At 42.9% G+C, this 461,373-nt stretch carries 375 protein-coding genes, 6 tRNA genes, 6 pseudogenes and 1 CRISPR repeat array (2 of these 388 only partly in view); of the genes and pseudogenes, 213 read left to right on the top strand and 174 right to left on the bottom strand.

Features of this window, described 5'->3' with window-relative positions:
- From AACM02_RS12375 to AACM02_RS12455, 17 genes are all read left to right on the top strand, one after another.
- Window positions 1-156, top strand: partial view of a hypothetical protein gene (locus AACM02_RS12375; RefSeq protein ID WP_286850749.1) — the end only. Its footprint begins 1,779 nt before the window's first position; 156 of the gene's 1,935 nt are visible here — the last part of the coding sequence; its start codon lies off the left edge, out of view; the stop codon is at window positions 154-156.
- A 63-nt stretch (window positions 157-219) separates the two neighbouring features.
- Window positions 220-1,047: an N-acetylmuramic acid 6-phosphate etherase gene (locus AACM02_RS12380; RefSeq protein WP_286845820.1), complete on the top strand. Its 828-nt coding sequence runs from the start codon at window positions 220-222 to the stop codon at window positions 1,045-1,047.
- On the top strand, window positions 1,047-2,315 hold the full coding sequence (locus AACM02_RS12385) for a sugar MFS transporter (protein WP_286845821.1): 1,269 nt from the start codon (window positions 1,047-1,049) through the stop codon (window positions 2,313-2,315). Before AACM02_RS12380 ends, AACM02_RS12385 begins: the two co-directional genes overlap by 1 nt.
- Before the next feature lie 47 nt (window positions 2,316-2,362).
- Window positions 2,363-3,223 carry a BadF/BadG/BcrA/BcrD ATPase family protein gene (locus tag AACM02_RS12390; protein WP_286856382.1) on the top strand — a complete coding sequence of 287 codons (861 nt, stop codon included), beginning with the start codon at window positions 2,363-2,365 and terminating at the stop codon, window positions 3,221-3,223.
- On the top strand, window positions 3,220-3,957 hold the full coding sequence (locus AACM02_RS12395) for an SGNH/GDSL hydrolase family protein (RefSeq protein ID WP_286845824.1): 738 nt from the start codon (window positions 3,220-3,222) through the stop codon (window positions 3,955-3,957). The genes AACM02_RS12390 and AACM02_RS12395 overlap by 4 nt, the downstream gene beginning before the upstream one ends.
- 92 nt (window positions 3,958-4,049) lie before the next feature.
- A complete protein-coding gene (locus tag AACM02_RS12400) occupies window positions 4,050-6,176 on the top strand; it encodes a twin-arginine translocation signal domain-containing protein (protein WP_286845826.1) in 2,127 nt (708 codons plus the stop codon).
- Between the two features lie 16 nt (window positions 6,177-6,192).
- A complete protein-coding gene (locus AACM02_RS12405; RefSeq protein ID WP_286845827.1) occupies window positions 6,193-7,260 on the top strand; it encodes a Tat pathway signal protein in 1,068 nt (355 codons plus the stop codon).
- Between the two features lie 591 nt (window positions 7,261-7,851).
- Window positions 7,852-9,225 (top strand): DegT/DnrJ/EryC1/StrS aminotransferase family protein, encoded by a 1,374-nt coding sequence (locus tag AACM02_RS12410; protein ID WP_286850660.1) that lies wholly within the window; start codon window positions 7,852-7,854, stop codon window positions 9,223-9,225.
- A 239-nt stretch (window positions 9,226-9,464) separates the two neighbouring features.
- Complete coding sequence (locus AACM02_RS12415; RefSeq protein ID WP_332456115.1) at window positions 9,465-10,463, top strand: hypothetical protein; 999 nt, start codon at window positions 9,465-9,467, stop codon at window positions 10,461-10,463.
- A 377-nt stretch (window positions 10,464-10,840) separates the two neighbouring features.
- Entirely contained in the window at window positions 10,841-11,758 is a 918-nt protein-coding gene (locus AACM02_RS12420) for a sulfatase-like hydrolase/transferase (RefSeq protein WP_339117460.1), read from the top strand.
- The gene (locus tag AACM02_RS12425; RefSeq protein WP_339117142.1) at window positions 11,755-14,346 is read left to right on the top strand and encodes a DUF4861 family protein; all 2,592 of its coding nucleotides are present in this window, start codon (window positions 11,755-11,757) and stop codon (window positions 14,344-14,346) included. The genes AACM02_RS12420 and AACM02_RS12425 overlap by 4 nt, the downstream gene beginning before the upstream one ends.
- A gap of 319 nt (window positions 14,347-14,665) precedes the next feature.
- Window positions 14,666-14,935, top strand: coding sequence for a glycoside hydrolase domain-containing protein (locus AACM02_RS12430; RefSeq protein WP_339117461.1), 270 nt, complete (start codon window positions 14,666-14,668; stop codon window positions 14,933-14,935).
- An 11-nt stretch (window positions 14,936-14,946) separates the two neighbouring features.
- On the top strand, window positions 14,947-17,019 hold the full coding sequence (locus AACM02_RS12435) for an alpha-galactosidase (protein ID WP_339117143.1): 2,073 nt from the start codon (window positions 14,947-14,949) through the stop codon (window positions 17,017-17,019).
- 5 nt (window positions 17,020-17,024) lie between these two features.
- Window positions 17,025-18,389: a DegT/DnrJ/EryC1/StrS family aminotransferase gene (locus AACM02_RS12440; RefSeq protein ID WP_339117144.1), complete on the top strand. Its 1,365-nt coding sequence runs from the start codon at window positions 17,025-17,027 to the stop codon at window positions 18,387-18,389.
- Between the two features lie 10 nt (window positions 18,390-18,399).
- A complete protein-coding gene (locus tag AACM02_RS12445) occupies window positions 18,400-19,761 on the top strand; it encodes a neutral/alkaline non-lysosomal ceramidase N-terminal domain-containing protein (RefSeq protein ID WP_339117145.1) in 1,362 nt (453 codons plus the stop codon).
- Between the two features lie 29 nt (window positions 19,762-19,790).
- Window positions 19,791-21,170 carry a hypothetical protein gene (locus AACM02_RS12450; RefSeq protein WP_339117146.1) on the top strand — a complete coding sequence of 460 codons (1,380 nt, stop codon included), beginning with the start codon at window positions 19,791-19,793 and terminating at the stop codon, window positions 21,168-21,170.
- Between the two features lie 61 nt (window positions 21,171-21,231).
- On the top strand, window positions 21,232-23,637 hold the full coding sequence (locus AACM02_RS12455) for an alpha/beta fold hydrolase (RefSeq protein ID WP_339117147.1): 2,406 nt from the start codon (window positions 21,232-21,234) through the stop codon (window positions 23,635-23,637).
- Between the two features lie 658 nt (window positions 23,638-24,295).
- Here AACM02_RS12455 and AACM02_RS12460 read toward each other — a convergent pair.
- The 34 genes and pseudogenes from AACM02_RS12460 to AACM02_RS12625 form a co-directional block, all read right to left on the bottom strand.
- Entirely contained in the window at window positions 24,296-26,011 is a 1,716-nt protein-coding gene (locus tag AACM02_RS12460; protein WP_286855973.1) for a RagB/SusD family nutrient uptake outer membrane protein, read from the bottom strand.
- A 20-nt stretch (window positions 26,012-26,031) separates the two neighbouring features.
- On the bottom strand, window positions 26,032-29,076 hold the full coding sequence (locus AACM02_RS12465; RefSeq protein WP_339117148.1) for a TonB-dependent receptor: 3,045 nt from the start codon (window positions 29,074-29,076) through the stop codon (window positions 26,032-26,034).
- A 565-nt stretch (window positions 29,077-29,641) separates the two neighbouring features.
- A complete protein-coding gene (locus AACM02_RS12470) occupies window positions 29,642-30,238 on the bottom strand; it encodes a hypothetical protein (protein ID WP_286860740.1) in 597 nt (198 codons plus the stop codon).
- Between the two features lie 58 nt (window positions 30,239-30,296).
- A complete protein-coding gene (locus AACM02_RS12475; RefSeq protein ID WP_286860743.1) occupies window positions 30,297-32,114 on the bottom strand; it encodes a RagB/SusD family nutrient uptake outer membrane protein in 1,818 nt (605 codons plus the stop codon).
- Between the two features lie 10 nt (window positions 32,115-32,124).
- Entirely contained in the window at window positions 32,125-35,262 is a 3,138-nt protein-coding gene (locus AACM02_RS12480) for a TonB-dependent receptor (RefSeq protein ID WP_339117149.1), read from the bottom strand.
- A 364-nt stretch (window positions 35,263-35,626) separates the two neighbouring features.
- Window positions 35,627-35,836, bottom strand: a complete 210-nt coding sequence (locus tag AACM02_RS12485) for a hypothetical protein (protein ID WP_286860748.1) — start codon at window positions 35,834-35,836, stop codon at window positions 35,627-35,629.
- A gap of 24 nt (window positions 35,837-35,860) precedes the next feature.
- Window positions 35,861-37,153 (bottom strand): Gfo/Idh/MocA family oxidoreductase, encoded by a 1,293-nt coding sequence (locus AACM02_RS12490; protein ID WP_339117150.1) that lies wholly within the window; start codon window positions 37,151-37,153, stop codon window positions 35,861-35,863.
- Window positions 37,154-37,602: 449 nt separating this feature from the next.
- Entirely contained in the window at window positions 37,603-38,670 is a 1,068-nt protein-coding gene (locus AACM02_RS12495) for a prolyl oligopeptidase family serine peptidase (RefSeq protein WP_286861168.1), read from the bottom strand.
- A 45-nt stretch (window positions 38,671-38,715) separates the two neighbouring features.
- A pseudogene (locus AACM02_RS12500) lies at window positions 38,716-39,504 on the bottom strand (DUF4886 domain-containing protein); the annotation flags it as partial.
- A gap of 128 nt (window positions 39,505-39,632) precedes the next feature.
- Window positions 39,633-41,087, bottom strand: coding sequence for a sulfatase (locus AACM02_RS12505; RefSeq protein ID WP_339117151.1), 1,455 nt, complete (start codon window positions 41,085-41,087; stop codon window positions 39,633-39,635).
- A 183-nt stretch (window positions 41,088-41,270) separates the two neighbouring features.
- Window positions 41,271-42,356 carry an amidohydrolase family protein gene (locus AACM02_RS12510; protein WP_339117152.1) on the bottom strand — a complete coding sequence of 362 codons (1,086 nt, stop codon included), beginning with the start codon at window positions 42,354-42,356 and terminating at the stop codon, window positions 41,271-41,273.
- Window positions 42,357-42,394: 38 nt separating this feature from the next.
- Window positions 42,395-43,157 (bottom strand): annotated as a pseudogene (locus AACM02_RS12515) (DUF1080 domain-containing protein); the annotation flags it as partial.
- Window positions 43,158-43,231: 74 nt separating this feature from the next.
- Complete coding sequence (locus AACM02_RS12520) at window positions 43,232-44,113, bottom strand: PIG-L deacetylase family protein (protein WP_286850145.1); 882 nt, start codon at window positions 44,111-44,113, stop codon at window positions 43,232-43,234.
- Window positions 44,114-44,152: 39 nt separating this feature from the next.
- Window positions 44,153-45,634 carry a Gfo/Idh/MocA family oxidoreductase gene (locus AACM02_RS12525; protein ID WP_339117153.1) on the bottom strand — a complete coding sequence of 494 codons (1,482 nt, stop codon included), beginning with the start codon at window positions 45,632-45,634 and terminating at the stop codon, window positions 44,153-44,155.
- 116 nt (window positions 45,635-45,750) lie between these two features.
- Entirely contained in the window at window positions 45,751-47,232 is a 1,482-nt protein-coding gene (locus AACM02_RS12530; protein WP_339117154.1) for a RagB/SusD family nutrient uptake outer membrane protein, read from the bottom strand.
- A gap of 26 nt (window positions 47,233-47,258) precedes the next feature.
- Window positions 47,259-50,387 carry a TonB-dependent receptor gene (locus AACM02_RS12535; protein ID WP_339117155.1) on the bottom strand — a complete coding sequence of 1,043 codons (3,129 nt, stop codon included), beginning with the start codon at window positions 50,385-50,387 and terminating at the stop codon, window positions 47,259-47,261.
- 264 nt (window positions 50,388-50,651) lie between these two features.
- Window positions 50,652-51,344: a DUF1080 domain-containing protein gene (locus AACM02_RS12540; RefSeq protein WP_339117156.1), complete on the bottom strand. Its 693-nt coding sequence runs from the start codon at window positions 51,342-51,344 to the stop codon at window positions 50,652-50,654.
- A 25-nt stretch (window positions 51,345-51,369) separates the two neighbouring features.
- Window positions 51,370-52,827: a Gfo/Idh/MocA family protein gene (locus AACM02_RS12545; protein WP_339117157.1), complete on the bottom strand. Its 1,458-nt coding sequence runs from the start codon at window positions 52,825-52,827 to the stop codon at window positions 51,370-51,372.
- 96 nt (window positions 52,828-52,923) lie between these two features.
- Window positions 52,924-54,552 (bottom strand): Tat pathway signal sequence, encoded by a 1,629-nt coding sequence (locus AACM02_RS12550; protein WP_339117158.1) that lies wholly within the window; start codon window positions 54,550-54,552, stop codon window positions 52,924-52,926.
- Window positions 54,553-54,562: 10 nt separating this feature from the next.
- On the bottom strand, window positions 54,563-55,987 hold the full coding sequence (locus AACM02_RS12555) for a Gfo/Idh/MocA family oxidoreductase (RefSeq protein ID WP_339117159.1): 1,425 nt from the start codon (window positions 55,985-55,987) through the stop codon (window positions 54,563-54,565).
- Between the two features lie 12 nt (window positions 55,988-55,999).
- A complete protein-coding gene (locus tag AACM02_RS12560) occupies window positions 56,000-57,418 on the bottom strand; it encodes a hypothetical protein (RefSeq protein WP_339117160.1) in 1,419 nt (472 codons plus the stop codon).
- A gap of 360 nt (window positions 57,419-57,778) precedes the next feature.
- Window positions 57,779-59,932 carry an alpha/beta fold hydrolase gene (locus tag AACM02_RS12565; protein ID WP_339117161.1) on the bottom strand — a complete coding sequence of 718 codons (2,154 nt, stop codon included), beginning with the start codon at window positions 59,930-59,932 and terminating at the stop codon, window positions 57,779-57,781.
- 255 nt (window positions 59,933-60,187) lie between these two features.
- Window positions 60,188-60,910 carry a DUF1080 domain-containing protein gene (locus tag AACM02_RS12570; protein ID WP_339117162.1) on the bottom strand — a complete coding sequence of 241 codons (723 nt, stop codon included), beginning with the start codon at window positions 60,908-60,910 and terminating at the stop codon, window positions 60,188-60,190.
- 4 nt (window positions 60,911-60,914) lie between these two features.
- Entirely contained in the window at window positions 60,915-62,033 is a 1,119-nt protein-coding gene (locus tag AACM02_RS12575; protein WP_339117163.1) for a DUF5009 domain-containing protein, read from the bottom strand.
- A 42-nt stretch (window positions 62,034-62,075) separates the two neighbouring features.
- Window positions 62,076-63,422, bottom strand: a complete 1,347-nt coding sequence (locus AACM02_RS12580; protein WP_339117462.1) for a Gfo/Idh/MocA family oxidoreductase — start codon at window positions 63,420-63,422, stop codon at window positions 62,076-62,078.
- 31 nt (window positions 63,423-63,453) lie between these two features.
- Window positions 63,454-65,064 carry a Gfo/Idh/MocA family oxidoreductase gene (locus AACM02_RS12585; protein WP_339117164.1) on the bottom strand — a complete coding sequence of 537 codons (1,611 nt, stop codon included), beginning with the start codon at window positions 65,062-65,064 and terminating at the stop codon, window positions 63,454-63,456.
- Window positions 65,051-65,557: a DoxX family membrane protein gene (locus AACM02_RS12590; protein WP_339117165.1), complete on the bottom strand. Its 507-nt coding sequence runs from the start codon at window positions 65,555-65,557 to the stop codon at window positions 65,051-65,053. Before AACM02_RS12590 ends, AACM02_RS12585 begins: the two co-directional genes overlap by 14 nt.
- Window positions 65,550-66,974 carry a putative oxidoreductase C-terminal domain-containing protein gene (locus AACM02_RS12595; RefSeq protein WP_286850112.1) on the bottom strand — a complete coding sequence of 475 codons (1,425 nt, stop codon included), beginning with the start codon at window positions 66,972-66,974 and terminating at the stop codon, window positions 65,550-65,552. Before AACM02_RS12595 ends, AACM02_RS12590 begins: the two co-directional genes overlap by 8 nt.
- Before the next feature lie 7 nt (window positions 66,975-66,981).
- The gene (locus AACM02_RS12600; RefSeq protein ID WP_286850109.1) at window positions 66,982-67,980 is read right to left on the bottom strand and encodes a Gfo/Idh/MocA family protein; all 999 of its coding nucleotides are present in this window, start codon (window positions 67,978-67,980) and stop codon (window positions 66,982-66,984) included.
- A gap of 37 nt (window positions 67,981-68,017) precedes the next feature.
- The gene (locus AACM02_RS12605; RefSeq protein WP_339117166.1) at window positions 68,018-68,830 is read right to left on the bottom strand and encodes a glucosamine-6-phosphate deaminase; all 813 of its coding nucleotides are present in this window, start codon (window positions 68,828-68,830) and stop codon (window positions 68,018-68,020) included.
- On the bottom strand, window positions 68,811-69,998 hold the full coding sequence (nagA, locus tag AACM02_RS12610) for an N-acetylglucosamine-6-phosphate deacetylase (protein ID WP_332456198.1): 1,188 nt from the start codon (window positions 69,996-69,998) through the stop codon (window positions 68,811-68,813). Before nagA ends, AACM02_RS12605 begins: the two co-directional genes overlap by 20 nt.
- A gap of 33 nt (window positions 69,999-70,031) precedes the next feature.
- A complete protein-coding gene (locus tag AACM02_RS12615) occupies window positions 70,032-71,408 on the bottom strand; it encodes an MFS transporter (protein WP_339117167.1) in 1,377 nt (458 codons plus the stop codon).
- A 118-nt stretch (window positions 71,409-71,526) separates the two neighbouring features.
- The gene (locus AACM02_RS12620; protein ID WP_332456121.1) at window positions 71,527-72,690 is read right to left on the bottom strand and encodes a DNA-binding transcriptional regulator; all 1,164 of its coding nucleotides are present in this window, start codon (window positions 72,688-72,690) and stop codon (window positions 71,527-71,529) included.
- Window positions 72,691-72,918: 228 nt separating this feature from the next.
- Window positions 72,919-72,994 (bottom strand) — tRNA-Pro (locus AACM02_RS12625).
- 137 nt (window positions 72,995-73,131) lie between these two features.
- Here AACM02_RS12625 and lpxD point away from each other — a divergent pair.
- The 5 genes from lpxD to AACM02_RS12650 all read left to right on the top strand — a co-directional run bounded on the left by lpxD (window position 73,132) and on the right by AACM02_RS12650 (window position 78,435).
- Entirely contained in the window at window positions 73,132-74,169 is a 1,038-nt protein-coding gene (lpxD, locus tag AACM02_RS12630) for a UDP-3-O-(3-hydroxymyristoyl)glucosamine N-acyltransferase (protein ID WP_286848627.1), read from the top strand.
- Window positions 74,170-74,290: 121 nt separating this feature from the next.
- A complete protein-coding gene (locus AACM02_RS12635) occupies window positions 74,291-75,670 on the top strand; it encodes a bifunctional UDP-3-O-[3-hydroxymyristoyl] N-acetylglucosamine deacetylase/3-hydroxyacyl-ACP dehydratase (protein ID WP_339117168.1) in 1,380 nt (459 codons plus the stop codon).
- A gap of 13 nt (window positions 75,671-75,683) precedes the next feature.
- Entirely contained in the window at window positions 75,684-76,472 is a 789-nt protein-coding gene (gene lpxA / locus AACM02_RS12640; protein WP_214063079.1) for an acyl-ACP--UDP-N-acetylglucosamine O-acyltransferase, read from the top strand.
- A gap of 6 nt (window positions 76,473-76,478) precedes the next feature.
- Entirely contained in the window at window positions 76,479-77,501 is a 1,023-nt protein-coding gene (locus AACM02_RS12645) for an agmatine deiminase family protein (protein WP_286848623.1), read from the top strand.
- A 61-nt stretch (window positions 77,502-77,562) separates the two neighbouring features.
- The gene (locus tag AACM02_RS12650; RefSeq protein ID WP_214062937.1) at window positions 77,563-78,435 is read left to right on the top strand and encodes a carbon-nitrogen hydrolase; all 873 of its coding nucleotides are present in this window, start codon (window positions 77,563-77,565) and stop codon (window positions 78,433-78,435) included.
- A 66-nt stretch (window positions 78,436-78,501) separates the two neighbouring features.
- On the opposite strand, the gene AACM02_RS12655 is transcribed toward AACM02_RS12650, so the two are convergent.
- The 4 genes from AACM02_RS12655 to AACM02_RS12670 form a co-directional block, all read right to left on the bottom strand.
- Window positions 78,502-79,722 (bottom strand): NADP-dependent isocitrate dehydrogenase, encoded by a 1,221-nt coding sequence (locus AACM02_RS12655; RefSeq protein WP_214062938.1) that lies wholly within the window; start codon window positions 79,720-79,722, stop codon window positions 78,502-78,504.
- Between the two features lies 1 nt (window position 79,723).
- Window positions 79,724-81,082: a citrate synthase gene (locus AACM02_RS12660; RefSeq protein WP_214062939.1), complete on the bottom strand. Its 1,359-nt coding sequence runs from the start codon at window positions 81,080-81,082 to the stop codon at window positions 79,724-79,726.
- A 96-nt stretch (window positions 81,083-81,178) separates the two neighbouring features.
- Window positions 81,179-82,435, bottom strand: a complete 1,257-nt coding sequence (gene icd / locus AACM02_RS12665) for an NADP-dependent isocitrate dehydrogenase (RefSeq protein WP_339117169.1) — start codon at window positions 82,433-82,435, stop codon at window positions 81,179-81,181.
- A 13-nt stretch (window positions 82,436-82,448) separates the two neighbouring features.
- Complete coding sequence (locus AACM02_RS12670) at window positions 82,449-84,701, bottom strand: aconitate hydratase (RefSeq protein WP_332456123.1); 2,253 nt, start codon at window positions 84,699-84,701, stop codon at window positions 82,449-82,451.
- Window positions 84,702-84,878: 177 nt separating this feature from the next.
- On the opposite strand from AACM02_RS12670, the gene AACM02_RS12675 reads away from it, so the two are divergent.
- The 3 genes from AACM02_RS12675 to AACM02_RS12685 all read left to right on the top strand — a co-directional run bounded on the left by AACM02_RS12675 (window position 84,879) and on the right by AACM02_RS12685 (window position 90,558).
- Window positions 84,879-86,894 carry an OPT family oligopeptide transporter gene (locus AACM02_RS12675; RefSeq protein WP_339117170.1) on the top strand — a complete coding sequence of 672 codons (2,016 nt, stop codon included), beginning with the start codon at window positions 84,879-84,881 and terminating at the stop codon, window positions 86,892-86,894.
- A 24-nt stretch (window positions 86,895-86,918) separates the two neighbouring features.
- Window positions 86,919-89,126, top strand: a complete 2,208-nt coding sequence (locus AACM02_RS12680; RefSeq protein WP_339117171.1) for a GH92 family glycosyl hydrolase — start codon at window positions 86,919-86,921, stop codon at window positions 89,124-89,126.
- 133 nt (window positions 89,127-89,259) lie between these two features.
- Window positions 89,260-90,558, top strand: a complete 1,299-nt coding sequence (locus tag AACM02_RS12685; RefSeq protein ID WP_214062687.1) for a glycosyl hydrolase family 28 protein — start codon at window positions 89,260-89,262, stop codon at window positions 90,556-90,558.
- Window positions 90,559-90,626: 68 nt separating this feature from the next.
- Here the strand turns inward: AACM02_RS12685 and AACM02_RS12690 are convergent, their stop codons facing one another.
- The gene (locus AACM02_RS12690) at window positions 90,627-91,517 is read right to left on the bottom strand and encodes a cation diffusion facilitator family transporter (protein WP_339117172.1); all 891 of its coding nucleotides are present in this window, start codon (window positions 91,515-91,517) and stop codon (window positions 90,627-90,629) included.
- Between the two features lie 219 nt (window positions 91,518-91,736).
- On the opposite strand from AACM02_RS12690, the gene AACM02_RS12695 reads away from it, so the two are divergent.
- Both AACM02_RS12695 and AACM02_RS12700 read left to right on the top strand, forming a co-directional pair.
- Window positions 91,737-93,881, top strand: coding sequence for a S9 family peptidase (locus AACM02_RS12695; RefSeq protein ID WP_339117173.1), 2,145 nt, complete (start codon window positions 91,737-91,739; stop codon window positions 93,879-93,881).
- 39 nt (window positions 93,882-93,920) lie between these two features.
- On the top strand, window positions 93,921-94,280 hold the full coding sequence (locus AACM02_RS12700) for a DUF488 domain-containing protein (RefSeq protein ID WP_214062689.1): 360 nt from the start codon (window positions 93,921-93,923) through the stop codon (window positions 94,278-94,280).
- Between the two features lie 21 nt (window positions 94,281-94,301).
- On the opposite strand, the gene AACM02_RS12705 is transcribed toward AACM02_RS12700, so the two are convergent.
- Window positions 94,302-94,889, bottom strand: coding sequence for a manganese efflux pump MntP family protein (locus tag AACM02_RS12705; protein WP_339117174.1), 588 nt, complete (start codon window positions 94,887-94,889; stop codon window positions 94,302-94,304).
- Window positions 94,890-95,261: 372 nt separating this feature from the next.
- Here AACM02_RS12705 and AACM02_RS12710 point away from each other — a divergent pair, with 372 nt between their 5' ends.
- The 10 genes from AACM02_RS12710 to AACM02_RS12755 all read left to right on the top strand — a co-directional run bounded on the left by AACM02_RS12710 (window position 95,262) and on the right by AACM02_RS12755 (window position 108,191).
- The gene (locus tag AACM02_RS12710; RefSeq protein WP_238866016.1) at window positions 95,262-96,212 is read left to right on the top strand and encodes an IS30 family transposase; all 951 of its coding nucleotides are present in this window, start codon (window positions 95,262-95,264) and stop codon (window positions 96,210-96,212) included.
- A 187-nt stretch (window positions 96,213-96,399) separates the two neighbouring features.
- Window positions 96,400-97,737: a PQQ-dependent sugar dehydrogenase gene (locus AACM02_RS12715; protein WP_339117175.1), complete on the top strand. Its 1,338-nt coding sequence runs from the start codon at window positions 96,400-96,402 to the stop codon at window positions 97,735-97,737.
- Between the two features lie 8 nt (window positions 97,738-97,745).
- Entirely contained in the window at window positions 97,746-99,782 is a 2,037-nt protein-coding gene (locus AACM02_RS12720) for a TonB-dependent receptor domain-containing protein (protein ID WP_339117176.1), read from the top strand.
- A 113-nt stretch (window positions 99,783-99,895) separates the two neighbouring features.
- A complete protein-coding gene (locus AACM02_RS12725) occupies window positions 99,896-101,083 on the top strand; it encodes a glutamate-5-semialdehyde dehydrogenase (RefSeq protein ID WP_214062366.1) in 1,188 nt (395 codons plus the stop codon).
- A gap of 1 nt (window position 101,084) precedes the next feature.
- Window positions 101,085-101,852, top strand: a complete 768-nt coding sequence (gene proB, locus AACM02_RS12730; protein ID WP_214062367.1) for a glutamate 5-kinase — start codon at window positions 101,085-101,087, stop codon at window positions 101,850-101,852.
- A 19-nt stretch (window positions 101,853-101,871) separates the two neighbouring features.
- Window positions 101,872-102,648 (top strand): pyrroline-5-carboxylate reductase dimerization domain-containing protein, encoded by a 777-nt coding sequence (locus AACM02_RS12735; RefSeq protein WP_339117177.1) that lies wholly within the window; start codon window positions 101,872-101,874, stop codon window positions 102,646-102,648.
- Window positions 102,649-102,782: 134 nt separating this feature from the next.
- Window positions 102,783-104,108, top strand: a complete 1,326-nt coding sequence (locus tag AACM02_RS12740; RefSeq protein ID WP_332456132.1) for a PhoH family protein — start codon at window positions 102,783-102,785, stop codon at window positions 104,106-104,108.
- Between the two features lie 137 nt (window positions 104,109-104,245).
- The gene (hisS, locus tag AACM02_RS12745) at window positions 104,246-105,613 is read left to right on the top strand and encodes a histidine--tRNA ligase (protein ID WP_339117178.1); all 1,368 of its coding nucleotides are present in this window, start codon (window positions 104,246-104,248) and stop codon (window positions 105,611-105,613) included.
- 3 nt (window positions 105,614-105,616) lie between these two features.
- Complete coding sequence (locus tag AACM02_RS12750; protein WP_339117179.1) at window positions 105,617-107,551, top strand: ABC-F family ATP-binding cassette domain-containing protein; 1,935 nt, start codon at window positions 105,617-105,619, stop codon at window positions 107,549-107,551.
- A gap of 100 nt (window positions 107,552-107,651) precedes the next feature.
- Entirely contained in the window at window positions 107,652-108,191 is a 540-nt protein-coding gene (locus AACM02_RS12755) for a 1-acyl-sn-glycerol-3-phosphate acyltransferase (RefSeq protein ID WP_214063762.1), read from the top strand.
- On the opposite strand, the gene dinB is transcribed toward AACM02_RS12755, so the two are convergent.
- The 3 genes from dinB to AACM02_RS12770 all read right to left on the bottom strand — a co-directional run bounded on the left by dinB (window position 108,181) and on the right by AACM02_RS12770 (window position 110,650).
- Entirely contained in the window at window positions 108,181-109,266 is a 1,086-nt protein-coding gene (gene dinB, locus AACM02_RS12760; protein ID WP_339117180.1) for a DNA polymerase IV, read from the bottom strand. The two genes, AACM02_RS12755 and dinB, sit on opposite strands and share 11 nt — an antisense overlap.
- 101 nt (window positions 109,267-109,367) lie before the next feature.
- Complete coding sequence (locus AACM02_RS12765; RefSeq protein WP_339117181.1) at window positions 109,368-109,946, bottom strand: DUF3575 domain-containing protein; 579 nt, start codon at window positions 109,944-109,946, stop codon at window positions 109,368-109,370.
- 122 nt (window positions 109,947-110,068) lie between these two features.
- On the bottom strand, window positions 110,069-110,650 hold the full coding sequence (locus AACM02_RS12770; RefSeq protein WP_339117182.1) for a DUF3575 domain-containing protein: 582 nt from the start codon (window positions 110,648-110,650) through the stop codon (window positions 110,069-110,071).
- Window positions 110,651-111,032: 382 nt separating this feature from the next.
- Here AACM02_RS12770 and AACM02_RS12775 point away from each other — a divergent pair, with 382 nt between their 5' ends.
- From AACM02_RS12775 to AACM02_RS12835, 13 genes are all read left to right on the top strand, one after another.
- On the top strand, window positions 111,033-114,224 hold the full coding sequence (locus AACM02_RS12775; protein ID WP_332456138.1) for a TonB-dependent receptor: 3,192 nt from the start codon (window positions 111,033-111,035) through the stop codon (window positions 114,222-114,224).
- Window positions 114,225-114,245: 21 nt separating this feature from the next.
- Window positions 114,246-115,886, top strand: coding sequence for a RagB/SusD family nutrient uptake outer membrane protein (locus AACM02_RS12780; RefSeq protein WP_339117183.1), 1,641 nt, complete (start codon window positions 114,246-114,248; stop codon window positions 115,884-115,886).
- Between the two features lie 27 nt (window positions 115,887-115,913).
- Entirely contained in the window at window positions 115,914-117,092 is a 1,179-nt protein-coding gene (locus AACM02_RS12785) for a hypothetical protein (RefSeq protein WP_214062228.1), read from the top strand.
- A 312-nt stretch (window positions 117,093-117,404) separates the two neighbouring features.
- Window positions 117,405-118,355 (top strand): IS30 family transposase, encoded by a 951-nt coding sequence (locus AACM02_RS12790; protein ID WP_238866016.1) that lies wholly within the window; start codon window positions 117,405-117,407, stop codon window positions 118,353-118,355.
- 14 nt (window positions 118,356-118,369) lie between these two features.
- Window positions 118,370-120,577 (top strand): glycoside hydrolase family 38 C-terminal domain-containing protein, encoded by a 2,208-nt coding sequence (locus AACM02_RS12795; protein WP_339117184.1) that lies wholly within the window; start codon window positions 118,370-118,372, stop codon window positions 120,575-120,577.
- Between the two features lie 36 nt (window positions 120,578-120,613).
- Window positions 120,614-123,277 carry a glycoside hydrolase family 38 C-terminal domain-containing protein gene (locus tag AACM02_RS12800; protein WP_339117185.1) on the top strand — a complete coding sequence of 888 codons (2,664 nt, stop codon included), beginning with the start codon at window positions 120,614-120,616 and terminating at the stop codon, window positions 123,275-123,277.
- A 24-nt stretch (window positions 123,278-123,301) separates the two neighbouring features.
- Window positions 123,302-124,678, top strand: a complete 1,377-nt coding sequence (locus AACM02_RS12805) for a sugar porter family MFS transporter (protein ID WP_339117186.1) — start codon at window positions 123,302-123,304, stop codon at window positions 124,676-124,678.
- Window positions 124,679-124,687: 9 nt separating this feature from the next.
- Window positions 124,688-125,704 carry a hypothetical protein gene (locus tag AACM02_RS12810; protein ID WP_321716197.1) on the top strand — a complete coding sequence of 339 codons (1,017 nt, stop codon included), beginning with the start codon at window positions 124,688-124,690 and terminating at the stop codon, window positions 125,702-125,704.
- A gap of 29 nt (window positions 125,705-125,733) precedes the next feature.
- Window positions 125,734-128,091 (top strand): GH92 family glycosyl hydrolase, encoded by a 2,358-nt coding sequence (locus AACM02_RS12815; RefSeq protein WP_339117187.1) that lies wholly within the window; start codon window positions 125,734-125,736, stop codon window positions 128,089-128,091.
- A gap of 35 nt (window positions 128,092-128,126) precedes the next feature.
- Window positions 128,127-128,804: a D-lyxose/D-mannose family sugar isomerase gene (locus AACM02_RS12820; protein ID WP_332456145.1), complete on the top strand. Its 678-nt coding sequence runs from the start codon at window positions 128,127-128,129 to the stop codon at window positions 128,802-128,804.
- Window positions 128,805-128,816: 12 nt separating this feature from the next.
- Window positions 128,817-130,007, top strand: coding sequence for a carbohydrate kinase family protein (locus AACM02_RS12825; protein WP_214062541.1), 1,191 nt, complete (start codon window positions 128,817-128,819; stop codon window positions 130,005-130,007).
- Window positions 130,008-130,017: 10 nt separating this feature from the next.
- On the top strand, window positions 130,018-131,208 hold the full coding sequence (locus tag AACM02_RS12830; protein WP_214062540.1) for a hypothetical protein: 1,191 nt from the start codon (window positions 130,018-130,020) through the stop codon (window positions 131,206-131,208).
- Window positions 131,209-131,262: 54 nt separating this feature from the next.
- Window positions 131,263-133,443: a GH92 family glycosyl hydrolase gene (locus AACM02_RS12835; RefSeq protein WP_339117188.1), complete on the top strand. Its 2,181-nt coding sequence runs from the start codon at window positions 131,263-131,265 to the stop codon at window positions 133,441-133,443.
- Here AACM02_RS12835 and AACM02_RS12840 read toward each other — a convergent pair.
- The 4 genes from AACM02_RS12840 to AACM02_RS12855 all read right to left on the bottom strand — a co-directional run bounded on the left by AACM02_RS12840 (window position 133,424) and on the right by AACM02_RS12855 (window position 143,819).
- Window positions 133,424-135,712, bottom strand: coding sequence for a BamA/TamA family outer membrane protein (locus AACM02_RS12840; protein ID WP_332456148.1), 2,289 nt, complete (start codon window positions 135,710-135,712; stop codon window positions 133,424-133,426). The genes AACM02_RS12835 and AACM02_RS12840 overlap by 20 nt on opposite strands.
- Window positions 135,713-135,741: 29 nt before the next feature.
- Window positions 135,742-140,187, bottom strand: a complete 4,446-nt coding sequence (locus tag AACM02_RS12845) for a translocation/assembly module TamB domain-containing protein (RefSeq protein WP_321716198.1) — start codon at window positions 140,185-140,187, stop codon at window positions 135,742-135,744.
- A gap of 108 nt (window positions 140,188-140,295) precedes the next feature.
- The gene (locus tag AACM02_RS12850; RefSeq protein ID WP_321716199.1) at window positions 140,296-141,396 is read right to left on the bottom strand and encodes a hypothetical protein; all 1,101 of its coding nucleotides are present in this window, start codon (window positions 141,394-141,396) and stop codon (window positions 140,296-140,298) included.
- Between the two features lie 263 nt (window positions 141,397-141,659).
- Window positions 141,660-143,819 (bottom strand): S9 family peptidase, encoded by a 2,160-nt coding sequence (locus tag AACM02_RS12855; protein ID WP_339117189.1) that lies wholly within the window; start codon window positions 143,817-143,819, stop codon window positions 141,660-141,662.
- 221 nt (window positions 143,820-144,040) lie between these two features.
- Here AACM02_RS12855 and AACM02_RS12860 point away from each other — a divergent pair, with 221 nt between their 5' ends.
- From AACM02_RS12860 to AACM02_RS12900, 9 genes are all read left to right on the top strand, one after another.
- Window positions 144,041-144,451 carry a SoxR reducing system RseC family protein gene (locus tag AACM02_RS12860; protein WP_214063433.1) on the top strand — a complete coding sequence of 137 codons (411 nt, stop codon included), beginning with the start codon at window positions 144,041-144,043 and terminating at the stop codon, window positions 144,449-144,451.
- A 10-nt stretch (window positions 144,452-144,461) separates the two neighbouring features.
- Window positions 144,462-145,328 (top strand): Fe-S cluster domain-containing protein, encoded by an 867-nt coding sequence (locus AACM02_RS12865; RefSeq protein ID WP_339117190.1) that lies wholly within the window; start codon window positions 144,462-144,464, stop codon window positions 145,326-145,328.
- A 55-nt stretch (window positions 145,329-145,383) separates the two neighbouring features.
- Window positions 145,384-146,715, top strand: a complete 1,332-nt coding sequence (gene rsxC, locus AACM02_RS12870) for an electron transport complex subunit RsxC (RefSeq protein WP_339117191.1) — start codon at window positions 145,384-145,386, stop codon at window positions 146,713-146,715.
- 94 nt (window positions 146,716-146,809) lie between these two features.
- Window positions 146,810-147,775 (top strand): RnfABCDGE type electron transport complex subunit D, encoded by a 966-nt coding sequence (locus AACM02_RS12875; RefSeq protein ID WP_339117192.1) that lies wholly within the window; start codon window positions 146,810-146,812, stop codon window positions 147,773-147,775.
- Entirely contained in the window at window positions 147,768-148,424 is a 657-nt protein-coding gene (locus AACM02_RS12880) for an RnfABCDGE type electron transport complex subunit G (protein WP_339117193.1), read from the top strand. Before AACM02_RS12875 ends, AACM02_RS12880 begins: the two co-directional genes overlap by 8 nt.
- Complete coding sequence (locus AACM02_RS12885; protein WP_214063429.1) at window positions 148,417-149,004, top strand: RnfABCDGE type electron transport complex subunit E; 588 nt, start codon at window positions 148,417-148,419, stop codon at window positions 149,002-149,004. Before AACM02_RS12880 ends, AACM02_RS12885 begins: the two co-directional genes overlap by 8 nt.
- Before the next feature lie 60 nt (window positions 149,005-149,064).
- Window positions 149,065-149,649 (top strand): electron transport complex subunit RsxA, encoded by a 585-nt coding sequence (gene rsxA, locus AACM02_RS12890; RefSeq protein ID WP_332456153.1) that lies wholly within the window; start codon window positions 149,065-149,067, stop codon window positions 149,647-149,649.
- Between the two features lie 74 nt (window positions 149,650-149,723).
- The gene (locus AACM02_RS12895; RefSeq protein ID WP_339117194.1) at window positions 149,724-150,878 is read left to right on the top strand and encodes a helix-turn-helix domain-containing protein; all 1,155 of its coding nucleotides are present in this window, start codon (window positions 149,724-149,726) and stop codon (window positions 150,876-150,878) included.
- A 142-nt stretch (window positions 150,879-151,020) separates the two neighbouring features.
- Window positions 151,021-152,325: a DUF6600 domain-containing protein gene (locus AACM02_RS12900; RefSeq protein WP_339117195.1), complete on the top strand. Its 1,305-nt coding sequence runs from the start codon at window positions 151,021-151,023 to the stop codon at window positions 152,323-152,325.
- Between the two features lie 77 nt (window positions 152,326-152,402).
- On the opposite strand, the gene rny is transcribed toward AACM02_RS12900, so the two are convergent.
- From rny to AACM02_RS12915, 3 genes are all read right to left on the bottom strand, one after another.
- Window positions 152,403-153,932 carry a ribonuclease Y gene (gene rny / locus AACM02_RS12905; protein WP_332456156.1) on the bottom strand — a complete coding sequence of 510 codons (1,530 nt, stop codon included), beginning with the start codon at window positions 153,930-153,932 and terminating at the stop codon, window positions 152,403-152,405.
- 182 nt (window positions 153,933-154,114) lie between these two features.
- Window positions 154,115-154,414, bottom strand: a complete 300-nt coding sequence (locus tag AACM02_RS12910; protein WP_332456157.1) for a cell division protein ZapA — start codon at window positions 154,412-154,414, stop codon at window positions 154,115-154,117.
- 18 nt (window positions 154,415-154,432) lie between these two features.
- The gene (locus AACM02_RS12915) at window positions 154,433-154,798 is read right to left on the bottom strand and encodes a hypothetical protein (RefSeq protein ID WP_332456158.1); all 366 of its coding nucleotides are present in this window, start codon (window positions 154,796-154,798) and stop codon (window positions 154,433-154,435) included.
- Window positions 154,799-155,027: 229 nt separating this feature from the next.
- Between AACM02_RS12915 and AACM02_RS12920 the strand changes: the two genes are divergently transcribed.
- The gene (locus AACM02_RS12920) at window positions 155,028-155,699 is read left to right on the top strand and encodes a phenylalanine--tRNA ligase beta subunit-related protein (protein ID WP_339117196.1); all 672 of its coding nucleotides are present in this window, start codon (window positions 155,028-155,030) and stop codon (window positions 155,697-155,699) included.
- Here AACM02_RS12920 and AACM02_RS12925 read toward each other — a convergent pair.
- Window positions 155,674-156,816, bottom strand: coding sequence for a HAMP domain-containing sensor histidine kinase (locus AACM02_RS12925; protein WP_332456160.1), 1,143 nt, complete (start codon window positions 156,814-156,816; stop codon window positions 155,674-155,676). The genes AACM02_RS12920 and AACM02_RS12925 overlap by 26 nt on opposite strands.
- Before the next feature lie 159 nt (window positions 156,817-156,975).
- On the opposite strand from AACM02_RS12925, the gene AACM02_RS12930 reads away from it, so the two are divergent.
- From AACM02_RS12930 to AACM02_RS12980, 11 genes are all read left to right on the top strand, one after another.
- Complete coding sequence (locus tag AACM02_RS12930) at window positions 156,976-157,803, top strand: sugar phosphate isomerase/epimerase (protein ID WP_332456161.1); 828 nt, start codon at window positions 156,976-156,978, stop codon at window positions 157,801-157,803.
- A gap of 2 nt (window positions 157,804-157,805) precedes the next feature.
- Complete coding sequence (locus AACM02_RS12935) at window positions 157,806-158,462, top strand: rhomboid family intramembrane serine protease (RefSeq protein ID WP_339117197.1); 657 nt, start codon at window positions 157,806-157,808, stop codon at window positions 158,460-158,462.
- Window positions 158,463-158,522: 60 nt separating this feature from the next.
- The gene (locus AACM02_RS12940) at window positions 158,523-159,092 is read left to right on the top strand and encodes an NUDIX hydrolase (RefSeq protein ID WP_339117198.1); all 570 of its coding nucleotides are present in this window, start codon (window positions 158,523-158,525) and stop codon (window positions 159,090-159,092) included.
- Window positions 159,089-159,796 carry an SAM-dependent methyltransferase gene (locus tag AACM02_RS12945; protein ID WP_339117199.1) on the top strand — a complete coding sequence of 236 codons (708 nt, stop codon included), beginning with the start codon at window positions 159,089-159,091 and terminating at the stop codon, window positions 159,794-159,796. Before AACM02_RS12940 ends, AACM02_RS12945 begins: the two co-directional genes overlap by 4 nt.
- Window positions 159,797-159,825: 29 nt before the next feature.
- Complete coding sequence (gene murB, locus AACM02_RS12950) at window positions 159,826-160,824, top strand: UDP-N-acetylmuramate dehydrogenase (RefSeq protein WP_339117200.1); 999 nt, start codon at window positions 159,826-159,828, stop codon at window positions 160,822-160,824.
- Window positions 160,825-160,912: 88 nt separating this feature from the next.
- Complete coding sequence (gene murA / locus AACM02_RS12955; protein WP_339117201.1) at window positions 160,913-162,217, top strand: UDP-N-acetylglucosamine 1-carboxyvinyltransferase; 1,305 nt, start codon at window positions 160,913-160,915, stop codon at window positions 162,215-162,217.
- A gap of 214 nt (window positions 162,218-162,431) precedes the next feature.
- On the top strand, window positions 162,432-164,294 hold the full coding sequence (locus AACM02_RS12960) for a 2-oxoacid:acceptor oxidoreductase subunit alpha (RefSeq protein ID WP_339117202.1): 1,863 nt from the start codon (window positions 162,432-162,434) through the stop codon (window positions 164,292-164,294).
- 11 nt (window positions 164,295-164,305) lie between these two features.
- Window positions 164,306-165,346: a 2-oxoacid:ferredoxin oxidoreductase subunit beta gene (locus AACM02_RS12965; protein ID WP_332456167.1), complete on the top strand. Its 1,041-nt coding sequence runs from the start codon at window positions 164,306-164,308 to the stop codon at window positions 165,344-165,346.
- Between the two features lie 236 nt (window positions 165,347-165,582).
- On the top strand, window positions 165,583-168,303 hold the full coding sequence (locus AACM02_RS12970; RefSeq protein WP_339117203.1) for a 2-oxoglutarate dehydrogenase E1 component: 2,721 nt from the start codon (window positions 165,583-165,585) through the stop codon (window positions 168,301-168,303).
- 56 nt (window positions 168,304-168,359) lie between these two features.
- A complete protein-coding gene (gene odhB, locus AACM02_RS12975; protein ID WP_339117204.1) occupies window positions 168,360-169,631 on the top strand; it encodes a 2-oxoglutarate dehydrogenase complex dihydrolipoyllysine-residue succinyltransferase in 1,272 nt (423 codons plus the stop codon).
- Between the two features lie 146 nt (window positions 169,632-169,777).
- Window positions 169,778-170,524 (top strand): GRP family sugar transporter, encoded by a 747-nt coding sequence (locus AACM02_RS12980; protein WP_339117205.1) that lies wholly within the window; start codon window positions 169,778-169,780, stop codon window positions 170,522-170,524.
- 36 nt (window positions 170,525-170,560) lie between these two features.
- Here AACM02_RS12980 and AACM02_RS12985 read toward each other — a convergent pair whose 3' ends face one another.
- The 4 genes from AACM02_RS12985 to AACM02_RS13000 form a co-directional block, all read right to left on the bottom strand.
- Complete coding sequence (locus tag AACM02_RS12985) at window positions 170,561-171,745, bottom strand: proline dehydrogenase family protein (RefSeq protein WP_339117206.1); 1,185 nt, start codon at window positions 171,743-171,745, stop codon at window positions 170,561-170,563.
- A 160-nt stretch (window positions 171,746-171,905) separates the two neighbouring features.
- A complete protein-coding gene (locus AACM02_RS12990; RefSeq protein ID WP_339117207.1) occupies window positions 171,906-173,543 on the bottom strand; it encodes a hypothetical protein in 1,638 nt (545 codons plus the stop codon).
- A 77-nt stretch (window positions 173,544-173,620) separates the two neighbouring features.
- Window positions 173,621-173,767 (bottom strand): hypothetical protein, encoded by a 147-nt coding sequence (locus tag AACM02_RS12995; RefSeq protein WP_332456173.1) that lies wholly within the window; start codon window positions 173,765-173,767, stop codon window positions 173,621-173,623.
- A gap of 218 nt (window positions 173,768-173,985) precedes the next feature.
- Complete coding sequence (locus tag AACM02_RS13000) at window positions 173,986-174,456, bottom strand: hypothetical protein (protein ID WP_339117208.1); 471 nt, start codon at window positions 174,454-174,456, stop codon at window positions 173,986-173,988.
- A 186-nt stretch (window positions 174,457-174,642) separates the two neighbouring features.
- Between AACM02_RS13000 and pruA the strand changes: the two genes are divergently transcribed.
- The 12 genes from pruA (at window position 174,643) to AACM02_RS13060 (ending at window position 186,471) form a co-directional block, all read left to right on the top strand.
- Entirely contained in the window at window positions 174,643-176,274 is a 1,632-nt protein-coding gene (gene pruA, locus AACM02_RS13005) for an L-glutamate gamma-semialdehyde dehydrogenase (protein ID WP_339117209.1), read from the top strand.
- Between the two features lie 197 nt (window positions 176,275-176,471).
- Entirely contained in the window at window positions 176,472-177,497 is a 1,026-nt protein-coding gene (locus tag AACM02_RS13010) for a geranylgeranyl reductase family protein (RefSeq protein WP_321716239.1), read from the top strand.
- Window positions 177,498-177,577: 80 nt separating this feature from the next.
- Window positions 177,578-178,261, top strand: coding sequence for a (d)CMP kinase (cmk, locus tag AACM02_RS13015; protein ID WP_339117210.1), 684 nt, complete (start codon window positions 177,578-177,580; stop codon window positions 178,259-178,261).
- 1 nt (window position 178,262) lies between these two features.
- Window positions 178,263-179,156 carry a 4-hydroxy-3-methylbut-2-enyl diphosphate reductase gene (locus tag AACM02_RS13020; protein ID WP_339117211.1) on the top strand — a complete coding sequence of 298 codons (894 nt, stop codon included), beginning with the start codon at window positions 178,263-178,265 and terminating at the stop codon, window positions 179,154-179,156.
- Window positions 179,157-179,252: 96 nt separating this feature from the next.
- Complete coding sequence (pfkA, locus tag AACM02_RS13025; RefSeq protein ID WP_214062748.1) at window positions 179,253-180,236, top strand: 6-phosphofructokinase; 984 nt, start codon at window positions 179,253-179,255, stop codon at window positions 180,234-180,236.
- Window positions 180,237-180,317: 81 nt separating this feature from the next.
- A complete protein-coding gene (gene mce / locus AACM02_RS13030; RefSeq protein WP_332456178.1) occupies window positions 180,318-180,722 on the top strand; it encodes a methylmalonyl-CoA epimerase in 405 nt (134 codons plus the stop codon).
- A gap of 82 nt (window positions 180,723-180,804) precedes the next feature.
- A complete protein-coding gene (locus AACM02_RS13035) occupies window positions 180,805-182,367 on the top strand; it encodes an acyl-CoA carboxylase subunit beta (RefSeq protein ID WP_339117212.1) in 1,563 nt (520 codons plus the stop codon).
- An 11-nt stretch (window positions 182,368-182,378) separates the two neighbouring features.
- The gene (locus AACM02_RS13040; RefSeq protein WP_214063593.1) at window positions 182,379-183,284 is read left to right on the top strand and encodes an OadG family transporter subunit; all 906 of its coding nucleotides are present in this window, start codon (window positions 182,379-182,381) and stop codon (window positions 183,282-183,284) included.
- 36 nt (window positions 183,285-183,320) lie between these two features.
- Window positions 183,321-183,758: an acetyl-CoA carboxylase biotin carboxyl carrier protein subunit gene (locus AACM02_RS13045; RefSeq protein WP_214063594.1), complete on the top strand. Its 438-nt coding sequence runs from the start codon at window positions 183,321-183,323 to the stop codon at window positions 183,756-183,758.
- Between the two features lie 11 nt (window positions 183,759-183,769).
- Window positions 183,770-184,927 (top strand): sodium ion-translocating decarboxylase subunit beta, encoded by a 1,158-nt coding sequence (locus tag AACM02_RS13050; protein WP_214063595.1) that lies wholly within the window; start codon window positions 183,770-183,772, stop codon window positions 184,925-184,927.
- A 178-nt stretch (window positions 184,928-185,105) separates the two neighbouring features.
- On the top strand, window positions 185,106-186,263 hold the full coding sequence (locus AACM02_RS13055) for a sodium ion-translocating decarboxylase subunit beta (RefSeq protein WP_332456181.1): 1,158 nt from the start codon (window positions 185,106-185,108) through the stop codon (window positions 186,261-186,263).
- Between the two features lie 67 nt (window positions 186,264-186,330).
- Window positions 186,331-186,471, top strand: a complete 141-nt coding sequence (locus AACM02_RS13060) for a hypothetical protein (protein WP_214063628.1) — start codon at window positions 186,331-186,333, stop codon at window positions 186,469-186,471.
- A gap of 21 nt (window positions 186,472-186,492) precedes the next feature.
- On the opposite strand, the gene AACM02_RS13065 is transcribed toward AACM02_RS13060, so the two are convergent.
- Together AACM02_RS13065 and AACM02_RS13070 are read right to left on the bottom strand one after the other, a co-directional pair.
- Window positions 186,493-187,362 carry an NAD kinase gene (locus AACM02_RS13065; RefSeq protein ID WP_339117213.1) on the bottom strand — a complete coding sequence of 290 codons (870 nt, stop codon included), beginning with the start codon at window positions 187,360-187,362 and terminating at the stop codon, window positions 186,493-186,495.
- Between the two features lie 82 nt (window positions 187,363-187,444).
- Window positions 187,445-187,816 carry a hypothetical protein gene (locus AACM02_RS13070; RefSeq protein ID WP_332456183.1) on the bottom strand — a complete coding sequence of 124 codons (372 nt, stop codon included), beginning with the start codon at window positions 187,814-187,816 and terminating at the stop codon, window positions 187,445-187,447.
- Window positions 187,817-187,973: 157 nt separating this feature from the next.
- Here AACM02_RS13070 and AACM02_RS13075 point away from each other — a divergent pair, with 157 nt between their 5' ends.
- The 6 genes from AACM02_RS13075 to rpsA all read left to right on the top strand — a co-directional run bounded on the left by AACM02_RS13075 (window position 187,974) and on the right by rpsA (window position 193,407).
- Complete coding sequence (locus AACM02_RS13075; protein WP_214063631.1) at window positions 187,974-188,711, top strand: pyridoxine 5'-phosphate synthase; 738 nt, start codon at window positions 187,974-187,976, stop codon at window positions 188,709-188,711.
- A 44-nt stretch (window positions 188,712-188,755) separates the two neighbouring features.
- Complete coding sequence (locus AACM02_RS13080) at window positions 188,756-189,457, top strand: MotA/TolQ/ExbB proton channel family protein (RefSeq protein WP_214063632.1); 702 nt, start codon at window positions 188,756-188,758, stop codon at window positions 189,455-189,457.
- Between the two features lie 12 nt (window positions 189,458-189,469).
- The gene (locus AACM02_RS13085; RefSeq protein ID WP_214063633.1) at window positions 189,470-189,877 is read left to right on the top strand and encodes a biopolymer transporter ExbD; all 408 of its coding nucleotides are present in this window, start codon (window positions 189,470-189,472) and stop codon (window positions 189,875-189,877) included.
- 26 nt (window positions 189,878-189,903) lie between these two features.
- Complete coding sequence (locus AACM02_RS13090) at window positions 189,904-190,689, top strand: TonB family protein (protein ID WP_339117214.1); 786 nt, start codon at window positions 189,904-189,906, stop codon at window positions 190,687-190,689.
- 73 nt (window positions 190,690-190,762) lie between these two features.
- Window positions 190,763-191,308, top strand: a complete 546-nt coding sequence (locus AACM02_RS13095; RefSeq protein ID WP_332456185.1) for a DJ-1 family glyoxalase III — start codon at window positions 190,763-190,765, stop codon at window positions 191,306-191,308.
- A gap of 158 nt (window positions 191,309-191,466) precedes the next feature.
- Window positions 191,467-193,407, top strand: coding sequence for a 30S ribosomal protein S1 (rpsA, locus tag AACM02_RS13100; protein WP_214063225.1), 1,941 nt, complete (start codon window positions 191,467-191,469; stop codon window positions 193,405-193,407).
- Window positions 193,408-194,024: 617 nt separating this feature from the next.
- Here rpsA and AACM02_RS13105 read toward each other — a convergent pair.
- The 3 genes from AACM02_RS13105 to AACM02_RS13115 are packed head-to-tail and all read right to left on the bottom strand — an operon-like array spanning window position 194,025 to window position 196,688.
- Window positions 194,025-194,729, bottom strand: a complete 705-nt coding sequence (locus AACM02_RS13105; RefSeq protein ID WP_214063224.1) for a hypothetical protein — start codon at window positions 194,727-194,729, stop codon at window positions 194,025-194,027.
- A 30-nt stretch (window positions 194,730-194,759) separates the two neighbouring features.
- Window positions 194,760-196,124: a hypothetical protein gene (locus tag AACM02_RS13110; RefSeq protein ID WP_339117215.1), complete on the bottom strand. Its 1,365-nt coding sequence runs from the start codon at window positions 196,122-196,124 to the stop codon at window positions 194,760-194,762.
- Window positions 196,125-196,130: 6 nt separating this feature from the next.
- Complete coding sequence (locus AACM02_RS13115) at window positions 196,131-196,688, bottom strand: RNA polymerase sigma factor (RefSeq protein WP_214063222.1); 558 nt, start codon at window positions 196,686-196,688, stop codon at window positions 196,131-196,133.
- 267 nt (window positions 196,689-196,955) lie between these two features.
- Between AACM02_RS13115 and sppA the strand changes: the two genes are divergently transcribed.
- From sppA to cas2, 19 genes are all read left to right on the top strand, one after another.
- The gene (gene sppA / locus AACM02_RS13120) at window positions 196,956-198,731 is read left to right on the top strand and encodes a signal peptide peptidase SppA (RefSeq protein ID WP_339117216.1); all 1,776 of its coding nucleotides are present in this window, start codon (window positions 196,956-196,958) and stop codon (window positions 198,729-198,731) included.
- Window positions 198,732-198,772: 41 nt separating this feature from the next.
- On the top strand, window positions 198,773-199,891 hold the full coding sequence (gene lpxK, locus AACM02_RS13125; RefSeq protein WP_339117217.1) for a tetraacyldisaccharide 4'-kinase: 1,119 nt from the start codon (window positions 198,773-198,775) through the stop codon (window positions 199,889-199,891).
- On the top strand, window positions 199,848-200,660 hold the full coding sequence (locus tag AACM02_RS13130; protein ID WP_332456189.1) for a purine-nucleoside phosphorylase: 813 nt from the start codon (window positions 199,848-199,850) through the stop codon (window positions 200,658-200,660). The genes lpxK and AACM02_RS13130 overlap by 44 nt, the downstream gene beginning before the upstream one ends.
- Window positions 200,661-200,671: 11 nt before the next feature.
- Entirely contained in the window at window positions 200,672-201,697 is a 1,026-nt protein-coding gene (thiL, locus tag AACM02_RS13135; protein WP_214063219.1) for a thiamine-phosphate kinase, read from the top strand.
- Window positions 201,698-201,895: 198 nt separating this feature from the next.
- Complete coding sequence (locus AACM02_RS13140) at window positions 201,896-202,846, top strand: IS30 family transposase (RefSeq protein WP_238866016.1); 951 nt, start codon at window positions 201,896-201,898, stop codon at window positions 202,844-202,846.
- A 101-nt stretch (window positions 202,847-202,947) separates the two neighbouring features.
- Window positions 202,948-203,020: transfer RNA gene (locus tag AACM02_RS13145), tRNA-Phe, on the top strand.
- A 446-nt stretch (window positions 203,021-203,466) separates the two neighbouring features.
- Window positions 203,467-204,738, top strand: coding sequence for an ATP-binding protein (locus AACM02_RS13150; RefSeq protein WP_339117218.1), 1,272 nt, complete (start codon window positions 203,467-203,469; stop codon window positions 204,736-204,738).
- 427 nt (window positions 204,739-205,165) lie between these two features.
- Complete coding sequence (cas6, locus tag AACM02_RS13155; protein ID WP_339117219.1) at window positions 205,166-205,936, top strand: CRISPR-associated endoribonuclease Cas6; 771 nt, start codon at window positions 205,166-205,168, stop codon at window positions 205,934-205,936.
- A 30-nt stretch (window positions 205,937-205,966) separates the two neighbouring features.
- Complete coding sequence (locus AACM02_RS13160; RefSeq protein ID WP_339117220.1) at window positions 205,967-206,587, top strand: plasmid pRiA4b ORF-3 family protein; 621 nt, start codon at window positions 205,967-205,969, stop codon at window positions 206,585-206,587.
- A gap of 187 nt (window positions 206,588-206,774) precedes the next feature.
- Complete coding sequence (locus tag AACM02_RS13165) at window positions 206,775-208,649, top strand: hypothetical protein (protein WP_339117221.1); 1,875 nt, start codon at window positions 206,775-206,777, stop codon at window positions 208,647-208,649.
- A 19-nt stretch (window positions 208,650-208,668) separates the two neighbouring features.
- Window positions 208,669-209,607, top strand: coding sequence for a type I CRISPR-associated protein Cas7 (locus AACM02_RS13170; RefSeq protein ID WP_339117222.1), 939 nt, complete (start codon window positions 208,669-208,671; stop codon window positions 209,605-209,607).
- Window positions 209,608-209,618: 11 nt separating this feature from the next.
- The gene (gene cas5b, locus AACM02_RS13175; RefSeq protein WP_339117223.1) at window positions 209,619-210,395 is read left to right on the top strand and encodes a type I-B CRISPR-associated protein Cas5b; all 777 of its coding nucleotides are present in this window, start codon (window positions 209,619-209,621) and stop codon (window positions 210,393-210,395) included.
- The gene (gene cas3 / locus AACM02_RS13180) at window positions 210,370-213,072 is read left to right on the top strand and encodes a CRISPR-associated helicase Cas3' (protein ID WP_321716010.1); all 2,703 of its coding nucleotides are present in this window, start codon (window positions 210,370-210,372) and stop codon (window positions 213,070-213,072) included. The genes cas5b and cas3 overlap by 26 nt, the downstream gene beginning before the upstream one ends.
- Before the next feature lie 22 nt (window positions 213,073-213,094).
- Window positions 213,095-213,655 carry a DUF6155 family protein gene (locus AACM02_RS13185; RefSeq protein WP_339117224.1) on the top strand — a complete coding sequence of 187 codons (561 nt, stop codon included), beginning with the start codon at window positions 213,095-213,097 and terminating at the stop codon, window positions 213,653-213,655.
- Window positions 213,648-214,265, top strand: a complete 618-nt coding sequence (locus AACM02_RS13190) for a UPF0158 family protein (protein ID WP_339117225.1) — start codon at window positions 213,648-213,650, stop codon at window positions 214,263-214,265. The genes AACM02_RS13185 and AACM02_RS13190 overlap by 8 nt, the downstream gene beginning before the upstream one ends.
- A 25-nt stretch (window positions 214,266-214,290) precedes the next feature.
- Window positions 214,291-216,006, top strand: coding sequence for an SWIM zinc finger family protein (locus AACM02_RS13195; RefSeq protein ID WP_339117226.1), 1,716 nt, complete (start codon window positions 214,291-214,293; stop codon window positions 216,004-216,006).
- A 19-nt stretch (window positions 216,007-216,025) separates the two neighbouring features.
- Window positions 216,026-216,535, top strand: coding sequence for a CRISPR-associated protein Cas4 (cas4, locus tag AACM02_RS13200; protein ID WP_339117227.1), 510 nt, complete (start codon window positions 216,026-216,028; stop codon window positions 216,533-216,535).
- Window positions 216,535-217,554, top strand: coding sequence for a type I-B CRISPR-associated endonuclease Cas1b (gene cas1b, locus AACM02_RS13205; protein ID WP_339117228.1), 1,020 nt, complete (start codon window positions 216,535-216,537; stop codon window positions 217,552-217,554). The genes cas4 and cas1b overlap by 1 nt, the downstream gene beginning before the upstream one ends.
- 13 nt (window positions 217,555-217,567) lie before the next feature.
- Window positions 217,568-217,834 (top strand): CRISPR-associated endonuclease Cas2, encoded by a 267-nt coding sequence (cas2, locus tag AACM02_RS13210; protein ID WP_339117229.1) that lies wholly within the window; start codon window positions 217,568-217,570, stop codon window positions 217,832-217,834.
- Between the two features lie 210 nt (window positions 217,835-218,044).
- A CRISPR array of direct repeats spans window positions 218,045-220,885; the repeat unit is 30 nt; unit sequence CTTTTAATCGCACCGCTTATGGAATTGAAA.
- 298 nt (window positions 220,886-221,183) lie between these two features.
- Here the strand turns inward: cas2 and AACM02_RS13215 are convergent.
- Window positions 221,184-221,642, bottom strand: coding sequence for an Arm DNA-binding domain-containing protein (locus AACM02_RS13215; protein ID WP_214062507.1), 459 nt, complete (start codon window positions 221,640-221,642; stop codon window positions 221,184-221,186).
- Between the two features lie 400 nt (window positions 221,643-222,042).
- On the opposite strand from AACM02_RS13215, the gene AACM02_RS13220 reads away from it, so the two are divergent.
- Window positions 222,043-223,305, top strand: coding sequence for a site-specific integrase (locus AACM02_RS13220; RefSeq protein ID WP_087880859.1), 1,263 nt, complete (start codon window positions 222,043-222,045; stop codon window positions 223,303-223,305).
- On the opposite strand, the gene AACM02_RS13225 is transcribed toward AACM02_RS13220, so the two are convergent.
- The 9 genes from AACM02_RS13225 to AACM02_RS13265 form a co-directional block, all read right to left on the bottom strand.
- Entirely contained in the window at window positions 223,302-226,079 is a 2,778-nt protein-coding gene (locus AACM02_RS13225; protein ID WP_026626716.1) for an N-6 DNA methylase, read from the bottom strand. The genes AACM02_RS13220 and AACM02_RS13225 overlap by 4 nt on opposite strands.
- Window positions 226,060-227,343: a DNA methyltransferase gene (locus AACM02_RS13230; protein WP_084158556.1), complete on the bottom strand. Its 1,284-nt coding sequence runs from the start codon at window positions 227,341-227,343 to the stop codon at window positions 226,060-226,062. The genes AACM02_RS13225 and AACM02_RS13230 overlap by 20 nt, the downstream gene beginning before the upstream one ends.
- 76 nt (window positions 227,344-227,419) lie before the next feature.
- Complete coding sequence (locus tag AACM02_RS13235; protein WP_026626717.1) at window positions 227,420-227,842, bottom strand: hypothetical protein; 423 nt, start codon at window positions 227,840-227,842, stop codon at window positions 227,420-227,422.
- Window positions 227,826-228,767, bottom strand: a complete 942-nt coding sequence (locus AACM02_RS13240; protein ID WP_026626718.1) for a relaxase/mobilization nuclease domain-containing protein — start codon at window positions 228,765-228,767, stop codon at window positions 227,826-227,828. Before AACM02_RS13240 ends, AACM02_RS13235 begins: the two co-directional genes overlap by 17 nt.
- Window positions 228,768-228,771: 4 nt before the next feature.
- Window positions 228,772-229,011, bottom strand: coding sequence for a plasmid mobilization protein (locus AACM02_RS13245; RefSeq protein ID WP_339117230.1), 240 nt, complete (start codon window positions 229,009-229,011; stop codon window positions 228,772-228,774).
- A gap of 200 nt (window positions 229,012-229,211) precedes the next feature.
- A complete protein-coding gene (locus AACM02_RS13250; RefSeq protein WP_026626719.1) occupies window positions 229,212-230,135 on the bottom strand; it encodes a toprim domain-containing protein in 924 nt (307 codons plus the stop codon).
- 236 nt (window positions 230,136-230,371) lie between these two features.
- Complete coding sequence (locus AACM02_RS13255) at window positions 230,372-231,580, bottom strand: VapE domain-containing protein (RefSeq protein ID WP_339117231.1); 1,209 nt, start codon at window positions 231,578-231,580, stop codon at window positions 230,372-230,374.
- A gap of 5 nt (window positions 231,581-231,585) precedes the next feature.
- Window positions 231,586-231,870: a DNA-binding protein gene (locus AACM02_RS13260; protein ID WP_026626721.1), complete on the bottom strand. Its 285-nt coding sequence runs from the start codon at window positions 231,868-231,870 to the stop codon at window positions 231,586-231,588.
- A 171-nt stretch (window positions 231,871-232,041) separates the two neighbouring features.
- On the bottom strand, window positions 232,042-232,776 hold the full coding sequence (locus AACM02_RS13265; RefSeq protein WP_157279419.1) for a hypothetical protein: 735 nt from the start codon (window positions 232,774-232,776) through the stop codon (window positions 232,042-232,044).
- 113 nt (window positions 232,777-232,889) lie between these two features.
- Between AACM02_RS13265 and AACM02_RS13270 the strand changes: the two genes are divergently transcribed.
- The 3 genes from AACM02_RS13270 to AACM02_RS13280 are packed head-to-tail and all read left to right on the top strand — an operon-like array spanning window position 232,890 to window position 234,804.
- Window positions 232,890-233,762 (top strand): restriction endonuclease, encoded by an 873-nt coding sequence (locus AACM02_RS13270; protein WP_026626723.1) that lies wholly within the window; start codon window positions 232,890-232,892, stop codon window positions 233,760-233,762.
- Window positions 233,763-233,781: 19 nt separating this feature from the next.
- Entirely contained in the window at window positions 233,782-234,495 is a 714-nt protein-coding gene (locus AACM02_RS13275; RefSeq protein WP_051290744.1) for a hypothetical protein, read from the top strand.
- Between the two features lie 15 nt (window positions 234,496-234,510).
- Window positions 234,511-234,804 carry a hypothetical protein gene (locus AACM02_RS13280; protein WP_339117232.1) on the top strand — a complete coding sequence of 98 codons (294 nt, stop codon included), beginning with the start codon at window positions 234,511-234,513 and terminating at the stop codon, window positions 234,802-234,804.
- A 143-nt stretch (window positions 234,805-234,947) separates the two neighbouring features.
- Here AACM02_RS13280 and AACM02_RS13285 read toward each other — a convergent pair.
- The 3 genes from AACM02_RS13285 to AACM02_RS13295 form a co-directional block, all read right to left on the bottom strand.
- Window positions 234,948-235,021, bottom strand: a tRNA-Asp gene (locus AACM02_RS13285).
- Window positions 235,022-235,132: 111 nt separating this feature from the next.
- Window positions 235,133-237,259, bottom strand: a complete 2,127-nt coding sequence (locus tag AACM02_RS13290; protein ID WP_339117233.1) for a S9 family peptidase — start codon at window positions 237,257-237,259, stop codon at window positions 235,133-235,135.
- 28 nt (window positions 237,260-237,287) lie between these two features.
- A complete protein-coding gene (locus tag AACM02_RS13295) occupies window positions 237,288-237,953 on the bottom strand; it encodes an ABC transporter ATP-binding protein (RefSeq protein WP_339117234.1) in 666 nt (221 codons plus the stop codon).
- Window positions 237,954-238,160: 207 nt separating this feature from the next.
- On the opposite strand from AACM02_RS13295, the gene pdxH reads away from it, so the two are divergent.
- The 6 genes from pdxH (at window position 238,161) to AACM02_RS13325 (ending at window position 246,979) form a co-directional block, all read left to right on the top strand.
- Entirely contained in the window at window positions 238,161-238,799 is a 639-nt protein-coding gene (gene pdxH, locus AACM02_RS13300; RefSeq protein ID WP_339117235.1) for a pyridoxamine 5'-phosphate oxidase, read from the top strand.
- Between the two features lie 146 nt (window positions 238,800-238,945).
- Entirely contained in the window at window positions 238,946-239,695 is a 750-nt protein-coding gene (locus AACM02_RS13305; RefSeq protein WP_339117463.1) for a GntR family transcriptional regulator, read from the top strand.
- A gap of 126 nt (window positions 239,696-239,821) precedes the next feature.
- Complete coding sequence (locus tag AACM02_RS13310; protein WP_339117236.1) at window positions 239,822-241,570, top strand: class I mannose-6-phosphate isomerase; 1,749 nt, start codon at window positions 239,822-239,824, stop codon at window positions 241,568-241,570.
- A 4-nt stretch (window positions 241,571-241,574) separates the two neighbouring features.
- Window positions 241,575-242,735: a sugar MFS transporter gene (locus AACM02_RS13315; RefSeq protein WP_286849296.1), complete on the top strand. Its 1,161-nt coding sequence runs from the start codon at window positions 241,575-241,577 to the stop codon at window positions 242,733-242,735.
- The gene (locus AACM02_RS13320; protein WP_339117237.1) at window positions 242,725-243,816 is read left to right on the top strand and encodes an ROK family protein; all 1,092 of its coding nucleotides are present in this window, start codon (window positions 242,725-242,727) and stop codon (window positions 243,814-243,816) included. Before AACM02_RS13315 ends, AACM02_RS13320 begins: the two co-directional genes overlap by 11 nt.
- A gap of 40 nt (window positions 243,817-243,856) precedes the next feature.
- Window positions 243,857-246,979 carry a GH92 family glycosyl hydrolase gene (locus tag AACM02_RS13325; protein ID WP_339117238.1) on the top strand — a complete coding sequence of 1,041 codons (3,123 nt, stop codon included), beginning with the start codon at window positions 243,857-243,859 and terminating at the stop codon, window positions 246,977-246,979.
- 7 nt (window positions 246,980-246,986) lie between these two features.
- Here AACM02_RS13325 and AACM02_RS13330 read toward each other — a convergent pair whose 3' ends face one another.
- From AACM02_RS13330 to AACM02_RS13360, 7 genes are read right to left on the bottom strand one after another with little or no spacing between them, the layout of a single operon-like run.
- The gene (locus tag AACM02_RS13330; RefSeq protein ID WP_339117239.1) at window positions 246,987-248,042 is read right to left on the bottom strand and encodes a 4Fe-4S dicluster domain-containing protein; all 1,056 of its coding nucleotides are present in this window, start codon (window positions 248,040-248,042) and stop codon (window positions 246,987-246,989) included.
- Window positions 248,042-248,320, bottom strand: a complete 279-nt coding sequence (locus AACM02_RS13335; RefSeq protein ID WP_332456218.1) for a hypothetical protein — start codon at window positions 248,318-248,320, stop codon at window positions 248,042-248,044. Before AACM02_RS13335 ends, AACM02_RS13330 begins: the two co-directional genes overlap by 1 nt.
- A 26-nt stretch (window positions 248,321-248,346) precedes the next feature.
- Window positions 248,347-250,071 carry an FAD-dependent oxidoreductase gene (locus AACM02_RS13340; RefSeq protein WP_332456219.1) on the bottom strand — a complete coding sequence of 575 codons (1,725 nt, stop codon included), beginning with the start codon at window positions 250,069-250,071 and terminating at the stop codon, window positions 248,347-248,349.
- Window positions 250,068-251,375 (bottom strand): CoB--CoM heterodisulfide reductase iron-sulfur subunit A family protein, encoded by a 1,308-nt coding sequence (locus AACM02_RS13345; protein WP_332456220.1) that lies wholly within the window; start codon window positions 251,373-251,375, stop codon window positions 250,068-250,070. The genes AACM02_RS13340 and AACM02_RS13345 overlap by 4 nt, the downstream gene beginning before the upstream one ends.
- Window positions 251,376-251,381: 6 nt before the next feature.
- Window positions 251,382-251,777 (bottom strand): hydrogenase iron-sulfur subunit, encoded by a 396-nt coding sequence (locus AACM02_RS13350; protein WP_332456221.1) that lies wholly within the window; start codon window positions 251,775-251,777, stop codon window positions 251,382-251,384.
- 14 nt (window positions 251,778-251,791) lie between these two features.
- Window positions 251,792-252,043 (bottom strand): sulfurtransferase TusA family protein, encoded by a 252-nt coding sequence (locus tag AACM02_RS13355; RefSeq protein WP_332456222.1) that lies wholly within the window; start codon window positions 252,041-252,043, stop codon window positions 251,792-251,794.
- 49 nt (window positions 252,044-252,092) lie between these two features.
- On the bottom strand, window positions 252,093-252,659 hold the full coding sequence (locus AACM02_RS13360) for a DsrE/DsrF/DrsH-like family protein (RefSeq protein WP_339117240.1): 567 nt from the start codon (window positions 252,657-252,659) through the stop codon (window positions 252,093-252,095).
- A 132-nt stretch (window positions 252,660-252,791) separates the two neighbouring features.
- On the opposite strand from AACM02_RS13360, the gene AACM02_RS13365 reads away from it, so the two are divergent.
- Window positions 252,792-253,469, top strand: a complete 678-nt coding sequence (locus tag AACM02_RS13365; protein ID WP_339117241.1) for a Crp/Fnr family transcriptional regulator — start codon at window positions 252,792-252,794, stop codon at window positions 253,467-253,469.
- Between the two features lie 9 nt (window positions 253,470-253,478).
- On the opposite strand, the gene AACM02_RS13370 is transcribed toward AACM02_RS13365, so the two are convergent.
- From AACM02_RS13370 to AACM02_RS13415, 10 genes are all read right to left on the bottom strand, one after another.
- Window positions 253,479-254,093, bottom strand: coding sequence for a tetratricopeptide repeat protein (locus AACM02_RS13370; protein WP_339117242.1), 615 nt, complete (start codon window positions 254,091-254,093; stop codon window positions 253,479-253,481).
- Window positions 254,081-255,385, bottom strand: a complete 1,305-nt coding sequence (locus AACM02_RS13375; RefSeq protein ID WP_339117243.1) for a hypothetical protein — start codon at window positions 255,383-255,385, stop codon at window positions 254,081-254,083. Before AACM02_RS13375 ends, AACM02_RS13370 begins: the two co-directional genes overlap by 13 nt.
- Window positions 255,376-257,547 carry an urea transporter gene (locus AACM02_RS13380; protein ID WP_339117244.1) on the bottom strand — a complete coding sequence of 724 codons (2,172 nt, stop codon included), beginning with the start codon at window positions 257,545-257,547 and terminating at the stop codon, window positions 255,376-255,378. The genes AACM02_RS13375 and AACM02_RS13380 overlap by 10 nt, the downstream gene beginning before the upstream one ends.
- Window positions 257,548-257,567: 20 nt before the next feature.
- Window positions 257,568-258,923: an alanine racemase gene (locus AACM02_RS13385; RefSeq protein WP_286849206.1), complete on the bottom strand. Its 1,356-nt coding sequence runs from the start codon at window positions 258,921-258,923 to the stop codon at window positions 257,568-257,570.
- Window positions 258,924-258,925: 2 nt separating this feature from the next.
- Entirely contained in the window at window positions 258,926-259,975 is a 1,050-nt protein-coding gene (locus AACM02_RS13390; protein WP_214063147.1) for an ATP-grasp domain-containing protein, read from the bottom strand.
- Complete coding sequence (locus AACM02_RS13395; protein ID WP_214063146.1) at window positions 259,968-260,213, bottom strand: PqqD family protein; 246 nt, start codon at window positions 260,211-260,213, stop codon at window positions 259,968-259,970. The genes AACM02_RS13390 and AACM02_RS13395 overlap by 8 nt, the downstream gene beginning before the upstream one ends.
- Before the next feature lie 202 nt (window positions 260,214-260,415).
- A complete protein-coding gene (locus AACM02_RS13400; RefSeq protein ID WP_339117245.1) occupies window positions 260,416-260,781 on the bottom strand; it encodes a hypothetical protein in 366 nt (121 codons plus the stop codon).
- Window positions 260,782-260,823: 42 nt separating this feature from the next.
- The gene (locus AACM02_RS13405; protein ID WP_286849202.1) at window positions 260,824-261,390 is read right to left on the bottom strand and encodes a hypothetical protein; all 567 of its coding nucleotides are present in this window, start codon (window positions 261,388-261,390) and stop codon (window positions 260,824-260,826) included.
- Complete coding sequence (locus AACM02_RS13410; protein ID WP_339117246.1) at window positions 261,383-261,676, bottom strand: hypothetical protein; 294 nt, start codon at window positions 261,674-261,676, stop codon at window positions 261,383-261,385. Before AACM02_RS13410 ends, AACM02_RS13405 begins: the two co-directional genes overlap by 8 nt.
- Before the next feature lie 45 nt (window positions 261,677-261,721).
- Complete coding sequence (locus AACM02_RS13415) at window positions 261,722-262,261, bottom strand: RNA polymerase sigma factor (RefSeq protein WP_332456758.1); 540 nt, start codon at window positions 262,259-262,261, stop codon at window positions 261,722-261,724.
- A gap of 216 nt (window positions 262,262-262,477) precedes the next feature.
- On the opposite strand from AACM02_RS13415, the gene AACM02_RS13420 reads away from it, so the two are divergent.
- From AACM02_RS13420 to AACM02_RS13465, 10 genes are all read left to right on the top strand, one after another.
- Complete coding sequence (locus tag AACM02_RS13420) at window positions 262,478-263,065, top strand: TetR/AcrR family transcriptional regulator (RefSeq protein WP_339117247.1); 588 nt, start codon at window positions 262,478-262,480, stop codon at window positions 263,063-263,065.
- Window positions 263,066-263,245: 180 nt separating this feature from the next.
- Entirely contained in the window at window positions 263,246-264,760 is a 1,515-nt protein-coding gene (gene atpD / locus AACM02_RS13425) for a F0F1 ATP synthase subunit beta (RefSeq protein WP_286849195.1), read from the top strand.
- Window positions 264,761-264,782: 22 nt separating this feature from the next.
- On the top strand, window positions 264,783-265,037 hold the full coding sequence (gene atpC / locus AACM02_RS13430; RefSeq protein WP_214061896.1) for an ATP synthase F1 subunit epsilon: 255 nt from the start codon (window positions 264,783-264,785) through the stop codon (window positions 265,035-265,037).
- Window positions 265,034-265,471, top strand: a complete 438-nt coding sequence (locus tag AACM02_RS13435) for a hypothetical protein (RefSeq protein WP_339117248.1) — start codon at window positions 265,034-265,036, stop codon at window positions 265,469-265,471. Before atpC ends, AACM02_RS13435 begins: the two co-directional genes overlap by 4 nt.
- Window positions 265,468-266,583 (top strand): F0F1 ATP synthase subunit A, encoded by a 1,116-nt coding sequence (gene atpB / locus AACM02_RS13440; protein WP_339117249.1) that lies wholly within the window; start codon window positions 265,468-265,470, stop codon window positions 266,581-266,583. The genes AACM02_RS13435 and atpB overlap by 4 nt, the downstream gene beginning before the upstream one ends.
- A gap of 15 nt (window positions 266,584-266,598) precedes the next feature.
- On the top strand, window positions 266,599-266,853 hold the full coding sequence (atpE, locus tag AACM02_RS13445) for an ATP synthase F0 subunit C (protein ID WP_214061893.1): 255 nt from the start codon (window positions 266,599-266,601) through the stop codon (window positions 266,851-266,853).
- 7 nt (window positions 266,854-266,860) lie between these two features.
- Window positions 266,861-267,361, top strand: coding sequence for a F0F1 ATP synthase subunit B (gene atpF / locus AACM02_RS13450; protein WP_286849186.1), 501 nt, complete (start codon window positions 266,861-266,863; stop codon window positions 267,359-267,361).
- 11 nt (window positions 267,362-267,372) lie between these two features.
- On the top strand, window positions 267,373-267,927 hold the full coding sequence (locus AACM02_RS13455; RefSeq protein WP_286855943.1) for a F0F1 ATP synthase subunit delta: 555 nt from the start codon (window positions 267,373-267,375) through the stop codon (window positions 267,925-267,927).
- 10 nt (window positions 267,928-267,937) lie between these two features.
- Window positions 267,938-269,521, top strand: coding sequence for a F0F1 ATP synthase subunit alpha (gene atpA, locus AACM02_RS13460; protein ID WP_339117250.1), 1,584 nt, complete (start codon window positions 267,938-267,940; stop codon window positions 269,519-269,521).
- 3 nt (window positions 269,522-269,524) lie between these two features.
- On the top strand, window positions 269,525-270,400 hold the full coding sequence (locus AACM02_RS13465) for a F0F1 ATP synthase subunit gamma (RefSeq protein WP_339117251.1): 876 nt from the start codon (window positions 269,525-269,527) through the stop codon (window positions 270,398-270,400).
- Window positions 270,401-270,421: 21 nt separating this feature from the next.
- Here the strand turns inward: AACM02_RS13465 and AACM02_RS13470 are convergent, their stop codons facing one another.
- Entirely contained in the window at window positions 270,422-271,114 is a 693-nt protein-coding gene (locus AACM02_RS13470) for a Crp/Fnr family transcriptional regulator (RefSeq protein ID WP_214061888.1), read from the bottom strand.
- 175 nt (window positions 271,115-271,289) lie between these two features.
- Here AACM02_RS13470 and AACM02_RS13475 point away from each other — a divergent pair, with 175 nt between their 5' ends.
- The 7 genes from AACM02_RS13475 (at window position 271,290) to AACM02_RS13505 (ending at window position 278,832) form a co-directional block, all read left to right on the top strand.
- Window positions 271,290-271,637 (top strand): thioredoxin, encoded by a 348-nt coding sequence (locus AACM02_RS13475; RefSeq protein ID WP_339117252.1) that lies wholly within the window; start codon window positions 271,290-271,292, stop codon window positions 271,635-271,637.
- Window positions 271,638-271,709: 72 nt separating this feature from the next.
- Entirely contained in the window at window positions 271,710-272,636 is a 927-nt protein-coding gene (gene trxB / locus AACM02_RS13480) for a thioredoxin-disulfide reductase (RefSeq protein ID WP_286849178.1), read from the top strand.
- A 588-nt stretch (window positions 272,637-273,224) separates the two neighbouring features.
- The gene (locus tag AACM02_RS13485; RefSeq protein WP_339117253.1) at window positions 273,225-274,244 is read left to right on the top strand and encodes a Gfo/Idh/MocA family oxidoreductase; all 1,020 of its coding nucleotides are present in this window, start codon (window positions 273,225-273,227) and stop codon (window positions 274,242-274,244) included.
- 9 nt (window positions 274,245-274,253) lie between these two features.
- The gene (locus tag AACM02_RS13490) at window positions 274,254-275,012 is read left to right on the top strand and encodes a PIG-L deacetylase family protein (RefSeq protein WP_214062142.1); all 759 of its coding nucleotides are present in this window, start codon (window positions 274,254-274,256) and stop codon (window positions 275,010-275,012) included.
- Between the two features lie 26 nt (window positions 275,013-275,038).
- Entirely contained in the window at window positions 275,039-275,971 is a 933-nt protein-coding gene (locus tag AACM02_RS13495; RefSeq protein WP_339117254.1) for a hypothetical protein, read from the top strand.
- 1,093 nt (window positions 275,972-277,064) lie between these two features.
- Entirely contained in the window at window positions 277,065-278,099 is a 1,035-nt protein-coding gene (locus AACM02_RS13500) for a L,D-transpeptidase (RefSeq protein WP_286854162.1), read from the top strand.
- Between the two features lie 187 nt (window positions 278,100-278,286).
- Window positions 278,287-278,832 carry a murein L,D-transpeptidase catalytic domain family protein gene (locus AACM02_RS13505; protein ID WP_286854176.1) on the top strand — a complete coding sequence of 182 codons (546 nt, stop codon included), beginning with the start codon at window positions 278,287-278,289 and terminating at the stop codon, window positions 278,830-278,832.
- Between the two features lie 154 nt (window positions 278,833-278,986).
- Here AACM02_RS13505 and AACM02_RS13510 read toward each other — a convergent pair.
- A pseudogene (locus tag AACM02_RS13510) lies at window positions 278,987-279,187 on the bottom strand (hypothetical protein); the annotation flags it as partial.
- A gap of 495 nt (window positions 279,188-279,682) precedes the next feature.
- Between AACM02_RS13510 and AACM02_RS13515 the strand changes: the two are divergent.
- Both AACM02_RS13515 and AACM02_RS13520 read left to right on the top strand, forming a co-directional pair.
- A pseudogene (locus AACM02_RS13515) lies at window positions 279,683-280,314 on the top strand (site-specific integrase); the annotation flags it as partial.
- Between the two features lie 80 nt (window positions 280,315-280,394).
- Complete coding sequence (locus AACM02_RS13520) at window positions 280,395-281,672, top strand: ATP-binding protein (RefSeq protein ID WP_286854159.1); 1,278 nt, start codon at window positions 280,395-280,397, stop codon at window positions 281,670-281,672.
- Between the two features lie 194 nt (window positions 281,673-281,866).
- Here the strand turns inward: AACM02_RS13520 and AACM02_RS13525 are convergent.
- Window positions 281,867-281,959 (bottom strand): annotated as a pseudogene (locus AACM02_RS13525) (recombinase); the annotation flags it as partial.
- A 320-nt stretch (window positions 281,960-282,279) separates the two neighbouring features.
- Here AACM02_RS13525 and AACM02_RS13530 point away from each other — a divergent pair.
- Window positions 282,280-282,804: pseudogene (locus AACM02_RS13530) on the top strand (Arm DNA-binding domain-containing protein); the annotation flags it as partial.
- Between the two features lie 165 nt (window positions 282,805-282,969).
- Here AACM02_RS13530 and istB read toward each other — a convergent pair.
- The 16 genes from istB to AACM02_RS13610 form a co-directional block, all read right to left on the bottom strand.
- Window positions 282,970-283,725: an IS21-like element helper ATPase IstB gene (gene istB, locus AACM02_RS13535; protein WP_339117255.1), complete on the bottom strand. Its 756-nt coding sequence runs from the start codon at window positions 283,723-283,725 to the stop codon at window positions 282,970-282,972.
- 11 nt (window positions 283,726-283,736) lie between these two features.
- Window positions 283,737-285,275 carry an IS21 family transposase gene (istA, locus tag AACM02_RS13540; RefSeq protein ID WP_339117256.1) on the bottom strand — a complete coding sequence of 513 codons (1,539 nt, stop codon included), beginning with the start codon at window positions 285,273-285,275 and terminating at the stop codon, window positions 283,737-283,739.
- A gap of 531 nt (window positions 285,276-285,806) precedes the next feature.
- Window positions 285,807-286,490 carry a hypothetical protein gene (locus tag AACM02_RS13545; RefSeq protein WP_339117257.1) on the bottom strand — a complete coding sequence of 228 codons (684 nt, stop codon included), beginning with the start codon at window positions 286,488-286,490 and terminating at the stop codon, window positions 285,807-285,809.
- Entirely contained in the window at window positions 286,444-287,508 is a 1,065-nt protein-coding gene (locus AACM02_RS13550) for a hypothetical protein (protein ID WP_339117258.1), read from the bottom strand. Before AACM02_RS13550 ends, AACM02_RS13545 begins: the two co-directional genes overlap by 47 nt.
- A 59-nt stretch (window positions 287,509-287,567) precedes the next feature.
- Window positions 287,568-287,879 (bottom strand): hypothetical protein, encoded by a 312-nt coding sequence (locus tag AACM02_RS13555; protein ID WP_339117259.1) that lies wholly within the window; start codon window positions 287,877-287,879, stop codon window positions 287,568-287,570.
- Window positions 287,880-287,975: 96 nt separating this feature from the next.
- Window positions 287,976-288,986: a hypothetical protein gene (locus AACM02_RS13560; protein ID WP_339117260.1), complete on the bottom strand. Its 1,011-nt coding sequence runs from the start codon at window positions 288,984-288,986 to the stop codon at window positions 287,976-287,978.
- 26 nt (window positions 288,987-289,012) lie between these two features.
- Window positions 289,013-289,729 (bottom strand): hypothetical protein, encoded by a 717-nt coding sequence (locus tag AACM02_RS13565; RefSeq protein WP_339117261.1) that lies wholly within the window; start codon window positions 289,727-289,729, stop codon window positions 289,013-289,015.
- 105 nt (window positions 289,730-289,834) lie between these two features.
- On the bottom strand, window positions 289,835-290,854 hold the full coding sequence (locus AACM02_RS13570; RefSeq protein ID WP_339117262.1) for a hypothetical protein: 1,020 nt from the start codon (window positions 290,852-290,854) through the stop codon (window positions 289,835-289,837).
- Between the two features lie 43 nt (window positions 290,855-290,897).
- Window positions 290,898-291,503 (bottom strand): hypothetical protein, encoded by a 606-nt coding sequence (locus AACM02_RS13575; RefSeq protein ID WP_339117263.1) that lies wholly within the window; start codon window positions 291,501-291,503, stop codon window positions 290,898-290,900.
- A gap of 79 nt (window positions 291,504-291,582) precedes the next feature.
- Complete coding sequence (locus AACM02_RS13580) at window positions 291,583-292,335, bottom strand: DUF6935 domain-containing protein (RefSeq protein ID WP_321623866.1); 753 nt, start codon at window positions 292,333-292,335, stop codon at window positions 291,583-291,585.
- Between the two features lie 122 nt (window positions 292,336-292,457).
- Window positions 292,458-293,942 carry a bifunctional UDP-sugar hydrolase/5'-nucleotidase gene (locus AACM02_RS13585; RefSeq protein WP_339117264.1) on the bottom strand — a complete coding sequence of 495 codons (1,485 nt, stop codon included), beginning with the start codon at window positions 293,940-293,942 and terminating at the stop codon, window positions 292,458-292,460.
- A complete protein-coding gene (locus AACM02_RS13590) occupies window positions 293,839-294,150 on the bottom strand; it encodes a hypothetical protein (protein ID WP_339117265.1) in 312 nt (103 codons plus the stop codon). The genes AACM02_RS13585 and AACM02_RS13590 overlap by 104 nt, the downstream gene beginning before the upstream one ends.
- Window positions 294,151-294,200: 50 nt before the next feature.
- Window positions 294,201-295,340, bottom strand: coding sequence for a hypothetical protein (locus AACM02_RS13595; protein ID WP_339117266.1), 1,140 nt, complete (start codon window positions 295,338-295,340; stop codon window positions 294,201-294,203).
- A 138-nt stretch (window positions 295,341-295,478) separates the two neighbouring features.
- Window positions 295,479-296,549: a nucleoside hydrolase gene (locus AACM02_RS13600; RefSeq protein WP_339117267.1), complete on the bottom strand. Its 1,071-nt coding sequence runs from the start codon at window positions 296,547-296,549 to the stop codon at window positions 295,479-295,481.
- A 204-nt stretch (window positions 296,550-296,753) separates the two neighbouring features.
- Window positions 296,754-297,359: a hypothetical protein gene (locus tag AACM02_RS13605; protein ID WP_339117268.1), complete on the bottom strand. Its 606-nt coding sequence runs from the start codon at window positions 297,357-297,359 to the stop codon at window positions 296,754-296,756.
- A gap of 230 nt (window positions 297,360-297,589) precedes the next feature.
- Entirely contained in the window at window positions 297,590-300,601 is a 3,012-nt protein-coding gene (locus AACM02_RS13610; protein ID WP_339117269.1) for a response regulator, read from the bottom strand.
- 186 nt (window positions 300,602-300,787) lie between these two features.
- Here AACM02_RS13610 and AACM02_RS13615 point away from each other — a divergent pair, with 186 nt between their 5' ends.
- Window positions 300,788-301,756, top strand: a complete 969-nt coding sequence (locus AACM02_RS13615; RefSeq protein ID WP_339117270.1) for an IS30 family transposase — start codon at window positions 300,788-300,790, stop codon at window positions 301,754-301,756.
- Window positions 301,757-301,949: 193 nt separating this feature from the next.
- On the opposite strand, the gene AACM02_RS13620 is transcribed toward AACM02_RS13615, so the two are convergent.
- The 15 genes from AACM02_RS13620 to AACM02_RS13690 form a co-directional block, all read right to left on the bottom strand.
- On the bottom strand, window positions 301,950-302,528 hold the full coding sequence (locus tag AACM02_RS13620; RefSeq protein ID WP_339117271.1) for a hypothetical protein: 579 nt from the start codon (window positions 302,526-302,528) through the stop codon (window positions 301,950-301,952).
- A gap of 213 nt (window positions 302,529-302,741) precedes the next feature.
- Window positions 302,742-303,116 (bottom strand): DUF805 domain-containing protein, encoded by a 375-nt coding sequence (locus AACM02_RS13625; protein ID WP_339117272.1) that lies wholly within the window; start codon window positions 303,114-303,116, stop codon window positions 302,742-302,744.
- A 35-nt stretch (window positions 303,117-303,151) separates the two neighbouring features.
- A complete protein-coding gene (locus AACM02_RS13630) occupies window positions 303,152-304,219 on the bottom strand; it encodes a TPM domain-containing protein (protein WP_339117273.1) in 1,068 nt (355 codons plus the stop codon).
- 27 nt (window positions 304,220-304,246) lie between these two features.
- Window positions 304,247-304,837 (bottom strand): LemA family protein, encoded by a 591-nt coding sequence (locus tag AACM02_RS13635; RefSeq protein ID WP_339117274.1) that lies wholly within the window; start codon window positions 304,835-304,837, stop codon window positions 304,247-304,249.
- Window positions 304,838-304,860: 23 nt separating this feature from the next.
- Window positions 304,861-305,961 (bottom strand): hypothetical protein, encoded by a 1,101-nt coding sequence (locus tag AACM02_RS13640; RefSeq protein ID WP_339117275.1) that lies wholly within the window; start codon window positions 305,959-305,961, stop codon window positions 304,861-304,863.
- Between the two features lie 74 nt (window positions 305,962-306,035).
- Window positions 306,036-306,575 (bottom strand): hypothetical protein, encoded by a 540-nt coding sequence (locus tag AACM02_RS13645; protein ID WP_179399170.1) that lies wholly within the window; start codon window positions 306,573-306,575, stop codon window positions 306,036-306,038.
- A gap of 62 nt (window positions 306,576-306,637) precedes the next feature.
- Window positions 306,638-308,116: a hypothetical protein gene (locus tag AACM02_RS13650; RefSeq protein WP_339117276.1), complete on the bottom strand. Its 1,479-nt coding sequence runs from the start codon at window positions 308,114-308,116 to the stop codon at window positions 306,638-306,640.
- A 93-nt stretch (window positions 308,117-308,209) separates the two neighbouring features.
- Complete coding sequence (locus AACM02_RS13655) at window positions 308,210-309,775, bottom strand: hypothetical protein (RefSeq protein ID WP_339117277.1); 1,566 nt, start codon at window positions 309,773-309,775, stop codon at window positions 308,210-308,212.
- A 118-nt stretch (window positions 309,776-309,893) separates the two neighbouring features.
- Window positions 309,894-311,336 carry a transposase gene (locus AACM02_RS13660; RefSeq protein ID WP_339115938.1) on the bottom strand — a complete coding sequence of 481 codons (1,443 nt, stop codon included), beginning with the start codon at window positions 311,334-311,336 and terminating at the stop codon, window positions 309,894-309,896.
- Between the two features lie 139 nt (window positions 311,337-311,475).
- Complete coding sequence (locus tag AACM02_RS13665; RefSeq protein ID WP_339117278.1) at window positions 311,476-312,831, bottom strand: OmpA family protein; 1,356 nt, start codon at window positions 312,829-312,831, stop codon at window positions 311,476-311,478.
- Window positions 312,832-312,847: 16 nt separating this feature from the next.
- Complete coding sequence (locus AACM02_RS13670; protein WP_339117279.1) at window positions 312,848-314,032, bottom strand: hypothetical protein; 1,185 nt, start codon at window positions 314,030-314,032, stop codon at window positions 312,848-312,850.
- Between the two features lie 26 nt (window positions 314,033-314,058).
- On the bottom strand, window positions 314,059-315,222 hold the full coding sequence (locus AACM02_RS13675) for a hypothetical protein (RefSeq protein ID WP_339117280.1): 1,164 nt from the start codon (window positions 315,220-315,222) through the stop codon (window positions 314,059-314,061).
- Window positions 315,213-316,391, bottom strand: a complete 1,179-nt coding sequence (locus AACM02_RS13680) for a hypothetical protein (protein WP_339117281.1) — start codon at window positions 316,389-316,391, stop codon at window positions 315,213-315,215. Before AACM02_RS13680 ends, AACM02_RS13675 begins: the two co-directional genes overlap by 10 nt.
- A 122-nt stretch (window positions 316,392-316,513) precedes the next feature.
- Entirely contained in the window at window positions 316,514-317,956 is a 1,443-nt protein-coding gene (locus AACM02_RS13685) for a transposase (protein WP_339115938.1), read from the bottom strand.
- A 235-nt stretch (window positions 317,957-318,191) separates the two neighbouring features.
- Window positions 318,192-319,340: an SPFH domain-containing protein gene (locus AACM02_RS13690; protein ID WP_339117282.1), complete on the bottom strand. Its 1,149-nt coding sequence runs from the start codon at window positions 319,338-319,340 to the stop codon at window positions 318,192-318,194.
- A gap of 337 nt (window positions 319,341-319,677) precedes the next feature.
- Between AACM02_RS13690 and AACM02_RS13695 the strand changes: the two genes are divergently transcribed.
- Together AACM02_RS13695 and AACM02_RS13700 are read left to right on the top strand one after the other, a co-directional pair.
- Window positions 319,678-319,854, top strand: a complete 177-nt coding sequence (locus AACM02_RS13695; protein ID WP_339117283.1) for a hypothetical protein — start codon at window positions 319,678-319,680, stop codon at window positions 319,852-319,854.
- 142 nt (window positions 319,855-319,996) lie between these two features.
- A complete protein-coding gene (locus AACM02_RS13700; protein WP_179399146.1) occupies window positions 319,997-320,254 on the top strand; it encodes a hypothetical protein in 258 nt (85 codons plus the stop codon).
- A gap of 535 nt (window positions 320,255-320,789) precedes the next feature.
- Here AACM02_RS13700 and AACM02_RS13705 read toward each other — a convergent pair.
- A tRNA-Ser gene (locus AACM02_RS13705) sits at window positions 320,790-320,874 on the bottom strand.
- Window positions 320,875-321,021: 147 nt separating this feature from the next.
- Between AACM02_RS13705 and AACM02_RS13710 the strand changes: the two genes are divergently transcribed.
- Window positions 321,022-322,329, top strand: a complete 1,308-nt coding sequence (locus tag AACM02_RS13710) for a DEAD/DEAH box helicase (protein WP_339117284.1) — start codon at window positions 321,022-321,024, stop codon at window positions 322,327-322,329.
- Window positions 322,330-322,345: 16 nt separating this feature from the next.
- On the opposite strand, the gene AACM02_RS13715 is transcribed toward AACM02_RS13710, so the two are convergent.
- From AACM02_RS13715 to AACM02_RS13740, 6 genes are all read right to left on the bottom strand, one after another.
- Window positions 322,346-322,906, bottom strand: a complete 561-nt coding sequence (locus AACM02_RS13715) for a 2-oxoacid:acceptor oxidoreductase family protein (protein WP_332456640.1) — start codon at window positions 322,904-322,906, stop codon at window positions 322,346-322,348.
- Window positions 322,907-322,916: 10 nt separating this feature from the next.
- Window positions 322,917-323,678, bottom strand: coding sequence for a thiamine pyrophosphate-dependent enzyme (locus tag AACM02_RS13720; protein WP_286855919.1), 762 nt, complete (start codon window positions 323,676-323,678; stop codon window positions 322,917-322,919).
- A 180-nt stretch (window positions 323,679-323,858) separates the two neighbouring features.
- Complete coding sequence (locus AACM02_RS13725) at window positions 323,859-324,941, bottom strand: 3-methyl-2-oxobutanoate dehydrogenase subunit VorB (protein ID WP_339117285.1); 1,083 nt, start codon at window positions 324,939-324,941, stop codon at window positions 323,859-323,861.
- Between the two features lie 60 nt (window positions 324,942-325,001).
- On the bottom strand, window positions 325,002-325,235 hold the full coding sequence (locus AACM02_RS13730; protein WP_214062545.1) for a ferredoxin family protein: 234 nt from the start codon (window positions 325,233-325,235) through the stop codon (window positions 325,002-325,004).
- Window positions 325,236-325,475: 240 nt separating this feature from the next.
- Entirely contained in the window at window positions 325,476-325,997 is a 522-nt protein-coding gene (locus tag AACM02_RS13735) for an HAD family hydrolase (RefSeq protein WP_332456642.1), read from the bottom strand.
- Between the two features lie 49 nt (window positions 325,998-326,046).
- Window positions 326,047-326,580 carry a nitroreductase family protein gene (locus tag AACM02_RS13740; RefSeq protein ID WP_339117286.1) on the bottom strand — a complete coding sequence of 178 codons (534 nt, stop codon included), beginning with the start codon at window positions 326,578-326,580 and terminating at the stop codon, window positions 326,047-326,049.
- A gap of 235 nt (window positions 326,581-326,815) precedes the next feature.
- Here AACM02_RS13740 and AACM02_RS13745 point away from each other — a divergent pair, with 235 nt between their 5' ends.
- The gene (locus AACM02_RS13745; RefSeq protein WP_214062116.1) at window positions 326,816-327,481 is read left to right on the top strand and encodes a hypothetical protein; all 666 of its coding nucleotides are present in this window, start codon (window positions 326,816-326,818) and stop codon (window positions 327,479-327,481) included.
- Complete coding sequence (locus tag AACM02_RS13750) at window positions 327,478-328,086, top strand: response regulator transcription factor (RefSeq protein WP_286855914.1); 609 nt, start codon at window positions 327,478-327,480, stop codon at window positions 328,084-328,086. The genes AACM02_RS13745 and AACM02_RS13750 overlap by 4 nt, the downstream gene beginning before the upstream one ends.
- 4 nt (window positions 328,087-328,090) lie before the next feature.
- Here the strand turns inward: AACM02_RS13750 and AACM02_RS13755 are convergent, their stop codons facing one another.
- Together AACM02_RS13755 and AACM02_RS13760 are read right to left on the bottom strand one after the other, a co-directional pair.
- Window positions 328,091-328,618 carry a hypothetical protein gene (locus AACM02_RS13755; protein WP_332456644.1) on the bottom strand — a complete coding sequence of 176 codons (528 nt, stop codon included), beginning with the start codon at window positions 328,616-328,618 and terminating at the stop codon, window positions 328,091-328,093.
- Between the two features lie 18 nt (window positions 328,619-328,636).
- Window positions 328,637-331,048, bottom strand: coding sequence for a TonB-dependent receptor (locus AACM02_RS13760; RefSeq protein WP_339117287.1), 2,412 nt, complete (start codon window positions 331,046-331,048; stop codon window positions 328,637-328,639).
- A gap of 403 nt (window positions 331,049-331,451) precedes the next feature.
- On the opposite strand from AACM02_RS13760, the gene sucC reads away from it, so the two are divergent.
- Entirely contained in the window at window positions 331,452-332,585 is a 1,134-nt protein-coding gene (gene sucC, locus AACM02_RS13765; protein WP_332456646.1) for an ADP-forming succinate--CoA ligase subunit beta, read from the top strand.
- A gap of 32 nt (window positions 332,586-332,617) precedes the next feature.
- Window positions 332,618-333,484 carry a succinate--CoA ligase subunit alpha gene (sucD, locus tag AACM02_RS13770; protein WP_214063465.1) on the top strand — a complete coding sequence of 289 codons (867 nt, stop codon included), beginning with the start codon at window positions 332,618-332,620 and terminating at the stop codon, window positions 333,482-333,484.
- Here the strand turns inward: sucD and AACM02_RS13775 are convergent.
- The 8 genes from AACM02_RS13775 to AACM02_RS13810 all read right to left on the bottom strand — a co-directional run bounded on the left by AACM02_RS13775 (window position 333,479) and on the right by AACM02_RS13810 (window position 338,366).
- Complete coding sequence (locus AACM02_RS13775; protein WP_339117288.1) at window positions 333,479-334,372, bottom strand: HU family DNA-binding protein; 894 nt, start codon at window positions 334,370-334,372, stop codon at window positions 333,479-333,481. The two genes, sucD and AACM02_RS13775, sit on opposite strands and share 6 nt — an antisense overlap.
- Window positions 334,362-334,655, bottom strand: a complete 294-nt coding sequence (locus AACM02_RS13780) for an HU family DNA-binding protein (RefSeq protein WP_286855910.1) — start codon at window positions 334,653-334,655, stop codon at window positions 334,362-334,364. The genes AACM02_RS13775 and AACM02_RS13780 overlap by 11 nt, the downstream gene beginning before the upstream one ends.
- Complete coding sequence (rimO, locus tag AACM02_RS13785) at window positions 334,652-335,947, bottom strand: 30S ribosomal protein S12 methylthiotransferase RimO (RefSeq protein WP_339117289.1); 1,296 nt, start codon at window positions 335,945-335,947, stop codon at window positions 334,652-334,654. Before rimO ends, AACM02_RS13780 begins: the two co-directional genes overlap by 4 nt.
- Window positions 335,944-336,897 (bottom strand): signal recognition particle-docking protein FtsY, encoded by a 954-nt coding sequence (gene ftsY / locus AACM02_RS13790; protein WP_332456649.1) that lies wholly within the window; start codon window positions 336,895-336,897, stop codon window positions 335,944-335,946. Before ftsY ends, rimO begins: the two co-directional genes overlap by 4 nt.
- Before the next feature lie 142 nt (window positions 336,898-337,039).
- On the bottom strand, window positions 337,040-337,201 hold the full coding sequence (locus AACM02_RS13795) for a DUF4295 domain-containing protein (RefSeq protein WP_332456650.1): 162 nt from the start codon (window positions 337,199-337,201) through the stop codon (window positions 337,040-337,042).
- A gap of 14 nt (window positions 337,202-337,215) precedes the next feature.
- Window positions 337,216-337,404: a 50S ribosomal protein L33 gene (rpmG, locus tag AACM02_RS13800; protein WP_332456651.1), complete on the bottom strand. Its 189-nt coding sequence runs from the start codon at window positions 337,402-337,404 to the stop codon at window positions 337,216-337,218.
- Window positions 337,405-337,423: 19 nt separating this feature from the next.
- Entirely contained in the window at window positions 337,424-337,663 is a 240-nt protein-coding gene (gene rpmB, locus AACM02_RS13805; RefSeq protein WP_332456652.1) for a 50S ribosomal protein L28, read from the bottom strand.
- A 133-nt stretch (window positions 337,664-337,796) separates the two neighbouring features.
- Window positions 337,797-338,366, bottom strand: a complete 570-nt coding sequence (locus AACM02_RS13810; protein ID WP_332456653.1) for a DUF4468 domain-containing protein — start codon at window positions 338,364-338,366, stop codon at window positions 337,797-337,799.
- Between the two features lie 180 nt (window positions 338,367-338,546).
- On the opposite strand from AACM02_RS13810, the gene AACM02_RS13815 reads away from it, so the two are divergent.
- The 9 genes from AACM02_RS13815 to AACM02_RS13855 all read left to right on the top strand — a co-directional run bounded on the left by AACM02_RS13815 (window position 338,547) and on the right by AACM02_RS13855 (window position 343,787).
- Complete coding sequence (locus tag AACM02_RS13815) at window positions 338,547-339,248, top strand: tol-pal system YbgF family protein (protein ID WP_332456654.1); 702 nt, start codon at window positions 338,547-338,549, stop codon at window positions 339,246-339,248.
- A complete protein-coding gene (gene ribH, locus AACM02_RS13820) occupies window positions 339,248-339,739 on the top strand; it encodes a 6,7-dimethyl-8-ribityllumazine synthase (RefSeq protein WP_339117290.1) in 492 nt (163 codons plus the stop codon). The genes AACM02_RS13815 and ribH overlap by 1 nt, the downstream gene beginning before the upstream one ends.
- A 29-nt stretch (window positions 339,740-339,768) precedes the next feature.
- Window positions 339,769-339,851, top strand: a tRNA-Tyr gene (locus tag AACM02_RS13825).
- Window positions 339,852-339,920: 69 nt separating this feature from the next.
- A tRNA-Gly gene (locus tag AACM02_RS13830) sits at window positions 339,921-339,993 on the top strand.
- A gap of 69 nt (window positions 339,994-340,062) precedes the next feature.
- Window positions 340,063-341,400 (top strand): MATE family efflux transporter, encoded by a 1,338-nt coding sequence (locus AACM02_RS13835; RefSeq protein WP_214063267.1) that lies wholly within the window; start codon window positions 340,063-340,065, stop codon window positions 341,398-341,400.
- Window positions 341,401-341,429: 29 nt separating this feature from the next.
- On the top strand, window positions 341,430-342,143 hold the full coding sequence (locus AACM02_RS13840) for a peptidylprolyl isomerase (RefSeq protein ID WP_339117291.1): 714 nt from the start codon (window positions 341,430-341,432) through the stop codon (window positions 342,141-342,143).
- A gap of 167 nt (window positions 342,144-342,310) precedes the next feature.
- Window positions 342,311-342,574, top strand: a complete 264-nt coding sequence (locus AACM02_RS13845; RefSeq protein WP_214063265.1) for a DUF2024 family protein — start codon at window positions 342,311-342,313, stop codon at window positions 342,572-342,574.
- Between the two features lie 65 nt (window positions 342,575-342,639).
- Window positions 342,640-343,257, top strand: a complete 618-nt coding sequence (locus tag AACM02_RS13850) for a MarR family winged helix-turn-helix transcriptional regulator (RefSeq protein WP_332456657.1) — start codon at window positions 342,640-342,642, stop codon at window positions 343,255-343,257.
- 11 nt (window positions 343,258-343,268) lie between these two features.
- The gene (locus tag AACM02_RS13855) at window positions 343,269-343,787 is read left to right on the top strand and encodes a histidine phosphatase family protein (RefSeq protein WP_339117292.1); all 519 of its coding nucleotides are present in this window, start codon (window positions 343,269-343,271) and stop codon (window positions 343,785-343,787) included.
- Between the two features lie 69 nt (window positions 343,788-343,856).
- Here AACM02_RS13855 and AACM02_RS13860 read toward each other — a convergent pair whose 3' ends face one another.
- The 12 genes from AACM02_RS13860 to AACM02_RS13915 form a co-directional block, all read right to left on the bottom strand.
- Window positions 343,857-344,834: a hypothetical protein gene (locus tag AACM02_RS13860; protein ID WP_339117293.1), complete on the bottom strand. Its 978-nt coding sequence runs from the start codon at window positions 344,832-344,834 to the stop codon at window positions 343,857-343,859.
- 139 nt (window positions 344,835-344,973) lie between these two features.
- Complete coding sequence (locus AACM02_RS13865) at window positions 344,974-345,108, bottom strand: hypothetical protein (protein WP_332456660.1); 135 nt, start codon at window positions 345,106-345,108, stop codon at window positions 344,974-344,976.
- A 237-nt stretch (window positions 345,109-345,345) separates the two neighbouring features.
- A complete protein-coding gene (locus AACM02_RS13870; protein ID WP_339117294.1) occupies window positions 345,346-346,437 on the bottom strand; it encodes a helix-turn-helix transcriptional regulator in 1,092 nt (363 codons plus the stop codon).
- 25 nt (window positions 346,438-346,462) lie between these two features.
- Window positions 346,463-347,671: an alanine dehydrogenase gene (locus tag AACM02_RS13875; RefSeq protein WP_339117295.1), complete on the bottom strand. Its 1,209-nt coding sequence runs from the start codon at window positions 347,669-347,671 to the stop codon at window positions 346,463-346,465.
- On the bottom strand, window positions 347,668-348,204 hold the full coding sequence (locus tag AACM02_RS13880) for a shikimate kinase (RefSeq protein WP_214063259.1): 537 nt from the start codon (window positions 348,202-348,204) through the stop codon (window positions 347,668-347,670). The genes AACM02_RS13875 and AACM02_RS13880 overlap by 4 nt, the downstream gene beginning before the upstream one ends.
- A gap of 16 nt (window positions 348,205-348,220) precedes the next feature.
- Window positions 348,221-349,639, bottom strand: coding sequence for a cardiolipin synthase (gene cls, locus AACM02_RS13885; RefSeq protein WP_339117296.1), 1,419 nt, complete (start codon window positions 349,637-349,639; stop codon window positions 348,221-348,223).
- A gap of 35 nt (window positions 349,640-349,674) precedes the next feature.
- Window positions 349,675-350,616, bottom strand: coding sequence for a ribosome small subunit-dependent GTPase A (gene rsgA / locus AACM02_RS13890; RefSeq protein ID WP_286856036.1), 942 nt, complete (start codon window positions 350,614-350,616; stop codon window positions 349,675-349,677).
- Between the two features lie 6 nt (window positions 350,617-350,622).
- Window positions 350,623-351,180 (bottom strand): ribosome recycling factor, encoded by a 558-nt coding sequence (gene frr, locus AACM02_RS13895; RefSeq protein WP_214063256.1) that lies wholly within the window; start codon window positions 351,178-351,180, stop codon window positions 350,623-350,625.
- A 56-nt stretch (window positions 351,181-351,236) separates the two neighbouring features.
- Window positions 351,237-351,944, bottom strand: coding sequence for a UMP kinase (gene pyrH / locus AACM02_RS13900; protein ID WP_214063255.1), 708 nt, complete (start codon window positions 351,942-351,944; stop codon window positions 351,237-351,239).
- A gap of 11 nt (window positions 351,945-351,955) precedes the next feature.
- On the bottom strand, window positions 351,956-352,705 hold the full coding sequence (locus AACM02_RS13905) for a biotin--[acetyl-CoA-carboxylase] ligase (protein ID WP_214063254.1): 750 nt from the start codon (window positions 352,703-352,705) through the stop codon (window positions 351,956-351,958).
- The gene (locus AACM02_RS13910; RefSeq protein ID WP_214063253.1) at window positions 352,689-353,051 is read right to left on the bottom strand and encodes an MmcQ/YjbR family DNA-binding protein; all 363 of its coding nucleotides are present in this window, start codon (window positions 353,049-353,051) and stop codon (window positions 352,689-352,691) included. The genes AACM02_RS13905 and AACM02_RS13910 overlap by 17 nt, the downstream gene beginning before the upstream one ends.
- A 41-nt stretch (window positions 353,052-353,092) precedes the next feature.
- Window positions 353,093-353,455, bottom strand: a complete 363-nt coding sequence (locus tag AACM02_RS13915) for a YraN family protein (RefSeq protein WP_214063252.1) — start codon at window positions 353,453-353,455, stop codon at window positions 353,093-353,095.
- 116 nt (window positions 353,456-353,571) lie between these two features.
- Here AACM02_RS13915 and AACM02_RS13920 point away from each other — a divergent pair, with 116 nt between their 5' ends.
- The 4 genes from AACM02_RS13920 to AACM02_RS13935 all read left to right on the top strand — a co-directional run bounded on the left by AACM02_RS13920 (window position 353,572) and on the right by AACM02_RS13935 (window position 356,196).
- On the top strand, window positions 353,572-353,799 hold the full coding sequence (locus tag AACM02_RS13920; protein WP_214063272.1) for a hypothetical protein: 228 nt from the start codon (window positions 353,572-353,574) through the stop codon (window positions 353,797-353,799).
- Window positions 353,800-353,802: 3 nt separating this feature from the next.
- Complete coding sequence (locus AACM02_RS13925) at window positions 353,803-354,237, top strand: deaminase (protein ID WP_214063251.1); 435 nt, start codon at window positions 353,803-353,805, stop codon at window positions 354,235-354,237.
- Between the two features lie 19 nt (window positions 354,238-354,256).
- Complete coding sequence (locus AACM02_RS13930) at window positions 354,257-355,453, top strand: serine hydrolase (protein WP_339117297.1); 1,197 nt, start codon at window positions 354,257-354,259, stop codon at window positions 355,451-355,453.
- A gap of 194 nt (window positions 355,454-355,647) precedes the next feature.
- The gene (locus AACM02_RS13935) at window positions 355,648-356,196 is read left to right on the top strand and encodes an NADPH-dependent FMN reductase (RefSeq protein WP_286856044.1); all 549 of its coding nucleotides are present in this window, start codon (window positions 355,648-355,650) and stop codon (window positions 356,194-356,196) included.
- Between the two features lie 11 nt (window positions 356,197-356,207).
- Here AACM02_RS13935 and AACM02_RS13940 read toward each other — a convergent pair whose 3' ends face one another.
- From AACM02_RS13940 to AACM02_RS13960, 5 genes are all read right to left on the bottom strand, one after another.
- Window positions 356,208-357,248 (bottom strand): fimbrillin family protein, encoded by a 1,041-nt coding sequence (locus AACM02_RS13940; RefSeq protein ID WP_339117298.1) that lies wholly within the window; start codon window positions 357,246-357,248, stop codon window positions 356,208-356,210.
- A 24-nt stretch (window positions 357,249-357,272) separates the two neighbouring features.
- Window positions 357,273-357,455 carry a hypothetical protein gene (locus tag AACM02_RS13945; protein WP_339117299.1) on the bottom strand — a complete coding sequence of 61 codons (183 nt, stop codon included), beginning with the start codon at window positions 357,453-357,455 and terminating at the stop codon, window positions 357,273-357,275.
- A 517-nt stretch (window positions 357,456-357,972) separates the two neighbouring features.
- A complete protein-coding gene (locus tag AACM02_RS13950) occupies window positions 357,973-359,382 on the bottom strand; it encodes an arylsulfatase (RefSeq protein WP_339117300.1) in 1,410 nt (469 codons plus the stop codon).
- Window positions 359,383-359,397: 15 nt separating this feature from the next.
- The gene (locus AACM02_RS13955) at window positions 359,398-360,507 is read right to left on the bottom strand and encodes a DUF5009 domain-containing protein (protein WP_339117301.1); all 1,110 of its coding nucleotides are present in this window, start codon (window positions 360,505-360,507) and stop codon (window positions 359,398-359,400) included.
- Between the two features lie 9 nt (window positions 360,508-360,516).
- A complete protein-coding gene (locus AACM02_RS13960) occupies window positions 360,517-360,795 on the bottom strand; it encodes a DUF4884 domain-containing protein (protein WP_339117464.1) in 279 nt (92 codons plus the stop codon).
- A 255-nt stretch (window positions 360,796-361,050) separates the two neighbouring features.
- Here AACM02_RS13960 and AACM02_RS13965 point away from each other — a divergent pair, with 255 nt between their 5' ends.
- From AACM02_RS13965 to AACM02_RS14060, 20 genes are all read left to right on the top strand, one after another.
- Window positions 361,051-362,766, top strand: coding sequence for a sodium:alanine symporter family protein (locus AACM02_RS13965; RefSeq protein WP_339117302.1), 1,716 nt, complete (start codon window positions 361,051-361,053; stop codon window positions 362,764-362,766).
- 102 nt (window positions 362,767-362,868) lie between these two features.
- Window positions 362,869-363,435: an RNA polymerase sigma-70 factor gene (locus AACM02_RS13970; protein ID WP_339117303.1), complete on the top strand. Its 567-nt coding sequence runs from the start codon at window positions 362,869-362,871 to the stop codon at window positions 363,433-363,435.
- A 70-nt stretch (window positions 363,436-363,505) separates the two neighbouring features.
- A complete protein-coding gene (locus AACM02_RS13975) occupies window positions 363,506-364,426 on the top strand; it encodes a FecR family protein (RefSeq protein ID WP_339117304.1) in 921 nt (306 codons plus the stop codon).
- A 153-nt stretch (window positions 364,427-364,579) separates the two neighbouring features.
- On the top strand, window positions 364,580-368,407 hold the full coding sequence (locus AACM02_RS13980; RefSeq protein ID WP_339117305.1) for a TonB-dependent receptor: 3,828 nt from the start codon (window positions 364,580-364,582) through the stop codon (window positions 368,405-368,407).
- 23 nt (window positions 368,408-368,430) lie between these two features.
- Window positions 368,431-370,080 carry a RagB/SusD family nutrient uptake outer membrane protein gene (locus AACM02_RS13985; protein WP_321716208.1) on the top strand — a complete coding sequence of 550 codons (1,650 nt, stop codon included), beginning with the start codon at window positions 368,431-368,433 and terminating at the stop codon, window positions 370,078-370,080.
- A 177-nt stretch (window positions 370,081-370,257) separates the two neighbouring features.
- The gene (locus AACM02_RS13990) at window positions 370,258-371,874 is read left to right on the top strand and encodes a hypothetical protein (RefSeq protein ID WP_339117306.1); all 1,617 of its coding nucleotides are present in this window, start codon (window positions 370,258-370,260) and stop codon (window positions 371,872-371,874) included.
- Window positions 371,875-371,936: 62 nt separating this feature from the next.
- On the top strand, window positions 371,937-374,801 hold the full coding sequence (locus tag AACM02_RS13995) for a glycosyl hydrolase (RefSeq protein ID WP_214063075.1): 2,865 nt from the start codon (window positions 371,937-371,939) through the stop codon (window positions 374,799-374,801).
- 121 nt (window positions 374,802-374,922) lie between these two features.
- Window positions 374,923-376,401, top strand: a complete 1,479-nt coding sequence (locus AACM02_RS14000) for a glycoside hydrolase family 28 protein (RefSeq protein ID WP_332456368.1) — start codon at window positions 374,923-374,925, stop codon at window positions 376,399-376,401.
- 39 nt (window positions 376,402-376,440) lie between these two features.
- Window positions 376,441-377,928: a glycosyl hydrolase family 28 protein gene (locus AACM02_RS14005; protein ID WP_339117307.1), complete on the top strand. Its 1,488-nt coding sequence runs from the start codon at window positions 376,441-376,443 to the stop codon at window positions 377,926-377,928.
- Between the two features lie 39 nt (window positions 377,929-377,967).
- Entirely contained in the window at window positions 377,968-378,717 is a 750-nt protein-coding gene (locus tag AACM02_RS14010; protein ID WP_339117308.1) for a glycosyl hydrolase family 28 protein, read from the top strand.
- Window positions 378,718-378,722: 5 nt separating this feature from the next.
- Complete coding sequence (locus AACM02_RS14015) at window positions 378,723-380,810, top strand: right-handed parallel beta-helix repeat-containing protein (protein WP_339117309.1); 2,088 nt, start codon at window positions 378,723-378,725, stop codon at window positions 380,808-380,810.
- 29 nt (window positions 380,811-380,839) lie between these two features.
- Window positions 380,840-383,149, top strand: coding sequence for a GH92 family glycosyl hydrolase (locus AACM02_RS14020; protein ID WP_339117310.1), 2,310 nt, complete (start codon window positions 380,840-380,842; stop codon window positions 383,147-383,149).
- An 11-nt stretch (window positions 383,150-383,160) separates the two neighbouring features.
- Window positions 383,161-385,275: a hypothetical protein gene (locus AACM02_RS14025; protein ID WP_339117311.1), complete on the top strand. Its 2,115-nt coding sequence runs from the start codon at window positions 383,161-383,163 to the stop codon at window positions 385,273-385,275.
- 51 nt (window positions 385,276-385,326) lie between these two features.
- A complete protein-coding gene (locus AACM02_RS14030) occupies window positions 385,327-387,735 on the top strand; it encodes a TIM-barrel domain-containing protein (RefSeq protein ID WP_339117312.1) in 2,409 nt (802 codons plus the stop codon).
- 34 nt (window positions 387,736-387,769) lie between these two features.
- Window positions 387,770-389,317, top strand: a complete 1,548-nt coding sequence (locus AACM02_RS14035) for an alpha-L-fucosidase (RefSeq protein WP_339117313.1) — start codon at window positions 387,770-387,772, stop codon at window positions 389,315-389,317.
- A complete protein-coding gene (locus AACM02_RS14040; RefSeq protein ID WP_339117314.1) occupies window positions 389,317-390,504 on the top strand; it encodes a metallophosphoesterase in 1,188 nt (395 codons plus the stop codon). Before AACM02_RS14035 ends, AACM02_RS14040 begins: the two co-directional genes overlap by 1 nt.
- Window positions 390,505-390,563: 59 nt before the next feature.
- The gene (locus AACM02_RS14045) at window positions 390,564-391,244 is read left to right on the top strand and encodes a corrinoid protein (RefSeq protein WP_339117315.1); all 681 of its coding nucleotides are present in this window, start codon (window positions 390,564-390,566) and stop codon (window positions 391,242-391,244) included.
- Window positions 391,241-392,245, top strand: a complete 1,005-nt coding sequence (locus AACM02_RS14050; RefSeq protein ID WP_339117316.1) for a uroporphyrinogen decarboxylase family protein — start codon at window positions 391,241-391,243, stop codon at window positions 392,243-392,245. The genes AACM02_RS14045 and AACM02_RS14050 overlap by 4 nt, the downstream gene beginning before the upstream one ends.
- A gap of 7 nt (window positions 392,246-392,252) precedes the next feature.
- Window positions 392,253-392,951 (top strand): vitamin B12 dependent-methionine synthase activation domain-containing protein, encoded by a 699-nt coding sequence (locus tag AACM02_RS14055; protein WP_339117317.1) that lies wholly within the window; start codon window positions 392,253-392,255, stop codon window positions 392,949-392,951.
- Between the two features lie 13 nt (window positions 392,952-392,964).
- Window positions 392,965-394,011, top strand: coding sequence for a uroporphyrinogen decarboxylase family protein (locus tag AACM02_RS14060; protein ID WP_339117318.1), 1,047 nt, complete (start codon window positions 392,965-392,967; stop codon window positions 394,009-394,011).
- Between the two features lie 82 nt (window positions 394,012-394,093).
- On the opposite strand, the gene AACM02_RS14065 is transcribed toward AACM02_RS14060, so the two are convergent.
- A complete protein-coding gene (locus AACM02_RS14065) occupies window positions 394,094-395,110 on the bottom strand; it encodes a LacI family DNA-binding transcriptional regulator (RefSeq protein WP_339117319.1) in 1,017 nt (338 codons plus the stop codon).
- 435 nt (window positions 395,111-395,545) lie between these two features.
- Between AACM02_RS14065 and AACM02_RS14070 the strand changes: the two genes are divergently transcribed.
- From AACM02_RS14070 to AACM02_RS14190, 25 genes are all read left to right on the top strand, one after another.
- Complete coding sequence (locus tag AACM02_RS14070; protein ID WP_339117320.1) at window positions 395,546-397,093, top strand: ADP-ribosylglycohydrolase family protein; 1,548 nt, start codon at window positions 395,546-395,548, stop codon at window positions 397,091-397,093.
- 85 nt (window positions 397,094-397,178) lie between these two features.
- Window positions 397,179-398,258 (top strand): PHP domain-containing protein, encoded by a 1,080-nt coding sequence (locus AACM02_RS14075; RefSeq protein WP_286834208.1) that lies wholly within the window; start codon window positions 397,179-397,181, stop codon window positions 398,256-398,258.
- Window positions 398,259-398,356: 98 nt separating this feature from the next.
- Window positions 398,357-399,286, top strand: coding sequence for a ribokinase (rbsK, locus tag AACM02_RS14080; protein ID WP_286834211.1), 930 nt, complete (start codon window positions 398,357-398,359; stop codon window positions 399,284-399,286).
- 65 nt (window positions 399,287-399,351) lie between these two features.
- Window positions 399,352-401,064 (top strand): ADP-ribosylglycohydrolase family protein, encoded by a 1,713-nt coding sequence (locus AACM02_RS14085; RefSeq protein ID WP_339117321.1) that lies wholly within the window; start codon window positions 399,352-399,354, stop codon window positions 401,062-401,064.
- A gap of 163 nt (window positions 401,065-401,227) precedes the next feature.
- Window positions 401,228-402,967, top strand: coding sequence for a beta-L-arabinofuranosidase domain-containing protein (locus tag AACM02_RS14090; RefSeq protein WP_339117322.1), 1,740 nt, complete (start codon window positions 401,228-401,230; stop codon window positions 402,965-402,967).
- Between the two features lie 88 nt (window positions 402,968-403,055).
- Window positions 403,056-404,063 carry a GRP family sugar transporter gene (locus tag AACM02_RS14095; protein ID WP_214061989.1) on the top strand — a complete coding sequence of 336 codons (1,008 nt, stop codon included), beginning with the start codon at window positions 403,056-403,058 and terminating at the stop codon, window positions 404,061-404,063.
- A 273-nt stretch (window positions 404,064-404,336) separates the two neighbouring features.
- Window positions 404,337-406,214 carry a glycoside hydrolase family 127 protein gene (locus tag AACM02_RS14100; RefSeq protein WP_339117323.1) on the top strand — a complete coding sequence of 626 codons (1,878 nt, stop codon included), beginning with the start codon at window positions 404,337-404,339 and terminating at the stop codon, window positions 406,212-406,214.
- 10 nt (window positions 406,215-406,224) lie between these two features.
- Window positions 406,225-408,264, top strand: coding sequence for a beta-L-arabinofuranosidase domain-containing protein (locus tag AACM02_RS14105; protein WP_214061987.1), 2,040 nt, complete (start codon window positions 406,225-406,227; stop codon window positions 408,262-408,264).
- Between the two features lie 56 nt (window positions 408,265-408,320).
- Window positions 408,321-409,352 (top strand): galactitol-1-phosphate 5-dehydrogenase, encoded by a 1,032-nt coding sequence (locus AACM02_RS14110; RefSeq protein ID WP_339117324.1) that lies wholly within the window; start codon window positions 408,321-408,323, stop codon window positions 409,350-409,352.
- Window positions 409,353-409,364: 12 nt separating this feature from the next.
- Window positions 409,365-410,495: a Gfo/Idh/MocA family oxidoreductase gene (locus AACM02_RS14115; protein WP_339117325.1), complete on the top strand. Its 1,131-nt coding sequence runs from the start codon at window positions 409,365-409,367 to the stop codon at window positions 410,493-410,495.
- Window positions 410,496-410,629: 134 nt separating this feature from the next.
- Window positions 410,630-411,541 (top strand): sugar phosphate isomerase/epimerase family protein, encoded by a 912-nt coding sequence (locus tag AACM02_RS14120; RefSeq protein ID WP_339117326.1) that lies wholly within the window; start codon window positions 410,630-410,632, stop codon window positions 411,539-411,541.
- Window positions 411,542-411,595: 54 nt separating this feature from the next.
- The gene (locus tag AACM02_RS14125; RefSeq protein WP_339117327.1) at window positions 411,596-412,948 is read left to right on the top strand and encodes a Gfo/Idh/MocA family oxidoreductase; all 1,353 of its coding nucleotides are present in this window, start codon (window positions 411,596-411,598) and stop codon (window positions 412,946-412,948) included.
- A 10-nt stretch (window positions 412,949-412,958) separates the two neighbouring features.
- On the top strand, window positions 412,959-414,311 hold the full coding sequence (locus tag AACM02_RS14130; protein WP_339117328.1) for a Gfo/Idh/MocA family protein: 1,353 nt from the start codon (window positions 412,959-412,961) through the stop codon (window positions 414,309-414,311).
- A gap of 277 nt (window positions 414,312-414,588) precedes the next feature.
- Window positions 414,589-415,302, top strand: coding sequence for a DUF1080 domain-containing protein (locus tag AACM02_RS14135; RefSeq protein ID WP_321716215.1), 714 nt, complete (start codon window positions 414,589-414,591; stop codon window positions 415,300-415,302).
- A gap of 118 nt (window positions 415,303-415,420) precedes the next feature.
- Complete coding sequence (locus AACM02_RS14140) at window positions 415,421-417,478, top strand: acetylxylan esterase (protein ID WP_339117329.1); 2,058 nt, start codon at window positions 415,421-415,423, stop codon at window positions 417,476-417,478.
- Window positions 417,479-417,505: 27 nt separating this feature from the next.
- The gene (locus AACM02_RS14145) at window positions 417,506-418,732 is read left to right on the top strand and encodes a hypothetical protein (protein WP_321721599.1); all 1,227 of its coding nucleotides are present in this window, start codon (window positions 417,506-417,508) and stop codon (window positions 418,730-418,732) included.
- A 116-nt stretch (window positions 418,733-418,848) separates the two neighbouring features.
- Window positions 418,849-420,102, top strand: coding sequence for a Gfo/Idh/MocA family oxidoreductase (locus AACM02_RS14150; RefSeq protein WP_332457085.1), 1,254 nt, complete (start codon window positions 418,849-418,851; stop codon window positions 420,100-420,102).
- A 105-nt stretch (window positions 420,103-420,207) separates the two neighbouring features.
- On the top strand, window positions 420,208-423,594 hold the full coding sequence (locus tag AACM02_RS14155) for a family 16 glycoside hydrolase (RefSeq protein WP_214063547.1): 3,387 nt from the start codon (window positions 420,208-420,210) through the stop codon (window positions 423,592-423,594).
- A gap of 220 nt (window positions 423,595-423,814) precedes the next feature.
- Entirely contained in the window at window positions 423,815-424,927 is a 1,113-nt protein-coding gene (locus tag AACM02_RS14160) for an alpha/beta hydrolase-fold protein (RefSeq protein WP_339117465.1), read from the top strand.
- Window positions 424,928-425,090: 163 nt separating this feature from the next.
- Window positions 425,091-425,600 (top strand): ECF transporter S component, encoded by a 510-nt coding sequence (locus tag AACM02_RS14165; protein ID WP_214063549.1) that lies wholly within the window; start codon window positions 425,091-425,093, stop codon window positions 425,598-425,600.
- Window positions 425,601-425,609: 9 nt separating this feature from the next.
- Complete coding sequence (locus AACM02_RS14170) at window positions 425,610-426,008, top strand: phosphoribosyltransferase (protein WP_214063550.1); 399 nt, start codon at window positions 425,610-425,612, stop codon at window positions 426,006-426,008.
- Window positions 426,005-427,888, top strand: a complete 1,884-nt coding sequence (locus tag AACM02_RS14175) for a TonB-dependent receptor (protein WP_339117330.1) — start codon at window positions 426,005-426,007, stop codon at window positions 427,886-427,888. The genes AACM02_RS14170 and AACM02_RS14175 overlap by 4 nt, the downstream gene beginning before the upstream one ends.
- Before the next feature lie 32 nt (window positions 427,889-427,920).
- Window positions 427,921-428,862 (top strand): DUF362 domain-containing protein, encoded by a 942-nt coding sequence (locus AACM02_RS14180; protein WP_339117331.1) that lies wholly within the window; start codon window positions 427,921-427,923, stop codon window positions 428,860-428,862.
- Window positions 428,863-428,882: 20 nt separating this feature from the next.
- Window positions 428,883-430,436, top strand: a complete 1,554-nt coding sequence (locus AACM02_RS14185) for a 4Fe-4S dicluster domain-containing protein (protein WP_339117332.1) — start codon at window positions 428,883-428,885, stop codon at window positions 430,434-430,436.
- Window positions 430,437-430,629: 193 nt separating this feature from the next.
- A complete protein-coding gene (locus AACM02_RS14190) occupies window positions 430,630-430,845 on the top strand; it encodes a hypothetical protein (RefSeq protein ID WP_332457080.1) in 216 nt (71 codons plus the stop codon).
- A gap of 112 nt (window positions 430,846-430,957) precedes the next feature.
- Here AACM02_RS14190 and AACM02_RS14195 read toward each other — a convergent pair whose 3' ends face one another.
- From AACM02_RS14195 to AACM02_RS14265, 15 genes are all read right to left on the bottom strand, one after another.
- Window positions 430,958-431,833, bottom strand: coding sequence for a creatininase family protein (locus AACM02_RS14195; protein WP_339117333.1), 876 nt, complete (start codon window positions 431,831-431,833; stop codon window positions 430,958-430,960).
- 22 nt (window positions 431,834-431,855) lie between these two features.
- Entirely contained in the window at window positions 431,856-432,305 is a 450-nt protein-coding gene (locus AACM02_RS14200) for a GatB/YqeY domain-containing protein (RefSeq protein ID WP_214063555.1), read from the bottom strand.
- Between the two features lie 65 nt (window positions 432,306-432,370).
- The gene (gene ftsZ, locus AACM02_RS14205) at window positions 432,371-433,660 is read right to left on the bottom strand and encodes a cell division protein FtsZ (protein WP_214063556.1); all 1,290 of its coding nucleotides are present in this window, start codon (window positions 433,658-433,660) and stop codon (window positions 432,371-432,373) included.
- A 22-nt stretch (window positions 433,661-433,682) separates the two neighbouring features.
- On the bottom strand, window positions 433,683-435,032 hold the full coding sequence (gene ftsA / locus AACM02_RS14210; RefSeq protein ID WP_332457078.1) for a cell division protein FtsA: 1,350 nt from the start codon (window positions 435,030-435,032) through the stop codon (window positions 433,683-433,685).
- Between the two features lie 5 nt (window positions 435,033-435,037).
- The gene (locus AACM02_RS14215) at window positions 435,038-435,769 is read right to left on the bottom strand and encodes a cell division protein FtsQ/DivIB (protein WP_332457077.1); all 732 of its coding nucleotides are present in this window, start codon (window positions 435,767-435,769) and stop codon (window positions 435,038-435,040) included.
- Between the two features lie 28 nt (window positions 435,770-435,797).
- Window positions 435,798-437,174, bottom strand: coding sequence for a UDP-N-acetylmuramate--L-alanine ligase (gene murC, locus AACM02_RS14220; RefSeq protein ID WP_339117334.1), 1,377 nt, complete (start codon window positions 437,172-437,174; stop codon window positions 435,798-435,800).
- Window positions 437,164-438,288 (bottom strand): undecaprenyldiphospho-muramoylpentapeptide beta-N-acetylglucosaminyltransferase, encoded by a 1,125-nt coding sequence (murG, locus tag AACM02_RS14225; protein ID WP_339117335.1) that lies wholly within the window; start codon window positions 438,286-438,288, stop codon window positions 437,164-437,166. Before murG ends, murC begins: the two co-directional genes overlap by 11 nt.
- Window positions 438,285-439,634, bottom strand: a complete 1,350-nt coding sequence (locus tag AACM02_RS14230; RefSeq protein ID WP_332457074.1) for an FtsW/RodA/SpoVE family cell cycle protein — start codon at window positions 439,632-439,634, stop codon at window positions 438,285-438,287. Before AACM02_RS14230 ends, murG begins: the two co-directional genes overlap by 4 nt.
- Before the next feature lie 67 nt (window positions 439,635-439,701).
- Complete coding sequence (gene murD, locus AACM02_RS14235; RefSeq protein WP_339117336.1) at window positions 439,702-441,039, bottom strand: UDP-N-acetylmuramoyl-L-alanine--D-glutamate ligase; 1,338 nt, start codon at window positions 441,037-441,039, stop codon at window positions 439,702-439,704.
- Window positions 441,040-441,052: 13 nt separating this feature from the next.
- Window positions 441,053-442,312 (bottom strand): phospho-N-acetylmuramoyl-pentapeptide-transferase, encoded by a 1,260-nt coding sequence (gene mraY, locus AACM02_RS14240; RefSeq protein WP_332457072.1) that lies wholly within the window; start codon window positions 442,310-442,312, stop codon window positions 441,053-441,055.
- 13 nt (window positions 442,313-442,325) lie between these two features.
- Window positions 442,326-443,786 carry a UDP-N-acetylmuramoyl-L-alanyl-D-glutamate--2,6-diaminopimelate ligase gene (locus tag AACM02_RS14245; protein WP_339117337.1) on the bottom strand — a complete coding sequence of 487 codons (1,461 nt, stop codon included), beginning with the start codon at window positions 443,784-443,786 and terminating at the stop codon, window positions 442,326-442,328.
- Window positions 443,787-443,801: 15 nt separating this feature from the next.
- The gene (locus AACM02_RS14250; protein WP_339117338.1) at window positions 443,802-446,000 is read right to left on the bottom strand and encodes a penicillin-binding protein; all 2,199 of its coding nucleotides are present in this window, start codon (window positions 445,998-446,000) and stop codon (window positions 443,802-443,804) included.
- A gap of 1 nt (window position 446,001) precedes the next feature.
- Complete coding sequence (locus AACM02_RS14255) at window positions 446,002-446,343, bottom strand: FtsL-like putative cell division protein (RefSeq protein WP_214062675.1); 342 nt, start codon at window positions 446,341-446,343, stop codon at window positions 446,002-446,004.
- Between the two features lie 27 nt (window positions 446,344-446,370).
- The gene (gene rsmH / locus AACM02_RS14260; protein WP_339117339.1) at window positions 446,371-447,279 is read right to left on the bottom strand and encodes a 16S rRNA (cytosine(1402)-N(4))-methyltransferase RsmH; all 909 of its coding nucleotides are present in this window, start codon (window positions 447,277-447,279) and stop codon (window positions 446,371-446,373) included.
- A 7-nt stretch (window positions 447,280-447,286) separates the two neighbouring features.
- A complete protein-coding gene (locus tag AACM02_RS14265; RefSeq protein ID WP_214062673.1) occupies window positions 447,287-447,730 on the bottom strand; it encodes a division/cell wall cluster transcriptional repressor MraZ in 444 nt (147 codons plus the stop codon).
- Between the two features lie 244 nt (window positions 447,731-447,974).
- Between AACM02_RS14265 and AACM02_RS14270 the strand changes: the two genes are divergently transcribed.
- The 8 genes from AACM02_RS14270 to AACM02_RS14305 form a co-directional block, all read left to right on the top strand.
- Entirely contained in the window at window positions 447,975-448,811 is an 837-nt protein-coding gene (locus tag AACM02_RS14270) for a 1-acyl-sn-glycerol-3-phosphate acyltransferase (RefSeq protein WP_339117340.1), read from the top strand.
- Window positions 448,812-448,817: 6 nt separating this feature from the next.
- Window positions 448,818-449,834 carry a GNAT family N-acetyltransferase gene (locus AACM02_RS14275; RefSeq protein ID WP_332457068.1) on the top strand — a complete coding sequence of 339 codons (1,017 nt, stop codon included), beginning with the start codon at window positions 448,818-448,820 and terminating at the stop codon, window positions 449,832-449,834.
- Between the two features lie 344 nt (window positions 449,835-450,178).
- On the top strand, window positions 450,179-453,082 hold the full coding sequence (locus tag AACM02_RS14280; RefSeq protein ID WP_339117466.1) for a SusC/RagA family TonB-linked outer membrane protein: 2,904 nt from the start codon (window positions 450,179-450,181) through the stop codon (window positions 453,080-453,082).
- Between the two features lie 41 nt (window positions 453,083-453,123).
- Window positions 453,124-454,917: a RagB/SusD family nutrient uptake outer membrane protein gene (locus AACM02_RS14285; RefSeq protein ID WP_339117341.1), complete on the top strand. Its 1,794-nt coding sequence runs from the start codon at window positions 453,124-453,126 to the stop codon at window positions 454,915-454,917.
- 19 nt (window positions 454,918-454,936) lie between these two features.
- Window positions 454,937-456,607, top strand: coding sequence for a hypothetical protein (locus AACM02_RS14290; RefSeq protein ID WP_339117342.1), 1,671 nt, complete (start codon window positions 454,937-454,939; stop codon window positions 456,605-456,607).
- A gap of 31 nt (window positions 456,608-456,638) precedes the next feature.
- Window positions 456,639-457,991, top strand: coding sequence for an alpha-amylase family glycosyl hydrolase (locus AACM02_RS14295; protein ID WP_339117343.1), 1,353 nt, complete (start codon window positions 456,639-456,641; stop codon window positions 457,989-457,991).
- A 101-nt stretch (window positions 457,992-458,092) separates the two neighbouring features.
- The gene (locus AACM02_RS14300) at window positions 458,093-459,919 is read left to right on the top strand and encodes a glycoside hydrolase family 13 protein (protein WP_339117344.1); all 1,827 of its coding nucleotides are present in this window, start codon (window positions 458,093-458,095) and stop codon (window positions 459,917-459,919) included.
- A gap of 48 nt (window positions 459,920-459,967) precedes the next feature.
- Window positions 459,968-461,373, top strand: partial view of an alpha-amylase family glycosyl hydrolase gene (locus AACM02_RS14305; protein ID WP_339117345.1) — the 5' portion only. The gene runs 946 nt beyond the window's last position; the window shows 1,406 of its 2,352 coding nt (coding positions 1-1,406); it begins with the start codon at window positions 459,968-459,970; its stop codon lies beyond the right edge, outside the window.

Here is a 461,373-nt window from a genome sequence, read left to right on the forward strand (position 1 = left end):
ACAAACGATGTTTCCAGTTATCTACCTACTCACTTACATATCGAAAAGCGGAATTATGAAGGGATGGATTCCTTTTACTGGTATGGAATGCCCGATACTTATCCGTGGAATGTAGAAGAAAAGATCCTTACTGAAATTAAAAATAACAACCGATAAAAATTTCACACATTTAATATAGATAAACGAACAGGACAACTTATTTTACTCATCAAGACAAATATGGAAAAAATTACCGAACAACCCTCGTTATACAACGATCTGGAGAAGAAAAGTGTAGAAGAACTGACATCTGGATTGATTTCTGAATATAAAAAAATTGCACTGGCAGTTGAGGCTGCCAAGCCGCAGCTCGACAGGCTTTTGAATGCTGTTGTGGAGAAAGTGAAAGCAGGTGGACGGATGATCTATCTGGGAGCTGGCACAGGTGGACGTCTTTCAGTGCTTGATGTACTGGAACTACCCACAACCTTTGGTATGGAAGATGATACCATCTGCGCTGTGCTGGCTGGTGGTATAGACAAACTGATACTGGCGCTGGAAGAGAAAGAAGACGATACCGAAGAGTCATGGCAGATGCTCACCGAAAAGGGTGTCTCATCCCGTGACATCGTGGTGGGCATCTCGGCCAGCGGAACTACACCTTTTGTATTGAGCGGCCTTAAGAATTGCAGAGAAAACGGAATCACCACCTGCTGCATTGTCAATAACCCCGGCTCACCGATCGCGGAAGTCTCTGACTATCCGGTTGAAGTTATCACCGGCCCCGAGTTCGTGACCGGCAGCACCAGGATGAAAGCAGGCACTTCACAGAAGATGGTGTTTGACATGATCAGCACTACGGTCTGGATCCAAATGGGCAGGGTGCTCGACAACAGAATGGTAAACGTGCAGCTGATCAACCGCAAGATTACCGACAGGGCTGTGCGGATTTTGATGGACAAATCCGATATCAGAGACTACGATCAGGCACATACGTTTTTGCTTGAACAAGGCAGTGTAGCCAATGCCTTGAAAACGTTACACCAAAACGGAGGGATTAGAAAGTGATGGATGCTGCACGCAAGAACGCTTATCTCTACCCTTTAATGATTATCGGGGGATTATTTTTTATTTTTGGCTTCGTCACCTGGGCTATCGCCGTATTGATCCCTTATCTGCAGATTGCCTGTGAATTGACATCAATCCAGGCCATGTTGGTCTCCTCAGCCTTCTATATTTCCTATTTTGTGATGGCGATCCCTTCAGGGTATCTACTGAAAAGGATCGGCTACAAGAATGCACTCACATTTGGTCTTGTAAGCATGGCTGTTGGTTCATTGCTGTTTATTCCGGCAGCGATAACCCGTATTTATGCCATCTTCCTCCTCGGACTGTTTGTCCAGGGATTAGGCCTTTCCATACTACAAACCGCATCCAATCCTTACGTGACCATTCTTGGTCCCCGGGAAAGCGGAGCCCGCAGGATGAGCATCATGGGCATCTGCAATGGTGTTGCCGGTATTCTGGGGCCCCTCATCTTGGGATCCATTGTCCTGAAGGATGCAGACGGACTTACTGCTGCACTCGAGACGATGGCCGCTGCCGACAAAGCAGTAGTGCTCGATGAACTGGCCCGCAAGGTGATTGTACCCTACCTGCTGATTGCAGCCTTGCTTGTACTGGTTGCCTTGGCAATCTATTTTTCCTCACTGCCGGAGGTGGTTGAGGAAGAAACGGAGGGGTCGTCCGAGACTAGTTATAGCGCTTCAAAAAAAAGCATTGTTCAGTTCCCACACCTTATGCTAGGCGTCTTCACCCTCTTCCTTTACGTAGGGGTCGAAGTGATTGCCGGGAACACCATTATAGGATATGGCTCTTACCAGGGAATAGCTTTAAGCAGTGCCAAGCTATTCACTTCAATGACCCTCTTTTTCATGCTGACGGGTTATGTTATTGGAATCATCGGTATCCCCAAATACTTCTCTCAGCAGCAGTCACTCATATTTTCCGCACTGCTCGGCATTATTTTCATCATCGCCTCTCAGCTAACCAGTGGTTTTGTGTCGGTACTTTTTATTGCGCTGTTGGGATTGGCTAACTCCTTGATGTGGCCTTCCATATGGCCCCTGGCAATATCCGATTTGGGACGATTCACCAAGACTGGCTCTTCCCTGTTAGTGATGGCTATTTCCGGAGGAGCCGTACTGCCGCTCATCTACGAGCGACTGGCTGGCAGCCTGGATGCACGTCAGGCATACTGGATGGTAGTCCCCTGCTATATGATTATTGCGCTCTACGCTTTGTGGGGACACAAAATCAGAATCAGAAAGAGGTAGCAACAAAAAATAGTTACATAAATTTTAACACCGAATTATTAACTGATATGATACTGATTGCTGATGGAGGATCAACAAAGACAAGCTGGGTGCTGCTGGATCAGACAGGGGAAGTGCTGCAATTTGAGACTGAGGGGTACCATCCTTTTTTCGTGGGGAGTGACTACATCCGTGACTCACTGGAGAAGAAACTGCCAGAAGAGCTGAAAGAGAAGGCCTGTAGTGTTGAAAGAATCTTTTTCTATAGTGCTGGTGGAGGCTATTCTCAGGAGACTGATAGCATCCTTGTAAAAGGAATATCAGGTGTCTTTACATCGGCGCAGATTATTATTGAAACCGACCTGCTGGCTGCTGCCCGTGCACTGTTGGGTGATAAGGAAGGTTTTGCCGCCATCCTGGGCACAGGAACCAATAGCTGTATTTACAACGGGGAAGAGGTGACAGTCAATATTGAATCACTTGGATTCCTGCTGGGTGATGAAGGAAGCGGCAGTTATATAGGGAAGAAATTAATTGGAGATTATATCCGGGAAGTGATGCCTGATACAATCAGGGATGTTTTTTTTCAAACGTATAATCTCACCGGTACGGATTTGTTGAACAAAGTTTATGAACATCCTTTAGCCAATCGTTACTGCGCCTCCTTTGCAAAATTTGCAGGCGATCATTTACAGGAGGACTCCTATTATGAACACCTGATAGTCAGCGCCTTTCGGGATTTCTTCCGGAATATTGTAGTCCTGTATCCCAACTACCGGAAATACAAGTTTAACTGTGTCGGTTCCATCGCTTACTATTTTCGCGAACTCCTGGAAAGGGTAGTTATTGAACAGGGCATGCTACTGGGAATTATTGATAAAGATCCGATAAAGGGATTGATTGCCTATCACCGAAAAGATCTGTCATGAATAAAATTCTTTCTGTCATATTCTTTTTTCTGATATCTATCTCTGCCCTGCCACAGACCGACTCATTAAGGATTGTGGCCTTTGGCAATTCCACCACTGCCTTTAGAAAAGGGGTGGATAAAGTCTATTCGGTCAGGTTACAAGAGAAACTTACCCAGGCTGGCATTTGTGCTTGTGTAGTCAATTCAGGGGTTGGAAGCAGCCATACCGGGTCAATTAAAGATAATGATTTTGCAAAGGTAAAACACGGGATGGATCGGTTTAAAACCGATGTGCTGGATCTCCGACCCAATTGGGTAATTATTAATTTCGGACTGAATGATGCTTATCAGGATGAGGGAATCAAAGGCAAACCAAGGATACCTTTGGTAAAATACCGTGAGAACCTTGAATATTTTATCAAAAAAATAAAAGATCAAGGGGGAAATGTAATCCTCCTCACGCCGAATCCTTTGGGTAGCAGGTATGAGCAGTTCAGAAAAAGCCAGGTAGAGAAGTATGCCAACTGTGTACGGGCTATCGCCAGAGAACAAAAGGTGGCGTTAGTTGATTCCTGGGAATTGTTCAGCCGACATGCTTCTGCAACCCATGTCGCGGGTGATATTGATTTTCTATACCTAGACGGTATCCATCCCAATGATCTGGGACATGAGCTGATTGCAGATGCATTATTCCGTTCGTTAACTCATTTTTTGAGTAATGAATCTGAAAACTTCCGGAATAATGCGGAATAGTGTTGAAAACAATACAATCATATATAACCGGTGTTTAAACAATTTTTCGGGACAGAAAGCTTATACCATAGGGTTAAAAATATAAGTATTACATGAAAACAATTATCAACAGAAGAGATTTTATCAAAAGTTCCGCACTGGTTGTTGCCGGAACAGGATTGGGGAATCAACTTTATTCTGCTGTTGCAGAACATCCATTTCTTTCCATCACTCCGGATCAGAGACTGATTACAGCTCCAGATATCCCTTTCCGACCCAGACGGGTTGCCAGCTGGTGGAATACACTGGATGATTTGCTTTGGTCGCAAAAGGTCATTAAAGACAAGGTGAAAAGGAGGGCAGAAGGTTTTGCCAGCGCCCATATTGATACAGCCATGAACTATGGTTTTCATGTGAGATTTGACTATTCAAACTATTTCGGTCGTCTGAATGAATACTTTCATTTCGTGAAGGAGGAACTGAACCAATACGATATTAAATTTATCGAGCATTATTCCTGTAATCATGTACACCGTCCGAGGGGAAAAGAAGAGCGGGAGAAACTGCACCGGACACATCGTCATCATGTTCTGCTGTTTCATGATCCGGAAGCTGCGGAGCATGCACAATATGAAGGGCATCTCTTCAGGGATCTTGTTGAGGTAGATATCATTGATGGTAGCAGAGGGTATGCACGTCAATACCAGATGGAGGCTTTCTGTCACAACAACCCGGGGTTCCTGGATATGCATCAGAAATACCTGGAGCGCCTCATCAAAGAAGTGGACTTTGATGGTTATGAAATCGATGATATGTGTGACTATGTGGGTCTTAGGGCTTGTGGTTGCAAATATTGCAGAGAAAGATTCAAACGCGATTATGGACATGAGTTTCCCCCGGTAACCGACACGAATTTCTGGGGAGATATTACTAAACCAATGCTCCAATGGGGTAACTATGGCAATCCTGTGTTCAGGGACTGGATAAAAATGAAGGATGATATTATTGCCGATCATGTAACAATGGTAAAAAAGGTTATTGGCAATAAACCGCTCTTCACCTGTTGTTCGAGCACCGGACCCATCATACTCAATTCAATATCTCTTAACCTCGAACGTATTGCAGATAAACTCGATTTTTATATGTTGGAGAATGTGGGGATCAACATTCGCTCCGTAAACTGGGGAGAAATGGATGCTGAAGCACTGCAACAGAAAGATATTGCAGAGAAAAGAGGTAATTCTCCCGCAATTGCCCTGAGCTACACCATTTATCCCGACGGTGGTTATCTGGGATGGAGCCTTGCACGCTTCTGGGGAGTGGCTAACTGGGCAAGCACATTTCAGCATCGGGTTTACGAAGAGGACCCTGCCGATTCTATGGAGACAGAAGATATGATCCGCCCTTACAACAATTGGGAAATGAAGCTCAGCGATCTCAATCACCATCAATCGAAAGATCTTCCGGAAGTTAGATTGGTGTACAATTATTATTGCAGGATTAACGGCTGGAAAGACCAAAAAGGTGTAGAACACTGGAATAAGACAAAAATGTGGTCAAAAAAATTTCTAGAAAATAATATTGGTTATAGAATTCTCAGATACAAAGAATTATCGGATGTAAATTGTCTGCTTTCAGAAAAGAGTCCGCTCTTGCTCGATGGTGTGGCATCCCTATCTGACAACCAGTATAATGCCATTGAAAAATATGTATCCAGGGGAGGTACACTCTGGGTCTCTCTTCCCTTTGGCACCCACGATGAGAAAGGAAACCTAAGGAAGAAACCCCTTTCCGATATATTGATAAACAGCAAGCGGAAAAATCTGAAACTGATAGATTCAATTTCTGATAACGACAATGTATTTCAGCAATTTGTTCTGGACAAGTCCTTTTCACCGATAGTACGTCAGGTCTCTGGCGATATCGGTTGGGTAGTAAGGTTACGTGATTACAAAGGGAAGAGAGTGATTCATTTTATGAATACCAATATGAAAGCAGTTCCCCATCCAACTGTAAAAGATATCGGTCAATCACCCGTATTAAGTAGAATTGAATCGAGTATTAAAAATAACGTATTGAAGTTTGAGATTGACACAAAACAGTTTGATATTACAAAACTAAATCTGTATAGCCCTGAATTAGGAGATCAGTCAAGGGAAATCCATCTTTCCCGGGCACGGGGAAAAACAATCTTGGAAGTGGATTTGACTGGAATCAGAGTTTATGCCGTAGCACAATAATTAAAACAGTAAAACGATGAAACGTAGAGATTTTATTCAGAGTATCGCAGCAGCTAGCTTGATGGCCAATGTCCCTCAATCTCTTTTCGCTGAAAAGAGCGGAAAACAAAAAAATGATTTTATCTGGGCCAATCTCCTTCACTTGAGCTACAACATGTGGGAAGATCACACACCTGCACCTTATCAGGACTCAGTTTTCACGGGTAATGATTGCCGGGAAGCCTATCTTTGGGCACATAAATATCACCCTGATCTTTCATTTGATAAAAAGATGTGGGATCGTTTATTAATCAGAATGGCTGATGTGGGGATGAATATGGTTTTAATTGATTTGGGAGACGGTGTAAAATACGACAGTCACCCGGAAATTGCGGTTAATGGAGCCTGGAGCCCCTCCCAATTGAAAAAAGAATTAAAGACAATTCGTGAACTTGGATTGGAGCCCATACCCAAACTAAATTTTTCAACAGGACACAAAGCCTGGTTGGGACCCTATCAACGCATGATCTCCTCTGATACATATTATAAGGTATGCTCCAACCTAATTCATGAAGTGATCGATTTATTTGATAAACCCCGTTTCTTCCACCTCGGGATGGACGAGGAGACTGCAGAAAACCAAAGAACACATCAAAATGTGGTGGTACGACAGGGTGACCTTTGGTGGCACGACTTCTATTTTCTGACTGAACAAGTTGAAAAACAGAATGTCCGTTCTTGGATCTGGTCTGATTATGTATGGAGTTTTCCGGATGAATTCTTTAAGAAGATGCCAAAATCTGTACTCCAGAGTAACTGGTACTATGGGACTCAGTTTGAAAAGTTTGACAACGCTTTGAATGAAAAATATGTCAGGATATACGATCGGCTTGAAGAGCATGGTTTTGACCAAGTACCAACGGGCAGCAACCACAGTAATGATATAAATTTCAGAGAAACAGTAACATATTGTGAAAAGAAGATTGCCCCGGAGCGACTGAAAGGTTTTATGCAGACTGTATGGAGACCAACACTTCCTGCCTGTCAACAAAAACACATCGATGCAATTGATCAGGTTGCAGAAGTGATTCGGAACCGTAGCTGAAACAGAAAAAACAGTAGAAATTAATGTGCTTTTGTTGAGGATATTTGCGTATTTTGAGGGATGGGTTGCGTAATTAGAAAATAAATTTAATCAATTGTATTCTATATTTGTCATTGAGGGGAAGCATCATTTTTAAAGGTCAAATCTGTGTTTAATTCTTCAGTAAAATGTTTTTCGGCATAGTGTAATTTTAAGTTGGTATTTAAACAAAAACGACTAATTCTACAAAAAACAAATGAAGATGTGCCATTGATTTATCACTCTGATGAAAAACTTTTCCCATTACATAAACATAGTCCATGGACAAGTGAATGGCATTCTAAAACAATTTTTTTTACCGGAGTACTTTAACGTAAATTATTTAATAACAAAACTGTTAGTAGATAACGCATTAAGAAAATCCTCGATTCCTCTATGAAAACACCGGAACATATGTATTTAGATAGAAATTAGAAAATGTAAACGGAAATCCGCTAGCAAGATCAGCCTTTCTCCCGGATAATCAACTTTTTTGTCTTATAAGCCTAAAGCGGTTTTTAGGACTAATCACACTTAAAAAATAACAAGTTTAATTAATAAAAAGTAATCAACATGAAAAGTAATGAAATCAGTCGTCGTCGCTTTATAGGTACATTAGCTGCCGCCACAACAGGGGTAGCAGTATCGGGCATTACGCCCGTTTTTGGAAATTCCCGGGACACTTCGGATAAGCTTGCCCTTCTCGGTGGAACCCCTGTCCGGGGGAATAAGAAATGGCAGACCTGGCCGCAATGGGATGCTGAAAAATTCAATCCTAAAATGAACGAAGTGATGGGTAACCGGGTTTGGTCTCGGAGCCGCAAGGTTGCTGAATTTGAAAAAAAGTGGGCAGAAATGCACGGGTCGAAACATTGTCTCACTACGGTTAATGGTACTAACGCTTTGAGTGCAGCATGGATGCAATCGAATATTGGTCCTGGCGACGAAGTAATCTGTTCCCCTTATACCTTCAGCGCTTCAATTTTCGGCATCCTCTATAAAGGGGCCATGCCGGTTTTTGCAGACATTGATCCGGAGACATTCCAGATTGATCCCAAACAGATAAGGAAAAAAATTACTCCTCGGACCAAGGGTATTTTACCAGTTCATATTTGCGGATATCCATCTGATATGCCAGAAATTATGAAGATTGCCAAGGAACATAATCTGTTCGTTGTGGAAGATGCTTGTCAGGCTCACTTGGCAGAAATCGGAGGTAAAAGAGTCGGAACATTCGGTAATGCCGGTTGCTTCAGCTTTCAGGCATCGAAAAACCTTCCTATAGGCGAAGGAGGAGGAATCCTGACTGACGACACCGAATATTTTGACCGGCTGTATTCGTACCATAATTTCGGCTACGCATCAGGGTCTGTATCCGGGCAAATAAGTTCTATTTCGGCGCTCATCCTGGCAAACAAAATTCGTATGGCTGAGTACCAGGCTGTAATTGGATTGTGTCAGTTGGAAAAACTCGAAGAGCAACACAAAATCAGGAACGAAAACGGAGCTTACCTGAATGAGAAACTTGCTGCCTATCCCGGTATCACACCGGTCAAATTGCACAAGGGTGCAACAGCGGCTTCCTATTACATTTACTCCATGGTTTACAACCAGGACAAACTTGACGGACTGCCGCGTCAACGGTTTATCGAAGCGCTCAGTGCCGAAGGTGTTCCGGTAGGGACCGGTTATCCGAACGATCCTCTTTACGGTCAGCCGATGATGCGTGAGGTATTCAAATCCGAAATTTACCAAAAGGTTTACACTGCAGACGAATTGGATTTTGAAAAATATAAGCAAAAAAATCACTGTCCTTCCTTGATTAAAACTTACGGTTCAGCACTTTGGATTTGGAATGGCGGACTCATGCTCGGAACGAAATCCGATATGGACGACATTATCAACGCTGTAGATAAAATCCATAACAACGTTGCGAAACTCAAATAAATACAAGAACTGCGTAATATTTTGCACACAGGTTGTCTGCTCCGGCTATACAAGATAGTCGCATGCCCGGTTTGAATGGAAATATATCGACGGTTAGATTCTACCAAAATTTTGGGGATACGTTTGAATGATTTTTCCGTATTGAAAACCTGGCATGCGCCGGAGTATATCTTCGCCGAAAACACATGGCTGAAGCAGTAATTATTCTGTCAACCACAAATACATTACAGAAACGAGGTATGAGATTTTGCATTATCCTTTTTTCCTTTTCTCTATTACACTCATTTATTGTGAACGCACAGGACACTTTTAAATGGACATTAGAGCAGGAAACGGCAGCGTGGTCACCGAGAGATTCACAGGGAGAAGTTGTACATAACGGATATATGTGGATATTGGGTGGGTGGCATAACTCATACGAAGCTCCTCCCCGAGATGTATGGCGATCGAAAGACGGCAAGAACTGGGAGCTTGTATTTAGAAATGCTCCATGGATACACAGTGATTTACCTATGAGCATATCTTTTAAAGGTAAAATGTGGATGATGGGAGGCTGGTACAATGGCCGCTTAGAAAACCGATCGGCCAGCCATATGGTTTGGTCTTCTCAAGATGGTAAAGATTGGAATTTGGTTACCCAAAATGCAGAATGGACTCCGCGATGTGCCGCAGCAATAGTTTCTTTTCAAAACAAGTTGTGGATATTAGGAGGAACTACAGACTATTATTATGGTAACAAAAATAGTCTTTTGAATGATGTTTGGTGCTCGGATGATGGAAAAAATTGGACACTTGCAACAAAAAATGCGGAATGGTCACCCAGAGCTTTTCATCAAGCTGTCGTATTAAATGATCGGATTTATGTAATGGGTGGAGGAAACTATGACCCGGAATATTGGGGTTATAATGACGTTTGGAGCAGTTCGGATGGTGTTCATTGGCAAAAAGAGACTGAAAATGCACAATGGCACGAACGAATATGGTTTTCTTCAGTAGTATACGGAGGGTATATGTGGATGATAGGAGGTTGGTCGGGAAACCCTTATAAGAATTGGGATGATGTTTGGTATTCAAAAAATGGTAAAGACTGGAAAGAGTTAAAAACGGAAGGATCAAAATGGAAGGAAAGACACGAACATGCTGTTTTTGTATTTCAAAATAAAATATGGATAGCCGGAGGAATGATCCCGCCGTTAAGCAATGATGTCTGGTCTCTGGAACTTCCTTCCGATTGGTAATGTAATACAAAGGAAAAAAATGCATTTGTTCCAGACCGGCTTTACAAACATCTATTTTTTATTTTAATAAAAATTTACTTTTTGAGGACAAACTTGAATTTATTAAATGGTTGAATACCTCTATGGTGATATTACGATTATTTATATTTTTGATTACTGTATCAATCGCAACTTCCCTTACTGCATCCGAGGGTATACGCATCATCCTTTTTACGATTGATGGGCTCCATTGGAAGGCACCTGAGAAATTAAGGATGCCTGTTTTAAATCAATTGAGAAATGAAGGTGTTTATGTGGAGAAATCCTATATGATTATCCCCCATCACCCTACTGTGGGTGATTACAGCAAATACAACAGCTGTTCTTTTCCTAATCCCATGCTACACCAGGGATCTCTGTTTATCTCATCCGAAAACAAGATGGTACAGGAGGTTGTATCCACAAAACACACCTCTGCTTTTGTCGTGAACACCTCAGCCTATCGATCTGTGGCCCGGGGGTTCAACACAAGCATTATGGATTCAAATTTATCTGACAAAGATGTGGTAAATAACGCAATCATGTTGCTAGATAATCAGGATATCCGTTTTATGCGGATTCATCTTCAATCACCCGGCACCAACGGTGAATCGGTAGCCTTGCATAGCGCAGATAAATCATACAGCAACAACATCTGGGCTCCAGGATCTCCTTACATGGATGCGATAGAAAGTGCAGATAAACTCCTAGGTGATTTCGTTTCTTTTTTAAAGGAATCCGGCAAATGGGCGAATACTATTTTAATTGTCACATCCGATCACGGACAGAGTGACAACGGATGGCACCCTATGCTGGATGAGAATAGTTGGATAACACCCTTACTATTTGTTGGAAAAGGAATCGCCAGAAATAGAGAATTACCCTATTTTGAACATACCGACCTTGCTCCAACCATATTGTGGTTATTGGGTATGCAACCGCTAAAGACCGAAAGCGGAAAAGGAATTATCATTAGAGAAATTAAAGAGGAATATAGTTCAGGTGGTTTTTATCATCCACGTTTTATAAAAAAAATTAATCAACAGATTAAAGAATACAGCATTCTCCTTGCAAAATTGACTTTGGCATCTGATAAAAATTTTGCAATTGCCAATGTAGTTGCTTCTCTCGAAAACCAGAATCTGACACCTGAGCCTTTCTATCATCAGGACCGGATTATGGAATGGCACAATGCAGGATCGGCTGAACACTTGATAGAAGCAAATGAATTAATTTTGAACCGAATGCGGGAATTGGTAAAAAAGAATTCTTTATGATTATAAGAACAAAATATACTTTGAAAAACTTATTTCATCGTCTTGTCAAGATTGTTGCTTTATTTCTAGCGTTGTTTTTTATCACGTCGCTTTATGCGCAAGATAGTTTCCAGTTGGAAAAGCAAAAGGCTTTTGAGATTGTCTTCGGCGAAGCTACAATACTTGACCCGGTTATGGTGGAGAAGATAAAAAACGATACTCCCGGCAAACGCCATTACGTAGATGCAGACAACGACGGTAAGCCCGAAGAGGTGTGGTTTATCGATACCGACGCAAGACACAACGATCGCAACAGACCTATTCTGGTGAGGGTGATCGATGAGAATAATAATCTGGAGTTCGGCAAAGAGCCCGACAAATTTGGTGATTTATGGGTCGCCGACTGGCATGCGGATGGATTAGTAGATGCTGTTATAGGATATGAGGATACCGATAGTGATGGTGATCTGGATCAGATGGGGATGTATTTCGTGGACCGAAGAAACGGTTTGCGTGTCTGGTGGTTTATTGATGATGGTGATGATAACCTGCTCGGATATGATGTTGACTATTACTATTACCAGATTCCCTGCCAGGATCATACCCATTTCGGAGGAAACGAGAGCCTGATATCCATGTATTTTGATCCCGAAAAGAAAATCTGGACTCCTTTTTGGGAGAATCCTTTTCTTTTCTATGATGATGACCAGGATGGAATTACCGAAGAGGTGGTACGCATCGAAGGTGAAGGTGACATCATGCGTTTCCTGAGATGGAGCTTCAATGTCAATCCCCGGGAAGGAGAGCTGCGCAATTATGACGTGGGGATTACTGCATGTGCTCCCGGTTGGAGTATCACCAAGGAGAGGAACAGCGATTTCTCCTTCCGTCTGGCAGATGACCAGACCGAGACCTTCCAGGTGAGAGGCTTCCCCACCGGCTCGGTCGTGAAACGATCCACTGCCAGGGAGAGTCTGCAAGCGATTGAGTGGACACGTGTCTTGATGACATGGGATGAGATTGACCTCAATACCGCCTGGGACAGACCGGGAGACAAGATAGAGAGATGGGAGGGAATCATTTCTGCCGGATATAAAGAACCCGGTTATTATATGCCTCAGGTAGGGGGACCTGATTGCGGACCTTACAACAAACGATACGAACTTGTTACCGATCCAGTCGGCCAGAATAGCTTTTACTTCAATCCTTCTGACAAAAAGATACATATCAGGGGAAGCAGTAAAACCTGGATCAACGTTGACTTTAACGGTGACCTGAAGACGGATATGTATTATCACTGGAAAGACAGAGACCTGGACGGTATTGCAGAACGACTCGAGATTGATCTTGATGGTGATGGGGTAGTGGATGATTCTTTCGACTTGCATATCAGTGATATCAGTGTTATTGGTTGGAACTTCACCGACTTTAACAAAGTGCATGTTCCTGTCTTGGAAAATGAACCTGAAAACAAGTATTATCTGATACAGGCACTATTTGAGGCTTTGCGCAAGAGGGGTGGCGGAAATGAAACGGATGCTGTTTGGGTATTTCTCCAGAACAGGCTCAAGGGAAATGGTTTTAACGATGAGTTGGCCGAACGTATGATTGTGAGTGATGAATCAGTGTTGTACTACCTTATGCTGGTACAGGATAGGCTGATAGGTCAACTCAAACAAGGTAGCATGGGAAGTGATTCATTCTGGAAGCGGTTCAACAGTGCAAGAAGTGCCGGAGATACCCGGAAAATGACGAAGGAAGTTAATCGCACCTTCAATACAGAGGATCCTGCTGTGGAGTACGAAACATGGGTCAACGGTTTGCGGGCAAAGGAAGAGAAACAACGCGTTGCCTGGGATAACCAGTGGCTTCCACCCAACTGGGGATGGGAATCGGAGAAAGTTGCTTTCCGTTTCTATGATGGTCATTTTGATCTATTCGGCAAAAGAATCGATACCCTCATATATCCCAGGATTAGAGAAGGGAAAAACTACCACAAGGATATTAATAAGTGGGGGATGGATATTCTTCATGTCGGAAAGACAAGTGGAATAGGTGGATTAACGCTCTATGTCAATGGGAAAGCTTTTCCCTTAAGGAATGAAAAACAGCCCGGTGATCCGGTTTTCACCTCAAAACTGATTGAGGAATCAAACAACCTGATAAGGCTGGAATTTGTGACCGAGAATGTGGGGCCTGCGAACAATCCCTACACCGTCAGAATTCAGCCTTCAATCAATGCCGGCAAGAATAATTCGGATGTGTATATCTTTATAGAAGGCGGTCGTATGGATGACAAAATTGAACTGGGTATCGGACTTACCCGGCTAAAGGAAGAAGCCTTTTATTGTGACAATGAAAAAGGGTATATGGCCAATTGGGGAATACAAGAGCCTGAAATTGGATGGATAGGTTTGGGTATTTTATTTGACCAGAAAAAATATATGAGAGTGGAAAACGATAAGGATGAACACAGGGTTGTCTTACAGTACCAGAAGAATGAGCCACTGACTTATCAAATCAAAGGCATGTGGCTGAAAGGTGAGCGTTTTCCTATTTCTGTATCTCCAAACGACTGGTTCAAGCTTTTGGAAAAATCAACAAATTAGTAGGAAATAGGTATTTTATATCACATTCACGTTTGTTTTCATTCGGTATCTCACTGATTATTTATCATTTATACGATGGGACACTCTTTGTTTGAGTGTTCATTTTTTTTAATGGTCTCTACTACCAAAAAAATGGAAGAAAATACATAGCTGTCAGCTAGATGGATTGGTTCATCATGAAAATTCTTGGGATTATTTTGACCATTCTGCGGTATTTGAGGGAAGGTCTTCGGAAATCTATGTTTGGCTTTTTCTTAAAATCCTTTTATTTGCATCTGGTATTATATAAATTAAAAAAAATTGGAAAGATCAGCTTAACATAGATGCTTCACGAGATAGGGGAAGATTACCCGCTGGAGACAACTGCATCATCTATCCAGGTTACAGGAAGCTCTATACTTCGATACGATTTGAAGCGATGAGAGATGGCATTGATGATTACCAATTATTGAAGATGGTGGAAGAGAAAGATTCAACAAAGGCAAGAGAATTTGCCAATAACCTTGTTATTGATTTTGATCAATACGACAACAGCGTAACCCATTTCAGAAAGATCAGAAAGCAGATACTTGAATTTCTGTCAAAATAATATTTTTCCCTATGAATAGCAGAAAACACCTCTTGTCTCTCATAATCTGGTCAGCAGTTCATCTTATATCAGCCACCCCTCTCAATTATCGTGATTGCTACGTACTGCAGAATGGTGATTCACTGGTTGTTGGTAATACCTGCATCAGACGTGTCTATGAGTTGAACAACGGCAATCTGATTACACGTTCGCTTCATAACGAGATGAGTGGTTTCTCGTGGGAATCACAGACAACTACTCCCGATTTAACCCTACCTGGTTACAACAACCCTGCCTCACTGATTTCTTTGAAAAGTTATGTCGTCCCCGAAACTATGTCTCAGGAATCCTATCTGGAAACGGAGATCATTTTCCAGATCGATCAACTTTTCATTAAGCAGATAATTCGCCTCTATCCCGAAACACCTGTTGTGGGAAATGATTTCTACTTCAAAGGTAAATCTCAAAACAGCAGATGGTACGACAAGCAATTTTTTGCTGATCAGTTAACCGATGTGCGGTTTGTGGCCACAGGAAAAGCCTCATCCAAAATGCCCGTGCTGGAGAGCATCCATCTTGGGGGTAAGCATTGGCAGTATAAAATCGTTAGCCAGTATGAAATGACCGATCATCTCAACAGCTTGGTGACAGTTGAAGAGCATCAGGCATACCACCCGAGGCTCTATAAGGGAAACCTTCTGTTTGCCCTTAACAATGAAAAAGAAGAGGGGTTTTTTTTGTTAAAAGAGTCACCCTCTTCACTGGCGCAGTTGAAGTATACCAATGCCGATTTTTTGGCATCATACGGTAATGTACGCATAATAAGTTCGGGTATCGATGAGGATGATATTAGCGCTGACAAATGGACCAGTAGTTACTCTACAGTTTTGGGTCTCTTCTCAAAAAGCGAATACAATGCCCTCTTGGGACTCAAAAAGTATCAGTCACGAATCAGAAAGGTGATTCCGGATAGAGACGAGATGATCATGATGAATACCTGGGGTGATAGAGGTGTGGGAAAACGTATCAATGAAGCATATATACTCAGAGAACTGGAACTTTGTCATCAGCTTGGGGTGACCCATTTTCAGATAGATGACGGTTGGCAAACAGGCAAAAGTCCTGCAACAACGCAGAATGGTTCGTTCGACAATATCTGGGAAAGATCAGATTACTGGAAGCCCGATCCTACAAATTTCCCCAACGGATTAAAATATGTGGTTAAAAAAGGAAAGGTGCTGGGTATTGAGGTCTGCATCTGGTTTAACCCCAGTTATACAAATAACTATATCGACTGGAAACGCGATGCGGAGGCATTGATCTATCTTAATCAACAATATGGCATCAGGACATTTAAAATTGACGGATTAAGGATTCACAACAAAATCTCGGAAGAGAGAGTAGACAGTTTGCTCTCTACCGTCGCTAAAGCCTTGAGCTACGATGTAGTTTTCAACCTGGACGTGACTGCAGACAAACGGTTTGGTTTTCACTTTAAGAATAAATACGGAAATATCTTTCTGGAGAACAGATATACCGACTTTGGAAACTATTACCCTTATTGGTCATTGCGTAACCTATGGAGCCTTTCCAAATATGTTCCAACCAGGAATCTTCAGATTGAGTTTCTCAATAAATGGAGAAACAGAGAGAAATATAATGATCCTTTTGCGCCGGAACATTATGATTTTGAATATCTTTTTGCAATCACAATGATGGCACAGCCTTTAGCATGGATGGAAGCACAAAACCTACCTGAAGAAGCATTCGGGCTGAGCCCAGTAATCAAAATATACCGGGAGATTCAGTCTGATTTACATAACGGTTATATCCTCCCCATTGGAGATATACCCTCTGGCAGGTCATGGACTGGTTTCCAAAGCATTAATAACGGATACGGCTATTTCTTAATCTTCAGAGAAAACAATGAAGAGTATACTGCCGCAATTGAGACATGGCTGAAACCCGGTACAGCCGTCAAAATAAAAAAAATATTAGGCAAAGGCGAAGATTTCCAGACAATAACGGATGAAAATAGCCAGATTATCTTTAAATTAGCAGCGGCGAACAGTTACTCATTGTACAAATACAAAATCATTCAATAAATAATATGAACAGACGGAAATTTTTCAAAAAAAGTGTGATAGGTAGCGCTTCCCTGATGACACTAAATGGTTTTGGTAACCAAAAAGCCTGGGCTTTTAATAAAATTGACATAAAACCTGCCATTCTGGGTGGTGAGAAATCATTTACAGGCCAATGGCCCAAATGGCCAATATGGAATCCTGCGACCGATGAGAAGCAACTTCTCGAGGTCATGCGCAGCGGCGTTTGGTCGAGGAGTAAGGTTACAGACGAGTTTGAAAAAAAATGGGCACAGTTGCTGGGTGCTAAACGCAGCCTGGCAGTTGTCAATGGAACCAATGCATTGAACACTTCTCTTGCCCAGTTGGAGATTGGTTGGGGCGATGAAGTGTTGGTTACGCCCTATACCTTTATTGCTTCTGTATCCAGTATTCTGTTTAATGGCGCAATACCTGTATTCGTGGATGTAGATCCTGAAACATTCCAGATGGATCCCGATAAGATTGAAGAGAAGATAACACCTCACACCCGGGCAATTCTTCCGGTTCATATTCTCGGCCTCCCGTGTGATATGGAAAGAATCATGAAAATTGCTGCAAAACACAACCTGTTGGTCGTGGAGGATGCATGTCAGGCATGGTTGGCCGAAATTAACGGGAAGAAGGTGGGAACATTCGGAAAAGCAGGTTGTTTCAGTTTCCAAAATTCCAAAAATATGGCAATGGGGGAAGGAGGCGCAATCATCAGTGATGATGATGCGTTTATGGATCGCTGTTATTCCTATCACAATTATGGCAATCCACACGGAACCACGGCAGGACAAATTGGAGCCGGCACTGTGATGATCGGCACCAAGCTTCGTATCACGGAGTATCAGGCAGCAATTGGGTTGGCACAGCTGAAACGGCTTGAAGCTGAGACTGAATTGAGAAACAAAAATGCCACCTACCTCCAATCACTCATCGGTGATATACCCGGTATATCCCCTTATAAGTTATATAAAAATGTAACAAAAGCTGCATACCACCTTTTTCCCTTCAGATATCACAAGGAATATTTCAAGGGATTATCGAGAGCTGAATTCCTGAAAGCATTGCAGGCTGAAGGCATACCTTGTTCTGCCGGGTATAGTGAGTTGAACAAAATGCCTTATTTGAAAAACGCTTTTGAGAGCAAATATTTTCAGAAATTTTATCCAACAGAACGGTTGAATTATGAAAAATATGCGCAAGCAAATAAATGTCCTTTGAATGAGAAGCTTTGTAATGAAGAAGCGGTATGGATTTCCCAGAGTCTACTTCTCAGTTCAAAATCAGACTTAGATAAAATTGCGGGAGCAATAGAGAAAATTCAAAAACATGCAGAGCTTATAGTAGCTAAAACAAAATAACCACTAGTTGATGAAGAAAATAATTATACGGATTGGATTACAACTATTTTTCCTGTCGTTTTTTATATTACAGTTGCAAGCTGTGAATGATAACGAGGAAAAATATACCTGGAAAATCGGCACGGGACGAACCGTGATTACCCCAAACGAACCCACATGGATGGCCGGTTATTCCAGTCGCACTTCCCCGTCGGAAGGGAAATTGCATGACTTATGGGCTAAGGCTCTCCTGCTGGAAGATGCACGAGGCAATCGTTCCTTGCTTATTACGATGGACATACTGGGTGTTTCAAAGGATTTCTCGGATGAGGTGAGAAATCTGATAAACCGTAAATACAACCTGAACAATTCGCAGATAATTCTGAGCAGTTCCCATACACACTCCGGACCTGTCATCTCTCGCGCATTGCAGTATATCTATCCAATGACTGAGCAGGATTGGAAGGTTGTGGACAAGTATACAGAACAACTGAAAGAGAAGCTGGTTGAGTTGGTTGACCAGGCGATAAAAAATCTACAACCGGCGCACATTTATACGCAAAACGGTATTACACGCTTTCAGGTGAACAGGCGTAACAACAGGGAAAACAGCATTACACCTACCACTGAACTGAAAGGCCCCAACGATTATGCTGTGCCGGTCATTAAGATCGAATCACCGGACAAACAATTACTGGCTGTAGTTTTTGGTTATGCCTGCCACCCTACAACATTGTCCATCAATATGTTCTCCGGAGATTATGCCGGGTTTGCCCAGCTGGAACTGGAGAAACGCTATCCGGGTGTAACAGCCATGTTCTTTCAGGGCGCCGGTGCTGACCAGAATCCTCTTCCCCGAAGAACCGTTCCTCTGGCAATTCAGTATGGCAAGCAACTTGCTGCCACTGTCGAACGGGTTCTTTCTGAAGAGATGCCTCAGCAGGAGAGCAATCTGATCACAAGGTATTCCGAAATAGATCTTTTGATCGATGACCCTCTTCCAACAGAAGAACTACAAGTTATAGCCAAAGGTAGTGATTATCAGGCCAGATGGGCTAATGGCATCATCAGTGAACTGAAAACTAAGGGCCATTTGATTAAATCTTACCCGTTTCCTGTTGGATACTGGCAAATTGGCCAACAGAAACTGTTTATTCTCGGAGGAGAATCTGTGATTGCATACAGCGTGAAATTGAAACAGACTTACGGGGAGCAGATTTTTGTGATGTCATATGCCAACGATGTTATGGGTTATATACCTTCCGAAGTGATCCTCGAAGAGGGAGGATATGAGGGTGACACCTCACAACGGGTTTATGGTTTACCTTCCAAATGGAGTAAATCAGTAGAATCAAAGATTATTAGCGAATTAAAAAATATTACAACAAAATAAAATCATTATCATTTGAAAAGATTAACATCATGAAGAAAAATTTTTTGTTTTACAGTGCTATACTATTACTAGCGTTGTTTTTTACTCAATGCGTTCAACAAAACAAGCAAGCAAATCTAAGTGAAATTTCCTCTGGGAATCAAACCGATACAATGATTGCCAAACGGTATTTTTCAGGTTTTGAGGATGCACACGATACCTATAATGCAATTACGGAAGCAAGCGACGGAAAGATTTACTATATCCTCTCCTCTACTCGTCACGATGTGGGCGGTCAGATGTATTCATATGATCCTCAGCTAGATAAAACAGAGTTTATAGCCGACCTATCTGAAGCATTGGGAGAGAAAGAACAAAACTACATTGCGCAGGGAAAAAGTCATACCGAATTTTACGAACATGACAATAAACTGTACTTCTCAACTCATGTAGGTTACTACGAAATGATTGACGGTGCGGAACATTTGCCGAAAAATGCACCGGAAGGCTACAAGCTTTACCCGGGTGGTCATTTTCTCTATTATGACATGAGCACCAAAAAACTGGTAAGTCTCGGACTTGCCCCCGACGGAGAGGGGATTCTCACCATGACCATGGACAAAGAGAGGGGACACCTTTATGGTATTACCTGGCCTAAAGGATATTTTATCGACTACGACCTCAATACCAACAAGATGAACAATTTAGGCCTTGTTAGTGAACAGGGAGAAAACGGTGTAATCGGGAAAGACTACAGGGTGCTCTGCCGCTCTATGTTCGTAGATCCAAGGGATGGCAATGTCTATTATTCTGTTGCCGAAGGAGACATCTATTATTACCATCCTTCCGATCCTCAACTGAAAAAAATGGATGGAGTGGATTTGAGACTCGATTATTTTGGGAAATTTGATGCCAGTGATGCCGGCAGTATGGGATATAACTGGAGAAAAATATACTGGTACGAACCGGAAAATAAAGCATACGGCGTGCATGGCAACTCCGGTTATCTTTTCACCTTTGATCCCCTTAACAAGAAAGTGGAGATTGTGGATAGAATTACTTCGGAACCGTCCAGAAAAAGTGGAATGTCCGACCAGTTCAGCTATGGTTATCTTGGATTCAAAATTAAAGACGGCGTTATCTATTATCTTACCGGAGCTCCTATCTACAAGGATGGCGTTAGAGTTGCCGGTCTTGATAAAATTAACATGGGTGCAGCTAAGGGCCTGGAACACCTGCATGTGGTAACATACAATATTCCCGAAAAGAAATACAAAGACCTGGGACCGGTCTTTTATGAAGATGGTTCTTTCCCTACTTATGTCAACTCAATCGCAATGGGGAGCCAAAACGACATTTACACACTGGCCAGATTCGAAAACAACGGAAAAGTCATTGAAGACCTGGTAAGAATCGATATAAAACGATAAAAGACTGTTACTAACAGGCTGAGGAAACTCACAGAAGTTGAATTTATAAAAAAAAGATGGGATGATTAACAACAAACGGCTGAAAGTAATGAGAATGCAATTTGTTTTTCTTCTTCTTTGTATTGCGGGATCAACATTTTCAAAGACTTCAAATGTTGATCCCCAGGAGAAACGAGGAATAAGGATTGCTACTTTTGATGTGGATGCTACTCCACCTATAGGGAGCAGACTCACTTACGATCCGATGATAAACTCCGGAGAACAAACATTGAGGGCAAAGGGCATTGTTTTATCTGGCGAAGGTGATCCTATCGTGTTGTGTTCTGTTGACTGGATAGGTATTGCTAACGAGTCACAGGATGCCTTCAAGGAAGCCATGGCCGAAGCTGCGGGTACTATTCCTAACCGGGTGGTGGTACATACAGTTCATCAGCACGATGCTCCCATCTGTGATTTCACTGCAGAAAAAATTTTAAAAGAAAACAACATTCCAGCAGGCTGTTTTGACGGCACTTTTGCAAGGGAGTTGATTCAAAGGCTTCAGTCATCAATCCGTTTATCACTCAAAGACGTGAAGGAGGTGACAGAGATAGGTATCGGTAGTGCGGAGATACATCAGGTAGCTTCAAACAGAAGAGTTTACAAAAAAGAGGGACGGATTGTTACGATGCGTGGCTCTTCGAGTAAGGATTCTCTCCTCCGTTCCATGCCAGAGGGATTAATAGATCCGGATGTGTCGCTTGTAAGTTTCTGGAATGAGAATACTCCGCTGGCTGTATTGAGTTTTTATGCAACCCATCCGCAGAGTTACTACCTGACCAAAACAACCAACCCTGATTTTCCCGGTATTGCCCGTTTTTTGCGTCAATTGGCTGTACCGGATGCCTTGCATGTTCATTTCAACGGGGCTGGAGGTAATGTTGCAGCTGGAAAGTATAACGATGGCAGCCATGAAACCCGTTTCATCCTCGCAAAGAGAATGGCAGACGGCATGGAGCGCGCGTGGAATAATACCCAAAAGTTCAGTGTTCAATCAGAAGATCTGGGTTGGGATACCGAAAACCTGTTGCTACCCTATCGGGATAAAATCAAAGAGATAGAGACGACCATGAATCAAATGGATAGCCGTTTGCTTGCCAACAATATGGGGCGTTTGGGATGGTATAAAAGGAGGGTTGCAGGAAAGGGGATAGAAATCGCCTGTTTGCGTATTCATAACGCCCGTTTGCTCTTTATGCCGGGTGAACTCTTTGTGGAGTATCAGCTGGCAGCCAAAAAGATGGCGCCGGATCATTTTGTTGCGATGGCAGCTTACGGTGATTACGGCCCATTTTATATCGGAACGGAGGCAGCCTACGCTGAAGGAGGGTATGAGATTGAATCCAGTCCTGTAACCGCAGAATCGGAAAAGTTGATCCTGACGAAGATTAAGCGGCTTTTAGACCGAAACAGAGCCAACCGACCCCGGGAGTTGTTGACCTACAAAGATCGTAGCGGACAAATTTTTCCTGTCACAAATAAAAAAGAATGGGAGAAAAAAAGAGAGGAGGTACTAAACAATATGCAACTTGTCATGGGAAAAGTCCCGCCACGGCAGAAGAAAAAATTGCATGTGGTCTATACTGACTCTGCTGTGTATGAAAAATATGTACGTTATAGTATCAACTTTGAGGCAGCACCCTCTGAAAAAGTGTTCGCCTATCTCTACCGGCCAAAAAATAAATCGATGTTATCTCCTGCTATGCTTGCTCTTCACGGAACCGGCATTGAAGGCAAGAAGATAATAGATGGCGTTACCAGTATTAAAAACAGGGCTTACGCCAAGGAGCTTGCAGAAAGAGGATATGTAGTTATTTCACCAGACTATCCGAGTATGGGTGAGCTGGAAAATTACGACTTTGCTAATGACCGCTATGATTCGGGAACAATGAAAGGGATCTTCAACCATATCTCTTGTGTCGATATACTGCAAAGCCTGCCTTACGTTGACAAGAAGAGAATTGGGGTTATAGGCCACTCACTGGGTGGTCATAATGCCCTGTTTGTTGCTGCCTTTGATCCCCGGATAAAAGTAATCGTCTCCAGTTGTGGATGGACATTGATGGACTACTACCACCCCGGTGAACAAGTAACTGTCGGATACGGTGGCCGTCTGGGTCCGTGGGCTCAAGAGCGATATATGCCCTTTATAAGGGATAAATACAATCTGGATGTTGAAAAAATCCCTTTTGATTTCGATGAAATCATTGCATCACTTGCCCCCAGGCCTTTTTATTCAAATTCTCCTGTATCTGACCTCAATTTTTCTATTGAAGGCGTCAGAAAAGGCATCAGTCACGTCAGGGAGGTTTATCGTTTTTTGGATAGTGAGGATCATTTAAAAATCGTTTACCCTCAAGCAAGTCACGATTTTCCCTCTGATATAAGGGAAGATGCGTACCGATTTATCGACAAATATTTAAAATAAGTTAGTTGTAAATGGGAATTTATACCTAATAACTGAGGGTATACCTGACACAAATGTCTTCGAAAATTAGTCTTGATAGCAGATATTTCTTTTCTCTCTATTCACCGAGAAATCAAGTACTTTTTTTTGCTTAAAGTGTTTATAGCCTTTGGGAAGCTATTTTCCCTTAGCATTTGGCTTTGTCCGTTTTAAAACGAAATGGGCGATATTTTTATCCAATTGACGCAATCTGTTGAACGATTACTCTTTAAACCTACCAAAATCTGTAGTTGTCGGGACCTTGATGTACCTGTAGAATTCACTCATTCACAACGCAGCTTCCTCGAAAGTCACGAAGCAAATGTAGTGATGTTTCAAAAAAACAAATGGACTGAACCTCTCAGTACTCTTCTGTTATTATGGTATCGCACAACCTGAACGTCCCTCGCATTTGAAGCTGTTGTCACGACTCTTATTTTCATACTAGAAACACCCTTAACGCGGTAAATTTAGCAAAATAAATTAAATGTGTGCTGATAGTCTGATATTTAAGGCCGTCCTAAATTGAATGAGACAAGTTAGAGAAATAATGGGCAAGTGACCCCATAAAAAAACGATCAGGGGATTACCCCTGATCGTTTTTTTATCTCCAAAATACTCTGACGACGAAAACTAAGTCTTAATATCCCGGATTTTGCGGAAATTCCGCATCAATATTCAAATCAATCTGTGTTTGAGGAATTGGCCAACGGAAATTATGCTCCTCGATATGTGCACCCGGGCATAATGGATTATCGTTGTATTTCCGTACCCTCTCAATGAGCTTACCGGTACGACGCAAAGCAATAAGGCGCCATTCTTCACCATAAAGTTCTCTGGCACGTTCATCCAAAATGTAGTCTATATCAATAGTACTTGCTGATACGGGCTTGGCATTAGCCCTTGCTCTTACTACATTCACGTCTGCAGCAGCTAAATCCGGACGATTAATTCCCAAATAGGCTTCGGCCCGCAACAGTAATGTTTCCGCAAAACGTAACGCATACCAGTCTTTATGAGTATTACCGGAACCTGCTCTGGGTAACTGCACCGTATAATTACAGGGATCATGAAATTTCATAAATGTAGGGAACATCAGTCGTATTGTATCATCTAACGGATTGGTTCGGGGATACGGTGTTCCTTCATAGAGTTTGAAATCAATCTTATGTCCATCATAGGCCGATTCGGGATTGTCGTAATAATAATTCCTCCTGAGATTGTGTTCAGCGTTTCGGATATCATTATCCCAATTGTCCTTCCATATGTAATAATGAACCAGATTGGTTCCTCGTCCGTTGGCGCAAGGGCGGCTAAGTGTATCGGAGATTCCGGTATACTTCCCGCCATAAAAAGTTCCAAGTGTTGCTTTTTTTCCGTCAGGGGTTAGGGCTATATCAAAATAACGTGGCCCATAAATATATGCAGAATTGATTGTAGTTTCGTCCGACGTTCCTCTCTCTACTTGAATCACCCACATAGATTCAGTATTGTTAGGCAGGTTATGGTTAGTATATCCAAACAGATCAAAATACGCATCACCTGAACCCAGAATATCTGTACCCAACCTGTTTCCGAATCGCTCAGTCATTAAGGCATAATCATAATCATTCACTGCATGGCTTGCTGCCGTAACAGCTTCTTGTGCATTTCCCATCTCTAGATAGGTTTCAGCTAAATAGTGCCATGCAGGACCTTGGGTAACTCTTCCGGGTGCACTCTCTTCTCCCGGTTTAGGAAGATTTGCAGCAGCAAATTTGAAATCTTCTTCCATAAATTTGTGAATTTCAGCGACAGGGGCTCTTACATAATCTGTTTTTGCCTTGGTTGTCGGTTCATCCAGTAATGGAATGTCTCCATAAGTTGAAACTAAGTGGCGATATATAAATGCACGGAAAAAACGAGCTTCGGCAAGATAAGCATTTTTCCCGGCTTCTCCCTGGGTGAATATTGTCGCATCAGCCTTTTTTATACCGTCAATCAATACGTTGGCCCATTGAATAATTTCAAATCCCCTCACCCAATGATCGACTACCGGTGTAAATGTGGGGGTTAAATCCCGGTACGAATTCAGATACCGGCTTCCACGGTCTGGTGTTTCACCATTGAATCCAACATCTGATCCATGTGTTGCCCAATTCATTGTACCAAAAGAGCCATAGGTGTAATATACAAATCTGATTCTATTTTGAATAGCAGTAATCCCCTGCTCTATACCCGTTTCGGTAGTATATGCATTTTCCGGCGATAAAAAATCGAGAGGTTTTTCGTCCAAGAATGCCTCACTGCATGAAGATAAAACTGCCGAAAAAAATACAAATCCAATTACTAGTTTTTTTATAATCGAAGTTCTCATAATTGTCAAAATTTTAATGATTAAAAGCTAAATCTTAAACCCAAAATAACATTCCGGGTCAGCGTTGGGAAGGTAGACGTTGAGCTGTAACCAGTTTTGCTATCACTTCCCGTAGTCCCGATCTCAGGATCCCAGCCTTGCCATTTTGTCCATACATAAGGATTTTTGCTAGACAAATAAATTTGACAGGAATTAATGTTTATTCTATCTAATAATTGCTTTGGAAAGCTGTATGCAAGAGAAACATCCTGAAGTCGTATAAAACTCCTGTTCTGATAAATTCCACTCCAAATCGGCGGATTATTGTAGATACCCGTTGTATTTGTAGTAGGAGCTTCAGGACTCCAATACGGATTAACTGCTGAGACATTTTGTCTTTCAGGGTAATAGATCAACGGGTTGACATTATCACTGTTATTGGCCATGAATCTATTTTTGCCCCCTTGTATAGAGTTGATAAAGAAGGAAAAAGTGAAATCTTTATACCGCAGTACATTTTCAATACCGAAACGATACGACGGAGATTTATAACCGATGATGCTTCGATCATTCACGGCATCAATCGAATTACTACCATCTAAATCAGCTAACTTAAACTGTCCTGGATACCATCCAGGATATACTTCACCAGCAAAAAACTCTTCTTCCGTCCATACTTTTTCAATTTGGTAATCGTAAATTGCCTGAATGGGCTTACCTACAAACCATCCGTTAGCTACATCCGCATCACTCTCTCCCCCGTAAAGTTTGGTTATTTTATCCCTATCAAGCCCAAAAGTGAATTTAGTGTTCCAAGTGAAGTCCTTACGGTTAACATTTAATGACCTTATTTCCAAATCGATACCTTTTGTTTGAAGTTCTGCAACATTATCCCATACATTGGCATAACCCGATGTAGCCGGCAACTGCCTTCTCACCAACACATCGTCTGTATTGGATAAATAGGCATCTATCGATCCTGAAAGACGGTCGTTTAGGAAACTAAAATCTACTCCAACGTTATTGGAAGTCGTCCTTTCCCAGGCTAACTCTGAATTTCCGAGTGTATTTGGATATAAGCCAACAGCATAGTCCCCACCGTATACATATCCCAGATTGCTCATTGTAGCTAGACTGGCGTACCGGCCACTACCCTGATTACCGTTGACACCATATGAAAACCTCGTTTTCAGGTAGAATGCAGGATTATTCATAAAAGGCTCTTCTGTAAGCACCCAGCCAAATGAAAGCGACGGAAACGTAGCCCACTTGTGATCTTTTCCAAATCCGGAAAAACCATCCCGACGAACTGTTCCTGTAAATAGATAGCGTTGTAAATAAGTATAATTAATCCTGGCCATATAGGCAATATTAGACTCTTCATAGGCAGAGCTAGCTACATACGGTGTAAGACCCAGGCCCATGTTATTGTATCCCAGGGTTTCGTTATCAAAACCGTCTGCACGCAAGGTAGAAGCATTCCCTGAAAGCTTATCAAGACTGTACAATAACGTACCGTATATGGAGTGGTTGCCAAAAGTCTCTGTATAGCTAAGAATATTATTCATTAACCATTTATTGGATTCAGTATGAACTTTCGTAGCACGTCCCCCGTATGCCATTCCTCCGGGTGTTCTGGAATTCCAATAGGTATAGTTTCCAGCAGTATTATACCTGTCTGAAATATCAAATTCAAATTTCAATCCTTTTAAGAACGGAAAATCAACAACTGCACGGCCTATTCCGAAAAATGTATGATTCAGATTCGAATTATCCGCGTAAGTAAAAACCAATGGATAAGGCTGAAACAACTCATTGGTCAGGTATATATCGTAGTCATCTTTTCCAATATGATTATCTGCCCAGGGAGTTGCTACCCTAGCATAATGTATATTGGCCTGCTCTCCGGATTGATCGGTTAATGTATAGGTAAGGTTTGTACTGATTGTAAGCCAATTATTAACTTTACTTTCTAAATTACTCCGCAATGTAAACCTTTTAAAATTGTCGTTTAATTGTATACCTTCAATATCCGAATAGGATGCCGATAAATAATATTTTGAATTTTCTGATCCTCCGTTTAAACCGATATTGAAATTCTGCATCGGAGCAATTTGAGTCACTTCTTTAACCCAGTCAATAGGTTCTCCATTTAAATAATTGTTTTGCTCTTCCGGGGTTTTCAAATAGGTCGCAACCAATTGACGATTGGTAATATCCGGGCGCGCGGGACGGCCTGCAGCAGAAGTGGGCTTTGTAGCATACCATTTGTAAACATCGCTTTGCCATTGCCAATCCACCATTCGAATAGCAAATTCCTCTCCGTTCATTACCCGCATAGGGGTATTAGTCATATCTTGAAAACCATAATAAGCATCTACTGAAACCTGCGGTTTTTCATTTTTTCCTTTCTTTGTAGTAATCAGGATGACTCCGTTTTTCGACCTGGATCCATAAACAGCTGCGGCACTGGCATCTTTCAAGACATCAATGGTTTCAATGTCGTTTATATTAAAATTGGATATGGAACCATCGTAAATAATACCATCGACCACAATCAATGGAGAAGAAGAGGTTGACAAGGTGTTCTGACCACGTATTGATATAGAAGATTCACCTGTAGCACCTCCCCTTTGTTGAATATTAATACCTGCTACTCCTGACAAAACCTGTGAGAGATTCACGTTTGCCTGAAGACTTTTATCATCAACTGTAACTCTGGAAACTGCACCTGTTAAGTCTTTTTTTCGCATTGTACCGTATCCCACAACCACCAATTCATCCAACAATTCTGTATCTGTTTGAAGAATTACCCGTAAGTTTGGAGCGGGTGAAACTTCCTGAGTTTTCATCCCTACATAAGAGATAATCAACGTACTTTCGTTTGAAGGTACAGTCAGCGAAAAATTTCCGTCATAGTCCGTTACCGTGCCCTCTCCTGTTCCTTTAACCTGAATGGACGCGCCTATAACAGGCTCATTCGATTCATCCACAACATTACCTTTTACGCTTACTTGTGAGTACAATCCAAAAGATAATATCCACATAAAAGCGAAGAATAAACTTTTACATTTGAAAGATTCCATATTATTTCATTTTTTCTACTTCCGCAAGCTCCATCAGCCTGCCTGCGATAGGCTTTTAAATTTAAGAATTTTACAACATTTTCATTTACATATACTTAGCATGCATTTTCAGAAAAAACTGGTTATTAACAAAAACCATCAACTTGTGTTTCCTGATTGATCCAAGACTACCGCCACAAATTTGCCCCCCACAAAGATCGTGAAACAGATGACTTTCATAATGAGAATACGACAGATACCGGATAACTTAATTAAAAATACTTGTTTATGGCGCATACTGTTATGGTATTGATCTGCACTTTTGGTTCTTTATAACTGACTACGTAAATATTGAATCTTTGTTATTCGGGATAGCTAAAAAAACCGATTCGATAAACAATACTAATAAAAACACATAATTTTTTCACGATTGAAAAAACAGATTGCTTTATTAAAGGTCAAGTTCAAGCTCTTTGCTTCTCTTAATTTATCTGAACAAAAAGGAACTTGACCAAACATGTGCATACTTGAAAATTTTCAGAAAACGCATCAGACAGATTAGTCCATCTGATGCGATAAAATTTGACTAATTAAAAGTAACCATGACTTTATTGACGTCGAGGGTCGCACAGCGTACTTCATATTCGGCTGTCTTGTTGTTAACTAGAGAGGCCATGTCACTAATCACAGGTACACCTTTTGCAGGATTAAACGTCTGGACTCTTACAGTACCGTTTGGAGATCCTTGCATGCGTTTAATTTTGATACTTTGGACAGCCTTTTTTGCCTGGGGCCAAATGAGAGGATATCCACCGTTGGCATCGGGAGTGATGACCGTGCCGTCTTCCCGGGTTACAACGTAATCAGTACCAGCAGTCAGTGCGCTTTCCAACCAGATAAAACTCACAACATCGTAGCTGCGTACCCGTTCGCTCCTGAAACTGAACGGAATGCTGGCTACCCACTGTTCGCTGGAAGCCATCCATGTACCACTTGTAGCGCTGGCACCGTATCGCCATCTTGCATCGCCGTTTTGTGCTACTTCATACGACAGCCAATCAACTTGATTATCCGGCTGATCCAGTAATAAAACATAAACGTGTTCCAAATCGGGACGTCCGTCTCCCCAAATCTCATGTACTTCGCAGCTCGACAAACAACATAGAACAGCTGCTATAACCATAAATTTTATTATCTTTTTCATTGAATTGTTTTTATTATAGTTTACATTCTTCTTATGATTAATGCCATCCCGGATTTTGAGTGATGTTTCCGTCGGATTGGGCAATCTCGTAAGAGGGTATCGGATAGAAATAATCTTTTACTGGATCGAAGCGTCGTGTACTGGCTTTTTCTGCAATACGGATATTTGCCTCCGGATAAGCGTATTCCTGCACTCCCGCTATCTTTCCAGATGCGTCGGTGTACAAATCGGTAAACGTTGGATCGGCAGCCTGTGAGATACCATTAAATGCCTCGTTTTCATTAAATTTAGCGCCAACAATTGCTTTTGGCAATACTGTTTCGGCTATTTTCCATCGGATAATATCTGCGTAACGACGATTTTCAGCCATCAGTTCCACAGTTCGTTCACGGCGGATTTCCTCAAGCATGTTCAATCCGTTGGCGGCAGCAAATGAATTGGTAAGCGGCACTGTAAAACCGACTCTGTTGCGCAACGCATTCACCGTTTCGTTTAATTGTGCGTCGGTGATGGCACCATTGATTTCATAAAGCGCTTCAGCATACGAAATCAGCATTTCTCCCCAGCGAATTACAATGCGGTCAGTATAATCCTGGCTCCAACGGGATCCGGAGAAACCCTTTTTGCATACATAACCAACAGGCTTCGATGCATTAAGCGGTAAATAAACACCACCTTGCCCTGTTAGACGGTATGATACCAAAACATCCAAGATCTTTGCATTCTCATCTTGTTGAGGATCGTTAAATAAGAGGACACTCATTGGCAAACGCGGATCACGGGCGCCCATACCGTTTGCTATCGGTGTAATGCCATCTGATTCGTAGCCCAATATGTGATTGAATGATGATTCGGGTGTGAATACCAATGGTGATTTTTCGCGTGGTAAACCGTCGGCATAAAGATAGTAATCCACCATAGAACGTGTGATATTGAAGTTCACGTCACAACTGTAAGAACGGGTATGGAGGGAGGCATTTGAACCTGTGATACCATTAGGCCCATATGCTTTTGAAAAGATAACCTCCTTATTGCTGTTGTTTACCTCATCGAAGAATAGCGCCAGATATGACACTGAAGGCCCCCCGTTTGTGTAAAGTTGATGTCCTTCAACTTTCAACAGGTTGTATGCATCAATACTTTTCTGCAAATGAGCTTTCCATACTGATTCGTTGCTCAGATTGTGGTATTTCTGCATGGTTCCTTCGTGTAAGCCTATGCGCACCATCAAAGCCAAAGCCGATGAACGAGTGACTCTACGACGATCGAACTCATCGGTTACAGCCTCCATAGCTGCACGTCCGGGCAACCATTCAGCGGCATATTCGAGGTCCTCGTAACATTGTTGTATCACAGTCTCGCGCGGGGTACGAGCCATTTTCAACTCAGGATCAGTGGTTCCTGTGAAAGGTTTCAACACCAAAGGCACATCTCCGTATTTGCTAACCAGTTCAAAATAATGCCATGCACGAAAAAAACGCGCTTCACCAAGATACCTGTTGCGAGCACTTTCATTGAAAGGAGCATTTTCTGCTTTTACTAAGATATTGTTTGCCGTGAAAATGAATGCGTATGGATCTCTCCAGTCGGCATTACTTTGGGCAGGTATGGACCAACTGCCGTTACTGATTTCATTTGGATTGAACCTGCCAAACTGATCGTCTGCGCGGAGATCATATTCTAAAGGAGCAAACTGTTGATACAAACGGTTACAGGCTGCTTTCAGATCGTTTTCCGTTTTCCAGAAATTATTATCCGTAAAATCAGTTTTGGAGGTTACGTCCAACATTTCATCGCAGCCTGCCCAAGCAATGGTCATGCATAATATAGTGAAAATAAATAGACTCTTTTTCATATTTCAATTTTTAAATGGTTAAATTAACACCCAACGTCCAGGTACGGAAAAATGGGTAATATGATGAATTTACGTTATTTCGGGCTTCTGGATCGAATACTTTAAATACCTTGGTGTATTCCCAAACATCAACACCTGTCACGTAGATGCGCAATGATGAAATTATATTTTCTGGAATAGGAACCTTATAACCCAATTGTATATTTTTTAGCCTGAGATAAGCTCCGTTTTGTAACCACCGGTCGCTAACGTGATAGTTGAAGGCCATATTACCTGTTAACCGGGCAAAATAAGCATCCTGATTATCTTCTCTCCAATGATCGCGATGAATTGTCAATGGTGTCTGACCCGTATTAACCATAGGTCCGAACCTTGCTTTATCTATCAAGAATTTGCGATACCCGACACCTTGCCAAAACATGGAAAAGTCGAAATTTCTCCATTCCACCCCCAAGTTAATACCATATAGGTAACGCGGAGTTTCAGTGCCAAGATTGATTAAATCGCCCGAATCTTCCGGACTGCCCGCACCAACGCCTACTTTATGATCAGCTTTCCCCTGTGTCAGGTACCGAACATCGCCGCCGGAAATCATACCGTCCTGCTCAATTGATTCGTATCCTGGATTAGCTTCCTTGTAAGCTAGATATTCTTCACGGCTACTCCAGAATCCGTCCGTCTGATATCCCCATATAGTATTGATGGGATATCCTTCAAGAAACTGTACCAAGCCTTCACCTATTACATTGTTACCGGTGTATTTGACTAACTTGTTCTGACTGTCGTCAATGTGGAAACCTGCGTTATATGAAAGGTCTCCGATGCGGTCGCGCCATTGCAGTGACAATTCCCAACCCCATGTTTTCAACGAGCCAACATTTTCTAAGGGAAGAGAGCCAACACCGATAATATTTCCAGTTTTCAGCCGCGCCAACATATCATTATTCTTTTTCCAGTAGTAATCACCGGTAAAATTCAGCCGATTATTCAGAAAGCCCATATCCACACCAATATTTGTAGATGTAATGGTTTCCCATTTCAGATTTTTCGAGGCCAACGCATTCGTGTAATAAACCGGCATACTCCAGAATGTTGTCCTTGAAATCATATCCAAATATGGATAATAGTCGCTGCTAAGCGCGGTACTGTTACCTAAATTTCCATATGAAGCACGTAACTTGAGATTATTGACAACCCTTTGGGCCTCTTCAAAAAACGCTTCTTCACTGATGCGCCACCCCACAGAAGCCGAGGGAAATACTCCCCAACGGTTACCATAAGACAACCGTGAGCTACCATCGTAGCGGACATTGGCTTCGAAAAGATAGCGACCTGCAAAATCGTAATTTATGCGTCCAAACAACGAAGCCATTTTCCACGGCTGTATGGCATCACTCAACACAGAATTAGCGGCTACACTGTTGTCATAGTAATTGAAACTGAAGAAGTCATTCGAAATTCCGTTCCGTGCTTCGGCAGAAATATAGTCCCGAAGATACTGTTCGTACGAAGCTCCACCCAATATGTGAACCTGGTGTTGGTTTAATTTCCAATCATAATTCAATAAAGCTTCCAGTTTATCCTGATAGGAGTTAGCTTTTCTTTTGATCACTCTTTGTGGATTGTTGACATCTGTAGGTCGAGGAGCACCATTTCTGCCATGGCCTTTAATGAAACGATAATCTCCCTCCATCGCTTCAAAGCTAGACCTTCTTGAAAAATTAAGGTCGAGCGTAAGGTCTTTCACCACATTCTTGACACGAAAACCACCAAACCCCGTTAAATAGAAATTTTGATTTCTTATCTCTCCACCCTCTTTCATGATCTGGATGGGGTTAGCGGAACCACCACTGGAATACGGGTCAGTTTCGCGATAGGTGTCCTCTTCGGGAAGAAATAATCCATGATAACCGGGTTTGGTGTATAAAAGGGCCAAGACACCTGACGCTCCTGAATGTGTAATTTGCTTCCTCAGGGTTCCTTCGTATGAAGCTTGCATATTGAAATCCAGATATTTGTTGATTTCTGTATTCAACGAAGCACGGAAATTAGTGCGGTTGTTGCTATCGGGTCCATACCTAAGAATTCCACTTTTTGTATAGAAACCACCTGAAACATAATAACGTGATCTGTCGTTTCCACCGGTTACAGATACTGAATGGTTCTGCTGGGTTGTATTTTCTTTCAATCCCAAATGCATCCAGTTATTGTTGTAATATTCTTCCCAACGTGTTCCCATAACACGATAATTTTGATTGGGATTAGCTATGAAGTCAATGGCCTCCCTGTTTATAACAAAGGCGGGGTTAATGTTATACAAGGATTGATGGATCCACTCGTAGTCTTCCCATGGCGGAACACGCCTTGGCATCGCACCCGGCACATTAAGTCCAAACGAACCGTTGTAGGATATCTTTGTTTTTTGAACAGAGCCTTTTTTGGTAGTCACCAGGATCACACCGGCAGCAGCACGTGATCCATAGATGGAAGCAGAAGCCGCGTCTTTCAGTACTGAAATGGATTCAATATCTTCAGCATTTAACGTCTGTAGCGATCCCTCCACACCATCGATCAGAACGAGAGCCTGGGCATTGTTCACAGACGTAAAACCGCGTATGCGTATACCGCTCGTTTCCGCACCGGGCTCGCCGCTATTACGCGAAACAAGCAACCCCGGTATCTGTCCCATCATTGCATTCACCACGTCGGTAGAGTTCTTAGACGCAATAGCCTGTCCATCAACAACAGCAACGGCACCGGTTAGATTTACTTTTTTCTGTGAACCGTATCCTACAACCACCAGTTCATCCAACAATTCCGTATCAGATTGAAGTACAATTCGCAAATTTGGAGCCGGTGATACTTCCTGAGTTTTCATCCCGACATAGGAGATAATCAACGTGCTTTCGTTTGATGGAACAGTCAGCGAAAAATTTCCGTCATAGTCCGTTACCGTGCCCTCTCCTGTTCCTTTAACCTGAATGGACGCGCCTATAACAGGCTCATTCGATTCATCCATAACATTACCTTTTACGCTTACTTGTGAGTACAATCCAAAAGATAATATCCACATAAAAGCGAAGAATAAACTTTTACATTTGAAAGATTCCATATTTTTTTCATTTTTTTCAACTTTCGCAAGCTCCATCAGCCTGCCTGCGATAGGCTTTTAAATTTAAGAATTTTACAACATTACATTTTCATATGTTTGATATGCCTCTTCTGAAAAGCAGGTTTATTGTGGCAAAAAAATCAATGGTGGTGTGCCTGATACATCGCTATTGCCTCAAGTTTCTATCCTACAAAACCGTGAAACAAAAGGGCTTGCAGCGGGTGCATATAGATTGCCAGATTTAAACTTGATACATTAAAATTATTAAATATAAAGGAATATATTTTAAAAGGTAAAATCTCCTGCTTTTGCGAAAAGAAATCTTCAAAAAACGTTTTTATTTACCAACTGATATTTATTCAAAAAAAGTCTACAACCACATCGACTGATTATATAATAATTAATTAATTATGTTATACTTATATAAGACAAAACTATTTTCTTTGGGTAATTTAACAGAAAGTCCGCCGTTGTCTTTTACCGTTTGCCTGCTTTTTTTGCCATCACCCAAAAGTGGTGTGAGCTCCAATCGGGCATCTTTGGGCAACCATATGGCAATTTCGGTTGTTTCGTTTTTGTTGAATTCCCGCAACACCAATAGAAAGCCCACTTTTTTTACCGGTTTACACTATTTTTACTGAAAGAATTCCAATCCTTGTAACTTATTCCAATCTCCTCTGGTGAAATCGGGAATTTTCACCGGCTGCCCTCCATTAATTGTGGATATTTTTGTAAGTTCTACGAGACACGACCATTCTGCGGCATCATATACGTCCATATCAAGAGGCAAACCATTTCTTAAGCAATAAATCAACCGATAATCCATCATGTAGTCCATTCCTCCATGTCCGCCCACTTTTTTAGCTTTCTCTCCGATTTCTTTTATGAAGGGGTGCTCATACTGTCTCATCAGGTCATTAAACTTTTCTTCCGTCAGGAATTGATGAGAATCTGGTTCCAAGGCGATTAAAGGTGTGGGGTACTTTTGTGCATAGCCTTTTGTCCCACTTAATGTATGAAGACGGCTGTATGGGCGGGGACTGGTCACATCATGCTGTACCATGATTGTTTTTCCTTTTGCAGTACGGATAATGGTCGTATTCATATCACCCAATGTGTGTTTTATCTTGGATTCAGGAGATCCATCGCCGTACAATTCTTTTAAATAGGAGGAAATTCCAAACTGATTGGAAGAGACCGATGTCAGAAAGTCCATCTTGTCTCCTCTGTGTATGTTCATTGTTTGGCATATGGGGCCGAAACCATGTGTTGGATAAGGATTTCCCGTATAGGTTTCGTAAAATTTTACCCGCCACCCCTCTACATTTTTTAATTGGGACCTGAGGTCATGAATATAGGCGCCCTCACCATGGACAAGCTCTCCGAATACTCCTTGTTGAGCCATGTTTAAAGTAGTTAGTTCGAAGAAATCATAACAGCAATTCTCTAACATCATGCAGTGCTTTCTTGTTTTTTCTGCTGTATCGACTAATTGCCAGCACTCTTCTATGGATACCGCTGCCGGGACTTCAATAGCAACATGCTTTCCTTTTTCCATAGCATATACGGCCATGGGGGTATGAGATAACCAATCTGTGCATACATAAATTAAATCAATGTCGTCACGCTCACAAACCTCTTTCCATGCATCTTCTCCCACATATTCCGTTGCAGCGGGCAGGTTGTTGTTCTGAAGATATGATTGTCCTTTTTTTACCAATTCCTCTTTCAGGTCGCATATAGCCTTAATTTCAACACCTTCCATATGAATGTATCTTCTAAGGGCTGCTCCTCCCCGGTTACCCACTCCTATAAAGCCAATCCTGACGGTTGGAATCGGATCAACAGCAAGTTGCAGCACATTTTCCTGTCCGACAAGACGTTTCGGTTCTTTCAGTTCGATCATTTTTATTTCATCCTGCTTCATGCTTGTACATGAAACGGAAAAGATTGAAATAGACAGCAAACAAAACTTTAAAAGTGAATTCATATGTAAATATTTTAAAATATAATTGGTTATACTAACTCATTAAACGTTCTATTACTATAGTATATTTAGCTATTATCCAACATATTTTCTCTTGATTACCAGCACTTTATACTCTCCTGTTTTTTCAATGTCATTGCATTAACCTGGAAAGCGATCTAGTCATTTCTAAACAAAATTTGAAAGTTAAAAAACATTGCTCCCCTTGTGGACAATAAAAAGTAGAAGAAGAGGAGAAGCCGGTATTAAGTATTTATCTCCTTTTTCATTTTACCCAAATAGCCAGTGTCACAAATTGCAAAGTAAAAAAGGAATGAAAAAGATAGATCAGATTAATCCGCAGACTATTCCTCAAAAAACGGAAAAATAGCTGGAAAAGCAATAAATGATTATTCGTTTGGTGCGAGAAACCATTCAAAAAAAGCATACAACACTTTATTTGATTCCGCATTTGGGCTATGTTCAGGGCGGTTGGTCATAGCAACCCGGTGGGTATAGCCCAACAATTTATTAACAGCAACGGTATGATTCAGGGGAATCCAACGTTCAACCTGGTCGGACGATCCTCCAGACACAAGAAAAGGACGTGGAGCCATAAGGGCATGTAGTTCATGAAGGTCGTATTCTTCTTTTTTAAGCTTTGGATACACCCCCCGGCCATTTTCACCTGTCTTGCTCCATGTTTGTTTCCAAGGCGGTTGATAATAACCCAAATACCACGGTTCCCAATAATTTACCCCGGAACCCTTGGTCTCATCCAAAACGATGCCGGGATCAACCCACGCTGCACAAGCAAACTTATCGTACAGACAGGAGGCAAACATAGCCCACTTCCCTCCGTATGAGTGCCCGACAATTCCTATCCGTTCCGCATCTACATCCTCTACTTTTGTTAGTGCTTCCAGCGCATTTGCTGCAGCGTAGGCCAATGCTGATAAAGGTTGTATGATTGCAGACTCTCTATTTGGATAATAGATGGAATATGTTTTGTTTTTCGTTGTTTCAGAAGTACCTAGAGAGAGAGTAACAAATCCTTTTTTTACCAATTGATACGCAAAATCCCTATAAGGTTTTCCTCCTATTCCCACTGCTGTTTCCGGTTCATAGAAAACAGATATCACGGCAGGCTTTTGACCTTTCTTATCAGGAATCAGTAAATATCCTTCCGTTTGTTCATTGGGTGTCCAATAAAACCGGACTCTGTATTGTGTAAAATCTTCTCTTTTCTCTTTGTCGATAATTTTAAATTCCTGTTGATCCAATATAGGCGGCCATTCTCCCAGCATCTCCATCCAGCGGGAACGGATCTCTTCACGCCTCTTTCTCCAATCTGTTCTGTCCTTTACAAGAGTACCGTCGTAAAACTGCAGGGGAGAGCGATAGCCGTGGAAACTATACTCGTACTCTTTGGGTGGATAGAAATAGGGAGCAATAGTACGCCAGGAATATTCACTCACCTCAACAGGCGTTACTTTATCGGGATTGGCTACAGCATAATGGGCGGAAAGCTGAGCTATCTTTGCCTGAAAGGGAGTAACCGTACAGGGCACATAACTGTTTCCTACAACCGTTTTTTTAAATAGTTTCTCGTACCATGCACAAGAAGCCGTATACCTTCCGTAGTTCAGTTCCAGATGATAGCCATCTCTGCAAAAAGTGTCTCCCAGACTACTTGTTCTACCGTTTTGTATAGCCGTACCGGCCGGGATAATAATCTTGATTCCCGTTTTTTGTGCTGCACGGCCAGAGGCATCAATAATGGCATTGTACATCGAACCCTGATTGTTGCTGTAATTCTGAAAACCCGCATGTGTAGAAGTTTGTGCATATGCCCAGGTAGCGTGTAAAATGGGCTCCATATCCGGATTGGAGGAGTATTTTTCTGCAAAACTAATCAGTTCTTCAAGGTATGGGAAATAGGACTCATATTGTCCGGAAAGGGAACTTACTTGTTGAAAGGAGATGTAGTCCCACTCTTCATCTCCAAAAGCATCGATCAGCGTGTAACCGGGTGTCGTAGTCTTAACCCCGTTAACAATTTTTCGATATGAGTAGTCGGGGGAATTATTTACAGAATTGTTGTAATGCTTTTCTAAAGAGCACCCGCCAATGTACATGTTTCCGAGTATAATGGTATCTCCATTTGCTTCAGCTAATCCGGAGAGATAATATTCAATTGCATCGTCTGAGAAGCTGTTTCCTATCGCAAGGAGTTTTATCTGTTTCGCATGAACAGATAAAATTGAGACACCAAACACAAGAAAAAACAGGGTGAATTTGTTCATCATCATTATGGATTATAATCTGTTTATTATACTTTCGCCTGTGTTACGATAAAAGCCCACAGGCTATCAAAAATCAACTCACTTCAATCAAACAACCTAGCAGATTTCACCTTAACAAACATCATTTAATTGCATTATTCTTCTCTCAGTTCAGGAATTTCATCAAACAATAAAAATCCGGTTATACGATCATTTTTATCGGCCCGTTTTCTTTTCCAGGATGGATGATCAAGAGTTTCCTTTTGCCATTGGACGAGCAACTTGGCTAATTTCCTACCCTCCTGTATATGTTCTTGTACATCGGCAACATTGTTCAATTCAAGAGAATCATTCTGCAAATCATACAGTTCTACCATCGGACGGGGAGCAGTAAATACTTGCATTTGATCTTTTGTCAAGAGACCATTATTTTGCTGCTTTCTCAATTCATACCAACTTGCGCTTGAACTCAAATCAGATGCTGTTCCATGCGGAACTTCAAAGTAGGCGTTATAAATAAGTTTATATTTCTCTGTGCGAATACAGCGGATGTATTCATCTGTGTCGTGCCAGTTTCGTTCAGCGAAGATGTAATCTCTTCCCCTTTTAGTATGATCAAAAACAATCTCATGAAAGCTGTTCCCGTAAATATTCTGAGGTAACGGAATATCAACAAGGTCTAAAAGCGTAGGAGCTAGATCAACACAACTGATTAAACCATTATCATGTACTGTATTAGGATTAATTTTCTCTTTCCACATAAAGATAAGCGGAGTCTGAATTCCAGAATCATAGAGTGAACCTTTACACCTTGGAAAGGGTTTTCCATTGTCACTAAGAAAAACAACAATTGTATTATCAAGTTTTCCTTTCTCCTCCAAGATGGATATCATTTTGCCCATATTTTCATCCATTCTCGTTATCTCATCATAGTAATCTGCCAGATCCCGACGGGTATCCGGACCATCAATCAAGAAAGGAGGAACAATCACATCGTCCGGATTATTCCTTTCAGGACAAACACTTCTATTATAAGGACGGTGTGGATCTACAAAACCTATCCAAAGAAAAAAAGGATTATTCTCACAACCATCCAAAAATTCAGAAAAATTTTTATAGGTTTCTTCTGTCAAATCACCTTGGCCTGGAAGATATCCTCCGGAAATTCTCTCGTCGAATTGCTTGTCCCCCTCCGGCCCCCAGTGTGTTTTTAACATCGATCCAGTTTTATAGCCTGCTTCTTTGAAATAAGATGGCATCATTTTTGTATTTTCTTCCAAGGGAGTATGTAAATCCTCAGTTCCTATAGTATGGGCAAACATACCAGTCATCATGCTGGTTCGGGACGGACTTGATTGAGGAGAAGTTACAAACGCATTTTTAAAACGTATCCCCTCTTTTGCCAAACGATCAATATTAGGAGTTTTTATGGCAGAATTTCCATAACACCCAAAGTCCATTCCCGCATCATCAGCAATAAAAACCAGAATGTTTGGTTGTGAAGCAGAGGTTTTTTGTCCCCATATGCTCTGAGCGAAACACAAACCACCAATTAAATATAACCATCTCTTTCCTTTTGTAAATTCCTCAGGTTTGCGAAGGGCATTCATAATAATCGATTATTTTTTATGTTGATAGCTAAATTCTTTTTGTTTTATTTCAATGAAGTTTTACTCATTAAGTTCTCATCAGGCAGACAATTTCAATGATGGAATGATCGGATAAAAGTTTATATTTCTCGATTTCCGTCTTTTAGAAAACTCAGGACCCGACTCGGATAAAATTCTCGCACATTAAAAAAAATAATCTGCATTTGTATTATATATCTTATCAATCACTTCTTTTGGTAATTTTAGTCCTTTAACCGGCTGCGTAATATCATTTATCTCTTGTGTTACATCGGTAGCCAAGTAGCTCCAGTTCGATTGCCATCTATCCAACAGCCTCTGTAAGATTGCATCAGGGTCTGTTTGATTTTCATTGATCGTTATATCCGTTCCATACATGATTCGGTCCTGATATTTTATCATAAAGTTTCTCATTTTATCGTAATCAATGATTGATTGATATTGAAGATGTGCTATCCGGGCAGACAGATCAATATTCATGTTCGGAAACCTGTCCAACCTTTTGGCTATTTCATCGACATCCCATTCAAGGCTTCCTAAATGTGCTGCAGTAAAAATCAAATCTGGAAATTTATTCAATAGATTATCTCTGGCGTCGATTTGATCCTTATAAGAAGGAGCTTCAGGATGAAGGTACATATGATATTCAGGATGTGACTTATAGTATCGATAATTCGATGAATCGTTCATCTCGTGTAGTGGTAACCAACAGTTTCGTGGTTCTCCCATATGTCCCATAACAGGAATTTTATTTTCAACCATAAAAATAAATATCGAATCAAGACGCGGGTCGTCTATCATGACATACTCATCGAATGAATCTTTCAAAGTCATCCCAACATTTTTCCAGATTTTTATTCCTGAAGCTCCTGCATTTTTGCAATGATCAATCCTCTTGATCACATTATCTGTAAATCCCTGTTCTCCAAAATCATCCACCGTAAAGGTTCCCAAAAAAACAAATTTCCCGGGCCAACTTTTCTTCAGAGCACTTGCCGTTTGTAGCTGTTCATCAATTGAAATCCCTGCATCAACATTAGGAGAAACCACTCGAAAGTTATATTGTGATATAAACCCCATATACTTCTTGTTCAATGTGTTGATATGTAAATGAACGTCTGTCTTAGGTATTTTCTTAAAATCATCAATAAGATAATACTTGCTTTTTTCACAAGCATTTGTTGTTATTATGAGTATCAAAATAAATATTGAAGCAAAACTTTTACGGATAAAGTGTCTCCCCATCTTCATTACTGTTGTAGTTTATTACTTAAAAAATTATGATGTTTCAAAGCCAATCCATTAAATAAGTTCTTATCTTTAGTATAACGTTGGCAGTTGCCTGATCTTTAAGTTTCGGAACCATGCAGCCGAACCATGGTCCTGCAGGCATATTACTCCCTTTTTAGAAAGGCCGTAGTCTGGTGCATCTTTCCATTTTCCGTTGTTCTTACGTGCAAACCAATCATCTGACCATGCTTCAAACTCTAAAACTTTCTCTCCGTTAAGCCAATGTTCTACATGACCGTTATCAAAAAGGATCTTGGACGTATTCCATTCACCAGAGGGTTTTATAACAAGCTTCGATTTATCTGTCGTGTGCATTGCATAATTGGCTGCAGTCTTTTGCCAATCCTCCCGCGTACTGGATGGTGAATATTCATCAATTAACTGATACTCTGGCCCAGTTAGATAAGGGACATTAAACTTAGGATCTTCTACAACATGATACAAGACGCCACTATTACCACCTTCTGCAATTTTCCAGTCCCAAACAAACTCAAAATTTTCAAATATTTTTTCTGTAACAATATAGCCGTGAGCATCTGTTCCAGTCCCTGCGGCCTGAATTGTTCCATTTTCTACGTACCACGGAGCCGTTAGTGAATTTCCGTTATAATCTCTCCATCCGTTCATTGTTTCACCATCGAACAGAAGCTCCCATCCCTCATCTATCTCTTTGTTTGACAAAATATTATGCCGTACACTCTTTTGACAAGAAAACAGCAAAAAAAATATTAAAAAAATTATAATAGTTTCTTTTGATTTCATAATACTGTGAAAATTTTTAATTTAACTTAATATTCCAATTGATTATTACCTCGTGATTGATAAAATCAAAGTTACTATTTCAACATAGGGAACAACTCCCTAATCTCCTCTTCGGTAGGTTGTTTTCCATATTCACATATTTCAAATGCCTCAGCAGCTGTAATGGAATTTCCTACTTCTTCTCCGTACCATTTAACAAGAGACTCTCTGATGGAGGGAGTGATGGGTAGTTCACGAAATATCTTGAGCCACTGAACCCTTTCTTTTTCATCACTGGGCGCCTCGATTGAACTAGTCCATGGGAGCCACTCAAAATATTGAGATTCATGTGCAGTCATAGCCAATATTTTCTGATCTATCACATCCGTAATGTCAATGGTGATATCAGGTTTAAAAGGATAAGGCTTCATAAAACGGTCTTGTTTATAAAGGAACAAAGGGTTTTTTTTCAATGGAGGTGTATCAGACACTACGTTTGGAACAATAACCATGTAGGCTGCATCCTGTATGACAATTGCTGCATTTCTGTGATCCGGATGATAATCATATGGCCGGGGACCAATAACTATGTCAGCATTCCACTGCCTGATCAATCTGATCACCTCTTTCCTCAGATCCAGGGTGGCAAGCAGTTCACCATCATGATTTTCCAGAACTTTGTAAGTAACTCCTAATCGCCTGCCGGCTTCCATAGCCTCGGCTCTTCTTCTTTTTGCCAATGCGCCTCCTCCCATTGATTGATGTCCAGCATCACCATTTGTGAGCGAAACAAAGAGTACATTATGTCCAAGCTTTGCAAACTTAATTGCAGTGCCGCCTACTTTACTGTCAGGATCATCAGGGTGTGCTCCAAAAACTATCACATTGATTCTATTATCCTGATTAATCTGGCTGTTCTGACTGTAACTCAGAGAACATGAAAATAGAAATAAAATAAATACAACCGTATACTTCATGAATATTTATTTTTAATTAATTACTTTCACTTTACCTACTTACGACCTCCCCTGTGGCATGTCTGGTAATTTCCAACCGTTATAATAGGTGTGTTTGATCAATTCCTGTGCGAACACCTCAGCTTTTTGAGGTTCTGTCCATGTCTTATTAAAAGTAGGGTGACCATCCGAGATTTTGAAGCCATCTTCAATAATGGACTTAACTGTTGCATCCTCAGGAATATTGGTGAACTTCATATTTTCACCATCCCAAATTAATTCTTGATTTAATCCTTGCAAGCGAACAGCGAGAACGCCCATCACAACCATTTCGTTTAAAGGTCCTGCTATAGAAAAATCTGAAGCAGGCTTTGACCGGTGTTCGGGGCTTTCCTTGCATGCACGTACCCAATCCATTTCATGTGAAATTGTTATTTCTCGTTGTGCTTTAGGAGAATTTGGGGTTCGTCCTGAGATTAGCCAAGGTTCTCTTCCTCCATTTCCACAAATTAAAGTATCCTTTGAACCATAAAAAATTGCAGCACCACCTCCAACATTTAAACTTTTACCAATTGGCATTCCATCGGGTCGAAATGGTTGTAAACCGCCATCGTACCAAGTAATTTCCACTTCGGGCATACCTACCTTAGGCATGTTATCACGAGCAGGAAAAACATATTTAAACATTTGTGCAGCAGGACAACTTTCGGCCATTAGCATAGTTGAAGAACCCTGTACTTTTGTTGGATATAATAGATTTAATCCTTTAAATACAGGATTTAAAATATGGCAAGCCATATCGCCCAGCGCTCCAGTTCCAAAATCCCACCAGCCACGCCAGTTCCACGGTGTATATATACTGTTGTATGGTCTCATGGGGGCAGGGCCTATAAACAAATCCCATTTTAATGTTTCGGGGATTGATTCTTTTTGCATAGGACGTTGCAATCCCTGAGGCCAAATAGGCCTGTCTGTATAAGCGTCAACTCTTCTAACTTCACCAATTTGACCATCCCAAATCCAATCGATAATCTGACGAACACCAGGCCCGGAGGCTGCAGTATTGCCCATTTGAGTAGCAACTTTAAATTTCTCCGCCAATCTTGTTAGTAATCGCGATTCGTAAACACTATGTGTCAACGGTTTTTCAACGTATACATGCTTACCCATTGTTATGGCATCAGCTGCAATAACCGCATGGGTATGGTCAGATGTAGCAATCATCACAGCATCTATGCTTTTTCCTAACTCATCATACATTTTACGATAATCGTAGTATCTCTTGGCATTTGGGAAGTAATCAAAAACACGTTTGCTATACTTCCAATCCACGTCGGCAAGCGCTATAATGTTCTGACTCTCCATGCCTCTAAGCACAGTGAATCCTCTTCCTCCAACACCAACACCTGCGATATTTAATTTGTCAGACGGGGATATGTGTCCCTTACTTTTTCCCAATACAGCTGAAGGGACCACCGTTAATCCTGCAGCTACAGTTGCACCAGACTGAATGAATCTTCTTCTTGAAATGTTTGACGACATAATTTTGTATTTAATGTTATATAAATTGCAAATAACTGTCTAATTTTTTCATAATCAATTAGACAGTTATTTACAAAGAATAGCGAATACGCTCTAAGATTTAGAAAACAGGTATTCTATTTTGGTTCAATACGATAGTCATTTTGCTCAATGTTCGGATTTACATCAACCTGATTTTGCGGTATCGGGGCAATGAAATTAGTTTCGTTTAACTTTTGACCTGTGGCTCTCAACACGGTAAGTGCACGTCCTGTCCGTACCAAATCAAACCATCGATGACCCTCGAATGCCAGTTCGTTACGGCGTTCTTTTTCAACTGCCAAAAAAAGCTGATCTTTACTGACAGCGGGAATATCCGCCGGAGAACCCACTTCTGTGCTTTGATAACCAAAACCACGACGACGAGTTTGATTAATATATTCAGCTGCTGAAGTTAAGTCTCCGGACTGAATTAAACATTCTGCGTACATCAAAAGAACATCCGCATACCTAAGAAATGGCCAATTGTTATTAGCATCACCATTGGCATAAGGTATGTCCCTATATTTACGAACGTGACGGGCTACTACCCATTGTCCTGTTTGTTTATTCGTATACCCCAAAGCCATAGAGAAGTCTCTGCGAAAATCACCTTCGTCCCAAGATTCCCACATTCCTTCTTCAGGGATATTGTCATCACCGGAACCACCAACAGCTACTACATTATCACCCGAAGCGCCAGGAGAGAACGAATTTACCCAGCCACTTCCGGTACCGAACCCGCCTTTCTTAAATTGAGCTTCAAAAATGGCTTCTTCATTGTTATGATTGTTGGGGTCAAAATATTTCTCAAATCCATCACAGGTTCCGGGTGTGTTATTTTCAATCAGGCGATACTGCTTGGAATCAATAACCTCTTTGAGGGGCACTGCTGCTTTGGCATAATCTCCCATGGTTAGGTATACCTTGCCGAGTAGTGCCTTTGCAGCTCCTGATGTTGCCCGGCCAATATCAGCCGGCGAAGAGTACGACTTAGGAAGCGCAGCAGCATCAGTCAAGTCTGCTATAATCTGTGCATATACTTCATTTTTTTTCGTACGTAACACATTGTAAGATTCAGGAATAGTTACAGTCTTTGTCATTAAGGGGACATCCCCGAAAATACGGACTAAGTTGAAATGCAGAAAGGCTCGCAAAAACTTTGCTTCCAGAGTATAGCGGTTTTTTAATGATTCCTCTACATCTGAGTCTATCAGTTCCTCTATGACTTTATTAGCCCGATTGATACCAAAATAAGCATCATCCCAAAAACCGGATAAAAATGGGTTTAATGAACGAAGATAAAACTTATCGAATTCATCTCTGTCTGTTACTGTACCAGACAACACTCCATATGTATTGTCCGAAGGTATCTCAGCCAATACGTACCAATTTTTTGTCACGCCATTGCTTCTGAGTATAGAATAAGCACCATTTAAAGCGAACTCCAATTGTTCGGGTGTTTCATAATACACCTCTTCGCTTAACTTGTCTTTAGGAACAAGATCCAAGAAATCGGAACAAGAATATATGATAAGGAAGATAAAAACCATACTTCCCAATTGCAATATTTTTTTCATAGGAATAATTTTTATAATTAATTATATCAAAAAGTTATATTTAACCCAAAGCTATAAGACTTGGACGTTGGATAAATTCCGTGGTCGGAACCAGGGGTTACCGTATTCTCAGATGTATTAACTTCAGGATTAAAACCAGAATATTTGGTAATTGTAATCGGGTTCTGTGCTGAAAGATATATCCTCAAATTTTCAATATTTACCCTACTAAGAATTCTATTCGAAAAGGAATACCCTAATGTGACGTTGTTCAAACGCAAATAAGAACCATCCTCAACCCAACGACTTGAAACCTGGCTTGTCTGACCTGTGGGGTTTGCATACGCACGCGGCATCCATCCATCCCCGGGTTCTTCTTCTGACTTCCACCGATTCAAAACAGTTCTTAGCTGGTTCTGATTTCCTTCTAGGTTTTCATAATAGCGTTTACCAATATTTAGTATCTCTCCCCCATAAGAGCCCTGTATCAATATACCCAAATCAAAATTCTTGTAAGAGAAAGTATTATTTATACCGTAATAAAAGTCCGGCTCTGCATTCCCAATTTCAGTGCGGTCATCAGAAGTGATTACTCCGTCGTCATTAACATCACGATACATTGCATCACCAACATTAGATGTTGCTTCTTTAGGATTTTCATCAAACATTTTTTGATTCATATAGACTCCCAAATGATCAAATCCGTAGAATGTTCCAAGAGGATATCCTATTTTTAAAACATGGCCCTGACCAGAGGTTTGCGCTGTGTAATAAATCGGATCACCCGCGGGGCCTAATGCCTTCACCTCATTTCTGTTCAACGATAAATTAGCGTTGACCAACCAGGAGAAATCACTGTTGTTAATAATGTTTGCTCCAACGTTGAATTCCAATCCCCAGTTATCGACCTTGCCTATATTCTGGTAAGCACTTCCAAATCCCGTAATCGTAGGAATGGGCACATTCAATAACAGGTCAGTTGTTTTACGACTATAATAATCAGTTCCAACAGTCAGTCTGTTATCAAAAAAACCCATTTCTAAACCCAAATCCAATTGAGATGCTTTTTCCCAGGTAAGGTCGGGATTGGCAATAGAATTCATGTTAGCTCCATTTACGATAACTCCGGACCCACTGCCAAACACATAATTGCTTGTAGCAATTGTCCCGATGGCTGCATAATTGTTTGATAAAGCATCATTACCCGTAACACCGTAACTTGCACGCAATTTCAGATCACTGAACAAATCCAGGTTGCTGATAAATTTTTCTTCTGAGGCCCGCCACATGACAGACATGGATGGAAAATTACCGAACCTGTTGTTCTTCCCAAATTTTGAAGATCCGTCTGAACGGAAAGAAGCAGTCACATAATATTTATTGTTATAATTGTAATTTACGCGGCCAAGATAAGACATCATTGCCCATTCATTCATATTAGAAGATCCTTGTCTGATTTTAGCGTTACTGATCACTTCAATAATGTCATCCGGAAAATCAGAACCGTTAGCATAAGTTTGCTTCCAGGTTTGTTTTTGTACCGTAAATCCAGCAACCGCATCAAAATTATGAACACCATTAAACGTTCTCGCATACGACAATGTATTCTCGTTCAAATAGTTGAACGTTTCTTGCGCATCTGACTGAGCTTCACGATGTTGAGGTAATCCCAACCCCGGATTCCCGGCAATTGGAATTTTACCCGCTGGCCGGAAGAAGTTTCTACTGTAGTTTGTTATCGTTGCACCAAGGGTTGTTCTAAACTTTAAACTCTTATCACTTAGCAATGCAAGTTCTGCATAGGCATTGGTAAATAATTGTAATTGATTTGTTTTATTTTTTATTTCAGTTGCGCTTGCTACAGCGTTGGGTAAACCCGTTACACCATCCCCACCCGCTTTACCGAAATCGATTGAAGAAGCATACACTCCATTTTCATACCTGACCGGTACCCACGGAGCTACAGCAACCGCTTGAATAATTACTCCATTTGTCGGGTGTCCCTCACTAACACCATTAGAGTTTGAATAATTCGGTGCAATATTTACTCCTAAGGTAAGCCTTTCGTTGATTTTGGAATCAATCTTGGCACGAAATGAGAAACGTTCAAAGTTTGTATTAAGAATAATTCCGTCCTGATTAAAATATCCGGTAGAGAAAAAATAATTTATATTATCAGTACCTCCAGAAACATTTAATTGATAATTCTGAACCGGAGCTGTCCTGAAAAGTTCATCCTGCCAATCAGTACCATTCCCTACTGCAGCAACAGCCGCAGGATCATCGTAAAAATCAGGGTATTTATACCTGTAACCGGAAGGCCTATTGACAACAGGATCCGTAATCTTGGCACCCGGAACACTTGCTATATATTTTGCATTAAAGGCTTCTTTGTTTAACTCTATAAACTCCTGTGCATTTAATAATTCCAGTTTTTTAGCAACAGTCTGTACACCTACATAGCTATCAAATTGTACAGTAGCTTTGCCCTGGCGGCCGGATTTAGTCGTAATCAAAATAACGCCGTTCGAAGCTCTTGAACCGTAGATTGCTGCTGCTGATGCATCTTTTAATACTTCTATTGACGCAATATCATTTGGATTAAGGGTAGACATATCTCCCGTGATCGGAAATCCATCTACAACGTATAGAGGGCTACTATTAGCCGTAATTGATGCTGCCCCGCGAACACGAATGATAGCACCTCTCCCTGGCGATCCGGAACCTTGTTGTACGGATACACCACTAATCTGGCCGGCCAATGCCTGAGTTGCATTTGAGATATTTAAATCCTTAATATTATTGCTTGAGACCTGCCCAACGGATCCGGTAAGGTCTCTTTTCCTAACCGTACCATAACCAACCACAACTACCTCATCAAGTAGTTCGACATCGGATTGAAGCACAATACGCATATTCGGTTGTGCTACTACTTCAAGTGTTTTTAAGCCAACATATGAAACAACCAATACATTGGTCCCTGTCGGAACAGTTAGAGAAAAGTTCCCATCAATATCTGTAACAGTACCTTGTCCTGTACCTTTAATTTGAATTGATGCCCCTATCACGGGCTCACCGGATTCTTCCAATACAACCCCCTTTATTAGAGTTTGTGCTAACATTAATCCTGTATTCAGCAAGAATAAGGAAAATAAAGTAAAAATAAACTTTTTCATAAGCAAATAATTATCAATTTCATAGTGTAAATAATTTATAGAAAATTTAATTTAATTGTATCTCTTCGTTGGTATTTTATTAATTTAAACTTTTATTCTATCTATCGTTAATTAAAGGCTGGGTAACGTTCTTTAATCAGGAAAATAATCCTATAGCATTACTCGGCGCAAAGTAATGATTTAAAAAAATTTAAAATGATTACTTTTGCGAAACAAATACCTCGAAAAACGCAAATAAAATTGCAAAATATTTTATTTAATAACTTACTTCAACCTCCGTATCTTAACGTTTTTATACCAAATTTCAGATCCGTGATTCTGAAAATCGATGTGGCCGAATGAGGATTTCATAAAAAAAGGATTATCTTTCCATTTTGAGTCTGCAATTTTCGACTTCCAGTCTTCAGAACCAATTTGGCACTGCATAACTACAACCTCATTTACCCAGTGGGTTATCAAACCGTTTGAGATTCTAATCCTGCCACTGTTCCATTCCTTGGCAGGCATAATTTTTTTATCAGTTGAAGGAGGATAGACATCGTATAGTGATCCTACCGATGTTTTACTAAAATTTTCTTCCTCTCCATATACCTGATATTCTGCACCGGTTTGATATGGCTTCTTCCACTGAACTCCTTCTCTAACTCTATAGATTACACCACTATTCCCTTTTTCCGGGATTCTCCACTGAAATTTAAAATCAAAATCACCAAATGCATCAACTGTCATCAGATCATCTCCCCCTGAAGTTCCATTGCAATAAATTGCATTATCGTTCACCGACCAGGTCTTTGGTGTATCTCCATTGTACGCTTTCCAGCCTTTTAAAGACTTGCCATCGAATAACAACTCCCAACCTTGTTCGAACTCTTCGGGTGTCAGGATATTATCCTTATCCTGTGCTGATAATGAAATTGAGAAAAGGAATAAGAACGTAAAAAAAAATGTTGATTTCATCGTGTTAATATTTTTATAATGTTTTTTATAAATTCCATCCGGGACGGTAATTGTGTTTGATCCATTGTTCACACATATTAAGTGCATTCCATTTTATCCATTTTTGAGATTTCTGTTCCACACTTCTGGTAACAATATCACTAGAGAAAGGTGTTAATTCAGCGGTTGTTAGCTCTTCGTTTGGGGAAATATTGGTTACTTGCATCTTTTCACTGTCCCATAAAAGTGTCTTTTGAAGTGATTGCAACCTTATACCCAGATTTCCCATTACAACCATTTCGTTGAAGGGACCTGCATAACTGAAATCCGAAGAAGGTTGTCCACCATTTTTACAGCAATCAACAAAATGCATTTCATGTCTGCCTCCTCCTAATGGATTATCGGGGATTCTTTTCAAATCTACCTTGACCTCAGGAATAAAACAGGAGCCGTTTCTATATGTTTTCCAATTTTTACCATAATCTTCAGCAATGAGGATAGCCTCTGAGCCAACAAGCATAAACCCTCCCCCGGGGTTCATGGGAGCATCTTCAGGGAGATTATAGGGGCGTGAAGGCATCAAACCTCCGTCATACCACGTCAATTCCAGTTCGGGCAGTTGACAGTAGGGTAAATTATCTCTGGCGGGAAATTTGTAACTAACTTTTGCCGATATAGGCGCACTTTGTGTATTAACAAGAGATGATGCTGCTTGGAATGCAACAGGTTGTCCGAGTTTTAATGCATAATAAGGTACATCCAGCAAATGGCATCCCATATCGCCAAGAGCTCCTGTACCAAAATCCCACCACCCTCTCCAAATCCATGGATGATATTCAGGATTGTATTCTCGCATGGGTGCAGGACCTATGAACAAGTCCCAGTCTAGTGAATCCGGAACAGGTACTTTTATTAAAGGCTTTGGCATACCTTGTCTCCATATGGGCCTGTTTGTCCACACATGCACCTCACGTACGGTACCTAAACAACCACTTTGTACTACTTCTGTCACCTCATACACGGTGTCAGAAGAATGGCCCTCATTTCCCATTTGAGTTATTACTCCTGTTTTTTTTGCTAACTGAGAGAGATATCTTGATTCCCAAACAGAATGAGTCAGAGGTTTTTGAAGATAGACATGTTTACCTAATTCCATTGCGGCTGCAGCAGTTACAGCATGTGTATGGTCAGGTGTAGCAATTACAACTGCATCAATGTCTTTTTGTTTCTCCAGCATTAACCGAAAATCTTTATATCGGGAAGCCTTTGGATAAGATTTGAAAACATCCCTGGCGTAATTGTAATCACAATCGCATAGAGAAACAATGTTTTGCCCGACCATATTTCTCAGGTTCACTTTTCCTTTGCCCCCAATACCGATTCCAGCAATATTAAGCTTATCGCTCGGAGCGACGTGCCCTAATCCCGAGACAGCATAACTTGGAAGAATAGTTAACGATACGCCGGTTACGGCCGCATTCTTTAAAAAAATCCTTCGTTTCATCTATTAACTAATTTATTTAATTGGCCAAAAAAATATAAAAAACTGATTATCAAATAATTCATTGGAGTTTTGCAAATTTAAGCAAATTACAGTACTTTACCTTTTTTCCACCCAGATAGGAGAACTCCAAGCCCATTGCTGGTTTTTTTGTCTTACGCGCACATAGTAGTAATCGATCTCTCTTTCTGCAACAGTATCTTCCATATAATGTTCTACCTGAAAAGCGTTTTCAGGGATTGCCCTGCCGAACAATATTGCTTCACTCAACCAGCCTATCATAAAGTGTGATTTTGAACCTTGTAATAATTCTCCGATAGAATGCGTGATCTTTTTCCCATTGAAATCGGACGTTAAGTTTCCCGCTTTAGGCATGGTTACATCTAAAATAACACCCTGAACTGTCGGAGTCATAGTATTGGGGTTCTTGGTGCTATACACATCCAGTATTGTTTCTTTTTCAGAAGAGGATAAAACCCTGTTTACCCGGGTCTTAAATGCTTTCTCGCCAGGCTGGGGAGAAGTATATGCCGCTCCTCTGAAACAGGGCGTTATCCTATTTATTATCCCTTTATCAATTGATAATCTACCGTTCCAATGTACATATTCTTCTTCACGGTTCCATCCGAATTCTACTTTTATTTTACATCTCACCGGATCTTCCTTAGGTACCGTGGGAATAAGCGGCCCGTTCATGCGTGCGATGCATCTACCGTTCTTGATAATATCTACGTAATCAACCGAATTCTCTCCCTCTACATTCAGGTAAATTCTTCGACTGTTTCCTCTGATGACTTCGCCCATGATGGCGTCGTTGATCCGAAAATCTATCTTTATCTTGTCACCCGTGGCACATCCTACATTTCTGTTCTGCAAAGCATGCCAAATATCATCACGTTTGAGGGAAGGGGCGAGGGCCATCACCCGTCCGTCACCATAGCTTCCGGGGTAGCCGGCATGTTGATCCGTAGAGCCGATAATTCCAAATTTGTACCCTTGTTCCAATCCGTACAACACGGTTCCTTCCCATTGCCTGGGACCCATGTCGTGCAGGTAGTTGTAGTCGCCGTCATCGCTTTCAGCCAGCCCGTGGCGGGAGTACATTTCAACGAAAGGCGTCTGTTCGTCTTCCTGAAATGATTTCCAGTTATATCCCCGGAAGCCGGTCTGATATCCCATGTGGTGAGGTGTAACAAAAGCTTTCTGCCCTTTGAGCCTTGCTTTCAGCTCCATGGCATTTGAAGGTTCCACCATTGTCCCTTCCAAATCATACAACAATGCCACGTGATCGCCATGCGCCATATCGTGACATTCGTAGCTCAAAAAAGTAAGAAACTCATTTTCCTTGTTGTATCCGCTCGTCATTTTCACGTATTCGTCCCATTTCCCTGCACGCAAAGCATCGAATGATTTGGTGTGATAGTCGATAACCCATTGCAGGCGCATATCATTCCTGCCGGGAATATCTTCCCACATTGCGTGAGGGGTGACCGAAACAAAGTCGAGCTGCTCCCTGGCTGCTTCAAACGCATCTCTCATATCTCCGTGCCCATAGGTGAGATTGCAGTGGTTATGTATATCACCCCAATAGAGTTTCAGGTTATGGGAAGATGGTAATGTTTTTTTTGCCTCTTTGGATTTTGGAGGACAACCTTGCAACAAGCTACCTGTTGCGGCTAAACCAACAAATGTCCATCCCGTCTTATTGATAAATTCTCTCCTGTCCATCTCGTAAGAACTAATCCAATTTCCAAGGTTTTCTATACTCGTACGACAGGTATTTGTTAGCGACCTCAGAGTTAGTAAATCTTTCGTTTACCGCATCCCATTCAAGCCTTTCCCGTGTCATCATAGCAATTGTTGCCAAATGCGCCATAGTGGTTGATCTGTGTCCAATCTCCAAGGTAGCCCAAGGTTGTTCGCGTGATTTTACACAATCGAGGAAGTTACGCACAAGGCTTGACGCACTGTTTTTATAACTACCATCAATTAACAGCGTGTCATCTTTAGCCAAAGAGTAATCTTCGGGCTCGATCATTGGCTTCCATGTCTGAAATTGTCCCGCACTGGCAGGAGTAATCTTATAATCATTTTCTCCTGTATGGATTGTCCCCTTTGTACCTCTCAGCTCGAGAAATCCGTGGGGAATAAATGTGCCGGTACTTGCTTCAAGTATTGTTAAAGTAACAAGTACTCCCGATTTAAATTCGTATGTTACATGCATTGTATCTGGAATGGTACGATCATCATTCAATACAAATTTACCTCCATGTGCACTGATGGCCGTTGGAGCCTCTTCATCTATAAGCCATCTCAACAGATCGAGATAATGAACACCGTTATTAGAAATCTGGTTTGCATAGTCCTCCCACCAGCGGAACATGTAGGGAGCAATGTTATACTGATACGGCCGGTAAGCTCTTGGACCTAACCACATGTCCCAATCAAAATTTCTTGGCGGGGTCTCAGGCTGTAATTTCCCAATGCCGCTAGGATACATGTTGCTTACATGACAAGCCGACGCAAAAGTTACTTTTCCTATTTTTCCTGCGGGGATTTCTTTTGCTAATCTCTGAAAAGTTGGGGCGCCACGCCTGTTTAAACCCACCGTCACGATTTGCCTGCTGCTGTTGCCAACTTCAACCATTCTTCGGCCTTCAGCAATTGTTTTTGATAAAGGTTTTTCAACAAATACATCTTTACCCGCATTTATTGCATCAATTGTTTGCAAAGCGTGCCAGTGGTCGGGTGTTGCAATACAAACAGCATCAATACTTTTGTCTCCTAACATCTCCCGATAATCTTTGTACTGCTTTACGTTTGAAGGGAAATTTTCTCCCATCTTGGGTATTCTCGTCCCCATATCTTTCTTGTAACGATCGAGTACAGCAGAATAATCTCTTGTCACGTATGGCTCATATACGTCACAGAGAGCTGCTACTTCACAGTCAGGTTCTTCCATAAAGAGGTGTAAAAGTTGTGTTCCGCGATTACCTACTCCAATAAATCCTACCCGAACCTTGTCATTAGCACCGATTACTCTTTTCTTTGTGTCGGTAAATGGTGCAGCAACTGTAGTTTTAGTTACCCCGGCGACAGATATTCCGGCGACAGCCATCGATGATTTTTTGAGAAAATCCCTACGTGTTGTTTTGTTTTTCATAAATATCTTTGTTTAGCTTATATTTCCTGTTGTTTTTTTGAACATTTCTTCATAATGAGGTATTGAATCAAAAATTCCACCTCCATTATTGAAGTATTCTTTATTGGTGTGGTAAAATCCATCTTTTACATCAACCCAAGAAGCTCTGCACTGAGGGAGGTATTTTTTCATTTGGTGCCAATTTACATAGTTCTGATGTCCGTTACTTTCTACCAAACCGAGATTATCAAGGCCGGGGAACGACTTTAACCGGGCCGCTACATTTTTGTTCCACTCTACCAAAATAGGATTAACAGTCAGGTCAGCACAAAAGCAGGGAATATTTCTTTCTGCCGCAGCTTTTGCAATCTTCATTGTCATACTCAATGTCTTAGCAATAGGTTTCAAAGCCACTGCCTTATATCCCATCTGAATACGTTTAATAGTGTCCTTGTCAGTATGGGCACTCTCATCAGCTGCTAATCGAACGGGGACATCCGCAACATCCATCTCCATTTTTTCAGGAAAAGGCTCTTCAACCATCGCTATTTGATCGAATGCGCCAATCTGCCGGGCATAATCTAAAAAACGATTAAAGGTATCTTTGGCTTCGTATCTGCCATTAGCATCAAAATAGTAAGGTAACCTCCCGGTCTTGGAGTATGGTGATCTTATATCTTTTAAAACATTGTGTATTTCAAGTAGCCGGTTTTTATCTTTTTCAAGCATTTCTGACTGCGTACCCGACTGACCAATTTTTATTTTCATAAAGAAGTATCCCTGCTCTACCTCTTTTTTTATCTCCTCTGGTGTAACATTATATGAGATTAAAGGTATTGCTGCAAGTTTTTCATGTTTCCCAGAAAAGGTGGTTTTAAATTCATCAGGAATCAATTGATCAAAATTCGTAATTCCATTTTCTTTAGCATAAAGCAGCCAAAGGGCGTTATCTACTGAGACCAGTGCATTAAGAGCAAAAGTCTTTCTCAAGTCAGAATTGTTTGTGACTGATTTGCCATACTCATGAACCTCTTGATATAAAGGCTCAATCAACTCAGTAGGATTATTGAATGATTGATTTTTCAATAACTGAAGTGCTCGCTCAGTCAAGGAATACATAAGAGCATTACCTCCTGATTCTGAATGAGAGGAAAATATCAAATCATCCGACCACAAAACACTTTGTGTGCCTAAACCAATTCCATGGTTATTGTTTCTACTTCGTAAATAACTTACAGTTTGCCAAAGTTCAGAAAGGTAGCCACCTTTGAATCCAAATGGATTTCGGAGAGGCTCTCGTTCAAACCGGGAATCAACACCAATAATTTTTATATTTCCTCTTACATATTTTAAAGATAAAGTCTTCCCAGGTTCAGATGCTGTTTCCGTTTTGTTGTTTTTTTTTGGTATACAGCCAGGACTTAATAACGTGGCACCGCCCAATAGGCCCATGCTGTTTGTTAAGAATTGTCTTCGTGATATCATAAGCCTCAGTCAATTGTTTCGAAGAAATTTCACAGTATAAAGAAATAGTATAAAAATAATAATTTTACTTAACATTCCGCACAACAACCCTCAAAAAACGTAATTACCTCATTTCAGTTCTGCTTGCAAAGCATCTGTTTTAGATACATTTTACATATCCAATTCATTGTAACGGTTTATTACTGTGCCGACCTCGAAATATGTTAACAACCTATATATGAGATTTAATGATGTTCTATGCGTAATAAAAGAAGCATAAGGCCTTCGCATCCTTTATGCCTGAAAAGCATAATACGAGGCATTTTTTTTTGATAGACGGCATCGGATTTATTCCTGCAGAGTTTTTAACCAATAAAACATCTTCTGCCGCATAACTGTGGAAAATCGATTGTAATCATTCGGGGTGTAGAGTTGAATATTATCTTTCGAGGAATATAATCCATAAATTTGCCCTACCTGTCCAACGCATTTTTTAATATCATCCAGGTGCGCATCTTTATCCCGTTCTGGAGCAATAAGTAAAACCGGACGGGGAGCGATACAACCTATAATTTGATCGAAATCAACAGGTATTTCACTTTCATGCCCGACGAAAAACCCCAACTTTGGGATAAGCCCATGCAAATGAGAATACGCCTTAATTCCTTCTGTCCCCCGATCCAGTGTGTTCGTACGCATGGGAGTAAAACCGGCTATGGATACAACACCGGCAATTCTCTCATCCAGCGCTGCCGATAAAAGAGCTACGGTACCTCCAAGAGAATATCCAGACACGACTATTCTCGAACGATCCACGAAATCAAGGTTTGAAATTGCATCGACAGCCCCTTTCATGTCAGCAACCATTTTCCCCATTTTCGACCATAGGGGATAACGGTCATAAAAATTGACTCCTTCCTCCAATCGATTTCCAAAACCAATCATATCGAATGCAAAAACACCATATCCCAGTTTGGTCAAATCCTCAAAAACCGATTGAATCTCGTGATCATAACTCATGGAAGAAAAACCTTTCGAATAGTCGTATTCATGAAGGTAAATCACCACAGGAAGATTTTCACCTAAGAGCTTACCCGTTTCATCCACAGGATAATAAAGATAGCCGAACAGGTTGTCACCAAATCCATCGTAAGGTGTGATAGCCATGATTTTCATCGATTTGGTTTCCCTGGGTCTGGAGAGGAAGGATCCGAATCGTTCTTCACCAATATCTCCTTTTGCTAGGCTTCGCGGTCCCGGGTTTGTAACACCCGCCGGTTCATCGCCCAACATCCATCGGAGGTTATTTTTTATGATTTGTTTACTATCCTTCCACTTATTCCTGTTGCTTGCGTATACATCCAGGTCGATAGTTGCCAGTCCGTGATCATGGGGTGTCACGGACTGATTACTTAGAGCACACCATGTTTCAAAAGAGTAATTATGCAATAATCTGTTTCCTGGCTTTCTATCGGTTCTATTAAATACAAAATCAAAAAAATCAATGTAACCTTCAATATCGTTTGCATTCACTCCATGTAACCCGTAACGTGACGTTATCGCGATATTATCACCCGCATTCAGAAATTGATATACTCTCTTACTGGAATGATAAGCTTGCTCAATTCCAAAAATATTACTTGCCGATTCAGTTGTTGCTGTACTTATCATTAACCCTCGTGGAGCAATTAATGCCATAAATGAATTTTGATCTATAGGCAATTTATTTTCTCTTCCAACAAAGAATCTTAATCTGGGATGTAACCAGGCCGGTTGTGCGCAAGAAAGCAGCGCAATATCTTCAACATCATATTTATGGGCATTATAACGCCAGGGTACTTCGGCACCCGTGCCACCACTGCTGGGAATACAAGCACCAATTCTCTCATCAAAAGCAGCAGCCATTAGCGACGTTTTCCCATTTCTGGAGTGACCGGTGATACCGATCTTATCCTTGTCCACACAGGACAACGTATATAAATAATCTACTGCCCTCGAAGCACCGTACGCTCTTCTCATCAAACGGGTAAAATCATAACACCCTGCCCAAATTTCCGAATATGCTTCCGTGTCATCTTTACTGTCAGCACCTGCATACAAGCAACCGATATAGCCTCTTCGTACAGCAATCTGAGCCCACTCCCGATGATTCCAGTTTGTAAGGAATACAGGAAATGGACCTTTGCCTGGAGGAATCATTAACTCGAGCGTGAGGGTCGCTTTTTTATCTGGGCCAAAAGATAATAGAATGGTCTGAATGGTTATCTCACCATCCTTCTTTTCCTGTAATATGTCGGATTGTAAATTAACGGGAGGGGGAGGGACTGTCCCGGTAATATAGTACTCAAGTTGTTGCTTCATCCAATCTCTTTGCATATTCCATTGATTCAGAGAGACAACCGGAGTACTACCTCTTCCTTCATCCATCACTAAGGGATTGGGCAGGAATGGCAGAGAAGACATTTTGTCAAAATCGGGAGGCAGTTCACCTGTTCTACTCAACCAGTCTTTAAATGTTTCATCAAGATATGAAACCCTGCCCCGATGGACCTCATCAGTGGGTAAAACAGACAATATCCACTCGAGTTCCTGTTTCCTTTTTAACGAATCGGAGGAAGCTGTGTAACTTTTTTTTGGTGCTGGATTTTTCTTTTTAGAATCTTTTTCACAAAGGCTATTAGCAAATATACACGGGCTAAAACAAAACAACAATAAGATGATAATACCGTTTTTTCCCCTTTTCATTGGATTTCCATATTACAGCTCCTTAATCATGATATTCCTATAGTGCACTTGGTCGCCGTGATCCTGTAAAAGTATATGACCGTCTCTTTTTTTACCGAAATCACCGTATTTTTTAAACTTTGTTCCTTGCACTCTATTTTTAAATTCTTGCGAATCAACATCAACACTTACAACCCTCTCCCCATTCAACCAATGTTCAACTTTATTCCCTTGGACTCTAATTCTTAATGAGTTCCAAGTACCTAATGGCTTTAGTTTTTTATTTTTATCAGGAGCATACAATAGATACAGAGCAGCAGTTGAACCTTTATCGTCATCGAAACCTTGTATTTCATTTTGATGAAAATCATCAATTATTTGGTATTCGAATCCAATCCACTCCATTCTTTCAGTATCATTATTAAACATTTGATGGACAAGATATTTTACTCCTGAATTGACCAGACGGGTCATTTTAAATTCTAACTTCAACTCAAAATCAGCATATTTCCTTTTGGTTATAATGTCTCCACCTTTCCTTCCGGAAAGCAGGATTAATTCTTTCTTTTTAATTTGCCACCCTTCATTTGGAAAGGGCGTATCACGGACAGATGTCCAATGTACCGTATCTTCGGCTGTCTTGAAGAGTGGCTGCCATCGATTGTCCATGTTATTACTATGGAGTGGTTTTCCCGCTGCATATTCCATAACGAACATACAAATCAACAACAGCACGTGTGATAAGGAGATTTTCATGAGGTTATACTTTTATAAAAATGTTTTTTTTATACATGAAGTAAAGCACCAACCAGGACACAAACACAGTACAAATTCCCATAACCGGCACTTCATAAGTACCTGACAATTGCCCTATCCAGCGAAGTGAAGCTTTAGCTATATAGGAATAATTAATAAAGATTGGCGAGATATAGATGAAAATTGAATTCATGCCTATAACCCGGAAAAAGAAAGACCACTTATAGTATCCCCTAACATCAATAATGTAATAGAAAAGTGCGAACAGTAATAAGCTTATACCTCCCGTAAGTAGGGTAAACGAGCTAGACCATAAGTTCTTATTTATTGGAAAATCTAAACCCCAAAAGAGCCCCAGTAAAATCAAACCCAGTCCCCCAATACTGAACCAAAAGACTTTCTTAATTGGACTCATGGGGTACTTTTTTAAGAAATTTCCCGTTATGACTCCGAGAAGTGTGGTTGATACCCCAGTAATTGTACAGAGTAAGCCTACCGTATCGTGAATGTCACGTGAAAGTCTGCCCGGTAAAACAATACGGTCAAAGTAGGAAGCAAAATTGCCGGCTTCCGTAAGGTTCCCCGGAGGATAACCCGGAGCAGAAGTAAATTTCAACAGCAACCAATATCCGATAAGAAGTACCCAGTACCACATTGCTTGTGCTTTAGGCCTAGCATATAAATAAATTATATTTGCAAAAATATAGCTTGCTCCAATCTTACCTAACACACTCGCATACCTGTAGTCAGACAAAGGCCTTAACTCAATCCCTTTTGTATTATAAATAATCCCCAGTAAGATAAGAATGAGTCCACGCCTTATAACTTTCCACAAGATTTGCTTCCTTGAACGACCATTTTTTAATTGATTGTCAATCGAAAAGGGTGACGAAATCCCAGATAAAAACATGAACAATGGAAAAATCATGTCCCAAAGCGTAAACCCATTCCAGTACGGATGCTCAAACTGTGCTGCTAATCCAGTCCAGAAAGGAGTTCCCTCAATGGCTGCTACTTGAACAACCACGCTGCCAATACCCATGATCCAGAACATATCAAATCCCCTGAGCGCATCAATGGATCGCACTCTTGTCTTGTCGGATCTTGAATTATCTATACTCATAAGTACATGGTATTTAGGTCAGACGAGAAAAGCAGGATATTATCAGACTTTTAAGTCCCAACCCTTTTCATACTCTCTTTTCCACAATTTTGAAGCTTCATTGTCTTTCAGGATAGTACCATTCCTGTGATCGATGTTTAACGCTCTTCCTACTCTGTGAGAAATATTGGACAGCTGTACCAGCTGTGTGCTGGCACATGCTTCTGTCAAACATGAGTTTAACTTCTCTCCTTCTCGGATAGCATTGAAAAAGTTTTGGAAGTGGTACGCATCAAGGCTTTGCGTTGGATTAACCAAGTTGCCTTCTTCAAATACCATCTTGCTGTCTATATGTTTGACTAATTTATTATCTAAGTCGAAAACTTTATATTCGTTTCCTCCACCTATAACTAAAGTTCCTTTATCTCCAAAAAATGCGACACCACTACCGTAGCCATAAATATCTGATTTTACGCAACTCTGGCTTTCCCAGGTTATTGCTTTACCATTAGCAAAGTTAAAATTAACCAGCTGTGTATCGGGCGTTTCCCAATCGTCTTGATGATGGTATCTTCCACCGGTAGAAGCTACTTTTATGGGATAACCTAATTGCATTCCCCAACGTAACAAATCCACAAAATGCATACCGTTATTTAAAGCTTCTCCAGTACCCCAATGCCATATCCAATGCCAATCATAATGGACAATATTGTCTTTATAGGATACCCTGGGCGCAGGTCCTTGCCAGAGCTCCCAGTTTAACCAATCCGGAACCGATGTATTCTTTCCAATGCCCATCGAGGGACGCTTGCTATAATACCAGCTTTTCCCGTAATGAATATCACCAATAATGCCGGCATGTAATTCTTTTATCGCATGTGCTACGTTAGGCCAAGAGCGTCGTTGGTTACCAACCTGAACTATCTTTCCATACTTTTTTTCAGCTTCAACCAGAATCCGGTTCTCTTCGGGGTTGTGACTCGTAGGCTTCTCCAAGTAAACATGTTTGTCGGCTTTCATTGCCATCACGGCGCCTGTAGCGTGCCAGTGATCAGGTGTGGCAATAAAGACAGCATCGTAGCTGTCTGATTCCAACATTCTTCTAATGTCTTCATGTCCCCTGGGTTTATTGCCGGCAATTTCCTGAACAGTCTTAATGCATTTCTCAATAGCGCGTGAATCGACATCGCATATATCAGTCACAACACATCCCTTTTCTTTTTCATTGGCAAACCCTCTAGCCAGGGCATTACCTCTGGAGTTCACACCGATTCCAGCAATACGGATGCGGTCATTTGACCCCATGATATTCCTGTAGCTTGAAGCGCTAAAACCTGGCAGAACACCCCCAAGTGAAAGAACAGAGGCACTTACTGCTACTTTTTTAATAAATTGTCTTCTTGAAGTCATCATATCCGATTTATTTAATTACTCACAGATTTCAAACAATTTTTCTGTTTACTTCGTCCCAAAAAACCTGACGTTTTTCAAGATAGGAACGATGGGCCATCAAGCAAGCAATTCCTTCTTCGTAAGCTACTTCGATATTTGCGCTTGGAGTTTTGTTCTCACGAATACAATCCAGCCATTCGCGCAAATGTAAATGTGTTACATCGATCTGCTTACCATTAATAACGGTATTGGTCAATCCCCTATCGGCATAGTACTTCTCGGAAGCAGACGTTACTGCGTCAATCTGACCTGCACCGGGATTATAAGTAAGCATCGGGGATCCCGTATCAATTAACCCTGAGTCTATGCCTTTCTTGTACTGCGTTGAATTTCTATCAACGGTTATTTTAATATTGTTTCCGAGTTCCATTGAAGCATCATGCCCCATAAAAACTCGCCCTCGGCTCCTGCTCGATGCCAGATTTCCGCTGTATAACAAAGTCAAATCCTTGTGAGGGTATTCAAAGACACAGTGTAAGCTATCGGGAATCTCCCTGTTGTCTTTCCAGTAATAGATACCACCTGATGAGGATACCGATTGAGGGATACCAATTCGCAACAGCTGATTCACTGCATCGAATTCATGGGTAAACAATTGGCCAATCAATCCGGTATCATAAGCGAACCACTTTGTCCAGTTATAGTAACGGTCAATGGTAAAAGGTACATAAGGTGCGTTGCCTAACCACCGTTCCCAATCAATACTTTTCAGATCCCCTGGTTTGGGATTACCGTTACTGTCCAAATGCCTTATCCAAGCACCTTCTGCCGTATTGCGGTTACTGGTAGTTTCTATCAACGTAATTTTACCCAATACGTTCTTGCCGATAATCTCTTTTGCCTGTTTAAAAACCGTGCTCTGTGTTATCTGGTGGCCTAACTGGAAAACTATGGAGCTTTCTTTTACCGTACGGTAAAGTTCATTCAGTTCCTCTTCCGTATGAGCTACGCTTTTTTCCAAATAAACGTGCTTTCCTGCTTTTACGGCATCGATGGCCATAGAGGCATGGTGATGATCAGGGGTAGATATTATTACAGCATCGATGCTCTCATCAGCCAGCATGTCTTGGTACGTTCGGTATTGTTTGACAGACAATTTGGACGCTCCGTGACGAACACTATTATTTGCTACGGTCAATCCGCGTTCAGCATGTAAATCGAAAACATCGCAAATTCCTGTTATGGCAACATGAAGATCCTCTTGTTCAAGCCAACTGATTAACGTATTGTTGTTTTCTCTTTTCTTCACCTCATCAGGGTGCATAAACCCTAGACCTGCAGACAATTGTTCAGCACGTCGTCCAAATCCGATAATCCCAATTCGAAGTGTGTCTCGTTTAGCGTCTTTTCCGTAATCCGATACAGGGAACTCCATTTTATCGAGACCCAGTTCACGGGCAATTCGATCTTTTTTGTTTTTATCGTAATTAATTTTTTTGAACCATTCGTAACCGAGTATCCCAGCAACAGGAATTCCGGCAAACGCTTTTAGAACAGTTCTCCGGGAGATGTCTTTGGTTGATGTATGTTCGGTACTATCTGGGGAAGATTGATTCTTCGCCGGTTCTCTCTCACCTGTATTGTTGTTATTTTCTGCCATGTTGAAGTGTTCCTTTCTGTCGGGAACTGATAAAATGATCTAATCCGAAAACTTCGTTAGTTGGGAAAAGGGCCAACCCAAAAAGTGCGACGGCCTCAATAAGTGTCCTATTAATTACAAGATTGCTCCCATCGGAGGGTAGCGTGTATTCGTAACCCACCAAAGGGGGAACGCTAAGGTAATAAATAAATATCAAAACAGATCCCGCAATGGCGGCAGGTTTAAAAAGAAATCCGAATATCAGGCCGAGTCCTATAAGTACTAATCCCCATATATTTAAAAAATCGACAATAGAAAGCAAACTGCTGTTCGATAATATCCAACCGGAAAAACCCGATAAGATTCCTTGGGACTCTTGCAAGAAATTCGCGGATGTCCATTGTGGATTCATAACCTTAGATATTCCCTCATATAATACATGCCATCCAATTACGAAACGGAGAACCAATAAAAAGATCAGTTGGGCTTTTGTATATTTCTTTTCGTTAATCATTGTTTATCTTCAATTCAGTTGCAACCTCTACTGCTTTTGTCGTAATATAATATTTTGCCAGTGTATTTGACATTTCCCACTCGGGCATATCGCGATTAACCAGGTATTTAAAGAAACATTCAGCAACATACCTGAAGTGTGACTCGTGTCCCTCCCTGTTTTCTGCCGGAATATTGATGAGATATTCACCCTCATTGGATGTAGGCAAAACAGTGACAAAGGGATATCTTTTTTGTATTTTCGTGACTACCTGTTGAATATTTTCTGCAAATTCCTTCTCACTAACACCTTCAGCTTTATACACATACAACTGTTTGATAAAGTTTTGTTCCTTATTCTGAACAGTTCTCAAAATAGCTTTTGTGCCTTTCAACGTGGAGATGAATGTGTCACCTCCACCCTCAGGTGCCTGATAGTTCCACATAACTTGTAAACTTACGTTGTGGTTTTTCACATCGAAGTTTACAGTTCCGTTGGCATAGACTTTCAGCGTTGAATTATCAAGGTATTTATGAAGATAATCAGGAAATGATGATTCTCCGGTAGACTGCATGAACTGCTGCCGAGAGATATCAGTCGGCCAGTGAGTAGATGAGATACTTCCGATGTCCCGTGTATAATCGATAGGCTGATCCGGAAAACATTTCCAGAACAGCAAGTCAATTAAGTGAGTAGTGACATCTGCAATACCCTCTCCCTGTTGTTCCACGTCGTAGTACCATGCCGGACGGATCAACGGTGATCCTGAAACCTCTTTATAGAAATGGTGCACACTTTCCATATAGACAGCAGGATCTTCCGGCGTTCCCACCTTAAGTTCTCCAAAAAAGTCGGGATTGTTTATCAACTCTTTTTCGATGATGTTCAGCATATCGTAGCGTTCCGTCATCATATCATACAGTTGAACATTTTTTGACCCTGCATTCTTATACGCTTCTTCCAGCAAAAGAAAATCATTCCTGTTAATAGCCATCGGCTTGTCGGACAACACATTCAATCCGGCATCCACAGCGCGGAGAATATATTCGGTCTTGTTTTTGTTGTTACCGGCAAGTACCACAACATTACCATTTTCATCTGTCACCATCTTGTCCACAAAGTCGTCACCCGTGTATATAACCTCTTGCCAGCTCGTAGGATTCTCTGCCCTGTTGTTGAATGACTCAATAGCTGAAAGATATTGGTTTAATCCGGCATCATCAGGAGACATGGCGTAAACGTAAACTGAATCATTCACTTGGTCGATGGTACTTTTTTGAAGCAGATTGGCATGAAAATGTCCCGGCGCAAGAACGATCAATTTCACTTCGCCTGCTTTACCGGTAAATACCGTAGAATTACTTGTCTTTTCTCTACTTTGCTGCATACAAGATAGAAACATCAGACCAATGATACCGGTCAACAAAAAACTTTTCATTTCACTTTTACTTTAAATCCGAAAGTAATTTCCTGGCTTCTGCCAAACCTTTCCGATAAGTATCTTCCATCAGGATAATTTTTCCATCGTTGCGCTTGCTTTCATTGGAAGCTTCCATAAAAGTGAAGATTTCCAGTGTTTCTTCTTCGGAAACAGGGACAACACGAGTCTTAAAAAAATTAAGTATCTCTGTGAGCAGCACTTCGTATCCCTGGTAAGGGCCAACCGGCTCTATGCTTTTGTCCGTGAAGGCTGTTCCTCCGTAATTGCTTTTCCCGGTACGAAGGCCTCTGAACGTACCTATCCTTCCATCACTCCATAATCCAGCTACTACATCAGTACCTTCAGCCGACATGCGGTTAACCGAAACGCATCCGGTTCCCATGATGGTGAAAAGGGTTTCTACCCCATGGATGCCGTACCACCCAAAATCGGGATGTGTTTTTTCGCGACTTGCGGGGGAGTAACAATCAGCTCCCAAAACTTTTCCAAATTCTCCTTTGCGTAATTTCTGATTTTGTGGAACATACCGCAACGCTGAGGAAGAGAAAATAGGGACATTGTATTCTCTGGCCAGCTGATAGATCGCTATCGATTGCGCAAGTGTAGCACCAAGTGGTTTGTCAATAAACATGGGCTTTCCGGCTTTGAAAACCTCATATGCCTGCTCCAGATGGAGGTTCCCATCATTTGTTTCCAACATTACGTAATCCACTTTCTTCAGAAGTTCAGCAATGGAAGGAACAATTTGCACTCCCAAACCTTTTACCTGTTCAATGTAACCGGGAATACGGTCAAAACTTGACTTAATGGTTTTCGACCCGTAGGGATAGGCTGCGACAATTTTAAACTCTTTGAACTCCTCTTTTTTGTCTTCTCCATTCAAAAACTTGGTGAAGGCGATTGCATGAGAGGTATCCAGGCCAATGATACCAATCTTAATCTGTGCTTGAGCCTGAGTTAAAACAAAGGCTAGAATTGTTAACAATATAACTCTAATTCTCATAATATTTCTATTTTTTGATGTTGTGAAAAACATAAATTCATTTATCGGCTGTGTTGTTAGTTGTCTCCAGGAACGAAGCACTCTCTTTGTCGAGATATAATACAGTTCCCTTTTTTGTTCTTAAGACCGTAGCAGGACAATCCTCACTAATATCATCGTTAAGAGTATGATACACAGCCTTTGCTTTGTTTTCGGCAGGCACCATACAAAACATATATTTCGCCCTGAGCAGTGCGGGAATGGTTACGGTGATAGCATGGGTGGGTACCAGGTCTATTCCTGTAAAAAGGTTTTCATTTACCTGTTGTTGCCTGCAAGCCATCTCCAACTCTACCACCTTCGCCAGTTTTGGATCATTAAAATCGGCAACCGGAGGATCGTTAAAAGCGATATGTCCGTTCTCTCCAATTCCCAAGCAAACGATATCTACCGGATATCGTGTCAGCAAGCCGGCATATCTCTCACATTCAGCAGAAGGATCTTCAGCAAGCCCATTTATGTAATGTACACTTTTAAAAGGGACCTTTTCAAATATCCTTTCTCTAAGGAAATTACCGAACCCTTGGGGTGCATCCTTCTCCAATCCAATATACTCATCCATATGAAAGGCATTGATCTTCTCCCACCGGATCCGTTTATCAGCTGTTAATTCCTTCATAAAATCACTTTGCGATGGAGCAGCTGCGAAAATCATATTGATCTCGTCTTTTTCATTAAGCAACTGTCTTATAGTGTCAGATACATCGACTGCTGCCTCTTTACCCATTTCCTCCCTGTTAGGGAAAATTCTCACTTCCAACATTCCTACTTTGAATGTGATTACGTTTGTGTTAGTTTCCGTATATGACATTTCCTTCCAAGATTGTGTATGAAACATTAATATTATTATCAAAAACAACTAAATCGGCATCTTTCCCTTTACGAACAGACCCCTTCTGCTGATCTATCTTCATTATGCGAGCCGGAGTCAGCGTCATCATTTTCACAGCTTCTATCAACGGCACTTCCGCTACGTTTACCATTGTTCTTACCAGACGATCTGTAGTTGCAACACTTCCCGCAAAAGCGGTACGGTCGGGCAACTTGGCTACGCCATCTTCGATAATTACCCTTTGTCCTTTTTCCAAGCTGCCCAGGATGGATTCACCGTCCGGCATTCCCGCTCCCCGCATAGAGTCGGTACATAGCGCTGTCTTTTCGGATCCTTTGAATTTATATACGAACTGCAGAAGAGACTTGGGCAGGTGTACTCCATCAGCAATAATTTCCACCGTCATGTCATCAATCAGGTACGCGGCTTCCAAAACACCTGCATAACGGAATGCATTCCTGCGGGTAACAGTAGACATAGCCGAATAGAGATGGGTCACGTGGGTGAACCCTGCGTTAAAGGCATCCAACACCTCCTCGTAAATGGCATCGCTATGTGCTATGGAAGTGAGGATATTTTTTGAAGTCAGCACCTTTCCAAAATCGAATGCGCCGGGCAGTTCCGGTGCCAGGCTCCACCGTACAATATCGTCTGATTCGGATAAAATCTTATTGTACTCTTCCGGTTCAGGGTTTCTAAGGTATTTGGGATCCTGCGCTCCCCGTTGATTGTATGCAAAATAAGGTCCTTCTAAATGCAGGCCCAAAAGTTTTGCACCTTTTGTGTTCAGTCTTGCGGCTTCCTTGTATACGGCAAACGTATTTATGAGCTCGTCAAACGTGCTTGTCAACGTTGTAGGCAATAATGCAGTGGTTCCATACCTGGCGTGCGTTTCTGCTGCTCCCAGATAAGCTTCCACCGTTCCGTCCATAAAATCGTGGCCGCCTCCTCCATGCGTGTGAATATCTATAAACCCGGGGGCAATATACTTATTTGTTGCGTCTATCACAACATCATCATTACCGTGTATGTACTCTTCATTATTAAGAATATCGGTTATTTTTCCGTTTTCACACACCACGGTTACGTTTTCTTCAATTTTTTCCGGAAAGATAACTTTTCCGTTTTTTATGATAAGTCTATTCATCATCCTTTGATGTTTATGTGTTAATTAAATGTATTAAGAAACAACCGTATTTTTGACAACCTCGCTTTTTTTCCATGATCTTATTCTATATCCGTAAGCAGCATACCAAACAATATAAGCAAAAGAGGGAATAAGGATCCAATAAGCATATTTCATTGCAGCAAAAGGCGAAAGAGACGAATTAAGCTCCACAAGTGAATGATAAATCATCGGCATAAATGCGCTTCCACAAAGCGCCATTACCAAAAAAGCAGAGCCGAGATTGGTATGCTTCCCTAATCCGTTAATAGCAAGAGGCCAGATTCCGGCGTAAAGCAATGCATTGGGAAGTCCCATCATTACAAGGTACCAGATAGAAATGTCGGATGTAATACCGAGAAAATTCACCGTTCCCGAAGTGCTAATGATTAAAACAGAAAGCACTAAATTCAATAAAGCACAGATCAAAAGCGCGTTACGCTGCTTCAGGTATCTGGGGATTAAAATGATTCCGATAAAATATCCCAAAAAAGTCAACAACATGGTATAGGAAGGGATATTTTTAGCTGGACCGGCGAGGCTTTCACCCATTGTGCCTGCATACTGAATACTGGTAGCAAGAGCGATCATCTGTGTTCCTATATGGAAAAACATGGCAATTACTCCCAATATCAGTGCAGGATACTGAAAGATGGATTTCTGTGAACTTTCATCTTCAGCAGAACGTTTATTTACTACCGAGGGATCTAATTCCGGCAAAGCCGAATAACGGACAACAATTCCAAAAATAAAAAGCGCGATTGCTAAAATCAGGTATGGTGTCATAACTCCCTTAATCAGGGTGTCCAAAGCAGTCTCTAACGTTGCACCGGTGTATAAACCGGATTCTATTTCACGCATCAACACCTTGTCGGATTCACGGATAACAACTCCGGCAAAAATAAGATTGGCGATTACTCCTGCCAGTTTATTACCTGTTCCAACTATGCTCATCCTTTTGGCGGCACTCTCAATAGGCCCGACAATGGTTACGTAAGGATTAGCAGCAGACTGCAAAATAGCCAGCCCCACGCCCAGCAGGAAGAGTCCCAGCAAAAACAACTGATAAAGACGCCAATAGGCAGCAGGAACAAAGAGCAGTGCTCCGATTGCCATGCACCAGAGTCCAAACATCATTCCTCTTTTATATCCCACCTTATTCAGTAAAAAAGAAGAAGGGATAGCCATCACCAAATAAGCAATATAAAATGCAAATGTAACAAAAGAGGATTGGAAATTAGATAGCTGAAGGGTCAGCTGAAAATAAGGAACCAGGATAGTGTTTACCCAGGAAACCAACCCGAAAATAAAAAACAACAATGCCAGGATAATCATCGACTTGATGGTGGTACTTTTATTCCGGGCTTGATTCATTGGAGGTGTAGTACTCATATTTACAGTAAATTTTTAACAATAAGAAGTTCGTGCTTCATTATGATATGAATGCACAAAATTATTTTTTATATATTCAAAAAATGCTTAAAAAACGTAATTGTGTTTTCAAAAAACGTTATTCATTCTTAGAGTCGCAATATTTTCTACGGTATTCTATAGGAGTACATCCTTTGATTTTTTTAAAAATACGGGATATATTTTTGCAATCATTAAATCCTGACTCTAAAGCCAGGTCAAACAGTGCCCGGTCTGTTGTTAGTAATAAATGTGCGAAATAATCAATCCTACAACTTAATATGAACTGATATATGGAAGTTCCCATCTCCTCCTTAAACCTTACCTCAAGGTTGCGTCGCGAAAGAGGTACCAGGTCGCTGAGTGCTTCGATATTTATATCTGTGGTGAAATTGTCTTCGATATAATTGACAACTTGAGAGATATAGCCATTGGATATATCATACTTCTCTGTCGATTTTCGAAGTTCAAACCTCGTTGGCCGGATAATGATGTTGAAGGGCTCTACGATCTCTCCCTTAATCATCCGGTCGATTAATCTTCCAGCTTCGTATCCTCCCTTTTCTACATCTGTTACAATGGATGATATGGGAGGATCGGAAAGGTGACAAATCAGTTCATCGTTATCCACCCCCAGCAATGAAATTTCTTCAGGAATTTTAATGTTGTTAATTTTACAAATTTGAGATATTCTTAAAGCGAAATCATCGTCACAGGCAAAGAGGCCTACAGGTTTTGGAAGAGATAATAACCACTCATCCAACTCGGCATGAGTGCTGCTCCATTCCTTGCCCCCCAAATCTTCACTTTCAAAACAAAAGAAATTTCCGCCCGCTTTCTCAACCTCTTTCTGAAAACCCTCCGCCCTCTCCTTCGACCAAACAACACCCTTGTTACCATAAAACGCGAAGTTGCGGAAACGGCGCATAATGAAAAACTTAGCAGCCATCACTCCGGTACCTACATAATCTCCGGTTAGGTTGGAAAAATAAGGACTTCTGGATTTGTAATTCTGTAGCACGATAGGTATATTTAAAGAGGCTAACAAATTGGTTCCTTCATGATCCCATCGTGCCAAAATTGCATCGGCCTTCCAGCTTTTGGCCCATTCAATTATACCCTCCTTTCCATACATCGTCTTATAATAAGTGGGTAGTCTGTAAAATAACCAAGGCCCGTGTTCATGAGCATATTGAATCAAACCTCTCAGTAGCCGGCGGCTGAATTCACTGGAGTAGTCAATAAGTATTAGAATTCTTTTCATTTACTTCTTGTTTTCAGATTTTTTTCACCTATAGGGTCAATATCAGAATGAACGACTTTCATTCTGCGAAAAAAACTTTTAATAATCCTCAAATATATACATTATTTTCAGAAAAAATTCAAGGAGGGTTGTTTTTAACCAAAAAGAAAATGTGTTTTGGTACTGAAGATTTTTAAAGGCTACAAAAAAAAACAACTGCGATAAATTACGCAATTGCTTTAAAAACAGTCGGGATGACTGGATTCGAACCAGCGACCACTCGCCCCCCAGACGAGTACTCTAAACCGGACTGAGCTACATCCCGAAAAAGTGAATGCAAAGGTACTTTATATTTTTAAATCTGCAAAATTTATCTTAACTAAACATTTTCTGTACGCTTAACTTTGTCTGTTAGATTTTTATTTGTTAATTTGCATTTTTAAACCCAATAAAATAGAGTAAATGACCTTTACAGCACAACAAATTGCCGACTTTCTAAAGGGAGAGATTATAGGGAACCCGAACGTAGAAGTCGATAATTTTGCAAAAATTGAAGAGGGAAAACCACGAACCATTGCTTTTCTTTCCAACCCCAAATACACCCATTATATTTACGAGACTAAGGCAGATATTGTACTGGTAAACAATGACTTTATACCGGAAAAAACTGTTTCTGCCACATTAATTAAAGTCCCCGATGCTTATGCAGCTCTGGCTTCTCTGCTGGACCTGGTGAACAGCTTAACTCCACCAAAAATAGGAATAGAAGCGATGTCTTTCGTCTCGGCAACTGCAAAACTTGACGATAATATTTATGTCGGAGCGTTTGCCTATATCGGAGAAAACGTACAGGTGGGTAAAAACGTAAAAATCTATCCGCAAGCATATATTGGGGATAATGTAAAAATCGGAAATAATGTTGTTATTTATGCCGGAGTAAAAGTCTATCACAGTTGTATAATTGGCGACAACTGTATTTTACACGCAGGAGTTGTTGTTGGTGCGGACGGATTCGGGTTCAGCAAACAAGAGGGGGTGTACCATAAAATCCAACAGATCGGTAATGTGATACTGGAGGAAGATGTAGAAGTAGGTGCCAATACAACTATAGATCGTGCCGTTATGGGATCGACCATCATTCGTCGAGGAGTGAAACTCGATAATTTAATACAGGTTGCACACAATTGCGAAATCGGAAAGAATACGGTTATGGCGGCTCAGGTAGGAATTGCCGGATCAACCAAAATAGGTGAAGGTTGTGTCTTAGGCGGCCAGGTCGGAATAGGCGGACATATAACTATCGGTAACCAATCGCAGATTGGTGCACAGTCCGGAATTATCAGCAATACTCCTGAGGGATCTGAAGTAATGGGCTCGCCGGCATATCAAATAAAAAACTATTTCAAATCGAGCATAATCATCCCCAAGCTACCCGACATGTACCGTCAAATAAATGTGCTGGAAAAAGAAATCAAGGAGTTAAAAAAACAACTCTCCTAAGAACAGGAGACATGTTTTGCTAAAAAAACCTAACGGGAGAGCCAAATTCATACTTTTCAAGGCAAAGTTGTATCTTTGCCGGATTATCTGCACTCAAAATTAAATTTATCGATATAACAAGGTGAAACAGAAAACATTAAAATCCAGCTTTACGCTAAAAGGCCAGGGGCTTCATACCGGTTACAAAATTGAAATAACTTTCAATCCTGCACCCGTTGATTCCGGATACCGGATCCAACGGGTAGATTTAGAGAATCAACCTGTTATTGAAGCGGTGGCCGAAAATGTTGTCCATACCCAGCGAGGCACGGTTCTGGGAGTGGGTAATGTCACCGTCAGCACTGTTGAACATGCGTTTTCAACACTTTATGCACTTGGGATAGACAACTGTCTTATCGAAGTGAACGCGCCGGAATTTCCCATTCTTGACGGAAGCGCCATAGAATATATTCGTGCTATTGAAAAAGCAGGTATTGTAGAACAGGAAAAAGACAAAGACTTTTATGTTGTACGAAAAAAAATAGAAGTCTCCGACCCCGAAACCGGTTCTAAAATCACGTTACTTCCGGATGATGGTTTCGCGATCAATTCTAACATAGAATTCGAATCACAATATATCCCCAATCAATATGCCAGTTTGGAATCGTTGGAGAATTTTGCTACAGAAATAGCGCCTGCACGCACGTTTGTTTTTGTTCGTGAAATCCAAAAACTGCGTCAGGCCGGACTAATCAAAGGCGGTAACCTGGATAACGCCATCGTTATTTATGAAAGAAAGCTTCCTCAGAACGAGCTGGATGAGATAGCCGATGAACTAAACGTCCCTCGCATGGATGCAAACCAGCTGGGTTATCTGAATCACCGCGAACTGGCATTCCCTAACGAGCCTGCACGGCATAAACTGCTCGACATAATCGGAGACATGTCGCTGATAGGGAAACCTATAAAAGGACGGCTCATTGCTACACGTCCGGGGCATAAAATCAACAATCAACTGGCAAGGCTTATCCGTAGGGAGATAAAAAACAAAAATCAAGCACCGTTTTACGACCCCAATGTTGAACCCCTGATGGACATTAATCGCGTAAAACAATTGTTGCCACACCGTTATCCTTTCCTGATGGTGGACAAAGTAATTGAACAAACCGAAAGTTACATCGTAGGCGTAAAAAACATCACCAATGACGAGCCTTATTTCGTCGGCCATTTCCCCGATGAACCGGTTATGCCTGGAGTTCTGCAGGTAGAAGCCATGGCTCAGACAGGAGGATTGCTGGTGCTTTCCGGACTTGACGAACCCGAAAGATATTCGACTTATTTCCTAAAAATAGACAATGTGAAATTCCGAAGCAAGGTCGTTCCCGGCGATACCATACTTTTTAAAGTAGAGTTTTCGTCGGAAGTTCGCAGGGGCATCGCCACCATGCGAGGACTGGCTTTCGTGGGAGATAAAATAGTATCTGAAGCCGACTTCACCGCTCAAATAATCAAAAATAAATAATGCTCAATAAGTTATGAGTAATATATCTTCACTGGCATTTGTTCATCCCGAAGCCCAAATAGGCAAAGACGTTGTCATTGAACCCTTCGCATACATCGACAGAAATGTTGAAATTGGTGAGGGAACAGTTGTAATGCCATATGCAACCGTTCTTTTTGGTGCACGTATCGGGAAGAATTGCACCATTTTTCCGCACGCTACCATTTCCGCTATTCCGCAGGACCTGAAATTCAGGGGTGAAGAATCGTTAGCCATTATTGGCGACAGAACTTCAGTCCGCGAATGTGTAACTGTGAATCGCGGCACAGCGTCACGGGGAGAAACAGCAGTTGGCAGTGACTGCCTGTTAATGGCATACAGTCACGTGGCTCACGATTGTGTATTAAAAGATTTCGTCATCCTGGGAAATGCCACGCAACTGGCCGGAGAAGTAGAAATTGACGATTACGCTATTCTCAGCGGCGGGACACTTGTACATCAGTTTTCACGAATTGGTGCGCACACGATGATACAGGGTGGTTCCAAAGTTCCGAAAGATATCCCCCCCTATACTATGGTCGGCCGCGAACCACTTACTTATGTAGGTTTGAATTTTGTTGGGTTACGACGCAGGGGATTTTCAAGCGAAGTGATAAATTCCATCCAGGATGTATACAGGTATCTGTATTTAGCTGGATACAACACCACACAGGCGCTGGAAAGAATTGAGAACGAATTGCCGGAAACGAAAGAGCGAAATCATATCATTGATTTCGTCAAAAATTCGTCCCGCGGAATTATTCGCGGAAATATGGAAGGATAAAAATCGATGAACAACGTTGTTTTTCCGCCGGAATGGTATCCGCAGAGCGGTGTGTTGGTCACTTGGCCTCACGCCGGTACTGACTGGTTCGACACCTTGGAGGAAGTTACGGAATGTTATGTGACATTTTCGAAAGAAATTCTGAAAAGGGAAAAGCTGCTAGTCGTATGCCCGGAAGAAGACGAGGTTGTGAAACATTTCACGCCTCAAGAACGTAAAAATCTTATTACGTCGGAACTGAAAAGCAACGATACCTGGTCGCGTGACCACGGTGCTATTTCGGTTTTTATCAATGGAAAACCAATGCTTTTCGATTTCGGTTTTAACGGTTGGGGACTTAAGTTTGCCGCCAACCACGACAATCAAATCACACAACATCTTTTCCGTCAAGAAGAATTCAAACCCGAGGTTCAATATACAAGCAAGAAAAGATTTATTCTGGAAGGCGGTTCAATAGAATCGAACGGAAAGGGAACTTTGCTTACCACATCGCAATGCCTGATGGCCCCTAACCGCAATCAGCCAATGATGCTGGAGGAGATTGACGAGTACCTGAAATCAACATTCGGGGTGCATCGGATTTTGTGGCTCAACCACGGTTATTTGGCCGGAGACGACACCGACAGCCACGTGGATACACTTGCCCGATTTTGCGACGAACAGACTATCGCATACGTAAAATGTGACGATAAAACCGACGAGCATTTCGATGAACTCAAGCGTATGGAAAATGAACTGGGATCGTTCAAAACCACCGAAGGGAAGCCTTACAGGTTAATTCCGCTACCCATGGCGGATGCTGTGTATCATGACGGCTATAGACTTCCCGCCACTTACGCCAATTTTCTGATTATCAACGATGCTGTTTTAATGCCTACTTATGCATCCGCAAAAGACGAAATGGCAAAAAAACAACTGCAAAAGGCATTTCCCTATCGTGAAATAATCGGCGTCGATTGTCTGCCTTTGATCAAGCAACACGGCTCACTCCACTGTGTAACGATGCAATTTCCGAAAGGTTTTATTTGATTTAGGATTTACTATTCTTCCGCCGGTGCCAAGCGGATTTTTTCTACCAATCAGACAACATATGAAAATCGGAATAATACAACAAGCCAACACGACAGACAGAAACGAGAACGTTTCGCGATTGCAGTCAAAAATCCGCGACTTAGTATCGAAAGGAGCAGACCTAATTGTGTTACAAGAATTGCATAACGGACTGTACTTTTGTCAGACCGAAGAGACGGGTATATTCGACCAGGCAGAGACCATTCCGGGCCCTTCCACCCATTCATTTGGCCAACTGGCAAAAGAGCTGGGAGTGGTTATCCTGTTATCTCTTTTCGAAAAACGGGCTCCTGGGCTGTATCACAATACAGCTGTGGTCATTGAAAAAGATGGAACAATAGCCGGAAAATACCGCAAAATGCATATACCCGACGATCCGGCCTATTACGAAAAATTTTATTTCACTCCCGGTGATTTGGGTTTTAACCCCATAGATACATCGGTGGGAAAACTTGGTGTGCTGGTCTGCTGGGACCAATGGTATCCCGAGGCTGCCCGAATGATGGCTTTAGCGGGAGCAGAAGTGCTCATCTACCCCACCGCTATCGGCTATGAGTCCTCCGATACCGAAGACGAAAAGAATCGTCAACGTGAAGCGTGGATCACTGTTCAGCGCGGGCACGCCGTAGCAAACGGCATTCCAGTAATTGCGGTGAACCGTACCGGTTACGAACCTGACCCATCGGGCCAGACTCGCGGGATTTCATTCTGGGGAAACAGCTTTATCTGCGGACCACAAGGTGAGTTCCTATTTCAGGCAGCAGAAGGTGAAATAACTCAGGTTGTTGAAATAGATAAAACCCGCACCGAAAACGTCCGTCGCTGGTGGCCTTTCCTTCGCGATCGCCGCATCGATGAGTACGGGGAATTGACACGACGGTTCAGGGATTAACAAAAACGGCTCCGCGACGTTATTCCACGTGAGCCGTTCTATCTGATAACCTGAAAACTACGTATATCAATTTAATTTTTTATCCAGATTGCGCTTTAGCGCAGCCAGGAAATCCTGCGTATTCAGGTATTTTCCTTTCACATCATCGCCATATACCAGTACTGCCAGGTCTTTGGTCATTTCTCCGTTCTCAACGGTTTCCACACACACCTGTTCCAGCTTTTGACAGAAATCAATAAGTTCTTGGTTGCCATCAAGCTTTCCTCTGTGTTCCAAACCGCGAGTCCACGCAAAGATTGATGCGATCGGATTGGTGCTGGTTTCCTTGCCTTGCTGATGCTGACGATAATGGCGTGTTACCGTTCCGTGTGCAGCTTCAGCTTCCACTGTACGTCCGTCGGGTGTTACCAAAACCGAAGACATCATTCCCAGCGATCCGAAACCCTGTGCTACGGTATCCGACTGTACATCGCCGTCGTAATTCTTACAGGCCCACACAAAACCACCGTTCCATTTCATCGCTGATGCCACCATGTCATCGATCAGCCGATGCTCATAGGTAATCCCGGCTTCCTGAAACAACTCCCTGAACTCATTCTCATACACTTCCTGGAAAATATCCTTGAAGCGACCATCGTATGCCTTCAGAATAGTATTTTTAGTGGACATATATAGCGGATACTTTTTCGTGAGCGCCATTTGAAATGACGAACGGGCAAATCCATAAATCGATTCATCGGTATTGAACATGGCCATGGCCACACCGTCTCCTTCGAAGTTGTAAACCTCCCATTCTTGCACGTCACCGTTTTCAGCGGTAAAAGTAAGTTTCAGCTTACCTTTCCCTTTGACAATCTTATCCGTGGCACGATACTGGTCACCAAACGCATGACGCCCGATAATGATCGGTTGCGTCCAGCCCGGAACGTACCGCGGGATATTGGAACAAACAATGGGTTCACGGAAAACCGTCCCTCCAACGATGTTCCGGATAGTTCCGTTGGGAGACTTCCACATATGCTTTAATCCAAACTCTTTAACCCGCACTTCATCGGGCGTGATGGTAGCACACTTGACGCCCACGTTATATTTTTTGATAGCTTCTGCAGCCTCAACTGTAACCTGGTCATGGGTAGCATCCCGGTTCTGAATACTCAAATCGTAATATTTTATATCTACATCGAGGTACGGCAATATCAACTGCTGCTTGATAAACGACCAGATAATCCGAGTCATCTCATCGCCATCAATTTCCACAATAGGATTTTGTACTTTTATCTTCGTCATTTTACGTTCTGTCTTTCATCGGTATAAAATCCTGTAACGGACGTACGTTTTTGTATGCAGGACGTATAATTCTTTTGCTGGAGAAATTCAGTTCTTCAATACGATGCGCTGTCCAGCCCACAATACGCGCCATGGCGAAAATTGGTGTAAATACTTCTTCGGGAAGACCGATAGCGTCATAGACAAAACCGGAATAATAATCTACGTTGATACACGTACGTTGTTTAGCTCCTTGTTTTTTGTAATTAAGGAACACTTCCACGCCGCGTTCTTCGATCAACTCCATAAATGCGAATTCGTTCTCACGTCCCTTTTCTTTTGCCAGCTCACGTGCCATCTCCTTAAGCAACCCCGCACGCGGGTCACTGATAGTATAAACAGCGTGTCCTATACCGTAAATAAGCCCTGTCTTGTCATATGCTTCTTTATTCAGTACTTGGGTAAGGTAAGCATCTATTTCGCCAACATCTTTCCAGTCTTTGATATTTTTTTTCATATCTGCGAGCATACCGTTTACTTTCACGTTTGCCCCACCGTGAAGCGGACCTTTCAGTGATCCAATACCGGCAGCAACTGCTGAATAAGTGTCGGTTTCCGTAGAACTGGTCACACGCACCGAAAAAGTAGAGTTGTTACCCCCACCGTGATCGGCGTGCAGGATAAGCGCGAGATCAAGAATTTTCACATCCAGTTCGGTATATTTTCCGGGACCTTTCATCATATAAAGAAAGTTTTCGGCCACCGAATAATTTTCATAGGGATGGCGAACGTGTAAGGAACGTCCCTGTTGATCATGACGCAGTACTTGATAAGCCAGAGCAATAATGGTCGGAAATTTTGCTATCAGATTGATTGATTGATGAATCAAGTTGTCGGGAGAAATATCATCGGGATCCTGGTCATATGTATAAAGCTCCAGTACACTCCGGGCAAGGATATTCATGATGTTCTTCCCTTGCAACGACAAAATATTCATCGTTGCTGTGTGATTAAGAGGCATAGTCTGTGCTAGAAGGCTTGAAAAAGCCTGGAGGTTCTCTTTGTTCGGCAATTTTCCCGATAAAAGCAGGTAAGCCGTTTCTTCAAATCCAAGACGATTGTCTGCCTGAAGGCCGTGTACCAGGTCTTCAACATCAATACCCCGATAAAACAATTTGCCTGGGATGGGCTTCAGGGTTCCATCTTCCTGGCGCTCATAACCAACTACATCGCCCACCCGGGTAAGCCCGGCAAGCACACCGGAATGATCTTCGTTACGAAGTCCGCGCTTCACACCCATTTTGGTAAAAAGATCCTTATCGATATTGCTTGTTACTGCTATCGAGTCTGATAACACCTTAATCAATTGCTTGTTATCCATTATTGTTATTATTTTAATTTATTGGTTTTATTGTGCTTCGGTTATTTCTGTAATTGTAACAGTATTTTACCTGTTTTTGTTTGAACAACGTAGAAACTAAAGTGAATTTATTACTTCTGACGCAAACTCAGAAGTGGATAATGCCTTTCCGTTTTCCATAAACCGGGCCAGGTCGGAAGTAGCGTATCCTTTTTCAAACAGGTTTTCCAGAGATTTTGTGATAAGGCTGCCCGCTTCATTCCAGCCAATATATTCCAGCATCATCACACCCGAAAGCAACATTGAACAAGGATTCGCCTTGTTCTTACCTGCAATATCGGGTGCGGTTCCGTGCGTAGCTTCAAAAATAGCATGTCCGGTTATGTAATTGATGTTTGCCCCGGGAGCAATACCTATACCACCAACCATAGCGGCAAGCTGATCGGAGATATAGTCTCCGTTCAGGTTCAGCGTAGCTACCACAGCGTATTCTTCGGGTTTCAGCAATGTATTTTGCAAGAATGCGTCAGCAATAACGTCTTTAATGAAAACTTTTCCGTTTTCCATAGCCTTGTTATATGCTGCAACTGCTTCTTCCAAGCCTCTTTCGGTTTTTATTTTATTGAAAATATTTTCCGTGAAAACCTGATCAGCAAATTCTCTTTCGGCGAGTGCATATCCCCATTTTTTGAATCCTCCTTCGGTAAACTTCATGATGTTCCCTTTGTGAACCAGGGTAACCGATGGCAGTTTGTTCCTTATAGCGTACTCAATGGCTGAACGCACCAAACGCTCGGTACCTTCCACCGATACAGGCTTGACACCTATGGAGGTGGTTTCAGGAAAACGGATTTTAGCAACTCCCATCTCCTCCTTCAGAAATTTCAGGACTTTCTCAACCTCGGGAGTTCCGGCATTCCATTCGATTCCGGCATAGATATCCTCCGTGTTTTCCCGGAAAATAGTAACGTGAACCTTTTCAGGATGAAGCAGGGGGGTGGCTACTCCTTTGAACCACCGTACTGGCCGCAGACAGACGTATAAATCAAGTTCCTGTCGTAACGCAACGTTCAAGGAACGAATCCCCTCCCCTACGGGTGTAGTGAGCGGCCCTTTGATTCCTACCCGGTATTTTCGAAAAGCCTCCATGGTCTCCGCGGGGAGCCAGGTCCCAAGCTTGTTGTAGGCTTTTTCACCTGCAAGAACTTCTTTCCATTCAATTTTCCGTTTTCCGTTGTAGGATTTCTCAACCGCTTTATCGATGATTTTCCTGACGGAAGCTGTGATCTCCTTTCCGATTCCGTCACCCTCGATAAAGGGAATGACAGGATTATCGGGAAAGGACGAAAGGGTTATCTTCTGTGGGTTATCCATTTTATCAAAAAGTTTACATCATCCCGTTCAATGCACTGCCGGCCTTGAACCAGCCAATCTGTTGTTCATTGTAGGTGTGGGCAGCTTCAAACTCATCCGTAGAGCCATCAGCGTGATGAAGAACAACTTTCAGGTTTCTTCCCGGGGTAAAACCGGTTAAACCGACGATGCTGATTCTGTCCTTTTCCTGCACTTTGTTGTAATCCTCCTTATCAACAAACGTAAGCGCAAGCATTCCTTGTTTTTTGAGATTTGTTTCATGGATACGGGCAAACGACTTTACCAGAATCACTTTCACGTTCAAGTGACGGGGTTCCATAGCCGCATGTTCGCGACTGCTACCTTCACCGTAGTTTTCCTCGGCAACCACGACAGACCCCAGTCCTTCTGCCTTGAATTTCCGGGCCAACGCAGGAACCTCCGTGTATTGTAACGTTACAGGATCAAGAGTTTTATTGGTCTCGTCATTGAATGCATTTACGGCACCAATAAGCATATTGTCGGAAATATTGTCCAAATGTCCGCGGAAGCGAAGCCAGGGGCCGGCCATCGAAATATGGTCAGTTGTACATTTTCCTTTTACCTTTATCAAAAGCGGAAGCTCTTCGTAATCCTTGCCATTCCATGGCTCAAAAGGCTCCAGTTTCTGTAAACGGTTCGACTGCGGATTAATGCTTACCTCTATTTTACTGCCGTCTTCCGATGGAGGCAAGTAGCCGGCATCTTCCACCGCAAAGCCTCTCGGGGGCATCTCAAACCCAACGGGTTCGGCCAGTTTCACTTGCTCACCCTTGGAGTTGGTAAGCGTGTCCGTAAGCGGATTAAATGTTAAATCTCCGGCAATGGTGAGCGCCGCCACCAGTTCTGGCGAAGTTACAAAAGCATGGGTATTGGGATTTCCATCGTTCCGTTTGGCGAAATTCCGGTTGAATGAAGTAACGATTGAGTTTGAGCGCTCCGATTTCTCGTCGGTACGCTTCCATTGTCCGATGCACGGGCCACAGGCATTCGCCATAATTACCGCTCCTGCATCTTCGAATTCCTGTAAAATCCCATCACGTTCAGCGGTATACCGGACCTGTTCCGATCCGGGGTTGATAATGAATCTGGCGTTTACACTTAACCCTTCTTCTTTGGCTTTTCTTACGATATGCGCAGCCCGCGTAAGGTCTTCGTACGACGAATTGGTACAGGAGCCGATTAATCCCACTTCCATTTTCCGGGGATAGCCTTTTTCTTTCACTTCTTGGGCAAACTCAGAAATGGGGAAAGCAGCATCAGGGGTGAAAGGGCCGTTGATGTGCGGTTCCAATTCAGACAGGTTGATTTCGATGACTTGGTCGTAATAGCTTCCCGGGTTGTTGGCTGTTTCTGGATCGGCCTGCAGGTAAGGGGTAATTTTCCGGGCTTCATCGGCCACTTCCTTCCTGCCTGTCCCTTCGAGATAGGCAGCCGATTTCTCATCAAACGGAAAAATGGAAGTAGTTGCTCCTACTTCGGCCCCCATATTACAAATAGTACCTTTTCCGGTCGCAGAAAGTGTTGACGTTCCTTCACCGAAATACTCGATGATGGCGTTTGTACCTCCTTTTACGGTCAGGATACCGGCAAGCTTGAGGATCACGTCTTTCGGCGATGCCCAGCCCGACAATCTCCCGGTCAGCTTCACGCCGATAAGTTTCGGCATTTTCAACTCCCACGGCAATCCGGCCATAACATCCACGGCATCAGCTCCTCCAACACCTATAGCAATCATTCCCAAGCCACCTGCGTTGGGCGTATGCGAATCGGTACCCACCATCATCCCTCCCGGGAAAGCATAATTTTCAAGCACAACCTGGTGAATAATTCCTGCTCCCGGCTTCCAGAAACCGATTCCATACTTGTTGGAAACATCGCGCAGGAAGTTAAACACCTCCTCATTGGTAACCTTTGCTGTATGTAAGTCGGTTTCCGCATTTTTATATGCCTGAATCAAGTGATCGCAGTGTACTGTTGACGGTACAGCAACGTTTTTCCGGCCCGAGTTCATCAATTGCAATAATGCCATTTGCGCAGTTGCATCCTGCATGGCTACCCTGTCGGGAGCGAAATTAACGTAATCTTCGGCGCGCCTGAATTTTTCCAGCGTTACTCCAGGCGAAAGGTGCGCAAATAAAATTTTTTCTGTTAACGTTAACGGACGGCCTAATTTCTGTTTTGCCTGCGTTATTTTTTCGGGAAGCTGACCGTATACCTCACGGATCATGTCGATATCAAAAATCATAGAAATAAAATGGGTATAATGTGATTTATAATGCGATGACTGGCGTTTCAACAATTTAAGGTACGAAATGTTCGAAACAGGCGTCAAAAAAATCAAAACAGTTTCTAACTGAATATTTCACAGATTTTTTGTATTTTCGTGCCATTCATCGCATCATTAAAATAAAAATAAGAAACCATGCAATCAAATAAAGATGACAAACAGCCGGTTAGCTTGCCTGAAAACGCTTACTCAGAGCTTAAGGAAGGTGAGGAGTACAAACCGGTATTACCTGCGGACAGGGCAATCAAAGAAATCACACCCTGGTCTGTAGGAATGGGATTACTGATGGCCATAATCTTTTCAGCAGCGGCAGCCTATTCCGGATTGAAAATCGGACAGGTTTTTGAAGCAGCCATTCCTATTTCCATTATAGCCGTAGGCGCGTCGGCAGCTTTGCGAAAAAAGAACGCACTGGGGCAAAACGTAATTATCCAATCCATCGGAGCTTCATCGGGAGTGATCGTTGCCGGGGCTGTTTTTACCATTCCAGGACTCTACATTCTGCAGGCCAAGTATCCTGAGATTCAGGTGGACTTCTGGCAGATTTTCTTTTCATCGCTCTTCGGTGGATTTTTGGGAATACTGTTTCTTATCCCTTTCAGAAAATACTTTGTAAAAGAGATGCACGGCAAGTTGCCGTTTCCTGAAGCTACGGCGACAACCGAAATTCTGATGACAGGCGAAAAAGGAGGCAATCAAGCCAAACTACTGGTAACAAGTGGTTTGATCGGAGGACTGTTCGACTTCTGCTTTTCGGCCTTGCGCTTGTGGAGCGAAGAGATATCCACACGCATCATTCCTGCCGGGGCCCTGCTGGCTGAAAAGTTCAAAATGGTACTGAAGTTCAACGTCAGCGCACTTATTTTCAGTTTCGGCTATCTTGTAGGATTACGTTACGCCCTTATCATTACGGTTGGGTCTTTGCTTTCTTGGCTTGTACTCATACCCCTGGTAAACGAGATAGGAGCCTTGGCGGCAGCAAACGGAGGAATGAACCCATTCGCGGCAATGTCTGCAGAAGAAATTTTTGCCGTCTACGTACGTCCGATAGGTATTGGCGCCATTGCCATGGCGGGGATTATCGGAATTATCAAATCGTCGGGAGTTATCGGAAACGCTTTTAAACTGGCCATGGGAAGTAAAAAAGGAAAAATCCACGACAGGGAACTCAGGGGAGAACGCACGCAACGCGATCTGAAGATGTCGTTTGTCATGTTGTTCCTGTTTTTGACACTTGTTGCTGTTTTTATATTCCTGCTCGCCGGCGTTAAGGTCACTCTTGTTCAGGCTATTGTAGCGCTGATCACCATAACCGTCATCTCGTTCCTGTTCACTACGGTTGCTGCCAACGCAATCGCCATTGTAGGGACCAATCCCGTTTCGGGAATGACCCTGATGACCCTGATCCTTTCATCGGTAATCCTTGTTGCCGTAGGGTTGAAAGGATGGCAGGGAATGGTCAGCGGGCTAATTATCGGAGGTATTGTCTGTACCGCACTTTCAATGGCAGGCGGTTTCGTGACCGACCTGAAAATCGGGTACTGGATTGGGACAACTCCTGCCAAACAGGAATCGTTTAAGTTCCTGGGAACGCTGGTTTCCGCCGCTACCGTCGGAGCCGTAATATTTATTCTGAACGAGGCGTACGGATTTGTCGCAACTGAAACGCACACCAACCCGATGGTGGCACCGCAGGCCAACGCTATGGCCGCCATTATCGAACCCTTGATGTCCGGTTCGGGTGTCAGCTGGATGTTGCTGGGAATCGGCGCGGTCATCTCTATTCTCATCAACTGGCTGAACATATCCCCGTTGGCGTTTGCGCTCGGGATGTTTATCCCGCTACCGTTAAACACACCGCTTGTAGTGGGGGGATTACTCAACCACTGGATCAGCAAACGTTCAAAAGATCCGGTGCTCAACAATGCCCGCCATCAACGTGCGATACTTATTGCATCGGGTTTTATAGCGGGCGCTGCACTGTTCGGCGTTATCGGCGCACTGGTCATTTTTGTTACAGGCAATGGGAATGCACTCAACTTGCGTATTTGGGAAGACCCGCACGGCACAGGAGCTCAGGTTACTGCTTTGATCGCTTTCACCGCGCTGATCACTTATTTTGTCTGGGAAGCCATGAGGGCGAAGAAATGAACTGAAATAAAGAACAACAAGACAATGAAAAAAATTCTTTTTTGTGTGACGGCAGCCGTGTTGGCTGTTGCCTGCACACAACAAAAACAAGGTATAAAGACCGATGAATCCGATTACACCAAGTACGTGAATCCATTTATCGGGACAGCTTTTACCGGCCATACATTTCCCGGGGCAACCTATCCTCTGGGAATGATTCAGGCCGGACCGCAAACCGGCAATTTTTCGTGGGCATACTGCTCGGGATACTTCTACGAGGATTCGCTGATTCAGGGATTTACACAAAACCGATTAAACGGAACCGGATGCGTAGATCTGGGAGATTTGCTGGTACAACCGCTTTCGGGAGAGAAGCGGGATAGTTTTGACAGCCGTTTCGACAAAGCTACGGAAAAAGCTTCTCCCGGATATTATGCCGTACAACTTTTGGATAACGAAGTGAACGTAGAGATTACGGCGTCGCCACACGTTGCTTTTCACAAATATGCTTTTCCTCAAGGGAAAGCGGCTAATATCCTCGCCGATTTTCAAAGCGGACTGGTGTGGCAGGACGCTCGTTTTCACACACACGTGCTTGATAATGAAGTAACCTTCGAAAGTGACCGGGTAATTTCGGGTTTTACGAGACGGACGGAATGGGTGGAACGGATTTATTACTTTGTAATCGAATTTGACAAACCAATTGTAACCAAAGAAGAACTTCCGAAACGTAGTCCGCTTGAAAAATCGTCACGCTACGTTCTTACGTTCGACATGCACAACGCCGATACGCTAAACATGAAAATTGGGATGTCGTCTGCAAGCGTGGAAGGAGCAAAAGCCAACCTGGCAGCCGAAGTTCCAGGCTGGGATTTCGAATCGGTGCTGCAGGATGCAAAAAAGGGATGGAACAGCTACCTGGCAAAAGTAAAAATAGAGGGATCGGAAGACGATAAAGTGAACTTCTATACATCGATGTATCACCTGTATATTCAACCCAACAACATTGCCGATGTGGATGGGAAATATACGGGTCCAAGCCGTAAAGTGTCGCAATCACCCAACGGAAAATACTATTCCACGTGGTCGCAGTGGGATACTTTCCGGGCAGCCTTTCCCATGTATACCATCCTCACCCCTGAACTTATACCCGATTTTGTGAACTCAATGCTCGACTACAGCGAGCAGCAGGGGCATCTGCCTATCTGGTCGTTGTGGGGACAGGAAACTTACACCATGATCGGGAACCATTCTGTTCCGATGATCGTAGATGCTTACCTGAAAGGGTTTACGGGATTCGATGCTGAACGGGCCTATAACGAAATAAAGAAATCCATTACCGAAAGTAAACACTATAAGTCTGATTGGGATATATACGACAAATTCGGATATTATCCGTATGATCTGATCAAGGTAGAGTCGGTTTCCCGTACACTCGAATGTGGATTCGACGACTATTGCATGGCTGTTTTTGCAGAAAAACTGGGCAAAACGGAGGATGCTGCTTTTTTCAGAAAACGGGCCGATTATTACAAAAATCACTACGACAAAGCGACCAACTCCATGCGTCCGAAAGACTCAAAAGGGAAATGGCTTACGCCTTTCGATCCGTATGCACTGGCGCACGCAGATTCAAATGTCGGTGGACATTATACCGAAGGAAACGCCCTCCAATACACGTGGCATGTGATACAAGATATTCCGGGATTAATTGAATGGATGGGCGGAAAGGAAAAAGCAGGTGAAGTGTTGGATTACCTGTTCAACACCGAGCAGGAATCGACCGGAACGCTATCAGACGTAACGGGACTTATCGGACAATATGCACACGGAAACGAGCCGAGCCACCACGTAGCCTACATTTACCCCTACCTCGACCGTCCCGGGGAAACGCAACGCCTCGTACGGAAGATCTGCACCGATTTTTACAAGAACAAACCCGATGGACTTATCGGGAACGATGATTGCGGGCAAATGTCGGCCTGGTATATGTTCTCGGCAATGGGTTTTTATCCGGTAAACCCCGTAAGCGGCGAGTTTGTGCTGGGCGCCCCACAAGTTACTTCGGCAAGCATTGATATAGGCAACGGCAAATGGTTTACGATGGAGGCCAAAAACCTGTCGAAAGAAAACCTCTACGTCGAGAAAGTGGAACTTAACGGAAAGCCGTACGGCAAGAGAACCATTACGTATAAGGACATAATGGACGGAAGTTCATTGGTGTTTTATATGACAAGTGAAGTTAAAAAGTAATAAGTTTTATCTGTTGTGTATTTAGTAAAAATTAATTGGGGTGTTGTTTCTGTTTCTGTGGATTGGATTTCCGGAATAGATTAGAAACAACCATCCACCTTTGATTTTTAATTTTTAAATAATAAAGACGAAAATGAGAAACGTTGATTTGTTGTTTTGTTTTTTGTGTTTGAATTTTCTTTTATCCGGCTATTGCATAGAAAACATCCACTCACAACCAATTAAAAATGATTTTTTTGTAGACATCACTCCCAATCAATTCAAAGGTTCTGACATTGAACGAATCCAACAAGCTATTCGTCTTGCCCAAAAAACTTCCCGAAAGGTGGTCATCCCGCAAAGCAATGCCAACGGTACACTTGCTTGGAAAATAGACCGGGCTATTTTACTGCCTTCAGACATAACCATCATTTTAGACAATTGCACCATCCAACTTTCCGATGAATGCCGCGACAATATGTTCAGAAGCGAAAATGTAGGAACAGGAATTGAACATCCTGTATGGTTGAATAACATACACCTTATCGGAGTAGGAAAAGTCCTGCTGAAAGGAGCCGATAATCCCCGCGCCACAGGAGATGCCTACCGCACACTGGTAATGGGAACCGGCAAAGGACGGATAAGCTACGGCAGTGACGCTGGAAAGAAAGGCGAAAAACAACGAGGCGACTGGAGGAACAACCTGATTCAGATTGCCTTAGTGGACGAATTTTCCATAAAAAATGTCACGATTCAAAACTCCCATGCCTGGGCCATGAGTTTTGAAAGGACAAAAAACGCCGAAATATCGGCCATCCGTTTCAATAATCCGGAAATCATTGAAATTAACGGAAAAAAAGTGAGTGTATATAATAAAGACGGTATAGATTTAAGGCATGGATGTAAATACTTTAAGATAGACGATATTTCCGGTTTAACCGGTGATGATTTTATCGCTTTATCAAGTTTGGATATTGAACCTTATTATCACTCAAACGGAGATATAAACTCGTATCAGGTGACCTCTACCCGCTGGAACGGTCCCGAGGACGACACCGAACAAATATTCATCACAAACTGCCGGACCAATTATCCGGGAGTAGCAATACGTGCCAGCGATAACGCAAGCATTCATCACGTATACATCGACGGAATTGTTGTAACAAACAGGCCTGACAGCCAGGCACCGTATATGGGAAGCCCTTATACCCTATACATAGGAGGCCGGGGATACGGTAAATTATCCATTGCCGGAAAAATCAACAATATCTATGCATCCAATTTAACAGGAGACGGGAAATCGTTGATTACTATTGAAGCTCCCATAACCGATTGCTTATTTATGAATGGAATTTATACCGGAACAGCACCTTCGGCGATAACGTATAAAATAGATAAATCGGAAACAAAGAATATTATCGAAGTCAACTTGATAAAAACTTCAAAAGATTGAAAAAACAATGTATAAAATAAGCAAACGGTTCTATGGTCAGCAAACGGCTTGCGAAGCGACTTCATGCTTTAGCAACACTCCTCCAGCTCACAGTCTTCATCGGGTGTTTCAAACTCGATGGTAGAATGTTGTACATTTAGCGAGAACAGTCTCCTCCGGATCTCTTTCTTCAGACTATGCAGTTCAGCCATGGACAACGGTTTTGTAAGCACTACATGGATGGTCAGTACGTTATATTCTCCGTCCACCGACCAGACATGCAGGTCATGAACATTTTTTACGTTCATAAGCGCCATAACCGTCTTTTCAATCTCATCGATATTGATCAAATCGGGACTGCCTTGCAAAATAATCCGTAAACTCTCACGAATATTCCGGTATACGTTGAAAAGAATAAACACTGAAATGGCAATGGAAAGCAGCGGATCGATAAACGGTGCATCCACGAAATACATGACGCCGGCACCAAGAAGGACGGCCAGCCATCCCAGTACATCTTCAAGCAGATGTAACGAAACTACTTTTTCGTTCAATGAGCGTCCTTTACGCAGCTTCAGCACTGCTGCGCCGTTCACCACAACACCCAGCACGGCAAGTAAAAGCATTCCCTTTACATCGGGTTGCTGCGGGTTGAACAGCCGCGGAATGGCATTCATCAAAATAAGCACGCTGCCCACAGTCAATATCACCGAGTTGATCACAGCACCCATTAGGGAAAAGCGTTTGTAACCGTAGGTGTAGTTCCTGGTACGCGGACGCTTGGCAATTTTCTGAAAGTACCACGACAAGCCCAGCGAAAAACTGTCGCCTAAATCATGTACCGCATCAGACAGGATAGCGACACTGTTTGTCAGTATGCCACCTACGATCTCAATTACCGTAAAAAGGAGATTAAGAAAAAATGCCACCCGGATGTTCTTGACGTCCTCGTTATAATGGGTATGATTGTGGTGTTGCATTTACTTGTTAAATGAGTTATTTGATATAACATAAGGATAATTTTTTTGTTCATAAAACACAATTATCAATAATAAATCATACATTTGCATCGTTTTAAATCCATATAAACAAACAATTTTTATACGGCCGGCTCAACCGGGATACTGTTTTTCTAAAAAATGCTGACAAAAAAGCATATAAATTGAACTCCATATTGTAAACGAATAAATCCAACAATAATGAAAAGCTGGAATTATATCCTTTCAATAGTTGCTGCAGCGTTGATAACCGCCTGCAACCCTTCGAAAAAAGAAACTGTCATGTTGAAACAATCAGATTTTCCCGCACCACCGGTAGCGGAAGTAATTCCCGACACATTCTCTAATTTCGGGCAAACGCGTATCGATAATTATTATTGGCTGAAGGACAAAAATAATCCGAAGGTGATTGATTACCTGAAAGCGGAGAATGCTTATACCGACACGGTTATGGCATCAACAAAAGCGTTGCAACAAACCATTTACGACGAAATTATCGGCCGGATAAAAGAAGACGATGAAAGTTACCCGTCGTTTTCCGACGGATACTATTATTACAGCCGTACCGAAAAGGAGAAACAATACCGGACCTATTGCCGGCGCAAAGGCACATTGGATGCGCCCGAAGAAATTATTTTCGACGTCAATAAAATGGCGGAAGGGAAGCCGGCATATATTTTCCGGGGATATTCCATTAGTCCCGACAACAGCAAAGCAGCCTATTTCTACAACGAAACCGGTTCCTATGCGGAATTTATTATGAAAGTGAAAGACCTTGCTTCGGGCAAGGATGTTGGATTTACGGTTAACGGCGCTACTTCCGTGGCCTGGGCAAACGATAACAAGACACTTTTTTACGGTATTGTCGACAACACGTTACGCTCCTACCGCATTTTACGTCAGGTACTGGATGGTTCCAGGGCCGACCTGGTATACGAGGAAACGGACGCACGGTTCTCTACTTACGTTTCGGGGAGCAAGACCAAACAATACATTTTTATCTCATCGGCAAGCTCCACTACCGCCGACGAACGCTATATTCCTGCAGATAAACCGCTCGAACAGTTCAAGGTGTTTCTGCCCCGTGTCCAAGACGTGGAATATTCAGTTTATCCGCACAAGGAGAAGTTTTTTGTCCGATACAAAGACAAGGAAAACCTGAACGGAACAATTTACGAAACACCCTTGACAAGCCATGAAGACCGCAACACCTGGAAAGAGTTTCTAGCACACGACAAGAACGTTCGGATCGAAGGTATCGATATCCTGAGAGATTACGTGACAATCGAACTGCGCAGAAATGGGTTGAGTGAGATTATCGCGAAACCTGCTTCAGGCATAGGGGAAATTAAAACCATAGCTTTTCCTGAGCCGGTTTACTCGGCAGGATTAAACGGAAATCCAGAATACGATGCCACCACTTTCCGTTATTCCTATACATCACTCAACCGCCCCGGCACACTGTACGAATACAATATTGCTACAGGTGAGGCGGTAAAACTTAAAGAACAGGAAATTCCTTCGGGCTTCAATCCCGATGATTATGTGGTTGAGCGTCTTTGGGCAACTGCCCCCGATGGAGTGAAAGTGCCTATGGCCATCGTGTACAAGAAAGGATTAAAAAAGGACGGAACCAACCCCGCGTTGATCTATTCCTACGGAAGCTACGGAAGTAGTTCCGATGTGTCTTTCAGCACAAGCCTTTACAGCCTCATTGATCGCGGCTTCGTGTATGCTCTGGCTCAGATACGTGGAGGAAGTGACCTTGGAGAACAATGGTACGAGGAGGGTAAACTGCTCCACAAGAAAAACACGTTTACCGATTTTATCGCGTGCAGTGAACTGCTGGTCAACGAAAAATACACATCTACAAATAAGCTCGCAGCTATGGGCGGTAGCGCGGGCGGCCTGCTGATGGGGGCCGTCACAAACATGCGTCCGGATCTGTATCAAACCATCGTGGCACAAGTACCGTTTATAGACGTTATCAACACCATGCTGGATGACACGCTTCCACTCACTACAGGTGAATACGAGGAATGGGGCAATCCCAACGAAGAAGAATATTACAACTACATGCTCTCCTACTCGCCTTACGACAACATTAAAGCGCAAAACTATCCCAATATGCTCATTACTGGTGGCATTAACGACTCGCAAGTGCTTTTTCACGAACCCACCAAATATGTTGCCAAACTCCGTGCCCTAAAAACCGATGACAACCTCGTGCTATTGCACATGAATATGGATTCGGGACACGGCGGCGCTACAGGGCGTTACGACGGGATTAAAGATACAGCTTTTGAGTTTGCTTTTATTTTGAACAGAGTCGGGATTGAAAAGTAGTGTATCAAACCAAACTTACCGCTAAACGGTTTATCGCTTATGATAAAGATAAAACGCATATACGATTCTTCAGGAGATGAAGACGGCTGCCGCGTGTTGGTGGATCGTCTCTGGCCACGCGGCCTATCGAAGGAAAGCGCCCGGGTTGATGTATGGATGAAGGAAATCGCTCCATCTGCGATTTTACGGAAATGGTTCTGTCACGACACGGAAAAGTGGGAAGAATTCACCAAGCTCTACACCCGGGAACTTACTGAGAACAAACAGATGCTTCTGGAAATAAAGAGACTGGAGAAAGAGCACAAGACGGTGACGCTTCTTTACGCTTCCAAAGACACAGAGCATAATCAGGCGCAAGTACTATACCGGGAGCTAAAGAAAATAGAGGCAAGCGAATAAAGAAACCTGCAAGTGTAGTTATCACGCCCCGTGCAGGAGATGCTGGAAAAGAATTTTCATCCCTATCGCAATCAGGATGATACCGCCCAGCATTTCGATGTTGAGCCGTAACCTCCGGCCAAATCGTACTCCTATAAACATTCCCGAAAAAGCGAAGAACAAGGTAACCAAACCTATGGTTATCGTTGCCGTTGATATGGTTCCCGGATAAGAAACGAAAACTAGCCCGGTAGCCATGGCGTCTATACTGGTAGCAAAAGCCAGTACAACTACTTTTCTCCAATCAACAACAATATCTTCCTGACAATCGCAACCTACACATACCTCATGAGGTTTGGAGATAAAGCTTTCGTATATCATTTTTATCCCGATAACCGAAAGAATAAAGAAGGCAAACCAATGGTCAAAAAGCTGCATCCATGAAGCAAAACTTATTCCGAGCACATACCCAACAAATGGCATCAGCCCTTGAAACAATCCAAAAACGGCAGCTATCTTCAACGATCTCCACAGGTAAAAACGCTGCCGGCACATTCCTTTCCCGACACAAACGGCAAACGAATCCATAGCCAGGCCAATGGCAATAAGCATTATCGAAATATAATCCACAACTATTTTTCAAAAAACGCACAAAGGTAAGGGATTTTCGGGAAACAATCGGAGAAAATGAAACTGTTTTGAATTTACGTTTTTCATGCCCTGTTTTATGCCTGTTTTTGATGGATTTGACATTTCAGTTCGTACAGAATAGCGGGTTATTTTAAAGAAATCAAAATTCAAAACAGTCTCTATCAACAACTAAGTTCAAGATAGAAGTGCAAAAGATTTGATTACATTACACTTCTTATCTTAATTGTTTTTTTCCAAAATCCCCTTTCAAAAGTGCTTAAGGGGTTTTGAAAAAAACAATTAGTCAATCAGCAACATAAAAAAATAAAAAAGGAGACCGAAGTCTCCCTAAAATTAACTATTATGTTGCTTATGAAAAAATACAAACAGTTAACTTCAGAACAAAGATATGCTATTTATTTAGGCTTACAAAACGGAACAAGCAAGTCTGAAATAGCCAAGCAGATAAAGGTAAATATTTCTACGGTTTATAGGGAATTAAGCCGTAACAAAAACAAAACTGGAGGCTACTCATGGCGTTTGGCACAAGAGATGGCCCAAGAGCGCAAAGAACGTTTACCGGGCAATAGATCGACATCGGAGTGGATTAAACAGAAAATAATCCGTCTCATTCGCAAAGATTGGTCGCCCAAACAAATCAGCGGATATCTCGCAAAATATGATCAAATATCTATCTCTCACGAGACTATTTATCAATGGATCAGGCAAGATAAGAAATCGGGAGGAAACCTTTACAAGCACTGCCGCCACAAGCTCAAATACAGAAAAAGACCCGTAGGTTCTGCCACTAACATACCCAACAGAAAAAGTATTCGCCAAAGGCCAAAAGAGGCCGACGGAAGCCGGTTTGGAGATTTTGAAATGGACACCATAATAGGAAACGGACAAAAGGAAATAATACTGACAATGACAGAAAGAAATACAAACTTTATAATGATGAGAAAACTGCCTATGGGCAAAGACTCTAAGCAGGTTTGCAAGGAAGTCATTGCTATGTTGCTGCCTTATAAGGACAAACTGAAAACCATTACAACAGATAACGGATCCGAGTTTGCAGCACACGAACTGATAACAAAAAAGTTGAAAGTACCGGTATATTTCACTGATCCTTATTCATCGTGGCAAAAAGGAGCTGTTGAAAATGCCAATAAATTAATCCGGCAATACATCCCAAAAGGAGCAACATTTAAAGATTATTCCGATGAGAAAGTAAAAGAAATACAGCATAAACTAAACAGAAGACCAAGAGAAAAATTAGACTTTAGCAATCCTAAAATAGAGTTTTACAAAAATTATTACTAAATTGCACTTGCTGGTTGACTCTAGGACATCGCTAAATTTTTTGATGAACTCTCGTTAATTAGAAATTTTATGTTATTTTTGCCTTCTCTCCTGATTAACAAAAAATTGTCCTATGAAAAATAGAAATTTATTCTTACTGCTGGGCCTTGTCCTGATAATAATTCAAGTAGCTCATTCCTGTAAAAATATGCCTCGAGCAACTCAGGCCCGCGACGCTGCAACAAACTACCGCATGTTTTGTGCTGGATGCCACGGCGACAATTTAGAAAAATTTGCCGCCAAACAATGGATGGAGGAAGCGGGAACCGCATCGGTAGAACGAAGCATCAGAAACGGGATATTGGATATCGGGATGCCCGCTTTTGCAAAAACTTTTTCCGACAGGGAAATAAAAGAGCTGGCTGGTTACGTTAAAAAAGGAATCCCCGCCGACAGAGCGCTACTCAAACCGGCTGTGACGGCTGAGGGAATTGTTAAATCGGAAGAATACAATTTCGTGATCGACACCGTGGTTACCGGATTGGAAGTTCCCTGGGGTTTGGCTTTTCTACCTAATGGAGATTTATTGATTTCGGAAAGAAAAGGAACACTGCACACCTTCTCCAACGGAAGACTATCTGCACCGATAGAAGGATTGCCGCCCATTATGGCTTTTGGACAAGGCGGATTGTTGGATCTGGCTCTTCATCCCGATTACGATAAAAACAGCTGGATCTACATTTCCTATTCAGCTCTCGACACCACGAGCGAAAAAAGAACCGGATCCACCGGAGTAATGCGCGCTCGTTTGAGCGAAAATAAATTGACGGATCAGGAAATTCTTTTTATTGGGTTACCGGCCACCGATCGCGGACATCACTGGGGATGCAAGCTTGCATTCGATGGAAAGGGCTATCTGTTTTTTGGGGTAGGTGAACGCGGTCAACATTTCGATTTTCCGCAGAGACTCGACAATACAAACGGAAAGATACACCGCATTCACGACGATGGAAGAATCCCGGCCGATAATCCTTTCGTGAACACTCCCGGGGCCATTAAATCCATCTACAGCTACGGCCACCGCAATCCACAGGGTACGGTTATCCACCCCACAACAGGTGATGTATGGGAAACCGAACACGGTCCTATGGGCGGTGACGAACTGAATCTGATAAAGCCCGGAATGAATTACGGCTGGCCAGTCATTTCCTACGGAATCAACTACGACGGAACCGTTCTTACCGAACTGACAGAAAAAGAAGGAATGGAGCAGCCGGTTTTCCAATGGACACCATCTATCGCTCCCTGTGGGATGACAGTTGTCACCGGTGACCGGTTTAAAAAATGGAAAAACAACATGTTGGTCGGTTCACTCCGTTTCGATTACGTCGAACGGATGGTGTTAGACGGCCAAAAAGTTGTCCACACCGAAAAATTGGCCGAAGGCATAGGCCGGGTAAGAAACGTGGTGATGAGTCACGACGGGTTGGTTTATATCGGTTTGGAGGAACCGGGAATGATTGTACGGCTCGTACCGGTGGAATAAACCGCAAAATGCTAGAAAAACGAATACTCTTTGTTTTAGGTGTTATTTTCTTACCCTTGGCTATTGACGCACAAGAGCTGTCGCCCCGGAAGGAAGATACAACCCTGCTTCTCCATGAAGTGATTGTGAATGCGTATCAAGTGAATACGCGATGGCACAACGTCCCCGGCAGCATTTCGGTTCTGTCGGGGAGAGAGGTACAGACAGGCGACGGCAACAATTTCGCATCAGTACTGCATGCCCTTCCTGGCATTTACATGCACAGCGGGACATACGCCACGAACCGTATAGTGATCCGGGGAGTGGGAAGCAGAACACCTTACAACACCAACCGCATCAAAGCGTACCTGAACGATATTCCCCTCACTTCATCCGACGGAATTTCTTCACCCGAAGACATCGACTTGTCCGGAATCGGGAGGATAGAAATTACCAAAGGGCCGGCCTCTGCGCTTTATGGCTCCGGACTTGGTGGTAACATCAACCTGTTCACCCAGGATTCATACAGAAACTCCTTCAACGCCCTGTTGCAACAAGGAAGTTTCAATACCCTGAAAGCAGCTATAGGAAGCAGCTTCCACCACAACGACCTGGATATTTCCGGAAACATCAACCATACCTGTTCCGACGGATACCGGGAAAACAATCATTTCCGGCGGACATCGTTACTCTCCTCAGGAAGTTGGGAAAAGCCGGAATATGCACTGGAATACACGCTGCTTTTGCTAGACATGAATGCAGGAATTCCGAGTTCCATTGGCGAGTCATTATTCAAAACCGATCCAAAAGCGGCAGCCCCCAACTGGGAAACAATCGGGGGGTTCAAAGAGTATCGCCGCGGACTTGCAGGCATTACGCTTGAAAATCGGTTGTCTGGTGTTTTGAATAACCGACTTACGTTTTTCGGAAGATGGGTGGAAAGTTACGAGAAACGACCTTTCAACAACCTGACCGATGGATCACGGGGTGGCGGAATAAGGAACAAGCTGAATTATCACGCCGAAAAATACGATGCCGTGATCGGTTTGGAATGGATTACCGACACATACCGATGGAAGCTGGATCTGCAGGACGAAGTCATCAACAAAAACAGCGAAGCCCGAAACCACCTGAATGTGTTTGCCATGACCTATTTTCGACCATCGTTGAAATGGAATGTTTCGCTGGGTGGGGCCGTTAACAAAATCGGGTATGAGCTGACGGATAAGTTCCCCGGTAACGGCAACCAAAGTGGGAACCGCGGTTTTCCGGTTATTTTTTCTCCCCGGTTGGGAGTAAATTATGCACCCGGCAATAGGATGGCCTTGTATGCGTCCGTGGGACACGGATTTTCGATGCCGTCTCCCGAAGAAACATTGCTCCCTGAAGGCAATATCAACAAAGAACTTCAACCTGAACAGGGTTGGCAATATGAAGCGGGTATCCGGTTGAATTTGCTGTGCAACACTGCGCAGGTTGAAGCAACGGTCTACCAGATAAACTTAAATAATCTGTTAGTAACAAAGCGTTTAACCGAAGACATCTTTACAGGTATCAATGCTGGAAAAACCCGTCACCGGGGGGTTGAGTTGTTGTGGAAACAGCAGATTTTTCATAACCTTAATTTTCCAGGGAATCTCCATATGAATGCCAATTACACCTTTTCTCAAAACCGATTTATCGATTTTACCGACGACAACAAGACCTATGACGGTAACCTGCTCCCCGGTATTCCGTCGCATCTTTTCCAGACGACGTTGGTTTGGAATCCCTTAAAACAGCTGATTTTGAATGTTCGGTTTCAATATACGGGTGAACAACTCATAGATGATGCCAATACTGTGACAAACGACGCCTATTTCTTATCGGATGGAAAAGTAAGTTATCTTTTTAAAACAACGCGGTTGGGAAATGTAGAGTTGTACGCTGGCATGAACAACATAACCGATACCCTTTATTCACCTATGCTCAACGTGAATGCCGTCGCTTTCGGCAATGCCGAACCAAGATACTATTATCCCGGTCTTCCGAGGCATTACTACTGCGGTGTTTCGTGGAGTTTTTAAGCAGGTAAGAAGAAATAAGCTTAATTACAGCTTTATTATTTTGAAATAGAAACCAATAAAATTAGAATAAATTGCTATCTTTGCAGCTTAATTCCATACTATTTCACATAAAAATGGTTATCTCCTCAAAAAATAACGTTTTGCTCGGCTTAGCTGATTTATTGAAAAGAAATAAATCGGAAATTCTGCGGAAAAATGCACTGGATATGGATTCGTTTGCCGATATGGACGAGTCGATGAAAGACCGTCTGAAAGTAGATGAGAATAAAGTTGACGGAATGATCCGTTCTCTTCGGGAAGTGGCAGAACAAGAGGATCCCGAAGGTAGGATCCTGTACGATTTTACCCGCTCAGACGGGTTAAGAATAGTCAACCGTTCCGTTCCGTTCGGAACCATTCTTATTATTTATGAATCGCGCCCCGACGTAACCATTGAAGCGGCAGCCACGGCATTCAAGGCAGGTAACCGTATCTTACTTAAAGGAGGAAAAGAATCCTTCCTTACAAACACCTACCTGACGGAGTTGTGGCAACAATCATTGTCTGCAAACGGCTTTGATGCTTATTTTGTGGAATACCTGAACTTATCACGCAACGAAACGCAACAGCTGATCAGGGAAAATACCCGCAACGTCGATATCATCATTCCCCGTGGAGGAGATAAGCTTATTAATTTTGTGACCGAAAATTCATCGGTACCCGTAATTGTGAGTGGCAGGGGCAATAATTTTATGTACGTAGATGATAATTGCGATACAGAAATGGCTGCCCGTCTTATTATCAACGGTAAGAAACGCATCAGCGTCTGCAATGCGCTCGATAAAGTATTGGTGAATGAGAACCTGCCGGAACTGGCAGAGAAAATTTCCGGTTTTGTTTCACAACTTCAAGGAAAAGGAATTGAGGTTTGGGGCGATAAAAAAGCCGCATCAGTATGTAGCCGTATCCAGGAAACCAACGATGAGGCTGTCCTTTTTGAAGAATTTATGGCACCGAAAATCTATTTTTCGCTGGTTGGTGATATGAACAAGGCGGTGGATATGATAAACCGTTATTCCGGTGGCCATTCGGCAGTTATAGTAACCCAGGATGAGTCAAAAGCCGACATATTTATGCAAAAAGTGGATTGTGCAGCCGTCTACCACAATGCCTCCACCCGGTTTACCGATGGCGGGCAGTTCGGTGTAGGAGGAGAAATTGCCATCAGCACGCAAAAGCTTCATTTCCGGGGCCCTCTTGGCACACAAGAACTGGTTACCAACAAATGGTTTGTTTACGGTGACGGCCAGATACGCGAATAATATGAGAAAAAAACTGATTATAAAAATAGGTACCTCCACGCTCACGGCTGGAACGAACCGAATTTCGTTTGCGGTTATCGAAAGTTTAGCCCGGCAAATTGTTGAATTAAAGAAAGAGTACGATATCGTGATCGTTTCTTCGGGTGCCATTGCTACAGCACGACAATTCGTGGAGATCAACGGTTTTCATAAGAATGTGGATTCTAAACAGGCCATGGCAGCTATCGGCCAAACCAAACTGATGGAATTGTACGACGATATTTTCCGCACTTTCGGATTGAACATCGCACAAATACTGCTTACATACAGGGATTTTGAAAACGAAACTGCTAACGAGAACACCCGTAACACCATCAATAAACTCTGGGAAGTAGACTATATTCCTATCGTGAACGAAAACGACACGGTCTCCATTGAGGAGATTGTATTGGGAGACAACGATAAGCTTTCTGCACTGGTTGCGGTTATCACCAAAGCCGACTTGCTTATTCTTGTTTCCGATATCGACGGTATATATACCTGCAACCCACACCTGCATCAGGATGCAGAATTAATAACAAGCGTAACTGACCTCAATTCCATTACCCATTGCGTTGAAGAGAAAGAGTCAACACTGGGTACCGGTGGAATGTCATCCAAGATTTACGCAGCCGAAGTTTGCATGAGGCATCGTGTGGAAATGTGGATCGTGAACGGACAACGGGCCAATTACATTATTAAGGCGCTTAACGGAGGGATTCCGTTTACAAGGTTCAAGGCAAAAGAATAAGAAATATCAAACACCAATTATGAACTACGGATTTATCGGTTTCGGGAATTTAGCCAAAGCTGTTTATCAGGGACTTAAAAAAGTAAACAACATCCAATTTGCTTACTTCACCCGAAGCAAGAAAGAGGTAAGCATTCCTTTCTTCGACTGTATCGAAGAGTTGGTTTCTTTTGCCGATGTAATCTGGATCACCGTTAAGCCACAGGATATAAAAGGGATTCTTGAAAAGCTGCAACCGCTGAATCTTGAAGGAAAGCTGATCGTTTCACCCGTTGCAGGAAAGAGCATCGCATTTATCGAAAATTATTTGGGGAAGGAAGTTCCGATTGTCCGCATAATGCCTAATCTGGCGATGGCTTACCAGAAATCGGTTACGGCCTTTGCCACCAACCAACCCCTCAATCCAGCTACGGACGCTATTTTTGAAATCCTTACCCGGCTTGGTAAAGCCGTAAAACTAAACGAAAAAGGATTCGACCTGTTCACATCGGTTTTTGGGAGCGGCCCCGCATTTATTTTAGCATTCATCCAGATTTTCAAGGATAAAATGAAGGAATTTGAACTGCCGGGAAACGTTCTCGATGAACTTTTGCTCGAACTCACACAAGGCACCACACTCTATTTCGCCGAAAATCAGTCCAGTTACAGCATTGAGGAACTCATCCGGAACATAACCAGCAAGGGAGGTACTACCCAGGCTGGACTGGATCATTTTCACCGTCACAAGATCGGCAAGCATTTCGAAGGAGTGCTGGATGCCGCAAAGAATCGGTCGGAAGAAATGAGTAAAAATTGAACGATTAAGAAACTGTTTTGAATTTTTTCATATTTATACCTTAAAATCGAAACAAAAATCTTTTCTTTGCGTTTATAACAAAGATTTTTATTACCAAAGTCAGCAGTGAAACATACCACAAAACAATAGAGTATATGGCTAACAAGAAAAATTTTATCATCGACACAAACGTTATTCTTCACGATTACAGTTTTATCGAAAATTTTGAAGAAAACGACATTTACATTCCGTTTGTTGTTCTGGAAGAACTTGACAAATTCAAAAAAGGCAATGAACAAATCAACTTCAACGCACGGGCTTTCGTGCGCGAACTGGACCTGATCACCGACGACAATTTGTTTAAACAAGGCGCTGATCTGGGCGTAGGACGCGGAAAGTTATACATTGTGAATAGCGTGAAAACGCACGATAAAATTATTGAAGCATTTCCCGAAAGAACTCCCGATAACCGCATCTTATCTACCGTTTTGGATGTAACGGAAAAACATCCTAAAATGAAAACCATTCTTGTCACCAAAGACATCAACCTGCGTATGAAAGCGCGTTCCCTGGGTATTCCGGTGGAAGATTACATCAACGACAAGGTTATCGATATCGATGTTTTCGGCAGAGGTGAGCAAGTGATTGAAGGATTGAATCCCGAACTGATCGATAAGATCTACGCGCAACCTACGGGAGTTGATGTGGATGAATTTACCTTCGACAATCCACTCGTTCCGAACGACTCTTTTGTACTGAAGAGTGAACGCAACAGTGTTTTGGCAAGATACAATCCGTTTACGCAAAAGATCATCCGTGTGGACAAAGAACCCAGCTTCGGAATTTCACCCCGAAACGCAGAACAGACATTTGCCCTCGGCGTTTTAAACGACCCCGACATCAAGTTGGTGGGGATCACCGGAAAAGCGGGAACAGGTAAGACATTGCTGGCATTAGCCGCCGCCCTGAAACAAAGCAAGCAATACAACCAGATTTTGCTCGCTAGGCCCATTGTTTCCTTATCCAACAAGGATCTGGGATATTTACCGGGCGACGAAAAACAAAAAATAGCCCCCTATATGCAGCCGTTGTTCGACAACCTGAATGTAATAAAATCACAGCTCGGACAAAACAGTGCTGAACTTCGCTCCATTGATGAGATGCAGAAATCCGGAAAACTTGAGATCGAGGCCCTGGCATTTATCCGCGGGCGCAGCTTAAGCGAAACGTATTGCATTGTTGATGAAGCCCAGAACCTAACGCCACACGAAGTGAAAACCATCATTACCCGTGCAGGGGAAGGTACTAAAATGGTTTTTACGGGCGACCTGCAACAGATCGACTCACCTTACCTCGACTCTCAATCCAACGGCCTGGCATACATGATCGACAAGATGAAAGGGCAGCATGTTTTTGCTCACGTAAATCTGGTAAAAGGCGAAAGGAGCGAATTATCGGAATTGGCAAGCAATCTTTTATAGATTCAAGAACAAAGACTTTGTTGAACTCATTCAAGCGTGTTGCAAATTACTGCAATGCGCTTTTGTTATGGCCGAAACAGATACCACGGTAACTCAAAATTCATTATCTTTGCAGTTCCAAACAAAGAAAATCAACGATGCAAAAACCCTCCATACCTAAAGGTACGCGTGATTTTTCGCCCGAAGAAATGGCGAAACGCAACTATATTTTTGATACAATCAAAAACGTATATCGCCTCTACGGATTCCGGCAGATTGAAACACCTGCTATGGAAAATCTTTCCACGCTGATGGGGAAATACGGTGAAGAGGGCGATAAGCTCCTGTTCAAAATCCTTAACTCGGGTGACTTTCTTTCGAGTATAAGTACTGATGATGTAAAGGAAGGGAACTCGGCAAAAACGGCCGGTAAGATTTCAGAAAAAGGATTGCGATACGACCTTACCGTACCCTTTGCCCGATACGTAGTAATGCACCGCAATGAGATATCTTTTCCTTTCAAGCGGTTTCAAATTCAACCCGTCTGGCGCGCAGACCGGCCGCAAAAAGGACGTTATCGCGAATTTTTTCAATGCGATGCTGACGTGGTAGGTTCCGACTCATTGCTTAACGAGGTGGAGCTGATACAAATTATTGACGAAGTATTCCGCAGACTCAATATCCGTGTATCGGTAAAACTCAATAACCGGAAAATCCTTTCAGGGATTGCCGAAATTATCGGCGAGGCCGATAAGATCACCGACATTACCGTTGCCATCGATAAGTTGGATAAAATCGGGCTGGCTAACGTGAATGAAGAGCTCCGGGGAAAAGGCATTTCCGAAACCGCCATACAACAACTGCAACCCATTATTCTGATTGGAGGAACCAATAATGAGAAACTGACAACACTTAAAAGCGTGCTGTCTTCTTCCGAAACTGGCCTGAAAGGTGTGGAAGAGCTGGAATTCATTCTCAATAAAACCGGGCTGCTAACTATCGGTTGCGGCCTCGAACTTGACCTCACCTTGGCTCGCGGCCTCAATTATTATACTGGAGCCATCATCGAAGTAAAAGCGTTGGATGTGGAAATAGGAAGTATCACGGGCGGAGGCCGTTACGACAACCTTACGGGTATTTTCGGACTTTCAGGTGTATCGGGTGTTGGAATCTCTTTCGGTGCCGACCGTATTTACGATGTGCTTGATCAACTCAGTCTCTTTCCCGATAACTCCACGCACACAACCGATGTGCTGTTCGTTAACTTTGGCGACAAGGAAGAGTCATGCCTGCTCCCCATCCTCTCGCAATTGCGAAGCAACGGGATTTGTGCCGAAATCTATCCCGAAGCCGCCAAGATGAAAAAGCAAATGTCGTATGCCGACAATAATAACATTCCTTTTGTGGCATTGGTGGGAGAAAACGAAATAAAAGAGGGGAAAGTTACGCTGAAAGAGATGCAATCGGGAGAACAAACGGCTCTGTCTGTTGATGAACTTATTCAAAAACTGGCACATCAAAAGTAATCCATGATTTCCATCGAAAATCTAACCGTTCAGTTCGGCGGGTTTACCCTGCTCGATGAAATTTCTTTTGTTCTGAACAAGGACGAACGAATTGCACTCGCCGGGAAAAACGGCGCGGGAAAATCCACGCTGTTAAAACTTATGGCGGGAGCACAACAGCCTACAAGCGGCATCATTTCGTACCCGAAAGAAGTCACGGTGGGCTACCTGCCACAACAGATGAAGCTCAGCAATGAACGAACGGTAAAGGAAGAGGCAGCACTTGCGTTCGAGCACTTAAAAAAACTGGAACAGGAACTGGAAGTGCTTCACCGGCAATTGGCTGAACGGACCGATTATGAATCGGACGAATACCACCATATTATTCAACGATCCACCGACGTGCAGGAGTTGCTTCTGATGTCGGGCATCAATGATTTTGAAGCCGAAACCGAGAAAACATTACTGGGGTTAGGATTCAATCGTTCCGACTTTAACCGCCCGACGCAAGAATTCAGCGGTGGATGGCGGATGCGCATTGAGCTGGCCAAGATCCTGCTCCAATCACCCGACGTACTCCTGCTGGATGAGCCGACCAACCACCTGGACATTGAATCTATCCAATGGCTAGAGACCTTCCTTATCTCACGAACCAATGCCGTGATGCTGGTTTCACACGACAAAGCTTTTTTAGACAACGTAACCAACCGCACTATCGAAATTGTGTTGGGGAATATCCACGATTACAAAGTAAATTACTCCAAATACCTCGAACTTAGAAAAGAGAGGCGTGAACAACAGCAACGGGCTTACGAAAATCAGCAGAAACAAATTCAGGATACCGAGGCATTCATCGAACGGTTTCGATACAAAGCCACCAAATCCAACCAGGTACAGTCACGCATCAGACAACTCGAAAAAATCGAACGCATTGAAGTGGATGAAGTGGACAATTCACGCCTGAATTTAAAGTTTCCTCCTGCACCACGATCAGGCTCCTATCCAGTCGTTACTGAAAATTTAGCCAAAAAATATGGCGATCATCAGGTATTCTCAAACGTAACACTGACCATCAACCGGGGTGAGAAAGTTGCTTTTGTGGGAAAAAACGGCGAGGGAAAATCAACACTGGTGAAATGCATTATGGGAGAGATTGGGTTTGATGGGAATCTGGAGCTCGGACATAACGTAAAAATTGGTTATTTTGCTCAGAACCAGGCACAGTTACTCGATGAAAACCTGACGGTTTTTGAAACCATCGACTACGTTGCTGCAGGTGATATCCGAACCAAAATCCGGGATATACTGGGAGCATTTATGTTTGGCGGTGAAGCATCCGATAAAAAAGTAAAAGTATTGTCCGGCGGCGAACGCACCCGGTTGGCGATGATCCGACTCTTGCTCGAACCGGTGAACCTGCTTATTCTCGATGAGCCGACCAACCACCTGGATATTGCATCGAAAGAAGTATTGAAAAAGGCCATTCGCGAATTCGACGGCACAGCCATCATCGTGTCGCACGACCGGGATTTTCTCAATGAACTCGTTAGCAAAGTCTATGAGTTTGGCGGTGGCGGAGTACGGGAGCATATGGGTGGAATTTATGATTTCCTATCCAAAAAGAAACTTGAGAACCTTCAACAACTGGAATTATCAAAATCTCCTGCTACATCCAAGCAGAAAGAAAAAGAAGAACACCTGTCAGAAAATAAGCTTTCGTATCAGGAACAGAAAGAACAAAACCGGTTAATTAAGCGAAAAGAAAAAGAAGTGCAGGAAGCCGAAGAGAAAATCACTAAAATGGAAGAACGTTTATCGGAAATGGAAACGCAATTATCCACACCCGAAGGCGCAGTCAATTTCGATTTATTGCAAAAGTACCTGGAGACCAAGAATAAATTAGACGCTGTGATGAACAAATGGGAACGCATAACGTTGGAATTAGAGAACTTAAAATAGAATATATGATAGATTTTCATCATCGTTCAATATGACAATTTAACCCTATCACAGTATTTTTTTCGTCTAAAAAATTAAAAATAAAAAACGTTGAACTAAAATGAGACTTAGCAAATTCATATTAAACAAAATACTTGGCTGGAAAGTTATAAACACCCTACCCGATGCATCCAAGTGCATCATTGTAGTTGCACCGCACACAAGCAACTGGGACTTTATTATTGGTAAACTCGCCTACTCCTCTATAGGCAGAACCGCCAATTTTTTGATAAAAAAAGAATGGTTCATTTTTCCATTTAATCTCTTCTTCAAAAGTATCGGAGGGATTCCGGTGGAACGAAGCAAAAACAATTCAATGACCGGTTTTTTGGCGGCAGAGTTTGAAAAACACAACAAACTACATCTAGCCATTACTCCCGAAGGAACCCGTAAGCCGGTGAAAGAATGGAAAAAAGGATTTTATTTTATTGCCGTGAAGGCTAATGTTCCTATTCTATTGATCGGATTGGACTATAGCAAAAAAGAAGCCTCACTTCTCGACCTGTTCTATCCGTCGGGCGACTACAAAACCGATATTGTGAAAATCAAATCCTATTACAAGGACATCAAAGGGAAACATCCTGAGAATTTCATTCTTTAAACTCAAGGGTTAACTGAAGCGGTTGGTTTGTCAAAACTACCTGGTCGGTACCGGCATTTTTCAAAGTCAACCCCATCAGCCGGATTTTTCGCTCTTCGATATCGTCTACTTGTAGAAGCAATTCTTTGCCTATGTCGAAAAGCTGATCATACGTCCTTAAATAATTGACAACGGTTTTACTACGGGTAACAACGGCAAAGTCAGCGTATTTAATTTTCAGGGTCACTGTTTTTGCCAGAAAACCTCTTTTCTCGGCTCTACGGTGTACTTCACGGGCAATATCGTCCAGGGCACGTAACAGATCAACCAGTTCGTGAAGGTCTTCTGCAAACGTCTCTTCTGCACCCAACGATTTTCGTACGTATTCCGACTCCACTTCTCGCTCATCGATCCCGCGGGCAAACTGATGATACAGGGCTCCGGCCTTACCGAAATGGTGTACAAGCTCCTTTTCCGAATGCTGTTTCAGGTCGAATCCATTTCTTATTCCTAATTCGTGCATCCGATGGGCGGTAACCCTGCCTACACCAAAGAACTTTTCAATGCCCAGCTTCTCGAGAAACTTTTCAGCTTTTTCAGGCGTAATCACGTATAACCCGTTTGGTTTGTTGTAATCGGAAGCGATTTTAGCTAAAAACTTATTGTAGGAAACTCCGGCAGAGGCTGTTAATCGGGTATGGCAGTGAATCTTTTGCTTAATTTCTTTAGCGATTTGCGTCGCAAACTCCATCACTTTCTTATTTTCCGTAACATCCAAAAATGCTTCATCGAGAGAGAGCGGCTCCACCTTATCGGTATATTCACGAAAAATCTGCATAATCTGGTTCGATACCGTTTTGTAAACTTCAAAACGAGGCATCACAAAAATTAAATGGGGACATTTCCTCAATGCCGTTACCGATGCCATCGCAGAGTGAACACCATATTGACGGGCTTCATAACTTGCAGCTGCCACTACGCCACGCTTACCGCCATAACCTACTGCAACAGGTTTACCGCGATATTCGGGATTATCGCGTTGTTCTATGGAAGCATAAAACGCATCCATATCTATATGGATAATTTTACGAAGCATGGTAGCAAATTTACGGTAAATAAATACAAATCAAAGCAAAGACCGGGTTATTTTAAAAAACAGACTTTAAAAACATAAAAAATCTGCACTCTGCATCCTGATCAAAAGACATACGCAACAGAGACTGCGCCTTTGGTAGGACCAAAATAGTGTTTTCGCCCTTCGTTTATTTTGAATCCTTCCTTTCCTTTTGAGAAAACATCGTAGTTTAATCGGCCATAACCAGCGCCTCCCGTTACTTCCAGCAACAGACTATTTCCAACTATCCAGGTATAGCCATAGCTCAATCCAACCCCATTCACCACCCCCTGATAACGGCGATCTTTCAATGCTGCCAACCTGTCGAAGGGAAGATTCAATCCCCCTACATTAAATTCAGCAAAAACACCGTGCAACCCTAAAAAATGTCCATTAAACGGTTCCCAAAACCAATAGCGAACCTCGGGCCAAATAATCCAATGCTTCCATTGCTGCCCGTCCCCAAACTCAAAAGGATTATAACCTCCGGAAAGTTCAAAAGTCATGTTGTTCCAAAAAGCGACTTCAATCCCTATGTTCGGCGTAACGGTTGCCCAATGCGGGATATTTGTCTTTACACCTACAATTTTCTGTGCGTCAACGCTATAAAAGAATAGGATGCAAAACAGATTTAGCAAAACTATTTTCCTTGTTGAGTTCATAATTGCCTTCGTATTGTTTCCGGATATTTGCTTCTGCATACAAAGATAGCCGGATTTGTAAAAACCCGGCTATTCTTTTTGGAAAAAAGTTATTAATTTCCGATGAATACCACCTTCTTCCCTTAACGGATGATATAAATTAAAGACAATGCTCCTTTGGTAGGGCCAAAATAATTTTTTGTGTTCTCTCCCGTTTTCTGACCGTCGTTCCCCAATGAATACACATCATAGTTGAACCTGGCAAAACCTCCTCCTGCAGTTATCTCAATACCCCATCTGTCGTTCAAGACCCATCTATAACCGTAACTCAGCCCAACGCCAATGGCGCTCCCCTGATAACGGCGGGTTTTAAGTCCTGCAAAGCGATCCCAAGGCAAATCCAACCCGCCGATATTGTATTGACCGGCCACACCGTGAAGACCAAAAAAATGTCCGCTGTCAGGTTGATACAACCAATACCTCAATTCAGGCCAAATGACCCAGTGTTTCATCTGTTTCGTGTCACCGAATTTGAACGGATTAAATCCAGCCGTGAACTCCAGGCTGAGGTTCTCACCCAATACATATTCAAACCCTACATTGGGAGTTGCCGTAAACCAGTACGGAACATTGGTTTTAACAGAAATCTCTTGAGCATGGGTACTGACAAATAATCCTGTCGTTAGGAAAAAAATCAGGGATAGTGTTTTTAACTTGTACATCATTTTGCTTCATTTTTTGTGATATCTATTATTCAAAACAACTTTAGTGATAAAAAGTTTGGGAATAACGAGATTACCCTAAATAAATCCATAAACACGCACTTATAATACTAATTTATAATAATTATTGTTAACATATAATAAATAATATTCTATTTTTGCAATGAATATTTAGCATTATTAAAACTCATGTGCCGTTAGTATACACAAGTTGTAACAGAACCTCTGATGATCATATTCATAATATATGATAATTTATGTGTCATTTTGTGCTTAATTTTTTATAATATATTACAATTTTACTTCCATTCTGCAAAAAATCAATCACTCAATACCAAGATGCGCTCAGGACTTTAATTAATTATTAATCTAAAAAAATGAAAGAATGAAAAGACAAATTTCAAATCTGGCAAGAGGAATGGTGTTCATTTTATTATGGACTATTTCCTTATGTATGTTTGCTCAGGGCATTACAGTAAGAGGTAGTGTGGTTGATGCAAACAATGAACCATTAATTGGGGTAACGATTCAGGTTCCTGGAACTACCATCGGAACTGTTACCGATGCCGATGGGAATTTTACGTTAAGTAATGTTCCCTCCAATGGCCAAATAGAGGTATCCTATGTGGGCATGCAGACACAGTTAATTCCGGTGAACGGAAGAACAACCATACAGGTGACCTTAAGTGAAGACACCGAATTACTGGAAGAAGTGGTGGTGGTTGGGTACGGCACCATGAAGAAAAGCGACCTGACCGGTGCCGTCGAGAATGTATCTGCAGCCCGCTTGCTGGACAAGCCGGCATTCAACGTGGCTCAGGCTCTTTCGGGAAAGGTAGCCGGATTAAAGATCATTGAACGTTCGGGAGCACCCGGAGGTATCCCCATGATCCGTATCCGTGGAACGAACTCCATCAACTCGGGAAACGACCCGCTTTTTGTGGTAGATGACGTAGTAGGCGTCACCAATGCATTAACCATTTTAAATCCAAACGAAATTCAATCCATTGATGTATTGAAAGACGCTTCTGCTACGGCTATTTATGGTGCCCGTGGCGCAAACGGCGTTATCATTATTACCACCAAGCGCGGTGTCGAGGGAAAACCGATAGTATCGTACGATGGTTATGTCACACAAAGTTATATGCAACGCAGGTTGAACGTATTGAATAACGAACAGTTCTTCTACGTGATCAGGCAAGCCTATATGAATGTATCCAAATACGCTACCAATCCTAACTGGTCAACCCTTTACGATGCTTCTATCCTGCCTCCGGGGAAAGGCTCCATGACCTATTCCGAGATGCCTTGGTTGTTTGAAAAAACAACACAGGGGGGATACCCAATTCCAATGATGGGGCGCGACGGAAACTATTACAAACCGCGTTTTGAGAACGACTGGGAGGGCGAAACTTTCCGGCCGGCAACTTCCACCAACCATCAGATAGCCATACGCGGGGGGAATAAAGACGTAAAACTGGGCACTTTCCTAGGATATTCAAACAACAACGGATTGCTGTTAAATTCAAACTTCGAACGTTTTTCAGGCAAACTCACCGGAGATGTAAAACTGACCGACTGGTTCAACATCAACTCTTTCTTATCGCTGAACAGAAGTAAGGAAAGGACCAACGACGTTTCATATTTCAGCGGGGGTATGGCACGTTCCGCTATCGAATCTTACCCTATGCTACCCATCAAGTATCCCGATGACCCGGAAGTCTACGGAATTTATGCCGGACAATACGGAACCAATGCCGACTTCCCGATGGGAGAAGTGGACTGTCAGTCTCCCGTAGCTATCAGTAACGGGGTGGAAACATTCAGACGCCGCGTGCAGGTAAACGGAGCTCTTAGCCTCAATTTCACGATTACTCCAAACCTGACGTTTAAAAGCAATTTTGCTATGGATCTTCTGGAAGAGAAATATTACCGGTATGCCAACAGAAAAATTTCCCGTTCGGCACAAGGTGCTGCAAACCTGGAAGCATTTAAAAATTATTACTGGCAAAACGAAAACTATTTCAACTACAACAATACGTTCGGAGATCATACAATTGCCGGTTTGCTGGGAGCATCCTGGTCGAGATTTACGGGTGAGAACCTGACCACTTGGAACGACCATTTCTTTGATGACTTTTACGGCTGGCACAATATCGGGATTGGTACGGCAACGAGGCCTGCTCCAAGCAGCAGCGATCGCCAAAATTCACTCAATTCTTATTTTGCCCGTGTGAATTACGATTTTATGGGCAAATACCTGTTTACAGCTACAGGACGTTATGACGGCTCTTCCAAATTCGGGAAAAACTCCAAATACGGATTCTTTCCCTCTGCCTCAGTGGCCTGGAGAATGAGTGAAGAAGAGTTTATGAAGAATATCAACGGGCTGACCAACCTGAAATTCCGTGCAAGTATCGGCCAGACAGGTAACCAGGAAATTGGTAGTTATGTAACACAAACCTTTATCGGCTCAGGAAACGTAGTATTGGGAAATGCGGGACAACCCGGACTGTGGCCCAACTCGGTAGGAAATCCCGACCTGAGGTGGGAAAAAACGACACAATACAACTTTGGAGTCGATTTGGGGTTTGCAGACAACAGAGTCACTCTGATGCTGGATTATTACAACAAGCTGACATCGGATATGTTACTGGACGTACCTTTGCCACAATCTACCACAACGGGGAGTGTGCGGTTGAACTACGGAAAAATACGCAACGAAGGATTTGAAGCCGTATTGAGCACCCACAACGTGAAAACACGGAATTTCAACTGGTACAGCGACATCAACTTCACCCGTAACGTCAACACCATTGAACAATTGGGCCCGACAGGAGCAGACATCTTACGTAACTGGTGGGTAGGCGGAGCCAATACCATTTTAAGGGAAGGTTTGCCGGTCGCTCAATTTTTCGGATTAAACCGTTTAGGAACCTACGGAACTCAGGAAGCTAGCCTGGCAGCCCGTTACGGCATGCTTCCCGGCGACGTTAAATACGAGGACCGGAACAACGACGGAAGAATCAGTTTCGTAGAAGACGGTATACCTATGGGAAGCGCTTTCCCTATTTGGGACATGAACGTTAACAACAGCGTAACGTACAAAAATATCGACTTCAACCTGGACATCCGTATTTCTTACGGCGCCAAGAAGGAAAACAGAACCAACCACTCTTCAGAAGACCGTCAGGGCTTAGCCAACGGAAAAACATCCATCTTGGATGCCTGGCGCCCCGACCATCAGAATACGATGGTGGCACAGGTTCGTCCCGGAAACGGCGGTGCATACTACCAAACTTATCCCGATACCCGTTGGATTGAAGACGCTTCTTTTGTCAGGGGTGATGGGATGACGCTGGGTTACACCTTCCCGCAGGACATGACGAAGAAAGTCGGAGCCAGCAGGGTGAGAATATACCTGAATGCTTCCAATTTCTTCTTATTGACCAAATATTCAGGCTACGACCCTGAAGGTAGCGATAACGATAACATGGATAGTATTACACCCGGTATGGACTTCTTCATGTATCCGAGACCGTCGAATTACTCATTCGGTGTTAATCTTACTTTCTAACCCAATTAAACTGCATTGAATATGAAAACAAAATCAACCAATATAAAATACGTATTCATTACGTTGATGGCCGGGATATTGTTCTTTTCCTGTAATGAATTTTTGGCAGAACATCCCACCGGCACATTGACAGATGAAGCACAGATCACAAGTATCCCCGGCGGCGTTGCACTGGCAACAGGAGCCTACAGGGCATTGCCCGACTGGACAGGCGGAGGTAACGTATGGGGAAGCAGCCTCCCGGGAAGTTTGGAATATCCCACTGGAAAAGCGTATGCACAATACATGGGATCAGACCTTTGGAAATACGAAACCGATATTATGGATGGAACGCATCCATATTTTACAACCATATGGAACAACTGGTACAGAGGCGTCAGGGATGCCAACCTAGCCATAAAAATGTTACCGGGCGTGACGCAGATGCCGGAAGCCGACCGGTCAAAATATATGGGTGAAGTCCGCACATTACGCGCATTCTATTATTTCTGTCTGGTAAGACTGTATGGCGATGTCATAGCCAATACGACTGTTTTGCAGAATGTAAACGATGCTCAACAGCCGCGTACGTCGCTGGTAAATATTTATGACAAGATCATTGTTCCCGATCTGGAATTCGCTGTAAATGAAAGTAATCTACAAGATACGCGATCAACAGACGGGCGGGTTACCAAACACGTTGCCAGAGCAATACTGGCGGATGTCTACCTGACCATGGCCGGTTATCCCTACCAGGAAGCAAGGACTGACACCACAAAGAAATGGTGTGAAACCGGGAGCTGGGCTATGACCGAATATCCAGTAAATACCCCAAGTGCAAAAGAGTTGTTGCAGAAAGCCAAAACCCAGCTGGATTTTCTTTACGGCAAGTATCCGATCGGGAATTTCAGTGATTTGAACAATCCGGAAATGGACAATCAGGGAGGAGCAATTTTTCAGATCCAGTATGCATCAGGCATCAGGGATAACGGACTGATCGTTCATACGTTACCTTTATCCCTTCAGATTTCTGTATTTGATGTGGAAACCGGGACATTCATCCCCAGCACGGAATACCTGAACTCGTACGACCCGGCAGATATCCGTATGCAGGAAAGAGTATATTTTTACAGCAGCGATACAAAAGCTGCAAAATACGATCCCAACGAAAGCCCTGCACCAAAATTTGCCACCAGGTACCTGCAGAAATATTACGATAAGGACGCCATCAAGAGGAGTGCTCGTTCCGGCTTAAATTTCAACCTCTACCGGTATGCCGATATTTTACTGATGCAGACGGAAGTAAACTGGGCCCTGAGCAGGTTGGGAGTATCGATTCCCGGAAATGACATTATAAAAGGGATCAATGAAGTGAGAACAAGAGCCGGGTTACCCAGTTTTTCAGCGGAAGGACTTACCCTGCTCGACATCATGAGTGAACGCGCTTACGAACTGGTATTTGAAAACAAGATGTTGTGGGACCAGAGACGTACCCGCAAAGTACTGGTTGATGGAAGCGGCCAGTTTACCAGCATTGAAAATTTCGTTGGTCACCAGCCTGTAAATTTCAACTTTGAGTTTAGCAATAAACATTTACTGTCTCCGGTTTCGGGTACCGAATTGGATAACAACAGAAAATGTACTCAGAATTTCGAATGGTTGCCCTTACAGAAAGGGGAATGATTTTATTAATTTGAAAAATTTAAACGTATGAAAAAATATATTTTAACTCTTTTTGCCGTCATATTCATCATCAGTTGTGGTCAGGACAATGTATATGAAATACCCACTGACGCAAATGGGAACATTATCTGGACCGGAGTGTCAAGCACCACAACGACCGGAATAAGCTCTATCGATAACTCGTTCACGGTTACCGCCACATTTGCAACAGCTAAAGCCGGCGATGTGATGAAAGTGGAGTTGCTGCAGTTACAAACACCTCCCGAAGGCGGGACAACAAAACAGTTGCTTCCCCTGGCAAACACTCAAAAGGATGTTACGGTCGGAAGCGACCTGAAGGCATCTGTAACCTATACCCGGGATCAGGCGAACCTGAAAGGGGTGGGCGATTATGTCATGGTTATGTTTAACGGAGCTACCGATTATGCAAAACAACGAGTGGACATGACCAACGCCATGACGGTATCGAAACCCACAGTGTCCGGTAAGGAAATTGAGGTTGCCCGTACGGCTGAAGTAGCCTATTTCAATGTAAATGTAACCCCCAAAGAAGGCACATTCACTGGAAATGTTGAAGTAAAAAGAAAAAACGGCACCAACGGGACCTGGATTGATGTAACAGGATCTCCTTTCTCGGGCGCTACACAGCCTTATCTAGTGCCTATTGCGGGAACCGACTTTGTTATCGAAAACGATACAATGTTCTACACCTTTACAGCTACACAAGGCAGTTATCAGGAAAAAATTGAAAGAACGGTTATTGTAAGAGATCCCTATTTCTACCTGAAAAAATCGGCCACACTCACACTGGGCGGTTCTTCGGCAGGTAGAAACCTGCTTATAAACGCAGCTGTTCCTGCAAACGATCCCATGGCCCTGATTGCTATTGAAGGTTCCCTGATGCTTAAAGGTGGTTCAGCATATCTGGCTGCCGGCAAAACCATACAGTTTGTGCCTTCTACAACTGCAATGTACGCGCTCAATAATTCCAATACGGCAATTGCTGCATTTGAAAGTGGAACGCCAGCCAACACATTGGATCCTATTTCAGGACAGGGCGTATACATATTCAAAGCGGTAACCGGTCCAAATCCAGCCGATGTATATTACGGAATGATTATGGTTACCGGCGTAACTCCAAACCAGTCCGTTTCGTTCGAATACAGAATTGGGAACCAGTATGCTCACCTTACCGTAATAAAGTAGGGGAAAGCATAAATACAACAACACCGCGAATAAGTCCGCGGTGTTGTTGTATAAAAAACGGTCGTGAAGCTATCGGTATCATCGGAGCCTATTTTTAGGCACAATTGCTATGTTAATTAAATATAAAAACTAAGTTCAAGATAGAAGTGCAAAAGATTTGATTACATTACACTTCTTATCTTAATTGTTTTTTTCCAAAATCCCCTTTCAAAAGTGCTTAAGGGGTTTTGAAAAAAACAATTAGTCAATCAGCAACATAAAAAAATAAAAAAGGAGACCGAAGTCTCCCTAAAATTAACTATTATGTTGCTTATGAAAAAATACAAACAGTTAACTTCAGAACAAAGATATGCTATTTATTTAGGCTTACAAAACGGAACAAGCAAGTCTGAAATAGCCAAGCAGATAAAGGTAAATATTTCTACGGTTTATAGGGAATTAAGCCGTAACAAAAACAAAACTGGAGGCTACTCATGGCGTTTGGCACAAGAGATGGCCCAAGAGCGCAAAGAACGTTTACCGGGCAATAGATCGACATCGGAGTGGATTAAACAGAAAATAATCCGTCTCATTCGCAAAGATTGGTCGCCCAAACAAATCAGCGGATATCTCGCAAAATATGATCAAATATCTATCTCTCACGAGACTATTTATCAATGGATCAGGCAAGATAAGAAATCGGGAGGAAACCTTTACAAGCACTGCCGCCACAAGCTCAAATACAGAAAAAGACCCGTAGGTTCTGCCACTAACATACCCAACAGAAAAAGTATTCGCCAAAGGCCAAAAGAGGCCGACGGAAGCCGGTTTGGAGATTTTGAAATGGACACCATAATAGGAAACGGACAAAAGGAAATAATACTGACAATGACAGAAAGAAATACAAACTTTATAATGATGAGAAAACTGCCTATGGGCAAAGACTCTAAGCAGGTTTGCAAGGAAGTCATTGCTATGTTGCTGCCTTATAAGGACAAACTGAAAACCATTACAACAGATAACGGATCCGAGTTTGCAGCACACGAACTGATAACAAAAAAGTTGAAAGTACCGGTATATTTCACTGATCCTTATTCATCGTGGCAAAAAGGAGCTGTTGAAAATGCCAATAAATTAATCCGGCAATACATCCCAAAAGGAGCAACATTTAAAGATTATTCCGATGAGAAAGTAAAAGAAATACAGCATAAACTAAACAGAAGACCAAGAGAAAAATTAGACTTTAGCAATCCTAAAATAGAGTTTTACAAAAATTATTACTAAATTGCACTTGCTGGTTGACTCTAGGTTCAGGAATTCAGGTTAAAACAGCCATGCAAAACGATGTAAACGGAATAGCGTGGTGCATGCCCGATTATTTTAAAAATACCGGAGTAAAATACCTTATCATGGGCATAAACGAAACAAGATCAATAAGGCCGTTTGATATACCCACTTGTTTCTGGTGGGAAGCGCCATCCGGGGAAAGGTTATTGGCTTTCAGGGGTGAACACTACATGACCGGCAATTTTTACAACATCGAAAAAGAAGACATCGATTTCACCCATATGATCTGGGGTATTTCAGAGTTGGGGAAAAAAGGCTATCCGTTCGACCGGATAGGTATCCAGTTCTCAGGTTATTTTACTGATAATGCCCCACCTTCCACTGCCGCCTGCAAATTTGTTGAAGAATGGAACTCCACCCACGAATTTCCTAAACTAAAACTAGCCGTAGCCAGTGAGTTTATGGAATATGTTGAGGAAAATCATGCCGAAGAGTTGCCGGTTTACAGAAATGCCTGGCTCGATTGGTGGACGGATGGCTTCGGCTCTATTTCCCGTGAAACAGCGGAAATCAGGAAAACACAGAACGCCATCCAGCAAGACGAAGGGTTATTGGCCATGGTTACACTGCTGGATGGCGAACTATCGCCTGAAATTGAAAAAAAAATCGAGCACATCAAGGAAAATATCATTTTCTTTGATGAACATACGGTTGGAGCAGCCGAAAGTATTCAATCTCCATTTTCCGAAAATTCGGTTAAGCAATGGCTGCAAAAAGGAGCCTACGCCTGGGAGGCTGTAAAAAAAGAAACACTGATGAAGGAAGAAGCTTTGGCCAGGTTGCAACCCTATTTGCACAAAGCAAATTTTCCCGTCATTTACATTATCAATCCCTTGGGGTGGGACCGCTCAGGATCTGTAGAACTTTTCATCGATTCAGAGGTATTGCCTCCCGAAAAAAAGGCCAGCATAACGGATGTTTCTACAGGAAAGAAAGTCCCTGTCCAGTTGGTTAAAAAAAGGGCTGAGGGCGCTTACTGGATGCTTGAAGTAAAAGACATCCCAGCACTGGGTTATAAAGCATTAAAAATCAGCACAACAGACGAGTTATTGTCACCAGAAATACTTCCTGGAACCGAAATTATGGAGAACGGGTTTTACCGGATCGAAGTGGACAAAAAGACCGGTGCGGTTAAAAGCCTTTTCGACAAGGAGCTTCGTCTCGAATTGGTTGACCGCAACAACCCCTACCATTTGGGACAACCCATCAGGGAAACATCCGAAAAACGCGACACCCCCCCATTCCACCGGGCCGTGAGCGACCACATCAGTGTGGAAAAAGGTGTGCAGGGCACTATTTGGGAAAGCATAAAAATATTTTCAGACATGCCGGGATTCAGCGGCGCTGGGGAAGGGGCAACAAAGGGCTTGGAACTTGAAATAAGGCTTTACCGCAATACCCGAAAAATAGAATTTAAATACAGTGCACATAAGGAGATAATCACCGATCCCGAAGCATTGTACATAGCTTTTCCCTTTTCTTTACCGGAGGCTAAAATTGTGTTCGAAACAACCGGAGGCATATTAACCCAGGGCCAGCAGCTTCCGGGCTCTTCTTCCGACTGGAATGTCGCCCAAAACTTCGTTTCCGTTCGGAGCAGCAAAGGCCAGGTGGTAGTTGTCAGTAATGAAGTTCCCCTGTGGCAATTCAGCGATTTCAACATGGGTAAATTCGAACGCTATCCCAAACAAGGACTTCCCTGGCTCTATTCCTGGGTAATGAACAATTACTGGTTTACGAATTTCAGGGCTTACCAGGAAGGAACTTTTAGCTGGAGTTATCAACTTACCTCTACAAACGATACCACCAACGCTTTTGCTACAAAATTCGCATGGGGAGAACGAAATCCTTTTGCCACCAGAACCCTTCCCGCAGGAGAGAACAAATTATGCAATGCATCGCTCAGAACATTAAAAATCGATGGCCCCGAAAACGTCTTGGTAATAAATATCCGCCCGTCCTTTCACAAAAAATCGATTATACTGCATTTACGTGAACTCGAAGGATTGCCGGCCGATATTAAGCTGTCACCCGCTGATCAAACCCTAACCATAAAAAAAGTAACCGAAATTAATTCCCTGGGAGAGAGAACCGGACAACCGATATCAGCCATCCGGTTAAAACCTTATGAAGTGAAATTTATTGAAGTGGAAATTTAATGTTTTTCTAAACTAAATCATCAAAAAATGAATACGATGAAAGCAATTCTTATCACCCTTTGTGTTTCGTGGGTATCGTTATCCTCTTTTGCAATGTTCAACGAACCTCTTGTTCCCGACGTATCAAAGAAAGATACCATCCATGTCGTAGGACATGCCCACATGGATATGAACTGGCTATGGACTTACTCCGAAACCATGAAAATGTGCAACGACAATCTCAGGCAAGCCGTCGCTTTTATGAAGGAATTTCCCGATTATACCATGATTCAGAGCCAGGCCTCTGTTTACAACTTCGTGGAAAAAGTAGATCCTCCGTTGTTTGAAGAAGTTAAAAACTACGTAAAAGAGGGGCGCTTTGAACCCGTTGGGGGTATGTGGACCGAAGGCGATATGAATCTTTCTTCCGGTGAGGCCATAACCCGTTCCTTTTTACTTGGACAACGCTACTTCCAGAAACATTTCGGAAAAATGGCAACCATCGGCTGGCTACCCGATAACTTCGGCCATGTGTCGCAGATGCCTCAAATATTGAAATTGGCCGGATGTAATTATTTCTATTTTCACCGGTGCAAACCTTATATCGGTACATTCTGGTGGGAAGGGACTGATTTATCTAAAGTCCTTTGCTACGCAAACGACACCTATAACGGCGACATTAACTTGAAACTGAAAGATGAACTCACCAAATTTGACCCCAAAGGGCACCGGATCCTGCAAATTACCGGCGTAGGAGATCACGGAGGAGGTCCCACCCGGGCAAACATAGAGATGGTCCATCAACTGGATAAGATGGCTGATTATCCTGCCGTAAAATTTACAACGGCGAAAGATTTCTTTAAGAAAAGCGCCGTTGAAGCCAAAGACAAACCAACGCATCACGGTGAAATGCAGTTTATATTCGAAGGTTGTTACACCACCGTATCGGAAATAAAATCAGGGAACCGTAACAACGAGAACATGCTGTACAGCAACGAGTTTTTTAATACGCTACGCTGGTTGAAAGGAGACAACTACCCTGCTGAAGAAATACGCGACCTCTGGATTACACAAACATTCAACCAGTTTCACGATATTCTTCCCGGATCGGCTATCAACGAAGCCAACAAAGAAGCCGTTGCCCGGTATATGGAAAATCTCCGGAAGTCGACGGAACTGAGGGACAACGCTTTCCGGAAAACAGCCGACGAAATAAAATTTCAGACCAACATGGGACAACCTGTGGTAGCATTTAACCTGCAGCCAGTCTCGCGTAAAACGGTTGTGGAAGCAAACGTCTATTCTCACACGCAACCTGCTTCCGTAAAATCGACAAGCTGGGGCGATTATTACGGGTCAAAAAACATTACTCCCATCGATAAAGGCCAGGGAAATTATCCTACTGTTTTGGTTCGTGATGCTTCCGGAAAAACGTATCCCGCGCAAATTGTATGGTCCAAGGTAACTCCTCCGGGGTTCACCTCAAAAATACAATTCATTGTTGACGAAATGCCGGCAGGAGGATACAAAACGTTCTACGTGGATATGACCCAGCCGGGCACGTTCAATGAACCGATCCCTTTCGAAAACAACACATTCGAAACAGATTTCTTTGAGGTAAAAGTAAACATGAAAACCGGATCAATCTCAAGTCTGTACGACAAACGTAACGGGAAAGAATATGTTCAGGAAGGGAAAGAACTGAATCGCCTCAAAATGTATCTAGAAGACAAGAAAGGGGGAATGAAATCATGGACCTTGAATAAGATTGTAAAAGAAGAAGAGGTAGATGATGTAAGAAGCGTGAAGGTAGTAGAAAACGGGCCGGTAAGGGCATGTATTGAAACGGTTAAATACTGGGGAAAATCGAGTTTCACCGAAAGAACCTACATCTACCGTTCCTATCCGAGAATCGAATACGAAATGGAAGTGCATTGGCTTGAAACCGGAACAGACTCAACCGATTCACCCATGCTAAGGGCTCACTTTCCACTGGCATTTGATGCTCCAAGATTTTATTGCCAGGTGCCTTTTGATGTGGTTGAAAGGCCGGCAAACGGTAAGTTTCAGGGAGGAGCCGTGCCCAGACACCTCACCTCCCAATCGAATGTTTACGGTGTTGATCCCGAAAGAGGTGACGGACAGGAAGTGCCCGCACAAAAATGGGTGGACGTAACCGACGGGCAAGCCGGTATAGCCCTTCTAAATAAAACCAAATACGGGCATTCCTATCACGACGGGGAACTACGGCTTACGCTGATGAGAGCCGCAGGCAGTCCGGACATCTATCCCAATCTCGGCAAATTTGTCATCAGTTATGCACTTTATCCTCACGCGGGAGATTGGAAGAATGGCGTATGGGTAGAAGGCGATGATTACAATGTTCCCGTGCTGGCAGCAGAGCCTCCCTCGCTGGCTCTGATAAAAGACCACGCCACACAACCCGAGGAAAAATCGTTCTTCTCCGTAGCCCAGCCCAACATAGCAATAACAGGCATCAAACAATCCGAAGAGGGCAATGAACTTATAATCAGAATGGTGGAAACTGAAGGAAAAGCAACAACCGCCACTATTAATCTACCCGTTGCGGCAACATCGGCACGAAGGCTGAACCTGATAGAAATGCCCCTCCAAGGTGTATCTTCACCTGCCTTACAAGGTACAACCCTATCTGTACAGTTAAAACCCCATGAAATTGCAACAATCGGTATCAAACCTTAACGGACAAACTTAAATTAGTGATGTATGCAAAACCTAAATACAGTAGTTTCTGAAAAGAGAATTAATTTAACCGGTATTTCCCTTATAGCTGCCTTGGCCGGTTTCATTTTTGGGTTTGACACGGTTGTCATTTCCGGAGCCAATTTACCCATTAAGGAACTGTGGAACACCTCCCCACTATTTCATGGATTTTTTATCATGTCCATGGCTTTATGGGGCACCGTGATCGGAGCAATTTTCGGTGGGTTTCCCACGGAAAAATTCGGAAGAAAAAAAGTATTGCTCAGCGTCGGGATCTTGTTCAGCTTATCAACAATAGGAACGGCATTGGCTACAAACCCCTATTCTTTTTCTTTCTTTCGATTTATCGGGGGATTGGGGATCGGAATATCTTCTGTTGTGGCCCCCATCTATATATCGGAAATTTCTACTCCGGCAAACAGGGGAAAGCTTACCGGAATGTATCAGTTCAACATTGTATTTGGTTTGCTGATAGCATATATTTCAAATTATTTTTTAAAGGGATTTGACGGAGCAAACGATTGGCGTTGGATGCTGGGTGTTATGATTATACCTTCTCTTGTTTACGCACTGCTGGTAATCTTTGTTCCCGAAAGTCCAAGATGGCTGGTGATGAAAAACAGGGAGGGAGAAGCTGAAGAAATAATTACCCGGCTAGGGATTAATCATCCGAAAGAAGAGGTTCAAACCATTGCAAACCATATTAGGGAACAAATGAAGCGTAAAAAATCTTCCCTTTTTATCCCCCGGTACAAACGTATCCTGTGGTTGGCTTTCTTCATCGCTTTTTTCAATCAGTGGTCGGGTATTAATTTTATTCTCTACTATGCTCCCGAGATTCTGGAACGATCCGGATTGGCAGCTAGAGACTCCTTAATGAACTCCATCCTGCTTGGCGGAATAAACATCATTTTTACTTTTTTAGGATTATACCTTATCGATAAGCTGGGCCGGAAAAAATTACTTATTATCGGCTCATTCGGATACATTATAAGCCTTGTAATGGTTGCGTGGAGTTTCTATACTCACGCCGGATCCATGGTCCTGCTGGTCTTTTTGTTGTTGTTCTGCGCATCGCACGCTATCGGACAAGGCACGGTTATCTGGGTCTTTATTTCGGAAATATTCCCAACCGGTATCCGGGCGAAAGGCCAGTCTTTCGGTGCGAGTATACATTGGGTCTTTGCTGCCCTCATTACGTTGATCACTCCTGTTTTTTTGGATTCCGAAAGAGGTGTCTTCCGGGAAAACCCCTGGCCCATATTTGCCTTCTTTGCCTTCATGATGGTGCTGCAACTGATATGGGTATTACAGAAAGTACCTGAAACCCGGGGGATCTCCCTGGAAGCGCTGAGTAAAAAGTTGATACCGGACAAATAATCTATAAGCATGGTCATTTTAGAAAACAACAACGTCTTGCTGAAGATAAATTTAGATGGCGGTTCTTATTCCGATTTTCACCTGAAAGATCAGCCTTTGAATCCCATTAACTGGGTGATTAAAGACGAGACACAACCTCCTTTTAAAGGCCATTTCCTTTGTTTCGACCGTTGGGGGCCTCCTTCCGAAGCCGAAAAATCAAATGGGTTTACGCATCACGGAGAAGTGAACAGTCAACGATGGGAACTAATAAACCATGCTGCTACCAGCACTTCTAACGAATGCGTTATGTGTTGCACTTTACCGATGGGGGGACTGGAAATAACCCGGCAGGTCAGTCTGTCGGGAGAAGAGCCGCTATTTTTCGTTTCGGAAAAAATCAGGAACCTCAACAAGTATGGCCGCATGTTCAACCTAGTTCAACACGTCACCGTTGCGCCGCCTTTTCTCGACAGGAAAACCTTATTCGATAACAATACCGAAAAAGGATTTGAAGACAAGGAAGACGGAAGTTTACATCAGGAAGAACCTGTTCTGTGTTGGCCTGAAGCCGTTCATAAGGATGGGAAAGTAGACCTGCGGCATTTTCAGGATCCCTGGCCCAGGGTATCCTCTTTCATTTACAACAGACGTGAAACTTACGGCTGGGTTACCGCAAGTAATCCCACCCTGGGGGTTATGTTGGGCTATCTGTGGAAAGTTGAGGATTATCCCTGGATTAATTTTTGGCGATCCATGGAAAACGGCAATCCTGTAGCTTTCGGTATGGAATTTGGCACTACCGGGTTACACGAACCTTTCACGGTAGTGGCAAAAAAAGGGAAGATCTTTGACCGGAACCTGTATGAGTTTATCGATGCCCAAGAAACGATTGAAAAGACTTTTCTGGCCTTTCTGGCCAGGATCCCTGAAGATTTCAACGGAGTAGATAACATCAGGTTGGAGGACTCAAACCTGGTTATCAGGGAAAGAGGCAGAACAGACAGAAACATCCGGTATAAGTTCAAGAGACATTATCTGGGATGACAAAAAGTCAGCACGCAATAAAGATCAACATGAACAGGTTAAAAATATTACTTATTCTATCGGTTATGGCCGTTCCTCACCTCCGTTCCGTGAGTCAGGAAAGGCCTTCAGATTTGGCAAACCCTTTGATTGACACGCACAAATCCAGGTACGATTATTTTATATCTGCGGCACTTCCCTTTGGGATGGTCTCCCTCTCTCCCGATATGAAACACGGCGAGATGTGGAATTCAGGGTATTTATACGACGAAAAATATATCCTGAATTTCTCACATGTGCACAACGGACAAACTGCCGGTATACCGGTAATGCCGGTTGTGGGAGAATGTAAAGGGTACCTCGGGCTTGAAGCAAGCAAGTCGGAATTCAGTCACGACAAAGAGGTGGTCAAGGTGGGTTATCACAAAGTTTTTCTCGAAGATTCTCAAATTACGGCGGAGCTGACCGCTACCTGTAGGGTAGGAATGCATCGGTACACTTTCCCGGCAGCAGATACCGCCCACTTCATCTTTGATTTAAGCGCTGCTCTGGGGGCAACAAAAACATCATATGCCTACGCAAGAAAAATCAGTTCAAACGAAATTGAAGGATATTCTCTCCTCTCCCCCACGTTCAGGAGAAAAAAACCTTACCTGATTTTCTTTGTTGCTCAATTCGACAAGCCATTTGACAGTTTTAACGGTTGGGAGAAAAACAAGGAAGGTATCCGAAAGATAATCCGCCCTGAAGAAAATCTCATATCCGGCGATACCATCGGCGCATACGTAACCTACAGAGGATTGAAAAACAACGAACAGATATGCATCAAGGTAGGCATCTCTTTTGTCAGCACTGAAAATGCGAGGATGAACTTGAGCTCAGAATTACCGCATTGGAATTTTGACAAAGTGGTAAAAGATGCCGCAGAAGCGTGGGACAACTATTTAAGCCGGGTACTGGTGGAGGGAGGGACCCGGGAACAGCGCATAAAGCTATACACCGATTTGATGCATACCGCTTCAAAAAGAATATCCGACGATGTAGATGGTTCATATATGGATTGGACAGGCATGTATCCGGTGGCAAGAAAACTCCCGTTGGGAAGCGATAACAAGCCCACCCGGCACTTCATCGAAGGAGACGGGCTTTGGGGAGGACAATGGAACCTGAACATCTTTTGGACACTGCTTTATCCCGAATACGGCAACTGGATGGTAGAAACATTTCTTGACTACTACCGGAATGCGGGGACAATGGCCCGCTGTTCCTGGGGGGGAAATTATTCCTATGTCATGGTGGGAGATCACACAACCCCATTGATAGCCGCCCTGTTGTCTTCAAAACGGGCCACATTCGATCCCGTTAGTGCCTATACCGGAGCCCGAAAAAATGCTTTCCCTGGAGGGATAAGGGACAGGGGCGGTTACGAAGCAGGCCCGCATCCTTCGGGAGGCGGGATGGATTGGTACGTCGAAAAGGGATATGTACCCATCGAGATCAGGGAGCGAGGTGAGGGCTTTCACCGCGAGGGAGCGGCAATGACGCTTGAATATGCTTATCAGGACTGGTGTCTTGCCCAGATGGCCGGGATACTGAAAAAGAGCGAAGACAGGAAACTTTTCATACAACGTTCCGAGAATTGGAGAAATGTTTTCGATCCGGCAATCGGGTGGTCACGTCCGCGACATGTCTCAGGGGAATGGCTGAAGGATTTCACGCCCGTTGTGGAAAAGGGGAAATTCAATTCCCCCGGATTTATTGAAGGAAGTTCGGCTACATATACTTTTTATGTTCCTCAAAACATGGAAGGTTTAATCCAGGAAATGGGAGGAAACAAAAAATTCATCGAGAAGCTGGAGTCAAATTTTTTAAAAGCAAAGGATTTTCGGTTTATTGCTCCCCACGGAGAACATGGCTCTGCCTGGGTTGATTATGAGAACCAACCTTCACTGGCAATGGCTCATTTGTTCAGTCACGCCGGAGCTCCCTGGAAAACACAGTACTGGGTGCGCGAGGTCAAGGAGAAAGCTTTTGGAGGAGTGGATCCGTACAGCGGGTACAACGGTGACGAAGATCAGGGAATGCTGGGTGCGCTTGGGGTGTTAATGGCCATCGGCTTGTTCGATTTACAAGGATGTGTGGGTGAATTTCCCGAGTTGGAGATCACAAGCCCCCTGTTCGATAAAATAGTGTTGAGGTTTCCCTCTTTGGCAGATCCCCTACAAAACACCCTGTTCAGGATTTCTGTAAAAAAGAAAAATCCTGCAGACATATACATTCAACACGCCATATTGAACGGTATAAAATGGTCCCGTTTTCAATTTCCTGTTACTGATTTTTTAAACGGAGGAGAACTTGAGTTGGAACTGGGTCCTTATCCCAATAAAAAATGGGGAAAACCCTTTTGAAAGATACAATCTACTAAAACATCAAATTTATATTTATGAAACGAAGTGAAATCAATCAGATCTTAAGAGAAGCGAAAGAGTTTTTACACGAAAAAAATTTTTTGTTACCTCCCTGGGCTTATTGGACGATAGATGAGTGGAGGGAAAACAGAAAAAATGCGGAAGAAATTTTCAACAACATGTTGGGATGGGACATAACCGACTTCGGTTCAGGAGATTTTCACAGCCGGGGATTGTTTCTGTTTACCATCAGAAACGGAAAATTCAATGTAGACAAAAAGCCGTACGCCGAAAAAATAATGATCGTGGAGGAAAATCAGGAAACCCCGATGCACTATCATTGGTCAAAAATGGAAGACATCATTAACCGGGGCGGAGGAAACCTGGTTATCGAGCTTTACAATTCTACCCTTGACAACCAACTTGATACCACGGACGTACACTTTAAGAAAGACGGTATAAAAGGGTGGGTGGAAGCAGGAGGAAAAGTAGTCTTAACACCGGGAGAAAGTATTTCTCTGGAGCAGGGTATGTATCATCGCTTCTATGGCGAGCCGGGGAAAGGGAAGGTACTTGTCGGGGAGGTAAGCATGGTAAACGATGATTCGGCTGATAACTGTTTCCACGAAATAATCGGAAGATTTCCGACTATTGTCGAAGATGAAAAGCCACTCTATTTATTGGTCAACGATTACAACACTTTTCTCTCTTAACGTAAAACAGGAATGCTTAAAAAGAAAATAACAGTATCCGGTACAGGATGCTGCCTGGTGGACAGGCTGTACAACAACGTATCTTTTTATTCCAATGCTTTTCTTTCTTATTCCTCGAAAAAAAGAGGAGACGGAGGCCTTAGTCCCGGACACCTGGTACTGAAAGAGGAATTTGAAGAGTACACGAAAAAGAATTTTCAAGTTATCCTCAACGAACTGACAGCGGGGAGAGCGCCGGACAAAATCAATGTTGGAGGACCCTGCATCGTAGCCCTTATCCATGCTGCCCAGATCACATTTGGATTGAATAGTGAAATCAAGTTCTACGGGTGTCACGGGCCTGACGAAAACGGGAGTTTCCTGTTATCCTCCTTGCAAAAACTTCCGGTAAACATCAGTCATTTCAAGCAAATGGGGAACCTGACTCCATCAACCGATGTCCTTTCCGACCCCAGTTACGATAACGGGCACGGAGAAAGGGTATTTGTAAACTCTATAGGCTCGGCCTGGGACTATTCTCCCGAAAACCTGGATAACGATTTTTTCAAATCGGACATTGTTGTATTCGGAGGGAGCGCTCTGGTGCCGCAAATACATGACAATCTGGTTGAGTTGCTTCAACAATCGAAGGAGAACGGATGCATTACACTGGTTAACACGGTTTTCGACTTCGTGAATGAAAAGGCAAATCCACATAAAAGGTGGCCATTGGGAAAAAACGATGAAAGCTACCCAAACATCGATCTTTTGATTACCGATAGAGATGAGGCATTGCGCTTGAGCGGGGAAAAAAGTATTGAAAAAGCCATGCAATTTTTTATTGAGAAGCAAACAGGTGCAGTTATCATTACCAACGGGGCAAAGAATGTTTTGCTGTATGCAGGAAATGAATTGTTCGGGAGGGTTGAAATGCGGGAATTACCCGTTTCCGACGCTATATCGAAGAGAATAAGAGAAAAGGTTTATAACGGAGACACAACAGGCTGCGGAGATAATTTCGTAGGCGGCGTGATTGGCTCGTTGATGTTTCAACTCAACGAGGGAAAGATGAAACTTGACTTGGAGGCAGCCACCACACTCGGCATAGTATCAGGAGGTTACGCATGCTTATATATTGGCGGCACCTATTTTGAAAAATATCCGGGTGAAAAATACGAACTTATGACGCCGGTTCTTAACGACTACAAAAAGCAGATTAAATAACGAACGACTTATGGAAAAAAAATCCATCCTAATTTTTGGCGCCGGCAAGATAGGCCGCTCTTTTATCGGGCAACTGTTTGGTTTGTCGGGATACGAAGTTGTCTTTTCCGATATCGATGAGGAACTGGTTTCATTATTAAACCACGAGAAGTCATATGCCGTCGTGATTAAAGGAGACAAAGAGGAAAGGATAACCATATCCAACGTAAGGGCAATTAACGGTACCAATCAAGAAGCTGTGACCGAGGAAGTAAAAAACACTTCCATTATAGCGGTATCGGTTGGCAAGAATGCGTTGCCGAAAATTATTCCCACACTTGCCAAAGGATTAATAAAGCGTTTTCAAGGTTCTGAAAATGGTCCGGTTGATATCATCATTGCTGAGAACATGCGTTCTGCAAATGAAGTGATCTATAAAGAACTTAAAGACAATCTCCCGGACGATTTCCCTCTACACGATTATGTTGGACTGGTTGAAACAAGTATTGGAAAAATGGTTCCCCTTATGACTGCCGGAGAGATAAAGAAAGATCCTCTATCGGTCTTTGCGGAGCCTTACAACCAGTTGATCCTGGATAAAAAAGGATTCAGGAACGAAGTCCCGGACGTCATGGGGTTGGCTCCTAAGGAAAACATCAGGGCATGGGTCGATAGAAAAGCATTTATTCATAATTTGGGACATGCCACTGCTGCTTATTATGGTTTTTTTAAATATCCCGGTTCTACCTACCTCTATGAAGTTTTGGAAGACACACACGTAATAGAGTTTACAAGGGAGGCTATGCTTCAGTCTGCTGCCGTTCTTTTGAAAATATATCCAGACGATTTTACACCAAGAGATCTATCCGTTCACATTGAGGATTTACTATTCAGGTTTCGGAACAGGTCGTTGAAAGACACCCTATTCCGGGTTGGACAGGATATTCCCAGAAAATTAGGCCCCGATGACAGGTTTATGGGAATAATCCGTCTGGCCATCCCGTTGAGAATGCCTTATGACAAAATCCTGGAAGCCATGTCGTACGCTTTTTTCTTTAAAGCAACGGATGAAAACGGCCACAGGTCGGAACAGGACATCGTTTTTGAAAAACTCCTCTCTCAGGGAATCGATTATACATTGCAAAAAGTGTGCGGAATAGATCCGGTATTTGATCAGGAATTGGCTGAAAAGGTGAAAAGTTCTATAAACGTCAAACGTTAAATAATTACAAGTATGTTCAGGTATCTGTTTTTAAGTTCTCTATTTTTCCTTTTTTTGAAAGGCTTTTCCCAATCCAACCTGCCCTACGTAGACCCGTCGATTGGCGGTGTCGGAATTATTTTAGAGCCTACGAGGCCGACAGTGCACTTGCCCAACAGCATGCTCAGGTTTTTCCCCCAACGAAGGGACCATCTCGATGATCAAATAGGTAATTTTCCTTTAACCCTTACTTCTCATCGAAGGCACTTGGCTTTTGCCTTCCTGCCGTTAAGCGGTGAAAAGAATCCGGAAACATGGAACACCCGGTTAACTTATTTTCAGGAAAAGCTCAGCCCCTACTACTACACCACCTCCTTCGAGGAATCAGGCGATTTGCTTGAATTCTCGCCGCAGAGCCGGAGCGGTTATTTCAAGGTTCATTTCAAAAATAACATGGATCATTATTTAAGGTTCGGCATTTTCAACGACAAAGGAGAAATATGGGTTAGCAACTCCAGAAATGTTTCGGGATTCGAAGAGTTTGAAGGAATAAAAATCTTCTTTTACGGAGAAACTGATACGGATATTGTTTCCAAAGAATACAGGAATTCATCGGATAAAATGTGGTTACTAGCAGGTGTAGGAAAACAAAACAAAAAAGTATCCTTCAAATATGGAATCTCTTTTATCAGCATTGAACAAGCGAAAAAAAACCTGTTGAAAGAAATTCCGGAATGGGACTTCGAGAAAGTAAAAAAGAATGCCTATGCGGTTTGGGACAAGACATTGAGTCAAATACAGGTCAAGGGCGGATCCGACGCACAAAAAAGAGTGTTCTATACGGCTTTATACCGCTCTTACGAAAGAATGGTTGATATCAATGAGTACGGAAGTTATTACAGTGCTTACGACAATAAGATTCATTCATCCGACACCCCTTTTTACGTAGACAATTGGATTTGGGATAATTACATAGCGCTGGAACCCTTGCACATGATACTGAATCCAGATAGAGAGATCAACCAGATAAACTCATATATCCAAATGTACAAGCAGGGCGGATATATACCCTCATTTGCCTTGGCGACGGGGGACTGGCCGGCAATGACCGGGAATTTTGCCGCTTCCTGGATAGCGGATGCATGGCACAAAGGGTTGAGAAACTTTGACCTGAAAACAGCTTACGAAGGGCTTAGGAAAAATTCCCTGAACGCCACACTGATACCGTGGAGAAACGGGCCAAAAACAGTGTTGGACGATTTTTACAACGAAAACGGTTATATGCCCGGACTACCTCCGGGGGAAAGAGAGACCGTTTCGACAGTAGACACCGTTTGGGAAAAACGACAAAGCGTTTCCGTCACAACTGCCAACAGCTATTCAGACTGGTGTATCGCGCAACTGGCCTCGGAATTAAAGCTGATGCAAGAAAGAGACCTTTTTTTAAAACGGGCGGAGAACTATAAAAATGTGTTTCGTGCAGAAAGGGGGTTTATGTGGCCGAAAGACAAACGGGGAAACTGGATTGAACCTTACGATCCCCGTTTTGCAGGAAGAGAGTATTTTACCGAAAACAATGCCTATACTTACAATTGGGATGTGAAACACGATCTTGAAGGCTTATTTGAACTGATGGGCGGGCGTAAGGCGGCAGAATTAAAACTAGATCAGCTTTTCCGGGAAGATTTAGGATTGCCGAAGTTCAGGTTTTGGCTCACTCAACCCGACGCATCGGGGCTTGTAGGACAATTTGTTATGGGCAACGAGCCCAGTTTTCACATTCCCTATATCTACAATTATTTAGGAGTTCCCTGGAAGACCCAGAAAAGAATAAGGATGTTACTGGACACATTCTTTCTGGACAATATCTTCGGCATACCCGGAGATGAAGACGGTGGAGGAATGTCGGCTTTTGTAGTTTTGTCGATGATGGGATTTTTTCCGGTCACACCCGGCATCCCGGTTTATAATATAGGAAGCCCCGTGTTTAACGAGATAAAAATAAATCTGCCGAACGGAAAAGTGTTCAGGATAATTGCGAAAGGCAACACCGGTGAGAACATCTATATCCAACAGGCGTTTATAAACGGAAAAACCTTAAACAAACCTTGGTTTACTCACGACGATATCATTAACGGGAGCATATTGGAACTGGAAATGAGGAAAACGCCAAACAAGTTGTGGGGAAACAGCTCCGCAGACAGCCCTCCTTCATCGTTAAACTATGCACCAGGTATCAGAACGGATATCCGATAGCAAAATGGAAGGCAAAGTCACGGTGAAAATCGGGACTGAAGATAGTCCACCGTTGCCCTTCAGGCAAGGCTGGGTTATGGGCTTTCATTCCCAGATCGACGCGCAGTAAGAGGAAATTCAAATCGAGCCGGATACCCATTCCGTATGCAGCTGCAAGTTCTTTATAGAAACTGTTCCAACTAAAATAACCTCCGGGTTGTGAGTTGTAATCTTTTATCGTCCATACGTTTCCAACATCAACAAAACCGGCCAGTTCAAAAAGCTTCGTCAATTTTCTTCGAAACTCCAGGCTCATGTCCAATTTAATATCACCGGTCTTGTTGGCGAAATCGTAACCTAAACTATCGTTGTTATAAGTTCCGGGACCAAGTGTTCGCGTACTCCATCCTCTCACACCATTCGCCCCGCCGCCGTAATATCGTTTTTCAAAAGGCAGGACAATGGAATTTCCGTAAGGATAAGCCATACCAAGCGCAATATGTCCGGCCAATGTATTTTTGTCGTTCCACCGGTAAGCAGGAGCAAAATCGAAATCGGTTTTCACGTACTCGGCATAAGGTATTCCCAAAAACATTTCCCTGCCCGATGTGTTCTTTCGTGTTCCACCCATCGCTGCCACTATACGGGGAAGATAACCCGCGACTTCTATTCCGGCACGCACACGAAAGGGTAACCGGGGTGGTAACTGTCCGGAAGACACGTTTGTATAGCTGACGTTGTATGCTGTACGGACAATCATCTGTTCTTCATAACTGGCTTTTAAAATGGGATTGATGCTATCGTTCATATACGCATTTTTGAACTTTTCGCTCATCCGGGGCATTCTCACATACGTAATATCCAGAGGCTCTACCACATTGGTTACCTGCCAGTTACGGCGAGCCCACTGAAGGCGGGACGAAAGGTTGAAAAACTGGCGCAGGTATTCACTCCTGTTTTGAAAATTAACTCCGACAGAGAATTCTGTAGATGCCGAAGGTTGATCTCTCAATTGCTTCATCACCCAAGGCAACAGGAGCTGAGGTATCGATAAAAATGCTTCCGCACCGTATTCGTAATAACTTTTATCAATAAGGCTGGCGCTATCGGATGCCGTGATGAACTCGTAGGCTCCGTTCAGCTTGATGCGAAAAGTTTCCCCACCCTTCAATATATTTTTATGTTCGTAGGTTGCATCTGTCGCTATACCCAAGTCTCCAGCAGCATGTGTTCCATCAATACCAAACTGCATAAAATGCATATTTCCCGGATAAATGGAAATATTAGCGTTAATATAATTAGAATCGTTTACTACAACCGGTGTTAAATTGATTGCCGTTTGACTTACCGAGCCCAAACGGTTCAGCGAGGAATAGGTTCTCTCAACCAATTGATCGGAATAAACCCTAGTGGGACGAATAAAGGTATTGTAAAAAATAGCTGCTGGACGCATAAACTTATCCCGTTCCTGTACGACTTTCACATCCCTGTATTGAACGGTATCCAACAGATAATGCTTGGAACTGTCCTGTAGAATGGTAGAACTGACTCCGTTATTTACAATCACTTCTCCAAACCTGTAGCTGCTGTGCAAAGTACTGTCCGTAGGATTATTCAATCCCAGTGTCAAATCCACCTGATGGGTGCCGACAGTGGTATCGGCCAGGAAATAGAAGTTTTCCTTGGAGAAATTATAATATCCGTTGTTTCTCAGTTCGTTGGTTATCTTTATTCGTCCGTTTTCCAGTACCTCCAGATCAAAAGCATCTCCTTCTTTTATCACATTCAAGAGCTTCTTTTCATCCAGTATTTTGTATATTGTGCTATCGACAGAATAGATAGAGTCCCTGAAGGTTCTGACCAGGTAAGGGTCATTACCTGTAACTTTATAAGTCACACTGGCTTTCCGATCTTTCTTATCTACTACCGTATCTACCTCTGCATTTAAATATCCTTTATTACCCAGCTGCAGCCTGATCTGTTCCATCGAAAGTCCGGTGAGGCGGTCGCTGTACAACACAGGCGGTTCGCCAAACTTAAGGAACTGGCGATTGAGCCATGTGGAGTCATTCTCAGGAATATTATAGGCATGCAATTTTATTTTCCCGAAAATAAACATCGACGAGTTAGGCTTTTGCCGAAGGTAAGGCTTCAGGTCCGACTCACTGGCTCCTTTGGTATCTGTATCTATTTCGACCTTGTTCAGCAAGTAGCTTCCGCTCGGCACTTTTTTTGTGGCATCGCACGAAATCAACAGTAAAACAAGGAATATGCAGAAAGAATATTTCATCTGTTTATTTTTGTTCTTTGCTCTTTGTTCTAATCCTCTTTTTTTCTGAAACTAAACCGGAACAAATCCCTGAAGGTTCGGGCATCCCGTGTCACCACAATCCCAGTTCCTTGTGTAGTGGGCGCCCGTTTGGAGAATCGTTGGTTCGCCCTGTTGTAGACACGTATCATCAGCCAGTTATTAATATCGTACTCCAACTCAAACTCTCCCATAAATGCCTGATCGCTCGCGGTGGTTGCTTTGTCTCCATAACTGAGATTTGTTGAAATTCGAAGCCGGTCATCAAGTAAACGTGTGGAAAGATCCAACCCCATTCGAGCACTTTCAAAACTTCCATCCCGGCTTTGGAGGTTGGTGCTTATGGTCCAGTTATCGTTCAGGGCTCCGGCAAGAAGCGCATCCAATCCTTTGGTAAGCTGACCTGCGGCAAGCGTAGCAGCCATATTGTTACCCAAAGCCACACCCAAGGAGCCCTCGGCAGGGAAAAATCCACCCGTCAGGATAAGGCTGGCAAACTGGCGGTTCTTCTGCTCGTCGGTACTGATCAGACTGTTCAATCGTTGCCGCACATCGTTAGAAACCTCGGGAAGATCTATCCCGTATTTCAGGTTCATCTGCTCCAGATTCCCCTGTATCTCCAACAGGGCGTTAACTGCAGTCCGGGTATTGGAAAGCTGGGTAGTGAAGCCTTCGCTGAGCGTGGCTAAATCAGCATTTACCTGATTGTATGCAGCAATATTAAATTGCGTACTCATCGGGTCTCCGACAAGAGTAACCGTGCTTCCTTCACGAATATTAAAATCGATGGTCTTAAGGTTTTGAAAATTATATTTGAATTTTCCTTCCTCGGCAACATAATCACCATACAGACGAACGGACGGCACGGCCCTAGAATCGAAATTAGCACGAATCTGTCCAGATCCCTTGATCTCCAAAGCATCTCCCGTTGTCGGATTGATCACTACTCCTGCTTCAAGCAGCGGATTTAAATTCAAAATTGCTTGTATATTAATAGGAATGCCCGTACTCAGGCGTGTATTGATGCGTGCATTCACGTTATCGTTCTCTCTTTTTCTAAGAAATGAAAGCGTATCCACATCCTGCGGAGTATTTATGTAAATGATACCGCTGTACTTTTCTGCCTGAGCGGTTTGTGGTAATTCAATCCTGATATTCGACCGGCTTTCATTCTTCAAATTTGCATTTCCGTATATTCCCGACGAGGAGCCGTTTATGTTGATGTCTCCGCTTAATCTCAGCGTACCGTAAGCTATTTCATCCGTCCTTTGCTCGTTATTCAACAAGAGAAAATCGGCCATATATACACTGACATTGTATGTCATTCCATCAAAGTTATTGTGGCTTAACGAGAGGTTCAAGCGAGCCTCATGATTATTGTTATCTTTAATAACCAAATTATTAAGACCGATATTTTTTGGCGAAATATTGATGGTATCTGATACATTGTATGTCACGTTCGTAAATGCAACCGTCATTATTCCTTCGTCAATACCTAGCCAACCTTCAGTTATAGGAGCATTTGTTTTGCCGGAAAAGTTTATATTGGAGTTTATTGTTCCCGACAGCTGACTAAAGGTAGACACCGCAAAAGGCTGCACCCAGGCTAACGGCAAATCGTTTATTTTTATATCCACATCCATTGGATTTTCACTACCCATAGGTACAAATCCGGCAACGGCAAGGTAGTTATCACCGTTGTTCTTTATACTGGCATCTAACGAAAGTCCTTTTTTAATCACGTCCCAGTTTCCTTCAATAGCTAGTGTTCCGATGGTATCCGTCTGGGTTCGTATATTTTCAATTCTGAAATTGTCCGTTTGAATAAGTGGGTCTGCTAAAGCCTGGTTAACAATCACTCCCCCATTGATTGAGCCTTTAAACGTTGAAATATTAAATGCGGCCAAAATGGTTTCTACTTCAGTATTGTTGAAAAACGCCCGAATGGCATCTTCCCGTTTTTTCGATGCCACACCATCTATTCCCAACAATAACATTTCGTTTTCCCGTATTTCAAAATTGTTTACGGTAATTTTTTCCTTTTCGTAAACAACAGATGAAGGGACAATACTGATTGTCTTTCCATTAAACACAACCTGAGTGGAATTAATGGAAATATCCGATACCGGATTATCTTCTAGATCACGCCGGAAACCCATAGATATATTCAGGCTTCCGTCAGCTTTAGCCACTTTATTATTTACATTGATATGCAATATGTTTATAACTGAATCACTTATTGCCCGGGTATCCAACCTTGCATTAATATGACCGTTTTCCTGTACAAGATAGGTATTAGCATTTACACGTGCTCCCGATAACACACCTAGATTTACATCTATTTTGCTCTCGCGGATTTCGTTTTGCCCAAACATCAATCGCGGAATATGGCTGCTTAACTGTACCGATTTTGAGTTTACCATATCCACAGTACCGGTAACGGTTGCTGGTTCAACGTTTATAAAGGGAAGCGACAAGGCATACGAAATATCTTCGGTATTCTTCAGTAAAAAATTAAACCTGAAAAAATTCGTCCCTACCTCCGCTGCTTTTTTTGGAGGTTCTTTTATCAACGTAGGTAAGTGTGGATGCAGGGCATTCATCAACTCGGTACCGATAGTTGCAAAACTGTAATTCCCGGATATTTCTCCTTCTACGATGGAGGAAAGTACCTGTATCTTCTTTTCACCCGCCTCATCAGCCGAAAGCGCCTGAAGATAAATCGGACCTGGGTTGTAAATAAAATTGGCATCGTAGAGGGAAGTACTGTCAATCACCACATTTCCCTCGAGATCATCAATGTTTTGCCCTTGAAGTTTTCCATTAATACGGGCAGTGAGGTAAGGATTCTCCCACTTTTCAACCGTTATAAGCGGCGATAGAAAAAGTTTATCGATGGTTCCCTGTACATCAAACCTCATTTGATTTCCAAAACCAATATTAGCGTATAAATCGAGTTTATTGTCTTCGGTATCCGTAAACACCCGGCCGCCAACACTATTGTCATTCCCGTTGTAGACGCCACTTACAGTCAAATCCCGATATGGATAGCCTTTGTAAAATACCGATCCGACATTGCCATCGATAGATATCTTTGGTAGTTCATTTTTCTTGATATTTACTTCGGCAAAAGTATGGAGAGAAAGATCATCAACGCCAATTTCTTCACCTATTATTTTACCGATTTGCAGGTTTTCGGTTACCAGCCGGCCATCAACGTTGATATTTTCGAACTTGCTGTCGGTACTACCCTTTCCATTAAACGAAAAGCTTCCGGGAGATGTGTTTACCTGAGTAACAACATTGAAATTACTCATACGGCCTTTCGCTTTCAGCGTCAACTCTATATTTTCCAACGATTCCAGTTGTGGGCCAAGTACAAAAGCAGGTGCACCAATACGGATAAAATCCTGCAAATCCTGTACGCTCATTCTGAAATTAGTGATATCCACACTAATATCGGCATCTCCGTATTTTGAGAAATCGGATATCAGTCCATTCACCGTAAAAGCCGTTTGATTGCCGTACCTGGCTGTCAGGTTTTTAATCTCAGCTTGTGGAATTTTCCCTTCCAAATCGGCATCAAAAGCAAAAGGCTTGCTTAGGTGCGTGAGCTTATCTGAAAAAACAGCCGCGTCTTTCGGATCAATCCAATCACTTTTAGCCGTAAGGTTAAATGCTTTGCTGTCTATATCGTAAACGGCTTTGCTTACATCCAAGTGAGAATTATTCAGCGTGAGCGAGAGTCTGTCGCTCCACAGTTTTGTGCCGTCTGAGCGAACCATACCCTGTAGGTCATACACTTTTACTCCCGCTTTTTGTTCATCAAAACTCAAGGTTTGGATATCCGCGACAAGATGTTTGATGTCGAGCGATGAAATGTCCGCATTGAGATTGAAGTTTTTTACGAAAAAGTGATCGGGATTGAACTTTCCCGGAGCTTCCGGCCTTGAAAGGATATCGTAACGCAGCGTCCCGTTGGAAAGTTTAATGTCGTTTATGGAAATCTTCAGAGGAGCTTTTTCGGATTTCTTTTTTAACGTGTCGGTAGGCGCAAATGCATCAATGATGAATTGGAAGTTAAAAGTTGTGTCTTTAGATTCCCTATATACTTTTGCGGTAAAATTATCCAAACGGACCGACTCGATAGACAAATGATTGTCCAATAAATTCCAGATATTTATGCGCGCGGATAATTTATCGGCAAACAACAACGTATCTTTCTCCTGGTCTTCTACATATAAACCTCCGATTTCAACACTATTAAAGAGTTTGATCCGAATCTTGTCAATGGACATTTCGGTTTTTACTTTGGGTTTAAGTTTCCCAATAGCAAAATCAGCAGCAAATTTTTGAACGGATGGGATATTGAATGTCAGAAAAAGTATAATATTCAATACTATTACACAAACGATAATAATGGCAAAAATCCGGACAATTTTCTTTGCTAATTTCATTTGATTTTACCGATAGTGTCGGTTAAACGTGCAATATTACTAAAAATTTAATTTTTAAGGATGGGAAAAAGGCATTTTAACTTAGATTAAGGCGGAGTTGAGGATGTTTCAACACGACGTTTCAGCAGGTTTTAGTTTATAATTCAGCAAGACTGTATTCTTCAGGTATTCAAACTCAAGCTCAAAACATTCGGAGAAAATATGAGAGTTTCTGTTATCTTCAATCTGCTTTTCTGTCCATAGTTTTCCGTCCCGCAATTGCAATTTGTTGAACTTTTCCTCATCGTCGATAATAGAAACGTACAAAAAAATCAAACGCTTGGTGTTGCTGTTTTCGAAAATATATTTAAGCAAGAAACGTAATGGAATATCCTTGGTTCCAATTTCTTTACTAATCGTGTTATGGACCGCTTCATTTATATCGTGATTATACTGCATGTATTTTTCAAATGGATAATCGAGGGCTCCCGGGTTTAGTAATCGGGAAGCATCGCGCTTCTTCAAGTAAATTTTGCCGTTACTTATCAATGCCACCCTCACCACCGGATGCATAAACTTATTCCTCATCTCTTTCGTAACGGATTTCGCCACTTTCCCGGTAACTTCTCCCGATTCTGTTACCACGGGGAGCCATTCCTCTTTTCGCAGTTTTTTATCTAAGAACAAAAACCGGATAACCTTCAGAAAGATTATGGTCAGCAGGATAAGTTGCGCGATCAGTATAATCTCCTGTTTACTTATCCAAGGAGTCTTGATTGTTGAAACGGTAAAATATACCAATATCAGTAACAAATGGAAAAAGAACGCATACTGTACTTGAAAAGCAACCCGAAAAGATTCCGACAGGTAGTTCCTGACGTTGGGTTTTTTGTTTTTTGACAGCAACAATATTACCCGGGTACGAAGTAAACGGGATATAATCAATGCTACAACAAAGATTACTTCAACAATCACAAATTTTCCAAACGTATCAAGCGGATGATAAAAAAGAAGCAATAAAAGTGCAACGGAAAACGTGATGGCCGAGATATCATACAACATCCGGCTGTGTTTCCGAACCAGGAAAACACCTGCCAATGATAATCCCAACGCAATACACATAGCTGTTCCTGCATTTACCCATCCTAAAAGAATCGTAAACACAAGTAACGGAACGAGTCCGTAGGCTGGGTTTCTAAATTGTTTTATGATTATACTGCCTTCTCCCATAATCGAAATTCGATCAGCTTAAAAAAAATCGTGATTCAGAAACTGTTTTGAAGAAATTGCTTCATTGTATCCTGATGCAAAACTGCTTTAAATCAATTTTTAAACCTGTCATAATAACACCCAGCTGAGTTTTTTGTTTTAGGGATACAAAAAATTACGGCTTTCCCTCAGGTCATAAAAAACTGACGGAACGACTAACCATCACTCCGTCAGGACAAGCACCACACTACAATTGTACGGGTACACAAGTTTCTACATATGTTTTACAGATTCTTCCTGTAAAACTCAATTACTTTTTCGTATAGGTACAAACGAGAGTTTTCGCCGGAGATAAAATGATCTTTATCGGGAAAGTAAAACATGTCGAAATGTTTACCGGAAGCGATTAATGCCCGCGAATACTCTATGGCGTTCTGAAAATGGACATTATCATCGGTCGTTCCATGGATGAGCAACAACTTTCCCTGTAACTGCGAAGCAAGAGCAACCGCCGAGCCAGCAGTGTATCCCGATGCATTCTGTTGCGGTGTCCGCATAAAACGTTCGGTATAAACAGTGTCATAAAACCGCCAATCAGTCACAGGTGCAATGGCTACTCCTGCTTTAAAAACACCATTCCCCCGGCTCATACTCATCAAAACATTGTAGCCTCCGTAACTCCAACCCCAGATGCCAATACGGCTACCGTCTATATAAGGAAGTGTAGCCAGATAGCGTGCAGCGGATGCCTGATCATCCGACTCTTTTATACCCAAATTCATGTAGGTTTGCTTTCGAAACTCTTCGCCGCGCGCGCCGGTTCCCCGTCCGTCAACCGATACAACCAAAAAACCTTCGTTCGCCAGAGCGTAGTGCCAGTCTGCACCAAACCGGTCCAGCACCTGCTGCGAATTAGGGCCGCTGTACTGTATCATAACCACCGGATATTTTTTAGAGGCATCAAAATTACGGGGTTTAATAATCCAACCGTTCAACTGTGTGATGCCATCGGCGGCAGGGATGCTGATAAACTCTTTATTAGGGAATTGTGCAGATGTCCACAGGGCCGCCGCCTGCTTATTATCTTCGAGGACGCGAAGTTCCTTACCGGTGGCGTCATGTACAGTAATGAGGGTGGGTGTATGGGTATCCGAAAACCGGTTGATGAAAAACTTGCCGTTACTGCTGAACGACGCATTATTATAACCCTGCCGCACGGATAGCTTTTGCGGTTGACCCTTATCAATATTTACCCTGTAGATATTCCGGCGAAGGGGACTTTCATCGGCAGCCTCATAGAAAACCGTTTGGGTCTGCGCGTCCACCGCCAGGAGATTTGTCACATCGAAAGGGCCCGTAGTCAGCTTTTTTTGCAACGTTCCCGTGTAACCGTAAATATAAATATGGCTGTATCCCTCTTTTTCCGACACGTATGTAAAACGGTTGGGTAAGAAATGGATTCCGTTGAGCAGTTCAGCATCAACGTAATATTTGTTTTCTTCCCTAAGAATGAGTTTAGCAACTGTTGTTCTTGGATTTACAAAAAACATATCAAACCGGTTCTGATTGCGGTTCAGGGTCATAGCCACCAGTTCTTCGGCATTTCCGGTGAAAGTTATCCGCGGTATATAACCGTCTAGATCCAAAGGGACATCCATTTTACGGGTCGTACGGGCATCGATATCAAAAACACGCAATTCTACCGATGAGTTTTTCTCGCCCGGCTTGGGGTATTTGTAGGTATAAAACCCGGGATAAAGTTCCTGGTTAAAAGTTTGAAACTGATATTGACGGACTTGCGACTCATCTGAACGAACAAAAGCCAATAACTTGCTATCGGGTGAAAATTCCATTAACCGGGTGGTAGCAAATTCTTCTTCGTAAACCCAATCGGTGGCTCCGTTGATAACTTTGTTGGGTTCACCGTCTTTGGTAACCTGAGATTCTGTATCAAAATCGAATTTGGCAAGCCAGATATTGTTGTCGCTCACGTAAGCCAGCATTTTCCCGTCGGGAGAAAACGTAGGGATCATCTGTTTGGAAGGATTCTGCGTAAGTTTACGTACCAGGTTGCGACGGACGTCGTGATAGTAATAAGTTGCCTTGAACGAGTGGCGGTAGATCTGTTCCTTTTCTCTGTAAACCAACACCCTGTTTTCATCCGGACTCACCAGAAATCCTTGAAATGTGTCAAAAGTACATTCTCGTGCCCGACGCGTGTTGAAAAGCGTATCCACCGCATCTCCGGTAGTATAGGAAAACTTAATAACCGCCGTGTTTCCCGGGTCCATCTGGTAGTAATGCATCCCATCGGCCGAAGATTCCATCTGCCGGATATCTTTTGCCGTAAATCGGCCTTCGACGATGTCTTTTAATGTGTAATTTTGTGCATTTAACAGCAAAATGCTGCTTACGAAATAGAGGAATAAAAGTGTCTTTTTCATTATTATATGTTTTGTTCTTTTACCGTTTAATTGCTCTAGCCTGCGAATAAAATCCGTCAATAGATGACTTTATCGATCACAAAAATAAGAATTATATCCGACATTTTTCTGAAGGAGAAAATATCTCAATCGTTAAATAACAGAAACAAGCAACAAAATCACAAAAATTATACCTAATTTTGCAGCGTCATTCTGGAAATAGATGACAGAAAGTCATTTTTATGATTGAACACCAGGGAATCATAACAAGTATATCGGACAAGAAAATATCCGTTAAAATCATACAACAATCGGCTTGCAGTACCTGTCATGCGAAAGGAGCATGTATGGCGGCAGACTCGAAGGAGAAAGTGGTAGAAGTGACGGATGTTACGGGGAAATATAAGATAAATGACCTTGTAATTATTGAGGGAAAAGAATCAATGGGCTATAAAGCGGTTTTGTGGGCTTTTGTTATTCCTGTTTTTATTCTTGTTCTGACAATAATACTTGCCACCTCTTTTTGGAAGTGGGGAGAAACGGAAGCCGCTACCGCTTCCATCCTTGCATTGGTGCCCTATTACCTGGTACTTTATTTTTTACGTCATAAAATGGCCAATTCTTTTAAATTTACTATCAAAAACTACCATTGATACTTAGAATATGAGTGTATTACTTTCTGCTGTAGCCACATTAGGAGCAATCGGAGCCGGAAGCGCCGCCATTCTCTATTTTGTGGGAAGAAAATTTCACGTGGAAGAGGATCCCCGTATCGAAGAGGTGCAGGAAGCGCTTCCTGCAGCCAATTGCGGGGGATGCGGCTTCCCGGGATGTGCCTCGTTTGCCAATGCTTGCGTGAAGGCCGAAACCATGGACGATCTGTACTGCCCTGTTGGCGGACAAGAAACAATGGACAAGGTTGCCGAAATATTGGGAAAAACGGTTGTCACCTCCGCAAAAAAGATTGCGGTTGTCAGGTGTAGCGGTTCGTGCGATGAACGTCCGCAGTTGAATTTATACGATGGGTCTTCCTACTGCGCCATTGCTGCAGCGCTTTACGGTGGAGACACCGGCTGCTCGTTCGGATGCCTGGGATTAGGCGATTGCGAAGAATCGTGCACGTTTGATGCCATCCATATCAATCCTATAACCCGGCTGCCCGAAGTGGTGGAGGACAAATGTACTGCCTGCGGAGCTTGCGTTAAAGCCTGCCCGAAAGACATTATCGAGTTGCGGAAGCAGGGCCCTAAATCGCGCCGTATTTATGTCAGTTGCGTAAACAAAGACAAAGGCGCTGTTGCCAGGAAAGCTTGTAATGTAGCTTGTATCGGTTGCTCCAAATGCCAACAGGCTTGTCCGTTTGAAGCCATTACGATCGAAAATAACCTGGCGTTCATCATCGATGACAAATGTCGTTTATGCCGTAAGTGCGTTCCGGTTTGTCCAACAAACTCGATATTGGAGCTCAACTTCCCGCCGAGGAAAGAAACACCTCCTGCTGTTAAGGAAGAAGCGACGGTAAACGCTTAATTCAAATAAAAAACTCATCCCAAAAAAGTTCTCATCAAGGAGATCCAGGAGTTCTATGTTAAAAACATTTCGTATCGGGGGAATCCACCCTAAAGAAAATAAATTTTCCGCCGGAAAAGCAATTCAACCCATTGCCATACCTGCACAAGTTATTATTCCGCTTACCCAGCACATTGGCGCTCCGTGCCAGCCTGTGGTTAAAAAAGGCGACAAAGTGAAAGTAGGGACCCTTATCGGAAAAACGGTAGGGTTTGTATCTGCAAACATTCACTCGTCTGTTTCGGGGACTGTACTTAAAATTGATAAAGCTCTTGACGTCAGCGGATATAAACGCGACGCCGTGTTTATTCAAGTTGAAGGTGATCAGTGGGAGGAAAAGATTGATTGTTCTGAAACTCTGGTAAAAGAATGTACACTTTCTTCAAAGGAAATTATCGACAAGATTTCCGAGGCTGGTGTAGTGGGTATGGGAGGTGCCACTTTTCCCACTCACGTAAAACTGATTCCACCACCAGGAACAAAAGCCGAAACACTTATCGTTAACGCCGTTGAATGTGAGCCTTATCTCACATCCGATCATCAGCTGATGATGGAGAGAACCGAAGAAATACTGGTAGGAACAACCATACTGATGAAAGCCATCAACGTGGACAAAGCGGTCATCGGTATCGAGAACAACAAAAAAGACGCTATCTCCAAATTCACTACTACAGCCAAATCGTACCCGGGAATTACCATACAACCGTTAAAGGTACAATATCCACAAGGCGGTGAAAAACAGCTGATCGATGCCGTTGTTCGTCGTCAGGTCCCTAGCGGCGCACTTCCCATTTCGGTAGGCGTGGTCGTGCAAAACGTGGGAACAGCTTTTGCCGTTTACGAAGCTGTCCAGAAAAACAAACCGCTCGTGGAGCGCATAGTCACCGTTACCGGAAAAGATGTCAAAAACCCGTGCAACGTGCTTGCCCGGGTGGGAATTCCCGTAAACAACCTGATCGATATAGCAGGCGGGTTGCCCGAAACAACCGGAAAAATAGTGTGTGGCGGCCCTATGATGGGAAAAGCCATTGCGAGTGTGGAAATTCCTGTAACCAAAGGTGCCTCGGGAATACTGATTATCCCCACGTTCGAGTCGAAACGAGACAGGATGAAAGACTGTATCCGTTGCACCAAGTGCATACATGTATGCCCGATGGGTTTAAATCCGACACTTTTAATGACTCTGACAGAATACAGTGAATGGGACAGGGCCGAAAAAGGGCGCATAACCGATTGTATCGAATGCGGCTCTTGCAGCTATACCTGTCCGTCCGACCGTCCTCTGCTCGACTATATCCGCCTGGGAAAAGGCAAGGTGATGGGGAACATCAGAGCAAGAAAAAACTGATTTCGGTTTTGTGATTTGAGAACGGCAAAAATTAGAACTAAATACTAACAAATAAATAATATTTCAATTCCCTTTCCGGGGATTCAGGGGTAATATGAACAACAAACTAATCGTCTCCCCTTCACCGCATGTGCACAGTGGAGACAGTATCGAAAAAAACATGTACGGCGTACTGATCGCACTTATCCCGGCGTTTCTGGTCGCAATATATGTGTTCCGACTGGATGCTTTGATAATCACGGCTCTGTCGGTATTATTCTGTGTGGGATTTGAATACCTCATTGCCAGGTTCATCCTGAAAACGGAGCCTTCGGTTTTCGATGGTTCTGCCATAATCACCGGTGTATTACTGGCATTCAACGTACCGTCCAACCTACCGGTGTGGATTTTGGCACTTGGGGCACTTTTTTCCATCGGTGTGGTAAAGATGTCGTTCGGCGGATTGGGAAACAATATCTTTAATCCTGCTATTGCAGGGCGTATCTTCCTGTTGATCTCCTTTCCGGCACAAATGACCACGTGGCCTACACCTAGTGTTGGCTCAACAACGGATGCAGTAACATCGGCAACCGTTTTATCAAACCTGAGATTCAATCCCGATTCATTGCCTGCAATAAAGGATATGTTCCTGGGGGTTGAAGGTGGGTCCATCGGGGAAATGAGCGCTTTGGCTCTTTTGTTGGGATTGGCGTATCTGTTTTGGAAAAAAATCATCACTTGGCACATCCCGGTATCGATTATCCTGTCGGTAGCCCTGTTTACGGGAATCTTGTATCTCTTTAATCCTATTCCGATGTTCAACCCGCTTATCCACTTGTTCTCAGGAGGGTTAATGCTGGGAGCCATCTTTATGGCAACCGATTACGTAACGTCGCCAATGACAAAGTCGGGGATGCTCATTTATGGCGTAGGCATCGGATTGATAACTGTTTCTATCCGATTGTGGGGTGCTTACCCGGAAGGGGTTTCATTTGCCATCTTGCTGATGAACGCTTTTACTCCGCTGATCAATAATTACACAACACCAAAAAGATTCGGGGAGGTAGTGAAAAATGGCTAAATTAAAATCTACATTCAAAAATATGTTCCTTTCGTTATCCATAATCAGTTTAGTGGTAGCGGTTTTACTGGCGCAAGTGAACAAAATGACTGCCAAACCCATAGCAGCAGCCAAGGCATTAAAATTAGAAAACGCAATAAAAGAAGTGGTTCCCGAATTCGACAATAATCCGGTTGAAGAAGCCTACAAAATGGCGACACCCAATGGCGACTCGTTATTGGTTTATCCTGCCAAAAAAGGTGACGAGGTTGTCGGTTTTGCTATAAACACTTATTCTAACAACGGATTCAGCGGAAATATACAGTTAATGGTGGGTTTTGACACCAAAGACAGGGTAGTCAATTACGCTGTTCTTTCGCACGCCGAAACTCCGGGACTGGGATCAAAGATGAATGACTGGTTTCGCGATACAGCCAGGCCCAATCAGGTTGTGGTTGGCAGAAACCTGTCGGAAGGAAATTTAAGTGTTTCAAAAGACGGCGGACAAATCGATGCCATCACCGCATCCACCATCACCTCGCGTGCTTTCCTGGAAGCCATAAACAGAGCATATATGGTTTATAAGAAAAGTGATGTTGATTCAAGTGCCACAAAACAAAACAAGCCTGACAGCAACCAGGAAGAGGAAGGAGGAGAGAGTCATGAATAATAACTTAAAAGTCATTGTAAACGGGCTTATTAAAGAGAACCCCACGTTTGTGCTTTTGTTGGGAATGTGCCCTACCCTGGCAACAACCAGTTCAGCAATCAACGGAATGAGTATGGGATTGGCAACCATGTTTGTGTTGATTTGTTCCAATGCAGCCATCTCTGCATTAAAAAACCTTATTCCCGATATGGTGCGCATTCCGGCATTCATTGTGGTAATTGCCGCTTTCGTAACAATGGTGGAGATGGTGATGAACGCCTACGTTCCAGCCTTAGCTGCGAGCCTGGGGATTTTCATTCCACTTATTGTGGTAAACTGTATAGTGCTAGGACGTGCTGAAGCGTTTGCGTCCAAAAACAACGTCTTGGCATCGTCTCTCGACGGTTTCGGTATTGGTCTGGGATTTACCCTGGCGCTCACATTGTTGGGCGCTATTCGTGAATTACTGGGAACCGGGAAAGTATTTTCCTTATCCATCTATCCGGAAAATTTTGGTTCACTCATCTTTGTGCTTGCACCGGGTGCGTTTATCGTACTGGGATTTCTGATCGCGGCGTTTAATAAGTTGCAGAAAAAGTAGAACTGGGTTGCCTATTGAAAAATTTCGCTGAGAACGCGAAACTCAAAACAAAAGAAGATTATGGAATACATCGGAATTATAATAGTTGCTATTTTTGTAAACAATATTGTTTACTCGCAATTTTTGGGAATCTGCCCTTTCCTGGGTGTGTCTAAAAAAATAGATACCGCCATCGGCATGGGCCTTGCCGTTACTTTTGTACTGACCATTTCCACCATTGTCACTTTCTTGCTGCAAAAAGGGATTCTCGATCCTTTCGGCCTGGGATACCTGCAAACCATCTCTTTTATTTTGGTTATTGCTGCTTTGGTACAAATGGTAGAAATTATATTGAAAAAGGTTTCGCCATCATTGTACCAGGCGTTAGGGGTTTTTCTGCCGTTAATCACCACCAACTGTGCTATTCTGGGTGTTGCAATTTTGGTTATTCAAAAAGATTTCAACCTGCTGCAATCGGTAGTATTTGCCATTGCTACTTCGCTCGGTTTTGCACTGGCCCTGATTATTTTCTCGGGTGTCCGGGAACAACTCTCCCTGACCAAAGTTCCAAAAGCCATGCAGGGTATTCCTATTGCCCTGATTACTGCCGGAATTATCGCAATGGCCTTTATGGGGTTCTCGGGGATTGACCAGGTATTTAAGTAAGAATTGCTCTTCTGATTATTAGTCCTCGAAAACAAGTTGTGGGGTTTTCTTACATTCTTTATCCAGCTTAAAAGATGCACTACCTGTTTTTAATCGCGGGATTCAACGCTATTTTTTTTGCATTGCTGCTTTTTCAGAAAAAGATGGCCAGGCACGACAAAATTCTTTTTTGTTGGCTGATTTACCTGGGTTTCTATACAGGTTTTTACGGGCTTTTCTCGCATAAGTTGTTTACCGCTTACCACCTGCTTTCGTCCTCTTTTGTTTCGCTGCTGATGCTGAACGGTCCTTTTTTGTACCTGTATATCTCCTCGCTTATTCAGCATAGCTTCAGGTTAAACACCGGAAGGCTACTGCATTTTCTCCCCTTTCTGCTGTTTAACCTGTACCTGCTTATCGCCTCTTTTTTTCCGGGCATCTCCGAAGGAATCCGGTTAGATCATGTGGAACATGCTTCCAAACCGCCTTTTCTTTTCAACCTTTTCTTAACACTGACGGTTTTATCCGGGCCTGTTTATTTTCTTTCATCCATTCAATTGTTCAAAAAACTGGATATTAATATCTTCAACAACTTCTCTTCCGACACAAACGTCAACCTCAATTGGCTCCGGAAACTTGTTTACTCTTTCGGAATTGTCTGGACGATGCTGATGGTTACAACAACCATTCATCACATCTTTCACCTGTTTTCACTGGCATTCTGTACCGATGGCATTTCTCTTTCTTTGTCCCTTTTTGTTATTCTAATCGGATATTTCGGATTAAAGCAAAAGGAAATCTTTCCGCAGGAAGTTATCGAAGAGAAAAACACCTACGTAACCGCCGATAAAAACAAGGAAAAATATGCAGGCATCCCTATGACCGAAGAGGAATTGAACGATTGTGCAGAAAAGATCAGTCATTTTGTGGAAACGGAAAAAGCGTACCTCAACCCCGACCTGTCACTTCCTCAATTGGCAGAAACACTTGATGTGCCTTCACACCACCTCTCACGGGTAATAAACGACCAATTCGGTGTGAATTTTTTCAACTTTATCAACAGGTACCGGATAGAAGAAGTAAAAGCTAAAATAGGCAATCCTGAATTTCAAAATTTATCCATACTTGGAATTGCCTACGATAGTGGATTCAACTCCAAATCGGCCTTCAATAGGGTTTTCAAGAAAATGGAAGGCATGACGCCATCAGAATACAGAAAGCAACTACCAAAATTACATCAGCCCGATTAAACAAAACTGCACACGATAATACTCATTTAATATGATACTTTATTGCCTTTTTGGAAAATAAATGCCAATCGTTAAACCATCCGTCGGATCATTTGTCTTAAAGGTAAACAAAACGATGTTTCACTCATTAACACTTACAGATATGAAAAAGTTAATAAACACCATCCTGATCGCCCTTGCAGCAACATTGCTTACATCCTGCATGGCTCTTCAAGGCGGGGCTTATGCTCAAAACGGTTACGACAGGGATTACGGTTATTACGACGATGATGACTATTACGGTGATGATGACTATTATTACGGTGATAACAACTACGATAACCGGGACGGAGTAAGCATTCAGGTTTTTTATAATACCCTGCGACCTCACGGCAGATGGATGAGACACAGCAGTTACGGTGAGATCTGGATACCACGAGTGGGACGCAATTTCCACCCCTATGCGACCAATGGATATTGGGTGATGACCAACTACGGAAACACCTGGGTATCCGATTTTTCCTGGGGCTGGGCACCTTTCCACTACGGACGGTGGTTCTACGATGACTACTACGGATGGGCCTGGATTCCCGGATATGAGTGGGCACCTGCCTGGGTAACTTGGAGAACTGGCGGCGGATACTACGGATGGGCTCCCATGGGTCCCAGGATGGGAATCAACATACACATCAATCTGCCTATAAACTACTGGGTTTTCTTACCGAACAGGTATATGTATCATAGAAACATGCACAGATACTATCCCGGAAGAAATTTCCACCACAACATTTACAACAAAACCACCATCATAAACAACACCTATGTTTACAACAACAACCGCTACTATAGCGGCCCCACCGCCAACGAATACCGCAGTACTACCGGAAGAAGCGTGAATGTACGCACATTGGAAACGAATGGACGTTCAGGCAGGACAGCGGTTAACGACAGATCTGTAAGCGTATACACCCCGGGGAACTCGAGGAGCGGCGGAGGCGGAAATGTTTCGAGATCGGGGAACACAAGCCCGGCAACAAGAGGAACGGTTAACTCCGGTGCACGCAGCAGCGAAGTAAACAGAAACGCAACCACAAGGACCGCAGGAACTTCAAATCGTGAAGCAATAAACAACCGCCCGGACAACAACCGGAATACTCCGGCCCGAAGCAGCAACTCAACCCGCGAAATAAACAATTCACGCTCATCAAACGGTGGTTCTTCGAGAACTGTAGCACCTCAGCAAACATCCAAAAGCCGGAATGCCAACGTAAGCAGAAGCAGCAGTTCGTCCTCTTCATCCAGAAGCAATGAAGCGACAGTAAGGTCACAACGCTCATCCGGTTCGAGTTCGAGAAGTAGCGCCGCAGTGAGATCGCAAAGCTCATCCAGCTCAAGGAACAGCGGGTCTGTAGCATCAACGAGAGACAATGAAAACAGCTCTACCAGGTCTTCTTCAGGACGCAGATAGCAGGTCTCAACATATAAATAACGAAAGCCGCTAAAATTAGCGGCTTTCGTAGTGTTTAGCGGTAACGCTAAACCGTTCTATTTCGCATAACTCACCGCTCTTGTTTCACGGATCACGGTAATTTTCACCTGGCCGGGATAAGTCATATCGGTTTGTATTTTCTTGGCAATTTCTGCGGATAATTTTTCCGTATCCTGATCATCGAGCTTGTCTGCTCCAACAATAACCCGTAATTCCCGGCCGGCCTGAATAGCATAAGTTTTCACCACACCTGGATACGAAAGCGCGAGGTTTTCCAGGTCGTTCAGTCGTTTCATGTACGCTTCCACTATTTCGTGCCTTGCACCGGGACGCGCCCCCGAAATAGCGTCACAAACCTGAACAATCGGTGCCAGGAGAGTAGTCATCTCCACCTCATCGTGGTGCGAGCCGATAGCGTTGCATATATCGGGTTTTTCCTTGTATTTCTCCGCCAGTTTCATTCCAATCATAGCGTGTGGCAGTTCCGGCTCATCATCCGGCACCTTACCAATATCGTGCAGTAATCCGGCACGTCTGGCTTTTTTGGGATTCAATCCAAGCTCAGCAGCCATAATGGCGCAAAGGTTAGCCGTCTCACGAGAGTGTTGAAGCAGATTTTGTCCGTAGGAGGAACGGTATTTCATTTTCCCGATCAAACGGATCAACTCGGGATGCATCCCATGGATTCCCAAATCAATAACCGTACGCTTACCGGTTTCAACGATCTCTTCCTCAATCTGTTTCTTCACTTTAGATACCACCTCCTCGATCCTTGCAGGATGAATACGTCCATCTGCAACAAGTTGATGGAGCGACAGGCGGGCAATTTCACGACGAACAGGGTCAAAACCCGATAAAACAATCGCCTCGGGAGTATCGTCCACAACAATTTCCACCCCCGTTGCGGCTTCCAACGCCCGGATATTTCGTCCCTCACGCCCGATAATACGCCCTTTTACTTCATCGGAATCGATATGAAAGACCGTAACAGCATTCTCAATTGCGGTTTCTGTCGCCACACGCTGGATACTTTGAACTACAATACGTTTAGCTTCTTTGTTTGCCGTCATTTTAGCCTCTTCCATAATCTCGTTGATGTACGATTGAGCGTTGGTCTTGGCCTCTTCCTTGACAGATTCAACCAAACGCTCCCTGGCTTCATCGGCCGAAAGTCCCGAAATTGTTTCCAACTGTTCAACAGACTGGCGATAAACTTTCTCCAGCTCAGCACTTTTCTTGTCCAACAGTTCTTGCTGATTCTCCAGATTAACACGAAGAGTGTCAATCTCGTTTCCTTTTTTACCCAGCTCTTCCTGCCGTTGATTCAACGACATTTCTCGTTGTTTCAACCGGTTTTCGGTAATTTGTATTTTCGATGTACGTGCATTGGCCTGCTTTTCAGCTTCAGCCTTCATCGAAATAATTTCCTCTTTAGCTTCCAGTAATTTATTTTTTCTGATTACCTCAGCATCTTTCTCGGCATCACTCAAAATATTCTGAGCACGCGAATTTGCTGCCTTACCGGTTAAGTACCAGGCAATAACTGCTCCGATAACTATTCCGATAACTCCTACAACTATTTCCATATTTCTGATTATTAATGATTTATAAAATCCCTGCCTTCAATTTATACAATCAAACACAAGAGATGGTTCTACTTTATTTTTATGTTGAATCTTGTTAAAAAAAATCGCACTGTCCACGGATTGATTAAAATCACCCGTGAAAAAGTGCGATGTGAGTTGGCCCTGACAATCAGGATTCTGTTCTATTTCTTTAGAAAAAGATCCAGTTCTTTTATCAGCGTACTGATTGTATCCTCATAGGGTTTCGTATTATTCTTACTTTCAATAGAAAAATTCTCCACCAATGCCTGTATAGCAGTCATAGCCATAAAGTCTTGTACGATTAAATCGGGATTTCCACCAAACTTAACCCTGTACTGATTGATCTTATTGTGTATTGTCTTGGCAGCTTTTCTGAAAGCTTCCTCTTCCGATTGTTTGATCTTCAGTGGATACTTCCGGCCGTCAATTTCCAACGTTAATAAAAACTTTTCGTCGCCCATAGCATAAATTTCCCGTTTTTAACTGTTCAATAAATTTATGCATTTATCAACTTCTCGCACTAATTTGGACAGCTTGTTTTTGGCAACTCTCACATCCACCGATGCCGCAGTAATGGTTCTTGCCGTTTTTAAACTATCGTATTTTGTTTTCAACTGATTAAGTTGCTCTGTTTTTTCAACTAACTGTTGTTGAATAACCTGTAAATCAGATTTTAGTCGAATATTCTCTTCTTTAAGAGTGTCGCACATGAACATCACCTGTCTCACACGAAACTCCAGATCAGTCAACAACTTTCTTTTCTCTTCAGTCATAGAAAAACAAAAACTCACGCAAATATAGTCATTGCTCTCATTTTTTACAACTTTTTGTAAGTTATTTTTCATAAATTCATTCCCTTGCGCTAAATACTGAAAAGTTTGGTGGAGATTTTGTAAATTTGTGATTCATTGACCTTCAAAAAGGTTTATATTTATTGCCTGGCACTGCGGTAACCAGGGGCCGGCATTATGCCTGTCTCATCTAACGGGCAACCCATAAAACATCCAGATATCTCATATTTAGTTGTATGAGGGGCAGCAGCTAATGCATACGAAAATTAAACAATAAATAAGAATGAGCGAGATCAAGATAACCGTCAGCGACGAAATTTTCCGGGCTTGTCCCGAGTTTTGCTTCTCTGCCATAATCTGCAGGGTAAAAAATTCCCCTCACAACGAAAAATTATGGAAAGAGGTGGAGGTATTTTCGACAGATTTCCGGGCAAGGTATAAAATGGAAGATATAAACAAAAGAAAAGCAATTTTTGCCACGCGACAGGCGTATAAAAATCTGGGAAAGGATCCTAACCGGTACCGGCCATCCGCAGAAGCATTGTGCAGACGGATAATTAAGGGTATAGATTTATATCCGATCGATACGTTGGTAGATCTGATAAATTTTGTTTCGCTGAAAACCGGATATTCCATCGGAGGGTTTGATTATGATAAAATTCAGGGTAATCTGGTTTTGGGCATTGGAACAGCCGGAGAAAAATTTGAAGCTATTGGCCGTGGTTTGTTAAACATCGAAGGATTGCCTGTCTACCGGGATGAAGTTGGGGGAATAGGCACACCTACCAGCGACGAAGAACGCACAAAAATAACCGGGGAAACAACCCGCCTGTTGATGATTATAAACGGATATTCCGGAAGAGAAGGCCTGGAGGAAGCAACAGACTTTTCAGTGGAATTGTTGAAAAAATATGCGGGGGCGGAAGAAATTATCCTTTCCTCAACAAAATCCTAAAGGTGGTCCCTTTTCCGATTTCTGACTGCTTAACAAAAATTTTTCCCTCGTGATAGTTCTCCACTATACGTTTGGCTAGGGATAACCCTAATCCCCATCCCCGCTCCTTGGTGGTGAATCCGGGCTGGAAAATACGGTTGAATTTCGATGTTGAAACGCCTTTTCCCGTGTCGGAGATATCAAGAAAGCAATGCCTCCCTTTTTCGCCCATTGAATAAGTAATAATGCCTTCTCCTCCCATTGCATCAACAGCGTTTTTAGTCAGGTTCTCGATTACCCAACTGAACAACGATTCATTCAGTTGTACCATTGTTGAAGATTCGGGAAAATCGAAAATCAACCGCACTTTATCGGATATCCGATTCTCGAGATAGGCAACCGATTGTTTTACTGCATCTTGCAAAGTCACAGGCTTTATGTCGGAAACAGATCCGATTTTCGAAAATCGTTCGGCAATGACCTCCAACCGATACACATCCTTACCCATTTCGTTTATCAAAGCAGGATCGAGCCCTTTCAGCTTTAAATACTCCGTCCACGCTATCAACGACGAGATAGGCGTTCCCAACTGATGAGCCGTCTCTTTCGACAATCCAGCCCATACCTTGTTCTGCTGTGCTTTTTGTGAGCTCATGAGAGCAAAAAAAGCTAACGCTATAAAAATAGAAATCACCAACAACTGTACATACGGATATATCTGCAACCGTTTAAGAATAAAAGAATCATCAAAATAAACAGACTGATTGAGTTCCTCAAGTTCAATGGGATCGTGTTTTACAGCAAACTCCCCTGTTTTTTTCAGCAAAAACCCTTGAGTGTCTTTTTCAGGTAGTTTTATGTTATTCGCAGAAAGTGTATTACTGGTTTTATCGTACAAGATTACAGGAATGGTCTTGTTACTTTGCAGAATCTGCAATACCAGATTCATGTCGCTGCTTTCATCGCTTTTGGATAACAACTCTGTTGCCGCAGCCCAGATCTCAACTTTATTCCTTTCCTCTTTGGCCAATCCTTTTACAAGCGTGTTCGAGAAGACAAGCGAAACAAGGGCAATCACAGTTGCAACAGCTATAAAAGCATATCTCACAGGTTGCCGGGATTCGAATAAAAAGTTCATCCGTTCATTTGCTTTAGTTGTTTACAAAGTAACGAAAAAAGGTTCGATTTATTGAATAAGCAATTATTTTATAACAAACTTCACTTTTTATTCGTGCTTCTCCATAAAATTTGTATTTTTGTGCACGAACACAGAAATACTTTTTTAATTTAACTCAAGATGAAGAAATTAGTTTTTTTGCTGACGGGAATTTTGGTTTCCCTGTTGATCCATGCACAACAACGACCCGACCCGCAACCGGCGCCGGACACATTCGAAAAATTTAAAGTGGGAATGGCCGGGTATACATTTGTAAAATTTGACTTGGACAAGACATTGGAAATCATGCAGAAATGCGATGTTCGCTACCTTTGCATCAAAGATTTTCATTTGCCGATGAACAGTACCGATGAACAGATTGCGGCTTTTCACGCCAAGCTGAAAGCCAAAAACGTGACCGGCTATGCTGTTGGCCCCATTTATATGCGGTCGCAGGAAGAAATTGACAAAGCGTTTGAGTATGCGAAACGTGTGGGAGTGAAAATGATCGTCGGGGTTCCCAACTATGATTTACTGCCTTACGTCGATAAAAAAGTGAAAGAGTACGATTTCAAGTATGCCATTCATCTTCACGGACCAGACATGCCCCTTTATCCCGACGCCGATGATGTCTGGAAGAACGTAAAAGATCTTGATCCACGCATCGGGATGTGTCTGGATATCGGCCATGACCGCCGTAATGGAAAAGATCCTGTGAAAGACCTGAAAAAATACCGGTCCCGAGTTTTTGATGTGCATATCAAGGATGTGACCGGAGCCACGAAACAAGGCTATTCCGTTGAAGTGGGCCGGGGAATACTGGATATTCCGGCGTTTGTAAAAATGCTCAGAAAAGTAGGATACGAAGGCGTTTGTAGCTTGGAGCACGAGCGTAACATGAATGATCCGTTTCTGGGCATTGCCGAATCCATCGGATATTTCCGTGGGGTAATAGCTGCCACAAAATAAATATGATCACGTTCCTAATAATCGGAATAACATCGGTATTCTCCATAGCTGCTTTCGGCAACTATACGATGATGGATAAATTCATTTTCAGGCCCACGGAAGCTGGTCGCGGACAATGGTATCGTTTCTTCACGTATGGTGTATTACACGCCGACTATACACACCTTATATTCAATATGTTCACGCTCTATTTTTTTGGCGGCGATATAGAGCGTGCTTTTAAAGCAACATTTGGAGGACAGACAGGAGTTTTCTATTACCTGCTGCTCTACGTAACCGCCCTGCCCGTATCCATTCTCCCCACTTACCTTAAACAGAAAAACAACAACAGTTACCGGGGACTGGGTGCGTCCGGGGCGGTTTCAGCAATAATTTTCGCATATATTCTCATAAACCCGATGAATTTCATGGGAGTCCTATTTATCCCGGTATGGCTACCCGCTTTCCTTTTCGGAACGTTTTTTTTGCTTATTTCTGTTTCACTTGACAAAAAGCAATCCAAAGGGATCAATCACTCGGCACACATAACCGGCGGTTTGTACGGAATAGCTTTTATGGTAACGGTTTTTATCGCATTTGCCAACATCAACCTGGTAAGCGAGTTTGCAGACAAAGTAAAAATCGATTCAATATACGATCTTATCCGGATAGGTTATTGATTCGTAAAATCACAACATGTATAAACATTTTTGGCTAATTTTGCAGGAAAATGTTCATCCATGAATTTGAAAAGCGACAACAAATCCCTGCATTGGAGAGTATTGGAAAGCGAATACCTGCATCAGGAACCCTGGTTAACGGTCAGAAAAGAGCAACTGCAATTGCCCAACGGAAATATCGCTCCCGAATATTACGTCTTGGAGTACGCCAATTGGGTAAATACGATTGCTATAACCCGCGAGAAAAAATTTGTACTGGTGAAGCAGTACAGGCATGGAATCAGACAGGTTTGCTACGAACTGTGTGCCGGGGTATGCGAAAACAGCGACCGGTCGCCACTCGAATCGGCAAAACGGGAGTTGATGGAAGAAACCGGCTACGGAAAAGGGAAATGGAGCGAATTTATCTGTGTTTCTCCCAATGCAAGCGCAAACACAAACCTCTCCTACTGTTTTATCGCTGAGGATGTGGAAAGGATAAATGACCAGGCACTAGAAGACTCCGAAGACCTTACGGTGCATCTTTTTTCTCTTGATGAAGTAAAAGAGTTGCTGATGAACGGAGAAATTATTCAGGCTACCATGGCTGCTCCTTTATGGAAATACATGGCTGTAAACAAGTTACTATGAAAGATGCCGCCTTATACCTGATTCCCACAACGCTGGGAGACACGCCGGTCAACCAGGTTTTACCATCGTACAACCTCCGGATCACTTCCGATTTACGCCATTTCATCGTAGAAAACGTACGAACAGCACGTAGATTTCTGAAGCAATGCAATCCTGAAATCGATATCGATTCCCTTGCTTTCTACGAGTTGAACGAACATACCGACCGGCATCGTATTTCAGCGTACCTGAAACCCATCCGGCAGGGAGAAAGTGTGGGAATTATCTCCGAAGCAGGCTGTCCGGCCATAGCCGATCCGGGAGCTGATGTAGTGGCTATTGCACAAAGCGAAAGAATAAAAGTTGTACCGCTGGTTGGCCCGTCATCCTTACTCATGGCGATGATGGCATCGGGATTCAACGGGCAAAGCTTTGCTTTTCACGGCTACCTGCCCATTGAATCCGGCGAGCGGATAAAAACACTTAAGAAACTGGAGAACAGGGTATATTCCGAAAATCAAACGCAGCTTTTTATCGAAACACCCTACCGCAACAAAAAGCTGGCAGAGGATATTTTACAGCACTGCAAACCTCAGACACTGTTATGTATCGCGATGAATATCTCCTGCGAGGATGAATACATTGCAACAAGACCGGTGAAGGCCTGGAAAGGCAATTTGCCCGATATGCACAAGAAACCGTGCGTATTTCTTATATACAGATAGGCGCTATAAGCAATAAACCCATAACCCGAATGAACATTCAACACGACATCCAACTTCAACCCTACAATTCTTTTAAAACAAAAGCGCTGGCTAAACTTTTCGCGCAACCGTCAACCATTACCGAATTGCAGGAAATTCTCTCCAGCTACAAAACCGAAAAGAAGTTGGTTATCGGAAGCGGATGCAACCTGTTTTTCACCCGAGATTTCGACGGGCTGATTATCAAACCCGAAATCCACGGCATCCGTGTTTTAGAGGAAAATGCCGATTGGGTAGAAATTGAAGCAGGGGCAGCGGAAGATTGGGACAACTTTGTGGAGTTCTGTGTTTCCCGCGGTTATTCGGGAGTGGAAAACCTATCGCTTATCCCCGGAACTGTAGGAGCGGCCCCCATACAAAACATCGGTGCTTACGGAGCCGAAGTAAAAGACGTAATCACGTACGTGAAAACAGTGGAAGCCTCAAGTGGCAAAATTGAAAGTTTCTCCAACACAGCATGCAATTTTTCCTATCGAAACAGCATCTTCAAGCAGACCCGTAAATTTGTGGTAACCTCGTCGGTTTTCAGGTTGCAAAAAGCATTTACGTATGTAGAAAAATATGCAGACCTGAACCTGGAACTGAAAAACAATTTCCACCCCTCTTTATCCCAGGTAAGGGAAACCATTATCCGGATCCGCACCCGCAAATTACCCAACCACCTTGAATTGCCTAACGCGGGGAGTTTCTTCAAAAATCCCATTTTATCAAAACCGCAAAAGGAAAAACTACTCACACTCCTACCCGATGCGCCAATATACAATATCGGAGACAACGGTTTTAAGACCTCGGCGGCATACCTTATCGAGAAAACGGGATGCAAAGGAAAACGGAAAGGCAACGTGGGCATTTACGAAGGTCACGCGCTGATTGTCGTGAATTACGGAACCGAAAACGGGGAGGAAATACTGAGTTTCGTTCAGGACATTCAAAACGAGGTACAATGTAAATTCCACATTATGCTGGAGCCGGAGGTCTGGATTTTTTAACGAAGGGCAGAAAGTGCCGGCCGTATTTTCCTAAACAACGATTATTTCAAAAGAAAACCCTAAATTTGCACAAATCGAAAATCAACGTATGTCATCATTTATTATCGAAGGCGGACACCGGCTAAAAGGCGAAATATTTCCTCAGGGAGCAAAAAACGAAGCATTACAGGTAATCTGCGCCACACTGCTTACCGATGAAGAGGTTGTTATTGAAAACATCCCCGATATCCTGGATGTGAACAACCTTATAGCATTGCTTAAAGATATGGGTGTGGAAGTGCAAAAATTAAGCCCGGACACCTATTCGTTCAGAGCTTCAGCTATTGATTTGGAGTTCACGAAGACCGAAGATTACATGAAAAAAATCGCCGCCCTGCGTGGTTCAATTATGATAATTGGCCCACTTTTGGCACGATTCGGGAAAGCGATCGTCCCCAAACCTGGAGGCGACAAAATCGGGCGGCGGCGTTTGGATACACATTTCAACGGAATCATGAAGCTGGGGGCCGAACTGGTTTTCGATGAAAAAAAACAACTTTTTTCCCTTTCCGCCAACCACCTGCGCGGGCAATACATCCTGCTGGAAGAGGCATCGGTTACCGGAACCGCTAACTTGCTGATGGCTGCCGTGTTTGCAGAAGGAGAAACCATTATCTATAATGCCGCCTGTGAACCTTATGTGGAGCAATTGAGCAAGATGCTGGTAAGGATGGGGGCAAAAATCGAAGGGATAGGTTCTAACCGGCTCACCGTAAAAGGAGTTACAAGACTGGGGGGTTGCCGCCACAAACTGCTGCCCGATATGATCGAGGTCGGCAGCTTTATTGGAATGGCAGCGATGACTGCTTCTGAAGTAACCATAAAGAACGCGTCGATAGAAAATCTGGGAATTATTCCCGAAAGTTTCCGCAGGTTGGGTATCACTGTTCAGCAACAGGGCGATGATTTATACATTCCGTCCCAGGAACATTACACCATCGAATCGTTTATAGACGGTTCCATCCTGACTATTGCCGATGCACCGTGGCCCGGCCTTACCCCTGACTTACTGAGCGTCATGCTTGTTGTTGCCACCAAAGCCGAAGGGTGCGTGCTGATCCACCAGAAAATGTTTGAGAGCCGCCTGTTTTTCGTAGACAAGCTTATCGATATGGGGGCTCAGATTATTTTATGTGACCCGCACCGGGCAACAGTTATCGGGTTAGGTGATCGATTCCGCCTTCGTGGGATGACCATGATCTCGCCCGATATCCGCGCCGGGATCTCGCTCCTTATTGCGGCGATGAGCGCCAAGGGCAAAAGCATCATTCATAATATCGACCAGATAGACCGGGGCTATCAGGATATTGACTTACGGTTGAATAAGCTGGGAGCAAATATTGAGAGGACATGAAACAGGAAGCTTGAAGTCTGTTAACACAAGGTAAGGCATCCGGCTAATTAATTTATAGAACGCAAAATTTGCTTTTTCCCCAACTCTTTTGTTACTTTGCACCGTATTATTATCAACGGAATTAACCTGTCAAAAGTTTAGAAACTTGTTTTTCAAAAACTCGATTGAAAAAACACACAAAGAAGTTAAAGATTTACAAATCAAGACATTTATTATGATTAATGAAACTGTAATTACAGATTTGAAGCAGGTAACGATACGGTTTTCCGGTGACTCGGGTGACGGGATGCAGTTAACCGGGACGTTATTTTCCACTTTGTCTGCCATTTTTGGAAATGAAATCGCCACTTTTCCCGATTATCCGGCAGAAATTCGCGCACCGCAAGGCACGTTAAACGGAGTTTCTGGTTTTCAGGTCCGTGTAGGATCGAAAGATATTTACAACGCGGGAGATAAAGCCGACGTATTGGTCGCGATGAACCCCGCTGCACTGAAAGTCAACCGCCAGCACTTGAAAAAAGGATCGATCGTCATTTTTGATACCGATTCCTTCACTCGAAAAGATCTGGAGAAAGCGCTCTTCAAAACAGAAGATCCTTTTGCAGAACTTAACCTCAAGGACGTTCAACCTATTCCGGTGGCCATCACATCGATGACCAAAGACTCACTGGCAGACAGCGGAATGGAAAACAAGGATATTTTACGAAGCAAGAACATGTTTTCGCTGGGCATCGTTTGCTGGCTCTTTAACCGGCCGATTGAGATTGCCGAACAACTGCTGAAAGACAAATTCAAGAAAAGGCCAAAACTGGTCGAAACCAATATAAAAGCATTAACAGACGGATATAACTACGGAAACAACATACACCTGACAGCTACCACCTACCGTATCGACACCGTAGAAACCGGAAAGGGTTTTTATACCGATATAAACGGAAATACTGCCACAGCATACGGACTAATCGCAGCCGCCGAAAAAGCCGGAGTAAAACTTTTTCTAGGTTCCTACCCCATCACGCCGGCCACCGATATCTTACAGGAACTCTCCGCAAGGAAAGACCTGGGCGTAAAAGCATTGCAGATGGAAGATGAAATTGCCGGAATCTGTACCGCCATCGGCGCCAGCTTTGCCGGAAGCCTGGGTGCAACCTCCACTTCAGGTCCGGGGTTGTCGCTCAAAAGCGAAGCACTTGGACTAGCGGTGATGACCGAGCTGCCGTTGGTTGTGGTTGATGTACAGCGTGGCGGTCCATCAACGGGAATGCCCACCAAGAGCGAACAAGCCGATTTGTTTCAGGCTCTGTACGGGAGAAACGGCGAAAGCCCCCTAGCGGTGATAGCGGCCACCACCCCCACCGATTGTTTCGACAGTGCCTACTGGGCATCGAAAATTGCCTTGGAACATATGACTCCGGTGGTTTTACTTACAGACGGGTATATTGCCAACGGTGCATCAACGTGGAAGATTCCAAACCTCGAAGAATACCCCACTATCACCCCTCCTTACGTTCAGAAGAACTTCAACGAAAGTGCCGAAAACTGGAAACCCTATCTCCGCGACGAAGAAACGCTGGTAAGGTACTGGGGTGTCCCGGGCACCGAAGGATACATGCACCGCATCGGAGGACTGGAAAAAGATTATTTCACGGGTGTGATATCGTCCAATCCCGAAAACCACCAACTGATGGTAGATACCCGTAAGGCAAAAATAAAAAAGATAGCCGACTTCATCCCCGAACAAGCGGTCATCGGCAATAAAGGTGCCGACACGCTTATCGTTGGATGGGGAGGAACTTACGGCCATTTGCTGGAAGTAATGATGCGCATTCAGGATAAAGACAGAAAAGTAGCCCTCGCGCACTTCAGGTTTATCAATCCGTTGCCACGCAACACGTACGATATTTTGAAGAAATACAAAACCATTATCGTTGCCGAGCAAAATACCGGCCATTTTGCTTCCTATTTACTGAGCCAGTTCGATGATATTAAGGTACACCGGTTCAATCGGGTGGAAGGACAACCTTTCAGCGTAAGTGAGCTGGTGGATGAGTTTATTAAAATTATGGGAGACAACTAAAAATTAAATGTATGGAAACAGCAACAGCAGAAAAAATACAAGCAAAATATACCCAAAAAGATTATAAAAGTGAAGTAAATGTACGTTGGTGTCCGGGTTGCGGAGACTTTGCCATTTTAAGCTGTGTGCATAAAGCCATGGCAGAACTGAACATCCATCCACACGAGACGGTGGTGGTCTCGGGGATTGGCTGTTCATCGCGTTTGCCCTACTACATGAACACCTACGGATTTCACGGGATTCACGGCCGTGCCGCAGCCATCGCCACCGGAGTGAAAGTATCCAACCCCAACCTGAATGTTTGGGTGGCAACCGGCGACGGCGATTCACTGGCAATCGGTGGAAACCATTTTATCCACACCGTCCGGAGAAATGTAGACATCAACATCATCTTGTTTAACAATAAGATTTATGGGCTTACCAAAGGACAGTACTCCCCCACTTCCGATCGTGGATTTGTATCCAAATCCTCGCCTTTCGGAACAGTGGAAGATCCTTTCCGTCCGTCAGAACTTTGTTTCGGAGCACGGGGGACATTCTTCGCCAGAGCCATTGACGTGGACATGAAGAACACCACCGAGATAATGGTAGCCGCAGCCAGACACAAAGGAACATCCGTGGTGGAAGTATTGCAGAACTGCATCATTTTCAACGATGGTATTCACAATAAGATTGCTGATCGCGCGTGGAAAGCCGAGAAAACAATTATGCTGAAACACGGCGAGAAAATGATTTTCGGACTTGAGAACAATCGGGGGATTGTCCTGGATGGATGGAACTTAAAAGCTGTTACTATCGGCGAAGAAGGATATACAATGGATGATATTCTGGTTCACGATGCCTCCTCTACTGACAATGCATTACACATTAAGCTCAGCCTGATGGGTTACGACAATGATCTCCCGGTGGCGTTGGGCGTTATCCGCTCAGTGGATTCGCCATCATACGAAGCCGAATACGAGAATCAGATTGCCGAAGTACAGAAGAAAGCAGCCAAAAAGTCATTTACCGATTTTCTGATGAGCTCTTCCCATATCTGGGAAATGAAATAACAAAACAAAAGGGCGTTGTAGAATAAATGGGGCAATTTCAAAAAGAGATTGCCTCATTTTTTTTCAGTTTTTTTCACTCCGATAGAAAATTTATCACAGCGTATCAACCTCATGTAAGGGTAGCGTTTTGCACAATCCGGTTTGACTTAAACTGCTTTTCTAAACAAAATTGTTGCAAAGCGTGAACAAAATCATCATCTTTACAGTTTGAATAAATTAACTACAACAACTGATCGATGGATACCCGCAAAGAGTTAAATTTTATGGATATTGGAGCCATAGAAGAATTGTATAAACAGTATATGGAAAATCCGGAAAGTGTCGATGAAAGCTTTCGTTTTTTCTTTCAGGGTTTTGATTTAGCCACCAGGCATTTCCCTGCCAAGCCACAGGAAATAAAGGGGGATGTCGGAGTTTCCACCAAGGAAATAGCCGTAATGAACCTCATTACCGGATACAGGCGCCGGGGACACCTGTTTACCAAAACCAATCCGGTCCGTTCGCGTCGTCAATATTCACCTACACTCGATCTGGATAATTTCAATCTTTCTGAAAGCGATCTGGACAAGGAATTTGAAGCCGGGAAAGAGATCGGAATCGGCAGAGCAACCTTGAGAGAAATTGTCGAACATTTAAGTGAGACCTATTGTAAATCCATCGGCGTGGAATACCGTTACATGACGAAACCGGAAATCGTGCAATGGTTACAACAAAAAATGGAAAGCAGCAGAAACCAGGAAACCCTTCCCAACGAAAAAAAACTGCACATCCTCAACAACCTGATCGAAGCATCGGGGTTTGAAGATTATATGCACAGAAAGTACGTGGGGCAAAAACGGTTTTCGCTGGAAGGCTCGGAAACTATTATTCCAGCCCTGGACGCCATCGTTTCTCACGGAGGATCGTACGACGTAAACGATATTGTAATAGGAATGGCCCACCGGGGAAGGCTCAACGTACTGACAAATATCATGAAAAAGCCGTACTCCCAGGTTTTTCGCGGGTTTACCGCTGAAAACTACGAAGAAGAGATAAAGTACGGCGACGTAAAATATCACCTGGGGTATAACAATACTATCGATTACGAGGGACGAAAAATTTCCGTCAGCCTGGCACCCAACCCTTCCCACCTGGAAGCAGTAGGTCCTGTGGTGGAAGGAATTGCCAAAGCCAAGTTGGAACAGGAACATGATTTTCAATACAATCAGGTGTTACCCATTTTGATACACGGTGATGCCGCCATTGCCGGACAAGGAGTTGTTTACGAGACCATCCAGTTCTCAAAACTGGACGGATACAAAACAGGAGGAACCATCCATATCGTAATAAACAACCAGGTGGGGTTCACCACCAACTACCTGCAAGGACGCTCCAGCACCTACTGTACCGACGTTGCCAAAGTAACCCAGTCGCCTGTTTTCCATGTAAACGGAGACGACGTGGAAGCCATGGTCTTTGTCGCAAAGTTGGCACTGGAGTTCCGTCAGAAATTCAATATCGACGTGTTTATCGATCTACTTTCGTACCGAAAATACGGGCACAACGAAGGTGACGAACCCCGTTTTACGCAACCCAAGTTATACGACATCATTGCTAAACATAAGAATCCGCGTGAAATTTATGCCGGGAAACTAATCAGCCAGGGAGTACTCACCCAACTGGAATACGAAACCCGGGTGGCAGACTTCCACAAGGTGCTGGATCAGGCATATGAAACTGCCAACGAAAGCACGCAATTGAATATCCAACTTTTTCTTGAAGAAAAATACAAGGGTATAAGGTTTCCCAAAGCAGAGGATTTCGAGACCATTGCCAATACCAAAATATCGAAAGAGATGTTTCTGGAATTAGCCGAAAAGATAACGTCATTGCCGAAGGACAAGCACTTCTACAACAAAACCGTCCGGCTGTTTTCACAAAGAGCCGGCATGATTAAAGACGATTCATACGATTGGGCGATGGGCGAATTGATGGCTTATGCATCGCTGGCAAAGGAAAATTATCCCGTTCGGTTGAGCGGACAGGATTCCGAGCGGGGAACTTTCTCGCACCGTCATGCTGAAATCATAACCGAAGACGGTGAAGAAAAATACTTTCCACTGAAGAACTTAGGCGGTGAGCACGCCATGGTGCGTGTGTACAATTCACCACTCAACGAATACGGAGTGCTGGGTTTTGAATACGGATATTCACTCGCTAATCCTTTCGGGTTAACTATCTGGGAAGCTCAGTTTGGAGACTTTTTTAACGTAGGGCAGGTAATCGTGGATCAATATATTTCTGCCGCACAGGAAAAGTGGGGCGTGAAATCGGGTTTGGTGATGTTTCTGCCACACGGATACGAAGGACAGGGAGCCGAGCATTCGAGCGGAAGAATTGAACGTTTTTTGAACCTGTGTGCCAACTTTAACATGCAAGTGGTTAACCCTACAACGCCGGCTAATCATTTTCATGCCATCCGCCGCCAATTGCATCGCGATATCCGGGTTCCTTTGATCGCATTTACACCGAAAAGCTTGTTGCGCCATCCCGACTGTACATCGACCATCGCTGATTTTACCGAGGGGCATTTCCTGGAAATAATTGCCGACAACAGCCTAAAATCCCTGTCGAAAGCAACCAAACTGCTGTTGTGTTCGGGTAAAATCTATTACGAACTGGATGCTGCACGCAAAGAAGCTAATGCAGACCACCTTTCCATTATCCGTATTGAGCAACTCTATCCCTTCCCCGAAAAGCAACTCCAAAAGATTCTGAAAAATTACAGCAAAGATATAAAGCTTGTCTGGGTGCAGGAAGAGCCACTGAACATGGGTGCTGCCCTGTTTGTTAAACACTGGATCGGTGACCGCAGCCTGCAGATCATCAGCCGTCCTTCAAGTGGCGTAACAGCAGAAGGCTTAACGGCTTTACACAAGATACATCAGGCAGAAATTATTAAGGAAGCAATACAATAAATGCAATCTGGATTCGCTTTTATTCTGAAAAACTATTGAATAACAACCGAGGTATTATGGCAATAATAGAAATAAGGGTACCCAGCCCTGGAGAATCGATAACGCACGTCGAGCTTTATAAATGGCTCGTTGCAGACGGAGCAGTAGTTAAGAAAGACACGGAAATAGCCGAGTTGGAATCGGAAAAGGCAACACTGACATTGGTAGCCGACGAATCGGGAAAAATATCGTTGAAAGCTTCGGAGGGTGATAGCCTGGAAGTCGGTTCCGTAGCATGCACCATTGATACGTCCGTTCAACCCGAAGCAGATGTGGAAACCGAAGAGAAGAAACAGACAACAGCTCCCGCTGACACGGAAAAGAAAGAAATCAAACCCGAACCTGCCAAAACAGAAAGTCGGAAGCCGGAAGCAAAAGCCACAACGGATGATTACGGAAATGTAAAAGTGACCCCATTAGCCAAACGGGTAATGGAAGAAAACGACCTGTCGTTGGAAGACGTCATAAGTGGCCTTCGCCGGTTGAAACGCTCCGATGTGGAAGCAGTACTGGCAGCAAGCGGCGTAAGCTCCGTAAGCGGATTAAAAAAACCGGCAAGCCGCGAATCCAGAATCGACAGGATGAGTTCGTTACGCCGAAAGTTGAGCGAACGCCTGGTTTCCGTAAAAAACGAAACAGCCATGCTTACTACGTTCAACGAAGTAAATATGAAGCCGATTATGGATTTGCGAAAAAATTATCAGGACAGATTCGTTGAGAAACACGGAATCAAATTGGGTATGATGTCGTTTTTCCTGAAAGCCTGTTCCATAGCGCTGCAGGAATTTCCGAGTGTAAATTCGATGATGGAAGGTGAAAACATGACCACTTACGACTATGCCGATATTTCGGTAGCGGTAAGCACACCCAAAGGACTAATGGTTCCCGTGATCCGGAACGTGGAAAGCATGGGGCTGTCCGAAATAGAAAAAGCCATTGCAGAGGTTGCCGATAAAGCCCGCAAGGGGAAGTTGTCTATCCCCGAAATGACAGGCGGAACGTTCACGATAACTAACGGCGGTGTTTTCGGGTCAATGATGTCTACCCCTATCATTAATCCCCCTCAATCTGCCATCTTGGGGATGCACAATATCTTGGACCGCCCGGTGGTGGTAGAAGGGCAGATTGTCGTACGGCCGATGATGTACGTAGCACTGTCTTACGACCATCGCGTGATTGACGGACGCGAGTCGGTGGGTTTCCTGGTGCGGGTCAAGCAGCTGCTCGAAAACCCAACCGATATGCTCTTTGGGAAAAGCAGCGGAGAGAAAGAGTTGCTGGAACTGTGAGTCTCAACAAGACAAAAAGGACTCGACCCGAATGGCCGAAACCCTTTCAATTACGATAGCGGTAATATTAAGGATATTTTCCAACCCGCTGGCAAAAAGGGAGCCATCCGCTGGTTGTTAACTTTCTCACTTATTTTCTGCTATCGGTGGTTTGTGGCATTTCGCTGTTTTTTTTACGAATATCCCATCTCAACCACGATTTCTGGATCTATTCGATACTCGGAGGGATAGCAGGAGCATTGGGAAACGGATTTCTGGTAAAGGCGCTTCACCTGGGCGATTTATCGGTACTGGGACCCATTAATTCCTATAAATCCATTGTTGGGATTATTGCCGGAATATTCCTGCTCTCAGAAATCCCTAACATTTGGGGAATCCTGGGCATAGCATTGATAATTTACGGGAGCTACTTTGTTTTAGACACGACCGATGAGAAATTCTCGTGGAGATTGCTGAAACGTCCCGAGATCCAATTCAGAATTTGGGCAATGATTCTTACCGCTATCGAAGCCGTTTTTATTAAAAAAGTAATACTGGCATCATCAACCACTGTGGCATTCATGAGTTGGTGCCTGTTTGGTGCTTTGTTTTCGTTTATCGCACTGTTTTTCTGCAAACTGAACCTCAAAGCAGAACTCAGCAAGACAATGAAATTTAATTATGCAAGTAAGTTCTTGCTGTTAGCAGGATGCGTAGGGACAATGCAACTTACGACAAACTACACTTTTGACCACATGCCTGTCGGTTATGCATTATCGCTGTTTCAGCTTTCTGTCATAATAAGTATTTTGTTCGGATATAAATTTTTCCGGGAAAAAGAGATTGGAAAGAAAATCGCCGGATCCATTATTATGATCATGGGGTCAACACTGATCATCTTACTTAAAAATTAAAAATCACCCTTACCCGACAACAAACCTATTTCCAGACTATTTACCTTTTCTTCTTCTGACTTCTTTCTCGATAAGCTTCAGTTCACGACTCGATTGTCCTTTTACCGATGTGTTTTCCTCGGCCCTGCGAAAAAGGTAAGGCATCATTGTTTTCACTTCACCGTAAGGCACGTATTTTACGACATTGTAACCCTTCTCCGCCAGGTTAAAGGTAATGTGGTCACTCATGCCATAGAGTTGTGAAAAATAAATATGTGGATGATCATGAGGCAGGCCGCGTTCATCAATTAACTGCGCCAGCAGCTGTGAGCTCACTTCGTTATGCGTGGCCACCATGAAATGGATGGTATCGAGGTGGTCCATGAAATAACGGATAACTTCGTTGAAATCGTGGTCCGTAGCGGGCTTATCGGGCTGAATAGGTGATGGATAACCCATTTCGGCAGCACGTGCACGCTCAATCTCCATATAAGCCCCCCGTACAATCTTAAGCCCAAACTTCACTCCCATATCCAAGGCAATCCGGTGGTGATCCTTTAACCGGTGAATGGCATCATGACGGTACATCTGATAGGTGTTTTGTACAATGGCCACATCTTTGTTGTATCTTTCCATCATTTCCAGCACCAGGTCGTCCAAAACAGGTTGAATCCAGGTGTGCTCCGCATCGATAAGTATAGGGACACCCAGATCATAACCCCGTTTGAAAATTGACTCCACACGGTCGTAAACCCTTCTATATTCTTTCGACTCCTCCTCAGAAAGCTGTGCTTTTTCACTCACTTTGGCAAGCAGGTCGAACCGTCCGACACCGGTTATTTTAAATGCACTGAACGGTACATGCCTGTTGTTACGGGCAAATTCTATTGTACGAATGACCTCTGCACACGTGGCATCAAAAAGTTCGTCACGTTCCTCACCCTCAACCGCAAAATCGAGAATAGTCCCCACGTTTCGTGCTGCGAGTTTTTGAATGGTTTTGGAACAATCTGCAATAGATGTTCCTCCCACAAAATGCTGATAGATGGTGTTACGAAGGATTCCCTTAACGGGAAAGTGGACAGCAAAGGCAATGTTCACCAAGTGTTTGCCTAGCTTTACCAGACCGGCATTGTTCATTACTTTAAATAGTAAATGAGCTTGTCTCAATTCGGCATTTGATTTATTCCGGAAAGCAATTTCTGAATTATTGAAATCGATAACACTGTGTGTCAATGACATATTTTTTCTATAAAGTATTTAGATTATAAATACAAAAATAAGAATTTTTTTATTTATATGCCTATATCCCGTGTATTTTTTTATTTACTCTAAACCTGGCCAGCCGGAAAATCAGGTCACCTTTTAAAAATCCGTTGGTTTGAAACGCGGCTATGCCGCTTTATTCCCGGACGCACCGCACCGGGAACCCGTACCTCCGATTGAAATAATAGACTGGATAAAAACCACTAAAGACAAAAACCATGTGAAAAGCCATGTCCGTTCCAGTGAAGATGCTGCTGCTCCAATTGTTCCCATAAGTACCGATACTTAAGAGCATGCCATTATGATCCCGGTAACCGGAGGCAGGAAAACGTGAAACAGCATGGCCGACAGTATAGGTACCGCCACTCCCGACCAGAGTTGTACCGTCTGCCTCAGCACCGGAAACTGTAGCGAAAGTACCAAACCTCGACCAGGGAAGAGAATTGGTTGACCAGCCAACCATAGCGTGCTCCGCTATACCTGCAGCATTAAAATCGGCACCGGTTGGCATGCGCCAGTTGCCTTCTACAGCACCGGTCTTACTCAGGTACTTGCAGATATCGCCCCTGGACGTCAGATACATAAAGTCGGTATTCTGCTGGGTATCGTTAAGATAAGTGTTGGTCTGTCCGCCGCCAGAAATATTTGCGCCATAAAAATCCAGGATACTATTATACGGGGTAGCACCTGAGATCCAAGAGCTTGCACCTCCCATCACATAAATGGGAGTATAGGTTACATAAGATAGGGAGGGGGAAACGCCCACCAGCGATCCCCATTTAAAGAACACACCCTGTTTAAGGTCGGAGCCAGCACCGGCATCGACAACCGTTTCGTCGAACGTGAGCTGCGTACCGTCCCAATAGATATTGCTGCCCGCCCAAACAAGGGGTTCGGCAAACTTGAGACCAGTATGGTAGTAATTCGCCGAGCCATAAAGATGGTAGGCACGGCCTCTCTCCAGTCCGGCGCTGCGCGCAGACTTTTGGTTGGAGGAAACGAGGCTACCAGCCTTTAACCCTATTACCGGTGGAATGTTCCCGTTGGGCATCACCCATTGAGCAAACAATACTGCCTGTGTAGCCGGAACGGAAACCTCCTGCCAAGGGGTTGTACCGCTACCGATGTTGGTAACCGATTCGCTTATCAGGTCGTATTTGCTGCCGGCCTTGTAAAACCATTCATCGCCTGCTGTATAGGATAATTCCAGCGTTGCCGTAAACGCATTGTCCCAGTAGTTTACCAGTGTGAGGCACTGCAAGGCACCCAAATGATGCAGCGGAATGACACCCACCGAACTACCGGAAACAACCTCCACTTTTCCAGTAAGAGGTGTGACCAATTCGTCCAACTTTTTGTAACCCACAGGAGAAACATCCACTTCGATCTTGCTGCCATCAGTGGCTGCCGTTGCACCGTGAACCAGATAAACGGTGCAGGGTGCAGTAACACCCGCCGGCAGTATAACGTCAAAGGTAGCTTTTTTGCTGTCCGTATCGGGGACGATGGTTATGGTTGGCTCATCTCCTGCCACAACCGACCCATCCGGCTTCTGAAAGAAAAGAAGCACCTTGTCGCCCGCTTTCCATCTCACGACAATATTTTTATTGTCCGGATCTTTTCCCAGGGCAACGCGGGTTTGCGACTCTGTGCTCGGCATGGCTGCCGTGAGGGTCAATGTGCGGGTATCGCTTTGTTCGACTAGCAGTTCTGTTTTTGCGCAGCTCGCCGCCATGAAAACGAGGGCTGCAAAAAGAAATAATTTATGTCTCATAATGTAAAATTTCAAATCGAAAGTTCGAGGAAGCAAATCGGCATTTTGTAATTGATAATTGACAATGTCCATTCATTTTACCAATCTTCCCCGGGCATACCGGGTAAATCGCCGCTACCGGCCAGAATGGTGTGACTGATTTCAATGTCGGTTACTTCGATGTCCGGGGAAATGTACTGTTCTTCGGTTGCAGATAAGGTTGTTTTTGTTTTTGCTGTTATCATAAGTTATGAATGTAAGTTTAAGTCCGTAAGGAATACTGTCAGCCCGGGAAAAAACATGTAAGCGTGCAAAGCGGCGTGTTACACTGGAAAGCGGACGTTACAATTTTATTGCGAAACTGTTTTATACCTAAAAAAAACGCAAAGAAAAACAAAAAAACGATACCTTCAAGCATTGGAAAGGAGAAAAAGAGAAAAAGAGGAAAAGAAAGCGGGAACAATCAATTAACAGGCTTAATAAAAAGCAGGTATTCTTTGTCTGAGTAATAAAAATGCAGTTTATTGGTAAAGACTCTGTAATTTTTCACTTTTAACAACCGGTCCAAGTACAAGATGCCCTCTTTTGTTTCGTTCAACTTGTCCGAAGAGTAAAAATCTGTCGCCAAGAAGTTTATAACCCCTCTGTGCGTGTCTATGGTAAATTTTCCTCCGATTTCGTTAACTGATGATGTGCCAGTAAAAGTACCGTCTTTGTTCAACGTCAGGTAATACGCCGACGGAGAACCTAGAACTATCATAACCTGCTTACTTTCCGAACTGGCATATCCTTCGAGCTTCCATCGGCCGTAAGGCGATTGTAATTCAAGGACATCACTTTCCAAACCTAACGCATCTTCCCTGGAACAAGAGAAGAGTATTGCCGTTGTGACGATGATTAAAAAAAACACTGTGAAGATTCTATATTTCCTCATCTGATTCATAAACGAATTACAATGTTACGTATAATAGATGAAAAAAACGAAAAAACGTTGCATGAGAAAGTGTTAAAAATGAATTTTACAATTAATTCAATAGCAAACTGCTCTTCTTCTCCGTATTTTTTTTATAAATTTGTAACACTAAAAATAATACTAACCACACAAAAAACAATACGCCTTATGTCAAAAGGAATTTATAAACTACCCGAAATTAAGAACGAACCTGTAAAGAGCTATGCTCCGGGATCACCAGAAAGACAAGCTTTAAAACGGAAACTTGCCGAACTAAATAAAGGCGGATTGGATATTCCGATGATCATTGACGGAAAAGAAGTCCGTACAGGAAGCTTATACGATATTTGCCCGCCACACGACCATCAACGCTTACTGGGACACTATCATCAAGGAGACAAAACACACGTACAAATGGCTATCGATGCTGCTCTAAAAGCAAAACCCGCCTGGGAAGCGATGCACTGGGAAAGCCGTGCTGCCATATTCCTGAAAGCAGCCGAACTGATTGCCGGACCATACCGGTACGACTTCAATGCCGTCACCATGATCGGACAATCGAAAAATGCCTTCCAATCTGAAATTGATGCTGTTTGCGAATTAATCGATTTTTACCGTTTCAACGTACGCAACATGTATGACCTTTACGGGATGCAGCCTAATTCGGCTCCCGGAGTCTGGAACCGCACGGTCTGGCGCCCGCTGGAAGGATTTGTTTTTGCGCTCACTCCCTTTAATTTCACGTCCATAGCCGCTAACTTGGGAGGGGCACCGGCGTTAATGGGCAACACCGTAGTCTGGAAACCATCGAAAACAGCGGTCTATTCAGCTCATCTTATTATGAAAGTGTTAAAAGAAGCCGGACTACCCGACGGCGTTATCAACCTGGTTTATGTAGGAGGAAGGGAAGCAGCCGAGGTAATTTTTAATCATCGGGAATTTGCCGGATTGCATTTTACGGGCTCTACGGGTGTCTTTAACGGAATGTGGAAAACCATAGCCGGAAATATGGAGAAATATAAATCCTACCCGCGTATCGTGGGTGAAACCGGAGGAAAAGATTACGTTTTTGCCGATACAACGGCTAATGCTAAACAAGTAGCCACAGCCCTCACACGCGGAGCATTCGAATATCAGGGACAAAAATGTTCTGCCGCTTCCCGAGCATATATTCCTACGACCCTGTGGGAAGAGGTTAAAAATCATATGAAAGAGGATTTAAAATCGATAAAGATGGGTACTCCTGAAGATTTTACCCATTTCATCAATGCGGTTATCGATGAAGAGTCGTTCGATAAACTGGCAAAAGAGATTGCGGATGCGCAACAATCGCCGGATGCCGAAGTAATTATGGGCGGAAACTGCGACAAGTCGAAAGGGTATTTCATTGAACCGACAGTTATTCTTGCCAAGAAACCCGACTATAAAACGATGAAAGAGGAACTTTTCGGTCCTATACTGACGGTTTATGTTTACAATCCGGAGAAATTGGATGAAACATTAGATATTCTTGATACAACCACCGATTATGCACTCACGGGAGCCATTTTCTCCTCCAACAGAACTAATATAGAAAAAATGACTTCCCGACTCACCCATACTGCTGGTAATTTTTACATCAACGACAAGCCTACTGGCGCTGTGGTTGACCAGCAGCCGTTTGGTGGTGGCCGCGCATCAGGAACAAACGATAAAGCCGGCTCTGTTTTTAACCTGCTTCGTTGGGTCTCTCCGCAAACCATTAAGGAGACTTTCGTCCCGGCAACGGATTATATGTATCCGAATTTTTTGAATGAATAACTTAATTATTAGGGCGTTACACCAATGTAACGTCCTAATTGAATAACCTCAGATGCGCTAGGTTGCGCATTCTAACTTTTATGAAGATAAACTCGCTCAAACAACAATAAAAACAAACACAGTTTTACCAATTTCCGTTATTGTTTGTTTCATTAGAAAAAAGGAAATTTTATCTTTGTAAAAAAAATATTCAAAACGTGCAATTCTTCGATGTCGTCATCATCGGCGCAGGGCCTGCCGGTCTAAAATGCGCAGAAAAATTGGGTAATTCTTCTTTGAAAGTTTTATTGCTTGAGAAGAACGACGAGATTGGGCCTAAAGTATGCGCTGGAGGACTTACCGGAAAAGGAATTGAATATCTTGGCCTTCCGCCGCAACTCATTGAATATAGTTACAACCAGGTAAAGCTACATGTTAACAATATCGCTTCAACCTTAAAATCCGATACCGATTTTGCTTTTACTATCGATAGGAAAAAATTCGGACAGTGGCAATTACAAAAAATAAAGGCATTCCCCAATATCGAAATAAGAATCAGCAGCAAGGCTACGGTGGTCAACAAAGACTTCATTGTTGTCGGTGGGGAAAAAATAGGCTTTAAATATCTCGTTGGAGCAGATGGATCCAATTCTATCGTGAAAACCTTTCTTGGTTTAAAGTCAAGAAGGAAAATTATTGGTATTCAATACATAATTTCCACCAACAAGTACCAAGATTTCGAAATATTCTTTCAGCCTGAATACTTTTCGGCATGGTACGCGTGGATTTTTCCACATCGCAGCTATATCTCCGTCGGTTGCGGCGCCGATCCGAAACATGTATCGCCGAAAAAATTAAAGGAGAATTTTCATCAATGGCTCAACGACAGACAGATCGATATTTCCAAAGGAAAATACGAAGCTTTCCCCATGGATGCAGATTATAACGGAATCCGTTTTGACAACATATTTCTGACCGGTGATGCCGCCGGACTGGTTTCTCCGTTCACCGGCGAAGGGATTTACCAAGCACTTATATCGGGAGAAGAAACTGCAAAAACTATTCTCAACCCATCGTATATCTCCGATAAAATGCCGGCTGTTATTCATAAGCACAAACGACACCAGCAGTTAATTAATCTGATGATTAAATCGGGGAGGTTAAAATCGCTTTTCTTTGCAACCGGACAGCAGTTATTCAAGATTCCCAAATACGAGAAAAAAGCAATCGAATTGTTTGGCTAGATTTTGTGTTAAAACCAATTATAACGAAAACATTCTATCTTTGTAGTTGTTTATAAAAACAGTATCTGCTTTCAATAAGAATGGGAAAAATAAATATCGCCGTAGATGGCTTCTCATCATGCGGCAAAAGTACTATAGCCAAGGGATTGGCAAGGGAATTAGGTTATACTTATATCGACAGCGGAGCCATGTACAGGGCAGTAGCTCTGTTTGCATACCGTAAGGGATGGATAACCGATACGGAAATTGATGATGCTGCATTACAAATGCATATCTCAGGAATAGATATTTCCTTTAAAACAAATTCAGAAGGCCAACAGGAAACTTATCTAAACGGTGAAAATGTAGAAAAAGAAATCCGTTCGCTTGAAATAGGGAACGGTGCAAGCCGCGTGAGTGCTTTAGGATTTGTACGCAGAGAGTTGGTACGCCAGCAACAGGCAATGGGGAAAAAGAAAGGGGTGGTGATGGACGGCAGGGATATCGGCACAGTAGTTTTCCCTGACGCGGAATTCAAAATTTTTCTCACGGCATCACCCGAAGTTCGCGCACGACGCCGTTACGAAGAACTTCAGGCCAAAGGCAATCCTGTTACCTATGAAGACACCCTCGCCAACGTCCTCGAAAGAGATGAAAGAGACACCACCCGCACAGAGAGTCCGTTACGTAAAGCGACCGATGCTATCGAACTGGATAATTCACATATAACTATTACAGAACAATTGCAATGGGCAATGGATATGTTTAACAAAATCACAAAGTAAAATGAGTAAAATTGAGATAGACAAGCAGTCCGGCTGCTGTTTTGGGGTAGCCAAAGCTATCAGCAAAGCCGAGGAAGAACTGAAAAAAGGCGGAACTCTTTACTGTTTAGGCGATATCGTCCACAATAACATTGAAGTGGAGCGTCTCGCCAAAATGGGATTGATTACCATCAACCACGATGAATTTAAAAAACTCAGGGATGTCCGCGTTCTGCTTCGCGCCCACGGGGAGCCCCCAAGCACTTACCAAATAGCAAAAGAAAACAATATAGAATTGATTGACGCATCCTGTCCGGTCGTTCTTGGGTTGCAAAAACGAATCAAAAAGAAATTTATCACCAAACAAAATGAAGATGGACAAATAGTGATATTCGGAAAAAAAGGCCATGCCGAGGTAAATGGATTGATGGGACAGACCGATGAATCAGCCATAGTAATCGAAAAGAAAGAAGACATAGACAAACTCGACTTCTCACGCGACATAAGCCTCTTTTCACAAACGACGAAACCGCTGGACGGATTTCAGGAAATAGGGGAATTGATAAAAGAACGGATGAAAAATGGTGCCACATTTGAATTTTATGATACCATTTGTCGTCAGGTTTCCAATCGCGTACCCAACATGCAAGAATTTGCTAAGAATCACGACCTCGTTATTTTTATCGCAGGAGAAAAAAGTTCCAACGGAAAAGTCCTTTTTGCCGAATGTGAAAAGTACAACCGGAACTCACACTTGATCCATCATCCTGACCAACTGGATACGGAATGGATACGGGATGACATCAGCATCGGCATTTGTGGAGCTACCTCAACACCCATGTGGCAGATGGAGGTTGTCGCAAAAAAAATATCGGAGCTTATACCGGAAATGAAAGTTGAAAAAGCTGCTTTTTAAAGCAGCTTTTTTTTGTGCGCCTCCTAAAAAAAAATTACCTTTGCAGCCGATTGTATTCAGGTTCAACCAATTTTAAAAAAAGAACTAATTTTCGAAATGGATTCAAATGTAAAAAGCATCGGCGTACTTACTTCCGGAGGAGATGCACCGGGCATGAATGCTGCCATCCGCGCTGTAACGCGTGCTGCAATTTTCAACGGTATGCGCGTTTTTGGCATCTATAGAGGCTATAAGGGGCTTATTAGCAACGAAATAGAAGAGTTTAAGACCAACAGCGTAAGCAATATAATCCAACAGGGCGGAACAATACTTAAGACTGCCCGATGTGAGGAGTTTATGACTGAAGCCGGAAGAAAGACAGCTTACGAAAACATGCAACGACACGGAATAGATGCGCTTGTGGTCATCGGCGGCGACGGATCACTGACTGGTGCCGGAGTATTTGCCAATGAATACAATATTCCGATTGTTGGGTTGCCAGGAACCATTGATAACGACCTGAACGGAACCGACACCACCATTGGTTACGATACTGCCCTAAATACCATTATGCAATCGATGGATAAAATTCGCGATACAGCCACATCCCACGAACGACTCTTCTTTGTGGAAGTGATGGGACGTAATTGTGGCTATCTGGCACTCAACAGCGCTATAGCCTCGGGGGCGGAAGCCGCCATAATCCCTGAAATAAGCATGGAGAAAGACCAGTTGGCGGAACTTATCGATCAGGGTTTCCGAAAATCGAAAAGCAGCAGCATGGTTCTTGTTACTGAAAGTGAAATTACAGGTGGCGCGATGAACCTGGCTGAGAGGGTAAAAAAACAGTATCCTCAGTACGATGTGCGCGTCTCCATTTTAGGACATTTGCAACGTGGAGGTTCACCCACGGCACAGGACCGTATCCTGGCAAGCAGGATGGGCATAGCAGCCATCCAGGCGTTGCTGGAAAATCAACGCAATGTAATGATCGGTATTCGTGAAAACGAAATCGACTATGTACCGTTTAAACGTGCCATAAAAAAAGATCGGGAAATCAGTCCTGAACTGCTCGAAGTACTTGAAATTTCTTCCATTTAAAACGAAAAAAATAAATTTTATCATACAACTTAAAAGTCTTACCTTTGCATTTTTAAAAAAATAATCACTTAATTAAGTAATATGGAATTAACACACATTGAACACATCGGCATTGCTGTAAAAAACATTGAAGAACAACTTCCTTATTATGAAGGAATTCTTGGTCTAAAATGCTACAACATCGAAACGGTTGAAGACCAAAAAGTAAAAACGGCCTTTTTTATGATTGGACAAACCAAAATTGAACTGCTGGAACCTACCAGCGAAGAAAGTACCATTGCCAAATTCATTGAAAAAAGAGGTGAAGGTATTCATCACATCGCTTTTGCCACTAAAAACCTGGGTGAGTCTCTCCGGGAAATTGAAGCAAAAGGCGTACGCCTTATCGATACGCAACCCCGTGCCGGCGCCGAAGGACTGAACATTGCTTTTTTACATCCCAAATCAACCGGTAGCGTATTGACCGAATTGTGCGAGCATCCGTAGATGACCAACCTCGATAGTGATTTGAGGAGGCTATCGAGGTAACAATAAAACAAAAATTTAATTCATAACAAATTATAATCTTATGAGCATCCAACTCGAAAAAGTTAAAGAGCTTATTCAATTACGAGAAAAAGCTCGCTTAGGTGGTGGTGAGAAAAGAATCGAGTCTCAGCACCTAAAAGGTAAATACACAGCTCGCGAACGTCTGGCCATGCTTCTTGACGAAGGAAGTTTTGAAGAATTCGACATGTTTGTGGAACACCGTTGTCACAACTTCGGCATGGAAAAAACCAAATTCCTTGGCGACGGAGTTGTTACCGGATACGGCACTATCCAAGGACGCCTGGTTTATGTTTTTGCCCAGGACTTTACCGTTTCTGGCGGTTCGTTATCCGAAATGCAATCGCAAAAAATTTGCAAAGTAATGGACCAGGCTATGAAAATGGGTGCCCCTCTTATCGGTATCAACGACTCCGGAGGTGCACGCATTCAGGAGGGAATTAATGCACTGGCAGGTTATGCCGAGATTTTCCAACGTAACATTTTAGCGTCGGGAGTGATTCCGCAGATTTCAGGTATCTTCGGTCCCTGTGCAGGAGGTGCCGTATATTCCCCTGCCCTTACTGACTTCAACATCATGACCCAGGGAACCTCCTACATGTTCCTTACCGGTCCCAAAGTGGTAAAAACCGTTACCGGAGAAGATGTTACACAGGAACAACTGGGTGGCGCTTCGGTGCATACTTCCAAATCGGGCGTGGCCCATTTCTCCGCTCAGACCGAAGAGGATGCTATACAGATGATTCAGAAACTGTTGTCGTACATTCCTCAGAATAACCTGGAAGAACCGCCGGTATTTAAAAGCTCCGATCCGATCGACAGGTTGGAGGATGGCTTGAACGAAATTATTCCCGACAGTGCCAACAAACCCTACGACATGTATGAAGTTATCGGAGCCATTGTCGACAGTGGAGAATTTCTGGAAGTGCATGCTGACTATGCAAAAAACATCATCGTGGGTTTCGCTCGTTTCAACGGTCAATCGGTAGGTATTGTAGCAAACCAACCCAAGTTTTTGGCAGGGGTTCTCGACATTAACGCTTCGCGCAAGGCAGCCAGGTTTGTCCGTTTCTGTGATGCTTTCAACATTCCCATTGTTTCGCTGGTTGACGTTCCCGGTTTCCTTCCTGGTACCGGTCAGGAATATGGCGGCGTAATCACTCACGGTGCAAAGTTGCTATACGCATACGGTGAAGCCACTGTTCCGAAAGTGACCGTCACACTGCGTAAGTCGTACGGAGGAGCACATATCGTCATGAGCTGCAAGCAACTTCGGGGCGATATTAACTATGCTTGGCCAAGTGCTGAAATCGCTGTGATGGGTGCCGAAGGAGCTGTAGAGGTTCTTTACAGCAAGGAAATTGCTGCCGAAAAAGATCCCGAAAAACTGGCTCTCATTCTGGAAACAAAGAAAAAAGAATACAACGACTTGTTCACCAACCCGTATGAAGCAGCCCGTTACGGCTATATCGACGATGTGATTGAACCGAGAAATACCCGTTTCCGTGTTATCAGAGCATTGCAGCAATTACAGACCAAAAAGCTGGCCAATCCTCCCAAAAAACACGATAATTTACCGCTATAATTTACATAAGTATGAATAATTTAAAACGACTGTTGTTTTTGTCTGCATTGATACTTCTTGTGAGTTGTACCATAAAAGATGAAAATCCGCATTGGGTGATCAATGAAGTTATGGTGGATAACCAAACTGGGTTTATGGACGACTTCGGTCAACGAAACGGATGGATCGAGATATTCAACAACACGTATAAAACGCAGGATCTGGGAGGAAGATACCTTACCGATGACCCCAACAATCCGAAAAAATATCCAATTCCGCGGGGCGATGTCCTCACAAAAATCCCCCCCCGTCAACATGTATTGTTTTGGGCAGACAACGAGCCGTTCAACGGGACCTTCCACGTGAATTTCAAGCTTGATCCGAACAAAGACAATTACATCGCATTGTATGAAAATGACGGTAAAACACTGCTCGATGAGATAATTATTCCTGCAGGATTACCCACCGACAAAACTTACGGTTATCCGGCCGACGGTATCAAATACGATCAAAACGGAAATACACTGGGCACTCAGCTTGAACGAATAACCCCAAGCAGCAACAATGCTGTTCTGGAAGAAAATCCAAAGGTGGTTTCTTTACAGGAGAACGATCCCTTTGGTGTAACCATAACCATTACCTCGATGCTGGTGGTTTTCCTGGGACTGATCTTGCTGTATCTTATCTTCAAAGCGATTGGAAACACTGCGAAAAACATTTCCCACAAACGTGTTGCCAGTGCCGGTACCTTATCGGCAGTGAGAGGCGAAAGTCAGCTTACCGGCGAGGTGCTAGCCGCTATATCAGCAGCAATTCACGAGCTGAATCAGGACGTTCATGATATTGAAAGTACCATCCTTACCATCACTGAAGTCAGACGCAAATACTCTCCCTGGAGTTCCAAATTATACACCCTGCGTCAAGATCCCCGCAGATAATTCATTAATCCATTTACTCAGAAAGAAATATTCCTTATGAAAGAATTTAAATATAAAATTAACGGTGCTCCCTACCGAGTGATTATCAACAGCTCCGATAGTTCTGTCGTTGAACTTGAAGTGAACGGAACACCGTATAAAGTAGAATTGGAAAAAAAGGAAAGCAAACCGCTTTCAAAAATCAAAAAACAAGCCATTACTACGCCTACACCGCAAACGACCTCTACTCCGCTTGTCACAAGGCCGAAAGAAGCAACCGGAAAAAATACGATCCAGTCTCCGCTTCCGGGAATTATTCTCGATATTCGCTGCCAGGTAGGTGATACGGTAAAGAAAGGACAAACCATCATGATCCTGGAAGCTATGAAAATGGAAAACAACATCTTGTCAAACGCCAACGGAAAGATAACAGGGATCTTGGTTAACAAAGGAGACTCTGTACTTGAAGGGGCCGAATTAGTAACCATAGAATAAAAAAGGAAAAAATGAATACACTTTTGACTTTGGGTGACAACCTGAAAACATTTTGGGACTATACCGGAATGGCTAATGCCAGTACCGGTCATATCATCATGATTCTGGTTGGCTTAATCTTTATATATCTGGCCATTGCAAAAGAATACGAGCCGTTGCTGTTAATTCCCATCGGTTTTGGTATTCTTATCGGGAACATCCCGTTCAATGAAGCAGCCGGCTTGCAAGTAGGGATCTATGAAGAGGGTTCAGTACTTAACATCCTCTATCAGGGCGTTGTAAAAGGATGGTATCCCCCGCTTATTTTTATGGGGATTGGAGCCATGACCGACTTCTCGTCGTTGATTGCAAACCCGAAGCTCTTTCTCATAGGAGCTGCCTGTCAGTTTGGGATTTTTGGAGCATACGCAGCAGCGTTATTGTGGGGATTTGCCCCTAACGAAGCTGGAGCTATCGGTATTATTGGTGGGGCAGACGGCCCGACGGCTATTTTCCTTACGTCGAAGCTGGCTCCGCAACTACTGGGTGCAGTAGCTATATCGGCATACTCTTACATGGCGTTGGTTCCGGTGATTCAACCGCCGTTTATGAGATGGTTAACTACACCAAAAGAACGTATGATTAAAATGAAGTCTCCTCGTGTAGTTTCTCAAACCGAAAAAATCTTGTTCCCCATTGTCGGCCTATTGTTGACTACTTTCCTGGTGCCTTCCGGACTTCCCTTGTTGGGTATGCTCTTTTTCGGCAACCTGCTGAAAGAATCGGGAGTAACACGCCGTTTGGCTGAAACGGCCCGGGGTCCGCTGATCGACACTATCACCATCTTGTTGGGATTAACGGTGGGGGCATCCACACAAGCCACCACTTTCCTGCGTCCCGAATCGGTGAAGATTTTTGTTATTGGCGCTTTTTCTTTCGTGGTAGCCACTTGTGCGGGAATTCTGTTTGTTAAATTTTTCAATTTATTCCTGAAAAAAGACAACAAGATCAATCCGCTTATCGGAAATGCAGGAGTTTCAGCAGTACCCGATGCAGCACGTATATCGCAAGTGGTGGGGTTAGAATACAACCCGAGTAACTACCTGCTTATGCACGCTATGGGGCCTAACGTTGCCGGAGTTATCGGTTCAGCCGTTGCTGCCGGTATTATGCTTGGATTCTTGTATTAAATTCAGGCATTGGCCTTGAAGGCCCAATAAAGGGATGTAAACAATAGAATTTTCACAAAGGGTGTTGCTGGATGGCAATGCCCTTTGTGCAAAATTTGTGATTAGTGAAAAATATACCTTACATTTGCACCAGTATATTTCAAACAACATGAATATACGCTAAAAAAATCGGAAAACTATGGGATTTGAACAACTGATGCCTGCTGTCGCAGGAATGACATGGCAAGACCTGGTTATGATAACCATCGGACTGATTCTCATCTATTTGGCTATCGCTAAAAATTATGAACCCACGCTACTCCTGCCAATGGGATTCGGGGCTATTTTAGTGAATATCCCACTATCGTCGGCTATCACGCAGATTGATCCCGCAACGGGAGAAGCAGTAGAGGGTGTTCTCAACGTTTTCTTCCAGGCAGGGATTGCTACGGAAATATTTCCCTTGCTGATTTTCATCGCTATCGGGGCAATGATCGATTTCTCACCGCTGTTCAGGAGCCCCTCGTTACTTTTGTTCGGAGCGGCAGCACAGTTTGGTATTTTCATGACCATGGTCCTGGCTTCTTTTCTCGGTTATGATTTGAGAGAAGCCGCCTCTATCGGTATTATCGGTGCGGCTGACGGTCCAACCTCCATCGTAGTTGCCTCCAGGTTTGCTCCCAACTTATTGGGACCTATTTCTGTTGCTGCCTATTCTTACATGGCGCTGGTTCCTATTATTCAACCGCCGGTCATCCGATTGCTGACATCAAAAAAAGAACGCTTGATAAGAATGTCGGGGACCGGACACGCCAATAAGAGGATCTCGAAAAAAGCGCTGATTGCTTTTCCTATAGTTGTTACGATTGTTGCCGGTATTATAGCTCCATCATCATTGGCGTTGATCGGTTTTCTGATGTTTGGCAACCTGATCCGGGAGTGCGGAGTATTAAATAAATTGTCGCTCTCTGCTCAAAACGAATTGGCCAGTTTAGTCACCATATTGTTGGGAATCACTATTGCCAGCACCATGACTTCCGACCGCTTCGTCCGCGTTGACACATTACTAATCATTGCACTGGGATTATTTGCCTTTGTCTTCGACACGTTCGGCGGAGTAATTTTTGCAAAATTCCTCAATCTTTTCCGTAAGGAGGGTAACAAAATCAATCCCATGATAGGCGCCTGTGGTATTTCTGCGTTCCCAATGTCGGCACGCGTTATCCACCAAATGGGACAGAAAGAAGATCCGTATAATTACCTGCTCATGCCGGCTATCAGCGCCAATGTGGGCGGACAAATCGGATCGGTTGTTGCCGGAGGTATTATTTTAACGCTGGTCCCGCTGTTTGCGTGAATCAGGGTGTAAAATGATTCTCCTGTAGCACTCAGCACCCAATATCAAAAACTAAACATAAAACATTATGACATCTACAATAGAAACTACTTTATTGATTGCCGGAATAGGCATAACGGGGATTTTTGTTTTTATGGCTATCTTTTATCTGCTGATCATTGGGCTGGATAAACTCTTGCCCTTTGAAGAGGTAAAACCGGAGGAGTAAGCCAATCGCATCGCTTCATCGTTATTTTCTCCTTACGTCCACGCCCCACATCAGTTTATCGCGTAGCGTTTCGTAAAAAGTATGCCCTTTGCGCTTTACCACCTTGAGCATATAGTCTGCTTTTTTCACTTCAATTTCGGTTCTCACATGACAAACTTGTGACTGACCGTCCAGGGAAACCAGAAAACTGTTGCTTCGGCTTTCTATTCTTAGTTTGATCTTTGCATCGTCCTGTACGATTAACGGCCTTGATGTCAAATTGTGGGGAGCAATAGGCGACAAGACAAAACTTGGAGAACTTGGAACAAGTATTGGCCCACCAACGCTGAGTGAATAGGCTGTTGAACCTGTTGGTGTAGCAACAACTAGGCCATCGGCCTGATAAGACGTGAGAAAATCGTTGTTTATATATGTATGAATAGTGAGCATCGACGCTGTGTCTTGTTTTAGTATTGCCACTTCGTTCAAGGCACGATTCGGTTCATCCACAGCTATTTCAAGCAGAGATCGTTCTTCAATCTCATATTCACCGGTAAAAATCTCATGAAGCGTTTCTTTTAAATCACTAAAGTTAACATCAGCAAGAAAACCTAGCCTTCCGGTGTTTATACCTAAAACAGGAATGTCTGAGTTACCTACAACAGCTGCCGTTCGCAGGAAAGTACCGTCTCCACCTACGCTTAACGCGAGATCTACAGGGGGTAGTTCATCGAAAAGTAAACACAACGGACGGAGGGTATCTTGTGTAAATCGCGATACCGAGTAGAATAAGGTATCAGACAAATAGAGCTCAACCGGATATTGCTTCACCGCCTCACAAACTTTAATCATTTGAGATTCGGCTTGGGGGGTATACTCGGGAAAAGTGCTCCCAAACAGTGCAATTTTCATTTTTTTCAGATTGTCAAACTTATGGGTTTACAGACATCAGAGAGTTAGGCCTTGGACCAAAAGGAGGAAGAGACGAAGCCACTCACATGTTTAGATAATACAACAACTCATCCAACCTCTCTTTATGAGTTTCGGTAACAACGCCCTCTTTCATCTCATAGTGCAAAACTTTGTAATTGAATCTTTCCAAACTCATCAAAACCGGAGAAATATCCAACAGGTTCAACTTGATGGAAATAATTAACGTATTGCCGTCAGCTACCGGGAGAATAAAAACATTCATGATGCGGGCATTGTTGCTTTCAACAATACGGGCAATCTCGGTGAGTGTATAGTCTACCAACGAAATCTCTATTACAACCAGTGAGTTTTCCGTATCGGAAAGACCGAGAAAATTCTCAACAGTAAACGATACGGACTGTTTTTCTATCTGATGTCTGATAAAATCTTTCATCTGTTACTAGGCAAAACCGTTATTTCGTATTAATTTTGTAATGTTTTACAAAGATGGGAATTTTTTAGGTAAAAAATCGCGTTAGGTTGTTTTTTATCAATTCTCATCAGAGAAATGAATTTCAAACACAACAATCAAAGAGGGTAAGTTGATTTAAATGACAAAATTAAGTGTAAATATCAATAAAGTGGCTACCATCCGAAATTCAAGAGGAGGGAATATTCCAGACGTAATTCAAGTAGCCGTTGACTGTCAACTGTTTGGAGCAGAAGGAATTACCGTCCACCCCAGACCCGATGAGCGCCATATCCGCTATACGGATGTAATTGACCTGCAACCCAGGATAACTACCGAATTTAACATTGAAGGGAATCCTTCCCCTGAGTTTATTTCGCTGATAAAAAAAATACGCCCTACGCAAGTAACACTCGTTCCTGACGCACACGATGTCCTTACATCGGATTGCGGATGGAATACGTTGGAACACAGGGATTTTCTAACCGAGGTAGTAAATGAATTCCAATCGATGGGTGTGCGTACTTCCATTTTTGTAGACACAAATCTGGAAATGATAAAAATGGCATCGAAAATTGGTACTGACAGAATTGAGCTTTATACCGGACCCTATGCCGAAGAATTCAAAACCAATAAGGAAAAGGCAGTGGCCCCTTACGTAGAAGCGGCAACAATGGCTAAAAACCTGGGTTTGGGAGTAAATGCGGGACATGATTTGAATTTGGACAATCTGAATTACCTTTACGTAAACATTCCCTGGCTAAAAGAAGTATCCATTGGGCATTCGCTCATTAGCGACGCACTTTATATGGGTTTGGAAAAAACAATTAAAGCTTATAAAAATTGTTTAAATACTCCTGTCAACAGTACTAATGCCTAGAATATTATTTATCTTTACAAACACCTTTTAAAATATCCGATTTGATGAACTTGTTACAAATTGCTCCGGTTCAAGATACATTGCAACAAATACAGCAGATTACAACTGCCGTTGAACCTCAAACAACTATGAACGCCTTAGACCTGGCATTTAAAGGCGGTTGGTTGATGATCGTATTGTTGGTACTTTTACTACTTTCCGTATACGTACTGATTGAGAGAACATTAGTAATAAATAAAGCCGGGCAGGAAGACAATTCTTTCATGAACCGCATAAAGGATTATATCCTGGATGGAAAAATAGAAACAGCGATGACTCTTTGTCGTAATACCAACACACCCTCAGCAAGAATGGTTGAGAAAGGAATCTCGCGGTTGGGCAGACCTACGGCAGATGTTATGTCAGCAATTGAGAATCAGGGAAACATAGAAATCTCCAAACTGGAAAAAGGATTGCCGCTTCTTGCGACCACCGCATCGGGAGCTCCTATGATCGGATTTCTTGGAACGGTTACAGGGATGGTGAAGGCTTTTATGAGCATGGCTAGTGCAGGAGCGAATGTGGATGTCAATATTTTATCAACAGGAATCTATGAAGCGTTGGTTACAACCGTTGCCGGCCTTATCGTGGGGATTATCGCATTATTTGCCTACAACTACCTTACAACGAGAATAAAAGGTATCGTAAACAAACTGGAGATGCGAATCATGGAATTTATGGATATTTTGAATGAACCGGTGGCATAAAACAAAAGGAAAATGGCATTAAAACAACGATTTAATGTAGAAGCAAATTTCAGCATGGCCTCCATGACTGATGTGATCTTTCTTCTGTTGATTTTCTTCATGATCACATCCACCATCGTAGTGCCAAATGCAATAAAGGTGCTGCTTCCCAAATCACAACAACAGGCACAGGCAAAGCCCATTACTCGGGTTACCATAGACAAGAGCCTGAACTATTACGTTGCCAATGCAAACGAGACCGAACGGATGGTAACTTTTGAACAAATTACACCGTTTTTGCAATCGGTCTACTCGGCTGAACCGGATATCTTCGTAGCACTCTATGCCGATGAGGAAGTGCCCTACCGCGAAATAGTAAAAATACTGGATATTGCGAATCAGAACCAATTTAAAATGGTGCTGATGACAAGACCGAACTAAAAACCAGTCAACCACGTTAAAACAGGATGCAAATTACAAGAGAAAAAACAGCAGGAATCGCAGGGACAATCCTCTTTGCCGTATTGCTTCTGCTTGTACTTTTGTTCTCTTACTTCACACTGGTAATACCCCCGGATGAGCTGGAGGGTATCCCCGTTATGTTTGGAAATGTGGAAGAGGCTTCCGGCACAACGGAATCTCCCATGAATGAAATATCTCCTGCACCCGCGCAACGCCCATCCGTCCCTGAATACTCACCCGATGAGCCGCTGATCACTCAACAAACAGAACCGACAATAGACGTTGCTGCACAACGTGAAGCAGAGCGACGTAAGGCGCAATTAGCAGAACAACGTAGGTTACAGGAAGAGGCTGCACGCAGACAACGTGAAGAAGATGCCAGGCGCAGAGAAATAAATCAGCAAATGAGCGGACTGTTTGGTGAAAACTCCGGCAGCCGGGGTGAAACCGAAGGCAGCGGAACCCAAGGAGTTTCTACGGGAAATGCTTCCCAGGGAGCCACATCGGGTACAGGTGGAATCGGGACCTTCGATTTGGGAGGCCGAAGCTTGGGTTCAGGCGGGTTAGCTCAACCCAACTATTCGGTAAACGATTACGGAACGGTCGTTGTCAACATTACGGTAGATCCCCGCGGAAACGTTATAAATGCCGAAATTGGCCGCGGCACAAATACCCCGAACACTTCACTGCGTAACGAAGCATTGCGGGCAGCACGCAGAACTAAATTCAATGCTATCAACTCTGCCAACAATCAGCAAGGGACCATTACGTACAGGTTTAACCTCAACTGATTGCATCTTTAAATTCGGCGATTTCGCCGCTTTCAATTATCATACGAGTACAACGTAAACAAAACATGAACAGATGAAAAAAGTAGCGCTATTCTTAGCCAATGGCTTCGAAGAAATTGAAGCTTTGGGAACTGTAGACATTTTACGGAGGGCAGGGATTCCTGTTCAGACTGTTTCGATAACTAACGAGAAAAACGTCACCGGAGCGCACCATATTACCGTTCTGGCAGATGTAATCTTCCGGGAGGTGAATTTCCACGATGTGGATGTACTGATACTTCCCGGCGGCATGCCCGGAGCAAAAAACCTTAACGAACACGAAGAACTTAAGAGAAAGGTGAAGGAATATGCCGAAAAAGGCAAGGTTGTAGCTGCTATTTGCGCTGCACCAATGGTATTAGGGGGATTAGGACTTCTGGAAGGGAAAAAAGCAACCTGTTACCCCGGTTTTGAACATCAATTGATCGGAGCTAAAGTCAGCGGCAACAAAGTGAGCGTTGACAAAAATATCATTACCGGAAAAGGGCCGGGATTAGTTTTCGAGTTTGCTTTGGAGTTGGTAGAAACCATTGCCGGAGCGGGGACAAGAAAAGAAGTCCAGGAAGGATTACTTATCTGATCTTCTGCTGGCCTGTCCTCACTTGCGGAAAGTTGATATTTTCCCAAAATTCCGGGTGCAAAGAATTGGTTATTAACAAAAAACCGACTATCTTTGCACCGTTTTTTTTCGACAATATAATGTCTAACTTATTTAATTATTAATTTTTCAAACAACAAATGACTGACAATTTAAAAACTGTAGCTCCCATAGAGGAATTCGATTGGGATGCTTACGCAAAAGGTGACGTCTACTCCAAAGAAAACAAAGAAAAACTTACCGAAAGCTACGACAACACGTTGAGCAAAATCAACGATAAAGAAGTGGTAACCGGTACGGTAACCTCCATGAACAAACGCGAAGTGGTTGTAAACATCGGCTACAAATCAGACGGCGTGGTATCGATGAACGAATTCCGCTACAACCCTGAATTGAAAGTTGGCGACGAGGTAGAGGTTTACATCGAGAGCCAGGAAGACAAAAAAGGACAGTTGATCCTTTCTCACAAAAAAGCACGTGCTTCGCGTTCATGGGATCGCGTAAACGCAGCATTAGAAAACAACGAAGTAATCAAAGGATACATCAAATGCCGTACAAAAGGCGGTATGATTGTGGATGTATTCGGTATCGAAGCGTTCCTGCCGGGTTCTCAAATCGATGTGAAACCTATCCGCGACTACGATATCTTTGTTGACAAAACAATGGAATTCAAGGTAGTAAAAATCAATCCTGAATTCAAGAATGTAGTTGTTTCCCACAAAGCCCTTATTGAAGAAGAGCTGGAACAACAGAAAAAGGAAATTATTTCGAAACTCGAAAAAGGACAGGTACTCGAAGGAGTGGTTAAAAATGTTACCTCCTACGGTGTATTTGTTGACCTCGGCGGCGTTGACGGCTTGATCCACATTACCGACCTTTCCTGGGGACGTATTCAACATCCGGACGAAGTGGTTAAACTGGACGATAAGATCAATGTGGTAATTCTCGACTTTGATGATGACAAAAAGCGCATCGCCCTTGGATTGAAACAGTTAACCCCACATCCGTGGGATGCCATGGACGACAGCCTGAAAGTAGGCGATATCGTTAAGGGAAAAGTGGTAGTTATAGCGGATTACGGAGCATTTGTTGAAGTTGCAGCGGGCGTAGAAGGATTGATCCACGTATCGGAAATGAGTTGGACACAGCATCTGCACAGCGCACAAGACTTTATGAAAGTGGGCGACGAGGTAGAAGCCGTTATCCTGACACTCGATCGCGAGGAGAGAAAAATGTCGCTCGGCGTAAAACAACTCAAGCCCGATCCATGGGATAACATCGAAGAGAAATATCCTGTTGGAAGCACCCACACAGCAACCGTTCGGAACTTCACCAACTTTGGTGCCTTCGTTGAAATTGAAGAAGGTGTTGAAGGATTGATCCATATTTCCGATTTATCCTGGACGAAAAAAATTAAACATCCAAGCGAAGTTACCGAAATCGGAGCTCCAATTAAAGTTCAGGTTCTGGAAATTGATAAAGAGAATCGTCGTTTAAGCCTTGGGCATAAACAATTGGAAGAAAATCCGTGGGATGTATTTGAAACCATTTTCACAGCTGGTTCGGTTCACGAAGGGACAATTCTCGAATTTGTCGACAAAGGTGCAGTAATCGCATTGCCTTACGGTGTAGAAGGTTTTGCTACTCCAAAACACCTGGTGAAAGAAGACGGTTCACAAGCTCAAGTGGACGAAAAACTGGAATTTAAAGTTATCGAGTTCAATAAAGATGCTAAACGCATTATTGTTTCTCACAGCCGTATTCACGAGGATGCTCAAGGAGGCGGTTCTGACGAAAGCAGAAAAGGCAAACGTTCGGGTAAGAAAGAAAACCAATCATCAACAATGGCAATTCCAGTAATGGAAAAAACCACGTTGGGTGATATCGAAGAACTCGCTGCTCTGAAAGAAAAACTCGACAACCAAAAGGTGGCAGCTTTCAAGAAAGAAGCTAAGGCAAAAGCTAATAAAGAAGAGGAAGCAAAAGTTGCTGAGGCAGAAGTGAAGGATGAACCTAAAATTGCAACTGAAGCAGAAGAAACAGTTGAAAATAAAACTGAAGAAACAAAGAGCGAAGAATAAAATTCTCTTCTTCACATGTTTCAACAATAAAAAAAGCTACCCAAACGGGCAGCTTTTTTTATTGTTGAAACATGTCTTGTTCTGAAATAGTGTTACGTAAAAAAAGATTACAGGATAACCACCGACTCTCATCATAGATTCAAAAAGTATAAGAATCTGGTGGAGGGTACGCAGCTAAACCATCCAGAACAGGTATGGGTTTCCGATATAACTTATATTGGTGGCAAAAAAACGATCATCAGAATGCACTAAATAGCAAAAAGATAACACCGGGTATGACCGAAAGCTATGATCCGTATGCGAATGCAATTGCAGAAAGGGTGAACGGTATATTAAAATAGGAGTTCTTAATCGAAGAGTATCAAGTTGATATAGAGACAATGAGATGGTTGGTTAAAGATGCCGTGCGCATCAACAATCAAAAGGCCTCATTGGTTTTGTCATGTGAAAACACCTGAACAGATGCATAAACAAGAAAGTGTAAACTTTTACATATAAAAAATCAGAGAGAAACAAGGTTAGCCTTGTTTCTCTCTGATGATTCAATTAATATTGTTCTATAAACCTGTAACGCTTATTTAGGACTAGTCAAGATGGTGTTTTGACCGCGGCTCAAATCAGTTTTTATATATCCTGACAGGCTGTGTAACGCTGGTTGGCTGTCCTGCATTTTCTTTGTAATAATTGAATTTTAACTGGATATCTTTAAAATCTTGTCCGTTAAAGTTAACCAGACTACGCAATGAACTCACGTCAAATGCTGCAAAACCATCAACATTCTTTCCAGAAGTTTCCGTGGAAGTGCCGGATTTTTCTAAACGCAATTCCAGTATATATGTATCCGTTGCATCTGGTTGAGTGGTTTCATTATAGAGTTTCGCCTGTACTTTTTCGCCTTCTTTCTTATTCCATACATATTGAACAATCAGGAAATCACCAAATGAACCAACTATGGGCAACCCCCCAACCATGTTAAAGTTAAGGACAGGAGTCATGGTTTCTTGAGGAGCCTCTTGTTGAGAATATACGCCAAGAGGTATTTGCTCTATTTCCGGTGTTATAGCGTTATGTACATTTGTACTGACCATACCGTTTTCGGTACTCCACGACCAGGTAATAAGGTACCACCTGTCCGGATCTTTCGATTTAATCTCATTGGAAGTCATCACAAAATCTCCGTTATGGGCAACTTGTGTTCCCTCTAATTGAGTAATATAAAACAATTGCCGCTGACCTGAAAAGTTACTATCTCCGGCCTCTAAGCATGAAGTCAAAAAGAGTCCAGCAATCACAACACTAAAAAATAAAATCAATTTTCTCATATACATAATTATTTGTTAAATTAAAAATCATTAGAAATCAAATCGGATCCCCGCATTCAAATCGAAACCGATTTTCTTGTCGGTATATATCGTTTTATATTCATAGTTTTTTGCATCAAAGTAATAAACCCCACCAACCTTGCCGTACAAATTAAATCCTCCGTAAATAGGGTAAAACACCCCTACCCCTGCATTTACTGAGATCTGTGGATTCTTCTGACTGATTTTCGTAGTAATCACCCCCTGAGACGCACTGTTTAGTTCAGTTGAAACACTTTGTCCCGTACTCCTGAATTCCCCGTAAATATCTTTTTCCACCATCCCTCCGAAGGATGCAAACAAACCCAGTTTTCCTATATTCACGAAGTTATAATTCAGATTGACTGGAATACCTAAATAATGAAAATGTTGCGTCTCCTGATTTTGAAAATCAACACTGGTGTTTTTAGCCCGCGAGAACAGATAGGTATAAACCAATCCGGTTTCAATGGATAACCTGTCAACAATGGTTTTAGAAACGGTGATGCCGAACGAAACCGGCTGATCGTGTTCCATTTCGGCTACGTTATCAGCAATACTTCGGTTGTTGAATGGGATACTGCTGTAATCAGCATACATCTTATTCGATCCCGTTAATCCGGAATAAAGACCATCTCCGTTTTCAGATGGCTTGACCGCACTGGCACTGCGCAAAGTCATGGGACTATTTACGGTTTTCCGCGAAGAAGTAAGTCCACCTTTTGCGTTCAGTGCCAACATAATAGGTTTATTCTTCTTATCTTCAAACGCCAAACCTTCAAAGATTGTAGCTTTCCCGGCATTCTCAAACTCCTGAATGAGCCGGTCAACCTCTTCCTGACTGGGTTGAACCACCTGCCTTTCCTCAGGACGAATTATTCTTTCTCCCATTGCCTCGGCCTTAACTTCAACAGTTTGTTCAGCAATCACTATCTTTTCCGGAGTTTGTTCTAAGTCTATGTTTACAGACAACACCTTTTCTTTTCTTTTGGTGTACCTGGCCACCAAAACCTCTTGTTTTTGAAGAGAATACCCAACCTGACCGTCCTTGTTACTTTCCTTCTTTGTCGTTTCAGTTTTTGCTATTTGAGTATCCTGTGTATCTAGGCTTCCTGTTTTTTCAGGTGCCATCTTCCCGGTGAAAACAGGGAGATCGGGTTTGACCGGATGAGGCGAATTCAAAAAGAACAAACTTCCCAGTATTAATGCCGCAGTAGCTGCTGCGGAGCCGACATACCAATTTCGGCGGATAATTCTCGCCCGCCTAATGGCATTAAGCGACTGCTCTACCTTCTCCCAGCCATCAGGGGGAACAGGAGCTTCAAAATCGCTGAAAACCGACTTCAATTGTTCTTTAAATATATCTTTTTCGTTCATAGAAGATCATATGTATTTCTTCTTCAACATGGATTGGACTTTCTTTTGTAAAAAAGTCTTGGCTCTGAAATATTGCGACCGGGAAGCGTTTTCTGTTATCCCCAGCATTGCGCCAATTTCCTTATGTGGTATATCCTCAAAAATCACTAAGTTGAAAACCGTTCTGTAGCCTTCAGGCATCTCACGAATAATATTCAGAAGTTCTTGACGCGGAATATCTCCTACTTCGAGAGAGTCATCCTCAGGAGTATCCCAAAAGTCTGAATTGTCTTTTCCGTAATCGTTTAAAAAGTTGAACCTTTTTTTCTCCTGACGATAATTTTCGAGAGCCAGATTAACGAAAATCTTGCGTAACCAACCTTCAAAAGAACCCTTGCCCGAATAAGAGCCAATTTGCGTAAAAACCTGCAGAAAACCGTCGTGTAACACATCACGAGCGGTTTCATTATCTTGACAATAACGCAGGCAAACAGCCATCATTTTAGGAGCATACAACTCATATAATGCCTTCTGAGCATTACGGTTCTGCTTCTTACATGCTGTTATCAACTGCGAATCATCCATGCTTATCGCTTACATAAGTAAAGATGGAAAAAATGAAAAAACGTTGCATGGTTTATCCATTTCCCCCTATTCTTTATGTTTTTTTAACCATTATCATTTTTTTCGTGGTCTTTTGTTCTCAAAACAATTTATGAGGTAAAAACCCCGGTCGCTACAATAATAAATTATATTACAAGCATAAAGAAACTAAATTGTAATTGTTTTCAATTGCAATATAATTCTTTTTTCTCTATTTTTGTGCTTATAATCAATTTAGAACACAAATTTATGAAAGATTTCTTTAAAATGATGTTTGCGTCAGCATTGGGCTTCATCATCGCGAGTTTTATTTTTTCGCTTATTTCAATGCTGATCATGTTTGCTATGATGAGCTCAATCATGGGTTCTTTCGGCAAACAGGAATCATTTGTATTGCAAAATAACTCCATTTTAAATCTAAGGCTTGAAGGCGCAATACAGGAACGTATTGCTGAAAATGACCCTTTTACCGACCTGGTAGGCGGAGTACCATCGGCTATGGGTATGAACGACATCATTGGAGCCATCCGCAAAGCAAAAAACAATGACAAAATAAAAGGTATTTATCTGGATACACGTCTTTTTGCAGCTTCTACCGCTACATTAGCAGAAATACGGCAAGAGTTGGAGGATTTTAAAGAAAGTGGCAAGTTCATCGTTGCCTATGCCGATACCTACACACAAAACGGCTACTATCTGGCTTCTGTTGCTGACAAGGTGGCTATCAATCCACAGGGTATGCTCGATGTTCACGGAATCGCTTCGGTACCGTTGTTTTACAAAGACGCGTTGCAGAAACTCGGTATTGAAATGCAACTGTTTAAAGTGGGCACTTATAAATCTTTCGCCGAACCTTATACCCAAACCGAAATGAGTGAAGCCAACAGGGAACAGGTGAACTCATTCATTACAGATATTTGGAACACTATGAAAACCGATATGGCTGCATCCAGAAACATGGAAACTGCGCAAATAGACTCAATAGCCAACCTGTTTCCGATGCTTAGAAAAACCGATTTCCTGTTGTCCCGAAATCTAGTCGACACCGTTCTCTACGAAAGTGAAATGAAAGATTATGTCCGAGAACTGCTCGGGATCGATACTGACACTAAAATTCCATCGGCAACAGTTGCGGAAATGAAGTCGGTAAAAACACCGGCAATCCGGAAATCGACAAACTCCATCGCCTTGTTATACGCCACAGGAGGTATTGTATCCGGCAATAGGCCTAATGGCATTCAGGATAAATATTTCGTAAACGAGATTGAAAAACTTCGGAAAGATGACGACATCAAAGCGGTTGTTTTTCGCATCAATTCCGGGGGCGGAAGCGCATATGCCTCGGAACAAATCTGGAAAGCAATTTCCGGTCTGAAGTCGGAAAAGCCGGTAGTTGTTTCTATGGGTGACATGGCTGCATCGGGCGGCTACTATATTGCGTGTAATGCTGATAAAATAGTTGCTCAGCCCACCACCATCACAGGTTCTATCGGCATTTTCGGTATGTTTCCTAACTTTAGCGGCACACTTGATAAACTGGGTATCGATACGGACGTAGTTAAAACCAACGAATTTTCTGATTTTGGTGACGTTTCCCGAGCTTTTAACGCTCAGGAAGCAGCGATGATGCAAGCTTATGTGGACAGCGGTTACGATCTGTTCCTGACAAGATGTGCCGAAGGCCGTGGAATGCCAAAAGACAGCCTGGCCAAATACGCAGAAGGTCGTGTTTGGACAGGAAATCAGGCCAGGGAAATTGGATTGGTAGATGAACTGGGCGGGGTCGATGAAGCTATCCGTATCGCGGCTGAAATGGCTAATTTAGGTAAAAGCTATGCTGTTTTCGAGTATCCAAGGATAAGGTCACCGTTTGAGGAAATTTTCAGCAAGAACAAAGAAGAATTGGCTGCCAAAACGTTAAAGAATTATCTGGGAGAAAGCTACGACAAGTTTATGTTCTTGAAAAACCTCAAAGATCAGGATTATATCCAGGCACGCATTCCGTATGAGTTGAATATAAAATAATACAGACTTTAAAATGCGTAATCTAAAGTTGTAAACAAAAGATGGATTCACCCCTTCCCGATATACGACGTTCGTTGCTACCACTATCATGGTTGTATGGGTTTGGTGTGAATTTTCGGAACAGATTATTTGATGCAAAAATCCTGAAGCAGCACAAGTTTGATATTCCCGTTATCTGTGTGGGGAATATCACCGTGGGGGGCACAGGAAAAACACCACACATTGAATACCTCATCAACTTATTATCGTCAAGATATAAAGTAGCGGTCCTGAGCCGGGGTTATAAACGGAAAAGCAAAGGGTTCAGGATTGTAGATGTCGATTCAAAGCCACAGGATGTGGGTGATGAGCCGCTTCAGATAAAGCAGAAATTTCCCGGAACACTCGTTGTGGTGGATAAAAACAGGAGAAGCGCCATAGAGAAAATACAATCCATCGACATAGAAGAGCGACCTCAGGTCATTCTGCTGGACGACGGTTTCCAACACCGCTACGTCACTCCGTCTCTCTCCATCTTATTGGTCGACAGTAACCGCCCGGTCTACGAGGACAAATTACTGCCCGCAGGGAACTTGCGAGAGCCGTTACAGGGAAAAGACCGCGCTTCAATCGTCATCGTCACCAAATGCAGCCGCGAAATGCAACCCATCGACTTCCGTATTTACGAAAACGGCCTCGATTTATTTCCTTATCAGGATCTGTACTTCACCACTTTTGACTACGGTAACCTCATACCTGTTTTCCCCGAGTTGCAACCGGAAACTCTCGAACCCGATGATTTACGCAAAAAACACGTTTTTCTGATTACCGGAATTGCATCGCCTAAACCGTTAGTAGAAAAGCTGGAACTGAAAACGTACAATTTATATCCGAAATACTTCCCCGATCACCATTTTTTTAAAAAAGAAGATATTGAGGAAGTTGTACGGGAAATGAACGCCCTGGATGTGGACGACGACGATAAGATGGTCGTAACTACCGAGAAAGATGCTGTACGCTTTCATGCATTGTCGTTTCTTGACGAAGAGGTGAAAAAAAGATTGTACTATATCCCCATAGAAGTAGTATTTTTAGAAAAAAACGAAAAAGAATCATTTAATAAAAAAATCAACAAACATGTTAGAAGCTATCAATCAAACAGCCGATTATCTAAAAAATAGAATCGGTGATGTTCCCAATACCGCTATCATTTTAGGAACCGGACTGGGAGAACTAGCCCGGGAGATTAATGATAAAACTGAAATTCCTTACACCGAAATCCCCAACTTCCCGGTTTCGACCGTGGAGGGTCATAGCGGAAAACTCATCATCGGAACACTCGGCAGTAAAAGAGTACTGGCCATGCAAGGGCGTTTTCACTTTTACGAAGGATACAACATGAAACAGGTAACTTTTCCCATCCGCGTTTTCAAGGCTTTGGGTGTTGAATATCTTTTCGTATCAAACGCTGCCGGCGGAATGAATCCGAGCTTCGACGTGGGCGACATCATGCTCATTGAAGATCATATTAACATGTTTCCCGAGCATCCGCTTCACGGCAAGAACTACAACGAACTGGGAACAAGATTTCCCGATATGAGCGAAGCCTACAACAAAGAACTCCGGTTAATGGCGATGGAAATTGCCAAAGAGAAAAACATCAAGTTACAGCACGGTGTGTACGTAGGCGTATCCGGCCCGACGTTTGAAACGCCTGCAGAATATCATTTCTTCCGCGTTATCGGCGGTGATGCCGTAGGCATGTCCACCGTCCCCGAAGTTATCGTTGCCAACCACGCCAAAATGAAAGTATTGGCTTTTTCCATCATTACTGACCTAGGTGTAGTCGGAAAAATTGTGGAAGTTTCACACGAAGAGGTACAGGAAGCTGCAAAAATTGCTCAGCCCAAAATGGCAGAAATTATGCGGGCAATTGTGGAAAGAATGTAAGCAGTTAATTTATGCGTACAGAAATTTCCACCTTAGGAGAGTTTGGATTAATAGACCACCTCACCAAAAATATAATACTCACGCAACCCACAACAAAAAAAGGAGTGGGAGACGATGCTGCTGTTATAGACAACTCGGACAAACGGACGCTTGTCACCACCGATTTATTGCTGGAAGGTATTCATTTCGACCTGACTTACGTTCCGTTGAAACACTTGGGATATAAATCGGCAGTTGTCAACTTTTCCGACATTTATGCGATGAACGGAAAACCACAGCAAATAACGGTTTCGTTGGGTATCTCTCAACGGTTTTCGGTTGAAGATCTGGAAACTTTCTACGCCGGGGTATTACTTGCATGTGAAATTTACGGTGTTGATCTCGTAGGAGGCGACACGACATCATCGCTAACCGGGTTTTCTATTTCCATAACCTGTGTCGGCACAGCTGATGAAGAAAAAATCGTATACCGAAACGGAGCCAAAGATACCGACCTGATATTTGTTTCGGGCGACCTCGGTGCGGCATACATGGGCCTGCAATTGTTGGAACGTGAAAAGGCGGTTTTCGGAGGAAAAGCGGATTTTCAACCTGATTTTTCGGGGAAAGAATATATCCTTGAACGCCAGCTCAAGCCGGAAGCCCGGAAAGACATTGTTCAGTTCCTGTCCGGACAGGAAATAGTCCCCACAGCAATGATTGATATCTCGGATGGATTATCGTCAGACCTCCTCCACATCTGTAAGCAAAGCAACACGGGTTGCCGTATTTTCGAGGAACGGCTACCCATCGATTACCAAACCGCCGTAATGGCAGAAACATTCCATATGAATGTCACAACCGTTGCGTTAAACGGCGGCGAAGACTATGAATTGCTTTTTACCGTTCCCTTGTCTCTTCACGAGAAAGTGTCTGCCCTGCCGGGCGTACATCTTGTGGGCCACATCACTAAACCCGAAGAAGGGTGCTACCTGGTTACCCGCGATGGACAGGAAATGGAATTGAAAGCGCAGGGATGGAATCCAATTGGAAAATAACCGGATAATTTCCGACTAAGTTCAAGATAGAAGTGCAAAAGATTTGATTACATTACACTTCTTATCTTAATTGTTTTTTTCCAAAATCCCCTTTCAAAAGTGCTTAAGGGGTTTTGAAAAAAACAATTAGTCAATCAGCAACATAAAAAAATAAAAAAGGAGACCGAAGTCTCCCTAAAATTAACTATTATGTTGCTTATGAAAAAATACAAACAGTTAACTTCAGAACAAAGATATGCTATTTATTTAGGCTTACAAAACGGAACAAGCAAGTCTGAAATAGCCAAGCAGATAAAGGTAAATATTTCTACGGTTTATAGGGAATTAAGCCGTAACAAAAACAAAACTGGAGGCTACTCATGGCGTTTGGCACAAGAGATGGCCCAAGAGCGCAAAGAACGTTTACCGGGCAATAGATCGACATCGGAGTGGATTAAACAGAAAATAATCCGTCTCATTCGCAAAGATTGGTCGCCCAAACAAATCAGCGGATATCTCGCAAAATATGATCAAATATCTATCTCTCACGAGACTATTTATCAATGGATCAGGCAAGATAAGAAATCGGGAGGAAACCTTTACAAGCACTGCCGCCACAAGCTCAAATACAGAAAAAGACCCGTAGGTTCTGCCACTAACATACCCAACAGAAAAAGTATTCGCCAAAGGCCAAAAGAGGCCGACGGAAGCCGGTTTGGAGATTTTGAAATGGACACCATAATAGGAAACGGACAAAAGGAAATAATACTGACAATGACAGAAAGAAATACAAACTTTATAATGATGAGAAAACTGCCTATGGGCAAAGACTCTAAGCAGGTTTGCAAGGAAGTCATTGCTATGTTGCTGCCTTATAAGGACAAACTGAAAACCATTACAACAGATAACGGATCCGAGTTTGCAGCACACGAACTGATAACAAAAAAGTTGAAAGTACCGGTATATTTCACTGATCCTTATTCATCGTGGCAAAAAGGAGCTGTTGAAAATGCCAATAAATTAATCCGGCAATACATCCCAAAAGGAGCAACATTTAAAGATTATTCCGATGAGAAAGTAAAAGAAATACAGCATAAACTAAACAGAAGACCAAGAGAAAAATTAGACTTTAGCAATCCTAAAATAGAGTTTTACAAAAATTATTACTAAATTGCACTTGCTGGTTGACTCTAGGCCGACTATTTTTGTTCCAAAAATTTTTTATTTGTAAAAAATCCTTTTATCTTTGCAGTCGCAATTAAAAAAGCGATGGTGCCATAGCTCAGTTGGTAGAGCAACGGACTGAAAATCCGTGTGTCCCTAGTTCGATTCTTGGTGGCACCACCTGAAAATCAGGGAGTTACAAAAAAGTAGCTCCCCTTTTTTATGTCCATTTCTGTTAAAATACAGGTGAAAACGGTGAAATGTTTTCCATATAGTTAATGATATTTCGTACAAACGGGGTAAAATGTGGGAAAGTGGCTGCTTGCGGCATCTACAAAAGAAAAGCCCCTCATTTAGACGAGCTTCTGGCGGTATGGACGGGTGCGGAACACCCATCAATTAATCCGCTGTATTTCAGATATATTACAGTCTCAAACAATACTTATCCCCTACGGATAAACCTACGATTGTATTTCTCTAAAATGTAAAGAACTTCTCCAAACATCTATTTCTTGGTCTTGCAAATATACATTTTTTTCGATTATGAACAAATAAAAATCAAACAAATAATTAAATATATTCGTATATAAACGAAAAAGAACTACTTTTGTGCAAAACATTCGATTATGAACGAAAAAATTGCAATAATAGAAAAGTATAACTTATGGGGGGCTAAAACATTTGACTTTGGCTTTAAACGCGAAGAATATACAGAAAAAATAGTCGATTTTATAGGAAATAGACTAATTAAAGTGCTTGTCGGACAAAGGCGTTCTGGCAAAAGCTATATCTTGCGACAAGTGGGTAAACAGCTTATCGACAATGGTGTAAATCCTGAAAATACGTTGTTCATTAATCGTGAATTTGCCGACCTGGACTTCCTTCGTACATACAAAGATTTAGACGAACTTATAAAATCTTATAAGAAAGAACTTAAACCCAAAGGTAAAGTTTATATTTTCATTGACGAAGTCCAAATAATAGAACAATGGGAAAAAGTCATCAATTCGTACTCTCAAGATTATTCGGACAGTTACGAAATATTCATTACCGGTTCCAATTCTAAAATGCTTTCAGGTGAATTAGCCACACTCCTATCAGGACGATATGTATCTTTTGAAGTTTTCCCTTACAGTTATTCGGAATACTTGAGAATAACGGGGCAAGACAAGGGCAAACAAAGTTATATGGCTTATATGGATGGCGGCGGACTCCCCGAATTATTTATGCTTCAAAAGCAAGAACTTAAACGCAATTATATCTCTGCAATAAAAGACACCGTTTTATTAAGGGATATTATTCAACGTAATAACATTCGTGACCCCAAACTGCTTGAAGATATTTTTGTCTTTTTGGTGAACAACGCTTCCAACCTGATATCCATATCAAGTATTGTAAAGTATTTTAAAGGACAAGGGCGAAGAGTAAGCTATGATGCGATATCTAACTATATCGGATATATCGAAGATACATTTTTAATTCATCGTTGCGACCGATATGATATAAAAGGAAAAGACACGTTATCGGGTAATGCTAAATTTTACATGAATGATTTAGCCTACAAAAATTACCTTTATCCGGGATTTGGTTATGGTTTTGGATATCTTGTAGAAAATCTAATATACTTAGAGTTGTGTCGTGCCGGATTTGATGTTTATGTCGGTTTTTTACGGAACAAGGAAGTCGATTTTGTAGCTAAGAAGGCTGATCGTGTGATTTATATACAAAGTACGTATTTGCTTTCGGATGAATCTACCGTTGAGCGTGAATATTCCGCTCTCGAGTCTATTGGTGATAATTTTGAGAAAATTGTCGTATCACTTGATGATGCAATATTGCCTCTTAGGGGTGGAATAAGGCATTTGCAGGCATGGAACCTAAAAGAAATACTACAGTGAGAAAATGACAATTCGGAATATTTATATCTTAAACGTATTCATTTCTGATAGCCAAAGATGATGAATTGGGCAGAAAACTGCAAGATACAGATTTACGTACAGGGTTGCGGGCGCCTAAAAAGAAAACAAAACAATTAAGTTCATTGAAAAAAATAAAATGAGTGTCTCTGCTTGGAAAAAGAAGCAATCAAATACAGAATACCAAAAATAGAACAAAATTTGACGAGGTCGGCTTTTAGGTGTTAGTAAAGGATGAGTAGAAATCCGCATAAAACTACTTTTCTGAGATGCAAAAGGGATGCTTTGAACCGTTAGCTGTATGAATTATTTATAAAGTTTTTTTCATGAGCATATATTTGCAATATATGTAATTAATACCTAATTTTATTCCGTTCTTAATTATTAAAGTCAACTCGCTTTGTAAGAAATGAGATTCAAAATTACCTTAAATATTGATAACACTACATTCAGGAACCGACTTCCGCTCAACTACCAATACGAAATGTCAGCTGCACTATACAAAATACTGTATAGTGCTAACGAAGAATACGCTGCCTGGCTGCACAACAACGGCTACATGGCAGATAAATTGACTTTCAAACTCTTCACCTTTTCACGTCTAAACATTCCCAACTATCGCATCAAACCTCCTTTTATCGAAATTCAGTCAGACACGGTGGAGTGGCTGATTTCATTCCTTCCCGAACGAAGCACGCAAGAATTTATACAAGGCATATTCAAAGAGCAAAGTTTTGACTTGGGTAACAGGCAGGCAAACGTGCACTTTCAGGTGAAAAGTGTGGAAACGGTTCCGCCACCGGAATTTGAAGAAACAATGATATTTGAAACTCTTTCGCCAGCTTGCATTGTTTTCAAACGGGATGACGGTGGGGAAGATTATATTGCTCCGGACAATCCGCAAGCATCAGAACAAGTGAAAATCAACTTGCTGAATAAATACAAAGCTTTTATGGGAGAAGATTTTCCCGAAACCGACTTTCCTTTCGCCCTCAAAGCACTTACCGCGCCAAAATCTTCCCTTATCGCTATTAAATCCGGCACACCGCAAGAAACCAAAATACGTGGATTTATGTGCAAATTTCAATTGACTGCACCGGTGGAGTTGATGAAGATTGCGTATGAGTGTGGGGTTGGTGGGAAGAATAGTCAGGGATTTGGGATGGTCAAAAACAGCTAACGTTTTCATAAATCAATTAACTCAAAAGTTATGACATTTACATTTAAAATCAAAATTGACGGTAGCTCCAAACCTCCTATTTGGAGAAAAGTAAAAGTTAACAGCACCATCTCATTCGATGATTTTCATTTAGCAATCCAAGTGCTATTTGGGTGGCGTAATTATCATATGTATCAATTTTCGCCCAGCGGATGGAGGAGTACACCCTGCATCATGTATATTTACGAAGATGATGCCGAAGTTGAAATCAGACCGCTCTCTGGTCCGGACACATTTCCTTACGGAGAACGATACGATGCTGAAAAAATTAAATTGGAAGACTATTTCAGACAACTCAAACAAAAAATGGTGTATATGTATGATTTTGGCGATGATTGGAAACATACCATCGAATTAATCGAAGTTTCTGATGATACGGTTCTCTATCCTGTATGCTTGGGAGGAAAAGGTTCTAACCTCGAAGAAGATTGCGGTGGAATTTGGGGCTTTTACAATATGGTGGAGGCTATAAACGATCCAAAACACCCACAGCATAAGGAATACCGTGAATGGCTTGGGATGAAACGAGGGGAAAAATGGGATTTGAATGTGTTTGATTTGGAAGAAACGAATGAGATGTTGCGGGAGGTGTGGGGGATGAATAAGATGTGATTTTTTAGATAGAAACTTAAAACAACCCTCGTTAAGTAAACGAGGGTTGTACTTCCAAGTGGTGCGATTAAAAGTTTATAAAAATAACTATATTTCAATTCCCTAGTTTTTGGAGATACAAAAATAGCACTTGTTCATAAATAACTGTTGGTGAAATATATTTATATATTTGCAAAAAAGATTTAACATGATACGCGAAATAATAAATTTTATTGAGGAACTACCGCAAGAAATCTTAAATAATAACCTAAAACCCAAAGAAGGGCTTTATGTTCTTTTGGATATTGATAATGATGGGAATCTGTTGAATATAGATGAAAATGGGAAAATTAATCAATCAGATATTGGTAAATATACAGAGAAGGATGATGAAGAGAATAATCTTACAGAGCATATCTTGAATTGTAAAAATCTGTTCCTTAATTCACAAGTAATGGGTAAAGGAACGAATAAAAGCTTTAATTCTTCTTCGGGATTATTTTCTATTACTGCTACACCCTTCGGTATAGGTTTTTCTAAGAAAAATTATGCAAATCCTGAAAGAGACAGAAGTAAAGAATACATTAATAATCAAATTGAAGCATATTTTAAAGCTGCAAATCCTTATTTAGACGGAGATGAAAAGTATTTACACTGGATGAATAAACTCAAGCAGTATTTATTGACAAACATGTATGATTATATTGCAAATAATGATTTGCTTTCTGATGTCAAGCAAAATGAAAATGTGTTTTTTTTCTTAAAAGATCCTGCATTAAAAGATTATAAAATAGTAAATCAGAAATATTTTGCAAAAAGTATATTTAATGAAACACTAGACTCAAAAAATGGAAAAGTTGGAATATATGCCAACACCCATAACTTTAATGAAGATAAGATTTTCTTAAAACATAAAACAGGATTAACTGAAAGTGTGAAATGGGTTAGTGGTGATGTTGCAACTCAATTAGAATCATTTTATTCTATTCAGAAATATTTACCAAATCCTTTCCCATTATTTGTTTATAAAGAAGAAGCTGAAAATGCGATCAAAATTCTAAAAAATGATGGAAAAATCCAATACGTCGAGATGATTAAATCTATTTTAGGAAAGGATAAGGACGAATTACATAATTTTTATTTACTTTTTTTTAGAGGAAGTGATTACAGCCGGATCGCAGATATGGATTTTATTCCAAGTTTCAAGTACAAAACAGATATTGTTATAAATACAATTTTTCCAATTAGCCGAAATAATCTTTTTCATATAATTATTGATAATGTGTTTGATTTTGAAAAGTACATAGCATTTGAGGTGTTAAATAAACCGGAAGATACTCATTACATAAATTATTTTGGAGAAGAAAAAATTAAAAATGAAAAATCAAAAAGGATACGATATACACAAAATGGCTACAACCAATTCTTAAAATATAGAAAAGCATTTTACGATTATATCTACAAATCCAGAAAAGAAGCACTCACTCAAACAATGTTCGATGATATTCTTTTAAAAGGAGTAATAGACGACATACAGCACGACGAATATAAGCATGATACAAAAATTAACACTAAGAGAATTCCAATATTAAATAAGATAAATATTTGGTTTAGTCTATATAATTATTTTAATGATTCAAATCAAAATAAAAGAGAAGACATGATTACAAAAATTGAAAGACACAGAAATGTTATAGATGCTATCATTTCTGATGAAACAAAATTATTAAGCTCTGATGATGAGTTTGCCTATGCATCCGGACATTGTATCCGTTATTTGTTTTCCAAAAGCGAAACAAAAGATAAAAGTTATAATCGGTTAGAAGCATTTTTGCAAAAAACGGATAGCAGATTATTCCAAAAAGCAATCGCAAACTTTTTTGCCATGTATAAACATAAAAACATGACAGATAAGTTTGGTAGAGTGTTTTCACAAGTGATGAACTATGAAACCGAGGCAAACATGAAAGATTTCTTACCGGAATTTCTTTCAGGCTTCTTTGATTACAATAAACTATTCTCAGTTAACGAGCAAGAAGAAATTGATAAAGATGAAATCACTGAACAAGAAAATGAAAATTAACTTTTAAAACAATAATAAAATGGAATTTAATAACAGAGTATTCGGATGCGTAGTTGTAAAATCAATCAACTCAAACTATAACGCTGATTTTAGCGGTCAACCAAGAACATTGCCTGATGGCACAGTATATGCCACAGACAAAGCGTTGAAATATGCAATAAGAAATTATTGGATGAAAATGTTTCCTTCGGAAAAAATATTTTACTTTACTCAATACGATGATAATGGGAATCCCTTGACTTTAGATAATTTAGTTATTCGACATTTTGGGATGTTTCCGACAAAGAAAATCCAACAAGAAAAAGGCAAAGGAAAAACTAAAAAGGTAGAAGAAGTTGAAGTATTAGATAAAGTTTCGTTAAAAAATAAGTTACTAGAATGTATTGACATCAAATGCTTTGGAGCTACTTATGCCGGAAAAACAAATATATCTATTCACGGTGCTGTTCAAATAAATCATGGAATAAATATTTGGAAGGAAAACAATATTTTTAGTGAGCAAATAAAATCACCAGTTGCAACCGAAGAAGGCGATGAGATGACAACTATAGGACGCAGTGTAAAACTCCAAGAAGGACACTATTTACATCATTTTTCTATAAACCCAATCAATACTGAAAATAAATTAACTAGCGAGGATATAGCTAAACTAAAAGAAGCAATGTGTAAAGGAGTGACTTATTACGATAGTGCTGCTAAAGCTGGAACCGATAATGAACTTTTGATTTGGATACAATTAAAAAAAGAGTCTAAAATTGTTTTGCCCAACATCAATTCACTAATAAAAAAAGAACAATTAACCAAGGAAAATAGCAAACTGGTTTTTGATCTTTCCGAGGTATCAAATTTGGTAAAAAAATACGAAAAAGATATTGAAAAATATGAAGTGTATTATCAAAAAGAAAATACGAAAATAATCAATGGGCCTGTTGCTCAAGATCATTTTGATTTGAATTAAATCTCATACTTATGAATCAGTTGATTTCATTTGACATAAAAGCCGAGTTTGGTTTTTTAAAAAAACCCGACACTAATGAACCTATGTATTTAACTTTCAATATGATACATAAGCCGTTTGTTCTGGGACTTTTAGGAGCAATCCTTGGTAAAAAGGGATTCGAGGAAAACAATGTTTTACCTGAATACTATAGAGAGCTTCAACATATTCAAATTGGAATTGCACCCATTAACTCGGAAAAAGGCAATTTCCCAAAAACAGTCATTAAATATAATAATTCAACAGGCGCAGCAAACGCAACATCAATTGAAAATATAAAAGGCAAGATTGGAGCAACCTTGAACATTGTAGAACAAACTTTGGTTAACCCATCATACAGGATTTATTTACTAACTGATAATCAAGAATTAATAACTCGAATTAAAAATCAAGAGGCAATTTTTCTGCCTTATTTAGGGAAAAATGATTTTTCACTATGGTGGGATAAAGTAAAAAACTATAATTACCAAATCTTTAATCCTGACAATAGCTATAAAGTATGCTCTTTGTTTACAAAGAAAATGATTTTGAAAGAGGGTAAACAGATTGATGAAGAAGTGCCCGTATGGGAAATGGATTTTTCAGGTGAAGAATTTATATATTTTGAGCGTTTACCAACTGGCTATGATGAAGATCTTTATCAATATATATACAAACCATTTGTATATACAACATTCAAACTAAACAAAGACTACAAAATAGACAATCTTTATCAACTAGATAATGGCGAAGTTATTCAGCTCTTTTGAGGAAATTTATCAAAATGAAACTCGCATTGAAAATGTGCTGACTGAATATTCCAAATATTCAGCTCACACCCATCATGATAAGGAAAATGAATTGCTACACAAGCATATTCATTTGGTTATGCAGTATGGTATAAAGTTGTCAGAAGTTCATGATTTAAACAAAGTTATTAACCACCTGATTAAAGATTGGATTCTTGTAAACCCAAAGATTACAAAAATAGAATTAGTCGGCAATTTTGTTAAAAGACTTTTTGTCAATACATTACTATACCATGATTATGGGAAGGTAAATGAGAATTTCCAAATTGAAAAAATGAGAAATTCTCATCTTTTCAAGGAGAATAGGCATAATAAGATTGGGGCGAAGCATTCTATCTTAAGTACATATATTTATCTCAATATTCATCTGCAAGAAATAATTGAAAACAAATATTTCACGACCGAAGAAAAAGAGTTTCTGATCATAAACACTTTAATATTCTCTAATTCAATTCTAAAACACCACTCAGGTTTTTTCGAGCAGGAGATTGTTTTTGATGAAACAATTGTTGAAAACTTAAGACCTTACTTGCATTTATTTGGATGTGAATCTATCAAAGGTGTTAAAAGTATTTTAATAAATGCGGTTTCAGTATTTACACACTCAATAAACAAGCTTAAATCTAATAGTGAACAATATTTTCCAATCATTGCATTGACTAAACTTAATTTTTCATTGTTGACGGCTTCTGATTATTATGCAACCAATGAATTTATGCAAGATATTAGATGCACGGATTTTGGTTTGTTTAGCAAAAGCGACAAATCAAATTTATTTGACAGGTTTCTAAATAATGAGGAGATACTTTATAATGGAGAGCTGATGAGGAATTTTGAGTATTTTAATAATTTAGAATTCGAAAATTTAAACGAACGGAATAATAAAAATCTCAATTTACTTCGACAGAAAATAGCTGCCGAGGCAATTACTACTTTAAAAAATAACTCACAGAATTTCCTTTATTACCTTGAGGCTCCTACTGGAGGTGGTAAAACCAATATATCCTATGCCTGCGCTTTGGAACTACTGAAAATTGATGAGAAATTAAATAAAATCTTTTATGTTTTCCCTTTCACAACATTGATAACACAAACCTTCAGTAGCATCAAAAAAACGTTGCAGATTGGGAATGATAAAGTTATTCAATTACATGCAAAAAGTGGATTTCATACATCTAATGATGAACAACAAGACGATGGGCTATATGGGAATAACAAATTGAACTATATCAATAATTTATTCATAAACTACCCGATAACGTTATTGTCGCATGTAAAGTTTTTTGACATGTTGAAAGACAATGACAAGGATAACAATTACATATTACATAGGCTAAGCAATTCTATTGTTATTATCGACGAGTTACAGGCATATACACCTAAACATTGGGATAAAATCATATTTTTTTTAATTAATTACGCTAAATATTTTAATATCAGATTTGTCATTATGTCGGCAACTCTTCCGAAGATTGACAAATTAAGCACTGAAGCCAAAGGAAAAGTTGTCTCTTTGGTACCGAACAGACATAAATACTTTACCAACGCAAACTTTAAAGGTCGAATAACTTTCGATTTTTCATTATTAGGCGAAAATGGGAAAAAAATAATAACCTTAGATCAGCTAAAAGATGTTGTGTATGAACAATTAGAAAATTATTATTCAAGCAATTATACAGCAAATGGTTTGATTGAGTTTATTATTAAAAAATCGGCCTCAGAATTTTATAAAAATATATGTAAAGATAAACGATATGAAGATTACCAAAAGTTCTTAATATCGGGAACCATTTTAGAACCAAGAAGACAAGAAATTATTGAAGCAATCAAAAGCAAAGAATATAAAGGCAGAAAATTTAGTAAATCAGTAGCGGTAACTACCCAAGTAGTAGAGGCAGGTGTTGATATTGATATGGATATTGGATTTAAAGACAAATCACTTGTAGATAGCGACGAACAACTCGCAGGGCGAGTTAACCGAAATGCTAAGAAAAATAATTGTAAAGTATTCATATTCAATTATGATAAGGAATATTCTGTTTATGGAAAAGATAATCGTCACAAGCAAAAAATATCATTTGACGACTATAAAGCTATCTTGGATGATAAAAATTTTGATTTGCTATATGATAAAGTCAATAATGACATAATCAAATTAAATGATAGTAAGTGGATTGTTAATTTAAAAGATTATTTGGAAAATTTTAAAAGTTTCAATTACAGAAAAATTAATAACGATTTTCAATTAATAGAAGCAGATGCTATTTCTGTATTTGTACCTTTACCTATTGAGCAAAAATGGTTTACTGCATCAGAACTCCAATTTTACAATAATTATAATGATACCGCTTCAGATTTTATAGATGGAGAAAAAGTCTTTGAAATTTATAAGAAAATAATATTTGCAGACAATGATTTTATTTCAAAAGCTATAGATAAAAAGCAGATAATCGGTATTATGTCAAAATTCATGTTTTCAACTTATACGCATTCAAGTATGACTAAAGAGTTATTGATATATTCCGATATGGAGGTTTTTAATCAATATGGAATGATTTATTTATCACATTATTCGGAAGTATATTCCCTTGAAAATGGTATTGATGATAGTAAGTTTAAAGAAGCAATTTTTTTATAATTATTTAAATCCACACACCCAAATGTCCAAATCCACCCTCAAAACCCACTTAAAATCCCTCACCAAAGAGCAGGTAATTGATTTCGTTATGCAGGTTTACGACAACGTGAAGCCGGCAAAAGAATTTATGGAGTATTATCTCAATCCCAACGAACAGGTGATGTTTGAGAAGTATAAGAAAATCATTGTTCAGGAATTTTATCCAACCACAAAATACGGTGATCCTAGAACTCGCTTCTCTGTTTGCAAGAAAGCCATTGCCAATTTTCGTACGTTACATCCATCACCACTTCTTTTGGCTGATTTGATGCTTACTCTTGCCGAAAATGCCTGTAAATTTACATACGATTGCGGCGATATGTGGGAACAGTTTTATGATAGCGCCGCAACAAATTTTCAATCGGCATTAAAATATATGCAGAAAAACAATTTATTGGATGACTTCAAACTGCGTTGCGTTGATTGCGTAAAATATGCTTCGCCCTGCGGATATGGTTTTGCCGATGAAATTGCTGAAATATTTTATGAATATTACGGTGAAGGTGCCAAGTTTACAAACAAATACGGAGATAAATATGAGTAACACATTAGACCAAATACTCGCCATCATCCGTTCGGTAATGGATGATAAACAGAAGCTCAACCGGATTTTGGAGTTTCTGGAAGAGGAAATTCTCATTGAGGAGGAATTTAAAGAAATTGAGATTCCTGAAAAATTTAAACCCTGCATTACCGAGATAGCCGGCAGTATTGATGCCGGCCTTGTATGTTTTTTCAATCCCGAAACGCTTGCGATAGACGCTTATCCTCGCGATCTTTTGCATAAAGTTGATTTGTTTGGTGACGAACCGGAGGAGGTGAAAAAGAACTTGTCGGAATTATACGGTTGGGACGACGTAAAAGTGCTTGATTGGCTAATCTTTATCGAATTTACTCCGCCCGACTCTCACGAAAGCTTCCGTATTATGGAAGCATTTGCTGAAAGACTGAAAAATGCAGACAAACTGAAAAATAAACTCATTGATGCTCTGAATAATCGCAAACCGTTTGCCAATTTCAAGAATATCATCGACAACAGCGACCATCGGCAAGATTGGTTCGATTTCAAGGTTCGATGGTTAGAGAATAGTGTGGCCGCACAATTGATGGAAGAGTTGGATAATTTCCAATGTGGGGCTTTTGAAAAAATATAAAGTATTAAAAAAAACAATACGGGCAATGACTAAAGCAAAAAAAACGCTTCCTCCCTACGAACATCTCTTTTCTGCTCAATCATTAAAAAGAGCTTACGAATATGTGAATTATGTTGAAAATGTGCAGTTTTCCCAAAACGGTATTTCCTGTAAAGTGGAAGGCAGTTATCCATACAAAGTAAAAATTGCCTGGAACGATAACGATTACACAGAGTTATCTTGCACTTGCCCATACGATTATGAAGGTTATTGCAAACACATTGCCGCCGTGTTAATGTATATAGAGGAAGAGGAGGAATTTCTCGAAATACCGACCACAACGAAAAAACAAAAAAAGCCGGAGTGGAAACAAATTATTGAAAAATTATCGAAAGAAGAGCTTCAAGCTTTCCTGATCGAATATGCTGCCGATGATGAAAGCCTGATAAACACGATAATGATAAAATATGCAACGCCAATTGACAGGGTGGATATTCAAAAATACAAGAAAATTGTCAACAACATTTTCAGTTCTGCTTCCGATGATTTCGGATTTATCCACTATCAAGACGTATATGGTGTTTCTCATTTAATTTCCAATTTATCAGACAAAGCGATTTCTGCCAGAGAAAAAGCCAAATTTGAGGAATCGTTCAGCATTAGCGCAGCCATGTGCGAAGTATGCATCGATTATATTCAAAACCTGGACGACTCAAGCGGATGGATTGGAGGACTTATTTATGACGCGTTCCGGAATATTGAAAATGTTTTTCACGAGTGTAAAAACGAAACACTCGAAAACTTGATTTTCGAATGGCTTAGCAAACAAATGAAAAATCCGGATTACAGCGATTACGGCTGCGATGAAGGATTAGAATCCATTTATTTCGAGCTGGGAAACAATCCACCATACACAGAATCGACATCTCGGTTTATCGATGAACAGTTATCTCAATATGAAAAGGGAACCGACTGGAGTTCTAAACACAGGTATAACGAGTTTCTAATGCAAAAATTAGTACTACTTGAAAAACAAGAAAAAACAGAAGAAGCTCAATTATTGATCGAAAAGAATTTGCAACTGTCCGATATCCGGAAAATAAAGGTAAATCAGTTACTCGAACAAAAAGACTTCTTTAAAGCAACTGAGTGTATCAAAGAAGGAATTAGGATATCGGAGCAAGAGAATCTTGCCGGCGTTACCCGAAACTGGAATAATCTGCTGCTTCAAATCTATCAAGAACAAAACATGCAATACGAGCTCCATTATTTGGCAAGAAGCATGTTTTTAAATCATTCAGACTCTATGGAATATTACCGTATATATAAACGAACCGTAGAAAAAGCAAAATGGAGCGCAGAATTGTCATCGATAATCGATGAACTGAAAAAACGGAGAAAAACAAACGCATGGCATTACCACTTCTCGTATGATTTAGCCAATATTTACATCGAAGAGGAAATGTGGGGAGAACTTTTTATCGAAGTAAAAGATGCAAACGATATCTCTGTAACAAGTAGATATGCCAAATATCTTCAAGACGGCTTTTCTTCGCAACTTATTGATATTTATAGAGACTCCATCGTTAAATATGCTCAAAGAACAGGCCGAAATATTTACGAAGATACTAAGAAATATTTGAAAGAAATGAGTAAGTTAAAAAATGGCTTGTTTGCGGCTAAAGCTTTGAAAGAGGAACTTCTTAACACATACAAGAATCGTCCGGCAATGAAAGAGATTTTAGCGCCTTTATTCCGCTAATCAATAAAAAAAGAGCAAAATGCACCCCACCGGCACCCATTTCAATTACTATCAAGTTTGCAAGCGAAAACTTTGGCTTTTTGCTAACGGCATCAATATGGAGCACACATCCGACTTGGTGTACGACGGCAAGTTGATACAGGGAACCAGTTATCCGCAACGTTCGGAAAGGTACGAGGAGCTGGAAATGGACGGGATAAAAATTGATTATTATGATGCCCGCAACAAGGTAATTCACGAAATCAAACGTTCCGATAAGGTGGAACGAGCACACGAATGGCAGGTGAAATATTACATCCACGTGTTGGAGCGGAACGGTGTCGAAGGCGTTACGGGAATCTTGGAATATCCTGCCCTGCGCCATACATCCCAAGTGGTTATGACCGACGAAGACCGCAAAAAAATATTGGAAATGGAAAAAGATATCGAAAAAATCATTTATTCTGATGAATGTCCACCGGTAATCAATGCTAAGATTTGCCGCAGTTGCAGTTATTATGAATTTTGCTACGTGAGAGAAACCGAATAATGAAAAAAACCTATTATTTATTCAATCCCGGCACATTAGAGCGAAAGGATAACACGCTTAAGTTTACTCCGTTTGAGGAAGATGGTAATGGAGAAATGCTGAAATCCGGCCAACCGCGTTATCTTCCGGTGGAAGATATCATGGAGTTTTATGTTTTCGGCTCGCTTAGAGCAAATAGTTCGTTATATAATTTTCTGGGGCAAAAAGGTATAGCCGTTCATTTTTTTGATTATTACGAAAACTATACCGGATCGTTTATGCCACGCGACAGTTTGCTCTCGGGGCGAATGATTTTGGCGCAAACTTCTGCCTATCAAAATAAAAAGAAACGCATTGAGCTGGCTCGCAAATTTGTGGAAGGAGCTTCGTTTAATATGACTAAAAACCTGCGGTATTACAACACACGTGGCAAAGATCTCGATGGTTTAATAGAAAAAATTGAAGAATATACTTCACAACTTCCGTATTTAAATGCGGTGGATGCACTCATGGGTATTGAAGGCAATGTCAGACAGATATATTACAAAGGCTTTGATTTGATACTGAATGATTTCAGTATGGATGGACGAAGCAAAATGCCGCCTCGTAACGAGGTAAACGCGCTTATATCGTTTGGAAACATGATGTGCTATAGTCAATGTTTGCGTGCCATTCATCAAACTCAACTTAATCCTACGATAAGCTATCTGCATACACCTGGAGAAAGACGTTATTCACTTTCGATGGATATTTCGGAAATTTTCAAACCAATTTTGGTCGATAGAGTCATTTTCAGACTGCTGAATAAAAGGGAATTGCAGGAAAAGCATTTCGATAATAAACTCAATCGCTGCTTACTCAACCCGACAGGCAAAAAGATTTTCGTAAAAGCTTTTGATGAGCGCTTATCTGAGACTATCCAGCACCGTTCGTTAAAACGAAAAGTGAGTTACAAACATCTCGTCAAGTTGGAATGCTATAAACTGAGTAAGCATTTGTTGGGAATGGAAGAATACAAGCCATTTAAGATGTGGTGGTAATAAAGTGTTTTTTATGTACGTTATTTTAGTTTATGATATAGGAGAAAAACGTGTGGGTAAAATGCTTAGACTTTGCCGAAAGTATTTGAATTGGATTCAAAATTCCGTTTTTGAGGGAGAAATTTCCGAAGTTCGCCTAAAAGAGCTAATTTTAAAAGCAGAGAAAATTATGAAAAAAGAAGAGGATGATAGTTTGATTGTTTTTTCGAGTCCTACTAATAAATTTCTTGACAAACAAATAATTGGAAAAGAGCGTAGTAGTATCGATGTTTTCTTATAATCTGTTGTCGAAACTTACTTTTTTGAAAAATTCACCACTAGTTATCCGATCTTAAGTTCTTTGACATATTGAAAATCAAGATATAAAATAGGTTGTCGGTAGTCGGCAGTTTTCTTACTATTGACTATCGACAACTTTTTACACTAAAAAAACAATCTTATATTCATCAAACAGCTGAGCATCAGCTGTATTTTTTGCTGTTATTAACGGCTTTTAATCGCACCGCTTATGGAATTGAAATCTCTTTTCCAGCAGGCTTTTGCGTAACGCCCTTTCATCTTTTAATCGCACCGCTTATGGAATTGAAATCAAAGAAAAATAACATTTAAAAATTTACTGATATGCTTTTAATCGCACCGCTTATGGAATTGAAATTTAGTATTATATGATCTTTTGCCGATTTCTCGTTCTTTTAATCGCACCGCTTATGGAATTGAAATTTGAATCGCTCAGGGAGATTGCATCGAATCACATAAGCTTTTAATCGCACCGCTTATGGAATTGAAATTACATATTCACGCACGACTACATCCTTGAGGCTGTGCTTTTAATCGCACCGCTTATGGAATTGAAATTAAATGAAGATCCCTATACTTGGGTACAAGGTATTGCTTTTAATCGCACCGCTTATGGAATTGAAATTCGAGAAAAGGATGCAGGACGAGATAAATAGATTGACTTTTAATCGCACCGCTTATGGAATTGAAATAGCGGAATATCCTCAATAAGATAAACGACATCCAGCCTTTTAATCGCACCGCTTATGGAATTGAAATGTAAAAATCACATACAGCAAGAACGGGCAGATACACTTTTAATCGCACCGCTTATGGAATTGAAATGATGCAATCTCTTTCGTGTACCTGAAACTTCCGCCTTTTAATCGCACCGCTTATGGAATTGAAATTGCCTAACCGCAGAAGAGGAAACACCTATTATAAACTCTTTTAATCGCACCGCTTATGGAATTGAAATATAGTAAACAGACTGTTCAGGGAAATATACCTGTACGCTTTTAATCGCACCGCTTATGGAATTGAAATTCAATTCAACTTGGTAGGCACTTGTTCTGGAGCAATTCTTTTAATCGCACCGCTTATGGAATTGAAATGAGACAAGAAGCCGACATTCGACGCACTAAGGGCGGCTTTTAATCGCACCGCTTATGGAATTGAAATTACAGAAATCGACCACAAGGACATCGAGCGAAGATGCCCTTTTAATCGCACCGCTTATGGAATTGAAATATATATTCTTGATGCAATTGGAAACGGAAGCACAAGTCTTTTAATCGCACCGCTTATGGAATTGAAATCACGTAACGTCTCCGCCCATTTCTGCAACCCTCCCGCTTTTAATCGCACCGCTTATGGAATTGAAATATGTGATCGCGGAGCACGACGATGAGTTCCAGGTGTATCTTTTAATCGCACCGCTTATGGAATTGAAATGCAACATATTCAGGATGCCTTTTCATAAATTCCTTGCTTTTAATCGCACCGCTTATGGAATTGAAATGTGGAACAACACCGCCTCTTTGCTGAGTTATGGCCTCTTTTAATCGCACCGCTTATGGAATTGAAATTTCTTCTTAACCGGAGCTTCCTTTGCTGTATTGTCTTTTAATCGCACCGCTTATGGAATTGAAATATGGAACAACACCGCCTCTTTGCTGAGTTATGGCCCTTTTAATCGCACCGCTTATGGAATTGAAATTCCCGAACGTGCGAACGAGGAACATGAAGAACACGTCTTTTAATCGCACCGCTTATGGAATTGAAATGTAAAAATCACATACAGCAAGAACGGGCAGATACAGACTTTTAATCGCACCGCTTATGGAATTGAAATAGCGCATGAAGTTGATAGGGGAGAGCAGTCACCTGCTTTTAATCGCACCGCTTATGGAATTGAAATTCTGTCTGCATACTTGGTAATGTAGTCAACATAGGCTTTTAATCGCACCGCTTATGGAATTGAAATAACGTCCTGCATCACTCCATCGTAGAACATGTAGTTCTTTTAATCGCACCGCTTATGGAATTGAAATTGTTTTTGGTGAAGTTGTCCGAGTGCTCCTGTGAGACTTTTAATCGCACCGCTTATGGAATTGAAATTATCAACCACTCCCTCGTCACGATTATAGGATTGCTCTTTTAATCGCACCGCTTATGGAATTGAAATAATTCTATGTACGCAGCGATGTTATTTCTGTTCGAACTTTTAATCGCACCGCTTATGGAATTGAAATTTGAAAATAATGCGCAAAATCCTGGCAGCTTTCTGGATCTTTTAATCGCACCGCTTATGGAATTGAAATGAAGAATAGCATCACCGTTAGGGAAATCACCGAATCTTTTAATCGCACCGCTTATGGAATTGAAATAAATGTTTTAACTCCTAACGCTCCCTCTATAGCTGGCTTTTAATCGCACCGCTTATGGAATTGAAATAGGTTATCAGTGTTCATTCCGTTCACCCCTGCGACTTTTAATCGCACCGCTTATGGAATTGAAACCGCCAAATGATTTGCCGCTACCTCGCCCACCGATGACTTTTAATCGCACCGCTTATGGAATTGAAACTATTTTGGATGCACTTCGATATGTCGTTATGCACCCTTTTAATCGCACCGCTTATGGAATTGAAATATACGTTGCTCCGCAGGAAGTCAAACCTTGCCGATACTTTTAATCGCACCGCTTATGGAATTGAAATAAAAAAGATGAGTCTGTTTTTATGATAACAACAAAACTTTTAATCGCACCGCTTATGGAATTGAAATATCGCAGAAGGCTGCAGAGTTGTTGGCATTGTATCTTTTAATCGCACCGCTTATGGAATTGAAACTCAATATCATTTAAGTTTCGTACGTTTTTCTAATTCTTTTAATCGCACCGCTTATGGAATTGAAAATGAATTATTTAAGCAAAAACGATCCATCATTGAAAGACTTTTAATCGCACCGCTTATGGAATTGAAACTACGCTCCCGTGTCGTGCTGTATACTTGCTGCTTCTCTTTTAATCGCACCGCTTATGGAATTGAAAGAGAATACTAACTAATTGATATTCCGGTGATATGCACCCACTTGTTAAACTATTATTTTGACAAAGTTATCTTTTTTTTCTTAAACTCTCACCTTTATTATGGAAAGCTTTCCATAACAAAGGAAAAAGCTATCGTATGCAAAACAGAAAAACAATTTTTGAAAATGAAAAAAACTAACGAAAATATCTTTATTTTTGCTCAGAATTTACTGTATTCCTGTTCCCGAAAATACTGTAGGTAATGTTCCCAAAAACACTGTACAGGATTTTCCCATTTTCACTGTATTTTTAATTCCTGTTTACAGGGTTATATCCGATATTTTAAGTTTGGGTGCAAACTCTTTCAGAATTTTGTATGTGCCGTTGTAGATTCTGATGGTATCTTGAGCCTTGCCTTCATTTTTCTTATCCTCAACGATTTTTAAATAATAGTCATAAAAGGATTCATGTTCGGGCTTAATCTTCTTCTTGCCGGCAAAGAAATCTTTCACGAGATTGATAGATATTTCTCCGCCTGTACTTTGCTCCGTAAGCAAGTGAGTTTCCAAACTATCTATTTCTTTTTTAAGTACGTTTTGGAGCGGATTTTTCTTTGGAAGTTGAAGTTTGGAATCCCAAAGACTTTTTTCGACTTCGTACCCAGTTGGGATTTTGGTTTCATTTCCTGATACCCGAACTCGTAAATAAATAGGGTATTTGCCGTTTTTTAATACTGGCTTGTCAGTTCTGATGCAAGCTCTTACTGAAAATGGCTTCACAATTGTTTGCTTTATTGCTAATCATGGGCTAAATTAGTAAAGTTTCTGTGAATAGAAAAATATTTCCAAAACTTTATTCTGAATAAAAATAAGTCAAACATCAATAAATCAAGCAGTTGATTCAAAATCAAAAACCGCCCCTTATTTAGTGGACTTTCACCACCAAGTTAACTGCCATGCACGGCACACAAACAAAAACGCTATTAATCTATTTATCAGATCAATAGCGTTATTCTTTGCGGTATGGACGGGACTCTATTCATTTTTCCACAATTTCCAATAGTTTCTAATAATTGCTTATTATCAATATATTGCAAAATTTTATTTCTAATATTTTTTGGCTATTTCGAATAGTTTTTATAGATTTGCAACACAAATACAACACAATAAATTTAGCGGTATGGCAAATTTATATTATCCCTACATCAAACCCAATTACGTCGCTGGCGACGGAAAGACTCCTTTGTATGTGCGTTATAACTACAATCGCACAAAGCGCACACTTATATCTACCGGATATACTATCAAGCCCGACCATTGGGATGATAAAAAGCGTTGGATAAAACGAGCTTGTCCGGAATTTGAGGAGATTGATTCTGCTCTGACGAAAATAACATCGAAGTTGGGAGAGATACTAACTTATGCCAAAGACAATGGTATAGACCCTATTGTTGATTTTGTGTTGCTCGAACTGGAAAAGAACCGAGAATACGAACAACGCTCTAATCGGGTAAACATGTTCGATACATTGGAGCTTTACATTGAAGAGAAAAAAGGCAAGGTGTCTGCCGACCAAATAAAGGACTATAAATCACTGAGAAAGCATCTAACCAATTTTAAGGAGCATTCATCTCAACCGGTTACATTCCGAAATCTTAATCTGAAATTCTATAATGAATTTATGGATTATCTTTTCTATAAGGCAGAGAAACCGGACGGAACGATTGGGTTACTAACCAACTCTGCGGGAAAGGTTATTAGATTATTAAAAGGATTCGTTAATTACCAAATAGCTAAAGGAACTATTCCTGCGGTTGACCTTAGTCATTTTAAGGTTGTTGAAGAAGAAACAGATGCTATTTATCTAAGTGAGAATGAACTTGCCAAGATTTATAATCTTAAGCTATCAGATGACAAGGAACTGGAAGAGATTCGGGATATATTTATTGTAGGCTGTTATACAGGTTTACGATACAGCGACCTATCTACACTTAGCCCGGAACATATTGATGTCACTAATGAAACTATCAGCTTAAAACAGAGGAAAGTCCACAAGGCTGTTATCATTCCGATGATTGACTACGTGCCGAATATCTTAGAAAAATATAATTACGACTTGCCAAAAGTTCCCAGCTATAAATTCAATGAACGTCTAAAGGAACTTGGCAAGAAAGCCAAACTAAAACAAAAGGTAGAAGTCGTCCGTAAGAAAGGGAATCTTCGGGTAAAAGAAGTCCATGAGAAATGGGAAATGATGTCTTCACATACTTGTCGCCGATCATTCTGTACCAATATGTATCTATCCGGCTTCCCTGCCGAAGAACTTATGCGAATATCCGGACATAAAAGCCCTGCAGCCTTTATGCGATATATTAAGGTCGATAATATGCAGGCGGCGAACAGATTGAAAGAACTTAGACAAAAGTTGTCTAAACAAACTTAGCTATCAATCAACACTTCCTTAACCGCAAATCTGATTTTATAGAGATGTAAGAGTGATTTTTTGATAGACTCATAATATTCTTGAATACCATATATCTCGAATAGCATCATTTCAAAATTCACTCTATCTACCTGTTCCATTTCCTGTTCCAAATTCAATCTATCTCTCCTCATGATTGGAGCAAAAGCCTCGATTATACGTGCCTTGTCTTCGGAAGATAATATGTCAGGATTGAGCATTTTGAAATCCGATTCGAATTTGGTCGCTCTTAAATCTAATGCTCCAAGACCCCTTCCAAATCCCATGCACTCAATAAAGAACATACTTAAAATGCTATTAAAGAGTGCGAGGAATAACGATTTATCCTCTCCTCGATACTCTTCTTTCAATGATAAGCCGATTAATCTCTGGTCTATAAAAGATCGTTCCTGAAGCATTGGGATAAACAAACTCTTATCATAGTTAACATTCGCAACAAAATCAGCCATATTATCGGTTTTCATCTCATACCAATACATATTAGCTCGCTGAAGTGACTGTGTTAAGGGAACTCCTGTTTCATTAACTTGATTTTCAAAATGTCGAATCCAATTCAATGCCCCAACATGATTCAACTCTTCAAGTTCCTGAATACTTCGAGAACAGCAGAATGCATCTTTATTTGTGGTACAAGTTAATGCTGTTGTTTGTCTCAGATTTTTAAGAACTGGTTTAATATATTCTTCCTCAATTTCATGCCCTTCAGCAGGATAAAACAACTCATTCCAACCTCGCCTTTCACCTCTTGTAAAATCAAAAAATTGATTACAACTCACAATCTGATCAGCGATCTCAGGTAGCCAGGTTATTTCAGCAAAGTACGCACACCATGGAATTCCAATAGACTCAAACTCGTGAATATTAGCAACTGTATATTGCTGATTAGTTAAATGTCGGTTTTCTCCATTCACGAGAATTGCATCTGCTACTTGTCGTGTGTCATTTACGTTTTCGATGAACTCATTCAGTGTTGTAAATGTTATAGTTCTATCCCTATCTTCTTCTGCTCCCACAGCATTTTTCTTAGTGGCAGTTATTATAGTCGTTACTACTTCTGCATTATGAAACCATTTGCCTTTACCTGAAATAACTATATTTTCAATACTGTAGAATTGTTGGAATAATCTTAGGAAAATATCGCCATAATCTGTCCCCATCCATGCATTAGATAAAATAAAGCCGACTTTACTTTCTTCTCCTAATATTCTGTAAAGGTAGAAAGGGATATAGGCAAAGATATCACTTTTGCCACTTAGAGATAGATCTAGCCCTGTCTCATTTCTTATCCATGTATTTATATCCGCTATGTCTGGATTTAATTCTTTAATAGCCTTTTCTCGTATGAAAGGTAAATTAGATACAATATAGTTCATATAAGGTAGTTCCTTTTCTACCTCCGCTCCATCATTCGGATTATGAAACTTGATTCTTTGGCCAACATTTAGTTCTATTACATCTGAACTGAAAATATTAACTATTTCGCCTATATTATCAGGTTTTGAAAGAGTTAGTGTTGCAAGCTGTATCGGAAATGAATGCTTATCTGAAGCCCATATTGATGATAGAATTTCATTATGCGGGATATCATATTCCTCTTTCAGCAAGTAAGCCTGATTAATAATAGTCCCGGTTCCACAGCATGGATCAAAAACATTTAATTCCTTATTCTCTATTGTTAACCGCACAAGCAGGCTAGCCAAATTTACTGGTGTTGAAAATTGGCCAGCCACCTTTCTTTTTGCGGCATCAATTGACGATTGCAACAATACATGTAACACCTCAATATCAATATCTTGGATGTTTATAGTTGTAAGATACTGACTAATTTGTATGAGTTGCGCCCAAGCAGTAGATGAAATACACTCTTGAGCTAAGTTTTTGTTGAATATATTCCAGAAATCACAATTAGTCGATATATCAGAAATTATTTGTTCCGCTTCTGCAATACTAGTTGCATCAGTTATTGTTTCTATAGAGCGGGCTTCATTGAAGTAGCGTTTCAATATATGAGCGAAGACAATCTTAATAACCCAATCAGTCAAGATAACTTTTGACAAAGTTGGCAGTTGATGTGGTTTATCACTTTCTTTTGATGGATTATAGCCGTATTCAGATGCAGAGGAAAGCCACCATTGATTAATCTCGGCCGCAAACCTTGCGCTAGCTCTCATTCGCAGCTTCAAATTACCCACAGTGGATGCTACATTCTCTAGAATTACATCAATTACAGTATCTACCGCTAATATTTCGAATGCCGTATCGCTAATCTCTCCTGCTTCGAAAAAATTATTTAAATCTTCCAGGATTTGATGCAGCAATGCCTTCCATAAAGCTTCTTTTGGTTTTACTTCATTCCTATTATTTATGTCGATACTATCCCAAGTCTTATATATAGAGAAAGACTCCCCATCTTTAACATATAATGCAGCGGTCTTAACATTCCAAACAAGAAAACTATCACGTTTAAGAATTCTTGCCTTTTTCTTTGCATTATCAATTAAATCTGGGTCATTAATCGCTGTATCAGGCATTTTCAGCTCCCATCCATGAAGAATATCCTCTTTGTCAGTATCTTTGAAGAGCAATACATCAGGAAATAAGCTCGATTTGTTTTCATTAATAGTATTTTCTCCTCCTGCGCTTTTAAAATACCATCGTTTTCTTGATAGATATAGGCAAATTTCTGAAATGACATCAATCGCCCAACTACGTTCGTTATAATTTATTTTCGCCATAATATTGATAATCAGCAATAAGTTTTGTTTCTTTATATAATACTTTATGATATTCTGCGATTGGCTCTTGAAATAATTTTAAAGTCGCATCTTCTATTTCTTTTCTTTTTAGTGCTTCCTTTATTCTATTGATGCTGATTTCAACATAATCGACAATATCAACCTTATGCAATAAAGCATTTTCATTTTTTTCAATGCCAATGAATTGTCGATTTTCAAGCAATGCAGAGACTAGAAAACTACCACTTCCACAAGCATTATCCAAAACAATATCTCCAGGCTTCGTATATGTTTTTATTAAATATCGACCTAATTCCACTGGTTTTTGTGTCGGGTGCACCACTGGTCCTTCACTTTCTGCCGTTTTAATATAAATATAATCATCAACAGGTACATCATCATAAAAAATAACATCATTAGGGTATCGCTTCCCGTTACTTTTTACATGTTTAGGCTTAAAATCACCATAACTACCTGTATTTTGATCTTTTCTGACCCCTTTGTCATAGGGTTCTCCATCAGTCATTTGAGGATTATATGTTGGCTGCTTTTTGTAAAAGATACAAACATCTTCATGCTTTCTAAGAGGTTGTTTCTTTGCATTGAGAAAATTTGTTGGTTTAGATTTTATCCAAACAATCTTATATTTAAACAATTTCTCATTACTACATATGAGTTTAGCGGTAAAAACACCTTGAGCTGTTAGAGCAATTACTCCATCATCTTTTATTATTCGTTCATATTCTGTCCATAATTCTTCTAAATTGATAACAGAATCCCATTTATTTTGCGTTGTCCCATATGGAAGGTCGCATAAAATCATATCAATAGATTTATCTGGAATAATTTGCATAACCTCTAAACAGTCACCCTGTATAACCTTATTAACTATACTGTTGATATCCTGTAGCTGCTTGGGATTCCCATTTAATTCATAGGAAAATTCTTTTTTATTTGTAGTATAATATTTGATTTTTGATTCCGCAACTTTCAATGTTTCAATGTCAACATCCTCCTCTATAATCCTATAGGCAAATTGATCACTCAAGAATTCAGCCAGTAGTTTTTTCTCATCTATAATAAAAAAAGAAGCGATGTTTCTTATTTGTTGTCTTGTTGGCAACCTTTCGTTTCTCTCTATTTTTGCAAGTAGAGAAGAGTCTATGCTTATATTTGCTGAGACATCTTTCAAGCTAAAACCTGCAGTTTCCCTTAATCTCCTAAGGTGCTCACCAAAAGTAATGTTTTGATTTATATTATTCATTATGATTCGATATTTTCAGCAAAGGTAGTAAATAAAACCACAATTGGACAAATTTTGTCCACAATGTTTTCTTTATCTATTTTTCCGGTTTCATTTCCTCATACATTTGATACCAATACACCGCTTTCTCTTTCCATTCCCTATATTCATGTATGAAATATCCGGAAAGAAATGCCGATGCCAGTGTGATAACCCACATAGCAATATACCATTTCAAGCCTTTAGATGGCTGTTTGACTTTTCGGAGCTTATTCTCCATTTCGTTGATGAAGTTCCGGTTCAGTTGCTCAAACTTAGCCGTATCAATTGAAATCCGTCTCTCGTATAGGATATTCACGCTCTCCCTGACTTGGCTTGCCGCTTCATCGTTCGTCTGAGATATTTCCCGAAGTCGGTCGATTTGAGCGGACAGGATGTTATCTACTGTTTCGCGGGAAATATCTTCCTTGCCTGCGAACTTATTTCTTCGCTTGGTAGGTTTATTATTGCTGTCGTCCATAATATCGTTTTTTAGTTTTCTTCTTTTTATGTTTCAATGTATTATCATCTTCTTCAGGACTATGTCCATTGGGAGTAAGCAGATCGGCCAATAGCGAAGCAATACTGGGGCTTACTCCCGAATAGGATTGTTGATTGCCTACATCTTGGTTGTAGTTCTGCTGAACCTGTTGCGAATGGCTCTCTCCCGGTGAAGAAGAAAAGTTCTTGGTAAGCGAACGAAATCCGAACTCCTTTCCGATTTCTGAAGCCTTGAATGTCTCCCCCTCGTAAGTGAACCGAATGCCATAGATCTTGCCCTGTTTATTCTTTGCGGGTTCAATGCTGATACCCTCTTCCTCCAATCCATGCAAAAAGTCCTCTAAACTCGCATTTCTGAATAATTCATAATAAGCAATCTTTTGGAGCTTCTCTTTTGTCTGCTGACGTGCCGGGTCTGCATAGGTTTCCTGATGCTCTTTTTGTTTCTGAACATCTTTGGCAATCGTTAATCCCATTTCACGGCTTATCTCTTCCGCTATTTTTGCCGAACGATTACTCATAAAGGTGGTGTCGAATACTTTACTATCAACCCCGATACGGTTTGCTATCAAATGGATATGCGGTTTTCCGGTGTCTTTATGGGTACAGGCTATCCATTGATTATTCAGCAACCCCATTTTATTGGCGAATGTCCGAGCAATCTTAATCATATCTCCCGGCTTTAGCTTGTCTATATCCTTTGGAGATATGCCTATCTCGTAACGCATATACTTGTTTTTACATCGGTAGTTGTGCTGATTAACCATTTCAAACTCCCGGAGAATGTCGACAGGCGTATCACTCTCAATCATGTTCCTGCCGACTATCTTATCCAGTTTGCCCTCACGCAAGGCGTATTCAATCGCATTGCCTCCGTGTGCTATCGCTTTTCCTTTTCCAATCATACGCTTAGAAGAATCGGTTATACAATTGCCGGGATTGTTCCAGATACTCCGCAATGGCAACGACTAATTGCGGGTCTTTGTTTCGTATCAGGTTGGAGAGCCGGGAAATGGCATTATTATGTTCTTTCAGTTCCCGGAAGTATGCTATTTCTGTCGGGCTTAGCTTCGGGCTGGCAAGTATCCGACCGGTCAGGCATTGCTTCCGACAATACTCGGAAAGGCTTACCCCCGACCTTTTAGCCATGCCCTCGATTCTCTCTTTTTCTGATTTAGTACAACGAAATTTTATATAGCTATTTTTCATTTTTATCTGATTATATGAATTAAAAACTGTCGAGAGCGAAGCGATTGCAGTTCCCCCGCCAGCGAAAGCGGTTCAGGCGGCAAGCGCAGTTTGTGGTAACAAACTGACGTCTTGCAATGCACTTCGCGCATAGGGTAGCACTACAACCCGCGCCCTTTCTTTCTCATTGGAATCTGCCGTTTAAATGAGGAGACGGCATTGTTCTCTCCGACCTCTTTTTTCGGCTTGGACTTATCCCGCCAGTAATCGTTCAGGTCTTTATGGTTTCGATAGAAAACAGACTGGTCGATTACTTCTTTACCTACCGGGCTTAAACTCTGAACAGCCCGCTTTCCGGCTTCATCGTTATCAAAGAAGGCGTGTATTGTTTGGTGGGTTTGAAGAAACGGAATCGCTTTCGGAAGATTGGCGATTGAGTTTAATATCGCCGAATCGATTTTTGGCGAAACATTCTGTTTTAATGAGAGATAAGAGAGAAAATCCATAAAACCCTCGAATACCATAACCGAATTGCTACCGTTGTTTATAATCGTGATATTCTTCGGGGTGGTACTTCCTTTGAAATATCTGTTCCGGAGCTCCCAGCCTCCGGCATCGTTCCGAAAGCCAACAGCAAAATAAGGTTTGTCCGCAATGGAATAATGGACTTCCGAACAATGGTGCTTTGCAATATCGGTATCTATACCACGCTCTTTCAGGTAATCAAGTAAAGCGGAATGATTGAGCGGTTGTATATCGGTAATGGTTAGTGCCGATTCTCGGTTTGTCGGTTTCGAAGAAACCTCCGGAATGTTATTCCGATGAAAGGAAAAAGAGTTTTCCAACTGCCGGAATGCTTCTGCCAGCGAACAATTCTCTAATTTCATCACAAGGTCAACTATTGAACCGCCCTCATCCGCTCCGAAGTCGTACCATAAATCTTTGTCGTAATCGACTTTGAAACTCGGGTTATTGTCATCCCTCAAAGGAGAGATATACATTCCATAATATCCCCGGTCTTTTACGGGATGGATTCCTTTATTATCAAGGTATTGTTTTATACTGATATAATTTGAATTTTTCATTTTCTTATTTTTTAGCTGTTTTACTTACTACATAAGTCAATCTGTTTATCACGCTGATAATCAATTATATTTATGTAGTATGATTCTTTTCTGTAGTAACTACTACTTTGTAGTAAGGTAGTAGGATGAGAGTAAGATGCGGATTTTGCTTCTTACTACGTCTTAATCCCTTTTCTTTCATTGGAATATATAGGATTGTAGTAAGGTAGTAAGAAGAATAAGCCATATCTGTATTTCTATATATCACGGTCGTAGAATGGATTCGGCATGATTTTCTTTATCCGGTAGCATTGAATCGGATTAGCTCCTTTCGTCAATCGTTTGGATAGTCGGTCAAATTCCGCTTTACGCAAGGCTTCCCCCATTCGCTTTTCGGACATCTTGACCAAAGTATATGCCTGTAAGTAGCTTAATACCTCAGAAGTCGTCATATAACATTCTTCATCAGCTTCCGGCTTCTCGAATCCTTTCAATAGCATTTCATATTCGGCCGTCTGTACATGGAATTGTTGGCTGAGCCTGTGCAGTTCCGCGATCTCTTCCTCGACAAACCAATAACGATAGCCGTTATCCAGTAGCCACATCACTTCAGAGAATACATTATCCATATTGATTTGTTCCGCTGTCTTGATGTCGATGCTGAGAACCTCGAACGGTAAGAACCTACGGCTTCCGGTCGGGTCGGTTAGAAAATCATTACCGTTGACCGATGCCATAAAGCTGGCTAAATGAGGGTATTCTTCGATATACACATCATAAGGTCGACGGTATTTAACTGCCGGAGTCGTTATCAGGTTCTTCAATTCGTTTTCATCCCGCTTGTTCAAGGCTTTCAACTGGTCATCGATATTGATAAACAGGTATTCGGCAATCATTGTCAGTACATCTTTATTCTGCGGGTCTATCTTTCCGGTAAACAGATAGCTTTTTAACGACTGCGGGCAGAGATGGTCTAACCATGTTGTTTTGAACCGCCCCTGCTCTCCAGTCAAAACCAAACAAGTATGGTTTTGACAGCCTACATCTTCTAGCGCATTGGCACTCACACCCATTAACCATTTGGTTAGGTATTCATTCCATTTTTCAGGGTTGGCGGTGGTTACGGTCTGCGCTAATTGAGAAATGTATTGGTTTTTGTCAGGTTCAAGACGTGGTAATTGCCGAAAATAGTCTTTTACTGGATGCACCTTTGGCGAAAAGTCACTTTCAAGAATGGTTCGGATGTTCTCTGCCGATGTAGAAATGCCCAGTTCGGTATCAATCCGCCGTTTGAACGAATTGAGGGCAAACTTGGTAACAGGCTGAAACGGATAATTGCTGTTCTTTATTCGATACTCCGGTTTGGATTTTATCACATTGAAACGGAAATCGTACTTCTCCTGAAAGTGTGCCTCAATCCGTTCGTTCTTGGATTGGCGGACGGAAGAATCTGTTTTCTTTTTCATCGGAATCAAGATTCTTCTGTCGTTCTACATCGGTTTAGGATAAAGTTTAGAATCTCCTCCTTATTATAGAAAATCAACTTTTCGCCGAAACGGTATTCTTTATAATGACCGAGTCGGGCATATTTGCGGACGGTAGGCGCAGAGGCTTTCAGAAGTTTGGTTGCCTCTTTCATCTTGATTAGGTTACTCATCGCCTTATCAACCGGCGACACTTGCTCTTCAGGAATACTGTTCTCAACAGCTTCCTCATTTTCTGAATTTCTCCAGAATTGATAAAATTTCTTCTTCATCTTTCGAATAATTTACGTTAATCGGAAGACAAATGTATATAACAAAATCTCTATAAATAAGCAACTTGCGCTATCGGGACAACATAGGACAACCTCTCACAGAATGGGACAAGTCCACTTGCTATGACAAGAGTAAAATAAGGAGGATAAATAGAAAATAAGGGGAGAATATCAGGCTTTAACCGATAGGTTTTCCATATCCTTTTTGATGATGGGAGTCACTTTCTCAAGCCCGATTTCGGAATAGAATTCCCGGATAGTATCCAAATGCTTTAGAAGAGTTTTGCTATCTACGTTACTACGGTTCAATGAGGGATTGGCGTGTAGTTTCGTATCGGACGGAGCTATTTTTTCTCCGATAAGCGTTTTCCATGCTAGTAATCTATCTTCGGGAGTGTATGCCGGGATAAGTTCCGAAGCTAATAGATAGCCGAAAATACGGTCACCTAATTGCTTACGACCTTTTATAGAATAACATTTGAGAATTTTATCTTTTACTACTTGTATCGTATCTTCTTTTGTTAAGTTGTTGATTTGTGTAAGAGGAGATATGCCATATAATATGGATTTTATAGCTTCATCAGATATATCATCCTGCATGAATAGCTTCTCTACTTCTTCACGCTTATTTCTTATTATCTCAGCTATATGTTTTTGTTCTCTACCTGTTCCAAAAAGCAAATTAAAAAAAGGAATGATGCTGGATATCTTTAGCACCGTATTGGTTTCTTCGGAAATTTTAGCACAGTCATCTAAAAAAACGCTTAAGTCTGTTATTTTTCCCTTGTTATATTGCAACTTAAAACTGGCATAATAGAATTTTAGGATGGAAACATCAGATGTTCCCAGCAAATTCTCATTATACATTTTACGATACCTACTCATATAATCCCAAATTGGATTCACAAAAATAAGCAGTTTTTGTGTAATTACCAGTAATTACCCATGAGGATTATGCTGTTTCCCCTAAAAACCATAAATTATTCGTAAATTGCAGCGATTTAAATTCTTAGAACAATATGGGAAGGAAGAAAACAAATGACAGAGTCCCTACTTATGATAAACTATTAGTTCCGACGCTGAAAGCCTTGAAACTATTAGGTGGCTCCGGTTCTATCGAGGAAATTAATGAGAAAGTATATGAGATAGCTAATCTTGACGAAGAAACATTAAGTATTCCTCATAAAGAGGGTGGAATGCAAAGCAAAGTTGATTATAGACTTGCTTGGGCAAGAACCTATCTTAAGAAGTATGGATTGATCGAAAATTCATCAAGAGGAATCTGGGTGTTGATAAATAATGATATAAATCCAGATTCCTTCAAATCAAATGAGATTGTAAAAAAGGTAAGGGCTGATGATAAGAGGGATGAAAAAGAACTTATTCCCTTAGATAAATTAGATACGGTTGTTGAAGACGAAACTGATGAATTAAATTGGAAAGAAAATCTCTTAAAGGTTGTTCAAAGTATTGAACCATCAGCATTCGAGAGACTTTGCCAAAGAATATTAAGAGAAAGTGGATTTGTTCAGGTTGAAGTTACTGGAAAATCCGGAGATGGAGGCCTTGATGGTAAAGGCATTGTCAGACTAAATGGATTTCTAAGCTTTCATGTTTTCTTTCAATGCAAAAGATTTAAGGATTCAGTAGCATCAAGTTATATTAGAGATTTTAGAGGAGCAATGCAGGGAAGAGCTGATAAAGGATTGTTTATAACCACTGGAAAATTTACACGTGAAGCATTAAAAGAAGCATCAAGAGATGGTGCGCCTCCAATAGATTTAATAGATGGTGATTTGTTGTGTGAGAAATTGAAGGAATTTAATCTTGGGGTTAAAACTGAATTAATAGAAGAGGTAACTATCAATCCTGAATGGTTTGAAAAAATTTAAGCTAATAATCTGATATACGATGATGAAAAAAGAAGATAAGAAAATATGTTTTGTGATATCCCCCATTGGAGAGGGAGGTTCTGAAACCAGAACCCGTTCGGATCAAATATTAAAACACATCATTACGGAACCAGTATCGCAATTAGGATATGAAGTTATTAGGGCTGATAAAATCTCTGAACCAGGAATTATTACAACCCAAATTATTGAATACATAGTAGATGCAGAGCTTGTAATTGCAGATTTAACTGAACATAATCCAAATGTGTTTTATGAATTGGCAATTAGGCATGCAATGAGGAAACCACTCGTCCAAATAATAAGAAAGGGTGATATTATCCCTTTTGATGTTGCCGCGACAAGAGTAATACAATTTGACCTCCTTGATTTGGATAGCGTTGCAGCTGCAAAAGAAGAAATATCATCGCAAGTAAAATCTATTGAATCTATTGAAACAGGAGGTAACGAAGTTCAAAACCCTATATCTGTATCCTTAGACTTAAAGGTTTTGAAAGAAAGTGGAGACGCAGAGGAGCGGTCTTTGGCTGATATTGTTGAAGCAATTTCCGACTTACGATTAGCCGTTGCTGGTATAGATAAAGGATTACAGTCCTCTAAATTAACGGAAGAGTTGAAAACTAAGATAGAAGCATTACCTTCTTTAATTGATAATAGATTATATGACCCCGAAAGAAGGAGGCGAAGGAAATTTCATCCAATGATGTTAGATTAAATAATGCATATGGAAATGAAAGAAGAAAATCCAGCCATAAGTTTTTTGATGATGATTAGCTTATTCAAGGATGATTTTCCTTGGATATATGAGATTGGGCTTGAAACTTATAAGGTTCTTAAATCTTCAAAATCCAAATCAGAAAAAGAAAAATCTCTTAAAACCTTCGAACGCTCATTGGAGATGCTTGGACATCCAATGTATAGGGAAATATTCGGTAAATCAGAAGAATTATATATGTTTAGTAAAGATATGAGGCATTATACACGCCGTTATTTGGAACGATATTATCAAGAAGAACTGAAATAATTTCCTAAATTAACTTGTTCTGCTAATATTTCCCTGTGTTGCACAATGGCGGGAAAGGAATGGGACAAATGCGAATTTGCAACACAAATGCAATACAGTAAAAAACAAAAGCCTGTCAATCAATCGATTAACAGGCTTTTCTGCGGTATGGACGGGACTCGAACCCGCGACCCCCTGCGTGACAGGCAGGTATTCTAACCAACTGAACTACCACACCGTTTGCAAATCGTTTTCGATAGCGAGTGCAAAGGTAGTTATATTTTTAAAACCTGCAAATATTTTGCCGTATTTTTTCACTTTTTCTTACACTCGTCACAGAAACTGATTACTACGTATTGGCTCCCTGTCCCGGCTTTAACCATTGATCGAACCACCGGAAAAATTCGCGCTGAAACAAAATTCCGTTCTGCGGCTTGGAAATCCAGTGATTTTCATCGGGAAAGATCAGCATACGCGAAGGAATATCCCGAAGTTGTGCCGCGTTGAATGCCATCATTCCTTGTGACGCCAGGATCCGATAATCAAGCTCGCCGTGTGTAATCATAATAGGCGTGTCCCATTTATCCACAAAGCGATGAGGGGACGTAGCGTATGTTTTCTGCGCTACTGCATTTAATTTATCCCAATAAGGCCCTCCCATATCCCAGTTGGCAAACCACATCTCTTCGGTCTCGAGATATTGCGCTTCCAGATTAAAAATTCCCGCATGCGACAAGAATGCTTTAAACCTCTTGTCGTGATTACCGGCAAGCCAGTAAACGGAAAAGCCGCCATAACTTGCCCCGGTACAGCCTAAGCGGGTTTCATCAACATACGGTTCTTGAGCGAGAGCATCGATGGCGGAGAGATAATCTTTCATGTTCTGCCCACCGTAATCACCGCTGATCTGTTCGTTCCATTCCTGTCCGAATCCCGGCAATCCACGACGGTTGGGCGCTACCACAATATATCCGTTGGCAGCCATCATTTGCAGGTTCCACCGGTAAGACCAGAACTGGCTTACCGTGCTTTGAGGACCGCCCTGACAATACAACAATGCCGGATAAGTCTTTGTAGAATCGAAGTCAGGCGGATAAACTACCCAGGTCAACATCTGTTTCCCGTCAGTAGTCTCAATCCAGCGCTCTTCCGTTTCGCCCATGGTCAGCTGCTCCAGGATGTGTTTGTTCTCAAACGAAATTTCAGTGGCTTGCCCGTTGGTAAGTTCAACGGAGTATATCTCGTCGGGTTGCGACATGGAATGGCGTTTTGCTATAAGCTTTCCGTTTCCAAGCGCAACGGATGCATAGTCGTGCTTGCCTTTGGTTATTGGCGAAATCTGTTTCGACCGGATATCGGCAGAGAACAGCTGCGTTTTGGCTTCAACGCAAGCCACCAAATAAAGGGTTTTATTATCCGTGTTCCAGATAAATGCATCGGTATTGTAGTCGAAATTCTCCGTCACATACGTCTTATCACCCGTTGCCAGGTCCATCACAAACAGCCTGTTTTTATCGGCCTCATATCCGTCACGCTCCATGCTTTGCCAGGCAAGTTTTGAACCGTCGGGCGAAAACTGCGGATTCACATCGTAACCCATCATTCCTTCGGTCATGTTTGTTGTTTTTCCGCTTTCCACATCGTAAAAAAAGATATCGGAATTGGTGGAAACGGCGTATTCCTTTCCTGTTTTTTTACGGGAGGTATATGCGATGGTTTTCCCATCGGGGCTCCAGGCCAGTTGTTCTATCCCGCCAAAAGGCAGCATGGGGGCCTCATAAGGCTCATCCTGGAGTAAATCAATAATGTTCGATACTTTATCGTCGCTGAAATCAGCCACAAACGTGTGCGGGATTTCTTCCACCCAACTGTCCCAATGCTTGTACATCAGGTTATCCACGATCCTGCCCGATGCCTCCGGCAAATCGGGATGCTTATCTTTTATGGCCTCCCCCACTTTTACGTTCTTGATGAACAGCACCTTTTTATTGTCTGGCGAAAAAACAAAACCAGTTATTCCTTCCTCCACATCGGTTATCTTTTTCATTCCGCTACCGTCGGGATTCATGATCCATATTTGTGATGTCCCGCTTTCGTTGCTTATGAACGCGACCTTCTTCCCCCCCGAGATCCATTGCGGATTGCTCTCTCTGGCATTGGTGACTGTTAATTGTTTTTTATCGCTCCCATCAGTATTCATCACAAAAAGTTCGGGATTGGTCTTGTTCTGTTTAATATCGACGTAGGTAACCTGATAAAGTATTTTCGACTTGTCCGGAGACACTTCCACACTTCCTATACGTCCAAAACTATACAAAACCTCCGGGGTTATTAACCCATTCTCCACTTTTATTTTTGATCTCCCTATAGCTTCCCCCAGGTTCTTTGAATCAGTATCCGATTTCTGTTCGTTGTTACATGAGAGTAACAGTCCAGTCGTTGCCATTACCATAATAAAAAACGATTTTAGTTTCATAGAATACTTGTTTTTTGCCATTTGATTTTTAATCTGAAATCTTTTCAACAATTCTCCCATCCATCATATGAATGGTTCGATCTGTAATGGATGCCAGTTGTTCGTCATGTGTTACAATGATAAACGTTTGATTTAGCTGGCTGCGAAGTTCAAAAAACAATGAATGCAGTTCGGCTTTATTATCGGTATCAAGGCTTCCCGAGGGCTCATCGGCAAAAACGACTACGGGATCGTTTATCAGTGCGCGGGCAACTGCCACACGCTGCTTTTCTCCTCCGGATAGTTCAGCAGGCTTGTGTTCCATTCGTTCACTCAGCCCCATCATAGCCAAAAGTTTTTTTGCTTTTTTCTCCGTCGCACCCTGCTTCATGTTACCGATCAGTGCGGGTATCATAACGTTTTCCAAAGCCGTAAATTCCGGCAGAAGTTGATGGAACTGAAAAACAAACCCGATATTCTTGTTACGAAAATCCGCAAGTTTTTTCTCGCTGAGTTTACTCAGGTCGTTGTTGTCAATTAAGATTTTCCCGGAATTCGCCTTTTCAAGTGTGCCCATTATCATCAACAACGTGGTTTTGCCCGCGCCGCTGGGGCCCACAATCGATACGATTTCCCCTTTATTTACTTCCAAGTCGATCCCCTTGAGCACCTGAAGATCGCCAAAACTCTTGTGTACCTGTTTAACGTTTATCATTCGAAACATTATTTCTAAATCCTGTGCGAAGATAGCAAATTACTCTGTTTTATTGAATTCAATAGGGTTACAAGAAAAAATCGTTAGTATTTATTAACTAAACCTCACCGTCGGATAGCTATTGCATGGCTTATATTTGCAGAGCAACTCACCGTAAGGATGGACAGCTACAGGTTGTCCGCTTTCTTTATCTAAAAAGGATCGCATATGAAAAAGCTGTTTGATTTCAGGGAAGAATATAAAACCGGAGAATTGAATGAATCGGGGGTGAAAGCAAACCCGATGGAACAATTTCAGTTGTGGCTGCAGGCGGCTATCGACTCGAAAATACCGGAACCAAACGCCATGACTATTGCAACATGTACCGCAAATGGAAAACCTTCCGCCAGGGTAGTGTTATTAAAAGAAATAAATAAAAGCGGGTTTGTCTTTTTCACCAATTATCTTAGCCGGAAAGGCAGGGAGTTACTCGAAAATCCATTTGCCGCACTTGTTTTCGACTGGCATTCCATCGAACGCCAGGTCCGCGTTGAAGGACGGGTAGAAAGACTTCCTGTTCATGACTCCGATACATATTTTAACGAGCGTCCCCGAGAAGCACAAATCGGTGCCTGGAGTTCACAGCAAAGTAAAATATTAAATAACCGTGAAGAGTTGGAACAACGTCAAGTCTCTTTCGAAGAAAAATTCAACAATCGTAAAATTTTCCGCCCGTCCAATTGGGGAGGATTTATTCTTCTCCCCGCAACTATCGAATTCTGGCAGGGACGTCCAGGACGATTGCACGACAGACTTGTTTATCTTAGGACAGAAGAAGGGTGGACGTTGCACAGACTGGCACCTTGAAGTAGCGCCTGCTTCAGCTTCCCATGAATACGAAAGCGTCGCCTATAGGATAAATCAGTCAACATGTATGGACATATATTAAATCGACTACAGGTATTTTTTCGGAATTCTTTGTTTTTTATTTACTTTGCAGAAAAAAGATGAAATTGAAGATAGACCGAAGTAGCCCTGTTCCTTTGCACAGACAAGCAGAAATGCTTCTTCGCAATTTAATAACAAAAGAAGAGTACAAAGAAGGGAAAATGTTGCCCAATGAAGTAGAATTGTCTGAACAATTAAAAATATCGAGAAACACATTAAGACAATCCATCAACACCTTGGTCACGGAAGGGTTGTTGATACGCAAAAAGGGCGTAGGGACAAGAGTTGCCGAAAAGAATTTATACAGCGAAGCTACCAACTGGCTGAGTTTTTCACAGGAAATGAAAGTATTGGGAGTGAAAATTGAAAACTTCGAACTACACATCAGCAAACAGGCTCCCACTGAAAATGCCAGGCAGTTTTTTGAAATCACTAACCAGGTGAAGGTCCTGCGTTTAGAGAGATTGCGCGGCAAAGAAAATTTCCCTTTTGTCTATTTTCATTCGGAATTTAATCCTAAAATCAGAATGGATGGTACGGAGAACTTTAACCGGCCATTATACGAAATATTGGAAAATGATTATAATATTATCGTAAAAACATCAAGAGAAGAAATCCGGGCATCCGGTGCCAATCCATTCATTGCTGGAAAATTAGAAATTGAAGTCGGAGATCCAATCCTTATCCGTAAAAGATTTGTAAGCGACATAAACGATCTGCCAATAGAATACAATATCGGTTGGTACAGAGCCGATTCATTCAGTTATAAGATTGAAAGCGTCAGAGAGTCCAGATCTTTTTCTTCCAATTTTTAAGCCAGACCTCATCCATTAAAAAAACATAAAAAACACAAAATAAGATTCAACAGCAGAGATATTGATTATTTTTGCACCCGAAGCATGTTCATACATACGATGAAAAACCCAACATATACTATAAATATGAACCGGAAAAGAAAAAGCAATTACGATAAGCGTCCTGCTGTTACAATCGGGAAAGGCTTTATACTTGAAGGGTGGAAAAGCATTTCCTCTTTCGTGAGCGGGAAGGTAGAACATGCGAAACTGCTGACGGTCGACTGCTATACAGGCGTTTACTATGACTTATTAAAATCTAAGCTGCAAGAAATCAATAATGCACGGCTTATCGACACATTGGAGATCTTTAAATCCGAAAATGAAATTAACGCATTGACCGAGCAGTTTTTAACCGAAGACATTCTTTTTGGCTTCTATTCCAACCTTTCCATCAGCGATTATTTCGATGAAGAGAAACTCCGTTTTGCCAGGGAAAGTATTGAGCAGGCATCGGGTACTGTGATCGTCTTCGGATATGGGGCACAATATGTAACAACAGGCGACATCAACATTTACGCAGACATGCCCCGATGGGAGATCCAGCAACGGATGCGAAGAAAGGAAGTGAACGGCCTGGGTGTGAACAATAAAGAGGAAACTTTTTCTCTTCAATACAAACGCGGCCTTTTCAACGACTGGAAAGCACTGGACAAGCACAAAAAAACAATCTATGACACCGTTGATTTCTGGCTCGACACAGTCAAAGTTGATCTGCCCAAACTAATTGACAAAGAGACTTTCTTCAAGGGAATGGACAAGGCGGCAAGTTCTCCTTTCCGGTTAGTACCTTTTTTCGATCCGGCACCATGGGGTGGACAATGGATGAAAGAAGTGTGTGATCTGGACCGTTCGGTGAGTAATTTTGGTTGGTGTTTCGACTGTGTACCCGAAGAAAACAGTTTATTGTTAAAAATTAACGACATTGAATTCGAGATGCCTTCGGTTAACCTGGTGTATACGAGAAGCAGGGAGTTGCTTGGAGACCCTGTCGAAGCCCGCTTTGGCAAAGAATTTCCTATCCGGTTCGACCTTTTGGATACCATAGGAGGTGGCAACCTCAGTTTGCAGGTACACCCAACGACCGAATACGCCCGGGAAAACTTCGGCTTGGCATATACACAGGATGAAAGTTATTACATTATGGATACCAAAGAGGATACTTACGTGTATCTGGGCCTTAGAAACGACATAAATCCCGATGAAATGGTGACCGATCTAAATAAAGCTCAGCAAGATCCTTTTTTTGTGTTTGATGTGGATAAATACGTGAATAAAGTTCCCGTAAAGAAACACGATCATTTCCTTATACCCGGAGGGACCGTACATTGTTCGGGAAAAGACACATTGGTACTCGAAATCAGCTCAACACCCAATCTTTTTACTTTTAAGCTCTGGGACTGGCAACGGTTGGGACTCGACGGAAAACCACGCCCGATAAACGTAGATCGGGGCAAAAAGGTTATCGTGTGGGGAAGAGATACCGGATTTACCTACCGTGAACTGGTGAATAAAGTGAAAATTCTGAACGATACCGGTACGGTACGCGAAGAGAAAACAGGCTTACATAAAAATGAGTTTATCGAAACCAGGAGGCATATATTCACGGAAAAAGCAACTCACTACACCAACGATTCGGTAAACGTACTAAACCTGGTAGAAGGCGATTCGGTGATTGTGGAGAGCTTAAACGGTGATTTTGAACCTTTCGTTGTCCATTATGCCGAGACCTTTGTTGTCCCCGCTCGAATAAAAACGTATACTGTCCGTCCTTATGGCAACTCCAAAGGGAAAGAATGTATTACCATCAAAGCATCGGTAAGATTTAATGCATAATACAATGAACACCTCAAAGAAATCTAATGTCCTTGCACCCATTGCCGCTTTTTTCGGATTTTTCATCATGGGGTTTGTAGACATAGTGGGTATCGCCACTAATTATGTCAAAAACGATTTCAATCTTTCGTCAGGGATCGCAGGGACACTGCCAATGATGGTATTCCTCTGGTTTGCCATCTTCTCCATTCCCACCGGAATTCTTATGGGAAAAGCAGGAAGAAAAAAAACAGTGCTGCTTGCGCTTGCAACAACCTGTGTGGCAATGATCATACCTTTTCTTTTTTACACGTTTTACACGGTACTGATTGCCTTCATTCTGCTGGGTATCAGCAACACTATTTTGCAAGTATCACTTAATCCGCTTGTAGCAGCCATGTTCAACAAGGAGAAGACAGCCAGTATCCTTACACTGGGACAGTTCATCAAATCTGTTTGTTCCTTTTTCGGCCCTATTGTTGCGGGATTTACAGCCAGCCGGTTTGGGGATTGGAAGCTAACGTTTGCAGTCTTTGCTGCAATCTCCGTGATTTCCGTATTCTTGCTTGCATTTTCCAAGGTAGAGGAGCTTGGGTTCAAAAGCACTCCTGCTACATTTAGCGGCGCATTGGGATTATTAAAAGATAAATTTATTTTCTTTTGTTTTTTATCTATTTTTTTAATCGTTGGATTTGATGTAGGATTAAATGTCTCTATTCCTGAACTTTTGATGAGACATGCAGGACTTACGCTCGAAAATGCCGGTTATGGGAACAGTGTCTATTTTGCTGCTAAAACAACTGGTGCTTTTTTGGGCACGTTCCTTCTGTTGAAAATAAAGCCGATGAAGTACCTGCTCGTTTCACTTTTTGTGGCGCTACTATCTTATTTAGCTCTAATGCTCATACACGAGGTGTGGAGTTTGAGGGTGTTGATTTTTATGCTGGGCTTTGCCGGTGCCAATGTTTTTTCCATTATTTTCTCTTTTGCATTACAACGGTTTCCCTCACGCTCAAACGAGATATCTGCCCTGATGATTATGGGAGTTGTGGGTGGTGCTGTTATCCCCTTTGTCCAGGGTCTGATAAATGACAGTATCAGCTTTACCGCCGCACTTTCCGTCATTTTTGCCTCTCTTTTACTTATCCTGATTTTCACCTTTAACCTGAAGAAAAATGTTCAGTAACGATCCACGAACAGTTTTGACGTTGGATGCCGGCGGCACCAACTTTGTCTTTACGGCAATCCGCGGCAATAAGGAGATAACAGATCCTGTTATATTACCTTCTCATCCCGATAACCGGGAGGTTTGCCTGGAGACGATTGTTAACGGTTTCAGCACAATAAAAAAAAAGCTGGATGATCTGCCTGTTGCCATCAGCTTTGCATTTCCGGGCCCTGCGGATTACGAAAACGGGATAATAGGTGATTTGCCCAATTTCCCCGCATTTCGTGGCGGTGTGGCATTAGGCCCTTTCTTGATTAAGAAATTCGGGTTGCCTGTTTTTATCAACAACGATGGGAACCTTTTTGCTTATGGTGAAGCCCTCGCTGGAGCGTTGCCCGAAATAAACGCCGAGTTGAAAAAGGCCGGAAGCTCCAAGCAATATAAAAACCTGCTTGGAATTACCTTAGGAACAGGCTTTGGCGGCGGGGTGGTTATAAACAATGTATTGCTTTCGGGCGACAACGGTTGTGGGGGCGATGTATGGTGTTCCGCAAACAAATACAACAACGGCTTGGTATCGGAAGAAGGAGTCAGCATTCGTGCTGTGAAAAGAGTATATCGGGAATTGTCGGGTGATGATGCAGAACTCACCCCCAAAGAGATATATGACATAGCGGAAAGCAACAGGAAGGGTAACAGGAACGCAGCTATCGGCACCTTCGAAGAGCTTGGCAGGGTAGCCGGATTCACCGTTGCCGAATCGCTCAACATTGTGGATGGTATTGTGGTAATAGGAGGAGGGATCGCCAAAGCATACAAATATATTTTGCCGGCAATGGTAGATGAAATGAACGGAACGCGCAGCATGCTAAGCGGTAGTGTCTTTCCACGTCTCCAGATGAGGGTATATAACCTTATGAGCGATACGGAAAAGAAAGCCTTTTTGATGGATGAGTCCGTTTGGGTCTCCATTCCCGGTTCAGATAAAAAAATGAGTCATAACACAGGTAAAAAGACAGGCGTAACCGTAAGTAGCTTAGGGACCAGCGAAGCCATTGCTTTAGGGGCTTATGCCTATGCCCTGAGGATGTTGGATTAACTATTTACTATCTGTTTCTATACCCTTTAATAATTTCCAAATGAAAAAAACAGTTGTTTTATTTTATCTGATTTCAATTGCAAACCTTATCCAGGCTCAAATCGTCTGGAATATCGGGGAAAAAGATAAGAATACAGCCGGATTCGCATTGGCCCCGGACAAGTACGCCGACTTCCTGAAAAATGATTTCGGTTGGGAAGATAAATACTTCATCATAGGGTGGTCAAATCCGAAAACTGATTTTCCATACGTTCTTCCCGGGACATCAGATGTATGGGCCGGCTCTCTAAACGGTGCAGGTATTCGAACTCAGGAGATCAACATACTTTTCCGGATGAAAGAAACCGGATCAGGTACCGGTTATAAACTGGTGGTGGACGTCTTGGATGCTCACAGCAAAAACCCGCCTTTACTCAAAATAACCGTGAACGGCCATGTGTATAAAACCGTTTTACCCAAAGGGAAAAGCGATGCGTCGCTCACGGGTGATTACAGTCAAATCACTCCGAATACGATAGAAATACCGCTCGATGACATCATTAAAACGGGTTCAAATACGGTTCAATTAAAGGTAATCGAAGGTTCATGGCTGATTTTGGATGATGTTCGTCTGGAAGGACCGTCTTCGGCCAAACTGGAAACGTTAAACCCTTTCGTATATCTTCGAAACGTAAAAGTTGCCGGCTACCAGCTCAACGAAAAAGCCCAACCGTTATTGATCGATGTGGAACACCTGAAAGATTTGCCTGAACTTACCGTGAGATTAGACGGTAAAACAATCTTAAAGCAAAGGCTGGAAAAGGGGCGGTACAAACTCGAAGCGCCCATGCCGGCGGTGGAAAAGGAAACATTTAGTGTGTACGAGGTTTTGATAAACGGAGATTTGGTTGAAAAAGATACGGTAACACGCACTCCGGAACATATTGTAACACCAGCCGACTATGTGGACACTCATATGGGAACGGCGCACTCCAGATGGATGATCGCACCCGGCTCGTGGATGCCGTTCAGCATGGTGAAACTCAGTCCCGACAACGAGAATGCCGGTTGGCAGGCAGGTTACGATCCGTCCATAGAGAGTGTGGGCGTGTTCAGTCACGTTCACGAATGGACGATGGCGGGCCTGGGGATGTTGCCCGTAAACGGAGCGCTAAAAACGAAAATAGGCGATCAGAGACAAATCGAAAAAGATCCTGAAGCCTACCGTTCCGCAATCGATAAAACTACCGAAAAAACTCCGTTGGGGTACTATGCAGTCAGGCTGACCGATTACGACATTGAAGCTGAACTCACGTCCACCACCCGTTGCAGCTTTCAACGATATACCTATCCGCAGGACAAAGACGGCCGGGTGATGATTGACTTGAAGATCCCTGCCGAATACCGGTATAATATCCTGGATGCATCCGTCAACCAGGTAAACGACTACACCGTTGAAGGATACAGCGTCCAGCAAACCACAAAAGTATGGTCTGCCGATGACAATCAGGACTACACCATTTACTTCACCATTGAATTTGACAAACCGATCAAGCATTTTGGCACCTGGATAAACGATACGATTTTTAGCGATGAAAAAGCAGTAAACGCCTTAAAACCAGATAAGATAGGTTGCTTCGCTGAATTCGACACAAAAACAAACCCGGTCGTTCAGGTACGTACGGGAATCTCATTTGTGGATATGGAAGGTTCACGCCGGAACCTAAGCGAAGAGGTTACAAAACCATTCGGTTGGAGTTTTGATGCAGTACGCAATAACAACCAAAAAACCTGGAACGATATTTTGTCAAGAGTGAATATAGAAACAAACGATAGTCGTGAAAAAACCCGTTTCTATACTAACATGTACCGGGCATTTTGTCGCAATACATTCAGTGATGTGGACGGCAGATGGGTGGATGCCACCGAAAAAATACAGCGACTAAAAGACCCGGCAAATGAAGTAGCGTTGGGATGTGATGCTTTCTGGAACACGTTCTGGAACCTGAACCAGGTCTGGAACCTGATCGCTCCGGAATGGAGCGGCCGGTGGGTTAAATCCCAACTGGCCATGTACGATGCCAACGGCATGCTTGCCAAAGGCCCTGCAGGAATGGAATACATTCCGGTTATGGTTGCCGAACACGAGATTCCGTTGATGGTAAGCGCGTATCAGATGGGAATCCGCGATTACGATGTAGAGAAAATGTTTTCCGCTATAAAGAAAATGCAAACCGTTCAACCTCAGAAAATTGGTGACGGGCTTACAGGAAACCGGGATATAGAGGCTTATCTTAAATACAAATATGTACCTTCCGACCTTGGCCGTTTCTCCAATTCGCTGGAGTATTCGTTTGACGACTGGACGGTTTCCCAACTAGCCAAGGCTTTAGGGAAAATAGATGACTACCATTATTTTGCCGATCGTGGCACATGGTGGAAAAACACCATTGATCCCGAAACCGGTTATGCTCGTCTGCGTAAGAGCGACGGCTCTTTCGAGAAAGATTTTGATCCTTTTGTAACGGGGGTAAACCAACACTACGTGGAAGGAAATGCCTGGCAACTCACTTTTTTCGTTCCGCAGAATGTTCCGGAGCTAGCAAAAATGATTGGCAAAGATCGTTTTCTAAGTCGGTTATCCGAAGGATTCGAAGAAAGTGAAGTGTGGCGATATAACGCTCCCGGTGAGCGTTACGGTGATTTTCCCGTAGTACAAGGTAACCAACAAAGCATGCATTTTGCTTTTCTATTCAATTGGGTGGGCGAACCCTGGCAGACACAAAAATGGAGCCGTTCCATTTTAGAACGGTATTACGGATATGGCTCCGGCGATGCCTATCTTGGTGATGAAGACCAGGGTCAGATGAGCGCCTGGTTTATCATGGCTGCACTGGGATTATTTCAGACCGATGGCGGATGCAACATAAATCCTGTTTACGAAATCGCCAGCCCTTTGTATGAAAAGGCTACCATCAATCTGGAAAATCGTTATGGACGAGGCAAACAATTTGTCATCAAGGCAAACGGTGCATCGCGCATCAACAAGTACGTGCAGTCGGCTAAGCTTAACGGCAAACCGCTAGATAGCTTCAAGTTTCCCGCCGCTGATTTGCTGAAAGGCGGAATGTTGGAGCTCGAAATGGGAGACAAGCCAAACTACAAGTGGGGACTAAAAAAATAAACCTTGTTTATTTCTTCACCGATTTAATTTTCGCAAAATACATCGCGAACGAGCGATACAGAAAGTGCGTCCATTTTCCGAAGGGGACAATGATTAGTGCCCATTGCACCAATACTGTTAAATGAATAATATACAACCACTTGCTGGTTTCAAGGATATTAAAATCGATAAATAAACGTACAAAAAACGCCGTTAACCCCATCAACATTAACCAAATTACAAAAAACCAGTCAGATGGTTTGGAGTTTTTAGTCAACGTTTGCTTCTTCTGAATGCGATCTTTCACAAAATCCGCCGTGATGATAAAAATAAAGGCGCTCTCCAGATATCCAAGAACAATTACAAAAAGGTTTTCGGTACTGAACCAATTCAAAAATACCGTTGTAAACAGCAACGCCAAGTAAGCAAATACCAAAATCATGTGTTCTAGCCACCGGAAATGGTTGCCGTCGCAGTCCCTGGCTCGTTTTTGTGTAAACATGTGCACGAAAAGATCATTCAAGGCGGTAAAATAAGTCTTGAACGGCACTTTCACTCCTGCTTTCACCACAGTGAAGTACCACATACGAAGCAAGTTAGGAATAAATATCACTACAAAAACAGTGGCAATAGCGGTTCTTTCAAACATATGTCCCAAATGAAGCAGCCTTTCCAGTTCCCAATTTACCGAATTGGCAAAGAACAATACACCCGCAAACACCAGTACCATGGCAGTAAGAAATGCCGGCAGGTATTTATAAAACAAACCCGAAAGCCCTGTCCAATCATATTTTGCCGTGAGCCAGCGACGCAAAGACATCATCAGTTCACCGGGATTTGCCGTTTGCGGGCAGTGGGTGGTGCACTCGCCGCAATAGTAGCACTCCCAAGGTTTCAGCGATTTTTTTATCTCATCTTCCAGGCCCAACGCGCTCAGCCGGACCATTTCGCGCGGAAAGGAAATGTCTGTCGTGGATAATGAACATACGGCCGTGCACGTTCCGCAATTGTAACAGGCGTTGAAGTTTACGGAGCCGTATTTTTTCAGTTCTTCCGAAAAGGTTGGATTTAATTTACTTGCCATTATTTCACCAGTTTATACAAATAATATTCATCCCTATCGTCAATTTCTCCCGTTGCCACAACTCCGTACTTGACCAGCGACATCAGGTAATACATAACATCGTGTTTGGGCATTCGCAGCTTTTCCGATAGTTGCGCAATGGTCAGTTCTCCCTCTTTCAAGGTGTCGGTTATGGCTCTTTTTATCCGGTTGAATTCTTTCAGTTCTTCTTTTACGTGCTCGGGGACACCCTGCTTCTCCCGAAGGTACTTCGCAGTTTTTCCTGATTCTGCTTCCATCGTCTTTTTGCTTTTATTCAATAAACTTATACCAATGCATCGATCATGCTCATGATTTCCTCACTCGAGTAATTGACCAGGTTAATGGCATCTGGCGGACAAACCGGCGCACACATGCCGCAGCCTTTACAAACCGAGTTGTTGACCACCGCCACCTGCTTTCCGTTGATTTCCTTTTGTTCGATAGCATCGAAAGGACAGGCTTCGGTACATTTTCCGCACCATGTACACAATTCGGCGTTTACTTCGGCTACAATCGGTTCCGTCTCAAGCACACCTTTGCTAATGTGCGAGTAGGATTTGGCTGCTGCAGAAAGCGCCGAATTCACCGATTCCACAATGTTTTTAGGCCCCTGGCAAGCTCCGGCAATAGTAACTCCGTCGATGACCGTTTCCACGGGACGCAGTTTCATGTGTACCTCATTGAAAAATTTGTCCCTGCCTTTCGGGAGTTTAAACAGGGTTCCGATGGAATTATCGGTTCGTGGAACCATTCCCGTAACCAGGACCACCAGGTCGGCTTCGACTTCCAACTCCTTGTTTTTTGTCAGCACATCCTTAACCTTCACTTTGGTGATGCCATTCTCGGCGTAGACCTGTGGTGGGGCATCTTCAAACGATTGCAGGTAGATATCGCCTTGCTGTAATGACTCGGCATACAGCAATTCCTGTTTCCCATACGTGCGGATTCCGCGGTTGAAATGGAAGTTATAAATGTTGTTGAATTTCTTTTTGGCCTGGATGGCTGCGTGAATGACCGACGTACAACAATAACGCGAACAGTATTTGTTTTCCCCATCAATCTGCCGGCTCCCCACACAGTAAATATAAGCTATACGGCTAACTCTCTTCCCTTTATACTCCAGAAATTTTCCAGAAAACGAATCGATCAGGTGCTTGAAATCAGGCAGCGTGATCACGTTCTCATACGATAAAAATCCGAATTCCTCTTCTTTTGGCAGATAGGAGTCGAAACCGGTAGCAACAACTACGGAGCCGACGTTGAACTCCATGGTTTCGACCGGATCTCCCGCTTGGCATGGCCGCCTACGGACTTTCAGCGTAAAGTTTCCAATGCTACCTTTCGAAGAAATCACTTCCGATCCGGTAAGAATGGTCACGTTATCGCGTTGCAGCAAATCGGAATGGATGCGTTGGGAGAGTTCGCACCCTTTTTCATCGGACATGGCCAAGGAGCCCCACGTAGCGGTGTGTCCGCCTACCCGGTCTTCCTTTTCAATGAGAATCACATGCGTGTTTTTATCGGAAAGCGTGGCGGCGGCCTTCATACCGGAAATTCCCGCTCCGATAACGGCAATTGTTTTCTCCGCTTCAAACTGGTGGGGATACAAGGGCTCCGCATAACGCGATTTGGCTATGGCCGCCTTTACCAGGTGGATGGTTTTTTCGGTTGCCCCGGCTTTATCGTCGGAATGTGCCCAGGATGCCTGCTCACGGATATTGGTGTGGACGTAAGTGTATTTATTCAAATCACCGCGTTCCGTAACGTTTCTAAACGTCACCAAATGTAACTTCGGCGAGCAAGAAGCTACAATGACCCCGTCCAGGTTATGCTTTTTGATGTCCTCAACCATGTCGTTCTGATTGGAATCGGAACAAGCGAACACGGTTGTTTTGGCCAAAGCCACTCCTTTGTCGTTCTCCACCGCCTGACGCACTTTTTCCACATCAACGTAATCGGAGATGTTTCCTCCGCAGTGGCAAATGTATACGCCTATTCTCTCTTTCATGGTTCCTGGTGTTGAATTAAATAACTGATAGCCTCGGACGATGCCGAGCCTGCCGAAAGAATGGAATCGGGAATATCCATGGGTGCGGAAGCTGTTCCGGCAACAAAAACACCGTCAATACTGGTTTTGGAAGGACTTCCCAATAAATCGTCCTGCGCTACAAAATGGAACGGGTCTAATTTCAGTTCGCCACGACCGAACATTTTTCCGACCGTAGGATTGGACTTCACCCCGACAGAAAGCACCACCATATCGTGTTCGGCCTCCTTCACCACCCCCTCGTTGATGTCCTCATAACGAAGGATAAGGTTGCCGTTTTCTTTTTCGGTTATTTTCCCGATCTTGCCTTTCACAAAGTTTACACCCATACCCTTGGCCTGCTGGTAAAACTCTTCAAATCCTTTTCCGAATGAGCGGATATTGATGTAGTAAATCGTCACGTCTGCCATCGGCAACGCACCCATCAACAACTGGGCCTGCTTGATGGAATACATGCAACAGATCTGCGAACAGATGGGATTTCCAACGGTAGCATCGCGCGAACCGGTACAGAGCACGTAAGCAATCCTATCGGGGACTTTTCCGTCACCAGGACGTAAAATCGTATTGTACGGACGTGTAGGCGCAATCTCGCGCTCCATTTGCATGGACGTAATCACGTTTTTGTGTTGCCCGTAGCCGTATCGCGGTATCTGAAGCGGATCGAACAGATTGAAGCCGGTGGCCAGAACAACCGTTCTGACATGCAGTTCATAATATTCGGTCTCCATCGTGAAATCGATGCAATGCGTAGGACAAACTTTCTCACATGCACCGCAGAGCGTACAATTCTCAATATCGATTGCTGCAGCTTTGGGGTTGGCGATGCTAAAAGGAATAAACGCCGCCTTTCGGCCAATCAACCCCGATTGATACTCATCGCGCACACTCACCGGACAGGCTTTTTCGCACAACTGGCAAGCCGTGCAATCCTCCACACGCACATAGCGCGGTTTTTTCGTTACCTGAGCCGTAAAATCGTTTTCTGATTTTTTGACAATAGCAGTCACTTCACTCTCCGTGAAAATGGTAATGTTTTTATGCCGGGCAATTTCCGACACTTTGGGTGTAGTGATGCAGGCCGAACAGTCCAGTGTGGGAAAAACCTTGCTCAGGAGGATCATTTTTCCTCCTAGCGAACGGTCTTTCTCCACAAGCAACACCTTATAACCGGTGTTGGCCAGGTTAAGCGCCGCTTCTCCTCCGGCAATCCCGCCTCCCACAACCAACGCGTCGTAATGGAGCATTTTTCTTTCTTCGTTCATCGAAATCTATGCGTGTAATGTTTTAATCAGATAGTCGTTGAAGCTGCGTATTTGCTTCACGAAAGACTCGCTGCATACCGAACAGATGGCTGCCATGCGCAAGCGTGCCGGATCGATGCCCGATTCTTTCATTTTGTCGTGTGTGACCGAAACCACGTTTCCGGTTTTCTCGGTACAGGTCTCTCCAAAGACACAATCGCTCCCATCGGCAGCAATAAACACGCCGTCGAAACCTTTTTCATAGGCATGCAAGATCCAGCTCGGTTTTATTCCGCTCGAACAAGGAACGGTAATGGTATAAACCGTTGGAGGGTAATGCAACTTGAGCAATCCCGCCATATCAATGGCGGGATCGGATATTTTCTCCGTAGAAAAAACCAATATCCGGGCGTTCTTCTTCATTTCGAAGCAAAAGTTTATTTTTTCTTCATGTATACTTTGAAGTATCCGTTTTCTTCCACCGCACCCAGGTACTCATGACCTTGCTTACCGCACCATTTCGGAATATCCACCTTGGTTCCCTCGTCTGCCGAAAGAATTTCCATCACATCGTTTGAATGGAGGGTACCTATGGCCTTTTTAGCTTCCAGTAACGGGCCTGGACAAGCTGTACCCCGTGCGTCTACCGATTTTGCTACTGTCAATGTTCTTAATTCTTCTGTTGTCATAGTTGTAAATGTTTACTAATTATATATATGTGTCGTTTTTATTCTTCGCTTAAATAAACCATTGCATACTGCTTTCTCCGGCATCGGCGACAAATGTGGTGGCTCCGGCATAACGAAGATGGGGATAATCGATCATTTCCTCTTTCTTGAAACCCATCAGGTTCATCGACATTTCACAAACCGTAATTTCCACACCCAGCTCGGCAGCTTCTGCAAACATCGCATCAAGAGGCATCACGTTTTGTTTCTTCATCAGTCTTTTAATCATCACTGGCCCCATACCGCACATGTTCATGTTCGATAGCTTCAGTTTGTTCCGTCCGTTGGGAAGCATCATCCCAAACATTTTCGAGATTAGGTCTTTTCCTTTTGCCTTTTTTCGGGGATCACGCAACGCAGACAACGCCCAAAAGGAGAAGAAAAGTTTCACTTGTGTATCCATGGCTGCTGCAGCCAGGGAAATAATCATGGCTGCCAGAATCTTATCCATATCCCCCGATACGATGGCAATAGATAACTGGTCTTTACGGGAATCTTCGAGCCTGCCAATTTTTGCCTTCAGGCTTTCCAGTTCCGCCTGGAGCTTCTCCAGGGTCAGGGCATTAATACTTTCCATTTAAAAAGATGTTTTTGAGTGAATTAACTGGAGGCAAATTAAGGATATATTTCTTTAATTATTTGTTTTTTCGGGGTGAACATTCTTACAATATTTTGTGATATATGTCACATTTTTATCTATTTTTGCGGTATGAAAAACGAATGCATCGATTGTGCCTGTGTGATGAAATCATCGAGCACCTTAAAAAACTGCCAGCTTGAGATGCTGGAGAATAACCACGCGGTGGTAAAATTCCGCAAAGGGGATTCCATCATCAAACAGGGTGTTTTCTCCACGAACGTTATCTTTCTTCGGAAAGGACTGGTAAAAATTCACGTCACCGGGCCCTATCGCGAACAAATTGTCCGCCTGATAAAAGCACCAACCTATTTGGGTTTACCCACTACACTGGGTGACAAGATAAATCAGTACAGCGTTACGGCAGTATTGGACTCGGAGGTTTGTTTTATCGACATTGAAGTGTTTAAACGTGTGCTGGAAGAAAACAGGGATTTCTCTTCCTATATCATCATGGAGTTGTCCAAAAGCGAGCTGGAGGCTTATCGCCGATGCGCCAACCGCACGCAAAAACAAACACGCGGCAAGCTTGCTGACGTATTGCTCGACTTTTCCGATACTATTTTTAATTCGGATGAGTTTGTCCTGCCGGTTTCACAATCGGATATCGGGAATTGGGTGGATGCTGGCAGGGAAAGCATCAACCGTGTCCTTTCGGAATTCGCTGCCGATGGTCTTATCGGGATGACGGGAAGAAACGTGAAAATACGCGACAAGAAACTCCTGAAAATGATTAGCCAAAACGGCTAGAAAAAATGGCTATTTTAGAAGATTCAACCCCTCTTTTGCTGACTGGTCGGTTGGAGAGATGATAAGAACAATATTGAAGAGACGCTGGGCATCGTTTTTTTTGTTGAGAAAATATTTTGTCCAGGCGCTCATCAGTGTTGAATAGTAATCGAAAGGATACATGGTTTGCACCAGGTCAAAATATTTTTCAGCCTGTATAAAATCTTTCCGGTAATAATAGATATTTCCCAGTGCATAATTCACTTTTGAGTTTGTCTTATCCAGCGACAGTATTTTTTTATAAACCGTTTCCAGTTCATCTGTTTTCTTTTGTGCTTCCAGCGGATAACAAATTCCCAACAAGGCCTCAACGGCCTGCGGTGCTAAACCGATAGCCTGATTATAAAACTTTTTGCTGCTCTCGTAATCCTTAGCCAGGTAATACAGCCAGCCGAGGCGCAACGATTTGTGATAATCGTATCCGTTCAGGACATTCAATTCCGCTATGGCTTTCTGATAATCGCCCGACGATTCGTATCGATAACTGTCTGCAAAAACCTGAGATGAATTCACTTGTGCTGAAACTGTTGCTGAGAACAACAACAAAAGGATAAACCATCCGCTTTTTTTATTTAAAGGTTCCATGTGAATGCAATATTTAGAAGGTCATTGTTGTATTTATAGGCAGTGTAGCTGATCGCAGAATAAGCATATCCCTCTCTTTGTTGCCACTGGTATCCTGCAGACAGCATGGTGTTCCGGAAAAAGCAGGAAAGGGAAAGTCCGGCAATGGCCTTTACGGGATCGTACGTGTCATACACCAGAAAAGAGCGTTCGGAGACGTAATTCCGGTGATTTCCCAGGCTTACGTTTCCATCGAGCCACAACTGTTTGGTTAACTTTACTCCGAGGCTCTGAGAGAATATAAGTTGAGTGTCCGTCCAGGTATTCTGGTTGTGGATGGCTGCCGCGGCAGTTGTTCCGTAAAAATCAAGATTACCTAACGGATAATAAGTAAGCGATCCCTTTACCTGATACTGGTGCCCGCCCCCAAAATTGGAATAGGTTGCAGCAATCTCGGGTAAAGTGTACGCAAAGCGTTTGTTCAGAAATGCTAGTGCAGAAAATGCCGAAACGGATTTTCCGCCTGAAGTTGTGAAGATTCTCCCGGTTCCCGGTCCGAATCCCTTTCCACTGCCTCCTACAATATAAATAGCTGTTCTATCAAACAATTCAATGAAGTAAACCCCACCTGCAACTCCCCACAAAACATTGCTTTCCGTAAAGAATTCCAATGTCCCAACCAATTGATGCTGCGTGAGCTTGTCGGTTTGTGCAAGCCCGGCGGCTGTATACTGTTCGAAATTCGTGTTATACACTTGGTAGCCGAGTTTAAATCTGGAACGGGTGGAAAGATTAAAGCCCAATCCCAAGCTCGTGAAAATCATATCTCTATATTGATTGACGGAATCGTTTCCCGCAAAATCAGAGCGTATATCCAGTGTATTGTCGTTTGTCATATATCCGCCCGATAATGAAATGTAATCTACGGCCGAAGGCTTGTATCCTATGGTTACCTGCATGTGCGGCGCAAGTGATCTGGCAACGATAGCTGCGTTTTCTTTCTGTCCGCTTAACAGATAGGAGTAGTAAAGACTTTCCTGCAAAATCGGGTCATCGGGGGTTTCGGCGAGCGTCTTTCTGTAGAATTCTGCTGCCTTCGCATAATTTTTCAGTTCGTAGTAGGCAATGGCGGTCCGGTAATTGAGGTAGTAAAAATTAATATGTTGCTCACGGGCCTTCTTACCCGTTTCTATCAGGTTTTTGTAATCCTTGTTGAGGTATTGCTGATATGTGAGGCTGTCTAATTCTCTGCGCAGGCTGTCCTGAGCAACAACCGAAGCCACAACCATGACTATAATTAACGTTACGCCCAATCGCTACATAATTTTTCGTTTTGGAAATGGATTTCAATGCTGTTTTTTAAAACCGTCACCGATGTTTCTTTCCGGCGGTTTTTAAAATGAAACGATACCGTATTTGTTTGTGTCAGGTAAACAACTTTTTCGGGAAAATGCATGTTGTCCACCTCTATCAATTCCGACCGATACTTGATTCGAGTAAAAATTACAAACGGAGCCAACAGGTCCTGGATCCACCTTGTTCCGGTGGGGTGCTCTTTCGTCAGGGGAACGAAGTCCTTCACCGGAATTTCTTTTTCACAGGAAAGCAGGAGTTTAAAGCAACTCCGATAAAAAAGATACAACGGCGACGATTTTTTCCCTTCAAAATCGGTAAAATAGAACATTGTGCCGTCGTTCTCCAGGTAAGCCATCGATTTTGTTTTCCGGCAATATATGTACGTTTTGTTATAAGCATCCGTAGCTACCGGCCACAAAAAATCTTCGCCGTTGTATTTTACACGTAGCAGTTTTCCCGGTTTAGCCTCAAATGCGTCAAGCAACAGACCCGATGCCACTACATTCCAAGCGGTTGAATTTTCCTGCGGAACCTCACCGATACGGAGCACCTGTTTTCCCTTTGCTTTTTCGAAAAAATACCCGATTGGATACGGATGGGTTGCCGCGCCTATTTCCGGCGTCAGCTGCACTTGAAAATGAAGATGAGGCTCCGGAGAGCGTCCCGAATTGCCACATGCGGCGACGACGGTTCCTTTCGTTACAAAATCGCCGGTACGAACCTTGAAACTGTCTTTCTTCAGGTGACTTATCTGTGTATATAATCCGTTTAGATGATTAATAATAATTGTATTGCCCCAATTTTTCCGGGTGTCAACCTGGTTTATCTCATTGTCTCCGGCAATGTTGCTGATTGTATAGACATAACCGTCAGCAGGAGCAAGAACCGGTTTGTTGTAACAGTAGAAATCGTCTTTCTGTGCACACCGGCCAAAACAAGTACTCCCTTCCTCATCCGTAATCACAAAGTCAAGCGCTTTTCCCCAGGCGCCCAAATGCGTGATAGCTCCGTCGTAGCCCTGGCTGACCGTCCATTTGTCTAAAAATGGGAGCTGTATCTTAAACAAGGTTTCCTGTCCAAAACGTTGCATGTAATTCACATTTTTGTACACCGTTTTTTCAGGATTATAGTATTGTATGTAGGGAAATACAAAGAAACGGTTCAGGCTCCGCTGCCTTAGGATAAACAACACCAAAATCGACAACAGACTGAATGACAAGGTGTATAAAGATAATCCCATGCTTAAGATAAGGTTTTCGATACCTGTATAACAAAGGAAAAGCACCGGGGTAAGCCCGACAACCAACAAGTAACTGTACGCGTTGGGAATAATAAAAAAACTGCCGATAGCCATTCCCCAGAAAATATAATTCACCCCGGCCAGGTTTTGGGTCAGCTGCTGAATATCCACTCCCATCATTTTGCTTGTCACAAAAGCAAAGAAAAATCCCAGAAAAGCCACTGTCGATTTAATTCTCGAATGAAACAGCAACGCAATTACAACAATCACCCCTACTAAAATGCTGTCGGTAAAGAAAATTGAGGCCATCGTCTTTAAGTAAAAATAGAGCATCTGCGGGATTTCGGTATTATCGAAAAAGTGCACGGCATTATACCAGGGAACTTTCATCTGTTCTGCCAGAACAATTGTAAAACGGTCGAAAGGGAGAATGGGCTGGATATGGGTAAATGTTTTAAATGAAAGGTCAACTACAAACAACGTGAACACAAACGGAAGAGTGAGGATGGGAACTTTGTATTTGGATAACAGGGTTTCAAACCAGATCGTCAGCATAAATCCCAAAATAACAGAAAAAAAGAAAAGCACAAACAGCGCCGGGTTCACGTGAAACTTATATACCATACTGATCCCGATAAAAACAGCGTTGAAACCATATAGCCCGGTTCTGATTTTTTCTTTCGAGAAACCGAGCAGGTGCGCCATCAGGTTGGTCAAGACCACCGCAGTAAGCCCACCCAATCCCAACCGGTAATCGAGCATACTGACCGTCAGTAAAATGACGGCGTACCATCTATCCTGAGAAAAGAATATCTGGGCATAGCTGTTGATCGTGCCATTCAAGTGCAACTCACCGATGGATTGAATCTGCGATTTCATTTACCAATCCTTTTTACACTTTACAACTTGAAAACTTTCAGGTGATCGGGTACGTTTTCGTTTTCCACGATAGTTTCCACGGTTTCGTTTTTCCGGATTAAATGCACCTTCCCGGTGGTGTCTATCATAACTACATTCGGCCGAAGCGTGATAAACTGCATCCATTGTGTCATGTTGTATGCACCTACTTCGTGAACCACCACACGGTCACCCTTCTTCAGCAAAGGCAGGCTCACACTTTCACGAAGGCAATCGATATTCATACACAACGGGCCATAAAGCGCCATTTCTTCGGCATGCTGCGTAAAATCCTGTGCGGGCGATACCCGATGATTGTACCAGAATGAGGTAAACATGATGTTTACACCGATATCGAGAACGGTTGCCCGCCTACTGTCAGCCAGACGTTTCGTAGCCAGGACTGACCCCAGCAGGTACCCGGCCTCGTCGATCAACGCCCGCCCTGTTTCGAGGATCAACAAGGGTAATTCATCGGGTTTGAAACCAAAATGCAAAAGGGTGTTCACAATAGCCTCGGCATAATCATCAAAATTGGGAATTACATCAACACCCTGCAGGTAAGAGCCCTTCAGCGTGTTCGAAGAACAAAATCCGCCACCCATGTCCAGGTACTTGACTTTAACACCGGCAGTGTTTGCCGTAGCTTGTGCCAACTCACACATTTTCCGGGCAGCAACCGCATATGCGTTTGCCGTAAGCATATAGGTACCGATGTGACAGTGCAGGCCTTCCAGTTCGAGGTTTTTCTGTGTCACAATCTTCATGATAGCATTCCATGCCTGTCCGGATTCATAATTGAATCCGAACCTGTCCCATTGTGGATAAACACCCGTATCCATATTTACACGAATGGCTACGCGTGCGCTGTAGGAGGTCCCTTCCAGCATCTCGATAAGTGAATAGAGTTCATCGAAATGGTCGATATGGATAAGCGAACGGTTTTCGACAGCCTTTTTCAAATCTTCCACCGATTTATCAGGGCCGTTGAAAATGATAAGGTTACCCGGCACTCCGTTGCGTAGCGCTTTTTGGTATTCAAATCCTGATACCACTTCCGCCCAGCTTCCTTCCTGATGAAAAACGTTGCAGACCGCATCGAGATAGTTGGTTTTATAGCTCCAGGCAAACTGCACTTTCGGGTAACGCATTTTAAACGCCTTCAACGCACGTTGATAGGTTTGACGGATGGTTTTCTCGCTGATCACAAACAAGGGTGAACCGTACTGATCCATCAAGTTGTTTACGGAAACACCATCGATCTGTTTTACGGGTGTGTACTCGGTTCTGCTGCCGAATTTATTGAGTAAGCCCGTATTCAGTTTTTGAATGACAGGGCGTTCATAGGTAGGTTTCATCTTTACATTTCCCCCGTTGTTGAAATTTTTTCAAATTCCGTAATATCCACAATCATATCGTAAGAATAGCGGATGAACATTTTCCCGCTTTTATATCCGGCAAATGGTTTTACCTCTTCACCCAGCGCCATTTTCACCAATGCTTCGGCGTGGTTTTGCCCGCATCCGTTTGCCAGGTAAACCCAGGCTGGAAAACGCGGATTCATCTCCAGCAAATAATATTCATCTTTCTTGGTTTTGATAAACTCCAGCTCGCAGCCACCGCGCCATTTGCTGTTTTCAATCACCCGGCGTGTAATTTCCATCAGCGTATCATCTTCCAGCGAAATGCCCGACCACGCTTTTCCTTTGTCGGTGATGTAAAGCTTCCGCATCGGCACGGCACCGATACAGTTGCCATACCCATCACCAATGGCGGTGACGTTCACTTCCGTTCCGGTCACAAATTCCTGAACAATCACCGGGTAACCCCACTTGGACACTATCTTGTAAAAACCAGCGCTTGCCTGTTCGTGAGAAGAAGCAACGTATGCGTCGTAATACCTGCCTTTGATAACCATGGGATAATCCAAATCGTCTTCGAGCTTTTTCAATTCCGAAAGCTGATTTATCATATGGCTTTTCGGCACCCTTACGTTGTATTTTTCGCCAAATTTATTCAGTTCCGATTTCTGTCGTTCTTCAAACGATTCGTGAGAAGGCAGAAACGTGGCAATGTCCAGCTCCGATTTCAATTGCTGTTGTATCTTGATGAAGTTGTGCAGTTCCGCATCAAAATTGGGAATGATTACATCTATTTTCTCAATGCCCGCAATATATTGCAGCCTTTCTTTCAGCATTGAAGATCCTGCGGTGGGTAACGGCAACTGATACACTTTGTCCACCAGTTCGTGCATATAAATTCCCGGTTCCAGGGTCTCGTACGAGAATCCGATAATGCGCACATCGAATTCACTGCTTTCCTTCAATGCGCGAATGACAGGAATCCCGGGTCCCGGGCTGTCTATATTGTTGAGTCCGCTTACCCCGACGGTAATTTTTCTTTTACTCATTTTCGGTCAGCTGGTAACTTTTCAGTAAAGACAAGAAATCGTAAAGGTCCTTTTCGGCGGTGTAAGTATCTAATTCGTATTCCTCCTGGAGTGCCTTCATGATATCTTCATTACTGTCACCCTCTTTCATTTTACGGAGAATAAATACACCCGTCTGATTAACGCTGAAACTGTCTCCCGTAAGGGGATTAAAGATAAATCCGTTTTCGCTGACAGCAATGTTTTTTCTAATATCCATAGGCTTTGATTAATTAATCTTGATACTCCTGTATTGAGGTAAAACGGTGTCGCCAAAACGCTGTAAATTTAGTATTTTGAATTGAAACTCAACATTCCTGCGTAATAAATTTTTCTGCAAACACCCAATGGCTTTCTGATGTACAAACTAAATTCGCATAATTGGGCTAAATGTTGGTATCGGGTGCTTTGATTTTTGTGATTTATTCCCTGCGGTCACAAATGCCGTTTTTATTGGCATCCACGAAATTTACCGCACTCCCTTTACCGTTGCGAAGCCCTATGCAGCAGCCTTGTCCCCGGCCTCGCCGCGGCATGCCTTTTCCGTTACGGAAGCCCATCCCCCGGCCGCTTCCGTCAAGCAGGCGCTGTTTTCCGTTTGCATTCGAATTTCGCGGTGTCCCGTTCTCAAAATTGTCGCAAACACCGTTGTTGTCTTTATCCACAAACGCAGGTCCGTTTTGAGTGGAAGTTGTTGTGTCTTTTCTGACCGGATTCTGATTCTGAGCAGTTACCATCCCTACCGATAAAACAACTGCTATAGCTGAAATAAAAAGTTTTGCTTTCATCTTTTCTGATTTTTAATTGTTAGTTATGTGCTTCTATCTTATTTATTGCAATCTCCAACCGCGCCTGTATCTGTGCCTGTATTCCTGCCCGCGACCAATGCTGTCGTTCCGGTTGTATCTTCTTCCGAAATTGGCTACCGTCCCGTCTCTGAAAAGCGGAAGAAAGGCCCCCTGTAAACGCTCGCATTGTGAGGAATCGCATACTGATTTTATTTTCAGGTAAAAGTCGTTGGTGACATTCTTTAGTTCGGCATGATGCCTGCCTAAATGAGCCGACAAATTATGCAATCTTGTTGAGTCGGGATGAGTCCCGTTTAACTCCTCAAACATCTCGCTTTTCAGTGAGTCCATTTCGAAAATCAAATCATTGGCAACGTATTGAAAATGGCGGTTCGCTTCCCTGAAAACCTCCATCTGGGCATCATTGAATCCAAGTTCCTGCCTGAAAAAACGTCCGGTCAAGGGGTTTGGCCGGTTTTCATCGAGAACAATTGCCTGGTTGTCGTCTTTACTCTGCCTGTTATGGTAGAAAATGGTCCCGATGGTTGCCAGATTCAGGATAACCAGCAATGCTATTACGAACCACAGTATTTTGTTTGTCTTATTCATAATTTTCGAGGTTGTAATATCCTAAATTTTCCATCTGGCTGTCGTTGATGTTCATAACCGTTTCCGGCGATGTGCTGTCAACATAACTGTTACCGATTGATATTCCTAAAAAAACAACAGCGGCTACGCTCGCAGAAACGGCAGCAACTTGCCAAACCGGATTTTTTTTCACTTTCGGCTTCTGCAACTTTTCAATGTTTGCCATCACGCGGCTGCTTAAAAACGGATTAGGTTCCGTTTGCTTTTCGCGTCGGATAAAATCATCTATTTGATGTTCCGTTTTCATTCTTGTTGTTTGTTTAATGAGTTAGACACGATGACATTTAATTTCCTACGGATGTGTGCTTAATTTTTTTTGCAAATTGTTTTTTGCCCGTTGCAAAAGTTGCTCAACGGCACCTTCCGATATATTCATTACAGAAGCAATCGTTTTCTGAGGCAGTTCTTCGTATTTACTTAAGACAAAAGCCGTTCGTTGCTTTTCAGGCAACGAATCGATTGCTTTACGGATACGCTGGTCGCGTTCCGACTCTTCCAGTTGTTCCAATGGCGTTTTTTCACCGCTTGGCTTGTAAAAAATATCTTCGAGGGATTGCAAGAACCGGTTTTTTCGATTTCGATTGACGAAATTGATGCTCATATTCGCGGTAATCCTGTAGAGCCATGTAGTAAATTCCGATTCACCTTTAAAGAACACGAGCGACTGATACGCTTTCATAAAAATATCCTGGGTGATATCCTCGGCATCTTCTTTAGAATGAACGAACCCTAAAACGGTGCGAAATACCCGTAATTGGTATTTCTCCACCAGCATTTTAAAGGCAGAAGTATTGCCCGATAGTATTTCGTGTATGAGTTGTTCGTCAGACATTTACTTGTTTCAGCATTCAATAAGATATAAGACACCGGAAAATAATTTTTCCTACGGTAAAGGTACAATTTTTAGCTATTCAAGTATATTTATACTTAGGATGAATGGTCACGCACGGTGTTTACCCCCTTATTTCAATTAAAAATAAAACCGGTAATCGTAAATAAGATCTATCTTTGTAATCATGTTCTCTTTTACCGTCAAATAATTATTACAATGGAAATTACGCCAAGACAACTGGAAATTATTGAAGCAACCGGAAAAATTCTTACTGCTTCGGGAGCTAACGGGCTAACGATTAAAAATCTCGCAAAAGAAATGCAGTTCTCTGAAGGCGCTATTTACAGGCATTTTTCGAGCAAAGAAGAGATTATTATTATGATGCTTAAATATTTAAAAACCAATATCAGCAAAATATTAAGTAACCTGACAAAAACCGGCGATGTAGAAAAAGATTTTGTAATATTCTTCACTAGACTTAGCCTCTATTTTAAAGAAAATCCATATTTCGTGGTTACGGTATTTTCGGAAGGATTAATGGACGAAAGTGATAAGATAAATAACGAAATATCTGGTTTAATGACCCTTACAAGTAGCCATCTGGAGCAAATTCTCCAAGAAGGCCAAAAACAAGGAACCTTTATTCAGTCCGTTGCATCAAGCGATTTAACGATGATAGCATTAGCTACTTTTAAACTGCACATGTTTAATTGGAAGTTCAATAAATTCAAGTTTAACCTGACAGAGAACATCGGGAAAATGTCTGCTTCTCTCTTGGCTCTTTTAAGACGCAATCCGGATTAACAAACTAAATAATCCACAAGTGCATCCGTTTTGTTGCTAACGGGCAACAACGTACAAATAAATAAGCAATCAACGCAGTTGGTACACAAGGCAATTACCGTTGCTATGAATTAAAAAAGGTTTTGTCGGATATATTTTGTATATTTGTAAAATTAGGTTTCCCCTCTTTATTTATACATTATGACTCATCTTATTGGATATATATCACAAATTATCGGGCCAGTAGTTGACGTATACTTCGATCTGAAAAAATCAAAAGAGTTGCAGCTCCCCGCACTTCAAGACGCACTTTCCGTCACCAGAGACAACGGACAGAAATTAATACTGGAAGTACAACAGCACATTGGCGAGTTTACGGTCCGTACCGTGGCCATGGATACCACAGACGGATTACGGCGCGGGACAGAAGTGAAAGCATTGGGACAACCGATTAGCATGCCTGTAGGAGAGCAGGTGAAAGGGCGTCTGATGAACGTGATAGGTGAAACTATAGATGAATTGAAACCGCTCGACCACTCCGGAGCTTACCCCATTCACCGTCCTTCTCCCAAGTTCGAAGACCTGACTACAAATCAGGAAATTCTCTCCACAGGAATAAAAGTAATTGACCTGCTTCAACCGTATCTGAAAGGCGGGAAGATAGGACTTTTCGGCGGAGCTGGTGTTGGCAAAACCGTGCTGATCATGGAGTTGATCAACAACATTGCCAAAGGTTACAGCGGATATTCCATTTTTGCCGGGGTGGGAGAACGCACGCGCGAAGGGAATGATCTTTTGCGCGAAATGATCGATTCGGGGGTGATCCGTTACGGCGAAGAGTTTAAAAAAAGCATGGACGAAGGGAATTGGGATTTGAGCAAAGTAGATTACAACGAACTAAGGAAGTCACAAGCCACATTGGTTTTCGGACAGATGAACGAACCTCCCGGTGCCCGGGCATCGGTAGCGCTGTCGGGACTCAGTATTGCCGAATCGTTTCGTGACCAATCGGGTGAAGGCAACGACATCCTCCTTTTCATCGACAATATCTTCCGGTTTGTGCAGGCCGGTTCTGAAGTTTCAGCCCTACTCGGACGAATGCCTTCAGCAGTAGGCTATCAACCTACACTGGCAACAGAAATGGGCCTGCTGCAAGAACGTATCACATCTACCAAACAGGGCTCTATCACGTCGGTACAGGCTGTATATGTTCCGGCGGATGACCTTACCGATCCGGCTCCGGCAACCACTTTCTCATACCTGGATGCCACCACCGTGCTGAGCCGTAAGATTTCGTCGCTTGGCATCTATCCGGCTGTTGATCCTCTGGAGTCATCTTCGCGTATCCTGGATCCGCTTATCGTGGGAGAGAATCACTACAACACGGCCATGCGCGTAAAACAACTTCTGCAACGTTACAAGGAACTTCAGGACATTATCTCCATCCTGGGGATGGAAGAACTTTCGGATGAAGACCGGATTACAGTAAACCGTGCCCGGAAAGTGCAGCGCTTCCTCTCCCAACCTTTCTTCATGGCAGCACAATACACGGGACAACCCGGAGTAATGGTTCCCATTGATGAGACTATCCGGGGATTTACTATGATCCTCAACGGCGAACTTGACTCGTATCCTGAAATGGCTTTCCTGAATGTGGGCACCATCGATGAAGCCATCGAAAAAGGGAAAAAATTAATGGATCAATCACAGCTGTAAGAGTAATTTACATTCTTCGATCATGCAATTAGAAATTATCTCTCCCGAAAAAATGATTTTCACCGGCAGTGTCAGCTCCGTCACACTCCCCGGCGCATCGGGTTCATTTCAGATACTGGAAAATCATGCATCCATTATTTCATCACTGGTGAAAGGAAGACTTTCGTTTGTAACCCACCAGAACGAACTGATCGAATTGCTTGTCGAAGATGGTTTTGTGGAAAAGAACAATAATAAGGTAACGGTTTGTTTGGAATCAATTATCAAAGAATTATGAAGAGATTAGTCAGGCATTTTCTCATCGTTCACACGGTTATGTTGTTTGCAGCAGGGTTCGGAGTATGGTATATATTAAAAATATTTTCCCCCGACACATTAATTGATGCGTACTTTGTGCTTCCGCTTTTCTTCTACATAACCGGATTAGTATTTATTTTCATTATGATGAAAATGCCTAAAGAAAATCCCAAGGAAATAGTGAATATGTACATGCTGTTGCGGGTGATAAAAGTATTTATTGGAGTGATAATCATCACTCTTTACTGGTTCCTGGACAAAGAGCAAATACGCAGTTTCGCCATTATTTTTATTATTTTTTACCTGATCTATCTCGGAATAGAAACCTATATCTATATGAAAATAGAAATGTATCTGAAAGAAGAACAAAAGAAAAATAATCCGGTTAAAAAGAAATACCTGGAAGATCGATGAAGTACCCGTTTCACATATGGATGTGGGTGTGTGGACTGTTTTTAATGGCTCTGCCCCTTTCGGCCTCACCGGAATCTAGTCCGGACCCACAAGCCGAAGAATTGAATGTGAAAGAAATGATTCTTGAACATCTGGCAGACACATACGAATGGAAAATTACCGGCTGGGATAACGGACACATCACCGTTCCGCTTCCGGTCATTCTTCACAGTAAGACAAGCGGATGGCACCTGTTCCTTTCGTCGAAATTACATAATGATGAAAATTCATTTAACGGATTCTACGTTACCCACAAAGGAAAATACAAAGGAAAAATTGTGGAAAGAGATGCTTCCGGAGCCGAGATAAGGCCGTTTGACCTTTCGCTGACCAAGAATGCTGCATCGCTTATCTTTTCATCCATTTTGCTGATTATTCTCGTAATGAGCGTTGCCCGTTCACTGAGACGCAATCCGATGGAAGGGAAAAAAGGATTTATCGGTTTGATGGAGATGTTTATTATGTCCATCCATGATGATGTTATAAAACCTGCCGTCGGTAAAGACCATGCTCGGTACGCTCCATTTCTGCTCACGGTGTTTTTCTTTATTTTTCTGAACAACCTCCTGGGGCTTGTCCCTGTTTTTCCGGGTGGGGCAAACGTCACCGGAAACATAGCTGTAACGATGGTTTTGGCCATTTCAACCCTGCTTGTTGTCAATCTTACCGGAACAAAAGAATATTACAAGGAAATTTTCTGGCCCGATGTACCAAAATGGCTGAAAGTTCCAGTTCCGTTGATGCCCGTTATCGAACTGGTTGGGGTTTTTACCAAGCCTTTCGCGCTAATGATCCGTCTTTTTGCCAATATTACCGGCGGACACTCCACCGTGATGGGGTTGACGGCCATTGTTTTTGTAACGGCAAGCATGGGTGCAACCATAAACGCGTCCATGACGGCATTATCGGTTATCTTCACTGTGTTTATCATGCTGGTGGAGTTGCTGGTAGCCTTTATACAGGCGTATGTGTTCACGATGCTGTCTGCCGTCTTTATCGGGATGGCACGCGTAGAATCGCATCAGAAAGAAAAAGAACTTGTTGAAACAAAATACAAGACAATAAACAAATAAACTGATTAAAAAACTATGGAACTACTTTCAATTTTATTACAAGCTACGGGCTCAGGCCTGGATGTTTTTGGTGCAGCCTTAGGTGTTGGCATCGCTGTTCTGGCCGCCGGATGGGGAATCGGGAAAATCGGCACATCCGCCATGGAAGGGATTGCCAGGCAACCGGAAGCGGCAGGAGATATCCGCATGAACATGATTATTTCAGCTGCCCTTATAGAGGGAGTAGCCCTGTTTGCCGTCGTAGTCTGTGGATTTATCCTGATAAAATAGCACCGGTATGTCCCTATTGACCCCCGAACCGGGACTTGTGTTCTGGATGTCGCTCTCGTTTGGAATGGTTGCATTCATTCTGATGAAATATGGATTTCCCGTAATCCTACAGATGGTGAACAAACGGAAAGGGTATATCGACAACGCGTTGTTGGCAGCTAAACAGGCGCATGAAGAGCTGGACAAGGTGAAAGAGAACAGCCAGACAATTCTGGAACAAACCCGCCTGGAACAAGCAAAAATACTGGAGGCTGCAGCACAATCGCGTGACCGGATACTTGAAGAAGCCAAAGAGCGTGCCCGTATAGAAGCCGATAAAATCATCACAGATGCTCAAAAACAGATTGAAATTGAGAAAGAAAGCGCAGTACGGGCCATCCGTGGCGAGATAGCATCCCTTTCAGTGAGTGTGGCCGAAAAGATACTTCGGGAGAAACTGAACTCAGAGGAAGAACAATCGAAAATGATAAACCGGCTAATGGACGAAGTAATTATTTCAAAATCGTAATTCTTTCCTTAATGAACACCGGACTTATTTCCACCCGATACGCTACTGCTTTGCTGGATTTTGCCGTAGAACAAAACCTGCAGGAAAGAGTGTATTCAGAAATCAAAACACTTCTACATATGTATTCGGAGGTGAGCAACTTCCGGGAAGCCTTGGCAAATCCAGCCATAAGTATACCGGAAAAAAGAAAACTGATTCATACTGCTTCAGGGGAAAGTATCTCTAAACCGTTGGAACAGTTTATCGATCTGTTGCTCAAAAATAAAAGGGAAGAGCGGCTGCAATATATAGCCTTGCGCTTTTTGGAATTATACCGGAAAAAATTCAACATCTTAAGCGGAACGCTTATCACGGCCACTAAGGTTGATAAACCCACGTACAACCGATTAAAGTCGTTTATAGAAAGCAAAACGGGTGAAACATTAGAATTGGAACGACTGACAGACGCATCCATTTTGGGAGGTTTTATACTTCAAATAGGCGATAATCGATTGGATACAAGCGTATCGGGACAACTACTCCGGATAAAGAGCGAATTGAAAGAAGTGAATAGAAAAATCGTCTGATAATAAAAACATGTCTAACAATATAATAAGAACGAGCGAAGTATCGGAAGTGTTACGCATGCAGTTGCAGGCGATAGACACCGATGTTCGATTCGACGAAACCGGCGTTGTGATGCAGGTGAGCGACGGTGTTGTCCGGATTTACGGACTGCGAAATGCCGAAGCTAACGAACTGCTCCGTTTCGACAACGGTGTGGATGCCATCGTGATGAATCTTGAAGAAGACAACGTCGGTGCCGTCCTGTTGGGGCCTTCGATAGAAATCAAAGAAGGAACAACCGTGAAACGCACCAAACGGGTAGCCTCAGTCTTTGTGGGAGAAGGAATGCTGGGACGTGTCATAAACACGATAGGGGAGCCCATCGATGGGTTGGGAAAAATAACCGGCGAGGTTTATGAAATGCCACTGGAGCGCAAAGCCCCCGGGGTAGTTTTCCGACAACCCGTAAATACTCCTCTGCAAACGGGACTGAAAGCTGTGGATTCCATGATTCCTATCGGCCGCGGACAACGCGAGCTTATCATTGGCGACCGGCAAACTGGAAAAACCAGCATCGCCATCGATACCATCATTAACCAGCGCAGTAATTTCGAAACTGGGGATCCGGTGTACTGCATCTATGTAGCTATTGGACAAAAGGGTTCAACGGTGGCTGCTGCCGTACAAACACTCAAGGAATACGGAGCAATGGATTATACCGTTGTTGTTGCCGCCAACGGAGCCGATCCTGCAGCAATGAGGTACTATGCTCCTTTTACCGGAACTGCCATAGGCGAGTATTTCCGCGATACGGGACGAAATGCCCTGGTAGTATTCGATGACCTTTCCAAGCAGGCCGTAGCCTATCGGGAAGTATCGCTGATTCTTCGCCGTCCTTCGGGACGGGAGGCCTATCCGGGAGATATCTTCTACCTGCACTCGCGACTGCTGGAGCGTGCGGCACGGATTATCTCGCAGGAGGAGATGGCCGTTCAGATGAACGACCTTCCCGAAAGTCTGAGAGGAAAAGTAAAAGGTGGCGGTTCCCTTACCGCTCTTCCCATCATAGAAACACAGGCGGGAGACGTATCGGCATATATTCCCACGAACGTGATTTCCATTACAGACGGACAAATTTTTCTTGAGACCGATTTGTTCAACAACGGCAAGCGCCCGGCCATAAACGTAGGGATCTCGGTGTCGCGCGTAGGCGGAAACGCTCAAATTAAGTCGATGAAAAAAGTAGCAGGAACGCTCAAAATCGATCAGGCTCAATACCAGGAGCTGCAAGCATTCACCAAATTCGGTGGCGACATGGACAAAGTGACAGCAATGACCATCGATAAAGGGCAAAAAAACGAGCAACTCCTCATACAGTCGCCCCATCAACCCCTGAGTGTAGAAAAGCAAATCGCTATCCTCTACTGCGGGACAAAAGGACTGTTAACCGATGTTCCGTTGGAAAAAGTTTCCGAATTTGAAAAAAAATTTCTCCAGATTCTTGAGCTTAACCACCGGACAGACGTACTGGATGAGTTGAAAAAAGGTGTTCTCAACGATGTTGTCACTAACATTCTGGAAACCGTTGCTGCCGACACCAAGAAACAGTTGTAGCCAATGCCTTCGTTAAAGGAAATAAAAACACGGATACAGTCGGTGCGGTCGACACGAAAAATCACGTCGGCCATGATGATGATCGCTTCTTCCAAATTACGGAAAATACAGAAAATCATAGAAAACCTGTATCCGTACCAACAGAAACTGCAACAATTGATGGAGCTTTTTGTGAACTCACAAGATAACCTGGTTTCCCCATTTGCAGAACGACGTCAGATAAAGCGGGTGGCACTTATCCTGTTTTCGTCCAACACAAGCCTTGCCGGCAGATTCAATGAAAATGTAATCTCCCAACTGAAGGTTACGGTAAACGAATATCTCCCTCTAGGAAAAGAGAATATCCACATTTATGCCATTGGTGATAAAGTGTATGAAGCAGCCCGGAAATTGGGGTTTGAGACTCCAAATAATTTTTGCCACATCGCCGACAAGCCCTCGTATGAAGCAACGCGGCAACTGGCCTCGGATCTGATGGAACTTTTTTTAAACAAGAAGATCGATAAAGTGGAGTTAATTTATCATCACTACAAAAGCAAAGGAACACAGGAACTGTTACGGGAAACATTTTTACCCATTACCCTGATGACAGAAGATGAAAGATGGAAAATTCCCCAGCCCGATTATATCGTTGAGCCTGATCCACAAACCATCATGGACCAGCTCATCCCTAAAGTACTGAAATTGAAACTATACACTATTCACGCAGATTCAGTATCATCGGAACATGCCGCACGTACTATCGCCATGCAAACCGCCACCGACAATGCCGATGATCTGCTGGACGAACTCACACTCCAATACAATAAACTACGCCAGCAATCCATTACTAACGAGCTGTTGGATATCATTGGCGGATCGTTTGGAAAGCCTGGATAATTTTTGAAAGTGAACCTTTTGTTAACCCAACCGCTCTGTTTTTTCCAACTCCGACCGGTCAAGTATAGTGATGTCTTTTCCTTCAAGCACTATAATCCCATCACGCTCAAACTCTTTTAGAAACTTGATGGTACTCTCCGTGGCTATGGAAGCAAAATTGGCAATGTCCTGCCGGGAAAGGTGCGGAAAAACTTCTTGTCCCGAGAATTCATCTCCGCTAAGATACAACAGTGCCGAAGCCAGTTTGCCCCGCATCTGCTTATACGTGATATTACCGATAACCGTCAACAATTGACGCTCATCGCGAAAATTTCGCGACGTAATGCGCATGGCAAACTCCGCATTGTTCATCAACAATTGACGCATGTTTTCCTTATCAATCATGCAAACCTGTGTATCCGTCAACGCTATAGCCGATGTAGTGTGTACCGTTTCCCCGAAAACAGAGGCAAACGCCAGAAAATCTCCTGGTTTTGCCAGTTGTAGATTCAGCTGCTTATCGCGTCCGGCTTGTAGGTAAACCTTTACCAACCCATCCATTACCAACAAGACATGGGTGGAGAATGCGCCCTGTTTAAACAACGTTTCTCCTGCCAGATAGGTGAGTTCTGTTTTACCGGAACTGATAAGCGTCAGCTCCTCAGGCTTCAAGTCGCGAAAACAAGCTACCATCTTTTCGCAATTATCTGTATCACTCTCTGGAAATGGGTTCATTTTTCTTACTTTTTCCATCAAAGATACAACCTTTTCATATAACTGACATTTATCAGTCCAAAAACTGACAAAGCTCATTTTTTTTCATGGAGTATGTCAGCCGGTATTCTTCGTTTTCAAACCGATTATGCCATAACTTTGTCGTCGGAAAATAACAATAAAATCAACAATAATTATGAAGTATTTAAGAACTAACATCCACGAGATTGAAACTGCTGAAGAGCTGCAGAAAATTATCAACGAGAACGAAAACGTAATGGTATGCTGCGGACGTATGGGACCGATGTGTATCCCTGTTTATGAAATCATGGAAGAACTGGAAGAAGAACGCCCTGAAGTGAAATTCTACTCCATGGCTTTTGACAGCCCGGAATCGGGAGTTATAAGAAATGCTCCCGAATGCCGCGGATTTATGGGACTTCCTTTCACCATGTATTATAAAAGCGGAAAGGTAGCCAAGGCAACCACCAGCATACAAAATATGCAGCAAATCACATCGAATCTGGATCAGTTTCTGTCCTGATAATTATTTTTTGTATTAATTTCATGAAGATCAATCCCCAAAAGGATTGGTCTTCCTTTTAAAAGAAAGAGTATGGAGAAAATATACGACGTAATGATCTTGGGAGCCGGAGCGGCCGGATTGTCTGCGGGAATCTATGCCTCGCGCGGAAAACTGGATACGTTGATCTTAAGCGAAGGCGTTACGGGAGGACAAATGGTATTGACCAATGAAATAGCCAATTATCCTGGCGTGGAAACGATAAAGGGATACGAACTGGTGGATATTATGAGGAGGCAGGCCAAAAGTTTTGGCTGCACCATCAAGACAAATGTTAAGATTGTACGTTACCAATTAGCGGGTGAAACTAAAGAAGTAGAACTGGAGGACGGAAGAATCTTCCGGGCGAAATCGGTGATCTTGGCCCCCGGAGGAAAACCCCGCTCGCTGGATATTCCCGGTGAAAAGGAGTTCGAAGGACGGGGAATCTCCTATTGTGCCACGTGCGATGCCGATTTCTTTCAGGACAAGCGGTTGATTGTGGTGGGAGGCGGAAACTCCGCTCTGGAAGAAGCCGTAACCCTAACCAACTTTGCATCGCACGTAACGATAGTGCATCAGTTTGACCATTTTCAGGCATTTGCTCATGCAGTGGAAGAGGCGAAGCAAAACCCGAAGATCAGCTTTGTGATGGAATCGGAGCTTCGTGCCTATATGGGCAACGGAACGTTGAAAAAGGTGCAGATCGAGAACTTAAAAACCAAAGCGGTCTCCGAATTGGAGACCGATGGCGTTTTTGTTTTTATCGGCTACAAACCCAATACCTCCGCATTTAAAGGTATGGTAGAGATCAACGAAAGGGACGAGGTCATTGTGGATCCAGCAATGAGGACCAATATCCCCGGCGTTTTTGCCGCAGGCGACAGTATTGCCAAACGCTACCGGCAGGTAACCACTGCGGTGAGTGACGGCACAATTGCCGCACTCAGCGCCACCGAATACGTAAGGGCCAAAGAGTAAATTTCCTTTCGAATTTAACAAACACAATAAAGTCCTGAAAGCCAAATGCTTTACAGGGCCTTATTGTGTTATAATACCTTGTGCCTTACTGTTGTTTATAGCGGTCTGAATCTATGCCGGCAAGTTAATTCAATAAATTACTGATTTGTTATGCTTTTTTTATACATTTGCAGAACCAACAATAAATAATTGAACCTTCCCAAACAAAACGACGTACTGTGAAACAATGGTTCAACGATACTTTCAAAGACAAACAGCTTCTTTACTTTAGTAAAAAGGCGATAGAATCAATTTTTCAGTTTCGCAAGCTTTTTAACTTTTTCGGACAAAAAGCTTGGTTTTTCTTTAACCTATGACTTGTAGTAAAGCAATCATAAGGTTGAATCTTTTTTTACGAAATTCTCAACATAAACACCGTAAGTATTTATAAAATAATTACTCCCTGAACCAAGAAATATCAATGAACAAAGCATTTAAATTTAACAGGACTTGTCAAAAGAGAATGAGTGAGTTTGCCATAGTTGAAATTATTATAAAACAATACATGAAATCAATTAAAACAATTTATAAATATAAATTCAACGTATTATGAAAAAGTATAACGTAGGAATCGTTGGTTACAGTTGGGCTGCAGGCGCCCACATAGACGCAATTAATAGGACCTCTCTTGCACAGGTTACTGCGATCTGTTCTTCGCGGGGACTGGATTCGAAGGAAATCAGCGCCAGGCACGGAGGGAACATCAGGTGTTACGAGGATTATTCGGAAATGATTGCCAATCCCGATATACATGTGGTGTCCATATGCAGTTATCCTGCCCTCCACGCTAAGCAGGCCATTATGGCAGCCCGGGCCGGCAAAAACCTGATCATTGAGAAACCGATAGCCCTCACGTGGGAAGATTGTCTGGCCCTGGAGAAGGCTGTGAAGGAAGCTGGCGTAAAGACATGCGTCTGCTTCGAGTGCCGTTTTTCCGGTCAATTACAAACTGTAAAGTCACTTATAGAACAAGGATTATTGGGGAAAATTCATTATGCGGAAGTTGATTATTACCACGGTATCGGGCCATCTTACGGGCAGTACCGGTGGAATATTAAAAAAGAGGAAGCGGGAAGTAGCTTGTTGTCGGCAGGGTGTCATGCCATGGATGCCCTCTTGTACTGTATCGACAGTGAAGTTGATGCGGTTCATAGCTACTCGACCGGCTCTTCCCATGCCGATTTTGCCAAATATGAATATCCCACCAGCTCCGTTTCGATCATAAAATTCAAAAACGGTGCTGTAGGAAAAGTTGCCTCGGTTATTGATTGTCTGCAGCCCTATTATTTCCATTTCCATTTGGTAGGAAGTGAAGGGAGCCTTTTGGATAATAAATTTTATTCTACGAAAATCAAAGAGTTAAACAAGAATAAATGGAGTGATTTATCCATGAAGCTGCTTGATTCGGGCGATGTGTCCGATCACCCATACCTGCATCAGTTTGAAGCATTTTTTAAAGCAATGGACGAAGGCAGGGAGATGCCTTTAACCAGCTTGGCGGATGCCATGAAAACACACGAACTGATTTTCGCCGCTGATAAATCCGCCGAGGAAAATAATCTTAAATGAAATAACAGGATGGATCTGGAAAAAAGAATTGTTGCCATTTTAGCGCATCCGGACGATGCGGAATTCATGTGTGCCGGGACATTGTCCCTGTTTAGAAACAGGGGCTGGGAGGTTCATATTGTCACCATGACTCCCGGTGATAAAGGCTCTGCGGTACACACCCGGGAGGAAATTTCCCGGATAAGGACCGGCGAGGCACGCAGATCCGCGCAGATTATCGGGGCAACCTACCATTGCGTGGGGCTCGAAGATGTGTACATAATCTACGATAGGGAAGCGATAAACAGGACAACCGCCGTGTTGAGAAAGATCCGGCCCTCGATAGTTATTACCGCCAGCCCGACGGACTACATGGTGGATCACGAGACGACCGCAAGGATTGTTCAGACGGCCTGCTTCTGTTGTGGCATAAAAAACATGGAAGTTGATGAAGCGCCCTTCGAGCCGTCACCCTACCTCTATTACGCGGACGCCATGGATGGAAAGGACAAGTTCGGACATGCCGTCGCCCCCTCGATGTATGTGGACATAACGGGAGAGATGCCGGTTAAGGAGGAGATGTTGAAAGCCCATGCAAGCCAGCGGGACTGGCTGCTTGAACACCACAAGGTGGACGAGTACATCCTTTCCATGAAACACTTTGCGGAGGTAAGGGGAAAAGAGGTGAACCGCAAGTACGCGGAAGGTTTCCGGCAACACCTGGGGCACGGGTTCCAGCAGGGAAACGTGCTTGCCGGGATCCTGGAAGAGAATATCATTATCAAGTAAAACACCCAAATTAAATAATTTAAACTATGTCACGAAAAATAAGTATGCTGGCCCCGGACTGGTGGGATTTCACAACACTGGAAGACGAGATTCTGGGCGATGCCGCCAGGTTGACCCCCGAAGATATGCTGGCCCTTTCAAGGCCCGGATTCAAGGTTGTTTTCTACGACACGCTGGAGGACTTCTACCTGGCCGAGGCGCTTGAATACATTACAGCATGGAAACAAGCTACGGCAAGTGAACCCGTCGGGGTCTGCGGCCCCATAGGACCAACCGAACAGCTCCCGCTGGTGGCCCGGCTGGTGAACGAGCTGGAACTGGATCTGTCAAATGCCCATTTCTGGGGTATGGATGAATGGTACGTGGACGGGAAGGAGATCGGCGTCGAGAGCCCCATCTCGTTCGAAAGGGCGAACAATGAGCTGATGTTTCACAGAATGAATAAAAAACTGCGCATGCCGGAGGAAAACATACACTATCCCGAAGCCGACACCTCGAAATACATCGGGAGTTGGAACACGGGCGTACGATGTGCGGTAATGCAGGGCGGACAGGGTGACACGAAACATTGGGCCTTTAATGATCCGGTGAAAAGAGAAGGGAAATACAAGGACAACCCTCCCTCGCTGGAAGAGTACAAGAAACTGACCACCCGTGTTGTCGACCTGCATCCCATTACCTGTATGCAAAACGCGAGGACCAGTGCCGGCGGTGTTGTTACGGGAATCCCCTCGCAGGCCTTGACGGTGGGCCCCGTACAAACCTGGCAGGCCGAAAAGGTATCGATCTGGCAGGCGGGAGTACATGACAATCCGTTTGGACAGAGGCTGACCGCATTGATGATCGGGAAAAAGATTATTGACTCCGCCGTGCCCATGTCGCTGCTGGCAGACCACCCCAACGTCCAGTTCAACTACTACAGGGGGGGACTGGGTACCTGCGGAACCGAAATGCATTAACATGCTGGCGAAGAAAAACGAATAGGCAATTGCCTTTGTCTATCAAGGAGGATAGATCTGGAGCGTTGTCCACGTTTATTTACAGGCACGCAAAAAGAGGCCGTCTCATAATAAACTATGAGACGACTTTTTTCTGTCTTCTTTTAGTAGATAATAACATCTAAAAAGATAAAAATAGCCCCTGATAAACCTTATAATGCCACTTTAGCAGGTTATGTGCAATCGAGAACAATACATACTTCACTTCTGCCCTGTCTTTACCCCTGTAGAAGAACCGTTTGCAATTTTTTGTTTTTCAGGGTACCGAAAGCAGCCTCCTCCTTCGGGTAACAACTGTAAAGAATTCACGCTACACAAGATGATCGATGCATGTGATGGTGTCGGAAGTGGTCTGGTGAAGGCGGATTATTTTTGCGGAATTATTTCACCTGGATGAGGTGGAAGTAGTACATTGTCGTTGGACTGTAAAATTTAACATTACTTCTGCACCATTTCAAATAGTCTTAAAATCTCTAATTTTTAAGCAACTAGGCAATTTTTCGTTCATGAAAATGAAAACCGTGAAACAGCCTCTTTATCACTTAAAAATGATTCGCTTTTTCAACCAATATGCAAGTCCAACCGCTAATTACAAGCTAATTGGACTTATTCATATCTCATTTATTGCGGAGAGAGGGATTATGAACCTTCTCCTTTCCTTTATCATTATCAATGATTTAATTTTTAAAACCTACAGTCGGCAACGAATTAGGCACAATTTTACAGCACCTTATTTGTCCACTTTTGACCTATATTCTCTGCATATATCTTAGGTTTAAAGATATAATTATTTTTGTAATAAATAACTTTCATAACATCAATTAATTATATTTAATTTAGCGCAAGGAAATGCGAATGCTTTATTCTACTGGTTCTACTACAGAGCGACTACCCGACCTTCTGGGCAAGCGAGAAAAGCTCTGAGCTACCAAACAAATTATGAAATAGTTATTAAATGAATGATCATTTTGTACAGTTTGGTTGTTACATGAAGTAATCAGTTACATAAAACAATTCAAATTGAAAAAAACCACACATATAACAGAATAAACCCATGGAGTTCAAAAATATTCAACCTATTCATATTCTCCTTCTTTTATTCCTCACATTGGTAATTCAAACAGGCTGTAAGCCCGGGGACAGCAGCGACAACCTCACACCCGAAGTCACTACAGAAGACATCGACACAATCCCCATAACGGAAGTAAAAAAAGAATGGACAGCCGCCGATATACAGTTGACAGAAAACCTCGAATACGATCAATATACACTGGAAGATGAGTATCCATATAAGGACACTGTACGTCGCTTTCAATGGGAGAAAGTAAAAGAGAAGATTGCACACCTTGAAAATGCAATGGAAAATGGCGGCAACTGGGGAGTATTCAGTAACTATAAAAATATGAATGGCGAAGCTCCCACCATAGAAGGCTTTGTACGCAACGAATATAAACGCGTGTCCGACGAGTATGGCGTGGAGCGATACCAATCGGTGCCGCTTTATGACGTAACGCAAACCGACAAGATGCTACGCTACGGCAGAGATGGATGGCTCGTAAAAATTCCCGATAGCGATACCACAGAGTTAGTACGTGTGCAGGGTGTATCCTTTGAGGGAGAGTACCTCGTGCCCAACCGTTACCTGAAACCCTGGGGCAACACCATCCGCTTTACCAAGGTGGTAGTAGTTGACGTCACCAACCAGCATGTTGCTCTTCTCGAAAAGCAAGGCAACACGTGGAATATCCTTAGCAAGAACCCCGCCACCACCGGTGTACACAAACCTCCCTATGCCCAGGAAACACCCACAGGTCTCTTTGCTATTCAGCAAAAGAAGGAAAAAATGTATTACCAGCAAGATGGCAGCTCCCAAATTGCTGGTTACGCCCCTTATGCGTCCCGCTTCACCAATGGGGCATACATCCATGGAGTACCGGTACAGCTACCCAGAAAGAATATTATTGAATACAGTGCATCATTGGGCACCACACCCCGATCGCACATGTGCGTAAGAAACGCATCCTCACATGCGAAACTCGTTTTCGAACGGGCAACTGTTAAAGAATCTGTCGTATTGGTAATTGACTGATGGAAATATTCAGAAAAAAGGTATATTTGAAAATCACTTTCTGAATTTATCTATGCGTACATTCACTATTACTCTGTTTTTGGTCCTCTTCTGGAACCTCTCTTTCCCTATTGGTGGGGATTCCTCGCATGGGGATATAGTAAAACCTAAACTCTTCGATCGGGATTGTGAGCTTCTCTATGAAGAGATGAACCTCAACGGATTGATTCAATTTAATGCCTTTGAAGCAGCTTTCACGGGTTATAAAAAGTTAAATAATAATAATTCAATCCTTACGGTAATTGATTTCAGTCTTCCTTCCACTGAAAAAAGAATGTATGTTCTGGATCTTGAGTACAAAGAGGTGTTATTTGTCTCCTATGTTTCACACGGACGGAACAGTGGAGAGAACTACGCCACTAAGTTTTCAAACCGAAACGGATCATACCAAAGCTCTTTGGGATTTTATCGTACAGGCAGCACCTATGAAGGAGGAAATGGTTACTCACTTCTGCTTGACGGTTTGGAAAAAGGGATCAACGATATGGCCCGATCACGGGCCATTGTGATTCACGGAGCCGACTACTGTAGTGAGACAGTAATTCACTCTTCCGGGCGACTGGGACGCAGCTTCGGATGTCCCGCACTTCCCAGAGAGCTGACAAAGCCTATCATCGACGCCATCAAGGGAGGCTCCCTCCTATTCATTTATGCCGATCAGCCTGATTACTTGCAGAAAAGTAAGGTGATTTAAGTCGTGCAGAAAGGGAGAGTTATAAACCAACCTCTTGTTCCGATAGATATCAACAATTTAATCATTAAAACCTAGAATCGGCAACGATTTATACAAAACTTTAAAGCACCTTATTTATCCACTTTTGAGCTATGCTCTTCTGCTAAAGTGAAATTCATTTTCTTTTATTATTTTGTGCTTTCTCATAGATGTTTTTTCTACTATTGAGCCAAGTATCTGCTTCCTCTTGAATTTCAAGTTTAGTTCTCTTTCTCCCTTTCTCTATCCAAACAAGCAATTTATCTTTAAAAAAGTATAGTTTTTTCCCATTCTTATAACAAGGAACCTCTCGCTTCCTGACAAGTACATACACAGTTGCTTATATCTCTATATTAAATAATTATGGAATAAAGTTGAAGGAAATTTCACCAAATGAATATCCAATGACAGAGAAAGTAGTAGCAAGAACACTTGTGTATTTTGCAACGTGCCGTTCTCGTTATAGCGATACATAGCCGTTTATATAAAATGGCAAATGCTGGAGGATAATGGTTGCTGGATATTCGAAGTAACAAGCTGTGGTCAGAAATTAATTCAGGCACTTCCATGCCGGCAATTCATTACTATTTGCAAAGTAACTTATTTTATAATTAACTGGAAGAAAACGGTGAAATTTGGACAAATTGTTATCGTTTTGTCCAAAACGGAATCGGTAGTCGGTAACGATTTAGGCACGAAATTGTATCTTTTGGGGTCTTTTTAGTGTTCTTTTAATCGGACATAAAAGACACATAGTCATATAAATCAATGACTTGCAGGCCTTCATCTTGTTATTATCTGGTTTTGTCCAGACCTTCCATCGGAGGCTCTTTCTGCCTATGATAGTTCTAAACCAAAACTAAAAAACTCACTCAAAAAAGTAATTTCTCTTACTTGGGATGAACTGACAAAATTTAGGGAATTCCAAATACCGGAACAAAAACAATACTTGTAGCGTGTCCGTGATGGGTTTTTATTTTGTTGCTTTACCGGATTAAGATATTCTGATGTTTTCAATCTTCACCGAAGTGACATAAAAGAAGGCCACATTGAAGTTACTACCGTTAAAACAGCCGATAGTCTAATTATTGAGTTGAACAATCACAGCAAAACCATTCTCGAAAAATACAAAAACATCGCATTTCAAGAACGAAAAGTACTGCCTGTTATCAGCAACCAACGTATGAATACCTACTTGAAAGAATTGGCGGAATTCGCAGAAATAAATGAGCCTGCGCCTGAAACCTACTATAATGGAAATGAGCGCATTGATGTGGTTACGCCAAAATATGCTCTTTTAAGCATGCCGCTCGTCGCACTTTCATCTGCAACGCCCTTTCACTTGGCATTCCGGCAAATGTGGTTATGAAATGGACAGGACACAGCGATTACAAAGCAATGAAACCTTATATCGACATTGCCGACGATATAGAAGCCAATGCGATGAGCAAATTCAATCAGTTACAGCATAATTATTCGAATAAAAACCAAGAATATTTTCAAGTGTATTTGAAAATAATTATATTTGCGAAAAATATTCAATTATGATTGAAATAATTAGTTCCATTCGAAAGTACAATTTTTGGGATAATAACCCGATAGATTTGGGATATTCTCGTACATTCTACACGGACAAAATTGGTCAATATCTTGGCAATAAATTGGTAAAAGTACTTGTCGGTCAGCGTCGTGCAGGTAAAAGTTACATCTTACGCCAAATCGCATCCAAATTGATTTCCGAAGGTGTAAAGAGCCAAAATATTCTTTACATCAACAAAGAATATATGGAACTGGCGACTTTGCGAACCGCTGTTGAGTTGGAACAGCTTTACAAAACCTATCGAGAAGCTTTAAAACCCAGCGGAAAAGTGTATGTTTTTATTGACGAAATACAGTATATCGATGAGTGGGAACGGTTTGTAAACTCACATTCACAAGATTTTGCAGAGCCGAGCGAACTATTTATCAGCGGTTCAAACTCTAATCTTTTATCCGGTGAATTGGCAACGCTTTTGTCGGGTCGATACGTAGAATTTGAGATTTTCCCGTTTAGTTTTCCCGAATTTTGTGGAATTTCAGGATTGGAAATCAATAGTGGAAATTACAGAAAATTCCTCCAAAGCGGTGCCTTGCCCGAACTTTTCAACTTGCCCAACGATGAAATGAAGCAGAATTACGTGTCGTCCATAAAAGATACGGTGATGTTGCGCGACATTGTGGCACGCTATAATATCAAGGATGTAAAGTTGTTAGACGATTTGTTTGTTTATTTAGTCAATACTGCATCCAATTTGATTTCGATAACCAACATCATTAACTTTTTTGCATCGAAAAAGCGTAAAACAAACTACGAAACGCTTTCATCTTACGCCAATTATTTGGAAAATTCATTTCTCGTTCATCGTGCCGAACGCTACAACATAAAAGGCAAAGACACGATTTCGGGCAACAGCAAGTATTATCTGAACGATTTGGCTTATCGAAACTATCTTTACGCCGGGTACGGATACGGAGTTGGATATCTTTTGGAAAATGCAGTTTATTTGAGTTTACGACGTGCAGGCTACCAAGTTTATGTAGGAACAATAAAAGATACGGAAGTCGATTTTGTGGCAATAAAAGGCGATAAAAGGCTTTATTTACAAGTAACTCTTAGCCTTACAGAAGAAATCACAATAGAAAGAGAATACCGTTCTTTAAAGCTCATTGATGACAATTTCGATAAGTATGTAGTAAGTATGGACGATTACAAGATACCCACCAATGAAGGGATTGAACATATATCTGCGTGGGAATTAGAAGATTTTCTGAATAGCCTATAATATGACCAAAATCGCCGACATCCTTCCCCGATACACACAATTCAACACGATAATTGCCGAAATTTCGAACAGGCGTTCGATTGAGTTTTCTCAACAACAATTCGTTGCTGATTTTTACACTCAATTCAATAATATCCAATCGTTTGAAGCGATGTTGATTGATTTGACGATGCAAACCAAATTGGAACGCTTCAAGACCTTTCAATATTTGTATGACCTAACATTTTTGACACAGTCCCGATAGGGACACCTTTACTTAATGTGGTAGTGGTCGCAAACGTATGGCGTAAGGTATGAATAATAATCAAGGAAACAGTAATCCGCGAAACGATGCAAATAAAACGTAATTCGTTCAAGATGAATCATTTTGCTTCAAATTGTCATTTTGCTAAAAAGTAGAATATTGCAAAATACAGCAGTATTTCAGTTACCAATTCGTTACCTCGGTTGTTACCGAAACAAAACAGGTAACTAACAGCAAAACAACGAACTTGATTCGGGTTCTTTTGTTTTAATTCACAGCATTTTGCATATCAAAGAGCACTTATATAACCGGTAACTTTGTCGTCAGATATTTGACGACAAAGTCCATAAAATTATAAGTGTTATGAAAACAGAAAAATTCAAGGTTCTGCTTTACCTCAAAAAAAGCTCTCCCGACAAGTCGGGCAAAACTCCCATCATGGGTCGCATCACTGTCGGACGGACGATGGTGCAGTTCAGCTGCAAACTCTCCTGTACTCCCTCGCTTTGGAATCCCCGAGAAAGCCGCTTGAACGGCAAAAGTCGTGAGGCGGTAACCGCCAATGCCAAGCTGGATAGGTTGTTGCTTGCTGTTAATGAGGCTTACCATGCGCTGATAGAGCATAAACAAGCTTTCACAGCTGAAGATGTTAAGAACCAATTTCAGGGCAGTGTTGATACCCAAATGACACTCCTCCGGCTATTTGACCGTCTTACTGACGAACTAAAAGCCCGAATAGGTATTGACCGTGCGGCAGGAACACTCCCAACTTACACCTATACTCGCCGAGCTTTGGCGGAGTTTATCAAAAAGAAGTTTAACGCTTCCGACCTTGCTTTCGGACAGCTCAACGAGCAATTTATCCGCGAGTTTCAAGAGTTTGTTTTAGTGGATGTTTATTTCACCCCAAAAGTATACCAGTATTTCAATCCAAAAGTATACCATTTAAAATTAATTTGCAAACTTGTTTTGTTAGTATTGCTATTTTGGCGGTACCGCCAAAATAGCAATACTAACAAAAGGTTGGTGCTCTTATTTTGTTTCTCTTTCCTTTCATTGTATATTCATCATTTTTTTTGTTTCTTTAATTCTGTATGACTCCCCGTTCATATTTACCAAGTGTGCTTTGTGCGTGATTCTGTCTACCAGGGCAGCCGTGAGTACCGGGTCACCGAAGATTTCCTGCCACCGGTCAAAGGACAGGTTGGTGGTGATGATGGTTGCCTTTCTTCCGGTTCTGAGCGATAGGTGGTTGAACAGCAGTTCGGCTCCTTTTTTATCGAAAGAGACATATCCGAACTCGTCGCAGATAACCAGGTCGTACTTCTCAAACTTGGCCTCAATCTTTCTTAACGATAGTTCCGAGTGCGATTCACGCAACTGGGTAAGCAGCCGGTGGACGGTGGTAAAAAACACCTTGTAACCCTGTAAGCAGGCTTTCAGCCCCAAGCCGATGGCGATGTGCGTTTTGCCCGTTCCGGGATTGCCCGAGAGAATCACGTTTTGGGCGGCGCCTATAAAATCCAACCGCTCCAATACAGGCAGTTTTTCCTGTGCCCCCGCGGGCAGTTGGGAGCGGTTCAGATTGCTCAGATACATTTTGGAGGGGAACTCCGCGTTTCGTATCTGGGCTTTTTTACGGTTTTCAAGCCGCAGTTCATATTCGCGCTGCATTAACGTGAGCAGGTAGGCTTCATAATTGAGTCCCGAGGCGGCCGCCTCCACTGCCAGCTCTCTGTAGTCCCGTCTGAAAACGGGCAACCTGAGCTCTTTGCTGTAGACTACGATGTCTTGATGTGTTGTTTCCATTTGTTGTCGTTTTAAGCCATTAATCCGGTTATGTAAGCAAGTTGCCTTTGAGCCATAGTGCAGATAGTGTCCTGGGGCACGCTGGGGGCTTGCTCGATAGTGTTGCCCAACAAGGCGCGCAGCTTCTCCACGCTAAGGGATACACAGGGACAATCCAACAGCCGAGCGACGGTTTCCTCCAATCTCTGCTGACTGATTTTACGCTCATGGCAGAAGGAGAGCAGACCGATAAATTCACGTGGCTGATGGCTGAAAAAATCCAGGTATAGTTTTTTTAGATAGCCACTTTGTGCCAAGGCCACACTGCCGGCTAAAGCGCCCGGTTTCCTTTGAAAGGTGGACAGGTAGTGCGCGATGTGCACCACCCATTCGTGTTTACCGTAACTTCGCGCGTGAAGGCCGACGCGTTCCTCTCCATGATACAACTCCACGCTTCGGCTCGAGGCTTTCATTTCGACGAACTTTCCCACTAAATTATCGGGCACCGAGTAGCGGTTGGTACGGTAACAAACGGTGGCGTACTTATCCACCCGTAATTGAATTTGTTCACTGCATATAAGCTCCGAAGCGGGATGAGGCATCAACACCGGCACCTCTTGGGCAAACAGTTCTTCAGCGCTCTTGCCGTAACCCTGCTGTTTACGACCGTTTAAATCTTTCAAAATCCGGGACAGATGCGATGAGGCCTGTTCCAGGGTTTCAAAATCGTCTTTCAGAGCGAAAGCTTTGCGGCGAACGTACTCCACGCTGCGCTCCACGTGCCCTTTCTCGTTGCCCCGGTAAGCGTTGCAGAAACGATGAGTGAATCCGTAATGCGCACGCATCTCCAACAAGGCACGGGTGGGTTCTTTTTCATGACGCCCCACGAAACGGGCCACCGCCACACGCATGTTGTCGTAAACCATACGGGGGTAAACTCCCCCCACCGAGGCAAAGAAACGTACGTGAGATTCCTGGAAAGACAAGGTGTCCTGCCCATGGTAAATATAGGCTTGCCGATAGTTACTGTAAGCGCCGGTGAAAACGGCAAGGTGAAACTTGCGCCATTTACCCCCGATGAGCAGTTTTATCTCCCCCCAGTCAAACTCGCAGCTCTCGCCCGGGTTGTAAGACTGACGGATAAACGCTTCTTTTGGCTTTTGACGATTTTCTTTGCCGGCAATATAATTACACACCGTGGTGTAACCGATGTCAAATCCCTGCAGGTGGAGTTGCTCCAAAATGTCTTTCTTTTTGAGCATTTGTTTGACCAGACCTTGGGCTTTTTTTTGTTCGTTCACCGCAAGCAAATTATCGATAGCCGATTCCACTTCGCGCGTGAGTTTCAGCTTTGACCGAGCCCGGGAGAGCCGGTAAACCGGCTGCAGGAACAGATTACCCGAATGAGCCTTCTCTTTATAAGTGCTTGATTGCAAACATGAGGCATGTTCATCGAGGTATTTCTTGACCGTCTTGCGGCTGATGTGAAGATCGCGAGCTATTTTACGCTGACTGTGACCTTCACGGTGACTTCGAATGATGATTTCTTGTTTTGTATACATACTTATCATTTATGGTGAACAGATAAAATCCGTTCAGGTTAATAAGTGGTATACTTTTAGATTGAAAAGTGGGGTGGTTTTATATTAATATATACATAAGATAAGGCTTTTAAGCGTATTGGCAATGCGCCTAATTCAATTGATTTAATAAATTATCTCTTCGAGTCCATTCCGCTTTTGCTCTATCGGAAAAGTCAAGAAGATGAACATAGGATGGATGTAGATTTAAAATCTCTTGTTCATATTAATTGTCTGTCTCAGTTGTTATTGGGTCTGAAACCAAAGTATCAGGGCGATTAGCTTTCTGCTGCTGATTAGTGCAGGCAATGATTGTGAAAATAGGTAAGCATGTCCAGTGTTTCATTTTAGCAAGGTTTTTTTATTGGATGACGCACAACGTTTGCCAAACCGCTGTTGAACTAAACCTTCGGTAGCCCTTTCCGCAGATAGTCTTACTACCTTTGCAATGATAATAAATAGATTGAGGCCGAAAGTTGAGGCTGACTGCGGAGAAGTTCTCCACCTGCCATTGCTCTTTTATTACCTCGCTCCATAAAGCGAAACATTTTCTGCAATTTTTTGGATGGAAAGCTCATCGTTGTTTGCAACAAACAGATTTTTTTCATAATCTGTGAATATTATACTGTTGTTTTTGAGCCATACAGGATTTTTATTGCTCCCGATATCCGTTTGTTCTAGTATCATCTGATTACTACCATCTTTGTTGGCTATACAATAAGGACCGTGTCCTAAATCGCCCATCTCAATGATTGTACCGTAAAGAATTTTTGTCTCATCCGGTGAAAGCGTAAATGAGATGAACTCTGTTTCAACCCAATAATCTTCACTCTCTTTATTTCTCAGCACATTAAAATCCAGTTTGTCAGACAAACACACTTTTACATTGTTGCGCGTATAATAGAGTTGTTGTTTTGTTGTTTTGAAGTACTGATCTGCTTTATTACGAGGAAGTTCCGTCATGAATTTTCCTAAAACCCGTCCGTCAGATTCCTTGTCCAGAGATTTTTTTTCTTTTCCGGCAATGGAGTATATGTCAAATTTCCTAAAATCGTAGTAGTCCCAAACAAAGCCGTGCTCCATAAGCAGTTCTCCTTTATGGTAAAGAAGCGGGCTTATTTCGCCATAGGTGTCGGTTATGCAATCGTCTTTTTTCAGTTTACGCCCCACCAAACGAATCATCCACAAAAGCAAGTTTCCAGCCATCGGGTGTATAGATGAAATAAAATCCGCGGGGATTAAGATATCTATCTGGTAAATAAACTGCCATGATTTCTGCATTTGGATAGGCTAATTTTACCGGTTTTGTTTCAAAGGTTTCCATATTAACAAGCAGCTCAGGAACCTTTTCTATCGCAACATAATAGACAACATTGCTGTTTGTATAAATGAGGTCTTCAGGAGACCCGCCATCGTTTATATATTCAAGTATTATTTCTCCATCATGCATCGGCTTTAGATCATAGTCGTCATATTCAGTAAAGCCAAAATTTTCAGCTCTGGTCGCCAATTTTGTGACAGTACCTGGAGCGTGGTATCGTCTTACATCCATTTTCGAATCAATGTATGTAGCCAGTGTTTTGTCATTGTTCTTGAGCAGGCTGCTAAAGTTTTTCCCCCAATAGCAATCGTTCAGGAAGCCCTCGATAAAAGCGGGGAACTTATCTTCTGGTTCTCCGGATGAAGCATTGCCATTTTGCGCATTTGCATCGTAATCAAGCACTTCCAATCTGAACGAATTGATTACATGTTCAATAACGCCCTCCATCCTATCATTCTCTTCTTCGGGATATTCAAAGCGAATGGTAAAATATCTATCATTAAACACGGTATAATCAGTGTGCAACATATTATCAAGCTTATATTTGATAATATAGTGGTTGTCTTCGAGCTTTTTACTGAGAACTCCTGTAATGAAAGCTAAATCCTCTGCGTAGGCCTTTTCAACCGAAGGAGGTTCACCATCTTTAGTGGGATCATCTTTGAACTCATAATAAACGATCAGTTGGATTTTTTGATCTTCCGAAATGAATTTTTGCCCGTCTCCGCTATCCGCTTCACCTTGCGGAATAAGGAAATCGGGATATTCAACGGTGTAGTCGTAGCGATCGTTGTGGTAAGTTTCGTAGTTTACGCTGCCTGGCTGCGTATCTGTTTTCCCGGGGTTGCCGTTGCACACTGTAAGTAGGACAAGGGAAATGATAAAATACGTTAGTTTGCTCATGGTTGTTAAATTTTAATAGTTGGAGGCTTGAATTAATGGACTTTGTGGGGCAAGGGCTTTCATTTAATTTTCATAATAAAGCCGCCTGTTTCAAACTCATGACTTAAATGTCCGAAAATTTGCATGGTTATACTCCTTTGTCCCATTTCTTCGGCAGAGGCTTCGGTGAGCCTGGTCATGGGCAATCGTTCAATATCGGCAATTGTGCATTCAAAAACGGGGGTCTGGCTTTTGTCGGCATACACCACCTGGTCATTTAAACACACTTTGCCGTATTCAATGTGTCCTGTAAGGATTGTACCAAGGTCATCTTTGAGTGCATGTGTTCCGTAAATCCGGAAAAGGAATGATTTTTTTGCTGTAGCTGTCATAATTGTTTTGTTTATCTTAATAATGATAATTATTAGATTGAGGCCGAAAGTTGAGGCTGACTGCGGAGAAGTTCTCCACCTGCCATTGCTCTTTTATTACCTCGCTCCATAAAGCGAAACATTTTCTGCAATTTTTTGGATGGAAAGCTCATCGTTGTTTGCAACAAACAGATTTTTTTCATAATCTGTGAATATTATACTGTTGTTTTTGAGCCATACAGGATTTTTATTGCTCCCGATATCCGTTTGTTCTAGTATCATCTGATTACTACCATCTTTGTTGGCTATACAATAAGGACCGTGTCCTAAATCGCCCATCTCAATGATTGTACCGTAAAGAATTTTTGTCTCATCCGGTGAAAGCGTAAATGAGATGAACTCTGTTTCAACCCAATAATCTTCACTCTCTTTATTTCTCAGCACATTAAAATCCAGTTTGTCAGACAAACACACTTTTACATTGTTGCGCGTATAATAGAGTTGTTGTTTTGTTGTTTTGAAGTACTGATCTGCTTTATTACGAGGAAGTTCCGTCATGAATTTTCCTAAAACCCGTCCGTCAGATTCCTTGTCCAGAGATTTTTTTTCTTTTCCGGCAATGGAGTATATGTCAAATTTCCTAAAATCGTAGTAGTCCCAAACAAAGCCGTGCTCCATAAGCAGTTCTCCTTTATGGTAAAGAAGCGGGCTTATTTCGCCATAGGTGTCGGTTATGCAGTCGTCTTTTTTCAGTTTCCAATCAACCACCCATTGTGGTGTAATTTTCGAATCGCTAATGACAGCAGATTTGAGCCATAGCGAACCATCACGCTCTACACTGTAATACAATGTTTTTCCTTCTGCATCGAAGGTAAAATTAAAAATGGTATCAGATTCTTCGACGAATTTTACTTTTTTGTTATCGTCAAAACTGTGGAAATACAATTGGCCATCAATAAGATATGCTAAGGGGCATTGCGTGTAGGCAATATCTGCAGGTTTCTCCAAAATGACTTCTGCCACAGTTGTATCAGCAGGTTGCAGCTCATTGTGGCCATTTTCCTGATTGCCCTCTCTACAAGCGGATAGTATGGCAAAGATTGCTAAGAAATAGATTGTTTTTTTCATTTGTAATACGTTTTTAAAGTAGAATGCTACCTTTCCCATTTTTCGTTATTCCATTTTAGCGTAACTTCTTTGATTGCTTCATAAGGAATTTCACGGGCTTCATCGTAATCCATTAATTGATAAGCATCTATGCTTACTTTTATAGATGTTCCGGTCTGGGGTAGTTTGTAATAAATAGCATAGTCACCTTTGGCAAATTGCTTTTCTGCAAATTTTCGGGTATCGGCCGATAGCTGCGAAACATTAATAAAGTCAGTCAACTTATAATTTTGATTTCCGCCCAAACGGTAATTGGGATCTTCGGTAAGTTTTCCGTTTTGGTAAAAAAATGTCCTTATTTCACTTCCCGATTCCGTACCATTATTTATAGCTACCAACTTGCGGCTGTCTTTCAGATTCCAGTAGCACATTTCCCATCCAAACTGCATTCCGGTAAGGCTTAAATATCCGTTCTTCACATCGCATACATCAATGGGAGTTGATGAAATATCGTAAGCTTTATCTTCGCCAATGCTGTTAAGCAACAACTTTCGATTGGCTACGCTTATTGCTTCCGGAAATGCATCATCGGGCAGCAGTAGAAATATATCTTTAATATTTACGGCTGTGGCATAGGTTGATTCTCCCGCAATTTCATTTTGTTTCATGGTGCCTGAAATTTCGACGGTAGCGCCTTTTTGATTCTCACCTGTACATGAAAAAAGTATTGCAAGAAATGCGATCAGATAAATTTTCGATTTCATGGTTTATCTTTGTTTTTGAATGTGCAATTTTGTGTGAAATTATCTTTTACTAATAGATGAAAAGATTCTGTTATTAATTCATGCTTCTCACTTTATCTTAATCCATCAAGGCCCACTGTTAAACTCTATCGTTTTAACCAGGTCATTCTCATCAAAATTGACTTCTATATTAAGAATCTCCATACTTATGAAGGCTTTATTACCGTCTTTATTTTCAAATAAATCGTCTTTAGTGAGTCCGAATTTCTCGATCAAAAAATCTTTATCGCAGTTTTTGTCTTCACAAATAATCCATCCGAAACCCTTCCCCGGCTTAGTGATATAGGCGTGAGTCATGCGGTCGTCCTGATAGGTTAACTGAATGCCGTCGTACTCCATGGTTGTGGTCGTCACAATATAATCCTCATCTATGTAACCGGAAACTTCCAAAGGTTCTGTTTCTGTATTCTCAGATTGTGGTTTACCCAACAAACGTTTTGCATCATCGGGATTGGCTCCCAATTGAAATTTAGCAAGTGCGAGATTTTGTAAAAAGGGAAGATTTATATGACCCTGATGTACATCGATTAACGCTGTTTCAATATAGTCTATCAAAAATGCATCGGCCGACGGGATAAGCACTAGAGTATTGAAAAAAACGTTCTCTTCACCGTAGTCAATAAGTGCTGTAAATTTCAAATCAGAAAGGTGGGTTATGGTCACATTTTCTAATTTATCGCCTGCTTCCATGCCGTTTCCCATTCCAAACGGGGCCCAAACTTCCTTACCCAAAGGATAAATCATTTTCCATTTGTTTTTAAACACTTTTTCGGCAGCTATCTGCTCTTCTTGTGCCTCAAATTCAGGGTATTCATAGATTTCGAGCTTTTCGTGATAAAACTCAAGATACCGTTCGGTAAACACTTTCTTCTCATCAGGCAGACAGTAGCCGATTTCAGCGGAGCATTGAAAGATGCTTTTCAGCCATTTATCGCCCGAAGCAATTTGCTGCGCATCTGTTTTTCCCATCAAAGAACCGGAAGTATTATCTTCCTGGTTGCGGGCGGCCTGGTTGCAGCTTGTTGAGAGTGCAATTGCCAGTATTGAAAACAGTAGTGTTGTTGAAGAAAGAATCGATTTTTTCATTATTATTTTCATTGTTTTAAAAGTTAAAACATTAAGTCCGAAGTCATTTGTACAAATCCATGTATTCAAAAATTATTTTAACCGCTTCTTCTTTCATATCTCTATTCAATGATCTATTCAGGCGAACATTGTTCGTTAGGTTATAAACCTCACTCCAATCTGAATCCATCGCTTTTTGTGCCTCAATCAGTGCGCAAATAATATTGATTGTGTAACTTTCGTTGTTCTTCGACCTTGCTTTGAGTGCGTAAATAATTGGCTCGTCAACATTGAAATAGTTTTCCATTGCCTGCAGGTAAGCCAAAGAAATCAGCAAATCAGCACTGGCCTGATTAAGGAATTCATCTGTGTCTTTAAAGTTATATTTCTCCTGCAAATATTCATAGAAGTAGTAGGCATTGTTAAAACCATTAAAACCCCAGCCCAGTTGATTGATTACTGCTATTTTCAATTCAACCGGATGCATACTTTCATTCAGATAATTCATTAATTCAATCGTTAACCTTCCTTCGGTTGTGGAAGCTAACTGAACTATTTTTGAATCTTTATAAGCTTCACTAATTGGTGTGGAAGTCAGCGGAGAATCTGCAAATAGATTTTGACTGAGTACAACTGCCGCAATCAGGAGTAGGGCTAATTTCGCTTTCATATTAATAAGGTTTTTTAGTCTGGTGTTTGCTACTGATGAATTATCAGCATGATTTATTCACGTTAATACGGATTACCACTTACTTAATAAACATGTTATCGTCCCAGGTTTTGCTGCCGGGCAGCTCTTTTACCTGTGAATAAAGTCCGGGAAAATTATCGACTAGAAAATATTTGCTGTCCCAGGGTTTGATTACACGAATGATGTCTTTGCCGCTGTCTTTACCGCCGGTGAGCACATAGTACTGAATGAATTTAGCATCCATTTTACTGTTGTATTCATAATTGGAATTCATAGCCTCCACTTCCACGGTATAGGGCTTTTCAGGTATGTATCCGTTTTGCTGATGGGCACCTTTCAGGTAAGCGGCTACCTGATAGGGACGCGCATAATATTCATCTTTACCGCGAAGCAGTTCGCTGAGGCGATGCATTATCCGGTCCTTGCTCATACGCCCGGGATTGTTGGGATCGTGTTCATTTTCAGTGGTTGCCAGATACAAACACTTTTCGCCAAAAACGGGGTATTTGCGGTATATTTCCATGGCAATCAACACCATGGTTACGGCGCCTTGCGGCTCGGTGGAAACCTGTGCCTGCAATTCCTGAAATTTTGCAACCGTCCATGGGAAACGATCGAAGGTGCAGGATGCCTTGTCGCTCATATCAAGCTCATCATGGTTAATTTTACCGGCAAGTGTTCCGGTAATGGAAGCATTGTCGGCAGGCACCTTTTCTTCTACAAAATCCTGAGTGGCTTTCTTGCAGGCGCTGAAGCTTATGACCAGCGCAATCGCTAAAATCAGAACATTAATTAATTTGGTTGTTTTCATTGTCATCTGTTTTATTAAAAGCTTTTACATTATTCTTGTTTATCGACCAGCCTATCGGTTACAAAAAATGCTTCGTTTTTTCTTCCTACTCTTCCTACTTCCTACTCCCTATTCCCTACTCCCTACTTCACCATCTCCACCCTTGTCACTCCTCTATAACTTGGAATGGTTTTCAGCCCTTTAAGGTATTCAATGGTGGTTTCTGCTGAAGGACGAAACAGTCCCTGTCCGGGATCGTTTTGGTTGTATTTATAAACCGAAGCCATATAATCGTTCATGACTACGGAATACGTTTTGTCCATATCAAACGGTTTTCCGTCGGTTGTTAAAAGTTCCACATCTTTAAGCTTCCCATCGGGGTTTAGCATATAGCGCATAGTCATTCCCGAAGGATAAATGGGCAAATGGTCATCGAGTAGGAATGCACTGAGAAACAGATTGCGCATTTCGTGGCCTGTAAGGTTAAACAGCACTATTTCGTTGCCGAAAGGATCCATTTCATAAACGTCCTTGGTACGCACCGGACCTTTGGCAAGCGTTGATATACGAACCCCACCCGGATTGATAAAAGCAAGGTCGGTTCCCGAAGCAAAGCGTATGGCATCGGTCATCAGGAATCCTATTTCTTCGTAGTTTGAAAAATCGTCTTCGGCTATTGCGATGGTTTCGGTCAATGCCGGATTGTTGTTGTAGGCATCCACCATTGTTTGAATGTCGGCACGGGAATTCCCCTTCTTGCCCACGGTTAGCAACTGCATTTCTCTACCCACCTTTCCTTCGGGACCAACTCTCAGCTTAATGAGCGTTGCATATTTGAGTTTCCGTTCGGCCTGCGTAATCATAATTCCATTGTGGATTTGATCTTTTTCGACTTTGGTGTGCGAGTGTCCGCCAATCATTACATCTACGCTATTTGCCGGCAGTTGATTGGCTAATTTCACATCGTTTTCAAATCCGAGATGGTTCACCATCACAAATACGTCGCAACTGTCTTTCAGGAAGAGATATTCTTTGGCGATTTGAAACGGGTCTTTAAACCCAAATCCTTTTGCATTATCCGGGTGTGTGTCCGGAATTCCATTGTCGTTTATGTCCAAAAAGGACACAAAGGCTGTTCTCAGCCCATTTGGGCTTTTGATTATTACATATGGTTTAATGCGAAAATCGGGTGTTTTCGGCAGATCGATATTGGCACTAAGGAAATCAAACTTCGCTTTGTGTGTGATGTTTGCAAAACCCACAAGGCGGGAGTCAAACTCGTGGTTACCCACTGCCGACATATCAAATTTCACGGCGTTCATCAGCTCAATGATGGGTATTCCCTTTTCGGGATATTGGTCGTTTGCCGGGTTTCCTGTTTGATTATCACCACCCGAAATAAGCAATAAGTTGGGGTATATATTCCGCAAACTGTCAGCCATAAAGGCAAGCCGGGGGAAATTATCAATGGCTGCGTGCATATCGTTCACGGCAAGGATTTCTATCGTTTTTGCTTTGGGAAGCTCAGCTACTTTTACTTTGCGGTTTGTGCCACAACTTATCAAAAGTGTAGTTCCAAGCAGAGCAATACCGCAGATTAGCTTTTGTGATGTTGTTATTGTTTTCATTGTGCGTTTGTTTTTTAGTTTTAATGTACAAGTGATTTCCTTCACTCAGGGCGCCATCGGGAGCTACGCTATTGCCATAGGCATCGGTCACGATTGGCATTTTCCGGGGCAGTTTTTTGTTGCGAGCCATGTAATAGCCCCGCATTACATCAAATACTTTGGCTCCGTTATGTATCGTTACTTCCTCATCGTTGACAAATAGCTTCATAGTATTGTTTTATAGCGTTATGTTTTAAATGATTGGCGTTCAATTTCCACCTAAAATTTAAAATTGCTGAATTTAGGATGTGCTTTCATGGCTGCCGGAAGTTCAGGCGAAAGTTGATTGTTCGATAAATCGCATACAGTTAGCTTTACACATTTAGCTAATTCTGCAGGTATCTTGCCGGTGAGCTGATTTTGATTCAGTCTGAGTGTAGCCAAATTGAGACATGTGCCTATTTCAGACGGGATACTTCCAGTAAGTTTGTTTTGATAAAAACCCAAACCAATTAATTTACCTGATGCAAATAATTCGACAGGAAGCTTTCCGGTAAGACCACAATTGACTATAGTTACACTTTTCAGATTGGTCATTTTGGCCACTTTGTCGCCGGGTATGGGGCCGCCGGAATTGCTTAAAGCATTCATAGTCAGGTATTCAAGATTTGTCAAATCCCATATTGATTCAGGAAATTTTCCAATGGGTTCTTTATTTCCACCTACAGATCCAATACTGAAGTCTACCTTAAGTAATGTTAACTTGCTTAGCCTGCCAACACATTCAGGCAACCCATTTACGGGTTGATTGGGCATTGAAATGGAAAGTTCGGTTAGGTCCGCTAACTGACAAATACTTTCGGGAATTTTACCTTCATATCCATGAAGTCCCAAAACCTGTAATTTGCTTAATTGTGAAATATTTTCAGGAATAACTCCACCAAATCCTTTGAGATATAATTTTTTCAAATCAACAAGGGTGGAAAGATCCGGCAATACCGGTTTATCCATTTTTGGCTTTGTATGCACCGTAAGGGACAAATTATTCAACTTTGTCAATCTCCTAATTTCTTTAGGGATAACATTAGGAGCATCGCATTCTCTGACAAAAACAAAAAGTTGTTCCAATGCAGTCAGTCCTCCAATCTCAGCAGGTAAAATTCCGTTTACATGGTCTCCTGCAATCCGCAATGCAATCACCCTTCCTTCATCATTGGTTTTCACACCTTCCCATTCCCCAATCGGTTTCTCACTAAGCCAATTCGTAGCTTCGGACCCTTTCCAGTTAGAACCGTTCATAGATTCATAAATTTTCACTAAAATTTCCCGGTCAGTCAATTGCTTAGGTGCAGAACCACTGCAACTGATTAGGGCTATGACCATGAACAGGCATGCCATTGTTAAAAATACTTTTTTCATAATTCCTTTTTTTTGAGTTTGTATTTTTCAGTCTTACTTTTGTTTTTTTTTACTTTTTTGGGGACGAGGGACGTGTGGGACGAGGGACGACTCCTCAAGCTACCTACTTCTTACTTCCTACTTCCAGGTTCCAACTCACTAAAACTCCCTGCAATAGTCTTCTACCATTTTCCACAGCCTGTCGCTATCAACGGTAAGTACAATGCGAGCCTCCTGCGTTCCCACCGGTTGATTGCGTTCAAAAGCGACCGATTGCCCGTAAGAGAAACCGAATTGCGAATTCACATCCACATAGCGTGTTACTTCTTCTGTTATCAGGGTTGGGTCAATCATAATGGCTCCAGCAATTACGTCCCAGATGTAATGCACATAATTTGGATCTTCGATATAGAGTGTATTTAAGAAATTACGTTTCATCATCGCTTTCAAGTCGGTATTTTTAATCATACCGGTCAACTTTTCGTATCGGTCTTTTTTGAAGGGCATTTTTTCGCATACGTCCAAGCTCACGATAATTTGTTCTTTGAAAGGGGAGCGAAGACAAATTTTTGCTGCTTCGGGATCCATCCACCAGTTAAACTCTGCCGTGGGCGTGGTATTTCCGGGTTTAAAGAATGAACCTCCCATGTAGATTACTTTTTTAATCAATGGAATTATTTCGGGGGCCATACGGACCGCTGTTGCCAGATTTACACATGTGCCAATGGCAATGATGGTTATTTCGTTTGGACTTTTCTTTACCTCATCGATAATAAAGTTGACCGCCTTCATATCCAAAGGTTTCGCAGTTGATTCTGACCCATATTTTTGCAAATACACCGATTCCCACGATTTTGGCTCGGGATATCCCGCAGCACCTACATAAGCATCGCCAATACCAAACAAAATACGCTCGTTCTTAATGGTTTCAAAACGGCTTGGAAATATAGGGTAGCGAATGCCCGGTACAACAGGAATATGAGATTTTCCAATGTCCTCCAACTGTCGGATGGCGTAGGCAGTTCCCTCAGGAACCCAGGTATTTCCAACAACAATGGTAACCCCTATAAGATCAATATTGGGAGCATTGGCAAGCATCATCATCGTGATGCCATCGTCAAACACCTCTACCATATCGGTGTCCAGAATTACTTTTTCTTTCTTTTGTGCTTGTGCAGTTGCCCCGAATAAAATCAGGCAGACGAGAGTGCTAAAAATCATTTTTCTCATAGTTGGAATTTTTAATAGGTTTGTATTTCATATAAATTTAAAAATAAAAGCCCAGTATTTATTTACATCTATTCATAAGCTCTAATATTGCAGCTTGTTGAGAGTGCAATTGCCAGTATTGAAAACAGTAGTGTTGTTGAAGAAAGAATAGATTTTTTCATCATTGTTTTAATTGTTTTAAAAGTTAAAACATTAAGTCCGAAGTCATTTGTACAAATCCATGTATTCAAAAATTATTTTAACCGCTTCTTCTTTCATATCTCTATTCAATGATCTATTCAGGCGAACATTGTTCGTTAGGTTATAAACCTCACTCCAATCTGAATCCATCGCTTTTTGTGCCTCAATCAGTGCGCAAATAATATTGATTGTGTAACTTTCGTTGTTCTTCGACCTTGCTTTGAGTGCGTAAATAATTGGCTCGTCAACATTGAAATAGTTTTCCATTGCCTGCAGGTAAGCCAAAGAAATCAGCAAATCAGCACTGGCCTGATTAAGGAATTCATCTGTGTCTTTAAAGTTATATTTCTCCTGCAAATATTCATAGAAGTAGTAGGCATTGTTAAAACCATTAAAACCCCAGCCCAGTTGATTGATTACTGCTATTTTCAATTCAACCGGATGCATACTTTCATTCAGATAATTCATTAATTCAATCGTTAACCTTCCTTCGGTTGTGGAAGCTAACTGAACTATTTTTGAATCTTTATAAGCTTCACTAATTGGTGTGGAAGTCAGGGGAGAATCTGCAAATAAATTTTGACTGAGTACAACTGCCGAAATCAGGAGTGCGGCTAATTTTGCTTTCATATTAATAAGGTTTTAATTGATCTTTTTGTACAGCAAAATTGAGATTAATCCATTATATATGTCTGTAAATATCACGCAGAAATTAGCATAAAGCACGCATTAACGTTTAAATAATTAGCACAATTAGTGCATTTGTTTGTGGTATCAGATTGATTATGTGTGTTTTGTATGTGCTAATTGGCTGTTGGCTTTTGGCTTTTAGCTGTTGGCTAATAGCTAAAAGCTAATTGCTAAACATGTATCTTCTGAAATTGCGATGGGGAAATTCCAAATTCTTTTTTGAATATGCGTGAAAAATAATTGGCATCATAAAATCCACATTCATGAGCAACTTCCGACATAGGGAGAGAAGTCTCCTGAAGCATCTTCTTTGCCTTGTTTAGCTTCACATGCAAAATATAAGACAATGTTGACTTGCCCGTTATACCATTCATTTTTCGATTGAGCTGCGATGTGCTTACCGACATTCTCTCAGCAAGATAGGCTGTGTTTAGATCAGGGTTTTGCATTTCAGTAAGAATAATACCTGTTATGACATGTAGATATTTGAGATTTGCTTCACTCTCTGCTCTATTAACAGTGTCGGTTGTTATGTTATTGGCAGACTCCATAAATTTTTCAATCAGCGTTTTGCGACTTTCCAGTATATTATGGATAGTAATGAACAGCTCCTCTGTATCAAACGGTTTCTTAATATATGCCTCGGCACCGCATCTCAAGCCCTTTATACGGTCTTCGTCGCTACTCTTTGCCGTAAGCATAACTATTGGAATATGATTGAGCATAATATTCTGTTTCATTTCGCAGCATAGCTGTGTGCCATCCATCACAGGCATCATCACATCCGTAACCACAAGGTCGGGGATATGCATTTTTGCAAGTTTCAAGCCCTCCTCGCCATTTCGGGCAACTAACACCCTATATTTTTCACTCAGTATTGTTTTAATATATGTGTTGACATCTCTATTGTCCTCAACAATCAAGATAATGTGCTGTTCATTAGTATTTCCTTCTTCATTAATATCAGTATATAAGTTGGTCTCTTTAGTTCCAACCCTTTGTTGGATCTTCGAGAGCGAGAAAGAACTCTTTTGCTCAAGAAGTGGCTCAATGTTTGTTAGGTTATTATTTTTTAATGGTAAAGTCACAATAAAAGATGAGCCTATGCCCAATTCACTGTCAACCTCAATTTCTCCTTTCATCTTTTCCACCATCATCTTGGTGAATGCCAGGCCGATGCCGTTACCCGATTCATTTTGACTATTGGTACTCTGATAAAACATCTCGAAGATACGCTTCAAGTCACTCTTTGATATTCCATCTCCTGTGTCTGATATTTTGATCTTAATGGTGTCGGGGCGTTGTCCTTTTGAAACCACAAAGTCTATTTTATCTCCCTCTTTTGTATGTTTTATAGCATTTGATAAAAGATTGCCAATAATTTTATCGATATAGAAAGGAATGAAATCCATTTCTTGTGACTCTATCACAGAATAAAAAATAAGGTTTACATCTTTCTCTTTTGCAAAAAGCTTAAATGTTTCGGCCGACATTCTAAGATACGAAATTATGTCGCCACGTTTCCAGTTGGGAGCCTCTTTTCCCGATTTAAGTTTGGCAATATCAAGAAGTTGGTTTACGAGATTAAGCAAATTATTACTTTGTCTGTCTATGGCTGATCTATAAACATGCTTTTCTTTTTCGGATAAGTGTTTGCTGCTCATTAATAGGTCATTAAAACCCTTTATAACGGTTAGTGGAGTTCTAAATTCGTGTGTGATATTTGTGAAAAAATCGCTTCTGGTTTGCTCCAATTGTTTTAACGCTTTGTTGCTCCTAACGCGCTGTTTGTATGCATAATATAGTAGTGCTGTGATGATAATTCCTACAAGCGACAGAGCCAAGGTGAAATATAATGTCAAATGCGTCGACCGTTGTTTGGATTTATTCTCCGCCTCAATTCTCTGAATGTTCCTAATGTTTTTGTTTTGCTCGTAACTTAGGCGCACGTCTATAAACCTATTAGTTTTTTGCAATCCCTGCACGCTGTCTCGCATGAGTGATTGCAATTGATAGTGCTCAAGAGCTTTTTTGAAATCTTGTGTGCTCACATCAAAGTCGTGCTTAAGCAAATATATTTCGGCCAAATGTTCTGGCGATTTTATTTCATTTGCTGTTTGCTCTGCAAGACTGATATAGTGTTCGAATTCAGAAATATTATTGTCTAACAAATTAATTCTGGCAATTGAGATACATGCTTCCAACCAGTGCCATCTGTCGGATATTTGATGCATGAGGTCGTATGCCTGAATATACTCATCTTTCGCTTTTTCATATTTTTGCTCTCTTTCATAAAGCTTGCCTAAATGAATAAGGCATAGTCCAATTCCCATGTCCGATTTGGCTATTCGATTATGCTCCAATGATTTATTATAATAGGCATGTGCTGAGTCTAACTGTCCCCGCTCTTCAAAAATTGCTCCAATATTGGCATAGTTAATGGCCTGACCTATATTGCTTTTCAGCTTCAGCTCATCTTCCAACGCCATTCTGAAATATTTTTCAGCATGGTCATAATATCCAAGTGTCAGGCTCACGTTTCCGATTCCATTTAGAGAAACAACTCTGTTTTTCATTCCAACTCCCGGCACATGTGCCTGTGAATATGCTTCAGCATAATCCAATGCTTGATAATGATAATCTGATGCTTCGCCATGCGAGCCGATCCGTCGGAAGTCTGTTCCCAGATTATTGTATGCCTGCACTATTTCGATGGTATCATTGAGCTTCATAGCAAGTGCCAACTCTTCCTGATGATTATTTATTGCTTCGGTGAAACGCGAGTTTTCACGCATAAATACACCTAACTGCTTATAAACCAGCATTACAGCAAAATCGTTCTCCTCATCAATATATTGTTTCAGCAAAAGTTTCAGAGAATCTTCACTGTATCTGTTTCTGTATAAAACGGCGGAAATCTCTTTTCGATTTGCTTCCGCTTGCTGCAACTGTTTTTGAGCATCTGAGCAATCGCAGAAAAAACCAATTATCAGCAACACAACAAGTATAGCAAGTGAGGTTGGTGCTTTATATCTATTAATCCTAATTTTCATAGCAAACAAACAGGTATTTGGTCTTGTTTTTTCTCTGTATTGAAATATTTTAGGGAGTAGTAAACCAGGTAAATAGTTTTTCCTCCTTTTCTCAAAGATATTGTTTACTTGCGCGTTTATTCTATTCATGAACAGATTATTACTTTTTCATTTAAAATTCCATCCATATATTACATTTGTAAATTCAATTAGTAAATGCAACTTTGACGGCAGGATAGTATAGATTATTTTTTCAGAGCTAGGGAGGAAAGACTCCCCCCCTTTGCTCCGATGGAAAAAATGACTATAATTGTTCTCCGCCTAAAGTTCACATTTATGAGTCATTTAACCAGGGAACAAAGATATACTATTGCATCGATGTTGCAAAACGGCTATAATCAAAAAGAAATAGCCCTTGTTATTAAAAAAGATAAATCAGTTGTCAGCCGGGAGATCCGCCACAATGCAGATGCCCGATCCGGCGTTTACAGAGATGATTTAGCTCATCGTAAATACCTGAAGCGTCAGGAGTATAAAGCTAAAACCAGAACCTTCACACCTGAAGTAGAGGAATATGTCAGAGATAGATTGCGTCTAAAACACAGTCCTGAACAAATTGCAGGTGTTGCCAAAAAGAACGGGGATAAATGTGTGTCACACGAGCGAATCTATCAGTTTATTTGGCAAGATAAGCGAAAAAAAGGAACGCTGTATCTTGATCTTAGAAACAGAGGACGTCGCTATAAAAAGCGAAGTGTGATTTACGATAAACGGGGTATAATCCCCAATCGCACAGACATCTCTCAAAGACCGCCTGAAGTTGAACTGCGCGAACGCTTTGGTGATTTAGAAATTGACCTGATTATAGGTAAAAATCACAAAGGCGCTATCTTAACCATCAATGACAGAGCTACCGGATTCGGAAAACTTCGTAAATTAGATGGAAAAGATGCTCAGCAACTTGCAACGGCTACCATTGATTGTTTGATGGAATGGAAACCTTTCCTTAAAACAATCACATCTGACAACGGGAAAGAGTTTGCCGCTCATGAATTGGTAGCCAAACATTTAAATATCGATTTCTTCTTTGCTAAACCATATGCAAGCTGGCAAAGAGGTTCGAACGAAAATTTTAATCGCCTCGTCAGGCAATATATACCGAAAAAAGTTGATTTTGATTGTATTCCTACAGATTATATTAATTTTGTGGAATATCAACTCAATAATCGACCCAGAAAAAGATTCAAATACGAATCGCCAATGTTTATGTTTAATCAATTATTTTTCATTTTTCTATTTTTTTAATTGAACTCTTAATCTGTTCCCCTCTGACAGCCTGCCATCGTGGGCTACACTGTTTCCGTATCGATCCTCAACAGGAGGTAATGGATTTGGAATTTTGAGCTTTCGACGAACATAATATGCTCGAACTGCATCAGCGACTTTTGCGCCGCTGAAGAGTTCAACCTCTGTTCTATTTACAATGACTTTCATATGGCTAATACTCTATTTCACCCTCTCTTGTAGTTTTTATAAGTCGCCAGTTTTTGCTTTTAGCAATATCCACCGCTTCTTGCGGCACCTCATTCAAATCTTCTTCGGTGTCATAACTCACTTCTGCTACAGCACCTCCGGGTTTTTCAACGTGTTGTACTGCTTTGAAAAGTTCAATCATCGATTTTGCACTGATTTCATTATCTTGACAAATAATTCTTCTTAATTGATTGAATTTCTTTGCTTTAATCGTTTTGATTTTATTACTATCAATCCAAAGTTCTTTTAGCTCTGCATTATTACTCAAATCCAATTCTGTCAACTCATTATTTGCTATTTGCAAATCGGTTAACTGAACATTCTTTGTTAAGTCTATGGATGTAAGTTTATTACTAGTTGCTTGTAACTCCTTTAGGTTTGGGCATTTTGAAATATCCGAATTGGTTATTTTCTTCACATTCAAGTTAATATAGCTTACATCACCATAAATGGTGAAGGTATTGGCATCTAAGATTCCTTTAAATTCTGTTAGCTCATCGGGATAAATCAGTTCCCCTTCATCCTGAACTTTATCATTATTCAAATCAACCCAAATGGCTGCGGTATCATTGGCGCTCCGCTCAAAATAAAACGAAAATAGTGTGCCAACCTCTACTTCTGTTGTAATGGTGATTTGTGGGTTTTTAGATTTCTCAGATGAAGTGCCACCTCTTCAAGACATTACCAACACTGAAAGAATAGCCACTATTATGTAATACCTAGTTATACTCTTCTTTTTCATAAAAGTAAATTTATATTATTTATCAAATCTATTCGGACCTGGCTCACTATCTTTGATAGCCAATAGAATAAACCATATAGATCCAATAAGTGGAATCATATTTACCAGAATCCATCCTCCACCTTTGCCAATATCGTGCATACGGCGTACTCCAACTGCAATTGAAGGTATCAATAAAGCTAAAGCGAATAATCCCTGAATAATCATAAATAACATCCTAAGCAGTTTTACTCCACCCAGGATATTTATAAACATAGATAATACTACACTAACAATAATGTAAACAAGGATATACTGCCAAAACTCTGTTTTATTAGCTCTGCCCGTAAATTGTGCATACTTGTTAGTTACAATCTCTTTGAAATTTTCAATAATCGAATTTGTGTTCATAATTTTTGTTTTTTAAATTAGTAAATAGTTCAATTTTAAAACTTAGTGGATGCTCCGCCGCCTCCACTTTTTCCTCCTCCCCACGAACCTCCCTTAGTAAAATTACCGCTTCGGTAAGTGGTATTATTTCCGCTGTTTGTAGATTCTGTTTGTGGTTTCACATATTTATAAGGAACCAACTCCTTATGCACAAATCCACATTTAGAACAAACGAACTCATACTCTTTCATGCCATCCTGTCCAGGTATTGCCTGTTGCTTGATTATGGGTTCTCCCTTTTTCAAGCTGACAGTGCCAGTTGATTTGCAACTCTGACAATCAATCTTTGCATTCTTGGCACCACCCTTGAAAAGTCTGAATAGGATAAATACAGGAAAAAATAATACGGCAAGCAAACATCCCAATCCACCAGCTGATTTCTGCTTGATGGCACCTAAATAGGGTGAAGATTCTTCAGATACTTTCTTTTTCTTTCTGCTCTCATTAAAAGCTAATGCTCCTACACCTAATACCAGCCAGATGATAATTGGCAAAGTCATGCTTTTTGCGTCAATGGGTTCTTTTATAAGTTCAGAAGTTCCCTTAAGAACTTTTTCTATCTCATCCACCCCCGCAATCAGTCCTTCTCCATAGGCATCTTCCTTCAGAAACGGTATCATTTTTTGAGCTTGAATCAGTTTTGATGTGCCATCACTCAATGTGCTTTCTATTCCGTAACCCGTTTCAAATACAATTTCTCTTTTCCCATCAGCTGTCAGAAGCAAGATAAGCAATCCGTTGTCTGAATTTTGATCGCCTAATCCCCAATAGCCGAATAATTCTGTTGCAAATTCTTTTGCAGAAGTGTATTGCTCATCAATATCAGGAATTACGACAATTGCCGTCTGAACATCTAATGATTCTCTTATCTCAAATAGTTTTTTGTTCAGTATTTCCTTGTCATTGTATGTGATCACCTGCTCAGGATCTGAAATGAACTGTTGAGCATCTCTTAGCTGCACATTGGGCACCTCCCTCACCGTGTATTGAACTTGTGCATACGAAACTAAATTAAGCAACAGCAGAAACACTATTGTCAAAGATTTCAAAATTGAATTTCTCATACCTGTTTTATCTTTTAAGTTGTTATATTAGAATTTCACATCAGGTTTTGTATCACTGTCGGGAGCAGATTCAAAATAATCTTGTTTCTCGAACCCAAACAATCCGACAACCAGATTTTTTGGAAATCGTCTTCGGTAAGTGTTGTAAACTCTCACTGTTTCGTTGAATCGCTTTCGCTCCACCCCTATTCTATTTTCAGTGCCTTCCAGCTGTCCTTGCAGCATGATGAAATTTTCGTTGGCTTTCAAATCGGGATAGTTTTCTACAATCATTATTAATCGAGACAGTGCATAGCTCAGCTCTGCTTGTTTTTCACTGAATTGCTGTAAATTCTCTGCATTGAGCTGGTCGCTCTCGATGTTTGTATTTGTGGCATTGGCTCTTGCTTCAATCACCTGTCTGAATGTTTCTTGCTCGTGCGAAGCATATCCCTTAACGGTTTCAACCAAGTTCATTATCAGATCGGCTCGCCGCTGGTATTGATTTTCTACTTGCGACCAAGCCATTTTCACGTTCTCTTCGCGTTTAATTAGCCTGTTGTATGTCCCCCAAAAAAAGGGAACAATCAACAGTAATACTGTGAATATTACGAACCAAATGATTATTTTTCTACCCATACTTTCTTTTATTTTTTTTTCTGTTACCCAAGCATCATTATCAGTGCCGCTATAACAGCTATTATTGCAGCTATCAACAATATAATCTTGGTTTTATCTTTTGGATATTCACCAATAACCTGCCCTGTGCGTCCGTTGACAACAAATTGATAGAGTTTACCGTTGAATTTAAAGGCACTGATCCAGATCGGCAACAGTAGCAGTTTGAACATCAAGTCGTTGTATTGTGTGTTTTTACTGCTAACCTTTTGTTTGTTGCCTCCAATGTCAGAGCGGATAGTACTATCAATCACATTATCCATTTTCTCTTTGGCTCTATTCACTCCTTCTCTGAAATCAATTTGATAAATTTCGGTGATAAACCCCGCCATAAACTCCTGCCGATAGGCCACACAGTTCGTCATGTCCCAGTTGGTTAGCTGGTTCATAATTTTGGGTGGAAGTGTTTTTGCCGCGGGAACTACTACATCATCAAAAGATACTGATACATCTCCCCGCGCAGGATACCAATCTGTAACAGTGCGACGAACTTCTTCTCCTTTGTTGTTGCGAGAAGTTTCAGTACGGTCTTCGCCACGTTCCCCTCTATATTCAGTATAAGTCTCAGCATCATACGTCCAAAATGGTAGATATACACCTTTGAACATCTCATTGTCCACTCCTCCTTTTTTTAGCTCCGATGGCAGAAACCATTTCTTTCCCAGCCATTTTGTGAAGTTGGCACCGCTTTCTTTTTCCGTTATTTTAAACGGAAGCAGATATTCCGGTTGCCAAAAACGCTTTATGGATGCTTCGTTTAATATAAGAGGCGTAGAACAAAACACGCATTTTGCTGCCGAAATATTGGGAGCCAATGTAGTATTGGCGCCACATTGCCGGCACTTTATTTCGGTAACTTCTACTGTTTGTCCTTCACTATTTTCTTCGGCACGGTCTTTCCAATGGTTGAAATCGTTTTCCTTTATTTCGGCTGCTGTAAGATCCAATCCTGAGATGTATCCACAATAAACGCATTTCAAATCTTCATCGGCAGGTGAGTACTGCATTATGCCACCACACGCTTTGCATTTTGTCTGCAAAGCATCGGTTATAGGTTGTTTGGTTTCAGTCATGGTTTCGTTCATGATTTCTTGATTTTTGAATGCTTGATAATGCAGAGACGTAAAAATTTGCGTCCCTGCATTATATCATCTCTGTATTATTTTATCCCAAATTCCTTTGCACTTTCGGGGCGCTCCTCTTTTATTCTTTCGAAATCCAGAAAGTTCATGATAGCAAACAAATCGTCAAATTTTCGCTCTAAGTTATTGACACCATAGGCTTCAAGTTCAGGGAGTCTTGCGTCAAACTTTGCCTCAAAACCTTCTGTAACCTCGGTGCCCAATTTATCCATCGCATCCCATGAGGCGGTTAAACTGGCCATTACATAGTCTACTCGTGTTTTTTCATCTTTCTTATCAAGTACTTTACCATACTCAACCATCTGCCTCACCGAGCTTTTATGCAATGCATCGATGTCTTTTTCGAAATTTGCATCTATTTTGCTGTGTTTGTCAAGCAGTTTTCCCATTTCCTGGACTACATGCACATTGATTGCTGCTGTTTCCTCGGCAAATTGTTCTTTGGTTAGTTTTTCAATTTCGCTCATGTCTTTCAATTTAGGCTGTGAATTGCTGCTGCTGCATCCGCCAAGGATTAAGCCTGCAACGATGAATGTAAAGAGAATTGTTTTTTTCATTTTGATTAACTTTAAATTGTTTTTTTCATTACTCACGGTTTGTGGTATGAAACATATGGTCACTATTTGTAATTTACGGGCTGAAAACTTGAGCCCATTTTTACCATCATATTCCACTCACCTCCATTAGGGCTTTTGGTAATGTCATAGTAATTCATTAAATATTTATCAGCTCTTTTCACAATAACTGCTGCTGGTAAACTTAAATGCATCACCCGATAAGGATATTTGTCTTCCTGAAACTCTGACCATTTGCTACTTAAAAATATAGTTTTTACATATTCAGCCCCAAGCATTTCTTTCGCCATACCATTTACTTTTGCTGAGGTGGCTGCATCTATACTCACCCCCTTAGGCATTTCAACGGGTTTGGCATTACTCAAGCGTGCATCTGATTCAACATCCATACGTTGAGATTCCATGGCGCTATAGGATGCTTCAATTTGACGATTGGCAACATCAGAAGAATTATAATCTTTATGTTTTCTAAAGATATCAAGCATAACAGCATCAATTTGCCAGTACAATCTATACTTCACCACTGCATCAGTTTCTGTGTTAAACTGTTTAAACAGATCTTTTAGGTAAGTACGAACATAATCCATCGATACTACATTACGCGCTAAGGATAGCCCTGCTTCTTCCCGTCTATCCTGACGACTTTCGTAAATGCTACGTGAAGGTGCAATTAATAATTCACCCGTTTTTGCATGTACAACTCCTTTATCCGGATCGTCCATTTCGTAATATATTTTTGCCTCAAATATCTGATTTCCAAACATAAGTGCTTTTGTAAACTTATCAAATGCTTCAGAACTCATTGGATCGGCAACAAACTGAGCTGTCCAGGCATTTCTGAAAAGTTCATCCATGGTTACCAATAAATTACCATCAGGTGTTTTTATCTTTAAATAGTTCACAGGATAGTAATTTAAAGGTCCTAAGCTTGCGATATTAGCTATTAGTGAGTTAAATTCTCTTACACGAAAATCTTCAGTAGATTTATCATGAACATTGTAAAATACCTTATATTCATAGTAGGGTTGATAAGTAAATACTTTTGGGTCGAGCTGCTCATAAGCTGCGTGTATTTCACTTATCGATTTTGTAAAGCCGGGTTCTACAGTCTGGTCAGAAGCCTTTGGGTCGGCAGCAAGTGCTTGGGCACTCGGGGTGTATTTCTCTTTGTTGTTGGTTTCAACTCCTTTGTTGTCTTTAGAGTTTCCGTCAGAAGCCCTTGGGTCAACAGCAGGAGCTTCGACACCCGGATTATATTTCTTTTGGGAATCGTCTGCGACTCCTTTCTTGTCTGTAGAGCTTCCGCCCGAAGTAGCATTGGAAACGCCCTGATCAAGTTTTTTTTCGGCTCTATCTAAACTTTCGCGGGTTTCACGCGCTGCTTTTTCTTTTACTTTTTGTTCAACCTGCTGTTCGGCAGACCTTTTTATCTGACTGCCTAATTTTTTAACGTTGATTTGTGCTTGCACAGGCATACAAAATACCACGATGAGCAGCACCAGAAAAATTGATTTTGTTTTCATCTTTGTTTTTTTTATGTTAATGTTAGTGGACATTCGGTAAAGTGACTTTAAACCGCTTTACGGGTTTGCTTCTCACTTCCAACTTCCAACTCCCTACTTAATCATCTGTGCCCCATATCCATCGACGGCTCCGAAAAGCTCAAATGTCTTTTCGTATGGAAAGCGATTGCCATACATGGAAACACGTATAGTTTCAGTGCCTTGCATATTCATTCCCAATGCCGAACGAAACTGATTTACTGATGAATTGGGATTAAAAGAAGAGGTTTGTGAACCGGTTATTCCTATAAATCCTTTCAAATAAGGCACATCTATCTTTTTGCTGATGGCATTTACCTCTGCTTCGTTCATCTCACGATTATTTTCATATTTATGCAATTGGTTTACGTCCTCAAAATTCTTTGCTAAAACAAATGTCCATCCGCCGCCACCAGATGGTAGCACCATATCGCCATTGCGGTTTCCAAAAAACAAGTTGTTCCACGCCGAGGTTACTCTTTTCGCTTCTTTGGATTTATCAGCATCCACATAAGCGCGATCCAGACCGCCATAGTTGGAACAGCCGATTATATTGTTATACACATCGGCGTCAATACCTGTCATATAGCGGAATCCATATCCCATATCTTCCATGAGTTTATCTCGGCACCAAGTAAACAGCACGGTATTCTCGTGAAATGAAATTTTGGATGTATTGGGTAGTGCCAGTCCGCCACGCACCTCGCAGGCAGCCATTCGGTTTGCTACAAACACATTGTTGTAAATATCAAAATGTCCGCCTTTACAGGCCATCTGTATGGCGAAGTGATATCCGTTGAGAAATACACAGTTGCGGACGGTTAAATTTCCCTCCATCTCACCGCTGATAAGCTGAAATGCGCTTTTCATACCCTCGGGTTTCATAGTAGGCACGCTCGCTACCGATTCGCCAACAACCAGGATACGTCCTGTTTCGCATCCCTCAGGAGCAGCGGCTACCGGATTGTCATAAATCGGAGCTAAATAAGCATTGATTTGTCCGCGGTCGAAAATGATACCATCTACTAACACTACACCATTCCGTTTACCGACTACACGAATATCCATCACCCCTTGATTGCCCGAAGTCATTATCTGAGCTGGTCCTGGTTGCATTGTAGTACGAAACTTTATAGGGTCGCGTTGCGAAAAATCATTGGAATAGCCTCCTACGATAGAAACATACTTATTCACCTTCACCCATCCCTGATCCAAATAACCGAGATAATTGCCTTCGGCAAGGCAAATAAGGGCTCCTTCTGGGGCTTCATCAATGGCTTTTTGCAAGTCTTTGAGTGGCGATGATTGACTGCCGTCATTGCGGTTGCTACCATTGTTTGAGGACACGTAAATGGTTTTTGATCCTATGGGGATTTTGCCCTGACTAACCGATTTACGGCCGGAGGAGGCTCCACCGGATGAGGCATTGGAAACGCCCTGATCAAGTTTTTTTTCGGCTCTATCTAAACTTTCGCGGGTTTCACGTGCTGCTTTTTCTTTTACTTTTTGTTCAACCTGCTGTTCGGCAGACCTTTTTATCTGACTGCCTAATTTTTTAACGTTGATTTGTGCATCAATTGTAAAGCTGAATGCCAGTAGGAAGGCTATCGCCACAAATGCTCTGGAAGTTGCTGCTTTCATTTTATTGTTTTTAGTATCTCATGTTTCGCACTTCCCTCAAACCATTGACAAAGAAATAGAAGGGAAATGCATTATTATCTATATCTCTGTACTATAACATTTTATATTTTACAATTTCTCAATCGTCCTTAACCATCACCGAACAACACAGTGCAATGATCATGGATTCTGCTTTTGGATTGGCCAACATTTTTTCAAGTAAATCATCGGCATCCATCTCCAATACCTCGCATACTGAGCAGACTAACTCGATGAACAGCCCCCATAGCCGTCTGTCGAGTGTTTCCCTGAGCACATCGGCGTTCATTGACCGATAAAGTGCCCCTTTCGACTCGTAGTTATCGTACCGGAAACGCAGTGTCAATAACAGATAGGCTATCATGCTGATGGTCGTTTCTGCTACCTGGGCGTCAAAGTTACTGGATTGACATCTTCCCAGGTTCAACAATTGCTTCGATTCTCGATTGAACACCTCCACAACCCATCTTACCTGGTAATGCCCGATCAATCCCTTGAACGTCAGTTTCGTGTCCGTCGTCAACAAAACCTTCCATTTGTCATTTTTGCCCCGACGACTAAAGAAAAGGCAGATCTCAACACCTTGGTACAGCACCCTGGCCTGTTTGTACTGGTAACCCAGGGAACGGCAGCGCCTGGGTTTGCCCAGCATGTTATTGATCTGGGCGTGAGTCAGGCTCTTACCCTGATACTCAAACTTAGTCTTTGCAAACTTGTACATCCCGATCAGGTGAACTTCCTTGTCCTTCACACTCCGGATAGCCTGTATCAACGCATCGCAAGTAAACCAGCTGTCCACCAGGACGTAATCAACACGAAGCCCGCGATAGATGGCCGTGAAAAACATCCGCAGGACCATCTGAATCTTGTTCGTGTCCAGTTCTTCCACACGTTTAGCGGTGTACGAGTCCTTGATACGCTTGCAACTGTATTGCTTGCGGATCTGCTTTTTGGTCATCCCAAACGGGCGTTCCTGCTTTTTCCCTTTTTCCCGGTGAAGACTGAAATCCAGTGGTATGGAGGACTTACCGTCCCAGTACATCATCACCAACAGCTTGAATCCAAGCACGTAGCTGTTGGTTACATGATCCCATACCTTCCCGATCTTCTCTATACGCTTCCCGGTTTTAGACAGGGTGGTGTCATCGAAGATCAGGTAACGGGATGAGGTATCATCTACATCACTATCTTTGGACGTCACCGTCAGAAAACGATGCACAAGATGCCACATAAGCATCCGCCAGCATATGATGGAACTGTTCTTCAAGCGATAGAACACATCCTTGCCCATGGTGGAACCTTCACCTGTGGGGCTGTTCAGATAGGAGTTGACCGTCTTGTCTGAACTGACCACCATGGAGACCAGCAGGGCCAGGACCATTTTAAAATCATATCCCCGGGTCTTGAACCATTTGAACTCAGAAAGACCTTCGCTTAGCTTCAACGCCTTGAAGCGGCTAAAAATATCTTCAGCGGAAACCCTGCCGGGGGTAAAGTCCGCTTTCAACTCTTGAATCTTTTTAATATCTTTGTCCTGCAGCATATTTTAATGGTTTGGTTTCCATCGCTAAGATAATCATTTTCAATGATATATTAGCTAAAATATGCTGCTTTTTTTATCTCTTATCCTCTGATTATCAACTTCATTTTTAACTGCGAAACATCAGTTAATTATAATAGCATCAATCAATGATAACTTCTGCACGGCGTGCTTTTGCACTGTAAGCTGCGTCTCCACTGAGATGAGTATCCTTTCCTTTTCCTTCTACTTGTTTAATTCGATTGGCATCAATACCTCTTTCTACAAGATAATCGCGTAAAACTTTTGCTCGTTCAGCAGTCAATTCAATATTAATACTTTCACTACCTGTATGATCTGCCCAACCATAAATATCAATAGTAACAGTAGAATTATTTTCAAGAATATCAACGATAGCATCTAATTCTTGTTTGTATTTAATCCTATCCAACACCGATTTTCCGCGTTCGAAACTTACATAAGGAAGAATACCTATAATTTTAATAGCTTCTTTATCAGTTCTTTTATCTACATACCGGTCTACATATACCGTATCATGTATTACTCGTTCAATTACTTTTGGCTCTTTTGATTCTACAACACGCTTTGCTTCTACCATTTCTACCATTGGCACATACTTGGGAGTTGCAGCATAAATCAAATTGTCTCGCTTGGTTTTACCATTTAATTTGAAAATGATACCTGCCTGCACATAAGCCATTATATTATTATCGCTGGCACCAGCTACACCATCAAATTTTTTATTAAATCCATATACGCCTCCTCCTTTTACCTGAAAATCGACAATACGGCTTGCTCTAAAGCGTGCAGCAATTTCCCCACCCACACCACTTGTGTTTTCGTAATGTAAATCACGATTGCTATATCTTGCGTTATCACTTTTCTTATATACTGTAGGTCTATAATATTGTAAATAATACGATGGAGAGAGTATCACTGAAACCTTGCGTAATTTATCGCCTTTGTTTCCTGCAAATATATTATTTAAGTTCAAATCTAACCCCACACGTCCTTGATACACCTCTACATCAGCATACAAATCGTTGTATTTCAGAAAGTTCGTATTGGTGTTTGCATCGGTGGCAGTAGGAGAATGATAACCATTAGGATTTAAATATTCAGCGGCATTATCTCCTGTAGCACTTATACGATTTTTTCCAATACTCCCTTCCGCTGAGAATCCAATATAAGGATTGACCTGCAATGTAACTTGCAAACCCCCAATAGGTGACAGGTATGTTTTGTCTTCTGAGAAAGTAGAGAAGTCGCCCCATAAAGCCGAAGCTCCTCCGTTTACTCCAATGCTCCAACGACTGTAGTTATAGTAATACCTGCGTCGTGACTCATTGATTTGCTCACTGTCTTCATTTTTTTGTGCTGAAACTATACTTGGCAACAGCACAGCTACTATTAAAACAAATAAATTTATTTTTTTCATTTTGTATTTAATTTGATGTGTTATATATTTTTGTTCTTTATTTATAAACAATTTTTTCATTGATAAGAGATTCATTTTAATCATCCCACCACCAATGACTATCTTTCCAATCTTCTATTAGGTCAAAAAGTTCTGAAATGTGTTCGGCACAAATTTCGGCGGTTGTTTCTACATGGGCAATCTCTGACTCAATAGTAGATTCTGAGCTTTCAAACTGGGAAAAATTACCTGAATCTACAGTCATTTCCATTAACTCTCCTAATGCATCAGCAGCATCTTCTAATGAAGTTATTAAACCATCAAAAGAGTCTAATCGAGACATTATATCGCTAATCATATCATTTGGACCATGTAAATCCGCACCCGATAGTTCGCTAAACATATCATCCAAGTAACTTTCAAGGTCATCCATCATCCTTTCAACATCACTTATTGCATCTTCAGCAGTAGATTCAATATCATCAGCTAACATCAAAGCATCATCTGCCAACTGCCTCGCTTCAGCGAGCCTTTCCTCTGTTTCACCCATAAAAAACATAAACTTATTCAGGTCTTCCATTGACAGCTCTTCAAGTTTCTCTTCTGAAAGGGAATATAAAAATTGCTTTAAATCATCAACTTTAGCATCTAACTGGTACGATTCTAAGCTTACTAAACGAGATTCTACAGCAATAAACTTTGTACTATAGTCCATATCAAGAATAGATTGTAAGCGTATCTTCCACTCATCAGCCTTATCGCTAATGCTATCAGTTTGACGTACAGCTTTTTCGTAATGATTTTTAAGTCTATTCAGTTCAGCAGCTCTTTCAGTTTCACCATCTGCTATTGCCTGTTCCACCTCCCTTTTGGTAGTGGCAAGAGCTGTTTCAAAAGAGGTTTTTGAATTATTTGCACTGTTATTCAATGCTCCAATCTTTGTGTTGCATTCAGTAGTACGAGTGGCTAACTCTGTATTGAGAAAGTTGTTTACTTCACCCATTTTTGTTTTCACTGTTTGCGCTAAAGTTGTCATAGAATTGTCAATCTCACCGTTCAGTCGATTGTCAGTTTCTGTAAGCGTTGACAATACTTTAGTTCGAAGACTCTCAATACCTGTCAATAATGCAAGACGTAGTTCTTTATCTTTTTCTTGTAAAGCAACCACTTTCTCGTCCACTATTTCCCCATCACTCAGATAGTCTTGTGTGCAACCACTTAATAGCACTACTACTATCAAAAAGATGGTTCTAAACCTCCATTTATTTTTATTGTATTGCATATCTTTTTTTTTTATTTATTTATTTATCAAAACTCACTGATTAAAGCATCAACATCACTAATTATATCATTTAAATCATTAACATATCCTTCTAATTCGCCTAACAGATCTGATATTGAACCCAAATTATCAACCAAAAGATCATTTATCACATTTGCTCTTTCTAACACCTTATCGGCAGCATTCTCCAAACGACCACTCATTTCGTCAGCAAGGTTTTCTACTTCTTCGCATTTATCTAATATTGACTCTAAATCCAGACCCTCAAATTCACTCAAAAAATCGAGAATACCATCAATTTCATTAAAATATTGTTCCAAATCACTCAACCAAGAATCCACATCAGGTAAATTACTCTCTATAGCATCAAGATCGTTATTAATACTTTCCATTTCTTGTACAATGTCAACTGCTTCATAGTAAATGTCTGAAACTTGTTCAAAGAGGTCATTCAATTCGTTCGATGTAGCATGCTCTTGCAGTCTGTCATAAATTGCAGTTTCCATTTTAGATTTAAACCCTGCAATTTGAGATTCCAACAGATCTCTTTGTGTTTCCAAACTTGTCAGAGAATCAGTCAGAGTATTATAGCGCGCTTGCATCGTTATCACTACATCTATACGTTTGCTTGTAGACTGGGCTAAGTTGGGTAATATATTCTCAAAAGAATTTAAATGCTGTTCTCCTTGTTGTATTCTACTTTGAAGTGCAGTGTTATTTTCTGCAATAGCTTTTTCGTTAGCTCTTTGCATTACTCCACGTGCTGTTTCTAACGCTTCAGATCTTGTAATAATAAGCTGTCCTATCTCATTATCCCAATTTGTAATCTGTAGCCCAATTTGATTCGAATGGTCAGTAATTACATTATTGAGTGAATTTGCCTGACCCTTTATTTTATCATCAATTTCTTTTACTTTTTTACCTAACTTGTCAGAAATAAAATCTTCTACTTCGGTTATTTCTGCTTTCAATTCAGTTTCCAAGCTTAATAGTTCATTAGTAATTTCTTTGCTAATGCTATCATCTACATTCTTAAGATGAGCAATCTCATCATTAAGCTGATTAAACTCCAAGTCGTGATCCATTGAGTTGCACGATGCTATAAGGCATGCCAGCAACAAAAGGATGAGTGTTTTTATACCTTTGTTTACTATATTATTCATTTGTATAATTTTTTTAATTATTTCCATGCATCACTTGTATATATTTCATTAAAAGCAACATAGGCTGCGTCTGCTTGAGCATCCAATTCCGATACCAAACTATCAAAGTGATATGTTTCTTGAAATAGATCAAGAATATTACTTTGTATTGAATCAAAATCATCCCAAATACCAGAAGGATCATCTCCTGATTCATAATCGCCCACCAAATCATCTAATTCAGCTAATATATCAAGAAAAACTTCTACATCACTATCTAAATCATCAGCCAAATCAATAATATACTCCATTTGATTTGTATAATCTTCAGCATCGATCAAATCACCCTCAGCTTGTCCAACCATATCGTTATACATATCCTCAAGATCTTTCATCTGTGCCAAGCAGTCTTCTGCATAATCAGTCAAGCCATCTATCTCGGAAAACTTATCCCGTATTTCGTCAATAAAATCTTCAGCAGCACCTAAATTAGATTTTAGCTCTAAAATTTGTTCAGTCTTCAATGATTCTATTTTTTCATCAACATCTTGTTCCAATAAGTCAAACAAATTGGTTACTTTAGTATTGAAACTATTGAAAACAGTATTTAAGCTGTTTCTTCTTTCTTCATATTCATTCATTTGCTGCGACAAGTCTTCGGATAACTCCAAATTGCTTTCCAATTTCTCAACTTTTGTTTTTACTGTATTTGCCATTGTTTCCAGCTTATCAATCGCATCAAGACGCTTATTAATTTCCACCGCCTGATCATCATTGCTTTGTGCTATGGCTTCTTGCAATAGTGTGTTAAGGGCTTGACGCTTAGTTCCCAGATTATCAAAGACGGTTTCAATACCACCTTTAGTAGTTGTCATTTGTTCATCCACATAATCTTTCGTTTTGGCTACGCGATTAGTAATACGTGTACCAGTTGCTGCCACCGAATCCATCAAGGCTGAAATAACGAGACCGCCATTAGCATCCACTTTAGCTGAAAGCCGATCTTTAACTTCAGCAATTTTTGGTACCATGTCTGCACGCACTTCAATAATCTGTTTCATAAGATCTGCACGAATTGCTGCGTCCTCTTTCTTTAATTCAATAAGCGAATTCTCTTTCTCAATCAAGTAGCGGTCAACATCAAAGTCGCTGACACACGAAGCAAGTAGTACACATCCAAATAACAGAGTTAGAATCTTACATTTTCTTTTCTTCATTGTTATTACTTTTATTATTAACTCATGTTTCGCACTTCCCTCAAACCATTGACAAAGAAATAGAAGGGAAATGCATTATTATCTATATCTCTGTACTATAACATTTTATATTTTACAATTTCTCAATCGTCCTTAACCATCACCGAACAACACAGTGCAATGATCATGGATTCTGCTTTTGGATTGGCCAACATTTTTTCAAGTAAATCATCGGCATCCATCTCCAATACCTCGCATACTGAGCAGACTAACTCGATGAACAGCCCCCATAGCCGTCTGTCGAGTGTTTCCCTGAGCACATCGGCGTTCATTGACCGATAAAGTGCCCCTTTCGACTCGTAGTTATCGTACCGGAAACGCAGTGTCAATAACAGATAGGCTATCATGCTGATGGTCGTTTCTGCTACCTGGGCGTCAAAGTTACTGGATTGACATCTTCCCAGGTTCAACAATTGCTTCGATTCTCGATTGAACACCTCCACAACCCATCTTACCTGGTAATGCCCGATCAATCCCTTGAACGTCAGTTTCGTGTCCGTCGTCAACAAAACCTTCCATTTGTCATTTTTGCCCCGACGACTAAAGAAAAGGCAGATCTCAACACCTTGGTACAGCACCCTGGCCTGTTTGTACTGGTAACCCAGGGAACGGCAGCGCCTGGGTTTGCCCAGCATGTTATTGATCTGGGCGTGAGTCAGGCTCTTACCCTGATACTCAAACTTAGTCTTTGCAAACTTGTACATCCCGATCAGGTGAACTTCCTTGTCCTTCACACTCCGGATAGCCTGTATCAACGCATCGCAAGTAAACCAGCTGTCCACCAGGACGTAATCAACACGAAGCCCGCGATAGATGGCCGTGAAAAACATCCGCAGGACCATCTGAATCTTGTTCGTGTCCAGTTCTTCCACACGTTTAGCGGTGTACGAGTCCTTGATACGCTTGCAACTGTATTGCTTGCGGATCTGCTTTTTGGTCATCCCAAACGGGCGTTCCTGCTTTTTCCCTTTTTCCCGGTGAAGACTGAAATCCAGTGGTATGGAGGACTTACCGTCCCAGTACATCATCACCAACAGCTTGAATCCAAGCACGTAGCTGTTGGTTACATGATCCCATACCTTCCCGATCTTCTCTATACGCTTCCCGGTTTTAGACAGGGTGGTGTCATCGAAGATCAGGTAACGGGATGAGGTATCATCTACATCACTATCTTTGGACGTCACCGTCAGAAAACGATGCACAAGATGCCACATAAGCATCCGCCAGCATATGATGGAACTGTTCTTCAAGCGATAGAACACATCCTTGCCCATGGTGGAACCTTCACCTGTGGGGCTGTTCAGATAGGAGTTGACCGTCTTGTCTGAACTGACCACCATGGAGACCAGCAGGGCCAGGACCATTTTAAAATCATATCCCCGGGTCTTGAACCATTTGAACTCAGAAAGACCTTCGCTTAGCTTCAACGCCTTGAAGCGGCTAAAAATATCTTCAGCGGAAACCCTGCCGGGGGTAAAGTCCGCTTTCAACTCTTGAATCTTTTTAATATCTTTGTCCTGCAGCATATTTTAATGGTTTGGTTTCCATCGCTAAGATAATCATTTTCAATGATATATTAGCTAAAATATGCTGCTTTTTTTATCTCTTATCCTCTGATTATCAACTTCATTTTTAACTGCGAAACATCAGTTTGTTACTTTTTATTTCTCAAATAGATTTCTATCAGGCTCATTGTCTTTTATGGCAAATACCAGAAATCAGCCTGATCCCATAAAAGCCATAACACTGACATTCAATTAATTATAAAGGCGGTGGAACCGCGCCAAATAGTTGCGATAGTTCCTGCACCGAGTTTGCCGCAGCCCATGCCGGCATTCCGGCTGTCCACACCAAGGTGTCGCGGGTAAGCTGTCCTTGCTGAATCATTTGCTGAAGTTGCGATACAGGGAACGGACCTTGCTGCACGCCGCCCACTGCCACGTGATACGTCGTTTGTTGCGGCATTGGGGGTGGAGTAGGTGCAGCCTGTTGAGGTGGCTGTTGCCCTCCGTGAAACTGTCCTGCTTGTGGATTCATCATCTGCCCCGCCATTTGTCCTGCCATAGCCAGTCCAATACCTGCACCCATGGCATCACCGGCGAGATTCCCACCACCTGATGGATTGTTTGCCGAATCTTTCAGTGAATCAGCAAACTGCATCTGGGTATAAGCGGTCATATTGCCAATCACGCCCATGCTTGTGCGGCGGTCTAATGCCTCTTCCACAGCCTCTGGCAACGAAACATTCTCTACCAAAAAACGGGTCAGCTCGATACCATATTCAGCAAAGTCATCCTTGAGACCGATGGTCAGTTCTTGCGAAAACTCATTCATATTGGCTGCCAAATCTAATGCGGCTATTTTAGATTCGCCCAAATAGTCGGTAAACTTGGTTATCACAAAATTGCGAAGCTGCTCGCTTATGCCTTCTGTGGTGAACTCGCCACTTGTGCCTGCCACATTTTTTATAAATGGAATGGGATCTTCCTGTACACGGAAGTTGTATGAACCAAATGCACGCAAGCGGATGGGACCAAATTCAGGGTCGCGCATCATAATAGGGTTTGCCGTTCCCCAACGCTGATTCAAAAACTGCTTGGTGTTTACAAAATATACATCCACCTTGAAAGGCGAATTAAAACCGTATTTCCATCCTTTCAGTGTAGTAAGAATGGGCATGTTATTGGTAGTAAGTTCATAGCGTCCCGGCTGAAACACATCCGCAAATTGTCCTTCGTTTACCAACACCGCCACCTGCGTTTCGCGTACCGTGAGCTGTGCTCCATTTTTGATTTCAGAATTGTAACGTGGAAAACGCCAAATCATGGTATCGCTCGTGTCATCTGTCCATTCGATAATATCAATAAATTCACCGAATGCTTTTTGTTTGATTTTGTTGAAAAGTGCCATAGCTTTTTGCTTTTAATTATTGATTTTATTTTTCAAATTTCTTTATTGCAAATTTGAGATATATCAATAATTATTATCTGCACTTATCACGCAAATAATAGCATAAAGCACGCATTAACGTTTAAATAATTAGCACAATTAGTGCATTTGTTTGTGGTATCAGATTGATTATGTGTGTTTTGTATGTGCTAATTGGCTGATATAGGTTGACCGTTTTCAAACAAAGATCATTATGTTGAAAACAGGTAAACGCGTGCGACATCATCGAAGATTTTCGGAAGATTTCAAGTTGAAAATTGTTCGTGATTATGAATCCGGTTAATATTTTGTTCCAGAAATGGAGAAAATTTACGATATTTCGACCTCACTTATTTATAGGTGGATTTATAAGTATTCTAAGTATAACAAAAAAGGTGCTCAAGTAGTAGAGATGAAAGATAGTAACGCTGAAAAGATCAGACAAATGGAAGCTCGTATAAAAGAGTTGGAACAAGCTGTAGGTCAAAAGAAATGAATATTGACTATTTAGAAAAGATGATTGATTTGGCCAAAGAGCATTATGATATGGACATAAAAAAAAACTCAAACATCCAACGCTCTGGTGGTTCCAAGACAACAAAGAAAAGTTGAATTATAGTTTAAATAGTCTTTATAATATGTTGAATATAAGTAAGCAATCGGTGCATCAAAGCAGAAAGCGACAAGAGTTGTTCGACTCTGAATTAAAAGAGTTGATATCTCAGGCAGATATTATCAGGGGTGGGCATCCGGGTTGTGGAGTTGAGAAGTTGTACGAAACCTTGAAGCCCCAAACAATGGGTAGAGATAAGTTTTGTGAGATTTTCATGGATTTAGGATATCGTGTAAGAAGGATAAAAAAACTACACAAGGGCAACTATTCCTCTATGGTTTAACTATCCTCACCTTATTTGAATTAGTTTCGATTTAATCTGACAGTTAAGGGCAAAATACTTAAATTTGTAATATCACAAACAAAATAAGTTTCACCCTTAAAAACTGTCAGAAATGAATACAGAGACAAAGTTAATCAAAAAAAATTAGGACAGCTTATATTAGCAGAAGAAATAGTTAAGATCCGGCTAAGTCATTTGGGTGATGTCTCTCAGGCATGCAAGTAATTAGGATACAGCCAAGTTACTTTCTGCTGATACAAAGAACTAGTGGAAACTGGTTGTATTACCCTCCCCAAATAATACGAAAATAAATCTGATAGGGATAATTTCACTATCGGGGTGTTTAAACATAAAATTCCGTATAAATAAAATTTTATTTTCAATTGTTTGTTGTGTACATACAGGAATAAAAAATCTCTTGTGCGGCAAAAGGAAAGAATTGTTTGAATAGCTACAAAAAAACACACAGTCAACGCAATAGTGTGCGTAAAACTGTGCGTAAATTTCGCAAATCATTGATTTACAATGTATATTGCGGAGAGAGAGGGATTCGAACCCCCGGAAGCTCTCACTTCAACGGTTTTCAAGACCGCCGCGATCGACCACTCTGCCATCTCTCCTTGCTTTTTGTTCAAAAAGCGAGTGCAAAGGTATAATTATTTTCGAAAACAAAAAAGGTTACATCAAAATTTATTTCACAGAACGGCGGTCTCTCGTATAAAAAAGGAAAATAAACACTATCTTTGCTGAAATTTTAGAAATTAGAAATGTTATTTACCGAACTTCCACTGTGCGATGCCCTTCAAGACGGGTTACAGGCAATGAACTTCAAAGAAACTACACCTGTCCAGGAGCAAGCCATACCCGTTATTCTCCGGAAAAAAGATGTTATCGCCTGTGCACAGACGGGAACAGGTAAAACAGCTGCCTTTCTGCTTCCGTTGCTGAACAACCTGCAGACCGAGCCGCACGAACTTCATAAGGTAAACGCCATTATCATGGCACCTACCCGTGAGTTGGCGCAACAAATCGATCAGCAGATGGAAGGATTTTCGTACTTCACACCGTTCTCATCGGTAGCCGTTTACGGCGGCAACGATGGGGATGCCTGGGAGGTACAGAAAAAAGGGCTGCTTAGTGGTGCCGATGTGGTGATTGCCACGCCGGGCAGATTGCTGTCGCACATCAACCTGTATAACATTGACTTTTCAGGCGTGAAGTATTTTATTCTGGATGAAGCTGACCGGATGCTCGATATGGGTTTCTTCGACGACATTATGAAGATTGAAAAATTGTTACCGAAAGATCGCCAAACGATCATGTTTTCAGCAACAATGCCCCCAAAGATCCAACAACTGGCAAAAACTATTTTACACGACCCCGAGGAGATTACCATCGCTGTGGCGCGTCCGCCCGAAACCATTTTGCAAACAGCCTATATTTGCTATGAATCACAGAAAATTGAGATCGTTAAACAGTTGTTCTCCGACAAAAAGCCCAACAAAGTAATCCTTTTTTCAGGAAAGAAACAAAAAGTCAAGGAAATTGCCAAAACGCTTCGTAAAATGGGACTGTCTGCTGACGCCATGCATTCTGATCTGGAACAGACAGAACGCAATTCAGTCATGCACGAATTCCGCAACGAAAGAGTGGATATTCTGGTTGCTACCGACATCGTTTCACGGGGTATCGATATCGATGACATATCACTTATCATAAACTTTGATGTACCCTACGATGCAGAGGATTATGTTCATCGCATCGGACGTACGGCACGCGCAGGAGATTCGGGAATGGCCATAACGTTTGTCTCGCCCGACGAACAACTTCGTTTTTCAAGGATCGAGAAGTTTCTACAAAAAAACATCTACAAAATACCCGTTCCCCCGGAGTTGGGTGACGTTCCCGAATACAATCCCGAAAAACGGCGAAAAGAGGGCAGAAAACATTCTGATAAACCTCAAAGAGGCATAGGGCGAAAACGCACCCAGGAATCAACGGAGAAAAAGGCACAAAAAAAGACTTCTAAAAAAACACAAAGCCGGCCTGACAAAAATAATCAAACCGGCTTCTGATTTCGATATTACAGGATTACAGGCAATCTGCTTCCTGCTCCAACTCAATGATATCCATTCCTTTCATAATGGCTTCTTCATTCATTGGCAAAAGCTTATGATGACGTTCAGGCAACGTTTTCTTTAACCCTTCCATAACGTTTGCCAACTGAACCATGGGTGATATCTTAAGTAATCCGCCCAATACAATCATATTGAACACCTTTGTGTTGTTCATTTTCATGGATTCGTCCATAGCCTTAATCCGGTAAACGTTGATATCCTTACGCCTGGCTTTATGGCGAATTCCGTAATCGTCGTATATAAGTGCTCCGCCCGGCTTTATCTTTTCTTCAAACTTATCCAGCGAAGGCTGATTCAACACGATGGCCACGTCGTACTGGTTAACGACCGGTGAACTGATGGGTTTATCACTGATAATAACGGTAACATTGGCCGTTCCTCCACGTTGTTCGGGCCCGTAAGCCGGGAACCAGGACACCTCTTTGTCTTCCATAATACCGGAAAAAGCAAGAATTTTACCCATCGATAAAACTCCCTGGCCGCCAAATCCCGAAATAACAATTTCTTGCAACATATTTTTCAAGTTAAATATTCTTTAAATCTCCTATTGGAAACACCGGAAACATATTCTCGGCCATCCAGTCGTTGGCTTCGGCAGGCGTCATTTTCCATCCGGAGCTACAGGTTGATACAACCTCAACGATGGAGGTTCCCTTACCGGCCATAGCATTTTCGAAAGCCAGCTTTATCATCCTCTTGGCTTTCTTGACCGCTGCTGCGGTATGAACGCTTACGCGGGTGGCCAAACAGACACCATCGAGCAATGCCAGCAAATTGAGTATTTTAAGTGGGCTACCCATAGTTTGCACATCACGTCCGTCCGGGCTGGTGGAGGTTACCATCTTACTGAGTGTTGTCGGCGCCATTTGTCCGCCAGTCATCCCATATATTCCGTTATTGATGAAAATAATAGCGATATTCTCCCCACGGTTGGCAGCGTGGATGGTTTCTGCAGTACCTATAGCTGCCAGGTCGCCGTCCCCCTGATAGGTAAACACCATTTTGTCGGGATTCAACCGTTTTGCTGCAGTTGCTAAAGCGGGCGCACGTCCGTGAGCGGCTTCCTGCCAGTCGATATCCAGGTATTTGTATGCGAAAACCGCACATCCAACCGGGGCAATTCCGATCGTCTTTTCCTGTAGGTCGAGTTCTTTAATAACTTCGGCAATGGTTTTGTGAACAACACCGTGCGAACAGCCGGGGCAATAGTGCATATGGTTGTCGTTCATAATTTCCGGTTTGGCGTAAACCAAGTTTTCGGGGCTAACTATACTGTTTATATCCATAATTTTATCTTTTTGAAAATCTGTATAAAAAATAACAAACAACGGCGCAAGCCCCTGTAATCCACGTAAGTTTCATGTTTTGGCCAGAAACGAAATAAACGACTATTGTTGCTAAGAAGAAAAGCAAAAACAGCATCGAAAATAATTGTTGTAATTTTGGGCTCACGGCTGTACGTTTTTTTATTTTACTATTTTTTCCTTTAATGCATCCAATACTCCGTCGGGAGTAGGAACGATTCCACCCAGACGTCCGTAATGTTCAACGGGTACTTTCCCGTTTACGGCCAATCGCACATCTTCCACCATTTGTCCGGCATTGAGTTCCACAGTCAGCATACCTTTCACCTTATCGGCATATGTATGGAGTATGTTGCTTGGGAAAGGCCACAACGTTACGGGGCGGAGAAGCCCAATCTTTATGCCCTCCTTCCTAGCCATATCTATGGTTTTAAGACAGATACGGGCTGCCGAACCGAAGGCAACCAGCAAATAGTCGGCATCCTCGCATGCAGTCTCCTGATAACGAACCTCTTCCTGTTCAATTACCCTATATTTTGCCTGAAAACGCTCGTTGTTTTTTTCCATGAGAGCTGCATCCAACTCCAGTGAAGTTATGATATTGGGGCCTCTGTCTTTTGTTTTTCCAAGTGTTGCCCACGGACACTGTTCGCGAATTTCCTGTTCGGTACGGCGACGCCGGTACTCCGGAAGTTTCACTTTCTCCATCATTTGCCCGATAACACCGTCGGTCAGTATCATGGCCGGATTACGGTATTTGAACGCCAGATCAAAACCCAACGATACAAAGTCTGCCATTTCCTGAACGGAATTGGGAGCCAGCGTGATTAGCCTGTAGTCACCGTGCCCCCCGCCCTTTACGGTTTGAAAATAATCAGACTGTGAAGGTTGAATTGTGCCTAATCCCGGTCCGCCACGCTGTACATTTACGATAAGACAGGGCAACTCCGCGCCGGCAAGGTAGGAAATTCCTTCCTGCTTAAGGCTGATTCCCGGACTCGAGGAAGAGGTCATGGAATATTTTCCGCAAGCGGCACCACCGTATACCATGTTGATGGCCGCTACTTCACTTTCAGCTTGTAGGACAACCATCCCTGTAGTTTTCCATGGAGCGGCCTCCATAAGTGTTTCTATAATTTCGGATTGTGGGGTAATGGGATAACCGAAGTATCCGTCTACACCGTAGCGGATTGCCGCATAAGCAACAGCTTCGTTTCCCTTCATTAATGTTACATCTTCTGTCATAATTTAAATTCAGTTTTTTTGATCTCCTTGAGTATTAGACTTAAAAAACAAAACGTTCACTTATTTATCCAATCGTTTACGATAAACGGTTAAACATCCTTCGGGACAAACGGTTCCGCAGTTAAAGCAACCGATGCACTCTTCCGGGTTTTTCATGTAAACGTAATGATAGCCGCGATCATTCACTTCCCGCGGTTGTAATTCCAACACGTCCGTAGGACATGACACAACGCAAAGATTGCAACCCTTGCAACGTTGCGTATTAACAACTACATAACCTTGTACTTTTGCCATTTTATTTATTTGTGGTTTTTGTTGGTTTTTGCAAAATTAGTCGATGTTTCAAATGTTTTCAACTTTTCTGTGTTAAATATTTCCTTTAAGTATTTTAATACTATCCTGGTAAAGAGCCGGATTATAATTAAACCTCATCTATTCGCGACAAAAAAGTATAAATTTTATCAAAAAACTGGAAACAAGAACCGAACCAACATAAAAAAGTTCGAAATATAACTTGGGTAAATATTTAATTTTTCACCAAAAGAACGCGTCGTTCACCATCCATTTGCCCTGGACTTTCATCACTTGTTCAATGACATCACGGGCAACTCCTTCACCACCCTTGACGGGTGAAACGTAAATGGAAATATCCTTAATTTCAGGACAAGCATCTGCAGGAGCCACCGGTAAACCCACTTTTTTCATGACCAAATAATCGATAATGTCGTCGCCCACATAGATGATCTCTTCCGGATCGAAGCCGGTTTTATCCATATATTCCTTCAACTGTTCGGTTTTATCGTACGATTTCAGGTAGATGTGCCTTACACCGAGTGACTCCAGACGGCGACGGACAATTTCCGAACGTCCTCCGGTTATCACTGCTACATCCAGTCCAGAACGTATCGCGTGATGAATGGCATAACCGTCCCGCACGTTGGTTGACCGCATCGGCTGGCCGTCTTCGGCAAGCGTTACGGTTTGACAGGACAAGACTCCGTCCACATCGAAGATAAACGACTTAATTTTGGTAAGATCGTAATTAATTGCGCTCATGCAAATTTATAAATTTTTAGACATTTAGATTTATAGATTCGGTGCACTGTCAAAACGTATATTTTCCCAGATGCACCTTTTCCCACAACAACTGATCGCCATTGTTGGGAGAACGGGGTTTTTCTTTTTTCCCGAAAGAAATGACACAGAGCACTTCCAGCGGCATAGGGACATCGAGTATCCCGTTAATGTATTCTCCGGAAGTGATTGTTTCAGAAAAGTCACGGTTCCTGACCTGTACCCAGCAACTGCCGATCCCCAGTTCTTCGGCCTGTAACTGCATATTGATGGCAGCGATAGAGGCATCTTCAATCCAAGCATCGGTTTCAAGCGGATTTCCAAGAACCACAACCGCCAGTGCCGCATCTGCAATAAAAGCAGCGCTCTGAGCCTTGCACCTGGAAAGTTTTGCAAGCATCTCCCGGTCTTCCACGACCACAAACTCCCAGGAATGTTTGTTTTTGGAGGTGGGTGAAAGCAACGCTGCTTCCAGAATAAATTGAACAGCATCTCCCGACAAGGGTCCATCCGCATATTTCCGGTAACTTCTCCGATTGATCAGAAGTGTGTTAAAGTCTTGCATAGTTCCTATTTCTTTCGACACACAAAAATAGCCATAAAAATTAAGACAACACAGCCGCAAACAGGAAAAATGTTTCGGTTGTAAAAAAAGCAAGAAAGCTCCTGAAATCAAGGGTGGTGAAAATTCTCATGCGTTAATCATTTTTAATTAGAATCAATCTAAACAAAAACAGTTATCTTTGTATCCAAAACTACTTTCTATGTATCACGTTTGCCGAACATATATAAAACCGGGGATGAAATTGTTTGACTTAATCGAGGAAAACCCTTCGCTTTTGCTGGTAATGCAGCATTTCAATTTCGATTTTCGGGTAGGCGATTTCACCATCAGCCAATTATGCAAAGAGAAAGGAATCAGTGAGAAACTGTTTATATCGATTGCCAACCTGTACAACGGCTTCAAACCCAAAGAAAATCCCATTGATTCCGTTGACGATGTAAAGCAGATTGTACGCTTTTTGAAAAACAGTCACGACTATTACCGCAACGATAAATATCCGCAAATAAGTGCCTACATAATGCAGCTGCAGAAAAACCATCCTGAAAAGGAATTAAAGTTGCTGGAGCAGTTTTTTAACGAATACTTTGCTGAGGTTATCGACCACCTGGACTACGAGGACAATGTGGCTTTTCCGTATTTTATCGAGTTCCTGGGCAACAGGGATAATCTGGAGAGCAATGCATACTCGGCCCAGGAATACAGCGAACACCACACCGATATAGAGCTGAAAATAAAAGACATAAAAAACTTATTGTTGAAATACGTAGTAATCAACGACGACCTGAACTTACGCCGTAAACTGCTTTTCTCTTTGTGTGAATTGGAGTACGACCTCTATATCCACTCATTGATTGAGGAAACCATTTTAATTCCTTTCGGATACAATATGGAGAAAGCATGAACAGACACCGGTTACATATCGCCATCATGGTGCATTCGCAGATTATTTACGAAGGATTACACGCGGTACTTTCTCAATCGGATATTGACTGCGTAATCTGTAAAGTGGATTCACTGGACGATTTGGAAAATATTCTCCCTTCAAAAAAGGTAGATTTATTGATTATCAACCCTCTACTATTGGTGAACAGGGAGAAGGACGTAAGAAGGATCCGGAAAAATCACCCCAATTTCTCCATCGTTGGAATTCACTTAGGCATTGTCGATAACCATTCACTGGCACTGCTCGATTCGTCTTTTACCATTTTCGACACATTGGAGCAGGTTTTGTCCAGGTTACAAAAAACGGGAACCAACAGTGAATTGAAATTCCCGTCAAACGATGATAACCTGACTGAAAGAGAACTTGATGTACTTACCCAATTGGTTCACGGTTACTCCAACAAGGAAATTGCCGACTCGCTCAACATCAGTATCCATACGGTAGTTACCCACCGGAAAAACATAACAGCCAAAACCGGCATACGGAGCCAGTCGGGATTAACCATATACGCTATCTCCAAAAAAATTATTCAAATCGAGGATGTTGACCTGCAAAGCCATTGAGTCGTCACACCAACGCCACAATCGCCACCGTAATAACAATGCTTAATGCAATCATCGCTATTCCCCTCCGGCTTTTCCGGCTTCCGAACTTAAACATAAACAACGAGGAAACCGCAAGGAAACAAAGCATAAATCCGTAAACAAGAGACAGCACGGACACTCTATGCGTTCCGGTAATCTTGTGCAAATCCACCAACTTGTCAAACGGAGAGATATACACTTTGCGCGTTACGACTGATTTTCCGGTAGCAGCATGGTAAAAACCTTCCTTGAAATAAATTGTTTCCCCTTCTTCCCTTTCCACTTTAAAATTCCGAATACGGAGCTGTTGTCCCAAATCATTCCCCGAAAGATTCGTTGCCAGTTGCTTTTCCTCTACTTTCTCCGTCTTCAGCAAGTCGGTATTCCGATAAATAAGCAAAATTCCCGAAAGCGCATAAACAAGGGTCAACCCGATGGTTAGAAATCCGATATCGCGATGTAATACCCGCATGATGTGATAAATGTTCTGCTTTTTCTTTTGAGTTTCCATTTTTTTCTACCTTAGCTGTTAAAACTGATAATTCAGCGCCACCGCAACATTCCGAGGATCTGTCGGATTGAGGTAGCCACCGCGATAATATGCTGTGTAGCCCGTGGAATCGAACAGATTGTTCATAAACACCCGGATGCGGTAATTTCTAAACCGGTAACCTACCTGCGCATTCACGGTAGTATATGCATCTGCGAGAAATGGACGCGTGTTTGCCTGCACAGCGTGTCCAGGCACAACGCGATAGGTATATTCGGCCAGCGGGCGTTGGCCCACGTAATACATGCCCAAGCCAAAGGAAAGATTGCATAAGACGCCATCAAAAATACTATAATTTACCCATCCGTTGGCAGTATTCTTGGCGGTGTTCATCGGAGCAGACCCTGCGTGATAATAGGGGCTGTCGTGATAAGCGGCGTCCAGGTAGGAATAGCCCGCCACGACATCCAGGTTTTTCAGCAAACGCCCTGTAAGTTCCAGCTCCACACCTTCCCTCTTCAGATTTCCGGCTTTCATGTAGTAACCTGTGTTCTGTCCGGCATCGTTAAGCAACGAATAGGTCAGGTTGTTGTTCTGGATGTGGAAATAGGTCGCATTGAAACGAAGGCGGTTGTCAAGCCACTCCGTTTTCAGGCCCACTTCAACCTGCTTTTCACGCGTGGGGCCGACGGGCGTAACACGGTCCTCGAGAAGGTTTGCGGCGCCACGCAACGATGTAGTTGTCGTATACGATGCAAAAAGGTTGAAATTTTCGTACGGTGTAACGATGATGCCAAACAGCGGATCCCACACATCACCGCCAGTAGACGAGACAACGTTGTCGCTCAATCCGTTCACCTGGCTATATCGTAATCCTAGCGACACTTTCAGGTAACGGTTAAACGTCATTACTTCCTGCAACAGTAAACCGTAGGAGTAGGATTGCGACGTGGACGGATCACTATCCTTAAGCACGACATTGGGCATGACATTGGGAATAGCTTGCAGCACGTCGATCGTGTCTACGGTAACGGAATTGGTGCTGACAGTGGAAACATCCGACCAGCGATAATCGAACCCTACGTTAAACGTATGCTTCACAGAGCCGGTTTGAATATCTTTACCAATGAGGTCTGCCTGAAAGACTCCGTTCTTGTCGCTTCGCTGTCCGCCGCTGTAATTTCTCGATCGCAGGTTGTACTTACCTGTTGTGCCCGCAGATCGCAATGCCGAAACATGGCCCCGGACGGAACGCGAGTTCAGGTCGGCACCGGCATACGCCACGCGCACGCTGAAACCGTTTCCAAGTTCGCGCGTGAGGTGCGCCATGTATGTCAGGGTGTTGGTAAACTGACGGTCGCTTGAAAAACCCAGGAACTTATCGGCCGGCATTTTGTAGATATTGTTCACACTGTCGGCACTCAGGTTCACGGTTCCCTGGTCCGGGGTACGCGAATCGTGCAGGTAATCCATTTCAAGCACAACGTTGGTTTTTTCGTCGGGTCTCCACGCAAATGACGGATTCACGTAAAAGCGGTCTTTCGAGACATGTACACGGTAATTATCCGCCCGTTCATACGCTCCGTTGATGCGGAAAGCGGCATGTCCGTGTACATCCAACACACGCTGGATATCAAACGTGGGGCGAACCTGTCCCCAACTGCCGATACGCAAGCCCAGGTTCCCGGAATTGACAAAACGGGGTGTTTTGGTAGCAACGTTCACTACCCCACCTGCCGAACCAATATCGTTCCCGATGCCTTGCGCAATGGCGGCAGAACCGCGCAACACCTGCACGGTTTCAACCCCCTGCATGTCCGAAAGAAAACCCTGCCCACGAAAATCGGAATGGATGCGCACCCCGTTTTTCACCACGGGGATCCCGCGATAACCACGCGAAGTAATGCTTTCCGATGTATTGCCGTAAGTGGCAAAAGTCCCCAGTCCGGGTGCATTTCGCACAGCATCGTTGAGCGTCATCGCGCCTTGTTCGGCAATCATTTTTTGCGATATCACAGATACACTTTGCACCTGCTCGTCCAACCTAAGCGGTATACGCGTGAGCGCTTCCATTTTTTCGGGACGTTCGCGCCGCCCCCCAAACACTTCCACTTCCACCAACATCCGTTCATCGGGTTTCAGATTGAAATTTTCTCTTCGGGTTTGCTCTCCCCGTTTAAAATCTATTTCTTTCGTAAGCGGTTTATAACCCATATAACTCACCATAATCCGGTGTCGTCCGCCGGAAATATGCTCGATACGGTAATCCCCCGACGCGTTAGTATCGTCTCCGACGCCCAATTCTTCAATATAAACGGTTGCCCCCACTAACTCATTGTTGTTTTCATCCGTTATTTTCCCCGTCAACACATGGTGACCGCGTTGGGAAAAAACAACCATCGTGCTTATCAGCATTCCGGCAATTATTGAGTATATTATTTTTTTATTCATCTTTTTTCTTCTTGATTTTTCAGAGCACAAAGGAAGAGCAAAATCACGCTTCGCACAATCCCATAAATCAGGGATATTTCGATAAACAGAATACCTAAAAAAAGTGATTATCTCACGCGAGCTATCACAGTACTTCTGTATCAAAGTTCTATCAGAAAAAATTGAATCTAATGAAATTCAAAAAAGCTTTCCAACAATACAATAATATACTGATAAACATTTTGTTATTCTATTTTTTTACACTTTTTGCCGGGTACGGAAATTATTTTTCTCTATTTGAGCAAACATTTTACCGCTCTCTCATGTTAAACAACATAATTAAAGTGCCACATATTGTCAGAAAAATCATACAGCTACATCAAAAATCAATCATTCATTAAATATTAGTATAAAATAAAAGCCCATGAAAATTCATGAGTATCAGGCAAGAGAATTATTAGCATCTTACGGATTGCCGGTAGACAAAGCATATATCTGTCGTAACGTTGATGACGCAGTGCGCGCATACCAGGAACTGGATACTCCGTTAGTGGTTGTAAAAGCGCAGGTCCATACCGGAGGTAGGGGGAAAGCTGGAGGGGTGAAACTCGCCAAAAATGAAATAGAACTCCGCCAACATGTAGCCAACATCTTGTGGATGGATATTAAAGGCTTTATCGTTGACAGGGTGCTTATCGGTAAAGCGGTGAATATTGCTTCGGAATATTATGCAAGCTATGTCATCGACAGGAAATCTAAATCTACTATCCTGATGTTGAGTCGCGAAGGGGGAATGGATATTGAAGAAGTGGCACGTAACACTCCCGAAAAAATCCATAAAATAGTTATCGACCCGCTTATCGGTATACCAGACTACTTGGCACGAGAAGCTGCTTTCAAACTGTTTGACGATATCAAGCTAGTCCGTGAAGCAGCAACAATTTTCCAAAAGCTATACAGGTTGTTCGTGGATACCGACGCATCGCTGGCAGAGATCAACCCTTTGGTGCTCACCGAAGAAGGCCTGATTAAAGCCATCGACGCAAAAATGACTTTCGACGACAATGCCCTTTACCGTCATCCTAAAATTGCGGCTCTTTTTGAACCGACAGAAGAAGAAAAGAAGGAGCAAAACGCTAAAAGCAAAGGTTTCAGCTATGTGCATTTAGGCGGTGAAATAGGTTGTATGGTTAACGGTGCCGGACTGGCCATGGCGACGATGGACATGATAAAACTGTATGGCGGAGAACCAGCTAACTTCCTGGATATCGGTGGAAGCTCAAATCCTACAAAAGTCATTGAAGCCATGAAGCTTTTACTAAGTGACAAGAATGTAAAGGTGGTACTGATCAACATCTTTGGAGGGATTACCCGTTGCGACGATGTAGCCAGAGGATTACTGGAAGCCTTCAGCCAGATAAAAACCGATATTCCTATTGTTATCCGTTTAACCGGAACCAATGAAAAAGAAGGCCGCGCCTTATTGGAAGGCACCGAATTCCACTTGGCGGAAACCATGGGTGAAGCAGGGAAAAAAGCCGTTGAGTTGGCAAATTAAGTTCAGCTTTAAACTTTTAACGTCTAAAAAATATGAGTATTCTAATCGATAAAAATACACGATTAATCGTTCAGGGAATTACCGGACGCGACGGAGGATTTCACACTGCAAAGATGAAAGCATACGGCACCAATATTGTTGGAGGGACATCGCCCGGAAAGGGCGGAGAAAATGTGGAAGGAATCCCTGTTTTTAATACCGTTCGTGAAGCTGTAAAAGAGACAGAAGCCAACACATCGGTAATCTTCGTTCCGGCTCCGTTTGCCAAAGATGCCATGTTGGAGGCTGCCGATGCAGGAGTAAAACTTATTATCTGTATTACCGAAGGTGTCCCTACCCTCGATGTAGTTGAAGCTTACCGCTACATCAACCTAAAGGGTGCCAAACTAATCGGTCCCAATTGTCCGGGTTTAATATCTCCCGATAAAAGTTCAGTGGGCATAATGCCTACCATGATTTTCAAACGGGGGGCAACCGGAGTAATCAGCCGGAGTGGAACACTCACTTACGAAGTCGTTTACAACCTCACCTCCAAAGGGCTGGGACAATCCACTGCCGTAGGTGTAGGCGGAGATCCCATTGTGGGGCTCTATTATCAGGAACTGTTGGAAATGTTTCAAAACGATCCTGAAACCGACTCTATAGCCCTTATCGGCGAAATTGGGGGCGATGCTGAAGAACGCGCTGCTGAATACATCAAAAAGCACGTTACAAAACCGGTAGCCGCGTTCATTGCAGGACAACAGGCTCCTCCCGGAAAACAGATGGGACACGCAGGAGCAATCATCTCCAGCGGTTCGGGTAGTGCCGCTGAAAAAATTGCTGCTTTCGAAGCCGTGGGAGTTCCGGTAGCCAAAGAACCAAGTCAAATACCGGAATTATTGAAGAGCAGGTTATAAAAAATCGTCGCCTAGCACTTTGGCTTTGGCTACAGATTGTGTGTTCGAGGCATCAATGTCATATTCAGAAGAATCAGGAATAATCAGTTCAGTCCCAACGGTAACAACGTTGGGATTTTCTATTTTATCTTTGTTTTTCAGGTAGATATACACCCAAAACTCCCGGTTCCCGAACTTCTCTTCGGCAATCAGTCTGAGGGTTTTACCCTTTTGCACCACCACTTTTTCCAACCTTTCCGGGAGCTCCTGAGTTTTTTCAGCAACAGGAGCCTTGAAAGGATGCAAACTGTCTTTTACCGAAGGGTTTTCAGTTATTGTTGCCGGCTGTGTCCCGGCTTGCCGCTGAATGAAAAAAAAAAGACTTGCCAACGCAATGGCAACGCCTCCCAAAATGGGTATCCAGACAGGAGGAATTTTAGAACGTTTTTGGACATTGGCGGAAGCCATTCTATCCGAGCGAAAAACTTCCTGATAAGCTTCCCTTTTTACTATCGGCTTTTCTTCGGTCAACTCCGTCTTTCCCTCTTCCTCTTCAATCACCTCTTCCACTCCTTCGAATGCGATACCTTCATTCAACAGAATAGACTCAAAATGAGAAAACGGTTTGTTTACAAGCTCTTTTAATGCTGTTGCCGGGAAAAAACTCAACCGGTTATGTGCGGGGATTTCTATCTTTTCGCCGGAATTCACATCAACGCTTTCACGGGCTTGAATCGGAACGAGCTTAAATGTTCCGAAATCTTTGATTTTAACCACTTCGTCTCCGGAAAGAGTTTCCGAGATGAGTTCGAACAACGATTTTAAAAATGCCTCTGACTCTGTACCGGAAACATTGGTTCGCTTAGCCAGCAAATCTGCCAGGTTGGCAAGGGTAATTCTATTTTCCATCTTCTTCCATGGTTTTCAGTTGCTCTTTAATGCCTGATGCCGGTTTAAATGTGGCCACAATAGATGGAGGAACCAGGTACCGCTGTTGGGTCTGAGGATTCACGGAGATACGCTCAGATCTCTTTCTGGTTTCGAAAACTCCAAAATGCGGAATGAAAATTTGTGTATTCTCCGAAAGTTTTTCATTTAGTTCACATACCGTCGCATCCAGCAAATCAGACACCTTCGATTGAGAAAGACCCAGCCGTTGCGCCATCTCTGAAATAAGTTCCTTGTGTGTCATAATGAAACATTTCCTATTAAATCAAACGGCATAGCCGATGTAATCTTCACCTCATAAAATTCACCCGTTCTCAATGGAGATTGTTTTTCAATCAACACTTCCCCATCAACTTCAGGAGAATCGAACTCGGTACGACCCACGTAATAATCGGGATCTTCCCGGTCGATAATTACCTTCAGGGTTTTCCCCACTTTCGATTCGTTAATGGTTACAGCAATAGATTCCTGCACGTCCATCAACACATTCATCCTTTCCTGTTTTAGACCGGGAGGCACGTCGTCCGTATAATTATTATCGCAATAGGTATCCTCTTCGTGCGAGTAAGGGAAAGCTCCTAAACGCTCGAAACGGGTCTCTCTTACAAATTCAAGAAGTTCTTCAAAATCCTGTTCAGTCTCACCCGGATGTCCTACCATCATCGTTGTGCGCAGGTGAATTCCGGGAACTTCCTCCCGAAAACGGGCAATCAGATCAATCGTTTGTTGCTTCGTAATGTTTCGTCTCATTCTCCCCAGCATATTGTCGCTGATGTGCTGCAAGGCAATGTCGAGATAGTTACAAACGTTTTCTCGCTCGCGTACCACGCGGAGTAATTCGATAGGGAAATGTGCCGGATAAGCGTAATGAAGACGAATCCAATCGGCACCTTTGATGTCCGCAACCCGTTCAACCAGTTCGGGCAACCTCATCTGTTTATACCTGTCCAGTCCATAATAGGTAAGGTCTTGCGCGATAAGCTGAAACTCCCGTACGCCTTGCGAAACCAAACGTCGAACTTCTTCTTCAATCTCTTCCAGTGGCCGTGATTTGTACTTACCCGTCATGATGGGGATGGAGCAATAGGAACAGGTGCGGTCGCATCCTTCGGATATTTTCACATAAGCGTAATGCGGCGGAGTTGACAGGGAACGGTCGAACTCAAGGTCTTTATAGTACGATTTACCTAAGTCAGAAATCAGGTTTTTCCAGGCGAATTTGCCGTAAAATTTGTCTACTTCGGGAATTTCGTTCTGCAGTTCATTCATGTACCGCTCCGATAAACATCCCATTACGAAAAGTTTTTTCAGCCTGTTTGTCTTTTTGGCTTCCGCAAATTCCAGGATCATATTGACGGATTCCTCCTTGGCATCGCCAATGAAACCGCACGTATTTATCACAGCTATGTCACCTTTGGGATCTGCAGGATCATGCTCCACCGTGTAACCGTTAGCAACAAGTTGTCGCATTAGTAATTCGGAATCTACCAGGTTTTTAGAACAACCCAGGGTTATGACGTCTATTCTGTTCTTCATTCTCCAAACAACGAATCCACAAATTCTTTCCTTCGGAAAACTTGCAGGTCTTCCATCCCTTCACCCAGCCCTATATATTTTACCGGAATTTTAAATTGATCCGAGATACCAATAACGACTCCACCTTTTGCTGTTCCATCTAGTTTAGTGATAGCCAGAGCCGAGACTTCGGTGGCAGCGGTAAATTGTTTAGCCTGTTCAAACGCGTTTTGCCCGGTGGAACCGTCCAATACCAGAAGGACTTCGTCCGGAGTGCCCGGAACTACTTTACTCATCACGTTTTTAATTTTGGTAAGCTCGTTCATCAGGTTAATCTTGTTGTGCAAACGCCCTGCAGTATCAATGATTACCACATCGGCATCATTTGCTTTTGCCGAACTCAACGTATCAAAAGCCACCGACGCGGGATCGGCACCCATCTTTTGCTTCACCACGGGAACCCCCACACGTTTACCCCAGATATCAAGCTGCTCCACAGCCGCAGCGCGGAAAGTATCGGCCGCGCCAAGATATACGGACAACCCATTTTGTTTAAACTGATACGCCAGTTTCCCTATAGTAGTGGTTTTCCCCACTCCGTTCACCCCAACTACCATAATAACGTATGGCTTTTTATTTTCCGGGACGGCAAACTCAACTGTATCACCCGAGTTGTTTTCAGTGAGCAGTTCGGCTATCTCCTCCCGGAGAATTTTTGTAAGTTCATCCGTACTCACATATTTGTCGCGGGCAACACGTCCCTCTATCCGGTCAATTATTTTTAATGTCGTATCAACACCTACATCCGAAGTTACCAATATTTCTTCCAGTTCATCGAGCACATCATCGTCTACTCTCGATTTTCCAGCAACGGCACGGGTTAATCTGGAGAAAATATTTTCCTTGGTTTTTTCCAGTCCCTGATCAAGCGTCTCTTTCTTTTTCTTCGAAAATATTTCGAACAATCCCATAGTTGCGTAATTTTTACTTTTTCAATTTCCCATGCAAGGGCTTATGCGATGCTTCCGCAATATCGTACAAATCTACAAAATAGTCAATAAAAAACTTCCCCACAAGTTCTTGCAGGGAAGTTTTTACATATTTTTAACGGATTTATTTTTTAAAAAAATCTTGTACCCGATCGTTAAGGACCATCTCTTCTCTGAAACTGTAAGCTCCTGTTTTTTCAGACTTCACCATTTTAATAACCTTGGTGTGGCTGCGTCCTGTTGTTGAAGTTTTATCGCGGAATCCTGCGACTGCTTTCTTTGCCATAGTTTACTCCTTAATTATTTAATTTCTTTATGAACGGTCATTTTCTTTAAGATGGGGTTGTATTTTTTCAACTCCAATCTTTCGGTTGTGTTTTTTCTGTTCTTCGTTGTAATGTATCTCGAAGTCCCGGGCATTCCGCTTTCTTTATGTTCGGTACATTCTAGAATTACCTGAACCCTGTTTCCTTTTGCTTTTTTCGACATTGCTCTTTCCTCCTGATAATTAAGCGTTTAAATACCCTTTTTCAGCAGCTTGCTTTAAAGCGGCATCCAATCCTATTTTATTAACGGTGCGTAAACCTGAAGCAGAAATATTCAGGCTGATCCAGCAATCTTCTTCCACCCAATAGAATTTCTTTTTGAACAAATTAACGTTAAATTTACGTTTTGTTCTTCTGTTGGAGTGAGAAACGTTGTTTCCAACCATTGCTCTTTTTCCGGTTATTTGACAAATCTTAGACATTGCTATGTTGTATTTTATTGATTTCTATAAATATTCAGCTGTTTTCGGACAAATCAGGGCGCAAAATTAACCATAAAAAATGTATTTACCAAAAAAACGGCAAATAAATTTTCAAGAAGATCGGGATCCGTCTTTATTTACTGAGATTAAAAATTTTACTCAACTCATTGTACAACCCGTTCAGGTAAAACAACGTACTCTTTTGGGTGTTCGTCTTAAATTCTTTGTCTAGACCTGATGCGGCAGAAATTGCAGTGGAAGTAATGGTTTCTTCTGCGGTAAACGTTTTAGGGAAGAACGAGGAATTGGGAGACTGGCTGTTCTGATAAGTAACATCCCTCACAACCAACATACAGCCCGCATTGGTTATGGTAGCATCAAACCGGTAATTCATGACCACTTTTTCCCGCACTCCGTTGCTGTTCTGCGGCAACAACAGTTCTATTTTAGAACCTACGGTTATGCTTCTTGCCTTATCGTCAAAGCGTATACCCGATAACAAAGGGTTGCCGGCGTAATTATCCTTCCCCCACTTGTAGAGCAATGCATATCGCTGATCAGCAGCAAGTTCCCGATCAATATGAATAAACTGTTGAAACACCACTTTCCCGTTTACCACCGGAACAGCAGTAAAAACAGACTGGGCATTTACCTGAATCAGTCCTGAAGCGAATATTAATGCAGTGAAAATAATCTTCTTCATAACTTAAGTTTTAGTTTCTTGCATAAATTTACTTTATACAATGTATATGACTACAAACTTACGGAAAAGATTAATCAGCGACAAACAGTTTAGAGAAAATTTATCCAATTTATTTTATTTATCGCTTAAAAACCATTACTTTTGCAACTTGAAATTTGATAACATTATTTTTTGAACAAAATGTCCAATAAACATCAGGAAAGTAAAGCCGAGAAAGGTTTTGAGAATATCGAAGAAGCGTTGACTTCATCGGAACGTTTTATTGAAAAGAATCAAAAAAACATTTTAATCGCATTGGCAGCAGTCGTTTTGGTTGTCGGCGCGATCATTGCATACAACTATTTGTATAAAAACCCACGAAACGAAAAAGCACAGGCAGCCATTTACAAAGGTGAAAGATTCTTTCAGAATCAAGAAGACTCCCTTGCCCTTTTCGGTAACGGTAACGATTTTATCGGCTTCGAAAACATCATAAAAGATTTCAGCGGCACCAAAACTGCTGACCTAGCCCGTGCCTATGCCGGAATCAGTTACAGCAGATTGGGAAACAATGAAAAAGCGCTGGAGTACCTGAACAAATTCAAAGGTGGCGATTTGTTAATCACCCCGGCTATAGCAGGAGCAATAGGTGATGTTTATATGAATATGGGGGATACCGAAAAAGCCATTTCTCATTTCAACAATGCAGCCCAAAAAGCCAACGATGAAATGCTGACGCCCATCTACTACAACAAAGTGGGACTTGCATACTTATCCGTTAAAAATTACGATAAGGCCATTGAAACCTTCCAGATGATCAAGGACAAATACCTCAACTCACCACAGGGACAGGAAGCAGACAAATACATTGAAGCCGCCAAGCTTCAAAAAGCAGGAAATTAATGGCCACTGAATTACAGAATCTATCGTCATACGACCCCGGATCCACACCGTGGGGTGAAGGAAAAAAAATTGGTATTGTTGTTTCGGAATGGAACAGACCTGTTACAGGGAATTTGCTAAACGGCGCCATTCAAACACTGCTTAAGTTTGGTGTTCAACAGAACGACATTGTTGTGGAATATGTCCCTGGAAGTTTTGAGCTCACCTACGGGGCTAAAAAACTGATTGAGAAAATAGACCCAGACAGTGTTATCGTAATCGGATGCGTTATTCAGGGAGAAACACCACACTTCACGTTTGTGTGTAACAGCGTTACACAAGGAATCACTGAGCTGAATATTCTCCACAATATTCCAGTAATTTTCGGATTACTGACAACCAATACGCTGGAACAAGCGAAAGCACGTTCGGGCGGGAGGCACGGGAACAAAGGTGATGAAGCTGCAATTACTGCATTAAAAATGATTGCGCTCAACGAAAAATACAAATAATTGTATTATCTTTGTCCCTCGAAAATTTTGGGCAGTTACCAGAGTGGCCAAATGGGGCTGACTGTAACTCAGCTGGCTTACGCCTTCGGTGGTTCGAATCCATCACTGCCCACAAAACAATTCACAATGCAAAATGCACACTTATTATGCATTCTTGATCATACATTGTAAATTGAATGTTGCGGAAGTAGCTCAGTCGATAGAGCATTAGCCTTCCAAGCTGAGGGTCGCGGGTTTGAATCCCGTCTTCCGCTCTAAAAAGGAGTAGCTGTAAAATAGTTACTCCTTTTTTTAAGGTAACTGTGACAACCGATAAACAACATATGCCTGCGATTCGCGATTTCACACAGGGAGGTATTTTCCGTCAACTTATCACCCTGGCGATGCCGTTAATGGCTGTCAGCTTTATCCAGATGACCTACAATATGGTTGACATTATCTGGATCGGCCGCTTGGGCAGCAAATCGGTCGCAGCTGTGGGAACAGTGGGTATGCTGATGTGGATGATGAACTCCTTCGCACTCCTATCCAAAGTGAGCGCTGAAGTCTCCATCGGGCAGTCCATTGGTGCTAAAAGGCTGGATAAGGCTATGCTCTATGCTTCGCACACTACTACCATCGCCATCATTTCGGGCCTGGTCTTTGCCACTTTCTTTTTCCTGTTTCCCCAACTCGTCCTTTCTTTTTTCAGGCTGGAAGCAGACATCACGCAGGAAGCCATTCGTTACCTGAACATTGTTACTTTCAGTGTGCCTTTCATGTTTCTTATCCTGAATTTCTCGGGGATTTACATTGGAACCGGAAGAAGCGATATCCCCTTCTATTTTAATGCGGTAGGATTGGTTTTAAATATCGTGCTCGATCCCCTTTTCATTTTCGGTTTCGGATTTATTCCTGAAATGGGATCTCAAGGTGCCGCACTGGCCACCACTCTTTCACAGGTAGTGGTATTTATGCTTTTTATTCGCCACCTACGAAGAAAAAAAGGTGTTTTGGGACAGTTCGCCTTCTGGATAAAACTCCGAAAAAACTACACACTCAATATCCTGAAACTGGGAGTTCCCGTAGCGGCCATGAACGTCTATTTTTCTATCATCAACATGAACCTCACCCGTATAGCTTCCATTCACGGAGGACACCTGGGAGTTACCAGCCAAACCACAGGTGGGCAAATAGAGGGAGTTACCTGGAATACCTCACAGGGGTTTGCAACAGCTCTGGGTAGCTTTGTAGCACAGAACTTTGCTGCCGGTAAGATGGACAGAGCCCGCCATGCTTATCGGTATACATTAAGGGCTATGATGGCTTTGGGGCTTGTAGTGACAACGTCGTTCATGTTGTTTGGCAGTGAAATTTTTTCGGTTTTCATTCCCGAAAAAGAGGCCTATCTTGCTGGTGGCGATTATTTATTTATTATTGGTATATCCCAATTGTTCATGATGCTGGAGCTGACCACGCAGGGAATGTTCAACGGAATTGGAAAGACCACTCCTCCGGCCATTGTAAGCATCGTATTCAACACCCTGCGCGTTCCGCTAGCCGTTTTCCTGGCTTCTGCCATTGGCGTCAACGGTGTTTGGTGGGCCATTTCAATCACTTCTGTTGTGAAAGGAATATGCTCGGCCACGTGGTATTATTTTTCACAGCGAAAATACAGGTAATTAGTGATAACAAGAAAAAACAGACAAATATGAAATCTCACGCAACATTTGTTTTCCTTATTTTAGTCTTGGCGCTGACAATGCAAGCTTGCTCCTCGTTGAAGCACAGCAACGAAAAAGAACAGAAAGTCCTTATCCAGACCACTGAAGGCGATATTACGCTAAAACTATACAACGAAACACCATTGCATCGCAATAATTTTATCAAGCTGGTGAATGCAAAAACCTATAACGGATTACTTTTCCATCGTGTAATCAAGGAATTCATGATTCAGGGAGGAGATCCCCAGTCCAAAACGGCAGGGCCAGATACAATGCTGGGCGACGGCGATGTCGGCTACACCGTTCCCTCAGAATTCAGGACTCCCCAAATTTATCACAAATACGGCACTATTGCCGCTGCGCGTGAAGGAGACGACAGCAACCCGCAAAAAGCATCATCGGGTTGCCAGTTTTACATTGTAGTGGGGAAAAAGTTTACAAACGAACAACTGGATAAGCTGAAGGAAAGCAAAATAGCCCGTTACGGAAATACAAACGACTCTACTTACAAATTCAGCACACAAGCGCGACAAGATTACATAAACGTCGGCGGAACACCACACCTCGATGGCAATTATACCGTATTTGGCGAAATATTGAAAGGGATGGAGGTCGTGGAAAAAATATCGGAAGCAGAAACAGACAAACACGACCGTCCCATAAAGGCAATCCGAATAAAGAAGATGAAGCTGATACGGTAACACATACAAGGGCTACGAAACCTATCACCGGCTGAATTAATCGAAATGCTATACTTTGATAAAGGGCTCTATGAAAAAAATCACCTTTCGTTTGCTTTAGTTAGTTATCCTAACTATATTTGCGGATGGCAATGGTGCCAAGACAACCGGCTTAAAACGTAAAAATCATGGAAGCAGCTGTTTGGGATACTTATGTAACAAAAAAAGACGGAAAGGTTATGCATTTTGACATCATTGTTCCGGCGGATTTAAAAGATGAAAACGTAATTCACAATTACGGGAGAGAATACCTTAAAGCAAAGGGGCAGGAAGGACAGCCACTCACTTCCAAAGAAAGCAAATATTGCCATACGGAAAAAATAAAACCCCAGTGGATAGCCGATATCCGGGAAAAGGGATATTATATTTACGAAATGGAGAATTGTGATTAACCACCTTATCCTCGGGGAATAAAAAAAGATATCCTATATAATTGAGATTGACAAAATATAAATAGATGGAGGATTTTCAGTTTTATTCCGACCAAACTACCGAAGGGAAGATCGTTGCTTCCCTGGAAAGGATATCTCAGGCATTTCGTGTACTGCTGTGGAAGAAAAGCAAGGAGTTCTCCCTCACTCCACTTCAGGTGCAAATTTTGATTTTCCTGTTCACACAAAATGAAGAAAAAAAGAAAGTGAGTTACCTGGCAAAAGAGTTTAATGTTACCAAGGCGACGATAAGCGATACCGTAAAAACACTGGAACAGAAACACCTTGTAGTCAAAGACAATGAAGCTACCGATTCACGAAGCTTTGTTATCAACCTCACGGAAAAGGGAAACAAAATAGCCGGGCAGACCTCGTCTTTCGCCAAAGAGATTTATAGCCCTATTGCAGAACTGAGCCGGGATGATAAAAAAAACGTATTGTCAAGCTTGATAAAATTGATCATCCATTTAAACAAAACGGGAGTAATTTCCGTTCTTCGTATGTGTACCACCTGTTCCTACTATCGACCTTCTGATGATGAAAAAAAAGACCATTGTACGTTGTTGAAACGGGACTTGGACCACGTTCATATAAGAGTTGATTGTCGGGAACACAAAATGCTGGATTTTCCAACTACAGTATAACAACAGAAGAGATGAAAAAGCTGATTGTAATGCGGCACGGGAAGTCATCTTGGGACTATGCTCACCTGGATGATCACGACCGTCCATTGAACGAGAGAGGCAAGAAAAATACGGCTAAAATGGGAGTTTACCTGCTTCAGAAAACAGGGAAACCGGAGCTCATACTCTCTTCATCTGCCGAACGTGCATATGCAACAGCCGTTATTGCCGCCGAAAACATGGGATATCCGAAAGAACAAATTGTGACGGACAAAGAATTATATTTGGCCTGGGTAGAGGAAATTCTACAATGTTTATCAAGAGTCCCCAACACAGTCAGCTATTGTCTGATTGTTGGGCACAACCCCGGATTAACCCTCCTGATCAACCATTTCGGAGTAACGCTCGATAACCTGCCTACAGCATCGGCCGCCTGCTTTGAGTTTGATGTGCAGGCGTGGAAAGATATTTCACCGGAAAATGCCCGTTTTCAATGGTTGAAACAGGCAAAAGAGATAGAGATGCGGGACAGCGGTGATACCCGCGAATAACAGGAGGAGAATAAAACCAGCAGTTCTGCAAATATAGATCAATCAGTGCCGGAGTTATTGCTGCTTTACCTATTTGCGTACAGACGTAAAATCCTTGTCGGTTAGTTGCAAATCAACACCGTTCCACAGTGCATAAACGCAGTAAGCGTTACCGGCTTGGTGCGGGACAGCAGAGGCGCTTGTTGCATTTATACTCTCCTTTTGCATACCATCTATTTTCACTTTCAGTCTGGTAGCTGGCATCGTGTTACCGGTCAACAACACAAAGCGGGAAAACTTCCGAACATCGTCGCTCCATATAGAACCGGAAATAACTCCCTGAGAAACACCATAATAAATCACTTCTTTAGAAATCAAATCATAGCGGGGTGCTCCTTCGCCATTTTTATAAGCATAGAAGCCGGCAGCGTCAGCGGGATTGACCTGTATCAACTCCATTTCCGTATATGCAACTTCAGCTACAGCAGCATTTTTGAAGCAGATTATCTGCATCGCACCCAAATAATTAAACGCAAGTACGGCTGTGGGTGCACCGGGATGAATCTCCGCAGACGCTGTAATGGGCGTATAATAAGTATCCGGAGAAACACTGCCATAACCACCGGAAAAAGGGAAAAAAGGAGTATAGCTAAAATCAACCAGTATTTTTCCTCTGGCAATTTGGGAAGAGGAGCCGTGCACACAATAGAGTGTATAGGGGTTAGCCGTGTTAATATCATCGGGGACTGCGATGTTGAAAGTGGCATTTTTTTTGTTGTCCGACAAATGCTCATCGGTAAGGGTGATTTCCGTTCCTTCCACAATGGCTGTTCCCTGCACAAAATAGGGTTTTATTTTGTCGCCCTCCTTCCACAATGTTGAAATCGCCGTTTCGCCCATTGTCAGGGCAAGGCGTGTATCGGACGAGGGGGCGTTATTGCCGTTGGGCGCGGCAGCGGTCACAGTCAGTACAGGCACGATCTGCTGCACCTCCACAAGGGGTTCCTGGGTGCAGCTTGCCACAATGAGGGCAACGGCTGCGAAAAAAATAAATAATTTATAATTCATAATGTATAACCTGAAAATTAATGTTGTTGTATTTACAAAACCAAAAGTCGTGAGCCAGATACCCAACAACAGACTTATAGATTGATAAGCTACTTTGCATTGTGACTTCCGTAAAAAAATAACCACTTCATGTAATTTCTTACCAATCGTGAATAGGTATATCCGGAACACTTCCGCCTAAAATGTTTTGATTCAATTCAATATCGATCATTTCGATATCAGGAGCTTCATAATGTTCAACCGCATTGTTCGTTTGCAAATTTTCTTGTCTCATATCTAATTACAGGGTTAAAATAAAATTCTTCGGAGAATTTGCGACAAAGCTACTGGGAGAAGGCAAAAGAAGGGTTGTGTTTCCAACAAAAAATTCGTGTTTGCAACAATCGTGCAAAAACTGCCTGCTTTTTAACAATTGGAAGAGACGGGAGACGGAATGCGGAGGAGAGGAGAGGAGTTTACAGCAGATACCTTTGTCAAAGTCCGGAACTTTGACAAAGCTGCAACACATTTTTCATTTCAAATGTATCTTCCGCCACAAGGAAGGGCTCATGCCAACACTTTTGGAAAAACGGGTACTGAAGTTTCCTTTGTCCGAAAATCCCACCCGTTCGCCTATTTCGTTTATCGGTGTTTTGGGTTCGGACAGCAGGAGGCGTTGCGCCTCGGCAATACGCAAGTCGCTAATCCATTCTTTAAAGTTTTTGTTTTTGCAGGTATTAATGTAAGAGGAAAGATAGGAGCGGTTGGTACTCAATTCATGGGCAACCATTTCGATATTGAGTTCGGGCTGAAGGTAGCGTTTTTCTTTTTCCCATTCACCAACAATATCTTCCAGCATGAAAACCGAATCTCTGACGACTGGCTCTTCCTCCATAACTTCTTCCACCACTGGGGCTATAACAGGAAACTGAAATGCATAATTAATAAACCGTATAGCATAATACGGATAAAGGATATTGAGGAATAAGGCAAAAACGCACAACCATCCATGCGGCATAAATAAACTTACAAAAGCCATTATACCACTTGAGGTGGCCAGAAACTGCGTGGTTACTGTCCATTTCAGCAGATTGGAGCCGGGTTCGGAAAAATAATTGTTGAGCCGGATAGAATATTGTCTGTAGTTGCGAAGAAAAATCACCGTATAGGCCACCACCACAAACACATAGTAGACAATGAAAACAACATAAGCAAAAAGGAAGGCCAGTGATTTGGCAGAGAAAATCTCGAACAAGAATACGTTGCCGACAACCAGTACAAGGGGAATAACCAAATCCCTGACAAGACTCCTCCACGAAAAGAAATGACTGTTTATCAAGGTAATATTTACAATCGAAAAAACGGGAGCCACACACGCTCCAATCCACAGCGTCATTAGTCGCGTATACCAAATGTCGTCGTTGGTTCCGGAGTCGCTCATACTGAGTTCAGTTAGATTTACGAGCGTCATCAGAAAAAAAACGCCCCACGCCAACAAAAGACGCACGCGTTTATAGCTTCTTAAATCGTCACGCCTAGGAACGGAAACGGTTAAAAGAAAGACAAAGCATAAGAGCATCAACCAGAAAGTGCCCCAAGTGAGAAGATAATATATTTCTGCCATTATTCAACCTCAAAAGCTCATTTCTCTACAATCCCGGCAGGAACAACCCGATATCGTTTACCGGCCAATTAAAATGATTGGCTACATAAGAATTGACCATTTTCCCGGTAAACATGTAGAATCCGGAGGCAAAACCGCGGTCGAAACGGGCGAACCGTCCTACTCCCCCACTCTCGGCCATTGCCGAGAACATCGAAATAAAAATATTGCTCAAAGCGATGGATGCTGTGCGTGCTACGCGGGAGCTTATGCTTAATTCACAGAAATGCAAAATACCGAACCGTTCAAAAACCTGGGGATGATTGGGTAAACACGCTTCCATCGTAGTTTCGAAACATCCTCCATATGACATACGCAAGTCAATAATGAGCGACCCTTTCTTCATTTCGCGGATCAAGTCGGTGGAGATACGGTACAAGTGCGTTTTATTTACATATTGCATGGCTCCGATCACCACATCGGCAGAGCGAAAAACATTGCGCAACACATTCGGTTGCAGGGTAGAGGTAAACACCATCCGACCCAATTCGTGCTGGATTTTCCTAAGTTTATTGATATCGTTATCAAATATTTTCACTGTAGCACCTAATGCAAGCGCAGCACGCGCAGCCACAGCTCCCGCAACACCTGCCCCTATAATCACCACTTCGGTAGGCGAAATCCCTGGAACCCCACCCAACAGAATACCTTTTCCACCGTGTGCACTGCTGAGCAATTCCGATGCTACAGAAATGGAGTATGCTCCCTCAATTTCACTGATGGCAGTTACAAAAGGAGAAATCTGGCTATCATCATAAATCAACTCATAAGCCAGCGCATTTATGCGTTTTTCCGCCATTAGCTCTAGTGTTTCCGATGAGATCAGGTACAACTGCAAAAACGAAAACACACTGCTTCGTGGTTTCATCATCGAAACTTCATCAAAAGTAGGTGCTGAGACCTTCAGAATAATATCGGCCTGAAAAACTTCGGCCTTTGTTTGTACGATATTTGCTCCTGAATCGGAATAATACCGGTCGGAATAATTAATAGCCAGCCCGGCATCGGATTCAATCATTACCTGATAACCCGATTCAACAAGCAGGGCCGTTGTTTCGGGAGTGATTGCCAGCCGTTTTTCCACTTTTTGATTTTCCTTTGGAATACCTATTACAAGCGAGATGTTTTGTTTGTCTGCTTTCAGCAGCAATTCACGAACAACAAATTGTGTGCTTCTTAAGGGTTCGTATATCATTTTAGCCGTTTTTTTATTTCGTCAGCAATTCTGTCAACGGTCAGGTGAATATCTTCTTTTGTGATTAAACGGTCGGTTTTGTAAATAACTTGTGCCTGATTGTAAAACCGCTCCCTTTCTTTCAGGTGTTGGGCAATGAATAACGTCAGGTCCTCTCCGGTTTTTCCGGAAACAATGGGTCGAACTGTTTTCGATGTCCGTAACCTGGCTGCAAGTTCTTCGGGTTCCGCATGAATATATACCGTAGTTCCTGTTTGATTCATCAGCCGGATATTTTCAAAAAAACAGGGGGTCCCGCCGCCTGTCGAAACCACCACATCCTCTATCTCTGAAACCTCGATTAACGATTTTTGCTCGATCAGGCGAAATTCACGTTCACCCCGTTCAGCAAAAAGCTCTGGCACAGTCTTATGGTATTTGCTCTCGATAAACTTATCTAAATCGACAAAACCTATATCGAGCAACTTAGCCAGTTTCTTGCCAACCGTGGTCTTTCCCACACCCATATATCCGATTAAATAGATCCTAACCATATTTTTCTATAATTGGTTATAACAAAGGTGCAAACAAACGCATTAAAGATTCAATAAACCTGAGCCTCATCGGTCTCCTCATCCACTCACGCAGGGAGACAACCTGAGAAAACCGTTGATCCTCAACAATGATATCCATGGCTTTTTCTGCCACATCGTGATCGTAGATAAACGCTTCCACCTCGAAATTGTGTTCAAAACTGCGTGAATCGAAATTCACCGAACCAATCAATGTAAGGGAATCATCAAACACCATCAGTTTGGAATGCAAAAAGCCTTTCTCGTACATATACACCTTCACCCCACTTTCCAGCATCTCCTTTACGAAAGAACGTGATGCCATTTGCACCAAAGGCACATCCGATTTTTTGGAGATGATCAGCCTTACATCCAGTCCTCGGATAGCAGCTGCCTGCAGCGCTTCTATCATGGATTCAGGCGGAATGAAATAGGGTGTTTGAATGAAAATACTCTTCTGTGCATCGTAAATGGCCTGAAGAATACCGTGAGAGATTTCCCTTTCCTCACGGAATGGCCCGCTGTTGACAGTCTGCATGGATATGCTTCCATAAACAGGAAGCTCCGGAAAATATTTCCTCGACGTGATAAGTGTCTGACTCACAAAAAACCAATCGATAAGAAAGATCGATTGTAAACCCTGCACGCCTTTGCCTTCGATGCGTACGTGTGTATCGCGCCAGGTTCCCCATTTAAAACCATCGATGTACCTGTCGGCAATGTTTATGCCTCCTACATATCCAATCTGTCCGTCAATGACAATTATTTTTCGATGATTCCGGAAATTTAGCCGCGAGGTAATTTTGGGAAGTGCAACCTTTAGAAACGGTTCTGCTTCGATACCGGCCTTTCTGAACTCCTCAAAAAATGCTTTAGGGGTTTTACGTGAACCAAAGCTATCGTAAATAACGCGTACTTCAACACCTTCGAGTGACTTTCGGATCAATGCGTCCCTCACTTTTCTGCCGATGTTATCCCCTTCAAAAACATAATACTCTACGTGGATATGTTGTTTTGCATTTTCAATATCGCGCAGTAAATCTTCGAATTTTTCCGCGGCATGGGTATAAAACCGGACATCGTTCCCTCCCAGCAACGGGGTATGGTCAAGATTTTTCAGTAAACGGATCAAACTCGCATGCTCCTGGGGATAAGCAAACTCCTCCAGCGGGCCAACTTCATCCAGTGGACGTTTCTTGAGCTTGCTGTACATCCGTTTGGTAATGACTTGTTTTTTGGTAAAATCCTGGCCGAAAACAAGATACCAGATCAATCCCACAAAAGGCAAAAACACAAGCACCATTACCCATGAAAGCGTCTTAATGGGATTCCTATTCTCAGAAATTACCACAATAACCACACTGATGATGGTTAAAGCGTAAAGGATCTCGAGAATAAGCATCAATACACTGTTCATAACTGTTTCTGTTGTAGTCCTACGGCACAGCCAGATTACCGGTATTTTTCTTCGTTTGCATCTTCCAGGATATTCAAATAAGACTGATACCGGCTCTGACTGATGTAATGATTTTCCAACGCTTTTATCACGGCACAGCCGGGTTCGTTCAGGTGCAGGCAGTTATAAAACTTGCACTTCGACGAAATCCTGAAAATCTCGGGAAAATAGTGAGAAACCTCAGCCGTTGTCATGTCGATGGTTCCGAATCCTTTGATTCCCGGAGTGTCGATAACGAAGCCTCCCTTTTCAAGTTCAATCATTTCCGAAAAAGTAGTAGTATGCATTCCTTTGTTGTGGTAATCCGATATCTTTCCTACTTTTTGCGTTGCGTCTTTTTGCAGCGTGTTTACGATACTTGATTTTCCCACGCCGGAATGTCCGGCAAGCAGTGTAATCTTTCCACAAACAAGCTCACGTACTTCATTCATCCCCTCTCCTGTGAGCACCGAGGTTTTAATGCATGTATACCCGACAGTTGAATACAAGTGAACTAACCCATCCACGTATTCCCTGTCATCGCTGTCGTAGATATCCGTTTTGTTGAAAACAAGAACAACAGGAACACTGTATGCCTCTGCGGTAACCAAAAACCGGTCGATAAATACTGTGGTTGTTTCCGGAAACCTTACAGTAACACAAAGAAGAGCCAGATCAATGTTGGCGGCAAGAATATGCGAGTGTTTGGAAAGGTTGGACGCCTTGCGGACAATATAGTTTTTACGGTCTTCAATCTCGGTAATATATGCAGTCCCGTCGGGGTTTATATCCATTTTCACCCTATCTCCCACTACCACAGGGCTCGTGCTCCGGATACCCTTAAGACGGAAATTCCCTTTTGCCAGACACGACATGTCCGTCCCTTCGTCCGTTCTTACCAGATAGTTATTGCCCGTATTTCTGATTACCAGTCCCCTCTTACTTCCCTCCTCGCTCATCGCTATTTATACGGTAAGTATTTCTTTTTCCTTTTCGGCGAACTTATCATCAATTCTTTTGATGAATTTATCGTGAAGTTTTTGAAGCTCATTTTCAACGTCTTTTCCCATATCCTCGGGAAGTCCATCTTTAACAGCCTTTTTCACCTCATCAATCCCTTCGCGGCGGGAGTTCCGAATGCTGATCTTGGCATCCTCCGATTCCTGCTTGGTCTGCTTCACAAGCTGCCTGCGGCGTTCTTCGGTAAGCGGCGGGATTCCCAGGCGGATAACTTCACCGTTGTTCTCGGGGGTAATTCCCACGTCAGAATCCATAATCGCTTTTTCAACTACTTTCAGCATATTTTTTTCCCACGGTTGAACCAGAATAGTTTTGGCATCAGGAGTAGAGACTGTTGATACATTCGACAACGGAACGTGACTGCCATAATATTCTACTCTCACCCCGTCAAGAATACGCACATTAGCTCTCCCTGCACGAATTCGTGCGAAAGTTTCTTCCAGAAATTCCAAGGTCATCTGCATCTTTTCCTCGGCATCTTTTTTAATTGTTGAAATATCCATATCTTTTTGTTTGATGTTATGTTAGCAAAAATAGTGAAAATATTTGAATAAATCTTTCACACGTGCACCAGGGTTCCAATATTATCCCCGGAAAGGACCTTCTTCAGGTTTCCGTATGTGTCCATATCGAAAACAACAATGGGCAGGTTATTTTGCTTGCACATTGTCGTCGCCGTAAGATCCATTACCCGCAAGCCCCGGTCGTAAACTTCATCAAATGAGATCGTATCGAACTTGGTTGCCGACGGATCTTTTTCGGGGTCAGCAGTATAAACACCGTCAACACGGGTGCCTTTAAACATGGCATCAGCCTCAATCTCTATTCCACGCAGAGCAGAAGCGGTGTCGGTGGTAAAGAACGGGTTTCCCGTTCCTCCGGAAAGGATAGCCACTTCACCATTTTGCATGGACTCAATCGCTTTCCATTTGGAGTAAAGCTCGCCGACAGGTTCCATACGAATGGAGGTATAAACCCTGTTTTTCTGACCAATGGCCGTCAATGCAGAACTCAATGCCAAGCTATTGATAACGGTGGCAAGCATGCCCATTTGGTCACCTTTTACCCGGTCGAACCCTTTTTGCGAGCCGCTCAAGCCCCGGAAAATATTTCCACCACCGATAACAATTCCGACTTGCACTCCCATTTGTGCAGCTTCTTTTATTTGTCGGGCATAGTCATTCAACCGGACTTCATCTATCCCGTACCCTTTTTCTCCTGTCAGCGACTCACCGCTGAGTTTCAGTAAAATTCTGTTGTATTTCATCTATATCTGTTCTATATAAAAGCTATTTCCTTAAACGCATACATTCGCTCCTCATTGGTCTCAAGCGTCTTCAATACAAGATGACCGGACGGAAGCACGTTATCGATTTTTGCCTGAAACTTGCCGTTTGCATCTTCAAACCAGTAATAACCGTTTACCCGGTACAAATCAAGCATGTATTCATCTTCAATAACTTGTTTTTCTCCGCGCTGCAACCCCCTGTATAACAGAAAAAACTCTTTCATCAAAAGATCCAGGATGTAGTCTTTATCCTGTTCGGTTGCAGTGATTTGCCTCAACGATACCGGATTGGGCAATTCCGGCGGAAACACCTGCTGGTTGAGGTTCAACCCGATTCCAATGATGGAGTTTTCAATTATTTTCCCCTGCAAACTGTTTTCTATGAGAATACCGGCAATTTTCCGGTCTTTCCAGTAAATATCGTTGGGCCATTTGATCCGGATATCATCCGTAAACTGATCCAGGGTATTTTTTATGGCCAGTGAAATTATCCGGGAGATAATAAACTGCTCGTTAGCAGGAATCTCTATCGGATAAATTAACAGACTGAAAAGCAAATTATCTCCTTTTGTCGAATACCAGCTGTTGCCCATCTGTCCACGGCCTGCCGTTTGAAAATCAGCCACCACAACAGAACCTTCTTCCAAGTGTTCTGTTCTTAATAACTCTTTCAGGCAGGAATTTGTCGATTCCGTTTCCTCCAACCGCACAATTTTTCTGTCTTCACTCAACTGATCCATAGTACTCTTTCTGCTTTATTTTGGGTAATTTCTTAATGACTTCTTCCACCGAGTGCCTGATCCATATTTTTAATTCCTCATCCGGCATTTCTCCAGTTATATAAATTGTGTTCCAATACGTTTTGTTCATATGAAAAGCAGGCTCCACACATCTGTATTCTTCACGCAACCGCACCGCTTTTTCCGGTTCACATTTGAGCGCGACAGACAATCTGTCAGCATCCAACGGGATAAGGGCAAACATCTTGTCACACACTTTCATCACCAATGTAACATCGTCAAACGGCGTTGTTACTTCCGCACCCGGAATGGAAAGACAGTAATCATAAAGCTCTTCTATATTCATATATTCCTGATTGATAATCGCGTAAGGCAAATAACCAATGCTCACAGGAAGGGCAAAAAAGCATCATCGATATGCTCCAGGTCAAATCCTCTTCCATTCCAGACCAGACCGATAATATCGAACCGGGCAGGCTTGTCGATATCCATTTCAATCAGATAATGATCGGCAGCATCCAACATTCTACGCATTCGGAGCTTATTCACAAAACCCACCGGATTCCCCCATTGAACAGACGTTCTGGTTTTCACCTCGACAAAGACAATAAATTCTTCGTTCTCCGCAACAATATCAATCTCGTAGCCGTAAAATCTCCAGTTCCGACAAACAATTTTATAATCTTTCGATTTCAGGTATCTCACGGCCTCCTCTTCGCCTCTTTTGCCTAACTCATTGTGTTGTGCCATTTTTTGATTAAAATACAAATTTATGCAATATTCTTTTCTTTCATGTTAAAATATTTTGTTTTTTTGTGCCTGAAAAGGATTTACGCAATTTTTCAGAATAATTTCTTCAACAAGAAATGAGAACGACAAAAAAGTACAAATTAAAAGGACGTCCCACTCCAAGGTCGAAAAAAGCAGAGTTTATGCTTAGCGACGAAGAATACGATGTTATCAATTTCTATTTGAAGAAATACAAAATCACCAATCGCTCCCGGTGGTTCAGGGAAACCATACTGAATCATATTCTCAAAAATATGGACATGGATTATCCCACCCTTTTTGAAGAAAATGAAATGAGGAGATAAGATATGCTGGACGACACTTACTTTATGCGGCAGGCGCTGATTGAGGCGCAGAGAGCTTACGATAAGAACGAGGTTCCAGTGGGTGCAGTTGTAGTTGCCAACCACCGGATTATCGCCCGGGCACACAACCTGGTGGAGACCCTCAACGATGTTACCGCACACGCCGAAATGCAGGCGATAACCGCAGCCGCCAACGTGCTTGGCGGAAAATACCTAACCGACTGCACGCTTTTTGTCACTGTTGAACCTTGTCCCATGTGTGCCGGCGCGTTGGGCTGGGCACAACTCTCACGGGTTGTTTACGGCGCAAGCGACGAAAAACGGGGTTTTTCCAAGTCAGCGCCTAGCGTTTTACATCCTAAGACAACAGTTACCTCAGGGGTTTTAGCCGAAGAATGTGCAAAGCTGATGAAAGTTTTTTTTGAAAAAATAAGATAACCACACCATACACATTGTCATGAAAACATTCTATTTTTTAATTATCAGCATGTTGTTTTTTGCCTGCGGTTCACATTCCAACAAAAGCAGCGACAGCATTCCAAATGTCAAAGCCATCGATGACGTTATGCAGGCATTTGTAGATTCGGGTTTTATACCCGGAGCAGTTACCGCGGTGGTTTCGAAGGATAACATCCTGCATCTCGGGAGTGTTGGTGTTGCAGATTATGAGACAAGGTCGCCCATGCAACCCGACCACATTTTCTGGATTGCCTCCATGACAAAACCCGTCACAGCTGTTGCCTTACTGATGCTTCAGGATGAAGGAAAACTTTCTGTCGACGATCCGGTTTCGAAATACATTCCCGAATTCATGGACTTAAAAGCACCCTCTGGAAAGGATGCCAATCTCACCATCACACAGATAATGAACCACACTTCGGGTTTACGGGAAGCGGATGCTCAAACGGCCATGAGGGCAAAAGAGCTTGCAGACCTGATCCCTTCTTATGTCAGCGGCCCTACTCAATTTGAACCGGGCAGCAGATGGAACTATTGCCAATCGGGGATCAATACCGGAGCAAGAATTGTGGAAGTGGTCAGTGGACTACGTTTTGACCAATTTCTCCAGCAACGTATTTTTGATCCGCTTGAAATGAGTAGTACCACTTTCTATCCTGTCTGGCAGAGCAGTACTCAACGTGCTGCAGGCTATATTAAAAACAGGAACAACGGACGGTTTGAAAAAGCTGAAGTAGCTGAGATCTTTGGCAAACCCGATAGTGCACCACTGGGTAATGGTGGACTGTTTTCCACTGCTCTCGACTATGCGCACTTCGCACAGTTGCTTTTGGGAAAGGGTATTTACAAGGGGAAACGCTACCTCAGCGAAAATGCCATGACTTACCTCACTTCAGTAAAAACGGGTGAACTTGACTGTGGTTTTCTTCAGGAGGCTCAATACGGAAACCTTGGAGCAAATTACGGATGGGGAGTTGGCACCTGCATTCTTAGAATTCCTCATCCGGGAGTAGCAGCCATGTTATCGCCCGGCTCATTCGGACACGGCGGCGCCTGGGGGACACAAGCATGGATAGATCCCGTTAGGGATATAGCCTATATAATGATGATACAACGTCCGAATTTCAATTCAGACGCAAGTAACATACGTGCCGAATTTCAGCAAAAGGCATTTGATGAATTGGCAATTAAATAGATATAGCCTATTAAACCTGCATTAATATTTTTTAAATCTATGCTTTTCCGGTTAGATTTAGTTAAATTATTTTCTAATCCCAGACTGGTAAAAACTTTTTAGGTCCTATCCTTGTTAAAGTCGGAGAATGTGTAAACAAAAGACATCCAGGCTCTTTATAAAAATAACACTTTAAAAATCAAATTTTATTTATTATGAACAAGAAGAAGATCGCTGTTTTAATAGGCAGCTTAAGAAAAGAATCGTTTAACAGAAAAGTAGCTAATCAGCTTATACAGCTGGCTCCCGATTCCTTGGAATTAGAAATTGTAGAAATAGGGCAATTACCTCATTACAATGAGGATATAGATCAAAATCCGCCAACAGAATATGTCGATTTTCGCCGTAAAATAAAAGCTGCCGACGGCTTTTTATTTGTAACACCCGAATATAACCGATCGGTTCCAAGCGCGCTGAAAAATGCTTTCGACGTAGCCTCCAGACCTTATGGACAAAGCGTTTGGGGAGGGAAACCGGGAGCGGTTGTTAGCGTATCAATGAGTGCTATCGGTGGATTTGGCGCTAATCATATTGTACGTCAATCGATGGTTTTTCTGAATGTTCCCATGATGCAGCAACCCGAGGCGTATATCGGAAGCGCCCATACTCTTTTTGATGAAAACGGAAATCTTCTGAGTGAAGATACGCGCGATTTCCTCAAAAATTATATGGACGCATATGCCTCTTGGGTAAACACTTTCTGATCACACTTCCATTAAGGAGCGATAAAGGTCGAGTCGGTGAATTTCAACAGGTACGGACGGGGAGGAGTGGTGGACTCATCATTTTCTATTGTAGCAAACAACAAATAATTTTTCCCTGTCTGAAGACTTCTGGTGATGCTCTTGTTGACATTTGTAAGGCCGGTTATGTCTGACTGAGTCCCTGGACTTTTTAACGAAGCCAGCATTAAGTCGAATGCAGCGATGTCCGTTTTCGGAACAAACCAGAGGTAGTAGGTTCCCACTTCATCCGGAGCAAGTGTGGCTGAAGGAGTAAAAAAAGTCAAGGTTGTTGAAAACTGTTCACTCCCTCCCACATAAGTTTCTGCCGCCATATCAAACAGTGCCCCACCGTTTCCATTTAATCGGTTGATTATCCAGTTCTGACTTGGATTGGTCTGGAGGACAATTGAATGCAGATCGCTAATGGTTGCACTGCCCACATTTTTCAGGTTTAGCGTCATCATCGACCCCAGGTGCTTGAAAGAAAGTGAAATCGTTGTCATAGCCGGATCAATGACTTTTTTGCTCCATATGGAAAAGACAGTTGCCTGATCAGCTAAGGTTGCCTGATAATTAAACTGAGCCGCCGGCAAGACAGCGACAGTGGGAGTAATCGGATCCAATACACTCCCGGTAGTTATTTCACTTTTTCTACTGCTTCTGTAAGCGTATAGGGTGTATGGGTTGCCGACATCGATTCCCGCGGGAACTGTAACCGTAAATTGCGCTGTTTTTCCATCAGCGCTTACAGCAGTAACATTAGCGGTATTTTTGTCCGCAGTCCCCCCTTGTTCAAAGCAAAACTGAATTTCATCCGTCGTTTCCCACCTGAACCCAATGGCCTTAATTACTGTAGTCCCGGTTTCTTCCAGGTAAGCGCGTGTTTCAGCCGGCTCTTCAAATGACGCTGTAATGTTCAACACCTGGTTTTTCGGTTTATCCTTCACCACCGTCCCGGGCTCAATTGTTTCGTTGTTGCAGCTAGCCGTGATAAGAGCAATAGCTGCGAAGAAAAAAATTCTGAATTTCATAATTTAATAGTTTTTCAGCTAAATTTAAAGTATATCGCCGGGCATATCACCACCATTACCACCGCTTCCGGATTGCAGAAAACTTTGTTCTGTTTCAATGTCGATAACCTCAATATCGGGCGAGGTATATGTTCCCGACACACCTTCTACAGACAGAAACCCATCTTTCGGTATGATTTGTGAATTGTTGTGCAGTTTTTTTCGCATAACGATAAAATTTTAAAGGATTTGTAAAATAATTAAACATTAAATTTTCTTCGTAACAAAAACGAGCGATATATAACCTTAACGCTACTTCTTTTTCGAAAGAAAGCGATGAAGTAAAATGCCGATGTTAAACATACAATGCGTGCAGCATTTTGCGACGGTAAAAATACTACGGTACCGGACAGAAATGTTAGGACTGAATGAACATTTTTTTGTATTTTCGGATTAGCCTCAATGTTAAATTATAACTACAGAAGCACAGCTTGCATGTAACCGCCTATATATATGGCAATTATTTTCAAAAAGTTTTTTTCATAAAAAAAGCTGCAATAAAAAATCAGGGAGGAGCTTCCAAGCTATCAAAACATCATATCTAGCTGTCTTACTGCCAATTAAAAATTGATCAGTCTCTTTTTTTATAATTGACGTTTGATAAATTGACAAACCAATCATATGAATCTACACATAAATTTATGCTGTAATTGTCCAAATCCACTTCTGCTGTCCTGGTGATAAGCTAGTCATTATATAATTTCCAGGCCCGATCATCGGTTCTTGCACACTGCATGATTTTTCTCAATTCTTCTGCTTTTTCAGGATACAGTGAAATGATATTGTGATTTTCCGACGGATCGGAAGCCAGGTTATAAAGTTCAAACGTCGGGTTCTTTCGGATGCTTTGATGAATCAATTTCCAATCACTCTGAATGACGGCCTGCTTTCCATCCATTTCCAGAAACTCGAAATAGAAGAAATCGCGGCTTTTCTGTCCGTCTCTATTCAGAAACGTAGGAAGAACACTCACCCCATCAGTAGGTTTTGGGTATTCCACACCCAACAGTTCGGCAAAAGTGGGCATGTAATCCCAAAAAGCGAAGGCAAAGCTGTTTTCTTCTCCGGCCGCCACATGGCCTTTCCACGAAACAACAGTCGGCACACGGATTCCTCCTTCGTACAAATCGCGTTTGTATCCGCGGTAGATGCCGTTGCTATTGAAAAAATCGGGATCTCCCCCACCTTCGCGATGCGGGCCGTTATCACTCGTAAAAACGATCAATGTATTTTCGTAAATACCTTCGGCTTTGAGTCTTTCAATAATCTGCCCCACATACACATCAATTCGCTTTACCATAGCCGCGTGAGTAGCACGGGGATGTTCCTGTGAAGCATATCCACCTTTCCGGAACGAAGGACCATCATCTATCCCCCTATAAGGTGTTTCCGGAAATTTTCCACGAAACTGTTGAATAATGGAGTCTTCGGGAACGATCAGTTCCGCATGTGGAAGCACTATGGGAGCATAAAGAAAGAACGGGTTGCCTTTATTGTTACTGATAAAACTCAGTATTTCTTTTTGTATGAGGTCTTGCGCATAAGCTCCGGATCGTCCGTTATCGTTTTCGGGCAACTCTATTCTTTTTTGATTGCGCCACAGATGGCCGGGATAGTAGTTGTGGGCCAATCGCTGACAGTTATAACCGAAAAACTCATCCACTCCCTGATGGATTGGATCACCGGTTGATCCGGGATATCCCAGTCCCCATTTTCCAAAAGCGCCGGTTTTGTAGCCGGCATTTTTAAACAGATGAAAAAGCGTATAAGTATTTTCCGGTAACGGGAATTGACCCTCCGGATCCATCTCTTTGTTTCCACGGATAGACGCATGACCGGTATGCAATCCGGTCATCAGGCTGGCACGCGAGGGAGCACTTACGGTTGTACCGGAATAGCTCCGCGTAAACCGAGTTCCGTTAAGCGCCAGCCGGTCAATGTTCGGTGTCAGGAATTTCTCCTGCCCGAAACAGCTTAAATCACCGTAACCGAGGTCGTCGGTAATAATAAAAACTACGTTGGGTTTTGGTTGAGCAAAAACAATTCCTCCCAAAGAAAGGGCTCCTGTTGCCAACAACGATTTTAGTTGTTTCATAAGAGATCGATCCTGTTAAACCTTCAAAAAAACTTTCTTTTTATAAAGTATGTATAAGAATACCCAACCGATAGTCACGTAACCGATAGCCATGATAAACGGGGCCCATGCTTCGGGCAACAGCCCGGCAAGCCCGCCAAAGAAAAATCTATTTGCACTGTCCCATCCTATTATCCGGTTTGCCAGATAGATGGTTATGGGGTTCATCCCTATAACTACAAAGAAAAACGCCCATTTCTGAAATTTCCACACATCGATAACCAGGTAGAAAATTGCGAGCAGCAGCATACTCAATCCGCCTACCCAGCAAACGAATGAACTTGACCACAGGTTCTTGTTAATAGGGAAAACGAGGTTCCATACCTGTCCTACAATCATCAATAGAACAGCTGCTGTTGCAAGGTATAATACTTTCTTTGTTGGTTTCAGCTTAGTCATCAAGAACTCTCCGGTAAGCATACCCAGAAGCGCCGCACCAATAGCTGCAACGGTCGGCAACAGCCCTTCGTTGTCTCCTATTTCATAACAACAAAACCTACCCGGCAATAAAATCCGGTCGATATAACTGGAAATATTTCCTCTCATGGAGTAATGATCGGGATCCCCCAGGTCGGGCGCTTTAAAAAACACAAACAACAACCAATAGGAAATCAGGATCCCGCTAAGCCACAGCAACCGGATTCTCGCATTTTTAGTGTTCATAAACAGCAGTGCGGCAAACATCCAGGCTAACCCGATCCGGCCAAGCACGCTCGCGTAGCGCATATTTGCCACATCAAAATTCAATCCGTTGTTGTAAATAACCCCGATCAAGACCAAAAGCAATCCCCTTTTAAAGACATGCCTGTAAAGCGACTTCCGTCCCCCATCGATACTCAAGCGTTTCTTAGCCGAAAACGGAAAAGAAACCCCGGCAATAAACAGAAACAACGGGAAAATCATATCGTATGCATGAAATCCGTGCCATTCCACATGTGTCATTTGGTTGGCCCACCATTGTAATGCAGGGAGGCCGGTCAGCGATCCAAGCAAAACAAAAATCTCCTCCGCACCCATGATCCAGAACATATCAAACCCGCGAAGGGCATCCAATGATTTCAGTCTTTCCGGTTGTTGTTTCTCCATTATGTTTTGTTAATTTTTTCGTGTTTTGTCATAATCATCGTATGTAATCCTTACCGAATTAGTCACTCTGACAGCTGTGGAATCGTTTTTTATGCTTGTCACCTCTCCCTGGCAATTGGTAAAATACACGTACTGCCCCCTGTCGTAAAACCTATAAACCTTACAGCCATCGTGCTCGAACAAATAATCAACCTGATACGACTGGTTATTAACGGGAATTTCCGTAGAAACAGGAAGACGATAAAGCGAAGAACAGCAATATATTACACTTGCAAGTGCAATCAACATCAGGATTTTAACAAAGGTCTTCATTTTGCAAGCAAGTAAAAATACAAGTACGATTACTCTTGCAAAGATAAAAACTTTGGTTTATAATGATCCAAAATTTCTTTATATTTTCTTAAGTCTTTTGGCCGGTCTTTTAATGAAATATGTATATTTGCGAAACATTTGGCGTCACTCACTAAACCGGTTGCCGTGAAAGACGGTTAGCAGGGTAACATTATACTCGCGAAAGATGGCTATTAAAAACCACCTTATCATATGCAACAAATAAACGACTTCTTGATTACCCTGCATAACTACATCGGAGGAAACTACTGGTTTATTTTTCTCCTGTTGGGAACGGGTACCTTTTTTACTGTTTACCTCCGGTTTCCCCAGATCAGGTATTTCCGCCATGCCATTAAAATAGTAAAAGGCAAGTACGATAAATCAACAGACAAAGGAGACACCTCCCATTTTCAGGCACTGGCGACAGCATTATCCGGAACCGTGGGAACGGGAAACATTGCAGGAGTAGCTCTCGCCGTTCACTTGGGAGGGCCCGCCGCCATCTTCTGGATGCTGCTTACGGCTTTTCTTGGGATGTGTACGAAATTCGTGGAGGTAACGCTATCTCATAAGTACCGTGATTTCGACGAAAAAGGCATGGTAGCCGGAGGCCCGATGTATTACATGAAAAAACGGCTTAACATTTCCATAAAAAACAGATACCGGATAAAAACCGGTTATTGGATGGGCGGTTTTTTTGCCGTAGCCACCATTCTTTCATCCTTTGGATCGGGAAGTTTACCGCAGATAAACAGCATATCCAACTCCGTTTTCGCAACTTTTGGCATCAAGCACGTCATTACGGGAGCCATCATGGCTTTTTTCCTTGCCCTGATCATTATTGGTGGGATCAAACGGATTGCCAAGGTTACCGAACGGTTGGTTCCGTTTATGGCCATCTTTTACTTTGTGGGAGCATTAGCTGTTATCTTGTTTAATTACCAGAATATAATCCCCTCCTTCGCCTCTATCTTTCTTGACCTGTTCACGGGAACAGCTGCTACGGGAGGATTCTTAGGTGCGGGATTTGCTTTTGCTTTCAACCAGGGAGTAAACAGGGGGTTGTTTTCCAACGAATCCGGACAAGGCTCGGCACCCATTGCCCACGCTGCTGCCAAAGCGCATGAACCCGTTTCAGAAGGGATGGTGGCTATTCTGGAACCCTTTATCGACACGATCATTATATGTTTCTTGACGGGACTGGTATTGTTGTCATCTGGGGTGTGGAAAGAGAAACTGCCCAACCAGTTTCAGAAAACGGATATTGAAGTCTTGACAGCGCATTACAGTGAAAATAAACCGTCCGATGTCTCGCGTCTGGAGAATCACCTCAACCAGACAGCCAGACTTCCCCTTTTTAGCGGAAAGCTGGACATTAAAGACGGTCAGTTGCAGGAAAATGTATCCATCATCCATGCTCGTTCATTGGCCAGTGAGGTGGTGGTCCTGGAATCAGGGCAACCTTTCACGGGCCGGATCGATGTTGTAAATGGAAAAGTGACAACCACCCCCTATAATGTAACGTTCCGTGGGAACTCACTTATCCACAGTGCCCCGCTTACAACAGCCGCGTTCAGCAAGAGCTTCTTCGGCGATTTTGGAAAATACATCGTTTCTATCGGCTTGCTTTTGTTTGCCTTTTCCACGTCCATTGCCTGGTCGTATTACGGAGACAGGGCTGTAACTTATCTTTTCGGAGCCAATTATGTACTGATTTACCGCATAGTTTTCGTGATCGCCTTCTTTTTTGCGTCGTTTACCGATACTACTATCATCTGGAACGTGTCGCTACTCACGGTAGCGTTTATGGCCATTCCCAATCTTTTCGGCCTGCTGGTGTTACACAGGGAAGTGAAATCAACGATAAAAGGCTATTGGAAAGGATTCCGGCAAGAATATCCCGATGAAAAAACACCGGAAAAGTGACTTGTCTTTGAATTTGTTGGCCTGATCCTAAACAATATTTTTATCAAATAATTTCAATAGACAGTTTTTTGTGCCTATTTTTGCTTTATAAATTCAGGACTGATGAATTCTTTCTCTTCCGTACAACATTTCAATAATTTGTTTAACGAATATTATGATCGTTTTATTCGTTTCGCATGGGGATATGTAAAAGAGAAACAGGTTGCAGAAGATTTTGTATCGGAAGCTTTTACAACGTACTGGGAGAACAAGGAAGACCTTTTACCGGACACAAAGCCTCATGCTTACATTTTGTCTATAATTAAAAATAAATGCATCAATTATTTACAACACCTCCAGGTGCGTCAACGTGCCGAGAAAGAAATAAACGACCACGCTGAATGGCTATTATCTACACGAATAAATACCTTACAGGCCTGCGATCCGGATTTCATTTTTTCAGACGAAATACAGAAAATTGTAGAATCCACCCTTAACAAATTACCCCAGAAAACACGCCAAGTATTTATTTTAAACCGATATCAGGGCTTATCCTACAAAGACATTGCCAACCAAATGGATTTGAGCACTAAAGCTATAGAATTTCATATGTCAAAAGCCTTGGCCCAACTTCGCTTTTCGTTAAAAGACTTCATTCACTTGTTGCTTTTTTTATTTTATTTTCAATAAAAAATACATTTTCCGTTAGGGTAATTCACTCCTGAACTGTTATACATATACAGGATAAAGAAACTAACGCGTGAACAAAGAACTTTTATACCGTTTCTTCGAGGGGAATGCTTCGGTTAATGAAGAAAAACAGATAAAGCAATGGCTTGATGCTTCTGAAGCCAATCATCGTGTATTCTTTCAAGAACGAAAAGTCTATGATGCAATCTTATTAACCACACGAGGGACCTCATTAAAACAAAAAAGGAAGGTTTTGCTGTCGCCATGGGCAACAGGAGCTGCAGCGGCTATAGCCCTGCTGCTCATCGTTAGCGGATTATACTTGCTCATCGGGAAAGATTCAACCGGACCGTACAACACCCTATTTGTACCGCCCGGCCAACGTATCAACCTCATCCTTGCCGATAATTCTAACGTATGGCTCAATTCGAATACCGAATTTCGCTATCCGTCCTCATTTTCAAAGAAAAACCGAACGGTATACCTGAACGGTGAAGCCTATTTCGATGTTAGCAAAAACGAAAAAAAACCGTTTATAGTAAAAACCGGCCAGGGGGATGTACGTGTTACCGGCACATCGTTTAATGTTGAAGCATACTCGCGATTCAATTCTTTCGAAACGAGTCTTTTTGAAGGAGGTGTGGAGATTTACAAAAATGAGGTTAAACTCGCGGCTTTAAAACCAAACGAAAAAGCAGTTCTGAGCAACAATGGATTATTAGTTGTGTCAAAAATAGAAGATACCGACGAATACCTCTGGAGAAACGGCCTGATCGCATTTAATAATAAACAGTTAGAAGAGATTCTGTTATCCCTCGAAAAATATTTCGATATAAAAATTCAAATCGATTCGAAAAAGTTACCGCAACACACATACACTGGAAAATTCCGTCAATCCGACGGTGTTGATTATGCATTGCGGGTGCTGCAAAGAAGCATCCGGTTCACTTACGAAAGAAACGAAGAAACAGGAACAATTTATATAAGATAAAACGTACTAAAACACGTGAGCCTATGAGATAAACGAATTACAGACCACCTGGAAAACAAGAATCGGCAAGCGCTGCAACGCTCACCGATTATGCGTTTTCGTCAACACAACCAAGAAATATTCAATGTATTAACTAAAAACAATTACAAATGTATGAAGAAAAACTATTCATTGGGTAATCATTTAACCGAAAAAGTGCCCATTAAACATTTTTTATTGATTATGCGAACAACCTTTATTTTATTGTTTACCTGCATCTTTTGCTCTATGGCCGAAATGAGCTACACTCAAAATGCCAGGGTGACGATCAATAAACGAAACGTAACACTCAAAGAAGTATTAAACGAGATTGAAAAGCAAACCGATTATCTGTTCATCTACAGCGACGAGGTAGATACGAACGAGAAGGTATCGGTAAAATCCAAACAACAAGCTGTTTCCAATGTACTCCATGCACTTTTAAAAAATAAAGACGTCAATTATGCGTTGGAAGGCAATCACATCCTCCTCTCCAAGAGAGCAGAAGGAGTAGAAGAAGGACTTGCCGATGCACAGCAGCAGAAAAGGAAAATTACCGGGACAGTGGTGGATAATGCAGGCATACCTGTAATTGGCGCAAATATCCTGGAGGTAGGCACCACCAACGGAAACATTACGGACATAGATGGCAACTTTTCCTTAACTGTAGCGAACGACGCGGTAATCACCATTACCTATATCGGCTACCTGAATCAAACAATCCAAACTGCAGGCAAATCCAATTTCAACATCATCCTGATGGAAGACACACAAGCGTTGGATGAAGTGGTGGTGATTGGATACGGTACTGCCAAAAAGAAGGACTTAACCGGAGCAATCTCCGCCGTTGACGGTTCAATCGTATCCTCTCAGTCGGTATCTACGGTATCCCGCGCTCTTGAAGGCGCTGTAGCAGGCTTGCAGGTTTCTTCTGTAGACGGCCAGCCCGGTATGGATATGGGTATACGTGTACGCGGTGTGGGATCGGCAAACCTAAACAGTTCCGTAGCGCTGGTTGTGATTGACGGAGTGCCCGCGCAAAGCGACAACCCACTGTCAACCATCAATCCGAACGATATTGAAAGTATTACCGTATTAAAAGATGCAGCATCTACGGCACTATACGGTTCCCGTGGTGCAAACGGTGTGGTGCTTGTCACTACCAAGAGGGGAAAATCAGGTAAAACCAATATCTCATTTTCTGCCAAAGCAGGTTTCAATTCCGTGGGACCGTTTGACTTGGGAAAGATCGATAACGCAAAAGATTTTTATGAATTTGCATGGAAATCGATTTATAACTCATACCGTTATGGGGTAAACGGTACAGGACAACCGCAAAACTGGACCACCAATGTAAACAACCCCAATTATTCACATGAGCAGGCCGCAGAATTTGCCAGCCAGCATCTGTTCAACTACATTAATTCAGAATCAACCTTTGGGACAAATCGATTTGGAAACTACATGGCATACCGCGTACCGGGTGCAGTCTACGTCAACGAAACAAACGGAAGCGGAATTCCCGCCAAAACAATGACGGGTGCCTATCTGGTAGGCACCGACGGACGATTGAATCCCCAAGCTGAACTTCTGTATAACGACACATTCGACAAAGTACTGTTAAACGAGAACTTCAGGCAGGAATACAATATTTCAGCCAACGGAGGAACCGATAAGGTTGATTATTACGTATCTCTTGGTTACCTGTCTGACCCTTCTTATATCAGCAATTCAAAATTTGACCGGTTCAGCGGCAGATCAACCATAAACTCTCAGCTATTCAAATGGTTAAAAGTAGGAGCCAATGTTGGGTTTTCCAGAACTTCCACTGACAAAATGGGTACCACCTGGGGAAGAAACGCCGGCTCTAACCAAGGGAACGTATTTAGGTTTATCAACGGGTTTGCCCCCATTGTTCCCGTATATGCTTACAACGAAGACGGCAGTTACAGAACTCATCCCGAAGATGGCACAATATACAATTCCACGGCAGGAAGCACCTATTCACCAATTGGAGAAACAGGCGCATTGTATGGAAGCACCAACATCGCCTATGCGATGGAAAATGACAAATGGCAGGATGTGGCTGACATGCTTACTACCCGATCATATGCTGAAATCAGTTTCTTGAATGATTTTAAATTTTTGGTGAACTTCTCGTTTGACAAGAACAATATTTCTCAGGTAAGATACGCCAATAGCGTAACCGGAGCGGCAAAGGACCAAGGAGGGATTTACAGGAGGCTGACTAACCAAACCATCATCAATACCCAGGAGATCCTGACTTATAACAAAGACTTTGACAAACACCATGTGGATGCCATGGCTGCACACGAATTCAATGACTGGAGAAATGAAGGCATTAACTGGGGATCCAGCTATGAATTGATCCCGGGATTTTTGGGTTCTGGAAACTTTGTAGGCCGATACGTCAATGCCAGAGGATTTGGAGGACCCGGATACGGAGACGACATTGAAAGAATGGAGAGTTACCTGGGCCGTGCCAATTACATCTACGACGAAAAGTACTACCTCTCCACTTCGATCCGTCGTGACGGTTCATCCAAGTTCAAGAAAAACAGGTGGGGTACATTCTGGTCGTTGGGTGCCGGTTGGCGCGTAACGTCCGAACCCTTCATGATGGGGACCAAAAACTGGCTGGACAACCTGAAATTGAGAACGAGCTACGGGGTAATCGGTAACTCCAATGCAATTGGCCGCTACAGCGGTTACAGGACCTGGGGCTACGGAGCGAGGTACACCGAAACATCAGCGGGTACGGGTACACCCAATGCCTATACAATGAGCGTAGGTGGTTTTGTGAACGATGCATTGACTTGGGAAAACACAAAGACTTTTGACGTAGGAATTGATTTCTCCTTGTTTAACCGGGTGCACGGTACCGTTGACTACTACAACCGACTTACCGACAACACATTCTACAACCAACAGGTGAACTTTATGGCAGTTGGTCAGGAATCACTCCAATCCAACAGTGCAGCATTGCAGAACAACGGTTTTGAAGTAGAACTCGGGGTGGATATCATTCGCAGAAAAGACTTCTCCTGGACTATTTCTACAAACGGAACACACTACGCCACTACGTTAAAAGATGTACCGGCAGGTTCTATTCCGGAATATACTCCGGGTTTACCTCCCTATACCTACGAAGCTAACGGTGAAGGATGGTCAGCCAGCGGTGCTGGCAATGCGGCCAGCGGACAATACTACCTCAGAGGAGTAGGAAGAGACTGGTATAACTTGTGGATTTATAAGTATGGAGGTGTAGACCAGGAAACAGGGCTGCCTTTATTCTATCACAAAGTAAGCGAAAAGGATGTTACAGATGGCAAGTATCCCGGTGCAAAAGTGGGTGACGATGTCAAGACCAAGAATTACAACGAGGCTTCGAAATATGAAGTGGGCAGTGCCATTCCAACATGGATTGGCGGTTTTTCTACGACAATTAATTATAAAGGATTTGATTTGAGCGCCATGGCAGCATACCAATTGGGTGGTAAATTCTACAGCGTAGAATATGGAAACGGCCTTTACAGAAGCAGTTATTACTTAAGGTACAATATCGGCGTCCTTTCAGAGGAATTGATCAACAACACCTGGACTCCTGAAAACAAAAATGCCAAATTCCCGATGCAATGGTACGGGGCGGATAATTACGACGGTTCAACCTTCGGTTCATGGAAATATACCGACATGGCCCTCTTCTCTGCATCCTATTTAAGGCTGAAGAATATCACATTAGGATATACATTGCCGGGTAAACTGCTGTCGAACTACCAAATCAGCAAGTTGCGCCTCTTTGTCTCTGCAGATAACATGTTTATGATCTCTGCGGCTAAGGGTGTTGACCCCAGTATGTCATTGACCGGTGGAATGGAAGTAGGTGCCTATACCTATCCTACCATGCAGACCGTATCATTTGGTGTAAATGTTGAATTATAATTAAACGCTATTAATTTTTGAAAATGATGAAAAAGATATTTCTATATTTTTTATTGATGGGTTTTCTGTTTTCCGCATGTGAAGACAGCTTGGAAGTTGCCCCACCCAATAACCTCACAGACGAAATGATCCAGGAGATCCTGGCTTCCGGAGACGAAGAAAGGATTAAACTGATAATGGGCGGATTGGTGGAAACACTGGATGCCAATTTCAGGCTGGCCGGTGATTATTCTGGATTTAGCAGTAATCCGACAAATCCCCTTACCAACCAGGATCTGTTTGGCAATCTTAGGGGAAATGATATTGTATTGGGAGAAGCCACATTGGGAAGTACCGGCACATATGAAACATATTATAACATAGATGCCAGCTTTGAACCATGGAAAGCCGACAGTAGGGGTACTACTTACACCTGGTGGTTATTGGCAGCAACTCCCCATACCAATGCAAACAAGGTGCTGGCCTATCTGGATAAACAAACCGTTGAACAAAGCGGCAGCAAATCGCTGAAGGATTATCGGGCACGGGCACTGACCGTTCGTGCATATGGATATATGTTGCTGATGGAAAGATTTCAAAAAGCATACTTACATGGAGGTAAAGAAGGAAAAGGAATGCCGATCTATACCGAATATGGAGTGAATACCCCTGTAGCCCCTGCATCTGCCACCGAAACCTACGACTTCATCAAAGCGGATCTGAAAGAAGCTGCTCAACTTTTTGCGGAGTCTCAAATCGGAAATGCGAGCGATGGATTTACCACTGACAAGCCAAACGATATCGACCGTGGAGTAGCACTCTTCTTTCTTGCCCGCACATCGCTCTGGACAGGCGATTATGCTACCTGTATCACAGCTACCCAGGAGATTTTGAATAAATATCCCAATTTTATTGCTGAAGAGTATTACGGCATTGATAACTCCCGTGTAAGCGCCTTAGCCGCAGGTACGGATGATGTGAGAGCCAACGACAATGCATTCAGCAGCCTCAGCAGAAATCCTGAAACCATCTTGGGCTGGGTTGACGGAAACGGAGCTCAAACCTATCAGTTTAGCAATTTCAACTGCTTTCTGGAAGGCAACGGAGGTTTAAGTGCATACCATATGCGAATAGACAACAGGTTGTATGAAAAGATGGATGACAACGATTACCGTAAAAGCAGGTTTATTACAACACCGGTAGCCTATACTTATCCTACGGACAATAGAGAAAGGGTGCTTCCCAAATACACCAACCTGAAATGGGGTGCTACCATTGCCAAACAGCATAACGTCAGGAACAATCAACTAAACTGTGACTATACCTATATCCGTTCTTCGGAAGTATTGTTGATGCTGGCTGAAGCACAGGCTCTTGCCGGCCAGGAGGGTGCTGCAAAAGCAACGCTTAACAAATTACTTGCCGCAAGAACAAAAGAGGGTTCACCGACATTGACGTGTGACAATTACTCGTCTATGGCTGGCCTTTCTGTGCTGGATATGGTCAAACTGCAGTGGAGGATCGAAATGTGGGGAGAGAACGGGCTTGAATATTCCAACAGCAAACGCTGGAACGTAGATATTGACCGTAACGGATCAACGGTTCACTGGTCATCTGGAAAAATCTACAAAGTGGAACATATGACCTATGAAATCCCTATTCAGGAGACCTCTACAAACCCGAATTGGTTCTAAATTCTATGTTCTCATAAATTTTCTAATTAATAAAGAGGGTAGAGATTTCTTAATCCCTACCCTCTTCATTCTAAAATTATCTGATTTGTGCAATTCCTCGAATCAGATCCGGTATTTTTTGTAACAATTTCAAAACACCTTTATCATCCGGGCAGTACTATGCAAAAAAAATATATCGTGTGCTTTTTGGTATCCTGGGGCATACTTCTATCGTTACAAGTTAATTCAGCTGAACCAGAAAGGAGATACCGGATTATTCACAACAACGACGGAAGTGATGCTCTGGGCAATTATTGGTTCCACAAACGGCCCCTCACTGTGCATGATGTGAATGCTTACGTCGACATGGTCAGCCATTCACAAGTGACTACCTACATGATGTGCACAGGCAGCGATTTTTTTTATTACCGCTCAAAGCATGGCCGTATATTGGGTGATGATCTTGACGGAAAGCTGGATTGTGGTAATGACACGGCTGCTACCCATCATTACAAAAGTTTTTACCTAAACCACCTGAATCTCGAAAAAGATGGTACTGATCTGATTGAAGCATCACTTAAACGAGCTAAGATGCACGGTATGGAAGCTTTTATCACCTACAGGATGAACGATCTTCATTTTAATGATACTACGTCCAATTGCCCCATAACTTATCCCGAATTCTGGTATACACATCCTGAGTTTTGGACCAACGATGACACCCCCGGATTAAATGGTTCCAGGGCATTGGATTTTGCACATCCGGAAGTACGTGCCCATAAATTGGCGATCATTACCGAGCAACTGGAGAGATATGAGATGATTGACGGATTGGATCTGGATTTTATGCGTTTCATCGTCTATTTTAAACAAGGCGAAGGAAAGAAAAACGCTTTCCTGATGACCGAACTGATGAAAGAGGTAAAAGTCAAAGTGGATGAACTCTCTGAAAAAAGAGGAAAAAAAATACTCCTTTCCGTCAGGGTACCGCTCACGGTCCGGGATTGCCTTGACAAGGGGCTCGACATCCAGGAGTGGATCCGTCTGGGGTTGGTCGACTTCATAACCATCGGAGTGCACTGGCGTGGCAACCCTTCCCTTCCGGTTGCACAATTTATCAAAGAACTGGGATCAACAACTGTCCCGGTCTATGCAACCATCGATGACGGAGGGTACAAACCTCGAGAGACCTTTTCGCACGGCATGTTCAGGGGAATGGCTTCCCATATCTTATCGCAGGGTGCCGATGGTATTTATCTTTTCAATCATTACTATGGAGCTTTTAACTCAACTTACCAAGGATTGTTGCACCTTGAAGAGGGAGGCCAGGTATGCCGGGTTATCTCACCTCATCTTATTCAGGAACTGGGATCCCCGGAGACACTTGCCTACAGGAACAAGATCTATTGCCTCTCCGATGGTGTAACCGAATATGGCATCAAACACATCTCCTCCTTACCCTTGGAGGTAAGATCCGATGATTTCTCCAAAGCCGAAATTTTTATTGGGGATGATCCCGGAAAGACCGTTCCCGAAGAGGTGATACTCTTTGTCAGGAGCAGTAAGCAGGCATCCTTTACATTAAAAGTCAACGGCAGGGACATAACCCATTCGGCGCCGGATTATGTCTCACTTTATGACAAAGGCAGGGGACTGATGGAAGGAGAATGCCAGTATGCATTTGTCCTACCCGTAGAAAGTATTCAACAGGGATACAATACCGTCGCTTTCCACGCAGCAGACTCATCTCTCCTGGTGAAACGTGTGGAAATCGCACTTAAATACGGAGATGTAAAAACACACGGATATTTTTAACGAACCTACAACCAAAAAAAATAAACAGTTTCAAAAACAACTCGAATAGTATTAAAAACAATATGGACAGACGATCTTTTATCATTCGTAGTGCGGCACTTTCCGCCGGTCTTGTAGCCACTGGGGGTGTTTCCCTGTTGGGATCCGACACACTTGTGGATACAAACGGAAAGCGTAGAGCCAATATCTATACCACATTTAAGAATCCGGATGCCAAATACCATCCTTTCGTCAGGTGGTGGTGGAACGGAAACAAAGTAGAAAAAAAAGAGATTATCAGAGAGTTACGCCTGTTGAAAGAAGCGGGTGTGGGTGGGGTTGAGATCAACCCTATCGACTTCCCTTCAACAGGAGATGATCTCGGCATCAAATCGATACGGTGGCTCAGTGACGAATGGATCGACCTGTTGCAGGTTACCTTCAATGAAGCTAAAAAACTGGATATGACCTGTGATCTGATCGTAGGTTCAGGTTGGCCTTTCGGTGCAGAAACGTTACCCCATGACGAGCGTGCCCAGGTGGCACTGATACTCGCTGAGGAATTGGAAGGGCCAATGGACTATGAAGTCTCGCGTTACCATATTTTCAACGAGACGGATCCCGGAGTTACTGACACCTTTCCGGGCAGGACTTTTGAAATTCTTTCCCTGAAAATGGTTCCTGAACCCATGGAGAGTCTCGACCAGGTGATTGAATTATCGGACCAGCGGCATGAAGAACTTATCCAGGTTAAGGTGCCGGAAGGGAAGCATGTCTTTTATGCCTTGGTGAAAGTCAACTCCTTTGCCTCTGTGATCAACGGTGCACCCGGTGCTGCAGGGCCTATCCTGAACCATATGGACAAGGAAGCCGTAAAAAAGTACCTGAATCATATGTCCGACACCATCCAGAAAAAAACCGGCCCACTCTCCAACCACCTGAGGGCCTTCTTCACCGATTCGATGGAATTGGAGGGCTGTAACTGGAGTGCCGATCTCGCAGACGAGTTCAGAAAGAGAAGAGGTTACGACCTGATGCCCTATCTCCCTTTTACCATGTTCAAGGTCGGACGGCTGGGGGCTGTGGTGGATGAGAATTATGGCGTAAAGAAAAGTCCGGAGTTTGAAGAGATAATCCGTCGTGTCCGCTTTGACTTTGAATATACAAAGGCTGAATTGCTGTATGAACGTTTTACCCAAACCTACCTGGAGTGGTGTCGTGAACAAAACGTAAAATCAAGGGCTCAGGCCTACGGCAGGGGATTCTTCCCGTTGGAGACAAGCTTGGGGTACGACATCCCGGAAGGAGAATCGTGGACCACCAACTGGCTCCGCCACAAGCTCGGAGAAGAGATGTCGGATGAGGATTATCGCCGGGGGCGTGGTTATACCATGATCAACAAGTATGTTTCCTCCGCAGCACACCTTACCGGCAAACGATTGATCAGCTGTGAAGAGATGACCAACACTTACCTTGTTTTTAATGCTACATTGGAATTACTAAAAATAGGTTCGGATCAGGCAATCATGTCGGGGATTACCCATTCCATATGGCACGGATTCAACTATTCACCCCCGGAGGCACCCTTCCCGGGGTGGGTACAATACGGCTCCTACTATAACGAAAACAACAACTGGTGGCCCTATTTCAAGTACCTGAATCGCTACAAGGCCCGTATCTCATCTTTGTTACAGCATGCCGACATGTATACCGATATAGCCATACTGCCGGCCAACTACGACATGTGGGGTGAGATGGGTGTACAGACAGATCCCTTCCCCGAAAAACTGAATATCCCCTACACTTCCATCATCTGGGAATCTATCAATAAGAATGGAGGAGCAGCCGATTATGTAACCGAAAAAATCATTCAAGAGGCAAAAATTGAAAAAGGAAAACTCTGCTACGGACCCAAAAAGTACGGCATTTTGTTTTTGCCGGAGGTGAAGAGTATGTTTCCCGACACCTTGGCCAAGCTCTACGAGTTTGTCCGCGGGGGAGGAAAAATATTCGCTATTGAGTGCCTGCCAGAGAAATCATTGGGCCTGCACAATTACAAGGAGAACGACAAAAAGGTAAGCGCCTGGACGGATAAACTTCGTGCATATTCCGACCGCTTTGTCCTGACTCCCAAACCGGATGATCTCCGCTACCTGGAGTGGTATACCGGCTTACAGCAAAAATACCAACTGCCCCATTACCTGGAAATCAGCCGGCCCGACCGTTATCTGATGCAGACTCGTTATCAGGCAGATGACAAAAGTGAGATCTTCTTCTTCTCCAATGCTCACAAGCATGAAAACAGAGACACCCGGATCACTTTCTCCAAAGAAATTACCCGGGGACGTAATCCCTGGATACTGGATCCCGAGACGGGTAAATCGTATCGGTTGAAGCTTGATGGCAATAGCCTGCAATTAAACCTGGGGCCGGCAGAGTCCCGCATCATTGTCTTCAACAAAGAGCGGAAAGGTGAATATTGGGAAGAGCTGCCCTTGAATCACCCGGCCGCACAGTTCCTAAACAACAACTGGGAGGTGGAGCTCCGCCACAGCCGGGAGAAGTGGGTGAAGAGCACACAAATGGAAACATTACAGGATTTAAAAGATACCGAGCATGTCCGTTTCACCGGCACTGTGGTTTACAAGAAACGAATCCAGATTCATAAGAAAGGAGCCATTCTGAATCTGGGAAAGGTATCCGGTGTATCCGAACTGTTTGTCAATGGGAAATCACAAGGAGTAAAATGGTACGGTAACCGTATTTACAAGCTGGGTGATGATGTAAAAACCGGAGAGAATGAAATCGAGGTGCATGTCATCACAACCATGGGTAATTATATGCAGGCATTAACTGACAACCCCACTGCCCAGAAATACACGAACCGGAAAGGCAGGGAACAGGAAATCCAATCGATGGGACTGGTTGGACCTGTTACAGTTTATTAATCATTAGCAAATAAATACGTGATTAAAGCGAATTCACTAAGGTTAGGCTATTCCTCTCCATGGCATAAAGGGACAGTTTCATGTAGCCTAACGTAAAACATAAAACATAAAATATAAACAAATGAAAAGAATAAAAACTGTTTTTCTGACACTTGCGGTATTTTCTATTTTGCATCTATCAGCCGCTGAATACAAAGCATCATACTTTGGTATTAAGTCCAACGGCACCACGTTAAACACCACCTCTATTCAGAAGGCTATCGATTACATCCACGAAAAGGGAGGCGGCACACTGGTTTTCTATGTGGGGCGCTACCTGACCGGCACCATCGAATTGAAATCGAATGTGCATATTGTGCTCCGGGAAGGGGCCATACTGGTAGGATCAACCAACATATACGATTACAACATCGAAGAACCCATTTTTATGCCGGCATTGGTGTACGCCAACAAGGCAAGCAACATCTCCATAACCGGGAAGGGTGTGATTGACGGGCAGGGAGCCGAGGTGGCTTACAACTTGGTTGACCAGGTCCACAAGGGGATTGTTGAGGACAAGTTACAATTAGACCGTCCTGCAACCAGACGGCCAGGCGGTATTTATTTCCGGGAGTGTAACCATGTATCCATTAGCGGAATTACCATTAAGAACACCGCTTTTTGGGTTCAAACGTACGATCAGTGCGAGAATTTGCGAATTGACGGGATCACGGTAGACAGCAAAGTATTCTGGAACAATGACGGGCTGGATATTGTCGACTGCAAGGACGTAGTAGTGAGCAACTCTTTTATCGATGCTTCGGACGATGCCATCTGTTTCAAATCGCACGATAAAACCAAACGATGTGAGAATATCGAGGTGCGTAACTGCGTAGCCCGTTCAAGTGCCAACGGCATCAAATTCGGGACGGTCACTTCGGGCGGATACAAGAACATCCGCATCATCAACAACAAAGTATACGACACTTTCCGTTCCGCTTTTACTATTGCCACTCCCGATGGAGGAAAGGTGGAAGACATCTTTGTGGACAGCCTTTACGCTTATAATACCGGGAATGCTATTTTCTTACGTATCGGAACACGCTGGAATAAAGACAAACAAGGAACCATTGATAATGTTACCATCCAGAACATGTATGCGGAAATTCCTGCCACCAAACCGGACGCCGGCTACGGATACGAAGGACCGATCGAAGACCTTCCCCGCAACGTATCTCCCGCCGTCATATACGGTATCCCGGGAGTAGACATCAACAACGTGACCCTGCGCAATATCGAAATTGTGTACCCCGGCGGCAGCAATCCGAACTATGCCTATCGCGGTACTAAACCCGCAGACCTGGACAGTATCCCGGAATTGATTGACTCCTATCCGGAATTTTCCAACTGGAAGGAATTGCCGGCATGGGGGCTCTATGTACGTCACGCCAGCAATCTCACCTTGGAGAATGTGACTTTCACTGCCAAAGAGAAAGATTACCGTCCCGCCGTTGTGTTTGACGACGTAAAAGGAGCTACATTGTCCAGAATGCAATACAATGTTCCGGGCAGAGGAAAAGATCTCATCCGTCATAAATCAACCCGTATCATTCAAAAATAAGCTTAAATCAGATTTATTCATCAATCAGCAACAACAATCATGAGTAAGATAAATATATATTTTTCGATCGTGTTCATACTTCTTGCCACTCATCTCCAGGCAAAAGATTACAATGTATCCGACTTTGGAGCAAAAGCCGACGGAACAACGGTTAACACAAGAACCATACAAAGAGCCATCGATTACGTAAGTGAAAACGGAGGCGGCCGCCTCGTTTTTCAGGTAGGCAATTACGTGACGGGAAGCATTTACCTGAAATCGAACGTGACCCTTCATCTGGAACCGGGTGCGACCATACTGGGATCCACCAATCCGCTGGATTATGTGATTGACCCCAAAATCAAGTGGTCCTCCATGATTTTTGCCGTGAATCAGGAGAACATCGGAATTACCGGTAAAGGGACCATAAACGGACGGGGATTCACTACGGCCAACAACCTGGTCAGCCTGATCCACCGCGGCATTTTTGAAGATGAGCTCTTGCTCGACAGGCCCAGGGAGTGGAGACGGCCGGAGAACATCTACTTCCGGGAGTGTGTCAACGTCACCATCACCGGCATCACTCTTCGCGACCCGGCCAGCTGGAACCAGACCTACGACCAGTGTAAGAATGTGTATGTAGATGGTATCTATGTAGATAGCAAAGCATACTGGAACAACGACGGAATCGACATCGTCGATTGTGACGGGGTAACCATTAAAAACTCCTATTTTGATGCGGCGGACGATGTCATCTGTTTCAAATCGCACGATGCTAACAGTATCTGCCAGAATGTGGTAGTGGAGAACTGTGTAGGCCGTTCCAGCGCAAATGGAATCAAGTTTGGCACCGTATCCCGCGGGGGATTCAGGAACTTTAAAATTAAGAACGTGACCATATTCGACACCTTTCGTTCTGCCATCACTTTTGCTGCGGTAGACGGGGGAATCATCGAGGATATTGAGGTGGACAGCATCCGCTCCATCAATACCGGCAACGTTATTTTCCTACGTATAGGTGACCGCTGGAGCAGCGGCAAGCAACCCAGTATGAAGAATGTCCGCATTTCCAATGTATACGCAGAAGTACCGATGTCAAAACCCGACGTGGGTTATAACTACGAGGGCCCGGTGGAAGATAATCCGCGCAACATCTCTCCCGCCGTAATATTCGGGCTTCCCGACCATAAAATCGAGGATGTAGTATTGAAGAACATCGAAATTGTATATCCGGGTGCCGGCAATCCGTTATATGCATATCGCGGCACCAGCCAGACTGAACTGGACAGTATCCCCGACATGCGTGAAAGATACCCTGAATTCTCACAATGGAAAGAACTGCCCGCATGGGGATTCTATGTACGTCATGCCGACGGTGTGGTATTCGACAACGTAAGACTGGTTGCCGAGAAAAAAGACTACCGTCCTTCGATAGTAATCGACAATGTGGACGGAGCTACTTTCCGCAACGTAGAGTTTATTGAACCCGAAAGCAAAAACAAAAAGCAGATTATTCAAAACCGTTCCAAAAATGTAACGATCCAATAATGCTGTTTACCCCATTCAACCATTAAAAGACAAAACAAAATGAGCAAAAAAATAGTTATTACCTGCGTCGCTTTAATCCTCACACTCTCAATGTTCGCAAAGGATTACAAAGCATCCCTGTTTGACATCAAATCAGATGGCGTCACCTTAAATACAGCATCCATACAATACGCCATTGATTATATCAGTGCCAATGGAGGCGGACAACTCAACTTCTATGTAGGACGCTACCTCACAGGCAGTTTCCACTTAAAACCCAACGTAACGATCCAACTGCATGAAGGGGCTGTCCTGGTGGCCTTTCGATCGATTTATGACTACCTTAGCGTCAATAACACCCAGGCACTTATCCTGGCGGATAACGTTGAGAATATTGGCATCACCGGTAAAGGAGTCATTGAAGGACATGGACAAGGGGTATTGAAAAGCATTACCGATCAGGTAGAGAAAGGACACCTCGAAAAAAGTGCATTACAAACCAGACCGGCATTGATTCATTTCAACGGATGCAGTAACATCAAACTGGAAGGACTTATCCTGCGGGATGCCTGCGGAGATGTACAAACCTATTCCGGCTGTAAAAACATCAACATTAACAACATTACAGTAGAGAGCAAGGCAGTGCCCGGAAGCAAAGGGATGGTAATTTCCAACTGTGACAGCGTAACCCTCAGCAATTCCTATTTCGACACCACAGGCAATGAGATAGACACAAACCAGGCATCAAGAAATGTGTCGGTAAGGGAAACCATCAATTCCAAAGGTAAAAAGCTTCAATCCAAAAGATAAAAACAGTGAGGAACTTATCCAGACGATATTACCTCTTTTTATTCCTGTTGTATTTTCTGGGATCATGTGCAGGCAACAACAGGGTATATGTCTCTGTAGACGGGAATGACAAAGGCACCGGTAAACGAAACGATCCCTTTATGACCTTGGGGAGGGCCAGGGATTATATCAGGGAGAAAAGATGGGGAGAAACGGACGATCGCCCGTACACCATCTTGCTGCGTGGAGGCAACTACCGCATCGAGCGAACGATCCACTTCACCGACAAAGATTACAACATTACCATACAATCCTTCCCCGATGAAAAAGTCACATTAACAGGCAGTATTCTTATTGCACCGGAACAGATTCTTCCGGTTGCAGGGACAGATAAAGAGGAGATCTTTCCCGAAGCAAACAGGAACAAGGTATTTATGGTCCGCCTGAAAGACTTACCTATCGAGGATTATGGCCAGTTAGAGCCGGTCGGCTTCGGCCGGCCTGTAACACCGGCCCCCATGGAGTTATTTATCAACGGAAAACCGGGACACCTCTCCCGATGGCCAAACGATTCATCGGTTAACATCGGAAAGGTAATTTACAGCGGGTCCCTGGCTGATGACAAAAGACAGGAAGGGGCAACCTTTACCTATCCGGGGGACAGGCCTTACGGATGGAAGCATCCGGAGAAAGTATGGATTGCCGGTTATTTCAATCACGGATGGGCGGATGATGCGGTAAGGCTGGCGTCGATTGATTCATCTAAAAAGGCCATTACCACTTTTCATCCACACAGGTACGGTTTTGGATCGGGAAAACCCTGGAATCAATGGTATGCCTATAATATCGTGGAAGAAACAGATGCTCCGGGTGAATACTGTATCGATCGGGAAGAGGGAATCCTCTATTTTTTTGATCCGGGAACACAATCTACCCTGGAAGTTTCGCTCCTCGAAGAGCCTATTATGGAGATGCTGGGCGCATCCGATATCACCGTTAAAGGAATCGTTTTTGAAAATGCAAGAGGAAGTGCGGCAGCATTGTATGGAACCGGCAATTGTATTTTTTCAGGTTGTATATTCAGGAATTTAGGCAGTTTCGCCATATCCATTGAAGATGCAACCGGTTTTTCACAACAGCCACAACAGGCATTCAGCAGCAACAACGGCATCGTCGATTGTATGATCTATGAAACGGGGAGAGGTGGAATTGTTCTTTCAGGAGGAGACCGTAATACCCTTACCCCCGCCCGCAATTATGTCCACAATTGCACCATTCACGATTTCAATCGCATCGCCAAAACCTACAGTGCAGGGATTAAAATATCGGGAGTGGGCAACCAAATCCTTCATAATGAAATATTTAATGCTCCGCATGTAGCCATTCTACTCTCCGGAAATGATCACCTCATTGAGTATAACGAGATTCATCATGTTTGTATGGAGACGGACGACGCAGGTGCAATTTATTACGGCCGTAATCCCTCTGAAAGAGGACACCTGGTGCAATATAATTTCATCCATCACCTGCCGGAACGCTATCGTACCACAGCCATCTATCACGATGATGCGGCCTGCGGGATGAAAGTGCACGGGAACGTGTTCTACAAGGCGGGCGCTTTTCCCGTATTGATTGGCGGAGGTAGTGACAATCCCTACACAAACAACATTTTCATTGATTGCCCGGTCGGGATTAAAGTAGACAATCGCTTACAGGCTTTTGATTGGGCAAAACCGATGATCGCTCCCGGAGGGATTATTGAACAGCGATTGAATGAAATAAAATTCGATCGGCCTCCCTACTGTACAAACTATCCGGAACTGGCAAAATACTGGGAAGAGGATCCCTCTTTTCCAAAAAGGAACCGGGTGGACAGGAACCTGTTTGTAAATGTTGGACAGACCGTACTAAAAGTAGACGATGGGGTAAATGCGGATAAACAATTCCTCGATTTCACCACCAATAATCTTGTCACCCGTGAAGATCCGGGATTTATAGATAAAAACAGGATGAATTTCAAGTTAACGGAAACTTCAGCAGTATTTGAAAAAATCAGGGGCTTTGAAGCCGTTCCTTTTGAAAAAATGGGTACCTATGCAATCGGTAATAAGTAATCAACAATATGATTTATAAAACAATGAGCATGTGCAACAAGACAATTATTACACTTCTGTGCGCAGTATCCGTCTTTGGGTCATTATCCGCACAACAGAAAACTGAAGACCTGACGCAATATGTGAATCCCATGATCGGCACTCAGGAAATGGGGCATGTATTTCCCGGTTCTACCGTCCCTTTTGGTATGGTACAACTCAGCCCGGACACCGATACCATCCCGTATGCCGTAGATGGGAAATATACAGGCACCGTGTACCGTTACTGTGCCGGTTATCAATACAACGACCCCACCATAGTAGGATTCAGCCATACCCATTTCAGTGGTACGGGCCATTCCGACCTGGGGGATTTTCTGATTATGCCCACTACCGGGAAACTGCAGTTGAACCCCGGCACGTCCGACAAACCGGAGAATGGATACCGGTCGCAATTCAGCCACGAAACCGAAACAGCTACACCCGGCTACTATCGCGTAACACTGGACGATTACAATATCGATGCCGAGTTGACCACTACTGAACATGTGGGTTTTCACCAATATACCTTTCCAGAAAGTGAAGATGCGCACATCGTCCTTGACTTGACACACGGAATCTACAATTATGACGGAAAAGTATTGTGGTCACAGGTATGGGTACACAACGACACATTGGTGACAGGCTACCGCATCACCAGCGGATGGGCGCGGACCAATTACCTCTATTTTGCCATGGTCTTTTCCAAGCCCATTGAAAATTACGGGTCCCGCAATGAAGAAGAGCTGGTTTATCGCGGTTTCTGGCGTAAGTTTGACCAGGAAAACAATTTCCCTGAAATGGGTGGCAGAAAACTGAAGACCCACTTCGACTTCAAAACGGAAGCGGGAGAGAAAATCAAGATCAAATTTGCCCTTTCTGCTGTCAGCACCGAAGGGGCACTGAAAAACCTCTATGCCGAAGTGCCTCATTTTGATTTCGACCGGGTGAAAAACGAAGCCAAAGAGAAATGGCAAAAGGAACTGGAGAGAATCAGGATTAAAGCTACACCGGAAAAGAAAGAAACATTCTACACCTCATTGTACCACACGTTTATCAATCCTGTTGAATACATGGATGTAGATAGCCTGTACAGGGGAATCGACCACCAGATACACAAGGCGGAAGGATTTGTCAATTACTCTGTTTTCTCCTTGTGGGACACTTACCGGGCACTGCATCCGTTGTTGACAATCATACAACCGGAACGTACTTCCGATATGGTTAATTCCATGCTGGCTCATCATGACCAAAGTGTACATAAATCCCTGCCGGTATGGAGTCATTTTGGTAATGAAAACTGGTGCATGATCGGTTATCATGCCGTGCCGGTGATCGCTGACGCCTGGGTAAACGGTATCCGGGGTTTTGACCCGCAGCGGGCACTGGAGGCATCGGTATCCTCGGCAACCTACCCCAACTACGGGAACCTCGATGACTACATGAAACTGGGATATGTGCCGTTTGACAAAAGTGTATACGGCTCCTCCATGACCCTGGAATATGCCTATGACGACTGGGCAATTGCTCAACTGGCGGAATCGATCGGCAACAAGGAAGTAGCCGCAAAATTCAACGAACGAGCCCACAACTGGAAAAACCTGTTCAACAACAACACCGGGTTTGTGGGTGCAAAGAACAGTGACGGAAGCTGGAAAGCTCCCTTTGATCCACTCCATACGGCCAATGAAGGGTTTATCGAAGGCAATTCATGGAATTATTCGCTCTATGTACCGCACGATGTACCTGCCCTCATCCAGAGAATGGGTGGAAATGACCGTTTTTCGCAATACCTGGACACCCTTTTTACCATGTACCTGCCGGATAAGTATTTTGCCGAAACGGAAGATGTAACCCGGGAGGGATTGATTGGTTGCTACGTGCACGGCAACGAACCTAGCCATCACGTGCCTTACCTCTACAATTGGGCCGGCAAACCCTGGAAAACACAGGAACGAATTCACCAGATCAAAAACAGCATGTACCTGAACAAACCCGACGGATTGTGTGGCAACGATGACTGTGGCCAGATGTCTGCCTGGTATGTTTTCTCTTCGCTGGGCTTCTACCCGGTTGCACCCGCATCGGGACAATACGCCATTGGCTCACCCTCCGTCAAAGAGGCAACCCTGCAACTTCCGAACAACAAGGAACTGGTAGTCAAAGTGGAGAATTACGATGAAAAAAACATCTACGTCCAGCATGTGGAAATAAACGGCAAGCCAGTCAGGGACTACACCTTGCTCCACAGAGACCTGATCAAAGGGGGTGAGCTGCTGTTCAAGATGGGCAGGAAACCGATGAAGAAAAGATTTAAATAATACGAATCCTCATGAGGGTAAGCTATTTTATACTGATCATCCTGCTATTGGGCTGTAACAATCCAGCTAATAAGAACAGAATCAACCGCAAGGAGGTGGTCTCGCGACACAACATCGTATCCGAAAAATTCAGCAAACGCAGTCCGGCACAAGTGGGAAACGGTGAAATCGCTTTTGGAGTGGATATCACCGGATTACAGACTTTTGTTCCTTTCAATACCCTGTCGCAATGGGGATGGCATTCGGACCCGGTACCCGAAGGTGTGGATATTAGCAATTTCAAGGGACAGCAAGTACTTCACAACGGAAGGATGGTCACCTATCCCCTCAGAAACGAGGAGACGGAAGAGCAAAAGGTGATTACCGAATGGTTGGTGGGCAACCCGCATCGGATCAACCTGGCCAGGATCGCTTTCTCATTGTTGGGTGCGGAGGGCAAGGAAGTAGCGATGACCGACCTGCAGAATTGTCTGCAGGAAGTGGATCTTTGGAGCGGCATCATCTCCAGTTATTTTGAGATTGATGATATTCCTGTACAGGTATATACCGCCTGCCATCCCGATAGAGACCTGATCGCCGTGACAGTAGAATCACCCCTTATCGACCTCAAGAGGTTGGCTGTAAAGATCACCTTTCCCGGAGCTTCTGCCCACAACAGCAGGAAAGGAAATTATATCGGCATTTGGGATGAACCCGACAGACATGCAACCACCTACTCAGGAACCAAGCAAAAGGTTATTTTTACCCGGGAGCTAGATCAGGAAAAATATTACTCTGCGTTGTCCTGGGATACCCCCTGTATCTTTTCCGAGGCAGAAGATAATCCTCACACTTATAGGCTAACTCCCGAGGGAAACAAGATGGCATTCACCTGTGAGTTCTCACCCAAACAGATTCAAGAGAAGCCTGTCACAGCAAAAGAAGGACTTTCGGCTAGCAGGAAAGCATGGAAGCAATTTTGGGAATCGGGAGCAGCGGTCGATCTCTCCGAGAGCGAAGACGAACGTTGGTTTGAACTGGAGAGACGCATCGTTTTATCCCGCTACCTGATGAAGGCGAATGAGTCGGGATCCTTACCTCCGCAAGAAAGCGGGCTGGTAAACAACAACGGCTGGTATGGCCGCTTCCATTTTGAGATGATCTGGTGGCATCTGGCACATTGGGCTTTATGGGATAATCAGGAGCTGGCAGACAAGAGCCTGGGTATTTATCAAGATTTCCTGGAAACGGCCAGACTAAGGGCTAAGAGTGAAGGCTTTCAGGGAACAAAATGGCCAAAATGTACTGCATACAATAACGTGGAGTGGCCAGGCGTTGCCCATGCTTTTCTGATATGGCAACAACCTCATCCTATCTACTTTGCAGAGATGGAATATCGTCAAAAGCCAAACCGGGAAACGCTAGAGAAATGGCGGGAAGTAGTCTTCAGCACCGCGGAATTCCTGGCTTCGTTTGCCTATTATCATCCGGAAAAAGATGAATATGTTCTGGGGCCTCCCATTGTTCCCGTTTCAGAAAACACACCTTATGCCGAAACGTTCAATCCCACATTTGAACTGGGTTACTGGCGTTACGGACTGAAGGTAGCTAAAGAATGGTACAACAGACTCAATGTCGATGTTCCGACAAAAATAGACAGTGTTTATCACCAGTTATCACCCTATCCGGTGGAAGATAGCCTTTATGTCCTGTATGAGGGGATACCCGATATGTGGACCAAATATACCTTTGAGCATCCTGCCATCATTGGTATTTATGGCATGTTACCCGGCGATGATGTGGATAAAGTAATATTGGAAAAGACCTTCGACAAGATTCTTTCCACCTGGAATTTTAAAAGGATCTGGGGATGGGATTTTCCGATGCTGGCAATGACAGCAGCCCGGTTAGGCCGGCCGGAGCTGGCGGTTGACCTGCTGTTGCACGATAATTATATCTTTGATGAACACGGATTGGCCTATGGCGAAGGATCACCTTATCCCTATTTCCCGTCAAACGGAGGGTTACTGACAGCTATCGCGATGATGGCTGAAGGATGGGATGGCTCCGGAGACGTTACAGCCCCCGGGTTCCCGAAAGACAGTAGTTGGAAAATAAAATACGAGAACTTCCACAAGTTCCCTTAACTTGAGGAAAGTCCAATCACGGATGGATGGATAAATTATCACTGGGATTACATGAAGATTAACTTACATATTCTATTCTTTTTTGCCGGACTGCTTTGGTTCTTTTCCGGCATGAATCATCAACTGAATGCCAAAGGCAGGCCGGATCCGTTTGATATTCCGCTTCACAACGGACAGGTTTTACGTATCCAGGCGTGCCGAAACGAAATCTTTCGAATCAGGATTTCCCCTACAGGTGAATTTCAGGAAACCGTGATGGAGAGGTACGGAATCATCAAAACGGATTGGGAACCAATCGGTGCCACCCACAAAAAGAAGAATGGAAAACACATAATTTCCACAGAGTCGTATCGCCTCACTGTGGATCCTCTTGCTGGTGACATCACCGTTACCGACAACAATGGAATACTTGTTGTGGAAAGAATTTCCTTTATCCAGCCTAAGGATGCCATAGCCCGCGAGCTGGCTGCTTCCCTCAACACCTATTTTGGAGAGATAAGGCAGGACGAAGCAATTATCGGTTCAGGAAAATCGGACACACCGATACAGGCCCAATTGTTGGATGAGGTTGGCAATCTCTCCAAGGGCAGGATAATTGGCGTCACCCTCAAAGAAGAAGAGCGCTTCTACGGGGGAGGAAGTACCAGTCGCACCAACATCCAACACCGGGGTACGGCTCTGCGCATGTGGGCCACTTACAAAAAGACAGAAATACCGATGCCTTTCATCATCAGTTCTGAGGGATGGGGCATCTTCAATAATACAACGGCAAAAAACTATTTGGATATTGGTCGCTTTCAAAAAGACAACCTTTTTGTCTACAACAGCGAGGGTGATCCCGATTTTTACTTGTTACTAGGCAGGCAAATGACCGAGGTGATTGATCACTATACCCGTGTCACAGGAAGGCCCTACCTCATGCCAAAATGGGGGTACGGACTTGCATTTGGCGGCAATACAATGGAAGATCAACTGGATATCCTGAACGATGCACTTCGTTTTCGGGAAGAGCAGATTCCTTGTGATATTTTTTGGCTTGAACCCCAGTGGATGGAAAAAAGATATGATTTCTCCACCTCTAAAAACTGGAATTTCGACAAATTCCCAGCAGAACCCTTTTGGGAAAAAGAGAAATTTCCAAAATATGAACACCCCACCCTCTTTATCTCCCGTTTACATGGCCTTGGATTTAAACTGGCTTTATGGCTTTGTATCGATCATGACATGACCATCGCCGAGGAAGACAAGTTGGCATTGGAGCGCGGAGCGTCACTCTCCGGCAAAGATCATTGGTTTCAACACCTCACCCGGTTCATCGATCAGGGTGTAGATGGATTCAAACTGGACCCTGCCCACACACTCGATGAGCACCCAGACCGAGCATATCATAACGGGCTTACAGACAAAGAGATGCATAACCTGAATCAGGTGTTGCTCCCCAAGCAGATGTACGAGACCTTCCGTTCTCACAAGGGTATACGCTCCTTTCACCACTATTGCGGGGGATATGCCGGAACCCAGCATTGGGGGGTATCCACCAGCGGAGACAACGGCGGAGACAAAGTGGCCCTGCTCGATCAGCTGAATCTTGGCCTTAGCGGCTTCGTCAATACTTCGGCCGACGTCCTGGTAGAGGTCTCTGACAACAAGGCGGCTATGCATATGGGGTTCTTCTTTCCCTGGATCCAGGTCAACAGTTGGTACAACCTGCTTCATCCCTGGTACATGAACCCGGAAGAGAAAGAGACCTTTCACTTTTATGCAACCCTTCGCAACAGCCTCTTCCCTTATATCTATTCAGCAGCATTGCAAGGGAGCCAGTCCGGAATGCCCATTTTGCGGGCAATGCCCCTGGTGTTCCCTGATGACCGTACAGTGGATAACCTGACCAGCCAGTTTATGTTTGGAGACCATCTGCTGGTAGGGGTCAACAGTGATTCTCTCTATTTGCCGAAAGGGAAATGGATCAATTACTGGACCGGCGAAACAGTTACAGGCAACAAGACCATTCATGCTTCGGTACCGGAAACGAGAGGTGGCTCCCTTTTTATCCGCGAAGGGGCAATTATTCCTTACCAGAAACCGACTCAGTTTATTGGTGAAAATTTACTCGATACCATTGAGCTGAAGATCTATCCTTATCAAACAAGCAGCTATATACTCTGGGAAGATGATGGGATCACTTTTGCATATGAAAAGGGTGATTTTTCAAAGACGAAGATCGATTGTGTCGATACCGGACAAAATACAGAGATTACCTTTAATCCCGTAGAGGGCCGATACGAAGGGATGCCCAAAGAGCGAACCTGGGAACTTGAAATTTTCTCCGATACAAAACCCTCTTATTTGCTGGTGAATGGCATCAGAATAGATGATTGGAAGTATGGTAAAGGAGCAGTCCAATTCACCTTGTATCAGGGAGACCTAAATAAAAAGCAGATCATTGAAATTCAAAAATAATACGATTCGAATTCTCTAAATGTAAAACCAATCCATGAGTAGTAAAAATAAAATCCTTCAGATAAAGTGTGCAATCCTGTTACTGTTGTGTACAACAACTCTCCCATTATCTGCACAATTCAATAGTTTCCCCGAATCCTACCACATCGACAAGAAAGATATTGAAAGAGCCAAAAAAGTGATATCAACGCCGCTAAAAGAGGATCTGGTACTACCCAATCCCCATAAAGAGGCGCAGTGGTATCCCAATGCCAGCCTCGGGCTTTTCATGCACTGGGGGATTCACAGTGTGGTGGGCGCACAACCATCGTGGGATATGATTGCCCATTACAGGTATGGAGGGAAAGTAGCACCTCCCGAACGTTATTATGCCCTGGCCAATCAATTTGATCCACAGAACTACGACCCCGACAAATGGTTGAAATCAGCCCAAAAAGCAGGTTTCACCTATGCCGTGCTTACCACCAAACACCATGACGGTTATGCCTTGTGGCCCTCCAAATATGGTATTGGTACCAAACAATACATGGGTGGGCGGGATCTTATTCAACCTTATGTTGATGCCTGTAGAAAAAACGGCCTGAAGGTTGGTTTTTATTTCTCTCCCAGGGACTGGCATTTTCCGGGGTTGATGCACCCCAATGAATATGATGCGGAGAAGTGGCATCAGCTGCCGGCTATTACCGATTCTGTCGCAAATTATCAGAAGTACGAACGGTTTCTCGGGTTTGTCCTTGCACAAATGGAAGAGCTCCTTACCCGATACGGCAAAATTGATATTCTGTGGCTGGATGGCATGTATTTCAAAGGAGTGAGTGATATGCACACAGAGCAGATCTATACCTGGATCCGTTCCCTGCAACCGGGGATTGTGATCAACGACCGCTGGTCCAACATTGTGAATCCCGATGACCCTGCCGGAAGCGGCATGCGGATCGGTGACTTCACCACTCCTTTTGAATGTATTCTCCCCACCTATACGCCATCCCAATGGTGGGAACACTGTGATATCTGGACATCGGGAGGTGGTGGCTGGGGGTATGACAAAACAGGCACCTTCAGGCCTTATGCCTGGTTTTTTGAGCATCTTGTCGCCAGCCGTTCATTAGGGGGGAACTTCCTCCCTAATGTGGGACCGGATGGCAAAGGAGAGATGCACCCTAACTACTACAGGAATATGGAGGCAATCGCCGAATGGATGTCACATAGCCGCGAATCGGTGATTGGAGCAGCTCCCTCTCCCGGAGTTGCCCGCAGCAACGTGATGATCACTAGCCGGGGTAATAACTGGTACCTGCATCTTCTTCCGTCATTCCAGAAACAGGTTTCTCTGCGAACAGGCCAAAAACCAATAGCTGTGACCCTTCTCCGCACGGGAGAATCGATTCCCTTCATTTACAGGGACGGATTCATAAACTTCTCCTTATTACCCGCACAGCGCACCGAGATGGATGATGTGGTGAAAGTGGTCATTCAAGAAGATCAGAAACGTTATACGATGTCGAAAGATGATGATGCTTCCATCGAAGTAGACAAAAGTTTTAATAAATTTGCAAGAAAATCAACAACACTTAATAAATAATGAAAAATACCAAGTTGCTCTTATTAATAACTCTTTTCCTGAACTTCTCAATGTCTCTTGCTGCTCAGTCTCGGATCTCCATTACCCATGGTCCCTACCTGCAAGGATTGACTGAAGATGAAGTAACAATTGTTTGGACAACCAATAAAAGGGCTATATCGTGGGTGGAGCTGGCTCCGGACGACAAAACCCATTTCTACCATGAGCCGCGACCCCAATTTTTTTCAGAATCATACGGATTCAAAGTGGTCGATTCTGTTCATATGGTCAGGCTGAAGAATCTGAAACCCAACACTACCTACCGGTACCGAATCTATTCCCAGGAGGTACTGAGCCATCAAGCGTATCATGTAACCTACGGCCGGACCGTGGCAAGCAATGTATACAGTGAAACACCGCTTAAATTCACCACCAACAATCCTCAAAAGGAGGAAATTTCTTTTTTGGTATTGAATGACATTCACGGCAACAACGAACTGATGGATTCTCTCTTGATAGGGGCCCGATGGGATAAAACCGACCTGGTTTTTTTCAACGGGGACATGACCACCGATCTCCGTTCAGAAAAAAAACTGTTCGACGACTTTCTGGACAAAGCAGTGACGTTGTTTGCCAAAGAGACACCCTTTTATTATGCGAGAGGGAATCATGAAACCAGGGGAAATTTCGCAACAACCTTTCCCCGTTACTTTCCCACCCCTACCGGCCAGTTATATTATATGTTCCGGCAAGGCCCCGTCTGCTTTATCGTGCTCGACTGTGGTGAGGACAAGCCGGACAACGACATTGAATACAGTGGCATCGTAGCTTTTGACAATTACCGTACCGAACAGGCCCAATGGCTGAAAAAGGTGATTCAGAGTGATGAATTTCAGCAATCTCCCTTTAAGGTGGTGATCACCCATATCCCTCCTTTCGGAAATTGGCACGGGGAGAAAGAGATCCTGGACAAGTTCGTCCCCATTTTAAACAAAGCAAATATTGATTTGATGATGTGCGGTCATCTTCATAACCACATCTATCGTGAAAGGAGTGACGCGATTAATTTTCCTATACTGGTGAACCATAACAGGGAGATGATCAACGTCCAGGCCAATAAACAACAGATGGATATCCAGATCTCCAACAGCGGGGGAAAACAGGTAAAAGCCTTTCATTTCAAGACACAAAATAACAGTAACCCCTGAATAAAGAAAAATCAAAAAATTTCAACACATAAATCACTAACATAAAATAACAATATCGTATGGAAAATATTCTTGAGCAGATTGCCAACTGTGTGGATAAAGGGAAGATTAACCGGAGCGTTCCCTATCCCCCGGAAATGAAGGGACAACCGGGTGTGGACGAACTTACCCTGCAGGCATTGGAGTTAAACTTTCCACCCTCGGAAATACTTTCAAAAGGATTAATCGCAGGGATGGAACGCATCGGGACAAAATTCAGGGAAAACCGGGTCTTCGTACCACAGGTGCTGATGAGCGCCAAGGCAATGAACTGCGGGATGATGCACCTGAAAAAATTTTTCGTTGACGGAACGGTAGCACACAAGGGAAAACTGATCATCGGCACGGTGGAAGGCGATTTGCATGACATCGGAAAGAACCTGGTCAGCATGATCGCGGAGGGAAACGGATATGAAATCATCGATCTGGGCGTGGATGTCCCTGCAACGAAATTTATTGAAGCGCTTCAGGACCATCCCTCCGCCTTTGTGGGAATGTCAGCCTTGCTCACAACGACCATGGCCAACATGGCGGTTATCAACCAAACAATCAAACAAGCGTTTCCGGAGGTGATCACCTTTGTGGGCGGTGCCCCGCTGAACCGTGAATTTGCGCAAAAAATCGGAGCCGACCATTATACGGACGGGCCTCAGGAGATGGTGGAGATACTGGATAAACTGACAATCAACAATGCATCATGATGGAAATTAAAAGCTGGATGGAACAGATCATCCAATCCCCCGACCGGTATGCCATCCCCGTCATGACGCATCCGGGGATCGAGATGCTGGGATACTCCGTCAGGGAAGCCGTCCAGAACGGGGAGGTTCATGCAAGGGCTATTAAAGCGCTTAGCGACAAATATCCTTCCAAAGCCTCCACGGTAATCATGGACCTGACTGTTGAGGCGGAAGCGTTTGGATGTGACATCTCTTTTCCGGAGGAGGACATGCCCCATATTTCCGGGAAGCTCGTTGATGCTTCAACCGTAGAGCGGTTGAAGGTTCCCTCCCTGGCCGCAGGGAGAATACCACAATACCTGAAAGCCAACAGGTTGGCGGCAGGGATGATCGATACCCGACCCGTACTGGCCGGTGTGATTGGCCCTTTTTCCCTGGCGGGCAGACTGTTTGGCATGTCGGAGATCATGACCGGTTGTTATCTCGAAACCGGTGCGGTGGAACTGCTGCTCGAGAAGTGCACGCAGTTTATCCTGTCCTACGCCACAGCATTGAAACAGGAAAGCGGCTGCGCGGGTATCGTCATCGCGGAGCCGGCCGCGGGACTGCTCTCCAACGATGATTGCCTGCAGTTTTCCTCCCGGTATGTCAAAAGGATCATTGAATCGGTACAGGACGAACAGTTCATGGTAGTGCTCCACAATTGCGGAAACAGGGGCCATTGTACGGATGCCATGATACAAACCGGTGCCGCGGCCTATCATTTCGGCAATGCGGCAAATATGACGGAGGCACTGGCGCAATGTCCGGCGGATGCACTGGTGATGGGGAATATCGATCCGGTAGCCGTATTGCAGATGTTGCCCCCCGAAAAGGTTAAGGAAAAGGTCACGCAGCTCCTCGAAGAGACCGCCCCTTATCCAAACTTCGTATTGTCAACCGGCTGCGATGTGCCTCCGCATGTATCGCCGGAGAACATCCGGGCTTTTTATGACGCGCTCGCCGCCTTCAACCAAAAGTGAACCTTTCATGACCTTTGTCGATTATCACATTGAACCCGACGAATTGCGCTTGCACCTCGGCGACTTGTTGCGGCTACTGCAGGTGCCTGACCACTCACCCGACAATCCCGTGGTGCACGAGGCGACCGGGCTGTTCGGCCAACTCCCCGGTCTGGCAAGCATACGGGGAGGATATGCGGTGTATGAGGATATCCGCATTGACGAAAAGGAGGGGTCGATCAGGATCCTGGACAGGAAGATCCACCCGCAACAACAGATTTGCGGGTACATGAAGGGAGCGGAAAAGCTGGCCCTGCTTGTCTGTACGGCGGGTGAAGGTTTTACTGCCCGTTCACGCGAGTACAACAAGCAGGGGGATTACCTGAAGGGATTCATCACCGACACCATGGGTTCATGGGTGGTGGAGAGAGCCATGGACCTGATTCAGGAGAAACTGGAGAATGCTTTCAGGGAGCTTGGGATGCATGTCACCAACCGGTACAGCCCCGGTTATTGCAACTGGCCTGTCAGTGAACAGCAACCGCTTTTCTCCCTTCTTCCCGGACAGCCCTGCAACATCCGCCTGACGGGGAGCAGCCTGATGATACCCCTGAAAAGCGTGAGCGGGATCGTCGGCATCGGGAAAAAGGTAAAGAAAAGAGGCTACGCATGCGATATTTGCAACAACAGAACATGTATTTACCGCAGTATCAAAAACCACCATTAAAACAATTATTATCATGACTCCAAGAGAACGAATACTTTCTACCATCAACCGCCGACCCGTGGACCGGACACCGGTGGACATTTGGTGTACCCCGGAAATCCTGAATGTTTTGCGTGAACATACCGGCCTACAGGATGAGCTGGCTGTCTATCATGCACTGGGCATTGACAAGATCGTATGGATCTTCCCCGGATATGCAGGCCGATTTTTCGACCCCAACGACAGTGGGGAGATCACCATGTGGGGGGTTCCCACACGCATGACCAAGGCCGGACTGGCTACCTACCAGGAATACATCAATCCTCCGATTGCCGACTACCACTCCCCCTCCCAACTGGACAGCTATCCTTTATGGCCCGACCCGGACAAATTTGATTATACCGGGGCAAAAAAAGCTGCCCTGGAGGCCCGTGCCTGGGATTTTGCCACCATAGGGCCCTGGATATCACACTTCGAAATTTATTGCCAGATGCGGGGGTTGGAAAATGCTTTGCTGGACACGATCATCAATCCTGATTTTCTCGATGCTGCCCTGGAGAAGATTGATGCCATTCAAACCGCAATGCTGGAACGAATGTTAACGGAAATGGACGATTCGCTTGATATCGTTTTTATCAGTGACGACATGGGTATGCAAAGCAACATGCTGATTCCGATGGAGTCCTGGAGGACACATTTCAAGTCCCGGCTAAAAGGGTGGTGTGACCTGATTCACCGGCATGGGAAAAAAGTATTGTATCATACCGACGGGGCCGTGCTGCCATTGATACCTGAACTGATTGAATGTGGCATTGATATTCTGAACCCTATACAACATGTATGTCCCGGTATGGATCGTTCGGCACTTAAGGAGGCCTTCGGAAATGAACTGATCTTTCACGGTGGCGTGGAGAACCAGAAAATACTGCCCATGGGCACAGCAGAAGAAGTGGCGGAAGAGACACGGGAATGTGTCAGGACCCTGGGCAAGAATGGTGGTTACATCTGTTGTTCCTGCCACAATATTCAGGCAGGAACACCCCTGGAGAATATTCTTTCCATGATCGAAAGTGCCAGATAGCGGGATGAAAGTTATCCAATTATTTCAAATGGGATATATTGACCGGAAACAGAAGTATACTCCAGTGCTTTAATAACTAAATTTATAATATTGTCTTGACCGAATCCTTAATTATGATTTTGGGTTTTAAAAGCACCTTGATCGCATTCATATCCTTGTTTTCCAGTTTTGAAAAAAGAAACTTAACCGCAATCCGGATGATATCATTTACGGGTTGGGCTACACACGAGAGAGGCGTTGATAGATAATCGAGATAGGGGTGTTCATCAAATGTTATAATGGAGACATCCTGCGGTATGCGTATATTTTCCTCTTTCAATGCCTTTATACACCCCATTGCAATGGTGTTGCTTAAGGTAAATATGGCTGTTGGCCTTACCTTCTGCTGCATCAGGAGTTTCGTTTCCAGGTATCCGTTCTGTATAGTAAAATCATCTCCAACAACCCAATAATCACGGATACCCGATTGTTCAAGCGCCTCTTTAAATCCCTTTACCCGCAACCGGTTTGGCGTTGACTCCTTGACACCTTGTATGCAGGCTATGGATACATGTCCGTTATTAATGAGATACTTTGTAGCATGAAATGCTCCATCATAATTATCCGTAGAGACATAGGGCAAATCCAAATCTTCAAAATACCGGTCAATACAAATAATGGGCAATTGTTGATCATAGAGCTCTTTTATATGCCTCCACTGATTTCCGGAAGGAACAATAATCAACCCCTCAATATTTCTAGCACTCAGCTGCTCCAACTCTTTTTTCTCGTTTTCAAAGTTCTCATCACTATCGCTGATAATGGTAATATATCCGTATTTCCTGATCTCTGCATTCAGTCCGCTAGCTATGGCAGCAAAAAACGGATTGCTTAAAGAGGGGACGATAAGCGCAACGGTATTGCTTTTCCCCGTACGGAGATTGGCCGCGTAAAGGTTCGGTACATACCGCATCTCTTTGGCTACCTCCAGAACTTTCTGCTGTGAAACTTTACTGATGCGGTATTGTTCACCTTTACCATTAATGACCCTTGATACGGTGGTCGTGGAGAGTCCGGCTTTTTTTGCTATGTCAGTAATACTCACTTTATGATTGCTCATGTCTTCCGGCGTTTTCACTATATAATCTATCTGTTCTACCCATCAAAAAAAGAAATTCTGGTCAAAAGTAAGTAATATTAATCAATATACAAATAAAATCAGTAATGCTCAATCGTTAGCACAACCCAAAATCTCAATAAGATTCCATGCAAATAATGAGGTTACACAGATAAACAATTTGCATCATTCGTCTATCATGCTGACTTTTGAATATACTTTCAACAATCACGAAAGCAAGCGTATAATGCTATTTATCAGTCAACTATACACATAAAAGGTTTGCAATTGCTCCATACACTATAAATCAATTACTGAAATCGGCTGTTTTTTTCTCAAAAAATGAACAAACGTTTGTTCATAAATCTTTTTTATTCTATATTTGCACAACTGATAACGGATTCGACTCAAAATTATACACCCAATAACTGAATTTTTATGAATCATCTTAAGCTTTTTTTCTTTTATGGTGCGATTGCCCTTTTATCGTGCAATGTGGGCGACACGTTTGCAAAAGATTATAAAATCAGCAAAGGAGAGCTGCTGAATAAAATCAAAGGAGGTTGGGCAGGCCAGGTAATTGGATGTACCTACGGTGGCCCTACTGAGTTCAAATGGAACGGGACAATGATCGGAGAAGAGATCGGCATTCCCTGGGACGGCTCACGCATGTCGTGGTATTACAAAAATTCCCCGGGCTTGTATGACGACGTTTATATGGATTTAACATTTGTGCAGGTCTTTGACAAGTATGGACTGGACGCACCCGACTCACTACATGCAAAATACTTTGCCAATGCAGGCTACCCGTTATGGCATGCAAACCAGGCTGCCAGATACAATATCCTGAACGGTATCATGCCACCCGAGTCAGGACATTGGAAAAACAATCCACATGCCGATGATATTGATTTCCAGATTGAAGCCGATTTTGCCGGGTTGATGTCTCCGGCAATGGTCAATGCCGCATCAGAGATTGGCTGGAGAATTGGGCATATCATGAATTATGGCGATGGAGTATACGGCGGGATTTATGTGGCGGCCATGTATGCACTGGCTTTTGTGCATAATGATATCGAATTCATTGTGGAAGAAGCTTTGAAATCTATCCCTAAGCAGAGCAACTACTATCAATGCATTGCCGATATGATACAGTGTTATCGTGAAGATCCGAATGACTGGAAGAAGGCGTGGTTTGAGGCACAAAAAAAATGGACATCAGATATCGGTTGTCCGGACGGAGTTTTTATGCCTTTCAACATTGATGCTACAATCAACGGTGCATACATTGTTATTGGCTTACTTTATGGCAAGGGTGATTATGGCGCGACTATTGATATCAGTACGCGATGCGGGTACGATTCAGACTGTAATCCGGCCAATGCTGCCGGAATTCTAGGAACAATGATCGGGTACGACAAGATACCGGCATATTGGAAACAGGGATTGGACAAAGTAGAGGATTTAAATTTTGCACACACCGAGATGTCCCTCAACAAGGTCTACGAAACAGGTTTACGTCATGCGGGAGAAATGATCGTCCGAAACGGTGGACGACTGGATGGAGATATGTTCACCATCAAATACCAGCAACCAGAACCTGTTCCTTTTGAAAAGAGCTTTGAAGGGTTGTATCCGGTTGAGAGAAGAAGGATTGGAAGCAGTCTTACCCGTAAAAACAGAGAAGTAACATTCAAGATCAATGGTTCAGGTTTTGTTTTGGGAGGCAGGGCTATGAAGAATAACAACCTGCCCGACGTTGTCCTGGAAATCGAAGTATATATCAACGGCAACTTGTATGAAGTGGCAAAAATCCCCACAGATAATCGCGTAAGACGCCATGAGCTTACCTGGAATTATGATTTGAAGGAGGGCGAAAACAACATCACATTAAAAGCCAAAGAAATCCCTGACGGGTACCGAATAGAAACACAGGATGTGATTGAATATTCCAAAAACAAACCGGGGAAATTAATTTATTATTAATCAGTCATAAAGGATAGAAAAGAATCACATCTACAATTTAATCAAAAAGAATAAATTCACGTTGTAAGAAAAATACAATGAATATATGAAAACAAAAGCACTTCCTTACATTTACATCTGTTTGTTCCTCAGTTTTTTTTTCAACAGTACTGCCCAGGTCCAAAACGATGAGGTCTACGAATATCCGAATTTAAACAGTCAGGATTATCGATACAACATCAGAATACCCGATATTGACGGATACAAAACGCTGAAATGTGATTTTCACGTGCATACCGTTTTTTCCGATGGAAAAGTTTGGCCAGACCAACGGGTCAAGGAAGCCTGGAATGAAGGTCTGGACGTAATAGCCATAACGGACCATATTGAATACCGGGCCAATAAGAAAATATTGATCAGCGATCACAACAAATCCTATGAAATCGCAAAAGCCCAGGGAGATGCCATTGGGATGCTGGTAATAAAAGGAGCAGAAATTACGCGTCAGAAACCGCTGGGTCACCTGAACGCCCTTTTTATTCAAGATGCGAACAAGCTTGAGCGTCCGGATGCGATTGAAGCGATCGATGAGGCAATGAAACAAGGTGGTTTTATTTTATGGAATCATCCCGGTTGGCCGGATGATAAAAGCACAATGTACCCTATTCATAGAGAATTAATTGAAAAGCAGAAAATTCACGGAATAGAAGTTTTTAATGGTTGGGAGGCTTATCCGAAGGTTATTGACTGGTGTCAGGAGTTTAATCTGGCTCCCATATCCAACTCTGATATTCACTACACCAGTGCCAACCTCTACAGGGGGAAGTTAATGCGTCCAATGACCCTGGTATTTGCTAAAGATTATACCGAACAGGGAGTTAAGGACGCGATGTTTTCGGGCAGAACCCTGGCATTCTATAACAATGTTTTGTCAGGAGATGAAGGATTACTGAAATCCCTTATCAAAGCTTCACTTTCTGTGAGAGTGATTAACGAGAAAAATGGGATGATCGAGATCACCAATCTCAGCGATATCGCTTATGAAATCAAGTATGGGGAGTATATGTACCCAATGCCGTTATATCCGAATCAGGTGTTGCGTGCAACCATCCCTACCGGCACCGACGTTGAATTCTCAAATTGTATATGTGGGAAGGACCGTCACATCACGTTGAAATTGTGGTAAGAAATCACTTTTTTTAAACCGTACGACATAAGCTAACAAAAATAATCGGGATCATTACCAACCTGAATATCATTTCAGGGTCAAATCTTATATATAATATGCAAAAGAATCAAATTGTCGTTATAGGAAGTTCAAACTTGGACTATATCGTAACTACGGATCATTTCCCCAAAGGAGGGGAAACCCTTGAAGGATTGTCATTTACACAAGCCATGGGAGGCAAAGGGGCCAACCAGGCGGTCGCAGCCTGCAGATCAGGCGGAGCCGTAAGTTTCATCACTTGCGTAGGAAACGATCTCAATGGGAAAAATGCTTTGGCTTATTATAACAAGGAAGGGATAGATGTATCGCTTGCTCTTGTAAAGGAGAATGTCACCACTGGGACTGCCTCAATCTGGGTAGATAAACACGGAGAGAACAGCATCATTGTGATTCCGGGTGCCAACCAATACCTCTCCTCCGATTATATCATTCCCCACTCCAACCGCCTCATTCAGGCCAATACTATTTTGCTTCAAATGGAAATTCCTTATGAAACAGTAAAGACGATTTGCAAAATATCAACGGGGCATACAAAAGTAATCTTAAATGCCGCTCCCGCTTACAGTATTGAAGATGAGATTTTACAGTCCATTTATATGCTGGTGGTGAATGAAACTGAAGCAGAAACCATCAGCAAATGCCAAATTGAGCAAATTGGTGAAGAGGAAATGGTAAAAACTCTTTTACAGAAAGGGGTGAAAAACGTGATCCTCACCCTTGGCAGTAGCGGATGCATATACAGCAACGGCACTGATTGGTTAAAGATTCCAGCATTCAAGGTACAGGTAAAAGATACCACCGCGGCGGGAGATACTTTCTGTGGGGCTCTTGCAGTCGGAATTGGGAAATACAGCGAAATTAAACAAGCACTTATTTATGCAACTGCAGCGGCAGCGCTATGTGTCACCTCACTTGGAGCACAGCCTTCAATACCCGATGAACAGGACATTGTCACCTTTTTAAATCAAAACAATATCTACCTGTAAAACCTCAAAGTGCATATTTGCTGTTACTGTAAATTATACACACTTCTTATTATAAATTATAAATAATGATCCTTTTAAGAATGCGGAAAACAATTTTAAAAATAGCTGTTATTATCTTCACAATGAGCTTGACGGGATGTACCTCCTTAACACGAAAAAACGATCTTGACATAAAATACCGGAGGCTACCCGTCCGGGAATATCGAGATAAATTACAGGCAGGCTGGCTCGGCCAGATAGTGGGGGTTAGTTGGGCTGCCCCCACCGAATTCAAGTGGAAAGACGAAATTATCCCTTTAGAGGAGATGCCACTATGGGGCCATGAAATGATTAATGAAGCTTTTAATCAAGACGACCTCTATGTGGAAATGACCTTCTTGCGCTCTCTGGAAGAGTATGGCATAAGTGTTTCTATCCGTCAGGCAGGTATTGATTTCGCAAATACGGAATACCCTTTATGGTGTGCTAATGAGACCGGCAGACGCAACCTGCGCATGGGGATTGCCCCTCCCGATTGCAGTCATCCGGCTTTCAGCAACAACCCTCATGATATTGACTATCAGATAGAAGCCGATTACTCCGGTCTTATCGCCCCCGGAATGCCCAATGTGCCGATAGCCTTGGGTGATACATTCGGACGACTGATGAATTACAGCGACGGTGTGTATGCGGGGCAATTTGTCGGCGGTATGTATAGTGAAGCGTTTTTTGAAGATGATATCATAAAAATCATCGAGGCAGGGTTAGCATGTATCCCCGAGGGATGCCAATATGCCGAGATGGTACGCGACGTGGTTTCATGGTACAAGGCCAACCCGACCGATTGGAAAGCCACTTGGGAGTTATGTCAGGAAAAGTATCGGAGAAATCCCGAATACCAAAAGAACTCAAACGGTGGTATAGATGTGAAAATAAATGGAGCATATATCCTTATCGGTATGCTTTACGGAGAGAAGGATATAGACCAGACAATTATTATTTCTACCCGTTGTGGACAAGACTCCGATTGCAACCCTTCAAATGCAGCAGGTGTGTTGTTTACCACCATGGGTACGTCGAACCTGCCAGACCGATTCAAGGAAAATCTTGACCAGGAAACCAAATTCTCCCACACGCCTTACAATTTCCCGAAATTGCTTGACGTTTGCGAAAAGCTTGCCAGAGAATACGTTGTGCAAGAAGGTGGACGTGTGGAGACCGATTCAAACGGAGAAGAAGTATTTGTGATTCCCGTTAAAACACCCACTCCAAGTCCATTGGTGTTTAGTTGGGATCCGGAACCGATAGCCAACTCTCTTTTCACGGAAAAAGAAATGGAGAAGATTAAACATTTAGCCATGGTGAATATTCAGGGTGATCTGGACCAACGATTCCCGGGATGGATAATCGCTTTTTGCGGCTCCGATATGCAGCCGGGACTCCGCGAGACCTACAAAGGAAAAAACAACGTGCTTCTTACGCATCCTTTATCTAGAGATATGCCTTGCGTGCTAACACGAGTTGTAGACATTCCCAATGGGAAGAAGACAGTTCTTAAGACTCAGGTGTCTCACCATAACGGAGGCGATTGGCTACTGGTTATTCGGGTCAACGGTTCTATACAAAAAGAGGTGACCATCGGGAAGGATACCGTAGATGAAAACGGATGGTTAGATGTTGAATTTGACCTAACTCCCTTTGCAGGAAATAAAAATGTCAAAATAGACCTTGAGAATAAAGCAAACGGGTGGGCATGGGAGGCCGCATACTGGAGTGATATACGCATAGAGAATCTATAGTCTACCATCCACTCTGTTTATTATAAATTCAATACAATTTAAAAAAGTTATGCTACGAAACACTATATTTATTTTACTTTTTAGCTTATCAGCAACACTGTTTTCGCAGGTAAAAGACCAACAGTTTCCATTAGCCCCAAATTCCATAAAACTACATGGGAATTTGGAAAACGATATACAAAATTCCCTGGTCAATTGGAATAAGGGTGTACTCCCTTACGCCACTTTCGTTGATTTGTTTCGCGTGGGAAGGACCCAGTTCGCAGTGGGTGAGATGTGGGGTAAGGCAACCCGGTCGGCAAGCTTGTTCTATCGTTACACCCAAGATCCCGAACTGAAAACAATATTGGATGAAACCGTTAAGGATTTGCTCTCTACCGAACGCCCGAATGGAAGTATTAGTTGTTCGCCAATAGAAAAGCAACCTGAAAGCGCCACAGGAGATATATGGGAGCGGAAATACGTTATGCTTGGACTGATGGATTATTACGATTGGGTAAACCACGATCCAGCTGTTCTTCAAAGCCTTATTCGTCAGGCAGACTGTGTTATTGACCAAGTTGGTCCGGCTCCAAAATCACCAATTAATCAAATGGGATGGAGCTCCGAGAAAATTGAGTCGAGCACGATACTTGAGCCGATTATGAGACTCTACCAAATGACGGGCTACCAAAGGTATCTCGATTTTGCAACCTATATTATCGAAGCGGGAGGAGCGAAAAATCATGACTTGTTCGAAAATGCATACAACAACGTTGAGCCCTACAAGATGGCAGGAACCTATCCCAAAGCATACGAGATAACATCTCTGTTTGAGGGGTTGGCAAAGTATTACCGCGTAACGGGGAAACCTGAAGTGAAGCGCATGTTAGACAACTACTACAATAATGTGCGTACGAAAGAGATGACCATTATCGGCAATGGAGGAGCCGATCAGCCTTATTTTCCGAAAGTAAATGGAGAGGCATGGACTAACACCGCTCTTGAACAAACCCACCCGAACATCAAGCGAATGATGGAGACCTGCGTGGGTGTTACATGGATGAAGTACTGCAGCCAATTGATGCGGTTAACCGGGGAGTCTTCTCCGATGGACCAAATCGAAAGATATATATATAACGGGTTGCTGGGTGCCATGAAGCCTACCGGGGATGGATTTAGTTATGCTAACCTGCTCAACGGGAAAAAAGTAAATGCCAGTGGCTGGGGACGTAGCTTCAATGGTTTGCTTGTTACTTGCTGTAACCTGAGTGGTCCGGTAGGTTTGTCGTATATCCCGCTTATCGCTGTGACCAACTCCGAGCGCGGACCGGTTATCAACCTCTACAATGCGGCGGATGTAAATTCCACTACGCCGAAAGGACAAGCTTTGGGATTGAAGATTGAGACCGATTATCCTCATTCGGGAAAAGTGAAAATCCATGTGAACCCCGAAAAAGCCGAGAGGTTCGCGGTGCAGATAAGAATACCTGAATGGAGTAAGAAAAATAAGGTGAAAGTGAACGGTAAAAGCCTAAAGGTGGAATCGGGACAGTATGCGATTATTGATCGTGAATGGAAAAATAACGATCGCATCGAAATAGAGTTTGAAATGATTGCCAGAGTGATAGACGGACCTCAAGGAAGCGCTCCGGGAAGCGAAAACTTCCAGGCGGTTACTTGGGGGCCCATTGTATTGGCGCGCGATGAAAACATCGATCCCACATTCAATCAGCCAACAAAAATTAAAGAGAACAAGCGTGGCGTGGTGAAAGTGACTAAAACAACACCCACCCGTTCCGATGCCCGCATGGAGTTTATCGTACCTACCACGAAAGGCAACATACGTATGGTAGATTATGCCTCTGTGAACTGTTGGGAGGATTCGCACATATGCACATGGTTGCCCCTGATAAAAGAATAACAATGAAAGAAATTAATCAACATCCCTACAAAACGTGGAGAGGTGTATTTGACTTGATGAACAAATAACTAATTTAATTTCAAAGGATATGTTTATAGTAGGTAATTATTTATTAGCCGTAATTTTATGTGTCGTAACCATGATATGCTGGGGCTCTTGGGGAAACACACAAAAGTTAGCCGCTAAAACTTGGCGGTACGAGTTGTTTTATTGGGACTACGTAATCGGAATCGTGCTCCTTTCAATCATCTTTGGTTTTACCCTCGGAAGCATAGGTGAACAAGGACGAGGGTTTATTGATGATGTTACGCAAGTAAATCCGAAAAGTTTCTGGAGTGCATTTACAGGAGGAATTATCTTCAATGCTTCCAACATATTACTTTCCGCTTCTATCTCTTTGGCCGGAATGTCTGTTGCTTTCCCGGTGGGTGTAGGCCTGGCACTTGTTTTGGGCGTTTTTATCAACTACTTCGGTGCACCAAAAGGCGATCCCGTCATTTTATTCCTAGGTGTTCTCCTGGTTGTCACTGCGATCATAATGAACGGCATTGCCTCAAGTAGAATGAGCAAGGGAACCGAGGAACAAAAGACAAGGAAAAAAGGAATTATTATCGCAATCATTGCTGGATTCCTGATGTCCTTTTTTTATAGATTCGTGGCTTCTGCAATGGATTTGACAAATTTAGAAAACCCTACCGAAGGCATGCTGACTCCTTATGGCGCGTTTTTTATATTCTCGATAGGGATATTAGCAAGCAATTTCATTCTCAATACCCTGGTAATGAAAAAACCATTTGTGGGAAATCCTGTCAATTACTCCCAGTATTTTAAAGGCAATTTAAAAACGCATTTGGTAGGAGTATTGGGAGGCGTTATTTGGGGAGTTGGTACGGCTTTTAGTTACATCGCAGCAGGAAAAGCCGGTGCAGCCATATCCTATGGTTTAGGACAAGGTGCTACTCTTGTGGCAGCACTTTGGGGTGTGTTTATCTGGAAAGAGTTTAAAAACTCCTCGAAAGCAACCAACAAGCTGTTAATATGGATGTTTATCCTGTTCATCTTAGGCATTATTTCCATCATTTATGCCGGACAATAAGTCTGCAAAGGGATACTGTAAGAAACTGTTTTGATTTTTTCATGTCCTGTTTTATGCCTATTTTGGGATGGATTTGGATTTTCAGTTCGCACTTGATAGCGGGCTATTTTGAAGAAATATAAAATTCAAAACAGTTTCTAAATTTTCATTCTTTCTTAAAAAGGGTCGTTAACTGTATTGTTGACAACCCTTTTTGTCGTTTTTTCAGTTTTCAAACGAAAAATAATTATCTTTGATACTGGAAAATATCCTCAGCCATAATATCTATTAACAATGAGACTCAAAAAAATATTTCTGGCAACAATTGCTGTTATAATAAGCGTGACATGCACAGTATGCCGACAAAATTCACATTCAAGCAATAAGATATCGACAAGGAAAATAACTCCGGTCGATTTCTCACACGTAAAGATCAACGACAATTTCTGGTCGCCAAGATTGAAAAATCACGTTTTACATACACTTCCCGTATGTATCGATCAAATCGAGAATAAAACCGGACGGATACGGAACTTCGAAAATGCCGCCAGGCGGTCAGGCGAACATTCGGGCATTTTTTACGATGATTCCGACGTTTACAAGGCACTTGAGGGGATGGCTTACAGCCTTATAAACAACCCCAACCCCGAGCTGGAAAGGAAAGCCGATGAGTGGATCGACAAGTTTGCGGCCGCCCAGGAGCCGGACGGATACATCAATACATTTTATACGCTGACCGGAAGGGATAAACGCTGGACAAACATGGACAAGCACGAAATGTATTGCGCCGGGCACATGATGGAAGCGGCCGTGGCCTATTACAAAGCCACCGGCAAACGCAAACTGCTCGACGTCTCCATACGAATGGCCGATCACATGATGGACCGGTTCGGACCCGGTAAACGCCACTGGGTCCCGGGGCACGAGGAGATTGAGCTCGCGCTGGTAAAACTATACGAGGTTACCAACCGGGAGAAGTACCTCGATTTTGCGTATTGGCTGCTTGAAGAACGCGGACACGGGCACGGTTCCAAGGGGACGGAAGGGACATGGAACCCCATGTACTATCAGGATGAGATGCCGGTCAGGGAATTATCAACCATAAACGGGCATGCCGTCCGGGCCATGTACCTGTTCTGCGGCATGGCCGACGTGGCTGCCTTGAAGAACGAAGCCGGCTATGTCGACGCGTTGAACCGGTTGTGGGACGATGTGGTATTGACCAAAATGTACCTGACCGGAGGGATCGGGTCTTCACGCCACAACGAAGGATTCACGGAGCCTTACGACCTGCCCAACCATGAAGCGTATTGCGAGACCTGCGCTTCGGTGGGAATGGTCTACTGGAATTCGCGTATGCACCAGCTAACAGGCGACTCGAAATACATGGACGTGCTGGAAAGGTCCATGTACAACGGCGCGCTGGCGGGCGTGTCGCTGAAGGGAGACCTGTTCTTTTACGTAAATCCGCTGGCTTCTTACGGGGACCATCACCGCAAGGAATGGTACGGCACGGCTTGTTGCCCCAGCCAGATCTCCCGTTTTCTTCCTTCCATCGGAAACTATATTTACGGAACATCGGAACGGGCCGTCTGGGTAAATTTGTACATCGGAAACAAAGCAGACGTGAACACCGGAAAAGAGACGATGACCCTGGTCCAGGAGACCAGCTATCCGTGGGACGGCAACGTGACCCTTACCGTTGAGTCGCTCAAAAAATCCGTCAGGAAAGAATTCCGGCTGCGAATCCCCGGATGGTGCAAAAACTACACCGTTGCCGTAAACGGAGAGTCAATAACCGATCCGTTGATTGAAAAGGGATACCTGGTGATCGACCGGAAATGGAAATCGGGAGACAAGGTGACGCTTGCCCTGGACATGCCGGCAGAAACGGTACAGGCCGATCCGCGGGTAAAAGAAAACTCCGGGAAAAGGGCTGTTCAACGAGGGCCGATCGTATATTGCGCGGAAGAAACGGACAACCCTTCGTTCGATGAGTTGACACTTTCCCCGCCTGCCAGATTCAAGGAAACATTCAACCCCACGCTGCTGAACGGCGTCACTACCATCGACGCCGTTTCGGGAGATGACACCATCCGTTTTATCCCCTATTACGCGTGGGACAACCGGGAGGCCGGACAAATGAAAGTGTGGATGAATTATAACGAATAAGAATAATCGCATGAGACATTTAATTGCCATCCTTATTTCGGTCTTCCTGATCCCGGGCACTCATTCACAAGGAAGTAACTCCGGACAACCACCTAACTACCCCGGCAACCGTGCCCCGCTGACCGGTAAAACCTATATCGAACTGCCCGTCGGAGCTATCCGCCCTCAAGGGTGGCTCAAAGAACAATTGAACCGGATGCGGACAGGAATGACAGGACATCTGGACTCCATTTACCCGCAGGTCGCCGGACAGAGAAACGGATGGCTGGGCGGTGACGGAGACGTGTGGGAACGAGGGCCGTACTGGATTGACGGACTCTTGCCGCTCGCCTATATCATGAACGATGCGGAATTAAAAAAGAAAGTGCAGCCCTGGATTGAGTGGACGTTGGCATCGCAAAAGCCAAACGGATACTTTGGCCCGGATACCGACCGGGAACCCGAAGAAGGCCTGCAACGAAACAACGCTCACGACTGGTGGCCTAAAATGGTGATGCTGAAAGTAATGCAGCAATACTATTCCGCAACCGGGGATAAACGGATAATTCCCTTTATGACAAATTATTTCAAATATCAGTTGAAGGAGTTACCGAACACGCCGTTGGGTAACTGGACATTCTGGGGAGAACAGCGCGGAGGAGATAACCTGATGATGGCCTATTGGTTGTACAACATTACGGGAGATCCTTTTTTGCTCGAGTTGGGTGAGCTGATTCACGAACAGACATTCAACTGGACGGATGTATTCCTCCGTCAGGATCATCTATCGCGACAGCACAGCTTACATTGTGTAAATCTCGGACAGGGATTTAAAGAACCGGCTATCTATTTCCAGCAGAATCAAAATCCTGAACTGCTCGAAGCGGTAAAAAAAGCTGTCCGGGATATGCGCAACACCATCGGATTGCCCATCGGATTATGGGCGGGCGACGAATTGCTCCGTTTTGGAAATCCCGTTCAAGGTTCTGAGCTTTGCACCGCAGTGGAGATGATGTATTCGCTGGAGAGTATCCTACAGGTTACCGGGGATGTGCAATGGGCGGACCACCTCGAAAAAATTGCCTATAATGCCTTACCCACTCAAACCACCGACGATTTTGGCGCTCGACAGTATTACCAGCAGGTCAACCAGGTTAAAGTCAGCCGGGACATGCGGAACTTCGTGACTCCCCACCACGATACCGACAACCTTTTCGGTGAACTCACCGGATACCCCTGCTGTACCTCCAACATGCATCAGGGGTGGCCCAAGTTTACGCAGAATCTCTGGTATGCAACCAACGACAACGGCATTGCCGCACTGGTTTACGCCCCATCGGAGGTCTCGGCAAGGGTGGGAAATGGACAACTCATCACCGTTAAAGAGTCCACACAGTATCCTTTTGAGGAAACCATCGCCTTTACCTTCGATTTTCCGGACAGAGAAGAAGAAGAAATAGAATTTCCGTTCCACCTGCGTATTCCCCGATGGTGTAAAAACCCCGTAATAACGATAAACGGTGAAGGGGTTACGGCAGAAACAAGGCAAGGTGAAATCGCAAGGATCGATCGTGCCTGGAAAAGCAATGACAAGGTCGTTCTACGCCTGCCCATGGAAGTGTCGATAAGCCGATGGTACGATGGCGGAGCGGCCGTTGAACGCGGTCCACTTCTGTATGCGCTGAAGATGAATGAAAACTGGCAAAAGAAAACAACTGAGCCCCACGAAACCAAACGTTACGGAAAATGGTATTACCAGGTTACCAGCGACTCTCCCTGGAACTATGCCTTACCTATCCGTAACTTAAGCAAGGAAAATGTTGGGAAAGCTTTTGTTGTTGAAACAAAAAACAGGGCTTCTGATTATCCCTGGACCCTGCAAGATGCACCCGTTACGATAAGGACAACTGGATTACGACTGCCCGGATGGAAAGAATACAACGGGTCGGCCGGCCCGGTCCCTTATTTCACTCAACAGGGAGAGGATGTTGGCGGGGAAGAAAACATTGAGCTTATCCCCTACGGATGCAGCACTCTACGAATTGCTGTTTTCCCCGTGAGGAACAAATAAGAAATAATTATTTTGAGTATCTAACAGACTACTTACAATCCCTATCGTATTATTTTATGAAAGCATTGGTTTTAGACAAATACATGGAGTTGAATTATCGTGATTTCCCTGATCCTCATATGGAAGCCGACGAAGTATTGATAAGGGTTCAAGCCTGCGGAATCTGCGGAAGCGACATCCACGGTATGGACGGGAGCACCGGAAGAAGAATCCCCCCGTTGGTCATGGGGCACGAAGCCGCAGGCATAATTACGGAAGTTGGCACTGCGGTCACAGGATGGAAAGCGGGTGACAGGGTTACTTTCGACTCCACGATATATCCGCTCGATGACTGGTTCACACGTCAGGGGCATTACAACCTCAGCAACAATAGAAAAGTCCTGGGTGTTTCCCCGGGGAATTATACAAAACACGGTGCTTTTGCCGAACTCGTTTCTGTTCCGGCACATATACTTTACAAGATTCCCGACAACGTCTCCTTTGAGCAGGCCGCGATGGTAGAGCCCGTTGCTGTAGCCCTGCATGCAGTAAATGTATCCGGTATTCAACTGGGACAAAATGCCGTGGTTATCGGCACGGGAACCATTGGCCTGTTTGTTGTAAAACTGCTGCAGACGGCAGGTGTATATCCCATCATTGCTATCGACATGGATGAAAAAAAATTAGAACTATCCAAGGCCTTCGGCGCGACTCATACTTTCCTCTCTTCCGATAAAACCGTTTCAGAGAAAATACAACAACTAACCAAAGGCCGGAACGCAGATGTGGCTTTTGAAGCAGTAGGAGTTTCGGAAACTGTAAACCTGTGTATAAACAGTTTACGCAAAGGAGGCAAAGCAATTCTGATAGGGAACCTGATGCCCGAGGTGACTGTTCCCCTGCAAAAAATTGTAACCACAGAACTTTCACTTCTGGGAAGTTGCGCTATCAATGGCGAATACGAAACGGTGTTAGAACTGATGGCTTCCGGCAAAATCGACGTTGGCGGCATGATATCGGCCGTGGCACCTCTTTCTGAGGGTGCTGAATGGTTTAACCGGCTTTACAGAAAGGAAGCCGGAATAAATAAAGTGATCCTGATTCCCTAATTCAATGTCGAAATGAGAAATTCTGTTTACAATATCGCAATTCTGGGATGTGGGAAAGTGGCCCACCTGCATGCTTCGGCAATACAGAATCTGCCTAATGCCCGCCTGGCCGGGGTCTGGAGCCGCACCCAACAAACGGCAAACGGCTTTGCCTGTCAATACAAAGTTCCCGCCTACACCGATGTGGCGGAGCTCATTAAAAAAGAAAAAATTAACCTGGCTGTCGTCTGTACTCCTCACCCGTTTCATTTGGAGCCGGCACAACAAGCTGCCCTGCAAGGAGCCAATATCCTGGTGGAAAAACCACTGGCATCGACTCTGGAAGATGCTGACAAAATTATTTCAACCTGTAAAAAGGCGGGAGTCAAGCTTGGAGTAGTCAGTCAACGCAGGTGGTATGAACCCGTATTGAGGGTGAAAAAAGCCATTGAGGCCGGCAAGATAGGTAAACCGGTATTGGGTACCGTTAACATGCTGGGCTGGAGAGACAAAAGCTATTACGATGCCGATAAATGGCGGGGAAACTGGAAAACGGAAGGAGGAGGAGTCCTGGTAAATCAAGCGCCACACCAATTGGATATCCTGCTTTGGTTTATGGGAGAGGTGGAAGAAGTTTACGGCATCTGGAGAAACCTGAATCATCCTTATATCGAGGTGGAGGATACCGCATTGGCTGTAATAAAATTCAGGAACGGAGGAATAGGAAATGTTATCGTGAGCAACTCGCAAAAACCCGGAATTTACGGAAAAGTACATGTGCACGGTGAAAACGGCGCATCCGCGGGTGTCCAGACCGATGGTGGCGCCATGTTTATTGCAGGGATGAAAGGGATTCTGGAACCCCCGGTAAACGACCTCTGGACTATTCCCGGAGAAGAAGAGCTGGTGGAGAAATGGAAAATGGAAGATGTCCGGCATTTTAGCAGCATCGATCCGATGACCCATTACATGGAGCGTCAAATAGAAGATTTTTTATTTGCCCTGGACGAAAACCGGGATCCCCTGGTTACCGGAGAGGACGGACGCAGGACAGTGGAACTGTTCACGGCTATTTATCGCTCCACCCGCGATAATTTATCCATAAAGCTTCCCCTTTATCCCGAAAACAAAAACGACATGGATGGAAGATCAGGGTTGTTATAATCAAAAATATGCAATTATTTATTTCGATTGTAACTCATCTGCAAAATAATACTTACCTTTATTGCTCTTTTTAGTAAAGTACCCGTTTGTAGTATCTATTCTAACCGGAATAACTTTATAAAACATAAATTCTAATGAACAGGAAAGATTTCATTAAATCTGCTGTAGCCATAGCCGGAGCAGCAGCCGTAACGCCATTTGCATCTGCATCCGTTTCGCAAAGTAAGCCGAAGAAAAAAATCGCCTTAAAAAAGAGTTTGGGGCTTGGAATGATCAAAGAAGAACTATCGTTAACCGATAAATTCAAACTGGTCAAAGAGTTGGGCTTTGACGGTGTAGAACTAAACAGCCCTGTCGACTTCAATATGTCAGAAATACTTGACGCAAAATCGAAATCAGGGATTGAACTTCCCACGGTTGTAAACAAGGACCACTGGAGCTCACCTCTTTCTGATCCCGACCCTGCGGTGAGGAAAAAGTGTATCGACTCTGTTATAAAATCTTTGCAGGAGGTGAAAGAGATGGGTGGAGACACGGTTTTAGTCGTGCCGGGTGTAGTAAACGAGAAGGTATCTTACGAGCAGGCATACATTACCTCCCAACAGTCAATTCGGGAATTGATCCCTTACGCAGAAAAAACAGGGATGCAAATTGCAGTGGAGAACGTCTGGAACAATTTCCTTATAAGCCCTGTTGAAGCAAAAAGATTTATCGATGAAATAAATCACCCCCTGGTGGGTTGGTATTTTGATATCGGGAACGTTTTGCGGTACGGCTGGCCCGAACATTGGATCAAGACACTTAACTCCCGCATCATGAAACTTCACATCAAAGAATTCAGTCGGGAACTTATGAACTCAAAAGGGTTGTGGGAAGGTTTCAATGTTGATTTACTGAAAGGCGACAACAATTGGCCGGTGGTAATGAAAGCCGTCAGAGAGATAAATCATCAGGGAGGCTGGTTAACAGCAGAGGTTAACGGAGGAGACAGGAATCACCTGAAGCAGATCTCCGCTCAAATGGATGAAATTATATCGTACTTGTAAAAGTCAATATAAGCAAAAGTTTGACCAAACTATCTAACAAATAATTGATATAATATGAGAAACAAAGATTCATTATCGAGAAGAAGTTTTTTAAAAAGTTCGGTTGTGGCCGGAACAGTAGGGATGATGGGAGGAATTCCAATGTTGAGTTCCTGCTCGACCGATAAATCCAAAAAAGGTGAGCTGACGCTGCCCAAGCTACTGGAGCAGGCTCCCGACGGAAAGGTAATTAAAGCCGGATTAATTGGATGTGGAGGTCGCGGGACCGGTGCCGCCATGGACTTCTTGAACGCAGGTCCAAACCTTCAGATTGTCGCGCTGGGGGATGTTTTCCAGGACAAGCTGGACAGTTGCAGGGAGATCTTGAAAAAAGAACGGAACGTTGAAATCCCTGATGAGAACTGTTTTCTCGGGTTTGACAGTTACGAAAAGGTAATCGATTCCGGTGTGGATATGGTTTTGCTTTGTACCCCACCCCATTTTCGTCCGGCCCATGTTGAGGCCGCTGTGAATGCTCAAAAGCATATTTTCATGGAAAAACCGATAGCCGTTGATCCGTTTGGGGTCAGAAAGGTATTGGCAGCCGTCAAAAGAGCAAAAACCTTGAACCTGAACATTGTCAGCGGAACCATCCGTCGTTCTCAAAAGGATTACATGGAAACCAGAAGAAGGGTTCTCAATGGCGAGATCGGCGATATTGTGGGAGCAAACATCATCCGGAACGGAGGGGCATTATGGTTCCGCACCAGAAAGCCGGAATGGACAGACATGGAATATATGCTGCGAAACTGGGTAAACTTCTGCTGGCTTTCGGGCGACCACATAACCGAACAATTTATCCACGAAGTGGACGTTATGAACTGGTATTTGGGTAAAAATCCCGTTAAGGCAACCGGTTGGGGCGGGCGCCAAAGAAGGGTAACCGGCGACCAGTATGATTTCTTCAGCATCGAGTACTTGTACGACAACGGTATGCGTACGCATTGTGCTGCCAGACAGATTGATGGCTGTACCAACGAAAAAGTAGAACAAATCAACTGCACCAACGGCTACGCAGATGCTTCCGGGAAATTGTATGACCTGAACGGAAACATTATCTGGGAATATCCGCATCCTGAAGAAACCGACACTCAATCGGAGTGGAAAGTGACGAATCCGTTCGTCCAGGAACACATCAACCTGGTTACGGCCATTCGAAGCGGAAATACAATTAACGACGGTGAAGATCAGGCTTATTCATCCTTGGTCACCATCATGGGTCGTATGGCGGCTTATACCGGAAAAGACATCACGTGGGATGAAGTACTGAACGCCGATCTTTACCTGGGGCCCAAAACCTACGTAATGGGGCCTGTTGAAAACATTCCTGAAATTATCCCGGTGGCAGGTGTGCCCGGAAAAGAATAAAAAAAAACGTATGAAACATTTCAATATATTGTTTTTAGCCCTGATTTTCACGGTGAGCGGTTTTGCTCAGCCATCCGGGCAGACACAGAACACGGAACCTCCGCGTGAAAAAGGACAAAAGAGTGTACTGCAGTTAGCTGTGGATCCCATTCCTACCGTCAGGGTGGGGTTTATCGGATTAGGTAATCGGGGTACCGGTGCAGTAGGGAGATACACATTTATCGAAGGTGTGGAGATAAAAGCCCTGTGCGATTTAGATGCAGATAAGGTGAAAAGATCGCAAAATACGTTGGCAAAAAGAGGACTTAAGCCTGCTGACGAATATACAGGGGAAAACGCATGGAAAGAATTATGCCGGCGGAAGGACATCGACCTGATCTATATTTGTACCGACTGGCTCCACCATACACCCATGGCTGTATATGCCATGCAGCAAGGAAAACACGTTGCCATCGAGGTTCCTGCAGCAACTTCTATCGAAGAGTGCTGGCAATTAGTCGATACAGCAGAAAAAACAAGAAAACACTGCATGATGTTAGAGAATTGCTGTTATGACTTCTTTGAATTAAACACGTTGAATATGGCTCAGCAAGGACTTTTCGGGAATATTGTCCACGGAGAAGGCGCCTATATTCACGACTTAAGAGAGAGCAACTTCCGTTCCGGTGCTTACTGGGACATGTGGAGATTGAAGTTCAACACGGCACATACAGGCAACCCCTACCCCACACACGGACTCGGTCCGATATGCCAGGTGATGAACATCCACAGGGGAGACAAGATGAATTATTTGGTTTCCGTCTCTTCCAATCAGTTTGGAATGACGGAATACGCCAAGGAGAAGTTCGGTGAAAATTCGGCTCAGGCAAAGCAGGAGTATAAGCTCGGTGATATGAATACAACCGTTATAAAAACCGAAAAAGGGCGGACAATAATGATACAGCACGACGTTACAAGTCCCCGGCCCTACAGCAGGCTACACACCATTAGCGGCACCAAAGGTTTTTTTCAGAAATACCCAACCGGGTTGATCGCACTGGAACCGAACGCTCATAGCTTTCTCACGGAAACACAAATTGACTCGCTAATGACTCAATACGAACACCCGTTCATAAAAGAAATTGGTGAATTTGCCAAAAAGGTGGGCGGCCACGGCGGCATGGACTTCATCATGGATTACCGGCTGATCTACTGCTTAAGGAACGGACTGCCTCTCGATCAGGATGTTTATGATGCTGCAGAATGGTCCTGTCTGGTTGAGTTAAGTGAACAATCTGTATTAAACGGAGGAATGCCTGTAAAAATCCCTGATTTCACCCGTGGCGACTGGAATAAGTTAAGCGGATTGAAATTTGCCCATTGACCAATCGTTATAGAATATTCGGAATAGCCACGTTTTACAATGATAGATCGTAGGATGAATTTTTAATAAGTTCTCCTAGTGTGTTTATGTAAACCGGCAATTCCGAATATTCAGTTTAAGTTTCGCGTGTGTTAATTACGAACATATTTCAATTCCTGCCGGATAAAACTTAGGCACCTTGGGGCTATTCAGTTGGCTTCCTGAAATGGGCAGATAAAATAGCCTGACCAGACAAATTGGTTGAGTAAAATTATCAGCATAATTTAAATTTTCGAACATGAAAAAACAGGTCATATTAATCAGCATTATCCTCTCTGTATTCTTATTAAAAACCAGCCGTACTTCTTCACAGGAATTAGTGGCAACATTTGGCAAATCTATACACATGAAGGATGTCCTTTCAGGAAAGCTTAAAAACGCCAAGCCGGTAAAATGGTATCAGGTTAATACCGAAGCAGATTCCTGGAGGGTTAGTGGGGAAACTCTGAAATGCACCGGATTGCCCATTGGAGTAATCCGAAGCGAAAAAGAGTACGAAAACTTTATTATGCACATTGAATGGAGCCATCGTGCGCCGGGTGGAAATTCAGGCACATTTGTCTGGAGTAAAGCTCAACCGGGTGAGAACCGACTACCGGACGGTGTTGAAGTACAAATGTTGGATCTGGAATGGATCAGACTCAATACCCGCGATGGAGTAGAGCCGCCTATCGCTTATGTACACGGTGAATTATTCGGCGTTGGAGGAGTCGAAATCATCCCTGAAAATCCACGGGGCAAAAGGAGTAAGTCGATAGAAAACAGGGTAAAAGGGACAAAGGAATGGAATATTTACGAGGTAGTGTGTGTTGACGGGAACATTAAGTTGTCTGTTAATGGAAAGTTTGTAAACGGGATCACCAATTCATCACAAAAAAAGGGATACATATGCCTGGAGGCAGAAGGTTCCGAAATTCATTTCAGGAATATCCAAATCATAGAATTGGACTGAACCAAAAAAATCAATTTCTGGACAGGGCTCAACTGTGACTAGTCAACCAGTATACAAGAAAATGGAGATCATCATTAGTTAAAGCAAACGAAAACTTGGAAAAAAATATCAAAATATTATGAAATACAAATTAACCCTGTTTTTTTTCATTTACTTTCTTGGCTATTACGGGTACTCACAAGATTTTTCCCCATCTTCATTTGCTAATAATCAAGGGGAAGGGAAGTGGATGGTTTATAAGGACAACTTCAGGGCGTTGTACCGGATACTGTATAATGAAGCTGAAGACCTGCTCGGCAAACGTTCAGAATACGTTTCAACCATTCAAACTAAAGCAGATTGGATTGACTATCAAAAAGAGCTGAAGCAAAAGTACAGGGCTTCACTGATGAAATTCAAAAAAACACCATTGAATACACGAATAACCGGTCAGTTGGAAAGAGAAAAATTCACGGTAGAAAAGATTATTTTCGAGTCACATCCCGGATTTTATGTGACTGGATGCCTGTTTATCCCGAAGAAAAGACAGCATCCTGCTCCCGCCATCATCTATTGTTCCGGACATTCGGACAATGGATTTCGTAGCGAAGGTTACCAACGCTCAATAATTAATTTCGTAGAAAAAGGATTTATTGTTTTCGCCTATGATCCTATCGGTCAAGGTGAAAGATTGCAATACCTGGATGAAACTACGGGAAAATCCCAAGTTGGAGGGCCTACGACCGAGCATTCCTACGCCGGAATCCAAACCTTATTGACAGGATCTTCAATTTCGGACTATTTCATTTGGGACGGCGTACGGGCTGTTGACTTTCTTGAGACCCGAAAAGAGGTGGATATGAACCGGATAGGCATTACTGGTCGCTCAGGAGGAGGCACGCAGACTGCATTGATAGCTGCCTACGATGAACGTATACACGCAGCCGCCCCCGAATGCTACATTACTACATTCAAGAGGTTGCTGCAATCAATTGGGCCTCAAGACGCAGAACAGAATCCTTATATGTCGATCAAAAAGGGAATTGACATTCCCGATTTGCTGCATATGCGCTCGCCCAAGCCCACATTGATCGTAACGACTACACACGATTTTTTTAGTCAACAAGGAGCCCGGGAAACTTTCAAAGAGGCAAAGAAATCATACAACGCACTGGGTATTGCTGACAACATTCTGTTCGTAGAAGATATGGGAGGGCATCAATCAACAAAAAAAAACAGGGAGGCAGTTAATTCATTTTTCATGAAATTCTTAAACCTGCCGGGAGATCCAACAGATCATGAAGTAACTCTCTTTAAAGACGAGGAACTTTGGGCGACGTCTACAGGACAAGTTGCCAGTTCATTAAAAGGCAACACTGTTTTTGAATTGAATCAACGGTATTATTCAGCCAAGAGCTTACCGCAAAGCTCTGTAAAAGATAAAATTAAAACCACGGCAGGCATTAATTTTGATAGAAAATTAACGGCTGCAGTTTTTACGGGTAAATTCTCAAAAGGAGAGACCGTTGTAGAAAAGTACTTTATTGAAAACGATAAGAACGACTATGCTCTTCCCGTATATGTAATTAAAAAGGAGGGTATGAAAGCACAGAATGTAGTGGTGTGGAATCATCCTTCAGGAAAAGAGAAGCTTCTGGAAGAACCCACCCTGATGAATATACTGAACGCAGGCAATGTCGTTGTTTCAGCAGATTTACCGGGTATTGGCGAATTATATGACCCGGAGTTCAGAGGCGACGGGTTTGTACAGGGAGTGCCGTTTAACTATATCTTCATTGCTAATTTAACAGGAAAAAGCATTCCGGGGGTTCAAGCCGAAGCGATTGATTTGATGATGCAATTTGTTGCGAGTAACGACAATTTTAACGATGCAACCCTGAATGTTGTAACAGAAGGCACATTGATTTCTCCATCTTTGCTCCATGCAATATTTAAAAACACCTTCAAGAAAATTGCGGTGCTGGATCCGCCGCCTCCGGGCAGTTATTTTGTAGAAACGAAATATTACGATCCTCTTTTCGCTTTCTCTATTGTTCCGGGGAGCGTTGGTTCCTATGAGTGGAAAGACTTGCTTGCCTTTTTACCAAATACCTCGGTCAAAATTTTCGCAGCAAAAAACAAACAACAACCCGATAAAATCAATCAGCCTGAAATCGTCGATTTCTTACGAAAATAATAACTTTTTCATCATTATTCATTGAAAATGAAAACAAACCTTATTCAAAGACTTTTTTTATTATCCTTGCTGACTGGGCTTCTCGCTGTAAATTCCTGTACATCCAAAGAGAAAAAAAACAGCGTAAACGTAACACAAACGGATTCTACCATGCTTTGCGTTGGATACTATTGGACCGAGGCAGAAGGAAAAGAATTTCTGGAGAAACAACGGAGAGAATACACTACTGCTGAGGATTGGAAAAGACGCGCGGAAAAGATAAGAAACCAGATCCTGAAAGGAACGGGGTTGGAAAAATTTCCTGAGAAATGTCCCCTTAATCCTATTTTCGGAGATAAACGCACTTACGAGGGTTACCAAGTACAAAATGTTGCCTTTGAAAGTCTGCCTGGAGTATATGTTACCGGAAGCCTTTATACACCGGCAAACGCTGCTAAAAATTTACCGGGAATCCTCAATACGCACGGACACTGGGCAGAGCTTGATGATTACGGCCGGTATCGTCCTGACGCACAAAAAAGGTTTGCAGCTATGGCCAGGATGGGCGCAATGGTTTTTGCGTACGACATGGTCGGATATGGACAACTGGCACGGGAACATGGATGGATACACAAACACCCGGAGGCATTGAAATTACAACTCTGGAACAGCATCCGAAGCATCGATTTTTTACTTTCCATCGGTGCCGATCCGGAAAGGATTGCCATTACCGGAGCTTCGGGCGGCGGCACGCAAGCATTTTTACTCACGGCTGTCGATGACAGAATTGCGGTTTCTGTCCCCGTAGTTCAGGTCTCTGCCCATTTTTTTGGTGGATGCGTTTGTGAAAGCGGTATGCAGATTCACAAAACCGATAATTTCCAAACCAATAATGTAGAAATTGCAGCCTGCGCTGCTCCGCGACCAATGTTGGTGGTTTCTGACGGTGATGACTGGACAAAAAACACTCCTTCTGTCGAATACCCTCACCTTCAGTACATTTACGGACTTTTTGGCAAGTCTCAAGTCGTTGAAAACGCTCATTTACCTGCCGACAAACACGGTTACGATTACAACAAACGGGTCGCAGTTTATCCCTTTTTAGCTAAACACCTGGGGTTAGACGTTACGAAAGCAGTTAATCCGGATGGGTCTTTAAATGAGCAGAATATCGTTATTGAAGATATCGAGGCTCTGTACCCTTTTGATGAAAAAAGACCTTTCCCGGCTCACGGAATAAAAACAAACGATGCCGTTATCTGGAACTCGAATTAGTCGGAAAAACTCAAAAGAAAATAAAAGTATTTAACAAGTCACAACAAAAGATGAGCATATTCAAAAATTGATTATATTTACAAAATTTAATTTTATTATACATTACAACTTAATTTATGACCTCCAGAAGACAATTTTTAAAAACCCTCGGTGGGGTAACGCTTCTCACTGTGGTTCCCCGAAATGTATTGGGGAAAGGGTTTGTCGCACCCAGCGATGAACTGACAAAAGGTATTATCGGCGTAGGCGGAATGGGTCGCGGACACATTTCTTATGACAAGACGCGCGTTGTAGCCATGTGCGATGTCGATAAGAACCACCTTAACCAGGCCGCAGCCCTGGTAAAAGACAACATCAGCCTCTATCACGACTTTCGTGAGCTTATCCTCGACAAAAATGTGGATATTGTGCATATTGCGACTCCGCCCCACTGGCACGGGATTATGTCGGTAGAAGCAGCCAAAGCAGGAAAAGATATTTTCTGCGAAAAGCCGATGACCAGAACTATCGGCGAAAGCAAGCGTGTTGTTGAAGCCATTCAGCAATACGGAAATATATTCAGGTTGAATACATGGTTCCGGTTCAAAGACCCGTTTTATGGACTGGGCACGCCGGTAAAGCCACTCAAAAAGCTTGTCGACAGCGGACTTCTCGGCTGGCCGTTAAAAGTTACTATCAGCAAACACACCGGTTTTGACTGGAAATTCTACTGGGTAGGAAAAACACATCTTGAACCGCAACCCATTCCCGAAGAACTCGATTACGACATGTGGTTGGGCCCGGCTCCTTACAAACCATACAATGCACATCGCGTGCACGGAACATTCCGCGGATACTGGGATTACGACGGCGGTGGCCTGGGTGATATGGGTCAACACTATATCGATCCGGTTCAGTATTTGTTAGGAAAAGACAATACAAGCCCGGTAAAAGTAGAAGTGGATGCTCCTCAACAACATCCCGACGCAGTAGGTACCTGGCGTTCCATTACATACACCTATGACGACGGCTGCCAGATTATTCTGTGGGGAGGCGACTACGGTGAGCCTAATACGCCCTATATTGCCGGGCCAAACGGAAATGTCTACAGAAACTTCGTCTGCGACATTCCCGACTGGCAGAAAAAACTGGCCGATTTCCCCGAACCGACGGAACAAAATACCAATTTCATCGAATCAATACGCAACCGACAGAAATTCGCTTTGAACGAATTGAACGGACACCGTTCCGCTACTATTGTGAACATGGGTGCCGTAGCACTCCGGTTAAACAGAACAATCGAATACGATCCGGTGAAAGAGATTTTTGTGAACGACGAGGAAGCCAATCGCTTATCCGATCAGCCAATGCGTGCGCCGTGGAGTATTTAGATTGAACAAGGTCGAACTAGATTGAATAAGATTGAAACATAGGCAGCCCGCCATCCATCTTTACCAATCTTTGTCAATCTTATAAAACAATTAAATTAAACAACAATGAAAAAATACCTATCCATTTTAACAGCCATTCTGCTCGCAACGGGTGCATTAATGGCTCAACTGCCGCAGGGCAGAACAAGTGCCACCATTATTGCGGATGCACTGGCACAACTTCCGGCCGATAATCAAACTCAATATAACCGGACGATGACCGATCTGGTTTCCACGGGAGAACAGGGTTTACTGGACTTGATCGGACGAATGAACCCTCCGGGCAACCGGAGCAACGAAGCATTGGACTATGCCATCAGCGGATGGACAAACTTTGTTGCAAACGATGATGCCAAACGGGCCCTTGCGGCAAATGCTTTCGGAAAAGCATTGAACCAATCGCTGGATAATGAAGTAAAAGCTTTTGTTATCCGCCAGCTTGGACAAATAGGAACTGACAACAATGTGGAAACTTTATCTGCTTTTCTGAAGGATTCGCACCTTTCAGCTCCGGCTGTACAGGCATTGGCTTCCATCGGAAGTGAGAAGGCAAATCAAGCCATCGTTGCAGCACTTTCGGGTAACGCCCCGGATGCTGTAAAGTTCAATATTGTGAACGCACTAACTCAGACCGGATACAGCCAAGCCGAACCCGCACTGCTCTCAACACTGTCACAAAATCCCTCAGCAGAACTCAGCAACGCATTGCTTACGGCTTTAGGAAGCCTGGGAAGCCGCAATGCCCTTATCCCACTGAAAAATGCCGCACAAAAAGTCAATTATTCCTATCAGCTTAACAACAATGCTACGGCATCCTACCTTTCTCTTTTAAAAAGATTAACTCACACCGACGTTAAGTTGGTGGAAAAGGAGGCAAATGGATTGCTCAACTTTGCCATAAAGCAAAACCGTTCCGATCTGAAAGTGGCTGCAGCCGGGCTTTTACTGGCAATTCCTTCGACGGACAAAAATAAACTCCTCAACAGTGCACTGAAAGACGGGGATATCGCTTACCTGGCCCGTTTGCTTAACGCCTATCCTTTCAACAACGACCGAAAAGCGGTTGAAAGGATTATGAAGGAACTAAGTCCAAAAGCTTCTGCAGAGAAACAAACCGCCATCATTTACTGGTTGGGCGATAAGAAAGTAGCGAATACAGCTAATATGCTTGCCAATTTCGCTACATCCGGTAATAAAATGGTACAGAAAGCGGCCATTTCTTCCTTGGCAAAAATTGGAAACGAACAAGCGATGCTTGTATTAGCCGGACTATTGAAAAGCCAGGACGATGAAACGGTGTTGCTCGCCAAAGATGCTTTATCAACATACAAGGGTGATATCTCCTATACACTTGCATCGGTTTTCAACGAAAGCGGGGATGTCGGGAAAAAAGCTATCCTACAGCTTATTGCCAACCGGAAAATGGAAAGTCAGTATAACCTGGTTTATAACCAAATGTTCACTGGTAACGAAAACGTAAAAACAGAAGCAGCCAATACGCTTCAATACGTTTCTACGGATAAAAACCTGCCCGACTTGTTCACATTGCTCGAACAATCGGATGCTGCCAATGTTCCCGCTCTTCAACAAGCTGTAAACGCAGCCCTGTCGTATCTTCCGGCCAACGAACAAATGAAGCTGGTATCGGACCGGATGAACAAGTCTGTAAACAAGCACCTTTACTATACTGCACTGGCAAACAGCGGGTCTCAAAAAGCAATGGAGATGATTACCAAGGCCTACAATACCGAAACCGGGGCCAATAAAAATGCTGCTTTTGATGCACTGACCAATTGGAAATCGTTCAACTCCATTTACCCGATGCTGGATATAGCCAGAAACAGTAAGAATAAAAATGAATTGAGCAAAGTAACGGATGCAATCGTTGCTACCATCAATAAATCAAATGAAACAGGAGCCATAAAATACCTGTATCTCCGTGAAGTGATGCAGTTTGCACAGACCGAGAAACAGAAAAACGACATTCTCCGCCTGTTGGGAAACACCGGACAATATCAGGCTATGCTTTTCGTAGCCCCGTATATGGATAATGTGGCATTGAGCGAAAATGCCGCATTGGCTGCCATGAACATCGCCACAAATAATCCGGCTTTTGCGGGTGTTGTAACTACCGGAATACTCCAGAAAGTGAGTAAAACATTGAAAAATCCAGATGCTGGCTATCAACGTGAGTCCATAAAAAAATACCTGGACGAAAATCCACAAGACGGAGGTTTTGTGTCCATCTTCAACGGTAAAAACCTGGACGGATGGAAAGGCTTGGTAGAGAATCCCATCAAACGCGCGAAAATGACGCCAAAAGAACTCGCTGCAGCCCAGGTAAAAGCCGACGCGGCAGCAAAAACGGGCTGGGTCATCGAAAACGGTGAACTGCTCTTCACCGGAAAAGGGGACAACCTCTGTACCAACAAACAATACGGAGATTTCGAAATGCTGGTTGACTGGAAGCTTTATCCCGGGCCGGAACCTGATGCAGGGATCTACCTTCGCGGCACGCCACAGGTTCAGATCTGGGACACCGCCCGTGTAAATGTAGGAGCACAGGTTGGATCAGGTGGATTGTACAACAACCAGCAGAATCCGAGCAAACCGCTAAAAGTTGCTGACCAGAAAGTAGGTGAATGGAATACATTCCGAATCAAGATGATTGGTGAAAGGGTGTCGGTGTGGCTTAACGATGAACTGGTTACTGACAATGTAGTGTTGGAAAACTACTGGAACAGGAGTCAGCCCATCTTCCCGACGGAACAGATTGAGTTGCAGGCACACGGCAGCAAGGTGGCTTATCGCGATATATTTATTAAAGAAATTGAACGCCCCGAACCTTTCCAGCTTCCTGCTGACGAAAAGAAAGAAGGTTTTCGGGTACTCTTCGACGGTACTAACCTCAACGAATGGACAGGAAACAAAAAAGACTACGTGGTGGAAAGTGGAAACATCGTGCTGTATCCCAGCCAAAATTTTGGCGGCAACCTTTACACCAAAGAACAATTCGATAATTTTATATTTCGTTTCGAATTTATGCTCACACCGGGTGCCAACAACGGATTAGGCATCCGCGCGCCGCTAGAAGGCGATGCCGCATATGGAGGAATGGAATTACAGATTCTTGATAACGATGCCCCGGTCTACAAAAATCTCCAAATCTACCAGTATCACGGTTCGGTTTATGGCGTTATTCCTGCTAAACGCGGTTACCTGAAGCCTGTAGGCGAGTGGAACTATCAGGAAGTAATTGCCGATGGCGATCGCATCAAAGTTATTCTTAACGGTACAACTATCCTGGACGGAAACATCCGCGAAGCCTCCAAAAACGGGACGATTGATAAACGGGATCATCCCGGGTTATTGAATAAAACCGGACATATTGGTTTCCTGGGGCACGGCTCCTTGGTAAAATTCCGAAACATCCGGATAAAACCACTGAAGTAACAATTTATCCAAGAGACGCATTGAATGCGTCTCTTTTTTTTGGTCCATCGGCACAAAGATGCTGTTTATCGATATTAACCCTCTCGATACCCGATATTTCAAAATAAAAACTATATTTGCAATACAGATCTGACAATTGCAAATATACACTCAATCGTAAACCTGAAAACCTATGTACAAAAAAATCTTTTTTACTCTGCTCGTATTCTCCACCAGCATCATGATGCAAGCACAGGAAAACCTTGGCTTCGGACAACGAAAGGAAATTATTTCCCCTGAAATCCACGCCGACAATTCCGTAACGTTTCGTTTACTCGCTCCCTTGGCCGACAGTGTGTCGGTAACGGGTGATTTTGCACAAGGCCACAATAAAATGACAAAAGACGCCGATGGCGTTTGGTCATTTACAACCCGTACGCTTCCTTCGGAATTATACACGTATGCCTTTACGGCAAACGGGTTACAAATGAACGATCCCAATAACGTGCATTACCGTCGCGATGTAGCAAGCACACTAAATATTCTGCTGGTTGGTGGTGGACAAGCCGATATATATAAAGTGAATAATGTCCCTCACGGCACGGTAGCCAAGAGATGGTATGAATCTCCGGGCAACAAGACTGACAGACGAATAACCATTTACACTCCTCCCGGTTATGAATCGGGTAACACATCCTATCCTGTTTTGTATCTGCTTCATGGCATGGGTGGCGATGAAGAAGCGTGGCCAACGCTTGGACGCGCGACCCAGATTATAGACAACCTGATTGCCGAAGGCAAGGCCAAACCGATGATTATCGTTATGCCGAACGGAAACGTAGCCCAGGAGGCTGCGCCGGGTGAATCGAGCGAAGGGTTTTACAAACCAACTTTCAGGTTACCAAACACGATGGACGGAAAATACGAAGAGACATTTATCGATATCATCAACTTCGTAGATAAAAATTACCGCACTGTCCGGAACAAATCCGGGCGTGCTATTGCCGGACTTTCCATGGGAGGTTTTCATTCTTTTCATATTTCACGGTATTATCCCAACAGTTTCGATTACGTGGGTTTATTTTCTGCAGCTATTATGCCTAACGAAAATGCGAAATCCAGCGTGTATAAAAATATAGAGGATACACTGTTAAAACAGAAACAGAACGGTTATAAACTTTACTGGATAGGTATCGGGAAAGACGATTTTTTGTATCAGGCAAATACTGACTTTCGGAAAAAACTCGACGGAATAAATTTCAAATATGCCTACCGGGAATCGGAAGGCGGACACACCTGGCGAAACTGGAGAGTTTACTTATCGGAATTCTTACCGTTGCTATTCAACCAATAACTCACTGATTGCCAAGCAAAGATTGCAATTTTATTTTTTCTAATAAAAAAAATGGCTAAAAAGCGGGTTATTCGTAAGATTATAATTATTTTTGTCACCTATGTTGCATTTTAGAGCAGGAATTCAAAACTAAAACAATAACAAATAATAAAACCATCAGATTATGGCAACAACAGCAAAACTTTATTCATTCAGCCTGAGCAACACAAAAACCTACTTGTTCGCTACATGTTTTGTGTTGGGCAACTTATTATTGCCGCAACTGGCGCATTTAGTGCCCCAGGGAGGACTGATTTTTCTTCCCATCTATTTCTTTACGCTCATCGCAGCGTACAAATACGGAATTCATGTTGGGTTGTTGACGGCAATACTATCGCCTTTAGCTAACAACTTGTTGTTCGGTATGCCTCCTTCCGCCGTGCTGCCGGCAATCATCATCAAATCGGTTATTTTGGCTATTGCCGCCTCCATGGTGGCAAAACATTCCGGAAAAGTATCCTTCGGGGGTATTCTTTTGGCTATCGTTGCCTATCAAGTGATCGGTACAGGAATTGAATGGGCGATGACCCAACACTTTTTCACAGCCGTTCAGGATTTCCGCATCGGCCTTCCCGGAATGCTCATTCAACTAACAGCCGGATATTTCATACTGAAAGCCTTGGCTAAAGTGTAAGGTTATTTAATGAATACAAAGTCTTTTGAAGCTGTTATGCAAAGGTTTCGTGAGATTGAATTTCACGAGACTTTTGATATGATAGTGGCCATTGCCAACGGCGGGATTATCCCGGCCGCAATCCTTAATCAGCGGTTGAATACTGAAATTCAATTATTGAAAATTAATCTTCGTGATCCCTGCCAAAAACCAAAATACGATAGCCCCAGGTTGATTTCGCCTGTCGACTTCGATTTTAGGGACAAAACCATTCTGCTGGTGGAAGATCGCATAAAAACAGGAGCGACTGTTAAATTCGCCATCGATCTTTTACAAGGTGCCAGACAAATAAAAACTTTCGCAGTAAACGGAAATGCTGATTATGCACTCTACGACGAAGATTGTTTTAAGTTTCCCTGGATCGTATGAGTAGATTTACATTTATCCTTTTTGCCTGTTTCGTTGTTTTCTCAACCGGTTATGCTGATGAGAACAATCCACCGCAGGTCAACGATTCTATCCGCCTGGAAGAGGTGATCGTCACCGGTACGCTACCGAAGGTGAACCTGAGAAACGTGCCGATGAGCATATCTATCGTCACGGAACGGCAAATTCAAACCCGACTGGAACCTTCGCTTCTGCCGCTGCTTACCGAGGAAGTTCCCGGACTATACATCACACAACGTGGAGTAATGGGATACGGCGTAGCTGCCGGTGCTGCCGGAGGAATGAGCATCCGCGGAATTGGCGGTTCCCCTACTTCGGGAGTACTGGTACTCATCGACGGACATCCACAATATATGGGTCTGATGGGACACCCTCTGGCCGACAGCTACCAATCCCTGATGACCGAACGGGTGGAAGTGGTTCGTGGCCCTGCGTCAGTGCTTTACGGATCCAATGCAATGGGTGGAGTAATCAATATCATTACCAAAAAGCAGAAGCAGAACGGCTTGCACAATTCGGCTCAATTAATGTACGGCACCTACAATACTTTCAGCGCTGAAGCATCCAGCGGATGGAAGAAAGAGAAGCTGCATATCAACGGGAACATTGGGTATAACCGTTCCGACGGACATCGGGAAAACATGGATTTTGAGCAGATAAACGGTTACGGAAAAATAGGATACGATCTTACCGGAAATTGGAGCAGTTTTGTGGATTTGAATCTTTCGAACGCCCAATCGTCCAATCCGGGGACTGTCACTGCTCCGATAACCGATAACGATGCCGATATTACACGCGGGATGACCTCATTTTCTCTTGAAAATGAATACGAAAGAACTTCAGGAGCAGTAAAATTCTTTTACAATTTCGGGACGCATAAAATCAACGACGGGTACACAGAAGGACAACAGCCCAAACCGTTTCGTTTCCATTCAGACGACCGGATGCTGGGCCTTTCGGTCTATCAGTCTTACACCTTTTTCGAGGGCAACAAGACCACAGCGGGAGTTGATTTTCAGCGTTTCGGAGGGAAAGCGTGGAACAAATTCCCCGACGAGTCGAAGAATGTACAGTTAGCCGATGAGCACCTGAACAACGTTGCCGGATACGTCAATATCCAGCAAAGCTTACTGGAAAACAGACTCACATTGAATACCGGGATAAGACTCGACAACCACGAAAAGAACGGGTCTGAATGGATTCCTCAATTCGGATTAAGTTTCACCCCCTCCGCCTCAACCGTTGTGAAAGCCATCGTCAGCAAAGGATTCCGAAACCCTACCCTTCGCGAGATGTATATGTTCCCTCCGCAAAACCCCGATCTGCTTCCGGAAAGATTGATGAATTACGAAATCTCGTTCATGCAGTCATTGCTCGAAAACCGGTTGAATATGGGTTTAAACCTCTTTTATATCAAAGGCGACAATATGATTCAACAAGCCGAACCCGGGATTGGCAAATGGGGAAATACCGGTAAAGTAGAAAACAAAGGCTTCGAGATCAGCACCCACTATCAGGTCGCCCGTGATTTTCGGCTTTCGGCCAATTACAGTTTATTGAGCATGGCCTATAAAATATTGGCAGCTCCGGAACACAAACTATACGTCAGTGCAAATTACACGAAGAACAGGTGGAATTTATCTACCGGTATCCAATACGTCGGAAACTTGTATAAAACCGTAAAGCCAGAGCCGGTAAAGGAGAACTTTGTCCTTTGGAACGCCCGCATCAATTACCGGGCACTTGACTGGTTAAACCTGTTCTTAAAAGGTGAGAATTTATTGGGACAGGAATACGAAATAAATGCCGGATACCCGATGCCGAAAACTACTGCCTTTGGCGGAATCCAGTTACATTTTTGAAATTACAGAACGAACAACAAATTAAAAACATTATGGACAGACGAAATTTCTTGAAAGCTGTTGCTCTTACCGGCGCAGCTGTCACAACCATTAAAGATGCAGATGCGATGAGCGTACTCACTCAATCGTTTCAAACTACAAATGCTGCAGCAAAATACGACATGGTTGCCGTATTGGGCGGGGAACCCGAAGCTATGTTTCGCAAAGCTATTGCCGAATTGGGGGGAATGAAAAACTTCATCAGCAAGGGAGATAGGGTTTGTGTAAAACCGAATATCGGATGGGATAAAACTCCCGAACTGGCCGCTAACACCAATCCAAAACTGGTGACGGAAATCATCAAACAATGTTTCGATGCAGGTGCCCGTGAGGTAACTGTTTTCGACCACACGTGCGACGACTGGCGTAAATGTTACGCTAACAGCGGAATCGAAGCTGCCGCTAAAGCTGCCGGGGCAAAAGTTGTTCCCGCACATCAGGAATCCTATTACAAGAGTGTCTCTTTGCCAAAGGGTAGAAGCCTGAAAGAGGCCAAAATACACCAAGCCATTGTCGACTCCGACAAATGGATCAATGTTCCTATTCTCAAAAACCACGGCGGTGCACAATTGACCATCTCCATGAAGAACTACATGGGAATTGTATGGGACAGGGGATTTTTCCACGCCAACGATTTGCAGCAATGCATCGCTGATGTGTGTACCTATGCAAAACGTCCGGTCCTGAATGTTGTTGATGCCTACCGGTTGATGAAGACTAGCGGCCCCAGAGGAAAATCGGATGCCGATGTAGTATTGTCGAAAGGCCTCTTCATCTCGCAGGATATCGTTGCTGTTGACACTGCTGCTGCCAATTTCTTCAACCAGGCCAGGGAAATGCCGCTGGATAAGGTTGGCCATTTGGCAAAAGGGGAGCAATTGGGTGTGGGGACGATGAATCTCGACAAGCTCAACATCAGGAGGGTGAGAATTTAACCAAACACGATCGAACAATCATGCTTAAAAAAATCCGGGTAACGATATCTGTACTACTTTTTTCTTTAATAACGCTCTACTTTCTCGACTTTTCAGGTTTTCTGCCGGAAAGTTTCAGCGTTCTAACCGATATACAATTTATTCCTGCATTATTAGCACTTAATATTATTATTCTGATTGCATTAGTAGCGCTTACAGTAATTTTCGGCCGGGTGTATTGTTCATCTATCTGCCCAATGGGTATCTATCAGGACATTGTTGCCTGGTTTTCAAAAAAAATACTTAAGAAGAAGAAAAGATACACCTACAGCAAAGCAAAAAACGTTCTCCGATGGAGTGTCTTGGGTGCTACAATTATTGCTTTCTTGTTTGGATTCACCTTCTTGGTAGGCCTGCTCGATCCGTACGGTGCATACGGCAGATTGGTAACACACGTTTTCCGTCCTGCTTATCTGGCAGGAAATAATTTCCTGGAAGCTATTTTCTCATCATTCAATAATTACAGTTTTTATAAAGTCGGTATCTATTCGTTGGGAGTATCTTCGATAATTATCGCTTTAATTACGCTGCTTGTTATCGGTTTTTTAGCGTGGAAAAACGGAAGGACATATTGCAATACAATTTGTCCAGTAGGAACTACACTTGGATTTCTGAGCCGGTTTTCACTTTTCAAAATTCAATTTATAGATGACAAGTGCAACATGTGCGGTTTGTGTTCGATGAAATGCAAAGCATCGTGTATTGATGCAAAAAATAAAGTCATCGATCATAACCGATGCGTAACCTGCTTTAACTGTATTGAAGTTTGCCATCGTGATGCGATGAAATATGCTCTTATTGGCTCCAAGAAAAAAAAGGCAGTTGAAACGGCTCCGGCTTTTTCATACATTAGGGAAGATAAGCCGAAAGACGAATCGAAGCGTCGTTTCCTGTCAGCTACACTAATCACAAGTATAGCAGCAGGTCAACTACTTGCTCAAACAGTAACAGAACCGTTATTACCTAAACGCGAACTGAAACGAAAAACTCCGATCGCTCCCCCGGGAGCGCTAAACTTCGATCATTTCCGGGAGAAATGTATTTCGTGTCATCTTTGCGTGAGCAAATGTCCGTCGCACGTGATAAAACCGGCGTTTCTGGAATATGGACTGGGCGGGGTGATGCAACCGAAACTTTATTTCGATCACGGCTTTTGCAACTACGATTGCACTGTTTGCTGCGACGTTTGTCCGACAGATGCACTGGTAAAGCTTAGTCAGGAGGAAAAGCACCACACACAGATGGGAAGAGTTAACTTCATTATAGAGAACTGTATCGTTTATTACGATGAAACCAGCTGTGGCGCCTGCTCCGAACACTGCCCTACACAAGCCGTTCGAATGGTTCCCTACAAAGGTGCGTTAACAATCCCCGAAATCGAACCCGAAATTTGTGTAGGTTGTGGCGGATGTGAGTATGTGTGCCCGGCAATTCCTTATAAAGCCATTTACGTGGAAGGACTTACTGCTCACAACACCATTGAGATTAAACAAGAAGAAGTGGAAGAAGTGACCATTGATGAGTTTGGATTTTAAGAAGTAGAATCTCTGTATAAGAAATTTATTTATCAGGCGCCCGCAAGGGCGCTTTGTTTTTGATTTTGAAAAATATTATCAATTTTATTGAACGATAACAAAAGTTGAGTATATTTCAATATACCTGGACTCACCTGATTTTGTTTCTTTGGTTGGAGGCGTTTATGCAGATTACGATCAGTCTGTTAAAAATATGTATGCTTTTCTGAACCAGGTAAACAGTCAGAAATCATTCATAAAAAGTGAAAAGTATATAGTGCTGGATGCAAATACTGTTTTATATACAGCAACTTCGAGATGGGAAACTAAAATGAAAAACGACAGTACCATCGTTATGGATCCGTTGGGCATGCAATTTCTATTGAAAAAAGTTGATAATCAGTGGAGAGTACTGAGTTGGACAGAGTAGTTTTAAGGTAATGGAGTTGTATTTCAACACGCCATCCGTGTCAGTGGATAGGACAAGTTACTCCGTTAGTAAATACTCATAAGATGACTAAAAGTGTAGCCCCGTGAATATTTTATTGTTTCGTATCCAACGGATTTTCGGCTTCTTCAAAAAACTGATTTTGCAATTCAGGCACATTTTTATCCGCCTTGATATCCTGGATACTTTTTACAAATTGCTCCACTACACTGTTTAAGATAAGTTCTCCCGCCTGGGCATTGGCCTTCCTTCCATCTCCAGAATAATGATTAGGATACCGGGCGTACCACCATATTCCGGAATAAACACTGGGAAGATTTTTCAACCTGTCCAAATCCACACCCGATTGTAGCCCTGCCTTTTCGGGATGAACCAAGTCCGGAACAATTGCCGCCACCATAGAGGTTTCCCTGTTTCCAGCGTGTTGATCATAACGATCGTGTTGAGTCAGGGCTTCCGCCTTTTTGATCACTTCAGGGTCGTAGTCCGGTTGAAACCAGTAAAGTGCATAATCTCTTTTTTCGGATAATTGCGCCATACCAAAATAATTCAGAAACGCGTTGTTCCCGCCATGTCCGTTTATAATGATTATTTTCTTAAAACCGTTCCGACTAAGTTCATTGAGTGTTTCCTGAAGTACTTTCCAGATAATCTCGGGTGAATAAGCAATCGTTCCCGGCTGATGACGCGCTTCGTTTATCTGGCTGAAATAATACCATGGAAAAACTACCGTGTATTCTTTCTCGGCTGCTCGGAGCGCAATTTCTCTCGCCGTATACAAATCTGTTCCGACCGGCATATGTGGACCGTGTTTTTCAAAAACGCCGATGGGTAAAATAATGGTTTTGGAGCTTTTTTCAACTGCTGAAATAAATTCTGGAGCCGAAAGCTCTTCCATTTTAATAGACAAACTCTGTGCTTGTATGCTGAAAACAATCAACAATGCAACCAGTGGTAAAAGGTATTTCATAGGAATAGGTTTAGGCATTATTTCAACTTAATAACTTCTTCACCATTTCTGAAATGGCCCGTCCTTCTGCCTTTCCTGCCAGCTGACGGGTAGCGACTCCCATCACCTTTCCCATCTCCTTCATGGATTGGGCACCGGTCTCAGAAATGATCGACTTCACGGTCGACTCCAATTCTTCCGGTGAAAGTTGCTGAGGAAGAAATTCCTGAATAACACGCAACTGCGCCAATTCGTCAGAAGCCAGGTCTGCTCTTCCCTGTGCGGTATAAATTTCCGCACTGTCTTTGCGTTGTTTCACCATTTTTTGCAGAATTGCCGTTGCTGCTTCGTCCGAAAGCTCATCAGATGCACCTTTAGCCGTTTTGGCTTCTAAAAATTCTTTTTTCACGCCCCTCAGTGCTTCCAAACGCACTTTATCTCTGGCGAGCATTGCTTTTTTTATTTCGTCGCTAATTGTATCGAACAGGTTCATAATGTTTAACTATTTAAATGTTTAAAGTTCAAGGTTCAACGTCGAGGCTTGCCTTGTGCTCTCCGCTAATCAAACAACGATGTTGCTGAGCGGGTTTCTGTCTTGAATAATCGAGGATTGAAATCCCGGTCGCGCTTAAATACCGGTGTTTTCTCAAGTGCCTCCAACACCTTATCATCGTCGAGTTCGTCCATAGTAAGGATAAAGGGTTCAAATTTATAATTGGCGGTAGAAAGCATTTTCAATCCCAATGTCCCGTAATACTTATCGATGAGTTTCTGTTCATCCTCCTCCTCTTGCCTTCGTTGATCTTCTTTAATTTTTCTTTCCAACTCTTCCGCTTTCGTTTGCGCTTTGTGCTGCTCTTCAATTCCGGGAACATCCATAATGGAAAAACCGGTTGCCAGTAATGTTACTTTGACCTCTTCCTCCAAATCCTTTTCCACGGCAGCCCCCCAAATAACCTCGATCTCGTGGCCGAATTTCGACATAAAGTCGTGCAGGGCGTTCATCTCTTCCATCATAAGCGGATTTTCCTCGCCAAAAGAGAGGTTGATCAAGATCTTCTTTGCACTGAAAACATCGTTGTTATTGAGCAACGGAGAATTTATGGCATCTTCGATAGCCCTGTTCACACGATCCTTTCCCGAACCAATGCCGCGACTCATAATAGCTACACCACCGTCTTTCAAAGTGGTTTCCACGTCGGCAAAGTCAAGATTTACGTGTCCATGTATAGTGATGATCTCTGCAATGCTCTTGGCGGCGGTTGCCAGCGTATCATCGGCCCGGGCAAAAGCATTCAGCATCGTCAGGTCGTGATAGATATCCCGTAAACGCTCGTTGTTGATCACAAGCAACGCATCCACATTGGCAGCAATCTGTTCTACACCTTTCAATGCTTGTACAATCTTACGCTGTCCTTCAAAAACGAAAGGAATGGTAACGATTCCCACTGTGAGAATACCCATATCCTTAGCTATGCGTGCCACAACGGGAGCAGCCCCGGTTCCGGTTCCTCCGCCCATTCCAGCTGTAATGAACGCCATACGGGTACCGTCACTCAGCAAATCCTGAATCAGGTCGATACTCTCTTCTGCAGCCCGTCGGGCCACATCGGGTTTGTTCCCTGCACCCAACCCTCCTGTGGTATGTTCGCCCAGCTGTATTTTCACAGGCACAGGTGAACTCAACAAGGCTTGGTTATCGGTATTGCAAAGTGCGAAGGAAACATCGTGTATCCCTTCTTTAAACATGTGGTTTACTGCATTTCCGCCACCACCACCCACCCCAATAACTTTAATAATCGCTTCGGTACGGCTGTTTATTTGAAAATCTAGTATATCGGTATCCATTGTTGGAAATATTTTTTTTCATTCACTGATCATCGTCTTCTTCCTCAAACATAGTAGAAAACATATTTTTCATTTTTCCGCCTATGTTGATGGATTTCTCTTTTTTACCCTTGCTTTCCTTCTCTTTTTGCTCTTTGCCTTTGTCTCCCTTGTCCCGGTCTCCAAAGAAATTACTCCAAACCGATCCTTTCGACTTTTGGTCCGAGGATTCCTCATCTTCGAATTCTTCAACCGTTTTCTCGCAATTTTCACTAGCAAGCAAAAGCATTCCCAACGCTGAAGTTAGGGCAGGATCATTGGCAAACTCCGGCGTGTTATTTACCAGGGTCTTCCGTGAAGATGCCTTGCGGACAGGTAAATCGAGCTGCTGACTCAAATACTCTTCCAGATTTCTCAGTTGCGACGCACCACCTGTGATAACAAGCCCTGCACCCAGCTGGTCCTGATATCCGGAAAGTCGGATCTGTTCCCTGATGTTGGCTGTAATCTCATCAAGACGCATCACAATAACCTTGTTCAACTCTACCAGGTCGATATCGGGTTTTGATGAAAAGGGTGAAGAGAAAAGCGAACTTTCATTATTTTCCCGGGCTTTGCCGAATTTTATCTTGTATTGTTCCGCATCGCTTTCCACAAAATTGAGTTCCGCAATATCCCGGGTTATGCTTCTCCCGCCAAAGGGTATGGTCACCATACGGCGCAAAAGGCCTCCTTTATATATGGATAACGTAGTCGTTCCGGCACCAAAATCGACAAATGCGCACCCCAACTCTTTTTCCTCCTCGGTAAGAACTATAGCTGCGGCAGCAAGCGGGCCAACGATGTATCCGGCAATTTGCAGGTGTCCTTTATCAACGATGGTTTTCTCGATGTTCGATACCAGGTTGGGACGACCCACCACAATCTGGTATTCTGCCTCTACCATGGAGCAGGTTACCCCAACCGGGTTTTTTTCCGGCTTGTCGTCCAAAAAATACTCCACATCCCCAATAGCGTATTTTCGCTGCATATCGGGCTTGTACTTTTCGGCCGCATTCCGGAGTTGTTCCACCACCTCTTCGGTAACGATGCCGGAAGAAGAGAGTTGCTTCATCTCCCGGATTACTTCCGTGTGCACCGATTGTCCTCCCAGGGAGACATACACTTTCCCGATTTTCCTTCCCAACGCATTCTCGAGCATGCTTATCAGTTTCCTTACGATTGCCCCGGCTTTATCAATGTTATAAATTGTCCCCCGACGGATACTGTTCTCCGACGGTAAAGACACACACTCCAAAACGGAAATAACGTTGCTTTCGTTTTTACGCCCGATAATGCCGGTAATTTTGGAAGTTCCTAAATCGATGGCAGCTATAAATCCTGATTGAGTCATATATTTTATTTCTTTGTACAAACCACTTGGTTATCGTATTTCAAACTTATTTCTGAATACCTGTTCCAACCTACCACATTCAACCCTTTCTCGATGAACAAGGCAAACCGGGCAAACTTTTCGGGATAGTTATCTAATTTCCCAAAGGCGATCCTGAAATCTCCGGCACGAGGAATCAAATCCACGTCTTTGTTGGGCTTAACCACAATTTGATCGATCCATGCGCTCCATTCGGGATTTTCGTTCAGAAACGCAGCAAAGTCGTAAAGCTCGTTCTGGGCAAATTCTTCATCAATAGCTCCGGTAGCCAAGGGAACATACACCGTAGAATTTGGCGAGACGGGCATCCGTTCCCGATTATCATCGATATAAAAGCTCCCCTTTGTGTCGGAGATAATCCTCAGAACCGGTTCGCGTTGATAAATGTTCGCAATAATTGTTCCATTTTGCGTGGTAAACACTTCCGCCGATTTTACCAACCGGTTGGTCAGTATCGTATCCAAAATTTCCAGCGTATTGATTTCGTCCATAGTTTTACCTACCGGATAAACTTTTTTTCTTTTCAGCAAAACCTCGATGTCTTTTTGATGGATGAACTGAGTGTGCAAGCTGTCTTTTACAATGACTTCAAATTTATTGCACACCTCGTTTCTGGATGAATCATTGAAGTAAATAGCCGAAAAAATAAGATAACCGGTTACCAACAACGCAATCAATATGATGAAAAACTTTTTCATTTACGCAAAGATACAAATTGTATCGGATTTATTTTCCGATACTTTTTTTTTCTAACAATTGTTTAATCGCGGGCAATAAGTGCTCTATATCTCCTGCACCCAATGTAACCAAAACGTCCAACTCTTTGTTTTCCAAGAAATCGAGCAGTTCGGCTTTTTTCAAAAGCACCTTTTCCTTCGATGTGATTCTATCAAAGATAACCCCCGAAGTGATTCCCGGTATGGGTTCTTCCCGTGCCGGATAAATATCCAGCAGGATCACATCGTCGAGCAACGAGAGGCTTTGAGCAAAATCATCGGCAAAGTCGCGCGTACGCGTATAAAGGTGGGGTTGAAAAACACCGGTAACTTTCCGGTCGGGATACAATTGCCTGATAGAGCGGATGGATGCTGTCAACTCTTGTGGATGGTGCGCATAATCATCGATAAAAACGAGGTTGGGAGTTTTCAATTGAAAATCGAACCGGCGCTTCGCCCCCCCGAAAGTTTTCATTGCCGCACGTACCTCATCGGGATTAACACCGCTCAATACAGCTGCAGCTATTGCAGCTACCGCGTTTTCGATGTTCACCTTCACAGGCACACCCAGCTGTATACCGGTAATCCGGCTATTGGGCGACACAAAGTCGAACGTAATTTCCCCGTTGCCGATGCGGATATTTTCAGCATGAAAATCGCCTTCTGATTCGGAATAGGTAAAGACTGTCACCGTTGCATCCGTTCTTGGAGTTAGCGGTGCATCTTTCTTTAGGATCAGGTATCCGTTCTTCCGGATAAGTGATGTGAAATGTTCAAAACTTTCGCGGTAGGCCTCCGGCGTCCCGTAAATATCCAGGTGGTCGGGATCGGCCGAGGTAATAACCGCAATCCAGGGTTGCAGCCAATGAAAAGAACGGTCATACTCATCTGCTTCGGCAACAGTAATGCGACTTTTATCCGACAGCAGCAGGTTGGTGCCGTAATTTTTAAGGATTCCACCCAGAAATGCGTTGCAATCTACTCCCGATTGCCGCAACAGGTGAGCTGTCATGCTTGACACCGTCGTCTTCCCGTGTGTCCCTGCCACACAAACTGCGTCGCTCGTCTTGGTTACCTCACCAAGGAGTTGGGCACGTTTCATTATCGTAAAACCGCTTTGCCGGAAAAACTGCAATTCACTGTGCGATGCCGGTACTGCGGGAGTATAGACTACAAGTGTCTTTTCTTTATCGAGAAATTCAGCGGGTACGAGCCGAACATAATCCTCATAATGGACTTTCGCTCCTTCGGCGACCAGCGCTTTGGTAAGCGGGGTTTCCATGCGATCGTATCCGGCAACCGATTTTCCCTGCTGTATAAAATACCGGGCAAGGTTACTCATGCCGATACCGCCGATACCGATAAAGTATATTAATTCATAATTCATAATGCATAATTTTTTCTATCTCATCCACGATACGCCGGGCCGAACCTCGTTGCGCCAATTTCAAGATATTCCGGCTCAACTCCTCTAATTTGCTTTCATCTTTTACCAGACTCAAAGCCATATCAAACAAGAGTGCCTTTGCTTCGGCGTCGGCCACCATCATAGCCGCATTTCTTTTCACCAACGCCATGGCGTTCTGTGTCTGGTGATCCTCCGCAACGTTAGGTGACGGGACAAGGATAACCGGTTTTCCCAGCAGAGAGAATTCCGATATGGAACCGGCTCCGGCACGTGAAATCACAAGGTCGGCAACGGAGTAGGCATAATCCATGCGCGAGAGGAAATCGAACAGATACACATTTCCGGGAATTCTTCCCTGCGCCTGCAAGTCAGACATTTCTTTAAAATAGTACTTTCCACATTGCCAGATAACTTGAACATCGGATTTCTGTATATCGGAGCACGATCCGATGATGCTTTCGTTAAGCGTTCGCGCACCCAGACTGCCACCCACCAGGAGTATTGTTTTCCTTTCAGGGTTTAAGCCGAAGTACGTATATCCTTTCTGCCTGTTTTCCTCGGAAACGACTAAATCCTGTCGCGTAGGATTGCCGGTGAGCACAATTTTTTCTTTCGGAAAGAACCGTTCCATACCTTCGTACGCCACACAGATTTTGGCCGCTTTCTGCGCCAGCATCTTATTGGTTACTCCGGCATATGAATTCTGTTCCTGCAAAACTGTCGGAACACCTTTTGCAGCCGCCGCCCGGAGGGTGGGCCCGCTGGCATAGCCGCCTACTCCCACAGCGATATCGGGTTTGAACGAGGCAACAATGGCTCTAGCCTTTCGCATACTCTTCAATAATTTCACGGCTACCGAAACATTTTTCAGCAGATTTTTCCGGTCGAAACCGGCTACGGGAAGTCCGACAATGGTGTATCCTGCAGCTGGAACACGCTCCATTTCCATCCGGTTTTCCGCACCGACGAAAAGGATTTCGGCGTCGCTCCACCGTTCCTTTATAGCGTTAGCGATGGAGATAGCGGGAAAAATATGTCCGCCGGTACCACCGCCGCTAATGATTACCCGTAGGGGCTTTAATGCTGACATCATACCTGAATAATTTCAAATTCCACTTTTTCTTCCAATTTATCTATGGTTTCCACAGCGTTCTTTTTATCTTTTCTCTCATCAGGCTGATCTGTTTCATCGATGGTCACCTCTCCTTTCTTCTTTCCGATTCCAAACCTGTCTGCACTTAAAATCAACCCGAAGTAAGCGCAAGTGATGAGCAGTGACGTCCCTCCCCGGCTGATGAGCGGCAACGGCTGGCCGGTTACCGGGATCAAATTCACAGCCACAGCCATGTTAATAAACGCCTGCATCGATAACATGAGTGCCGAGCCCAGAACAAGATATTTCGGAAAAAGTTTCTGGGTTTTCCGGGCGATCATTCCCGCCCGGATCAGGATGATGATGTAGAGCAGCAGCACAAAAATTCCACCGGCAATGCCCATCTCCTCGATGATTATCGCATAAATAAAATCGGAATAAGCCTGGGGAAGAAAATCACGCTCTGTACTGTTGCCCGGGAACTTGCCTAAAACTCCTCCGTTGGCAATGGCTATTTTAGCATGTGCCACCTGATAGTTCTCGTCGGTAATGGTGTAGTATGTCTCTTCCGATTCTTCCTTGTGGCTGCCAAATTCTGCAATCCGGTTTTGCCAGGTACCTACACGGCTTAACGCGCCGGAATCGGTCCAATCGGCGGGAATCACTTTCAGCAACACAATGAAGAGTACGAGAAAGGCTATCCCTGCTCCGCCCACTTTTAGCAATCTTGCCAACTTTACATTTCCGATAAACATCAGCAAAAAACAAACTACAAAGAGCAGCGCTGCCGTCGACAAATTATCCATTGCAATAATGCCGCAAACAACAATCATCAACCCGATCATCCACTTGAAGAGCAAGCCGTCGTTCATGCCGTTTTGTTTACTGAGCAGAAACGCTATCGTGCCCATAAGCGATATCTTGGCTATTTCCGACGGTTGAATGGTAAAACCAAAGATAGAGATCCACCGCTCAGCACCGTTTACCGTAGTCCCGATAACCGGTGTGAGCAGGAGTAAGACGATCGAAGCGATAAGCACAAAAATCAGGGAAGAGAAATACCGGTAAGGTATATTGTGAATCAAAACAATGACCCCCACTCCTCCGATCAAAAACATGGTGTGGCGTAAGATGGGGCCCCATTGATTTTGCTGTTTATAAACAATGGTGCTGGTAGCACTGAAGATCTCCACCAGTGATATCACACACAAGATAACAAATACCAACCATATGACTTTATCACCTTTAAAGATTTTCACTCCGAATTTCTCCAACGTGGATTTTGAGTTTTCTAAATCTTCCTGAAAATTTGTCGGATTAATGGCATTCTTTATTTTATCAAGCATAATTCATAATTCATAATTCATAATGCAGAATTCACAATTAGCCTTTAGCAACTTTGAACTTTAAACCTCACAGCCTCCTCACACAATCCTTGAATTGATTACCACGGTCCTCGTAATTCTGGAACAGGTCGAAGCTGGCGCAACAGGGCGACAGCAATACGGTATCCCCTTTTTCTGCCATCCGGTAAGCGGTATCAACAGCATCTTTCATGGAGTTTACCTCTTCTATGTCGGGGACGATCCCGTCGAAGAAAGCACGCAGCTTGCGGTTATCTTTTCCCAGGAATATCAACCCCCTAGCCTTTTGCCTTACCAGCTCTTCAATCTCGGTGTAATCGTTTCCCTTATCGGTACCGCCAAGAATCAGCACAACTTTCGTGCGCATACTCTGAAGTGCGTACCAGCACGAGTTTACGTTGGTAGCCTTGGAGTCATTTATGTATTGCACACCTCGCACCGACGCTACTTTTTCCAAGCGGTGCGGAACGCCTTTAAAGTCAGAAAGAGCCAGGCGTAAATTATCGTCCGAGATATCAAGTAATTTAGCCACAATCCCCGACGCCATAGAGTTATACAAATTATGCATTCCCTGTAACGCCAGCAATTCCAACTCCATATCAAAAACAGTTCCTTTGGTTTGTATATACATTTTATTGCCCTCCGAATAAGCCGCAGCCCGTTGATTATTTTTTTCAGTAAAAGAATATAAATCAGATGCGGGTTTAAGTTTTTCGATTTCCTTTGTCACTACCGGATCGTCTATCCAGTAAATAAAAGAATCTCCCATTTTATGGTTGCGTATGATTCGCATTTTTGCATCCACGTAATTTTGCATATTGTGATCGTACCTATCTAGGTGGTCGGGAGTTATGTTCATCAATACGGCGATATCGGCTTTAAAATCATACACGCCTTCCAGCTGAAAACTACTTAGCTCCAGCACAAAGTAGTCGAAATTCTCTTCCGCCACCTGCCTGGCAAAGCTTTTGCCTATGTTTCCTCCCAGCCCCACGTTTAGTCCTGCCGATTTCAGGATGTGATAAATAAGGCTTGCCGTAGTGGTTTTACCGTTGCTCCCGGTAATACAGATCATCTTGGCGTGGGTATACCTTCCGGCAAACTCAATTTCGGATATCACCCGGATTCCTTTTGAAATAATTTTCTGCATCAAGGGTATGGTATCGGGAATGCCCGGGCTCTTTACTATCTCGCTCGCAGAGAGGATGCTCTCCTCTGTGTGGCCGCCTTCTTCAAAATCAATTCCGTAGTCGACAAGCGTTTTCCGGTGTTCCCCCTTAAGCATTCCAGAATCAGAAAGGAAAACCCGGATTCCTTTCGCCTTAGCAAGAATGGCAGAACCTACTCCCGATTCGCCACCACCCAATATTATTAATTCATAATTCATAATATATGATTTACTACCTCATCTTCAACGTTGCTACGGCTATTACCGCCAGAATCATTCCTATAAGCCAGAATCGCGAAACGATCTTGGGTTCGGTGATCGGGATCAGCGGTTTCTGAATCAGGGCATCGATCCCGGCATTTCCTGCTTTCTGAAAATGGTGATGCAGGGGCGACATTTTAAACACCCGTTTCCCGATACCCGATCTTTTTTTTGTATATTTAAAGTAAGTGACCTGCAGAATTACAGAGAGGGCTTCTACAAAAAACACCCCGCACAAGATAGGAAGCAGCATCTCCTTATGGATAAGCACGGCAAAAACCCCGATAATCCCGCCTAACGTCAGGCTACCCGTATCGCCCATAAAAACCTGGGCGGGATAGGCGTTGTACCAGAGAAAACCGACAGTAGCCCCCACAAATGCAGCGGCAAAAACCATCAGTTCATCCCCTCCGGGGATGTACATGATGTTCAGGTATGAAGCAAAGTCGACACGCCCGGACACGTATGCCAGGACTCCCAGCGCCACACCGATGACCGCTGACGATCCGGAGGCTAGGCCATCCAGTCCGTCCGTCAAGTTCGCACTGTTTGAAACTGCCGTAACAATCAGAATTACAGAAAGCACAAAGACAACCCAGACCGCTTCATCGGCAAAATCGCCCATCCACGAAACGAGCCAGCGATAATCAAAATTATTGTTTTTCACAAAAGGGATGGTCGTTTTTGTGGTCTTGACATTCTGATCTTTATACTGCACCTGTTCAATGACATTATTCACCCGGATTTCGGTGTTCTCACGCGCAACGATATCGGGGCTCCAGTACATCATCAAGCCTACAATCAAACCCAAACCGACTTGTGCCACGACTTTGATTTTTCCTTTCAGCCCTTCCTTGTCTTTTTTAAATACCTTGATATAATCATCGGCAAAGCCTAAAGCACCCAACCAGATCGTGCTTATTATCATTATAATGATATAGATATTCTCTAATTTACCCATTAGCAATATCGACACCAAAATAGAGAGGATAATGATAACACCACCCATAGTTGGCGTTCCCCGCTTGCTGTATTGTCCTTCCAGGTCAAGGTTGCGAATGGTTTCCCCTATCTGCTTCTTTTGTAGTTTACGAATGATCCTGGCACCGACAATTACCGAGAAAAGCAACGAAACAAGGGCGGCGAGTGCTGCCCGGAACGTAACAAACTGAAACATTCCCGCTCCGGGGAAGTCAAGTTTGTCCAAATATTGAAATAGATAGTACAGCATATTTAGTTATGAGTTATGGTGACGTGTGGAATATTTTTTCCAACTCTTCTTTATCGTCAAAATGATACTTCACGCCTTTAATTTCCTGGTAGTCTTCGTGTCCTTTTCCGGCAACGAGAATAATATCACCTGGCTTGGCCAGTGCACAAGCGGTTTTTATCGCTTCACGACGATCCACGATCGAAAGTGCACTGCGGCGTTGCTCATCATCCAAACCGGCTACCATGTCGTCAATGATATCCTGCGGCTCTTCGAACCGGGGATTATCGGAGGTCAGGATTACCCGGTTGCTCAACTCCACCGCTTCACGCGCCATTAACGGACGTTTGGTCCTGTCTCGGTTACCGCCGCATCCTACTACCGTTATTATATTGCCCTTCTGATCCAGCACTTCGTGGATAGCATTGAGAACATTAGTCAAAGCGTCGGGTGTATGGGCATAGTCTACAATGGCGGTAAAATTTCCGGGCGATCGTAATGTCTGGAAACGTCCGGCCACAGGTTTCAAAACGCTTAATATCCTGAGTACCTCCTCCGGTTCTTCTCCCAGCAAAACAGATACACCATAAACCGCCAGCAGGTTATACACATTAAAAACACCCACAAACTGTACAATCAGCTGTTTCCCGTTAATTACTATTTCGGTCCCATCAAAATGTTTCTCGAAAATCCGTGCTTTAAAATCCGCCAATCCTTTTACGGAATAAGTATATCGTTTGGCCTTTGTATTTTGAAGCATCACCCCTCCGTTTTTATCATCCGAGTTGGTAAGGGCAAAAGCGGTTTCGGGCAAAGCGTCGAAAAAAGCTTTTTTCACGTTCCGATACTCCAACATGTTCTTGTGATAATCCAGGTGGTCCTGCGTGAGGTTGGTAAAAATTCCCCCTTCGAAATGCAGTCCGTAGACCCGTTTTTGATGAATGGCATGGGAACTCACTTCCATAAAGGCATATTCGCAACCGGCATCAACCATCTTCCTCAAAAAAGAGTTTAGGGTGATGGGGTCAAGGGTGGTATGCGTGGTGGGGTAACTGTCATCGTTTACACAGTTGGTTACGGTTGAGAGCAAGCCTGCGCCATACCCCAATGTCCGAAACATCCTGTACAGTAATGTAGCGACGGTTGTCTTTCCGTTCGTTCCGGTTACACCAACCAGCTTCAACTGCTCCGATGGGTTCCCGTACCAGACAGAAGCGATTTGCGCCAAAGCGACGGCCGAATTTTCGACCTGAACGTACGTAACTCTCGAAAAATACTCTTCAAACATCGGCTTATCATACACCACGACCAACACATCCTGTTCTATCGCCTTGGCAATATAATCGTGTCCATCGGTATTGATACCCTCCACTGCGATAAAAAGCGAACCTTTTTGCACCTGGCGGGAATCGGAAGTGATACTTTCAACTTCCACATTCTCTTCCCCGTGAATTGCCACGATTTTACACCTTTCTGTAAGTTGACTCAGTTTCATATTAATATCTGTTTTTTACCGCAACGTTATGCTAATGGTTGTACCTCTAATCAGTTTGCTCTCCGGAGTGAACGATTGCGAAACCACTTTCCCCGAGCCGGTCAGATTGACCCTTAATCCTGATTTTTCGAGCAGGTAAACCGCATCTTTTGCACCCATGCCCAACACATTTGGCACCGAATTCTTATTTATCGCCAATGCCTGTGGATGATAAGCAACGCTGTCGTATTTTACTTTCACCCAGTCGGAAGCGGAATCCGAAACGGAAGATTTGAAATTCAGCATCGACAGTACCGCCTGACTGTTTCCCCAGCTTCCGCTTTTAATAGCCGGCATTTTCTGCAGGGCAGAATCTATCCGTGCTTGTTCAGGGGCAAGCTGAGTCCGCTTAACATACGTCTGCTCCGCGATATTTTTGAAAACCATACCTGCTTGTCCTCCGCCTGACGGAACTCCTCGAGGTTTTCTGATACCTACGAAACACGTATAGGTTGGGTCGTCTGCGGGGAAGTATCCGCAGAACGAAACGTAATAATCGCTGTATCCGCCACCACTGGCTATTTGTGCTGTTCCCGTTTTTCCTGCAATAGGGAAATAGTCCGATTTCACAACTTTCGCCGTCCCGTTCTCAATAACCCCTACCAGCATATCCTGGATTTGGATCAGGGTGCTATCTTTACACATCTTTTCGTTCACCACTTCCGCCTTATACTCTTCCACCACTTTTCCGTCTTTCAACAATGTTTTAGCAATAAACGGCTTGATCATTTTTCCACCGTTGGCAATACCGTTGTAGAACATCAGCATATAGATGGGTGGAACTTTGGATTCATAACCGAAAGACATCCACGGCAGTGTGGTTTTGGACCAGTAATTTACCTTATCATCGGGAAAACGAATGGATGATGTTCCTTCAATTCCGTTCAACGGGACATCCCAGGTGAGTTTTTTTCGTAAGCCTATCCTGTCAATGCCTTTTACAAATTTTGCCGGATCATCACCGTATGCTTTAAGTACAATTTTACTCATCACCACGTTTGAAGAGACTTCTATCCCTTCCTTTACCGTAAGGTATCCCCGGTCACGGCCCTGTCGCCAATAGTGGTCACGCACCCACTTTCCGTTGTACTGATACAGTCCGTTGCCCACATGAAAGGAGTCGGCAGGAGTTATCAATCCGTCATCGATTGCCACCATGACCGTTACGGTCTTGAAGGTAGATCCCGGTTCGTTCATGTAGGAAAAAGCATTGGGATTACCCTCACCATAGTTCCCGTTACTCATCCGGTCCAAGTTGGCAATCCCCTTAATTTCACCTGTTTTGGTTTCCATAATAATTGCCGTCCCCGATTCAGCCGCCGTCTCTTCAAGCTTTGCCCGGAGCGCACGCTCCGTCACATCCTGAATATCGGCATCGAGCGTAGTTACGATATCGTATCCGTCTTTAGCGGCAATCTCCTCTATATCGGTCCAGCGGCCCTGTATTTTTTGTCGGCTTTTCACCCCTTCAATCCCCCTCAACAGGGAGTCGTATTTTAATTCCAGTCCGCTTGCTCCCCCTTTCTCAAGGTCTTTGTATACGTTTCCAACCGTTCTGTTGGCGAGGTTCCCGAAGGGGCGTTTCCGCGCATTTTTTTCCTCGGCAATTAGTCCGCTGCGGTTGGAACGCTGGTTGAGGAACGGATAGGTACGAATCTCTTTCAAGTCAACGTAGGAGATGTCAGGACGAAGGATACGCACATAGCGCGACCTCAGCGCGACCTTCTTCTCACTGCCTTTTGTGGCATTCTCCTGCAGTTGCCGCTCTTCCTTTTCGCGTAGTTTCCATCCGTTCAGGATAATGTTTCTGTATTGCGAGGCCGTTCTGTCGGGAAACTTTTTAGCGAGGGCTACCGAAAGGTCACCAACATACTTCATCAACGTATCTTTTCTCATCCCCTCTGCCCAGAAATCCATGTACACACTGTACAAAGGCTCACTGGTAGCCAGAAGCTTCCCATCATAAGTATAGATATTTCCTCGCTTAGGAAGAATGACGCGGTCTTTGATAATGGTTTCTCTTTCCCCTACTTCCCGCCACTTCTTTCCTTCCGCCGTAAAAACGATCTTTCCTGCAGAGAAAATAATCATTAGCCCAACTCCCAGAAGGAGGAATACAATTAAGCCGTAACGATTTAAAATCCTCTTTTTGTTTTCGTCGGTTTTCTTTCCCATTTCATTTTTTCCCTTTCTGAATGCGATAAACCGGTTGGTTATTTATTTTCAACTCTAAACCCGACTCTTCCACCCTTTTTTCGATTTGTCCCTGGCGGCTGGCTTCAGTCAAGTCGGATGAAATGTCTAGCGACTCATACTTAGCGTCCTTCAACTCAACTTTCAGGCGCTCCATCTCTGCTATACGCTGCAAAACCGTGTACCGGTGGCTGATGAACAAAATCATAATGACAACCAAAACCAAAATAAATGTAAGGTTCCTGACGAAAAAGTTCTCCGTCAACACATTTCCACCGAAAACGTGTACGAATGATTTTCTTATGTTGTCTAGCTTCACTTTCATCACTTTGTGAGGTGCAAACTCCCTCCATTATATTTTCTCTGCAATTCGCAGTTTGGCACTTCTCGAACGCGGATTGTCCACCTGCTCTTGTTCCGTTGGAACAATCACTTTCCTGTTGATCAATTCAAACGGGGTTTCCCTGTTACCGTAAAAATCCTTGATGATATGCCCCTCGAAATTTCCGGCCTTAAAGAAATTCTTCACTAACCGGTCCTCCAGCGAATGGTAGGAAATGACACTGAATCGCCCACCGGATTTCAGCATCTCCAGTCCCTGGATCAACATTTTCTCCAGCGCTTCCAGCTCATCATTCACCTCAATACGCAACGCCTGAAAAGCCTGAGCCAGGGTTTTATTTTCTTTTTCTCGAAAAGCGAACGGCTTCATAATCTCCAGGAAATCAGAAACAGTACCGATCTTTTTCGACCGGCGATAAGCAGAAACGGCCGTTGCAATCTTCCGCGCACTTTTCAATTCCCCGTAAAAGAAAAAAATATCCGACAACTTCTCTTCCGAATATTCATTCAAAACATCAGCGGCTGTTTTTCTGGACAGCCGGTTCATCCGCATATCCAGATCTCCCGGCAACCGAAAGGAAAATCCACGATCCGAATCGTCAAAATGATGCGACGACACCCCTAAATCGGCAAGAATTCCATCCACCTCATCTATCCGGTGATAGCGCAGAAAATTCTTCAAAAATCGAAAATTACTTTTTACGAATGTGAAACGCGGGTCCGGGATATGGTTTTGGTATGCATCTTCATCCTGGTCAAAGGCAAGCAGTCTGCCATTCTTTCCCAACCGCTTCAATATTTCTTTCGAGTGCCCACCTCCTCCAAATGTCACGTCAACATAAACCCCATCGGGACGGATATTCAACCCGCCTACACTTTCTTGAAGCAATGCCGGTATGTGGTATATTTTTAAATTCATGGACACATCAGGACATCAGCTCTTGCAACCTTTCTGAAAACTCATCGGGATCAACCAACGGCTTTTCGAGTTTTTCTTTCGCCCATATCTCAATAGTATTATCCACACCCAGAAAACGAACTTCAGATTCGATACCCACCAGCACCATATAGCGCTTAGGGATTAAAATTCGCCCGCTTGCATCCATTTCAATCCGTTCGGCGTCGAGCACAAACTGACGGAAAACCTGCTGTTGCTCCTTGTTCCACTTGTTGAGCCGGCTCCTGAGTGTTTCGATCTCGTTTTCCCAGACTGTACCGGGATAAAGTACCAAACAATCCTGAAAAATATCCTTGCGAAGCACCAAAAACTCTTCTTCTGCACCCTGCAGACGCTTACGAAAAACTGCCGGCACAAATATCCGCCCCTTCGCATCGGTTTTTGCTTCAATATTTCCCAGGAATTGCAACACTATATTCTTAATTCTATGATTTTTGCGGTAAAATTACAAAATAAATCCACTTTCCCCCACTTTTCCACACATTATTTTTAATAAAGTTATCAACAAGTTCTTTAAATGCTGATTAGATGCAACTTACACACTATTTAATCCCATAAAATAGTGTAGAATATTTCTACCGTTTTAAATAAATGAGATCTGCTTGTCCTTTATTCTTAATTATTTTGTATTTTTGTAAGTCCGTAGGAAAGTCATTATGTCGGAAAAAACTGATTTCAAATTAGATATCGATGGTGTTTTGCAGGCTAAAGCAAAAAAACACTACAAGAAAATCCCCAAATTTGTCGTTAATTATTTAAAGCGCACCATTCATCAGGATGAATTAAATGCGATCATCGAGCGTAACCGGGATAAGCAGGGTGTTGATTTTATGCTCGCCCTGGTGGATAAAGAGTTTAAAGTCAACCTAAAAATCCACGGGGAAGAAAATATTCCCGCGGAGGGAAAATTTGTTTTTGCTTCCAATCACCCGCTGGGTGGCCTGGACGGGATTTGCCTATCGGCTTATTTAGGGGAAAAATATAAGGGGAAAATCAAATACCTGGTTAACGATGTTTTGTTAAACATCAGGAACCTCGAATCCATTTTTGTTCCGGTCAACAAATATGGTTCACAGGCCAAACTATCGGCCGCTGCCATAAACGAAGCCTACACGTCAGACAACCAAATCATTACCTTCCCCGCCGGATTGTGTTCCCGAAAACAGAACGGACGGATAAAGGATCTGGAATGGATGAAAAACTTTGTCGTAAAAGCTATTGAACACAAAAGGGATATTATCCCCGTCCATTTCGACGCGAAAAACTCAGACTTCTTTTATAATTTTGCCAATATCCGCAAATCATTGGGACTAAAATTCAATATAGAACTTATATACCTGCCAGGCGAAATGTTCAAGAACAAAGGTCAAACATTCCACATCACTTTTGGAGAACCCATACCCTGGCAATCGTTGAATAAATCAAAAAGCCACCTGCAATGGGCGGAAGAGATAAAAACCGTTGTTTACAATTTACCCCAAAAAAGAGATTAATTAAGTATGGAAAAAATAATCGATCCGATTGATAAAGCCCTCATAAAAAACGAACTAACCGTAGGAAAAAGAATACGATCCACCAACAAGGCCAACAACGAAATTTACATCTTCACTGCCCACGATTCGCCTAATCTCATGAGGGAAGTGGGGCGGCTACGTGAAATTGCTTTCCGTCACTATGGAGGAGGAACCGGACTAGAAGCCGATATCGACAAATACGACCTTATGGAGCATCCGTATCATCAACTTATTGTCTGGGATCCGGAAAAGGAAGAGATTCTAGGCGGATACCGCTTCATTATGGGTAAAAAAGTAGATTTTGATGAGAAGGGTAAGCCGATGCTCGCCACCGCTCATTTATTAAACTTCTCCGATGATTTCCTGCAAAACTACTTGCCGTACACCGTAGAATTAGGCCGATCGTTCGTCTCTCTCGAGTATCAATCTACCTTACACAGCCGCAAAGGCATCTTTGCACTTGATAATCTTTGGGACGGCCTGGGCGCACTCACGGTAATTGATCCTTCAATGAGGTATTTTTTCGGAAAAGTAACCATGTACGGGACCTATAACAAAGAAGCCCGCAACATGATCTTGTATTTTATGCACCTGCATTTTCCCGACCCGGACAAACTAGTCACCCCAATCAGCCAACTTGTCACCAATACCGATACAGGCAAGATGAAACACCTGTTTAAAGGGAAAAACTTCAAGGAAGACTACAAGGTTCTGAACCGGGAAGTCCGCAGCTTCGGGTTAAACATTCCACCGCTCATCAATGCCTACATGGGATTGTCACCCACCATGCGTTTCTTCGGAACTTCCATAAACGACGAATTCGGAGACGTGGAAGAATCAGGTATTCTTATCGAGATCAACCAGATCCTCGAAGAGAAAAAACAACGTCATATTGAATCCTATATAAAATCCAACCCAAGCAAACGATTCCTTATCGGATTACGGAGAGCCATTTCCGGAAAAAGCAAAAACCTGATCAAAAAATCCAAAAACAAAAAGTGAAAACCTCCGTCTTTTTCCTACCATAAGGCACTCGTTCAAAAACCGTAAATTACTGATAGTTTATTTTTTACACTTAAAAATGCAATCGTTTGCACAGGTAAACAGAGTTAAAAGACTGTTTTATCTGTGCATTTTTTTGCTTTAACCTTACTTTTGTGTCAAGAGTGGAAATTAATATGAATAAATGAGAACACATTTGCCGTCATTTACTTATAATTAATGTAATTCTGCGAAAAAAGTAGAGAGTAGAAAAGTATAAATCAGTTAATCTTACAACGTTAACAAACATGCATGTAAATTTAAAAAAAAGCAGGAAAGCGTTCTTGATGACAGTGTTGTCGAGCATGCTAATGATTTTATCGGTCAGTGCTCAAACGGGCTCTGCGATAAACGTAAGGGGAACAGTAACGGATGCTGCAGGCGAACCGATCATCGGAGCCAATATCCTGATTCAGGGAACCTCAACGGGAACAGTTTCCGATTATGACGGAAACTTCACCCTTCAGGCACCCGCAGACGGAGTATTGGAGATCAGCTATATAGGCTACAGATCACAATCGATTTCCATCAACAACAGGACAACAATACCTATCGTTATGGAAGAAGACGCCGAACTGCTGGACGAGGTAGTGGTGGTTGGTTATGGCTCGCTGAGCAAAAAAGAGCTATCCAGCTCAATCGTGCAGGTAAACAAAGAGGATTTTCAACAAGGAGCGGTCAGCAATCCAATGGAGTTACTGACAGGAAAAGTAGCCGGGCTGAATGTGAATAACACCGAATCGGCAAATCCAAACTCGGGTTCATCACTGCAGATCCGCGGAGCCACCTCAATTTCCGCATCGAACGATCCGCTCATTGTGATTGATGGCGTTACCGGTGGGAACATACGGAACCTCTCTTCGCAGGATATTGAATCGATGACCGTGCTGAAAGATGCAGCATCTGCCGCCATCTATGGCACGCGCGGTGCGAATGGCGTTATCCTGATTACCACAAAGAAAGGTGCCGCAGCACCCGGGAAAGCACAGGTTACTTATGACAGCTGGATAGGTGTAAATCTGGCACATACACCCAGGGCCGTACTAACACCGGAAGAGTTTCGCCGATCACGTCGTGGAACAGACTATGGAGATAATACTGTTTGGTACGACTTACTTAAAAGAGATTTCTCTTACGACAACAACCAATATCTTTCGATTAACGGGAGTACAAATCAAGGACATTATGGTGCTTCCTTCAACTACAAGAAAGCAACCGGAATTGACATCATATCTGCTCGCGAGGAGTTTGCCGGGCGCTTTACCTTGGAACAGAGAATGCTTGAGAATAGACTTCAGCTAAACGGATCACTCAATGCACGAAGGGTCAATGAAGACTGGGGAAATACTGGGATGTTTGATACTGCACTTAACATGAATCCCACCATGCCGGTATACAATGAAGACGGCACCTATTACCAGCCCACATCTCCCACGGGTGCACGCAACCCGGTGGCAGAAATGAAAGAGATTGACAACAACGGTCAGCGTCTTTATGTGCTGGGGACTGCTGAAGCGAAGCTCAATCTTATTCAGCAACAGAACCAACTGTTGAACACCTCTCTGAGCTATTCATTACATTATGACGACCTGAAACAACAATATTATACTCCCTCCAGTTCAGGCGAGTCTTTCTGGGGCGGATACAAAGGCAGAGCCAACGTTCAATATCAAAAATGGTATACGAACCGTCTTGAGTGGCTTTTAAACTACTCGCTCGACTTAAGCGACCACAGTTTCAAGGCTGTTGCGGGTTACTCATACGAAGAATCTCATTGGGAACGACTTCAGGCATCAAACAACGATTTTACTTTCGACAATATTAAGTGGCATGACCTGGGTAGTGGGAGTTTTCTTGCTGATGGAAAAGCAAGTATGGGTACGGGAGCGTCACTCTCTAAACTGATTGGTGTTTTCGGGCGAGTGAACTATAACTGGAAGAACCTGGTTATGGCCACCCTCTCTCTGCGTCATGAAGGTTCCACAAAATTTGGGAAAGACCACAAATGGGGCTCTTTTCCTTCAGCTTCAATTGCTTGGGAGTTGGCCAACATGAGTTTTATGGAGTCCAACTCTGATTGGATCCAAAGTCTAAAGCCAAGAATCTCTTATGGTGTCACCGGTCGTTCTGATTTTGGAGCATATCAGTCACTGGCCACTTACAGCACAAAAGCCCAATATTTTATTGACGGAGAATGGGTAAAAGGATATGCACCATCCAACAACGCAAACCCGCTGCTGGGATGGGAAAAGAGTATCAGCACGAATATCGGTATTGATTATTCACTATGGAACAGGTTAAGGGGATCAATAGATTATTTCGACCGTCAATCTAAAGACTTACTTTATAACTATACGGCACCCCAGCCACCCTTTGTCTATCCAAACATCCTTGTCAATGTAGGGACAACACAAAACACAGGAGTGGAGTTTGCTCTGGATGTTGACATATTTAAAAATACACCAGTACAATGGAGCTCGGGAATAAATTATTCCTATGGAACAACCAAATTGAAAAAGCTATCAAACGAGATCTATGAAGCCTCTTACTTGGAACTCTATCTAAAACCAGGTGTTGGCACCAGCGAATACTTCTTTCGTGTTCAGGAAGGTGGCAAGATTGGTCAGTTCTATGGTTATGAGTTTGCCGGTATAGAGGATGGGCAGATGATGATTTATGACAACGACAATAACCCCGTAGCTGTTGGAGATGCCAATCCAGAATACAAACGCTACATTGGAAACGGCACTCCATCTAATTTCATTTCTTGGAACAACACACTACGGTACAGGAATTTTGACCTGAACATATTCTTCAGGGGTGCATTCGGTTTCGATATCTTCAATATGGGAACCTATGGCATGGGATTAAAAGGAGCCGGAACGGACAATGTATACCGTACTGCATATACGGAAAATAATGAACTTTCAACCGGTGGAGGTGTAATCTCCTCGTTCTTCCTTGAAAAAGGTGATTACCTGAAACTTGAAAATGTCACCTTGGGTTATAACCTGAAACCCAAGACCAACAAATATTTTGATCATGTGCGCTGCTTCCTTTCGGCAAAGAACCTGGTTACATTTACAAACTATACCGGCAACGATCCTTCCATTGTGAGAGTAAACGGTATTGAACCTGGGGTTGACAGCAACAGCTCCTACCCCACAGCGACACAGGTAAGTGCTGGAATCACACTCAATTTCAAATAAGCAAGCGATTGGATGTATTAATCGATACAAATTGAATCAATATGAAATCTAAAAAAAATTACCTTATAATATTAGCCCTGCTTGGTCTTTCAATGACTGCCTGCTTAGATCTCGATGAAGAGGTGTTTGACAGGGTTGACTCCTCCATCTACTACCAGGATGAGAGCAGTGTGAAGAGTGCTGTTGCTTCCATATATGGGACGGGAGCATTAAGTTACATAGAGTATTTCTGGTATCTGCAGGAGTTTTCAGCAGATCAGGTAGCTTGGCGCACATGGAACGGCGGCCTTTGGGGATGGGATGAAGCAGAGAAATTTGTCCTATCGAGTCACACCTGGACTCCAGACTCAAAAATCATTCGACAAACGTGGGAAACCGCATGGACTACCATCGGGTTATGCAATACTCTTATAGAGGATCTGGAAAGCCTGGATCCTGCCAATCTCAGAATGAGTGAAGAAAAAATGCAGACCTATATCGCTGAAGTACGCACCCTTCGTGCCTGGGCATACTACAATATCTACGAGGTATGGGGAGGGGCCCTACCCCTCAACGTTTCGGCTGGTTCCGAAATACCCGGAAGCGCATCAACCGATTTTGATGAAGGAAGCCAGATCATATTCAACTTTCTGATCGAAGAACTTGACGCAAGTGTGGACAACCTGACAAAAAACTCCGTTAACAGGATGAACCAGGCTGTAAACAGAATTATCAAGGCTCGGCTCCTGTTAAATGCAGAGCTTTTCATCAAACAACCCATGTACGATGAATGTGCCCTGATCAGTCAGGATATACTGAACAACAAGTATGGCGATTATTCGATTGCAGACGACTACAGAACGAACTTCTCTATTGAGAACGTGAACTCCCCAGAGGTGATCATGGCCTTCTCTTTTGAAGTAGGACAACTGAACGGTGGATGGATGCGGAACATGCCCTTCCTACCCTACAATATATGGGATTATTTTGGGGGTACTTACAATCAAAGCGGATGGAACTGTACAATTTTGACACCTTCTTTTGACAATTCGGGTACAGTACTACCCTCAGGCGGCACAACCTCTCCGAAGTCATTCCTGGAAGCTCCCTACAATGACAAACTGGGTGCTGTATATGAAAGATTTGACAATCGTGACATTCGTAAACAAAATTACATGTATGACGAGGGTACAAGCAATTATAAAGGAATGTTCCTAAAGGGTGAAATCAAGGCAAACTATGGCAAAGGTGACCCGCTGAAAGCTGACGCCGACAGAGATGGACAGAATATTGTCTACGTTGATCAGGTAGGCACGTTCCTCGGGAAAGGAAGAGAACTGGAAACAGTGATGTCTCCGCGCTGGGGCGAAGCAACCTCTGGTTTACGATTGGTGAAATACCCCATCTACCCTTCATCAGCTGGAATCGATTTTCAGGATATTGACGAAGTAGAGTTCCGATTGGCTGAAGTGGTCTATATGCTTGCTGAATGTAAAATGCGAACAGGTGATTCCAATGGAGCCAAGGAGCTGGTTAACAGTGTGAGACAGCGTTATTTCTCGGCCTCAGACTGGACAGTTGTGAAGGATCAGCCGGGACCCGGGTTTACTGAATTCGACATGGATTGGATGTTGAGCCAGTGGGGACTGGAGTTCCTATCCGAGGGACGTCGTCGAAGAACTGATTTGCGCCGCTTTGACAAATTCACTCAAGGGCAGTGGTGGTTCTTTGGACGTGTAACAGAAGACGGGAAAGAAATTCCTGCAATAAGAGACAGAAAGTACGAATGGTTCCCTTTACCTTCGTCTGCATTGATGGTCAATCCCGGACTGGTACAAAATCCCAATTATCAATAATCTCAACAGATAAGCAATTATGAAAAAAATAATATACATTTTGCTGCTGCTCCCATTCATCACTCTTTTCAGCGGATGCAATGACCTGGAAGAAATCGTTTTTGAGCATGAGTTACAGCAATTCCCGACAAAAGAAAATGCAATCCTACTGGAAGTGATTATGCCAAAGGGAAGTATTGCTGATGATGAATATTACATCATTGGTGACTTTAATGGGGGAGCAGATGCTATCGGAAATCCAGAATGGCGGTTGGAGAAAACTCCTGAAAACAATGTGAAGTGGGGTATCTACCTGATACCTTCATCGTTTCAAGGGGGTAAAACCCTGGCTGATGGTTTCACCTTTCATGCAAAAAAGCAGGGTAGAGAACGTTCGGTGAAAAATGACACAGTCATCCATACACTGGATGTTGAAATCGGAAGTTTCACTAATGTATGGGTAGATCGTTGGGAGTCCTATTTTGGAGAGCCTGTAAAAGATAGTTACAGTATCTATGTGAATGATCAAACTGGATGGGACGAACTGGCATTGTATGTGTGGGGTGATCTGGAAGTTGCCGGATGGCCGGGAATCTTGCCTACCGGAAGTGAAGAGATCAATGGCGTTACCTACACCGTATTTGATATGGGCAAAGATGCTAAAGATGCAACATTGAATTTCATTTTCAATAACAACAACAATGGGAAGCAGTTCGATGCGATGCTAGATTTCACGCTCGACCGTGATGTTTACCTAATGATTACGGAAAACAGCTTTGAAGAAGTTGATCCCAATGTGGCTCCCTACAATGGTTACACTGTGTTTGTGGATGATCAAACGGGATGGGATGAACTGGCGTTATATGCATGGGGTGATGCTGAACCTGCAGGATGGCCTGGCTTACAACCAACGGGAACAAAGGAGATCAACGGGGTTACCTACACCTATTTCGAGATGGGTGAAGATATGAATGACAAGGCACTCAATCTAATCTTCAACAACAACGGCAACAATTCACAGTTAGCAGACTTACCAGTCGTTTTGAACCGGGATTATTATTTCCAGATAACCACAACCGGAGGGGTTGAAATAGATCCAGAAGGAGGTCCAGAAGGTTTCATACTCTATGTTGAAGACAACAGCGGATGGGATGCATTGGCGCTTTATTACTATGGTGACGGCGTTTCCGATCCGGGATGGCCGGGACTCGCTCCTGCTGACACGAAAGAGGTCAGCGGTGTGACCTATAATTATTTCGAATTGCCTGCTGACCTCAACGACAAATCGCTGAATCTCATTTTCAACAACAACGGTGCAGGAGCCCAGTTCGATGGCCCTGTCATAACTGTTGACAGAGACTACTATTATTCAATCACAGCTGAAGCTGCGACTGAGGTCGATCCGAATGAGGGACAGGGACATATTGTGTATGTTGCCGATAACAGCGGATGGGACGCATTGGCGCTTTATTACTATGGTGATGGCGTTTCCGATCCGGGATGGCCGGGACTCGCTCCTGCCGGCACGAAAGAGGTCGGCGGTGTGACCTATAATTATTTCGAATTGCCTGCTGACGTAAACGGAAAATCGCTGAATCTCATCTTCAACAACAACGGTGCAGGAGCCCAGTTCGATGGCCCTGTCATTGTCGCTGATAATAATTACTACTATGAGATCACAGCAACCGGCTATGTGGTTATAACACCATAAATTGTATTGAAAAATTATTGAATTACCCAACATGAAAATCGATTATAAAAAGTTAAGAATATTATTCTTCCCTGTTCTGTTGCCCCTGTATCTTTTCATAAGTTGTAGTGGCACTACGGAAGATCCTCTTATTACCGACCCTCCAGTTGAAGAAACTGGGAATGAATGGGTGATTTACGAAGTTTACCCCGGTTTATTTACGGAGAAGAATGTTTTTAACGAAGTCGCATCCCGGTTAGATGACCTGGAAAAGTTGCATATAAATGTAATCTGGATCATGCCTGTGTATGAGCAGGGTGAGCTCAAGGCCATTGGTTCACCATACTGCATCAAGGACTACAAAAAGCTCAACGATGATTATGGCACAATGAATGAGTTTAAGTCACTCGTTACCAACGCACATGCCAAAGGAATGAAAGTGATTCTTGACTGGGTGGCCAATCACACATCGTGGGACAATAACTGGATAGAGAACAAATCGTGGTACACACAGGACACAAACGGAAATATTGTTTCTCCCCCTGGAATGAACTGGAATGATGTAGCCGACCTGAACTACGCAAACAGTCAGATGAGGCTTGAGATGATCAATGCCATGAAGTACTGGATCACGGAAACAGGTATTGACGGCTACCGATGTGATTATGCAGAAGGTGTACCGGGCGATTTCTGGGAAGACGCTATCCAGGAATTGAAGGCCATAAAAGGTGATGATCTACTGATGCTGGCTGAAGGTGGCAATACCAATCTTTTTTCCTACGGTTTTGATATGGTATATGGTTGGGATTTTGCCTATAAACTTCAGGATCTTTATAGTGGCAAAACTACTGTAAAAAGTATATTTGACACCCATCAGAAAGAGTATCAAGGTGTCCCTGAGGGGAAACAACGCATGCGATACATCACTAACCATGATATGGCCTCAGAACACTCGCCTCTTCAGGCCTATAAGGGTGAAAAAGGGGCTCTTTCAGCGTTTGTGATTGCAGCAACAATGGGAGGGTCACCTATGATTTACAGTTCACAGGAAATCGGGTATCCCTCCGCTCTCTCATTCTTCGGATTTCGGGAGATCGACTGGGAAAGTAATATTTCATATTTCGATCAGTACAGGATGATCATGGATATCTATACTTCCTCTGAAGCTTTAAGGAAAGGTGAACTCAAGAGTTATGATAATACTGGCAAGGTAATCTCTTTCCTCCGTAAAAGTAACAATGAGAAAGTATTGATCATGGTGAACACTTCTGACCAGGTACAGGAAACCAAGATACCCATAGAATTTGCCCATGAAAAGGGAAAAGACCTGACAAATCAATCGACGGAGACACTCCCGTCAATATTGACGTTGCAACCTTTCCAATTTAAGATCTGGCAACTTTAAAAATGATGATTCAAGTCATTCTATAGAACTGTCAGGATAAAATGGACAATTTAATCCTGACAGTTCTTTTATCCAGCATACAATCACTAACATTCAAGATTATGCATAAAATAATTTTATTCTTACTCCTAATCTCCTCAACACTGTTAGTTAAAGCTCAAATTAACGTGGAACCCTCCTTCTGGTGGAGCGGCATGGCAGAAACCGAACTGCAGCTGATGGTGAGCGGTGACAGAATTGCCGATTTCACAACTTCCGTCACATCAGAAAACATTTCAATCAAGGAGGTGGTGACCCTCGAAAACCGCAACTACCAGCTTATTTACCTCGATCTCACGGGAGCTGTTCCGGAGAGCTTCGACCTGGTCTTCACCAACGGAAAGAAAAAAATCACCGTACCCTACGAGCTGAAGGAACGCAACCCTGAACGATTGGCGATCGAGAGCTTCGGCCCGTCGGACGTGCTCTACCTGATCATGCCCGACCGCTTTGCCAACGGCGATCCCTCAAACGACCAGATAGCGATGCGCACCGAATATAAGGTGGACCGCGACAACCCCAACGCCCGACACGGTGGTGACCTGAAAGGGATCGCCGACAGGCTGGACTACCTCTCCGACCTGGGCGTCACGGCGATATGGCTCAACCCGGTGCTGGAGAACGATATGGAAGGCGGCTCCTACCACGGATACGCCACCACCGACTACTACCGCGTGGACCCCCGCTTCGGCAGCAACGAGGAGTACCGGAACCTGATCAGCGACGCTCATGAGAAAGGGATGAAGGTGGTGATGGACATGATCTTCAACCATTGCGGCAGCGACCACCCCTGGATGAAGGATGTACCCTCGTCCGACTGGTTCAACAACCTGGAGGAGTATGTGCAGACATCGCACATGAAAGAGATGTACTTCGACCCCTATGCATCGGAGTATGACAAGAGCAGGATGGTGGACGGCTGGTTCGTACCCACCATGCCCGACCTCAACCAGCGCAACCGTCATGTGGCAAAGTATCTCATCCAGAACAGCATCTGGTGGATCGAGTACTCCGGTGTGGATGGCATCCGACAGGATACCTACCCCTATGCCGATTATGAGATGATGGTGGAGTGGATTGAGGCTGTAGAGAAAGAGTATCCCCACTACAACATCGTGGGTGAGGCGTGGCTGAACAATCCCATCGGCACCGCCTTCTGGCAAAAAGGGAGCCCGTTAAACCCGAACGACACACAACTGAAGTCGGTGATGGACTTCCGCTTTATGAGCCTGTCACACAGCGCCTTCTTCGAGGAGACCACCGAATGGAACGGGGGGCTGCACAGCATCTACGACCACATGACCTACGACTTTATCTATCCCGATATCTACAATGTGTTGCGCTTCCTCGACAACCACGATACCGACCGCTTCCTGAAAAAATATCCCGAGGATCTCTCCGGCTGGAAGCAGGCGATCACTTTCCTGCTCACCATGCCCGGAACGCCACAGATCTACTACGGCACCGAACTGCTGATGAACGGCAACAAGAGCCGCAGCGACGGAGATATCCGGCGAGATGTGCCTGGCGGGTGGCCCGGTGATAAATCGGATCATTTTGCCCGGGAGGGACGCGACACTCTCCAGAACGAGGCATTCGACTTTCTCAGAAAACTGTTGCATTGGCGGAAAGGAAACGAGGTGATCGCACGTGGAGGAATGAAGCACTACGTCCTGCAGAAAGGGGTCTATGTTTACGAGCGCTTCTTAGGCGACGAGAAAGTTCTGGTGGTGATGAACGGCACCTCTAACGATGTGGAAATAAACCTTGACCGCTATGCAGAGTCTTTACAAGGGTTGAGCAGTGCAACGGATTTTCTTTCCGGGAAAACCCTCCCTTTAGGTGATAGGCTTACCCTTTCTCCCAAAGAGGTGTTGCTGCTGCAGTAAACAAACACGATCGCGTCATATGCATAATTCGTAACGAAGAAATTTACAATGAAATATCCCGTTAAAACCTTTCTCTACCTGTTGCCGCTCCTCTTCGTCCTCTCTTGCGGGGATGACCCGGTAATACCGCCCGATACCGAACCCAAACCGTCCACCATCAAGGAAGGAGTCTCCTGGAGTCCCGAAGCAGCAGATGCGGACAAGGAACTCACCATCACATTTAAAGCAGCATCAACATCCCCTCTATTCGGTTATATGGGCGATGTGTACCTTTATGCCGGAGTTATTTCGGAAGGACAGTGGATCTTTCAGCCTTCTTCCTGGACAGATAACAATACAAAATACAAAATGACGAAAGTCGCAACCAATGTCTGGAACATAAAACTTTCTTCAAGCATTCGGCATTGGTTCGGTTCAGGAACAACACCGGTTACAAAGCTCGGTATTATTGTACGAAGTTCTGATGGTACAAAAAAAGGAATTAACAACGATTTTTTTATCCCTGTTACCGATGGCATGTATAAACCATTCCAACCCGGAGCGGTTAAAACAGAAACACTTCCTGCAGGTGTGAGGCACGGGATCAACATCGTAAATAACAGCACAGTTACGCTTGTGTTATACGATAAGGACAAAAGCGGAGCGCGAAAAGATTTTGCTCACGTTATCGGTGATTTTAACAACTGGACGTTAACCAACGACGAAAAATCGCAAATGTTTCGCGACGAAACCGCAGGAGTGTGGTGGATAACACTTACGGGATTGGATGCTAAAAAAGAATATGCTTTCCAATATTATGTCGGAAAAACCGGTGCAGATCCCATTCGGCTTGCCGATGCGTATTCGCGTAAAATTCTCGACCCTTCAAACGATCAATATATTCCGTCATCCACCTATCCGGAGAATAAAACCTATCCGTCCGGTGGAATTGGGGTTGTATCGGTTTTCAACACTCGGCCCGATACATACAGCTGGAAAGTTTCTGACTTCAGAACCCCCGCTCCCGAAAATCTGGTTGTTTACGAAATGCTTTTCCGTGACTTCACCGCAACCGGAGATATCAACGGGGCGATGGCAAAGCTGGACTACCTGCAGTCGCTCGGCGTAAATGCCATTGAACTGATGCCGGTGCAGGAGTTCGACGGCAACGATAGTTGGGGGTATAACCCCGCTTTCTTCTTTGCCATGGACAAGGCCTACGGCACCGACCGGATGTACAAGGAATTTATCGATGCGTGCCACCAGAGAGGCATAGCAGTGATTCTGGACGTAGTATACAACCACGCCACCGGTGCCAATCCGTTTGCTAAAATGTGGTGGGATACGGCGAACAACCGCACAGCGGCAAACAACCCCTATTTTAATGTTACCGCACCACATCCGTTTAGCGTATTCCACGATTTCAACCACAGCAATCAATTGGTACGTGACTTCGTGAAACGGAACCTGGAATT

Origin of the sequence: Petrimonas sp., assembly GCF_963921705.1 — a bacterium.
GTDB lineage: Bacteria > Bacteroidota > Bacteroidia > Bacteroidales > Dysgonomonadaceae > Petrimonas > Petrimonas sulfuriphila.

Bases quoted from the DNA above. Each gene is read 5' to 3' on its own strand.
- AACM02_RS12380 (WP_286845820.1), top strand. From the start codon at position 220: ATGGAAAAAATTACCGAACAACCCTCGTTATACAACGATCTGGAGAAG.
- AACM02_RS12385 (WP_286845821.1), top strand. From the start codon at position 1,047: ATGGATGCTGCACGCAAGAACGCTTATCTCTACCCTTTAATGATTATC.
- AACM02_RS12390 (WP_286856382.1), top strand. From the start codon at position 2,363: ATGATACTGATTGCTGATGGAGGATCAACAAAGACAAGCTGGGTGCTG.
- AACM02_RS12395 (WP_286845824.1), top strand. From the start codon at position 3,220: ATGAATAAAATTCTTTCTGTCATATTCTTTTTTCTGATATCTATCTCT.
- AACM02_RS12400 (WP_286845826.1), top strand. From the start codon at position 4,050: ATGAAAACAATTATCAACAGAAGAGATTTTATCAAAAGTTCCGCACTG.
- AACM02_RS12405 (WP_286845827.1), top strand. From the start codon at position 6,193: ATGAAACGTAGAGATTTTATTCAGAGTATCGCAGCAGCTAGCTTGATG.
- AACM02_RS12410 (WP_286850660.1), top strand. From the start codon at position 7,852: ATGAAAAGTAATGAAATCAGTCGTCGTCGCTTTATAGGTACATTAGCT.
- AACM02_RS12415 (WP_332456115.1), top strand. From the start codon at position 9,465: ATGAGATTTTGCATTATCCTTTTTTCCTTTTCTCTATTACACTCATTT.
- AACM02_RS12420 (WP_339117460.1), top strand. From the start codon at position 10,841: ATGCTACACCAGGGATCTCTGTTTATCTCATCCGAAAACAAGATGGTA.
- AACM02_RS12425 (WP_339117142.1), top strand. From the start codon at position 11,755: ATGATTATAAGAACAAAATATACTTTGAAAAACTTATTTCATCGTCTT.
- AACM02_RS12435 (WP_339117143.1), top strand. From the start codon at position 14,947: ATGAATAGCAGAAAACACCTCTTGTCTCTCATAATCTGGTCAGCAGTT.
- AACM02_RS12440 (WP_339117144.1), top strand. From the start codon at position 17,025: ATGAACAGACGGAAATTTTTCAAAAAAAGTGTGATAGGTAGCGCTTCC.
- AACM02_RS12445 (WP_339117145.1), top strand. From the start codon at position 18,400: ATGAAGAAAATAATTATACGGATTGGATTACAACTATTTTTCCTGTCG.
- AACM02_RS12450 (WP_339117146.1), top strand. From the start codon at position 19,791: ATGAAGAAAAATTTTTTGTTTTACAGTGCTATACTATTACTAGCGTTG.
- AACM02_RS12455 (WP_339117147.1), top strand. From the start codon at position 21,232: ATGATTAACAACAAACGGCTGAAAGTAATGAGAATGCAATTTGTTTTT.
- AACM02_RS12460 (WP_286855973.1), bottom strand. From the start codon at position 26,011: ATGAGAACTTCGATTATAAAAAAACTAGTAATTGGATTTGTATTTTTT.
- AACM02_RS12465 (WP_339117148.1), bottom strand. From the start codon at position 29,076: ATGGAATCTTTCAAATGTAAAAGTTTATTCTTCGCTTTTATGTGGATA.
- AACM02_RS12470 (WP_286860740.1), bottom strand. From the start codon at position 30,238: ATGGTTATAGCAGCTGTTCTATGTTGTTTGTCGAGCTGCGAAGTACAT.
- AACM02_RS12475 (WP_286860743.1), bottom strand. From the start codon at position 32,114: ATGAAAAAGAGTCTATTTATTTTCACTATATTATGCATGACCATTGCT.
- AACM02_RS12480 (WP_339117149.1), bottom strand. From the start codon at position 35,262: ATGGAGCTTGCGAAAGTTGAAAAAAATGAAAAAAATATGGAATCTTTC.
- AACM02_RS12490 (WP_339117150.1), bottom strand. From the start codon at position 37,153: ATGAAGCAGGATGAAATAAAAATGATCGAACTGAAAGAACCGAAACGT.
- AACM02_RS12505 (WP_339117151.1), bottom strand. From the start codon at position 41,087: ATGAATGCCCTTCGCAAACCTGAGGAATTTACAAAAGGAAAGAGATGG.
- AACM02_RS12510 (WP_339117152.1), bottom strand. From the start codon at position 42,356: ATGAAGATGGGGAGACACTTTATCCGTAAAAGTTTTGCTTCAATATTT.
- AACM02_RS12520 (WP_286850145.1), bottom strand. From the start codon at position 44,113: ATGAAGTATACGGTTGTATTTATTTTATTTCTATTTTCATGTTCTCTG.
- AACM02_RS12525 (WP_339117153.1), bottom strand. From the start codon at position 45,634: ATGTCGTCAAACATTTCAAGAAGAAGATTCATTCAGTCTGGTGCAACT.
- AACM02_RS12530 (WP_339117154.1), bottom strand. From the start codon at position 47,232: ATGAAAAAAATATTGCAATTGGGAAGTATGGTTTTTATCTTCCTTATC.
- AACM02_RS12535 (WP_339117155.1), bottom strand. From the start codon at position 50,387: ATGAAAAAGTTTATTTTTACTTTATTTTCCTTATTCTTGCTGAATACA.
- AACM02_RS12540 (WP_339117156.1), bottom strand. From the start codon at position 51,344: ATGAAATCAACATTTTTTTTTACGTTCTTATTCCTTTTCTCAATTTCA.
- AACM02_RS12545 (WP_339117157.1), bottom strand. From the start codon at position 52,827: ATGAAACGAAGGATTTTTTTAAAGAATGCGGCCGTAACCGGCGTATCG.
- AACM02_RS12550 (WP_339117158.1), bottom strand. From the start codon at position 54,552: ATGGACAGGAGAGAATTTATCAATAAGACGGGATGGACATTTGTTGGT.
- AACM02_RS12555 (WP_339117159.1), bottom strand. From the start codon at position 55,987: ATGAAAAACAAAACAACACGTAGGGATTTTCTCAAAAAATCATCGATG.
- AACM02_RS12560 (WP_339117160.1), bottom strand. From the start codon at position 57,418: ATGGGCCTATTGGGCGGTGCCACGTTATTAAGTCCTGGCTGTATACCA.
- AACM02_RS12570 (WP_339117162.1), bottom strand. From the start codon at position 60,910: ATGAAAATCTCCTTATCACACGTGCTGTTGTTGATTTGTATGTTCGTT.
- AACM02_RS12575 (WP_339117163.1), bottom strand. From the start codon at position 62,033: ATGAGTATAGATAATTCAAGATCCGACAAGACAAGAGTGCGATCCATT.
- AACM02_RS12580 (WP_339117462.1), bottom strand. From the start codon at position 63,422: ATGACTTCAAGAAGACAATTTATTAAAAAAGTAGCAGTAAGTGCCTCT.
- AACM02_RS12585 (WP_339117164.1), bottom strand. From the start codon at position 65,064: ATGGCAGAAAATAACAACAATACAGGTGAGAGAGAACCGGCGAAGAAT.
- AACM02_RS12590 (WP_339117165.1), bottom strand. From the start codon at position 65,557: ATGATTAACGAAAAGAAATATACAAAAGCCCAACTGATCTTTTTATTG.
- AACM02_RS12595 (WP_286850112.1), bottom strand. From the start codon at position 66,974: ATGAAAAGTTTTTTGTTGACCGGTATCATTGGTCTGATGTTTCTATCT.
- AACM02_RS12600 (WP_286850109.1), bottom strand. From the start codon at position 67,980: ATGAGAATTAGAGTTATATTGTTAACAATTCTAGCCTTTGTTTTAACT.
- AACM02_RS12605 (WP_339117166.1), bottom strand. From the start codon at position 68,830: ATGTCATATACGGAAACTAACACAAACGTAATCACATTCAAAGTAGGA.
- nagA (WP_332456198.1), bottom strand. From the start codon at position 69,998: ATGAATAGACTTATCATAAAAAACGGAAAAGTTATCTTTCCGGAAAAA.
- AACM02_RS12615 (WP_339117167.1), bottom strand. From the start codon at position 71,408: ATGAGTACTACACCTCCAATGAATCAAGCCCGGAATAAAAGTACCACC.
- AACM02_RS12620 (WP_332456121.1), bottom strand. From the start codon at position 72,690: ATGAAAAGAATTCTAATACTTATTGACTACTCCAGTGAATTCAGCCGC.
- lpxD (WP_286848627.1), top strand. From the start codon at position 73,132: ATGACCTTTACAGCACAACAAATTGCCGACTTTCTAAAGGGAGAGATT.
- lpxA (WP_214063079.1), top strand. From the start codon at position 75,684: ATGAGTAATATATCTTCACTGGCATTTGTTCATCCCGAAGCCCAAATA.
- AACM02_RS12645 (WP_286848623.1), top strand. From the start codon at position 76,479: ATGAACAACGTTGTTTTTCCGCCGGAATGGTATCCGCAGAGCGGTGTG.
- AACM02_RS12650 (WP_214062937.1), top strand. From the start codon at position 77,563: ATGAAAATCGGAATAATACAACAAGCCAACACGACAGACAGAAACGAG.
- AACM02_RS12655 (WP_214062938.1), bottom strand. From the start codon at position 79,722: ATGACGAAGATAAAAGTACAAAATCCTATTGTGGAAATTGATGGCGAT.
- AACM02_RS12660 (WP_214062939.1), bottom strand. From the start codon at position 81,082: ATGGATAACAAGCAATTGATTAAGGTGTTATCAGACTCGATAGCAGTA.
- icd (WP_339117169.1), bottom strand. From the start codon at position 82,435: ATGGATAACCCACAGAAGATAACCCTTTCGTCCTTTCCCGATAATCCT.
- AACM02_RS12670 (WP_332456123.1), bottom strand. From the start codon at position 84,701: ATGATTTTTGATATCGACATGATCCGTGAGGTATACGGTCAGCTTCCC.
- AACM02_RS12675 (WP_339117170.1), top strand. From the start codon at position 84,879: ATGCAATCAAATAAAGATGACAAACAGCCGGTTAGCTTGCCTGAAAAC.
- AACM02_RS12680 (WP_339117171.1), top strand. From the start codon at position 86,919: ATGAAAAAAATTCTTTTTTGTGTGACGGCAGCCGTGTTGGCTGTTGCC.
- AACM02_RS12685 (WP_214062687.1), top strand. From the start codon at position 89,260: ATGAGAAACGTTGATTTGTTGTTTTGTTTTTTGTGTTTGAATTTTCTT.
- AACM02_RS12690 (WP_339117172.1), bottom strand. From the start codon at position 91,517: ATGCAACACCACAATCATACCCATTATAACGAGGACGTCAAGAACATC.
- AACM02_RS12695 (WP_339117173.1), top strand. From the start codon at position 91,737: ATGAAAAGCTGGAATTATATCCTTTCAATAGTTGCTGCAGCGTTGATA.
- AACM02_RS12700 (WP_214062689.1), top strand. From the start codon at position 93,921: ATGATAAAGATAAAACGCATATACGATTCTTCAGGAGATGAAGACGGC.
- AACM02_RS12710 (WP_238866016.1), top strand. From the start codon at position 95,262: ATGAAAAAATACAAACAGTTAACTTCAGAACAAAGATATGCTATTTAT.
- AACM02_RS12715 (WP_339117175.1), top strand. From the start codon at position 96,400: ATGCCTCGAGCAACTCAGGCCCGCGACGCTGCAACAAACTACCGCATG.
- AACM02_RS12720 (WP_339117176.1), top strand. From the start codon at position 97,746: ATGCTAGAAAAACGAATACTCTTTGTTTTAGGTGTTATTTTCTTACCC.
- AACM02_RS12725 (WP_214062366.1), top strand. From the start codon at position 99,896: ATGGTTATCTCCTCAAAAAATAACGTTTTGCTCGGCTTAGCTGATTTA.
- proB (WP_214062367.1), top strand. From the start codon at position 101,085: ATGAGAAAAAAACTGATTATAAAAATAGGTACCTCCACGCTCACGGCT.
- AACM02_RS12735 (WP_339117177.1), top strand. From the start codon at position 101,872: ATGAACTACGGATTTATCGGTTTCGGGAATTTAGCCAAAGCTGTTTAT.
- AACM02_RS12740 (WP_332456132.1), top strand. From the start codon at position 102,783: ATGGCTAACAAGAAAAATTTTATCATCGACACAAACGTTATTCTTCAC.
- hisS (WP_339117178.1), top strand. From the start codon at position 104,246: ATGCAAAAACCCTCCATACCTAAAGGTACGCGTGATTTTTCGCCCGAA.
- AACM02_RS12750 (WP_339117179.1), top strand. From the start codon at position 105,617: ATGATTTCCATCGAAAATCTAACCGTTCAGTTCGGCGGGTTTACCCTG.
- AACM02_RS12755 (WP_214063762.1), top strand. From the start codon at position 107,652: ATGAGACTTAGCAAATTCATATTAAACAAAATACTTGGCTGGAAAGTT.
- dinB (WP_339117180.1), bottom strand. From the start codon at position 109,266: ATGCTTCGTAAAATTATCCATATAGATATGGATGCGTTTTATGCTTCC.
- AACM02_RS12765 (WP_339117181.1), bottom strand. From the start codon at position 109,946: ATGAACTCAACAAGGAAAATAGTTTTGCTAAATCTGTTTTGCATCCTA.
- AACM02_RS12770 (WP_339117182.1), bottom strand. From the start codon at position 110,650: ATGATGTACAAGTTAAAAACACTATCCCTGATTTTTTTCCTAACGACA.
- AACM02_RS12775 (WP_332456138.1), top strand. From the start codon at position 111,033: ATGAAAAGACAAATTTCAAATCTGGCAAGAGGAATGGTGTTCATTTTA.
- AACM02_RS12780 (WP_339117183.1), top strand. From the start codon at position 114,246: ATGAAAACAAAATCAACCAATATAAAATACGTATTCATTACGTTGATG.
- AACM02_RS12785 (WP_214062228.1), top strand. From the start codon at position 115,914: ATGAAAAAATATATTTTAACTCTTTTTGCCGTCATATTCATCATCAGT.
- AACM02_RS12790 (WP_238866016.1), top strand. From the start codon at position 117,405: ATGAAAAAATACAAACAGTTAACTTCAGAACAAAGATATGCTATTTAT.
- AACM02_RS12800 (WP_339117185.1), top strand. From the start codon at position 120,614: ATGAAAGCAATTCTTATCACCCTTTGTGTTTCGTGGGTATCGTTATCC.
- AACM02_RS12805 (WP_339117186.1), top strand. From the start codon at position 123,302: ATGCAAAACCTAAATACAGTAGTTTCTGAAAAGAGAATTAATTTAACC.
- AACM02_RS12810 (WP_321716197.1), top strand. From the start codon at position 124,688: ATGGTCATTTTAGAAAACAACAACGTCTTGCTGAAGATAAATTTAGAT.
- AACM02_RS12815 (WP_339117187.1), top strand. From the start codon at position 125,734: ATGAACAGGTTAAAAATATTACTTATTCTATCGGTTATGGCCGTTCCT.
- AACM02_RS12820 (WP_332456145.1), top strand. From the start codon at position 128,127: ATGAAACGAAGTGAAATCAATCAGATCTTAAGAGAAGCGAAAGAGTTT.
- AACM02_RS12825 (WP_214062541.1), top strand. From the start codon at position 128,817: ATGCTTAAAAAGAAAATAACAGTATCCGGTACAGGATGCTGCCTGGTG.
- AACM02_RS12830 (WP_214062540.1), top strand. From the start codon at position 130,018: ATGGAAAAAAAATCCATCCTAATTTTTGGCGCCGGCAAGATAGGCCGC.
- AACM02_RS12840 (WP_332456148.1), bottom strand. From the start codon at position 135,712: ATGAAATATTCTTTCTGCATATTCCTTGTTTTACTGTTGATTTCGTGC.
- AACM02_RS12845 (WP_321716198.1), bottom strand. From the start codon at position 140,187: ATGAAATTAGCAAAGAAAATTGTCCGGATTTTTGCCATTATTATCGTT.
- AACM02_RS12850 (WP_321716199.1), bottom strand. From the start codon at position 141,396: ATGGGAGAAGGCAGTATAATCATAAAACAATTTAGAAACCCAGCCTAC.
- AACM02_RS12855 (WP_339117189.1), bottom strand. From the start codon at position 143,819: ATGAAAAAGACACTTTTATTCCTCTATTTCGTAAGCAGCATTTTGCTG.
- AACM02_RS12860 (WP_214063433.1), top strand. From the start codon at position 144,041: ATGATTGAACACCAGGGAATCATAACAAGTATATCGGACAAGAAAATA.
- AACM02_RS12865 (WP_339117190.1), top strand. From the start codon at position 144,462: ATGAGTGTATTACTTTCTGCTGTAGCCACATTAGGAGCAATCGGAGCC.
- rsxC (WP_339117191.1), top strand. From the start codon at position 145,384: ATGTTAAAAACATTTCGTATCGGGGGAATCCACCCTAAAGAAAATAAA.
- AACM02_RS12875 (WP_339117192.1), top strand. From the start codon at position 146,810: ATGAACAACAAACTAATCGTCTCCCCTTCACCGCATGTGCACAGTGGA.
- AACM02_RS12880 (WP_339117193.1), top strand. From the start codon at position 147,768: ATGGCTAAATTAAAATCTACATTCAAAAATATGTTCCTTTCGTTATCC.
- AACM02_RS12885 (WP_214063429.1), top strand. From the start codon at position 148,417: ATGAATAATAACTTAAAAGTCATTGTAAACGGGCTTATTAAAGAGAAC.
- rsxA (WP_332456153.1), top strand. From the start codon at position 149,065: ATGGAATACATCGGAATTATAATAGTTGCTATTTTTGTAAACAATATT.
- AACM02_RS12895 (WP_339117194.1), top strand. From the start codon at position 149,724: ATGCACTACCTGTTTTTAATCGCGGGATTCAACGCTATTTTTTTTGCA.
- AACM02_RS12900 (WP_339117195.1), top strand. From the start codon at position 151,021: ATGAAAAAGTTAATAAACACCATCCTGATCGCCCTTGCAGCAACATTG.
- rny (WP_332456156.1), bottom strand. From the start codon at position 153,932: ATGGAAATAGTTGTAGGAGTTATCGGAATAGTTATCGGAGCAGTTATT.
- AACM02_RS12910 (WP_332456157.1), bottom strand. From the start codon at position 154,414: ATGGGCGACGAAAAGTTTTTATTAACGTTGGAAATTGACGGCCGGAAG.
- AACM02_RS12915 (WP_332456158.1), bottom strand. From the start codon at position 154,798: ATGAAAAATAACTTACAAAAAGTTGTAAAAAATGAGAGCAATGACTAT.
- AACM02_RS12920 (WP_339117196.1), top strand. From the start codon at position 155,028: ATGAGCGAGATCAAGATAACCGTCAGCGACGAAATTTTCCGGGCTTGT.
- AACM02_RS12925 (WP_332456160.1), bottom strand. From the start codon at position 156,816: ATGAACTTTTTATTCGAATCCCGGCAACCTGTGAGATATGCTTTTATA.
- AACM02_RS12930 (WP_332456161.1), top strand. From the start codon at position 156,976: ATGAAGAAATTAGTTTTTTTGCTGACGGGAATTTTGGTTTCCCTGTTG.
- AACM02_RS12935 (WP_339117197.1), top strand. From the start codon at position 157,806: ATGATCACGTTCCTAATAATCGGAATAACATCGGTATTCTCCATAGCT.
- AACM02_RS12940 (WP_339117198.1), top strand. From the start codon at position 158,523: ATGAATTTGAAAAGCGACAACAAATCCCTGCATTGGAGAGTATTGGAA.
- AACM02_RS12945 (WP_339117199.1), top strand. From the start codon at position 159,089: ATGAAAGATGCCGCCTTATACCTGATTCCCACAACGCTGGGAGACACG.
- murB (WP_339117200.1), top strand. From the start codon at position 159,826: ATGAACATTCAACACGACATCCAACTTCAACCCTACAATTCTTTTAAA.
- murA (WP_339117201.1), top strand. From the start codon at position 160,913: ATGTCATCATTTATTATCGAAGGCGGACACCGGCTAAAAGGCGAAATA.
- AACM02_RS12960 (WP_339117202.1), top strand. From the start codon at position 162,432: ATGATTAATGAAACTGTAATTACAGATTTGAAGCAGGTAACGATACGG.
- AACM02_RS12965 (WP_332456167.1), top strand. From the start codon at position 164,306: ATGGAAACAGCAACAGCAGAAAAAATACAAGCAAAATATACCCAAAAA.
- AACM02_RS12970 (WP_339117203.1), top strand. From the start codon at position 165,583: ATGGATACCCGCAAAGAGTTAAATTTTATGGATATTGGAGCCATAGAA.
- odhB (WP_339117204.1), top strand. From the start codon at position 168,360: ATGGCAATAATAGAAATAAGGGTACCCAGCCCTGGAGAATCGATAACG.
- AACM02_RS12985 (WP_339117206.1), bottom strand. From the start codon at position 171,745: ATGTCATTGACACACAGTGTTATCGATTTCAATAATTCAGAAATTGCT.
- AACM02_RS12990 (WP_339117207.1), bottom strand. From the start codon at position 173,543: ATGAGACATAAATTATTTCTTTTTGCAGCCCTCGTTTTCATGGCGGCG.
- AACM02_RS12995 (WP_332456173.1), bottom strand. From the start codon at position 173,767: ATGATAACAGCAAAAACAAAAACAACCTTATCTGCAACCGAAGAACAG.
- AACM02_RS13000 (WP_339117208.1), bottom strand. From the start codon at position 174,456: ATGAGGAAATATAGAATCTTCACAGTGTTTTTTTTAATCATCGTCACA.
- pruA (WP_339117209.1), top strand. From the start codon at position 174,643: ATGTCAAAAGGAATTTATAAACTACCCGAAATTAAGAACGAACCTGTA.
- cmk (WP_339117210.1), top strand. From the start codon at position 177,578: ATGGGAAAAATAAATATCGCCGTAGATGGCTTCTCATCATGCGGCAAA.
- AACM02_RS13020 (WP_339117211.1), top strand. From the start codon at position 178,263: ATGAGTAAAATTGAGATAGACAAGCAGTCCGGCTGCTGTTTTGGGGTA.
- pfkA (WP_214062748.1), top strand. From the start codon at position 179,253: ATGGATTCAAATGTAAAAAGCATCGGCGTACTTACTTCCGGAGGAGAT.
- mce (WP_332456178.1), top strand. From the start codon at position 180,318: ATGGAATTAACACACATTGAACACATCGGCATTGCTGTAAAAAACATT.
- AACM02_RS13035 (WP_339117212.1), top strand. From the start codon at position 180,805: ATGAGCATCCAACTCGAAAAAGTTAAAGAGCTTATTCAATTACGAGAA.
- AACM02_RS13040 (WP_214063593.1), top strand. From the start codon at position 182,379: ATGAATAATTTAAAACGACTGTTGTTTTTGTCTGCATTGATACTTCTT.
- AACM02_RS13045 (WP_214063594.1), top strand. From the start codon at position 183,321: ATGAAAGAATTTAAATATAAAATTAACGGTGCTCCCTACCGAGTGATT.
- AACM02_RS13050 (WP_214063595.1), top strand. From the start codon at position 183,770: ATGAATACACTTTTGACTTTGGGTGACAACCTGAAAACATTTTGGGAC.
- AACM02_RS13055 (WP_332456181.1), top strand. From the start codon at position 185,106: ATGGGATTTGAACAACTGATGCCTGCTGTCGCAGGAATGACATGGCAA.
- AACM02_RS13060 (WP_214063628.1), top strand. From the start codon at position 186,331: ATGACATCTACAATAGAAACTACTTTATTGATTGCCGGAATAGGCATA.
- AACM02_RS13065 (WP_339117213.1), bottom strand. From the start codon at position 187,362: ATGAAAATTGCACTGTTTGGGAGCACTTTTCCCGAGTATACCCCCCAA.
- AACM02_RS13070 (WP_332456183.1), bottom strand. From the start codon at position 187,816: ATGAAAGATTTTATCAGACATCAGATAGAAAAACAGTCCGTATCGTTT.
- AACM02_RS13075 (WP_214063631.1), top strand. From the start codon at position 187,974: ATGACAAAATTAAGTGTAAATATCAATAAAGTGGCTACCATCCGAAAT.
- AACM02_RS13080 (WP_214063632.1), top strand. From the start codon at position 188,756: ATGAACTTGTTACAAATTGCTCCGGTTCAAGATACATTGCAACAAATA.
- AACM02_RS13085 (WP_214063633.1), top strand. From the start codon at position 189,470: ATGGCATTAAAACAACGATTTAATGTAGAAGCAAATTTCAGCATGGCC.
- AACM02_RS13090 (WP_339117214.1), top strand. From the start codon at position 189,904: ATGCAAATTACAAGAGAAAAAACAGCAGGAATCGCAGGGACAATCCTC.
- AACM02_RS13095 (WP_332456185.1), top strand. From the start codon at position 190,763: ATGAAAAAAGTAGCGCTATTCTTAGCCAATGGCTTCGAAGAAATTGAA.
- rpsA (WP_214063225.1), top strand. From the start codon at position 191,467: ATGACTGACAATTTAAAAACTGTAGCTCCCATAGAGGAATTCGATTGG.
- AACM02_RS13105 (WP_214063224.1), bottom strand. From the start codon at position 194,729: ATGAGAAAATTGATTTTATTTTTTAGTGTTGTGATTGCTGGACTCTTT.
- AACM02_RS13110 (WP_339117215.1), bottom strand. From the start codon at position 196,124: ATGAACGAAAAAGATATATTTAAAGAACAATTGAAGTCGGTTTTCAGC.
- AACM02_RS13115 (WP_214063222.1), bottom strand. From the start codon at position 196,688: ATGGATGATTCGCAGTTGATAACAGCATGTAAGAAGCAGAACCGTAAT.
- sppA (WP_339117216.1), top strand. From the start codon at position 196,956: ATGAAAGATTTCTTTAAAATGATGTTTGCGTCAGCATTGGGCTTCATC.
- lpxK (WP_339117217.1), top strand. From the start codon at position 198,773: ATGGATTCACCCCTTCCCGATATACGACGTTCGTTGCTACCACTATCA.
- AACM02_RS13130 (WP_332456189.1), top strand. From the start codon at position 199,848: ATGTTAGAAGCTATCAATCAAACAGCCGATTATCTAAAAAATAGAATC.
- thiL (WP_214063219.1), top strand. From the start codon at position 200,672: ATGCGTACAGAAATTTCCACCTTAGGAGAGTTTGGATTAATAGACCAC.
- AACM02_RS13140 (WP_238866016.1), top strand. From the start codon at position 201,896: ATGAAAAAATACAAACAGTTAACTTCAGAACAAAGATATGCTATTTAT.
- AACM02_RS13150 (WP_339117218.1), top strand. From the start codon at position 203,467: ATGAACGAAAAAATTGCAATAATAGAAAAGTATAACTTATGGGGGGCT.
- cas6 (WP_339117219.1), top strand. From the start codon at position 205,166: ATGAGATTCAAAATTACCTTAAATATTGATAACACTACATTCAGGAAC.
- AACM02_RS13160 (WP_339117220.1), top strand. From the start codon at position 205,967: ATGACATTTACATTTAAAATCAAAATTGACGGTAGCTCCAAACCTCCT.
- AACM02_RS13165 (WP_339117221.1), top strand. From the start codon at position 206,775: ATGATACGCGAAATAATAAATTTTATTGAGGAACTACCGCAAGAAATC.
- AACM02_RS13170 (WP_339117222.1), top strand. From the start codon at position 208,669: ATGGAATTTAATAACAGAGTATTCGGATGCGTAGTTGTAAAATCAATC.
- cas5b (WP_339117223.1), top strand. From the start codon at position 209,619: ATGAATCAGTTGATTTCATTTGACATAAAAGCCGAGTTTGGTTTTTTA.
- cas3 (WP_321716010.1), top strand. From the start codon at position 210,370: ATGGCGAAGTTATTCAGCTCTTTTGAGGAAATTTATCAAAATGAAACT.
- AACM02_RS13185 (WP_339117224.1), top strand. From the start codon at position 213,095: ATGTCCAAATCCACCCTCAAAACCCACTTAAAATCCCTCACCAAAGAG.
- AACM02_RS13190 (WP_339117225.1), top strand. From the start codon at position 213,648: ATGAGTAACACATTAGACCAAATACTCGCCATCATCCGTTCGGTAATG.
- AACM02_RS13195 (WP_339117226.1), top strand. From the start codon at position 214,291: ATGACTAAAGCAAAAAAAACGCTTCCTCCCTACGAACATCTCTTTTCT.
- cas4 (WP_339117227.1), top strand. From the start codon at position 216,026: ATGCACCCCACCGGCACCCATTTCAATTACTATCAAGTTTGCAAGCGA.
- cas1b (WP_339117228.1), top strand. From the start codon at position 216,535: ATGAAAAAAACCTATTATTTATTCAATCCCGGCACATTAGAGCGAAAG.
- cas2 (WP_339117229.1), top strand. From the start codon at position 217,568: ATGTACGTTATTTTAGTTTATGATATAGGAGAAAAACGTGTGGGTAAA.
- AACM02_RS13220 (WP_087880859.1), top strand. From the start codon at position 222,043: ATGGCAAATTTATATTATCCCTACATCAAACCCAATTACGTCGCTGGC.
- AACM02_RS13225 (WP_026626716.1), bottom strand. From the start codon at position 226,079: ATGGCGAAAATAAATTATAACGAACGTAGTTGGGCGATTGATGTCATT.
- AACM02_RS13230 (WP_084158556.1), bottom strand. From the start codon at position 227,343: ATGAATAATATAAATCAAAACATTACTTTTGGTGAGCACCTTAGGAGA.
- AACM02_RS13235 (WP_026626717.1), bottom strand. From the start codon at position 227,842: ATGGACGACAGCAATAATAAACCTACCAAGCGAAGAAATAAGTTCGCA.
- AACM02_RS13240 (WP_026626718.1), bottom strand. From the start codon at position 228,767: ATGATTGGAAAAGGAAAAGCGATAGCACACGGAGGCAATGCGATTGAA.
- AACM02_RS13245 (WP_339117230.1), bottom strand. From the start codon at position 229,011: ATGGCTAAAAGGTCGGGGGTAAGCCTTTCCGAGTATTGTCGGAAGCAA.
- AACM02_RS13250 (WP_026626719.1), bottom strand. From the start codon at position 230,135: ATGAAAAATTCAAATTATATCAGTATAAAACAATACCTTGATAATAAA.
- AACM02_RS13255 (WP_339117231.1), bottom strand. From the start codon at position 231,580: ATGAAAAAGAAAACAGATTCTTCCGTCCGCCAATCCAAGAACGAACGG.
- AACM02_RS13260 (WP_026626721.1), bottom strand. From the start codon at position 231,870: ATGAAGAAGAAATTTTATCAATTCTGGAGAAATTCAGAAAATGAGGAA.
- AACM02_RS13270 (WP_026626723.1), top strand. From the start codon at position 232,890: ATGGGAAGGAAGAAAACAAATGACAGAGTCCCTACTTATGATAAACTA.
- AACM02_RS13275 (WP_051290744.1), top strand. From the start codon at position 233,782: ATGATGAAAAAAGAAGATAAGAAAATATGTTTTGTGATATCCCCCATT.
- AACM02_RS13280 (WP_339117232.1), top strand. From the start codon at position 234,511: ATGAAAGAAGAAAATCCAGCCATAAGTTTTTTGATGATGATTAGCTTA.
- AACM02_RS13290 (WP_339117233.1), bottom strand. From the start codon at position 237,259: ATGAAACTAAAATCGTTTTTTATTATGGTAATGGCAACGACTGGACTG.
- AACM02_RS13295 (WP_339117234.1), bottom strand. From the start codon at position 237,953: ATGATAAACGTTAAACAGGTACACAAGAGTTTTGGCGATCTTCAGGTG.
- pdxH (WP_339117235.1), top strand. From the start codon at position 238,161: ATGAAAAAGCTGTTTGATTTCAGGGAAGAATATAAAACCGGAGAATTG.
- AACM02_RS13310 (WP_339117236.1), top strand. From the start codon at position 239,822: ATGAACCGGAAAAGAAAAAGCAATTACGATAAGCGTCCTGCTGTTACA.
- AACM02_RS13315 (WP_286849296.1), top strand. From the start codon at position 241,575: ATGAACACCTCAAAGAAATCTAATGTCCTTGCACCCATTGCCGCTTTT.
- AACM02_RS13320 (WP_339117237.1), top strand. From the start codon at position 242,725: ATGTTCAGTAACGATCCACGAACAGTTTTGACGTTGGATGCCGGCGGC.
- AACM02_RS13325 (WP_339117238.1), top strand. From the start codon at position 243,857: ATGAAAAAAACAGTTGTTTTATTTTATCTGATTTCAATTGCAAACCTT.
- AACM02_RS13330 (WP_339117239.1), bottom strand. From the start codon at position 248,042: ATGGCAAGTAAATTAAATCCAACCTTTTCGGAAGAACTGAAAAAATAC.
- AACM02_RS13335 (WP_332456218.1), bottom strand. From the start codon at position 248,320: ATGGAAGCAGAATCAGGAAAAACTGCGAAGTACCTTCGGGAGAAGCAG.
- AACM02_RS13340 (WP_332456219.1), bottom strand. From the start codon at position 250,071: ATGAAAGAGAGAATAGGCGTATACATTTGCCACTGCGGAGGAAACATC.
- AACM02_RS13345 (WP_332456220.1), bottom strand. From the start codon at position 251,375: ATGAACGAAGAAAGAAAAATGCTCCATTACGACGCGTTGGTTGTGGGA.
- AACM02_RS13350 (WP_332456221.1), bottom strand. From the start codon at position 251,777: ATGAAGAAGAACGCCCGGATATTGGTTTTTTCTACGGAGAAAATATCC.
- AACM02_RS13355 (WP_332456222.1), bottom strand. From the start codon at position 252,043: ATGACAACAGAAGAATTAAGAACATTGACAGTAGCAAAATCGGTAGAC.
- AACM02_RS13360 (WP_339117240.1), bottom strand. From the start codon at position 252,659: ATGGAAAGTATTAATGCCCTGACCCTGGAGAAGCTCCAGGCGGAACTG.
- AACM02_RS13365 (WP_339117241.1), top strand. From the start codon at position 252,792: ATGAAAAACGAATGCATCGATTGTGCCTGTGTGATGAAATCATCGAGC.
- AACM02_RS13370 (WP_339117242.1), bottom strand. From the start codon at position 254,093: ATGGAACCTTTAAATAAAAAAAGCGGATGGTTTATCCTTTTGTTGTTG.
- AACM02_RS13380 (WP_339117244.1), bottom strand. From the start codon at position 257,547: ATGAAATCGCAGATTCAATCCATCGGTGAGTTGCACTTGAATGGCACG.
- AACM02_RS13385 (WP_286849206.1), bottom strand. From the start codon at position 258,923: ATGAAACCTACCTATGAACGCCCTGTCATTCAAAAACTGAATACGGGC.
- AACM02_RS13390 (WP_214063147.1), bottom strand. From the start codon at position 259,975: ATGAGTAAAAGAAAAATTACCGTCGGGGTAAGCGGACTCAACAATATA.
- AACM02_RS13395 (WP_214063146.1), bottom strand. From the start codon at position 260,213: ATGGATATTAGAAAAAACATTGCTGTCAGCGAAAACGGATTTATCTTT.
- AACM02_RS13400 (WP_339117245.1), bottom strand. From the start codon at position 260,781: ATGAAAGCAAAACTTTTTATTTCAGCTATAGCAGTTGTTTTATCGGTA.
- AACM02_RS13405 (WP_286849202.1), bottom strand. From the start codon at position 261,390: ATGAATAAGACAAACAAAATACTGTGGTTCGTAATAGCATTGCTGGTT.
- AACM02_RS13410 (WP_339117246.1), bottom strand. From the start codon at position 261,676: ATGAAAACGGAACATCAAATAGATGATTTTATCCGACGCGAAAAGCAA.
- AACM02_RS13415 (WP_332456758.1), bottom strand. From the start codon at position 262,261: ATGTCTGACGAACAACTCATACACGAAATACTATCGGGCAATACTTCT.
- AACM02_RS13420 (WP_339117247.1), top strand. From the start codon at position 262,478: ATGGAAATTACGCCAAGACAACTGGAAATTATTGAAGCAACCGGAAAA.
- atpD (WP_286849195.1), top strand. From the start codon at position 263,246: ATGACTCATCTTATTGGATATATATCACAAATTATCGGGCCAGTAGTT.
- atpC (WP_214061896.1), top strand. From the start codon at position 264,783: ATGCAATTAGAAATTATCTCTCCCGAAAAAATGATTTTCACCGGCAGT.
- AACM02_RS13435 (WP_339117248.1), top strand. From the start codon at position 265,034: ATGAAGAGATTAGTCAGGCATTTTCTCATCGTTCACACGGTTATGTTG.
- atpB (WP_339117249.1), top strand. From the start codon at position 265,468: ATGAAGTACCCGTTTCACATATGGATGTGGGTGTGTGGACTGTTTTTA.
- atpE (WP_214061893.1), top strand. From the start codon at position 266,599: ATGGAACTACTTTCAATTTTATTACAAGCTACGGGCTCAGGCCTGGAT.
- atpF (WP_286849186.1), top strand. From the start codon at position 266,861: ATGTCCCTATTGACCCCCGAACCGGGACTTGTGTTCTGGATGTCGCTC.
- AACM02_RS13455 (WP_286855943.1), top strand. From the start codon at position 267,373: ATGAACACCGGACTTATTTCCACCCGATACGCTACTGCTTTGCTGGAT.
- atpA (WP_339117250.1), top strand. From the start codon at position 267,938: ATGTCTAACAATATAATAAGAACGAGCGAAGTATCGGAAGTGTTACGC.
- AACM02_RS13465 (WP_339117251.1), top strand. From the start codon at position 269,525: ATGCCTTCGTTAAAGGAAATAAAAACACGGATACAGTCGGTGCGGTCG.
- AACM02_RS13470 (WP_214061888.1), bottom strand. From the start codon at position 271,114: ATGAACCCATTTCCAGAGAGTGATACAGATAATTGCGAAAAGATGGTA.
- AACM02_RS13475 (WP_339117252.1), top strand. From the start codon at position 271,290: ATGAAGTATTTAAGAACTAACATCCACGAGATTGAAACTGCTGAAGAG.
- trxB (WP_286849178.1), top strand. From the start codon at position 271,710: ATGGAGAAAATATACGACGTAATGATCTTGGGAGCCGGAGCGGCCGGA.
- AACM02_RS13485 (WP_339117253.1), top strand. From the start codon at position 273,225: ATGAAAAAGTATAACGTAGGAATCGTTGGTTACAGTTGGGCTGCAGGC.
- AACM02_RS13490 (WP_214062142.1), top strand. From the start codon at position 274,254: ATGGATCTGGAAAAAAGAATTGTTGCCATTTTAGCGCATCCGGACGAT.
- AACM02_RS13495 (WP_339117254.1), top strand. From the start codon at position 275,039: ATGTCACGAAAAATAAGTATGCTGGCCCCGGACTGGTGGGATTTCACA.
- AACM02_RS13500 (WP_286854162.1), top strand. From the start codon at position 277,065: ATGGAGTTCAAAAATATTCAACCTATTCATATTCTCCTTCTTTTATTC.
- AACM02_RS13505 (WP_286854176.1), top strand. From the start codon at position 278,287: ATGAACCTCAACGGATTGATTCAATTTAATGCCTTTGAAGCAGCTTTC.
- AACM02_RS13520 (WP_286854159.1), top strand. From the start codon at position 280,395: ATGATTGAAATAATTAGTTCCATTCGAAAGTACAATTTTTGGGATAAT.
- istB (WP_339117255.1), bottom strand. From the start codon at position 283,725: ATGGAAACAACACATCAAGACATCGTAGTCTACAGCAAAGAGCTCAGG.
- istA (WP_339117256.1), bottom strand. From the start codon at position 285,275: ATGATAAGTATGTATACAAAACAAGAAATCATCATTCGAAGTCACCGT.
- AACM02_RS13545 (WP_339117257.1), bottom strand. From the start codon at position 286,490: ATGGCTGGAAACTTGCTTTTGTGGATGATTCGTTTGGTGGGGCGTAAA.
- AACM02_RS13550 (WP_339117258.1), bottom strand. From the start codon at position 287,508: ATGAGCAAACTAACGTATTTTATCATTTCCCTTGTCCTACTTACAGTG.
- AACM02_RS13555 (WP_339117259.1), bottom strand. From the start codon at position 287,879: ATGACAGCTACAGCAAAAAAATCATTCCTTTTCCGGATTTACGGAACA.
- AACM02_RS13560 (WP_339117260.1), bottom strand. From the start codon at position 288,986: ATGAAAAAAACAATCTATTTCTTAGCAATCTTTGCCATACTATCCGCT.
- AACM02_RS13565 (WP_339117261.1), bottom strand. From the start codon at position 289,729: ATGAAATCGAAAATTTATCTGATCGCATTTCTTGCAATACTTTTTTCA.
- AACM02_RS13570 (WP_339117262.1), bottom strand. From the start codon at position 290,854: ATGAAAAAATCGATTCTTTCTTCAACAACACTACTGTTTTCAATACTG.
- AACM02_RS13575 (WP_339117263.1), bottom strand. From the start codon at position 291,503: ATGAAAGCGAAATTAGCCCTACTCCTGATTGCGGCAGTTGTACTCAGT.
- AACM02_RS13580 (WP_321623866.1), bottom strand. From the start codon at position 292,335: ATGAAAACAACCAAATTAATTAATGTTCTGATTTTAGCGATTGCGCTG.
- AACM02_RS13585 (WP_339117264.1), bottom strand. From the start codon at position 293,942: ATGAAAACAATAACAACATCACAAAAGCTAATCTGCGGTATTGCTCTG.
- AACM02_RS13590 (WP_339117265.1), bottom strand. From the start codon at position 294,150: ATGAAGCTATTTGTCAACGATGAGGAAGTAACGATACATAACGGAGCC.
- AACM02_RS13595 (WP_339117266.1), bottom strand. From the start codon at position 295,340: ATGAAAAAAGTATTTTTAACAATGGCATGCCTGTTCATGGTCATAGCC.
- AACM02_RS13600 (WP_339117267.1), bottom strand. From the start codon at position 296,549: ATGAGAAAAATGATTTTTAGCACTCTCGTCTGCCTGATTTTATTCGGG.
- AACM02_RS13605 (WP_339117268.1), bottom strand. From the start codon at position 297,359: ATGAAAGCAAAATTAGCCGCACTCCTGATTTCGGCAGTTGTACTCAGT.
- AACM02_RS13610 (WP_339117269.1), bottom strand. From the start codon at position 300,601: ATGAATAGAATAAACGCGCAAGTAAACAATATCTTTGAGAAAAGGAGG.
- AACM02_RS13615 (WP_339117270.1), top strand. From the start codon at position 300,788: ATGAGTCATTTAACCAGGGAACAAAGATATACTATTGCATCGATGTTG.
- AACM02_RS13625 (WP_339117272.1), bottom strand. From the start codon at position 303,116: ATGAACACAAATTCGATTATTGAAAATTTCAAAGAGATTGTAACTAAC.
- AACM02_RS13630 (WP_339117273.1), bottom strand. From the start codon at position 304,219: ATGAGAAATTCAATTTTGAAATCTTTGACAATAGTGTTTCTGCTGTTG.
- AACM02_RS13635 (WP_339117274.1), bottom strand. From the start codon at position 304,837: ATGGGTAGAAAAATAATCATTTGGTTCGTAATATTCACAGTATTACTG.
- AACM02_RS13640 (WP_339117275.1), bottom strand. From the start codon at position 305,961: ATGAACGAAACCATGACTGAAACCAAACAACCTATAACCGATGCTTTG.
- AACM02_RS13645 (WP_179399170.1), bottom strand. From the start codon at position 306,575: ATGAAAAAAACAATTCTCTTTACATTCATCGTTGCAGGCTTAATCCTT.
- AACM02_RS13650 (WP_339117276.1), bottom strand. From the start codon at position 308,116: ATGAAAACAAAATCAATTTTTCTGGTGCTGCTCATCGTGGTATTTTGT.
- AACM02_RS13655 (WP_339117277.1), bottom strand. From the start codon at position 309,775: ATGAAAGCAGCAACTTCCAGAGCATTTGTGGCGATAGCCTTCCTACTG.
- AACM02_RS13660 (WP_339115938.1), bottom strand. From the start codon at position 311,336: ATGCTGCAGGACAAAGATATTAAAAAGATTCAAGAGTTGAAAGCGGAC.
- AACM02_RS13665 (WP_339117278.1), bottom strand. From the start codon at position 312,831: ATGAAAAAATTGTTTATAAATAAAGAACAAAAATATATAACACATCAA.
- AACM02_RS13670 (WP_339117279.1), bottom strand. From the start codon at position 314,032: ATGCAATACAATAAAAATAAATGGAGGTTTAGAACCATCTTTTTGATA.
- AACM02_RS13675 (WP_339117280.1), bottom strand. From the start codon at position 315,222: ATGGAAATAATTAAAAAAATTATACAAATGAATAATATAGTAAACAAA.
- AACM02_RS13680 (WP_339117281.1), bottom strand. From the start codon at position 316,391: ATGAAGAAAAGAAAATGTAAGATTCTAACTCTGTTATTTGGATGTGTA.
- AACM02_RS13685 (WP_339115938.1), bottom strand. From the start codon at position 317,956: ATGCTGCAGGACAAAGATATTAAAAAGATTCAAGAGTTGAAAGCGGAC.
- AACM02_RS13690 (WP_339117282.1), bottom strand. From the start codon at position 319,340: ATGGCACTTTTCAACAAAATCAAACAAAAAGCATTCGGTGAATTTATT.
- AACM02_RS13695 (WP_339117283.1), top strand. From the start codon at position 319,678: ATGGAGAAAATTTACGATATTTCGACCTCACTTATTTATAGGTGGATT.
- AACM02_RS13700 (WP_179399146.1), top strand. From the start codon at position 319,997: ATGTTGAATATAAGTAAGCAATCGGTGCATCAAAGCAGAAAGCGACAA.
- AACM02_RS13710 (WP_339117284.1), top strand. From the start codon at position 321,022: ATGTTATTTACCGAACTTCCACTGTGCGATGCCCTTCAAGACGGGTTA.
- AACM02_RS13715 (WP_332456640.1), bottom strand. From the start codon at position 322,906: ATGTTGCAAGAAATTGTTATTTCGGGATTTGGCGGCCAGGGAGTTTTA.
- AACM02_RS13720 (WP_286855919.1), bottom strand. From the start codon at position 323,678: ATGGATATAAACAGTATAGTTAGCCCCGAAAACTTGGTTTACGCCAAA.
- AACM02_RS13725 (WP_339117285.1), bottom strand. From the start codon at position 324,941: ATGACAGAAGATGTAACATTAATGAAGGGAAACGAAGCTGTTGCTTAT.
- AACM02_RS13730 (WP_214062545.1), bottom strand. From the start codon at position 325,235: ATGGCAAAAGTACAAGGTTATGTAGTTGTTAATACGCAACGTTGCAAG.
- AACM02_RS13735 (WP_332456642.1), bottom strand. From the start codon at position 325,997: ATGAGCGCAATTAATTACGATCTTACCAAAATTAAGTCGTTTATCTTC.
- AACM02_RS13740 (WP_339117286.1), bottom strand. From the start codon at position 326,580: ATGCAAGACTTTAACACACTTCTGATCAATCGGAGAAGTTACCGGAAA.
- AACM02_RS13745 (WP_214062116.1), top strand. From the start codon at position 326,816: ATGAAATTGTTTGACTTAATCGAGGAAAACCCTTCGCTTTTGCTGGTA.
- AACM02_RS13750 (WP_286855914.1), top strand. From the start codon at position 327,478: ATGAACAGACACCGGTTACATATCGCCATCATGGTGCATTCGCAGATT.
- AACM02_RS13755 (WP_332456644.1), bottom strand. From the start codon at position 328,618: ATGGAAACTCAAAAGAAAAAGCAGAACATTTATCACATCATGCGGGTA.
- AACM02_RS13760 (WP_339117287.1), bottom strand. From the start codon at position 331,048: ATGAATAAAAAAATAATATACTCAATAATTGCCGGAATGCTGATAAGC.
- sucC (WP_332456646.1), top strand. From the start codon at position 331,452: ATGAAAATTCATGAGTATCAGGCAAGAGAATTATTAGCATCTTACGGA.
- sucD (WP_214063465.1), top strand. From the start codon at position 332,618: ATGAGTATTCTAATCGATAAAAATACACGATTAATCGTTCAGGGAATT.
- AACM02_RS13775 (WP_339117288.1), bottom strand. From the start codon at position 334,372: ATGGAAAATAGAATTACCCTTGCCAACCTGGCAGATTTGCTGGCTAAG.
- AACM02_RS13780 (WP_286855910.1), bottom strand. From the start codon at position 334,655: ATGACACACAAGGAACTTATTTCAGAGATGGCGCAACGGCTGGGTCTT.
- rimO (WP_339117289.1), bottom strand. From the start codon at position 335,947: ATGAAGAACAGAATAGACGTCATAACCCTGGGTTGTTCTAAAAACCTG.
- ftsY (WP_332456649.1), bottom strand. From the start codon at position 336,897: ATGGGATTGTTCGAAATATTTTCGAAGAAAAAGAAAGAGACGCTTGAT.
- AACM02_RS13795 (WP_332456650.1), bottom strand. From the start codon at position 337,201: ATGGCAAAGAAAGCAGTCGCAGGATTCCGCGATAAAACTTCAACAACA.
- rpmG (WP_332456651.1), bottom strand. From the start codon at position 337,404: ATGTCGAAAAAAGCAAAAGGAAACAGGGTTCAGGTAATTCTAGAATGT.
- rpmB (WP_332456652.1), bottom strand. From the start codon at position 337,663: ATGTCTAAGATTTGTCAAATAACCGGAAAAAGAGCAATGGTTGGAAAC.
- AACM02_RS13810 (WP_332456653.1), bottom strand. From the start codon at position 338,366: ATGAAGAAGATTATTTTCACTGCATTAATATTCGCTTCAGGACTGATT.
- AACM02_RS13815 (WP_332456654.1), top strand. From the start codon at position 338,547: ATGTCCAATAAACATCAGGAAAGTAAAGCCGAGAAAGGTTTTGAGAAT.
- ribH (WP_339117290.1), top strand. From the start codon at position 339,248: ATGGCCACTGAATTACAGAATCTATCGTCATACGACCCCGGATCCACA.
- AACM02_RS13835 (WP_214063267.1), top strand. From the start codon at position 340,063: ATGCCTGCGATTCGCGATTTCACACAGGGAGGTATTTTCCGTCAACTT.
- AACM02_RS13840 (WP_339117291.1), top strand. From the start codon at position 341,430: ATGAAATCTCACGCAACATTTGTTTTCCTTATTTTAGTCTTGGCGCTG.
- AACM02_RS13845 (WP_214063265.1), top strand. From the start codon at position 342,311: ATGGAAGCAGCTGTTTGGGATACTTATGTAACAAAAAAAGACGGAAAG.
- AACM02_RS13850 (WP_332456657.1), top strand. From the start codon at position 342,640: ATGGAGGATTTTCAGTTTTATTCCGACCAAACTACCGAAGGGAAGATC.
- AACM02_RS13855 (WP_339117292.1), top strand. From the start codon at position 343,269: ATGAAAAAGCTGATTGTAATGCGGCACGGGAAGTCATCTTGGGACTAT.
- AACM02_RS13860 (WP_339117293.1), bottom strand. From the start codon at position 344,834: ATGAATTATAAATTATTTATTTTTTTCGCAGCCGTTGCCCTCATTGTG.
- AACM02_RS13865 (WP_332456660.1), bottom strand. From the start codon at position 345,108: ATGAGACAAGAAAATTTGCAAACGAACAATGCGGTTGAACATTATGAA.
- AACM02_RS13870 (WP_339117294.1), bottom strand. From the start codon at position 346,437: ATGGCAGAAATATATTATCTTCTCACTTGGGGCACTTTCTGGTTGATG.
- AACM02_RS13875 (WP_339117295.1), bottom strand. From the start codon at position 347,671: ATGATATACGAACCCTTAAGAAGCACACAATTTGTTGTTCGTGAATTG.
- AACM02_RS13880 (WP_214063259.1), bottom strand. From the start codon at position 348,204: ATGGTTAGGATCTATTTAATCGGATATATGGGTGTGGGAAAGACCACG.
- cls (WP_339117296.1), bottom strand. From the start codon at position 349,639: ATGAACAGTGTATTGATGCTTATTCTCGAGATCCTTTACGCTTTAACC.
- rsgA (WP_286856036.1), bottom strand. From the start codon at position 350,616: ATGAGCGAGGAGGGAAGTAAGAGGGGACTGGTAATCAGAAATACGGGC.
- frr (WP_214063256.1), bottom strand. From the start codon at position 351,180: ATGGATATTTCAACAATTAAAAAAGATGCCGAGGAAAAGATGCAGATG.
- pyrH (WP_214063255.1), bottom strand. From the start codon at position 351,944: ATGAAATACAACAGAATTTTACTGAAACTCAGCGGTGAGTCGCTGACA.
- AACM02_RS13905 (WP_214063254.1), bottom strand. From the start codon at position 352,705: ATGGATCAGTTGAGTGAAGACAGAAAAATTGTGCGGTTGGAGGAAACG.
- AACM02_RS13910 (WP_214063253.1), bottom strand. From the start codon at position 353,051: ATGAATATAGAAGAGCTTTATGATTACTGTCTTTCCATTCCGGGTGCG.
- AACM02_RS13915 (WP_214063252.1), bottom strand. From the start codon at position 353,455: ATGGCACAACACAATGAGTTAGGCAAAAGAGGCGAAGAGGAGGCCGTG.
- AACM02_RS13920 (WP_214063272.1), top strand. From the start codon at position 353,572: ATGAGAACGACAAAAAAGTACAAATTAAAAGGACGTCCCACTCCAAGG.
- AACM02_RS13925 (WP_214063251.1), top strand. From the start codon at position 353,803: ATGCTGGACGACACTTACTTTATGCGGCAGGCGCTGATTGAGGCGCAG.
- AACM02_RS13930 (WP_339117297.1), top strand. From the start codon at position 354,257: ATGAAAACATTCTATTTTTTAATTATCAGCATGTTGTTTTTTGCCTGC.
- AACM02_RS13935 (WP_286856044.1), top strand. From the start codon at position 355,648: ATGAACAAGAAGAAGATCGCTGTTTTAATAGGCAGCTTAAGAAAAGAA.
- AACM02_RS13940 (WP_339117298.1), bottom strand. From the start codon at position 357,248: ATGAAATTCAGAATTTTTTTCTTCGCAGCTATTGCTCTTATCACGGCT.
- AACM02_RS13945 (WP_339117299.1), bottom strand. From the start codon at position 357,455: ATGCGAAAAAAACTGCACAACAATTCACAAATCATACCGAAAGATGGG.
- AACM02_RS13950 (WP_339117300.1), bottom strand. From the start codon at position 359,382: ATGAAACAACTAAAATCGTTGTTGGCAACAGGAGCCCTTTCTTTGGGA.
- AACM02_RS13955 (WP_339117301.1), bottom strand. From the start codon at position 360,507: ATGGAGAAACAACAACCGGAAAGACTGAAATCATTGGATGCCCTTCGC.
- AACM02_RS13960 (WP_339117464.1), bottom strand. From the start codon at position 360,795: ATGTTGATTGCACTTGCAAGTGTAATATATTGCTGTTCTTCGCTTTAT.
- AACM02_RS13965 (WP_339117302.1), top strand. From the start codon at position 361,051: ATGCAACAAATAAACGACTTCTTGATTACCCTGCATAACTACATCGGA.
- AACM02_RS13970 (WP_339117303.1), top strand. From the start codon at position 362,869: ATGAATTCTTTCTCTTCCGTACAACATTTCAATAATTTGTTTAACGAA.
- AACM02_RS13980 (WP_339117305.1), top strand. From the start codon at position 364,580: ATGAAGAAAAACTATTCATTGGGTAATCATTTAACCGAAAAAGTGCCC.
- AACM02_RS13985 (WP_321716208.1), top strand. From the start codon at position 368,431: ATGATGAAAAAGATATTTCTATATTTTTTATTGATGGGTTTTCTGTTT.
- AACM02_RS13995 (WP_214063075.1), top strand. From the start codon at position 371,937: ATGGACAGACGATCTTTTATCATTCGTAGTGCGGCACTTTCCGCCGGT.
- AACM02_RS14000 (WP_332456368.1), top strand. From the start codon at position 374,923: ATGAAAAGAATAAAAACTGTTTTTCTGACACTTGCGGTATTTTCTATT.
- AACM02_RS14005 (WP_339117307.1), top strand. From the start codon at position 376,441: ATGAGTAAGATAAATATATATTTTTCGATCGTGTTCATACTTCTTGCC.
- AACM02_RS14010 (WP_339117308.1), top strand. From the start codon at position 377,968: ATGAGCAAAAAAATAGTTATTACCTGCGTCGCTTTAATCCTCACACTC.
- AACM02_RS14020 (WP_339117310.1), top strand. From the start codon at position 380,840: ATGTGCAACAAGACAATTATTACACTTCTGTGCGCAGTATCCGTCTTT.
- AACM02_RS14025 (WP_339117311.1), top strand. From the start codon at position 383,161: ATGAGGGTAAGCTATTTTATACTGATCATCCTGCTATTGGGCTGTAAC.
- AACM02_RS14030 (WP_339117312.1), top strand. From the start codon at position 385,327: ATGAAGATTAACTTACATATTCTATTCTTTTTTGCCGGACTGCTTTGG.
- AACM02_RS14035 (WP_339117313.1), top strand. From the start codon at position 387,770: ATGAGTAGTAAAAATAAAATCCTTCAGATAAAGTGTGCAATCCTGTTA.
- AACM02_RS14040 (WP_339117314.1), top strand. From the start codon at position 389,317: ATGAAAAATACCAAGTTGCTCTTATTAATAACTCTTTTCCTGAACTTC.
- AACM02_RS14045 (WP_339117315.1), top strand. From the start codon at position 390,564: ATGGAAAATATTCTTGAGCAGATTGCCAACTGTGTGGATAAAGGGAAG.
- AACM02_RS14050 (WP_339117316.1), top strand. From the start codon at position 391,241: ATGATGGAAATTAAAAGCTGGATGGAACAGATCATCCAATCCCCCGAC.
- AACM02_RS14055 (WP_339117317.1), top strand. From the start codon at position 392,253: ATGACCTTTGTCGATTATCACATTGAACCCGACGAATTGCGCTTGCAC.
- AACM02_RS14060 (WP_339117318.1), top strand. From the start codon at position 392,965: ATGACTCCAAGAGAACGAATACTTTCTACCATCAACCGCCGACCCGTG.
- AACM02_RS14065 (WP_339117319.1), bottom strand. From the start codon at position 395,110: ATGAGCAATCATAAAGTGAGTATTACTGACATAGCAAAAAAAGCCGGA.
- AACM02_RS14070 (WP_339117320.1), top strand. From the start codon at position 395,546: ATGAATCATCTTAAGCTTTTTTTCTTTTATGGTGCGATTGCCCTTTTA.
- AACM02_RS14075 (WP_286834208.1), top strand. From the start codon at position 397,179: ATGAAAACAAAAGCACTTCCTTACATTTACATCTGTTTGTTCCTCAGT.
- rbsK (WP_286834211.1), top strand. From the start codon at position 398,357: ATGCAAAAGAATCAAATTGTCGTTATAGGAAGTTCAAACTTGGACTAT.
- AACM02_RS14085 (WP_339117321.1), top strand. From the start codon at position 399,352: ATGATCCTTTTAAGAATGCGGAAAACAATTTTAAAAATAGCTGTTATT.
- AACM02_RS14095 (WP_214061989.1), top strand. From the start codon at position 403,056: ATGTTTATAGTAGGTAATTATTTATTAGCCGTAATTTTATGTGTCGTA.
- AACM02_RS14100 (WP_339117323.1), top strand. From the start codon at position 404,337: ATGAGACTCAAAAAAATATTTCTGGCAACAATTGCTGTTATAATAAGC.
- AACM02_RS14105 (WP_214061987.1), top strand. From the start codon at position 406,225: ATGAGACATTTAATTGCCATCCTTATTTCGGTCTTCCTGATCCCGGGC.
- AACM02_RS14110 (WP_339117324.1), top strand. From the start codon at position 408,321: ATGAAAGCATTGGTTTTAGACAAATACATGGAGTTGAATTATCGTGAT.
- AACM02_RS14115 (WP_339117325.1), top strand. From the start codon at position 409,365: ATGAGAAATTCTGTTTACAATATCGCAATTCTGGGATGTGGGAAAGTG.
- AACM02_RS14120 (WP_339117326.1), top strand. From the start codon at position 410,630: ATGAACAGGAAAGATTTCATTAAATCTGCTGTAGCCATAGCCGGAGCA.
- AACM02_RS14125 (WP_339117327.1), top strand. From the start codon at position 411,596: ATGAGAAACAAAGATTCATTATCGAGAAGAAGTTTTTTAAAAAGTTCG.
- AACM02_RS14130 (WP_339117328.1), top strand. From the start codon at position 412,959: ATGAAACATTTCAATATATTGTTTTTAGCCCTGATTTTCACGGTGAGC.
- AACM02_RS14135 (WP_321716215.1), top strand. From the start codon at position 414,589: ATGAAAAAACAGGTCATATTAATCAGCATTATCCTCTCTGTATTCTTA.
- AACM02_RS14140 (WP_339117329.1), top strand. From the start codon at position 415,421: ATGAAATACAAATTAACCCTGTTTTTTTTCATTTACTTTCTTGGCTAT.
- AACM02_RS14145 (WP_321721599.1), top strand. From the start codon at position 417,506: ATGAAAACAAACCTTATTCAAAGACTTTTTTTATTATCCTTGCTGACT.
- AACM02_RS14150 (WP_332457085.1), top strand. From the start codon at position 418,849: ATGACCTCCAGAAGACAATTTTTAAAAACCCTCGGTGGGGTAACGCTT.
- AACM02_RS14155 (WP_214063547.1), top strand. From the start codon at position 420,208: ATGAAAAAATACCTATCCATTTTAACAGCCATTCTGCTCGCAACGGGT.
- AACM02_RS14160 (WP_339117465.1), top strand. From the start codon at position 423,815: ATGATGCAAGCACAGGAAAACCTTGGCTTCGGACAACGAAAGGAAATT.
- AACM02_RS14165 (WP_214063549.1), top strand. From the start codon at position 425,091: ATGGCAACAACAGCAAAACTTTATTCATTCAGCCTGAGCAACACAAAA.
- AACM02_RS14170 (WP_214063550.1), top strand. From the start codon at position 425,610: ATGAATACAAAGTCTTTTGAAGCTGTTATGCAAAGGTTTCGTGAGATT.
- AACM02_RS14175 (WP_339117330.1), top strand. From the start codon at position 426,005: ATGAGTAGATTTACATTTATCCTTTTTGCCTGTTTCGTTGTTTTCTCA.
- AACM02_RS14180 (WP_339117331.1), top strand. From the start codon at position 427,921: ATGGACAGACGAAATTTCTTGAAAGCTGTTGCTCTTACCGGCGCAGCT.
- AACM02_RS14185 (WP_339117332.1), top strand. From the start codon at position 428,883: ATGCTTAAAAAAATCCGGGTAACGATATCTGTACTACTTTTTTCTTTA.
- AACM02_RS14190 (WP_332457080.1), top strand. From the start codon at position 430,630: ATGTATGCTTTTCTGAACCAGGTAAACAGTCAGAAATCATTCATAAAA.
- AACM02_RS14195 (WP_339117333.1), bottom strand. From the start codon at position 431,833: ATGAAATACCTTTTACCACTGGTTGCATTGTTGATTGTTTTCAGCATA.
- AACM02_RS14200 (WP_214063555.1), bottom strand. From the start codon at position 432,305: ATGAACCTGTTCGATACAATTAGCGACGAAATAAAAAAAGCAATGCTC.
- ftsZ (WP_214063556.1), bottom strand. From the start codon at position 433,660: ATGGATACCGATATACTAGATTTTCAAATAAACAGCCGTACCGAAGCG.
- ftsA (WP_332457078.1), bottom strand. From the start codon at position 435,032: ATGACTCAATCAGGATTTATAGCTGCCATCGATTTAGGAACTTCCAAA.
- AACM02_RS14215 (WP_332457077.1), bottom strand. From the start codon at position 435,769: ATGAAAAAGTTTTTCATCATATTGATTGCGTTGTTGGTAACCGGTTAT.
- murC (WP_339117334.1), bottom strand. From the start codon at position 437,174: ATGAATTATGAATTAATATACTTTATCGGTATCGGCGGTATCGGCATG.
- murG (WP_339117335.1), bottom strand. From the start codon at position 438,288: ATGATGTCAGCATTAAAGCCCCTACGGGTAATCATTAGCGGCGGTGGT.
- AACM02_RS14230 (WP_332457074.1), bottom strand. From the start codon at position 439,634: ATGCTTGATAAAATAAAGAATGCCATTAATCCGACAAATTTTCAGGAA.
- murD (WP_339117336.1), bottom strand. From the start codon at position 441,039: ATGAATTATGAATTAATAATATTGGGTGGTGGCGAATCGGGAGTAGGT.
- mraY (WP_332457072.1), bottom strand. From the start codon at position 442,312: ATGCTGTACTATCTATTTCAATATTTGGACAAACTTGACTTCCCCGGA.
- AACM02_RS14245 (WP_339117337.1), bottom strand. From the start codon at position 443,786: ATGAAACTGAGTCAACTTACAGAAAGGTGTAAAATCGTGGCAATTCAC.
- AACM02_RS14250 (WP_339117338.1), bottom strand. From the start codon at position 446,000: ATGGGAAAGAAAACCGACGAAAACAAAAAGAGGATTTTAAATCGTTAC.
- AACM02_RS14255 (WP_214062675.1), bottom strand. From the start codon at position 446,343: ATGAAAGTGAAGCTAGACAACATAAGAAAATCATTCGTACACGTTTTC.
- rsmH (WP_339117339.1), bottom strand. From the start codon at position 447,279: ATGAATTTAAAAATATACCACATACCGGCATTGCTTCAAGAAAGTGTA.
- AACM02_RS14270 (WP_339117340.1), top strand. From the start codon at position 447,975: ATGTCGGAAAAAACTGATTTCAAATTAGATATCGATGGTGTTTTGCAG.
- AACM02_RS14275 (WP_332457068.1), top strand. From the start codon at position 448,818: ATGGAAAAAATAATCGATCCGATTGATAAAGCCCTCATAAAAAACGAA.
- AACM02_RS14280 (WP_339117466.1), top strand. From the start codon at position 450,179: ATGCTAATGATTTTATCGGTCAGTGCTCAAACGGGCTCTGCGATAAAC.
- AACM02_RS14285 (WP_339117341.1), top strand. From the start codon at position 453,124: ATGAAATCTAAAAAAAATTACCTTATAATATTAGCCCTGCTTGGTCTT.
- AACM02_RS14290 (WP_339117342.1), top strand. From the start codon at position 454,937: ATGAAAAAAATAATATACATTTTGCTGCTGCTCCCATTCATCACTCTT.
- AACM02_RS14295 (WP_339117343.1), top strand. From the start codon at position 456,639: ATGAAAATCGATTATAAAAAGTTAAGAATATTATTCTTCCCTGTTCTG.
- AACM02_RS14300 (WP_339117344.1), top strand. From the start codon at position 458,093: ATGCATAAAATAATTTTATTCTTACTCCTAATCTCCTCAACACTGTTA.